Source organism: Mesorhizobium sp. M0500, assembly GCF_040321165.1.
GTDB lineage: Bacteria > Pseudomonadota > Alphaproteobacteria > Rhizobiales > Rhizobiaceae > Mesorhizobium.
Window position 1 is genome coordinate 165492 of record NZ_JAMYRB010000002.1, and the last position, 449203, is coordinate 614694.

Sequence of the window (449203 nt, forward strand, 5' to 3'; positions counted from 1 at the left end):
AAGCTGAAGGGCATCCTCGCCGTTACCCGTCACCCCAATGTTTCGATCGACTTCAACCATGATCCGCATTCCTCGATCGTGGCGCTCGACCAGACCAAGGTCATGGACGGCAACTTCGTTTCGGTGCTGTCGTGGTACGACAATGAGTGGGGCTTTTCCAACCGCATGGGCGATACCGCCGTCGCCTTCGGCAAGACCATCGCCTGATCGCAGAGCCAGCTTCTCGACCTGGAGACGCCCGGCTCAGTCCGGGCGTTTTTCATTGCAGCACGAACCGCCGAGGCACGCTCCGCTGCTCGGGGGTGCCAAAACTTTCGACGATCGGCAGCGTGGGGCAAAAAGCCACGCTGCTGCCTTGCAGCGGCCATGTCTTCGCCCCACTCTCCCGTGATGCCGGAGCATATCGACTAGGGGCGACCAACGAATGGAGCATGGTATCTATCTTGTGACGCTCGTTGGCGCAGCACTTGTCGTTGCCGCCGCGTTTTCAAGCCTGATCGCCTTCCGTTTCGGCGCCCCTCTCCTGCTGTTGTTTCTCTGCATCGGCCTCGCCACCGGAACCGACGGTCTCGGCATCCATTTCGACAATGCCCGAGTTGCTTATTTTGCCGGCTCGTTGGCGCTGGCGGTCATCCTTTTCGATTCCGGCTTCGGCACGCCGCTCAACGCCTTGCGGCAGGCGGCCGGGCCGGCGCTGTCGCTGGCCACATTCGGCGTCCTTTTGACCACCGGGCTCTTCGGCGCCGCCGCCTATTATCTGCTCGACCTGACCTGGCTGGAATCCTTCCTGCTCGGTGCCGCCGTCGCCTCGACCGACGCCGCGGCGGTGTTCTTCCTGCTGCGCGCCGGCGAGATCAATTTGCGCGAGCGCGTGCGGTCCACGCTCGAGGTGGAATCCGGCACAAATGACCCGATCGCCATCTTCCTGACCATCACGCTGGTCGAGGTCATCGCCGCCAATACCCACCCCGAGGCCAAGGTGCTGGTCACCGATCTTGCCGTCGGCTTCCTTGTCAATATGGGGCTCGGCGCGGTCATCGGCATTCTCGGCGGCATGGCCATCGTGCGCCTTGTCGATCGCCTCAATCTCGATCACGGCCTGCTGCCGATCTTCGTGCTGACGCTGTCGCTTATGGTGTTCGCTGCCGCCGGTGCCGTCGGCGGCTCCGGCTTCCTGGCGGTCTATCTCGCAGGCCTGATTGCCGGCAATTCCGATATCCGGGCCGTCACCATCCTCAAGCGCTTCCAGGACGGCATGTCGTGGCTGGCGCAGATCATCATGTTCCTGATCCTCGGCCTGTTCGCGACGCCTTCGCAATTTCCGGCGATCCTGGTGCCGGCAGTGCTGCTCGGCCTGTTCCTGGTATTTGTGGCACGGCCAATCGCCGTCTGGCTCTGCCTGGTGCCGTTCCGTCTGCCACGCCCGGAAGTCGCCTTCGTCTCGTGGGTTGGCCTGCGTGGTGCCGTGTCGATCCTGCTTGCCATCACGCCGCTGCTCGGCGGTCTTGAGAACGGCCGCCTCATCTTCAACACTGCCTTCATCATCGTGCTGGTCTCGCTGATCATCCAGGGATGGACCGTCGGGCCGCTGGCGCGCCGTCTCGGCCTTATCGTGCCGGCCCGCCTGGGACCGCTCGACAAGGTCGAATTGGAACTGCCGGGCTCCGCCCATCATGAGCTTCTCGCCTACCGCGTGGCACCTGGCAGCCCGGTGGCGCGCGGCGAACGCATTCCGCGCTGGGCGCGGCCGTCGCTGGTGCTGCGCGACGGACGCTCGATGCGCTTCCAGGATATGGGCCGGCTCGCGGCCGGCGACCATGTCTACATCTTCGTGCCGGACCGCTATCCGCGCCTGCTCGACAAGCTGTTCGCCAGCCGTGCCGTGGTCGATCCCGAGGACGCGGATTTCTTCGGGGCCTTCGCCGTCGATCCGTCACGCCCCGCCGAGGAACTGGAGACCGCCTACGCGCCGGGCCTGACCGAAGCGGAACGCAAGCTCAGCATTGGCGACCTGGTCACTACGCGGCTCGGCGGCCACGCCGAATACGCCGACCGCGTGCTACTCGGTCCGATCGAGCTGATCGTCCGCGACGTCGACGACAAGGGCAGGATCACCGGCCTTGGCCTGTCCTTTGAGCCGACCGCGCCGGTGGCGCGCGTTCCGGTGTTCCTCAGCGCCGGCGAAATCCGCGACCGCATCGCCGCCTTCATCCGCAACCGGCGCAAGCCGGCCGAGGCGCAGGCGGTCGAGGCGGCGGCCGAGATGGGACCGGTTCCGCAGCCCGTAGTGGAAAAGACAACTGGCGAAGGCTGACCGCTGTCCACCCGAGCCGCGGAACCCTGCCGCGAGGCTGAAGAATGGCTCGGCAACTGGTGTGGCGGGTCCATGTGGTCCGACATCGCCGGAAATGATCCCGATCGGCCGGTTGCGAGGGCGTCCGGCCGATCAGTCGCCAATTCTCCGGCGCGCCATAGGGGCGCGCTTAATTGTTGCGGGCCGCTACGAACTGCGCCGCTTGTTTCAGAAGCGCAGCTTGCTCGCCAAAAGGTTCGAGCAACGCATGAGCCTGGTCAACGAGGCCATGGAGCTGGCCCCGCGCCCAGTCCGGTCCGTGCAGCGCGACCAGCGTCGCCTTGCCGGCCGCGGCATCCTTGCCGGTCGCCTTGCCCATCTGATGCGCGTCGGCGGTCAGGTCGAGCAGATCGTCGGCAAGCTGAAAGGCAAGCCCGATCGCCGAGCCGAACTCGGCCAGCCTTTCGCGGTCGCCCGACGGCGCGCCGGCAAGGATAGCGCCCGCTTCGCAGGCAAAGCGGATCAGCGCACCGGTTTTCATCGCCTGAAGCCGGATGATGCCGGCCTCGTCCGGCCGGCTTTGTTCGGCTTCGAGATCGAGCATCTGGCCGCCGACCATGCTTCCCGCCCCGGCGGCGCGGGCCAGTGCCAGCACCAGCGTTGCCCTGCGCTCGGCCGGCAGCATTGTCGCCTCGTCGGCAAGGATGTCGAAGGCAAGTGTCAGCAAGGCGTCGCCCGCAAGAATGGCGGTCGCCTCATCGAAAGCCCTGTGCACGGTCGGCTGGCCGCGGCGCAAATCGTCGTCGTCCATGGCCGGCAGATCGTCATGGATGAGCGAATAGCAGTGCACGCATTCGAGCGCCGCCGCGACGCGCAGCGCCGCCTCGCCGTCGGCTGAAAACAGTGCAGCACTTTCCATGACCAGGAAGGGACGCAGTCGTTTGCCGCCGTTCAGCACGCCATGTCGCATTGCCGCCATCAGGCGTTCGGGCCGCGCGACCTCGCCCGAAAGCGTCCGTCCGTCGAGCAACCGCCTCAGCAGCGCCTCGAGCGGAACTGCCCGGGCAATAAGTGCAGCTTCGAACGCCATTTGGTCGTCTTTCGTCATGGTCGGGAGCGGTAGCCGACACTCAGACGTTGCGCAAGAAGCCAAGCGCCATTATGCCGGGGGCAGGGAGTAGCGCGGACTGGGTGGCTTGGCGGAACCGATCGTCGATCACGAAACCGAAGGGTTGGACATGGCGAGACCGAGACGCGGCAGCCGCATCGGTCTTCAACGCTGGGTCCGGCGCGGCATCGCCGTCGCGGTCGTGCTGGCGCTGGTGCCGGTGGTGCTGACCTTCCTGTACCTGCCGACATTCGTGCATCCGGTGTCGACATTGATGCTGAAGGACCTGGCGACGTTTTCTGGCTACGATCGGCGCTGGGTTTCCATCGACGATGTCGCGCCGGGGCTGGCATATTCGGTCATCATGTCGGAGGACGGGCAGTTCTGTTTCCATCGCGGCGTCGATCTGGGCGAGTTGCGCGGCGTCGTCGACGATGCGCTCGCCGGCGAGATGACACGTGGCGCCTCGACCATCACCATGCAGACGGTAAAGAATCTTTATCTATGGTCGCGGCCGTTGGGCTCGGTCCGTAAGGTCGTGGAACTGCCGCTGGCCGTCTATTTCGATGCGGTGCTGTCGAAACGGCGGATCATGGAGATCTACCTCAACATCGCCGAATGGGGACCGGGCATCTACGGCATCGAGGCCGCCGCCCAGCATCATTTCGGCGTCTCGGCAAAACAGCTGTCGCGCCGGCAGGCAGCGCTGCTTGCCGTCACCTTGCCGAATCCGATCGTGCGCAATCCTGCGAAGCCCGGGCCGGGACTGAGGCGGCTTGCCGCGTTGATCGAACGGCGCGCCGGCCGCGCCGGCGCCTATGTCGGTTGCCTGCGATAGTGTCAAAAAAAAAACACGGCGACGCTGGCCAAAACGCCGTCGGGCGTGTATAGGCACCCGACTTTCTCAGATTCCGGCCCCTGTTGTGGCCCTTTCACGAGGGCCGCCGGGGCGTTTTGACCATGTAGTGGAGCATATCCATGGCCGTTCCGAAACGAAAAACCTCTCCGTCGAAGCGCGGCATGCGCCGTTCTGCCGACGCACTGAAGGCCCCGACCTATGTCGAGGACAAGAACTCCGGCGAGATGCGCCGTCCGCACCATATCGACCTGAAGACCGGCATGTATCGCGGTCGCCAGGTTCTGGAGCCGAAGGAAAGCTGAGAGAGCTTTCGACGGTTTATGGGTTGCGAAACGACCGGCCATTGGCCGGTCTTTTTGCGTTTGCGACAACTGATCGTATCAGCCGGGCCTGACATTGTTGTTTCACGCCGTCTTTGTCCGTGTTTATCGGCCGCACGAAAATTCTTGACGGCGAACGCCGGGCGCACTCTACAAAGATCAGTCCAACCGGAGCCGCCACATGTTCGGTGCCATCCCGCTGCTGATCGTGCCTTTCATCCTCTACAATCTCGGGCTTCTGGGAATATTCGGCAGCGGCGACGATCCGTGGGCCACCGAAATGTTTTCGGTCCGAATGATGTCGGGTGGCGTGTTCTCGATGACCCTCGGCGACCTCATCGTGTTGATCGCACTGATCTTCTTGTTCGTCGAAGTGGTGAAGTCGACGCGCACGACAAATGCCTCGATCATGGACCATCTTTTGTCGACCTTCGTCTTTGTGGCCTATCTGGTCGAGTTCCTGCTGGTGAAGGGCGCCGCCCATTCCGTTTTCTTCACACTGATGGTCATAGCGCTGATCGACGTGCTGGCCGGCTTTTCGGTGTCGATGCGGTCGGCCACCCGCGACATCAATATGAGTTAAGGATCCCGACTCAGCCCGGGTCAGCGGTGAAGCCAGCCGCCTCGACGCCGGCGATGGCTGCCGTTTCATCATTGTCGGACGTGTCGCCGGAAATACCGATGGCGCCGATGATCGTGCCGGCGTTGTCGCGGATCAGCACGCCGCCGACGACCGGCAGGACGCGCCCGCCCGACACGTCGGAGACGCCGGCGATCAGATGCGGGCGCTCCTTGGCGAAAGCTTCCACCCGGCGCGAGCCCATGCCGATAGCGAGAGCGCCATAGGCCTTGCCGGCCGACATTTGCGGACGCAGGAAAGAGGCGCCGTCCTGACGCTGGAACGCGACCAGATGGGCGCCGGCGTCGAGCACCGAGACGCCAAGCGGCCTGAGCTTGAGCTCGGCACCCTTGGCAAAGGCGGCGGCGATGATTTCAAGGGCTTTGTCGAGCGTCAGTGCGGTCATGGCCGTCTCCTAAACGCGCCAGTTATCAACCGGCAGAACAGCTCCGAGTGAACTGTTTCGCGTGCGAAAGGAAGCATGCATTCTGGGAGCGCCGGCCTATTTCTTCTTGGCGCGAGGCTTCTTCACCGGGGCCGGAGGCGCATTGGCCAGGTCTTCCGCTTCCTTGGCGAGGCGCAGCGCCCGCAGCTTGTTGGTCTTGGCTTGGCGAGCGTCGCTCTCGGCGACATATTCCGCCATCGCCTTCTGGCGAACCGTGGCTGCCTCTTCCTGTTTCTTGAAACGCAAATCGGCCCGCGCACGGGCAGTGTCCTTAGAGTTCTCGACCAAGAGCGTTATCCAATCCGTAAATTATCTTCAGTCCCTTGATAGCAGAGCCAGCCCGCAATTGGGAAAATAAGTTGGTCATGGCGCCGGATCGCAGCCGACTCGCTCCGCCTTGCGGGCGACTACCGCATCGTATCCGGCCTGCAAAGTCGCGCGGACGGTGGGTCCAGATGGGGCGGGAGACGCACCCAGATGCTCGTGGCGCAACTCGTTCATGAACTTATCCCACATCGGCGGGCCGCCTTTTTCCAGAAGCTCGGCACGGATAGAGAGCTCTTCGCTGACCGGCAGCCAGACGCGGCCCCAGGCGCCGAGATGCGCCAGGATCGGCACCAGCGTAATCGCCATTTCGGTCAGGCTGTAGATCGCCTTTTGCTTGTGGGAGGGATCGTCCGCCTTGGTCAGCATGCCGAGCTCCATCAGCCGCTTCAGCCGGTCGGCGAGGATGTTGGAGGCGATGCCCTCCATCGAGCCGTTGAGCAGTTCGCGAAAGTGGCGTCTGCCGCCGAAGATGATGTCGCGAAGGATGATCAGGCTCCACCGGTCACCGAACACTTCGAGCGACAGGTTGATGGGGCATCCGGACCGACGATCGATGTTCATGCGAATCTCCAAAAACCGGTTGCACTATCGTATCGGTTTTAATATCGTGCAACTGATTGCAACTTGCAATCGGATTTGCAGCCCAAGGAGGAAAGTCATGAGAAACGCCGAACACCCCGAAATCGTATCCCAGACGTTCGGCGATCCGGCCCATCCGGCGGTGTTGTTGATCATGGGCGCGATGGCTTCCATGCTTTGGTGGCCCGAAGCGTTTTGCCGGAAGCTGGCCGGCGAGGGTCGCTTCGTGATCCGCTATGACAATCGCGATACCGGCCGTTCGACCAAATACGCGCCGGGCGAGCCGCCTTATACATTCGACGACATGGCGGACGATGCCGTCCGCGTCCTTGACGACCAGGGAATCCGAAAGGCGCACGTGGTCGGCATGTCGATGGGCGGTATGATCGCGCAGCTCGTTGCGTTGAAATACCCGCCGCGTGTCAATTCGCTGACGGTGATCAGCAGCTCGCCCCTGGGCATCGATACGTCGCATTTGCCCGGAACCACCGAGGCCTATAGGAAACATTCGGCCGAAGGCGCCAAGGTCGACTGGTCTGACCGTGGCCAAGCGGTCGATTTCATGGTCAAAAACGCGCGTGCGCTCGCCGGCACCGCGCATCCGTTCGATGAGGCGCGGACGAGAGCGTTCGTGGAACAGGACTACGACCGGTCCGGCGGCTTTCTCAGCGCGACCAATCACTTCATGCTCAAGGGCGGCGAAGATCGGAGCGGCGAGGACTGGACGGGGCGGCTGCACGAGATGAAGATTCCGCTCCTCGTTATCCACGGCACCGACGATCCGATCTTTCCAGCCGAGCATGGCGCCGCTCTTGCCGACGCGGTCGCCGGTGCAAGACTGGTCCGGATCGAGGGCGGCGGCCACGAGCTGCATCCCGACGATTGGGCCGCGATCATCGATGCGATCGTCGCCCACAGCCGGGCCACGTAGCAGCGGGCCGAACCTTGACACCGGATGCCCGCGAGACGAAGCACCAAAGATAGGAGCAAAAATGTCCCTGACGATGCATCTTCATCCGCTGGCCTCCTTCTGCTGGAAACCGCTGATCGCGCTCTATGAGAACGGCACGCCATTCACATCGGTCGTCGTCGATCTCGGCAACGAACAGTCGCGCGCGGCGTTCCTGAAATTGTGGCCGGCCGGCAAGATGCCGGTGCTGCGCGATGAGGCGCTGGACCGGACCGTGCCGGAATCGACGATCGTCATCGAATATCTCAACGCGTATTATCCCGGACCGGTCGAGCTGATCCCCGGCGATCTCGATCTCGCCCGTCAGACCCGGCTTGCCGACCGCTTCTATGACTTCTACGTCTAGGAACCGATGCAGAAGATCGTTGGCGACCGGCTGCGGCCGGAGGGCAAGACCGATCCGTTCGGCGTCGAGCAGGCCCGCGCCCAGCTGCGCAGCTCCTACGCCATCATTGAACAGGACATGCAGTCGAGGACATGGGCGGTGGGTGCGAGCTTCACCATGGCCGACTGCGCTGCCGCCCCCGCGCTGTTCTACGCCAACAAGGTCGAGCCGTTCGGAGACGAATATCCTGCGGTCAGGCGCTATCACGACCGGTTGCTGCAACGCCCCTCGGTTGCCCGTGTGATCGAGGAAGCGCAGCCGTATTTCAAGCTCTTCCCCTACAACAATGGCTAGAGTGGTTCATCGTTTCACGGAAACGCCGAACCGCTCTATCTCTTTGTTTTTGCGCAATTCCGTACGGAAAACCGTTTCACACTTTTCCTGGAATTGCTCTAGGCCCGATGCTGCATAGTTGCTCGACGCGCTGACGATGCCCCTCAGCTTCCGGGTGAACCGAGCTGCTCCGCATCCCAGAACTGGTCAAGCCAGATGTTGAGCTTCAGGAAGCCGGCATTGCTGACCGTATAGACGCGCCTGGTGCCTTCCGGCTTGGCGTTGACCAACCCCGCATCAAGCAGCACCTTCAGGTGCTGCGAAACGGCCGGGCGGGACACCGGCAAGCCGGATGCCAATTCGTTGACGGTCTTCGGTCCGCGCCGGAGCTCTTCCAAGAGATGGCGCCGGTTGGGATCGGCAATCGCCATGAAGGCGTCGGAAAGCATCATGCCTTATTTGTGGGGCAAAGCGCCTCGAATCTCAACTGTCGGCTTCAGCTTTTCTGCGCGGGTCGAGCCGCAACGCTTCCGGCGTCACCGAGCGATCGGCGGGCTGGGTCTTGAAGGCATCGCGGCCTTCGATCGGCACCGGCGCGCGACGGCTGATGCGCAGCAGCGTATAGCCAGCCAGGCTGAGATGCGCGAGCGCAGTGGCCAGGAACAGCCCCTCAGGGCGCATCCAGCCCATCAGGCCGGCGGCCACCAGCGGACCGATCATCGTGCCGAAGCCATAAAGCAGCAGCAGGCCGCCCGACACTTTGACGAAGTCCTCCGATCGCGCATGGTCATTGGCATGCGCCACCGCGATCGAATAGAGCGTGTAGGCGAAGGCGCCGTAGGCGGCGGTGCAGACGATGACGAAGACGCCGGAGCGCGGTTCGAACAGGAAGATGGCGATGGCAAACAGCGCAGCACCGAAGGCCGCGCCCGCCAGCACGAAACGACGGTCCGTCGTGTCGGAGAGCCGCCCGGCCGGAAGCTGCATGGCGGCACCGGCGATGACCACGAGGCTCATCATCAGCGCGATCTCGGCTGTCGAGATGCCGATGCGCGCTCCATAGACGGCACCAAGTGTACCCCAGGCGCCGTTGGCGATGCCGATCAGCACGCAAGCGATCGCCGACACCGGCGAATTGACGTAGAGCCCCTTGACGTCAAGCGACACGTCCTGCAGCGGCTTGGGGTGAGACGCCGTCGAGACCGCCGTCGGGATCAGCGACAGGCAGAACAGAATGCCGGTGATCATGAACAGCGACGCCGATCTCACATCGCCGCCGGCAACGATCATCTGACCGCCCATGATCGAGGCATAGGTGACCATCATGTAGAGGCCGAAAACGGTGCCGCGGTTTTCGTTGGTGGCCTTCTCGTTGAGCCAGCTTTCGATAACCATGAAGGCGCCGGCCATGGTGAAGCCGGTGAAGGCGCGCAGCAGGATCCAGGTATATTCGTCGATGATCAGGCCGGTGAGCAGTGCGACGATCGCTCCCGATGCGGCAAAGGCGCCGAAAGCCCTGACATGACCGGCGCGGCGCACGATGCGTGGCGCAAAGAAGCAGCCGGTGACGAAGCCGCCGGCCCAAGCCGTGCCCATCAGGCCGAGCGATGCCGTCGAGAAGCCCTCCACCTGGCCGCGCAGCGGCAACAGCAGACCGTGCAGTCCGGATGCCGCCAACAGGAACGCGGTGCCGCGCAGCAGCGAGAGGATCGGTCTGTAGCTTGCGAACATTTTTCAATCCGGCTGGGGTTTAGGGCACAAGTCTGGAGACAGCGGCATTCGGGCTTTTCGGCGGCGTGCCCGAGCTTTTGGAATTGCCCGCAGTAACTACCCGCGGCGAAACAGCGCCTCTGCCGCCGACTTGGTCGAGCCCTTGGTCTTGAGCTCGGCTTCCAGCCGGGCGATCTCGTCGCGCAGGATGCCGATCCGTTCGGACAATTCATCGACGGAAAGCAGCGACAGATCCTGCCCGATCTCGTGCGGGCGCGCTTTCTTCTTGGGTTCGTCGTCGAAGATCGCCATCGTCGCTCCTCCGTGATTGCCCATTTGCCTGATTTGCCAATGAGCATACATAGGGCAAGGGTATGGATGCAAATGGCGGGCAAGAGCTGGCACGAAAAACCGGCGGAGCACGACGGGAAAATTCATGGCGAACGCACAGAAAATTCCGGCGAAGATGATGGCGATCGCCATATCGGAACCGGGCGGGCCGCGAGTGCTGAAACCGGAAACCCGCGACGTACCGGTTCCCGGTCCCGGCGAGATCCTGATCCGGGTGCGGGCCGCCGGCGTCAACCGGCCGGATGTGCAACAGCGCAAGGGCGCCTATCCGCCACCGCCGGGAGCGTCGGATCTGCCGGGCCTGGAAGCAGCAGGCGAAGTTGCTGCCCTTGGTGACGAGATATCGCGCTGGCGCGTCGGCGACCGGGTCTGTGCGCTGACGGCGGGCGGCGGCTATGCCGAATATGTCAGAGTGCACGCCGGCAGCGTGCTGCCGCTGCCCGCCGGCTTTACCTACACCGAAGCGGCGGCGCTGCCGGAAAACTACTTCACTGTTTGGCACAATGTCTTCGAGCGCGGCGGCCTGAAGAGCGGCGAGACCCTGCTCGTGCATGGCGGCTCGTCGGGTATCGGCACCACGGCGATCCAGCTTGCTGCCGCTTTCGGCGCCTATGTCGTCACCACCGCCGGCAGCAAGGAGAAATGCGACGCCTGCCTCAAGCTCGGCGCCGACCGGGCGATCAACTACCGCGAGGAAGACTTCGTGGCCGCAGTCAAGGAGGCAACCGGCGGCAAGGGTGCCAATGTCATCCTCGACATGGTCGGCGGCGACTATGTGGCGCGAAACTATGAGGCTGCAGCCATGGAAGGCCGCATCGTCCAGATCGCGACGCAGGGCGGGGCGGTGGCGAGCGCCGATTTCTTCAAGATCATGGCCAAGCGGCTCGTGCACACAGGATCGCTGCTCAGGCCACGCACCGTGGAGTTCAAGGCGGCAGTTGCGGCTGCGCTGGAGGCGCAGGTTTGGCCGCTGCTCGGCACACGCAAGGTTGCGCCGGTGATGGATACGATCTTCCCGCTCAAGGAAGCGTGGCGGGCGCATGAGCGGATGGAGGAGGGTGAGCACATCGGCAAGATTGTGCTCGATGTCGCCTGACGGCCCGCAAACAGGCTGAACGAAAGTTTAACGGTGCAATGCAACAAACGCATTGCGGCCATGCAAAAGCGTCTGTTCAATTTTTCATCGCCGATGCCTATTTACGCGGCATCAAAACGATGGAGGACTATCATGAACCCGATCCGCGCTTTCCGTAACTGGCGCATGTACAACGAAACCGTGCGCGAACTGAACCGGCTGAATGCTCGTCAGCTCAACGACCTCGGCATCAACCGCGGCGACATCGAGAGAATCGCCCGCAAAGGGCTTTGATCTCGAGCACGATCCCGCCCGAAGACCGGGCGCTGCTTTTCGGCAACGCCGAGCCGCGGTTCGGGATCAAGCTTTAGAAGCCAGAGCCGCAGCAGACGGATTTCCGTCGCCGGTTCCGAGCCCGCCCGACCTTGGTCTGGCGGGCTTTGTCTTTTTGAAGCTTTTCGACTGCATGGCGTCATCTGCCGACCCTTCGCGGTCTGCTGGTCGCGCTGCCGTGCCGTCCTTGACGCGCGCCTGCCAAAAACATTGCGAAACGGCGAGCGAGCGGTTATATAGACCGCGATTTTCCCATTTTGGTGGCTCTAAACCACCGCCCGCGCGGGAACGCGGGCGAACGAGAAGGATTTTTGTAATGGCCAATACGCTGCTGATGCCAAAGGCGACCGCCGTCTGGCTGGTTGACAACACAGCGCTTTCCTTCGAGCAGATCGCGCAGTTCTGCGGACTGCATCCGCTTGAGGTCAAGGCGATCGCCGACGGCGAGTCGGCGCAAGGCATCAAGGGCATGGACCCGATCATGACCGGCCAGCTCACTCGCGACGAGATCGCGCGCGCCGAGAAGGACCCGAACCACCGGCTGAAGCTCTCCGATCCCAAGGTGCGGGTGCCGGAATCCAAACGCAAGGGTCCGCGCTACACGCCGCTGTCGAAGCGCCAGGACCGGCCCAACGCCATCCTCTGGCTGGTGCGCAACCATCCCGAGCTCAAGGATGCGCAGATTGCCCGCCTTGTCGGCACAACGAAGTCGACGATCGACCAGATCCGCGACAGAAAGCACTGGAACTCCGCCAATCTCCAGCCGATGGATCCGGTGACGCTCGGCCTGACGTCGCAGATCGACCTCGATATGGAAATCAACCGCGCCTCGCGCGGCCGCGAGCAGGCGCAGCCGGTCGGCGATACGCTGCTGCCGGCCGCCTTGACCGAACGGCTGGTGCCGGCGCCCGAAAAGCCGAAGGACGAGGACCGCGAACTTGACGCCAACGCCGTCTTCGCCAAGCTTTCGGCGCTGAAGTCGAAGGACAAGGACGCCGACGAAGAGGAATAGGTCTGGCATCCAAAACAAAAAGCCCGCTTTCAAGCGGGCTTTTTTGTGATCTTCCGTGTCAGCTTCGCGCCGCCCGGTCCGGCGCCATGCCGTAATCCTCGCTGCGCTCCACCGCGCGATAGAAATCGGCGAGCTGCTTGCCGCGCTCCGGCTTGAAGGTGCGGCCGGCGATGACCACCGAGGCGATGCGGTCGATGCGGAAGGCGCGGAAATCGCCGCGCATCTCACACCAGGCGACCAAGGTCCACACCTTGCCCCAGAACCACAGGCCGAGCGGGCGGATGTCGCGCGCGGTGCTGCGGCCGGCCTCATCCGAATAGTCGATGGTCAGCACCTGACGTTTCTCGATGGACCGCTCGATCAGGTCGATGGCTTCGCGGGCGGCATCGCTTACCACCCACATCGGCGTGTGGATCTCGGTACGGGCGATGCGGTCCTTTTCGGCGTCGGGCAACACGGCGCCTATCTTGACCAGCGCCTCGTCGGCGGCTCGCGCCATGGCCGCGCCACCAAAGGCGCGCACCATGCGGGCGCCGGCGACCAGCGCGACGATCTCGTCACGCGTGAACATCAGCGGCGGAAGGTCGAAACCCTCCCTCATCATGTAGCCGACACCGGCCTCGCCGTCGATCGGCACGCCGGTCGACTGCAGGTCTGCGATGTCGCGATAGATCGTCCGCTCGGAAACCTCGAGCCACGTGCCCAGCTTCTGGGCGGTGACCAGACGACCACCACGCAGATGCTGCACGATCTGGAAGAGCCTGTCGGCGCGGCGCATCGTATGGTCCCTCGGCGTCTATCGTTCCAGCCCTTCGCGCTTGCGCTGCGCGGCGACGAAGGCCGCGCCGAAGGACAGTTTCCTCGTTGTCGGCGTGCTTGCGTCGACCACCCGCCAGAACGGCGCAACGTCGCCCAGTGCCATACCACGCTCAAGATCCTCGTTGGCGGCCTCGGCGACGGTGCGCAGATGATAGCCGATGGTGACCGGACATGTCATCTCGGCACCGTGCTCGATGGCGAGAGCGGTGCGCAAAGCGCGGATATTCATGTCCATGCCTTCGGGGATGGAGCGGATGAATGCATGGACCTGGCGAGCTGTAGGAACCAGCATCGGCTGGCCTTCGACGACGTCGCCGATGGTGCGTGGCGACGGTCTTATGCCGTTGATGCCACGCGTGTTCAGCCTGTCGTTCCAGCTTTTCATCGATCGTCCTCTCGGCCATCCGGCTCCGGCGGCCATCGCACTATGGCACGAGCCTCCTGACACCATACTGTCAGGAGGCTTCAGCATGCCCATCTCAGCTCGTCGCCAGGTCGCATCCAAACGCCACGCAGAAAGCTTGCCTCAATTGCCGCCATTGCGGCGGTCGCCATACATGTCCGGCCAACCAATATCCTTGCGGATGTCCGCCGGCAGGGTGTTCATGAACCGCTGGGTGCGGATTTCATTGCGCATCGTCCGGATCTTGCCGACATAGTGCTGCACGCTACGCAGAATGGTAATACCGTTCATCGCTGGTCTCCTCTCTTTCGATGCAGGCACTATCGCACACCCCTGCTGACAGCAGTCTGTCAGGAGGGTGCGGCTCTCATGACCGGCGTTCCGATTTATCCATCGAAGTGACAAGGCAGTGCTGAAAAGAGGCTTGCCGCAGTGGAAGCCGGCGATCCCGGAGCCGCTTTGACAGCCAGCCGCGATGCTGATCAAAGGCTGCATGTCGAAACTTCTCGCGCTCGTCATCATCCTCATGATGGTCATCCAGCTCATCAAGCCGCTCGGCTGGCCCGGGCTGAAGCGGCGCAGCGATTTCTGGAAGCTGGCGCTTCTGGCGATGGCGGCGATTTCGATTACGGCGGTGCTCGGGCACTGGACGTAATGCATGTCGCGCAAAAGTGTGCAGCGGTTTTGCGACAACGACATGCATAAAAACAAGAACCTGAAGCGCGTCGGATGAGGCCAATCGAACGCGACGCGCTTTAGTGCCGGCGGCCCGCTACGCGACGCCCGGTTCGTTGGCGAGCACCAGGCTGACCAGATGTTCCGCCCAGGCTCGGTAGCCGGCTTCCGAAGCGTGAAATCCATCCGATGCGAAGCCGGCATCGGCATCCGTGATCGGCAGCCGGGGCGCCGGTATGGCGCCGCGTTCGAGGCAAAGGCGCTCGCCCATCCGGTTCATTTCGACGGCGCGGATTTCGAGGATCTTGCCGAGCAGCGGCGGCATTGCCGGAGCCCGGGTGAACTCCAGCACCGGCGACCACACGACGCGCGCTTCCGGCCATTTGGCGCGCAGCGCGTAGAGCAGGCCGCCAAACTCGCGCTTGAAGCGCGGTACCGAATGAAAATTCTTGGTGTCGTTGGTACCGATGGCCAGCACGATATGCGTCCACGGATCGGCCGATAGATTGGGCAGCACATGATCGCGGATCTGGCCAGAGGTTGCCGAGTTGAAGCCGGCCGCCCGCCAGCGCACGGTGCGGCCGGTGCGTTGCGCAATCAGAACTGCCAGTTGCGCGGCCAATCCGTTTTCGGAATTGCCGATCCCTACCGAGGCGGCGGAGGAATCGCCAAGCACCAGAACCGAGATTGCTGGCGCCAGGCCAGATATCTCGTGCATGACCGGACCTTGTGCCGGCAGCATGCGGGCGGTGCGGCGACGCACGCCAAGTCCTTGCCAGACATAGACCGGAAAGGCGAGCCAGGTGAGAAGGGTCGGAAAGCGCCGCATGGCAAGTCCCTTTTAGGGCATAGCGAACAGCACTTAGCGCATGTCGGGCCGAAGGCGAAAGACCTTGGGTGACCGCCCGTCGTCAATGGCAGCAGCTGTCCTGCATCTCGGGCGTATCCGCATATTCGTCGTGCAGCCGCACCCAGTCCACCAGGCTATGGTGGGGACCGGTTTCGTTGCGACCCTTCGGCGTCAGGTCGAGATAGTGATATGTGCCGATCAGCGGATCGCCGCCTCTGGAGCGCGAGATAAAAGTCAGGAAGATGTCGCCTTTCTCGTCGCGATAGAACACGCTGGTGCCGGGAAGATCCTTCGATTGCCGCGCACGCCGCTCGAAATTGTAGGTCGTGTCGCCGGCCGCGATCTGCTTGTCGGTGAATGACACCTGCATGTCGAAGTTGAAGTCCGAAGCGTACGACGACACCCAGTCGAATTTCCAGCCCATGCGCTGCTTGTAGGGCAGAAGCTCGGCCAGCGGCGCCCGCGCAACCACCACGAGCGAGACGTCGTGGTGCCTGAGATGCTGGTTGGCACCGTCAATGTGGTCGGCAAGAAACGAGCAGCCCTCGCAACGATAGTCGGCACCGGGGCCGAACATGAAATGGTAGACGATCAGCTGGCTGTTGCCGCCAAACAGGTCGGGCAGTTTCTTTGGCCCTTGCTCGGTCTCGAAGACGTAGTCCTTGCGGATCTTCAGCCACGGCAGTTCGCGGCGTTCGGCGGCGACACGATCGCGAAAGCGCGTCAATTCCTTTTCGCGCGCCAGATGCGCCTTGTGCGCCTGAAACCACTCTTCCTGCGATACGGTCTTGTTGTTTGGCATAGGTCTGCTCCTCTTTTCACGGAGGACGATCGGCAGCGAGGAATGCCGACACCGAGCTGCATTTTTAGTTGCAGGAAATTGCAGACCTTGCTGCTTTCAAACAAACCCGGGCAAAGGCCCGGGTCGGAGGGAACGCAACCTGAATTCCGTCAGGCGGCTTGCTCAAGCGTCGGCTGCCATTGTCCAAGCGCTGCCAGATGGTTCATGTGGGCGCGATGGGCGAAGGCGGCCTGGGCGGCGGCGACGTTCGCCGCCTTGCCGCCCCACGCCTTCTGCGGAGCGGCCTGCAAGGCGCGGCCGTAGGAAAAGGTCAGCTTCCACGGATGCGGGCCAATGGCATTGATGGCGTTGAGGTTGGAGGTCGCCTCCTCGTCAGATTGTCCGCCCGAAAGGAAGGCGATGCCTCCGATCGCGGCCGGCACCGTCTCGCGGAACAGTTTTATGGTCTTTTCGGCGACTTCCTCGGGGCTGCTGACCTTGCCCGACTTCTTGCCGGCGAGGACCATGTTCGGTTTCAGGATGGTGCCTTCGAGGACGACGCGCGCCGCATAGAGTTCCGTGTAAAGCTTTGTCAGCGTCGCCTTGCTGATCTCGTAGCAGGTGTCGATGTCGTGGGCGCCGTCCATCAGCACTTCCGGCTCGACGATCGGCACGATGCCGGCCTCCTGGCAAAGCGCTGCATAGCGGGCGAGCGCATGGGCGTTCGAGCCGATCGAGGTGGCGGAGGGCACGCCCTTGGCAACATCGATGTCGATCACCGCGCGCCATTTGGCGAAGCGGGCGCCGAGCTTGTAGTATTCGGCAAGGCGTTCGCGCAAGCCGTCGAGGCCCTCGGTGACGGTGTCGCCGGGGAAGCCGGCCAGCGGCTTGGCGCCGGCGTCGACCTTGATACCGGGGATGGCGCCTGATGCCTTGATGATGTCGACCAGCGGCGTGCCGTCGGCGGCCTTCTGATGGATGGTCTCGTCATAGAGGATGACGCCGGAAATGTATTTGGTCATCGCATCGCTGGCGCGGAACATCATCTCGCGATAGTCGCGGCGGCTGTCGGCGGTCGATTCGACGCCGATGACGTCGAAGCGCTTCTTGATGGTGCCGGAGCTTTCGTCGGCGGCCAGCAGGCCCTTGCCATCGGCCACCATCGCGGCGGCAATGTCCTCGAGACGTTCGCTCATTTTTGCTTCTCCTGAAAGAATTGATCCGCGCCCAGCAGACCACCAGAGCAACGCAGGTTCAAGTCGAACCATTTTGTCAAACAAGCGCGAATCGATTGAAAGTCGCGGGCGCACTCCTTCACGCTGCTCTTGCGGCCGCGCTCAGCGCTTCAAGACGTCGACGCCGGGCAACGGCTTGCCTTCCATCCATTCGAGGAAAGCGCCGCCGGCCGTCGAGACATAGGTGAAATCGTCGGCGACGCCGGCATGGTTGAGTGCCGCTACCGTGTCGCCGCCGCCGGCGACGGAAACCAGTTTGCCGGCCTTGGTGCGCGCCCCAGCGTGCCGGGCCGTCGCCACCGTCGCATGGTCGAACGGCTCGATCTCGAAGGCGCCGAGCGGTCCGTTCCAGACCAGCGTCGCGGCACGGTCGATCCATTCGGCAATGGTTTTCTCGGTCTTTGCGCCGACATCAAGGATCATGCCGTCGGCCGGCACGTCCGCTATGGCGACGGTCTCGCTGGCGGCGCCCGCCTTGAATTCCCTGGCGACGACGCCGTCGACCGGCAGGATGATGGCGCAGCCGGCCTCGGCCGCCTCGATCATGATCTGCTTGGCGGTGGTCGCGAGATCACGCTCGCACAAGGATTTCCCGACGTCGGTGCCGCGCGCCGCTAGAAACGTATTGGCCATGCCGCCGCCGATGACCAGCGCGTCGACCTTCTTCACCAGGTTCATCAACAGGTCGATCTTGGTCGAGACCTTGGCGCCGCCGACGATGGCGACAACCGGGCGGACGGGATTGCCAAGCCCCTTTTCCAGCGCATCGAGCTCGGCCTCCATGGTGCGGCCGGCGAAGGCCGGCAGCACATGCGCCAGCCCTTCTGTCGACGAATGGGCACGGTGCGCAGCAGAGAAGGCGTCGTTGACGAAGATATCGCCGTTAGCGGCGAGCTTTTCGGTGAAGGCCGGGTCGTTCTTCTCCTCGCCCTTGTGGAAGCGGGTGTTCTCGAGCAGCAGCACGTCGCCGCTGTCCATGGCGGCGACGGCATTTGCCGCCTTGTCACCGATGCAGTCGGAGGCAAAGCCAACCGGACGGCCGAGCACGTCCGCCGTCGCCTTGGCGATCGGTTCGAGTGAGAATTCCGGCGCCGGTCCATCCTTGGGCCGGCCGAAATGGGCAAGCAGGATGACCTTGGCTCCCTTGCCGGAGAGCTCGGCAATAGTCGGCGCAATGCGCTCGATGCGGGTGGCGTCGGTGACCTTGCCCTCGGTGACGGGAACGTTGAGGTCGACACGCACCAGCACACGCTTGCCGCTGATATCGCCGATGTCGTCCAGTGTCTTGAAGCCGGCCATGCTGATCCCTTTCGCGAAAAATCGCGGGGACCTTACCCCGCATCGACAACGATGCAAGACCTGCCTGACGGTTCACCGAAAATATGATTCACGTATCGAGGACGAAGTGCCCACGGGGAACAAGATGGCAGCGATGGCGCGAAACGCACCGACATATGGCTTACCGATTGCGCACCACGATGCATGCGCCGCCCACGCTGTGCAGTTTCTGGCAAATATCGTCGGCCTTGGCTTTGGTGTCGGCGCCGATCCGCACCGCATAGATGCCGCGCCTGCCGATCGGTGTGCGCACCCGGCTGACCACCGGATCGCGACCGCTGAGCAAGGCTGGAAACCGGCGCTTCACGTTGCTCCACTGATTGAGCGCCGCGGCGCGGCGGAAATTGCCGGCCACCTGCACGCCCCACGGCTTGATGTTGATCGACGACATCGGCACGGTTCTGGACATGATCACCGGCAGCTCACGGCAAGCAGCAGCGAAACTCGCCTTCTTGTCGAGCGGCCGGATGACGCCGGCGTAGGCGGTATTGGTGAAGTTGTCGGCCGGCTCGCCCATGACGTCCAGAACGTAGCTTTCGGTCTCCATCGGCAAGAAGCCGCCGGAATTCAGCCAGCGCGACACCCGGGTCTCGCCGGCGTTGTAGGCGGCTGCGGCGAGGCCCAGATTGCCGAAGCCGGTCTTCAGTTCGGCGAGATATTTTGCCGAGGCCGGGATCGCTTGCTCGATATCGAACGAATTGGTGAGGCCGCGTATCCTGGCGGTGCCCGGCATGAACTGGGCAATGCCTTCGGCGCCGACCGGGCTGACCGCATTGGGATCGAAACGGCTTTCCTTCCAGATCAGCCGGGCAAAGAAATCCCTGGGCAGCCCGTTCCGGTCGGCATGGGCCTCGATCAGGTTGCAAACCTGGTCGATCAGCTTCTTTTTGGCGGGCCGTGGTGGATCGGCCTGAACGGCTGTCGCCCAGATCAGCCCGCAAATGAGAACCAGCGCCGCGCCGAGCAAACGCCGCATTCAACTACTCCGCCGCGGCTTTGTCGTGCTGCCCGAACCGCCGTTCGATATAGTCGGCGACCATTTTCTCGAAATCCGCGGCAATCGATGAGCCGCGCAGCGTCGCCGCCTTCTTGCCGTCGACGAATACCGGGGCGGTCGGCATCTCGCCGGTGCCGGGCAGCGAAATGCCGATATCGGCATGTTTGGATTCGCCCGGACCGTTGACGATGCAACCCATCACCGCGACCTTGAGGTTCTCGACGCCGGGATATTGTTCGCGCCACACCGGCATGTTCTTGCGCAGGTCGGCCTGGATGTTCTGGGCAAGCTCCTGGAACACGGTCGAGGTCGTGCGGCCGCAGCCCGGGCAGGCGGCGACGATCGGCACGAACTGCCGGAAGCCCATGGTCTGCAACAGCTCCTGCGACACCTGCACCTCGCGCGTGCGGTCGCCGTTCGGCTCCGGCGTCAGCGAGATGCGGATTGTGTCGCCGATGCCTTGCTGGAGCAGGATGCCCATGGCCGCAGACGAGGCGACAATGCCTTTCGAGCCCATGCCCGCCTCCGTCAGGCCGAGGTGCAGCGCATGGTCGGAACGGGTGGCAAGCTCGGTGTAGACGGCGATCAGATCCTGCACGCCGCTGACCTTGGCCGACAGGATGATTTTCTCGCGGGCAAGGCCAATCTCTTCGGCCATTTCGGCCGACAGGATCGCCGATTGCACGATTGCCTCGCGCGTCACTTCCTGCGCGGTCAGCGGAAAGCCTTGGGCCTGGTTGTCATCCATCAGCCGGGTCAGCAGCTCCTGGTCGAGCGAACCCCAGTTGACGCCGATGCGCACCGGCTTGTCGTATCGGATCGCCATCTCGACGATTGCCGCGAACTGCCGGTCCTTCTTGTCCTTGAAACCGACATTGCCGGGGTTGATGCGGTACTTGGCCAAGGCCGCGGCGCAGGCCGGATGATCGGCCAGGAGCTTGTGGCCGATATAATGGAAATCGCCGACCAGCGGCACGTTGATGCCGAGCCGCTCCAGTCGCTCGCGGATGGCCGGCACAGCGGCAGCGCTTTCGTCGCGGTCGACCGTTATGCGCACGATCTCGGAGCCGGCGCGATGCAGCGCCGCCACCTGCGCGACCGTCTGGTCGGTATCGGCCGTGTCGGTGTTGGTCATCGACTGGACGACGACTGGGGCGCCGCCGCCGACCATCACGCCGCCGACATCGACACCGACCGACCTGCGGCGCGGGAAGGGTGAGGAAAAATATCCGGTCATGCCGGCTGCCTTTAATCTTGAAGGTCCGGGCATGAGGTGGAGGAGCAAAGATGGCTTGTCAATGGCGACTGGCGCGCAGGCCCAGCAAATCGGAAACAACAAGACGGCAGCTTGCCGCAAATCCATAGGCGTTTCCGGCAGCATAGAGACATACCACCGGAAAGAAATCACGCGCCGGGCGGCGTGGCTAGTCCTGGAAGGGCGTCAGTGCGTCGTCGGTTTCGCCTTCAGTTTTTCAATCTCGTCCTTGAGCGCCAGCTTGCGCCGCTTGAGATTCACGATTTCGAGGTCGTCCACCGATGGATGGGTCATCGCATCGTCGATTTCCCGTTCGATGTCGCCGTGTTTCCGCTGCAGCTCATCAAGATGGGATGCAAGAGACATGATTGGTTCTCCCTTTCATGGTTTCCTCGGATTGCAGCCGTCATGGCACGTCCACCGCAGGCTCGCTTCTGTGACGGCATAATGACAGTGTGCCACCATCGCGCACCGATGTCGAATGCTGCGTGGTAGCATTCCACGCCAATATGAAATGTGATATGGGCTGCGCGCCGGTGCAAGAAGACCCGGTCCCGCCCAATCAGGCCCATAGTTTGGGCGCCGCAGACGTGCAGACGGTAAAAATGTCCGATCAGGAACAGGCAGATATCCGCCTCGAATATTCCCGGCTGAAGCAGGAACACGCCGATTTCGACGCCGCCATCAATGCGATGATCGCCATGAATTGCGACCCGCTGCAGATCCAGCGCATGAAGAAAAAGAAGCTCTTCCTTAAGGACAGGCTGATGGCGCTGGAAGACAAGATCATTCCAGACATTATCGCTTGAACGGACGCCGGCGCTGGCCTGCTGGAAAGGCGGCCTATGCCGCGATCGAAAGCCGCGCGGCGCGCTCGAGCAACAGCTCTATCAGGTCATCGGTCTTTTCGGTCGAGGTATCGATGGGAACCACCAGGCACATCGTCGCCTCGACCCTGCCCGGCGCTGAAAAGACCGGCGCGGCCAGGCATTTCGTGTAGGCATCGACAAGGCCGGAGGTGACGCAGTAGCCGGCCGACTTGGCGACGGCGATGTCGTCTATGAAATCATCGAGCTGCAATCTGCGCCCGTCCGGCAGCACGAGATCGTCTTCCGAGACCATATCCTCGATCGCCGCCCTGTCGAAGCCGGCGAGGAGCAGTCGCCCGGAAGCTGTCCAGGGGAGCGGTATTTGCAGACCCGTCGCCGAGCTGATCCGGAATGGCCTCGTTCCCGGGCTTGAATGGACGATGGTGTAGCGGCCGCTTTGCAGCATGCACAACTCCGAGGTCTCGCCGGTCTCGCGTGACAGATGGTCGACTTCCTGGCGCCCTCGCCTAAGCAGGTCGTTGCCCCGCACATAGTCCATTCCGTAGAGATAAAGCTTCTTTCCGAAATAGACCCGATTGCCGTCCCCGGCCATTTCCAGCAGGCCTGCGTCGACCAGCGAGCGCACCAGCGTATAGGTCGTCGACCGCGGTGCATTCACCCCTCTGGCAAGGTCGCCAATGCCGATCGCACGCTGGGTCGTGTGGAGAAACTCCAAAATCTGGAGAACCCGGTTGAGACCCTTCTCCCGAGAGCCCGAGTTCTTGTCTTCGTCCAGACCGATGTCCGGTCGAGCGGCCAAGGCATTGCCATCTTGCATTATCGATCCCTGATGTTAATCTGTCTTGTACAGAGTACAGGCGTCTCTTGTAAGGGACAATGACGTCAGTTGCAACCGATGCCTGTACTGCTGGTCCAAAGGGGAACTCAACACGAAAGGAGGTCGCCGTGAACGACATATCCAAAAGGCGTGAATTTCTGAAACTGGGAATGGCCGGGCTTGCAACGGCCGGAGTGATGAGCGCCGCTACCGCGGTCGACGTTCAGAAAGCGGCGGCCCAGGCAGCGCCGGACAGCCTGCTGCGCACCGTCCTCGAGCGCGGCAAGGTGATCGTCGGGACCGGCAGCACCAACGCGCCCTGGCATTTCGAGAACGACGCCGGCGAACTGGTAGGCATGGACATCACCATGGGTCGCATCCTCGCCAAGGGGCTTTTCGACGATCCGACCAAAGTGGAATTCGTCATGCAGGATCCGGCTCAGCGCATTCCGAACGTGACCACCAACAAGGTCGACATCACCATCCAGTTCATGACCATGACCGCCCAGCGCTCGCAGCTGATCCACTTCTCCCGACCCTACTACGTCGAAGGCATCGCCTTGCTGACCCTTCCGAACGCCGAAAACAAGACCTTCGACAAGCTGCTTGCCGGCGGTTCGGCAACGCGGATTTCCATCCTGCAAAATGTCGATGCCGAGGCTAACGTGCATATCGTCCTGCCGGAGTCGCAGGTGATGCAGATAGACACGCAGGCCAACGTGCTGCAGGCCTTGGAATCGAAGCGCGTCGACGCCGCCGCGGTCGATCTGTCAACGGTGCGCTGGCTCGCCTCGCGCAATCCGGATAAGTACTTCGATGCCGGCAAGAGCTGGTTCTCGATGCTTTATGGTGCCGCGCTGCGGCAGGGCGACCTCGACTGGCTGACCTTCGTCAACCAGACCTTCACCATCGCCATGTTCGGCCATGAAACGGCACTCTACGACGCTGCGTTCAAGGATTATTTCGGACAGGAGCCGCCGGCGCGCCATCCCGGTTTCCCGGTCATTTGATGCAAGCAGGCGGAAGGACAACGTCCTTCCGCCTTCTCTCATCACAGCCCTCCATGACGAGGACGCATGGGTTATACTCTCAACTTCAACCTTATCTGGCGGCATTTCGACAAGCTCTGGGGCGGACTGCTGCTAAGCCTCGAACTGGCCGTCATCTCGATCGCGATCGGCATCGTCATCGGGCTCGTTCTGGCGGTCTGGTACGTGTCGGCCGGACGTGCGGTGCGGACCATCATCGCGGGGTATGTCGAGTTCATCCGCAACGTGCCGCTGATCCTGCTCGTCTATCTGGTCTTCTACGGCTTGCCGACGGTGGTCGACATTGCCTACAGCGCGCAAACCTCATTCATTGCCACGCTGTCGCTCTACAGCGGCGCCTACCTGGTCGAGGTGTTTCGCTCGGGGCTCGAGGCGGTGCCGCGCGGTCAACTCGACGCCGGCAAGGCAATCGGCCTGACGCCATGGCAAAGGCTGCTCGATGTGCGCCTGCCGACGATGCTGCGCATAACCCTGCCGGCGCTTTCCAACACATTCATATCGCTCTTCAAGGATACGTCCGTGGCGTCGGTCATCTCGGTACCCGAACTCACCTATGGCGCCCAGTGGATCAACTTCAACACGTTCCGCATTGTCGAAGTCTATCTGGTGGTGACGGCAATGTACCTGTTGACCGGCTACACGCTGCTTTTCGCGCTGCGGCTCGTCGAGCGCCGGTTCAAGGCGGCGCGCTGACATGCTGAGCCAGATCATCTACGCCTTGCCGTTCCTCGCCGAAGGCTTTGCCGTAACCTTGTGGGTGTCGCTGCTGGTCGTGGTGTTATCGCTCATCGCCGGCGTGCTGATGGGCGTCGGCCTTGTCTATGGTCCTTTTCCGCTGCGCTGGGCAGTGCGCATCTTCAGCGACACCATACGCGGCATTCCGATCCTGGTGCTGATCTTCTTCGTCTATTACGGCCTGCCCGCGGTGGGGCTGCATCTGGAATCCTTTTGGGCGGCCGTGTTCGCCCTCACCCTCTTCAAGACCGCACAAGTCGTCGAGTATCTCAGGGGCGCCGTCGGCTCGATTCCCAAGGGTCAGTCCGAGGCGGCGATGGCGATCGGACTGACCTTTCGCCAGCGGCTGGTCTACGTCATTTTTCCGCAGGCGTTCAGGCGCTTCCTGCCACCCTGGATCAATGGCGTCACCGACGCGGTGAAGGGCAGCGCGCTGGTCTCGCTGCTCGGCATCACCGACCTCATGCAGGCAATCAACCAGGTCATCGGCCGCACCTATGAGGCGATGCCACTCTACATTCTCGGTGCGCTCGTCTACTTCGCCGTCAACTACGCCCTCTCCTTGGCCAGCCGGCGCCTGGAGCGGCGTTTCTCCTTCATCCGGGAATAGCACGATGTCCAACGCCTCGCACCAGAATCCGGCACTTCTCGATGTCACCGAGGTTTCCAAAGCCTTTGGATCCGTCGAGGTCCTGCGCTCCGTCAGCCTGCAAGTGACACGCGGCGAGGTCGTGACTATCATCGGCCCCTCCGGCAGCGGCAAGACCACGCTACTGCGCTGCGTCAATTTCCTGGAGAGCTACGACAGCGGCTCGATCCGTATCGACGGCAAAGAAGTCGGCTATCGCGAGACGGGAACACGCCAGCGACGCAGCGAGCGCGACCTGGCGGCGATGCGAGCCGAGACCGGAATGGTGTTCCAGAGCTTCAATCTGTTTCCGCATTTGACTGCGGCCGGCAACATCATGCTTGGCCTGCGCAAGGTGCGCGGCAAGAGCAATGCCGAGGCCCGCACCATTGCCGAGCACTGGCTCGGCCGCGTAGGCCTCGCCCACAAAGCCGACAGTCTGCCGGCCGAGCTTTCCGGCGGCCAGCAGCAGCGCGTCGGCATCGCCCGCGCCGTGGCGATGGAGCCGAAGATATTGCTTCTCGACGAGATAACCTCGGCGCTCGACCCCGAACTGGTTGGCGAGGTGCTCGAGGTCGTGCGCAGCCTCGCCGAAGACGGCATGACGATGCTGATGGTCACGCATGAAATGGCTTTTGCGCGCGACGCATCGAGCCGCATCGTTTTCATGGCGGATGGCGGCGTCAGTGCCGTCGGACCACCCGCCGAGATTCTGGCGGCGGGGTTCGACAATGAACGCCTTCGCAGTTTCCTGGCGCGGTTTCGCGCCTCGCATTTTTGACATCGGACGGCGAAAGCTGTCGCAAGGAGCTTTTATGACGCCTTACATCCGGCTCGCGGAATTGGGCCTGACACTGCCCGAGCCGCCGAAGCCCATCGCCAACTTCGTCACCTATGCCGAGAGCGGACGGCTGATCTTCCTCTCCGGCCAGGGGCCGTTGCGCGCCGATGGCGCGCTCTGCACCGGCAAGGTCGGAGAGGATGTCAGCGTTGAAGAGGCTTACGGGCATGCGCGTCTGACCGGCCTGAACCTGCTCGCCGTCATGCATGCGGCGGCCGGCGACCTCGGCCGCATCGTGCGCGTCGTCAAGCTGCTTGGCTTTGTCAATGCGACGCCGACATTCGGCGAGCACCCCAAGGTGGTGAACGGCTGTTCCGATCTTTTCGCGGCCGTCTTTGATACGCTTGGCGGACATGCCCGTTCCGCGATCGGTGTCGGCTCGCTGCCGGGCAACATCACAGTTGAAATCGAGGCGGTCGTCGAGATCGCCGCCTGAAATCTTAAACAGGATCTACAGAGATGACGACCTATGCCGCTGACCGTTCCAACACGACAATCCGCGAACGGCTTGGCCTTCGCCCAATCATCAATGTCTCCGGCACGATGACGGCACTCGGTGCTTCGATCATCGTGCCAGAAGCGATTGCCGCAATGTCGGAAATGGCCTCGCAATGGGTCGAGATGGACGATCTGCAGCGCGCCGCAAGTAGGGTGATTGCACGCCTTACCGGCGGCGAGGCCGGCTTCATCACCGCATGCTGCGCCAGCGGCATAACAATGGCGATTGCCGGCGCGATGACCGGGACCAGCCTTCTTGCGATCGAGCGGCTGCCGGACGACACCGAGGGCCTCAAATCGGAGGTCATCGTTCAGCTTGGTCACATCGTCAATTATGGCGCGCCGATCGACCAGTCGATCCGGCTTGCCGGAGCCAAGGCAGTGCCTGCCGGCACGGTCAGCGTCACCCAGGATTATCATGTTGCCGAGGCGATCCGGGACCGGACGGCGGCAGCCCTCTACGTCGTTGCGCACCACACCGTGCAATACGGCATGCTCTCGCTTGAGGAGTTCTGCGAGATTTGCCACGCCAAGGGCGTGCCGGTGATCGTCGACGCCGCCTCGGAATACGATTTGCGTGGCTTTCTGGCGCGCGGCGCCGACATTGTTGTCTACAGCGGGCACAAATTTCTCTCAGGGCCGACAAGCGGCATCGTTGCCGGCCGCAAGGATCTGGTACGGGCCGCCTATCTTCAGAACCGGGGCGTTGCGCGCGCCATGAAGGTCGGCAAGGAGAGCATTGCCGGCACTATGGCGGCCCTGGAAGCCTGGGAGCGGCGCGACCATGCCGGCATTCGCCAGCGGGAAGACGCCGCACTGCATCTGTGGCAAACCGCATTGCAGGGCCTGCCTGGCATCGAGGCACGTATCATTCCAGATCCGACCGGAAATCCTCTCGACCGCCTGCAGGTGTTTGTTGCGCCGGAAAGCCGCTTCACCGCCGCCGGCCTCGCCTCGGCGCTTGCGGCGGGTTCGCCGCCCGTGATCGTGCGCAACCACGAGGTCGAGCGCGGTCACTTCTTCCTTGATCCGTGCAATCTCCATCCCGGCGAGGCGGAGATCGTTGCCGAACGCCTGCGAGCGGTGTTGAGTGCTGCCGATCGGCCCGCGGATGCGATGAAACCCGCTCGCAAGCAGTCCGCCGGAGCACTGCGCTGGCCGGACTAGACATCGCCAGAGCGTGGTCGAGCCAGTGCCTTCCAGCGCCGGCTTCGCATCGGGCCAGTGCGCCATCACGGCAGTGTGAATGAACTTTTAGTCTTCGGGCGGAATAAACCACCCCGCCCATTGGTCTCCCAAACAGACGCCATTTCCGGCGTGCAGGAGACCGGTATGACCCACCACCACGACAATGAAGCTGACGGCATCAGCCGCCGTCATGCACTGGAATGCATGATCTGGGCCGGCACGGGAGTGCTGTGGACAATTTCGGCCGGCGTGCCGGTTTCGCTCAGCCTGCTCGGTGCGTCGCAAGCCGCCGAGGCCTTGGCCACCGGCTTCACTTTCCTCCAGATCTCCGACAGCCACATCGGCTTCGACAAGGCTGCCAACCCGCACGCCATCGACACGCTGAAGGAGGCCATCGGCAAGATCCAGGCGTTGCCGCAAAAGCCCGCCTTCATGATCCACACCGGCGACATCACCCATTTGTCGAAAGCCGCGCAGTTCGACAACGCTGCCCAGATCATCGGCGGCGCAGGCTTCGACGTGCATTATGTGCCCGGTGAGCACGACCTGATCGATGACGGCAATGGCCAGGCCTATCTCGACCGCTACGGCAAGGGCACCAAGGGCGCTGGCTGGTATTCGTTCGACCAGAACGGCGTCCATTTCATCGGCCTGGTCAACGTCGTCAACCTGAAGGCTGGCGGGCTGGGCAATCTCGGCGCCGACCAGTTGGCATGGTTGGCCGATGATCTGAAGGCGGTCACCGCCTCGACGCCAATCGTCGTCTTTGCCCACATCCCGCTATGGGCTGTTTATCCCGAATGGGGCTGGGGCACCGACGACGCGGCGCAGGCCTTGGCCCTGCTCAAGCGCTTCGGCTCTGTCACCGTACTCAACGGCCATATCCACCAGATCATGCAGAAGGTCGAAGGCAACGTTACCTTTCATACCGCGCGCTCGACCGCTTTCCCGCAACCGGCGCCGGGCACCGCAGCCTCACCCGGGCCGATGACGGTACCTGCCGGCCAGTTGCGCAGCCTGCTCGGCACAAGCAGCGTGACAGTCAAGCAAGGCGGGCAGGACCTCGCCATCATCGACAGCACGCTGGCCTGAGGGGAAATGCGATGATCCGCTTCCCATCCCGCGTCTTGGTCGTATCCCCTGTCACGTTCGGTTTGGCGGCGATCCTGATAATGGTTGCCATGCCACTGAACGCAGCAGACCAGCCAATGGTCAAGATCGAGAACTTTGCCTTCACACCGGCGGTGCTGACGGTAAAGCAGGGCACTACCGTGACCTTCGAGAATGACGACGACATCCCGCATCTGGTGGTCGCCAACGATGCCTCGTTTCGCTCCAAGGCGCTTGACACCGGTGACACATATGCCTTCACCTTCACCAAAGTGGGCGACTATGCCTATTTCTGCGGGCTTCACCCGCACATGCAGGGCAGGATCACCGTCGCTCCGTGAGGATTTTCGGAAGGTTCTGTCCGGGATGCCGGGCGATGCGACGGTGTTGAACCAAGAGGCCGCGACCGAGCGCTTTCGCGAGGTGGTTCTGCCCCATCTCGCGGATGCGCTTGCGCTTGCCCGCTGGCTGACCGGCAACGCCGCCGACGCGGAGGATGTGGTGCAGGAGGCCTGTTTGAAGGCGCATGCGGGCATCGCCGGCTATGCCGGCGGCAATGCGCGCGCCTGGCTGCTGGCGATCGTGCGCAACGCCTCTTACTCCTGGCTGGCGCGCAACCGGCCGCGCAGTATCGTCGCCGTCGGCGACCTGAGCGACCTCGATGACATGACGGCTGCATATGGCGCCGGCCTGCCGGATACGGATAGTCCTGAGGCAAGCCTGATCGCCAAGGCCGACGCGGCCGCACTCGAGGCGGCGATCGCCGCGCTGCCGCACCAATTTCGCGAGACTGTGGTGCTGCGCGACATCAACGGCCTCAGCTATCGCGAGATCGCGACGCTGCTTGGCGTGCCGCTAGGCACGGTGATGTCGCGGCTGGCGAGGGCGCGCGGTCTGCTGATATCCCAACTTGGGAGGGCGCCATGAGCGCGCACAACGATGGACTGCCCGATGACCCGGCGGGCGTGGAGCTGATGATCCATGCCTTGGTCGATGGCGAGCTCGACGCAGCAGCAGCATTGGCTGTCGAGCGACGCATCGCGGCCGATCCGGCGCTCGCCGCCGAGCATGCCCGCATCGCTGCGCTGCAGACGGTCGTCAGCGGGCTGCCGAGGCTCGATGTCCGTGAGGATTTCAAGGCTCGCATCGCTGCAATCGGGACAGCCGGTACGGAGAAAGTGCTGCCGGCGCCGGCGCCCGCCGCTCGAGTGCCGCCGGCACACAGAGCGGTGCACCAATTTGGCGCGTTCGACTGGCGCGCGCTGGCGGCGTCGATCATCGTTACCGCCGTGCTGGCCAGCGGCGCGACGCAATGGATGATGCTGAGCAGGGCGCCCGACAGCTTTGCCGCCGCGGTCGCCAGCGGCCATCGCCGCAGCCTGCTGGCAGCCAGCCCCGTGGACGTCGTCTCGTCGGACCGGCACACGGTCAAACCCTGGCTGGATGGCAGGGTCGGCCTGTCGCCGCCGGCACCTGACCTTGCCAGTGACGGCTTCGCGTTGCTCGGCGGCCGGGTCGAGGTGATCGCCGACCAGCCAGTGCCGGCACTGGTCTACAGGCACCGCGAGCACCTGATCACTCTGGTCGCCGCGCCCGAGGAAACCGGCTCGACAGCCGGACCGGTCGATCTTTCTGCCGGTGGCTTCTCGCTGGTCCACTGGAGCGACAGTGCCTTTTCGTACTGGGCGATTTCCGATACCGAACGGCCTGAACTCGACGACTTCGTCAACCGCTTCCGAGCAGCGGCCGCCCCATGACAGACCGCCCCTATCCATTTGCGGAGCGACAGAAACGTCACAAGCCGCTTTGCCGTTTGCGGCCATCCTTGCGGCTCCCCTCGATTTCCGCTAATGCGCGCCTTTGCCGCCGGGGAGCAGAAGCTTGGACGATCATCGCGCCGACGTCGCCATCATCATGGGCAGCCAGTCCGATTGGGCGACGATGCGCCACGCCGCCGAAACGCTTGAGGCGCTTGGAATTCCGCACAAGCGCCTGATCGTCTCGGCCCACCGCACGCCCGACCGGCTCTATGACTTCGCCAAGGGCGCCAAGGCGGCCGGCTACAAGGTGATCATCGCCGGTGCCGGCGGTGCGGCGCATCTGCCCGGCATGACGGCGGCGATGACGCCGCTGCCGGTGTTCGGCGTGCCGGTGGAATCAAAGACGCTGTCGGGCCAGGACTCGCTGCTATCAATCGTGCAGATGCCGGCCGGCATTCCGGTCGGCACTTTGGCCATCGGCAAGGCCGGCGCTGCCAACGCTGCACTTCTGGCCGCCGCGGTGCTGGCGCTGAGCGACGAAAAGCTCGCCGCCCGGCTGGATAGCTGGCGCGCCGCGCAGACCGCCAAGGTGGCCGCCGAGCCCACGGACGCGCCGTGAGCCTGCCGGCGGGATCGAGCATCGGCATCATCGGCGGCGGCCAGCTTGGCCGCATGCTGGCGATGGCCGCGGCCCGCCTCGGCTACCGCATCGTCGTGCTGGAGCCGCAGCCGGATTGCCCGGCGGCACAGGTCGCCAACCGGCAGATCGTCGCCGCCTATGACGACGCGGCCGCGCTTAGCGAGCTGGCTGCGGCCAGTGCCGTCGTTACTTATGAATTCGAGAACGTACCGGTCGCGGCCGCCGCGGCACTTGCCTCTACGGTGCCGGTCTATCCGCCGGCACGCGCACTGGAAGTGGCGCAGGACCGGCTGGCGGAAAAGAAATTCCTCAACGGCATCGGCATACCGACCGCGGATTTCAGCCCCGTCGACAATGACCAGGAACTGACGGCTGCGCTGAAACAGTTCAACGGCAGCGGCATATTGAAGACGCGCCGCATGGGCTATGACGGCAAGGGCCAGCGTGTCTTCCGCAACATGGAAACAGGCGGCTTTGCCGGCACTTGCGAGGCGATGGGCAACGTGCCGTTGATCCTGGAATCCTTCGTCACCTTCGAGCGCGAGATTTCGGTGATCGCCGCGCGCGGCAGCGACGGCTCGCTCGCCGCCTACGATCCAGCGTGGAATGTCCATCGCAACGGTATTCTTCACAGCTCGACGCTGCCGGCCGGAGTAAAATCCGAGACGGCGGCTGCGGCTCAAACGGCGGCGGCAGAGATCCTTGCAGCGCTCGACTATGTCGGCGTCATCGGCGTCGAATTCTTTGTCCTTGCCGACGGTTCGCTGTTGGCCAACGAGATAGCGCCGCGCGTCCACAATTCCGGCCACTGGACGGAGGCCGCCTGCACCATCTCGCAATTCGAGCAGCACATCCGCGCCGTCGCCGGCCTGCCGCTGGGAAATCCCGCCCGGCAGTTCGACTGCGTCATGGAAAACCTGATCGGCGACGATGTCAGGCGCGCTCCTGAGCTGCTCGCCGAGCCCGATCTGATGCTGCACCTCTATGGCAAGGCCGAGGCGCGGCCCGGCCGCAAGATGGGCCATTTTACGCGCGTGAGCCGCCGCAGCTAGAGCATGATCCCGAACCGAAGGTCCGCGCTAGCGAAAAGTGGAATCCGGATTTCGGAAAAGATCATGCTCAAACACAAAGTTAGAACCTACGCTTACTGGATTTCGCCGCTCTCGTCCTCGTCGGGGCTGGCGCAGCTCACATCGCCTTCCGCGCAGGTCGAATCGGCGGTGAGCTGCTTGGTGCGATCGTCGGTCAGCCGCGTCAGGCATTCCGATATCAGCATCGGATAGATCGAGCCGCCTTCGCTGTCCGCGGCGGAATAGCTGCATTCCGCGTCGCGAAAAGCGATCCAGGCGCGCTGCGCCGTCTGCAACAGCTTCCTGGCTTTTGCGTCACTTCCGCCGATGAGATCCTGGTAGGCCTTGTTGAGCTTGGCGTCGGCGGATTTGTAGTCCGCGTCGGCGCAGATGTTCATCATCTGCTGGCTGTCGTCGTTGCGGTCGCATTCCTGCGCATAGGCAACAGAACCTGCCGCGAGGACGACAAGACAGGCGGACACAAGAATTCGGCGCATGACGATCTCCAATTCGCAACCGCATCATTCCAGCCGTCTCAACCCTGCGCAACGCCGCAAGACGCCAGTGGCGGATATTTGATGATACGAAACGGTCCGTATCGTTTAGGCAACGCGCTTGCGGTTGACACGGGCAACGCTCCTCGTCTATGAGCCACGCACAGTTCAAAGGCGCGTCTGTGGGCGCGCCTTAATAATTCGGCCCGTGACCGGGCCCAGACCGACGGGCAAGACCATGAAAATCAAGAATTCGCTCAAGGCGTTGAAGGCGCGTCACCGCGACAACCAGCTGGTTCGTCGCAAGGGCCGCATCTACATCATCAACAAGACCGCGCCGCGCTACAAGGCGCGCCAGGGTTGAGTTTTCGACGGAGGCTGCGCGCCTCCGTTCGCATGATACGACTCTCACGCTAAATTCAGTTTGACGATCCGGCGTCGGGGGCTAGATTCCCGCGATGCGGATTCTTTTTGCATTTTTCACGGCTTTCCTCGTTTCCGGCGCTGTCTCGCTGCCGGCGTGGGCTGAAGATCCGACCACAACTCCGCCGACAGCACCTCCGGTCGTCAAGACGAAACAGGCGCGGCTCGATCAGCTGTTTGCCGATCTCAAACGCGAACGCAATGAAAAGGCGGCCGAGCGCATCGCCGGACGGATCGGCAGCGAGTGGTCCCAGTCGGGCAGCGCCTCTATCGACCTGATGATGCAATGGTCGCAGAAGGCGATCGAAAACCAGAAATTCGATGTTGCACTCGATTTCCTCGATCAGGTGGTGACTTTGCAGCCGACCTATGCGGAAGGCTGGAACCGGCGCGCCACTGTTCATTTCATAATGAAGAACTACGGGAAGTCGATGGCGGACATCGACCGCACCCTGCAGCTCGAACCACGCCATTTCGGCGCGCTTTCGGGCCTGGCTCAGATCATGGCCGAAACCGGCCACAAGCAGTCGGCACTTGAGGCCTGGCAGCGCGTGCTCGGCATCTACCCAATGATGCGCAGCGCCCAGGACCAGGTCGCCGCACTTTCCGAGGAGCTTGCCGGCGAAGGCATTTGAGACCAGTAAGGGAGTAGGGGAATAGGGGAGTAAGGTAGTAAGGTAGTATGTGAGAGGTGCAGATTGCACTGTGGCACACATGCGCCCTACTCCCCTACTCCTGAACCGGTCACAGGCTGATGCAAGCTGGCGGAGTTCGGCGTCTATCCTAACCCGACTGCCGTCGATGCGCCCGGCTGGCGCCGTGTTTACGACGCGCCATGCAGCCGGCCTATCCGGCAGCCGCGGCCGACATTAGCGGCCGACTTCCGATCCGACATAGGCGATGCGCAACATGTTGGTCGAGCCCGGCGTCCTCAGCGGCACGCCGGCCGTGATGATGACGCGGTCGCCCGGCTTGCCGAAACCTTCATCGAAGGCGATGCGGCAGGCGCGGTCGACCATGTCGTCGAGGTCGCTGGCGTCGGGGGAAACGACGCAATGCGTGCCCCACAACAGCGACAGCCGCCGCGCCGTGTTGAGGATCGGCGACAGCGCCACGATCGGCACTTGCGGCCGCTCGCGCGCGGCGCGCAAGCCGGTCGTGCCGGACGCGGTATAGGTGATGATCGCCGACAGCTTCAGCGTCTCGGCTATTTCGCGGGCGGCGAGCGAAATCGCGTCGGCTCCGGTCGCTTCCGGTTCCGAGCGCTGCGCGTTGATAATTCCGGCATAGGTCGGGTCGGTTTCGACCTTGGTGGCGATCCGGTTCATCATCGCCACCGCCTCGACCGGATAGGCGCCGGCGGCGGACTCCGCCGAAAGCATGATCGCGTCGGCGCCTTCAAACACGGCGATCGACACGTCCGACACCTCGGCCCGCGTCGGCACCGGCGCGGTGATCATCGATTCCAGCATCTGCGTGGCGATCACCACCGGCTTGCCGGCACGGCGCGCGGCGCGGGTAATCTGCTTCTGAATGCCAGGCACGGCTTCGAGAGGCATCTCGACGCCGAGATCGCCGCGGGCGACCATCAGCGCATCCGAAAGCTCGATGATCTCGGCCAGCCGGGCGACGGCCTGCGGCTTTTCGATCTTGGCCATGATCAGCGCCCGGCCGCGTGCGATCTTGCGCGCTTCGGCCAGGTCCTCGGGCCGCTGCACGAAGGACAGCGCCACCCAGTCGACGCCGGTCGCCAGAACCGCGTCGAGATCCCGGCGGTCCTTTTCCGTCAGCGCGCCGACCGGCAGGTCGGTGTCGGGCAGGCTGACGCCCTTCTTGTCGGAAATGGTGGTGCCGGCGACGACGGTGCAGACGATCGCCTTGCCGTTGCTGCTGACCGCCTTGAGCTCGAGCTTGCCGTCGTCGATCAGCAGGCGATGACCAGCCTCGACCGAACGCAGGATTTCGGGATGCGGCAGGTAGACCCTCGTCGAATTGCCGGGCTCGGCATTGTCGTCGAGCGTGAAGGTCTGACCGGCGGTCAGCACCTCTTTGCCGTTGGCGAACTTGCCGACGCGCAGCTTTGGCCCTTGCAGGTCGGCGAGAACGCCGATCGGCCGGCCGACCGCCTCCTCGACGGCACGAATGCGGCCGACAAGCGTACGCATCAATTCATGGTCGGTGTGGCTCATATTGATGCGGAACACGTCGGCGCCGGCTTCGAACAGCTTCTTCAGCATCTCCTCGGACGAGGAGGCCGGACCGATGGTGGCGAGGATCTTGACCTTGCGGCTGCGTCTCATTGACTGTTTGTTCCCGGGGCGGCTGGAGCGCCATCCGTTGCGGGCTCGTCAGTCAGCTGGACCATCCAGCTTGCCTGCTCGCCCGTGTCATATTCCTGGAATCCGGCGCGCTGAAAGCCCCGGGCGACGCAATCGGTAACGCCGGCGATCTTGAACTCTTTTTCGGCCACGCACATGTTGATCGGGCCATCCCAGCGTCCGCCGCGCTCGGCGTCTTCTGCATAAAGATAGTAAAACCTTGATGACAACGGTCCCTCGATCAGCGTCTTGCAGCTCGATCCTTCGATGTGCCACCAGCCTTCGGTGATCCAGCCGGCTTTGGCGCGATAGCCGATGCCGACACCGACCAGGTTCTGCGTGGCGTTGCAGACCCGGAAATCGGCCCGTGCCGGCGAGGCCGAAATCACCGCGAAAAGACCCATGGCCGGTACCAGGAGCGGCATGGCCAAGGCGTGGCGCACACGCAGCCTGCCGGCGAAACCCATCCTGAAACCCCTCAAGAACCACATTTGCATCTCTCAACGCCCCTTTTCGGAAAAGTCCGTACGCATGTCAACGCGCCGATCTGTCCAATTCCAATCGATTTAGAAGGCTCTGGCGCGCTTGCGGTCGCCCCTGCTCATTTTTTTGGCAGAAACCGTGGCCAAACAACGGCATTGCGCAAGCGTTCTCTTCGTGGAATGACGATACCACCTCCCCGAAAGCCAGCGAACAGACCTTTCCCGCCAATGACCCGATCCACAGTTTTCGCGCCTTTCGATATCGTCGAAGGCGATCGCAAGCGCGGCATGGTGCTTCTGGCCGATCACGCCCGCCGCGACCTGCCGGAGGAGTATGGCAGTCTCGGCCTGCCGGCGGCGGAGTTCGACCGCCACATCGCCTACGACATCGGCGTCGAGACTGTAACCCGCGAACTCGCAAGTCTGCTCGGCGTTCCGGCGGTGCTTGCCAATTTTTCGCGACTGCTGATCGACCCCAATCGCGGCGAAGACGATCCAACGCTGATTCGCCAGCTCTATGACGGCACCGTCATCCCGGGAAATTATCCCATGGCCCCGGAGGAGCGCGAAAGGCGGCTGGACCGCTTTTACCGCCCCTATCATGATGCCGTCGGCGCCATGATCGCCTCTGTGGCGCGAGCATCCGCGCGGGCACCCTTCATCTTTTCGGTGCATTCCTTCACACCGACCATGCAGGGATTCGTGCGGCCGTGGCACGCCGGCATATTGTGGGACCTGGACGACCGCGTTGCGCGGCCGCTGATCGACATGCTCGCCGAGGACAAGAGCCTCATCGTCGGCGACAACGAACCCTATGACGGCGCACTGCGCGGCGATACCATGTTCAGGCATGCCATCGTCAACGGCTTTGCCCATGCGCTGCTCGAGGTCCGCCAGGACCTGATCGCCGACCGCAAGGGTGCCCTCGCCTGGGCCGAACGGCTGGCGCCGATCGTTGACGCGATAGATCGACGTGCCGATATACATGCGGTGAAAATATTCGGCTCGCGCACCGGGCCGGTATGATGAGGCCCAAGGGAGGCCAACATGACATGACCGAACTCAGCGAAGAACAAAAGCGCGATTTCGAAGCCGCTGCCTTCCGCCGGCTGGTCGCGCATCTGCGCGAGCGTTCCGACGTACAGAACATCGACCTGATGAACCTCGCCGGCTTCTGCCGCAACTGCCTGTCCAACTGGTACCGCGACGCGGCGCAAGCCGAAGGTGTCGAACTCAGCAAGGACCGGTCGCGCGAAATCATCTACGGCATGCCCTATGCCGAGTGGCAGGCACTGAACCAGGTCGAAGCCTCCGACGCCAAGAAGGCCGAGTTCGAGGCAAGACGCCCTAGGGATCACTAGGGGAGGACGCCGTGCCTAAGATTGACGTTGCCGACGTGCCCGGACGCAAGGGCTCATCCTATCCACCGCCGTTCGATGCACCCTGTGCCGAACGCGTGCGGCAGCGGCTAGGCAACGCAGGCGGGCTCACCGACTTCGGCATCAATCTCATGCGCCTGCCGCCGGGCAACTGGTCGAGCCAGCGCCACTGGCATTCGCACGAAGACGAATTCGTCTACGTGCTTGAAGGCGAGCTGACGCTCGTCGAAGATGCCGGCGAGACGGTGCTGCGCGCCGGTGATTGCGCGGCCTTTCCGAAAGGATCAGGCAACGGCCATCACATGATCAATAAATCGGGCGCGATGGCGATCTATCTCGAAGTCGGTTCGCGCTGGCCCGACGACGTCGCCACCTGCTCCGACATCGACATGATGAGCACCAACGCTGACGGCCGGTTTGTGCACAAAGATGGCGCGCCTTATCCCGAGTCGTAGGGATTTCGGAGTGGACCGCCGAGGTGGTTGGCCGACGCGAGAGGACGTAGCGTCTGGTCCAAGCACTTTCGGCGAAGAGCGCTTGACTGTGAATTGAATCGATCTAATTTGCCGCGCAACGCCATTTCCGGACCGGATTCTACCCGATGGACGCGCAGAAAATCACGCAGATCGCGATTCGTGGACGCTGGGCAGTGGCCGGCATCTTCCTCTCCAACGGCTTCCTGACCGGCAGTTGGGCGCCGCAGATCCCGGTGTTCCTGACGCGACTCGACATTTCGAAGTTCACGCTCGGCTTGCTGATTCTGTTGTTCGGTGCCGGCGCCGTCACTGCCATGACCTGGTGCGGCCATCTGATCTCGAAGCATGGCTCGCGCACGGTGCTGCGCTGGTTCGGACTTGCCGGCAGCTTCGGCCTTTTGGTTGTGGCTCTGGCCCCCAACGTGCCCCTTGCGGCCGTCGCCATGTTCATCTTCGGCGGTTCGATCGGCGGCATGGACGTCGCCATGAATGCCAACGCAGTGGCAGTCGAACGGCGGCTGTCCCGTGCCATCATGTCGTCCTCGCACGGCTTCTGGAGTCTTGGCGGTTTCGCTGGCGGCGCTTTGGGCGGTTTCGCCATCCAGAACTACGGTCACCTCGCCCATGCGACAGTGGTGACGGCTCTTGCCTTTGCCGTCATCGCCGTCGCGATCCGCTACCTGATCGCCGAGGACAAGCACCCAGTCGCCGAGCATCACAAATTCGCGCTGCCAGCAAACCCGCTGGTCTATCTGGTTGGGCTGATGGCGCTGCTGACGATGATCTCCGAAGGTGCGGTACTCGACTGGGCGGCGCTGTATCTCAGGCAGGAGCTCGGCGCCGATCTTGCCATCGCAGGCCTGGCCTATGCCGCCTTTTCCGGAGTCATGGCCATCATGCGCTTTCTCGGCGATGGCGTCCGCAACCGTTTCGGTGCCGTTACGACATTGCGCGCCTCGGCCCTTGCCGCTGCTGCCGGCATGCTGGTGGCCGGGCTGGCTCCCTCGCCTTGGCTGGCCATTGCCGCCTTCGCCTTTTGCGGCCTCGGCATTGCCAACATGGTGCCGATCATTTTTTCGGCCGGCGGCAACCAGGAGGGCATGGCGTCCGGCACAGGCATGAGCGTCGTCACAACAATGGGTTACTCAGGCATTCTGGTGGCGCCGTCGGCGATCGGCTTCGTCGCCGAGCACTCGAGCTTCGGCCCGATCTTCGTCGCACTCTCCGGGCTGCTGGTCGTCGTGCTGTTGATGGCCGGCCTCGCTCACCGCGCCGAATTCGCTGCCGAGCCTGCACCGGCTGAATAGCGCTTGAACTCTTCGTAGAGGAAATCCGCGACGCGGCGGATGCGCACGCTGGTACGCACGTCGCGGTGCATGGCCAGCCACACCGGCAGCGTCGGCAGCGGGAGACCCGGCAGCACTGTCTCGACCAGCGGATCACGGTCGGCGAGCGGCTCCTGGCCAAAGCCGATGCCGTTTCCCGCCCGCACCGCTTCCCACAGCACGATCTGATTATCGGTCCTGAAGCGGAAGGCATTGCGGGCGAGCGGGACGCCGAACTGGGCAAAGCCGCGAATGATCTCATCGCTGCGGTCGAAGCCGACCAGATCATGGCCGGCAAGATCGCGGGCCTCGCGCGGACGGCCACGCCGGTCCAGATAGGATTTTGCCGCGCAGGCGCGGAGCGGAATGTCGGTCACCTTGCGCGCGACCAGCTCATTCTGCGCCGGCTTGACCATGCGAATGGCGATATCGGCGTCGCGACGCAGCAGATTCTCGACCTGGTTCGAGGCGACGATCTCGACCTCGATGCCCGGCTCCTCGAACCCAAGCCTCGCTGTGATTTCCGGCAGCACATAGGCCGCCACCACTTCGCTGGCGGCAATGCGCACCGTACCCTCGATCGCCTCGACCGATCCCAGCGCCAGCAGCGAAAAGGCGCTCGCCTGCTCGCTCACCGCGCGGCCCCGTTCAAAGAGCGTGCTGCCCGCTTCCGTGAGCGCGTAGCCACGCCGCCCGCGCCGGAAGAGCGTGACACCGAGCGCCTGTTCCAGCTCGGTGATGTGGCGGCCGAGCGTCGGCTGGCTCGCGGCAAGTTTTCGCGCGGCGGCCGACAGGCTGCCGGTCTCCGCCACGGTGACGAAACTCTTGATCAGGTTCCAGTCAATATCCATTCAAAATTGAATATCATATCGCCAATCATAGTCAATTTTCATTCGTTTGCGAAGATACAATATTGGGGTCGTAACGCAACACGGAGACGAACAATGACCACGATCGCAATTCTCGGCGCCAATGGCCGCCTCGGCCGCACGGTCGCCATGGCCTTCCTCGATGCCGGCTACGATGTCCGCGCTGTCACCCGCAGCGGCAAGGTGCCGGCCGAGCTCAAAGGCGCTACGGCGATCGCCGGCGACGCGCTCGACCGTGCTGCGCTGATCCGCGCGACCGAAGGCGTCGATATCATTTTCAACGGCCTCAACCCGCTCTACACCGACTGGAGCAAATGCCTGCCGATGGCCGAGAATGTGATGGCTGCCTGCCGGGCGAACGGCGCGCTGCATCTCTTCCCGGGCACCGTCTACAATTACGGTTCGCAGATGCCGGCGGTGATCGCCGAAGACACGCCGTTTCGCCCGACGACGGAAAAGGGCCGCATCCGCGTCGCCATGGAAGATCTGTTTCGCCGCGAGGCCGACGCGGGTCGGGTGCGCACGATCTTGCTGCGCGCCGGTGATTTCTTCGGTGGTACCGGCAGCGGATCGTGGTTCGATCTGGTTGTTGCCGCCAAGATGACCAAGGGCGTCTATACCGCCCCAGGGCCGGTCGATCTCGTGCATGAATGGGCCTATCTGCGCGACTTGGCCAAGGCCTTCGTCGGGCTGGCTGACAGTCTCGACAAGCTCGGCTCCTACGAGGCGCTGAACTTTCCTGGCCATGCGGTGACCGATCTGGACATCAAGGCGGCCGCGGAGAAGGCGCTCGGACGCACGCTGAAGCTGACGTCGATGCCGTGGTGGGTGCTGCGCGCCGGCAGCCCGTTCGTGGCGATGTGGCGCGAGATCGTTTCGATGTCCTATCTCCGCTTCGAGCCGCACCGGCTGGTTTCGGGCAGGCTGGAAAGCGTTATCGGTACGATCCCGCACACGCCGCTGGAAGATGCAGTGTCGGAAGCGCTTGAGGATATCGGCATCGCCACGATCAAGACGACGCAAAAAGCTGCCCAACAAGGAACTTAAAAAAGGCGGATGGCCTGATGGTCATCCGCCGCTGTTCGGGAGGAAGGTTGCGCTCAGATCCGGCCCATTAACAGCAGCACCAGGACAACGATCAGGATGACGCCGACGATGCCGGATGGTCCGTAACCCCAGGACCGGGAATGCGGCCATGCCGGAACCGCGCCGATCAGAATAAGAATAAGGATAATGATGAGAATGGTGCTGATCGTCATCAGAAAATCCTCGCTTTGAGGTTGCAATGACGGAACAATGCAGAAGGCCGCCCATTGTTCCCGGGCGGCCTTTGCTTGATCAGGATGGCGATCCGGACTCTATTCGGCGGCCTTCGGGAAGGCGATCCCCGGTTCGGCACCCAGATCGGCGTCCAGGCCTTTCGACGGGATTTCGGCCTTTCGACGCCCCAACAGGCGACTGAACCAGCCACGACGCGCACCGGGTTTGACCTTGGCGCGAGTAAACACCATCAGCATCGACGGCGTCACCACCAGCGTCAGCACGGTGGCGAAGGACAGCCCGAAGACGATCGCCGAAGACAGCGAAATCCACCATTGCGTCGACGGCGCGTTGATCGTCGTCTCGTGATGGAAGATTTCGAGGCCGAGGCCGAAAGCAATCGGCAGCACGCCGAGGATCGCCGACACCGCCGTCAGCACCACCGGACGGGCACGTTCGCGGCAGGTCTGCAGAACGGCTTCGTATTTGTCCCAGCCCTCTTCGCGCAACCGGTCATAGGTGTCGATCAGCACGATGTTGTTGTTCACCACCACCCCGGCCAGCGCGATGACACCGATGCCCGACATGACGATGCCGAATGCCTCTCCCGTCAGCAGCAGCCCGAGGAACACGCCGATCGTCGCCATGACCACGCAGGACAGCACCAGCCAGACGCTGGTGAACTTGTTGAACTGCGCCAGAAGCACGATGAAGATCAGGAAGATCGCCGCACCGAAGGCTTTGCTGAGGAAGGCACCGGCCTCTGCGCTGTCCTCATTCGAACCGGCAAGCTTCCAGCGAATGCCGCTGCCGAGGTTCATGTCGGCGACAGCTTTGGTGACCTCCTGCTGGACGGCAGCCACCTGGGCGCCGGCAGCGACGTTGGCCTGGACGACGACCGTTCGCGCACCGTCGATGCGGTTGAGGATACCGACCGTCGGCTCCGGCTTGCGCACGACGAAGTTCGAGATCGGCACCGAGCCTTGAGCGGTCTGCACCCTGAGTTCGTCGAGCGTCGACAGCGTGCGCCGATCCTCGGGCAGGCGCAGCCTGATGTCGACTGCATCGTCGGCGCCAGCGGGCCGGTATTCGCTGAGCTTCAGCCCGTTGGTCACCAGTTGCACCACCGTTCCGACCGCAGTCGGGCTGATGCCGTACTGCGCCGCCTTGGCGCGATCGACCTCGAGCGCCCAGTCGACGCCGGGCGGCGCCAGGCCGTCGGAAATATCGATGACGCCGGGCACCTTGGCTATGCGCGCGGCGACGGCGCGGGCCTTGTCGTCAAGGCCCTTCGGATCGACGGCCGAAAGCCTGATCTGGATCGGCTTGCCGGTAGGCGGGCCGGCTTCCGGCACGCGAACCTCGACGTCGACACCGGGAATGCCGGCCATAACGCCGCGCAGTTCGTCCAGGATTGAGTTCGCCGATTTACGCTCGCGCCAGTCGACGAATTCGTACTGGATCACGCCAACCACGTCTTCCGGAACATCCTGGCCGCCGCCCTGCGTCTTGCCGACACGGGTATAGACAGACTTCACGCCCGGCCAACCGAGCAGTCGATTTTCCGCGGTCTTGGTGGCCGCGTCCATTTCGGCAAGCGAAAGATTGCCGCGGGCGTGGACATAGAGCAGGCCGTAGTCAGGCTCGACATTCGGGAAGAATTCGACGCCGGCACCGAATTTCGAATAGGCGTAGCCGACGCCGAACAACAGCGCCACAGTGAGGACAAGCACGGTGATGGGATAATGCACCGCCTGCTTGACCACGGCCATGTACCAGCCGTCGCGATTGTCGTCGGGGTGATGGGCCGGCGCCTTGGCAAATATCGCGCCCAGCGTCGGCGCGAAGACCAGCGCATAGAGCATCGAGGCCGAGAGCGTCACGATCAGCGTGATCGGCATGTATTTCATGAAGTCGCCGATAATGCCCGGCCAGAACAACAGCGGCGAGAAGGCGGCAATGCGCGTCATCGTCGCCGCGATGACCGGGCCGGCCATGCGCTTGGCGGCAAGCGCGAACGCTTGCTCCTTCGGCATGCCCTCGCTCATGCGTCGCTCGGCGAATTCGGTGACGATGATGGCGTCGTCGACCAGCATGCCGACCGCCAGGATGAGGCTGAACAGCACGATCATGTTGATCGTGTAGCCCATCATTGCCAGCAACAGGATGCCGATCAGGAAGGACGAGGGGATGGCCAATCCGATCAGCAGCGAGGCACGGCCAGACAGCGCGTAGAGAATGACGATGAACACCAGGATGACGGCGATCATCACGTGGTTCTGCAGGTCGCCGAGCAACTGGTTCACGAAGACGGACTTGTCTTGCGTGTAGGTGACGTGCATGCCCTCCGGCATCGTCTTGATGAAGGCGTCGGACACCTCCCTGACCTTGCCAATCGTATCGATCAGGTTGGAGCCGATGCGCTTCTTCACCTCGATGGCGATCGCCGGCTTGCCGTCGAGGCGGGTGACCGTCTCGGCGTCCTTGAATGTGGAGCGGATGGTGGCAATGTCCTTGGCCTGCACCACCGCATTGGGGCCGGCGACGACCGGCAGCGCCGCCACATCCTCTGGCGTCTCGATAAGCGAGGGCACCTTGACCGCGTATTTGCCCTCGGATCCTTCGATGTTGCCGGCGGCGACAAGACTGTTGGAAGCGCCGACCGCACCGATCAACTGGTCGAGCTGCAGCCCGTAGGAAGACAGCTTCATCGGATCGATGACAACTTCGACGAGGTCGTCGCGCGCACCCTGCAGCGAGCCCTCGAGCACGCCAGGCACTTCCTCGATGCGGTCGCGCAGCTCGCGCGCCGCCGCCGTCAGCACGCGCTCGGGCACCTCGCCCGACAGCGTCACGACCAGGACGGGGAACTCGGAGATGTTGACCTCGGAGACCACGGGCTCCTCAGCCGCTTGCGGCAGGTCGGCCTTGCCGTCCTGCACCTTGCTGCGCGTGTCCTGCAGCGCGGTGGCGAGATCCGTCTGTGGCTGGAATTCGACCAGCACATAACCGCCGCCCTGGAAGGCGGCCGAGCGCATCTCCTTGAGGCCTTTCAGGCTCTTCAGCTTGGCTTCCATCGGCCGCAGCAGGAGGCGCTCGGAGTCTTCCGGCGAGATGCCCTGGTAGATCAGGCTGACATACATCATCGGAATCGGAACATCCGGTTCCGCTTCCTTCGGCGTCGACTGGTAGGCGACCGCACCGGCAAGGATGAGAAAGACCAGGACCGCAATGGTCAGCCGGGCATTGCTGATAGCAAGTTTGACGATGTCCATGATTACTGCGTCCCGGCCGTCGCTTCGCCCAACAGCTTTTGAATGGTCGCCTGGTCGGCTGCGACCGGCTTGACCACCTCGCCTTCCTTCACCAGCTCCTGGCCGGCGACGATAATGCGGGCGTCGGCCGCAATGCCGCCGAGCACCAGGCCGGTTGGCGTGTCGTCGACTAGATCGATCGGGAAGAACACGACCTTGTCGTCCTTGTCGACGGCGCGGATGCCGAGGTCGCCCTTGTCGCCGAGCGTCACCACCGATCGCGGCAGCATCACGGCGTCGGTCGGCTGGGCGCTGAGCGCAATTTCTGCCGTCATGCCGGCCGGTACGGACCCATCGGCATTGGGGATAGCGACTTCAACCCGAAAGGTACGGGTTGCCGAAGATGCATCCCGGCTGATGTAGCGCACCGTACCCTTGACGGTCTGGCCACTGACCAGGCGCACATTGGCTTCGTCACCGATCTTCAGATAGCCGAGATCGCGTTCGCTGACTTCGCCGCGTGCGATCACCGGATCGAGCTTGAGAATGGTCGCCACCTCGCCGCCCTGCATGACGGAACTGCCAAGCTCCACCGGCACCCGGTCGATGACGCCGTCGAAGGGCGCCTTCACCTCGTTGCGGTCGAGCTCGGCTTGCGCTGCGTCCAGTTGCGACTTGGCCAGCGTCAGGTTGGAACGGGCCGTATCGAGCTGCAGCTTGGGCAGATTGCCGGTTTTCATCAGCCGCAGGGCCGCAGCCAGCTCGGCCTCACGTTGCACGACAAGCTGCTTGGCGTTGTCGACCGCCGAGATCTTTTCCTCGGCGGCAAGCATCAGGATGAGGTCGCCGGTCTTGACGTGCTGACCCTGCTTGACCGGCAGCTTGTCGATGACGCCGGCGACGCGTGTCGCCAGGACGGCGCGCTTATCGGCTTCGGTCAGTCCGGAAATGCGGATAGCGCGTGCATAGGTGCGCCGCGGCGGGGTTATGACCGCGACCGTGCGTAACGGCGCCTTGGGCTGTTCCGCCTCGGCAGTCCCCGGCTTGGCAGCCCCCTGTTTGCCAGTTTGGGGCTTGCCTGCGTCGGCTGCCTTGGGCTGCTCGACCTCTCCTGCCTTGGGCTTGTTGTCGGCGGACGCGCTGCCGACGGACGAGAATTCGCCTGTCGCCATCCAGCCGGCGAACCCGATGAGCACAACAATGGCTGCAAGCTTGTGAAACCTGAATTTCGGCATCGTCATTTTTTCCAGTGCGCGGGGTTCGGCCAGGCCGCATCTTCTACTTGGGGCGCGTCGCCGATATGGGTGCGCGCGAGGCCGTATTCAAATTGCCGTGATCGGCGAAGCGCGCTTCTACCTCAAAGTTGCATCGCAATATAGTCAGAAAAGTTGATGGGTTGTTGCTTTGTCCGCAAAGATGCGGCTGCAGCATCGGCTGTTGATCGCCAAAACAGCGGTATGGCAGCAAGTGTCAGGATGATTGACGGATTGCGAATGCCATCTGCTTGCGAAGCAGCTAGGCCGGACGGCGGGCGGCCTCGGGCTGCTTGCGCGCCGCAAGAAATTCCTTGACCCGCCGGCCCGGCGCCGGCCCGCGCACCGGCTTCAAGCCGTCGTCGAGTTCGCCGGACAGATCGATCGTCGGCCGCTTGCCGACGGCGTCATAATTTTCTTCCAGCCAATCACTGGCTGCGGTGCGGCCGAGGTCGCGCAGATAGGCAAGGAACGCCCATTCGGCATTGACCTTGGATGATGCCGACAGATCCTTGAACGCTTCGTCGGCATCGATGCGGTGCATGCGGATGTCGCGATATTCGCCGTGCGGCAATCGGCCGGCGGCGATCAGTTCCTTGACGAAGGCGATCGAGCGGAATTCGCGCAACAGCCCGGCATTGAAGGTGATCTCGTCGATGCGGTTCTGGATCTCATTGGCGCTCTTCGGCGTTCCCTCGCGGACCACCGGATTGATCTGCACCAAAAGCACGTCCTCGGTGGCCGCCGTCTTGAAGAACGGGAACAGTGCCGGGTTGCCGCCATAACCGCCATCCCAATAGGGCACGCCCTTGATCTCGACGGCACGGAACAATTGCGGCAAGCAGGCCGACGCCATCACCGTGTCGAGGTCGATCTCGCCGTCCGAGAAGACCCGCAACTGGCCGGTCTCGACATTGGTAGCGGAAATGAACAGTTCCATCGACTTGCAGGCGCGCACATTGTCGAAATCGATCTCACGTTCGACCACGTCGCGCAGCGGATTGATGGCGAGCGGATTGGCGACATAGGGCGAAAATACCCGAGACATCGTATCGAACAGGAAATAGCCGGGCGTGTTCTCGATCGACCAATTGCCCCAGGCGACGTCCCAAGGCATGCGCTGTACCGGGCTGAAGCGGCCCTTTGCCGCCACCGCACGCCAGAAATCGTCGAGCTTCCGCCGCGCGCCCTCGACACCGCCGCGGACAAAGCCGTCGGCCAGCGCCACGGCATTCATGGCGCCGGCGCTGGTGCCCGAAACCGCCGTTATGTCGAGGCGCCCGTCCTCGAGCAGCCGATCGAGCACGCCCCAGGAAAACGCCCCGTGCGAACCGCCGCCTTGCAGCGCGACATTGATCTTCTTTGGCTCTTCCGCCTTGCCATTTTTCGGCATGGCGTGGCCCTTGACCGCTGGAAGCCTCACTGAGCGGTCCAGCCGCCATCGACAGAGATGTGCGCGCCGTTGATCTGCGCCGCCGCATCCGAGCATAGGAACACCGCGGCCGCCGCAACCTGCTCGACGGTGACGAACTCCTTGGTAGGCTGCTTTTCGAGCATGACCTCACGGACCACCGTCTCGCGGTCCATCTTGTTGGCCTTCATCTGGTCGGGGATCTGCGCCTCGACCAGCGGCGTCAACACATAGCCGGGACAAATGGCATTGCAGGTGATCTTGTCGCGCGCCAGCTCCAGGGCGACCGTCTTGGTCAGGCCCAGAATGCCATGCTTGGCCGAGACATAGGCCGATTTGAACGGCGAGGCGACAAGGCCGTGGGCCGAGGCGACGTTGACGATCCGGCCGCCACCGGCCTGTTTCATCAACGGGATGGCGGCTGCGATGGTGTGGAAGGCCGATGACAGGTTGATGGCGATGATCGTATCCCATTTCTCGATCGGGAAGCTTTCGACCGGCGCGACATGCTGGATGCCGGCGTTGTTGACCAGGATGTCGACCGAGCCGAATGCCTCGGCTGCCTTCGCCACCAAAGTCCGGCACTCGGCCGGCTTCGACATATCGGCCTTGACGTAGACGGTCTTCACCTGGTGGTGCTTCGCGATTGCGTCGGCGATGGCGTGATCGTCGGCGGTGTCGGAAAAGGAATTGACGACGACGTTGCAGCCTTCGGCCGCGAGCGCGTGAGCAATGGCCAGGCCGATGCCCGAGGTGGAACCGGTGATGATGGCGGTTTTTCTGGCGGTCAAGGCGGCTTTATTCCTTTCGAGGCGGGCTCCCGTGGAACCATGCTGCACTGCAGCATATAGGCTCTCTGTCACCCAAGAACAGCGGATGTGTGGAGCAATGACATGAAATTTTTGTCATGTAGACCTCTCTCGTCCCCTAAGAGAGGTCGTTGCCTCGTTTCGCAAAGCATGCGCTGAAAGCTCGTCAGGCGACGAGGTCCGGCACCGTCCCGATATAGCGCGACTGCGGCCGGATCAGCCGTCCGCTCGTTTGCTGCTCGCGCGCATGGGCAATCCAGCCGGCGACGCGCCCGGCAGCAAAGACATTGGTGAACGCCTCTTTCGGAAAGCCCGCCGCTTCCAGCAGGAGCGCTGTGAAGAACTCGACATTGGTCTGGAGCGAGCGCGACGGCTTGGCGATGAGAAGCACTTCGAGCGCCGCTTGCTCCACGCTTTCGGCAAACGCCAGCCGGTGGCCGGCTTCGCCCTTGGCGCCGAGCTGCCGCACCACCGCTTTCAGCACGTCGGCACGCGGATCGCGCACACGGTAGATGCGATGCCCGAAGCCCATGATGCGGCGGCCACGCGCGATCTCGCCACGCAGCCAGCCGGCGGCGTCGCCATGCGCCTCGATCGCATCCAGCATCTCGATCACCGGACCTGGCGCGCCGCCATGCAGCGGCCCCTTGAGCGCTCCGAGCCCGGCCAGCACCGCCGAAGTAAGCCCGGCCTGCGTCGAAGCGACCACGCGCGCGGCGAAGGTCGATGCGTTGAGGCCGTGGTCGCAAACCGTCACGAGATAGGCATCGAGCGCCTTCGCCAATTTAGGCGAGGCCACAATGCCGGTCAGCATCCGCAGCATGTCGGCTGCATGATCGGCCTTGCTATCGGGCGCAATCGGGCTTTCGCCGCGCTGCAAGCGCAGCAAGGCCGGCGTCAGCACGGCAGGTGCCGCAACCAGCCGCAGCGCGTCCGACAATTTGCCGCCATCCGGCAGCAGGGCAATACCGGCGCGCATCGCGCTGTAGATATCGACGGATGCGAGAAACGGCAGCAAGGGTTTGATCTGCTCGAACACTTCGCTGCGCGCCCGACCGATCGCGTTCGCCAGCTCGCTGCCGTCGGGAAGATCGTCGAAAAAGCCGTCGAACAGCAGATGAACCACCTCGGCGTATTTCCAGCGGCCTGCCAGTTCGGGCAACGAATGGCCCCGGATGGTCAGGCGGCCACCAAGACCGTCAACATCGGAGAGCACCGTTTCCGCCGCCACCACATCATCGAGCCCATTCGCCATTGGTTTTCTCCTTGACCCTTTCCGGGTGGAAGATAAGGGTTGGTGACTCGACCATCAATCTTGATCAACGGAATCAACATGACAAGGCTGACATGACGGAGTGGCTGACGCGGGACGAAGCCCTGGAGCGTCTCAAGGTGCGAGCCCAGACCCTCTATGCCTATGTCAGCCGCGGACGCATCGGCGTGCGGCCGGACCGGGCGGATCCACGCCGCAGCCAGTATCGCGCCGACGATATCGCGGCGCTGGCGAGCCGCCGGGCTCGTGGCCGAAATCCCCAGGCAATCGCCGAAAGTGCAATTGCCTGGGGTGAGCCGGCGATCGCCACCACGATCTCGACCGTTTTGCATGGCCGCCTTGTCTATCGCGGCCAGGATGCGGTTGCTCTCTGCGAGGCTGCCACGCTGGAGCAGACGGCAAACCTGCTTTGGGCATCTGGCGCACCAGTGTCGTTCGTCTCGGCGAGCCGCCATGACAACGGCGCAACTGGCCGGCCGGCTGCCTTCGCGGAATTGGCCGCGTTGGCGGCCAACGGCCGGCCTTCGCTCGGCCGAAGATCGGCTTCGCTCAACCACGATGCGGCCGGCGCCATCGCCGCTTTGGCCCAGGCGCTCGGCGCGAATCCCGGAACTGGTGCCGTGCACGAAAGGCTGGCGCGGGGATGGTCGCTCGATGCGGCCGGCGCAGACTTGATCCGTCGCTCACTGGTACTGTTGGCCGATCACGAATTGAACGCATCGACCTTCGCCGCGCGGGTCGCCGCGTCCACCGGTGCACCTGTTTCGGCCTGCCTGCTTGCCGGCCTCGCCACGCTCTCCGGTCCGCGTCATGGCGGCGCCGCGGAGGCGGTCATGATGCTGGCGGAAGATGCGCAGAGATTGGGGCCGGATGCGGCTGTCGGACGCTGGCTCGGTCACGACAGGCCGCTGCCCGGATTTGGCCATCCGCTTTATCCCGACGGCGATCCGCGTGCGGAACCGTTGCTGGCCGCGATAGATGTCGATGATGGGCTGTTACGGCTTTGCGATGCGGCCTTTGCGGCAACGGGCATGCGCCCGAACGTCGATTTCGCTTTGGCCGCGCTGACGCGCGGTCTCCGTTTGCCGTCCGATGCGCCGTTCCGCCTGTTCGCGCTCGGCCGCAGCGTCGGCTGGGCCGCGCATGCCGTGGAGCAGGTGACAAGCAACGGCCTGATCCGGCCACGCGCCCGCTACCAGGGGCCGCTGCCGGAGCAGCTCTAGCCGCGCTGTTTGCGAAGTCTCAGCGGCGCCTGAGCGAAGGTTCGACGCGGCGCCTCGCCCCGGCAATCACGACATGGTGTCGAGCTTGCGCTGCATCGCGGCGATCTGCTCCTTCAGCTCCTGAAGGTCGTCGGGTTTTTCCGGCGTTTCCTTCCTGGCCGGTTCGGCCGGCGCTGCTGCCGGCGCCGAGCCCGCGGACGGGAACGGCGTGAACAGCCGCATGGCGTTCTGGAACATTTCCATGTTGCGCCGCGTCTGCTCCTCCAGCACCTTGATCGGCGTAGCGATCTTCATCATGTCCATCGGCGACTTGCCGAGGGCATCTTTCATCTGCTCGCGAAAGCGCTCCTGCTCCTTCGAGAAGGCCAGCATCGACTGCTCGAGAAAGCTCGGCACGATCATCTGCATCTGGTCGCCATAATAGGCGATGAGCTGACGCAGGAACGGGATCGGCAGCATGTTCTGCCCGTCCTTGTTCTCCAGCTCGAAGATGATCTGGGTCAGTACCGGATGCGTGATGTCGTCACCGGTCTTGGCGTCCTGGACAGTAAAGTCCTCGCCTCTTTTGACCATTTCAGCGAGATCCTCGAGCGTCACATAGGTGCTGGTGCCCGTATTGTAGAGACGGCGATTGGCATATTTCTTGATAACAATAGGTTCGTCTTTTGCGGCCATCTGCATCCTCCCCGGACACCGGGCAGCTTAAGTAAGCCGCCGGTAACGATTGCGCCTTTTTAAAGGATATGCGCAAAAGCGTCATGAATCCAAGCAGTTTGTGCAGTGCGGGAACATTTTATGCTGCGCAGCACGGATGGGCCGCCGTTGCAGCGACGGGCGGCATGCTTGCGGCAGTGGGACGCCATGCCCATTTCGGGTTTGACTCGGGTTGTGGAAAGGGCAAGAAAAGTCCCCGACGGCACCCGAAATCGTTCCCCGAAAGCCTGGAGAAGAACATGTCCGCTTCCAACGCCATCGTTGTCGCCAGTGCAGCACGCACGCCCGTCGGCTCCTTCAACGGCGCTTTCGCCAACACCCCAGCCCATGAATTGGGTGCCGTCGCCGTCAGGGAAGCGCTGGTCCGTGCCGGCGTCGACGGCAAGGAGGTGGACGAGGTCATCCTCGGCCAGATCCTGACCGCGGCTCAAGGACAGAACCCGGCGCGGCAGGCGGCTATGGCCGCCGGCGTGCCGCAGGAGGCGACCTCCTGGGGCCTGAACCAGCTCTGCGGCTCCGGCTTGCGCGCCATCGCGCTCGGCATGCAGCAGATCGCCCAGGGCGATGCAAAAATCATCGTTGCCGGCGGCCAGGAATCGATGTCAATGGCTCCGCATGCGCAACATCTGCGCGGTGGCGTCAAGATGGGCGATTTCAAGCTGATCGACACCATGATCAAGGACGGCCTGACCGATGCCTTCTATGGCTATCATATGGGCAACACCGCTGAGAACGTCGCCCGCCAGTTCCAGATCACCCGCGACGACCAGGACCAGTTCGCACTGGCTTCCCAGAACAAGGCCGAGGCCGCGCAGAAAGCCGGGAAATTCAAGGACGAGATCGTTGCCTTTACAGTCAAGGGCAGGAAGGGCGACACCGTAGTCGACCAGGATGAATACATCCGCCACGGCGCGACAATCGATGCCATGACCAAGCTCAAGCCCGCCTTCGACAAGGAAGGCACGGTGACTGCTGCCAATGCTTCCGGCATCAACGACGGCGCCGCCGCCGTGGTGCTGATGACCGAAGCGGAAGCCGCAAGGCGCGGCATCACACCGCTGGTGCGTATCGTTTCCTGGGCGACCGCCGGTGTCGACCCGCAGATCATGGGGACGGGACCGATCCCCTCCTCGCGCAAGGCGCTGGCCAAGGCCGGCTGGTCGGTTGGCGACCTCGATCTGGTCGAAGCCAACGAGGCCTTTGCCGCGCAGGCCTGCGCCGTCAACAAGGACATGGGCTGGGATCCGGCCATCGTCAACGTCAATGGCGGCGCCATCGCCATCGGCCATCCGGTCGGCGCCTCGGGCGCCCGCATCTTCAACACGCTGGTCTACGAGATGCGCCGCAGAAGTGCCAGGAAAGGCCTTGCCACGCTGTGCATCGGCGGCGGCATGGGTGTTGCCATGTGCGTGGAAGCAATGGGATGAATGGCAAATTGTGAATGGTGAATGGAAGATCGGAGGGCTTACGCAATAATCATTCCCCATTCCCCATTCACCATTCACTCTGGGAGGGAAACGCATGACAAAGGTTGCAATCGTCACAGGCGGGTCGCGCGGCATCGGCGCGGCGATATCGGTCGCCTTGAAAAGCGCCGGCTATTCGGTCGCCGCAAACTACGCCGGCAATGAAGAAGCGGCGGCAAAGTTCAAGGCCGCGACCGGCATCCCGGTCTATAAATGGTCCGTCGCCGACTACGAGGCCTGCGCCGCCGGCATCAAACAGATCGAAGCCGATCTCGGTCCCGTCTCGGTGCTGGTCAACAATGCCGGCATCACTCGTGACGCGATGTTCCACAAGATGACGCGCGAGCAATGGAAAGAGGTCCTCGACACCAACCTTTCCGGCGTCTTCAACATGACGCATCCGTTGTGGGGCGGCATGCGCGACCGCAAGTTCGGTCGCATCATCACCATCTCCTCGATCAACGGCCAGAAAGGCCAGGTCGGCCAGGTCAATTATTCGGCCTCGAAGGCCGGCGATATCGGCTTCACCAAGGCACTGGCCCAGGAAGGCGCGCGCGCCGGCATCACCGTCAACGTCATTTGCCCTGGCTACATCGCCACCGAGATGGTCAAGGCAATGGACGAGAAGGTCCTCAACGAGCGCGTCATCCCGCACATCCCGGTCGGCCGTCTCGGCGAGCCGGAGGAAATCGCGCGCTGCGTCGTCTTCCTCGCTTCCGACGATGCCGGTTTCATCACCGGCTCGACCATATCAGCCAATGGCGGCCAGTACATCGCCTGATCGTTTATCTTTACGTTGAGACAGATACGCGCTTGGACGAACGGGCCTGCAAAACGGCCCGTTTCTATAGCGGTCTTCCCGTTGCAAGATCTCGATGCGGCACGCTGCCCCAATCCGGCACGCAAAGGTTAACGGCCGCTGCGCAGCCTATGCAAAAACCGCCCGGCAGCCTGTGGATTCTCGGTGGAAAAGCTGTTCACAACACAACATGCAGCGGTGAACAAACCAAGAAACTTCGGCTATCTCTGATTCGTCGCCGATTCGTTCCGGCTTTGAGCGGAACGTTAACGGCGAGAGCTGAAAACACCCTCGAAATGATTGAAGCGCGTTAGGAAACATCAATAATTTCATAATGTTGTGCGAAGCAGATTGGCCAGCCACGACCATTCACCGGCAAAGGTTAACCGCAGTGCTCGCTTGGATGCCACTTGCATAAATCGGGCCAGTTTCCGTGATTCAGCATGTGGTGAGACTCGCCGACAGAAAACCCAGATGTAGCCGTGAACAAACCCTGAATCAGCGCGAGTCAGTGATTCGTCGCTGATTCGTTCCAGACTCGTTCCAACTGTTAATCGGGAACAGATTTTCTGGCTTCGAACCAACCAATCGGCCTGCCCTCGGCATATTCCGCTTTCGCTTCGCGCCCGAAATCCCTATGTGTCGCCTGTCATACGCGGCCAATATGGGCGCGCTCCCGACAATGCGAGGCAGAGAGCCTTATTTCCAGGCCGATGAACATCTATCCGAAACACACTGAACCGCTGATCCTGTCGGGTCGAGACGTGACGGCCGTGCTCGGCCCGACCAATACCGGCAAGACCCATCTCGCGATCGAGCGCATGGTGGCGCACGAAAGCGGCGTCATCGGCCTGCCGCTCAGGCTGCTTGCCCGCGAGGTCTATACGCGCGTCTGCGAGAAGGTCGGCGCCCATAAGGTGGCGCTCATCACCGGCGAGGAAAAGATCCAGCCGGCGGGCGCGAAATACTCGGTCTGCACCGTGGAAGCGATGCCGCGCGAGACCGACGCCGCCTTCGTTGCCATCGACGAGGTCCAGCTCGCCGGCGATCTCGAACGCGGACACATCTTCACCGATCGCATCCTGCATCTGCGCGGCCGCCAGGAGACGCTGCTGCTCGGCGCCGCCACCATGCACGGCATTCTGCAGCGCCTGCTGCGGGGCGTGTCGGTAGTGACGCGACCACGCCTGTCGCATCTTGCCTATGTCGGCTCGAAGAAGCTGACCCGCCTGCCGCGGCGCACGGCGATCGTCGCCTTCTCGGCCGACGAGGTCTATGCCATCGCTGAGCTGATCCGCCGCCAGCAGGGCGGTGCCGCCGTCGTGCTCGGCGCACTCAGCCCGCGCACCCGCAACGCCCAGGTGGCGCTGTTCCAGTCGGGCGACGTCGACTACCTCGTCGCCACCGACGCCATCGGCATGGGCCTCAACCTCGACCTCGACCACGTCGCCTTCGCCCAGAATCGCAAATTCGACGGCTACCAGTACCGCAACCTGACGGCGGCCGAGCTCGGCCAGATTGCCGGCCGCGCCGGCCGGCATCTGCGCGACGGCACCTTCGGCGTCACCGGCCAGGTCGATCCGCTGGATGATGAACTGGTCAACAAGATCGAGGCGCATGATTTCGATCCGGTGAAAGTGCTGCAGTGGCGTACCGCGCATTTCAATTTCGCCAGCCTCGATGCGCTGAAGCGCTCGATTGAGACCAACGCCCCGGTAGAAGGCCTGACGCGCGCACTGCCGGCAGTAGACGCGCAGGCGCTCGAGCATCTGTCGCGCGACGACGACATCCGGGCACTCACCACCGATGCCAGGCGCGTGGCGCTGCTTTGGGAAGCCTGCGCGCTGCCCGACTACAGGAAGATCGCGCCGGCCCAGCATGCCGACTTGATCGCCTCCATCTACATGGACCTTGCCAGGCATGGCCATGTCGACGAGAACTACATGGCCGAGCAGGTGCGCCGTGCCGACACAACCGAAGGCGACATCGACACGCTGTCGCACAGGATTGCCCAGATCCGCACATGGACCTTCGTTTCCAACCGGCCCGGCTGGCTGGCCGATCGGGCACACTGGCAGGAAAAGACGCGCGAAATCGAAGACAGATTGTCGGATGCGCTGCATGAGCGGTTGACGAAACGTTTTGTAGACCGCAGGACTTCCGTCCTCATGCGGCGCCTTAGAGAAAACACGATGCCTGAAGCCGAAATCAGCCCAACCGGAACCGTCCTCGTCGAAGGCCATCATGTCGGCGAGCTGCAGGGTTTCCGCTTCACCGCCGACCAGAGCGCCGGCGGCGAGGACGCCAAGGCGGTACGGGCGGCGGCGCAGAAGGCGCTTGCCGCCGAGTTCGAGGCGCGGGCCGAGCGCTTCGGCGCCTCTGCCAATGGCGACATCGCCCTGGGTTCGGATGGCACGCTACGCTGGATCGGCGCGCCGATCGGCACGCTGGTCGCCGGCGAAGACGCTTTGAAGCCGCGTCTCGTTCTGCTCGCCGACGAGCAACTCACCGGCCCGGCACGCGACAAGGTTGCGGCGCGCGCCGAGCGCTTCGTCAACTTCCAGATCGAATCCCTGCTGAAGCCGCTGGTCGATCTCAAGAATGCCGAGCAGATCACCGGCATCGGCCGCGGCATCGCTTTCCAGCTTGTCGAGCATCTCGGCCTCATCAACCGTCGCGACATCGCCGACGAGATGAAGTCGCTCGACCAGGAAGGCCGCGCGGCGCTTCGCCGTCTCGGAGTGCGCTTCGGCGCCTACCATGTCTTCGTCCCGGCGCTGATCAAGCCGGCGCCGGCCGGGCTGATAACGCTGCTGTGGGCGCTGAGAAACGACGGCAAGGACAAGCCCGGCTTCGGCGATGTCGTTCACGCACTGGCCTCCGGCCGCACCTCGGTGGTCATCGATCCGACCTTCGACAAGACCTTCTACAAGCTTGCCGGCTACCGCAATCTTGGCCGGCGTGCTGTACGCGTCGATATTCTCGAACGGCTGGCCGACCTGATCCGGCCGGCGACCAACTGGAAGCCGGGCCTCGGCCCTCGCCCCGACGGCGCCTATGACGGTCAGTCGTTCATGGTGACGCCGCCGATGATGTCGATCCTCGGCGCCACCGCCGACGACATGGAAGAAATCCTGAAGGGACTCGGCTATCGCGCCGATGCCAAACCGGCGGCCGAGGTCAAGGCGCGGCTCGAAGCACAGGACAATGCCGCGCGTGAAGCTGCCGCTGCAAAGCAGGCGGCGGAAGAGGCTGCGCGAGTCGAGCAGGCGAGGATGGCGGAAGCAGCTGCCGCGGCAGAGCCGCCGGCGGAGGCTTCGGAACCTGTGTCGGATGCGGCTCCTGTTGCGGAGGCGGCGGCCGAAGCTGTGACCGAAGCGACGGCAGAGCCTGTCGCGGAAGCTCCAGCCCCTGAAGCTGCGGCAGAAGTCACGCAAGAGACCCGGCCCGCCGCGGAGGCGACTGCTGAAGCGCCTGCGGAACCAGCGGCCGAGCCAAGGGCGGAACTTGGGGCGGAAACTGAGGCTGCGGCACCGGCAGAACCGCCGGTTTTCGAAACTATGGAAACATCGCCGGCCGAACCTGCGACGACGGCGGAAGCCGTCGCCGGCGAGCCCGCTCCAGAGGCCGAGGAGCCAAAACCCGTTCTGTTGTGGCGGCAGGGCCGTTTCGACCAGCGCCCGCGTCATCGCCAGCATGACAACCGCCCCCGGGACAATCATCGGGACAATCGCGCGCGCAATGGTCAAGCTGCGCCGGACAGCCGCAGCGATGCGCCGGCAGATGCCGGCGGACAACCGGCGCCGGGCGACCGGCCCGCCCGTCAGGGGCGCCACGACCAGCGCGACGGCGCCGGCAAGCCGCGCTTCGATCGCAGCAAGTTCAAGCCCAGGCCGCAAGGCGAGGCGGCAGATCAGCGCGCCGGCAAGCCGCAAGGTGAACGCCCGGACCGGCGCGAAAACCGGCCCGACTGGAAGGCTGGCCGGCAGGACGGCAAAGGCGGCGCCCAAGGCGCAAAACCCGCCTTCCAGCCAAAGCCGCGTGAGGAACGCCCGGTCCGCTTCGACCCGGACTCGCCCTTCGCCAAGCTCGCCGCGTTGCGCGACCAGCTGAAGAAGTAGGCTGCTCGTCCAATGGTCACTGATGCCCGCCAGCGCATCGACAAGTGGCTGTTCTTCTCGCGCGCGGTAAAATCGCGCACGCTGGCAGCCAAGCTGGTCGTCGCCGGACGCGTCCGCATCAATCGCGACAAAGCAGCGCAGGCCTCCGATACGGTCCGGCCGGGCGACGTTTTGACCATCACGCTGGAGCGGCGGATCTCCGTCTGGAAAGTCCTTGGCACCGGCGCACGGCGTGGCCCGGCCGAAGAGGCCCGCCTGCTCTACGAGGACATGTCGCCGCCCCCCGCGCCCAAGGACGAGGCGCTTCCGGATGCGGTGCCGCCGTTGCGCGAGGCCGGCAGCGGTCGCCCGACGAAGAAGGAACGCCGCCAGACCGACCACCTGCTCGGCGACGATTGAGCAAGGTCGAACGCCCGCTTTGCCGGCCTTCCGGAATTCCATTCCGGAAACCGCGGCACCGCTGGCAGGGGCCGCCCTTGCCACCAGCGGACAAAGGCGTTACCTCACCAAAAAAGCCCAATAAAATGGGACGTCCCGGAGCCGACCAATGACCTATGTCGTGACCGACAATTGCATAAAATGCAAATACATGGACTGCATCGAGGTCTGTCCGGTCGACTGCTTCTACGAAGGTGAGAACATGCTCGTCATCCACCCGGACGAGTGCATCGATTGCGGTGTCTGCGAACCGGAATGCCCGGCCGACGCGATCAAGCCCGACACCGAGTCGGGTCTCGACAAATGGCTGCAGATCAACACCGAATATGCCGAGAAATGGCCCAACATCACCGCCAAGAAGGAGCCGCCGGCCGACGCTAAAAATTTCGATGGCGAAACTGGCAAGTTCGAGAAATATTTCTCCCCCGAGCCCGGCGAAGGCGACTGACGAGCCTGCCGGCTGCGGCGGCCTGACGCCGCGTAACAGACGTGATACATTAACTGCCTTGACAGGCGGCGACGGCGCGTGGCCTTCGCGCGTGCAGCAAAACCTTGATTCTTCCGACTTTTTGTGTTATATCAACCAAACATGCCGGTGACACAACGTCGATTTATGGCGCAAACGCCCCAAATCACTGAAAGGTGAATTTCTCAATCCGGACCAGAGCGATCTGGGGCAGGCGGTCGCAATGTTGCGATTTGCCGGTCCTGGCCTTTCCGGTGAGTTCATCGTTGTGTGGCTAAGGACCGGTCACCCCGGTCGCACGAGTTCGGGCCGGCACGATGCCGGTACCACAACAAGGAGTTCAGGGCGTAATGGCAACGATCACCCCGCAGAAGAAGTCCACCGCAGCGCGCCACGGTTTCAAGACCGGCGAGTACATCGTCTATCCGGCGCATGGTGTCGGCCAGATCGTCTCGATCGATGAGCAGGAAGTCGCGGGCCACAAGCTGGAGTTGTTCGTCATCGACTTCCAGAAGGACAAGATGCGCCTCAAGGTGCCGGTCGCCAAGGCGACCTCGATCGGCATGCGCAAGCTGTCGGAAGAGGATTATGTCGAGCGCGCGCTGAAGGTCGTGCAGGGCCGCGCCCGCGTCAAGCGCACCATGTGGTCACGCCGTGCCCAGGAATATGATGCCAAGATCAACTCCGGCGATCTGATCTCGATCTCGGAAGTGGTGCGCGACCTTTACCGCGCCGATAACCAGCCGGAGCAGTCCTATTCCGAGCGCCAGCTCTACGAGGCGGCCCTCGACCGCATGGCCCGCGAGATCGCGGCCGTCAACCGCATGTCGGAGACCGAAGCGGTGCGCCTCATCGAGGTGAACCTCAATAAGGGCCCGAAGCGCGGCGCCAAGGCCGACAACGAGGAAGCCGAGCAGGAAGAAGCCGCCTGAGCTTTTTTGCTTTCGAATTCAGAAAAACCCGGCCTTGCGCCGGGTTTTTTGTTTTGGCTGACCGGCGAGAATGCATATCTAACCTTCGCCGCCGTCCTCCCTTTCCGCCTCGTGCTTTAGTGTGGCGATGAACCGCTTGGTCCGCTGGCGTTCCGGGTTGCTGAACAGCACCGCGGCCGGGCCTTGTTCGACGATGTTGCCGGCATCGAGGAACACCACTTCCCGCGCGATCTTGGAGGCGAGCCGCAGGTCATGCGTCGCCATCACCATGGTCGTGCCCTCGCTGGCGAGCTTGCCGAGCACGTCGACCACCTCCTGCGCCAGTTCCGGATCGAGTGCCGAGGTCGGCTCGTCGCAGAGCAGGACCTTCGGCGAAGGCGCCAGCGCCCGGGCAATCGCCACGCGCTGCTGCTGGCCACCTGACAGGGTCGCCGGCCAGGCATCGGCCTTGTGCGCCATGCCGACCTTTTCGAGCAGGGCCAGCGCCCGTTCGCGCGCCCTCTCCCTGGGCCATTTCAGCACCGTCACCAGCCCCTCCATGATGTTCTCGATCGCGGTGCGATGCGGAAACAACTGGAAATTCTGGAACACCATGCCGGTCTGCAGCCGCAGTCGCTGGATATCCCTGGTCGAGACCCTGCCGCCGGGGTGGAATTCGAGTGCATCGTCGCCGATCCGTACCGTGCCTGAAGTCGGCAGCTCGAGCAGGTTGATGCAGCGCAAAAGCGTGCTCTTCCCTCCGCCCGACGGCCCGACAAGCGCCGTAACGCTGCCTTCCTCGATGGTGACGGTCACGCCCTTCAGCACCAAATTGTCGCCGAAACGCTTTTCGATGTTGGTGAGGCCAATCATGCGCGCGCCTCCAGGAAGCCGCCATAACGGTTGAGCCGCGTTTCCAGCCGCGCCTGCAAGGCCGACAGCACGGAGCTCATGATCAGATAGAGGGCCGCTGCCTCGACATAGAGGATCAGCGGCTCATAGGTGGTGGCGACGATGCGCTGCGCTGCCTGGAACATCTCCGGCACGGTGATGGCGGCGGCGAGCGAAGTGTCCTTGACCAGCGAGATGAAGGTGTTGGACAGCGGCGGCACGGCGACGCGTCCCGCCTGTGGAAGAATGGTGCGCCGCATTGCCTGGGCCCAGGTCATGCCGATCGAATAGGCCGCTTCCCACTGGCCCTTGGGCACCGAACCGATGACGGCGCGGATGATTTCCGACGAATAAGCACCGATGTTCAAGGTGAAGCCGATCAGTGCTGCCGGAAAGGCGTCGAGCAGGATGCCGACCGATGGCAGGCCGTAGAAGATAAGGAACAGTTGCACGAGAAGCGGCGTGCCGCGGAATATCCAGACGTAGAAGCGGACCACGGCGACCAGCGGTTTGGGACCGAACAGCCGGACAAGCGCCACAACCAGGCCTAGGACAAGACCGAATGCAAACGACAGCAGCGTCAACGGCACGGTGAAGATCAGTGCAGCCCACAGCAGCGTAGGCAGGGATTCCAGCATCAATTGCAGCCAGTGCGGCACGAAGGCTCCTCCTTGCCAGATTGCCGTCGCTCATATCACGCGAAAGCGGCGGGCCGTCAAAAGACAGCTCGCCGCGATATGAACGACGCGGGCCGGCGTTCGGCCCACACGAGAAAGCCGTTTTACTTCGAAACGTCCTGGCCGAAATAGGTGTCGGCGATTTTCTGGTAGGTGCCGTCGGCCTTGATGTCGGCCAGCGCCTTATTGATGGCGGCCACCAGTTCCGGATCGCCCTTGCGTACGATGACGCCGGAATAGTCGGCGTTTTCTTCCTGCGCGGCAATCTTCACATTGGCGTCGGGCTTGTGCTTCTTGAAGTCGAGGAAGGACAGGCTGTCGTTGATGGTGGCGTCGGCGCGGCCGGTAAGAAGCAGCTGGATCGACTGGTCGAAGCCGTCGGTGCCGACGAGCTCGGCGCCGTTGGTTTCAGCCAGCTTGCCGAAGTTCGAAGTCAGCGACTGCGCCGCCTTCTTGCCCTTGAGATCGGCGAAACCCTTGATGTCGGTGTTGTCGCCGCGCACGATCAGCACCGCCTTGGAGGCGATGTAGGGATCGGAGAAATCATATTTGGCCTTGCGCGCCTCGGTGATGCCGACCTCGTTGATGACGGCATCGTAGCGGTTGGCATCGAGACCGGCGATCAGCCCGTCCCATTTGCCTTCGAGGAACTGGGCCTTGACGCCGAGGCGCTCGGCGATGGCCCGCGCGATCTCGACGTCGAAGCCAACCAGCGCACCGGAAGCATCATGATAGGTGAAAGGCGCATAGGTTCCTTCCGTGCCGACCTTGAAGACGCCGGACTGCTTGATCTGGTCGAGATTGGCGCCGGCGTGACCGGCGGCGATGGCCAGAACCTGCAGCGTTCCGGCGATGATGAGCGATTTGAGCCATTTCATTTTTCTGTGATCCCGTCCTTGGCCGATGTCCGGCGTCATTGCGAGTGCCGGAAAATGACAGATGCGCGATGCCAGAATAAGAAACTAAATTTCAAAAATCTCGCGCCCTTGAAATCCAATTCTCAACCAGTATCTCCCGGCGCCGTCCGGCTGAGTCAAGGCCGGTGGCGAATCGCCTGGAACAGCGCAATCGACATGACAGTCCGGGGGAACATTCCCCCGCATGGCACGTTCTTCGCTGTTGTAGGGCGCGGCGCCGCCATTTCAACCATCGGCGCCAACTCACGATTCGATCGCACCGCAACGCCTGGAGCAGGAGCGCGGCATGATGGAAGACAGTGCAGGACGGACCATGGTTCGCGCGGCGATGAAAGCCCCTTATCTGGAACGTGACGAAGAGCATCTCCTGGCGCTGCGCTGGAAGGAAAACAATGACCAGCACGCGCTGCACCGCATCACCGTCGCGCATATGCGGTTGGTCATTTCCATGGCGTCGCGGTTTCGCCACTACGGCCTTCCGCTGGGCGACCTGATCCAGGAAGGCCATGTCGGGCTGCTGGAGGCAGCGGCCCGTTTCGAGCCCGAGCGCGAGGTGCGGTTCTCGACCTACGCGACTTGGTGGATTCGCGCCTCGATGCAGGACTATATCCTGCGCAACTGGTCGATCGTGCGCGGCGGCACTAGCTCGGCGCAAAAGGCGCTGTTCTTCAACCTGCGGCGTCTGCGCGCCCGCCTGGCAAACGGCGCCGAGCAGATGTCGAATGCCACGCTCTACCGCGAAGTGTCGGCGGCTCTCGGGGTATCGGAGGCCGATGTGGCGATGATGGATTCCCGCCTTTCGGCGCCGGACAGCTCGCTCAACACGCCGCTAGCCGACGATGCGGGCGCAACCGAGCGGATGGAGTTCCTGGTTTCGGATGACCCGCTGCCCGATGAGGTCGTCGGCGATACGATCGACGTCGAACGCCGCTCGGTGTGGCTGAAGACGGCACTCGGCGCTCTCAATGCGCGCGAGCTCAGGATTATCGAGGAACGCCGGCTGAGCGACGAGGGCGCGACGCTCGAAGCGCTCGGCGAGACGCTCGGCATCTCCAAGGAACGTGTCCGGCAGATCGAGGCGCGCGCCATGGAAAAGCTCAAGGCGGCGCTGGTAAAGCAGAATCCGGAATTTCTCGCAGCCTGAATCGCGTCGGCTGCTATTTGTCGGTGACGATCTTGACCTTGTCGCCGGCCGAAACCGCGGCACCCGGCGACAGCGCGTTGAGCACCCTGAACAAATCCAGCTTGCGGTCGACGCCGACCATCTGTGCGGCCAGGGAGCCCATTGTCTGGCCGGGCTGCACCGTGACGATGCGGATACGCAGTGGCTTCAGCGCTGCCTTCTCGGCAGCACTCAGGATGCGGAACGAGCCGCTGACCGAGCGCGCCACCGTGCTCAGCGAGGTGCTGGCCGAAGGTGCCGCGGTCAGCAAGCGGTAGACCTGGCCGCCGGCGCGGATCACCGCAATATCGAATTGCCAGCCATCGGCGCCGGCATGCGCGGTTGCCGCTTCGTTGCCGTTGATCGTCTCCTGGCGCACGCTGCTGTCGTCGAGGCCGGCAACCCAACCGCTGCGGATGTAGTCGGTCAGCGAGCGGTTCTTGTCGATCGAAACGCCGTCGAAGCGGATCGCCATGTCGCCCGGGCCGGTCGCCGTCACCGCCGCCGCCGAATTGTCGATGACGAAGCCGTTGGGCACCGAGAACGACACGCCGAGGCCAGGGTGCAGGAAGGTTTCGCCGCGCACATAGCCTTCCTCCGGCGTGTCGCCGTAAAGCAGCCCGTCTACGCCGGCAAGAAATGAATCGCGGTCGCGCGACCCGACACCGGGCGCGCCGAACTGGCGGGCGTGGCGCTGCGCGAGGTCTATACGCTGCGGCGTGTTGGGGTGCGTCGCCAGGAAGTCGAGGCTGGCGTCGGTAGCGCCGCTGATTGAGCGGAAATCGGTATAGGCCGACATCGACTGCAGGAAGCGGCCGGCGGCGTAGGGATCGAAACCGGCTTCGCCGATCGACTTGATGCCGATGGCGTCGGCCTCCAGCTCCTGATTGCGCGAGAACTGGGCCAGCCTCAGCTTGCCGCGGATCAGCGCCGCCTTGGCGGTCGGGTTGTCGCCGAGCACATCCGAAACGACCTTGGTCGCCAACCCCTCCTCGGCTTCCAGTTGCTGGCGCTGCAGGCCGTGGTTGGCCGTAACGTGGCCCATCTCATGCGCAATGACGGCGGCAAGCTCGGCCGAATCGTTGGCCAGCGCCAGCAGGCCGCGGGTGATGTAGAGATAACCGCCCGGCAGCGCGAAGGCATTGACGTTGGGCGAGTTGAGGATGGTGATGCGGTAGGTCTGGGTTGGGTTGGCCGACACCACGGTCAGTCTGCCGACGATCTTGGCCACCATGCGCTCGAGCTTGGGGTCGGAATACTCGCCGCCATAGGTGGCGAGGATGCGCGGGTGCTGCGCCTTCGCCAGTTGAGCGAGCTTGCCGTTGGCGGCGACATTGTCGACCGTGATCGGCTTGTCTGAGGGCTGAAAGCCTGATTCCTGCACGTCGGGAGGCGTGAACATCTGGCAGCTTGCCAGCGCCACGGCGAGACCGGCCAGCGCCAGAAAGCGCGCCAGCGGTTTCACCCTCCGATTGTCGATGCCGGTCGGCAGATCGGCTTCCTTTCAAGTCCTGGCACGTGACCGCGAAAATCGGGCGCGATTTCCGGAAAGCATCACGCGCAAAATCAAGTGCTACGGCGTCCTTCGTGCGTCCGACAGATGCGAGGCAGCAAGGGCAAATCACGGTCTAGGCCGGACCAGCTCCTGGCGGACCTAGCCACACTACCTCGACCATGGCAAGCAAGCGCCGCTTCGCCTTCCGCCGGTTTGACCATAAATTATGTCCGCTTCCGGGCAACATCTCGTGATCCAACCGCAAACGGACCCGAGCCGATATAGCGTCGGAATGCCTCCGGTCCAGCCCCGACGAAAAAATCGGCCGCGGTGCCCGTCGCGGCAACCGTGCCACCATCCAGGAAAACCATGTTTTGGCCGATACGGCGCGCATCGTCCGGCTGGTGCGTGACGAATAGCACCGTCATGCACTGCTCCGAATGGACGTCGGCCACCAGGTCGAGCATGTCGTCGCGCAGTGCCGGTCCGAGCGAAGCGAACGGCTCGTCGAGCAACAACACCGGCCGGTCGCGCACCAGGACACGGGCGAGCGCGACGCGCTGCCGCTCGCCGCCGGAGAGTTCGCGCGGCAGCCGGCTTTCCTTGCCGGCAAGGCCGACGCGCTTCAGCGCTGCGGCGATTGCGGCGCGGTCAGCGTCGCTCAGCCTGAGCGAAGGCGAGCGGCCGAGCCCGACATTCTGCTCGAGGGACAGATGGGCAAACAGGTTGTTTTCCTGGAACACCATCGATACCGGCCGCGCTGATGGCGGCGCAGTGCTGACGTCGGCGCCGCCGATCAGCACGCGGCCCGACCGCGGCGTCTCGAAGCCGGCCACCAGATTGAGCAGCGTCGACTTTCCCGAACCGCTCGGCCCCATGATGGCGGTGATTTCCGACGCCGGGAAATCAACATCGAATATAAGCGGCGTTTCACCATAGCTGAACGAGACATTATCGAGCCGCACGGCCGCGCCTTTTTCGACGGAAATGGACCGTTCCGGGCTGATCGGCATCATGATTTCTCCCTCCTTCCCAGCCAGTCTGCGGCCAACACCAGCGCCAGGCAGACAAGGCCGAGCAGCAGCGCCAGGCCGGCCGCATCCTCGGTGCGGTAACTGCCCATGCGCGCCAGCAGCAGATAGGGCAAGGTCTGCACGGAATCGCTGCCGAATAGCGCAATGACGCCGAGATCGCCGAGCGACAGCGCCATGGCGAACGCGAAGCCGGTGGCGAGCGGCCGCCGCAGCGACGGCCAGTCGACCAGCCGCAACCGGTTCCAGCCCAAGATACCAAGCTGTGCGCAGAGCCGTTCGTGGCGTTCGCTCGCCGCGTCATAGGCAGGGCGAATGGCGCGGATGGCGAACGGCATCGCCATCACCGCATTGACCGTAACGACCATGACAGGGGCGATCGCAAAGACATCGCCGACGGTGCGCAAGAGCAGGAACCAGCCGGCGCCGATGACGATGGGCGGCACCACCAGGACGAACCCCGCACCGGTGTCGGCCAGATGTTCGAGCAGTGTCCGCCGGCCCTGCCGCCGGGTGAGCGCCAGCGCCCGGCGCGCCACGACCAGCGACAGCGACAACGCCACAGAGAGCAGCGCCGATAGGAGGGAGAGCACGGCACTGGTCGCCGTCGCTTGCCGCACCGCGCTCTCGCCGGCCAGGCGGCCGAGATCGGCGCCAAGCCCGGCTGCCAACGTGGCCGCCATCGGCCCGGCGACAAACAGCAGTGCGAGCCCGATCGCCAATGCGTTCAGCACGGTCTCGGCCGCACCGGCTGAAAAATACCGGCGCGGCGCCACCGGCAGATTGGCATCCCCGACCATATTGGCGCCGAGCCGCGTCAAGGCCAGCACGACGACGAAGGTCAGGGCAATCTGCAGCAGGGTCAGCGTCACAGCCCGCGCCGGGTCGAAGTCGAAACGCAGCGCCTGGTAGATGGCAACCTCCAGCGTCGTCGCTCTGGGTCCGCCGCCGAGCGTAAGCACGATGGTGAAGGAGGTGATGCACAGCATGAAAACGAGCCCGGCAACGCCCGGCAAGGCCGCACGCAGCGGCGGCCATTCGATCAGCCGGAAGGCCGGCGCAGCCCCCATGCCAAGCTGGCTCGCCAGCCGCCATTGGTCGGCCGGCACGGTCTGCAGCGCTTCCAGGAACAGCCGCGTCGCCAGCGGCAGGTTGAAGAAGACGTGGGCGACGAGAATGCCCGACAGGCCATAGATGCCGGGCCAGCTCTGCCCGCCAATCGCGCCGAGCGTGCCGGCGAAATACCCGGCGCGGCCATAGAGTGCCAAGACACCGAGTGCGGCAACAATGGCCGGCAGCGCCAGCGGCACGGCGAAAAGCTGCAGGATAAAGCCTCGCCCGAAAAAACGCGGATGCCGCGACAGGGCGCGCGCGACGAACAGCGCCGGTGCGACGGAGAGCAGGGTCGACAACAGAGCCTGCCAGAGCGTGAAGCGGGCAACACGCAGGAGATAGGAATCGAAGGCGGAAGCGGCGCCGGACAGGTCGCGTGTGGCTTCGACGACGAGCCCGGCGAATGCCCCGCCGATCAGCAGCGCGATGGCGGCGAGCGCGACGATGCCGGCAGTGACGCGGGGATCGGCCGGATGACGCGTACGCATGTCGCGCTACCCGACACTACGACAGGTGTTGATCGAAGGAAATACCTGACAATGGCCGAGCCCACCCCTCTCTGGCCTGCCGGCCATCTCCCCCTCAAGGGGGGAGATTGCGCACTCAGCCGCCTTCGCCAATCTCACAAGTGGCAGGACGAGGAGAGGCGACAAAGCTGCCGATCTCCCCCCTTGAGGGGGAGATGGCCGGCAGGCCAGAGGGGGGTGGCTTGGCGCAAACATCCGACGAGGCTTGAGCCCTACTTGCTCATCGCCGCAAGCCACTCATCGACCCAGGCCTTGCGGTTGGCCGCGACGTCTTCCGGGCTGAACAGCAAGGTCTTGGTCGGCTTGACCAGCTTGTCGAACGCCGGGTTGAGCGGCTTGTCGGTTTTGCCGGCCGGGAACATCCAGTTGGTTTCGGGAATGACATCCTGGAATTTCGGTCCGGTCATGAAGGCAATGAACTTTTCTGCCAGCGGGTTCTTCGCACCCTTGGTGGTGATCCCCGCAACCTCGATCTGCAGATATTCGCCCTCCTCGAAGGACGCCGCCTGGTAGCGCTCGGTGTTTTCGGCGACCATGTGGTAGGCCGGCGAGGTGGTGTAGGACAGCACCATCGGCGCCTCGCCCTTGGTGAACAGGCCGTAGGCCTCGCTCCAGCCCGGCGTTACCGTCAGCACCTTCGCCTTGAGTTTGGCCCAGGCTTCCGGCGCCTTGTCGCCATAGACCGACTTGACCCACAGCAGCAGGCCAAGGCCCGGCGTCGAGGTGCGCGGATCCTGGATGACGATCTTCTCTCCGGCATCGCCCTCGACCAATTCCCTGAGGCTCTTCGGCGGGCTCTTCAGTTTTTCGGTATCGTAGACGACGGCGAAATAGCCATAGTCGAACGGCACGAAAATATCGTCGCTCCAGCCGCCCGGCACATTGACGCCCGACACGGCGCCGTGCGGCGAAAACAAGCCGGTTGCCTTGGCGTCGGCGGTTAAGTTGGTATCGAGGCCAAGTACGATATCGGCCTTGGTCGCGGCGCCTTCCAGCTTCACACGGTTGAGCAGCGCCACGCCGTCGGCGACCGAGACGAATTCGACGACGCAACTGCATTCGGCCTCGAAGGCCTTCTTCACCGCCGGTCCCGGACCCCAATCGGCGGTGAAGCTTTCATAGGTGTAGACCGTCAATCTATCCTGTGCCGATGCCTGCCCTGGCAGGGCGAGCGCGGATGCCGCAAGCAGGACAATCGAGACAAGAGAGTGGAAAAAACTGCGCATCGGCGCCTCCTTCGTTCGCGTTGAAAGGAATTGAGGCGTCGGGCTGTCCGAAACGTCTAATCCCTCCGCCGGTACAAACCGGATCAGGTTCAGCGGGTTGGCAGTCTTGCCTCTCAGCCGGTCCGCGAAGATCGCGTCCGGCACCCCGTTAGAGCGTTGCGACACATAGGCCCGGCCGAAGTGCTGCGCAAGCGGAAGTTTGCCGGGCATCCAAAGCCCAGCCTTCCGTTTCGTCTGCCGTTTCATCTTCCGTTTCCGGGGCAGGGCTGGTAAGGGCCACGAGATATGAGCACATTCACCATCCTGCTTGGCGGCGATCTCATCCGCACGCCGCTGCTCGACCGCCAGGTCGAAGGCTCGCGTGTCATCGCTGCCGACGCCGGCATCGGCCATGCCCGTATGCTGGGCCTGAGGCCGGAACTCTGGGTCGGCGATTTCGATTCGGTGCCTGCCGATTTGCCGGAAGATCTGGCCGCCGTGCCACGGCAGGTGTTTCCCGCTGAAAAGGACAAGACCGACGGTGAACTCGCTATCGCCGCCGCACTCGAACGTGGTGCGACCAGCCTTGTGCTCGCAGGCGCCTTCGGCGGCAAACGTACCGACCACATCTTCCTGCATCTGGCGCTAAGCATCCGGCTGGCGGAAGGCGGGACGGAAGTGCTTTTGACCAGCGGCGCACAGGAAGGCATTCCCTTGCTGCCGGGAAAGACTGGCTTCGACTATGCCGACGGCACGCTGTTTTCGGTGCTCGGCTTTTCGGATCTCGCCGGCCTGACAGTCACCGGCGCCAAATGGCCGCTCGACCATGTCGAGGTTGCGTTCGGCTCGTCGCTGACCATTTCCAACGAGGTCAGGGGCCGGTTGGAAATCGCGCTGGCCAGCGGCCGCGCGCTGCTGCTCGCACATCCCTATCCTCTTCCGGAAAGCTGAGCCCAGAAAGCCGACATGGCGCCGCCGCTTCTCAATCTCGACGGGATAAAGCTGACCTTTGGCGGCACGCCGCTGCTCGACGGTGCCGCCCTGACGGCCTCTGCTGGCGACAAGATCGCCCTGGTTGGCCGCAACGGCTCTGGCAAGTCGACGCTCCTCAAGATCGCCGCCGGGCTGATCGAACCGCAGGACGGCGAAGTCTTCCGCCAGCCTTCGGCGACCGTGCGCTACTTGCCGCAAATGCCCGACATGGACGGCTTTGCGACTGTCCGCGCCTATGTCGAGGCGGGGCTCGGGCCGGCCGACGATCCCTACCGCGCCACCTATCTGATGGAGCATCTCGGCCTGACCGGCGAGGAACGGCCGAACGATCTCTCCGGCGGCGAGGCGCGGCGCGCCGCCCTCGCCCGCGTCATGGCGCCGGAGCCCGACATTCTCCTCCTCGATGAGCCGACCAATCATCTTGACCTTTCGGTCATCGAATGGCTGGAGGAGGAGCTTGCCCGCACCTCCTCGGCACTGGTCGTCATCTCGCATGACCGCCGTTTTCTCGAACGCGTGTCGCGCGCCACAATCTGGCTCGACCGCGGCCAGACTCGCCGTCTCGACAAGGGCTTTGCCTATTTCGAGGAATGGCGCGACACGGTGCTGGAGGAGGAAGAGCGCGAGCAGCACAAGCTCGGTCGCCAGATCGTGCGTGAGGAGCACTGGCTGCGCTATGGCGTGACAGCGCGGCGCAAGCGCAACATGCGCCGGCTCGGTGAGTTGCAGATCATGCGCCAGCGCTTTCGCGGCCACCGCGGCGCCGAGGGTGCGGCGACGATGACAGCCAGCGACGCCGCCGAATCCGGCAAACTGGTGATCGAAGCCAAGAACATCGAGAAGAGCTTTGGCGATCTGACCGTGGTCAAGGGATTCTCGACCCGCATCCAGCGCGGCGATCGCGTCGGTCTGGTCGGGCCGAACGGCGCCGGCAAGACGACGCTGTTGAAGATGCTGACCGGCGAATTGAAGCCGGACGCGGGCACGGTGCGGCTCGGCACAAATCTGGAGATCGCCACGCTCGACCAGAAGCGCGAAGCCGTCGACCCGCAGGAGACATTGGCGCAGTATCTGACCGACGGGCGCGGCGAGAACCTCGTCATCAATGGCGAGCAGCGCCACGTCGTCTCTTACATGAAAGACTTCCTGTTCAAGCCGGAACAGGCGCGCACGCCGGTGCGCGAGCTTTCGGGCGGCGAGCGGGCACGGCTGATTCTCGCACGCGTTTTGGCGCGGCCGGCAAACCTGCTTGTGCTCGACGAGCCGACCAACGATCTCGACATGGAGACGCTGGAGCTGCTGCAGGAACTGGTCGCCGGTTTTGCCGGCACGGTGATCCTGGTCAGCCACGATCGCGATTTCCTCGACCGCACCGTGACCAGCATCATCGCGCCGGATGGTGACGGCCGCTGGATCGAATATGCCGGCGGCTATTCCGACATGCTTGGGCAGCGCGGCGGCACCAGGCTGGACGACCGCAGGGCGCGGCCAAAAGCAGAAGCCGGTGAAGCGACGGCGGCAAGCAGGAACGAAGCGGCCGCACCGAAGGGCCCGGCCAAGAAACTGTCGTTCAAGCAGAAATTCGCGCTGGAAACCTTACCCAAGAAGATCGAGGCGGTGTCGGCCTCGATCTCGCGGCTGGAGAACAACATCGCCGATCCGGCCTATTACGAGCGCGACCCGGCCTCGTTCCAGAAGACGATTGCCGCGCTCGACAAGGAGCGCGTCACACTGGCAGCGCTCGAGGAGGAATGGCTGGAACTCGAGATGCTAAGGGAAGAGATGGAGGGATGAGAGGTTGCGTGCACGCTCATATGCGCCTACATTATGCGCATAAATGGGAGCGGCTGTATGCTTCAATCGAAGCCAAAAACCCAAAGAAAGTCGGTTAATACATCGATCGACTCCCGATTGATCGAGGATGCCAAGGCGTTGGGCATCAATATATCCCGCGCTGCGGAAGAGGGCATCGCCAAGGCGATTTCGGCCGAAAAAAACCGCCGGTGGCAGGAGGAAAACAAGGAAGCGATCGACAGTTCGAATGACTATGTCAGGCGCAACGGCTTGCCTCTGGCCAAGCACCGGCTGTTTTGATGGCACGTTATGATTTCTACCAGAGTGCCGAAGGCGACGGTTACCTTCTCGATGTCCAATCCGACCTTCTGGGACGGCTCGACACGAAGGTCGTCGTCCCGCTGATGCCAGCCAACAAGGCCCCAGTGCCGGGCCGCCGGCTAAACCCTATCTTCACCGTCAACGGTAAGGACCATGTCATGGTCACTCAATTCATGTCAGCCTTGATGACCTCTGAATTGCCCGTTGCCGAAGGAAATCTTTCTCGCCATCACGACGACATCGTGAGCGCGCTCGACATGCTGTTCCAAGGCTTCTGAGCCAGAGAGGCGTTGGGCTGGTGAGCCGGCCTCACCCCGCCGTCTTTGTCTGCCAGGCCTTTAGCGCCTCGTCGAACACCTTCTCGCCTGGAATGCCCTTTTCCATGGTGAGCAGCGCCCGCCGCCCGGTCTTGTAGACGACCGGCACATCGATCCAGTCCTGACCTCTGAGCAAGGTCAGATTGGCGTCTTCATCCGCCTTGGTATCGTTGAGCGCAACCAGGAAGAAACCGTCGGCGATCTTGGCCGGGATGCCGATCAGCGGGCTTCCGGCATCCTGCTCGGAGCCCTTCATGGCGACACGCAGGATGTTGTCGACGCCGCCGCCCTCGAAGCCGTCAGGCGTCAGGAAGATCATCTCGATAATATGGCTGGCCGGCAGCGTCTGGTCGGTGTTGCGACGGATCGTCATGCGCAACTGGATATCCTTGCCTGGAATGGTCGCCTCGGCGCGGATCGCCGGCTCGGGCGGCAGGTCGCCGCCGGGCGATTCCTGCACCAGCGACCAGACGATGTTGCCGGGCTCGGCCGAGCCTTGAGCGGTGCTGGTGCGCTCCTCGTAGAAGATCGCCTTCTGGCCGACGGCCAACGTGGCTTGCGGCGGAACTGCCGTTGGTGCCGCTGCCGGTGCGGGCGGCGGGGCGGCCGCTGCAGGCGCTGCTGCCCCGTTGGCGGGCGGCGTTGCGGGAGTTGGTGCAGCGGACCCATCGACTGCTGGAGCATTGGCCGTGGCTTGCGTGTCGGCGGGTGCGGCCGGTGCCGGCGCGGCGGGTGCCGGGGTGGTCGGCGCTTGTGCGGCCGATGGCGGCGTGGTCAGTGCGGCGACGGATTCGCCTTCGCCGATGCCCGCCTGCCCGGCCGCGGGGCCGGGATCGACTTCGTGGCCCTCGGGCGTCAGGCGCTGCGTGAACTTCGCGCCCTCGCCGGCCTCCGTCGGAGGCGCGGCGGCCGGTACGGCCGCATCGGCCTCAGGCTTGGGCGGGGCTGGTTTTACCAGCGGTTCGGTGGCGACGGCTTTGGTCGAGTCGAGGCCGAGCATGCTGCCGAACGCATCCTTGTTCAGCCAGATGCCATAGCCACCACCGGCAATGACGAGCAAGGCAATGGCGGCGGCGATCACACCGCCATAGCTACGCCTGCGCTCGGCAGGATGGAGCCGCTGGAACCTGTCCTCCGCGGGCCCGCCGTCGTTGGAAAAGTCGTCGCCCCGAAAAACGCCGTCTTGGCCGTCAGCCGTCGGAAGATCCATATCGGACGGCGGCGGACCAGCGCGCTCCTGAGAAAGAGCGACGGGCTGCGGCTTTTGCCAGTTCGGCGCCGCCTTGGCGGGCGTGGGCTGCCAGGCCGGCCCGGTCTTTGCCGGCTCGGTCTTGGCCGGCTGCCATGCCGGCTCCGTCTTTGCTGGCTGTCGGATATGGCTGGACTGGTTCTTGTTGCGGTCGATGGAGGAGAAGATGTCCTCCAGTTCCGCCAGCGGGTCGGGTGGCGGCGCAGGCTTGGCATAGTCCCGCTCGACTTTGGCGATGGCGTCTTCCAGTGCACGCATCTGCCGGTCGACATCGGAAGGCGTCATCGTGGCCTTCTCTGCGAGTTGTTTCGCGATTGACGAACGGGCCCTGTCATAGACCCTGGCGCGCACTTCCGCCGACGGCTCACCGAGTTTATCGAGCGCCTTTTTCAGAATAGGAACAAAATCTACCATACGTCAGTCGACCTGCATTTGTTTCTGGGCCGGCCCCCGCAAATCAGCCGCAATGCCCGGAAGGCTGAGAAACTAGTCTTGAAACGGATCGGTCACAAGTATCGTGTCGTCCCGTTCAGGGCTGGTGGAAAGGAGTGCGACCGGCGCGCCGATCAGCTCTTCGATGTAGCGGACGTACTTCACCGCCTGGGCCGGCAGGTCGTTCCAGCTACGCGCGCCGGCAGTGGTGCCTTTCCACCCCTCCAGCGTCTCGTAGACCGGTTCGACGCGGGCCTGCGCACCCTGGCTGGCCGGCAGGTAATCGATCGCCTCGCCGTCGAGTCGGTAGCCGGTACAGACCTTGATCTCGTCCAGCCCATCGAGCACATCGAGCTTGGTCAGCGCAATGCCCTTGATGCCGTTGACGGCGACGGCCTGGCGGACCAGCACGGCATCGAACCAGCCGCAGCGCCGCTTGCGGCCGGTGACGACGCCGAATTCATGGCCGCGCGTGCCCAGGAACTCGCCGATCTCGTTCTTCTGTTCGGTTGGAAACGGGCCTTCGCCGACGCGCGTCGTATAGGCCTTGGTGATGCCGAGCACATAGCCGATGGCGCCCGGCCCGACACCCGACCCGGCGGCGGCCTGACCGGCAACCGTATTGGACGAGGTGACGAACGGATAGGTGCCGTGGTCGATGTCGAGCAACGTGCCTTGCGCGCCCTCGAACAGGATGCGCTCGCCGGCGCGGCGCTTGTCGTCGAGGATTTTCCAGACGCGGTCCATATAGGGCAGGATCTCGTCGGCCACCGAGATCAGCTCGCTCATGATCGCCTCATGCGTGACCTCGGCATGGCCGAGCCCGCGCCGCAGCGCATTGTGGTGCGTCAGCAGCCTGTCGACCTTCAAGGGCAGCGTTTCCAAATCCGCCAAATCCATCACCCTGACCGCGCGCCGGCCCACCTTGTCTTCATAGGCGGGACCGATGCCGCGACGGGTCGTGCCGATCTTCGTTCCGGAATTGGAAGCGGCGTCCTCGCGAAATCCGTCCAGCTCCCGGTGCAAGGACAGGATAAGCGCGGTGTTTTCGGCTATTTTCAGGCGGTCTGGCGTCACCTCGACGCCTTGCGCCTTCAATTTCGCAACCTCCGCGACGAAAGCGTGCGGATCGAAGACGACGCCGTTGCCGATGATGGAAAGCTTGCCTTGCCGCACCACGCCGGACGGCAGCAGCGACAGCTTGTAGACCTTGCCGTCGACGACCAGCGTGTGGCCGGCATTGTGGCCGCCCTGGAAGCGCACGACAACATCGGCGCGCTCCGACAGCCAGTCTACGATCTTGCCTTTGCCCTCATCGCCCCATTGCGAGCCGACGACCACCACATTGGCCATATTTCTTTTCCCTTGAGACGCCGCACGAGCAGCTTGAAACAATTCGAAACGATAGGCCTCTATCGCATCGGCCCCCAAAATCGGAATCGATTTTCGGAAAAGCACGACGCGAGATTAAAGCCTTCCGACGCGTACTTTGTAGCGTCCAATTGCACGCACGTCGCTCTATAGCGTCAAGACCCGGCGAGCGCGACCACTCTTTGCCGCCCAAAGCGCTCCGAGGCACAACAATTTTCGCCTTTGACATCATTTACTTGGGCTGGCGGTCGCAATAGGCCCACACCGACCGTCAAATTCCCTCTGCCTGGCCGGGAGTTCACGATGCATCGAGCCGCCTATCTGTTCCTGCTGTTCACCACCTTGCTGTGGGGCGGCAACTCCGTGGCGGGAAAGCTGGCGGTCGGTCATATCTCGCCGATGACGCTGGTCTTCCTGCGTTGGCTGCTGGCGGTTCTGATCCTGCTGCCGATCGGCTGGGGAACGCTACGCCAAGACTGGCCGGTGGTGCGCAGGCACTGGTTGCTGCTTGGCGGGCTCGGCGCTTGCGGCTTCGCCTTTTTCAATGCGATCTTCTACACGGCGCTCAACTACACGACGGCGATCAACGTCTCGATCGAGCAGGCGGCGATACCGATCGTGATCATCATCGCCAATTTCGTGCTGTTTCGCCTGCGGGTGAACCGGGTGCAGATAGCTGGCGTCGTGCTGACCATCATTGGCGTCGCGGTGACGGCGAGCCATGGCGACCTGCGCCAGCTTCTCAAGCTGGATCTCAACTTTGGCGACGCGATCATGTTGGTCGCCGTGCTTTGCTACTCCTTCTATTCGGTGGGGTTGCGGCTGAAGCCGGTCATCCGCTGGCAGAGCCTGATGCTGGCGCTGTCGGTTGCCGCACTCGTCACATCGCTGCCTTTCTTCCTGTGGGAGATTGCCGCCGGCAAGGTCATTGTCCCCGATGCCCGCGGCTGGGCGGTCGCGTTCTATACCGCCATCGGTGCTTCGGTCATCGCGCAGATCTTCTATATCAGGGGCAACGAGCTGATCGGCGCCAACCGGGCCGGCCTGTTCATCAATCTGGTGCCGATCTTCGGTACGCTGCTATCGGTGCTGATTGTCGGTGAGACATTCCAGCTCTATCAGGCGCTGGCTCTCGCGCTGGTGCTCGGTGGCATCAGCCTCGCCGAATACAGCGGACGGAAGATGGCGGCATCCGCTGCTGAATGAAGTCGCTTGCCGCGACGTTCCACCGCCCCGCGTGCTGCTGCACACGGGGCGACCGAATTTCAGGCTATCCCCACATCGAAATGCAGCCGCTTGGCGGAGTCGATCGACTTGTGCGAGCGCACCTGCGCCAACACGTTTTCCGGGAACGGCGCATCGAGATAGAGCAATGCGATGGCATCGCCGCCCGGCCGGTTGCGGCCGAGCTGGAAGTTGGCGATGTTGACGCCGTTCTCGCCGCACACCGTGCCGAGCAGACCGATGATGCCGGGCGCGTCGGCATTGGTCGTGTAGAGCATGTGCTGGCCGACCTCTGCGTCGAGATTGATGCCCTTGATCTGGATGAAGCGCGGCTTGCCGTCCGAGAAACAGGTGCCGGCGATCGAGCGCGTCCTGTGCTCGGTCTTGACCGTCAGCTTGATATAGCCGTCGAACACGCCCGACTTGTCACGCTTGACCTCGGCGACGATGATGCCGCGCTCCTTCACCATGATCGGCGCCGACACCATGTTGACGTCGGAGACCTGCGGCCGGATCAGCCCGGCAAGGGTGGCACTGATCAGCGCGCGCGTGTTCATCGTCGCGGTCGAGCCGTCGAACAGTATCTCGACCTCCTTGATCGGATCCTCGGTGACCTGTCCGACAAAGGCGCCGAGCACTTCGGCAAGCTTGACGAAAGGTTTCAGCCGCGGCGCCTCTTCGGCGGTGATCGACGGCATGTTGATGGCGTTGGAAACGGCGCCCTTGATCAAATAGTCGGACATCTGCTCGGCGACATGCAGGGCGACATTCTCCTGCGCTTCGGTGGTCGACGCGCCGAGATGCGGCGTCGCCACGACATTCTCCATGCCGAACAGTGCGTTGTTGTCCGCCGGTTCGACCTCGAACACGTCGATGCCGGCGCCGGCCACCTTGCCGCTCTTCAGCGCCGCGATCAGGTCGGCCTCGACGATCAGCCCGCCACGGGCGCAGTTGATGATACGCACGCCGTTCTTCATCTTGGCGATCGCCGCGGCGTCGATGATGTTGCGCGTCTTGTCGGTAAGCGGCGTGTGCAGCGTGATGAAGTCGGCGCGGGCGAACAGCTCGTCGAGCTCGACCTTTTCGACGCCGAGCTCCTCGGCGCGGCTGTCCGACAGGAATGGATCGAAGGCGATGACATGCATCTTCAGGCCGACGCCGCGCGTAGCGACGATCGAACCGATATTGCCGCAGCCGATGATGCCCAGCGTCTTGCCGGTGATCTCGACACCCATGAAGCGGTTCTTTTCCCATTTGCCGGCGTGGGTCGAGGCGTTGGCCTCCGGTATCTGGCGGGCCAGCGCGAAGATCATGGCGACGGCATGCTCGGCGGTGGTGATCGAATTGCCGAAGGGCGTGTTCATCACGATGATGCCCTTGCGGCTCGCCGCCGGGATGTCGACATTGTCGACGCCGATGCCGGCGCGGCCCACGACCTTCAGCCTGGTCGCGGCATTGATCAGCTTCTCCGTGACCTTTGTCGCCGAGCGGATGGCCAGCCCATCATACTGGCCGATCACTTCGAGCAGTTTTTCCTTGTCCTTGCCGAGATCCGGCAAATAGTCGACCTCGATGCCGCGATCCCTGAAGATCTGCACGGCGGTGGTGGAAAGTTTGTCTGAGACGAGAACGCGGGGCATTGGCTTGGTCCTTTGCGATTGGCGTCCCTCCCCCTTGAGGGGAGGGTCGGCGCGAAGCGCCGGGGTGGGGTCGTTGCGGCCGGATGCGGCCAAATCTTTTTCTTTCTGGATGGCGGATCGTTGAGCGGGTGGAGGCGACCCCACCCGGCCCTTCGGGCCACCCTCCCCTCGAGGGGGAGGGAGTCAGGCCGCCGCTTTGAGCGACGCCTTTTGCGCGGCAAAGGCCCAGTCGAGCCAGGGCAGCAGCGCTTCGAGGTCGGAGGTCTCGACTGTCGCGCCGCACCAGATGCGCAGGCCGGGCGGTGCATCGCGGTAGGCGCCGATGTCGTAGGCGACGCCTTCCGTGTCGAGCGCCGAGACAATTGCCTTGGCGAACGCAGCCTGTCCATCGGCGTCGAGTGCAGCGACATCCGGATCGGTGAAGGAAAGGCAGACCGATGTGTTCGAACGCGTCGCCGGGTCTACGGCAAGATGGCCGAGCCAGGAAGATTTTCCGACAAAGCGATCGAGAACAGCGGCATTGGCATCCGCTCTGGTGACCAGCGCGTCGAGGCCGCCGATCGACTTCGCCCAACGCAGCGCGTCGAGATAGTCCTCGACGCACAGCATCGACGGCGTGTTGATCGTCTCGCCCTTGAAGATGCCTTCGATCAGCTTGCCCCCCGAGGTGAGACGGAAGATCTTCGGCAGCGGCCAGGCCGGTTTGTAGCTTTCCAGGCGTTCCACGGCGCGCGGGCTGAGGATCAGCATTCCGTGCGCGCCCTCACCGCCCAAGACCTTCTGCCAGGAGAAGGTGACGACGTCGAGTTTCTGAAAATCGAGCTTTTGCGCAAAGGCCGCCGAAGTGGCGTCGCAGATGGTCAGGCCCTTGCGTGTGGCCGGGATGAAGTCGCCGTTCGGCACGCGCACGCCCGACGTCGTGCCATTCCAGGTGAAGACCACGTCGCGGTCGAAGTCGATTTTGGTCAGGTCCGGCAGTGCGCCGTAGTCAGCCTCTAACCTGCGCACATCGGCGAGCCTCAGCTGCTTGACCACATCGGTGACCCAGCCGGAGCCGAAGCTCTCCCAGGCCACCATGTCGACGCCGCGCTCGCCGAGCAGCGACCACAGCGCCATTTCGACCGCGCCGGTATCCGAGGCCGGCACGATGCCGATGCGGTAATCCGCCGGAACCTGGAGGATTTCCCGCGTCAGCTCGATCGCTTGTTCGAGCTTGGTCTTGCCGATCTTGGCACGGTGCGAGCGCCCGAGCGCGGCATTTTTGAGCGCCTCGACCGACCAGCCGGGGCGTTTTGCACAGGGACCTGAGGAAAAATTGGGATTTGCCGGACGGAATCCGGGCTTCGTATGCGTCGTCATCGTGGTCTATCCTTCCAGATAGTGGCCCCTCGTTGGGGAGGGGTGGCCCACGGACGGCGATATGCGTTCAGGCTTTCGGCGTCAAGGGGAAAGTTTTTGTCGCTGCCGGGATATTGCCGGCGACGAAACGTAAACGGCGGGCCTACGACCCGCCATTGTCAACGCCTCGGCTTCGATCGAGCCTACCAGAGATCGTAGCGTAGTCCGACTTTGACTTGATGATTGTTGATTCCTTTGCGGATCGGAAAGGAAGTCAGGCTCTCGGCAGTCACATATTCGGCGTCTGGCGCGGAAAAATACTGATAGCCCAGATCGACTGAGACGTTCTTGGACACTTGGTAGGCAAGGCCGGCATTCAGCGTGTAGGCGAAGGAGTATTGGGTCTTGTTGTCACGCAGGACGAAATCGTCGGTGGGGTCGGCGTTGTCGGTGAAGTAGCTCGCCGACAGGCGACGCTTGCTCTGCAGGATACCGACACCAGCGCCGAGATAAGGTGTGATTCCGACATAGGTCCCAAGATCGACATAGCCATTGAGTATGCCTGAGAAGGCATAGTTCTTCAGGGTCGCCGATGCCACGGTCGTTCCGTCGTTATAGCCGACGTCGATCTTGTTGCCGGGAAGATAGCCCACATTGAGATCGGCGCGCAGATAGTCGTTGAAATGGTAGCCGAAGCCGATGCTGGCGAAGATGGGATCTTCCTTTTCGTCGAAGCTCGCGGGTGTAAAGGCGAAATGCTCATCCTTGAAGCTCTTCTGCACCAGATAGGAGACATCGCCACGCAGATACCATCCCGAGCCAACCTCGACCGGTACATAGTCGGGCGCCTGGTCGACATAGACCGGCGGTTCGTAATCGGCGCCAAGCGCCGGCGTCAGCGGCACCAGGACGACTGCTGCAAGCGCCAGTGCTACAGGCGATTTGAATGTCATGGTCCTCGGCTCCCGAACTTGGCGCATTCGCGATCGCGCGCCGTTTCAGACAGCATTGTTAACCATAGTGGTTAAGTGCGGGTTAAGGATAACAAGGCGTTAGCAATTGATTTGATCCGCCTTCGCTCCTCGAGCCGGACGGTGTTACAGAGCGCCGCAGCATGTTTAGGCAGCCAAACGAAACCGCCCGGCATCAGCCGGGCGGTCAACGAATTCCTCGATTTCGAAGCGACTACTTGGTGTAGACGGGCTCGGGTTCCGGAACATAAGGTTCCGGTTCAACGCAGTCCGATCTGCCGAACTGGTAGCGCAGGCCGCCGCGCACCTCATGAACATTGATGCCATTGTCATAGCCGGGGCCGACGCCGCTGCCGAAGTCGAACATCTTCCCACCGTTTATATGGCTGTAGCGGTAGCCGACGTCGAGTTTGACGCGATCGGTCAAACAGTAGGATGCGCCAACCATGGCAGCATAGGCAAAACGCCAGCCCTTGCCGCCGCGGTGGAAGAATTCACCGTCTTCATCGCTGTTGTGGAGTGTATCCCACTTAACCCAGGCGCCGCCGATGCCGGCGCCGACATAGGGCGTGATACCGTGCCATGTGCCGATATCGACATAGGCGTTGGCGAGCAGCAGCAGCGCGGTATAGGACGAGGTGTCGACCGAAGTACAAGGATCTCCATCAAGGCAGATGCCGCTGGTCGAGCCGCGGAAGGTGGATTTGCTCATCCAGTCCGCGGTCAAGTCGGTGCGGAAGTGCCGGTCGATTTGATAGCCAACGCCGGCACCGGCCGAGAAAGCACTCTTCAGCTTGCCGCTGTCAAAAGTGCCGGTTCCGGGAGGCGGTCCGTAGGTGATATAGTCGGCGCCGCGAAACTTCGACCAGTGATAGTCGATGTCGCCACGGATATACCAGCCGCCAAAGTCGGCCGGCTGCTCGTAGGCGATCGGTGGCGGCGCCTCCTCGACGACGGGCGGCTCGACGAAATCGGCGGCGAATGCCGGCCCGGCGCCGGCAAACACCGCAGCCAGGAGAGCCATTCTTGCTGTGTTGAACATGCTTATCACCCCTGAGAAACCCTCGAACGGCGAACGCGCCCGAAATGTGATTGACCTCAGTTGTGGATAATGAATCGGAAAGGTTAAAAGGCGTTTAACCGTATTGATTAACCACGAATCTCTAAAAGTCGAGCAATCTGGCGGCCGTTGCTGCAGGCGGAGCTGGCCGCGACCCAATAAAAAGCCCGCCGGCAAGGCGGGCTTTTGACCCATGTTGGAGGGAGATCAGGCGGCGCTGCGCGTTTCCGAAATGACCTCGACGATGTCGTTGACCACGGACTCGACAAGCTGCGGGTCGTCGCCCTCCGCCATGACGCGGATGAGCGGCTCCGTGCCGGATGGCCGGATGACCAGGCGCCCGGCCTTGCCGAGGCGATTGCGCGCATCTTCGATCGCCGCCTTGACCGGCGCCTCCTCCAGCGGCTTGCCGCCGGAAATATGCACATTCTTCAAAAGCTGCGGCACCGGCTCGAATTTCTTCGACAGTTCGCTGACCGGCCGGTTATGCCGCTTGATGCAGGCGAGCACCTGGAGCGCCGAGACGAGCCCGTCGCCGGTAGTCGAGAAATCGGACAGCACGATGTGGCCCGACTGTTCGCCGCCGACATTGAGCCCATGGGCACGCATGTGCTCGACGACATAGCGGTCACCGACCTTGGTGCGATGCAACTGCAGGTTCATGTCGCCGAGGAAGCGTTCGAGGCCGAGATTGGACATCACCGTCGAGACGACGCCGCCGCCGGCCAGCCGTCCGCTCTGGTGCCAGGATTCGGCGATCAGTGCCATGATCTGGTCGCCATCGACGATCGCGCCGTTTTCATCGACGATGACGACGCGGTCGGCATCGCCGTCGAGCGCAATGCCGATATCGGCGCGCACCTCGTGCACCTTCTTTTGCAGGCCGGCCGGATGAGTCGAGCCGCATTCCTTGTTGATGTTGAAGCCGTTGGGCTCGACATTGATGGCAACGACCTCGGCGCCGAGTTCCCACAGCGCGTCGGGCGCCACCTTGTAGGCGGCGCCATTGGCGCAATCGACGACGATGCGCAGGCCCGACAGCGACATCGAGCGCGGCAGCGTGCGCTTGGCGAATTCGATATAGCGGTCATGCACGCCGTCGACGCGTTTGGCGCGGCCGAGCCCATCGGAATCGGCGAGCGCCAGTTCGATATCCTTGTCGAGCATCCCCTCGATACGCTCCTCGATCTCATCGGACAGCTTATAGCCATCGGGGCCGAACAGCTTGATGCCGTTGTCGTAATAGGGGTTGTGCGAGGCAGAGATCATCACGCCGATATCGGCGCGCAGCGAGCGCACCAGCATGGCAACAGCCGGCGTCGGAATCGGGCCGAGCAGGAAGACATCCATGCCGGCGGCGCACAGGCCGGATACCATCGCGTTCTCGATCATGTAGCCGGAAAGCCTGGTATCCTTGCCGAGCACGACGCGGTGGCGGTGGCTGCCGCGCTGGAAGGAGAGGCCGGCGGCCATGCCGACCCGCATGGCGACCTCCGCCGTCATTGGAAACTTGTTGGCGCGCCCACGAATGCCGTCCGTACCGAAATAATGTCCTGCCATGTTCGCCAGCTTCCCGATGGTTCTTTCCGAGCATCTCATGCCATAAAATGGCCCAAGCCCCGTCATCACATTGTATGATTATGGACGACCAATCCTTAGAAAATTATTGTTTTGTGTGTTTTGCGTCACGCTAGTGTGTTGATTTTCAAGTTCCGAGCCCTTGTTGCGGCAGCAGCATCAGAAACGTCAACTCAAACCTCAGCTGTATCCTTTGGTCTGTGGCAGTGTGGCCTTGAACCCGAATCCGCATCGTGCTGCTCCAGACAGCGGTAGGCTCAGGTCCGCCGCACGCGCCGATTTGACTGGCTGTCATGCGACGCAGTGTCCTCGCTGGGAACCAGCCATATGCGCGCTCTCCGTGCAATGCACCCGGACGAACTTGGCCGGGAGACAGTCCCGGCAACGAATTCATCACCTTAAAGAAAAGAATGCACTTCTAAATTTGTCTCTACGCTACTTAGCATCTGGCGCAACCAGCCGTTGAGCGCTATTGCTGCACTGGGACATATCATGAACCGCCGTAGGGAGAACAAGCATGCTCATCCACCGACTTGCCACTTTGACGGGTCTTGCCGTCGCGACCTTATTCCTGGCGGCGCCTGCCAATGCGCTGACCATGGCCGAGTGCAGCACCAAGTATAACGCGGCCAAGGATGCGGGAACGCTTGGCGGGCAGAACTGGAACCAGTTCCGCAAGGCCCAATGCGGCACCGATGCCACCGCTGCTACGAACGATCCCGCCCCAGCCAAAGCCACGGCCAAGGCCGCCGACACGACCAAGGCAGCCGCCGCCGACGATGCGGCGCCGGGCCTGACGGCGAAGGAGTGCAGCACCAAATACCAGGCCGCCAAGGCTGCCGGCACGCTCAACGGCATGAAGTGGAACGATTTCCGCAAGACCCAGTGCGCCGCCGGCGCGACGGCAGCCGCACAACCCGCCGCCACGACCAAAGCAGCGGCGACCAGCAGCGATGACGCGGCGCCTGGGCTGACGGCCAAGGAATGCAGCACCAAATACCAGGCCGCCAAGGCTGCCGGCACGCTCAACGGCATGAAATGGAACGACTTCCGCAAGAGTGAATGCGCCGCCGGCGCAACTGCAGCCGCACAGCCTGCCGCGGCACCTGCCAAGGCGACGACAGCCGCCGCGACCGATACCGGCAAAGGCCTCAGCATGGCGGATTGCAGCGCCAAATATCAGGCTGCCAAGACCGGCAACACGCTGAATGGCATGAAGTGGAACGACTTCCGCAAGAGCCAATGCGGCGCCGGCGCAGCCGACGACGACACCCTGCCGGCTCCCGACGCCAAGTACACCGGCGATCCGCAACCGCCGACGATCACCGCCCCCCAGGGTGTGAAATTCCCGACGGCGGTCTCCAAGAAGTATGCAACCGAGACCCCGGCCAAGGGCCGCATGCACACCTGCCTCGACCTCTACTACGCCAACAAGGACGCCAACACGCTGGGCGGCCTCAGGTGGATCCAGAAAGGCGGCGGCTTCTACAGCCTCTGCAACGCCAAGCTGAAGAGCTGACCGGCGCCACCATCCGACGACATGAGCCCGCGAGCCGCAAGGTTCGCGGGCTTTTTTGTTGCATGCTGCCGCGCGTTCAGAAGAGGCGGCATCGGCCGCCGCTCTAGACTAGCAATCTCCCCCTCGTGCGGGGGAGATGTCCGGCAGGACAGAGGGGCACTGTCCAGGGCACTGTCCCGCCGACATCGATGGTCGCCAGCACGCGCCACGTCGGGTCGAAGGAGCCTGAAATAAAAAAACCCGCCTCCGTGGGCGGGTCGGCGGCGCCAATTGGCACCATACTCAAATTAGTAGCATACCTGCCGGCACAAAGCAAGAACAAAATGTGGCGCCGTCGGCAAAAAATGCGAACTTCATTCTCCGGCGCGCCTTGTCAATCTTCCCGAAGTCGTCAACGAGGACGATAGAAGGCCCCATTCCTTCGCGCCCCTCTCTGTCCTGCCGGACATCTCCCCCACGAGGGGGGAGATTGGCCGTTATCGTCACTTTCGCCAATTTCCAGCGATGCAGGAAGGGTCGCATTCCCCAAGAGAAAACGCCGCGGTTAGAGCCGCGGCGTTTCGAAGTCGATCTGTCCTGGGCCGGAGCCTAGCTTGATGGCTGGGGTTCCATGCCGCCTTCGGGCTCGGGGCCCTTCTTGCGGCGGCCGGACTTCGGCACGGCCGAGCCGCGGCTCGGCGGCGTGTCGTCGCCAAGGTCGCGCGCGGGCTTATTGCCGGCGATCAGCTGCTTGATCTCCTCGCCGGACAGCGTCTCGTATTCGAGCAGGCCCTGCGCCAGCGCGATCCATTCCTTCTTTTTCTTGGTCAGGATGGACCTTGCCGTCGAATAGGCCTCGTCGATCAGCCGGCGCACTTCGGCGTCGATGATCTGCGCCGTCTCTTCCGAGATATTCTGCGTGCGCGCCACCGAATGGCCGAGGAACACCTCCTCCTGGTTGTCGCCATAGGCGACATGGCCGAGCTTGTCGGAGAAGCCCCAGCGCGTCACCATGGCACGCGCCAGCTTGGTCGCCTGCTCGATATCGGAGGAGGCGCCGGAGGTGATGTTCTCCTTGCCGAACTTGAACTCCTCGGCGACACGGCCGCCCATCATGATGGCGAGGCGCGAGATCATGTATTTGTAGCTCATCGAATAGCGGTCGCCTTCCGGCAGCTGCATGACCATGCCGAGTGCCCGGCCGCGCGGGATGATGGTCGCCTTGTGCAGCGGATCGGCCGACGGCACGTTGAGTGCCAGGATGGCATGACCGGCCTCGTGATAGGCGGTCAGCTCCTTCTCGGCCTGTGTCATCGCCGACGAGCGGCGCTCGGCGCCCATCATGATCTTGTCCTTGGCGTCCTCGAATTCGGCCATGGTGACGAGGCGCTTGTTGCGCCGCGCCGCCATCAGGGCGGATTCGTTGACCAGGTTCATCAGGTCGGCGCCGGAAAAGCCCGGCGTGCCGCGCGCGATCACCTTGAGGTCGACATTGGGCGCCAGCGGCACGTTGCGCACATGCACTTTCAGGATCTTCTCGCGGCCGACGATGTCGGGGTTCGGCACCACCACCTGGCGGTCGAAGCGGCCCGGCCTCAGCAGCGCCGGATCGAGCACGTCTGGCCGGTTGGTGGCGGCGATCAGGATGATGCTTTCGTTGGATTCGAAGCCATCCATCTCGACCAGCAGCTGGTTCAGCGTCTGCTCGCGTTCATCATTGCCGCCGCCGAGGCCGGCGCCGCGATGGCGGCCGACCGCGTCGATTTCGTCGATGAAGATGATGCAAGGCGCATTCTTCTTGGCTTGGTCGAACATGTCGCGGACGCGGCTTGCGCCTACGCCGACGAACATCTCGACGAAGTCCGAGCCCGAAATGGTGAAGAACGGCACGTTGGCTTCACCCGCGACCGAGCGGGCGAGCAGCGTCTTGCCGGTTCCGGGAGGACCGACGAGCAGCACGCCGCGCGGGATCTTGCCGCCGAGCCGCTGGAATTTCTGCGGGTCGCGCAGGAACTCGACGATCTCTTCCAGATCTTCCTTGGCTTCGTCGACGCCGGCGACGTCCTGGAAGGTGACGCGGCCATGTGCTTCGGTCAAAAGCTTGGCCTTCGACTTGCCGAAGCCCATGGCGCGGCCGGAACCGGACTGCATCTGGCGCATGAAGAATATCCAGACGCCGAGGATGAGGATCATCGGCAGCCAGGAGATCAGGGTGCCGAACAGCGAATTGGAGCCGTCGGATTCAGGACGCGCATTGATGGTGACGTTCTTGTCCTGCAGGCGCGAAACCAGCGACGGGTCCCCAGGCGAATAGGTCTGGAAGCCGTTGGAACTGTCCGTGTAATTGCCGGAGATACGGGCGCCGGCGATGGTCACCGACTTGATCCGTCCCGCCGCGACTTCCTGCAGGAACTGCGAATAGGGAACATCGCTCGAGGCTCCACGCGTCTGCGGCGTCTGGAAAAGATTGAAGAGCGCGATGAGCAGGACCGCTATGATCGCCCAGAGCGCGAGGTTGCGATAATTCGGATTCATCAATTGTCCCGTTGGCGCCCGCTGGGCGGACACGCGTCGTGAGAGGAAACTTGGCCCTAACATAGGGAGAGCGTTCCCCCTTGCCAAGCATAACAGCAGGTCTCGGTTAAGCTTTCGCCCGTGGTAGGCCGGCACTGTGGCCGCCGAATGGCACGGCTGGAACGGGCGCCGCGCCAAGCAACGCGGCGACGGCATCGGCCGGCGCCAGATCGAAGGACGGCAGGAAACGGGCGAAGGGCGCGACTGCCGGATATGCGGCGACAGCCGCCGGCATCGGGCCTTCCCCGGGCAAACCCGGGCCTTCCCCGAGCAAACCAAGGCATTCGCCGTCCCGCCAGAGCGCCGGCTCGGCGGCCAGGGCGGCACGTACAAGGCTTGCCGGCGTGCCATGCCCTTCAATTGCCCGCTTTGCGGCAAGAGCCGCCCCGAGCGGTGCCACCAACGGCGGCGCGATCAACAATGCACCTGAACTGTCGCCCAATGTGATCCGTCTGCGGCCGTCCCACAGGGCATTGTCGGAAACCGCAACAGCGGGCGGCAGATCCCGCAATTCGCGGTGCAGAAAGATGCCGGTACGCCGGGCATCGATCACGGTCCGCGACAATGTGGCACAAAGCGGCCCGGTGCGGAACCGGCCGAAAAGGGCTTCGCTGCGGGCCTGGTCGGGAAGGAAGGCGGTGCCGCCGGTCGCCGCCAGCAGGATGCGCAGCGCATAAATGGCCGTCCGGCTGTCGGCGGCCGTCGCAAAATCCCGATCGAGGCGGACGAGGCCGGCGGCCGGCCTGGAGGCCAAGCTGCGGATCAGCATGGCCGCGCGATTGCCCAGCTGCTCACGCTCGGCCGCCGCCTTTCTGGCCAGCGCCATAGCTTCAGCCATGCGAGGCGCATCGTCGCCTTCAACAAGTGCTGCGCGGACGCGCGGCCGCTCGAAAGCAGTGTCGGCATTGGTCGGATCTTCGATCCAGGCGACCTGTTCGCGTTGCAGCAATTCGCGCAGCTCAGCACGCCGCACGCCGAGCAGCGGCCGCACGATCCAGTGCCGCCAATCGTAGAGGGTTGCCGGCGCCATGCCGGCAAGGCCCCGCCCTTCGTCGCGCGGCCTCTCCTCACCTGGCCCGTCGTCACGTGCTTGCCGCATCAGCACGGTCTCGGCCTGGTCGTCGGCGGTGTGGCCGGTCAGGATCAGGCCGATGCCTGCCGCTTCGGCGGCCTCGGCGAGCAGCCGGTATCGGGCTTCGCGCGCGGCGGCAGGCAGGCCGGTCGATGGTTTGTGCCCCGACCAGGCGAGGACGCGATGGGCAATGCCGCGCGCCGCGCACAGCCTGGCCACGGCTTGCGCTTCCGCTGCCGCTTGCGGCCGCAATTGATGATCGATCGTTACCGCCAGCAATTTCGTTGCCGGGGCGTTACGGTCGAGATGGGCTTTGAGGAGGAGGAGAAGGGCGGTCGAGTCGCTGCCGCCGGACACGGCCGCAACAGCGCCGTTGGAAAAGTCGATCCGCGAAAAATCCGGAAGGTCAGGCTCGGTGTCGAGCATCATGCATGTCGTCCAAAAGTGGGCCCGGTTTTGGGGCAACGACATGCAACGGAAAAACTAGCACGCCGCGAGCGCCCTTTCCTGCTTGACCCGCTCCTTGAGCGCGCCGGAAATATCGGGGTAGCGCTTGCCGATCTCGCTGAAGGTGGCACAGGCCACGTCGCGCTGCTTCAGCCCGACCAGTGAAACGCCGAGCTTCAGCAGCATGTCCGGCGCTTTCTTGGCCTTGGGATAGTCCTTGCTGGCAGCGAGGAAAGTCTCGGCCGCATCGCGGTATTTCTGCTGGCCGAGCAGCGATTCACCAAGCCAGTAATGCGCGTCCGCCGCTTTGGCGTCCTTGGGAAAACGGGCGATATGGTCGCGGAAGCCCTGTTCGGCGGTGCTGTAGTCGCCCGACAGGATGAACTGGTAAGAGTTGCGGTAAAGCTCCTCCGGATCGTTGGTCGACGGGAGTGCCGCGACCACCGTATCATCGGATTTACCGGCCTTGTTGCCGGCTGCGCTGGCGCCGTTGGCTGGGGCCGTATTCTGCTGCGGCGCATTCGCTTGCGCATTGCCGTCGGCTTCGACGACATTGCCGTTTTTGTCGACGGTGATGGTGCCGAACGTCTTGGGCGGCGCGCCGGGGATCAGCTTGCCGGGATCGCCGTTGGGCGATTCGACGATGACGTCCTCGACGCTCTTGTCGCCGTCTGCCGCCTTGCCCGCATCGGCCGGAGCCGGCGTCCCCGGCGCCTCCGCCACGTTACTGTCGCCGTTGGGGCTGTCGCTGCTAGGCGCCGCCTCGGACTTCTTCTGCTCGGCCGGCTGCTGCGCGCCTTGCGGACCGCCTTCCAACTGCTGGAAGCGGAATTCGTTGTCTTCCTGCTGCTTGCGGATCTGCTCCTGCATCTGCAGGACCTGGAAATTGAGTTCCTCGATCTTGCCATTCATCTGCCGGAGCTGTTCCTCCAGCGCCGGAGTGCCGGTGCCATCCTGTTGCGCGAATTGAACCTGATCCGGCTTTTTCTTTTCGCCGAAAATGCCGGGCAGTTTGATCGTCGGCAGGTGGAAGGAAAAACCGCTTTCCGATGACTGCCCGGTGCCGTTTGCCCCGTCAGCAAGTGCCGCGATACTTGATACGAGCAGCAGCGCAAGCGTGCCGCTCAAGACCGATCTGAAATGCATGTGCCTCTCGCCGTGAAACCATTGTTGCGCGCCTCTCATTCGAAGTAGACCAGTCAACTGGGGACTAGCCAGACGCTCTCGGCTCTTAACAGGACGTGAGACTTCGGCCAAATTTTGTTTGGAGCGAGCAGATATGAAAAAGGCGGCCTTTTGGCCGCCTTTCGCACCAAGTGTTGCATTTATGCCGATCAAGAACCGGCGCCGCCCAGCGTGGTTACGGCGCGGCGGTTCTGCGACCAGCAGGAGATGTCGTCGCAAACCGCGACCGGACGCTCCTTGCCGTAGGAAATGGTCTTCAGGCGCTGCGCCGAAACACCCTTGGCGACCAGGAAGTCGCGTGTGGCGGCAGCACGGCGGGCGCCGAGCGCCAGATTGTATTCGCGCGTGCCGCGCTCGTCGGCATGGCCTTCGATGACGATGGCATACTGCTTGTACTGGTTCAGCCACTGCGCCTGGCGCGACAGCGTCGTCTGCGCATCGGCGCGGATCGAGGACGAATCGGTATCGAAGAAGATCCGGTCGCCGATGTTGACGGTAAAGTCCTGGGCCGACCCGGGCGTTGCCGCGCCGGCGCCATTGAGGCCGAGATCGGCGGCGCTGTTCGGCGTCTTCTTCGAGGCGCAACCGGTGATCGCGAGCATAGCGACCAGCGCGATCATGACCGGGTTTGTGGTAAGTGCTGCGATACGGCCCATGCCGCCTCTCCTTCGCAATTCGAGTGATTTCATTGATCGTCCAGTAACCACGTTTGGGTTAACCAGCGCTCAAGAAACACGGTTAAAATTTGGTTTTCGGCTGCCGTCCGCAACCGTTCTGCCGAGGGCTACTCAAAGGCGACAATGAGCGCGGACCGTAGGCGGAAATGCGGCCAAAACATGAAAAAGAGGGAATTGAGGAACTGAAGAACTGAGGAATTGAAGAAAAGGAATTACGTCAGCTTCTCTCTGAGGCTCACGAGCATCCCATGGATTTGGGCATAAGATTGCCGCCAGGCGTCGAGTTGGGACTGCGTGATGTATTCAAGATCGAACGCGTAACATATCCACGTCTCCACTTCGCTGCATGACCCCACCGCCATCGAAACGAAGCGAGCGAATTCGGCTTTGGAATGGCTCTGCTTGGCAAATCCCTCAGCTAAATTGGCGCAGATTGCCTTACTCGAGCGACGCAATTGATCGGCTAGCGCGTATTGCTCAATTTTCGGAAAAGCAAGCGTGGCTCTATGCACCTCAAGAGAAACCGCGTAGGCGCGTTTGTAGACCTCCAGGTCCCTCGCGCGCTCAACGTAGCGCCCCGGCTTCTCCATCTCCTCAGTTCTTCAGTTCTTCAATTCCTCATTTCCTCAATTCCTCTTCCCGCCTACTCCAGCAGCGGCGACCAGGCCGGATCCGAGGCGAAGTTCGCCGTCGGGATCGACTGTTCGTTGCGGCCGGTGAGATCGACCGAAACAAGTTTTGGTCCGCCATTGGAATCGCGGAAGAACATCAGCACCCGGCCGTTGGGCGCCCAGGTCGGCCCTTCCTGCTGAAAGCCGGTGGACAGGATGCGCTCACCCGAACCGTCGGTGCGCATGACGCCGATCTGGAATTCGCCGCCGGTCTGCTTGGTGAAGGCGATGAGATCGCCGCGCGGCGACCACACCGGCGTCGAATAGACGCCGTCGCCGAACGAGATGCGGGTCTGGCCCGAGCCGTCGGCGCCCATCACGTAGATCTGCGCGCGGCCGCCGCGATCCGAGGTGAACACCACCTTGCTACCGTCAGGCGAGTAGGACGGTGAGGTGTCGATGGCGGTCGAGTTGGTGAGCCTGGTCGTCGAGCGGCTTCTCAGATCCATGGCGAAGATGTTGGAATTGCCGTCATCGCGCAGCAGGCTCATGATCACCTTCTGGCCGTCCGGCGAAAAGCGCGGCGCAAACGTCATGCCGGGGAAATTGCCGACCAGCTCGCGCTGCCCCGTCTCGATCTGCAAAAGATACACCCGCGGTTGGCCGCTTTCATAGGACATGTAGGTGATTTCCTGCCGGTTCGGCGAGAAGCGCGGCGTCAACACGATCGATTTGCCGTTCGACAGGTACCGGACGTTGGCGCCGTCCTGGTCCATGATGGCAAGCCGCTTCTTGCGCGCATTCTTGGCACCGGACTCGTCGATGAAGACGACGCGCGTGTCGAAATAGCCCTTCTCGCCGGTCAGCCGCTCGTAGATCGCATCGGCGATGATATGGCCGACGCGCCTAGTATTGGCGTCGTTGGCGAAGAACTGTTCGCCCGAGAGCTGCTGGCCGGCAAAGGCGTCCCACAGCCGGTACTGGGCGCGGACACGGCCGTCGGCTTCCTTGCCGACGCTGCCGGTGACCAAAGCCTGGGCGTTGATTACCTTCCAGTCCTCGAAGCGGGGCGTGGCATCCGGGTTGGAGATCTTTTCAATGAAGGCGCTCTTGTCGATCGGAGCAAACAGGCCCGAGCGCTTCAAATCGTCGATGACGATCCCCGATATCTCCGCGCCCAATGCGTCGCCCGATTGAAAGTCGGTGATGGCAATCGGCAGAGGCTCGATATTGGGTTGGGTCAAGTCGAGTTGGACCAACGCCATTGCCGGCAGCGTGGCGAGCCCGCTCATGGCGGTCGCAATCGTGCCGATCAGCATCAGCGTCGTAAGCAACTTCTTCATTCGTTCAGCCTCGTTGTTCTCTCGGCAATCAATACATGTCGCTGGGGATGAAATTGACCTCGACCTCGTTCCATCCCAGCTCGCCGTCATATTTTGCGACGGGCAGATTGTAGGGCGCACATCGCAGCACTGCGCGCCGCGCTGCTTCCGAGGCGACTCGGGAGCCCATTGAGCCATCGCCCGCGGATCCGACTTCCGGAGCGCCGTCGATCTCGCCATTTTGCGTGAGCTTCATCCTGATGGTGACTTTTTGGCTGTCGCCATCGAATGTGCCGGGTGTCACACTCCAGCAGCGTTTGATCTGGGCCTTCAGGCCATCAAGCTCGCTCTGCGAGAGCTTGGTGCCTTGGTTCTTCTCGCCGCCGAGCGAAGCCTGCTGGGTCGAGCGCTTGGCGCCGCCGCCGGACGGTTTCTGCTTGTCGAGCAGCGCCGAAATCTCATCTGCATTGAATTGCTTGTCGTCCGATTTCGGCCTGGACGAGGCTTCCTTGACCGGCTTGTCGGTGTCCTTGCGCTCCGGCGCCTTCGCGCTTTCAGCCTGGGCCGGCTGCGGCTTCGGCCGAGCCTCGGGCGCCGGCGCCGAGTCCGGAAGCTGCGCCTCCTCGGTCGGCGGTTGCTTGGCAATCGCCTCGGCGACGGCATCCGGCTTGACCTCGGGCTGCGGATCGATCGCGGCGGTCTTGTCCTGCGGCGGCGTGGGCGTCGGCTCCTTGGCCGGCGTCGGCTTGGGATCGGTCTGCTTGACCGGTTCGAGCTTGACCTCTTCCTTCGGCTGCGGCACCGGCGCCACCTCCGTTGCGGGAATAGGCTTCGGCTTTTCCGGCGGCTTCGGCACGTCCTCGGGCTTGGGCTTTTCGACCGGCGTCGGCGCAGGTGGCGGAGCCGCCGTCATATCGACCGGCTTGGGCTTGGCCTCAGGCGTCGGCGGCTTGTCGGTATCGATGCTGTTCTCGCCGACTTTCTGGGCATCGGGCACGATGTCGGGACGCTGTGTCGGCAGCGGCGCCGGCTTTTCGTGCATCACGGCTTTCTTGTCGCCCTGCAAAACCTGCGAGACGGCCTCCATCGGCACAATGTCCACTGCGACCGACTCGACATCGGACGACGGAAGCGCAGCCGGCGCCGACAGCGTGAACAGCCCGAAGGCGATCGCCACCGTATGCAAGATCACCGATGTGGTGAGGCCGGTCCTCATCTCGCGTTTATTGATCCTGTTTCGGCAGTGTAATCAGGCCGAGGTTCTTGTAGCCTGCGTCCTGGATGAGACCCATCACCACCATCGCGTCGCCATAATTGGTGGTCTTGTCGCCCTTGACGTAAATGCGCTCTTCGTAGCCGGTCTTAGAAATCGCCTTCAGCTTGGCGATCAGCTCCTCCTGCGGGATTTCGGTCTCCTGCACGAAGATCTTGCCTGTGCCGTCGATCGTAATCGTAATCGGCTGGGTATCGGCGTTCATCGCCTTGGCCTTCGTCTCCGGCAGGGTGACCGGCACGCCGACCGTCAACATGGGTGCGGCGACCATGAAGATGATCAGCAGCACCAGCATCACGTCGACCATCGGCGTGACATTGATTTCCGATATCATCGCGTGATGGCGGCCGCGCCGCCTGTGGCCTCGACCACCGCGCCCTCCGCCACCCGCGCCTACAGACATTCCCATGATCGTTCCTCAAGCCTTCTGCGCGACTTTTTCATCGATTTGGCGCGAGAGTATGGCGGAGAACTCATCCGCGAACCCTTCCATGCGCACCGCGATCTTGCTCGCGTCGGACGACAGCTTGTTGTAGGCGATGACGGCCGGGATTGCGGCGAGCAGGCCGATGGCCGTCGCCAGCAGCGCTTCGGCGATGCCGGGCGCGACCACCGATAGGCTGGTGTTCTTCGAGGCGGCGATCGCCTGGAACGAGGTCATGATGCCGATAACCGTGCCAAACAGGCCGATGAAGGGCGCCGCCGAGCCGGTGGTGGCGAGAAAGCCGAGCCGCCCTTCAAGCTTTTCCATCTCGCGGGTCAGCGCCAGATCCATCGCTTTGTCGATGCGGGTCTGCAGGCCGAGTGGCGATTTCGCGCCTTTCTCGAAGCTCTTCTTCCATTCGCGCATGGCGGCGACGAAGATCGCGCTCATGCCGGTCGTCTTGCGGTCGGCGAGCGTGCGGTAAAGCTCTTCCAGCGACTGCCCCGACCAGAACACCTGTTCGAAGCGGTTGAGCGCCAGCCGCATGCGGGCATAGGCGACGAGCTTGTCGACGATGATCGCCCAGGTCCAGATCGAGGCACCAAGCAGCCCGATCATGACCAGCTTGACCACCCAACCGGCCTGCATGAACAAGGCCCAAATCGATAAATGCGCGCCCGGTTCGGCGAGAGCGATGTTTTCCATGTTACGTCCTTAAAGATTTTCCGGGCGTGGCTGGCGGCTGGCCCATGGGCATCCCTTGTGGTCCGTTCGCGTTAGGCTTGCGGAATAACCCCAAATGCACCGTTGGCGGCCTTTTCGGGGCAAATATTGGTGAAAGGAAGGCGCTTGGATTCTCCCAATCTTAACCAATCCCTTCATGGACCGTTATGGTTAAGGATGGGTTAGGACGTACAGCGCGGCGCATTGCCGCGCCCTGATAGGCCGCCTCGCGATTCTGGCCTGGACCGGGAGCTCCGGGATCGTCCGCCTCTGAACCTTTATTTGCGCGTTCTGGGCATGAAGGCTGCGATCCAGTCCTTGGGAAAGCGCCGCGGCCGCCCGTTCTCGCCGACGATCGCCGCTTCGACACGCGCCTCGACCAGCACTTCGCTGCCGCGCTTCAATTGCTGCGCCATGACGATGCGGGCGCCGGAAATCTCGTCGGTGCGCGTATCGATGGTCAGGATGTCATCCATGCGGGCCGAACCGCGGAAATCGATCTCCATGCGCCGCACCACCCAGACTATTTTCTCGCCATGCTTGCCGTCGGCAAGCTCGGTGTGGTGGACGCCGGCCAGCCGCAGATAGTCGGACCGGCCGCGCTCGAAGAATTCGAGATAGCGCGCGTGGTAGACGACGCCGGAAAAATCGGTGTCTGCATAATAGACCCGCGCCATCAGTCGATGGCCGAATTCCGTCAGCGCGCCGGAAAGTCCGGCGGACAATGCCGATTCACCGTGATCGTCCATTGCGCTGTCCTTTTGGCCCGACAGGCCCTGTTTCAAGCAACACCTGTTTTGCGCATAGACCGGCGATGATCAAGACCTGGAGGGCTGGGCCGGGGAACTGCCAGCACCGAGCCATAGGTAGCGGAACTTAGGGTTCTTCCTGGAACAGGCTGATCTGCTGCTGCGCCAGGTCCTTTGGCGCGTCGAGGCCGAGATGCCGCCAGGCATTGGCCGCCAGCACGCGGCCGCGCGGGGTACGCATGATGAAGCCTTGCTGGATCAGAAAGGGTTCGATGATGTCCTCGATGGCATCGCGTGGCTCGGAAAGCCCGGCCGCGATGGTCTCGATGCCGACCGGCCCGCCGCCGAAATTCCGTGCGATCATCGACAGATAACGGCGGTCGAGCGCGTCGAGGCCGAGCCCGTCGACCTCCAGCCGCGTCAGCGCCTCGTCGGCGACCTTGCGGTCGACATGGCCGTCGCCGGCAACGCTGGCGAAGTCGCGCACTCGGCGCAACAGCCGGCCGGCGATGCGCGGCGTGCCGCGCGCCCTCCGGGCGATCTCCAAAGCACCGTCGTCGCCGAGCGGCATGGCAAGGATGCGGGCGCCACGCCGCACGATCTGCTCGAGTTCCTCGACCGAGTAGAAATTGAGCCGCACCGGAATGCCGAAGCGGTCGCGCAGCGGGTTGGTCAACAGGCCGAGCCGGGTGGTGGCGGCGACAAGCGTGAAGCGGGCCAGGTCGATCTTGACCGAGCGCGCCGCCGGCCCCTCGCCGATGATCAGGTCGAGCTGGAAATCCTCCATCGCCGGATAGAGGATTTCCTCGACCGCCGGGTTGAGCCGGTGGATCTCATCGATGAACAGCACGTCGCGGTCTTCGAGGTTGGTGAGCAGCGCCGCCAGATCACCGGCCTTGGCGATGACCGGACCCGAGGTCGAGCGGAAATTCACGCCGAGCTCGCGCGCCATGATTTGCGCCAGCGTCGTCTTGCCGAGGCCGGGCGGGCCGACGAACAGCACATGGTCGAGCGCTTCGCTGCGCCCCTTGGCGGCCTCGATGAACACTTTGAGATTGGCCCGCACCGCCGCCTGGCCGACGAAGTCGCCAAGCGTCTGCGGCCGCAAGGTCTGCTCGGCGTCCTCGCCGCGTCTGTCGGGAGCAATGAGGCGTGGCGAAAGGCTCATGCGCATACCGCCCGAAAGAAAAAGTTTGTATCGATACCGATCAACGTCACCCGGCACCCTCTCGTTCGTCGCCGTGCTCCTCGCCAACAACATGGCGGCCCACTGCATCTCTTACCACCGCGTCGATCTGTTCCAGCGCAGCAGGCCCGTCAGGTGGATCGCCTAGAAATCCAGCGAGGTCGGCAAATTCGAGATTGCGCGGCGTTCCTATCAGGAGACCATCCACGACCGTCCACGCAACAGTATCGCCTGACTTGAGCGACAACTCGTTCCGGACTTTCTTTGGAATCGTAAGCTGCCCCCTGGAGGTCAAGCTTGCATATCCGACCATGCTCTTGTTCCTAGTCGGAATTTATTTGTCGGGCAACGTCTCACCGTGCCAGCTCCTTCAGCCCGAAGCGGATCAGCTTCGACGCGTCCGCCTCCTCGCCTGCCGTCTTCAGCGCCGCCGCCACCGCATTGGCGGCGGTGTCGCGCGAATAGCCGAGATTGACCAGCGCCGAGACGGCGTCGGTGATCGGCGCCGAGGCGACGCCCTCGCCGAGCTCCTGCTTCAGGCCGATGGTGCCGGAGGCAGTGCCCGCATAGGCCGGCGCCTTGTTCTTCAATTCGGTGACGATGCGCTCCGCCACCTTCTTGCCGACGCCCGGCGCACGGCTGACCATGGCGATATCGCGCAACGCAATCGCATTGGCGAGATCGGCCGGCGCCAGCGTCGACAGGATGGCCAGCGCCACCTTGGCGCCGACGCCTTGCACATTGTTCATCAACAGCCGGAACCATTCGCGCTCCAGCACCGACTGGAACCCATAGAGCCGCAGCATGTCCTCGCGCACATAGGTCTCGATGAACAGCACGACCGCCTCGCCCGGCCGCGGCAATGCCGCCAGCGTGCGCGCCGAGCAGTAGGCGACATAGCCGACGCCATGCACGTCGACGATGCAGAAATCCTCGTCGATCTCATCCAGCGTGCCTTTTAGCTTGCCGATCATTTGAGCGTGCCGATCATGCCGGGTGGGTTTCCGGAGAGATGATATCGAGGTCCGGGAAATAGCCGCGATAGCGCGCGGCATTGCGCGTCAGCAGGCGATGCCCGGCGACAACCGCATGGGCTCCAATAAAGAAATCCGGCAGCGTTCGTTCGCGAATGCCGCCGGCGCGGCGATAGCGGGAATGCGTGACACCGGCGAGGAAGGCTGCTTCCCACGGCAGGAATTCGCGATCCATCTTGAGCATGTCGGCTGCTTGACGAAGAGCCTGTTCGGTCGCAATCAACGGCGCGAGTTCGGACCAGACGATTGCATTGATAACAAGTGCGCCGTCGCGCCGGCATGCGGTAATCGCGGATGCCGACCATTTCGTCTCCCGTCCGGCAGGACCCCAAACGTCGATCAGGACATTTGTGTCAATCAATGTCGAGATCTTCACGTGGGCCCCTCAGCCATTCCATATATTCGTCCGTCGTCATGCCTCCCAGATCCAGCGTACCGGCCATACGATCGAGCATCTGGCTGAATCTGCGCGAGGCTTCCTCCTCCGACATGTTTTCGTCGACGGCTATGACACGAGCCCCGTCCTCGGTGGGGACGAACTCCACCTCCGAGCCCGGGCCGATACCCAGATGATCCCGTATTTCCTTCGGGATGGTCACTTGGCCCTTGGTGGTAACGCGCATGGTAATACCTCGTTGGTATTACTTATTGCCCACTGGAGAACAAGTCAAGAACATACTTATCCGGCCAGCGCCGCCATCCTGTAGGCGATGCTCTGCCGGTGATGCGCGTGACAGATGGCGATAGCCAGCGCGTCGGCGGCGTCGTCGCTGTCGAAAGTCGCCTTCGGCATCAGCACCTTGACCATCATGTGGATCTGCTTCTTGTCGCCATGGCCGACGCCGATCACCGCCTTTTTGACGGCGTTTGGCGCATATTCGGCAACGACAAGGCCGGCACGCGCCGGCACCAGCATGGCGATGCCGCGTGCCTGGCCGAGTTTCAGCGTCGCCGCCGCGTCCTTGTTGACGAAAGTTTGCTCGACCGCCGCCTCGTGCGGCATCGCGGCATGCAGGATCTCGGCGAGCCCGTCATGCAACTGGCAAAGACGCACCGCCAGCGCGGCCTTGTCGTCGGACCGCACCGTGCCGGAAGCGACGAAGCGAAGCGAATTGCCGAGGCTTTCGACTATGCCCCAGCCGGTGCGCCTCAGCCCTGGATCGATGCCGATGATGCGAATCGCTTCCCCCATCCGTCAACTTTAACCCCGGCGAGCAGCGATGCCAGCGAAATGTGAACAAACCAGAAACAGCAAGCCGAGTCTGGTTTAGAGAATGTTTGAGAATTCGCTCTGGCGAGACAGATAGCGTGGTTTTCGAGAACCGGAGCGGAGCGTACATAAGTACGCGAGCACCGGAAGCGCAGAAGGCTGCGCTAGTCTAGCCGTTTGAATAACTGTTGGCGCGAGCGACAGACGGTCCTCTGATCCTTTGGCGGATGTGACAGCCATCTCGGTTTCAACCGCGCAATGCTGCCGCAACGACGCTCTCCAGTGGCGTTGTCGGTCGACCGATCAGCCGGCTCATGGCGCCGCCGTCATCGAACAACGCTCCGCGTGAGGCTGCAATGTCGGCATCGGCCAGGATAGCGGCGAGATCGGCGGGCAGCCCGGCGCCTGTCAACACACCCTCATAGGCCGCCCCGGCAAGATCGTTGTAGGCGATCGCTTTGCCCGATTGCCGCGAGACCTTCGCCGCAAGCTCGGCGAGCGTGAAGGCTTGGTCCGCGGCGAGCTCGTAAGTCCTCCCTGCTTGATCCTCGCTCGTCAGCACCACGGCCGCGGCCTCGGCATAATCCTGCCGCGCCGCGGACGAGAAGCGCCCCTCATTTGCGGCGCCGATGAAGGCGCCGTGCTCCAGAGCCGCCGGGAGCGCCATCAGATGGTTCTCGGTGTACCAGCCGTTGCGCAGGATGACGGCGGGTAGGCCGGAGGCCGCGATGACCTCCTCCGTCTGCCGATGTTCGACCGCGAGCCTCGCGGGAGACGTGTCCGCATGCAGCATGCTCGTGTAAGCGATCAGCGAAACCCCCACCCGTTGGGCGGCCTTGATCACTGACCGATGCTGCGGCAAGCGGCCGCTGACTTCGGTCGAGGAAATCAGCAGCAGTCTATCGACGCCGGCCAGCGCCATCGGGAGCGTGTCGGGACGATTATAGTCCGCCTCCCGCACGACTACGCCGCGTTGGACAAGATCGCTGGCCTTTGCCGGATCACGAACCGCCGCAACGATCCGGCTGGCCGGAACTGTCTTCAGCAGTGCGTCGATCACGAGACGGCCAAGCTGTCCTGTTGCTCCAGTTATTGCGTACATCGTTCTGTCCATTTCGTGGTTGGATGGATTGAGAGCCTCAGATAGCGGCTCTCGTTACCATCGGAAACCACGTATCTTGTAGTTACCATCATTTTCCGGTAACCAACTGGAAACTCCCATGGAAGATGCGCGATGGTCCTCAGGATGCGAACGAAGGTGAAGGCGCTTCCCGGCTGCCCAATGTCGAGGTGCATGGCGCTGCTTGGCGGGTGCTGGACACCCGAGGTGCTCTGGTCCTTGAGCGACGGCCCGCGCCGGTTCTCCGAATTGCGCCGCGATATCCCAGCCATTTCGGCGAAGGTGCTGACCGGCAGGTTGCGCGATCTCGAGGAGCGCGGCGTCCTCGCACGCCACGTGATGCCGACATCGCCGCCGACCGTGGAGTATGAGCTGACGTCATTGGGGCAGGAGCTGCTCCCAGCGATCAGGTCTATCGTGGAGGTCGGATCGCGCCTGCTGCTGCGTGATTCTCCCCGCCTGATGATCGCGAGCCCATCCCTTCGCGGTTAGTCTAGATGGTCGCCGGAGTAGAATTATGAAACGTTCTCTCAGCCGCGGGCGAAAGCCGTGTTTAGCAGCGTGATCTGGTCTGAGACCGGATTGACGCGACGGCTCGACGGCGGCACCTCGGCGAGGCCGCCATAGATCTCCTCGTCCATCCGGCGCACCAGCGCCTGCAGCCGCAGCGAACGGTTGACGAGGTCGATGAAATCCTTCGGCAGCTCGGCCCAGCCGGGCGCCTCCTCATGCGCGGAGGCGGTGTCGAGACGCACCTTGGATTTTTCTGAGGCCACCTGATCGCGGGTCATCTCGCCGGAATTCGCCGCCCGCTGCAAAAGCAGCCACGAGGCGACCTGCATCAGCCTGGTAGTCAGCCGCATCGATTCGGCCGCATAAAGCGTCGCCGCCAGCCTCGACAGCTTCTTGGCCTCGGCGCGGCCCTTGCCGTCGAGATATTCGGCCGCCTGCTCGACCAGGCCCATGCCTTCCTGATAGAGCGGCTTGAAGGATTGGGAGAAAACCCGGCGCTCCGCCAGCTTGATGGTTTTCGCGCTCGCCTTCGAAGGCTCGTTCATCGCTACGCCCCTGCACTTGCCTGACAGCCGGCCGATTCGGCTCTTGGCCGCCATATCCGGCAGCCTAAACGACTGAAGCTTGAAAATGCGCTTCGCTGCCAGCGAAGGCAAGCACATGTTTAACAAACGGTTAACGGCCGCATTTAGCCGGAAGGACGCCCATGCCGGCGGACAAAAAAAGAGCCGCGGATAAGGCGGCTCTCAGGAGTTTAACAGGGAGGCGTCAAACAAAGTGGCTCCAACCACTCGGTAAGAATCCAGATCACTGGATGGACATAGTAAACGCCTGTAAAGCTTAACGAAGCCTTAACGCGGGGCATATTTCTTGATCAAGCGCCCAGCATCTGTGCCGTAACAGCACAGCTGACTGGCTAAGCTGCCGTTCTCACCACCGGCTGGAAAGTCGGGGCGACGCGCTTGCGCCATGTTTCCTCCAGGTCGTGACCGACATACCGAAACAGATCCGCTCGCCGCGCGACATCGTTCCGAAACAGGCGCCGCGGTAAACGCCCGCTCCTCGCAACGAGGCGGAGCAAACCTTGCGCTCCGGCAAATCATCAAATCTCTCAAGGAGCGAATAATGGACTGGTACTCGGCCGTTAAATTTCTGCACATCGTCTCGGCGATCCTCTGGGTCGGCGGCGGCTTCACGCTGATGCTGCTCGCGGTACGCGCCGACCGCGCTGGAAACGTCGAAGGCATGCTGCAGGCGATGCGCGCTACCGGCGAGCTCGGCAACCGGTTCTTCGCGCCGATGTCGATGCTGACATTGCTCTTCGGGCTCATCATGTGCGGCTTCTGGATCGGCTTTTCCGATCTGTGGGTGCTGATCGGCCTTGCCGGTTATGCGACGACCTTCTGCATCGGCATGTTCATCTTCAAGCCGACTGCCGACCGCATGGCAGGCATGATCGCCAAGGAGGGCGTGACGCCGGCAGTGCTTGCCCAGGGCCAGCGCGTCCTCAGCGCCGCGCGCTTCGACTATTCGGTGATGCTGGTGATCATCGCGGACATGGTGCTGAAGCCGACGCTGCACGACATCACCATTCTGGGCTGCATGGCGCTCGTACTGGCAACCGGCATTGCCCTGGCGCTTGGCAGGACGCGGCAGCTGCTGCCGAGTGCCGCCTGAGGTGTAAGGAATCCGGCGGCGGCCGAATGGGGCCGCCGTCTTACAGGAGGCCGGCGATGCCGTCCCACAGAAGCTTGACCGCGACGACTGCCACGGTCGCATAGGTGAAGGGATAGAACAGCTCCGGCCGCATCCGCCGCACCAGCCAGGCGCCGGCGATTGTCGACAGCGGCGCCAGCGGCATCAGCACCGCCGACGCGGTCAAATTGGTGGTATCGAACTGGCCGAGCGCGAAATAAGGGATGAGCTTCAGCGCATTGGTAACGGCGAAAAAGATCGCCGCGGTGCCCGACAGCACCTTCGGATCGAGCCTGATCGGCAGCGCATAGACCTGAAAAGGCGGGCCGCCGACATGGGCGACGAAGCTGGTGAACCCGGCAACAGTACCCCAGAAGCCCGCAGCGACGCGGTTGGGCTCCGCCGCGTGGCCGGCACCGTGGCGGAGTTGCAAATAGAGCCAGCGCAGCACGAAGATCAGGGCAACCGCGCCGACGATCAGCCGCACCATCTCTTCGGTTACAAGTGCCGCCGTCAGCCAGCCAAGGGCGATGCCGATCACGGCGCCCGGCATCATGTCGGCCAGCATCTTGCGGTCGAAGATGCCCCACCACGTCCACACCGAGACAATGTCCATCAGGCACAGAATTGGCAGAAGAATTGCGGCAGCCTGAACCGGCGGCATGGTCAGCGCCATCAACGGCACGCCGACAAAGCCGACGGCGCCGCCGAAGCCGCCTTTCGACAGGCCGACGAGGATGACGGCCGGAATGGCCGCGGCATAGAACCAGGGATCGACGAGCAGGCCTGACATGGGAAAGGACGCTGGAGGGAAAGTGATCTCTGGAATAAACCAGAAATGATCGGACCGCGACCGCAAATACTTGGGCCACGCCACCGAACCCGTCACATGTTTGGCATGTCGAGCGGTGGCGGGCGTCTCCGGATCGGCTGCGCCTTGATGATGGCCGTGCTGGTTTCGGCCTTGTCGGCGATGCGGTCGAGAATCCCGTCGAGCTCGCCGATCGAGCGGACGAACAGCCGGGCAACGAAGCAGTCATCGCCCGTCACCTTGTCGCATTCGCCGAATTCCGGGATTTCCTCGATCAGCTTCTGGACGATGTGCAGCTTGCCCGGCAATGGCCGGATGCGAACGATCGCCTGCAAGGCGTAGCCGAGCGCCTGCGGATCGATGTCGATGGTGAACGCGCGGATGACGCCGCGATCCTCTAGCCGCCGAAGCCGCTCCGAAACGCTTGGCGACGACAGCCCGACCTGCAGCGCCAGTTCCTTCAGCGAGGTCCGTGAATCCTTGACCAGGATATCGAGGAGCTTTCTGTCGAGCTCGTCCAGCATTTTACAATTCCAAGAAAAAGCCGATGTTTACCTAATTTAATGAGGTTCATCATGCATATCACCAACTAGAAGTGATGGAAAGACCCGATCCGCTGTGGGATTATAAAATCTCAACGGATTTCAGGAGCATCCATGGACAACACGGTACGCGGCACGATCGAAATGACGGCGGCGATGGCGATCCTCGGCACGATCGGCTGGTTCGTCGTGCTTTCCGGCCAACCCATCATGGACGTGGTGTTCTGGCGCTGTGCTTTCGGGGCGGTAACGCTGCTGATCATCTGCGCGGCGCTGGGACTGCTGCGCGGCAGGCTGTCGCTTCGCATTGTCGCGATCGCGGCGCTCGGCGGTGCTGCCATCGTTATCAACTGGCTGTTGCTGTTCAGCGCGTTTTCCCGCGCGTCGATCTCGATCGCCACGGCTGTCTACAATACGCAGCCCTTTATGCTGGTGGGTTTTGGCGCGCTCTTCTTCTCCGAACGGCTGACGGTGACCAAGCTGACCTGGCTCGGCATCGCCTTCGCCGGCATGCTGCTGATCGTGCAGGCCGCGCCCGATGCAGGCGATCATGGTACGGATTACTTTACCGGCATTGCGATGGCGCTGGCCGCGGCTTTCTTCTGGGCCGTTGCGGCTATCGTCACCAAGAAGCTCAAAGGCACGCCGCCGCACCTGATCGCCCTGATCCAGGTCTGCGTCGGCGTTCTCATGCTGGCACCCTTCGCCAATCTCACCCACCTTCCCGTCGATGCGCGGAGCTGGGTCATGCTGGCGACACTCGGCATCGTCCATACCGGTCTGATGTACATCCTCATGTACGGCGCCATCCAGAAGCTGCCGACGCATCTGCAGGGATCGCTGTCCTTCATCTATCCCGTCGTCGCCATCCTCGTCGATGTCGTCGCCTTCGGCCATCGGCTGCATCCGGCGCAGATCGTCGGCGCCGCCGCCATCCTGGTCGCCGCGGCCGGCACGAATCTCGGCTGGTCGCTGTGGAAATCGAAGGTGCCTGCGTAGGGCCGCAAGCGACCAGGCGAGGAGAATTTCGGCCAACGGCAGTCATGCGCCGAGCCCTATGGAATCATTGACGGCAATCGTGATCCCCCTGCCGCCTGTTCAATCCCCGCACTTTGCTCTATGCCGCAATGCAACCATCTTCGCCCGGCATAGGCGATAACCGGGATCGAACACCAATGAATGACGCAACGCCGCCCAACCGCTGCCGTATCGTGCTGATCGCGCCGCCGAACGTGCCGGCCGAGCGCATCGCCGCGGCCTTCGACGGCGGTGACGTCGCCTCGCTCATTCTGCCGGAAAACGGTATGGACGAGGCCTCTTTCCAAGCCTTTGCCGAACAGATCGTGCCGGTGGCGCAAGCGGCCGGCATTGCCGTCATCATTGCCGGCGACACCCGCATCGCCGGCCGTGTCCAGGCCGACGGCATCCATGTCGAGGTCGGCAAGGACGAGCTCGCCGAAACGATCGAACACTTCCAGGCCAGGATGATGGTCGGCACCGGCGGCGCCAAGACCCGCGACGATGCGCTGGAACTCGGCGAGGTCAGGCCTGATTACATTTTCTTCGGCCGTTTCGGTTACGACAACAAGCCTGAGCCGCACCCCCGCAACCTGTCGCTCGGGCAATGGTGGGCGGACGTCATCCAGATCCCCTGCATCGTCATGGCCGGATCGGATCTTGCCTCGGTGGAAGCGGTCGCCGCCACCGGCGCTGAATTCGTGGCGCTGTCCAGCGCCGTTTTCACCGACGGCGTCGATCCGAAGATGGCGGTCGCCGCCGCCAACGCGCTGCTCGACGAAACCGCGCCGCGCTTCGAGGACTGACGTGCTCTCGCGGAAAATCCTTTTCAGCGCCTTTCTTGCAACGGCCGTGACGCAGGCGATAGCGGCGGAACCCGTTCCGCTGCCGCAGCCCAGGCCGGATTCCAGCGAACCTGCCGACAAGCCCATCGCCGCACAATTGCCGCAGCCCGCCACCACCGCCCCGTTGCCGTCGGCCGATACCATCAACCCCGACCGCTTCGGCGCAAAGCCGTCCGACGCTGCCTACGGCGCCTTTCAGCGCGGGCTCTACAAGACGGCCTACAACCTTGCGCTTTCGCGCGCTCAAAACGGCGATCCGGCGGCACAGACGCTGGTGGCCGAGATATTGTCGCGCGGCCTCGGCGTGCCGGTCGACGCGGCAGGGGCGGCGAAGTGGTATGCGCTTGCCGCCGAGCAGGGCGTGCCGGAATCGCAATTCCAGTATGCGCTGATGCTGCTCGACGGCCGCTACGTCAAAAAGGACGAGAAGGAAGCCTATGCGCTGATGCAGGCCGCCGCCGAGGCCGGCAACCGCCTGGCGCAGTTCAATTTTGCGCAGCTGATGGTCGAACAGGAGCCCGGCGATGCCGGTATTGCCAAAGCCGTGTCCTATTACGAGCGCGCTGCCGCGACCGGGCTTGCCGACGCACAATATGCGATGGCACAGGTCTACGCCAATGGCGCCGGCGGCAAGCCGCGCGACGATGTCCGCGCCCGCGGCCTGCTGGCACAGGCCGCGCGGCAGAACTACGACACGGCACAGATCGATCTCGCAACCTGGATGATCGAGGGGCGCGGCGGCGCCCGCGACCTGAAATCCGGCTTCAACTGGATGAAGCAGGCCGCCGAGGGCGGCAATGTCGCCGCCCAGAACCGTCTCGCCAAGCTCTACATGAACGGCATCGGCACCGACCCGGATCTGATCCTCGCCGGCGCCTGGTATGTTGTCGCCCGCCGCGCCGGGCTCATCGACCAAGAGATGGACGATTTCCTGCAGGGCCTGACCGACGAGCAGACGCAGCAGGCGCTGCAACGGGCCAACCGCCTGCCCTGACCGCGGTCTCGCGACTCATTGCACCAGGCTCATCAGGCGGACTCATTGCGTATGATCGAGCACGACCTTGCCGAAGGGAGAGCCGTGTTCAAGGTACCGAAAGGCTTCGGCGGCCCGGCTCCATGGCACGACCCGGTCGATCACCGGTCTCAACCGGTTGACGACAATGGCGCGGTTCATCGCCTCGAAGGATTCGCGTGAGCCCACCGGTATGCCTCGCGCCCGGACCTGCCGGCGGAAGATGTCGAGCGGGTTGATGGCGCCGTCACTGCCGCCGAGATAGCCGATGACGTTGATCTGGGCGCCGCGCGCCGCTGCCCTCAGCGATTGTGCAAAACTCTGCGGTCCGCCAACCTCGATGATATGGTCGGCGCCGCGGCCATCCGTTAATCCCAGCACGGCCGATGCCCAATCGGGGACGCTGCGATAGTTCACGCCATCCTGCGCGCCAAGTTGCTTTGCCCGCGCAAGCTTCTCGTCGCTGCTCGACGTCACGATGACGCGCGCCCCGGCAGCGGCGGCGAACTGCACCGCAAACAGCGAAACGCCGCCGGTGCCGAGGCAAAGCACGGTGTCGCCGGGTTTGACGCTGCCCTCCGTAAACAGCGCGTGCCATGCCGTCACGCCGGCGCATGGCAGCGTCGCCGCTTCGAGGTCGCTCAGATTGGCCGGCGCCAGCACCGCCGCCTGTTCGTCGAGCCGGGCAAATTCGCTGAGCAGCCCGTCGATCGGGCCGCCACGTTGATAGGATGGCTCGGCCATGGCGAAACTGCCGCCGACCCAGCGCTGCCAGAACGTGCCGCAGACCCGGTCGCCGATCTTGAACCGGCTGACCTCGGCGCCGATGGCAACGACTTCGCCGACGCCGTCCGACAGCGGCACCAGCGGCAATGCAAACTTCGTGTGATAGCTGCCGCGAACGATCTCGGCATCGCGGTAGTTCAGCGCCGTCGCCTTGACCTTCACAATCATCTCCTGGCGCCCTGGCTCAGGCATCGGCCGCTCGACCATTCTGAGGTTCTCGAGGCCGCCCGGGCTCTGCAATTCGATCGCCTTCATCGTCGTTCCTTTCCAGCTGGGGTCCTGCCGGAAGAAAATCGCTTGCCATCCATCGGATTTCAAATTCATAATGTTCAGGATAATTATGCTTCTATGACATGTTCGGGTGTGTCGTGCTTGAAGAACTGAAAACACTGGCCCTCTTTGCCGAGGAGGGTTCGATTCAGAAGGTGGCGCAACGCCTGCCATTGACGCAGCCGGCCGTCACCCGCCAGATCCAGCGGCTGGAGGAGATGCTCGGCACGGAATTGCTCGACCGCCGGCTAAAGCCGTCGCGACTGACCCCGGCCGGCGTAGAGGTGCTGGCACGCGGCAAGGAAATTCTCGCCGCCGTCGCCGCGCTGAGATCATTCGCCAAGGGCGACGAGCCGGAGGGCCTGCTGCGGCTCGGCCTCGCGCATGGACTTTGCGACAAAGCCGTGGCCGCCGCCATTGGTGATGCCGTGGCCCGGTTTCCGAAGGTCTCGCTGCGTCTGAAGAGCGGCTGGAGCCTTGAGTTGGCCGACCAGCACAAGCGCGGACAGCTTGACCTCGCCGTCATCCTGGACGGCAGCAATTCCAAAGCTGGCGACGGCGTTGTCGGAACCGAGGCCCTCGGCGTCATCGCTGCCGAAAGCACTGTCCGGCAAGCCGACGTCAAGACCATGCCCTGGATCCTCAGCCCTGAGCCTTGCGACGCGCGCCGGCGGCTGACGGCTGCCCTTGCTGAGGGCGGGAACAGATTGACTGTCGGCGCCGAGATTCAGGACAGCGCGCTGCAGATCGACTGGGTTCGTCGAGGCCAAGGCCTTGGCCTGCTGCCCAGGCGGCTGCTGCGGGAAAAGCTGCCGCAGGGCATTGCCCTGGTCGACGCTCCCGGCCTCGAGCTGTCGCTGCGAATTGTCGTCCTGCGTTCGCCGCACCTGCATCTTTTGAGAGAGGTCGCCGACGCAGTGACCGAGGCCGTCACCGCGACTGTCAGGACGGACTGAGGCCGCCACGCCGCGCTGCCGGGCCAGCTTCGTTCCCGCTTCATCGGAAGGCGCTCCTTGCCTCTGCTGGCGATTTGTGGTCTTGGAGGCGCCAAATTGCCCTTTGCGGCGATCATCTCATTTCCGGATCACCTCACCATGGCCAAGATCAATGGCAACGAAATCCGTCCCGGCAACGTCATCGAGCACGATGGCGGCCTTTGGGTGGCGGTCAGGACCAACACCGTCAAGCCCGGCAAGGGCGGCGCCTACAACCAGGTCGAACTCAAGAACCTGATCAACGGCACCAAGCTCAACGAGCGCTTCCGTTCGGCCGAGACGGTCGAGCAGATCCGGCTCGATCTGAAGGATTTTTCCTTCCTCTACGAGCAGGGCGACGCGCTGGTGTTCATGGACACCGAAAGCTACGAGCAGCTCGAATTGCAAAAGGAGTTCGTCGGCGATCGCGCCGCCTTCCTGCAGGACGGCATGATGGTGACGGTCCAGCTCTATGACGAAAGGCCGATCGGCATTTCGCTGCCCGACCAGGTGACGCTGACCATCACCGAGGCCGACCCGGTGGTGAGGGGCCAGACGGCAGCCTCGTCCTACAAGCCGGCGATACTCGAAAACGGCATCCGCGTGCTGGTGCCGCCGTTCATCGGCTCGGGCGAGCGCATCATCGTCGATACCAACGAAATCACTTACGTGCGCCGCGCCGACTAAGGCGTGATCCCAAAGAGTTGCAGACTTTTTGGATAAGATCATGCGTCAAGGCAAATAGGCGCAGCGACAGGAAGAACAGCAATGGCGCGTTCCGCGATCCTCAATGTCATGGTCCAGGCCGCAATGAAGGCCGGCCGCTCGCTGTCGCGTGACTTCGGCGAAGTGCAGAACCTGCAGGTCTCGATGAAGGGGCCGGGCGACTATGTCAGCCAGGCCGACCGCAAGGCCGAAGACATCGTCTTTGCCGAACTCTCCAAGGCGCGGCCCGGCTACGCCTTCCTGATGGAGGAACGCGGCGTGATCGAGGGCGACGACGGCCAGCACCGCTGGATCGTCGACCCGCTCGACGGCACCACCAATTTCCTGCACGGCGTTCCGCTCTTTGCCGTTTCGATCGCGCTGGAGCGCCAGGGCCAGATCGTCGCCGGCGTCGTCTACAATCCGGCGATGGATGAGCTCTATACCGCCGAGCGCGGCGGCGGCGCTTTCATGAACGACCGCCGGCTTCGCGTCGCCGGCCGCACCAAGCTGGTCGATGCGGTGATCGGCTGCGGCATGCCGCATCTCGGGCGTGGCCAGCACGGCAATTTCCTCATCGAGTTGCGCAATGTCATGGCCGAGGTCTCTGGCGTCCGCCGTCTCGGCTCCGCCTCGCTCGATCTCGCCTACGTCGCCGCCGGCCGCATGGACGGGTTCTGGGAAACCGGCCTGTCGGCCTGGGATGTCGCCGCCGGCATTTTGCTGATCCGCGAGGCGGGCGGTTTCGTCTCCGATTTCGCCGGGGGACAGGATGTGCTGAACGCCGGTTCCCTGGTCGCCGGCAACGAACTCATCCAGCGCGCGCTGTTGAAGACTATCAAAAGGCCACTCTCAGCCGGCTGAGAGGCACGCCGCGCTGAACCGCCGCAGTCGCAAAACCGCAACCAAAGCTTGAAATACTGTCCCGCGACCGCCCAGATAAGGTGGCGCAGGATCATCGATGACGAACAGCCGGCCCCAACCCCAGAGCGAACTCTCCCAGCTCGACATTCCCTTTATGGGGCGCTGGCATTACTCGCGCGCCGAGATCATCGCCGACGGCATTGTCCACGCCGTGGGCATCGTGCTAGCGATCGCTGCCGGCTCGACGCTGCTGGCACTGGCCGCCTATCGAACCGGCCCCGGCGAATACGTCGCCGCCGCCTTCTATGTAGTCTCGCTGCTCACCGTGCTGTCGGTTTCGCTGGCCTATAATGTCTGGCCGGTGTCGTCGCCGGCAAAATGGATTTTGCGGCGCTTCGACCATGCCGCGATCTATCTGCTGATCGCTGCCACCTACACGCCTTTCCTGGCCCAGCTCGGCGGCTCGCCGCTGGCCGTTTCCATGATCGTCCTGGTCTGGACCGCCGCGGCGGTCGGCATCGCCATCAAGGTCTTTCTTCCCGGCCGTTTCGACCGGCTGGCGATCGTCTTCTACCTAGCCATCGGCTGGAGCGGTATCGTTCTGGTGGAGCCGCTCGTGCGGACGCTGCCGGCGACATCGATCGCGCTCATCGTTGCCGGCGGCATCGTCTACTCCTGTGGCGTGATCTTCTTCGCCTGGAAGGGCCTGCGCTTCCACAATGCGCTGTGGCATGGCTTTGTCGTCACCGGCGCCGGCCTGCATCTGGCCGCCATGGTCGACTGCCTGGTCATCAACCGGCTTTGACCTCCGGTCGCGGACAGTGGCAATATTGCCAAGCGCCATTCAATTTCGTCACAATTCCGTTTAGAGTCGCAAACACAAATTGATCGGCGGCGACGGCATCGGAAACGGGGCACGGATGACTCTTCTCAGATCCTTCGGCATGGGCAGGCGCTCCGACGTTCTGATCTACGATCCGCACAAATTGTCGAGCCCGCAGGTGTTTCTGCTGACCATGGTGATCTTTCTGTTCATCGTGGCCTTTATCGCCGCCATCCTGACGCGCCAGATCTCGACCGCCTTCGTCACCAATCCCGGCCTCAACGGCCTGATCATCGGTGTGCTGGCGGTCGGCATCCTGCTGGCCTTCGTCCAGGTCGGCCGGCTGTTCCGCGAGGTGCGCTGGGTCAACTCGTTCCGCGCCGGTTCCGAAACCACCGAACCGGTGTTGCTGGCGCCGATGAAGGCGATGATCGGCCGCTCCTCGACGATTGCTTTCTCGACCAGTTCGATGCGCACCATGCTGGATTCGATCGCCACCCGGCTCGACGAAAGCCGCGACACGTCGCGCTACCTTGTCGGACTGCTGGTGTTCCTCGGCCTGCTCGGCACCTTCTGGGGCCTGCTCAACACGATCGGCTCGATCCGCGAAACCATCGAGTCGCTCGATCCCGGCACCGGCGATGCCGCGGCCGTGCTCGAATCCCTGAAGCAGGGGCTTTCCGCTCCGTTGGCCGGCATGGGCACCGCCTTCTCGTCCTCGCTGTTCGGCCTCTCCGGCTCGCTGGTGCTCGGCTTCCTCGACCTGCAGGCCGGCCGCGCCCAGACGCGCTTCTATACCGAACTCGAAAACTGGCTGTCCTCGGTCACCGACCTGTCCTCCGACATCGTCGTTGCCGACGCGGCCAAGACCGAACCCTCCGAGGAAATCCGGCTGTTGTCGGAAAAGCTGCGCACTCTGCAGGAGAATGGCGGCGGCTCCAATCCGCGCGTCGCCACCGCCATGGCCAATCTCGCCGACGGCATTTCCGGCCTGGTCAAGAACATGCGCTCGGAGCAGCAGATCATGCGCGACTGGGTCGAGGCCCAGTCCGACGAGCAGAAGGCGATGCGCAACACCCTGGAGAAGATCGCCGACGCCTTGAAGAAGCCTGGAGTGCATTGACGTGGCGTTGGCACGAGGCCGGCGCTCCGACCGCCGCATCGATTACTGGCCGGGCTTCGTCGATGCGCTGTCGACGCTGCTGTTGGCGATCATGTTCCTGCTCACGGTTTTCGTGCTGGCGCAGTTCCTGCTCGGCCGCGAGATCTCCGGCAAGGACACGGTGCTCAACCGCCTCAATTCGCAGATCAACGAGTTGACCCAGCTTCTGGCGCTGGAGCGCTCGACGACGCAGGACAAGGAGGACACCCTTGCCAATTTGCAGGCATCGCTGTCTACATCGGAGGCGGAAAAGAGCCGGCTCGAGCAATTGCTGGCGCAAGGCGCCGGTGCCGGCGATGCCGCCAACCAGCGCGCGACGGCACTTTCCGGCGAGCTCGACAGCCAGCGCCAGATCAGCCAGCAGGCGCTGAGCCAGGTCGAGATCCTCAACCAGCAGATTTCGGCGCTGCGCAGGCAGATCGCAGCGCTCGAACAAGCGCTCGACGTGTCCGAAACGCGCGACCGCGAATCCAACACCAAGATCGCCGATCTCGGCCGCCGCCTCAACGTCGCACTGGCGCAACGCGTGCAGGAGCTAAACCGCTACCGCTCCGATTTCTTCGGCCGCTTACGTGAAATTCTTGCCGACCGCGAGAACATCCGCATCGTCGGCGACCGCTTCGTCTTCCAGTCGGAAGTGCTTTTCCCGACCGGCTCCGAGGTGATCAACGATGCCGGCAAGGTCGAGATGAAGAAGCTCGCCGATGCCATCATCGAATTGCAAAAGGAAATCCCGCCGGAGATCAACTGGGTGCTGCGCGTCGACGGCCACACCGACAACAAGCCGCTCTCCGGCACCGGCCGCTACCGCGACAATTGGGAATTGTCGACGGCGCGCTCGACATCGGTGGTCAAGTTCCTGATCGAGAACGGCGTGCCGGCCAACCGGCTGGTCGCGGCCGGCTTCGGCGAATTCCAGCCGCTGGACCCCGCCGATACCGAAGAGGCGCGCAACAAGAACCGCCGCATCGAGTTGAAGCTGACCGAGCGGTGATCTGCAAGCCTTCTTGTATCATGCGCCAGGTCGAGCCGGCTCAAGTCGGCGGCATTTAGGGCACTGGTGGGCAGCGGCAAGAGCTGAAAAAATTACCTTTTTTTAATTACACTTTGCCGCCATGGCCTTTTAGCCTTGGTCATGGGCCGAGAACCGCCGGCGGTGGAACCGCTCATCGCGACGCGACGGAACCTGACGGCCCGCGGCCGGAAGGCAGGACCCTCCCAACCACCGCCTTCCCCAGTAAAGGAGACGCAACCATGCGCTTCTTCGCTCCCAGGAATCTCAGGACTGCTACGCTCGCCACACTGCTCCTCGCCGTTCCGTTTGCTGGCGCTTACGCCGGCCCGCGTGCGACGGCCTTGATCAATCAGATCCAGAGCGTGGAGACGGGTATCCAGGGCGCCATCCGGGCGAACAAGCTCGAGCCGGGCGAGGCACGGGACTTGCGCACGCAGGTCGCTCAACTCGATCGGGCCGCCCAGAGGGCCGCACGCGATGGAACCATGCCGAGCACGCAATATCAGCAGTTGCTGGCGCAGCTCGACGATGTCAGCCAAAAGCTGCGCGCTGACACCGGCAGTGCCTTCCTCATCGGCAACGGCGCCGATGGCGGATACTATCCCAACGGCTATGGCCCAACTTATCCAGGCGGCTGAAATCGGCCGCAGTGCCCGGCGCTGTGGCAATTGATTTGCGCATGATCCCGTTCCAGCTTTCGGTTCAGGGATCATGCGCTAGCCCACCGCCAGTGCAATCAGCGCCAGCGCTGCCGGCACTGTCTCGATGAACAGGATTTTACGGCCCGCCGTCGCTGCCGTAAAGGCCGGCGACGGCGACGCAGAGCAGGAAGAAGACTACTGGAAACCGGCTTCGCCGAGGTAAAGCCCCAGATCAGGCTGGCTGCGAGAAAGCCGTTGTAAAGCCCCTGATTGGCCGCGAGCACTTTCGAGGCCCTGGCGAATTCCGGCGTCAGCCTGGATACCATATGGCCGCGCGGCGTGTCCTACAGCACCATCTCAAGATAGACGATGCAGAGGTGGATCACGGCCACCAGCCCGACCAGCACATTGGCGATCATGTTTCGTCTCCGCATCGCGGTCTGCCGCCGCCGGACGACATTGACCACGCACGCCACCGCTTCCACAAGATGCTTTTCGGCCGTTGCAGCTGGCAGTCGATGCGTCGATCGCGGACGGCTTCGGGGTTGCCAACACTTTTGCATTGGTATCTTTTCCCGCCGTCAAATCAGCGGAACCCACAATGTCCTTTCAAAAACTCGACGACCTCGGCCACAAGCTCGAAGCGCTGGAACACGCCCTCGCCATCCTCGGCGCCGACGAGGCGACCCATATGGCGGTCGGCGGCGGCGAGAAGCGCGCAGAGGCAATGTCGGCGCTTGCGGGCATGCACCATGCCCGGGCGACTGCGCCGGAGATTGCCGACTGGATCGCGGCGGCCGAGCAGGAGGCGCTGAACGAAGAGCAGCAGGCCGCGGTCAGGGAATTCCGCCGGCAATACACCAACCTGACCTGCCTGCCGGTCGAGTTCGTCGAGCGCCAGACGACCGCGCGCATGCGCTCCGAGCAGCTCTGGCGCGACCTGCGCGCCAAGAACGACTGGGCGGGTTTCCTACCGGCGCTCGAAGGCGTCGTGGCGCTGGTCCGCGAGGAGGCGGCCCTTCGCGCCGAGGTGCTCGGGCTCGAGCCTTACGACGCGCTCATGGAGCAATATGACCCGGGCAATCGCGCCGCCGACATCACGCCTGTGTTTGTCGAGTTGAAGACCTTCCTGAAAGGCTTCGTGCCGGAAGCACTGGCCGTGCAGGAAGAGCGGCTGGCGAAACATCCGCTGAAGCCGCTTTCCGGCAGATACCCCTTGGACAAGCAGCGCGAGCTTGGCCTCGCCATGATGGCGGCGGTCGGCTTCGACCTCACCCACGGCTCGCTGTCGGTTTCGCACCATCCCTTCTGCGGCGGCGTGCCGAGCGACGTGCGCATCACCACCCGCTACAAGACCTCGGATTTCCTGTCGGCGCTGATGGGCGTGCTGCACGAGACCGGCCATGCGCTGTACGAGCAGAACCTGCCGAAGGCGTGGGCGCACTGGCCTCTGGGCAGAGCGCGCGGCATGGCGGTGCATGAAAGCCAGAGCCTGTTCGTCGAAAAGCAGATCGGCCGCAATCCAGAATTCTGGCGCTGGGCGCTGCCGGTGGTCGAAAGACACCTCGGCGAGAGCTGGACGATCGACGACATCCTGCCGCATGTACACCGGGTCGAGCGCGGCCTGATCCGCGTCGATGCCGACGAGGTCACCTATCCGCTGCACGTCATCCTGCGCTACGAGCTGGAGCAGGAGCTTGTCTCGGGACGGCTGGAAGCAGCCGACCTGCCCGAAGCCTGGGATGCCAAGATGCGCGATTATCTCGGCCTGTCGACATCAGACAATCCGGCTGACGGTCCGATGCAGGACGTCCACTGGCCGGGTGCCGCCTTCGGCTATTTCCCCTCCTACACGCTGGGCGCCATGATGGCGGCGCAGCAATGGGCGGCGCTGACCAGGGATCATCCTTCAGCCGACGAAGACCTCGCCAAGGGAGATTTCGCCGCGATCAACGACTGGCGCCGCAAAAGGATCTGGTCGCAAGGCTCGCGCTGGTCGACACCGGAACTGCTCGAACGCGCTACCGGCGAAAAGCTCGATGCCGCACATTTCACTGACCATCTGAAGAAGCGGTACGGTAACTGAGCCGCTTCGTCTATTCCAGGTTCTTGCCGCGGTGACTTGCAGAAATCCGCGAAACTGGCCTTTACTTTGGTGGGAAAGCCTCTGAAAAAGGAGTTCTTCCAAGTTGGGCGAGCGTAGATGTCTGTCTGTTACAGTTTTCATAGGATGAAGTCTTTCTGGCCCCGCTTGGTATTTTTCATCTTATTGATCGGCCTGAGTTCTCCGGCCATGTCCGACGACATGGTTCTCAAGGGTCCGGCAGAAAGCTGGGTAAAGCAGCTTGATATTCCGGCTGCCGATCCCACCCGATCGGATCAAATCAAGAATGGCGTTTCATGGCTGCTCTCGGACGACCAGATCAAGCATCGCGCCGGCGGCTATGTCGAGTACTCGCGCACCGTCTATAAAATCGTCGACCGTCCCGGCCTGGATCGTGGCGCGAGTATCGATCTGCAGTTCGATCCGTCCCGGCACAAGGTCACGCTCAACCATCTTCACATCATCCGCGATGGTGCCGTTTTGGACCGGCTGGAAGGCGTCGGATTCGACATCTTCCGCAGGGAAAGAGACGCCGAGAAAGGCGTCTTCGACGGCTGGCTGACAGCACATGTCAACATCGATGACGTGCGTGCCGGCGACATCGTCGATTACGGGTCGACCTACGAAGTAACACCGCTGGTCGGCAAGGACCTTTTCTTCAAGAATTTCTCCACCGAATGGGAAGAGCCGGTAGCGCTTATCCGCACAAGCATCATTTGGCCCTCGGGCCAGCCGCTTCAGATCAAGACAAGGGGAACCCGACTTAAGCCCTCAATCTCCCCGACTGGGCCGGACATCACCTATCTGTGGGAAATCTCAAACCCGAAACCGGTCAATGTCGAGGACAACCTGCCCGTGACCTATCCAGGCTGGGGCTCCATCGATGTCGCGTCTACCGCGAATTGGCAAAGTGTGGTCGATGCCGTTGCGCCCTATTACAAGCCAGCGACCGTTTTTCCCTCGGCTTTTGCCGCAAAGCTCGACGACATCGCTCTGCGGCATCCGGTGCCCGAAGACCGGATGGTCGAGGCAATGCGGTTGGTGCAGGACCAGATCCGCTATGTAAGCCTGTCGATGGGTGCCGGTTCCTACGTTCCGCGTGATCCCGCGACGGTCATCCTGAGCGGGTTTGGTGACTGCAAGGACAAGGCCCTGCTGCTGGTTTCGTCGCTTGTGCGGCTTGGCATTGCTGCCGAGGTCGCCTTGGCCGATCTCGACGAGGGACGGGCCCTGGACCAGCATCTGCCGGCGCTCCGCGATTTCGACCATGCCATCGTCAAGGCAAGGATCGGAGCAAAGACATATTGGCTGGACGCCACGAACTATCTTCAGGGCGGCAGGGCGCACAATCTCGCACAGCCCGACTACGGCTTCGCGCTGCCGCTTTCCAGCACCGGCGGGTTGGAGAAGATGCCGAGCCCTGTGCTTACCAGCCCATCGATCCAGATCGCCGAGGAATTCGACTTTCCGCGGAAACCGGGCGATCCCCTCGTGCTGACGGTCTTCTCGACATATGAGGACGCCGATGCCGATTGGATGCGCGGCAATTTCGCCAGCAGGTCGCTGAGCGAGGTGTCGGACGCCTACCTGAAATACTACAACAAGCAATATCCGGGCATCCAAACCATCGCCAAGCCGGAAATCGTGGATCGCCGCGACGGCAACATAGTGAGCGTGAAGGAAAGTTATCGCTTGCCGGCGGAGGCGCTGGCGGCCAACGATCTGGCAAAGAATTTCCCGATCCGCGCGGCCGATCTCGGCAACAACTCTCTTCCAACCCCGACAATCGTCGACCGAACCGGGCCCGTCTCCCTCGGCCCCCAGTTCTACCGCCGCCACAAGGTGACCGTGCGCAACCTCAAGGCGAGGTTTTCCGGCGAGTCGATGAAAAACGTCGTGACGCCCTATCTGTCTCTCAAGGCATCCTGGTCCAACACGCCCACCGAATTTCAAGTTGAATGGAACTTTCAGACGCTGGCGACTGAAGTACCGGCCAAGGCGATTGCCGATTATCTGAAAACCGTCGATGACCTCGCAGACCAGGTTCGCTGGCAGTACGATTTTACCTATGAAGAGCCGCCTGCCGATGTGCAGCTCAGCGATCCGGCAAAGGAGCAGCGACAGACCGTCGCCAGCATGCTTTTGTTGTCGTTGCTTGTCGGCGTTCCCCTGTTCATAGCCTATCGACGCGGCAAACGCCGAGCTTTCGGTAGCTGAAGAAACTCGGCGGCCGCTGGGCACCATGATCCCGAAAAGTGGATGCCGGTTTTCGGAAAAGATCATGGTCAAACAAGAAGATGGAGCCTCATCCCGATTTCATCGGGATGGAGCGATGCTACTCGGCCGCGCCCCTGAAAGCATTCGCCCCGGTGTCGAACTGCAGCTTGGCAAGCCGCGCATAGATGCCGCCCTTGGCGACCAGGCTCTGATGCGTGCCTTCCTCGACGATGCGGCCGCCATCCATGACCAGGATGCGATCGGCCTTCAGCACGGTTGCCAGCCGATGGGCGATGACGATCGTGGTGCGGCCCTGCATCAGCCGGTCCAGCGCCGTCTGCACCAGCGTCTCGCTTTCGGCATCTAGCGCCGAGGTCGCCTCGTCGAGCAGCAGGATGGGCGCATCGCGCAGAATCGCGCGGGCGATCGCCACGCGCTGGCGCTGGCCGCCCGACAGCGTCACGCCGCGCTCGCCGACCTGGCTGTCATAGCCCTTTTCGAGTTTCAGGATGAACTCGTCGGCAAGCGCGTCCTTCGCCGCCGCCTCGATCTCGGCCTGGCTGGCGCCAGGCCGGCCAAAGCCGATATTGTCGCGCGCGCTTGCGGCAAAGATGGTGACGTCCTGCGGCACGATGGCGATGCGCGCGCGGATCGCGGCCGGATCGGCCTCGCGCAGATCGACCCCGTCGATGACGGTCCTGCCGGCCTCCGGATCGTAGAAGCGTAGAAGCAGCGAAAACACCGTGCTCTTGCCGGCGCCGGATGGCCCGACGATCGCCACCGTCTCACCGGGTTTGACCTGAAAGCTCAGGCCATGGACGGCGGCGCGGTCGGGCCGGGCCGGATAGGAGAAGGAGACATCGTCGAAACTGATCGCGCCTCTCGCCTTTGCCGGCAGCGGCTTCGGATCGGCGGGCGCCTGGATCGCCGGTTTCTCGGCCAGGATCTCGGTCAGCCGTTCGGCAGCGCCCGCTGCCTGGGACAGTTCGCCCCAGACTTCCGACAGGGCGCCGAGCGCGCCGGCGGCGAACACCGAATAGAGCAGGAATTGGCCAAGCGTGCCTGGCGACAGCGTGCCGTCGAGCACGTCGCGCGAACCGAACCATAGCACCGCCACGACCGAGGAAAAGATCATGAAGATGGCGAAGAAGGTGAGAAACGAGCGGGCAAAGATCGAGGCCCGCGCCGCTTCGAACGCTGCTTCCACGGCGGATGAAAAATACCCGGTTACAAGCTTCTCGTTGGTGAAGGCCTGCAGGGTGCGCACCGCGCCGATCTGCTCGCTGGCGTAGGCGGTGGCATTGGCCAGAGTATCCTGCGCCAGCCGTGACTTGCGCCGCACCGAGCGGCCGAAGGCGACCAGCGGCAGCACGATTAGCGGAATGGCCGCGATGACCAGGCCGGACAGTTTTGGGCTGGTGAAGACCATCATCGCCACGGCGCCAAGGCCGAGGATGACGTTGCGCAAAGCCACCGAGGCGGTAGCACCGACGGCCGATTTGACCTGTGTCGTGTCGGCGGCGAGCCGCGAGACGATCTCGCCCGACTGGGCCGTGTCGAAGAAGGAGGGCGACAGCGTGGTGACGTGGGCAAAGACATCGCGGCGGATATCGGCAACGACGCGCTCGCCGAGCGTGATGACGAAATAGTAGCGGCTGGCCGACGCCGCCGCCAGCACGGCGGCCATCACCACCAGCATGGCGAAATATTCGGCAATGAAGCTGGAATCGGAAGCGGAAAAACCGTGGTCGATCATCCGCCGCACGGCCAGCGGCAGCGCCAGCGTCGTCGCCGCCGCGACGGCCAGTGAGACGATCGCGCCGATGACCATTTTGCGGTAATGGGTGATGTAGGGAAACAGGCGCTGCAGCGGCCTCAGCGAGCGCCTGCGCTCGTCTGCATCGCCGCTGATGTTCGCCATGACCGTTTCCTTTGGCCCTTTGGGGTTTGCGCCATCAATATGCGCTTGCCGCGGCCTTGTGATTCAATTCCGGCTGATGTATAGGCTCGCCGACCGTTTTAGAAGCCGTGGCTCCTCAATAGCTGCGGCTTCGAGTTTTAAAAAGGGGCGCATCGACGCAGGCTTCAGCCCGTCGGCAGCACCCGGCAAGCCAGGAACAGACCCATGAAGACCGATATCCATCCCGACTACCACACCATCAAGGTCGTCATGACCGACGGCACCGAGTACATGACCCGTTCGACCTGGGGCAAGGAAGGCGATACGATGAACCTCGACATCGACCCGACCACCCATCCGGCCTGGACCGGCGGCCAGCAGACCCTGCTCGACCGCGGTGGCCGCCTGTCGAAGTTCAAGAAGCGTTTCGAAGGCTTCGGCCTCTAAGCCGCATTGGCGTTTCGCAGATCGAGAAACCCGCCTTCGTGGCGGGTTTTTTGTTGCGAAATACGGCCCTATTCGCCGACCAGCTCGCGCAGAGCCATCCGCTTGTAGGCGGCAACCAGCCGGTCGCCTTCTTGCCGCCCGACCGAGATCGCCAGCCGCATTGCGGCCTCGCCCATCTGCCAGATTAGAAACGCCGTCGTTTCGAGCGCTTCCGGATCGGCGGATGGCCGCAGCCGTTTCAGCACGGCTGTAAGGAATTCGGCGTTGGCCCGGCTATCGGCAAGCTCGAGTTCGCGCAACGCCTTGTCGGCCTGCGTGCCCGACCAGATGTCGCGCATCACCGGCTCCGCCAGGAACATTCCGTAGTAGATATCCACCAGTTCCGAAAATGCCCGGCGCAGGCCTTCGGCGTCATTGACCTCGGCTAGCGCTGCCGCAATGCAGGCCTGGCTTTCGGCGGTGTAGCGTTCGGCCAGCGCCCAGATGATCGCCCTCTTGTCGGGGAAGAACTGGTAGAGCGAGCCGATCGACACGCCGGCCCTCTCGGCCACCTCGCCCATGCGCATGGCGTCGCTGCCTTGCTCGGCGATCAGCGCCGAGGCGGCGGCCAGCATGCGCTCGACCCGCTCGCGGCTGCGCTGCTGGCTCGGCGCCCGGCGCGGCGATGCGATCTGCTCGTTGCGGGAACCCGGTGCAGCGGTGCCTTCCATGACTGTCTCCAGACGAACAATCAACAAATTGCCTTGACTCGCAAAATACGAGGGTTTATCACGTTTTGCAAACATGAGGATTATTCACATTTTGTGGACGTGCCAATCAAATTGCTCGAACCCCGAAACCGGAGGAACTGACATGATCATGAAACTGCTTCCAACCCTCACCTTCGTCGCTGCCATTGGCTCAGGCGTTGTCGGCGGCGTTTTCTTCGCCTTCTCCAACTTTATCATGCCGGCGCTCGCCCGCTTGCCTGCCGGAGGCGGCATCGCCGCCATGAATTCGATCAACATCACCGTGATTACGCCGGCATTCATGACCGCGCTTTTCGGCACCGGACTGGTCTGCCTTGTCCTTGCCGCCGGCGCTCTTATCGGCTGGAGCCAACCGGGTGCATTCTGGCTCCTCGCCGGCGCCCTGATCTATCTCGTCGGCAACCCGATCGTGACGATGATGTTCAACGTGCCGCTCAACAACGCCCTGGCCGCCGTCGATCCGGCAAGCGCCAACGGCGCCGCCGTGTGGGCCACCTATCTCAAGGACTGGGTGATGTGGAACCATGTCCGCACCATCACCGCCATCATGGCGCTGGGCTGCTTCATCTTCGCATGGCGGTGAATGCAGGACGGAAGTCCTAAAAGGCCGTCAGGCAGGGTCTTTTGACTTATGGCCCTTGCGGTCGGCATGGCCGAGATCGCGATCCGGATCGATGACGTCGCGAACCAGTTGCTTGAGCTTTGCGGCGTCGGGAAAACCGCCGTCACGCTTGCGGTCCCAGACCAGCGCGTCATTGCAGGAAATGGTGAAGATGCCGCCGGTACCGGGCACCAGCGTCACTTCGCCCAGATCGGTGCCGAAGGTCGACAGCAGCTCCTGCGCCATCCAGCCGGCCCTGAGCAGCCACTGGCACTGCGTGCAATAGGTGATGCGGACTGTGGGCAGCGCGTGTTGGATCATGCCGCGCTGAGCTTCGCCAAGGTCTCCTCGTCGACCTCGAAATTGGCGTAGACGCTCTGCACGTCGTCGTCGTCCTCGAGCGTCGCAACCAGCTTCATCAGCGATTGTGCCCGCTCCTCGTCGACCGCGATATTGGTCTGCGGCTTCCAGATCGGCTTCACCGATTCAGCCTCGCCGAGTGCGCCTTCCAGCGCCTTCGACACTTCGCCGAGATTCTCGAAAGCGCAGTAGATCGTGTGGCCTTCCTCGTCCGACTGGACGTCGTCGGCACCGGCCTCGATCGCCGCGTCCATCACCTTCTCGGCGCTGCCGGCCGATGCCGGATAGTAGATCTCGCCGACGCGGTCCCACATGAACGATACCGAGCCGGTCTCGCCCATCGCCCCGCCCGCCTTGGTGAAGGCAGCGCGCACATTCGACGCCGAGCGGTTGCGGTTGTCGGTCAGGGCCTCGACGATCAGCGCGACGCCGCCTGGCCCGTAACCCTCGTAGCGCACGGCTTCGTAGGTCTCGGCATCGCCCATCGACGCCTTGTTGATGGCGCGCTGGATATTGTCCTTCGGCATCGACACCGCCTTGGCGTTCTGCACCGCAAGGCGCAGGCGCGGGTTCATCGATGGATCGGGCGTGCCGCTCTTGGCGGCGACGGTGATTTCGCGCGCCAGCTTGGAAAACATCTTCGACCGCACCGCATCCTGGCGGCCCTTGCGGTGCATGATGTTCTTGAACTGTGAATGGCCAGCCATGGCACCCCTGTCATCTTCTCGGCTAGAGCATCTGCCGCCTGATGAACCACCCGGCATCTTGCAAAATGCTCGAATTCAAAATTTCAGAACGTCCTGCTGCGTCCCTGACGGACGGACGGCGCTCGCTGTCGGAATGGCCGGCTTATAGATAAATCGGCTCAATTCGTCCAGCCGCGCCATTGCTGCCGGCACGCAAGGCTTTCAAGATCCGAAAATCGGCAGGCTTCGGCAAACCTTTCATCCCTCAAGATCGGATTTCAGCCGGTCGAGGATGCTGATCGCGTGCGTGGCATATTGACTGATCCAGCGGTCGTGGATGTGCTTGATCGGCAGCGCGTTGAGATGGTTCCAGCGTTCGCGCCCCTCGCGCCGCGCCACGACCAGGTCGGCCTCCTCCAGCACCTTCAGGTGCAGCATGACCGTGCAGCGGTCCATGTCGGGGAAGGCATCGCACAACATGCCGGTGGTCTGCGGCGCATCCTTCAGCCGGTCCAGCAACGCACGCCGGCGCGGATGCGCCAGCGCCTTGAAAACATTGTCGTCTCGCGATTGGCTTGACATGTTATATATCTATAACATATCCTTGAGCCATTCAAGGAAGGAGCTGTGGATATGTCTCTTGGATTCAGGGTTTCTGGCCGCATCGGCAAACCCGTCGCCGAAGTCTTCGATGCGGTCGTCAATCCGAAGAAACTTAGCGGCTACTTCACCACGATCGGCGGCGCCAGCGCACTGCTGGTGGCGGGCGCCACCGTCATCTGGTGGGGCAAGGTTCCCGTCGAGGTCGACGAGGTGAAGAAAGACAGCCGCATCGTGCTGCGCTGGGATGCCACCGACGCCGACGGCAAGCCAGCCTACAAGACCCGCATCGAGATGAATTTCGAGCCGCTCGACGATGGCGGCACCTTCGTCACCATCGCCGAAACCGGCTGGCACGAGAACGCGGTCGGCCTGAAGAAATCCTACCTCAATTGCGAGGGCTGGTCGCAGATGCTGGCCTGCATGAAGGCCTATGTCGAATACGGCATCAATCTGCGCGACGGCTATTACCGCAGCGAGATGAAGGGCGAGCCGGCCAACGAGAACAACATCTGAGAGCAATGGAGTCAGCAAATGACCGCGAAGATCACCGGCGGCATCAACATCGCCATGAAGGTCCCGCCGCATCAATACCAGGCGACGATCGCCTTCTATCGCGACGTCATCGGCCTGAAGCCATTCACGGCCAAGCCGCCGGCCGCCGGCTTCGAACTCGGTCCCAATCGGCTGTGGATCGACGAGGCGCCGATGATGAGCCAGGCCGAGATCTGGCTGGAACTGTTCACCGATGATTTTCCGGCCGCTGCGGAGCATCTCGCCAAGGCCGGTGTCGTGCGCTGCGACGCCATCGAGGCACTGGGTGAAGGCTTTCGCGGCGGCTGGATCACCAATCCGGCCGACATCATTCACCTGGTGCGCGAACCCGATGCCTGGTGAACAGGCGACGCCGTGGAAAGGAGGACGAAATGGAAATCCGCGAAACACCGACCGCCGAAGCCGGCATGCTGATAAGGAGGCCGGTCGCCGACGTATTCGAAGCCTTCGTCGATCCGGCGATCACGACGAAGTTCTGGTTCACCCATGGCAGCGACAGGTTGGACAGCGGCAAGGAAATCAGTTGGGAATGGCGCATGTATGGCGTCTCGACGACGGTCAATGTCAGTGAGATCGTCGATAACAAGAAGATCGTCATGCAATCGTCATGCAATGGAGCGATCCGCCGACCACCGTAGTGTGGACTTTCGCCGAGATGCCGGGCGGCACGACCTTTGTCGAGGTCCGCAATTCCGGCTTTGTCGGCAGCCCCGATGAGCAGGTCAAGCAGGCGATCGGCTCGACCGGCGGTTTTGCGCTGGTGCTCGCCGGCGCCAAGGCGTGGCTGGAGCAAGGCGTGATGCTCGGCCTGATCGGCGACCGCCACCCGAAGGACGTTCCAGCAAATTAAGTAACGGCGAGCCAAGATCGGCTGGCAACAGACCGCGAATGCTCAGGAACGCCGCTTTTCCTGCTCTAGCACATGACGGCGGAGCACGCGGTTGATCTCCGTTTGATAGCCACCGCCTTCGACATGCTCCTTGAACCAGGACAGCACATCAGCGTCAAGCCGAATGGTCACCGGCTGCTTTAGTGGCCGGTAGAGGTGCCCTCGGCGAGCATGAACCCAATTCTCGGCCGAAGTTTCCGGAATGTCGGACGTGTCAATTTCGCTGTCAGGCAAATCTGCCAAATTGGCGAGCTGGTTGCGCTGATCTTGGCTAAGTTCCTTCCTGCTCATAGCGCCTCCTTTCATGCGGCGTTGCTTTCCGGGCACCGACAATCCGAATTCGTTCCTCATCTTCGAGATCGGGATAAGTGTGAACAACGAGCAGTACCACCAGCCCTTGGATCATCCCGATCGCATGCCACCTTTGCTCGCCATCTTCAAACCGGTCAGGCACAATCAGATGAAGCGGATCCTTGAAGACATCTTCGGCGAGATCGAACGCAACACCATGCTTGGCACGGTTGCGCTTGGCCTTCTCGGGATCCCATTCAAATCGCAATATGGCGGCACCGTTATTTACAAAATTGTACGCACAATTCTGTAAGAGTCAAGTCAATGCCCGCCCCCGCCCTTTGCCTTCTTCCGCCGCCGAGCCAGCATGTTGAGCCCTTCGACCAAGGCCGAAAAACCCATGGCGGCGTAGATGTAGCCTTTCGGCACGTGGTAACCCATGCCGTCGGCGATCAGCGTCATGCCGATCATCAGCAGGAAGCCGAGGGCCAGCATGACGATGCTGGGGTTCCTGGCGATAAAGTCGGACAGCGGCCCGGCCGCCAGCATCATCACGCTCACCGCCACGATCACCGCGATGTACATGATCGCGATTTCGTCGGTCATGCCGACGGCGGTGATGATCGAGTCGATCGAGAAGACGAGGTCGAGCAGCAATATCTGGAAAATCGCGCCGGCCAGCGAAAGCTGCAGCGTCTCGCCCATCATGGTGTCCTGGTGATCATCGAGATCGACCGTGTGGTGGATTTCCTTGGTCGCCTTCCAGACGAGAAACAGGCCGCCGGCGATCAGGATCAGGTCGCGCCATGAAAAGCCGTGGCCGAAGGCGGTGAATATCGGCGTCGTCAGTTGGACGATGATCGAGATGGTGGCCAGCAGGATCAGCCGCATCACCAGCGCGGCGGATATGCCGAGCCGCCGGGCGCGGGCCCGCTGCGCTACCGGCAATTTGTTGGTCAGGATCGAGATGAAGATCAGATTGTCGATGCCGAGCACGACCTCCAGCACGATCAGCGTCAGCAGCGCGACCCATGCCGTCGGGTCGGAGACAAAGGCGAATTGCGGCGCCAGGAATTCGACTAGCTGCATGGAGGTCGTCCCCTCTACGATCTAGAGCAGTTTCGCCGGCAATTGGGTATTGCAAGCGTCCATATCAATGTCACGACCAGAAGGATGGAGCCGTTTCCTCCAGCCGCGGGCCGCGGCGAAACGGCGCGATCCGTTCGGTCAGGCCGCTACGGTCGGAAATGTCGACGCCGACGCCGCACAATGTCGCCGGTCCGGTCGACGCCTCGAAGCGGCCTTTCGGCACCTTGGACAAGAACCGGTTGAGCGGCTCCTCCTTGTCCATGCCGAGCGAGGAATCGTAATCGCCGCACATGCCGGCATCGGAAATATAACCGGTGCCGCCATTGAGGATCTGGTGATCGCCGGTCGGCTGATGCGTGTGGGTGCCGACAACAAGGCTGGCACGGCCGTCGACGAAATGAGCGAAGCACATTTTTTCCGAGGTCGCCTCGGCATGGAAATCGATGACGATCGCATCGGCCTGCTCGCCAAGCGGACAAGCGGCAAGTTCGCGCTCGCCGGCCTGGAACGGATCGTCGAGCTCGGGATGCATGAACACCCGGCCCATGATGTTGGCGACCAGCACGCGCGCGCCGTTCCTGGCGATGTAGACGCCTGAGCCGCGCCCCGGCGTACCCTTGGGGAAATTGGACGGACGCAGGAAGCGCTCTTCGCGCGGCGCGAAAATCAGCGCATCGCGCTGGTCCCAGACATGGTTGCCGGTGGTGACGACATCGGCGCCGGCCGAGATCGTCTCGCGAAAAATCTCCTCGGTGATGCCGAAGCCTCCGGCGGCGTTCTCGCCATTGACGATGACGAAGTCGAGCTTGAAATCCGAAATCAGGCCGGGCAGCTGTTCCCACACTGCCGTACGTCCTGTCTTGCCGACCATGTCGCCGAGAAAGAGAAGTCTCATGCGCACTTCTATCCAGAGCCATGGACGCTAGGCAAGCGGTACCCGCGATTGGTTCTAATGTCGGCCGAAAGTGGCGCGCTGCCGTTGCGGCTTTGCGCTCGCGCCCGCTGCGCGAACGGGCGATGGCGTCATAGGCGACGGCGGATTCCGTCCGCGTAGCCAGAAGAACCAGACGTAGAAGGCGATGAAACCGCCGGTGACGACAAGCAGCAACAGCCCGCCACGCCAGCCTTTCATTGCGGCGGTATCGAGGTTCGATGGATCGGCAGGGTCGTAGTACAATTCTACCTTGTCGCCCATGGACGCACTGTAAAGACCGATAATTTTTCCCTTTCCGGACCAGGTCATCGGCGCGTCGTTGGCCACATAGGTGACGGCGACATCGATGCCATCCGTGGTGAGGCCGTTTTCCTGCGTTTCGGTGTAGGGATCGACATCCGTCACCGTGGCGACCGTCTGATGCCAGGCGGCTTTGTGATGCAGCGTGGTCCCGATGACGTGCAATCCCATCGCAAACAGCGCTACCGCGATCAGGGCGAACGGCATCAGGAGGAATCGCATAAAGACAAAAGCCATCGCGCCATCGACCCGGATTGTATTGCAGAAACACTATCCTGATATGTCTTGGAAACGCGTTAAGCGGATCGGAACATTTTAAGGGATACCGAAGCGGCGCAACCCGCTCTCGGTGAGTATTTCCGGGATGATCACGTCATGCGATTCGTCCGGCACCAGGGCCACTTCCTGGCAGTCGAAGGCGATGCCGATCAGCCGCGGTTTTTGCCCCTTGCCGGCCAGCCGCTCGATCGCCCGGTCATAGTAGCCGGCGCCGTAGCCGATGCGGTGGCCGCGCGCGTCGAAGGCGGCGAGCGGCACCAGCATGAGCTGGGGGTCGAGTACCTCGGCTTCCTCGTGCGGCCCGACGGTGCCGAAGCCCATGTCGATCATCGGCGCGCCGCGCACCAGTTCCCGAAAAACGATGGTGGTCTTGTCGAGGATGGCCGGCAGGCAGAGCCTTGCCCCCTTTTCGCGCAAGGCAAACATCAGCGGCCGGACGTCGACTTCCGAGCGCATCGGCCAGAAGCCTGAGACGATCTGGCCCGGCGCGACGGTGATCCGGTCGCGCGCCGTCTCGGCCATTTCGAGTGCTGCCTCCACCCGCCAGAAAGGATCGAGCGCGTCGCGGCGGCCGAGGGCTTGGTTGCGGAGATTTTTTTTCAGGTCTTTTGGGGATGTCATGCGCCGACGTTAGAAAAGGTCAGATTTGGATGGAGTTTTACGAGCGACGTTTTGGAGGAGCGGGGCGAACTTTTCGTTCGTGAGAGCACCGCACAAAGCGGCGCGACGACAAGATCCGCCAGACATGGCCTTTTCGACAGGTGACGATCCACACAACCGGTGGAGAGAGCGATCCCGGGAACCTACAAAGTAGGTGGGCGCCGTATGAGAAAACCCACGGGTCTTCCCAGGGACAGCTCCCTAGGGATCATTAAGGCCCCGGGGAAAATGTTCTCCTGCCGGGAAGCGCAGACCGTCTCCGCCAATATAGGCAGACGGCAGACCAAGCGCCAGAGAGACGACATGTTTCGAGTCTTAAATCGACGCAGGACCGCTCGACGAGGGTCGCGCCGCAAGATCCCCGCTTTGCCAGCAGCGCCTTGCACAGCGAAGGCCGCGTCCTTAGGGTCGCGCGATGAACCCGGGAGCAAAAATGCGTTTCGAAGGCACGGCAGCCTATGTTGCCGACAAGGATCTGATGGTGGCGGTCAACGCGGCGATCGCGCTGGAGCGGCCGTTGCTGGTCAAGGGCGAGCCCGGTACCGGCAAGACCGAACTTGCCCGCCAGGTGGCGGCGGCGCTCGGCCTGGATCTGATCGAATGGCACGTCAAATCGACCACGCGGGCGCAGCAGGGCCTCTATGAATACGACGCCGTCTCGCGGCTGCGCGACAGCCAGCTCGGCGACGAGCGCTTCAACGACATCCGCAATTACATCAAGCGCGGCAAGCTGTGGGACGCCTTTGCTGCCGGCAAGAAAGTCGTGCTTCTGATCGACGAGATCGACAAGGCCGATATCGAGTTCCCCAACGATCTGTTGCAGGAACTGGATCGGATGGAGTTCTTCGTCTACGAGACCGGCGAGACCATTCGTGCCACCGTCCGGCCGATCGTCATCATCACCTCCAACAACGAAAAAGAGCTGCCGGACGCCTTCCTGCGCCGCTGCTTCTTCCACTACATCCGCTTTCCCGACGTCGAGACGCTGCACAAAATCGTCGACGTGCACTATCCCGGCATCAAGCAGAACCTGGTGCGCGCCGCACTCACGCAATTCTATGAAATCCGTGACGTGCCGGGCCTCAGGAAGAAGCCGTCGACCTCCGAGGCACTCGACTGGATCCGCCTGCTGGTCGCCGACGACATCGCGCCCGAGGACCTGCGCGCCGACCCGAAGAACGCGCTGCCGAAACTGCACGGCGCCTTGCTGAAGAACGAACAGGACGTGCATCTGTTCGAGCGCCTGGCCTTCATGGCGAGACGGCAGGGGTGAGGGCCGGTCGGCCGGAAGCCCACGAAGTCACCGGACAGCGCTTTCCCGGTGCTGGACCGTTGCCTCCAGCCGGGCACGGAGGCAGCTTCAGGTTGCCGACTTCAGAGGGAAACGAAATGACCGAGATCACCGTCCGCCCGCTTGTGCAATCCGACCATACCAACTGGCGGCGTCTTTGGACTGCCTATCTCACCTTCTACGAAACCAAGCTGCCGGAAGAGGTTTACGCCGTCACCTGGAAGCGGCTGTTCACGGCGGGCGAGTTCGAGCCGAAGGGTTTCATCGCTGCCCTCGACGGCAAGGCCGTCGGCCTGACGCACTATCTCTACCATCGCTCCTGCTGGTCGCAGATAAACAACTGTTATCTGCAGGACCTGTTCGCCGACCCCGATGTGCGCGGCAAGGGCGTCGGCGCCGCCCTGATCGAAGCGGTCAAGCAGGAAGCCGGCAAGATCGGCGTCAAGAACGTCTACTGGATGACCCACGAGACCAACACCACCGCACGCAAGCTCTACGACCACGTGGCGCGCAGGACCGGCTTCATCGAATATGATCTGCTGTAGACGGTGAGATGTTCATCCCCTTCTTCCTCGAACTGAAGGCAGCGCGGGTTCCGGTCTCGCTCCGCGAATATCTGTCGCTGCTGGAGGGGCTGGAGGCCGGGCTGGTCGACTATGATGTCGAGGGCTTTTACTATCTCGCCCGCGCCGCTCTGGTGAAGGACGAGCGCCACATCGACCGCTTCGACCAGGTCTTTTCGCACATCTTCAAAGGTGTCGAGGCGCAGGCCGGCGAAAACGCGGTCGATGTCGCAAACATCCCGGAGGAATGGCTGCGGAGGCTCGCTGAAAAGCACCTCTCCGACGAGGAGAAGAAGCTGATCGAGGCGCTGGGCGGCTTCGGAAAGCTGATGGAGACGCTGAAGAAGCGGTTGGAGGAGCAGAAGGGCCGGCATCAGGGCGGTTCGAAATGGATCGGCACCGGCGGCACCTCGCCCTTCGGCGCCTATGGCTACAATCCCGAAGGCGTGCGCATCGGCCAGCACGAGAGCCGCAACCGCCGCGCGGTAAAAGTCTGGGACAGGCGCGAGTTCAGGAATTTCGACGATGCCGTCGAACTCGGCACCCGCAACATCAAGGTCGCGCTGAAGCGCTTGCGCCGCTGGATGCGCGAAGGCGCCGAAGAGGAATTCGACCTGCCCGGCACCATCCACGCCACCGCCGAGCACGGTTATCTTGACGTTAAGACACAACCCGAACGTCGCAATGCCGTGAAGCTGCTGATGTTCTTCGATGTCGGCGGCTCGATGGACGACCATGTCAGGAGCGTCGAGGAGCTGTTTTCGGCCGCCCGCGCCGAATTCCGCCAGCTCGAATATTTCTACTTCCACAACTGCCTCTACGAAGGCGTGTGGAAGGACAATCGCCGCCGCCATGCCGAGGTGATTCCGACCTTCGATCTCCTCCATAAATATGGCCCCGACTACAAGGTGATCGTCGTCGGCGACGCCTCGATGAGCCCCTATGAGATCGCCCAACCCGGCGGCTCGGTCGAGCATTGGAACAAGGAGGCCGGTGCCGTCTGGCTCGACAGGCTGCTGCAGCAATGGCCGAACGCCATTTGGCTCAATCCGGAAGACGCGAAGAACTGGGGCTATACCCATTCGATTGCCATGATCCGCGATATCTTTGGCGGCCGCATGTTTCCGCTGACGCTCGCCGGCCTCGAAGCCGCGACGAAGCAACTTTCAAGGAAGCACTGAATGGATCCACGCAAAACAGGACGGTCGACCTGTTTCCTTTGCCTGCAATGCGGTGTCCAGTTCGCGGCGACAGCGACGCCGCCGCGACATTGCCCGATCTGCGAGGACGAGCGGCAATATGTGCGCTGGGAGGGCCAGGCCTGGACCACGCCGGAAGAGCTCGCCGCCGGGCATCGGCTCGTGATCAAGGATGATGCCGGCGTGCTCGCCTTCGGCATCGAGCCGCGCTTCGCTATCGGCCAGCGCGCATTGCTGGCGCAAACGCCGCACGGCAATGTGCTGTGGGACTGCATCTCAATGGTAAGCGACGAGGCGGTGGCGGAGATCAACCGCCGGGGCGGCCTGGCCGCCATCGCCATTTCGCACTGCCATTATTATTCGGCAATGGTCGAATGGAGCGCGGCGTTTGGCGGCGTGCCGATTTATCTGCACGCCGATGATCGTCAGTGGATCATGCGGCCGCATCCGGCAATCATCAGCTGGGAAGGCGAGACGCGCGCCATAAACCCGTCGCTGACGCTCATCCGCTGCGGCGGCCACTTTGCCGGTGGCCAGGTGCTGCACTGGAAGCACGACGGCGGCAATGCGATGCTGGCCGGCGACATCCTGCAGGTGACGCCGACTCGCCGGCATGTCAGCTTTATGTACAGCTATCCGAACTATATCCCGCTCAACGCGACGAAAGTGCTCGGCATCAAGGCCGCGCTGGAGCCTTTCACGTTCGACCATATCTACGGCGCATGGTGGAACCAGAACGTCATCGGAGATGCAAAGGCGGCATTTTCAGCATCGGTTGCGCGCTATCTCGCGGCCATCGCCTGAGGAATTCGTCGCAGCAGGATAGGAAATACGAGCAAACGCCGTAACAAATGCCTATTTCAGGCGAAGTTGGGAAGGCAACCCAAATAGCGACATAAGCTAAGAGGAAAAAATGGACAGCCACACCTACCCCGTCACCCGTACCGATGCCGAATGGCGCGCCCGGCTGACGCCTGAGCAATATGCGGTGATGCGCAACCACGGCACCGAGCGGCCGGGAAGCTGCGCCCTGCTGCACGAGAAGCGCGCCGGCACCTTTTCCTGTGTCGGCTGCGACCAGCCCTTGTTTGAATCCAAGCTGAAATTCGAGAGCGGCACCGGTTGGCCAAGCTTCAACGATCCGGTGCCGGGCTCGGTCGAGACCACCGTCGACCGCAGCTACGGCATGGTCCGCACCGAATGCCATTGCGCTCGCTGCGGCAGCCATCTCGGCCATGTCTTCGACGACGGCCCGCCGCCGACCGGCCTGCGCTATTGCATCAACGGCGTGGCGCTCAAATTCGAGCCGGCCGCCTGATCGTCAGGCCACGACCACCAGGATCAGCCACAACGTGGCGCCAAGCGTCATCAGCGAGGCCTTGGCGCCACTCGATTTTCCGGCAGTTCGCCAAACGGCAAAGGTCAGGAAGATATTGTAGGGCACCGGCGCGAAATGCACCGCCAGGACGAGCGCAAGCGGCAGCTTCAGCCCGAGCAGAATGAGTGCCGCCACCGACGACGCGACGTTGATCGCTGTGCCGACAACAACCAGATCGCGCCAGAACAGCCGATCGAGCGGCACCATGCTCAGCCAGCGTGAGCGGAAGAAGGCGGCAACGCGCGACATGATCGTCATCGATCGACCGGCTCCCTCGCTCTGCTCACCAGAGCGATTCTAAGGATTGCGTCTGGAAACCCTGCTTTATTCCTGACCCAGAACTTCGGCAATCGCGCGCTCGAAACGCGAGGCTTCCGTCACCAGCCAGTCGGTCATCGCCGGCCAATTGTCTTCGGCAAAACAATTCACCCGCCACATCGAATTGATGCCGAGGCCGTCGCAACTTTGTTCTGGCCTGAGCTTCAGCCTGTCTTCGATGGCCGGCTGGAACGGCTTCAACCGCGACCAGGCTTGCGTGGCACCGAACTTCTCGTTGCGGCCGAAGAAGACGCCGACATGATTCTGCGCAGGCGCGACATACATGGAAAGGACCAATGCGAAATCGGGCAGCCCACGCTGCCAGAACCACGGTCCGCGCCTCGCCAGCAGAGCCCTTTCATCCGGATGCCGTTCCGCGAACAGCGTCCAGAAGCTGCGTTGGCGGAATTCAGAGGCGCGGCGGCCGCCAAAATCGAATTCGCTCATGGCTGGAATCCATGGTCAGAACCGCTTCTCCCGCGATCGTCTCCGGCGCCGAGGCCGGCCTTCACACCATGCCGAGCGCGGCCTTGTACAGATCGAGAATGGATTCCTCTTCCTGCCGCTCGGCCTGGTCCTTCTTGCGCAGCCGGATGATCGACCGCATCGCCTTGGTGTCGAAGCCGGTGCCCTTGGCCTCGGCGAACACTTCCTTGATGTCGTCGGCAATCGTCTTTTTCTCTTCCTCGAGCCGCTCGATGCGTTCGATGAAGGCGCGCAGCTGGCCGGCGGCAACAGTCTGGCTGGTCTCGGTGATGTCGTCGGCCATAGTCTTCTCTCCGCGTCGTTTTCTCACCGCGACTCGGGGTGACCCGAGCGGCGAATTGCAGCGGTTCGATGCCCGACCGGGCGCGGCGGGTCAAGGTGCTATCGATGCGGCATGAAGGGTTGCTGCCAGGCGCCGACAAGGCTGTCTGATGCCGGCCTATTCACCCGAACGCGATCAGCAGATCCTTGGCATCGATCTGGTCGCCGGCCTTGACCAGCACCTCGGCTATGGTGCCGTCGCGTTCGGCATGCAACGCCGTTTCCATCTTCATCGCTTCGATCGACAGCAGCACGTCGCCGGCCTTCACCGCCTGGCCGGCAGCGACCGCAAGCGCCGAGACGACGCCAGGCATCGGCGCGCCGACATGCGCCTCATTGCCCGGCTCCGCCTTGCGCCGTGCCTTGGCAGCGGACGCGCCATGCGCCCGGTCCGGCACCTTCACCCGGCGCGGCTGCCCGTTGAGCTCGAAGAACACGGTGACCATGCCCTTTTCGTCGACATCGCCCATGGCAAGGCAGCGCACCACCAGCGTCTTGCCTTTTTCGATGTCGACGAAAATCTCGTCTTCCGGCTTCATGCCGTAGAAATAGGTCGGCGTCGGCAGCACGCTGACCGGCCCGTAGGTCTCCTGCGCGGCGGCAAAATCGGAAAACACCTTCGGATACATCAGCCACGACGCGAACTCGAACTCGCTGAGCTTGCGCTCGAGCTTTTCCTCGACCTCCGCGCGACTGGCCTTGAGGTCCGCCGGTTTGAGCAGCGAACCCGGCCGCACCGTGATCGGCTTTTCGCCCTTCAGCACCTTCTTCTGCAATGGCTTTGGCCAGCCGCCCGGCGACTGGCCGAGATCGCCGCGCAACATCGACACCACCGAATCCGGGAAGGCGATGTCCCTCGCCGGATTCTCGACGTCGGCGACGGTCAGGTCCTGGCTCACCATCATCAGCGCCATGTCGCCGACGACCTTGGACGACGGCGTCACCTTGACGATGTCGCCGAACATCAGATTGACGTCCTGATAGGTCTGCGCCACTTCGTGCCAGCGTGTCTCCAGCCCGAGCGAGCGCGCCTGTTCCTTGAGGTTGGTGAACTGACCGCCCGGCATTTCATGCAGATAGACCTCCGATGCCGGCCCCTTCAGGTCGCTTTCGAAGGCTGAATACTGGTTGCGCACCGCCTCCCAGTAGAACGAGATGTTCCTGATCCACTGCGGGTCGAGGCCCGGATCGCGCTCGGTGCCCTTCAGCGCCTCCACGATCGAACCGAGGCACGGCTGCGAGGTGTTGCCGGATAGCGAATCCATCGCCGCGTCGATGGCGTCGACGCCGCTCTCCACCGCCGCCAGCACGGTTGCCGCCGACAGGCCGGATGTGTCGTGGGTGTGGAAGTGGATCGGCAGGTCCGTCGCCTCGCGCAGTGCCTTGAACAGCACGCGGGCAGCGCTCGGCTTTAGAAGCCCAGCCATGTCCTTGACGGCGATGATATGGGCGCCTGCCGCCTGCAATTCCCTGGCCAGGCCGACATAGTATTTCAGATCGTATTTGGCCCGCGCCGGATCGAGTATGTCGCCGGTATAACAGATCGCCGCTTCGATCAGTCTGCCCTCGGCGCCGACCGCATCCATGGCCACGCGCATGTTCTCGACCCAGTTCAGGCAGTCGAAGACCCGGAACAGGTCGATGCCGCCGGCAGCGGCCTGGCGAACGAAATGCTGGACGACATTGTCGGGATAGTTGGTATAGCCAACGCCGTTGGCACCGCGCAGGAGCATCTGCAGCAGAAGGTTGGGTGCTGCCTCGCGCACCAGTGACAGCCGCTCCCATGGGTCTTCGGTGAGAAAGCGCATGGCGACGTCGAATGTGGCGCCGCCCCAGCATTCGAGCGACAAAAGCTGCGGCAGAGCACGCGCATAGGTGCCTGCAATTCCGGCGATGTCATAGGTGCGCATACGCGTCGCGAGCAAGGATTGATGCCCGTCGCGCATTGTCGTGTCGGTGACCAGCACCTCTTTTTGTTCGCGCATCCACGCGGCGAATTTCTCCGGCCCGAGCACGTCGAGCTTCTGCTTGCTGCCTTGAGGCACATTGCCGTTGAGATATGGCACCACCGGTGGCGCCGCATCGACCTTTGGCTGCGGCCGGCCGCGCGTCTCGGGATGACCATTGACCGAAACGTCGGCAAGGTAGTTGAGCAGCTTGGTCGCGCGGTCCTGCCGCTTCACACTGGCGAACAGTTCCGGCGTCGTGTCGATGAACTTGGTGGTGTAGGAATTGTCGGCGAAGCTCGGGTGATTGATGATCGCCTCGAGGAACGTGAGGTTGGTCGCCACGCCGCGGATGCGGAATTCGCGCAGCGCCCGGTTCATGCGGGCGATGGTCTCGGCCGGCGTCGGCGCCCACGCCGTTACCTTTTCCAGCAGCGGATCGTAGAAGCGGGTGATGACCGCGCCCGAATAGGCGGTGCCGCCATCAAGGCGGATACCGAAGCCGGTGGCACCGCGATAGGCGGTGATGCGGCCATAGTCGGGGATGAAATTATGCTCGGGATCTTCCGTGGTGATGCGGCACTGCAGCGCGTGACCGTTGAGCCTGATGTCCTTCTGCGCCGGAACGCCCGATTCCGCCGTGCCGATGGCAAAGCCATCGAGGATATGGATCTGCGCCTTGACGATGTCGATGCCGGTCACCTGTTCGGTGACGGTGTGCTCGACCTGGATACGCGGATTGACCTCGATGAAGTAGAATTTTCCGGTGTCGGCATCCTGCAAGAACTCGACCGTGCCGGCGCCGATATAGCTGGTTTCGCGCGCGATCCTCAGCGCGTAGCCGCAAAGCTCCTCGCGCTGTGACATTTCGAGGTAGGGCGCCGGCGCCCGCTCGACCACTTTCTGGTTGCGACGCTGGATCGAACAATCGCGCTCGAACAGGTGCACGGCGTTGCCATGTGTGTCGCCCAGCACCTGCACCTCGACATGGCGCGCGCGCTCGATCAGCTTTTCGAGATAGACCTCGTCCTTGCCGAAAGCGGCCTTCGCCTCACGCTTGCCTTCCATCACCTCGCGGGCGAGATCGGCCTCGGACCGGATGGCGCGCATGCCCCGGCCGCCGCCGCCCCAGGACGCCTTGAGCATCACCGGGTAGCCGATCGTCTTGGCGAGTTCCTTTACCGCCGCCATGTCGTCCGGCAAGGGATCGGTAGCGGGAATTACCGGCACACCGACTTCGATTGCGAGATTGCGGGCGGCGACCTTGTTGCCCAGCCTGCGCATCGTATCCGGCTTTGGCCCGATGAAGATGATGCCGGCCTTGGCGCAGGCTTCGGCGAATTCCGGGCTTTCCGACAGCAGGCCGTACCCTGGATGGATGGCATCGGCGCCCGATAGCCTGGCGACGCGGATAACCTCCTCGATCGACAGATAGCTTTCGATCGGCCCCATATCCCTGGCCAAATGCGGCCCGCGCCCGACCTGGTAGCTTTCGTCGGCCTTGAAGCGATGCAGGGAGTATTTGTCCTCCTCTGCCCAGATCGCCACGGTTTTGAGGCCGAGCTCGTTTGCCGCGCGGAAGACGCGGATGGCTATTTCGGAGCGGTTGGCGACAAGGATCTTCGAGATTGCCAAGGACAGGGCTCCGGACGCGGGGAAGGGAACTGCCGGATATGATTAGCGCGAAAATGCTGCAGTGCAAACAAAATCGAAAAGAGGATTAAACCGATTTAATTTGATCTATCGCGCTGACACATTGCGTGTCGATCCGAAGAACGCCTGGGCAGTTCCGATCCAGGCTTTCGGGAACTCTCATAAAAAATGCCCGGCGCGAGGCGCCGGGCATTCTCATGTAGCAACGTCCGGTTATTTGCCGGGTGCGTTCTCGACATAGGTGTACTTGCCGTCGTCACCCTTCTTCCAGGTGTACATGACGTAGTCAGGACGGGTGATATCGCCCTTCGCGTCGTAGCCGATCTCGCCGATCGCGGTCTTCCAGGGGCCGGCCGACTTGATGGTCTCGGCTACCTTCTGAGCGTCATCGGCTGAACCGGTCTTGGTGATGGCGGCCGCGATGATTTCCATCGCTGCGTAGGAATAGAGGGTATAGGCCTCGGGCTCGAAGCCGGCCGCACGGAACTTCTCGACGAGTTCCTTGGCGTTCGGATTCTTGCGCGGATCCGGAGCGAACGTCATCAGCGTGCCCTCGACGGCGTCGCCGGCGATGGAGGCCAATTCGTTCGACACGATGCCGTCGCCGGACATGAAGGTTGCCTTGAGGCCCTGGTCAGCGAGCTGGCGAATGATCAGGCCGGCTTCGGTGTGCAGGCCGCCATAGTATACGACCGAGACGCCCGCGTCCTTCATCTTGGCGATGAGGGCCGAGAAATCCTTGTCGCCGACATTGATGCCTTCATACATGGCCTCAGTCACGCCGTTGGCTGCGAGCGCCTTCTTGGTTTCGTCGGCGAGGCCCTGGCCATAAGGCGTCTTGTCATGGATGACAGCGATCTTGGCATCCTTGAAGTTCGCGGCGAGATAGTCGCCAGCGACCTTGCCCTGCTGATCGTCGCGTCCGCAGGTGCGGAAGGTGTTCCACATGCCACGTTCCGTCAACTTCGGATTGGTCGCGGCCGGCGTGATCTCAAGGATGCCGTTCTCGGCGTAGACTTCCGACGCCGGGATCGAGACGCCGGAGTTGAAGTGGCCATCGACATACTTGACGCCGTCGGCGACGAACTTGTTGGCGACCGAGATGCCTTGCTTGGGATCGGAGACGTCGTCGCCGACTTCAAGCTTGAGCTGCTGGCCAAGAACGCCGCCGGCCGCATTGATATCGGCGACTGCCTGTTCGGCACCCTTCTGAAGCTGGGCGCCGAACGCTGCGTTCGGACCGGTGATCGGACCGGCAACGCCGATCAGGATGTCAGCCCACGCGTTGCCGCTGAACGCGACAAGCGCGGTCAGGGCGACGGCGGACAAAAGTGACTTTTTCATTGAAACGCTCCCATTTACCGAGTGGGCGTGGATGTTGCTTTCATGCGATGCCCACTCTTGCTCGCAGAAAGAGTACTTTGCCGATTTTCAGGCACTTGTCACGCCGATTCATCCCTGAAACGCCGTTAATGATAAATGTCAACCTTTTGGTTTCCAGCTCAAAAGAGAGGCTCTTTCGTAAAGCCAATTATACTGCGTTACCATCTGGTTGGTGCGCGTGTATTGGTAGCCGATGAAGCCCAAGATCATCAGCACAATGGTATCGACGATGTAGTAATGCAGCGAGAACATCGTTCCGCCGAACAGCGCGTGATGAATGAACCTTATGCCGATGCCGAGCCCCAGCATGAAGGCGAACAACTGGGCGAAGCTGCGCCACGTCTGCGCACACGCCTTGCCCGTCATCCACGCCGCCCAGCCGCCGAGCAGGCAGGTGACGAAGAAGAACTGCCAGATCGAGGGTTCCTCATAGAGAATGCCCTGCATGATTGATGCCTCCTGAAACTCAGTGATGGCCGCCTTCGAGATAGGCGGCGCGCACTTCCGGATTGGCGAGCAACTCCTTGCCGGTGCCGCTCATCGTCACATTGCCGTTGACCATGACATAGCCGCGCGTGGCGAGTTTCAGCGCGCCGAAGGCGTTCTGCTCGACCAGGAACACGGTCAGGCCTTGAGTCCGGTTCAGCTCGCGGATTGCGTCGAATATCTGCTTGACGATCAGCGGCGCCAGGCCGAGCGACGGCTCGTCGAGCAAAAGCAGCTTCGGCCGTGCCATCAGCGCGCGCCCGATCGACAGCATCTGCTGCTCGCCGCCGGACAGCGTGCCGCCACGCTGGGCAATGCGTTCCTTCAGGCGTGGAAACAGCGTGAACACCTTCTCGACGTCCTCGTCATAATGCTCAAGGTTGTCGAGGCTGGCGCCCATTTGCAGGTTTTCCATCACCGTCATGCGCGGGAAAATGCGGCGCCCTTCCGGCGACTGGGCGATGCGCATGCGCGCGATCTCGTGGGTCGGCAGTTGGGTGATGTCGGTACCGGCGAATGTGATGGTACCCGCGCGGGCGCGGGGAGCACCGAAGATGGTCATCATCAGCGTCGACTTGCCGGCGCCGTTGGCACCGATCAGCGCTACGATCTCACCTTGCCTGACGGTGACGTCGACACCGTTCAGCGCCCTGATGTTGCCGTAGTAGGTCTGAACGCCCTTGATATCGAGCAGCGTTGTGCCGGCCATCACTTGCGCCCTCCGCGCCGATTGGAGACGCGCGGCGTCTTCGGCTTCACCGGAGCCTTGGTGGCCGGCTTTGCTGCAGAGGATTTCGCGGCAGAAGATTTCGCCGTCGGTTTGGCTTTGGCCTGCGCTGCCGCCTTGCTTGCTGCGGCACTCGACCTCGCATCGAACTGCCCGGCTTTCGAGGCACCTTTCGACACGGTGACGCGCTCGCCCTCGCTGTGGCCGACCGTGTCGGCAACCGGTCCGGCGAGATAGGAAGACGATGTGCCTGGGCCGTGGGCGGCATCCGGGCCCGTATCCAATTGCTCGATGACATCTTCGTCGCCGACTTCGGTGAGCACCGTCTCGACCTCCTCGTCGTCGACGCCAAGATAGGCGGCGATGACGCGCGGGTCGGTTCGCACCGATTGCGGGTTGCCGTCCGAGATTTTGCGCCCGTATTCGAGCACCACGACGTGATCGGAAATCTGCATCACCACCGCCATGTCGTGCTCGATCAAAAGGATCGACGTGCCGGTGTTGTCCTTGATGTCCATCAGCAGCGCATTGAGCCCCGCCGATTCTTTCGGATTGAGACCAGCGGCCGGCTCGTCGAGGCACAGAAGCTCAGGCCCGGTGCACATGGCGCGAGCGATTTCGAGCCGCCGCTGCGCGCCATAGGGCAGATCGCCGGCCGGATCGTCGGCGCGGTCGACAAGATCGGCCTTCTCCAGCCAGTGCTCGGCCAGTTCAACCGATTCCGCCGAGGCCTGTCTGTAGCCGCTAAAGCCGAACAGGCCGAGAATGGTGTAACCGGAGGCCTTCATCAGCTTGTTGTGCTGGGCGACGAGAAGGTTCTCCAGCAGCGTCATGCCCGAGAACAGGCGGATGTTCTGAAAGGTGCGCGCCACCTTGGCGCGCGCCGGGATCTCATGGTTGGGCAAGCGTTCGAGCAGGAACGTCGAGCCGTCGCGCCGGTTGAGCGTGATCATGCCTTCCGACGGTTTGTAGAAACCGGTGATGCAATTGAACACGGTGGTCTTGCCGGCGCCGTTCGGACCGATCAGCGCGGTGATCTCGCCGCGCTTGGCCTGGAAGGAAAGGTCGCCGATGGCGACGAGACCGCCGAACTTCATCGACAGATGCTCGACCTGCAGGATGGCATTGTTCATGGAGGGGCTCGCGTTCATCAGCCGTGTCCCTCCTTGGTGAAGGACCCGGACACCGCCCTGCGCACCTTGAGGAAAGCTGTCGGCTCGCGGCTGCCGACGAAGCCGCGCGGCTTCCACAGCATGACGATGACCATCGCCATGCCGAACAGCAGCATGCGATACAGTTCCGGCGTGAAGCCGGACCCGAAACCGGGTATGACCGTAGTGTTGCCCCACCTGAGGCCGGTCTTGAGGAAATCCAGTTCGCGCAGGACTTCGGTGCCGCCGATCATCACCATGGCGGCGACGGCAATGCCGACCAGCGAGCCCATGCCGCCAAGCACGACGATGGCGAGGATGATCGCCGATTCCAGGAAGACGAAGGATTCCGGGCTGACGAAGCCTTGCCGCGCGGCAAAGAACGAGCCGGCGAAGCCGCCGAACATCGCGCCCGTGGCAAAGGCGGTGAGCTTGGTGGTGGTGGTGTTGATGCCGAGCGAACGGCAGGCGATCTCGTCCTCGCGCAGCGCTTCCCAGGCACGGCCGACCGGCATCCGCCTGAGCCTCACGGTGACGAAGGCCGTCAGCAGGCAGAGCCCGAGGATCAAATAGTAGAGGAATATCTTGTAGTAGGCACCCGATTGGGCGATGCCGAGCACCTTCGAGATGTAGTTCGGATCGGAGACGTTGAACGACATCAGGCCGAAGAAAGAGACCTTCGGGATGCCGGAAATCCCGGCCGAGCCGTTGGTCACCTCGCGCCAGTTGATGATCACCAGCCTTATGATTTCGCCGAAGGCGAGCGTCACGATCGCCAGATAGTCACCGCGCAAGCGCAGCACCGGGAAGCCTAGCATCACCCCCCAAAACGCAGCCATTAGGCCGGCGGCGGGCAGCAGGATCCAGAAGGAGAGGCCAAAATGCGTGCCGAGCAGCGCATAGGCGTAGGCACCGACGGCGTAGAAGGCGACATAGCCGAGATCGAGCAGGCCGGCCAAGCCGATAACGATATTCAGCCCCCAGGCCAGCATCACGTAGATCAGGATCTGGATGCCGTAATTGTCGACATATTTCAGCGAGCCCTGGAAACCGGCGGCCATCGACCCGGCATATAGCGCTAGCACCAACACCACCACGATCGGGTAGAGCGCCAGTGCGGTTATGCCCAATGCCGAGAAATGAGCATGAATGAAGGCCCGGAAATGATAAATCAGCCAGGCCAGCGCATAGATGATTGCAAGCGCCCGCACGAACCGCACGAAATCGGAAAGTTCCGGCCCTAAGGCCTCGGTCAGAAAGCCGCTGAGCGCGAGCAGAATAACGGCGACGGCGAGCGCCACGATGAACGCGGGAAAGCGGAAGAATCGCGAAGCCAGGCTGACCGGCAGCAGGCCGGTGGCGACGTCGACGATCTTCTGGTTCGCCAGGAAGGGTTGGCCATAGGCGACGTAAAGGAAGCGTCCGGCCATGGTGGCGATCACGACGCCGGCGAGCAAGCCCCAGCGCTGCACCAGGATCAGTTCGTTGGAGATGTTCTGGTCGGTCTTCAGGCCGATGAACAGCACGAACAAGCCAAGCGAGATGGCGCCGGCATAGAGCGCTTCGCGAAAAGCGCGCTGGACCGGGGTGGCGACGACGGTGCTTTCCGGAGACACGGTAACCGCCATGATCTCAGACCTTTTCGACTTCTGGCCGGCCGAGAATGCCGGAAGGCAGGAAGATCAGCACGATCGCCAGGATGGAGAAGGCGGCGACGTCCTTGTAGTCGATCGAGAAATAAGCCGACCACATGCTTTCGATGAAGCCAATCATCAGCCCGCCGAGCACGGCGCCGGGCAGTGAGCCGATGCCGCCGAGCACCGCGGCAGTAAACGCCTTCACACCGGGCGTAAAGCCGTCGGAAAACACCACAACGCCGTAATACATCAGGAACAACGTGCCGGCGACGGCGGCAAGGGCGGCGCCCATGATGAAGGTGATCGAGATGGTGCGATCGACGTCGATGCCAAGCAGTGCGGCCATCTTGCGATCCTGCTCGCAGGCGCGCTGCGCCCGGCCGAGCGAGGTCTTGTTGACCAGGTACCAGAACAGCGCCAGCAGGACTATGGTGACCAGGACGATGATGATCTGCTTCAGCGAGACGCTGATGCCTTCGATGTTGTAGACCTTGGACACCATTGGCGGGACCGGCTTGTTGCGCGGCCCTTGGGTCACCTGGACGAAATTGGACAGCGCAATCGACATGCCAATCGCGGTGATCAGTGGCGCCAGCCGGAATGAACCGCGCAAAGGCCGGTAGGCCACCTTCTCGATCGTCCAATTATACAGGCTGGTCAGCAGCATCGCGACGATCATCATGATCAGCAGCGCAACGACGATCGGCAGCGAATAGAACAACGCACCGAGGATAAGGAAAACGATGAGCGCGGTGAAAGCGCCGATCATGAAAATGTCGCCATGGGCGAAATTGATCATGCCGATGATGCCGTAGACCATCGTATAGCCGATCGCGATCAGCCCATAGATCGATCCCAGCGTCAGCCCATTGATAAGCTGCTGGACAAAATACTGCATGCTGTCGTGGCTCCCCTGGAATGTCGCCCATGCAGACGCATTCCTTTTCGTATTTCCCCTAGTCGTAAAGTTTCGAGCCCGGATTGCAACGTGATTTTTCGATCATTATGCGTGTTTTCGCCGCACGCCGTTCGATTGCCCGTTTTGTTCCCGTCCGCCCCCTGGACCATCGCGGACCCTACCATTGGCCTAACGCAATGTCTTTGACGATTCAATCGCAGCATGCGCTCCATTTCGAAGAAATCGCCGTCAAAATAAGTTGATGAGCGGGATCGTTGCGCCGTTGACGTCAATCCGCTTGCGCTCTCTCTTTCCCTTGCGTCAGTGTTTTTTCTATTTGACGACGAAGCCGTGCGCGAACGGGTCGCGGTCGTAGATGAAGATCGTGTTCAATCCGGTCATTCGTGCCCAGCCGCCGATCGAGGGAATGATTGCCGGCTTGCCGGCGACGGTGACCTCTTCCTCGACCCTGCCCTTGAACAGCGAACCAATGATCGATTCGTGGACGAAGTCGTCGCCAACCCCAAGCTTGCCCTTGGCGTGAAGCTGCGCCATACGCGCCGAGGTGCCGGTGCCGCAGGGCGACCGGTCGATTGCCTTGTCGCCGTAGAAGACGGCGTTGCGGGCATCGGCTTGCGGGTTGGTCGGCGCGCCGGTCCACAATATGTGCGACAGCGTATTGATGCCGGGATTCTCCGGATGCACGAAGGTATATTTTTCGTTGAGCCGCTGCCGCACCACCGGGCTCCAGGCGATCAGTTCGCCGGCCGAATGGTCGGCCATGTCGCGATAGGTCTTTTGCGGTTCGACGATGGCGTAGAAATTGCCGCCATAGGCGACATCGACGCTGATCTCGCCGAGCCCGGGGCATTCGACGGTCAGTGCCTCGGCATAGAGGAAGGAAGGCACATTGGTGATGCGCACCTCCTCGACATAGTCGCCGACTTGGCTGTACTCCGCTACGACCACGCCCGCCGGCGTATCCAGCCTGAGCACGCCCGGTGTCTTCGGCTTGATCAGCCCATGCTCGACGGCAAAAGTTACCGTGCCGATGGTGCCGTGGCCGCACATCGGCAAGCAGCCGGAGGTTTCGATGAACAGGATGGCGATGTCGCAATCTTCACGCGTCGGCGGATAGAGGATCGAGCCGGACATCACGTCATGGCCGCGCGGCTCGAACATCAGCCCGGTGCGGATCCAGTCATATTCGGCCAGGAAATGCGCTCGCCGCTCCATCATCGTTGAGCCCTTGAGCAAAGGCCCACCGCCGGCGACCAGCCGCACCGGATTGCCGCAGGTGTGGCCGTCTATGCAGAAGAAGGAATTCTTGGCCATGCCGGCTCCCAACTGAATGTCTTCGAACTCAAAACCGTTGCGGGCTGAACGGGCCGAGATCGAGCGATGGATTCTGCCCGAGAACGAGCTCGCGGATCAAGCGCCCGGTCGCCGCAGCCTGGGTCAGGCCGAGGTGACCGTGGCCGAAACCATACACCACCGACGGCGTTTGTTGCGACCGCCCGATCACCGGCAGCGAATCCGGCAGCGACGGCCGGAACCCCATCCATTCGCGTCCATTGGCCGGATCCAGTCCCGGCAGGAATTTCTGCGCCTTTTCGAGCAGCGCTTTCGAGCGCGCATAATTGGGCGGCCTCTCAAGGCCGCCGAGTTCGACCGCGCCGCCGACGCGCAGGCCCGTCTCGAGCGGCGTGATGACGAAGCCATGCCCGGAGAAGATCAATTGCCGCTTTACGTCGAAGGCAGTCTTCGGCAACGTCGTGTTGTAGCCACGCTCGGTCTCCAGCGGGATTCCGTCGCCGAGATGTCTCGCCAGCAGATGCGACCAGGCCCCGGCAGCGATGACGACGTGCTTCGCCCGTCGCCGCGTGCCGTCGGCCGTGGTCAAGATCGCGCCGTCCTGTCCCGCCTTGACACGCTCGATCCGGGCCCTTTCGAACCCGGCGCCCAACCTCTCGGCATAGGCCCACAAGGCCTTTCCAAGCAGTTTGGGATCGGCAACGGTTTTCCACCCCGGCACGAACGTTCCCTTGACGAAGCGCGGCGACAGACCGGGCTGCAGGGCTGTGAGAGCGCTCCCCTCGACATGGCTGAAGCCGATGCCGAAGCGCTGCCTTGCCGCCCAGCCGGTCAGCGAGGCCTTGAACTCGGCCTCGCTGTCGTAGAGTTCGAGCGAGCCGTCCTCATGCAGCATCGGCCGTGTGCCGGAACGGTCGAGCAAGCCCATCCATTCCGCCTCGGCGAGCTTCATCATCCCGGCCTGCGCGGCAAGGCCGGCTTCGTAGCGGTCGCTTCGGCCGGCGCGCCAGAAGCGGACCAGCCAGGGCAGCAGCTTCGGCAGATACGCGGGTGGGATGCTGAGCGGGCCGAGCGGGTCGGCGAGCCATTTCGGCAACTGCTTGATCATGCCCTTGTGGGCGAGCGGCAGCACATCGGAGAAGGCAAAGGCAGCGGCATTGCCGGAGCTGGTTTCCTCACAGATCCCCGTCCGATCGAAGATCGTGACATTTTGGCCCGCCTCTGCCAGAAAGGCGGCGGCGCAGATGCCGATGATGCCGCCACCAATGATGGCGACATCGAGCGTAGCATTATCATTCATTGCCATGCGCCGCGCTGCACATCTGCAAATGCCTTCAAAGCGACTGGATCAGAATGTCGGCAGCTCTGGCCGCACCGCCAGCGCATCCCTGACGATCTTTTCGACTGCCTTGCGCCGCTCGCCCGACAATGGCTGGCGCGGCATGCGCACGCGGTCGTTGGTGTTGATCGCCAACACTTCGGCGAGCTTGATGTTCTGCACCAGATAAGTCGAGACGTCGAGGTCGAGCAGCGGCCGGAACCAGCGGTAGATCTTCAGCGCCTCCTCGCGACGGCCCTGTCTCATCAGCTGGTAGATGGCGACCGTCTCGCGCGGGAACGCGGTGACCAGGCCCGCCACCCAGCCGATGGCGCCGACCGACAGCGCCTCGAAGGCGAGATTGTCTACGCCGGTGAACAGGTCGTAGCGGTCGCCGAGGCGGTTGATGATCTCGGTCGAGCGGCGGATGTCGTCGGAGGACTCTTTTATGGCGACGAAGCGTTGGTCCTTCGCCAACTCCTCCATCTGGTCGACGGTGACGTCGACGCGGTAGGCAAGCCGGTTGGAGTAGATCATCACCGGCAGGTCGCCGGCCGCGGCGACGGCGCTGAGTGCCGCGACCGTCTCTTCGGCATTGGTATGGTAGATCGGACTCGGCACCACCATCAAACCGTTGGCGCCCGCCTTGGCGGCGCGGCGCGCGATCGCCGCCGCCTCGCGTGTACCGGCCTCGTTGACCGTCAACAGCACCGGTTTCTTGCCGGCGATCTTCTGCGCGTTCTTCAGCACCGCGATCTTCTCGTCGTGCGACAGCATCGGGCCTTCGCCGAGCGACCCGCAGACGATGATGCCGTCACAGCCGGCCTCCATCTGCAGCGCAAAGCAGCGCTCCATCTCGGCATGGTCGAGGCCGTCGTCCTCGGTGAATTTGGTCGTAACGGCGGGGAAGACTCCGGCCCACATGTCGATCGCTCCATCTGATATATCAGTCGTATATTTCTTAAGAAGCCGGCTGTCAACATTGAATCTGATATGATATATCAACAATATATCAGGAGATGTCGCATTGGTATATGACAGACCGGGCTCCGAGCCGGCGACCGCGAAGGCCTACCGCAGGCTCGAGCACATGATCGTAACTCTCGAACTGGCGCCGGCGAGCTTCATCACCGAGGGGGCGCTGATCGACAGGCTCGGCCTCGGCCGCACCCCGGTGCGCGAAGCGATCCAGCGGCTGGCCTGGGAGGGGCTGCTCGAGGTCCGGCCGCGTGCCGGCATTGCCATTGCCCCGCTTCACCCTGGCGACTGGCTGCGTGTCCTCGACGCCCGCCGTGGCATCGAGGTGGTGCTTGCCCGCTCGGCCGCCCGCTTCGTCACCCGCGAGGCCGCCGACCTGTTTCATGACGCAGCGTTGGCCATGCAGAAAGCGGTGATTTCGGAAAATGTGTTTTATTTCATCCAGGCCGACAAGGCGCTTGATGAGGCGCTGGCGCTGGCTGCCGATAACCCGTTCGCCGCGCGCCTGGCGGCACCCTTGCAAACCCACAGCCGCCGCTTCTGGTTTCGCTACAAGGCCGATACCGGCTTGGCCGAATCCGCCGAGCACCATGTCGCGCTGATCCGCTCGATCCTCGCCGGCGACGAAGAGGCCGCGGCCAAGGACGCCAAGCGGCTGATGGCGCTTTTGCGCGGCCATGCCGAGGCGGCTGCTACGCGCTGAGCCTGCCATTTCGTCATGCGCCCTGGCCGGGCAGGGCCATCACGTTTTCCCAATTGTCGCCGGCCGCGACGATGCAGCTTCTGCCAGCGATATCGGTGACGACGATGGTCCAGGTTCCGGTCTCGGCGACAAAGACTTCCATGACCGCCTCATGACCGATCAGCCCCAAAGCAAACTGCCTTTCCTGGAACTTCTCGCTCAAATGGGCGACGATCTCGCCATGTTCAACGCAGTATTGATATTGCGCGCCTGCGGTGCTCGTACCCACCGCCAATGCGCCAGCAAAAACCAGGGTTTTCACCCATCTCAACAGCGATTTGCGTGCCATAGGGCACCTCCTTTGCCATCACGTTCCGGCAAAGGAGGGGTTTGACGGCCTCATTTTGCCGGAGCGATTCAGGCCGGTTCCGACGTCATCATCATCGCGTCGTTCCTTTCTGTGCTCCGGTCTGCCATTGGTGGGAACGATTCCAGATGTTCCCATTATGTTCTCGATATATGGTATCGGCAATGGAAAAGCGCAAGCAGGCGCCCAAGCGGGCGCCTGCAGATCCGTTTTACGGTTGTCGCCGAAAGAATGGGCCACAGGCTGTGCGGCCATGCCGAGGCGCGCAAACCCGTGAAAAATCGTTCAGATGCCTGGCAGCGCCGCTATCGTCATCGCGCTTTCCCAGCCTTCGCCGACTGAAATCACGCAGCTTTGACCTTTTGTGTCGCTGGCGAGGATGGTCCATGTGCCCTTGTCGGAAACGAAGACTTCAAGCACCACATTCGGATTGACGACGCCGACTGCGCTCGGGTTTTCATGAAACTTCTCGCCGAGCGCCTTAACCATATCGGCGCGAGCCGCGCATTGCTCGGCAGCCATTGCCGGTATCGCGGAAACTGCCACTGCAGCGCAAGCTATTGTCGCCATGAGACGTGCCATCTGACACCTCCTTTGCGCCGGACGATATCCCCCGGAGCCGTCACCAGCGCCGTTGGTTGATCTGCCAGCGTCTCCTTCGCGGCAGGACTGCAACCTAAGAAGATTGCTGCCTTCTTGGTTCCATCACATTAGTGTTCATGCCAATGAAGACGGCGACAAAAAAGCCCGGACTCAGAGCCCGGGCCTTTCTCGCGGTCTGTCTTCGCGCGCCCGCAACCGGAAGCGAGGACACGCAAACGGATCGTTCGGTCAGTTCATCGTCGGGATGACGAACTCGGCACCATCCTTCACGCCGGACGGCCAGCGCGACGTTACCGTCTTGGTCTTGGTGTAGAAGCGGAACGCGTCCGGCCCGTGCTGGTTGAGGTCGCCGAAGGAGGACGCCTTCCAGCCGCCAAAGGTGTAGTAGGCGATCGGCACCGGGATCGGCACGTTGATGCCGACCATGCCGACCTGAACCCGCGAGGCGAAGTCGCGCGCCGCGTCGCCGTCGCGGGTGAAGATGGCGACGCCATTGCCCATCTCGTGCTCGTTGGCGAGCTTGATGGCGTTCTCGTAGGTCGGTGCGCGAACGACCGAGAGCACCGGCCCGAAGATCTCTTCCTTGTAGATGCGCATGTCGGCGGTCACATTGTCGAACAGGCAGCCGCCCATATAGTAGCCGTTCTCGTAGCCCTGCATGGAAAAGCCGCGGCCGTCGACGACCAGCTTGGCGCCTTCCTTGACGCCGGTGTCGACATAGGATTTGACCCGTTCCAGCGCCTGCGCCGTCACCAGCGGGCCGAAATCGGCGGAAGAATCCGTCGACGGACCGACCTTCAGGCTCTCGACGCGCGGCACCAGTCTTTCCATCAGCCGGTTGGCGGTGTCGTTGCCGACCGGGACGGCGACCGAGATCGCCATGCAGCGCTCGCCGGCCGAGCCGTAGCCGGCGCCGATCAGCGCGTCGACGGTCTGGTCCATGTCGGCATCCGGCATGATGATCATGTGGTTCTTGGCGCCGCCGAAGCACTGCACGCGCTTGCCGGCCGCGCAGCCGCGCGAGTAGATGTACTGGGCGATCGGTGTCGAGCCTACGAAACCGATAGCCTTGATGTCGGGATCGTCGAGGATGGCGTCGACCACTTCCTTGTCGCCGTTGACGACATTAAGGATGCCCGCCGGCAGACCGGCCTCGATGAACAGTTCGGCAATGCGCATCGGCACGCCCGGATCGCGTTCGGACGGCTTGAGGATGTAGGCATTGCCGCAGGCGATGGCCGGCGCGATCTTCCACAACGGGATCATCGCCGGAAAATTGAACGGCGTGATGCCGGCGACCACGCCGAGCGGCTGGCGCATCGAATAGACGTCGATGCCGGGGCCGGCGCCATCGGTGAACTCGCCCTTCATCATATGCGGCGCACCGATGCAGACCTCGACCACTTCGAGGCCGCGCTGGATGTCGCCCTTGGCGTCGGCGATGGTCTTGCCGTGTTCGCGCGCCAATATCTCGGCCAGCGCGTCATACTCCTTGGCGACCAGCTCGAGGAACCGCATCAGGACGCGTACGCGTCGCTGCGGATTGGTCGCCGCCCAGCCGGGCTGTGCGGCCTTGGCGTTTTCGACCGCCGCGCGCAATTCCGCCTGCGAAGCCAGCGCCACCGTGCCGCGCACCGTGCCGTCCATCGGCTGCATGACGTCCTGCTTGCGGCCGCTGGTTCCGGCGACGCGCTTGCCGCCGATGAAATGACCGTATTCGATCATGGTCTCTCTCCCTGGTTCGTGATGAGGCATTGTCCGCCTTTGCGGGAGCGATGGCAACGCGAGTGAAAACGCAACCGTTGTGCGGAGAATAGATAGCGGTTGACGGCAGAGCATCAATTCTCGCAAATAGGAAGAATGCAGGTCCCCAGCAGCAAGGATTGAGATTGAGTTCCTTCACCGCCCCCCTCTGTCCTGCCGGACATCTCCCCCTCAAGGGGGGAGATTGGCTGTCACGCCCGCCTTCGGAAATCTTCACCGCGGCAAGAAAGACGCCTGCGGCGAAACTGCCAATCTCCCCCCTTGAGGGGGAGATGTCCGGCAGGACAGAGGGGGGCGCGAAGGAACGCGGTTTTGATCGTTATCGCCAGGACCACCCTCATGAACTGGGATGATGCCCGTATCTTCCTTGCCGTAGCGCGGGCCGGCCAGATCCTCGGCGCCGCCAGGCGGCTGGAGCTTAATCACGCGACCGTCTCGCGCCGCATTGCCGCCCTCGAGGATGCGCTCAGGACAAAACTGTTTCGCCGGCTTACCACCGGCAGCGAGCTGACGCCGGCGGGCGAGCGTTTCCTCGAGATTGCCGAACGCATGGAGGGCGACATGATCGCAGCGCGCTCGACCGTTTCAGGCGAAGGCGACGACGTCTCGGGCACTGTGCGCATCGGCGCGCCGGACGGCTTTGGCGTCGCCTTCCTGGCCAGGCGCCTCGGCGCGCTGACCGCTCTGCACCGTGAGCTCACCATCCAGCTGGTGCCGGTGCCACGCTCCTTCTCTTTGTCCCGGCGCGAGGCCGACATTGCCATCACCGTCGAACGGCCGACGGAAGGCCGCCTGGTGGCGGGAAAGCTGGTCGACTACACGCTCGGCCTGTTCGCGTCGCGGGCCTACGCCGACACCCATGGCCTGCCCGGAACCGCCGCCGAGCTAGGCCAGCATACGCTGATCGGCTACGTGCCGGACCTGATCGTCAGTCGCTCGCTCGACTACGCGGCCGAATTCAGCCCCGACTGGCGCACCAGCTTCGCCATTTCCTCGGCGCTCGGCCAAGCCGAAGCGGTGCGTTCCGGCGCCGGCATCGGCATCCTGCACACCTTCGTTGCCCGCTCGATGCCGGAGCTGGTGCCTCTCGATATCGTTGCGCCCATCCGCCGCGCCTACTGGCTGGTCTACCACGAATCGGTCAGGCCGCTGCGCCGCGTCCAGGTCGTCGCGAGCTTCATTACCAAGGCCGTCGAACGGGACAGGGGTTTGTTCGCGTGAGCCCTGCCGGCCGCTGGCTGTCTTAGCTGGTGGGCGTCTTACTTGGCGTACCGTCCGGGCCCGAGATCGCCGACGTCGATCTCGGGCACCCGGCTGGAGATGATGTCGGCCAGAACTTTGGCCGAGCCGCAGGCCATGGTCCAGCCGAGTGTGCCATGGCCGGTGTTGAGATAGAGATTGGAGAAATCGGTGCGGCCGATCAGCGGCGGCCCGTCGGGTGTCATCGGCCGCAGCCCGCACCAGAAGGTCGCCGATCGCATGTCGCCGCTGCCCGGAAACAGGTCGCCGACCGAATGTTCGAGCGTGCGCCGCCGCGATTCGTGCAGCCGCAGGTCGAAGCCGGAAATCTCCGCCGTGCCGCCGACCCGGATACGGTCGCCGAGCCGGGTGATCGCTACTTTGTAGCTCTCGTCCATCACGGTCGAGACCGGTGCGGCGGCGGCGTCCTTGATCGGCAGGGTGATCGAATAGCCCTTGACCGGGTAGACCGGGATGGGCCGCTTCAGCATGCGCATGAACCGTGCCGAATAGCTGCCCATCGCCATCACATAGGCATCAGCGACCATCCAGCCCTTGCTGGTGCTGACGTTGGTGATGCGATCGCGCTTCTTGACGACGCGCCGTATCTCCGTGTCGTATTCGAAGGTGACGCCGCGTACCGCGCAAAGCTTGGCAAGCCTGTCGGTGAACATCTTGCAGTCGCCGGTTTCGTCGCCGGGCAACCGCAGGCCACCGACGAATTTTTCGCGCACGCCGGCCAGCCCAGGCTCGGCCGCAATGCAGCCGTCGGGGTCGAGGACCTCGTAGGGGACGCCATAGGCCTTCAGCACCTCGACATCGCCGCCGACGCCGTCGATCTGCTTTTGCGTTCGGAAGAGCTGCAGCGTGCCCTTGGCGCGCTCGTCATAGGCGATGCCGGTCGCCTCGCGCAGCGCCTTCAGCGTGTCGCGGCTGTACTCGGCCAGCGGCACCATGCGCGCCTTGTTCAGCGCGTAGCGTTCAGCCGTGCAATTGCGCAGCATCTTGACCAGCCATATCCACATATGCGGATCGAGGGCCGGTCGCACCACCAGTGGACCGTGCTTCATCAAAAGCCATTTGATGGCCTTCAGCGGAACGCCGGGCCCGGCCCAGGGCGAGGCATAGCCGGGCGAGATCTCGCCGGCATTGGCAAAGCTGGTTTCCAGCGCCGGGCCTTTCTGGCGATCGATCACCGTCACCTGATGACCGGCCTCGGCAAGAAAATAGGCGGTTGTGACCCCGATCACGCCGCCGCCCAGCACGAAGATCTTCATCGTTTGGTTCTCCGCGGCGGCATCTCGTCGGGATTCGAGACCGGGATCATCGCCGCCTCATGTCTGCCGGATTCTGTGGCCTCAGCCAAGTGCCGATGCTTAGGGAAAAGACATGCGTGAGGACAACAACCTTGCGTCCTAGCCATTCACATAGCGCCGGTGGAAACGGTGGCCGAGGCTGGTCAAGACCTCATAGCCGATGGTGCCGGCTTGGCCGGCTACCTGGTCCACCGTCTGCGACGACGGTCCGATGAGTTCGACGAGGTCGCCGGCCTTCAGCCTGCCGGGCGGCAATGCGGAAATGTCGAGGATGATCGAATCCATCGAAACCCGGCCGACGAAGGGCAGCCGCACATTTTCGAGCCAGGCGGAGGAAGCGGCGCGTCGATGCCAGCCATCGCCATAGCCGAGCGAAATCGTCGCCGCGGCAAGCGGGGCCTTGGCGTGGAAAGTGTGGCCGTAGCCGACACCGGTGCCGGCCTCCAGCATCCGCGTCTGGATGACCTTGGCCTGCAATCGCACCACCGGCAGCATCGGATTGTCCTTCGCCGGCGTCGGATTGACGCCATAGAGAGCGGCACCCGGACGAACGAGGTCGTAGTGATAGCGCTGCCCGAGAAAAATGCCTGATGAATTGGCAAAGGAAGCCGGCGCTTCCGGCAGCATCCGGCGCAGCCGTTCGAATTCCAGCCGCTGCCGCTCGTTGGCCGGCTGCTCGGGTTCATCGGCGCAGGCGAGATGGCTCATCACGAACGTCAGTTCGACACCGTCGAAAGCCTGCGGATCCTGCGCGACTGCCTTCACCTCGGATGGCGTCATGCCGAGCCGCGACATGCCGCTGTCGACCTGGAGGGCGGCCGGCAACTTACGGCCCACCCGCCCGGCCATCTCGCGCCATGCCGCGAGTTGGCTGGCGCTGTTGAGTACTGGGCAAAGCCCTGCCGCAACCGCTTCCGTTTCCGCACCCGGCGGAATGCCGTTCAGCACATAAATGGCCGGGTCTGAGCCGAGCGCCTTGCGCAGCAAGATGCCGCCGGCCAAATGCGCAACAAAGAAAGTATTACAGCCCTCACCCATCAGCGCCGCCGCCACCGGCGCCGCGCCAATCCCATAGCCGTCGGCCTTGACCACTCCAGCACAGCCGACGCCGCCCAGCCGCGCCTTCAGCCGCCGGTAGTTCTCACGGACGGCGCCGAGATCGATGGTCAGGATCGCCCCTGCCGCGGCTTCGCTGATCGGTTCGCCCAGGGTGACGGTCGGCGGAAGAGATTTGCTGGAGATGTCGTTCATGCCGACCTGTTTTAACGGAAGGCCGGCGGCTACGCCACCAGGTGCCGGAACGCCGCCACCACGTCTTCGTAGACCTTGCGCTTGAACGGCACGATTAGGCCCGGCAATTCCAGCATCGGCCGCCACGCCCACCGGTCGAACTCGGCCTTGTGGCCACCCGGCGGCGGATTGATCGCGATCTCGGTTTCGTCGCCGTGGAAACGGAAGGCAAACCATTTCTGCGTCTGGCCGCGATATCGTCCCTTGAAGGCGACGCCGACCAGATGCGCCGGCAGGTCGTATTTGATCCAGTGCGGCGCCTCGGCCAGCAGCGACACCGAGCGCATGCCGGTCTCTTCGTAAAGTTCACGCGCCGCCGCGGGCAGCGGCTCCTCGCCATCATCGATGCCGCCCTGCGGCATCTGCCAGAGCTGCGTCGTTCCAGCGAATTCGCTGTCCGGCTCGGCAATGCGACGGCCGACCCAGACCAGGCCGGCCTCATTGAGGACCATCACCCCTACGCAGGGCCGGTAGGGCAGCGTCTCGGGGTCAACGAGCTTGTTCTTTGCCATCTCAGCCTTTTTCCGGATCTATGGCCACCGCCGAAACCGGCACGATCTCGATGCCACGCTTCTTGGCCTCGGTCACCCAGGAAGACACGGTATCCACCGTCAGGTCGAAAGCCGAGCCGATGCCGACGGCAAACCCTTTCGCCCGTGCCGTCGCTTCCAGCCCATCCAGTTTCTTCAATATGGCGCCGCGGTCCTGCACCGCATCGATCGCCGTATCGCCGCCGACGAACGGCACGCCGTCCTTCAGCGCCAGTTCGGGTGCCAGGCTGCGCGCCGACGAACCGTCGTCGACATAGGCCAGACCACGCTTGCCAAGCTCGGCCATCAACGGCCCCATCGCCGTCGCGTCGGCCGAAAAGCGGGCGCCCATATAGTTCATGACGCCGGTGTAGTTGGTCGTTCGCGACAGCGCCCAGCGTAAATTCTTCAAATTCTCGTCCGGCGTTGCAGCCACGGTCAGCGTGTTACGGCCGGGATTGACGTTCGGATAGTCGAACGGCTCAAGCGGTACCTGCATGATGACCTCATGGCCGCTCTGCCGCGCCACCTGCATCCAGCGGCCGATGCTGTTGCCTTGCGGCGCGAAGGCCAGCGTCACTTCCGCCGGCAGCTTGGCGATGGCTGCCTGCGTGCCGGTCTGCGACACGGCAAGCCCGCCGATGACGAGCGCGACGCGTGCACCGCGAGCCCCGGACCACGGCCGCGCATAGACATCGAACGGGCGCCTGCCGTCGGCGGCGCGGATCGGCAACGGACCGGTTTCGCTGGCCTCGACCAGCGCCTTGTCGGGAATGTGCGCGATCCTGAGGTTCTGGCCGATCGTCGAAGGGTCGCGGATGACGATGGCCGCATTGGGTGGACCGTCGCCCTCTTCGGTCTGGACATGGATGATCTGCGGACCGCCCGTCTTCGGCCCGCTTATGTTGGCCCCCCTTGCGTTGCTTGGCGCAGCCATTTCGGGCGTCGCCTTGGCGGGCGCGGCGACGGTATCCGCCGCCGGCGTCTTCGGCGTCGAAACGGCTACTTCTTGCAGCTTCCGGAACGGCTTGTCTCGCAAGGCGATCGCGCTGGAGACGCCGACCACGGACAGCACGACAAGCGCGGCCGCGACCGCACCGGCGCTGATCCCGCTGCCTGAGCGCGGCAGCCGGATCGCCTGTCCGAGAGGTCGTTCTATGTCCTTGCCGATATCAGCCAAGCCCGCACCCCCCGGCGTGCATCCCCGAAGTAAACCTTCTCCGGAGGCGCAAAATCCAAAATGTCGGCGCGTCCCCTTGCTCCACTGGACGCGCAGCATGCCGGCCGCAGCCCCGAATCAAACTGCCGGAGCCTCGCGGCCCCGGCAGCATCGCATCGCTTCGCTCAGGCAGCCAGACCTGTTTGGCCCGGCTTGCCCGCCCTTACTGGTTCAACACGGCCTTTTGCGGATTCGGCGGGAACGCCGGATCGGTCTTCTGGCCGCGCAGCAGTTGCTCGGCATAGATGAGCTGCAAATCGTCCTTGGGTTCCGGCGGCACATAGGCGGCCGAGCCCGAACCGGTCGTGCTTTCGTCGGCGCCCTTGATATGGCCCTTGAGGTCCGATTCGCCGCGCGTCAGGTCCCTGCCCTGCAGTTCCGCCGGCAGCGGCTGGTCGACCTTGATGTCGGGCGTGATGCCCTTGCCCTGGATCGACTTGCCGGACGGCGTGTAATAGAGCGCCGTCGTCAACCGCAGTGCCCCGTTCTCGCCGAGCGGAATGATGGTCTGCACCGAACCCTTGCCGAAGGACTGCGTGCCGACCACGGTGGCGCGGCGCAGATCCTGCAGCGCGCCGGCAACGATTTCCGATGCGCTGGCCGAGCCGCCATTGACGAGCACGATCAGCGGCTTGCCGCCGATGTCGTCGCCGGCCCGCGCGTCGAAGCGGGTGACGTCCTTCGGATCGCGGCCGCGCGTCGAGACGATCTCGCCACGGTCGAGGAAGGCATCCGACACGCTCACCGCCTGGTCGAGCAAACCGCCCGGATTGAGGCGCAGGTCGAGCACGTAGCCCTTGAGCTTGTCGTTCGGCACCTGCTTCTTGATGGTGTCGATGGCATTCTCGAGGTCGTCATAGGTCTTTTCGGTAAAGGAGGTGATCTTCATGTAGCCGATGTCGTTTTCGACCCGGAACTTGACCGCCTTGACCTTGATGATATCGCGCACGACGGTCAGTTCGATCGGCTTGTCGGCGCCCTGGCGCAGGATGGTGAGCTTGATCGGCGTATTGACCAGCCCGCGCATCTTCTCGACGGCGTCGTTGAGGGTCAGGCCGCGGACCTCCTCGCCGTCGATCTTGGCGATATAGTCGCCGGCGAGCACGCCTGCCTTGGCGGCCGGCGTATCGTCGATCGGCGTGATCACCTTGACCAGGTCGTTCTCCATGGTGACCTCGATGCCGAGGCCGCCGAATTCGCCCTTGGTCTGCACGCGCATGTCCTGCGCTTCTTCGGCATTCATGTAGGAGGAGTGTGGGTCGAGCGACGACAGCATGCCGTTGATGGCATTTTCAACCAGCGACTTGTCGTCGGGCGGCGTCACATAATTCGCCCTTACCCGTTCGAAGATATCGCCGAAGATCGCCAGTTGCTTATAGGTCTCGGAGCCCGCAGCCTTCGCTGTCGAGCCGGGCGCGCCATAGACCAGGCTCATCGCCGATGCACCCATCAGCGCACCGGCAAACAGAAGCGACAGTTTCCGCATCATTCACGTCCTTCCAGAAAAACGGTCCGCCCACCATGGGGCCGGATCGACGGGTTTTCCATCCTTGCGGAACTCGACATAGAGCTCCGGTGTGGCATTTCCATTCTTCGATGCCGAGGTGCTCGCCACCCGGGCCTCTCCCATCGCGCCGACCGGCTCACCTGCGAGCACCGACTGGCCAGACGCGACGCTGATTCTGCTCATCCCCGCCAGGACGACATGATAGCCGTCACCCGCATTCAGGATCAAGAGTTGACCGTAAGAGCGGAAAGGCCCCGCATAAAGCACATTTCCATCCGCCGGCGCTGTGACGATGGCTCCCGATTGTGTCGCAACCATGTCACCGAGCATCACCGCGCCGTTACCGTCGTCGGCCCCGAAGCGCCGCTTGATCCTGCCGGTGACCGGCAGCGCGATCTGCCCTTGAAGCGCGGAAAACGGCGCGGCAGCGGTGAGCCTGTTGCTCTCCGGCACCGGCAGCGAGGCCAATTCCGTCGGCGCCGCAGCCGATGCCGGGCCCTTGTCGGCGTCGGCCGTCTTTTGCTCGGCTGCCTTGGCCGCATCCGCCGCCTTGCGGGCTCTGTCGGCCTCGAGCGAGGCGATCAGTTCTTTCAGGCTGCCGGCCTTGGCTGCCAGCGTCGCGGACCGCTGCTTTTCGGCGGCCAGCGCGGTTTGCGTATCGGCGGCGAGCTTCTGCTTGGCTTCGAGCAGCATGCCGAGCCGCTTTTTTTCCGCCGCCTGCTCGCCGACAGCTGCCGTCAGCCGCGCCCGCTCGGCCTCGATCGAGGCCGTCACCCGCGACTGCTCCTTGAGGTCGGCCAGCAACATGTCGGTCTGGTGGCGCAGTTCCGGCACCACGGCACCGAGCAGGATGGCGCTGCGCACCGACGACAATGCGTCCTCCGGCTTGACCAGGATCGCCGGCGGCGGATTGAGCCCCATGCGCTGCAGCGCGCCGAGCACTTCGGCCAGAACGTCGCGTCTGGCGGCCAGTGAGGCGCGGATCTTCTGCCCCTGCGCCTTCAGCCCTTCCAGCTTGCCGCCAATGTCCTCGATGTCCTGGCCGAGCTTCTGCTCGGTCATCGCCGACTGGATCAGCGCCGCGGTGATCGAGGCGTGGTCCTTCTTGACAGCCGCTATGTCAGCGGCGAGCTTGGCCAGCCGCTCGGACGACAGCGTGATCTCTTTCGATACTTTTTCGTATTCGGCGCGGCTCTGGTCCGGGTCGGGCGCCAGGTCGAGCGTGTTCTCGGCCCGCGCGACGCCGAGCGAAAGCGCGATCGTCGCCACGGCGATGCCGTAGCGCACGCGCCAGGAGCCCGTTCGTGATTTCCAGTCTTCAGACATTGAAGCCCAACTCTATGCGCGGCTTCGTTAACGAACCATCAACCATGTTCGAGCCCCGGCCGTCATCGACAAACCCCATGAGCCCAAACTGTCGATGAGCATTGGGGCAAAAATCCGGGCGGCTGGCATCAATTCGCCGACGGAGCCGACTTCATGAACGATGGTAGGGGTGACCGGAAAGGATCGTGGCCGCCCGGTAAAGCTGCTCGCCCAGCATCACGCGGACCAGCTGATGCGGCCAGGTCAGCGCGCCGAGCGACACCGTCAGATCAGCCAGGTCGCGCAGTGACTGGTCATGGCCGTCGGCGCCGCCAATGGCGATCACCAGCGCCTTGCGCCCGCCATCGCGCAGCGAACCTATGCGACCGGCGAAATCCTCGGAGGAAAGGTTCTTGCCGCGCTCATCCAGCAGCATCAGCGCCGTGCCCGGTTGCAAGTGCGTCTGCAGTTTCTGGCCTTCCTCGCGCCGGCGCTCATTGGCCGTCTGCGCGCGACCTTCGGCAATCTCGACGATCCCGGCGAATTCGAGGCCCACGGCAGGACCGCTCCTGGCAAAACGCTCGAAATAGCGGTCGGCCAACTGCTTCTCGGGGCCGGCTTTCATTCGGCCCACGGCATGAACCGTAATCTTCATCCCTGCCTCGAAGAGCCGCTGATGCATGTCGGACGACGACATGCATCAAGACGAATACGGCTCAGTGGAGGGTCTCCTCCTCGAGATCGGGCGCCTGCCACATCTTTTCGAGATTGTAGAAGTCGCGGACCTCGGGACGGAAGACATGGACGATGATGTCGCCCGAATCGATCAGGACCCAGTCGGCGCCAGCCAGCCCCTCGACGCGTGCAGTGCCGAGCCCGGCATCCTTCAGCGCCTTGAGGAGATGATCGGCAACAGCCGAGACATGACGGTGCGATCGGCCCGACGCGACGACCATGTAGTCGCCGAGGCTCGATTTCCCCTGAATGTCGATTGAGACGATGTTTTCGGCCTTGGAGTCTTCCAGACTGGCAAGGACTGTCTTGATGGCGCGGGACACGGCGTCGTTTACGCTGATCCCGGCCGGCGAAGGCACGATGTCGGCCTTCTTCCGCAGTGCTGTTCTCAGTGTATTTCCTTTCGCAGCAAGAACAACCAAATCACCTCTGAAATCAGGTGACACTGCTTAGATAGGCAGAGTTAGGTTGCAGTTTCAAGACACCGCTCGCAAGCAGGCACCCGGCAGCGGCCGAATATCCGGCTTTTCGGGCCAGAAAATCGGAACCGCCTCGCCCCGCAGCGGTTATCGGCTCATCCACGAACCGGAATCCCGACATGCCGATCGATCCCCAGAACGCTCTCCTCACCGTGCAATCCGGCCTGGCGCAACTCAGCACGCTGATCGTCTCCTACTCGCTTTCGGCGGTCGGCGCCGTCATCCTGCTGGTCATCGGCTACATCGTCGCCGGCCTCGCCGAGCGTTCGATCTATGCCGGCCTCGGCCATATCAGCGGCTTCGACGAAACGCTCCGCCATTTCTTCTCGCAGGTCGTCCGCTACGCCATCCTGGGACTGGTCGTAATCATGGTTCTCGGCCAGTTCGGCGTGCAGACGGCTTCGATCATTGCCGCTATCGGTGCCGCCGGCCTGGCCATCGGCCTGGCGCTGCAAGGCACGCTGCAGAACATTGCCGCCGGCATCATGCTCCTGGCGCTGCGGCCGTTCCGCATCGGCGAATATGTCGAAGTCGGCGCGATATCCGGCACCGTCGAGGAGATCGGGCTGTTTGCCACAACGCTGAGGACGGTCGAAGGCGTCTACGTGCTTGCACCCAACTCGACCCTGTGGAACCAGCCGGTCCGCAATTTCACCCGCAACGGTGTGCGCCGCGGCGACATCACGCTCAGCATCGGCTCCTGGAACGACATCGATTTTGCGCAGAAGACCATGCTCGGTGTCGCCGCCGCCGACCGACGCGTCAGGCGGCAGCCGGCGCCGATCGCCTTTGTCGCGACTGTCGGCGACAGCACCGTCGCCATCACCTTGCGCTACTGGACGGCGGCTGCCGATTTCTTCGCCGCCCAGATCGACCTCACCAAGAGCGTCAAGCAGGCGTTCGATGCCGAAGGCCTTTCAATCCCGGCGCCGGCGCCGCAAGTGCCGCAGCCGGAGGCCTCAGCCACGCAGCAATAGAGCATTTGAACCCGGCCGGCAGATGGCCCTCAAAGCTCTCCGCGCCCGCGCTGATCTTCGGGCGCGAAGGCGAGATCGACAGGCAACGGCGCCTGCGCCGTCATTGGCGCGAAACTGCCGGTCTCGGTGGCGGGCACCGGCCGAACCATGACGACGCGCCAGAGAACGAACAGGCAGTAGGCTGTGGCAATGACGATTGCCACATAGATGAAGGCCTGCGTGCCGTAGACGGCGGAAAGTCCGGTCACAATGCCGGGTACGACGAAGCCGGACAGCGACCAGGCAAACAAAAGCGAGCTCGACAACGCCACCATGTCGTCCTTGCCGGCGCGGTCGCCGGCATGGGCGCTGGCAAGCGAATAGATCGATTCCGAGGCGCCGTCCCAGACCACATAGATGACGAGCAGCACCGCCAGCGCGCCGCCGTCGAAACCGAGGGCAAACAGGCCCGCCGCGGCGGCAAGCGCCGACGCCGCGATCAGCACAAAGCGCCGGTCGGTGCGGTCGGAAATCCAGCCGAGCGGAATCTGCAGGATCAGCGTGCCGACCGGCATTGCCGAAAGCAGCAAGGCGACGTCGGCCTGGCTGTAGCCCTTGGCCGTGGCATGGATCGGCGCAAAACCCGAGATCGTCATCGACAGGCCGCCGACGGCAAGCATACCGGCAACGCCGACCGGGGAGATCCGCCAGGCGCGGCCGAGCGCCACGGACGCCGCTTGCGGCGCCGGCGGCTGCGCAAGCCGCGTCAGCCCGACGGGAAGGATCGACAGCGCGGTGAAGGCAATGCCGATCAGCGGCGCGTCGGCCGCGCGGATATCGATCAACGCCAGCGTCGAGTAGCCGACGCCGAGCCCGGCGACGTAGGCAACGTAGAAGATAGCCATGACCCGGCCGCGGTGGGCGTTGGCGACGACATCGTTCAGCCAGCTCTGCGCGACAATGAACAGGCCGCATATGGCAAAGCCGTAGAGTGCCCGTGCAGCGATCCATGGCAATGGGTGCGGCCCCGCGCCGACCGCGGCGTTGGACAGCACGATCAGCGCCGACAGCACCATGAACACGCGGGCATGGCCGACACGCCGCACCAGCGGCCCGGTCAGGATGCAGCCGGCGAGGCCGCCAGCCGAAAGGCCGGTGACGATCAGCCCCGCCCATGTCGGATCGAAGCCCTCGGCGCCGAGCCGGACTGGGATATAGGCGAACATCAGCCCATTGCCGACGGCGATCAGCGCCATCGACAAAAGGATGCTGGCAATGGCGATCGACGGCGCCGGCTGCCCTAGACCGTTCTTGTCCTGGTCGCGCTCGAGAATCGTCATGACCGAGGATCGCCCATCAAGCAGGTCAAGGCAGCGGCAAAAGCGACATCACCGGACTTGCCTTCTCCCCTTGTGGGAGAAGGTGGATCGGCGCGCAGCGCCGAGACGGATGAGGGGTGCTGGAAGAAATGCAGCGTAAAAAGACCGAGGGATTTTAAGTGCTTAGTTCTTCAAGATAGCGATCATTCCAGCACCCCTCATCCGACCGAGCTTCGCTCGGCCACCTTCTCCCACAAGGGGAGAAGGAGACTCCTATCCCTTCGCCACCTTGCGGATCGCGCTCGACGACAGCGACGAACGCGGGCCGTGGATGAAGGTCCAGGCCGGCGCCGTCATGCGGGCGAGCCGCGGTGCGTCGCCCTCGTCGACGCGGGCATAGTCGAAGGTCTTGGCGACCACCGACGACAGGAACGACAGCGTCGCGCCTGGCCGGTCGACCACCGCGATCGGGAACGTCATGACGATGCGGCGCCAGCGCTGCCAGCGGTGGAAGTCGCGAAGCGAGTCGGCGCCCATGATCCAGACAAAATCGACGCCCGGGTTACGCGCCTTGACCAGCGCCAGCGTGTCGGCGGTGAAGCGGACGCGGTGGGCCGCCTCGAATGCGGTGACCTTGATCTTCGGGTTCTTCGCGATCTTTTCGGATAGCTGCAGCCGCTCGGCCAGCGGCGCCAGGTCTCCGGCATTCTTGAGCGGATTGCCGGGCGTCACCATCCACCACAGCTGATCGAGCGCAAGGCGTCTGAGTGCGATCTCGGCGACCAGCGCATGGCCGGCATGCGGCGGGTTGAACGAACCGCCGAACAGCCCGACCGCCACGCCTTTCCCGGCATGCGGCATGTGCAGATAGTGGGAGGGAACGGGATGCTCAGACGAGGAAAGCATGCGTCAGGCACCCCCCTCTGTCCTGCCGGACATCTCCCCCTCAGGGGGGGAGATTGGCGGCTTCATCGCAGGCGCAAATCTTGCAACGCCGGCGATTGGCGAAATCGGAAATGGCAGCCAATCTCCCCCCTTGAGGGGGAGATGTCCGGCAGGACAGAGGGGGGTGGCTGGGCACAAAGCTTCAGGCTCGAACGGCGAACAGCTTCAAGGCCTCACCTGTCCCGACCCGCGTACGCGGTATTTGAACGAGGTCAGTTGCTCGACGCCGACCGGCCCGCGTGCATGCATCTTGCCGGTGGCGATGCCGATCTCGGCGCCCATGCCGAACTCGCCGCCATCGGCAAACTGGGTCGAGGCGTTGTGCAGAAGGATCGCCGAATCGATCTCGTTGAAGAACCGTTCGACGGCCTTTGCATCCTCGGCGATAATCGCCTCGGTGTGATGCGAGGAAAACGTCTCGATATGCTCGATGGCGTCGCCAATGCCGTCGACCAGCTTCACCGCAATGATGGCATCGAGATATTCGGTCACCCAGTCTGCATCGGTCGCGGGCTGGGCATCGGCATAAAGCCTCAGCACCTCGGCATCGGCGTGGATCTCGCAGCCTGCCGCCCGCAAGGCCTCGAGGATCGGCACCAGGTGCGTGCCGGCGACGGCACGGTCGACCAGCAGCGTCTCGGCAGCACCGCACACCCCGGTGCGCCGCATCTTGGCATTGACCGCGATCTTGACCGCCATGTCGAGATCAGCCGATCGGTCGATATAGAGATGGCAGATGCCCTCGAGATGCGCGAAGACCGGCACCCGCGCCTCGTTCTGCACACGCTCGACCAGGCTGCGGCCGCCGCGCGGAATGATGACCTCGAGATTGCCGGAAAGCCCCTTCAGCATTTCGCCGACGGCGGCGCGATCGGTAGTCGGCACCAGTTGGATGGCATCTTCCGGCAGCCCGGCTGCCTTCAGCCCCTCGACCAGGCAGGCATGGATCGCGGCGGAAGAGTTGAGCGAATCCGAACCGCCGCGCAGGATCACCGGATTGCCCGCCTTGAGGCAGAGCGCGCCGGCATCGGCGGTCACGTTCGGCCGGCTCTCATAGATGACGCCGACGACGCCGAGCGGTGTGCGCACCCGTTCGATATGCAAACCGTTCGGCCGGTCCCATGCGGCGATGACATCGCCGACCGGATCGCCGAGTGCGGCGATTTCGCGAATACCGTCGGCCATTGCGCGGATGCGCGCCGGATCCAGCTTCAGCCGGTCCATGGACGAGCCGGAAAGCCCGGACTCGTGGCCATTCGAGACATCGATGGCATTGGCGTCAAGAATGTCCTGCTCACGGGAAACGACCGCGTCGGCCATGGCGAGAAGCGCCGCATTCTTGGCGGCGGTGGTGGCGATGGCCAGCGGTCGGGCGGCGGCGCGGGCCTTACGGCCCGTCCGTGCCATCAAACTGGCTACATCTTCGCCTTTGTGTTTGTTCAGCATCTGACCGCTCCGGTGAAGCTTGGTGGATTTACACGCGGCCGGCCTTCGCGGCAATGGCCGCAAATCTGGGGGAGTAGAATGAAGAGCTTCATAATTCTCGTTGCTGTCGGCGCGATGCTCCTGCCGACAGGCCTTCACGCCGCCGACTACTGCGACGACAAGTTCGAGCCTGGCGAGAGCCCCGACGGGATGGCTTTGATTGGGTACAGCTTGATGGTGCAACTTGCTTTTGCTGAACGCTACTGCGGCGCACCGGCGACACCGCCCTCTCGGATTGCCGTCGTTGTCGAGGAGCTCCATGGATGTGGGCCGCGGGCTCGGCTTGAAGCGGAAATAGAAAAAAGGACGAAGGAGGATACAAGTGCGAAAATAACAACGACCGACGGGCTTATTCGCGATGTCGTCGCCGGGGACGACAAGGACATTTCCCAAATCGAGGTGGATCGACGAGCCAAGGCTGGGATCGAAGCAGAGCTGGGAGGCTGCAGCGAGTTGCTGAGAACTAAACGCGACGTTGAGGAAAGATACCGCAACCCGCCTAAATGGCCGCCTGAACCCCGCAAGTAGCGTGCATGGAGCCCTTTCTCAGTCGGTCGCGCCGCTCACCACAAGGTCATCGCGGTGGATCATCGCCGAACGCGCCTCGTAGCCGAGCACCGTTTCGATCTCTGTCGTCTTCAGGCCAGCGATCCTTACGGCATCGGCGGCATCATAGGCAACCAGCCCGCGCGCGATCTCGCGGCCCTCGGGCGACAGGATCGCCACCGTGTCGCCACGCGCAAAATTGCCGCTGACCAGTTTGACCCCGGCCGGCAGCAGCGACTTGCCGGAGAGCAGCGCGCCGATGGCGCCGGCATCGACGGTCAGCCGGCCGGCCGGTTCGAGCTGCCCGGCGATCCAGGTCTTGTAGCCCTTGACCGGATTGGCGCTCGGCCGGAAGAAGGTGGCACGCTCGCCGCGCTCGATTGCCAGCAGCGGCGACAGCCGCGTGCCCGATGTGATGATCATGGCGGTGCCGGCGGCGGTCGCGATCTTGCCGGCGTCGAGCTTGGTGCGCATGCCGCCGCGCGACAATTCCGAAGCAGCGGCACCCGCCATCGCTTCGATGTCGGGGGTGATGCGGTCGACGACCTGAATGAATCGAGCTTGCGGGTCACGCGCCGGCGGTGCCGTGTAGAGCCCGTCAACGTCGGAGAGCAGCACCAAAAGATCGGCGCCCATCATAGTGGCGACACGCGCCGCCAGCCGGTCGTTGTCGCCATAGCGGATTTCGGAGGTGGCCACCGTATCGTTCTCGTTGATGACCGGCACCGCCTTCATCTTGAGCAGTGTCGAAATCGTCGCCCGCGCGTTGAGATAGCGGCGGCGCTCTTCGGTGTCGCCGAGCGTCAGCAGGATCTGGCCCGATTTCAAGCCATTCTTGCCGAGCGCATCCGACCAGGCGCCAGCCAAGGCGATCTGCCCGACGGCAGCAGCAGCCTGGCTCTCCTCGAGCTTCAGCGCCCGCTTGCCGAGGCCGAGGATGGTGCGGCCGAGTGCAATCGCCCCGGAAGACACGACGAGAATTTCGGCGCCGCCATTGGCCAGCACGGCGATGTCGTCCGCAAGCGAGGCCAGCCACTCGCGCTTCAGGCCCGTCGTGCGGTCGACAAGCAGCGCCGAGCCGATCTTGACGGCAATGCGCCGATAATTTTTCAGCGATTGCGCGGCCATGGCTATGCGTTCCAGCGCGTCTCGACCGGCGCGGCGACGGCTTCGCGTGCCTCCGCCACCACCCCCATCAGCGCGCGCAGCACCGCCTCGACGCCTTCGCCGGTGACCGCCGAAAGCAGCATCGGCGCGCGGCCGGCGGCACGTTTCAGCGAGGCGGCCTTCTTCTTGCGTGCGTCGGCATCGAGTATGTCGACCTGGGAAAGCGCGACGATTTCGACCTTGTCGGTCAGCCCATTGCCGTAGGCTTCGAGCTCGGCACGCACGGTCTTGTAGGCATTGGCCGGATTTTCTTCCTGCGCCGAGACAAGATGCAGAAGGACACGCGTGCGCTCGACATGGCCAAGGAAGCGGTCGCCGATGCCGACACCTTCATGCGCGCCTTCGATCAGGCCCGGAATATCGGCAATGACGAATTCGCGACCGTCGATGCGGGCCACGCCAAGGCCCGGATGCAGCGTGGTGAAGGGATAGTCGGCGATCTTCGGCTTGGCCGCGGTGACGGCGGCCAGAAAGGTCGACTTGCCGGCGTTGGGCAGCCCGACAAGGCCGGCATCGGCGATCAGCTTCAGCCTGAGCCAGATGTTGAGCTCTTCACCCGGCAGTCCGGGGTTGGCGCGGCGCGGCGCCTGGTTGGTCGAGGTCTTGAAATGCTGGTTGCCGAAGCCGCCATTGCCGCCCTTGGCCAACAGAAAGCGCTGGCCGACGACCGTCAGATCGCAGATCAGCGTCTCATTGTCCTCGGCAAAGACCTGTGTTCCGGCCGGCACTTTCAGCGTTACGTCGGCACCCTTGGCGCCGGTCATGTTGCGGCCCATGCCGTGCGTCCCGGTCTTGGCCTTGAAATGCTGCTGGTAGCGATAGTCGATCAGCGTATTCAGCCCATCGACCGCCTCGACCCATACATCGCCGCCGCGACCGCCGTCGCCGCCGTCCGGGCCGCCGAACTCGATGAACTTTTCGCGCCGGAACGACACCGAACCGGCGCCGCCGTCGCCGGAGCGGATGTAGACCTTGGCTTGATCGAGAAATTTCATCGGATTGTATGGTTTCTGCTATTGGCTTTGCGGGATTGCTCTAAACCAAGGCGGGTCGAAGGGCGAGGGCCGTTTTTGCTACTGTAACGTCGCGCGTAGCTCTGGACGCGTACCATTTGGTTGACCCTTGCCGAAAATCGATCCTCGGCTTCCAAGCGCGAGATGTCGGAATGAAGCTGGTAACTTACAATATCCACTACGGCGTCGGCCTCGACGCCCGCTATGATGTCGGCCGTATCGCCGATGCCGTGCGCGGCGCCGACGTGATCGCGCTGCAGGAGGTCACCCGCGCCAACCCGAAGAATGGCGGCCGCGACATGGTGGCCGAGCTCGGCGAGGCGCTGCCCGACTATTTCGTCGTCTACGGCAGCAATTTCGAGGCCGACGCCGGCTCGCGCCTGGAGAACGGCCGTGCCATCACGACCACCTTCCAGCTCGGCAACATGGTGCTGTCGAGGACGCCGATCCATCTGTCGCGCAATCTCCTTTTGCCGCGCAGCCGCAGTGTCGAGGCGATGAACTTCCAGCGCGGCGCGCTGGAGGCGCTGATCGAAACGCCGCTTGGTCCGATCCGCTTCTATTCCACCCATCTCGACCACCGCAGCCCGGTTGAACGGCTGAGCCAGATCCGCTTTCTGCGCCAGCGCCTGTTGAAATACCCGCTCGAGGGCGGCGGGCTCTCCGGCGTCGCCGAGATCGGCTTGCCGGACCTGCCTTGTCCCGAAGCCTTCGTCGTCATGGGCGACTTCAACATGCTGGCCGGATCGCCGGAACATGTCGAACTCGCCGGCCAGGCTGACCATGAATTCGGCATGCCGGTGACCGCTGACCTCGCCGTCGATGCCGCCACGCGCCTCGGCGCCGCCGGCGCCGATCTCGTCACCTGGGTCGACCCCAAGCGGCCGGGCGATACCAGCCGCTACAAGCGCATCGACTACGTCTTCACCAGCGCCTCGCTTGCCAAATCGCTGAGGCGCCTGTGGGTCGACCGGCAAGCGGCCGGTTCGGACCACTTGCCGGTCTGGCTCGAGATGACGTGAGCCGCATCCATCAAAAATGCACCCAGTTCCGCAGGCTGGTCCAGGTCTTGCGATCGAGGCGGTAGCGCTCGACCGGCACCTGACCGGCAACGATCGAGTTCAGCATGCCCTGGCCGGCATACTGGAAGCCGCATTTGTGGATGACCCGGCGCGAGGCCGGATTGATAACCCGGGTCGAGGCGTGCAGCACCTGGATCGTGGTTCTCTGGAAGGCAAGATCGACCAGTGCGTGCGCTGCTTCCGTCGCGTAGCCGCGTTTCCAGTACGGCTCGCCGATCCAGTAGCCGAGCTCCAGCCCACGATCCGTAGTGTTGAGCCCGGCACAGCCGACGAAGGTCTCGGTGCCGGCCAGCGTCAACGCATAGGCGATTCCGGCCCGGCGCGATGCCGTCATGGCCAGGAAAGCGCGTGCCTCCGCCTCGCCATAGGGATGCGGCATGCGAGCCAGCATTTCCGCGACATGGCGGTTGTCGGCGAGCGCCACCAATTGCTCGATGTCGCTTTCACGCGGGGCACGCATGACCAGCCGCTCGGTCGCGAGCACCGGGCAATCTATCGTGTAACTTTCGTCGTCTGTCGCTTCCGCTTCGGCAACCATGTCAGTCCTCCAGGCAAGAAAAAAGGGAGATGGAAACCCATCTCCCCTGATCCATTTCCTGGCTTGGCCAGACACCGGTCCCGAGATGGGTGCCGGTGTTCTCGTGCGGAACCGGCTACTCCGCTGCCTTCGTCATCGGGTTCACCGATACGTAGGTTCGGCCATTGGCTTTTTTGTTGAAGGTGACTGCGCCAGCTTCGAGCGCAAACAGCGTGTGGTCCGTGCCAATGCCGACATTGGTGCCGGGATGCCACGTCGTGCCACGCTGACGAATGATGATGTTGCCCGGAATCACGGCTTCGCCACCGAACTTCTTCACGCCGAGCCGCTTGGAATGGGAGTCGCGACCATTGCGCGACGATCCGCCAGCTTTCTTGTGTGCCATCTAACTACTCCGATGCGCCGCGAGGCGCCTAAACGATCTTATGAACGCGTTCGCGTTCCGTTTCAAGTCCGATCCGGCGCCGATTGCGCCGGTTCGTTCTACTTCTTCGCCAATTCCTTGGCCTGCTCGCGCCAGTCCTTGATCTGGTCGGCGCTGAACGGCATGTGCTCGTCGATCTTGGCGACGTCCTTGTCGGACAGCTTGGCGATCTGGGCAAAGGTGGTGATGCCCTGTTCGTTGAGCTGGCCGGCGGCGACCGGGCCGATGCCCTTGATCACGGTCAGGTCGTCCGGCTCGCCCTTCGGCGCCTTGAACAACGGCGCGGCGGCTTCGGCAGCCTTGTCCACGGTCGTCTCGGCCTTGGCTTCCTTCTTCGGCGCAGCCTCTGCCTTCGCTGCTGCCTTCGGCGCGGCTTCAGCCTTCGCCTCGGTCTTGGCTGCAACTTCGGCCTTCGCTTCGGTCTTGGCGGCGGCCTTCTTCGCCGGCTTGGCGCCACCCAGCAGGATTTCGGCAATCCTGACGGTGGTCAAAAGCTGGCGATGGCCGATCTTGCGGCGCGAATTCTGCCGGCGGCGCTTCTTGAAGGCGATGACCGTGCGGTTCTTGCCTTGCTCGACGACTTCGGCGGTGACCATCGCACCATCCACGAACGGCGCGCCGAACGTGACGTTTTCGCCTTCGCCATGCGCGAGCACATTACCGATCTCGACGATGTCGCCGACATTGGCTTCGAGTTTTTCGATCTTCAGGAGATCGTTGGCGGCAACGCGATACTGCTTGCCGCCCGTTTTGATGACTGCGAACATTTTTTGCCTTTCGCTGTTCGGTCGGCCTTGATGAACCGCTTCAGGCGGTTCGGCCGTCTTTTTGTCAGTCTGCGGGTTCAAAAAACAAGCGGCGCGGAAGATCCCTCCACGCCGATTGCGCGCTGTCCCTAACCGAAGGTTCGGCTTGAGTCAAGGCAAGCGCCGCGGGCAAGCTGCGAATGGGTTGAGCCCAGTCCTAGCAAATATCGAGCAGCGGCTGCCGGAGGCTCGAAGGAAGCACGGACAGAAGCTGCGGCGCCGGGGCAGATTGGCCCTTGTAACCTGCCTGTCCAGCCGTTATCTAGTGCGCCGCGCCGGCAACGGCGGACCATGACCGCGGAGAGGTGGCAGAGTGGTCGAATGCACCGCACTCGAAATGCGGCATGGGTGCAAGCCCATCGGGGGTTCGAATCCCTCCCTCTCCGCCACTTCGGAATGGTGTCCAACCCGGACCCATAGGTAACAGCATCTCTCATCGCGCCGGTAATGGCTTAAGATCGCGGGCCTATGCAGCCTTCCGCCGCAATTGGCTCACGCTCAGCCACACCGCCGAAACAAGGAAGTAGAGGGCGCCTACTGCGGCATAGCCGGCCACGTTGGAGATCGATGGCGGCATCGGCATCCGCGCCTGCGCGATGAAAAACGTGCCTGCCAGTGCCGATTGCCCTCCGCTCAGGACCATCGCCCACTGCGCACCAGAGCTCTTCCAACGGCGGACGGCGGTGCCGAGTTGAAGCAGGCCGGACAGGATCGCCCATAGGCCGAACACGCCCAGCACCCAATTCATGCTCATCTTCAGCGCAAAAACGACCGCGAGCGTTGTCGCCACACTGACCACGACGTTGATGGTCTGGGTGCGATTCTGTCCCAATCCTCCGCTGCGCGATGCGTCGACAAAATTGGCCAAGGCATCCCATGCAGGATAAGCCACGAGTAACACCGCCGCGACCACCCCGGAATGCTGTCCCATCGTAAAGGCAGCCGCCACCCAGACAGCCGAGAACGCCGTCCGAGCGAAGTAATAGAGCTTGAGCCATTGTTCCTGGCTGGCGCGGGAAAGATCGCCACTGTGAACCGTCATTGGATCGTCCTTTCGACTAGTAGGTAGGGACTCTCGACGAACGTCGCAGAGTGATTGCTATTATGGTTTAGTTGAGGTCTAGGCCCGTATCCGGGGGGAAGCGCGGAGCCGCTCCAGGAGCGGGCCCGTCACGACGGCGAATGTCTTCGGATCGCCATAGGCCCGTGCTGAAAGCATCGCGCCGTGAACGGTCGCCATGAACGCTTCAGCCTCGGCACGAGGGGTACTCATCAGTCGAAATTGGCCGTGCCGCGCACCGCGCTCCAGCACCGATGTAAGCCACGCTGACAGCGAGCGGAAATGCGCCCGGACCTCAAGGCCAACTTCCTCGGGCAGCACGGGGAGCTCGCTTGCCAACAGCGCGCAGATACAAAACGGGGCGCTGGCGTTCGCGATGCAGGCTTCCCAATACCCGGCATAGATCCGCAACTGTTCGAGCGGATCGGATTCGTGAAGTTCGACATTTGCCATCCCCGCTTCAGTTTCTTCGCGATACCGCGCAACCAGCGTCCGAACCAGATCGACCTTGCTTGGGAAATGGTGATGGATGCTCGCCTTACGGATCCCGACCACTTCAGCAATGTCGGCATAACTGAAACCGTTGTAGCCGCCAGCGACGATCAGTGAGCGTGCACAAGCCAGGATGTCATCAGAGGTGGTAGACAAGTTGCTCATGCTTTTACCTACCTTCTGGTAGGATGGCAGTCAAGCCTCCTTGCAACGCGAGTAGCGTGAAATTGCGTGGCTATGGCGTAGACGTCATTCGATCTTCATTGTTTTCGGCCCGCCATCCATTCAGAAAGCTCCGGGTGTTTGTCGATCGAGGTAGCCATCCCACTTCGAGGACGAGGCAACACCCTCCGGCCGACCGGACCACCGCTAATCGCCGTGCGGCACTAGGCGTTTGCACCGACTGCGCTATCTCCCCATCGTTAGCTTGTTCTATCGCTGGTTGAAGACTGGGAGGTTTCCATGGATCGGCGGCTATTTTTGACAGGAATGTTTGGCATTGCCGGGGCCGCGGCCCTTGCAAGCACAGTTCGGCCAATCAACGCAGTGGCCGGCGTTCCAACTGCCAGAAGCGGCATTCTCGATGAACTCGAGGCGCCGGATGTCGAGACCTTCGACGACGACGAAACTCAAGCAGAGTTGCAACCAGTCTATCATCGCCGGTGGCACCGGCCGCGCCGGCGCCGCCGGCGCGCTTGGAGAAGGGTCTGTCGCGTTTACTGGCGAAATGGCTATCGGCGCAGGCGGTGCTTCCGCAGGCGCGTTTGGGTCTGGTTTCGATTCTAGCAACTGGCCGGCTTGAACCCTGGCCATCGCGGCCGGGGTTTTCGCCCCAGGCGGCCGTTAGCGCCCTTAGGGAGCTTTCCTAAGGGCGCGGAGGAGGCTGACGGTGTTTGCAGGTTTCAGAGCCACCAGCCTACGACTGGACGATACGACGATTTTCGCAAGGGTCGGAGGCACCGGTCCGCCGCTGCTGCTTCTTCACGGTTTTCCAGAAACGCATCTGATGTGGAGGGATATCGCCGCAGCCTTGGCGCTCCGCTTCACGGTGGTCGCCGCCGACCTTCGAGGCTATGGGCAAAGCGGATGTCCGATTTCCTCTGCCGATCATAGCCCATACGCCAAACGCGCCATGGCCGGCGACATGGTTCAGGCCATGAAGCAAGTGGGTTTTGAGCGGTTCATGGTTGCCGGGCATGATCGTGGCGGGCGGGTTGCCTATCGCCTGGCGCTGGACCATCCCGACAAAGTGCTCAAAATCGCCGTCCTCGACATCATCCCCACCGCCGCAACATGGGATCGGGCGGATGCCAGACTGGCGCTTGGCTTCTGGCCCTGGAACCTTCTTGCCCAGCCGGAGCCCCTACCGGAGCGTCTGATCGGCGCGGCTCCCGATGCTGTCGTCGACGATGCAATAACGCAGTGGGGATCGTCAGCGAAAATGGTCTCCAAAGAGGTCAGGAACGCCTATGTTGATGCGCTTCGCGATCCCGCGCATATTCATGCCATCTGCGAAGAGTATCGCGCCGCTGCGACGATCGATCGTGAACATGACGCGTTGGACCACGCAAACGGTCGTCGCATCGACTGTCCGCTACTGGCGCTATGGAGTGGCGAAGGCGCCCTGGAGAACTGGTATGCGCAAGAAGGCGGGCCGCTGGCCATCTGGAGGAAATGGGCCGACAGAGTGGCAGGACGCGCTGTCCAAGGCGGGCACTTTTTCCCGGAAGAGCACCCCGACAAGACGGCAGCGGCTCTCTCGGAATTCTTTGAAGACAAACAGGTCGGTCAGCACAGAGTATTGTAGAGGTCACATGCTTCAGTTACGCGGAACCTCGCGAGCGCTTCGCGGCCCTAAATCGAGAACCCTCCGAAAATCCGCCCGTCCGGCATCAACGTGCTTGATAAGGGAATGAAGGCGATCTCCACGGCCACGCCTCTGATATGCAGCCTCATGTTTGTCGGAAGTTGCGCATCGCCTTTGCCGGCATCCTTTGATGCTGCGAAATACGACAAGATGAGTTGCGTCGAGCTCAACGTGGCGATAGGCGCGGTCGCCGACGAAATGTCGGCGACAGCCATCGCTCGTGGCAAAGTCGTCCACACCAACATTCCGGGCTGGCTGTTGGGAGGGCAGCGTGTCGCCTCGACCGTGGCTGCCCGCCAGAGTGCGAAGATCGAGCGCTTGCGGCAGCAGGAGGCTGCGATTGCCGCGGCGAGACGAAGCCGGTGCTAATCGTCTCTTAGCCGTTCGATAAAACGCCTCTTATGGATATGCCGATCGCGGATCGCCTGCAGCCTGCGAGCAAAATCGTGGGTCGTGCCACATTCCTCGGCGATTGCCTTGAGGTCGAGCAGAAGGCTGGCGGCCTCATCGTAGCCGGGAGGGTTGCGGCGTTCGATCTCGCTCTCCACCTCACGCCAGACGCTTTCGCCGCGCCGCGAGAGCGCATCGAGCCGAATACGGCGGGCGCGCGCCTCTTCCGCCGCCTGCCGTTTTCTTTCAGCCTCTCGTTGCTCCTCCTGCGCGCGCTCGCGGGCCTGACGGATCGCCTCGGCACGGGCTCGCAGTTCGCCGGCCGAGCGGGGAACAGTGGCCATGGGGCTTCCAACAGAGACTTTCAACATCGAGCGATTCCGGACGAACGCCCGAAGCTCGTTTTCAACATGCCGATCGCCGTCGACGAGACGAACGAGCAGCGTCGTCTTTTCATGATCGGACAAGGCGCCGACTGAACGCCGGACCATATCCGGCGACAATTCCATTGTCGTGCCGGCGGGACGCTCGGCCGCCGCAGCGACGAGGTCGGCGTCGAGCTGAAAGAAGCGCGCGAAAGCGTCGAGCGCGGGCGTCATCGGGCCGATCCCCGGCAAAGGCTCCGCCTCGTCCGGCTTGACGGAACCGATCTCGGCCGCCTTCAGCCACAGCAGGTAGAAAAGCCTCAGATCGCCGCCGAGCACGTCGGCGCGCAGCGGCGCCAGTGCTTCGAGCCAGTGCGAGTCGTCGTCCCAATTATCCCAATCGTCCGCAGGTTCCAGTTCTTCGCACAGGATATCGACGATCAGGTTCTCGCCGGACGTGCTGATCTCGAGGCAATCGACCGCATGCAGGAATCCCTCGAGACGCTGCCGGTCGATTAATCGCGCTGGAAACCGGATCATCAGCCGGTGGGTGCCCCAATTCGCCAAATAGAGATGAAGATCGAACCAACGCCGCATCAACGCGACCGGATCGCCTTTGAAGTCGCCCCACTCGTAGAAATTCGTGAAGCTCGTGGCCGTAATCCGCGCCCGCGTCGACACATCGCGCAAGTCCCGGCGATCCGCTTCGCTGAGTGGGCGGTCGACCGCCCGAAACTCGTAGTATTGATATTCGCTCATGCTTGCTTGGCTGCTGGCCGATCCTCGTCCCACAGGTCAGTTCAGGATAGAGCTGTGTCGAGATCGAACTCGCCCCGTCTGGCACTTTCTGCACAGGAATTTGCCGTTTGTGCGGATGAACTGTTGAAAGGCAGCCGGCCTGTCGTAGATTTGGCAAGCGCGAACGGCAGCGAGGATGCCATGAAGAAGGAAGAACTGGACTCCGTCCTTGGCCGGGGCAAGCCCGGCTTCGATCTCGGTCCGATAGAAGATCAACTACATGCCGTGGCAAACGAGCAGCAATTGCCGGATGTCGCAATCATTCACTGCATAGCGAGGATTGAAGAATCGGCTCCCGCGCTGCGTGCCGTCGTCACAAGAGCGGCCGAAGGAGAGGCTCTGTCGCGGGATGATCAGATGCTGCTCTTGCGAGGCATCTACATTCTGGGCGGCGCTCGCGACACTAGAACGTTCGGGCCCTTGTTGCGCCTGCTGCGCCGGCCGGGACGCGACCTCGATGACCTGCTCGGCGACGTGGTGACCGAGAGCATGGCGCGTATCGTCGCCGGCGTATTTGATGGCGACGCCGACGCTTTGTTCAGCTTGATCAGCGACCGCTCCGTCGATGAATTCGTCCGCGATGCAGTTTTGGGCGCAGCGACCTTCCTGACCTGGGAAGGCCGCATCGAGCGTGACCGAATGCGAGATTTTCTCGAGCGGTTCCACACCGAGAGGCTGGCCGATGACGACGATTTCGCCTGGATCGCCTGGCTGGGGGCGATCGCCCTGCTTGGCTTGCGCGATCTGGCGTCACTTGTTCACAGCGCATGGAACGACGGCCGCATCCCCGAAGGGGTAATCGACCGCCGCGATTTCGAAGACGATCTCCTGGCCGCCGAGCAAAGCCCAAACGACATCGATCGATTCGAGCGCGCCGCTTTCGGCTATATCGACGACGTGCTTGAAGCGTTGGAATGGACCAGCCACCTTGAGTATTTTGGCGAGGAAGATTGGCAATCGCCCTTGCCGGAACAAACTTGGCTCGACGAGTTATCGAGATTGACAGCGCCGGTCACAAATCCTTGGCGCCATGTCGGACGCAATGATCCGTGTCCCTGTGGAAGCGGCAAGAAAGCAAAGAAATGCTGCCTGGCAAACTAACCTGTTACAGTGTCGCGCAATTGCGAGTTTGATTTTTGGCTACCCTCACGCCGACACACCGGATTGATGCGCAGCGATCGCGCCGAGGAATATCTCGCCGAAATCCTTGAGCTTGGCGGCGCCGACGCCGTTGACCGCGGCGAAGGCGTCCAGATCACGCGGGCAGCGTTCGGCCATATCGATCAGTGTACGATCCGAAAAGATCACGAAGGCCGGCACCTGGCGTTCCCGGGCAAGACGCAGCCGTACAGCCTTGAGCGCGGCCAGCAGCACCGAATCCAGACCTTCCGTGCCTGCTGCGGTATCCTGTATGTTGCGTATCTTGCCTCGCGATGACTGGCGCGCGTCCACGCGATACCGGAATGAGGCCTCGCCCCGAGCCAGCGCACGGCCCTTCTCGGCAATGGCGAGGCCGCCATGGCCGGCTGAGTCCAATGTCAGGAACCCTCCCGCGACGAGTTGGCGGAGCAGCGACAGCAAGAAACTCCTTTTATGCGCGACACCGGTGCCGAAGCTGGCAAGCCTGTGGTGGTTCCTGTCCAGGACCTTCTCGGTCTCATGGCCGAGCAGGACATCGACGACATGGGCGACGCCGAAGCGCTCGCCGGTCTGTGCGATCGCCGCCAGGATGATCCGCGCCTCCGCCTCGCCATCCGCATGCGGCGCCTGATCAAGGCAGTTGTCGCAATTGCCGCAAGGCGAGGCGTTTTCGCCGAAATAGCCAAGCAGGATCTGACGCCGGCACTGCGTCGTCTCGCAATAACCGATCAGCGTTTCGAGCCGGCCATGCGCGCGCCTTTTGTGCTCAGCCGGCGCATCCTCGTCTTCGATGAAAAGCCGGCGCATGCGTATATCGCCGAGACCGAACAGCATATGTGCCTCGGCCGCCCGCCCGTCGCGGCCCGCCCGCCCGATTTCCTGATAATAGGCCTCCAAGCTGCCCGGCAGGTCGGTGTGGAAGACATAGGCGACGTCCGGCTTGTCGATCCCCATGCCGAAGGCGATGGTCGCCACCATCACCACGCCGGACAAGGTCATGAAAGCGTTTTGATTCGCTTCACGCGCGTCCTTGCTCATGCCGGCATGATAGGCCAGCGCGCGTACGCCGTTCCGCTCGAGGAACGCCGCCATCTCTTCGGTCTTTTTGCGTGACAGGCAATAGACGATCCCGCTGCGGCCCGCATGGCGCTGCACGAAGCCGAGCAGTTGGCGCTTGCTGTCCTGCTTGGGCTCGATGCCTAGTTTGATGTTCGGCCGGTCGAAGCCGAGCACCACGGTATCGACGCGCCCGTCGAACAGTTGCGCGGCAATGTCGGTGCGCGTCGTCTCGTCCGCCGTCGCCGTCAACGCAATGATCGGCACTTTCGGGAAGATATCACGTAGTCTCGACAATTCTTCGTATTCGCGCCGGAACGCCGGTCCCCATTGGGAGATGCAATGTGCCTCGTCGATGGCGATCAGCCGGACATCGAGCTTGGTCAACGCCTCGAGCATTCGCACCGTCATTAGCCGCTCCGGTGCAAGATAGAGCAGGCGCGTCTGGCCTGCCGCGACACGGCGCCATGCAGCGACATTGGCATCGCGGTCGAGCGAGGAATTGATCGTATCGGCCGCCACGCCGGCAAGGCGCAATGCGGCGACCTGATCCTGCATCAGGGCCACCAGCGGCGAAACGACAATGGTGAGCCCGCCCAGCACCAGCGCCGGGACCTGGTAGCAGAGCGATTTGCCGGCGCCGGTCGGCATGACGGCCAGCACATGATGCCCGGCCAGCAGCGCCTCCATCACGGCCGCCTGGCCGAGACGAAAATCATCGAAGCCGAATACATCCCTGAGGACGCGCCGTTTGGAATCCTCTGCAGGGATGCTCGCTGCTACCTGCATTACAGAACTTTCGGGGATACGACCTGCCGAAATGCCGCGGCGAATCGCCAGGTGATTGCCTGGACAGCAGATTCGAACATTTATCGACCCCTCTGGTCCTGTCCGCGGCACCGCCTGAGGCGAACTTCTCTCTCATTGGCCGATATGAGGCCGTCGTTCCAGCCCCTATTCGCCTTGGCTGTGAATATCGCACCGCTTCGGAGCGGTTAATCCTATCTTCACCATCATTTGGCAGGTTCAGGTTCTGCGGTGATGTTTTGAGTACCGCGGCGCCACAAGCGCCCAGGCAACACGCCCGCGTCTCTCCGGAGGCGCGGGTTTTTTGTTCCGAGAACCGGCTACCTGATCTTCAGGCCCGCAGCTCAGTCGAGGAAATCGGCGCGGTGCGGCGTAAAGCTGTCGACCAGCCGTCCCGCCTCCAGCGCCTTGACGCCATGGACAAGGTTGGACGGGACGATGAAGCTGCTTCCGGCTTCCAGGATTTCGGTCCTGCCGTCGATGGTGACTTCGAAGCGGCCTTCGGCGACATAGCTCGCCTGGACGTGCGGGTGCGAGTGCAGCGCGCCGACGCCACCCTTGTCGAAACCGAATTCGACCATCATCAGCTCATCCGTGTGCAGGAGCACGCGCCTGCGGTTGCCATCCGGCGTCGGCGTCCACGCAGCCTCGCCGGCATGCGAGAAGATTTTGGTTCCGGTCATCGCCAAACTCTCACCTTTTGTTGTTCATCGTGCCAGCCAGCCGCCGTCCACCGGCACCACCGCGCCGTGCATGTAGTTGGACGCTGGCGCCAGCAGGAAGACGGCTGCGTCGCCGATGTCTTCCGGCGCGCCCCAGCGGCCGGCCGGAATGCGCGCCAGGATCGAAGCGCTGCGGTCGGGATCGGTGCGCAGCGCCTCGGTGTTGTTGGTCTCGATATAGCCCGGCGCAATGCCGTTGACATTGATGCCCTTTGCCGCCCATTCACATGCCAGCAGGCGGGTGATGCCGAGCACGCCGTGTTTGGAGGCGGTGTAGGAGGCGACGCGAATGCCGCCCTGAAAGCTCAGCACCGAAGCGATGTTGACGATCTTGCCACGCCGTCCAGATTCGGCAAGCACGCGCCTGGCAAAACTCTGGCTGAGGAAGAACACCGTCTTCAGATTGACGCCCAAGACGTCATCCCAGTCGGCTTCGGTCAGGTCGACCGCATCGGCACGCCGGATGATGCCCGCATTGTTGACCAGGCCATCGAGCGGTCCGGTGCCGTCCCAGACGCGGTCAAGCATCGCCTGGGCAGCTGCATCATCACCAAGGTCGCAGCGGACCGCCTCGAAGCGGCCGCCGACAGCCGCAATCTTCTCCGCCGTCTCGTCCATCGCCGACCGGCCGACGCCGACGACCGCGCCGCCTGCGCGGGCGATCGACACGGCGATGCCCTGGCCGATGCCGGTATTGGCGCCGGTGACGAGGATGCGCTTGCCGGCAAGGCTGAAGGCCGAGAGATCGCTCACTTGAGCTCCTCCATCGCCACCAGGTCGACATCGGTATAGTCGACATTATCGCCGGCCATCGCCCAGATGAAGGCGTAGTTGGAGGTGCCGGCGCCCGAATGGATCGACCATCCCGGCGACAGCACCGCCTCCTCGTTGCGCATGACGAGATGGCGCGTTTCGTCCGGCTCGCCCATGAGGTGAACCACCCGCGCCGCCTCCGGCAGGTCGAAATAGAGATAGGCCTCCATGCGCCGGTCATGCACATGGCATGGCATGGTGTTCCAGACGGAACCGGGGGCAAGCTGCGTCATGCCGACGACAAGCTGACAGGTCTTTACCCCATCGGCATGAATGAACTGGAAGATCGAGCGCTCGTTGGAGGTTGCCTGGCTACCGAGATCGAGCCGCTTGGCATCGCCGATGCGGATCAGCCGGTTGGGGTGGCCCTGATGCGCCGGCGCGCTGAGCAGGTAGAACTTAGCCGGCGCTGCCGGATTGGTCGCAGCGAACGATACCTCATCCGTGCCCATGCCGAGATAGAGCATGTCGCGCGCCTGCAGCTCGTAGGATTGGCCGCCAGTTTTGACGACGCCTGCACCGGCGATGTTGACGATGATCATCTCACGGCGGTCGAGAAAATTCTTGGTCCCGGTCGGCTTGATCGCCTGCAGCGGCAGCGGTGCGCCGGCGGGCACGGCGCCGCCGACGATCATGCGGTCGTAATGGGTGTAGGTCAGGCCGATGCGGCCGGGCTGGAACAAGTCCTCGATCAGGAAATTGTGTCGCAGCTCGTCCGTTCCCATGGCTGCGGCAGAAACAGGATCGATGGCGAAGCGGGAGGTGAAATCCGTATGATTGTCGGTGTGATTCATTGCTGTCCCATGGGGCTGCCTCAATTGCTTATTCAGTTGCCGCGGCCTTGACCGAGTCGGCATAAAAAATCTGGCGCGCGTGCAGGCGCTCGCGATAGCGCTGCTGGCTGGCACCGAGATGCGCGCGCATCGCCTCCCGCGCCGCTTCGGCATCGCCTGCCGAGATGGCGTTGAGGATCATCAGGTGTTCGCGCTGCAGGCCGCGCTGGTAGGCGTCGGACTGTGCGAACTCGGTCGACCAGGGCGAGGTCACATCGCAAGGAATGGCGCGCCGGCCGAGCACGTCGAGCATCTCGACATAGAACGGATTGTTGGTGGCGCTGGCGATTGCGCGGTGGAAGGCAAGGTCGGCCGGTCCAGTCGGCTCGCTGTTGAGGAGCAGCCGTTCGAACTCGAAGAAGGCTTCCTGGATTGCCGCTTCCTGCGCGGCGTTGCGCCGGATGGCGGCGAGCCCGGCGGATTCGATCTCGATCGCCAACCTGACTTCGAGCACGTTGAGGGCAATCGAATCCTTGCTGCCCATCTCCGCTGTCAGAGCACCGAACGCTGTCGAGATATGCTCGGTGACGAAAACGCCGGCGCCTTGGCGCGGCTCGACCAGGCCGTCCGCGGCAAGCTTGGCCAGCGCCTCGCGTATTACGGTGCGGCTGACCCCGAAGGTTTCAGTCAGCTGGCCCTCGGTCGGCAGCTTTTGCCCAGGCTGGATCTCGCCCGCCTGCAGCTGCTTGCGGATCGCCGCGACGACGGTTTCCGAAAGCTTCGGTCTTCGTTCGACGCGGAGCCCGACGGCAGTGTCCGATGCCATGTCGCACCCCCTATTTGAAGACGCTCGGCAGCCATAGCGAAATGGCCGGAATGTAAGTGACGAGCGCCAGCACCACGAGGCCTGCGCCATAGAATGGCCAGATCGAGCGCATCGATTCCCAGACGGATATCTTGCCCACGGCACACGCCACGAACTGCACTGCGCCCACCGGCGGCGTGTTCAGCCCGATGCCGAAATTGAGGATCATGATGACGCCGAAATGCACCGGATCGACGCCGTAGGCCTGCGCCACGGGCAGGAAGATCGGCGTGCAAATGATGATCGTCGGCCCCATGTCCATGAACGTGCCGAGGAACAGCATCAAGAGGTTGAGCAGCAGAAGCACGACCAGCGGATCGTCCGAGATCGCATTCATGGAGGCGATGAGCGCTGCCGGCACTTTCAGGAAGGCCATCAGCCACGAGAACGCCGCCGCCATGCCGATGATAAGCAGCACCATGGCAGTGGTGCGCACGGCGCCATGGGTGGCATGAACGAACCCTTCCCAGGTCATCTGCCGGTAAACGAAGACGGTCACGAGCAGCGCATAGATGACGGCGATACAGGAACTCTCGGTGGCGGTGAAGACGCCCGATCGCACGCCGCCGAAGATGATCGCGATCAGCAGCAGGCCGGGCACCGCGACGGCGAAAAGATGCGCGACCGCGGTGAAGCCCGGAAACGCCTCGGTCGGATAGCCGCGGGAGCGCGCCACGATATAGGCGGTGACCATCAGCGACAGGGCCAGCAGCAGGCCCGGGATGATACCGGCCGTGAACAGATCGGCGATCGAGATCTTTCCGCCTGCCGAGATCGAGTAGATGATCATGTTGTGCGACGGCGGCAGCAGCAGCGCGATCAGTGCCGCCATCGACGTGACGTTGACGGCGTAGTCCGCTCCATATCCACGCGCCTTCATCTGCGGGATCATCAGGCCGCCTACCGCCGCTGCCTCCGCCACCGCTGAGCCGGAAATGCCGCCGAACAGTGTAGCGGTTGCAATGTTGACCTGCCCGAGGCCGCCACGCAAATGGCCGACGAGCGAGCCGGCGAAGGCAACGATCTTGCTGGCGATGCCGCCGCGCACCATCAAGTCGCCGGCGTAGATGAAAAACGGAATGGCCAGCAGCGAAAAGACGCTCATGCCGGAATTCAGGCGCTGGAACACGATGAGCGGCGGCAGGCCCATATAGAGGACGGTGGCGAGGCTTGCGACGCCGAGGCAGAAAGCGATCGGCGTGCCGATAAGCATCAGCAGGGTGAAGACGCCGAAGAGAATCCACAGTTCCATGGCGTCAGACCTTCACGTTGGCGGTGTCGAGTTCGGCTGCGACTTCGGCTGGCGGCAGTTCATCGAGGGCATCGTCGATCGGCGCGCCGGAGAGGCGAAGCACGATGCGCTCCAGCGTGAAGAGCACGATGAGCGCGCCTCCCGCGACAAGCGGGACATAGTCCCAGCCCCCCGATATGCCGAGTGACGGCAAGACGGAGCCCCAGGTCAATGCGACCAGCTGGCTGCCATACCAGATCATGCCGATGCCGAAGGCGAGCGCGACAATATCCGAAATCATCCGCAGCCAGCGCTTGCCGCCTTTCGGCAGCACGTAGAGCAGTACGTCGAAGCCAAGATGGTAGTTCTCGCGCACACCGACGGCAGCGCCGAGGAAAATGAACCAGCTCATCAGCATCACCGAGCCGGGCTCGGTCCAGCTCGGCGAGCGGTTCAGAACATAGCGGCCGAACACCTGCCAGGCGACGAACGCGGTCATCAGCACCAGCCCGATGCCGGCGATCGACAGCGCCGCCGTGCTGACGCGCGACATCACTTGCGCGACGCCGGACAGGAGCGGTGTTGGTTTTGGGCTGGAAGTCACCGGTTGTCTCCCCAGGAGGATGGCGGCACGGAATGTCCGCGCCGCCGGTTGATCACTGCACGGCCTTGATGGCTTCGACCATCGCCTTCAGCTTGTCGTCCTTGACGTGCTTCTCGTAGACCGGCCCCATCGCGTCGATGAAGGGCTGCTTGTCCGGCGTCGTGATCTGCGAACCGGCCGCCTCGACCTTGGCGCGCGATTCCTTGACCTTGGCGGTCCACAGCTCGCGCTGCTTGGCGACGCTTTCCTTGGCGGCCGCCTTGAAGATCGCCTGGTCTTCCGGCGTCAGCTTGTCCCAGCTCGACTTCGCCATGACGAAGGCTTCCGGCACCATCGTGTGCTCGTCGAGCGAATAGTACTTGGCGACTTCCGCATGCTTGGCGGTGTCGTAGCTCGGAAAATTGTTCTCCGCGCCGTCGATCACTCCGGTCTCAATCGCCGAATACACCTCGCCATACGGCATCGGCGTCGCGTTGGCGCCGAGTGCCGCCACCATGTCGACGAAGATGTCGGACTGGATGACGCGGAACTTCATCCCGGCCATGTCGGCTACAGTGTTGATCGGCTTCTTCGAATTGTAGAAGGAGCGCGAGCCGCCGTCGTAAAAGGCGAGCAGCACCAGCCCGACCTGGTCGAACGCCGCCGCGATCTGGTCGCCGATCGCCCCGTCCATGACCTTGTGCATATGCTCTTCCGAACGGAAGATGTAGGGCAGCGAGGGCACGGTGGTCTCCGGGATGAGCCCGTTGAACGGCGCCATCGAGACGCGGTTGAGATCGATCACGCCGGTACGCACCTGCTCGATCGTGTCCTTTTCCTCGCCGAGTTGCGCGGAAGGATAGATCTCGACCACATAGCGGCCGGCCGTGCGCTCCTTCACCAGCTCGCCGAAATATTTGACCGCCTCGACCGTCGGATAGCCGTCCGGGTGGGTGTCGGACGAGCGCAGGACCGTCTGGGCGCTTGCCGATCCGGCCAGCAGTGCGGCGGCAAGTAGCGTAGCTCCCGCCAGTCTTGAAAAATGCAGCATTGGTTTCCTCCCGTTTGAACGATGGCGGCAAGCGCCGTTAGAGCCGGTACGCCTTTTTCGCGAGCGTATAGGCAAGTTCCTGCGCCAGCTCGTGCGCCTCGTCCTCGCCGAGCCGATGCTCGGCGACGAGACGCGCCAGATATGCGCAATCGACCCGGCGCGCCACATCATGGCGGGCCGGTATGGATGGAAAGGCGCGGGTGTCGTCGTTGAAACCGACGGTGTTGTAGAAACCGGCCGTTTCGGTGGTCATCTCACGGAACCGGCGCATGCCTTCGGGGCTGTCGTGGAACCACCAGGCCGGGCCGAGCTTCAATGCCGGGTAGACGCCGGCGAGCGGCGCCAGCTCGCGCGCATAGCTGGTCTCGTCAAGGGTGAAGAGGATGATGGTGAGGTCGCGCTCCAGCCCGACGCAGTCGAGCAGCGGCTTCAGCGCCGTCACATAATCGGTTCGGATCGGAATGTCGAAGCCTTTGTCCCTGCCGAACCTGTGAAAGATAGAAGGCGAATGATTGCGCCAGGAGCCGGGATGGATCTGCAGGACCAGCCCGTCGTCGCGGCTCATCTTGGCCATCTCGGTCAGCATCTGGGCGCGAAACAGTTTTCGCTCGCGCTCGTCGTCCGAGCCCCGGCGGATGCGGTTGAACAGCTCCTGCGCGGCGGCATCCGAGAGATTGGCGGTTTCGGCCGTAGGATGGCCGTGATCGGAGGAAGTCGCGCCGAAACTCTTGAAGAAGGCGCGCCGCTGGCGGTGCGCCTCGAGATAGCCGGTCCAATTGCCGGTATCGCACCCGGTGATCTCGCCAAGCCGGTCGAGATTGGCCGAGAACCCTTCGAAGTCGGGATCGACGATCGCATCCGGCCGATAGGCGGTGATGACGCGGCCCTCCCAGCCGCTGTCGCGGATCATCTGGTGCCATCTGAGATCGTCGAGCGCGCCTTCGGTCGTCGCGATGACTTCAATGTTGAAGCGCTCGAACAGCGCTCGCGGGCGAAAATTCTCCCACTGCAGCAAGGTCGAGATCATATCGTAATGGCGGTCGGCGGTTGCGGCCGTCAGCGGCTCGTCGATGCCGAACAGATGGGCAAGCACATGGTCGAACCACAGCCGGGTCGGCGTGCCGCGGAACAGGTAATAATGCTCGGCGAAGCACCGCCAGATCGTTCTGCCGTCGGTTTCCACCGGCGAGCCGTCAAGCGTCGGCACACCAAGCTCCTCAAGCCGAACGCCCTGGCTGAACAGCATGCGGAAAATGTAGTGGTCCGGCACGATCAGCAACTGCGCCGGATCGGGAAACGCCTCGTTGAGCGCATACCAGCGCGGATCGGTGTGGCCGTGCGGGCTGACGATCGGCAGGTCCTTGACCGCGGCGTAGAGATCACGGGCCAGCGAACGCGGGCGCGCCTCGGCGGCAAACAGCAAATCCGGATCCGTCAATGCGGCCACGCAAATCCTCCCAATCCGGACATCGGTAGGGTTGGAAAGAAATAATGTCAACATACAAAAACTGGGTTGTTGTATGATGACTTTTCGTCGGCCATTGCCCATTGTGCGTGACGGCATCGGGTGTTACGCCGCCTGACAGCAGTGACCCAACAATCTCGATCAGACACGTGGCGCAATGACCAATAGACGCCTTTCCAACAGCACGCTGAAGGCACTGCCGGCTTCGGTCGCGATTCCGCGCTACGACCGCGGCGGCGTCGCACCTGGCATCGTCCATCTCGGCGTCGGTGCCTTCCATCGCGCCCACCAGGCGGCCTATGTCGACGACTGCCTGGCGGCGGGCGAGGCGGACTGGGGCATTGTCGGCGTGTCCTTGCGCAGTCCTGACACGCGCGACGCACTGGCGCCGCAGGATGGCCTCTACACGCTGGCGATCAGGAGCAGCATCGGCGAAGAGCTGCGCGTCGTCGGCTCGATCCTGTCGCTGCTGGTGGCGCCGGAAGATCCGGCTGCGGTGCTCGCCGCCCTGACCGATCAGCGCACCCGCATCGTCACGCTCACGATCACCGAAAAGGCTTATCTGAGAGCAGCCGGCGGCGGTTTGGACAGCACCCATCCGGACATCGTCCATGATTTGGCTAGCCCGCAAATGCCACGGACGGCGCATGGTTTTCTCACCGAAGCGCTGTCGCGCCGCCGTGCCGCCGGCATCCAGCCTTTCACCGTGCTCTGCTGCGACAACCTTCCGGCCAATGGCGCCACGCTGCACCGCCTGCTGGTCGAATTCGCCGCGCTGCGCGATTCCAGGCTCGCCACTTCAGGCGATGCCAGGCTCGCCGCTTCAGGCGATGCCAGGCTCGCCGCACACATTGCCGACGGCGTCGCGTTTCCGTCGAGCATGGTCGACCGTATCGTGCCGGCGACCACCGACGCCGACCGAGCGCGTATCGCCGTCGAGCTCGGCGTCGAGGATGCCTGGCCGGTGATGACCGAGCCGTTCTGCCAATGGGTGGTCGAAGACGATTTCCCGGCTGGCAGGCCGGCCTGGGAAAAGTTCGGCGTCACCATGGTCGGCGACGTCGGGCCCTTCGAGGACATGAAGCTGCGGCTGCTCAACGGCTCGCATTCGGCAATCGCCTATCTCGGCCTGCTCAGCGGCGACGACACGGTCGACCGCGCCTTTGCCGATCCGGCGATCCGGCAATTCGTCGACGGACTATGGGCCGAGGCGATCCCGACGCTGCCGCAGGACGCCGGGCTCGATACGGCCGGCTACACGGCCCAGCTCGCCGAACGCTATTCGAACACGGCGCTCGCCCATCGCACGGCGCAGATCGCCAATGACGGCAGCCAGAAGCTGCCGCAGCGCATCGTCGCCTCGGCCCTCGATCGACTGGGCGCCGGTGACCCGCCCGCGCATCTCATGCTGGTGGTGGCGGCCTGGATCGCCGCTTGCGAGGCGCGCGGCAAAACCTTGCCGGAAGCCCATTTTACCGACCCGATCGACGCTCGGCTTACGGCGCTCGGCAGCCGGCCGGCTGATGAGACGGTGACAGCGATATTCGATCTCGCCGGCTTCGCCAAGGACCATTCCCACCGCATGACACTGATCGATCTGACGGCAGCCCATCTCGAGCGCCTGCGGCGGGGCGGCACTGCCGCAGCTTTGGCGGCGCTTGGCATAGGGAGTGAGAAGCCATGAGACAGACCTGGCGCTGGTTCGGGCCGGACGATCCGGTGACGCTTGCCCATGTCCGTCAGGCCGGCGCCGTCGGCATCGTCAGCGCGCTGCACCACCTCAACGACGGCCGCGCCTGGCCGGCAGACGAGATCGCCAGGCGCAAGGCCGAGATCGAGGCAGCAGGGCTGACCTGGGACGTGGTCGAGAGCATCGTCGTGCATGAGGACATCAAGACCCGCAGCGGCGGCTGGCGCAGCCTGATCGACAATTACAAGGCCTCGATCCGCGCCGTCGCCGCCGCCGGTATCAACACCGTCTGCTATAATTTCATGGCGATCACCGACTGGACGCGGACGGACCTCGATTACCCGATGCCGCATGGCGGCACGGCGCTGCGCTTCGATGTCGTCGAGCTCTGCGCCTATGACGTCTTCATCCTTGAGCGAGAAGGGGCGGAGGCCGATCACCCACCGGCCCGCGTCGAGGCCGCGCGTGTGCGACTGCAAGGGATGAGCGACAGCGACAAGGCAAGGCTGGAGCGCAACCTGATCGGCTGGGTCCCGGCGCGCGAATTCATCTTCGATCGGGCAAGCTTCCGCCGCGCCCTCGACCTCTACAAGGACGTCTCCACCGAAGGCCTGCGCGAAAACCTGTTTGCCTTCCTGCGCGAGATCGTGCCGGTGGCCGAAGAGGCCGGCCTCAGGATGGCGATCCACCCCGACGATCCGCCTTTTTCGCTGTTCGGCCTGCCGCGAATCGTTTCCAAGGCAGCCGATGCCCGCGCGCTGCTCGACGCCGTCGCTTCGCCGGCAAACGGGCTGACACTGTGCACCGGCTCCTATGGCGCGGGCGCGCAGAACGATCTGCCGGCAATGGCAAAGGCCTTCGCCGAAAACATCCATTTCGCCCATCTGCGCGACGTCACCAAGGAGCCAGACGGCTCTTTCCACGAAGCCGAGCACCTCGACGGCGACACCGACATGGTGGCGGTCGTGTCGGCGCTGATTGGCGAAGAGCGGCGGCGCAAGGCAGCCGGCAGGGCGGACTGGCAGGTGCCGATGCGTCCCGACCATGGCCACGCCATCATCGACGACATCGGCAAGAAGGTGAACCCCGGCTATTCCTGCATCGGCCGCCTGAAGGGCCTCGCCGAACTGCGCGGCGTCATGCGCGCAGTAGAGGCACTGACAGTTTGAGCTACTTGCTCGCCTGGCCGTTCAGCGTCTGTCGAGACGAATAATCGGTACCTTTGGAATTCCAGAACAGCCGCAGGGCCTTGCCGACCAGATTTTCATAGGGAACAAACGCGACACTGAACCGGCTGTCGGAGGCATTGTCGCGGTTGTCGCCAAGCACGAAGTAGTGGCCTGCGGGCACCTCAAACACGCGCGTATTGTCGCCGATCGAGTTGTCGGCGAGGTTGAGAACGGAATGGGTGACACCCCCCGGCAAGGTTTCGCTTTGGAGCTTGGCTCTCGAGAACTCGTCGGACGAAAAAGTACCAATATCGTCGAGTCCCACCGCGACATCGTTGATGTGAAGCACCCCGTCGATGATCTGGATCTTCTCGCCGGGAAGGCCGACAATCCACTGGATGTAGTCCACGCTCGGATCGGGCGGGAACTTGAAGACAACCACATCTCCCCTTTTGGGTTCCGCGCCGAATATACGTCCATCAACGGGAAGCAAGTTGAACGGCACGCTGTAGCGGCTGTAGCCGTATGCCATTTTGGAGACGAAGAGATAGTCGCCTTCCTGCAACGTCGGCACCATGCTGCTGGAGGGAATCGAAAAAGGCTGGAGCAGGAACGCGCGTATTGCGAATGCAGCCGGATACGAGGTCAGAAAGACGAGCACCAGCACCGAAAGCCCACGCGCGTACCATCTGTCCGGCTTGAACCGGTGCGCGAAGGGAACAACGATCGCTGCCCACAGGGCCATCAAACCGATCCCTGAAAAATTGGCCCACCAAGCAAGATCGACGCCAGGCAATACCGGAAAGCCAATGTAAATAAGCGCGAAAACGACGACGCTGATCACCACCAGGCTGGCGACCGCCAGTTTGCCGCTGCCGATCCAGAGGAACCCGCCAAACGGGCCGCCAAAGGCCGAAACCAGGGCCGTCGACCATCTGGATCGCGAGATAGTTTCTTGTTGCACTGCTTGTTCTGTCATCGGCCACCCCCCACGCCAAGGCAGCCAGACTGTCCACCAAACAAAAAAGCGGGGCAAGCCCGCTTTTTCAGTTAGTCATTTGACCGGAACTCACGCCGGCAACAGCGCACCTTCAAGCGTCGTAAGCTGGTTGAGGAACTGCTCGGCCTTGCTGCGGGTCTGGTCGTCCTTGGCGTCGGCGGCGTCTTCCCTGGCCTCCTGGATGCGGCGGGCAAGGTCGGCGCGGTCGATGTCGCCGACGGCTACCGCCGATTCCGCCAGAAGCGTGCAGCCGGCCGGAACGATGTCGGCAAAGCCGCCGAACACCACATAGCGCTCTTCCTTGCCTTGCGCGGTCTTCAGCGTAACGACGCCCGGCTTGATTGTGGTCATGACCGGCGCGTGATGCGCCATGACAGTCATCTCGCCTTCGGCGCCCGGAATGACGACGGATTCGACCTGCTCGGAAACCAAGAGGCGCTCCGGCGAGACCAGTTCGAATTTGAAAGCTTCAGGCATGATCAGTTTAGCGACTGGTGAATGGTGAATGGTGAACGGTCAGAAAGAATGACCTTCACTCAGCCCCGATTTCCTATCCGCTACTCCCCATTCACAATTCACTATTGACCATTCACCATCAGGCCGCTTCGGCGGCCAGGCGCTGTGCCTTCTCGACCGCTTCCTCGATGCCGCCGACCATGTAGAAGGCGGCCTCCGGCAGATGGTCGTAATCGCCGTTGCAAAGGCCCTTGAAGCCCTTGATGGTGTCGGCGAGGTCGACCAGCTTGCCCGGTGCGCCGGTGAACACTTCGGCGACGAAGAAGGGTTGCGACAGGAAGCGCTCGATCTTGCGGGCGCGGGCCACGGTCTGCTTATCCTCTTCCGACAGCTCGTCCATGCCCAGGATGGCGATGATGTCCTGCAGCGACTTGTAACGCTGAAGGATCGACTGCACCTGGCGGGCGACCTGGTAATGCTCTTCGCCGACAACCATCGGGTCGAGCATGCGCGAGGTCGAATCGAGCGGATCGACGGCCGGATAGATGCCCTTTTCCGAAATCGCGCGGTTGAGCACGGTCGTCGCGTCGAGGTGGGCGAACGAGGTCGCCGGTGCCGGGTCGGTCAGGTCGTCGGCCGGCACATAGATCGCCTGCACCGAGGTGATCGAACCCTTGGTCGTCGTGGTGATACGCTCCTGCAGCGCGCCCATGTCGGTAGCCAGCGTCGGCTGGTAGCCCACGGCCGAAGGAATGCGGCCGAGCAGCGCCGACACTTCCGAGCCCGCCTGCGTGAAGCGGAAGATGTTGTCTACGAAGAACAGCACGTCCTGGCCCTGGTCGCGGAAATATTCGGCAACCGTCAAGCCGGTCAGGCCGACGCGGGCGCGTGCGCCCGGCGGCTCGTTCATCTGGCCATAGACGAGCGCGGCCTTGGAGCCTTCGCCGCCGCCCTTCTTGTTGACGCCGGACTCGATGAACTCGTGATAGAGGTCGTTGCCTTCGCGGGTGCGCTCGCCGACGCCGGCGAACACCGAGAAGCCGCCATGCGCCTTGGCGACGTTGTTGATCAGTTCCTGGATCAGCACCGTTTTGCCGACGCCGGCGCCGCCGAACAGGCCGATCTTGCCGCCGCGGGCATAGGGGGCCAGCAGGTCGAGCACCTTGATGCCGGTGACCAGGATCTGCGCTTCCGTCGACTGCTCGACATAGGTCGGCGCCGGCTGGTGGATCGAGCGCATCTCGATGCCGTCGACCGGGCCTGCCTCGTCGACCGGCTCGCCGATGACGTTGATGATGCGGCCGAGCATGCCCGGGCCGACCGGCACGGTAATCGGTGCACCGGTGTCATAGACGTCCTGGCCGCGGACCAGACCTTCGGTCGAGTCCATGGCGATGCAGCGCACGGTGTTCTCGCCCAGATGCTGGGCCACTTCGAGCACGAGGCGATTGCCGACATTGATCGTCTCAAGCGCGTTCAGGATCGCCGGCAGATGTTCGCCGAACTGGACGTCGACAACGGCGCCGATGACCTGGCGAACCTTGCCTGCCAGGCCGGTTTTCTTGATGGTGGCGGCCGGCGTATTCACAGCGGCGGCCTTGGTTGCTGCCGCCTTCTTGGCCGGAGCGGCCTTTGCTGCTGCCGGAGCCTTCGCTGGTGCCGCGGCCTTAGGGGCTGCCGTCTTGGGGGTCGCTGCTTTCGCCATCGTCTTTACCCTTTTCGTCTCTTTGTTTCTCACACGCTTGAGGTCGATGACCTCCTTGTGGGCGTGCCTAGAGCGCCTCGGCGCCCGAAATGATTTCGATCAATTCCTTGGTGATCTGCGCCTGCCGCTGGCGGTTGTAGGTGATCGACAATTTGTTGATCATGTCGCCGGCGTTGCGCGTCGCATTGTCCATGGCGCTCATCTTGGCGCCCATCTCGCCGGCGGCATTCTCGAGCAGCGCGCGAAAAACCTGCACGGAAATGTTGCGCGGGATGAGATCGGAGAGGATCTCGCCCGGCTCCGGCTCGTATTCGTAGACGGCGCTGCCGCCGTCCTTCACTTCCGCGCCAGCCGCAGGCGCGCCCGCCGGGACAATTTGCTGCGCCGTCGGGATCTGGCTGATCACCGACTTGAACTGCGAATAGAACAGCGTGCAGATGTCGAAGCCGCCTTCGTTGAACAGGTGGATCACCTTCTTGGCGATGGCATCGGCATTGACGAAGCCCAGCGTCTTGACCTCGCGCAGGTCGACACGCTCGATGATCAGCGCCCCGTAGTCGCGGCGCAATATGTCGAACCCCTTCTTGCCGACGCAGATGATCTTGACCTGCTTGCCGTCGGCCAGAAGCTTGCGGATGTGGTCGCGGGCAAAGCGGGCGATCTGCGAATTGAAACCGCCGCACAGACCGCGTTCGGCCGTGCAGACGACAAGCAGATGCACATCGTCCTTGCCGGTGCCGGTCATCAGCGCCGGGGCATCGCCGCCGCCGCCGATCGCCTGGGTGATATTGGCCAGCACCGCGCCCATACGCTCCGAATAGGGACGCGCCGCTTCCGCCGCTTCCTGCGCGCGACGCAGCTTCGCCGCGGCGACCATCTGCATCGCCTTGGTGATCTTCTGCGTCGCCTTGACCGAGGCGATACGGTTACGAAGGTCTTTTAACGAAGGCATGCTTCAAACCTGATCCCGTCCGTCCTGCTCAAGCAAAGGTCTTGGTGAAGGCGTCGATTTCTGCCTTCAGCCTGGCGCGCAGATCGTCGGACAGCGCCTTCTCCTTGCGGATGCCGTCGAGCACGTCCTTGCCGGCCGAGCGCATATGCGACAACAGACCATGCTCGAACTTGCCGACCTGGTTGACCGCCAGCTTGTCGAGATAGCCGTTGACGCCGGCGAAGATCACCGCGACCTGCTCCTCGACTTTGAGCGGCGAGAATTGCGGCTGCTTCAACAGCTCGGTCAGACGCGAGCCGCGGTTTAGCAGGCGTTGCGTGGCGGCGTCGAGATCGGAGCCGAACTGTGCGAAAGCAGCCATTTCGCGGTACTGCGCGAGCTCGCCCTTGATCGACCCGGCAACCTGCTTCATCGCCTTGATCTGCGCCGAGGAGCCGACGCGCGACACCGACAGGCCGACATTGACCGCCGGACGGACGCCCTGGAAGAACAGATTGGTTTCCAGGAAGATCTGGCCGTCGGTGATCGAGATGACGTTGGTCGGGATATAGGCCGACACGTCGTTGGCCTGCGTTTCGATGATCGGCAGCGCCGTCAGCGACCCACCGCCGTTTTCGTCATTGAGCTTGGCGGCGCGCTCGAGCAGGCGCGAGTGCAGGTAGAAGACGTCGCCGGGATAGGCTTCGCGGCCCGGCGGACGGCGCAGCAGCAGCGACATCTGGCGATAGGCGACGGCCTGCTTCGACAGGTCGTCGTAGCTGATCAGCGCGTGCATGCCGTTGTCACGGAAATATTCGCCCATGGTGCAGGCGGTGAACGGCGCCAGGAACTGCATTGGCGCCGGATCGGAGGCGGTCGCGGCGACGATGATCGAATAGTCGAGCGCGCCGCGCTCTTCCAGGACCTTGACGAACTGCGCCACCGTCGAGCGCTTCTGGCCGACGGCGACATAGACGCAGTACAGCTTTTCCTTCTCAGGGCCGTTGTCGTGCACCGATTTCTGGTTGAGCATGGTGTCGAGGATGATCGCGGTCTTGCCGGTCTGGCGGTCGCCGATGACCAGTTCGCGCTGGCCGCGGCCGACCGGGATCAGCGCGTCGATGGCCTTGAGGCCGGTCGACATCGGCTCGTTCACCGATTTGCGCGGGATGATGCCGGGCGCTTTGACGTCGACGCGCTTGCGTTCGGTGGCCTGGATCGGGCCTTTGCCATCAATCGGGTTGCCGAGCGCGTCGACGACGCGGCCGAGCAGGCCCATGCCGACGGGCGCATCGACGATGGCGCCGGTGCGCTTGACGGTGTCGCCTTCCTTGATGTCGCGGTCGGCGCCGAAGATGACAACGCCGACATTGTCGGCTTCGAGGTTGAGCGCCATGCCGCGGATGCCGCCGGGGAACTCGACCATCTCGCCGGCCTGGACATTGTCGAGGCCGTAGACGCGGGCGATACCGTCACCGACGGACAGCACCTGGCCGACTTCGGAGACCTCGGCCTCCTTGCCGAAATTCTTGATCTGGTCTTTCAGAATTGCGGAAATTTCCGCGGCGCGGATGTCCATCAGCCGACCTCTTTCAGTGCAAGCTTGAGCGAATTGAGTTTGGTTTTGAGCGACGTATCGATCTGGCGCGAGCCGATCTTGACCACCAGTCCGCCGAGCAGCGACGGATCGACGGTGACCGTGATCGCCACATCCTTGCCGGCGACACTTTTCAGCGCTGCCTTCAGCTCGGTTTCCTGGGCAGGCGTCAGCGCATGCGCCGAGGTAACCTCGGCGGCGGTCTCGCCGCGGTGTTCGGCGGCGATCTGGCGGAACGCCTTGATCATGCCGGGCACGGCAAATAGCCGGCGATTCTGGGCAACGACGCGCAGGAAATTGCCGGTGAGGCCGGTGATCCCCGCTTTGTCGGCGATCGCGGCGATCGCCTTGGCCTGGTCCTCGCTGGAGAAGACAGGGCTCCTGATCAGCCGCGAAAGGTCAGCGCTGCCTTCGAGCATCGTTTCGAACCTATTGAGGTCGGCCTCGACGCTGGCGACCGAATTGGCCTGCAGCGCGAGTTCGAACAGCGAACCCGCATAGCGTTCTGCGACACCTGAGATTGGCGATGACGATTGGGCCACGGACCGTCTTTTCTCTTGTCTGACAGGCCGCAGATTGTTGGCGCGAGCAAAAACTCTGGCTAAATCTTTGACCTTACTGCATTTTTCCAAGCACGGAGGCGCGGCTTCCGCTATCCCCGGTCGAAAGTCGATTGCCGTCTAGCACAGGCATTTTCAGACCGCAATGCGTCGTCCGGCATGGTTTTCAGGCACTATTGTCGCATCCGCCGGCCGAGTTCAGCAACCAACCCCGGATTGATCCCTGATTCAGGGCAAAAAGCCGAAGGCGAAGGCCAGAGGCAGCGCCGCCAGCACCAGCTCGACGACGATGGATGCCCAGTTGAACGGCGTGTTGGCGCCGTCCGACATCATCGACAGCAGCCGGCCGAAGGCGGTGAACAGCCAGGAGAAGCCGAGCGCCATATAGAGCAGCGGCTGCGCCAGGAGGATGCAGCACAGGCTGAGGCCGAGATAGAAGCCCGACATCCGGCCGCGCCCCTCGGCGATCGCCGCTGCCTTCTCCGGTCTGACCTGCAGCCGCAGGATCCGGAAGGCCAATCCTGGCGCCAGGAACAGCAGCAGGCCGAACAGCAAGGTCACCACGGCGCTCGACCATGCCAGCCACTCGCCCTGGCTCATCGGCCACGGAAACGCAAATTCCATGTTGTCCCCTCGTAAATGGATATTCAAAATTTCGGGCATTCTAACGAAGCAAGAGACATACGCCAGATGGGCATCGGCAATTTACGGAAGCCTGTCCTCTGAGCCCCTTCACAAAAAGCTCTGCGGGTCGATGTCGACCTGGACTCGCACCGAGCCCCTTATCTTCGGTCCCTCGGCCAGCATGGTGCGAATGAACCCTTGCATGTCGGCGCGCCGTTCGCCCTGGATCAGCAGGCGAAAGCGATGGCGGCCGCCGATCAACGACAGCGGCGCCTCGGCCGGGCCGAGCACGAACAGGTCGCTGGCCTGCGGCGCGGCGCGACGCAGGCCACGGGCGTGCCCTTCGGCTTCGGCCCGTGTCGCCGCGCTGACGATGACGCCGGCGAGCCTGCCGAAGGGCGGCAGCCCCGCCCGCTCACGCTCGGCGATCTCGCGCTCGTAGAAGGCCTCGGCATCGCCTGAGACGATCGCGCGCATCACCGGGTGGTCGGGTTGGAAGGTCTGCAGCAGGCCGAGGCTTTTCTTGCCGGTGCGGCCGGCGCGGCCGGTCACCTGGCTGAGCAGTTGGAAGGTGCGCTCGGCGGCGCGCGGGTCGCCATTGGCAAGGCCGAGATCGGCATCGACCACACCGACCAGCGTCATGTTGGGGAAATTATGGCCCTTGGCGACGAGTTGTGTGCCGATGACGATGTCGGCCTCGCCATTGGCGATGGCTTCAAGCTCGAGCCGCAGCCGCCGCACGCCGCCCATCAGGTCGGACGACAAGACGATGGTGCGGGCATCGGGGAAATGCGCGACGACCTCCTCGGCGATGCGCTCGACGCCTGGCCCGCAGGCGACCAGATGATCGAGCGTGCCGCATTCCGGACAGGCTTCGGGCCGGCGTTCATTGTGCCCGCAGTGGTGGCAGACGAGCTGGCCGCGAAAGCGGTGCTCGACCAGCCAGGCCGAGCAGACCGGACAGCCGAAGCGGTGGCCGCAGACCCGGCAGAGCGTCAGCGGCGCATAGCCGCGCCGGTTGAGGAACAGCAGCGACTGTTCCTTTCTTTCCAGCGTCTGCCGTATATGGCCGAGCAGTACAGGCGACAGGAAGCCGCCGCGTGCCGGCGGCGCGCGGCGCATGTCGATCGTCTTGAGATCGGGAAGTGCCGCCTCGGCAAAGCGCGCCGAAAGCACCGCCCTGCTGTAGCGGCCCTGGCTGGCATTGACCCGGCTTTCGACCGACGGTGTCGCCGAGGCGAGCACGACCGGAAAGCCGCCGATATGGCTGCGCACCACGGCCATGTCGCGCGCGTTGTAAAAGACGCGATCCTCCTGCTTGTAGGCGGGATCGTGCTCTTCGTCGACGACGATCAGTCCAAGCTCCCTGAATGGCAGGAACAGCGCCGAGCGCGCGCCTGCGACGACCCGCACGCCGCCTTCCGCTACCTGCCGCCAGACCTTTTCGCGCATCCTTGGCGGCAGGTCCGAGTGCCACTCCGCCGGCTTGGCGCCGAACCGCTCCTGGAAGCGTTCGAGGAAGGCGTGGGTCAGCGCGATTTCCGGCAGCAGGATCAGCACCTGCTTGCCGCGATCGAGCGCGGCCGCGACCGCCTCGAAATAGACCTCCGTCTTGCCGGATCCGGTTACACCGTCGAGCAGGGTGACGCCGAATGTACCGGTCGCGACATTGGCGCGCAGCGTCTCGGCGGCATCGCTCTGGTCGGGCATCAGTGAAGGCACGGCGTAGCCGGGATCGGGTGCTGCGACCACCGGCCGCGGCGGGATCATCACCGTCTGGAATACGCCCTGCACCCGCAGCCCGTCCACCACCGTCGACGACACGCCTGCCGCATGCGCCAGGCCGGATCGCGTCCAGGCAAGTCCGCCTTCGGCCGTCTCCAGCACGCGCGTCCTCGCCTCCGTCATCCGGTCGGGCTTGGCGAACGTGCGCTGCAGCCCTTCGATCCACGGCTCCGGGTCGAACGCCTCCGGCGCCCTGAGCAGCATGCGCGCCACCATGCCGGGCGGCGACAGCGTGTACTGCGCCACCCAATCGACAAAACGCCGCATCGCGCGGTCGATCGGCGGGCAGTCGAAAACCTGCTCGATCGGCCGCAATTTCTTCGCGTCGACCTTTTCGACGGCGCCGTCCCAGACGATGCCGGCGACCTGGCGGGGCCCAAGCGGAACGCGCACGATCGAGCCCGGCACCACGCGCATGCCAGCCGGCACGGCATAGGTGTAGGGGCGCTCGGCGGGCATCGGCACCAGCACCGGTGCGGCCGCGACAAAGGGCGAATCTTCGATCATGAGGCGTGACCTTGCCCCGACTTTGGTCTAGATCAAAGTCCGACCCCAAATGTGCATGACGTGCACATGAAAAATCTTCAGGAGACCGCCATGAAATTTTTTGTCGACACCGCCGATGTCAAGGAAATCCGCGAGCTGAACGATTTGGGGCTGCTCGACGGCGTAACCACCAATCCGTCGCTGATCCTGAAATCCGGCGGCAAGATCGCCGACGTCACAAGAGAGATCTGCGAGATCGTCAAGGGCCCAGTCTCGGCCGAAGTCGTCGCCACCGAATACAAGGACATGATGGCGGAGGCCAAGATCCTGGCCAGGATCGCCGACAATGTCTGCATCAAGGTGCCGCTGACGCTCGACGGCCTGAGAGCCTGCAAGGACATCCGGTCGGACGGCCGCATGGTCAACGTCACGCTGTGCTTCTCGGCCACCCAGGCGCTGCTCGCCGCCAAGGCCGGCGCCTCCTTCATCTCGCCCTTCGTCGGCCGCATCGACGATAGCGGCTGGGACGGCATGGAGCTGATTGCCGATATCCGCACCATCTACGACAATTATGACTTCCAGACTGAAATCCTGACCGCTTCGGTGCGTACCGTGAACCATGTCAAGCAGGCGGCGCTGATCGGTGCCGATGTCATCACCGCGCCGCCGGCGACGCTCAAGGCGCTGGTCAAGCACCCGCTGACCGACAAGGGCCTGGAACTGTTCCTCGCCGACTGGGCAAAGACCGGGCAGAAGATCGGCTGAAGCGACTATCCTACGAACAAAAAAAGCCGAGCAATCGGCCTTTTTTGCAGATTGCGCACTCTGGAAAGACCTAGCTTGCCGCCGGCTTGCCGTGCTTGATCAGATCCTGGGCAATCGACAGCCGCAGCACATCTGCCAGCTCGCGCGCCGCACGGTTCTCGGCGTCGATCTGGGCCCGGTATGACGCGAATTCCTGGCGCGGCCTGTCGTATGACGACGGAATCGAGCGCTTGCCCCTCGCTATGACCGTGCCCGTCTTGGCATCGCTGAGCACATAGTTGGCAGTCAGCGTCACAGTGCCGGCGGTCGGCTCGTCCTCGTCGGTCGTGACCTGCTCGATTGCCGCCGATTCGACGAGTTCGGAGACGCCGAGATCAAGCGAATAGACCGGCGAAGCCGGCTCGCCGGCGCCCTGGCCGAGCGCGAAGATCAAATTGTTGCGGACCTGCTGGGCGTAGCGGGTCTTGACCGGCTTGACCGAGATCGATGCCAGCTCGGCAGCGGCGCCGACCTGCGAGCCGGCGATCAGCGGCGCGCTCGAATAGAGCGGCCGCACCGTGCAGGCGGAAACCAGCGCCACCGAGGCGAGCAGCCCGTAAAGCACGATACGACGCAGCGTCAGCTCCGCTTTTTTCGGATCAGGCAACGACATTGACGATCCTCTGCGGCACGATGATCACCTTGCGCGGCGCCTTACCTTCGAGCGCTTTCTGCACGAAGTCGAGGGCCAGAACCGCTTTTTCGACCGCACCTTGGTCCGCGTCGCGGGCAATTGTCAAATCGCCGCGCTTCTTGCCGTTGACCTGGACGGGCAGCACGATCTCGGCGTCGACGACAAGCGAGGGATCGTAGTCCGGCCAGGGCCGTTCGGCGACAAGGTCGGTGCCGCCGAGCGTCTGCCAGCACTCCTCGGCCAGATGCGGCATGACCGGCGCGATCAGGTGCACCAGGATCTCGGCGGCCTCACGGCAGGCCGCTTGCAGCGCCGGATCGGCCTTGCCCGCTACCGCCTCGTTGAGCGGTACGGTCAAGGCATTGGCGAGCTCGTAGATGCGTGCGATGGCGCGGTTGAAGGCGAGCTTTTCGATATCCTCGCCGACCGACTTCAAGATCTTGTGCGCGGCCTTGGACACTGTCCCGGCCTCGCCGTCCTTCGCCGCCTCTGGCCGCACGCCGGCGAGCGATTCGGCAGCCGTCGACACCAGGCGCCAGATGCGCTGGATGAAGCGATGCGCGCCGGCCGCACCCTCGTCGGTCCATTCGACATCGCGCTCGGGCGGCGAGTCCGACAGCATGAACCAGCGCGCCGTATCGGCGCCGTAGCCGTCGGTGATCTCTTCCGGACTCACCGTATTCTTCTTCGACTTCGACATTTTTTCGAGCGGACCGATCACCGCGTCTTCGCCGGTGGCGATTTCGAAGGCGCGGCGCTTGCCGTCGGCGTCTTCCAGCCTGACCTCGCTTGGCGCAAGCCAGCGGCCGTTCGAGGCGCCGCCAACCCGATAGGTCTCGTGCACCACCATGCCTTGCGTGAACAGGCCCCTGAACGGCTCGGCGAGATCGACATGGCCGGTCTCGCGCATGGCGCGGGTGAAAAAGCGCGAATAGAGCAAATGCAGGATCGCATGCTCAATACCGCCAATATACTGGTCGACCGGCAGCCATTCAGTCGCGGCCTCGGGATCGGTCGGATCGTTTGCCCACGGCGCGGTGAAGCGAGCGAAATACCACGAAGAATCGACAAATGTGTCCATCGTGTCGGTTTCGCGCCGCGCATTCTTGCCGCAACGCGGGCATTTGACGTGCCGCCATGTCGGATGGCGATCGAGCGGATTGCCCGGCCGGTCGAACTCGATGTCGTCCGGCAGCTTGACCGGCAGGTCGGCTTTCGGCACCGGCACCACGCCGCAATCCTCGCAATGGATCATCGGGATCGGGCAGCCCCAATAGCGCTGGCGCGAAATGCCCCAGTCGCGCAGGCGGAAATTCACCTTGCGCTCTGCCATCGGCCGGTTGCCGATGGTCCTTTGTTCCAGCAGCTTCGCCACCTCGTCGAATGCCTGATCCGGCTTCATGCCGTCGAGGAAGCGCGAATTGATCATCGCGCCATCATCGACATAAGCCTCGTCGATGACCTGGAAGCTTCCTTGATTCTCGCCTTCCGGCATCACCACCGGAATGACCGGAAGGCCGTATCTGTTGGCGAAGTCGAGGTCGCGCTGGTCATGTGCCGGGCAGCCGAAGATGGCGCCGGTGCCATAGTCCATCAGCACGAAATTGGCGACGTAGACGGGCAGCGTCCACCTCTCGTCGAACGGATGGACAACGCGAATGCCGGTATCGAAACCCTTCTTCTCGGCCGTCTCCAATGCCGCCGCCGAAGTGCCCATATGCCGGACTTCGTCGATGAACTTTGCCAGCGCCGGATTGTCTTCGGCGGCCTTTTTGGCCAGCGGATGGTCGGCCGCAATCGCCATGAAGGACGCCCCGAAGATCGTGTCGGGCCTGGTCGTATAGACTTCGAGCTCATGCTCGCCGGCGATTGGCTTGGCCAGCGGCCAGCGGATCAGCAGCCCTTCTGAACGGCCGATCCAGTTCGCCTGCATCAGCTTCACTTTTTCCGGCCAGTCGTCGAGCTGATCGAGCGAATCCAGCAGATCCTGCGCATAATCGGTGATCTTGAAGAACCACTGCGTCAGCTCGCGCTGTTCCACCAGCGCGCCTGAGCGCCAGCCGCGTCCGTCGATGACCTGCTCGTTGGCAAGCACCGTCATGTCCTCCGGATCCCAGTTGACCTTGGAGGATTTGCGCGTCACCAGCCCCTTCTCGACGAAATCGAGGAACAGCATCTGCTGGCGGTGATAGTAGTCGACATCGCAGGTGGCGAACTCGCGCGCCCAATCGAGCGACAGGCCCATGACCTTGAGCTGCTCGCGCATGGCGGCAATGTTCTGATAGGTCCAGTCCTTGGGATGGACCTTGTTCTGCATCGCCGCGTTTTCGGCTGGCATGCCAAAGGCGTCCCAGCCCATCGGGTGCAGCACGTTGAAACCCTTGGCCCGCTTGTAGCGCGCCACCACGTCGCCCATCGTATAGTTGCGGGTATGGCCGATATGGATGCGCCCCGACGGATACGGGAACATCTCCAGCACGTAGTATTTCGGGCGCGGGTCGTCATTGTCGGCTTCGAACAGCTTCTTGGCGTCCCAGGCCTTCTGCCATTTGGGCTCTGACGCGCGCGGATTGTATCGTTCGGTTGCCATCGGGTGTTTTTCACTTAAAAGCATGCGCGAGCCGCCGGACAATGCCCGGGCGGCTCAGGAAATGTCGTCGCGGTGTTCACCATGGATTGCCGGACCCGTCAACTGCGGCGATCCGGCGAAAAGCCAAACACAGGCAGGATATAGGCATGGCGAGCGCCGTCGAACAGCTTTTCACGGTCAAGGCAAGGATCGCTGCCGCCGAGCGCGAGGCAGGCCGTAAGGCCGGAGCGGTGACGCTGGTCGCAGTCTCGAAAACCTTCGACGCCGCCGATATCCGCCCGATTATCGAGGCCGGCCAGCGCGTCTTCGGCGAAAACCGCGTCCAGGAAGCACAAGCCAAATGGCCGGTGCTGAAGGAGGCATTTTCCGACATCGAGCTGCATCTGATCGGTCCGCTGCAATCGAACAAGGCCAAGGAAGCGGTGGCATTGTTCGACGTCATCGAAACCGTCGACCGTGAAAAGATCGCCGCAGAGTTGGCCAAGGAGATCGCCAGGCAAGGCCGGTCACCAAGGCTCTATGTCCAGGTCAACACGGGCTCCGAGCCGCAAAAGGCCGGCATCGAGCCGCGCGAGGCTGTCGCCTTCGTGGCCCGCTGCCGCTCGGTTCACGCCCTCGCCATCGAAGGGCTGATGTGCATTCCGCCGGCCGACGAGAACCCCGGTCCGCATTTCGCGCTGCTGGAAAAGCTTGGGCTTGAGGCCGGCGTCGACAAGCTCTCCATGGGCATGTCCGGCGACTACGAAACCGCGATCGCCTTCGGCGCGACCAGTGTCAGGGTTGGATCGGCGATTTTCGGCGCCAGATGAGGCGCAGCCGGCCTTAGCCCACAGGCTGACATTGACTAAGCCAGCGTATAGAAACGGAACGTTTCGTTCCTATATGGATCGAGTTATTCTCAACCCGTCTGGAGCCACCATGCGTTACAATCAACTTGGAAATACGGGGATGTTCGTCTCCGAACTTTGCCTCGGCACGATGACGTTCGGCGCGGCCGGCGAGAATGCCCAATGGGGCCTGATCGCCAGCCTCGACCAGAAGGGCGTCGACGAGATCGTTGCCCGCTCGCTCGCCGCCGGCGTCAATTTCTTCGACACGGCGGATGTCTATTCCTTCGGCGCCTCGGAACGGCTTCTCGGCCAGTCGCTCAGGAATCTTGGCGTCAACCGACAGGACGTGATCATCGCCACCAAGGTCCATGGCGCCATGGGCGGGGGCCCGAACCAGCGTGGTTCCTCGCGCGGCCACATCATGGATTCGGTCGAAGGCAGCCTCGAGCGGCTGCAGCTCGATCACATCGATCTCTACCAGCTGCACGGCACCGACACGGTGACGCCGATCGACGAAACGCTGCGGGCGCTCGACGACCTGGTTGCCGCCGGCAAGGTCCGCTATGTCGGCGTCTCGAACTGGCAGGCTTGGCGCGTCGCCAAGGCGCTGGGTATTGCCGAGCGCAAGGGATTTGCCCGCTTCGAGACCGTGCAGTCGTACTACTCGATCGCCGGCCGCGATCTCGAGCGCGAAATCGTGCCGCTGCTCAACGAGGAGAAGCTCGGGCTGATGGTCTGGTCGCCGATGGCTGGCGGCCTGCTCTCCGGCAAATACGGACCGGGCGCCCCCGGCAATGGCGAGGGCCGTCGCGCCAGCTTCAATTTCCCGCCGGTCAATGAGGACCGTGCCTGGGCAGCAGTCGCCGTCATGCGCGAGATCGCCGCCAAGCACGGCGTCAGCGTCGCCACGGTGGCGCTCGGCTATGTCCTGGCCAAGCCATTCGTGATGAGCGTCATCATCGGCGCCAGCCGCATGGAGCAGCTGGAACAGAACCTTGCAGCCACCGAGTTGCAGCTCGATGCGGATGATCTCGTTCGCCTCGACGAAGTCAGTGCCCTGCCCGCCGAATACCCCGGCTGGATGCTGGAGCGTCAGGCGGCCGGCCGGCGTCCGGCGCCCTTTGTGCCGAAAAAGTAACTCAATCTTACCTTCTTACCTTCGTTGCTTCGGGAGCCGGCAGGCTCCCGATCTTTTTTGGGCTCAGGTCAGCCGGACAGTCTCGACCAAAAAGTCCAAAAACGCCCGCACCCGCGCCGGCAGATGCTTGCCTTGGCCGACATAGACGGCGTGGGTGAGTTCCTCGTCGCCGGGGTTGAACTCTTCCAGCAGCGGCAGAAGCCGGCCGGCGGCAATGTCGGCCTCCACATGCCAGCGTGCCAGCCGGGCGATGCCCGCCCCCGAGAGCGCCATCAGCCGCATCGCCTCGCCGTCGCTGACCAGCGTATTTCCGATGATCGACAGGGTGATCGGCTTGCCGCCCGCGTCGATAAAAGGCCAGCCCTCGAGGTGACGTACGAAACGGAAGCCCATCCGGTTGTGACGATCGAGATCGGCGGGCTCCTTGGGCGTGCCACGCGCTTCGAGATACGATGGCGCCGCAACGACGACCACCCGGCTCTGCCCGAGCTTGCGCGCCACCAGCCGTGATTCGCCGAGCGGCCCGGCGCGGATGGCGACGTCAGCGCGCTCCTCCATCAGGTCGATGACATCGTCAGTCAACACCAGATCGACCGAGATTTCGGGGTAGCGCTCTAGAAAACGCGGCAAAAGCGGGATCAGCCGGTGCTGCCCGAAAGGCACATAGCTGCTGATCCGCAGCCGGCCACGCGGCGCGGCACCCGCCGCTGCCTCGCGCTCGGCCGCCGCCATGTCGGCCAGGACGCGCACGCCGCTGTCGAAGAACGCCGCCCCCTCCGGCGTCAGTTGCAGCTTGCGCGTCGAACGGCTGACCAGCCGCGCACCAAGCCGCGCCTCCAGCCGCGCGATCAGCTTGCTCACCGCCGACGGCGTCATCCGCAACGCACGGGCAGCGGCTGAAAAGCTGCCCGCCTCGACGACGCGGACGAACACTTCGATCTCGCCGGAGCGATTGATGTCGGGCCTGGCCATTGGTGAATTTATTTCACAGACGATGTGCCCGATGCAAGGCTGGTTCACAGCACATCGCGGCACGATCTTCCGGATCGGGGCGTGGGAGGACACGGCGCCCATCGTCAAAACTGGTCGTCATCGAAGTGGGAACCGCCATGCCCCTTGCTCTTTACGCTCTTGCCGCCGGTGCCTTTGGCATCGGCGTCACCGAATTCGTCATCATGGGCCTGCTGCTCGACGTCAGCACCGATCTCGGCGTCTCGATCTCAGCTTCCGGCCAGCTGATTTCCGGCTATGCGCTGGGCGTCGTCATCGGCGCGCCGCTGCTGACAATCGCGACCGGCCGTTGGCCGCGCAAAACCGTGCTTCTGGCGCTGATGGCGATCTTCACGCTGGGCAACCTCGCTTGTGCCCTTGCCCCAGACTACTGGACGCTGATGGGTGCGCGCGTACTGACCGCCTTCGCCCACGGCACCTTCTTCGGCGTCGGCTCGGTCGTGGCGACCGGACTGGTGGCGCCCAACAAGAAAGCCTCGGCGATCGCCCTGATGTTCACCGGCCTGACCATCGCCAACATCCTCGGCGTGCCCTTCGGCACATGGCTCGGCCAAGCCTTCGGCTGGCGCGCGACCTTCTGGGCGGTGACCCTGGTCGGCATCGCCGCCTTTACCATCATTCTGCTGCTGGTGCCGCGCAGCCGAACAGAGCCTGAGAAGAGCAATTTGCGCGCCGATCTCGCCGTGCTCGGCCGCACGCCGGTCCTTCTTGGCTTTGCTACCACCGTGCTTGGCTATGCCGGCGTCTTAGCCGTCTTCACCTACATCGCCCCGTTGCTGACCGAGATCACCGGTTTTGACGAAGCAGCGGTGTCGCCGATCCTGCTGGTCTTCGGCGGCGGCCTCATCGCCGGCAACCTCGCCGGCGGCAAGTTCGCCGACCGCTGGTTGGTACCGTCCGTTCTCGGCAGTCTCGTCGTGCTGGCGATGGTGCTCGGCACCATGACCTTCGCCCTGCACAACCAGGTCATGGCCGTTATCTATGTCGGCCTGCTCGGCGCCGCCGCCTTCGCCACCGTCGCGCCGCTACAGTTATGGGTGTTGCAGAAGGCGCAAGGCGCCGGCCAGAGCCTAGCTTCATCCTTCAACATCGCCGCCTTCAACCTCGGCAATGCGGCCGGCGCCTGGCTCGGCGGCGTGGTCATCGCCCATGGTCCCGGCCTCGGTGCCGTCACCTGGGTCGCGGCGCTGTTGCCGCTTTCAGCGCTCGCCGTGGCGGCGTTTGCGCTGCGTCTCGACCGAGATCCTGTCCTCGCCACACCGGAAATCGCGCGGTCATAGAACGCAAACCTCAACCAATCTTTGAAACAGCCATCCTTCGACAAGGAGCAAACCCATGGATTATCGAAATCTTGGCGCATCAGGCCTGAAGGTCCCGGCGCTCTCGTTCGGCGCTGGAACCTTCGGCGGTTCAGGCCCGCTGTTCGGCGCCTGGGGCAACAGCGATGCGACGGAAGCACGGCGGCTGGTCGACATCTGCCTTGAGGCCGGCATCAACCTGTTCGACACCGCCGATGTCTATTCGAGTGGCGCTTCCGAACAAGTGCTCGGCGCTGCCATCAAGGGCCGCCGCGACGCCGTGCTGATCTCGACCAAGACCTCGCTGCCGATAGGCGACGGTCCCAACGATGCCGGATCGTCACGTTCACGCCTGATCAAGGCCGTCGAAGACGCGCTGGGGCGCCTTGGCACCGACTACATCGACCTGCTGCAACTGCACGCCTTCGACGCTGCAACACCGATCGAGGAGGTGCTGTCGACACTGGACAGTCTCGTGCGCGCCGGCAAACTGCGTTATGTCGGCGTCTCCAATTTTTCCGGCTGGCAAGTGATGAAATCGCTCGGCCTGGCGGGCAGATACGGCTATCCCCGATACGTCGCCCATCAGGTCTATTACTCGCTGGTCGGACGCGACTATGAATGGGAGTTGATGCCGCTCGGCCTCGACCAGGGTGTCGGTGCGCTGGTGTGGAGCCCGCTCGGCTGGGGCCGCCTGACCGGCAAGATCCGCCGTGGCCAGAAGCTGCCTGAGAAAAGCCGGCTGCACGACACGGCAAGCTTCGGACCGCCCGTCGAGGATGAGCATCTCTATCGGGTCGTCGACGCGCTTGATGCTGTCGCCGAGGAAACCGGCAAGACCATACCGCAGATCGCCATCAATTGGCTGCTGCAGCGGCCGACCGTCGCCTCCGTCATCGTCGGCGCGCGCAACGAGGAGCAATTGCGCCAGAATCTCGGCGCCGTCGGCTGGTCATTGACAGCCGAGCAGATGAAGAAGCTCGACACGGCAAGTGAGGTCACCGCACCCTATCCGTATTTTCCCTATCGCCGGCAGGAGGGTTTTGCCCGGCTGAACCCGCCCGCAGTCTGACGCTCCAAAAGCTGGGCGGCGGCTCCCAGGCTGCCGCCCGCCCGGCTAATGCAGAACGAACTCGCCGTCGACCTTGCGCCATTCGTTCGGCGCGATCAGCTTCTGGTGCGTGTAGCTGACCGAATGCAGCGGGCCTTCGAGCTTGGCCTTCCAGAACTCGATGAAGCGGATCAGCACCGGAAATTTCGGGGCGATGTCGTAATCCTGCCAGATGAAGCTCTGCAGCAGATGCGGATGATCTGGAAAGTGATAAAGAATCTTGGCCGTGGTCAAGCCATAACCCTTGAGCATCAGGTCCATTTCTGAATGGTCGCGCATTGCGGTCCCCTGGTTGATTCTCCTTCCTCCCAGGCTGAAATTGTGCACCCCATTTGCTTAATCGTCTATTGATATTTCTATGATCGAACCAGATTACTTCCGCAAAAACATGCGCTTAGCAGCCGACTCACGAGAGTGCTGACACCGCCTGGTAAGGCGCCTGCGGCATCCCGCCGCGCGAATCCAACGTCTAATGTTGCCGTCGCGGCCGAACTGTTAATAATGCGCGCGAATTCGCGGCCGCATCGCTGCGATCCTGCCGGCGGTCAAGCCGGCGGTTTGGTTTTGGGGAGGAAGGCGAAGAAATGTCCGATGTTCATGTCCATCGCGTCCAGCCGGCGTGGAAGAAGAACGCGCTGATTGACAATGACACCTACCTGAAATGGTACGCCGACAGCGTCAAGAACCCGGACAAGTTCTGGGGCAAGCACGGCAAGCGCATCGACTGGTTCAAGCCGTACAGCAAGGTCAAGAACACGTCCTTCGACGGCCAGGTCTCAATCAAATGGTTCGAGGATGGCCAGACCAACGTTTCCTGGAACTGCATCGACCGGCATCTGAAGAAGCGCGGCGAACAGACCGCCATCATCTGGGAAGGCGACAATCCCTACGACGACAGGAAGATCACCTATAACGAGCTTTACGCGCATGTCTGCCGCCTCGCCAATGTGATGAAAAAGCACGGCGTCAAGAAGGGCGACCGCGTAACCATCTACATGCCGATGATCCCGGAGGCCGCTTATGCGATGCTCGCCTGCACGCGCATCGGCGCCATTCATTCGGTCGTCTTCGGCGGCTTTTCGCCGGATGCGCTGGCCGGACGCATCGATGACTGCAAGTCGACCTTCGTCATCACCGCCGACGAAGGCCTGCGCGGCGGCAAGCCGATCCCGCTAAAGGAGAACACGGACAAGGCGATCGAGATCGCCGCCAAGGCCGGAACGAAAGTCGAAAAGGTCTTGGTAGTGCGCCGCACTGGCGGCAAGACCGGCTGGGCCGCCGGGCGCGACGTCTGGTACCATGACGAGGTCGCGACGGTTAAGGCCGAATGCAAGCCCGAGAAGATGAACGCCGAGGACCCGTTGTTCATCCTCTACACATCCGGCTCGACCGGCAAGCCGAAAGGTGTGCTGCACACCACCGCCGGCTATCTCGTCTATGTCTCGATGACCCACCAATATGTCTTCGACTATCATGACGGCGATATCTACTGGTGCACCGCCGATGTCGGCTGGGTCACCGGCCACAGCTACATCGTCTACGGGCCGCTCGCCAACGGCGCCACCACGCTGATGTTCGAAGGCGTGCCGAACTACCCGTCGCAGTCGCGTTTCTGGGACGTGATCGACAAGCACAAGGTCAACATCTTCTACACGGCGCCGACGGCGTTGCGCGCGCTGATGGGCGCCGGCGATGCCCATGTCACCAAAACGTCGCGCAAGTCGCTGCGCGTGCTCGGCACCGTCGGTGAGCCGATCAATCCGGAAGCCTGGGAGTGGTATTTCAACGTCGTAGGCAACGGCAAGGTGCCGATCGTCGATACCTGGTGGCAGACCGAGACCGGCGGCATCATGATCACGCCGGTTCCGGGCGCCACCCACCTCAAGGCGGGTTCAGCGACGCGGCCCTTCTTTGGCGTCAAGCCGCAGCTGGTCGATACCGACGGCAAGGTGCTCGAAGGCGAAGCCAGCGGCAATCTTTGTATTGCCGACTCATGGCCGGGCCAGACGCGCACCGTCTATGGCGATCACGACCGCTTCGTGCAGACCTATTTCTCGACCTACAAGGGCAGATACTTCACCGGCGACGGCTGCCGCCGCGATGCTGACGGCTACTACTGGATCACCGGCCGCGTCGACGACGTCATCAACGTCTCCGGCCACCGCATGGGCACCGCCGAGGTCGAATCGGCGCTGGTTTCGCATGAGAAGGTCTCGGAGGCCGCCGTCGTCGGCTACCCGCACGATATCAAGGGCCAGGGCATCTACTGCTATGTCACGCTGATGGCCGGCGAAACGCCAAGCGAGGAATTGCGCCAGGAACTCGTCGCCCATGTCCGCAAGGAGATCGGCGCCATCGCTTCGCCCGACAAGATCCAGTTCGCGCCCGGCCTGCCGAAGACCCGTTCCGGCAAGATCATGCGACGCATCCTGCGCAAGATCGCCGAGGATGATTTTGCCGCGCTCGGCGATACCTCGACGCTGGCCGATCCGGCGGTCGTCGACGACCTTATCGCCAACCGGCAAAACAAGAAGGGCTGATGCAACCCGCATTGGGCGCCGTCACCGAGCTTTGGCGCTATCCCGCGAGCTCGCTCGCCGGCGAGTTTCAGCAGGCGATCTCCGTCGACCGGCATACCGTCGAAGGCGACCGCCTGTTTGGTCTTGTCGATACCTCGACCGATGAAATCGCACGGCCCGACCGCGAAGCGAAATGGCACAAGGTGCCCCGCATCCGCACCCGGCTGTCGCAGGCCGGCAGGCTGGAGGTCGCCATCCCCGACGGACGCTGGCTTTCGGCACCTGGCGCGCAAAGTGATCGCGCCATTTGCGCCTATCTCGGCTTTGCGGCTTCCATCCGGCCGTTCCGTCGGGAAAATGCTGCTCCGGATTACGCCGGCCCTCTGCTGACGGAACGCTACGTCAAAGCCCCTATTCATCTGCTGACCACCGCCTCACTGGCGCGTTTGAAAGTGCTGCATCCAAAGGGCACCGCCGACGCGCGCCGCTTCCGCCCCAACATCGTCGTCGATGTGCCGGAGGTCGAGGGGTCGTTCCCCGAGACGGAATGGATCGGGCGCAAGCTGGCGATCGGCGACCTGCTCCTGACCATCTCCGAGCCGTGCCGCCGCTGCGGCTTCACCATCATTGGCCAGGACGGGTTCGACCACGACCCGGCAATCCTGCGCAGCCTGGTCCGCCACAACGCCCATAACCTCGGCGTCTACTGCACCGTCGATCGACCGGCCCGCGTCGAGATCGGCGCCACGATGCGCCTCCTGTAGCTATCGGTACAAATCCGCCCGCGTCGGCGGCAGGCCGCTCGGCCCACGCGCGCGCCTTGTGGCGACGGTCTGGAAAACCTGCGCCGAGGCGCGTTCGAAGGTAATCGAGCAGCCGGTGAGATAAAGCAGCCAGAGCCGCGCCTTGGCTTCGCCGACCTCGGCGATAGCTTCGTCGAAGCGTGCGTGGAGGCGCTCGGCCCATAGCCTGCAGGTGCGCGCATAGTGCTCGCGCAAATTTTCGACGTCGTAGACGAGGAAGCCGTGGGCCTCGAGATTGCCGAGCGTCATGCCGATCGTGTCGAGTTCGCCGCCCGGAAAAATGTATTTGATCAGCGCCTTGAATTCCGGCCCCTTGCGCAGCGTCTTCTTCAAGCTGCCCTTGTCGCGCCGGGTGATGGCGTGGTGCAGATAGATGCCGCCCGGCTTGAGCAGGCGATGGATCCTCGAGAAATAGGCCGCATGGTTGGCAAGCCCCAGATGCTCGAACATGCCGATCGACGAGATCTTGTCGAAGGAGCCGGACAGCTCGGCATAGGACTTTATCTCGATGGTGATGCGGTCCTCCAGCCCCTCGGCGCGGATGCGTTCACGGGCGAGCTCGGTCTGTGCTTCCGATAGCGAAACGCCGTGGCCGACGACGCCATAATTCTTCACCGCATGGATGAGCATCGCTCCCCAGCCGCAGCCGATGTCGAGCAATCTATCGCCGGGCTTCAGCCGAAGCTTGCGGCAGATATGGTCGAGCTTGTCTCTCTGGGCCTGATCGATATCGTTGGCGAAATCCTTGAAGTAGCCGCAGCTATAGACCATGCGCTCGTCGAGGAAGAGCCGGTAGAATGCGTTGGAAATGTCGTAATGATGCTCGATCGCCTCCTTGCTCGAACCGCTGACGAAAGGATTGCGGCCGGAAAGATCGGTTCGCGTCGTCATCTGTTTTCGCGAAAACAGCACCGCCGGCAGGTCGCGCAGGATCGCCAGCTTCGGCAATGTCTTGAGCTTCGTCCTGAGCTTGCCGTGCGTGGGCAAGGCGTAGAAATCGAACAGCGATCCGTCTTCGACGTCGACCGCCTTGGCAATCCACATCTCGATCAGCGTCGATAAAGAGGGCCGACGTACGATCTGCCAGACGATGTCCTGGTCGTTGATGGTGAGCACCGGGCCGGCAGCCGGGCCGATCCGCTCGCCTGTCCACAGCCTCACCGCAAAACCCGGCTTCAGCGTCTCGATGACCGTCCGAACAATCCGGGCCGCTCTCTCGGCTGCCTCCATCCCGTCCTCCCTTACCCGGCAAAATAGTGGCCCGGAACAATAGCGGCTCGATCTTGCCTGCCCGATCGGCCGGCCGCAAGCCGCCCGAGTGCACAAGCAGGCTTGTTCAGGATTTTCGGGTGCCGCGCCTTGCCATTTGCCGGATGACACCCCATCATGAGGGAGTGTTCAACAAATCGAAAGGAGGTGATCCGATGTCGAGTGATTTCGTTTTCCAGAACGTGGCCTCAGCGGATCGCACTTTCGGGAAGCAGTCTTCCCGCTAAGGCGCGAGATGCGCGGCTGGCGACCAGGGTCGCCGCCAGGAGCCGCGCCATGGACGGAAACACGGAAGGCCGCCGGCTTCGCGAGAAGCGGCGGCCTTTCCTTTTTGGGCTGTTGTCCCCTATTTGGTTACGGTTAACATCTCGACGTTGCGCGCTATATCCTGGAAAGCCTGGTTGAGTTCCGTTCCATTGGCCGCCTGATAAAAGTGCTTGATCTTGGCGGTGTCCGGGCTCGCGCAATCCTGGAGCGTCGCCTTGGCATTCGTTTCGTTTAGGTCAAACCCAATGGTGAAGACCTCGATGCCCTTGTCGCGCATGGCAGCGCAAAGTTTCTTGGCGGCCGTGCGGGTCGGCTCCTTGCCGGCGTCATTGTAGACGTCGCTGACCGTGCTCGCATCGAAGTAGGACAGGTTGAATTCGCCATCGGTCATCAGGATCGCGATCTTGGCAACCTTCTTTGGATCCATCTTGGCCGGCCGTTCCGAGGCTTTCATCACACTGCCCCAGTTTTCCGAAAGCATGTACCAGGTCCACTGCACGCCGATATGGCCGGCCGTGCCGCCGGAGGCGACGAAATTCTTGATGACCGTCTTGAGCGCCGTCGCATCCGCTGTCAGCGGCATCAGCGCGGCGATCGGGCAGGCGGCGGTGCCGGTCTGCCAGGCGAAGGATGACAGCAGGTAGTCGCGATTGACCATGCTGACGTCGGGGCCCGCATCCGAATACTGATAGGTCCCCTTGCGCTCGGTGGCGCAATTATCGGGACGGATAAAGCCCGAGACATACTGCACGGCGTCATTGGCCGGCGCCTGTTTGCGTTGACTGGCGGTGGTTTCCACATAGACGCTGCTGGCGGCAAGTGTACCGGCATTCACCGAATTGGCATAAGGCACGATGGCAACCCGCACACGTGGCTTGGAGGGGTCCTGGCCGCCCAGGAAGCTGTCGACAGCATTCGCCGCGGCCGCCCGCAGATCGATGATTTTCTGGCCGGCCATCGACCCGGTCACGTCCAGCATCATCGCGACTTCGATCTGCTTGTCCGAATAGAGCGCCGTCGTCGATGCGGGGACGCGTTGCATGCCACCCGTGCTGAAAAGCGGGAAATAGTAGTTGACGTTGACATGGACGTCCGCCTGGACAGTCTTGGCTGTCCTGTCGACAACCAGATTGTCGAGGACGATCTGGTTGTCCTGGAGGATACCCGCCGTGCTGTTGGCATCGAGAAAGGCCTGCACCGATTTGCTGGCGTCGGCCTCGCTGATGACGCCGGTTGTCAGGTCGCGGGCCGTCGAGGTGACCGCTGCATCGACCACGCCTTGCAGGCTCGATTTTACATTGTAGAGTTGGGACACGTTGACCGCAAAGCCGACACTCAGTGCCAGCACTGAGCCGATTATCCCAAACAGGACCGCGAAATTTCCGCTGCGATCCCCGGCAAAGCCGCCGATCGTCTGAACAAGACCCCCGAAACGCCGCATTCCTTCCGCCTCCATTCGCTACAGCCTGCAGCTGTCCGAACGCGCATTGCAGGAATCCGGCCGGATCGCGCCGCCAGGCCCGGGAAAGCGACCGGCCCGCGATCAGGTCATTGTTTCCAAACGGTTTCGAGCGGCGGCAGGGTAAACAGAGGGTAAACGAAAGCTGCGCCGGCACGGCTTTGTCGACAAAGCGCTTACCACGAACAGGCTCGCAATTCAGGACGACTGGACTGCGTCCCAATCCGGTACAGACGAGATGTATCGAACCGGTTCAGCACGATCGCGGTGGCGGGAAATGGAAACACGGACTGTGAATGTGTCCCGAAAGACTAGGCCAGCATCCGTGCGCTGACCGTCTTGTCGACGCCACGACAAGGCGGCTTGAACAGATTACCTTCCTGCTCGTGCGTCCAGACCTTGAACAGGGTGAGCCGATGCGGGCCAAAACTGTGCAGCAGCGGCACGTCGGTGGCGTCGCGGCCGCGGGCGATGACGACGCGGCCGATCCTCGGCACATTGTGGCGAGGATCGAAAGTGTACCACCTGCCGTCGAGGAACACTTCCACCCACGCCGAGAAATCCATCGGCGCCGGATCGGCGGGCACGCCGATATCGCCGAGATAGCCGTTCACGTAGCGGGCCGGGATGTTCATGCAGCGGCAGAGCGTGATCGCCAGATGGGCAAAGTCGCGGCAGACGCCGACGCGTTCCTCATGCGCCTGCGCCGCCGTGCGGGTCGAGCGCGCATAGCCGTAGCCGAAGGACAGGCGGTTGTGGACATAGTCGACGATGGCCTGCACCCGCGCCCAGCCCGGTGGAAGCTGGCCGAAAAGTTGCCAGGCCAGGTCGCCGAGATGGTCGGTCTCGCAGTAACGGCTGCCGAGCAGATAGCCGAGCACCTCGTCCGGCAATTCGGCAACCGGGACTTCTCTCGCCAGCGTGTTGACTTCGTCCGTCTCGCCGCTGTCCTCGACCACCGCGTCATAAAGGATGCGAAAGCTTCCGGCCGGCGCCGTGAAGCGGCGGCAGCTATTGCCGAAAAGGTCGTGGTAGACCCTGGTCGGGACCGACGGCGAGGTCAGCACGCGCGTCTGCCGCTTGATGTTGGCCTGGCGATCCCCGTGGATATCGAGCAATGAAACGACCGGCGTTGCTGCAACGCATTCAATGGCAATTTCATAGCCGAGCCGAATCAGCATCGCCCTCCCCTGCGATCGTCATGGAAGATAGTGCCGATCAACGCGGGACAGTGCGTGGCGGTTCCTTGTGGTCGTCAAAAACGACGCCTCGCGGCTTCCCATACGGACGCGGCAACGTTACGGTCGATTGACACGCGTCTTTCGAAATAATCCCTCCAAGATGACCCCGGGAAACCGATGTTTGCAGGCAGAAAATTCGCGGCCTTCCTGTTCGATATGGACGGCACGATTCTCAATTCGATCGCCGCAGCGGAAAGGGTCTGGGCAGCGTGGGCGCATCGGCAAGGTCTTGACGTCGCCGCATTCCTGCCGACCATCCACGGCGTGCGGGCGATCGAGACCATCGGCCGGCTGGCGCTCCCAGGCGTCGATCCTGCCCGCGAAGCCGATTCGCTTTTGCAGGCCGAGGCGGCCGATGTCGAGGGCATTCGCCCGATTGCCGGCGCCGCGGCCTTCCTGGCGTCGCTGCCGCCTGGAAGCTGGGCGATCGCCACTTCGGCACCGCGCGAGCTCGCCCTGCTGCGCCTGCAGGCCGCGGGTATTCCGGCTCCCGCCGTGATTGTTGCGGCGGAGGATGTATCGCGCGGCAAGCCGGCGCCCGACTGCTTCCGGCTGGCGGCCGAACGGCTCGGCGTCGATGTGGGCGACTGCCTCGTCTTCGAGGACGCGCCGGCCGGCATAGCGGCGGCCGAAGCCGCGGGCGCTGCGGTCGTGGTGATCAGCGCCACGCACCGGCATCCGTTGGAGACGCCGCATGCCACCATCGCCGGCTATGACGCGATCGGCATCGCCGTCGATTCCAGCGGCTGGATTGCCATCGGAGTGGAGCGGGCCGCGCTGCCTGTTTGACTAGCACCCTGCCTGGGCTAAAAGTCGCTGGTCAGGCCCTTGACCTCCCAGTCGCCATAGCGGCCAGGCTCCTTGCCGCCGCGCCCGCCCATCTCCCTCGGCAGCGTGGCTTCCTGCTCGCGATATTTCTCCCGCCGGGCCTCGGCCTCGACCAAGGCGCGCCTGGCTGCCGGGGTCAGCGGCTTTTGCGGCGAGCCGTTAGCATGCGTTTGGCTGGTTTTGTCGATCATGCGATCTTCCGCTAGATTGAAACAGGCCCCGATTGAAACGGGAACCGCTGTTTCCCATCATATAGCGATGGGCCCACAAGGATCGACCCCTTTGTTGGGCCAGAACGGAGCAGACGATGAACACCCTTCGCACCGCCATGCTTTTGGCCGCAATGACGGCCCTGTTCATGGGTGTCGGCTATCTCATCGGCGGATCCGGCGGCATGATGATCGCGTTGCTGATCGCCGCCGGCACCAATTTGTTCAGCTATTGGAACGCCGACAAGATGGTGCTGTCGATGCACCGTGCGATCGAAGTCGACGAACGCAACGCGCCTGAATATTACGCCATCGTGAAGGGTCTCGCGCAACGTGCCGGCCTGCCGATGCCGAGAACCTATCTCATCGACAATCCGCAGCCCAATGCCTTCGCCACCGGCCGCAATCCGCAAAATGCCGCTGTCGCCGCCAGCACCGGCCTGCTCGAGCGGCTATCGCATGAAGAAGTCGCGGCGGTGATGGCACACGAGCTCGCCCATGTGCAGCACCGCGATACGCTGACCATGACGATCGTCGCCACCTTTGCCGGCGCAATTTCGATGCTCGGCAATTTCGCCTTCTTTTTCGGCGGCAACCGCGACAATAACAATTCCTTTGGCATCGTCGGCGTGCTGGTGGCGATGATAGTCGCGCCCCTGGCCGCCATGATCGTGCAGATGGCGGTGAGCCGCACCCGCGAATATGAGGCCGACCGGCGCGGTGCCGAAATCTGTGGACACCCGCTGTGGCTCGCCTCGGCACTTGACAAGATCGCGCGGGGCGCCGAACGCATCCGCAACCCGGATGCCGAGCGCAATCCGGCAACCGCCCATCTCTTCATCATCAATCCTCTTTCCGGCGAGCGCATGGACAGTTTGTTTTCCACTCACCCGAGCACAGAAAACCGCATCGCCGCGTTGCAGAGGATGGCGAGCGAAATGGCCGGCGCACCCGAAGCGGCCGCGACGCCAAGGCCGGCGCCGGAAGGGACCGGGCAGCAGCCGTCTGGTCCGTGGGACAGGGCCGCGCGGCCCGAGAGGCCGGCTGAGCCGGCCAAGCCGAGACCCAATCCCTGGGGACGCAATCCGACCGGCCCCAAAGGTCCGTGGTCGTGAGTTCAGCGAAGCGCCGGCACGGAATTTCAGGCGATCGTGAACACAATTCGAGCGGCGGGGGCGGAGCCGGCCTCGCCGCGCGCCAGGCCGCCCCGCGCCGGGGTGGCCCGGGTATAGACGCGAGGACGCCGCTCGACGGGCTGACCGACCAAGAGAACGGCCATCCGCAGTACAAGGCGCTCGACCTGCGCGACCGCGCCTTGGTGCGCGCCATTCTGGTCACCGCCCTGCGCTACCGCATGACCATATCAGGCCTTTTGGCCCGTCGCCTGGAAAAGCCGCTGCCGCCCAACGCCACGGCGCTTTCGCACATTTTGCATGTGGCGGCAGCGCAGATCCTGTTCCTCGATGTTCCCGACAGCGCCGCCGTCGACCTCGCCGTGACACACGCCAAGTCCGATCCGCGCACGGCGCGCTTTTCCGGCCTCGTCAACGGCGTGCTGCGCACGCTGGCGCGGGCCAAGCAGGACGAGCTCGCCGCAGCACGTGCCGCTACCGACGAGGCGCCAAAATGGTTTTCCGACCGTTTGAAAACGGTCTACGGCCTCGACAAGGCCAGGCAGATACTGCTCGCCCATCGCCATGAGGCACCGGTCGATTTCTCGGTCAAGTCGGACCCGGCGCTGTGGGCCGAACGGCTCGGCGGCTTTGTCTTGCCGACCGGCACGGTGCGGGTGGAAAAGCTCAGCGCTTCCGTGACCGAACTGCCCGGCTTTGGGGAAGGCGCCTGGTGGGTTCAGGATGCAGCGGCCAGCCTGCCGGCCCGGCTGTTCGGCGACATCAATGGTTTGCGAATCGCCGACCTCTGTGCCGCGCCGGGCGGCAAGACCGCCCAGCTGATCCTCGCCGGCGCCCACGTCACCGCGCTCGACATGTCCAAAACGCGGCTGGCACGGCTGACGCAGAACCTCGAACGGCTCGGTCTGGCCGCCGAGATCGTCCAGGCCGATCTGCTCAAATACGAGCCGAAGGACCTCTTCGACGCCGTCCTCCTCGACCCACCATGCTCTTCGACCGGGACGGTGCGGCGGCATCCCGACGTTCCCTGGACGAAGACGGCGGCCGACGTCGAAAAACTGGCCGACCTGCAACGCCGGCTGCTTGCCCGCGCCGTCACCCTGGTCAAGCCTGGTGGACGCATCGTCTTTTCCAACTGTTCGCTCGATCCGCTGGAAGGCGAAGAGCTCTATCGCGACTTTCTCGCCGGCAATGCGGAGATTGTCGACGACCCGCTTCGGCCGGGTGAGATCGCCGGCATCGACCCGTTTCTGACGCCGCAAGGCACGTTGCGCACCACGCCTGCCGATCTGGAGCTAGGCTCGCCGGGCCGCTCCGGGCTGGACGGCTTCTTCGCCGCCCGCATGCGCAGAGCCGGCTAAGGGCCGATCTTGAAGTGCCGTCCGGCTTCATGGGGCGAGGAGGCATGGAAAACAGGCTGAACGGCCCCACCGCCGCGGAATTCGCCTTCGCACAAGTTCTTGAATCATATAAACTTGTGCTTGGGTGAGGACGATCAGGAGGGGTTTTGGCAATCGCTGCCGGTAACACGACGCGTCTGTGGACGCTTGTCGCGAGGGAGTTCTGGCGCAAGACGCGCCGGCGCTTGCGCGCCGGGCCACTCTATCGCTGGCGCTACTCAGGCCGCACGCCGGAGCGCGTCCTGATCGCCCCACCGGACCTGCGGCTCGCCGATCCTCAGATCGCGCTCGAGATCTATTACGGCCGCTATCCGCTTTCGGGGCATCTGGTCGAGACCGGCGGCAAATCGCCCTTCCAGATCGACGTGCCCAATCCCGGCTGGCAAAAAACGCTGCATGGCTTTCGCTGGCTGCGCCATATGCGTGCCGCCGGTACCGAACTCGCCGCCGCCAACGCGCGGGCGTTGGTTTCCGACTGGATTGCAATCCATGGCAGCCATATTTCCGGCGTCGCCTGGGAGCCCGGCACGACGGCCAAGCGTGTCATTGCCTGGCTGCAGCATTCCTCGATCGTGTTGCAGGGCGCCGAATTTCCGTTCTACCGCGCGTTCTTGAAATCGCTCGCCGTCCAGATCCGCTATCTGCGCGCCATGGTGCGCGAGATGCCGGACGGCAAGGACAGGCTGCGCGCCCGCATTGCGCTGGCCTTTGCCGCTTTGTCGCTGCCGGCGCCGGCCTCGGCGCTACGCGGTGCTACCCGCAATCTCGCCGAGGAGCTCGACCGCCAGATCCTGCCTGACGGCGGCCATATCTCGCGTAATCCGATGACCGTGCTTGAAATCCTCGCCGACCTTCTGCCGTTGCGCCAGACATACGCCAATCAGGCCGAGACGCCGCCGGCCGCCCTGATCGGCGCCATCGACCGGATGCTGCCGGCACTGCGCTTCTTTCGCCATCAGGACGGCAGCCTTGCCCGCTTCAACGGCATGGGCGCCACCATTCACGACCGTATCGCCAGCATCCTGCATCACGACGACACCGCCGGCGCACCGTTGCTGCACGCGCCGCATTCGGGTTATGAGCGCCTGTCGATGGGCGGTGTCACTGTGATCGCCGATACCGGCCCGCCGCCCCCCGTCGACGTATCCAATGCCGCTCACGCCGGATGCCTCGCCTTCGAATTGTCGTCGGGCCGCCAGCACTATATCGTCAACGCCGGAATAGATACTTATGGCGCCGCCGAGTTCCGGCCGCTTGCCCGCGCCACCGCCGCCCACTCGACCGCCACCATCAACGACACGTCGTCGGCGCGCTTCAATCACTCCTTGCGCGTCAACGACCTGCTCGGCACGCCTTTGATCGGCGGACCGCAGCATGTACCTTGCAAGCGCACCGACCAGAAGGGCAGCCAGGGCTTCATCGCCCGCCATGACGGCTATGTGGCGCGCTTCGGCTTCCTGCATGAGCGCGAGCTGAAATTATCGACCGAAGGCAATGTGTTTGCCGGCAGGGACCGTTTCCTGCGCCCGGGCGGCGCTTCTATCCGCAACAATGGACGTCACTTCGTCACGGTGCGTTTCCATGTCCATCCCGATATAAGCCTGCTCCAGGATGAGCATGACCGTCTGGTGCTGGCCGCCGACCATGCCGACACCTGGGTGTTTACCTCTACCGAAGTGGTGCCAGAGGTCGAGGAATCGATCTATTTCGCAGGGCTTGGCGGCCCGCGCCGCAGCCGCCAGATCGTGCTTGCGTTCAAGGCCTCGGAAATTGCCGAGGTCCACTGGCAATTGACGCGCACCATCATCGCCGGCCGTCCGGAAAAAGCTGAAGCCGGTGGCAACGGCAGACACTGATCAAGTCTTGCGGCTTGATTTCCGGGCCTCATATGCTACGGCCCGCGGACGCTCTCCAACCAGAACTGGAAAGGCCGCCAGCCCATGGCCGTCGCCGCCAAGAACATTCCCGCGCCCGACCTTGTACCCATCCGTCGCGCGCTCCTTTCCGTCTTTGATAAGACCGGCCTGATCGATTTCGCCAGGGCGCTGGCTTCGGCCGGCGTCGAGCTAGTCTCGACCGGCGGCACCGCAAGGGCCCTTGCCGAGGCGGGCATGGCGGTGCGCGACGTGTCCGAGCTCACCGGCTTTCCCGAGATCATGGACGGCCGCGTCAAGACGCTGCACCCGTCGGTGCATGGCGCACTGCTTGGCGTGCGCGACGATCCCGAGCACGCCGCAGCGATGCGCGACCACGGCATCGAGCCGATCGATCTCGTCGTCTCCAATCTCTATCCGTTCGAAGAGGTGCGTCGCTCCGGCGCCGACTACGCGGCGATCGTCGAGAACATCGACATCGGCGGCCCGGCGATGATCCGTGCCTCGGCCAAGAACCACGCCTATGTCGGCATCGTCACCGATCCCGATGACTATGCCTCGGTGCTCAACGCGCTGGAGATGAATTTCGGGTCGTTGTCGCTGGATTTCCGCAAGAAGCTGGCAGCCAAGGCCTTTGCCCGCACCGCCACCTACGATGCGGCGATCTCGGGATGGTTCGCCGAGGCGCTTGAGATCGAGCATCCGACATGGCGCGCCTTCGGCGGCAAGCTGCAGTCGGTGATGCGCTATGGCGAAAACCCGCATCAGGGCGCCGGCTTCTATGTCAACGGCGACAGGCGGCCGGGCGTCGCCACGGCGCGCCAGCTTCAGGGCAAGCAGCTTTCCTACAACAACATCAACGACACCGACGCTGCCTTCGAGCTGGTCGGCGAGTTCGACCCGTCGCGCTCCGCAGCAATTGCCATCATCAAGCACGCCAACCCGTGCGGCGTCGCTGAGGACGCTTCGCTGCAGGCGGCCTATGCCAAGGCGCTGGCCTGCGACCCGGTCTCGGCCTTCGGCGGCATCGTCGCCATGAACCGCATCCTCGATGCCGGAACCGCCGAAGAGATCGTCAAGACCTTTACCGAAGTGATCATCGCACCGGAGGCGTCCGAAGAAGCAGTCCGCATCATTGCCGCCAAGAAGAACCTACGCCTGCTGGTCACCGGCGGCCTGCCCGACCCGCGCGCGGCGGGCCTTGGCTTGAAATCGGTTGCCGGCGGTTTGCTGGTCCAGGGCCGCGACAACGCGGTGGTGGATGACCTCGAGCTGAAAGTGGTGACCAGGCGCGCTCCGACGCCGGCCGAATTGGCCGATCTGAAATTCGCTTTTCGCGTGGCAAAGCACGTCAAGTCGAACGCCATCGTCTATGCCAGGGATGGCGCTACAGTCGGCATCGGCGCCGGCCAGATGAGCCGGGTCGATTCCTCGCGCATCGCGGCGCGCAAGGCGCTCGACGCGGCCGAGGCTGCCGGCCTGACGGAGCCTTTGACCAGGGGCTCGGTCGTCGCCTCGGATGCCTTTTTCCCGTTCGCGGACGGGCTTTTGTCGGCAATCGAAGCCGGCGCCACCGCCGTCATCCAGCCCGGCGGCTCGATGCGCGACGACGATGTCATCGCCGCCGCCGACGCTCACGGCATTGCCATGGTCTTCACCGGAGTGAGGCATTTCCGGCATTGAACGCGTTACCCTCCCGCTGTGGGAGAAGGCAAGAGCAGCTCACTCCGCCGGCCGATCTGCCGGATAGGGCGTGCCGATCAGGATCGCCATGCCGGCGCCAAGGAACAGCACGATCGCCGCCATGCCGAGCCGCGCCGAGCCGCTGGCCAGGGTGATCGTGGCCACCATGAAGGGTGCGGCAAAACTGGTTGCCCGGCCGGCCAGCGCATAGATGCCGAAATAGCGGCCCGATTCGGCAGCGGAGACGCTGCGCGCCATGTAGGAGCGCGACGATGCCTGCACCGGGCCGAAAGCAAGCCCGATCAGCAGGCCGTAGAAAATGTAGGCTTTTTCCGCCGCCGTGCCGAACAATCCGCCACCATCCAGTCCGGGCATCACCCAGGCGCCGAACAGCGTATAGCCCGGTCCGGTCGAAACGATGCCGATCGTGGCAATGCTCAGCATGACCAGCGAAATCATCACTATGGTCTTGGAACCCAGCGCTGTGTCGAGGCGTGCGGCAACCAGGCAGCCGACGATGGCAACGACGTTGAGGATGATGCCGAACAGGCCGATCTCGGTAATCGACCAATGGAACATTGCCGCCGCAAACGTTCCGCCCAGCGCCAGCAGTGCATTGACGCCGTCCTGATAGATCATACGGGCGACGAGAAAGCGAAAAATGCCGCTGCGCTTGCGCACTTCGGCCAGCGTCGACTTCAGTTCCGACAGGCCTTCGCGCACCGCCGGCCCGATTGGAATGCCTTTGATCGCATCAGGCGTGAAGAAGAACATCGGCAGGATGAACAGGAAATACCAGCCCGCCGACAACGGCCCGGTAGCGCGCGCGTCCTCGCCGAGCCTGGGGTCGAGGCCGAAGATCGGGTCGAGCCCAACGACGGTCTTGCCGGTTTCAGGCGAGCCGGCCATGACGGTAACGACGAAGATCAGTGCGATCATGCCGCCGAGATAGCCGAGTCCCCAGGCCATGTTCGAGATCCTGCCGATGTCGCTCTTCGGCACCAGGCGGGGCATCATCGAATCATTGAACACAGTCGAGAATTCCGCCGCGACCGACGCCAGCGAGAACAACGCCACGACCAGAAAAAGATTAGAGCCGGGCGCGGCGAACCACAGCAGGGTGAGGCAGGTGATTTTAACCGCGGCGAAGAAGGCTATCCACGGTTTGCGTGGTCCGGTCTGATCGGCGATCGAGCCGAGGACCGGCGACAAAACGGCAATGACGAGGCCGGCGGCGGCAATGCCGTAGCCCCAGGCCGCTTGCCCGGTCTCCGGATTGCTGGCCATGCGCGAGACGAAATAAGGACCGAAGATGAAGGTGGTAACGACCGTGAAAAACGGCTGTGCCGCCCAGTCGAACAGCATCCATCCCCAGATGCCGCGTCCCGATGCCCGCTGCACTGCCATCTCAGCCATGTCCCCTCCGCTGGAGCTTGCTCCATGCCGATCGAATCGGAATGACGCTCCGTCTTGTTGTTGAGCACGATCTTGTCCAAAAGCCGATCGTCACTTTTTGGGATCATGCTCCGGCGCCCCCCAAAGCAGGGCGCCGTTCGCTCTATAGCGCAGTTCTTCCCGGCAATCCCGCGCGATATGGAAGACGTCTCACAGCTGCGTCAGATCACTCATCAGGCCGGATGCCACCGACAGCCGCGACACGGTGATGTCGCCGCCCTCGGTCAGCGCCTGCAACCGCTCGCGGATGCGTCCGACCCGTTCGCCGCCGGCCTCCAACCATGCCGACACCGGATCCGCCGCCTCGGCATGGCCGGTCAGCGCCGCCACCGCGATGCCGCGCCTGGCCGCGCCGATCGTGTCGGTGGCGCGGGAAAGCGCCAGTTGATCGTAATAATCCGAGGGCGTGATCGAGCGCGCAGCATCTTCGACGCGCGGGATGCGGAAGACATCGCTGACTGCAAAAAACGCCTTGGCGGCAGCGACGATGCCGGCATTTGCCGTCCGCGCCGTCAGCGCTATGTCGGGGATGAGTTCCGCCACATCGGTCAACGCCAGTTGCTCGGCAAGGCTCTCGGGCGCGCCACCCTTCGACAGGCTGTGCCGCCGCTCCTCGATCCGCTCGCGCGAGAAGGCCGGCAGCAGCGAAACGAGCTTCGGCTCCAGCGCCTTGCGCGCATCCTGCAACTCGGCAATCCGCTGCCCGAGCAGTGCAGTGTCGGCATCGTTCTTCAGGTGCCAGCCGCTGGTCACATAGATCAGCCGGCTGACCGCCTGATAGAGGTCGAGCTGGATCTGCCCGTCGATCTGGTTATCGAGTGCATCGATCTGGCGATAGAGCGCCGGCAGTGCAAAGCCATCGCGCACCACGGCGAAGGTGCGCACGACATCGGCGGCACTGCGCCCTGTCGCTTCCTGCAGCCTGTTGACGAAGGACGGGCCGCCGCGATTGACCAGATCATTGGCGACGACACGGGCGATGATCTCGCGGCGCAGGCGATGGCCGTGGATTTCCGCCGCATATTTCTTTGCCATGCGGTCGGGAAAGTAACCCATCAGGTCGCGGTCGAAATGCGGATCGTCCGGCACGTTGCTGGCGACGATATCGGAAAACAGCACGATCTTGGCATAGGCAAGCAGCACGCCGAGCTCGGCCCGGGTGAGCGGCTCGCCGCGCGCTTCGCGCGCGGCAAGAGCCCCCGGCGACGGCAGCGTCTCGACGGCACGGTCGAGCAGCCCGCGCGCCTCGAGCGCCGCCATGAAGCGGCTCTGATGGGCAATGTCGGCAAGGCCGCGCTTGCGAGCAAGGGACAGCGCCAGCGTCTGCTGGTAATTGTTGGACAGCACCAGGGCGCTGACCTCGTCGGTCATCTCGGCCAGCAATTTGTTGCGCGACGGCCGGGTCAACGATCCCTTGCGCATGGCGGAGGCCAGCGCGATCTTGATGTTGACCTCGACGTCTGAGCAGTTCACGCCGCCCGAATTGTCGATCGCATCTGAGTTGCAGCGGCCGCCATTCAATCCGAATTCGATGCGCGCCCGCTGCGTGACGCCGAGATTGGCGCCCTCACCGATGACCTTGGCACGCAGTTCGAGCGCAGTGATCCGGATCGCGTCATTGGCACGGTCGCCGACGTCCTGGTTGGTCTCGCCCGATGCCCTGACATAGGTGCCGATGCCGCCGAACCACAAAAGGTCCGCCGGCGCCTTGAGGATGGCACTCATGATCTCGACCGGCGTGGCCGTTGTCTTGCCGAGGCCGATAGCTGCAGCCGCGGCGGCCGGCAAGGTGATCGACTTCTGGCTGCGCGAGACGATGATGCCGCCTTCGGACAGCTTCGTCTTGTCGTAATCCTGCCAGCTTGAGCGGGCGAGAGCGAACATCCGCCGCCGCTCGGCCATCGAAGCGGCCATGTCGGGATCGGGATCGATGAAGATGTCGCGATGATCGAAGGCGGCGATCAGCCGGGTCTGCTCCGACAGCAGCATGCCGTTGCCGAACACGTCGCCCGACATGTCGCCAACGCCGACGACGGTGAACGGCGTGGTTTGGATGTCGCGGTTCATCTCGCGGAAATGCCGCTTGACCGCTTCCCAGGCGCCCTTGGCGGTGATGCCCATCTTCTTGTGGTCGTAGCCGGCCGAACCGCCGCTGGCGAAAGCGTCGTCGAGCCAGAAGCCGTGCCTTTCGCTGATGGCGTTGGCGATGTCCGAGAAGGTCGCCGTGCCCTTGTCCGCGGCGACGACGAAATACGGATCATCCTGATCGCGCCGCACGACGCCGGCTGGCGGGATGACGCCGTCCAGCCCGATATTGTCGGTGATCGACAACAGGCTGGAAACGTAATTCTTGTAGGCGGCCGTGCCGGCCTCGAAAATTGCGTCGCGCCCGGCGCTCATCGGCAGCTTTTTCGGGTAGAAGCCGCCCTTGGCGCCAACCGGCACGATCACCGCATTCTTGACCTGCTGTGCCTTGACCAGGCCGAGCACCTCGGTGCGATAGTCCTGCGCACGGTCCGACCAGCGCAGGCCGCCGCGCGCGACTGGGCCGAAGCGCAGATGCACACCCTCGACCTCGGAGCCGTAGACGAAGATCTCCCGCCATGGCCGCGGCGCCGGCAGCCCGTCGACCGATTGCGAATCGAGCTTGATCGCCAGCGATTGGCCTTTCCGTTTCGTATCGGCAACGAAATGATTGGTGCGCAGCGAGGCTTCGATCAGATTCAGATAACGGCGGATGATGGTGTCGTCGTCAATGTTGGGAACGTCTTCCAGCGCATCCGTGATCTTGGCTTTCAGATGTTTGGCCTGAACGACGCCTTCCGTCTCGGCCGTCGGGCTGAGGCGGGCGACAAACAGCGCATGCAGGCCGCGGGCGATCTCGGGATAACGGTTGAGTGCGGCGGCGATGAAATCCTGGCTCTGCGGGATGCCGGCCTGCTGCAGATAGCGGCCATAGGCGCGCAGGACGGTGATCTCGCCCGACCACAGGCCGGCGGTCTGGGCAAGGCCGTTATAGCCGTCATTGTCGACATCGCCGCGCCAGACGGAAAGGAACGCATCCTCGAACAGCGCGCCGCCATTGCCGAGGTCGATCGGCCTGCCGTAGCTGTTCTCGAGTTCCATGTCGTGGATGAAGACCATGCCGGATTGAATGTCGCCGACCTCGAAAGTGCGCTCGCTGATGACGCGGAAACCGATGTTTTCCAGCACGGGCACGCGCCGCGACAGCGCCACCGGGCTGCCATGGTGATAGATCTTCAGCGCCGCCTGATGCGGCTTCTGGACGGTGTGACGGTAATAGTCGATGGCGATCGGATTTGACGCATCGAGCTTGGCGATGCGCCCGGCGTCGGCCAGCGCCACGGCCGGCGGAAAACTGTCGCGATAACTTTCCGAAAAACGCGAGGCGATGGCCGTGAGTCTCGCATCGGCGCCGGTCTCTGTCGCGGTCTCGCGCAGTGCATCGTCCCAGGTCCGTACGATGTCGCGGATCGCCGCCTCGATCGTCGCCTGCTCGACCTTCGGCGTCCTGCCGCCGGAGCGGCCGATGATGAAATGGACGCGCGCCAGCCCGCCTTCCGGGAAGGCCGGATAATAGGCCGACAGCCGGCCTTCGAAGACGGTCTTCAGATAGGTGCCGATCTTCTCGCGCACGACGCTGTCGTAGCGGTCGCGCGGCACGAAGACGAGCACGGAGACGAAGCGGTCGAACTGGTCGACACGCACCAATGCCCTGACGCGCGGTCGCTCGATCAAGCCCAGTATGGCTTCGGCATGCTTGCGCAGGATCGGCACCGAAACCTGGAACAGCTCGTCGCGCGGATAGCTCTCCAGCACGTTGATCAAAGCTTTGCCGGAATGGTCGCTTGGATTGAAGCCGGATTTGGCAATGACGGTTTCCGCCTTCGAGCGCAGGTAGGGGATTTTCATCACCGAGCGCGTATAGGCAGTCGAGGTGAACAGGCCGACGATACGGAGCTCGCCTGAAAGCACGCCTTTGCCGGTGTAGGTCTTGACGCCAATGTAGTCGAGGTAGATGCGGCGGTGCACCGATGACTTGGCGTTGGCCTTGGTGACGATCAGCGGTTCCGGCCCATGCAGGAAGGCACGGATTTCCGGGGTCGTGCTCACCGCTTCGGTGCCGCGCCTGAGCACCAGCACGTCGGGATCGGAAAGGATGCCGAGGCCGGGCTTTTCGGCGCGCTCGAGCATGCCGCTCGTCTCGCCGCCAGTGTAGTTGAATTCGCGCATGCCGAGAAAGGTGAAATTGTCGTCGCGCAGCCATTCGAGGAAGGCGATCGCCTCGGTGACATGGGCCTTGTCGAGCGGCACTGGCGAGTAGCGGAATTCCGAGATCGCCTGGTCGAGGCGGGCAAGCATCGGCTTCCAGTCGGTGACGGCGGCTCGCACCTGGCCGAGCAGCTTCGTCAGGCGTGCGGCCAGGCCTTCGGCCTGCTCGGCCGAAAGGCGGCCGATATGGACATGGATGACGCTCAGTCGGTCATGGCTGTGGTCGCCCTTGGCATAACCGCCATCGCCGAGGATTTCCTCGACGCCGTTCTTGCCGTGCCTGACGACTATGACCGGATGGGTAACCAGCAGCGGCTCGCCGGCGCTTTCTGTAATCTCGCCGAGGACGGAATCGAACAGGAACGGCATGTTGTCGTTGACGACGGTGATCACCGTCATCGGCCGGCCCTGGCGGACGACACCGGAATCAACGTCTATGGCAACGACGCAGTCGTCCTTCTTGTGCCTGGCCACTGCGCGGCCGGCGAGTTCGGCAGCGCGTTCGAGATCGATGACGTCGTAGGCGGCGACATCTTCGGCCGGAGCTCGGGCCAGCAAGTAGTCGGCAAGCCTGCCGGGCTTTTCGCCACCCGCGGCTTCACCCCTCGTCACGCCGGCCTTTTTCAACCGGCTCGCTGACTTTACGCTGGCCATGAGTCCCTCCCGTCACATGTTTTTGCGGCTATGCTAACAGATGACGGGTATTTGGCGACAAAGGTTTGACGGCTTGCGACGAAATGTCGGAATTCACCGGCAGCCTGGCGAAAACGAGGAGAAATCCGCCATGACGGAGAAAATTACCGCGCTTGACCTGGCACCGGCGGAGCTGAGCGACGCGACCAAGGCCTATTTCGCCAAGTGCCGGGAGAAGCTCGGCCTCGTTCCCAATGTGCTGCTCGCCTATGCCTTCGACGAGAAGAAGCTGCGCGCTTTCACCGACATGTACAATGATTTGATGCTGGGTGAATCCGGCCTGTCGAAACTCGAGCGCGAGATGATCGCGGTGGCCGTCTCGTCGGTCAACCATTGCTACTATTGCCTGGTCGCGCATGGCGCGGCGGTGCGCCAGCTTTCCGGCGACCCGGCCTTCGGCGAGATGATGGTGATGAATTTTCGCGCCGCCGAGCTGTCGGACAGGCAACGCGCCATGCTCGAATTCGCGGTGAAGCTGACCGAGCAGCCGGCAAAGATCGTCGAAGCGGACCGGGCGGCGCTGCGGCAAGTCGGCTTTTCCGACCGCGACATCTGGGACGTCGCCTCGACCGCGGCGTTCTTCAACATGTCGAACCGGCTGGCATCGGCAATCGACATGCGGCCGAACGATGAATACCATGCGATGGCGCGATAGGGCACCGCCGTTGCGAGCCAACCGCACATTATATTAGCTACTTCGCATTCTCGTTGCTTGTTTGCCGGTTTGGTCCGATGATCGGCATGCGGCATGACCGCATGCCGGTTCGATGCCGCCGATCAAAGGAGGAGAACATGGCGAAATTTCTCTACGTCTATCACGGCTCGGGCAAGATGCCGACCGAGGAGGCCGAACGGAAGGCAGCGATGGATGCCTGGAACGGCTGGTACGGCAAGCTTGGCTCAGCCGTGGTCGATGGTGGCAATCCAGTCGGCATGTCGAAGACCCTGCTGCCCGGCGGCAAGGTCGAGAACAATGGCGGTAGCAATCCGACCGCCGGTTACACCATCATCGAAGCGAAAGACATCGACGATGCCGTCGGCAAAGCCAAGGATTGTCCTATCCTGACGGACCCGGGTTTCAGCGTCGAGATTGCGCCGATAATCGAAATGGGTTGACGCGCCGGCTCAGGACCGCGCCGCGATAGCCGCCGCAGCGCCGGCCATGGTTCCGGCGCTGACGCGGTTGGCGATCTTCATCGCCCGCTTGCTTTTGAGCAGCTTGCGCGCCTGTGATGCGGCGAGCACCCAGGTCAAATCGATAGCGACCAGGACAACGGCCATGGTCGCGGTCAGCTCGACCCAGCCGATCATGCTGACCGAACCGAGGTCGATGATGGTCGGCAGCAGCGCCAGGTAGAACATCATGATCTTGGGATTGCCGAGCGTCACCGCCATGCCGGCAAAGAACAGTCTGACGGGCGAATCTTCGCGCGGCAGCGCGCCTTCCTTGGCCTCGACCGGTGCCGTCCACATCTTCCAGGCCAGCCAGCCGAGATAGGCGACGCCGACCCACTTCACGACGACAAAGGCAAAGTGGAACGTCTGCGCCACCACGGCGAGGCCAAACACCGCCAGGGACAGCCAGATCGCTTCGCCGATCCACATGGCAAGCAGGAACGGAAACACGTCGCGAAACCCTTTCGAGATGACCCGCGCCACAAGAGCGGCGATCGATGGGCCGGGCGAGCCGGCTGCAACAAGCAGGGCGCCGGCAAAAATCAGCAGCGACGTGAAATGCATGACGCGGTCTCGTTTGAAATGTTTGGGTCGTTCAACATAACCCAACTGTTCCGGCGACGGTAGCGTCTACCGAAAGAAGGCTTGTCGGCCAGGCACCTCACGGCTAGAGATGTCGTTCCGAAATCTTTTCCGAGCTTCACTTTGCCTACGTAACCGCCGGTCTCGTCAACTCCCCCAACACAGAGCAGGGCGTCGCAGTCGCGATGCCTGTTTTCACATCATGTGTTCCTCGGGTGGCGGTTCGAGACCGGTTTGGCACTGCTGAACCGCTGTCGCGCATAACCACCCGCGACACCTGATTTCCGACTGCCGCAGTCTCTCGCCACGCCGTGCCCGCAAGGGTTCTCGATATCGCCGATCTGACGAACTTCCCGACGGGAAGGGCTTTTCGGCATGCCTTCGATACTGCGTATCCGCTGGGCGATCACACCCAAGACCGCACCTCGACCTCACCTCAACTGCAATCGCTGCGGCAGCTTGAAAGCCTATCGCTGCAGCGGCAAATTCCGCGTCAATGCCAATGGCAAGCGCATTGACGCCTGGTTGATCTACCGCTGCATCGACTGCGACAATTCCTGGAATTTCGGCATTCTGGAGCGCTGCAGCCGCCGCGATATCGAACCGGCAATATTGCAGGCGCTCGAAAGCAACGATCCGGTCCTGGCGCGGCGCCATGCCTTCGATGTTGCCGCATTGCGAAGCAGGATCGGGCGCGTCGAGGAGTTTCCTGAAGCCATCGTTCATAAGCAGGTGCTCAGGGACAGGCCGGAAAATACCAGCGCTCTCGAACTTCAGCTCTGGCTCGAAATGCCGACAACGCTGCGGCTCGACCGGTTGCTGGCCAGCGAACTCGGTGTCCCGCGATCGCGGCTACAGGTTTGGGAAGAGAAACGATTGCTGGTCATTGGTCCGGACGGGGGCAAAGCCTTGCGCAAGCCGGCTCGAGCGGGAACGACGATCCGCGTCTATCTCGTCGGCGAGCCCGACCGGGAAGCCATCATCTCGGCTGCCGGCGGATGAAACAACGAGGGAAGGGAGCACACGAGTGCTCCCTTCCCTCGTTGTTGTAGACTACAAGAAAGAAACTTGCGCCGCGCCGACCACTTTCGCCGATTTCCCGAAACGCAATCCTAAGCTGTTTCCAAATCCTTGGCATTTTTCCTTCGGTGAAACGCGCCAAGGAATCGCAAGGGAAGAGTAAGCATCGATAGATTGGGATGTGCCTTGCGCATCATTTTCCATGCGTAACGGTCTGCCTGCCGTTCCTGATCAGGATCCTGTCCAGATTCGACATGCTGCAGCGCGTGGTGTCCTACCTCATGATAGAGCGTTTTCTCGATCATGAATCTCCGAACTACGTTCCCAATCCTGTGCTCGGATGGGCGTCGCCAGACAATCTCGATGACCGATACCGCCTGGAGGTAGGTACCGGCGAATTCGGGCTCGGGAGGTTCCGGGATTATGTAGATTCGCGAAATGCCAACCAGATCGGCTTCAGGTACATTTGCCAGCCAGCGGCCAACGTGCCGAGAGGCTTCAAAGCGACTGTCGAGCTTGCCATGCTCCAGAACAATGATGCCGCCGACCGAAGACCGCCGCCAGTCGTCCATTGCAAAGCGGACGATGCTGCGGAGCGCAGCTCGCATGAGGGGAGTTATCGGTCTTGCGAGCGAAGCCGACATATATCGTCGGGATGCGTCTTCGTTGATATCGTGCAGAGCAGTAGCGAGGCCCGCCACAAGCGTTGCGATTTCGTGATGGGAAACCTTGCCTAGATCGATCCTTGCAAGTTCGTGCTCGATCGCTGGCAATACTGCATTGCCAAATCCAACAAGATTCTTGTGAGCAACGAGCCTTCGCCGCATGTCATCTTGCATAAGGCTCCGGACGAAAGCCAGAACGGCATTTCCCACACCCGTTTCCCCGCCTTTACCCACAGCTAAACTACCGTGACAAAGAAGGAGAGAGCGAAAATATCATGGTATTGCGACGACTCCGCTGTAGCCTCTGAAGAGACACTGAGCGGCCGGCGCCACATTCCTTCTGGCGACAAGCCGTGTCCGCTCAGCGGGAAGGAACGCGTGTTTCGCCCCTCCATTCCGCCCAGAATAAAAGCTCTTACGCCGCGCCGACCACTTTCGCCGACTTCTCAAAACGCTTGCGCTCGTTCGGATCGAGATAGAGCTTGCGCAGGCGGATGGTCTTCGGCGTCACTTCGACCAGCTCGTCGTCCTGGATCCAGGCCAGCGCGCGTTCCAGCGTCATGCGGATCGGCGGTGTCAGCTTCACCGCCTCGTCCTTGCCGGCGGCGCGGATGTTGGTCAGCTTCTTGCCCTTGAGCACGTTGACTTCGAGGTCGTTGTCCCTGGAATGGATGCCGATGATCATGCCCTGATAGACCTTGACGCCGGGGTCGATGACCATCGGGCCGCGGTCTTCCAGGTTCCACATGGCGTACGCCACCGATTCACCCTGTTCGTTGGAGATCAGCACGCCGTTGGTACGGCCCGGCAGCTCACCCTTGTAAGGTTCATAGGCATGGAACAGCCGGTTCATCACAGCGGTGCCGCGCGTGTCGGTCAACAGTTCCGACTGGTAGCCGATCAATCCGCGCGTCGGTGCGTGAAAGACGATGCGCTGGCGATTGCCGCCCGAAGGGCGAAGCTCGACCATCTCGGCCTTGCGCTCCGACATCTTCTGCACGACGACGCCGGCATGCTCCTCGTCGACGTCGATGACGACTTCCTCGACCGGCTCCAGTAATTCGCCGCTGTCGCCCTTCTGCATGACAACGCGCGGCCGCGACACGGCGATCTCAAAACCTTCGCGGCGCATCGTCTCGATCAGCACGGCCAGCTGCAATTCGCCGCGGCCGGAGACGAAGAACGAATCCTTATCCGGCGATTCCTCGATCTTCAGCGCGACATTGCCTTCGGCCTCGCGCAGCAGGCGGTCGCGGATGACGCGGCTGGTCACCTTGTCGCCTTCGGTGCCGGCCAGCGGCGAATCATTGACCAGGAACGACATCGTCACGGTCGGCGGATCGATCGGCTGCGCATGCAGCGGTTCCGTCACCGACGGGTCGCAGAAGGTGTCGGCGACGGTGCCCTTCGACAGGCCGGCAATAGCGACGATGTCGCCCGCCTGCGCCTCGTCGATGGGCTGGCGCTCGAGCCCGCGGAAAGCGAGGATCTTCGAAATGCGGCCGGTTTCGACCTGGGTGCCGTCATGGTGCAGCACCTTGACAGCCTGGTTGGATTTCAGCGTGCCGGATTCGATACGGCCGGTGATGATGCGGCCGAGGAACGGATTGGCTTCCAGGATGGTGCCGATCATGCGGAACGGGCCGGGATGAACGGTCGGCGCCGGCACGTGCTTGATGACGAGGTCGAACAGCGGCGCCAGAGCCTGGTCCTTCGGACCTTCGGGGTTTTCCGAGACCCAGCCGTCGCGGCCTGAACCATAAAGGATAGGGAAGTCGAGCTGCTCGTCGGTGGCGTCAAGTGCTGCAAAAAGATCGAACACCTCGTTGACCACTTCGACGTGACGGGCATCGGGCCGGTCGATCTTGTTGATGACGACGATCGGCTTCAGTCCAACCTTGAGCGCCTTGCCGACGACGAATTTGGTCTGCGGCATCGGCCCCTCGGCGGCGTCGACCAGCACGATGGCCGAATCCACCATCGACAGAATGCGCTCGACCTCGCCGCCGAAGTCGGCGTGGCCGGGCGTGTCGACGATGTTGATGCGGGTGTCCTTCCAGTCGACCGAGGTCGCCTTGGCCAGGATGGTGATGCCGCGTTCCTTTTCGAGGTCGTTCGAATCCATGGCGCGCTCGGCGACGCGCTGGTTGTCGCGGAACGAGCCGGACTGTTTCAGAAGCTGGTCGACAAGGGTGGTTTTTCCATGGTCGACGTGCGCGATGATCGCGATATTGCGGATTTTCATGTTTCGGTCTCGGGAGCGTTGCAGGCAGCAGGCCAAAAGGCGCTGCCTCTTTCGGTTGGGCGGCTCATACAGGGTTTTTCGCAATTGCGAAAGAGGAGGCGAGCCACCAAATAAAGTCACCAAATCTTAAATGTCTTGGTGTGAAGTGGAATTATTAACCAAGGCGGAACCTTTCATGGTCCGGACAGTTCGAATTTCATGATCGAGATAGGCATCAAACTCCGGCCGATTTTGGCATGTACCGCGCTCGCCGTCCTCCTCGCGGCCGGCGCGGCGCAGTCGGCGGCGTCGTTCAAGGAGACGCGGTCTGCTTTGCCGTCCGACAAGCCGTCGGCGGAGCAGCTTTTTGCCGATGCTCCCGATGGCGTCGATCCGGTGGTGACCGGGCCGGTCAGCGCCGCCTTCAAGCAGCGGCAGCAAAATGCCGGATGCGACAGCGCCGTCTGGCCCAACATTCCCGTCGTCTGCTATCCCGATTGATATACGCCCTACCCTCGGGCTGGCCCGAGGGTAGTGGCGCCGTCGCTCACGCCGACCGCACCGGATCGAGCGTGACCTTGTCGAGCGTGACCTTGTAGAGTTCGCTGTCGTCGCGATCCATCAGCCGCACCGTCAACTGCTCGGTGGCGCCATCGATTTCGACGAGCCCGAAGAACTGCAGGCCGGCCGAAGGCGCCAGGTTTTGACCCTGTTCGGCAGTTGGTGCCTTTATGAACTTCAGCTCCGGGCCGAATGTCATATCGAAACCATTAGGCCCGAACGTGCCGGAATGGATCGGACCCGAAACGAATTCCCAAAACGGATTGAAGTCCTGGAACTGCGCCTTGTCCGGATTGTAGTAATGCGCGGCTGTGTAATGCACGTCTGCGGTGAGCCAGACAGTGTTGCTGATACCCGCATTCTTTATATAGCGAAGAAGGTCGGCAATTTCCAGCTCACGCCCTTTGGCCGGGCCATTGTCGCCATTGCTGACCGCCTCGGCCCCTACCTTCTTGGTGCCGTCGTTCCAGACGACGAGGCCGAGCGGCATGTCGGCGGCGATGATTTTCCAGGTTGCGTTGGAATTCGCCAGTTCACGCTTCAGCCATTTGATCTGCTGTTCACCGAGGATGCGCGATTGCGGCGTCATCGTCTCCTGCATATCCGGACCGTTGGGGCCGCGGTAGGAACGCATGTCGAGGAAGAACACGTCGAGCAGCGGACCATAGGCGATCTTGCGGTAGACGCGGCCGGGCTCCGACGGCTCGTAACGGATCGTCGTCATTTCGTGGAAGGCGCGCGCCGCACGTGCCGTCAGCACATGGATGGATTTTTCAGTGTAGCGATCGTCGGCGCTCAGGTCCTTCGAGTCCGACCAGTTGTTCAGCACCTCGTGGTCATCCCACTGATAGAAGGTCGGACAGATGGCGCTGAGCGCCAGCACATGCCTGTCCATCATGTTGTATTTCCACTGCGCCCGGTATTCGTCCAGCGTCTCGGCAACCTTGCGCTTCTCGTCGATCAGCACTTTGTTTTTCCACTTGCCGCCGTTGGGCAGGTCGACCTCGTCCTTCATCGCACCATCGGCATAGATCGTATCGCCCGAATGCAGGAAGAAGTCGGGCGTGTGCTTGGCAATGGTGGCGTAGGTCTTCATGCCGGTCTCGTCGATGCCCCAGCCTTGGCCGGCGGTGTCGCCCGACCAAGCAAAGCGAATGTCGCGCTTCGAGGCAGGTGCCGTGCGGAAGCGGCCCACGACCGGCTCGGAAACGGCGTTGATGTCGGCAAGATCGGCCGCGACCATGCGGTAGAAGATGTCCTGGTCGGAGGCGAGATCGGTAAGCAGCCGCTTCACCGTATAATCGCTGGCCGGCGAGGTATCGAGCGGCGCCAGGCGGACGGCATTGGTGAAGCTTTCGGTCGGCGACACCTCGAACATGACGCGCGACGGCCGGTCGGTGCGTGTCCAGACCATGCCGCTGGTGGCGTCGACGTCGCCGGACTGGATGCCATGGGTGAAAGCCGGGCGCTGATTGGCGCGCGAGTAATAGGGAAGCGCCAGGCCCGAGGCGCCGACCAGGCCAACGGCGCTGGCCGACGTGACGAAAGCGCGCCGCGTCATCGAAATCTTGTTCATGGCTGTCTCCTGGATGGCATTGAACGTCGCCGCCAAGCTCCAGCTTCAATGTTTCAGGCACATTTCGAAACGATGAAGGTTTCGTAACAACCAACAGGAGCGCTAGCTCTTTCCTTCTCCCCTTGTGGGAGAAGGTGGATTGGCGCGCAGCGCCAAGACGGTTGAGGGGTGCTGGACGGAGTGCCGGCGGTTCCAAGCTGGAACACCCCTCATCCGGCCGAGCTTCGCTCGGCCACCTTCTCCCACAAGGGGAGAAGGGAAAGCCGCACCGTTGGCGCACCCCTAAGCCGCTTGCGGTTCCGGGTCGAACGCCTGGCGGCTGGTGTTGATCAGCAGCGAAATGCAGGCGGCGGCAATCGCGGTCATGCCTGCTATCATGAAGGCAAGCTCGTAATTGCCTTGCAGCTCGCGCATGGTGCCGCCGAAGAAGGCCGCTGTCGCGGCGCCAACCTGATGGCCTGCGACGATCCAGCCGAAGACGATCGGCCCGCTGCGGTCGCCGAACGCCTCGTTGGAAAGCTTGAGCGTCGGCGGCACCGTGGCGATCCAGTCCAGTCCGTAAAACACGGCGAAGATGATCAGGCTGGTCGCCGAGAAGCCGGAATAGGGCAAATAGATCAGCGACAGGCCGCGAATACCGTAATAGACGCCGAGCAGCTTGCGCGGGTCGAAACGGTCGGTGAGCCAGCCCGACAGCGTCGTGCCGATAAGATCGAAGATGCCCATCATCGAGAGCAGGCCTGCAGCCTGCACTTCGCCAATGCCCATATCGCCGCAAAAGGCGATCAGGTGAGTGCCGACCAACCCGTTGGTGGTGAAGCCGCAGACGAAGAAAGTGGCGAACAGATACCAGAACACGCGCGTGCCGGCGGCGCGGCGCAGCGTGCTCAGCGTGTGCGAAAGGAAATTGCCTTGCGAGGCTGGCGGCACCGGCGGCACGTCGTCGGCATCGGCGCCATAGCGGACCATGCCGATCGACGCCGGGCGCTCCGGCACCAGCATATAGACCAGCGGCACCAGGCAGGCGGTGGCCACGGCAATGGCGATGGCGACCGGCTTCCAGCCGCCCGACTGGGCGAGCGAGGCGAGCAGCGGCAGGAAGACCAGCAGCCCGGTGGCACTGGACGCCGACATCAGTCCCATCACCAAGCCGCGATTGGTCTTGAACCAGCGGTTGACGATGGTCGCGCCGAGCACGGTGGCGACGGCGCCCGAGCTGACGCCGGAAAACACGCCCCAGGTGAGGAGCAGATGCCACGGTTTGGTCATCAACAGGCTGAGCGCGGTCGATCCCGACATCAACAGCAGCGCGGCAAGCAAGGTGCGGCGCAGCCCGATCCGCTCCATCAGCGCCGCGGCAAACGGCCCGGTCAGGCCATAGAGGAAGATGCCGGTGGCCGCCGCCAGCGACACCACGTCGCGCCGCCAGCCGAAACTGTTCTCCAGCGGCAGCATCATGACTGCCGGCGCCGAACGCAGGCCCGCTGCGATCAGCAGGCAAAGGAAGATGACGGCGACCACTACGAAAGCGTAGCGCTGGCCAAACGGGCGGGATTGAGCTATCATGTTACTGACCGGTACGTTGCGGGAGCGCGAAACATACGTACCGACCGGTAACATTGTCAACCAGCTAACCGGCAGACCAGGCATGAAAAGCATTGAACCAACGATCAAGGCGAATGACGCACCCCCGCCTCGCGCCGCCGAACGGATTCTCCAGGTGGCGCGAGACCTGTTCTACCGGCAAGGCATCAGGGCGATCGGCGTCGACGAGATCGTGCGGCGTGCCGGCGTCACCAAGCCCAGCCTCTACCGCAGCTTTCCGTCCAAGGATGAGCTGGCCGCATCCTATCTTCGGCACTATGACCTCGAATTCTGGGAGCGCTTCGACGAGGCGGTGAATGCCCATCCCGGCGATCCGCGCGCGCAGATCGTCGCCTTCCTGACGCGTGTCGGCAAGCGTACGCAAAAGCCCGACTATCGCGGCTGCGGCATGACCAATGCCGCGGTCGAATATCCCGAACATGGCCATCCGGCCCGTGTGGTGAGCGAGGCCAACAAGCAGGAATTGCGCCGGCGCTTGCGTGCCATGGCGGCAGAGATGGGCGCCGGCGACGCCGACACGCTGGGCGACGGGCTGCTGCTCCTGATCGAGGGCGCCTATATCAGCGGCCAGCTGTTCGGTGTCGGCGGGCCGGCGCAGTCGGTGGCCCGCAACGCCGATCTTCTGATAGAGGCAAGTTTGAAGAAATAGTGTTCCGTTTTACCAGACCACTGTGCGCAGCCTGACTTCCTCTAGGCTGCTGCTAAATTTGACGGTACGCTGCGCCCCCCGAACTGAGTTGTTCCGCCATGCGCGCTCTCTTGATCCCGCTTGCCCTCGCCGGTTTCTGCCAGGCGGCCCGGGCCGGCGACATATCCAGCGTCTATACCGATCTCGATTGGGAGAAGGACTGCGTCACCTATGCCCAAGCGGAAGAAGGCGACGGGGACTGGGCCGATCTCGCCTGTTCGGGCTACCGCGGTTACCCGGTGCTGGTTTCCTACGACGATGCGCGGGAATCGCTGTTCTACGGCTTTCCACCTGGCGATATGACCACGGTCTGGGAAAGCTTTTCCGGCCTCAATTCGGCTGGACCCAAAGTCGAGTGGCGGATCGAAACCAACGGCAAAACTGCCATTCCCTTCGCCGTCATTCATCGTCGCTCGATCAGCGATACCGAGGGCGAGAACAAGTCGACGGAAGTGCTGATCGTCGCCAAGGTTGCCCAGCCTGACGCCCACGAAGGCTGCACGATCGGCCTTGTGCTCGCCACCGGCAATCCCGCCGCCAACGATCAGGCGCGCAAGCTTGCCGACGAGAAGGCACGCACCTTCGCCTGCGGCAAGGACAAGCGTGAGGTGCTTGGCGACGCGCCCGCTTTCGGCCGCGTCGACAACTGATTATTTGTGATTATTTGCGCCCGACAATTACTTGCGCCTGGCCCGCTCGATTGCCTCGACGATCATCTTCTTGGCATAGGCCGCATCGTACCAGCCTTCGATCTTGACCCATTTGCCGGGTTCGAGATCCTTGTAGTGCTCGAAAAAGTGCTGCACTTGCTGACGGGTGATGTCGGGCAATTGCGTGTATTCGTGGACGTCCTCGTAACGCAAGGTCAGCTTGGGTGAAGGCACCGCGATCACCTTCTCGTCCTGGCCGGCATTGTCCTCCATCACCAGCACGCCGATCGGCCGCACATTGATGACGCAGCCTGGCACCAGCGCGCGCGTGTTGCAGACTAGCACGTCGATCGGGTCGCCGTCGCCCGACAGCGTATGCGGTACGAAACCGTAATTGCCGGGATAACGCATCGACGTGTGCAGAAAGCGGTCGACGAACAGGGTGCCGGCTTCCTTGTCCATCTCGTACTTGATCGGCTCGCCGCCGATCGGCACCTCGATTATGACGTTGACGTCCTCGGGCGGGTTCTTTCCGCTGGCAATCGCTTCGATACGCATCGCTTTATCCCTCTCTCGATTGGAGATCGATAGCGGGCGACGGCGAATGGTGCAATGCGGCGAATGGTACGGGGAGATCGTCCGAACCGAAAACCGGCCGGATCATGCGCTGGCCGTCATTCCCAGACGAAAGCGACCTTCTTCAGCGCCTTCTGCTCGAATATCTCGACGCCTTCGGCAACATCGCGGCCACCGGCGCCGGCATAGAAGGCAAGTGCGTTCTGATTGTCTTCCAGCGCCCAGACCACCATGCCTTTCAGGCCATGGTCGGCCAGCCGTGCCCGCGCGGCCGAGAACAGCCGGCTGCCGAGCCCGATGCCTTGATATTCCGGCCGCAGGTAAAGTTCGTAGATCTCGCCCTGCTGCCTGAGTTCGCGGGCACGGTTCTTGCCGATCGTCGCATAGCCGGCAATTTTGCCGCCGATTTCGACGACCAGGACGGTGGCAGCGCGGCGAATGGCATTCGCCCACCAGTCGGCGCCGCGGCGGTTGATCATCGATGTCAGCGTGCGGTGTGGGATGATGCCCGAATAGGCGCCGCGCCAGGCCTCGAGATGCACGTCGGCGATGGCGGCTGCATCGCGCGGTTCGGCTTTCCTGATGTCGATGCTCAGCGTATTCATGATTAGTTAACCATAAACCCGCCGCGCCCGATTGCAAGAGTCCGGTCAACCGCCACGATGCTTTCACACAGCCGGACGGTGCGTCCTTGAGACGCTGCGAAACCGCTTTTGGCGAGATCAAATCTCGACCAGATGGTCGTCCAGTTCGTTGCTGTCGCCAGTCGAGACCGGAAAATGTTCGGCCAGTACCGCACCGACTGCTTGGATCGCCTTGACGAACCCCTCGGCAAGCCGATCGTCGCCGGCATGCGCCGTAAGGTCGCGGACGACACCGTCCCAGACATGCTGGCCGACACGAGAATCGATCCCGCTGTCGGCGACCACCTCGGCGTAGCGCTCGGCAATCGAGACGAACACCAGCACGCCAGTGCGCGCCGTGGTGCGGTGGACGTTGCGGGCGAGGAACTGCTTCATCGCATTGGCGTGGGCGGCCTGGTAGCGCAGCCGCCTCGGCACCAAATGGATGCGCAATGCCGGCAATGCCCACAACAGGATGAGCACACTGGCAACCGCCAGAAGCTCGGCGATGACGAAATGCGGCAAGCGGATCGACAGCCACCAGGCTTCCAGCCCATAACCGACGGCGAGGCTGACGACGAGCATGCCGAGCATCGCCATGAAAGCGGCCGGAAAGAAATAGCCGTCGCTGGCATGCGCCACGACGCAGTAGATCTCGCCGTCGGTCTTTGATTCGGCAGCGCGGATCGCATCGGCGATGCGCTCATGATCCTCGGGGCTGATCGGTCGTGTTGCCATGATTGATGTCTCACCAGCTTCCTGAAGAACCGCCGCCGCCGGACGAACCGCCGCCGCCTGAAAACCCGCCGCCCGAACTTCCAGACGACCAACCGCTGCCGGAACTTCCAGACGACCAGCCACTGCCAGACGAGGTCCCAGACGTCCAGCCACCGCCACCGGAGGATGACGAAGCTGGCCCACGGCCGTAGCGGAACGTCATGCCCAGCCACTTGTAAACGCCCGGCGACAGCTTCGTGCCGAAGATCGGCGGCAGGAACGCCATTGCCAAGCCGCCGAAGAACATCGTCGCCCACAGGACAATGAACAGCATGAAGATGGGATCGACAGGATTGTCATTCGCCGGATTGCGCTTGCCGCGCGCCTCCAGTTCTTCGGGATTGCCTTCCAGCACCATGATCATGTCGTCGACGGCCTTGCTGATGCCGCCGGAGAAATCGCCGGCACGGAAGGCCGGCACCATGTCGTTTTCGATGATCAGCTTGGTGTGCAGGTCGGTCAGCGTGCCTTCCAGCCCATAGCCGACCTCGATGCGCATCTTGCGGTCGTTCGGCGCCACCAGAAGCAGGACGCCGTTGTTCTCCTTCGCCTGGCCGAGTCTCCAGGCGCGGAACAGCCGGTTGGCGTAAGGCTCGATCTCCTCGCCGTCGAGGCTGGGGATGGTCGCGACGACGATCTGGTCGGACCCTTTGGTCTCGAACTCGGCAAGCTTCTGCGTCAGCGCCGCCTCGGTCGCGGCATCGATGATGCCGGCATTGTCGACGATCCGTCCGGTCAGTGCCGGCAGTGCGGCGGCGAAGGCCGCGAAGCCGACCAGCAGCACCGCCATGGCCAACAGCGCGGTGCCGATCATTTTGATGAAACGGCCGGATTCCACCGGGCTGATGGCGTGTCTTGTCATCTCGTCACCAACTTCCCGAGGAGCCGCCGCCGCCGGACGAACCGCCGCCGCCGGAAAACCCGCCACCGCTTGAACCCGACGACCATCCCCCGCCGGAACCTCCCGACCAGCCGCCGGACGACCGCCGGTTTGGCTCGAAGGTCATGCCCAGCCAGCGATAGCGGCCGGGACCGATCTTCTGGCCGAAGATCGGCGGCAGGATGGAGGCTGCGAGGCCGCCGAAAAAGATGATTGCCCAGATGGCTATGAAGATCGTGAAGAACAGATCGTCGCTGTTGAACGGCGGCTGCTGGTTGCGTTCGCCGCGCGCCTCCAGTTCTTCGGGATTGCCTTCCAGCACCATGATCATGTCGTCGACGGCCTTGCTGATGCCGCCGGAGAAATCGCCGGCACGGAAGGCCGGCACCATGTCGTTTTCGATGATCAGCTTGGTGTGCAGGTCGGTCAGCGTGCCTTCCAGCCCATAGCCGACTTCGATGCGCATCTTGCGGTCGTTCGGCGCCACCAGAAGCAGGACGCCGTTGTTCTCCTTCGCCTGGCCGAGTCTCCAGGCGCGGAACAGCCGGTTGGCGTAAGGCTCGATCTCCTCGCCGTCGAGGCTGGGGATGGTCGCGACGACGATCTGGTCGGACCCTTTGGTCTCGAACTCGGCAAGCTTCTGCGTCAGCGCCGCCTCGGTCGCGGCATCGATGATGCCGGCATTGTCGACGATCCGTCCGGTGAGGGTTGGCAGGTCGGCGGCGAAGGCGATGACAGGGAGGAGGAGGAGAAGGCTTTGGAAGACGAGCAGGAAGGCCAGGCAGGCGTTCTGTCGCGCCCCCCTCTGTCCTGCCGGACATCTCCCCCTCAAGGGGGGAGATCGGCTGTCACGGCTGTTTTCGCCAATCTCCAACGTTGCAGGATGGGCGGTGAGGCCAAAGCTGCCAATCTCCCCCCTTGAGGGGGAGATGCCCGGTAGGGCAGAGGGGGGCGCTACGGAGTGCAAGGCCAATAGGGACCACGCTCACCGGCTGTTCTTCACCCGCCTTGCGTGGTGTTGGTGCCGAAATCGACCTTCGGCGGCTGCATCTTATCCTCCTCGATGGTGAAATTCGCAAACGGCTGGTTGCCGCGGAACCAAAAGGTCGCCCAGATCACCGACGGGAAGGTCCTCAGCGTCAGATTGTACTCTCTCACTGCCTGGATATAGTCGCGGCGGGCGACCGTGATCCGGTTCTCGGTGCCTTCGAGTTGTGCTTGCAGCGCCAGAAAGTTCTGGTTGGCCTTGAGATCGGGATAGTTCTCCACCACCGCCAGCAGGCGCGACAGCGCGCTGGTCAGGCCGGCCTGGCTGTCCTGGAATTTCTTGAAGGCTTCCGGATTGTTCAGCGTTTCCGGCGTCACGGTCACCTGCGTCGCCTTGGCGCGCGCTTCGACCACGGCATCGAGCGTGTCCTTCTCGTGCGCGGCGTAGCCCTTGACCGTGTTGACCAGATTGGGGATGAGATCGGCGCGGCGCTGGTATTGATTCAACACCTCGCTCCATGCGGCCTTGGCGTTTTCCTCAGCCGTCGGAATGGTGTTGTAGCCGCAGCCGGCAAGCAGCGGCAGCATGACGGCCATGACCAGGAACGCAGCTAAATTACGAAAGATTGGCGGCGAAGAAAGGCGCTGGGCAAGCATGATAAGTCCCCTCGATAGCATTGGCAGGCGAAGCATTAGCACAATCCTTGCGTAAGAAAATGACTTCGGCCGAGAAGTGTTACTGGTTTCTGCCATTCGCCGTCGGGCCCTGTGACAGACGAGGCGAACGGGTTAAGCTCGGCATAAAACGGGACATCACCATGGCGAAACGCCACGACAGCGACGCGGAATCGCGCCGCATCATCGAACGGGTGGCGCGCGAGACCGACCCGGGCGGCACCTCGTTCCTCGCGCGAACCACTAAAGGTGCGCGCGACCACGTCACCGCGGCCGATGCCGACCGGTCGGATCCGATCGAATATTGGGGCACTCGCATCGGTCGGGCAGCGGGCTTGCTTATTGCCATCGGCCTGTTGATCTGGCTCGTGCTTTTCGTCACCAGGGGCAGTTAGGAAAATCAATGAGTGCCGAAAAAACCGAGGCGCCGCGCGCGGTCATCGTCGTCTCCAGCCATGTCGCCCGTGGCTCGGTCGGCAACCGTGCCGCTGTCTTTGCGCTGGAGACGCTCGGCTTTCCGGTTTGGGCGGTACCGACCGTCATCCTGCCCTGGCATCCGGGCCATGGCCGGGCCACCCGCATCGTGCCGCCGCTGGACCAGTTCAAGGCGCTGATGGCCGACCTCGAGCGCGCGCCGTGGCTGGGCGAGGTCGGCGCCGTGCTGTCCGGCTATCTCGGCGAGGCTGGCCAGGCCGAAGCCGTCGCTTCGCTGGTCGGCGCAGTGAAGGCGAAGACGCCGGACGCCCTCTATATCTGCGATCCGGTGATGGGCGATTCGGGCGGGCTCTACGTACCTGAGCCGACCTCAATCGCCATGCGCGACCGGCTGATGCCGATCGCCGATATCGCCACGCCCAACCGCTACGAGCTGGAATGGATGGCCGGAGCGCCGCTGCCAGACCTGAAATCGGCAATGGCTGCAGCCCTGCAGGCCGGCCCACCGGCCATGTTGGTCACTTCGGCGCCGGCGATGATGGCCGGCGGCACCGGCAATTTGCTGCTCACAGGCAGGGAGGCGCTGCTTGCCGAACACCGGCTCATCGACAAGCCGCCGAATGGGCTCGGCGACCTGACGGCGGCCGTCTACCTGGCGCGGATCCTGTCCGGCCAGCCGGCCGCCAAGGCGCTGCAATCGACCACGGCGGCGGTCTACGAGATCCTGGCGCGGACCGCCAAGCGCGGCGGCGACGAGTTGCAGCTCGAGACCGATGCCCAGAGCCTGTCGCACCCGATGGCGATGGTGCAGCTTCGCCATCTCCTGCATCCGGAACGGGACCGCCGGGCGTGACGCAGGCCGAAGACGCCGTGCCCCAGGATGGTGCGCCCAAGGATGTTGCGCCCGACGATGTTATGCCCTGGGGTGTTGTGCTTGTCGGCGTCGACGGTTGCAAGGCCGGCTGGATAGCCGTCCGCCGCGATCCCGGTGCGGCACCGTCGACAGCCGTTTTCCCAAGCTTCGCGGCGTTGCTCGACCGACTGCCCGCCGACTCGTTGGTAGCGGTCGATATGCCAATCGGCCTGCCCGATTTCTCCCAAAGAGGCGGTCGCGGCCCGGAGGCGCTGGTGCGGCCGCTGCTTGGGGCCCGGCAGTCCAGTGTCTTTGCCATCCCCTCCCGCGCCGCGCTCTACGCGGAGATCGAAGCCTTCACCAAGGTCGACGCCTGGTACGCCGCACATCGCAAGGCAAGTGAGGTAGCCAAGACGACCTCAGATCCGCCGCGCGGTGTCTCGATCCAGGCCTTCGGCATCTTCGCCAAGATCCGTGAGGTCGATTCGCTGCTGATCGCGCGCCCCGAACTACGCAGCCGCGTGTTCGAATCGCATCCGGAAGTTGCCTTCTGCAAACTGAACGGCGACCGGGCGATGCGCCTGCCAAAGAAGATCAGGGGCAACATCAATCCGGCCGGCATGGCCGAACGCAAGGCGCTGCTTGCCCGGCATGGTTATAGCCAGGATTTTCTCGACCACGCGCCGCCGCGCGGCGCGGCCGCCGACGATTTCCTCGATGCCGCTGCGATGATGCTGGTTGCCGGACGCATCGTCAAAGGCGAGGCAATGCCGTTTCCGGATCCGCCGCTCGCCGATCGTTTCGGCATTCCCGTCGCCATTTGGGCCTGAGGACCAGGGCGTCAGGAGCGTGATCTGAGCGCCTCGTTGAGTGCCCACATATCCTTCTCCTCGGGCGCGGTCTCCAATCCGAGCACGGGAACTTGCTTGCGCAAATGGTCGTGGTGGGTGCGCACGCCATATTCGAGATCGGAGAGGTAAAAACCTCCGAAGGCTTCGGACAGCATGGATTCGTTGGACCATATCGAAAGCTGTACATCCTCGGCCAGCGTGTCGCGGTCGATGCGGTAGGATAGGTAGCGGGCTGCCGCCTGCTCCCTGGTCTCGTCGCGATAGCGGTAGATGGCGCCGCGCAGCAGCGTCTCACCCGTCGACAGCGGAAATTCCTGATAGAACTGCACCGATTCCGGCATGATCGACAGCGCGTTGTTCGGGAAGATGCCGTAGTAGATCCAGGCCTTGCGCAGGTGTTCCGGCAGGTGCTTCGCCTCGGGTGCGAGCTTGATGTATTGCGCGACGCTCCAGCGCCGTCCGGCATACGGATTGTAGGTGGCGAACGAGCGCGACACGCCGTTGACGAACGGCTCGTCGAAATAGGTCGCACCGTAAAGGTCCTGCAGCGCCGGATGCGCCATGGCGACGTGGTAGCCTTCATTGTCGACATCGCGCACCGACTTCCAGTTGACCGGCGTCTTTTGGGTCCAGATGCCCCAGGACGGCACCATCTCGGCGACGCCGTAATGGGCAATCTCGGCTTCGATCGGCTTCAACAGCTCGGCCACCGATGGCTGCGGCCCACCCTTGCGGAAACGGATGAAGATGAAGCCCATCCAGATTTCGAGCTCGAGCGGCATCAGGCCGAATTCGGTCTTGTCGAGGTCGGGGAAGGAACGGGGGCGGGCAGCACCGCGCAGCGTGCCGTCGAGATTGTAGACCCAGCCATGAAAGGGGCAGACCAGCGCATTCTTGCAAGTGCCCTGGCTGTCGGCAACGACGCGACTGCCGCGGTGGCGGCACATATTGTTGAAGGCGCGCACAACGCCATCCTTGCCGCGCACGATCAGCGCCCGCTCGCCGACCACATCCATCGTCAGATAGTCGCCGGCGTTCGGCACGTCGCAGACATGGCCGGCGATCTGCCAATGGTTGCGGAAGACGTGCTCTTTCTCGAGTTCGAGCAAGGCGTCGGAATGATAGCTCCAGCCAGGCAGCCCCCGCCGATCCCAATCGTTGGGGATTGCCACGTCACGCAGATGCGGGTTCATAAAAGGCTCTTTATTTATTGAATGCTCATTCAATAAAAGCATATTTTCCGTTGAAATGCAATGGTTTGGGAAAATGGAGAGAATTCTTGACGGGAAATCAAGCGGGATTCGAGAGCCCAGTCCGAACGATCGAAGCCGGGAAAATCCCGGGAATTCCAGACGTTAATCCCCTTACACTTGTTGAGCGCTCGACGCTCTGTGGGCCTGGAAAAGCGACGTGGATCTGGTGCCGTGGGTAGCGGAAAACGAGCACAGAATGCCACCGGTGCTGCCAGCTACGCCGGATCGGTTTGCCCAGGAATGGCCGCGGGCTTGGTTTCATGCCGGTTACACAATCGTTAATCCATCATCGTTGGCCGGTTACAAGGTGCGATTAAGTTCGTTTCAACAGGGAAAAGAAGAAGACCGAAGGAAACGACGATGCGTACGAAAATCCAGATCACCGATACCGACCTTCGCCAGCAGGGTCCCCAGCGTAACGACCGGCGCCCGAAGCTGGCGCTGCGCCAGCGCGCCAGTGATCATCCGATGGCGATGTTCATGCTGCTGGCGGCTGCCGCATTTGCCGGCATGGCGTTGACGCCGACCGTCGGTCCGGCCTTCGCCTCACTGAACCCGCCGGCCAACCTCATCGACGGCGCGACAACCACCACCAAGACGGCGCGCCTGCCGATGCCGGAGATCGATTTTGCCTGCAAGGGGCAGGCCTGGGGCGCCGAGAGCCTGGATTGCCTGCGCGTCATCGCTGCCCAGTCGGGCAAGGCACGACCGGTCCGCATGATCGCCAATGCCGCCCCGCTGGCTGATACGCCGAACGTTTTTTGATTTTTTTGCGAGCGCCCTCCAGCACTCCAGTCAGGCTCCCGCCGCAATGTCGGCCGGGAGCCTTTTTCTTCCGGGGCGAGATCGCGGAGTCTAGCCGCCCAGAGCGGCCTGCTCGGCAATGGCCGAGAGCACGCCGCGCACATCCAGCGTGCTGAACGGTTTTTCGAGGATCGGCGGTCGCTGCTGAGCCGGCAGCGCTTCGATCTCGCCTTTCGCGCCGATCAGATCGCCGGTGACAAGCACGAAGCGCCGCGCCAGACCCGGCATTTCGGCGAGTAGCTCGCGATAGGCGGCTATGCCGCTGGTGCCGGGCATGCGCAAATCGGAAAACACGATGTCCGGCGGCACATGGCCGCTCAGCGTCGCGGCGGCCGAGACCCAGGCCGGCACGACCCGCGACTTGATGCCCATCAGCTCCAGAATATCGGACAGCGACGCGGCGACATCCGGCTCATCGTCTATGATCAGCGCGTGACGCAAGCCGCTCGACCGCGACGGAGCTTCGCCGGCGGCGGCCGCGCCGGCAGCGATCGCCGGCAGCTGCACGACAAAACGCACACCTCTCGGCGAAACCTCCTCGAACCAGATATTGCCATTGTGCCGCTCGATGATCGATTTCGAGATCGACAGGCCGATGCCGGTACCGACACCGACCGGCTTGGTGGTGAAATAGGATTCGAATATGCGTGAGCGTATCGCTTCCGGCACGCCTGGCCCGTTGTCCTCGACCGAGAATCCGGGATTGCCGCGGTCGCTGCGAAACGTCCGGACCTTGATCCTGCGGTCGCCGGCAACGCCGGCCAAGGCGTGCTGGCTGTTGATGAGGAAGTTGGCGGCCACCTGCGTCACGTGGTCGGCATCGGCCATGGCCAGCAACGGGCCGCTGGCGAAATCGGTGTCGATGATGATGCCGCTCGACCGTGCACCATAGGCGGTCACTTCGAGTGCGGCGCGGATCACCTGGTTGAGGTCGGTTTCGGCTTGTGCGGCCGGGTGCAGGCGGACCATCGACAGGAAGCTCTTGACGATACGGCCGCAGCGCTCGGCAGCGGCGCGCACCTTTTCGGCGCGCACCTTGGTCTGGGGATCGGCGGCGAATTCGTGCAGCAGCGTCGACTGGGCGACAACCACGGCCAGCGGATTGTTGAGCTCGTGCGAAACGCCGGCAAGCAGCGAGCCCATTGCCGCCATCTTCTCGTTCTGGTGCAGTTTTTCGCGCTGGCGGTTGATTTCCTCCTCGGCCCGCAACTTGTCGCGCAGGTCGCGGATGGAGCCGAAGATCAGCTGGCGATCGGCGACCCGCATCTCGGTTGCCGTCAGCTCGATCGGAAAAACCTCGCCGGCGGCATTCTGGGTGACCGTTTCAAGCCGTTGGCCGACCATCGGCGCGCCGCGGCCCGACATGTATTCGGCACCCGACGCATAGCCCTTGCGGTAATATTCCGGCACGACCGTATCGAGCAGGTCCTTGCCGAGGATATCGCTGCGCCGATAGCCGAACATCTTCTCGGCGGCCGGATTGAATTCGATAATCGAGCCGGTCTCGTCGATGACGATGATGGCGTCGAGAGAGGCCTGCAGCATGGTGCGGCGAATGACGTCGCTGGCATGCGCGTCGGAGGGCGACCGTTCGATGGCATCGCCGATGGCGAGTGCCACCATGTGCAGCGCCGCCTCTTCCTGGTCGGTCCATTCGCGTTCGTGGATGCAGTCGTTGACCGCCAGCGTGCCCCACAAATTGCCGTGCGAAAAGACCGACACCGACAGGAATGACTTGATGTTCTGCTTTTCGAAATCGGTCCGCAGAAAGCCTTCGAGATCGCGTGTGTGCCCGGCGAAGATCTTGCCTTGACGCTCGTCCTCCGCCAGCCGTTCCAGCAATGGGTCCGAATCGACGACCGACTGCATGATGACGGTCGGTGACGCCAGTTCGCCGCCAAACCGGGGAGCGATCCAATAAGCGGCGACCGACTGGGCGAAGCCCTGGCCGGGCAGTTCGCGCAGGCGAAACAGGATGCCGCGGTGACAATCCATGGCTTCGCAAAGCGTCTGGAGAATACCCTCCATTTCGCGTTGCCAGTCGCCGGCTTCGCGCAGCCGGCGAACCACATGCACGGCCGCCATCGCCGCGCCCTGCCTGGCGCCCTGCATGTCCGCGCGTGTTGTTTCAGCCGTCATGGTCAGCCGTCATTTCCTGGCCGTGGCTTGCTCAAGCCGCCGGGCCTTAGTTGTTTTCCCCGACTGGCAGCGAGAAGATATAGCCTTCGCCGCGCACCGTGCGCAGGAATTTCGGATTGGCCGGATCCGCCTCGATCTTCTTTCTCAGCCGCATGATGCGGATGTCGACGGCGCGGGACGACTCCGGGTCCTCGACGAAACCGATCGCCTCGGAGATCGCCGCCCGCGTCAACAGCCGGTTGGCGCGCGTCAGGAACACCTCCAGCACGTCGAACTCGCTCTTGGCCATGTCGATGACCGCGCCGTTGGCGCCGGTGACGAGCCTGCCGTCGAGATCGGCGTGAAAGGGTCCGAAGCTCACGGACCGGCGGCCGCCGGATGTTTCAGCCTTGGCCTTTTGTGGCTCGGTCGGTTCCGGAACGCGGCGCAGCACGCTGCGCACCCTGGCCAGCACTTCGCGCAATTCGTAAGGCTTGACGATGTAGTCGTCAGCGCCGAGCTCCAGTCCGACGATGCGGTCCAGCGCGGTACCGGCCGCCGTCGCATAGATGATGCCGATCGGCATTTTCGACCGCATCCAGCGGCCGAGCGACAGGCCGTCCTCGCCCGGCATGGCGATGTCGAGAATGGCCAGATGGAAGGACTGGGTTTCCAAAAGGTCGCGCGCCGCCGCCGCACTTTCGGCCGTGGCCACATCATAGCCGCTGGCGCCGAGATACTCGGCGACCGCATCCCTCAGGTCGGGCTCGTCCTCGACAATGACAATTCGTGCCCGCACGATGCTTTCGCTCCCGCTTTCAGCGGAAAGTAGATTGGGTATAAACATGATGTCCAGCACTCTTCTTGGGTTGCCGTATGCGGGGTAGAAAAACATGGCTGCACGATCCGTTATCGCGCTTGTTTCCGTCGCTGAAGTAATTGCGACCGATCTCGCCGATCATCTCGAGCGGCGCGGTCATGACGTCCGCGCGGCGCGACAGCCGTGGGAGGCCGAATCGCTGCTTTCGGAAAAGGGTATCGATGTCGTGGTTGTCGGCGACAGCGTCAGCCAGGCAGAGGGGCGCGACCTGCTCAGGCGACATGGCGGCGAAGGTGGACCGGATTTCATCCTGATCTGCCGCCCGGCCGATCTGGTCGACAAGGTTCTGGCGCTCGAACTCGGCGCCGCCGACGTCGTCGAAAGCCCGCTCAATGTCAGGGAGCTTGCCGCTCGCGTAGGCGGCCTTCTGGCTCGGCGCGGCAGGAGCGCCGGGGAACTGATCGTGCTGGAGAACGCGACCGTCGATCTCCGATCGGCCATCGTCATGCACCGCTCGGGCACGGAAGAACAGCTGTCCCCCGGGCAGGTGGCGCTGCTCAGGCTGTTCCTGGCCAGCCCACGCAAGGTGCTGACGCGGGACGACATCATCGCCGCCGCGCCCGCCGAAAATGCCGAAGCCTTCGATCGGTCGATCGATTCGCGCATCGTGCGGCTGCGCCGCAAGCTCGATACCGAAACCATCACCACCATACGGGGTGCGGGTTACCGGTTCGATCCGCCGACGCAATTCGCCGATTGAAGGCAGGACGGCCACCCTCTTGTCTCGAGCATCGGGTTTTCCCAAAACCGGTTTCCACTTTGGGGTCCGATGCTCTTCAGCGCACCACGAGAAGCGACGGGCCGGACAGCATGTCACTGTTCGTACTGACCTCGCCGGCATGGGCACGTTCCTTCAGCAGCACGGTGGCGAGGCCGGCAATGCCGAGCAGGCCCTGGACGTAAAGCAGGGCGGAAAGCACGGAAGCGGCGAATTTCGTTTTCATGCTGTTCGTTCCTCAAAATTGGAATTTACGGGCACTTCAGGGGAACCCCCGAAGCGCCCGCGCCGCCAGCGGAGCCCCCCGTTGCGGCGCGGGCCTTCGGTCCTCTCGGCTGCAAGTTGCCGGAGGCGCCGCGCATCCTCAACGGCCCTAAGCCGCCCCCGCCAGAGGGGCTTGAGCAGGTCGACGCGCAGGCTGGAAACTGTCCAGACCAATCCAGACCGTAGCGAAAACAGTGTTGGCTTCCGATCGTTCGTTGACCGCTGTTTTCGTTAGGTCAACTTACCCTGTTCGCTGTATCCGGATCATGCCGCCGAGGCTGCGCTTTGTTGCAGCTCGGTTTCGGAGTCAGGTGAATTCCTATCAAACGAAAGGCAATCGCGTATTCGCGCCGCGGTTTGGCCGATCCGCCTAGGCAAACACGCCACCGTCATGACGACGTCGTGCAACTGCAAGCTGCTTTGCACGGACCTTTTCTGTTAACCAGGGGAAACAGAAACGAAACACAAACGAGCACGTAGCGAAATCGGCTGGAAACATGACGCCCCGATAAGCCGGTCATCGAATTGAGCCGGCCCCGACCGGCAGAATAGGGGAGACATCATGTACACTGCCATTTCCGCCAAGCTCATCAACATCGCTGCCGCCGTGATCACCGGTACTGCCTTGCTTGTCAGTGCCGGCAACGGCGCAGCCCACGCCGCCGCCAACAAGATCGTCGCGCGTGTGTCGCTATCGCAGCAGACCATGGAAATCCTGGTCGACGGCCGGCCGACATTCGCCTGGAAGGTCTCGACCGGCGACAGGACGCACGTCACGCCGACCGGTTCGTTCAAGCCGACCCGCATGCATGAAATGTGGTATTCGAAGAAATACGACAACGCCCCGATGCCGCATTCGGTGTTCTTCAGCGGCGGCTACGCCGTACATGCGACAAGCGCCATCAAGCGCCTCGGCCAGCCAGCCTCGCATGGCTGCGTGCGTCTGCATCCGGACAACGCCGCCGATTTCTACCAGCTCGTCGAGGTCTTCGGCCCGGCCAACACCAGCATCGTCATCGTCAAGTGAGCGATGCTGCTCTCATCACTTACAAAAAGGCCGGAAATCCGGCCCTCTTTATTAGTGCAGTATTAGTGCAGTCTAATCCGGCATCACCGGCATCAGGTTCGGATCCGGCTTTTCGGCGTGATGCGGCAGGTCCTTGCTGGCGATAAAGGTGTAGAACATCGGCACAACGAACAGCGTGAACATGGTTCCGACCAGGATGCCGGTGAAGATCACCAGGCCCATCGAATAGCGTGCCGCGGCACCCGCGCCGCTGGAGATGATCAGCGGCACCACGCCGAGCGCCATCGCCGCCGTCGTCATCAGGATCGGCCGCAGCCGCACCCTCGCCGACGCGATGATCGCATCGCGGCGCCGCATGCCGTGCATTTCACGCTGCTGGTTGGCGAACTCGACCAGGAGGATGCCGTGCTTGGTGATGAGGCCGATCAGCGTGATCAAGCCAACCTGCGTGTAGATGTTGAGTGTCGCGGGTGGAATGCTGAACTGCAAGCCGCTGATCATGAAAATCAAATTGAGATTCGGAATCATGTTGAGCGGCAATATGGCGCCGAAGATCGAGAGCGGCACCGACATCATGATGATCAGCGGATCGCGGAAGCTTTCGAACTGCGCGGCCAGCACCAGGTATATGACCAGCACCGCCGCCGCGAAGGCGATCAGGATGGTGTTGCCCTGTTCCTTCTCTTGGCGCGATTGGCCGGAATAGTCGATAAAGAAAGTGTCCGGCAGGCTCTCCTTGGCGATATCCTCGATTGCTTTCAAACCGTCGCCGGTGGTGACACCAGGCAGCGGCAGGGCGGAAATTGTTGCGGAATTCAACTGATTGAACTGCTCGATCACAGCAGGCGACGCGTTGGTCGAGATCTTCACCACCGCCGAGAGCGGCACCATCTCGCCAGACACACTGCGCACGAAATACTCGCCCAGCTTTTCAGGGTTGTCGCGAAAGCTCTGCGGCACCTGCGGGATGATGTCGTAGCTGTTTGATTCGCGGTCGAACTGCGCCACCTCGGCACCACCGACCAGAAGCGTCAGCGTCCGGCCGATGTCGGCGATCGGCAGGTTGAGCGCGGCTGCGCGGTCGCGGTCGATCGTCACCGTCACTTGCGGCGCGTCATAGGACATTGAATTCTGCACGGCGAGGAAGCGACCGGAGGCCTGCGCCTTGTTCTTGATGTCCTCGGCCGCCTCGTACACTCGGGAGGCCTCGCCGGTCGAGCGCACCACCATTGTGATTGGCAGGCCGCCGCCCGATCCGGGCAGCGTCGGCGGCGCGAAGACGAAAGCATCGACGCCTGCCACCTTGGCAAGGCGGGCAGTGATGTCTTCCTGAAGTTCCTTCGAGCTGCGCGCGCGCTCGGCCCAGTCCTTGAACGCAAAGCCGACGAAAGCGCTGTTCGTCGGGCCTTGGAACGCGACGGCGGAGAACCGCGCCCTGGTTTCGGGGATATCATTCACCAGCCCGAGAATCTGGTTCACATAGGTCTCGGTGTAGTCCGAGGTCGCATAGCGCGGCGCGTTCACAATAGATAGCAAGAAGCCCTGGTCTTCTTCCGGCGCCAGTTCGCTCGAGGTCTTGGTGAACATGAAACCGGTCGTGGCGACCAGCGCGAGGACGATCATCAGCGTCACCGGGCGATAGTTCAACGAACCGGTGACGAGCCGCTCATAGATGTGTTCGACGCGCCCGAACGTATTGTCGACAATGCGCTGGAAGCGGCTGTGCGACCCGGACCTCAGGATACGTGCCGACATCATCGGTGTGATGGTGAGGGCGACGACACCCGAAAGCACCACCGAGCCGGCAAGCGTCACCGCGAATTCGCGAAACAGCGCGCCGGTCAGGCCGCCGGTGAAGGCCAGCGGCGCGAACACGGCGGCCAGTGTTATCGTCATGGCGACGACGGCGGAAGAGATCTCCCGCATGCCGTTGAAGGCTGCCTGCATCGGTGACAAGCCATCTTCCTCCATGTGGCGGTGGATGTTTTCCACCACCACGATGGCATCGTCGACGACGAGGCCGATCGCCAGCACCATGGCCAGCAACGACAAAAGATTGATCGAATAGCCCACCGAAAACAGCAGGAAACAGACGCCGATCAGCGACAGCGGAATGGTCACGATCGGCATCAGCACCGAGCGGAACGAGCCGAGGAAGAGCAGGATAACAACGATGACGATGGCGACCGCCTCGCCGATGGTCTTGAACACCTCCTCGATCGACGCACTGATCTGCTCGGTTGAATCGTAGACGATCTCCATCGTCATGCCTTGCGGCAGCGTCTCCTGGATGGTCGGCACGATCTTGTGGATTGCCGCCGCGGTGGTCAGCGGATTGGCGGCCGGCGTCGGAAAGATGGCGAGAAAGATGCCGGGCTTGCCGTTGAAGGTGACCCTGGTGTCGGTGTTCGCCGCGGCGAGCTCGACGCGGGCCACGTCGCGCAGTCTCACCACATTGCCGTCCTTCGAGCGGAGCGGAAGGGCAGCGAAAGCCTCCGGCGTCTGCAGGGTCGAGCGAACCGTGATCGAGGAAGCCACATATTCGTTTTCGGTATCGCCGGGCGCGGAGAGGAAATTCGATTCGTTGATGGCGGTCAGCACTTCCGCCGCCGTCACGCCGCGCGCCGCCAGTTTGATCGGGTCGATCCAGACACGCATCGAGTATTCGGCGGCGCCGAAAATCTGCACGTCGGCAACACCTTCGACCGTCGAGATACGCGGCCGCACGACGCGCTCGATATATTCGGTGAGTTGTTCCGGCGTCATGTTCGGGTTCTGCATCGAGATGTACATCATCGCGAACTGCTGGCCGGTGCCCTTGACGATCACCGGGTCTTTGGTTTCGTCCGGCAGATCGCCGCGCACGCTCTGGACCTTCGACAAGACTTCGTTCAGCGCCACGTCAGGGTCGGAGCCGAGTTTCATCTGCACTGTCACGGTGCTGGATGACGGCCGGCTCGCCGACGTGACATAATCGATGTTTTCGGTCGACGCGACGGCACGCGCGATCGGCGCGGAAATGAACCCCTGGATCAGGTCGGCGCTGGCGCCGGGATAGGCAGTGGTGATGGTGATGGCCGTTTCTTCAACCTCTGGATACTGCCGGATCGAAAGGTTGAAGATGCCTTGGAAACCCAGAAGCAGGATCATGCAGGCAAGCACGGTCGAAAGGACCGGGCGGCGGATGAAGAGGTCGGAAAAGCTCATTGCTGGGCTGCCTGCTGGTTCCCCGGCTTGCTCGGATCGATCGTGTTGTCGACGGCAACGGACATGCCGTTGGAGAGCCGGTTCTGGCCGGCGGTAACGACTTCGTCGCCGGGCGCGATGCCCTCCAGGATCTCGACCAGGCCGGCGTTGCGGCGGCCTGGCTTGACGAACACCTGGGCGAGCACGAGCTGCGGCTTCTGTTCTTCCGCTGCCGGCTTGGCCTCCTCTGCCGGTTTGGCTGGGGTAGCAGCCGGCTTTTCGTCGGGTTTTGCCGCGGGTGCTTCGGCCGCGGGCTTGGCAGCATCTGCAGCCGGCTTTTCTTCCGGCTTTGCCTCGGGCGCCGCGCCGTTGGCTTCGGCGGATTTGGCCGGGCGCACCACGAAGACGAAGTCGCCGTACAGGCTGGAAGTCAGCGCCGTCTGCGGCAGCGCCAGCACGTCGTTCTCCTCGGGCAGTTCGACGCGCACCTGGACGAACTGGCCGGGCGTCAGCTTGCCTTCGGGATTGCCGACCTCCGCCCTCACGGTCACCAGCCGGCTGGTCGGGTCGATCTTCGGATCGATGCCGCGGATGCTGCCGGTGAACGGCATGTCGCCGCCGCCGACGCCCAACCGCACCGTCTGTCCGATCTTCAGCTGCGGAAGCTGCTGCTCCGGCACGGTGAAATCGACACGCATCGTATCCATGTCCTGCAAGGTCACCACAGCGGTGCCGGGTGTGAGATACTGGCCAAGGTCGATTTTCGGAATACCGACGGTACCCTTGAAAGGGGCCGTCAACTGCTTTTGGTCGAGCACCGCTTGCAGCTTGTTTACCTGCGCTGCGGAGACCGATGCTGCTGCCTGCGCCGTGTCGAGCGTAGCGTCGGTGCCGACCCCGCGCTTCTGCAGCTCAAGAGCGCGCATCAGCGTCGTCTGGTCGGATGTGGCTTGCGCCTTCGATGCCACGAGGTCGGCTCGCTCGACTTCATCGTCGAGCTGAAGCAGCACGGCGTTGGCGGCGACCTTCTGATTGGCATGGAACAGGATGTCCTTGACGATGCCCGCGGTTTCGACGGTGAGGTCGACGCCGCGTACGGCACTGACAGTGCCGATCGCCTCGATGCCGGGCGTCCAGGACATCGGTTTGACGATGACCGTCGACACGGTCGCGGCCGGCGGCTTCATGCTGGCGAAGAACTGTTTGGTTGCCATGTCGTGAAACAGGTTGAAGCCGACGATGCCGCCGCACACCAGCACGAGCAGAATGAAGGCGATGATGAAGCGCTTGATCACGAACAGTCCCCTCGGCCACGGCCCAGCATAACAGTCGGACGACCGGAACACATACCTGTGACTGGTCCCAATTTCAAATGACGGCGATCTTACTGTACCGTCTGGACGGTCTTGTCAATTCCGCCTAAGCTAATGAATGGGGAACGCTTGATGAAGGCCCGCAGAGCAAATTCGCGCGAGAAGATTCTCGCCGCCGCCGCCGCCGTGGCGCGCGAGACGGGTCCTGGCAGCCTGTCGCTGGATGCGGTCGCCAGCCGTGCCGGCGTGTCGAAGGGTGGTCTTCTCTACAATTTCCCGACCAAGGCGAAATTGATGCAGGCGCTGGTAGAGGATTACCTGCGCGCCTTCGAGCAGGCCCTGGAGTCCGCCCGCACGGCCGGCGTCAACGGCGAAAGCCCGCTTGCAACTTATATCAAGCTGTCGGCCGAGCATGCCGAGGAATCGAAACCGTCGGCATCCTGGATATTTTCGGCGATTGCCGAGGATCCCGATTTCCTGACCCCGATAAAATCGTTCAGGCGGCAGCTGTTCGAGCGGCTGAAGCAGGAAACGCCGAACCTTAGGGCGCTGCTGGTCTGCTATCTCGCCATCGAAGGGCTTCGCAGCATGAACCTGTTCGGTTCGGACATTCTCTCCGCCGAAGAGCGCCGGCTGCTGATATCGACCCTGCTGGAGATCGCGGAATAGTCTAGGAATGCGCTGGCCGGGTTCAACTGCCTCGGTCGCGTCGATCGCCCGTTGCGTCAACCCAAAGTGCCTGCCGTCACACAGGCTTCATCGTGCCGACATAGCGTCCTCCCATTCTTTGCTGCAACGCAGGAGGAGTGGGGTGTGGTCGATATTGTTTCAAGCGAGGCAGGAATTCCAAGGCCGGAGCATCCGCTTGACCGGCCAAACGACACCGGTAAATGGTTTCTGCCGGCCTTTGCCGTCATCATTCTGGGCGGCCTTGCCTATGTCGGCTACGCGCTCAGCCAGGACCTGACCAGCACCATCGCGGTGCCGTGGATCCTGCTTGGGCTGGCGCTGCTGATCGCGCTCGGCTTCGAATTCGTCAACGGTTTTCACGACACTGCCAATGCGGTGGCAACGGTGATCTACACGCATTCCATGCCGGCCGAGCTTGCAGTGATGTGGTCCGGCTTCTTCAACTTCCTCGGCGTGCTTACCGCCAGCGGGGCGGTCGCCTTCGGCATCATATCGCTGCTGCCGGTCGAATTGATCCTTCAGGTCGGATCGAGCGCGGGGCTGGCCATGGTCTTCGCGCTGCTGGTCGCAGCGATCATGTGGAATCTCGGAACCTGGTATCTCGGCCTGCCGGCCTCGAGCTCGCACACGCTGATCGGTTCGATCATCGGCGTCGGTCTCGCCAACCAGTTCATGGCCCCGGCCGGCTCCGTCACCAGCGGCGTCGACTGGTCGCAGGCGTCCAATGTCGGCCTGTCGCTCCTGATCTCGCCGCTGGTCGGTTTTGGCCTGGCTGCACTGCTGCTTCTGGTGATGAAGCTGCTGGTCAGGAACCGCGAGCTCTACGAGGCGCCCAAGTCGAGCGCGCCGCCGCCGCTGTGGATTCGGGCGCTGCTTATTTTCACCTGCACCGGCGTCAGCTTTGCCCACGGCTCCAATGACGGGCAAAAGGGCATGGGCCTCATCATGCTCATCCCGATCGGCGTCGTGCCGACCGCCTTCGCGCTCAACCGCACACCGGACGTGAACTATCTCGAAGCTTACAAATCGGCGGCGACGCAGGTCGAAACGGTACTCGGCAAATACGTCAAGCCCGGCGTCGCCGTGACCGATGCGGCAACCGTGGTCGGCAACGCCGTTCGCACCAAGACCTGGAAGGACGAGACCACGCCTGCCCTGCAGAGCTTCATCCACGACACCAGCGCCATGTTGTCGCCCTATCCGTCCGTGGAAAAGCTGCCGACAACGCTGGTGAGCAACGCCCGCAACAACATCTATCTTATCGGTGAAGCGCTGAAGCTGATCGACAAGAAGAAGCTGCTGCCGATGGAGGCAGACGACCTGAAGGCGGTGACGACCTACCATAAGGCGGTCGACAACGCGACGAAGTTCATCCCGCTCTGGGTCAAGGTCGCCATCGCGCTGGCGCTCGGCCTCGGCACCATGGTCGGCTGGAAGCGCATCGTCGTCACCGTCGGCGAGAAGATCGGCAAAAGCCATTTGACCTACGGTCAGGGTGCGTCCGCCGAGCTTGTCGCGATGGCGACGATCGCATCGGCCGACTATCTCGGCCTGCCGGTCTCAACCACCCATGTGCTGTCCTCGGGCGTTGCCGGCACCATGGCGGCGAACGGCTCGGGCCTGCAATGGTCGACGGTGCGCAACATGCTGATGGCCTGGATACTGACCCTTCCGGTCTCCATCTGTCTTGCCTTCGTGTTGTTCGTCATCTTCCGCCAGGTGTTCTGAGCGGGGGCAGGGTTTGACCAGAATGTCGCGGCACCGGCCCCGGCGCCGCCCTGATCACCTGAACGTGCATTATTTCGGCGGCGGCCATGAATGACGCATCGCATCTGACATTGCTTGCCGCGGACGATCAGCATCATGCTCCCGGGCTGGTCCGGGCCTATCATGCCGCTCCCGGCAAAGCTCCCGAACCGCTGGCGCCCCGAGACATAGAGGCCGCGCTGGCCTTACCGGACGGCTGGGTCTGGCTGCATGTCGACCTTGTCGACCGGCGCGCCCATTCCTGGGTCAGCCATGCCTGCGCGCTGCCGGCGTCGGCTCATGCAATCCTCGAAGGACATGAGGACAGCCTAGTGCTGGCGCATGAGAATGGCGTCGTCCACGGCATTTCGGCCGATCTGCATGGCGAGATCGCCCATCAGTCGACGACCATCGGCAGATTGCATTTTGCGGTCTCGGAACGGCTGCTGGTCACCGGCCGCCGGCATCCGCTGGCGGCAGTGGAGGAAGTGCACACGGCCCTTGCCGCGGGGCTGCGGCCGGCCACGGCATTCGAGCTGTTCGAAACGCTGGTCATGGCTTTTTGCAAGACCACCAGCCTGCGGCTCGCCGCGGCAACGAAGCGGCTGGATGCAGTCGAGGATCATCTCGTGACCGAGCGGCTTGCCGACGAAAGACGGCAGCTGAAGGATGTGCGCCGCCTTGCCGTATCCCTGCATCGGCCGATCGCGGCCCTGGCAGCGCTTTTCCAGGATGAAGACCGTTCCGCCTGGAACCTTTCCGCCGGCGCACATGAAGTTCTGCGCCGGCTTGCTGCGCGCCTTGAACGGCTCGACCGCGAGGTCGTCATGATCAACGACCGGGCAAGGCTGCTGCAGGAGGAGCTTGCGGCTGAGCTTGCCGACGAATCGAACCGTAGCCTCAAGGCGCTGGCGGTGATGAGCGCGCTGCTTTTGCCAGGAACGCTGATCGTCGGCATTTTCGGCATGAACACAGGCGGACTGCCATTTGCCGAGAGTCCCAGCGGCTTCTTCCTGGCGATGCTGCTGGCGGTTGGCGCGACCGGCCTGTTCTACTGGCTTCTACTGCGCGCCGGCGCCAATCTGCGGTTCTGAGGCCGATTAATGGCGGCATTCGTTCACCTGTGTCACAATACGGGCTGGCACGTCGAAACCACGCCATCCCGCTTTCCGAAAATCGGTTCCGATTTTCGGGCCGATGCGCTAGAGCCTTTCGGGATTGAACCGAGCTGCCTTCAACCCGGAAAGGCTCCCACCGCTGCCCATGCCCCATCTTCCCGAGCATCTTCTCACCGGCTACCGCAGTTTCATGAGCGGCCGCTATCTCACCGAAAGCGGCCGTTATCGCTCGCTGGCGCGGGAGGGCCAGGCACCGGAAACGATGATCGTCGCCTGCTGCGATTCGCGGGCCGCGCCCGAAGCGATCTTCGATGCCGGGCCCGGCGAGCTGTTCGTGCTGCGCAATGTCGGCAATCTGGTGCCGCCGTATGCGCCCGACGATCAGTTCCACTCGACATCGGCGGCGCTCGAATTTGCCGTGCAGAGCCTCAAGGTCAAGAACATCGTGGTGATGGGCCACGGCCGCTGCGGCGGCATCCGCGCGGCACTCGACACCACGGCCGCACCCTTGTCCCCGGGCGATTTCATCGGCAAGTGGATGAGCCTGATCGCGCCTGCGGCCGAGACCGTATCGTCCAGCACCTTCATGACCGCGACCGAGCGCCAGACGGCGCTGGAGCGCATCTCGATCCGCTATTCCATAGCCAATCTGCGTACCTTCCCTTGTGTCTCGATCCTCGAAGGCAAGGGGCGACTGTCGCTGCACGGTGCCTGGTTCGATATTTCGACCGGCGAGCTTTGGGTGATGAACAAGGACACCGGGGATTTCGAGCGGCCCGACACGGAGTAGGAGGCTGGGCATGGTGCGACTTCGGGACGCGTTCGCGGCTGCGGCACTGCTCTGCTCGGCAAATGTCGCCCGTGCCGACGATAGGGCGATCATCGACCGCTGGTACTCGGCACTGCTCGTCGCCGATCGCACGGAATTGTCGGACCTGCTTGCCGACGACGTCCGCATCAAGCTCGACGACCTCGGCGTCGTGCAAAGCAAGCAGGAATTCATCGCCTCGATCGCCGAGTGGCAAGGCGCCGTCGCCGGGGCCGAAATCCGCCACCGGATCGAGAAGACGGAGGGTGGCGTCACCACTGTCATCGCCTGCTATGATTTTCCCAGCAACGACATGCTGATGCAGGAGACCTTTGCGGTCGCCAACGACCAGATCACCGCCAGTTCGCAGGCCGCGATCGCCGAAAATTGCGACGGCTACTGACGGAACCATGAACGGGACCCGCTGTTGCGCGCAACCGGCCGGCGCCTTACATCGGTGACGATCCATCTTCTCCCGCCACTCAGCGAAAGTTTGCCCATGCCGTCCACCGTCGACCTCGCCGCTCATCCGCTGACCGCATGGCAAGGGCCGCTCGGCCTGCCCGATTTCACGCGCATCGGCGACGGTGATTTTTCTCCGGTCTTCGATGAGGCCCTCAAGGCGCATGAGGCCGAGATCGAGGCGATTGCCGGCAACACCGGGACACCGACGATCGAAAACACGCTTGCCTCGCTCGAGCTTGCCGGCGAGGCGCTCGACCATGTCTCCTCGATCTTCTGGTGCCGCGCCGGCGCCCACACCAATGAAGCGATCCAGGCGCTGGAGCGCGACATCTCGCCAAAGATGTCGCGGCATTACTCGGCGATTTCGATGAATGAGCGACTGTTTGCCCGCATCGACGATCTCTATCAGCGCCGCGAGGCTTTGAAGCTCGATGCCGAAACGCTGCGGGTGCTGGAAAAGACCTGGAAAAATTTCGTCCGCTCCGGCGCCAGGCTCGACGCCGAAGGCAAGAAGCGGCTTGCATCGATCAACGAGGAGTTGTCGTCGCTCGGCACCAATTTCGGCCAGAACGTGCTTGCCGACGAGCGCGACTGGGTGCTGTTCCTCGGTGAGGCCGACCTTGCCGGCCTGCCGGAATTCCTGAAAAGCTCGATGGCGGAAGCCGCCGAGATGCGCGGCCAGAAGGGTCGCTACGCCGTCACTTTGTCGCGTTCGATCTACGAGCCGTTCTCGACCTTCTCAGAACGGCGCGATCTGCGCGAGACGGCGTTCCGCGCCTTCATCATGCGTGGTCAGAATGGCGGCGCCACCGACAACACGGAAGTGGTGCGCGACATGCTGCGCCTGCGCGCCGAGAAGGCGAAGCTGCTCGGCTATGCTTCCTACGCCGCATTGAAGCTCGACGATACCATGGCCAAGACGCCGGAGGCGGTGCACGCGCTGCTTGATCCAGTCTGGGAAAAGGCGGTGGAAAAGGCCGCAAGCGACCAGACCGAATTGCAGCGGCTGGCGGCCGAGGCCGGCAGCAACGAGAAATTCGCCGCCTGGGACTGGCGCTTCTATCAGGAGAAGCTGCGCGCAGAGAAATTCGCCTTCGACGAGGCCGAGCTGAAGCCGTATCTGCAGCTCGACCGCATCATCGAGGCCTGTTTCGACGTTGCAACACGATTGTTCGGCATTTCTTTCGAAGAAAAGAAGGGCATTGCCACCTGGCACCCGGACGCTCGGGTTTTCGTGGTGAAGAATGCCGACGGCAGCGAGCGCGGCCTGTTCCTCGCCGATTATTTCGCGCGACCCTCGAAGCGCTCCGGCGCATGGATGAGCGCGCTGAAATCCGGCTACAAGCTAGGCGATGGCTCCAAGCCGGTCATTTACAACATCATGAATTTCGCCAAGCCGCCGGCCGGCGAGGCAGCCTTGCTGTCGGTCGACGAGGCCAAGACCCTGTTCCACGAATTCGGTCACGCGCTGCACGGCATGCTGACCGACGTTACCTGGCCATCGGTCGCTGGCACCTCGGTCAGCCGCGATTTCGTCGAGCTGCCGTCGCAGCTCTATGAACACTGGCTGACGGTGCCGGCGGTGCTGGAAAAGCATGCGCTGCATATTAAGACCGGCAAGCCGATGCCAAAGGCGCTGGTCGACAAGATGCTGGCGGCGCGCACCTTCGGCGCCGGCTTCGCCACCGTCGAGTTCACCGCCTCGGCGTTGGTCGACATGGCCTACCACGCCCGGCCGGATGCACCGGAACAGGCGCTTCGTTTCGAAGCCGAAACACTCGAAAAGCTCGATATGCCTGACACCATCGCCATGCGTCACCGCACCCCGCATTTCGGCCATATCTTCGCCGGCGATGGCTATTCTGCCGGCTATTACTCCTACATGTGGTCGGAAGTGCTCGACGCCGACGCGTTCGCCGCCTTCGAGGAAACAGGCGATCCCTTCAATCCGGCGCTGGCCGAGCGGCTGCGCAAGAACATCTACGCCGCCGGCGGTTCAAAGGACCCGGAAGAACTCTACACCGCCTTCCGCGGCAAGATGCCTTCCCCGGAAGCGATGATGGCCAAGCGCGGGCTGGTGTGATGCATGCCCGCTCTTGTCACCGTTGTCTTTCCATCCTGATTGATCTCGGCTGTCATGGCGGCGGGTTGCGCATCGCCTGATCCGGTTTCCGCCGGTCCCGTTCGGCCTCGTTGGCTGCGGCCGCGTCGTTGAGGTGACTGCACTTAATGCGGTCTCCATCGTTCCGGCCGAAGGAGCCGCGTTCATGGCGGCGCTACGGGCTGTGCGGGGTAGGCAACGACAGCTTGCCCGCGATGCTGATCGGCCGCTGCCGCATCTGGATCGCGCCTTGCGACGACCGCTACGGAAACTCTCAGTCGCGAACGTCAGCCCCGCCAACGGAAGGCGGGGCTGGTAAGTTGATTGTCCCGGCAAGCTTTTTTGCCGGGGCGATTGGCCTAGGCAGGCACAAAGCCAAAATAGGCTTTGTAGGAAGCCCCCTCGCCGGAAATCAGGGGCGTTTCCACTTTGAACCCAATCCCGCTGAAGGTGGTATTGTTCGTACGTGCCGCGAGCAACACCATCTGCCTTGCGGAGATGGTCACTGTCGCGCTCCCGATCCTGTCATCGCCCCAATCGAAGAGATCGCTGATGGCGCCGCCGATCGATGGCATCAAGGATCCCAGGGCCGGGCCGGCTATCGCGGCAATGATAGGTCCTGCCACCGGAATGAGGCCCAAAGCCAGCGTACCCGCCGTATGGACGCCCATCACGACCTTCTGCACTTCGTCCTTGTACTTGTTCGGATCGCCGAAATCATTTTCCATCAGCACCGTACCGATATTGATGCCGTAGGGCTTGCCTCGATAGACCTCCATCAGGTCGGGTCTCGTATCTCCCGCATCGACGTCGCCATAGACCTGGCTGCGCTTGGTGTCGGCGATCTGCGGCGTTGCCACGCTGACGATGACATAGGGCTCGTCCGCACCACCCGGCCCCTGATCCCAGTCGGTCTCGCCGAAGCAATGGAGGCCGGTATAGTGGACGACGACGTCTCGAAGGTCGATCGCGCCGGTGTCGGGCCACCAGTATATGCCGCCGTTTTCAAACAGATTGGCGCGGCCTCCTTCGGCAAATTCGGTCTCGTCGGTCGTGGGATAACCCAGATATGACTGTTCCCAGCCCAGGCTCTCCCACTTCTTGCGGATGTCACCGTACACCACGTTGGCTCCTGTGTTCGGTGTCCAGTAGATCGAGCCGGCATTGGCAAAATGGTTGTAGCGCCCGACGCCGTCGGGAGTTCCGGTTTCGTCGGTGACCGGATAGCCGAGAACCGAGCGCTCCCAGCCCATTGCTGCCCATTTGCCGCGAATTGCCCCCCAAATCGCTTGAGCACCGGTGTTCGGTGTCCAGTAGATCGAAGCGGTATTGTTGTTGAAGTGATTGTATCGGCCGACGCCGTCGGGAGTTCCGGTTTCGTCGGTGCAGGGAATGCCCCACGCGAGACCGCCAAGCGCAATCCACTTCCTATAGATTTCGCCATGGATCTGAAAGGCGTCGTGCATGGCATCGTTGTAACAAATGCATGAGCCGTTCTTGAGATACCAGGCTTTTCCAGTGTCCTTCCTGTCGATCTCGGCGAAGCCGGCGCCTCCAAGGGAGTTGTACTTTTGCTGTATGACAGCTTCGGGCGAGAGGAGCGACCAAGGCCCGATCCTGAGCTGGTCGGAAAGTCTTGTCGCTCCAGCGCGGATGGTGCCGGCACGCACTCTCGAAGTTGCTCTGGCAGTATACGGCATGACCTTTTCCTTCCTGTGAGTGTTGGTATCGGGGGCTTCAGGCCTCCGGCGATCGGTTTTGATCGACGGGCCGAGGTTCCCAGACCGCGACTTACGGACGGCTTACGGAGTTCCGAGCTGCGCCAGAGCAATTCCAGGAAAAGTGTGGAACGGTTTTCCGTCCGGAATTGCGCAAAAAATAAAGAGATAGAGCGGTTCGGCGTTTCCGTGAAACGAACCGGTCTAGAGAAACGGGCGCACGAGCGAACGCAGCAAAGGCGAGGGCTCGTCATCGCCGGTCGAAGCGAGCGCGCGTTCATAGCGCCGGTAATCCTCGATGGCGCCGGCCTGGTCGTTCCTGGAGAGGCTCTCCTGGATGAGCGTGCCATGGAGTTTGGCCGATTCCGGGTAGAAATCGAGCGCACGCCGGCACGCCTGGCGTGCCCGATCCGCGTTGCCTTGGCTCTGCCAGTGTTTGGCGATCCGCACGGCAAGCTCCACCAACCCGTCCCGCACCCGGTCGGCCGCGGCGTTCGACCAGGCGGGCGTCGGGCCATTCGAGAAAAGCGGGCCGACAAAGCCTTCCAGCAGCATCTCCTGCTCCTCGATTGCGCTGTCTCTTTGGCCCGACAGAACGGGTTTCAGCCGGTCTTCCCAATCCTGCAGATCGATCCAGACCTTGTCGGCAGCGAGCCGCAAACGGCCTTCTCTCAGCGTCACGAGTTCGCCTTGCCCGAGCAATTTGCGCAGACGATGCAGCGCCTGCTCCAAGGCCGCCTTGGCCTGGTCGCCGTCGAGGTCGGGCCAGAGCCAATCCTGCAGGGTTTCCACCGAACAGACCTGGTCCCTCGACAGGCAGATAATGCGCAATATGTCGAGCGCGCGGGTAGGTTTGGCACCGGGCGCGACCTCGGCGCCATCGATTTCGAGGCGGAAGCCTCCCATCAAGTGGATCCTGAGCGGCCAAGGCCACTGGGCGGGTCGGCCGACGGGCGGGACCAGATATCGCGCCCGAACGACGCGGCGGCAGAGATCGACGTCGATCTTTCGCTCCAGCGCATCGGCGACCAGATCGGCCAATATGTCCGGCAGGTTGAGCAGGATTGCGGAGGGGTTGACCTGGCGCAACACCTCCATGAATTCAGCCAGACGAGTGCCATAGGACGCGCCGCCGTTCCACTTCTGCTCCAGGGCCTGAGCGGCCAGAATGTTGAGTTCGACGCGCTGGCGAGGGCCGCCGCTCAGCCTTTCGACGATCTCCTGGAGTAGCGCAATGGCCTCCGCTGGACGCCGATCGGCCAGCAGGACCTGGTATTTGGTGACGTAATGCGGCCAGCGTTCGATCATCGGCTCATTCGCCCGCTCGATCGCATCCATGAAGGCATCGCAGTCGAGATAAGCCTTGACGAAGTCGCCGTTGCGCGTGTGCATCGCCGCGTGGCAGTCGGCGACTACAGCGACCTGGGTTGTGAACCTGCTGTCCGCGATCTCGCCCAGCCGGGAGACAAGCGCATTGAATTCCGAGAACCTGTTGTGAAGCTTCATCAGCAATTGAAGCTGATAGAGGGCGCTGAACTCGACGCCCCGTAACGCGTGCTGCTCGCCTATCGCCGTTGCGCGTCGCAACGCATCCTCGGGCGAGGCATAGACAAAACCGCGCCGCGAATACGGGAAGTAACGGCCGCTGGCCGAGCCAAAGGACACCAGCCACATGCCGAGCACCAGCGGCGGGATATCCGGATTTTCGAGATCGGCGGCAACGCTGTCCACGGCATTGGCAAAAATGTCGCGCTGCCCCGACGAGGTCGCGTAGTCGATGAGCGCTTCGCTTGCCAGCAGGCGCAACTCGACCGAATCCTCGATCGGCAGATGTGTCAGGCGCTGCTGGATATCATTCACGAGGCGCTTCGCGTCATGGGCGTCGAATTCGCCAGGTTCGGCGAAATCGACGGCCCGCAGGATGCCGAGCCTGACCATCATGAGTTCCTCCGGATCCAACTCCGGCAATCCCTTGGCAAGAACCTGTGAGGCTCGGCGCGTCCAATCCGCCAGCCCCTCATGCGTACGCCAGCTGGCGGTCTTGACTACGACCGCCCGCGCCACCGTCAGGCATTGGCCGCGCATGTCGGTGTTCTCGAATGCTTGCCATGCCTTGGAGAAGTGCGGTTCGGCCTTCGCATCGTCCGATGCGAAGGCGACGCCCAGCCAATAATGGACCCACCCGTCCATCTGGTCGGGGGGCAGCCTGTTGCACCATTCGACGAAGCTGGCCCTGCGCCCTTGCGAGAGAACGCCGTTAGCGCACTCCAGAATGAGCTGGCGTGCCAGCGGCCAGGCGCCCGCCTGCAACGCCAGCACGATTGCCGCGTCGGTTTTGTCTGCCTCGTGCAGGACCTTTGCTGCCTGCTCGCGCAGCCTGGAACGGTCCGCTTCCGTCACGCGCCGGTCCAGTAGGCCGGCAAGGTATTCGCGCAACAAGTCATGCAGCTGGAAGGCGGCGCCGCCCGGACCGTCGCGCGTGATCAGCAGCTGGCGATGCTGCAGCCGCACCAGCAGGCGAGCAGCCTGCGGCGAGCCCAGGAACGCATCGGCAAGCTCCGTGCTGATCTCCGGCAGAACGTTGAGCCTGATAAGCAGATCCTGGTCCTCCGGCGCGACGTCGCGCAGGAAATAACGTCCGACAATCTCCCGAAGGCCGGCGCCTCCGGCAAGGCCGGTCTGCGAAAGCGGGTAGTACATTCCGGCGTTGGCCAGCAGGAGAAGGCCCACCGCCCAGCCGCGCGCCTCCGAAATGTCGCCGACCTCGGACGGCGATTGCGAGCGGGCGGTGACGAGGTTGCGAGCCTCCGCAGGCGAAAACTCCAGCAGTGTTTGGTTGAGGACCGGCAACTGTCCCGACAGCACGAGGTCGGCGACATCGCCCTCGGGCAGCATCCGCGATGTGCAGATGCAGCGGACGGTGTTGGGGCGTTCGCGCAACAGGATCGCCAGCGTCCGGCGAAAGCCTGGCGCATCGGCACGATGCAGATCGTCGAGGACCAGGATCGTGCCCGGATCAAGCCGCGAGAAATAGGTGCGGAAGAACAGCCGCGCGAAATCGTCGGAATTGTCGGCATATTCCGGACCAAAGACCGGCATGCCGGCATGCCTGCCGTCGAGCGACAGCGTCAGATAGTGGAAAAGGCGCGCAACGTCCTGGTCCTCGGTGTCGACCCGATACCAGTTGTACGCCGATTCGCCTTGCTTCAGCCCGCCTTGTTCCAGCCCGCCGTGTTCCAGAAAGTCGATCACCGCGGTGGTCTTGCCGTATCCACCAGGCGCAGCCAGCCAGCATGCACCGCTGTCGAGGGCCTGCGAAAGCAGCGCCACTACGCGCGGACGGCTGACAATTCCCACTGGCCGGGGTGCCGAGAGCTTTGCTATCTCGCGCGGCGCGTCCCGGAAGGATTTATCCATTGTGAGGACTCTCGCAGCGCAGTCGCCTCGCGAAAACAGGCAATCGGTTCGCCCGCAACAACAAATCGCCGGCCGGCGTTGTGCTCGCCTGACGTGCCGTGCTCGCCGGCAAGGTCGCGCCTATCCCTTGTGCGACATGATATGCGAAACCCCGACACTCACGTCGGCGGTGTGTCTTGCCATCACTGCGTTCATTCGCATTGCAATCGTCGCATAGCCGTTTCGTTCGTGGTCGGTAACTTCCGAGGACTTGAAGAGCCAAGGAAGGGGTGCAACCTGCGCGTCCGCGAAATTGGCCGGCAGGTTCGATGGCAACGCTTTTTTCCCTAAAGGCAGCTCTAGCCCAAGGTCGCTAAATTCGTCCTCGAGACTGGCGTGCAGATGAGAAAGCACCACATAGATCGCCAGCTTTGATCTAGTCCTTTCTGTGTTGTTTTGATTGTACTCTTGAAGAACCTCATCGAACGATGGCGATACGTCGGTTTCAGCAGCGGTAGCTCGTGTTGCAACAGCACCGGCCAGGGCAGTCGCTGCCACTCCTGTAAGACCTACAAAATCACGTCTTGTCGTGCTGGTCATAGTGAATTCCCCTCGGTTTTGAAGACGGGCCAAGTCTGGCAAGGACGAGGCGCAGTAGCAATAGGCCGCATACGCTACTGGTGTAGAAGGCCTTTACGTCGCCGATGTGAATCCACCCGGCGATGACAGTGCCAAGCCGGCAGAGGCTCGCGATGCATTCGGTTGCTTCAGCTGAGGATAGCCATGGACTCCAAGCGGGTCTTCGGCATGCAACCAGGCAAGGGATTCTAAAAATCCGCTGGTGGAGCTGAGGAGGATCGAACTCCTGACCTCGTCATTGCGAACGACGCGCTCTCCCAGCTGAGCTACAGCCCCGTCCAGCGGATGGGGCTTTTATCGGCCGCTGCGGTTTCCTGTCAAGGCTGCGCTTGCTGCCGAAATGCCGTTCGGCCGTTCGTCCGGCTTCGCCATGCGGCGGAAGGCGGCTCTTGCCGCTTTCACCTACAGTGGCTACATGTCGGGCGTTCGCAAGGAGCAACCGATGATCGCAGTCTTTTATACGCTGCATGCCGCGATTAATATCTATTGGTACATTGTGATTGGTGCGGCTATCTTCTCGTGGCTTTACGCCTTCAACGTCGTCAACTCGCGCAACCAGCTTGTCGACTCTATCGGCAACATGCTTTATCGGCTGACCGAGCCGGCATTGCGGCCGATCCGCCGCGTCCTCCCGGACCTTGGCGGGATCGATATCTCGCCGATCATCCTGTTGCTTGCGCTGACATTTATCAGCGTGTTCCTAGACACGACCGTTCAGCCGATGTTCGGTATCGGATCGATGTGAGTCACGAGACGAACCGTTTCTTTCGACTTCGCGCCGACGGCATCGACCTGTTCGTCCGGCTGACGCCGAAAGCGGCGATGGACAGGCTGGAGGGCATGGAAACATCGGTGGATGGGCGAAGCTATCTAAAAGCCCGCGTCCGCGCCGTGCCGGAAAACGGAGCCGCCAATCGAGCGCTGGAAAGGCTGGTAGCTAAGGCGCTTGGCGTGCCGGCATCGGGCGTCTCGATCGCCGCCGGCGGCACCGCTCGGCTGAAGACGGTCCGTGTGCTTGGCGATACTGCGGCGCTAGCGAAACGCATCGATACGCTGGGCACGTCTGCGCCATGATCTCGGCTCGCTCACTTACCCCGCAAAAAAGGCCAGGCTGCAAAGCCCGGCCAGATGTGAAGGTCGAAAACCTTCAGAGGGGAACGCGCCGGACGAATGGGAGGAAACATCCGACGCACATTGCATATGGGTTGGCGTCGACGACGTTTCAATGAGGTCGGGGGAACCACCTTCGCGAACAGGCTTTTAAACATTTCGACTATCTGATCAGCAGCTCGACGCGGTCGATCCGTCCTATCGCGACCGATGCGGCAGGACACCAACCGCAACCCCGCCCGAAAGCTCAATATGACCGCCACTCGAGTCCTATTCTTCGATGTTCTGGGAACCGTCGTTGATTGGCGCAGCGGTATCGCAAGGGAGGCCGGCTCCTTCCTGGCGCGAAACGGTGCACAGCAGGTCGATCCCGGTGAATTCGCCGATGCGTGGGCGTCGCGCTATGACGCCTCGACCGAGGCGGTGCGGACGGGGCACCGGCCTTTCGTTTCACTCGACGTGATCAACAGGGAGAATCTGGACGCCACCCTCGTCCAGTTCGGGCTGGCCCCATCCGAGCTGCCGACCGCCGAACTTGAGGAACTCAACCTCGCCTGGCGCCGGCTGGAGCCGTGGCCCGATTCGCTGAAAGGCCTTGCGAGGCTGAAGGAACGCTTCATCATCGTGCCCTTGTCAGGGGCCAATACCCGGCTGTTGCTGGATATGGCCAAGCGCGCCGGCCTGCCTTGGGACACCGTCCTTGGCTCGGATGTGTTCGGCACCTACAAGCCTGCGCCGCAGGCTTATCTCCGTGCAGTGGAGATCCTGGGGGTGCGACCTTCGGAGGCCGTGTTAGTCGCCGCGCATAATGACGACCTGGCTGCGGCGCGAAGGTGCGGTATCGGAACCGCCTTTGTTGCTCGGCCAAAAGAGCATGGCCCGGCGCAGACGACCGATCTCTCGCCTCTTGAGAGCTGGGACTTTGTGGCCGACGACCTTGTCCATCTCGCCCACGTTCTCCCGTAGGCCGAGGGCAGAAAACCTAAGCGATGTCGTCGCGGATGCAGGCCTTCAGATGGCCCTCGGCTGTCGCCCTCAGCGGCGGTACAGCCCCGGCGCAAGCTTCCACCGCAAACGGGCAACGGGTTCGGAAAACACAGCCCGACGGCGGGTTTGCCGGGCTTGGAATATCGCCCTTGAGCACTTGTCGGTCTTGCCTGGCCAGCGGATCGAGCGATGGAATGGCTGACAGCAGCGCGCGCGTGTAGGGATGCTGCGGCCGGGCATAAAGCTCGGCCGCCGGCGCAACTTCCATGATGCGCCCGAGATAGAGCACGATGACCGTGTCGCAGATGTACTCGACGACGGCCAGATCGTGCGAAATGAACAGCATGGTCAGGCCGAGCCGGAGCTGCAGGTCGCGCAACAGATTGATGATTTGCGCCTGGATCGAGACGTCGAGTGCCGAGACCGGCTCGTCGGCAACGATGAATTCCGGCTCGAGCGTCAGCGCCCGGGCGATGCCGATGCGCTGGCGCTGGCCGCCCGAAAATTCATGGGCGTAGCGGTCATAGGCGTCGACCGGCAACTCGACCGCGGCAAGTGCCTTCTCGGCCTTCGCCCGCCGCTCGGACTTCTTGCCGATGCCTTGAATGTCCAGGCCTTCGGTGAGGATCTGCCCTATCGTCATGCGCGGCGACAGGCTGGCGAAGGGATCCTGGAAAATATACTGCATCTTACGGCGCTGGCGGCGCAACTGGGCGGCACCCAGCCTGGTGATGTCGGTGCCGTCATAGTTGATTTGGCCGGATGTCGGCTCGATCAGACGCAGCACCGAGCGGCCGATCGTCGTCTTGCCGGAGCCGGATTCGCCGACCAGGCCGACCACCTGGCCACGCCTGATGTCGAAGGAAATATCCTCCAACGCCCTTACGACGGGTCCGCGCGAGAACGCTGTCGGCGCAAAATGCTTGGTCAGGTTTTTGACAGCGAGGAAAGGGGCGTCGGCCATCAGAGCTCCTCCCAACGCAGGCAGCGGCTTTGCTGGGTCGGCGTCGCCCCAAACAATGGCGGGACCGCGGCGCGGCAGGCAGCGATAGCCATCGGGCAACGCGGCGCGAAGGAACAGCCCTTGGGCAGCAAGGCGAGCGACGGAACATTTCCGGCAATGGTCGGCAGCGGCGTTCCCGCCGCCTTCAGCGCCGTGGCCTGGCCGAGCCGCGGCACCGAGCGCATCAACCCTGCCGTATAGGGATGACGCGGACGGGTGAACACTTCGCTCACCGGACCTGTTTCGACGATACGCCCGGCATACATCACCGCCACCCGGTCGGCGATTTCGGCGACGACGCCGAGATTGTGGGTGACGAACAGGATACCCATGCCACGCTGAGCCTGCAGTTCGGCCAAAAGATCGAGGATCTGGGCCTGGATGGTGACGTCCAGCGCGGTTGTCGGCTCGTCGGCGATCAGCAAGCCCGGATCGCAGGACAGCGCCATGGCGATGGTGGCGCGCTGCCGCATCCCGCCCGACAGTTCGTGCGGATATTGCCGCGCCCGCCGCTTCGGATCGGGAATGCCGACCTGTTCCAGCAGCCGCACCGCGTCCGCTGCTGCCTCGCGGTGCGATTTGCCGAGATGGATGCGGATCGGTTCGGCGATCTGCTCGCCGATCGTGTAGACCGGATTGAGGCTGGTCATCGGCTCCTGGAACACCATGCCGATCTCATTGCCGCGTATCTTGCGCAGCGACTCGGCATCGAGGCTGGTCAGCTCGGTGACCGTGCCGTTCTTGCGCCGCAGCGCGATCGATCCCTCGGCAATATGTCCGACCCTTTTCGGCAACAGGCCGATGATCGACAGGCTGGTGACGGATTTGCCGGATCCGGATTCGCCGACGAGCGCCACCGTCTCGCCGGAGCCGATCGTCAGGTCGACATCCGTTACCGCCGCGATGTCGCGCCCCGCGATGCGGAACACCGAGCGGAGGCCGGAAATCGAGAGGATCGGCGCGGCACTCAGCGGAGCAGCCCCACATCGCGAAGGATCATGTCGATCTTTGCGGTTTCCTCGTCGTTCAGGCTGCGCTGCGGCCGCGCCATGGTGTTCGAGGCGATGATGCCGAGGCTCTTCATCGCCGCCTTGAAGGCGCCGACGCCGGCCGAGCCGGCGCTGGTCCTGCCGAGCGAGATCCAGACGATCTCGAACAGTTTCAACAACCGCTCCTGCTCCAGGCGGGCTTCGGCATGCTGGCCCGCCTGCGTCAGCTTCCACAGCCTGACATAACCATGCGGGTCGACATTGGCGAGCCCCGGCACGACGCCATGCGCACCCATGGCCAGCACGCTATCGACCAGTATCTCGGAGCCGGTCATGCCGAAGAAGCCGGGGTCGTCGGCCATGTCCTTGAGCACGTAACGCAGATTGCCGTCATCGCCGCTGGAATCCTTGATGCCCGCGATGGCGCCTTCCCTGGCGAGGCCGACCGTGGTCTTGCGCTCCAGCTTGACGTGGACGCAGACCGGGATGTCGTAGGCGATGACCGGAATGTCGATCGCATCCTTGGTATAGCGGAAGTGGTCGCCGATCTCCGGCTGGCTGGTGCGGGTATAAAACGGCGCGGTGACGACGATGGCGTCGGCGCCGGCCGATCTGGCGATCCGGGCGTGGTTGATGACGCGGTCGGTCGTCGGGTCGATGACCCCGGCGAAGATCGGAACCCGGCCGTTATTGACCTTGACCGCGTGCTCGAGGACGGCCCTGCGGCCCGCCTCGTCGTGGAAGACCACCTCGCTGGTCGAGCCGAGCACGAACAGCCCGTGAACGCCGCCGTCGAGCAGGTTCTCGATGGTGCGGGTGAACGACGGAAAGTCGATGCTGAAATCGGCATTGAGCGGGGTGACGACAGGTGGCACGACGCCGGTAAACAGGGGCATTTTGATGAACCTTTGAGGTCAGTTGAGATCGGAGCGGGGGTCGAATGCGTCGCGCAAGCCGTCGCCGATGAAGTTGATGGCGAGCACGGTGAGCACCAGTGCGGCGCCCGGGAACATCCATTGCCAGGGGTAATTTTCAAGCACGACGGTGGAGCGGGCGAGATTGAGCATGTTGCCCCAGCTGGCTTCGGGCGGTGCGATGCCGAGGCCGAGGAAGGACAGGCCGGCCTCGAGCAGGATGGCGTTGGCGATCTGCAAGGTGGCGTAGACGACCAGGATATCGATGCAATTGGGCAGGCCGTGCCGGAACAGCAGATGCGGCAGCCCTGCCCCCATGCCGCGGGCGGCAACGACGAAATCGCGCTCGCGCAGTTCGAGCAGCCGGGCGCGCACCATGCGCGACAGCACCGGCCAGGAGAGCAGCGAGATCACCAGTATGGTCGGCGCGATGCCGGTGCCGGCGATCGAAGCCAGCACCAGCAGGAAGATCACCGGCGGCAGCGTCATCGCCAGATCGACCAGGCGCATCACCGTGCCGTCGACGAGGCGCCCGCCAAAGCTGGCGACGGCGCCGACCAGGAAGCCGATGACGGTGGAGATGGCGACCGAGCTGACGGCAACCAGCAATGAGATCCGCCCGCCTTGCAGCAACCGGGCCATGACGTCGCGCCCGACGCCGTCGCTGCCCAGCCAATGAATGGCCGACGGCGCCTTGTTCATTGCTCGGAGGTCGATGGTGTTAGGACCGAACGGCCACCACAAAGGATACGTCGAAACCGCCAGCAGGATCGGGATGACGATCAAAAGCCCGGCACGCGCCGCGCGGTTTTCAAAAAAGCGGTCGAGCGCGCGGCGAAGCGGGCCTTTGGTTTGCGGCACGGCTGTCGGGTCAACTGTAGGATCTGGCGCCGTGATTGCCATCATGCCACCTGAATGCGCGGGTCGACGACGGCATAGACGACGTCGGTCAAGAGGTTGACCAGGATGACGCAAACGCCGATCACCAGGGTAGCGCCCATGATCACCGGGTAATCGCGGGTGCCGACGGCGTTGACCAGAAGCAGTCCCATGCCCGGCCAGTTGAACACGCTTTCCAGGAAGATGGCGCCGCCGATGGCGATGCCGACAGTCGAGCCGATCAAGGTAATGACCGGCAAGAGCGCATTGCGGGTCGCGTGCTTGATGATAACCCAGAACTCGCGCACGCCCTTGGCACGCGCCGTCCGCACGTAATCCTGGTTGAGCACTTCCAGCAGCGAGGCGCGCATGTAACGCATGATCAGCGCGGCATGGCCGACGGACAGCAGGCAGGCGGGCAGGACGAGGTGCGCAAGCACATCCGTCGCCGAGAACGGCGCACCCGCGGTCTGCATGCCGCCGGACGGCGCCCAGCGCAGCAGCACCGAGAAGAAATAGAGACCGAGCAGCGCTGTCAGAAAAGCCGGGCTGGAGATACCGATAAACGACAGCACCGACAGCGCGATGTCGGATGGTTCGTTACGGCGCACCGCGCTGAAAATGCCGGCGGAAATGCCGAGCACGATGGCGATCGCCAGGCCCGTACCCATCAGCAGCGCCGTCGGGCCGATGCGTTCCATGACCAGTGGCAGCACGGCAACGCCGCTGCGCTGGATCGAATAGCCGAAGTCACCGCTCAGCGCCGCGCGCAGCCAGGCGAGATATTGCACGGGAAGCGGCCGATCGAGCCCGAGCCGTTCGCGCAGGCCCTCGAGGTCGGAAGCCGACATGGGGACCGATGGGTTGATATAGGCGTCGATCGGATCGCCCGGCGCCAGCCGCAACAGGATGAAGATGAGGACGCTGAGCGCGACCAGCATCAGCAATCCTGTGGCGCTGCGGCGGGCGATGAAGCTCAACATGGGCTTTCCGTGGCGGTGGCAGGCGGCGCCAAAGTGGTCCCGCCTGCTCGCTTGGTTGCGGGTTTCTTACTGGATGTCCCAGCGCTCGGGGTGAGCTGCGTAGGGGCCGCCGCCCGGCGCCGGCGTCCAGACGAAGTCATGCAGCTTGTTGGAGGCTACGCCATAGCGGTTGGCCACCCACAACGTCGCCCAGGGTAGCTCCTTGTTCATCACCTTGCAGACCCCCTGCCAGGATTGATCGAGCTTGGCCGGATCGGTTTGGCCTAGCGCGGCGTCCAATGCGGTGCTCAGATCGTCGAACTCGATGCGCATGGTGTTGAAGCCTGCCGGCGGGATCTGCGACTTGTTGAGGCCGGGATTGAGGCCGGCCGGGTTGGGGCCGTTCTGCAGGCCGGCATAGACCATCGGAAAGGCGTTCCAGTCCGGCGTGCCTTGCTTGTAGACGATGCCGTTGTAGGTCGGCGTATCGACGACCCGCGGCACCACATTGATGCCGACCTCGGCCAGCATCGACTGGACAGCGGCCATCACATTGGCCGCTTGCGGCGAGCCGTAATAGGTCAGCAAGGTGATCGGCTTGTCGCCGTTGATCTTGTCCCAGCCGGCCTCGCTCAGCAGCGCCTTGGCCTTTGCCGGATCGTAGGCATAGGGTTCGAGGCCTGCGGGAACGAGATGCGGCGCGACATAGCCGCAATTGGCTGGCTCGGCGGCACCGCCGTAGAGGCTGTCGATGATGGCGTTGCGATCGATCGCGTACATGATCGCCTGGCGGACACGGATATCCCTAAACAGGTCGACCTTCTGGTTCAGGCCGATATAGTTGACCACGTACGAGGCACCTTCGATCACCTTGAAATTGCTGTCGCTCTTGAACGATGCCGCATCGTCGGGCTCGACATAGGTGAACTGGATTTCGCCGGCACGGAGTGCGGCAACGGCCGCCGCCGGCGACTCGAAATAGCGGTTGATGAGCACGTCTACCTTCGGCTTGCCGCCGCGATAATCGTCATCGGCTGCCAGTTCGACATATTGGTCGGTCACGTAGCGCTTGAACTTGAACGGGCCGGTGCCGACCGGTGTGGTCGACCACCAGGTGCTTGTCGCCAGCGATTCCGGCGGCAGAGCGGCCAGGGCATGCTCCGGCAGGATCATCAGCTGCGAGAGGATGGATAGAAACGAGCCGTTCGGTTTCGATAGCTTCACCACTGCGGTGTGGTCATCCGGGGCATCGACCGAGGCGATGTTGGCGAGGCGGGCGGCAAACAGGCTGCCGGAGGCCTTGTTCTTGGCAAGCTCGAGGGTGAACTTGACGTCCTTCGAGGTGAACGGTTTGCCGTCATGCCAGGTCTCGTTGACCAGGTTGAACGTATAGCTCAGCTGGTCGTCGCTGATCTTGTAGTCCTTGGCGAGGTCGCCTTCGATATCGGCCAGCCCGGCATTGTAGATGACCAGCGGTTCAAAATAGGTGCTGAGCCAGGTGTAGCCGCCGGTCGCCACCAGCGGGTTGAAGTTCTTGGGAAAACCGCCGGGGCCGACGTCGAAGCCGCCCGCAATGGTCTTGGCGCTTTGTGCCTGGACACTGGTCAATGGGGCAATGCTGGCGAGCAGCAGCCCGGCGACTGAGAATGCGATGGTCCTGATACGCATGGTTTCCTCCCTTGGCATAGTCAGGTTGTTCTTCAGCTTGTTCGGTTTTTTGCGATAACCTGCTGGATCCCCCGGTAATGGTCGTCGAGCCGCCGACGCGCCTGGTCGACATCCTTGGCGGCGACAGCCTCGACGATCTCGTGATGGTCGCGCCATGTCGCCAGCGGCGTCGGATTATCGAGATTGGTGAAATTCGAGGCCTTGTTGAACGCCGTCCAGAAGATGTCGATCAGCGCGCTCAGCATGTGATTGTTCTGGCAGCGGAACAGCAGCTGATGGAATTGCTGGTCCTCTTCGGCGAAGCTCTCATGGCGCTCGGCACGTTGCCGCATGCGCTCGGTCAACTGGCGCAGCGCCTCGATGTCCTCGGCACTGATCATCTCGATCGTCTTGGCGATGAGGCCGGTTTCCAGCACGCGACGGATTTCGCGCAGCTCTTCGACATCGCGCAGCGAATCCTGCAAACCGTAGGCCAGGTTATCCAGCAGCGGCTTGAACGAGAATTCCTTGACGAACACGCCGATGCCGCGTCGCGTCTCCAGGATGCCGATCGATTCCAGCGCCTTGATGGCTTCCCGCACGGAGTTGCGGCCGACGCCGAGCCGCTGCGCCAGGAACGTCTCCGGCGGCAGGGGATCGCCTGCCTTGAGCTGGTTGCTTTCGATATAGGCCCTGAGGCTTTCCTGCACGGTGACGTGAAGCAGCGGCGGTCTGCTCAACGGTTCGATCGACTTCAGTTCCGCCATCCCACTGCCTTCATCATCCGCTGAAGCTTGCCCGCCGCTTGTCGTATAGCCACTTGTAGGATATCCTGCAAGCCCATAACAAACCTGCTGCCTCCGAATGAAGATTACCCTCGCCGGCTCGAGCCACTGGCACGCCGAAATACACCTCGACGCCGCACGCTTTTACGGCACGGAGATCACCGGTATCTGGGACGAGGATCCTGGCCAAGCGCAAGCGTTCGCCGCGCATCACGACCTGCCGTTTATCGAAGATTTCAAGGAGATACTCTCCAGCCCGCCGGATGTGATCCTGTTGATGGGGCACCCTTCGATGGTGCCGGCGCGGGCACGTGCGATCATCGCGGCAAGGATACCGCTGATCCTGGAGAAGCCGGCGGCCAGCCATACGAGGGAACTGATGGCGCTGCGCGACCTTGCCAGGCAGCACCAGGCTTTTGTCGCTGTTCCCCTGCCCAACCGTTTCGGGCCGGCCGTTGCCGGCCTTGAACGGCTGCGCCGGCAAGGTCGCGCCGGCCCCGTGGCGCATTGCCAGTTCCGGCTGGTCAACGGCCCGCCGCAACGCTACATCGCCGACGGTGTCGCCTGGGTGCTCGACCCGGCGGTTGGTGGCGGGGGTGCGTTGAGGAATCTCGGCATACACGGCGTCGACGCGGCACTCAGCCTCGCAACCGGCAAGCTCGGCCTGAAAAGCGTTTCGATCGCGAACCGCATCCATCCCGGCCCGGTCGAGGATCACGCACTTCTGGTGCTGGAAGACGAAGCCGGCGCGCTGTTCATCGTCGAGGCCGGTTACACCTTTGCTTCGATGCGCCCCGGCGGTGACTTCGAGTGGCGCATCGTCAGTGCCAATGCCACCCTCATCGATCATGGCGACCATGTTATCTGCGCAACGCTCGACGACGCGGCAATCGTCGACTTGCCGGTCGAACTGCCGGCAACGCGCTATCGTCTGTTCATGCGCGATACGCTTGACCGGCTGGCCAGAAAGGCGCCTCCGCCGGTGTCCATCGAAGATTATGTTGCGGCGATGTCGCTGATCGACGCCGCTTATCAAAAGGCAGGACCATGATTGGAATAGGAATTATCGGCGCCGGCGATTTCGGCGCAGCCCATGCGCGGGCAATCCGCGAGGTTGGAAATATTCGCCTCGTCGCCGCCTCTCGAGGAAATGCCGACGCACTGCAGCAATTCACCGCTGAACATGGCGGCCGCGGCTACGCGGACTGGCGAAGGCTGCTGGACGACAAGGAGGTCGATGCGGTCCTCATTGCCAGCCCGCACCATCTCCATGCCGAAATGGCCATCGGCGCGGCAAAGGCCGGCAAGCATATCCTGCTCGAAAAACCGATGGCGCCGACGGTGGCCGCCTGCGATGCGATCAACGCCGCCGTGGCCGATAGCGGCGTCAAGCTGATGGTCGCCCACCTTATGCATTTCGCCCTGCCCTGCATGGCGGCCAGGCAAATTCTGGAGGAAGGAGCGCTCGGCCGGCCGCTCGCCGGATCGAGCTGGATCATCAAGCTGTGGATGGAGCACAATCGCCGCGACTGGCATCTGCGCAAGGCGACCGGCGGCGGCATGCTGTTGACGGCCGGCATCCACGCGGTCGATCGCCTGGTCTGGCTGATGGATGACGATGTCGTGTCAGTGAGCGGCATGCTCGGCGCCAAGTTCCATGACCAGGAAGCAGACGACAGCGCTCTGCTCGGATTGCGCTTCGCCGGCGGCGGCATCGGCCAGGTGCAGAGCGTCGGCTATCGCACCGGCGCCACCACCTATGCCATGGATCTGGTCTGCGAGCGGGGAACGCTGCGCATCGACATGGACCGCGGCACCATGCTTGGCCGCGAGACGGTCTGGACCGAGCTGCCCGGTTCCTTTGAGCCGAACTGGATGCATAACGCGCTGGTGCGCGAATGGAGCGCAATGCGCGATGCCATTGCCGATGACACGCCGGTGCCGGTCGACGGCATCTATGCGCGCAAGATCGTCGCCATTATCGAGGCTGCCTTCGCGTCGAACGAAACCCGCCGCGAACACGAGATCGCCGGTGGACGCTGACCTCGACGACCATCTGGCCCGCTTGCCCGCACACGCACCGCGCGGCATCTGGGGCGCGGTGATGCTGGCCATCGACGATCGCGGAGCGATCGACTGGCAGGCGACGGAAGAGACGATCGCCCGGCTCTGCGCCTCAGGCGTCGACGGCGTCTATTCCAATGGAACGGCCTGCGAATTCCATTGCCAGACCGAGCCCGAATTTGACCGGCTTTGTGAGTTGGTCGCAACCATAGCCGGCCGCGCGCGCCTTCCTTTCCAGATCGGCATCAGCCAGTCCAATCCGCGCGTCGCGCTGGAGCGACTGACGCGGGTCGCCGGACTTCGCCCGGCGGCGGTGCAGTTCACGCTGCCCGACTGGTGGCCGCCCAGCGACGACGAGGTCATGCGCTTTGCCGGCGGCCTGTGCGACGCCGCGCCTGAAACGCCGCTGGTGCTCTACAATCCGCCGCACGCCAAGCGCCACCTGACGCTCGACGGCATCGCCAGTCTGCGTGCGGCCGTGCCATCGCTGGTCGGCGCCAAGCTGCCGGGCGGCGACGCCGGCTGGTATGCCGACATGCGCCGCAAACTGGACGGATTTTCCGTCTTCGTCCCCGGCCACACGCTGGCAACAGGCTATGCTGGAGGGGCCCATGGCAGCTATTCCAACGTTGCCTGCCTCAACCCGAAGGGCGCGATGATGTGGTGGCAGATAATCCGCACCAACATGGCCGCCGCTGCCGAGGTCGAGGCCCGCATACAGGCCTTCCTCGCCGCAAATGTCCTACCGTTTCGCACCCGTTACAATGTCGGTGATGCAGCACTCGACAAGGCGATGGCGGCAGCCGGCGGCTGGGCGCCGCTCGGCCCGCGACTGCTCTGGCCCTACAGCTCCGTTCCCGATCAGGAAATACCGGCGCTGGCCAGGGCGGCTCACGCGGCTTTCCCGGAATGGTGTAGACCCGTCACCAAGGCGCGGACGACGGAGGCGCTTCAGCAGCCGGCGCGTGCTCCCTGTATCGAGCGTGACGCAAACGCCCCCGGCTGAGGGACATCGGCCTCGCGCCGTGCCAGCGAATTGCGCAAGAGCGCGATCGCCTCGCGGCCGGCGGTCGCAATCTCGCGTGGCCTGTCGACGCCGACGATCATGAACTCCTTGATCCCCAAAGCGGCGTAAGAAAGCAGCGAAAGCGCGACCTGCGCCGGCGGCCCGGCAAGTTCGAGCGCCTTCTGGCAGGAAGCGGCCGGTTTGTCTTCCGTACGGATTCGGACGGGAAGCGCGAAACGCAGCTTGCCGGCCCGGCCGTGTTCGGCAGCAGCGCCGCGTACGCGCTCCATTGACTGGCGGATTTCTGCAAGCGAGCCAGGCGCCAGCTCGAACACGTCCGCATGCCTGCCCGCGACCCTGAGCGCAGTGCCCGACTGCCCGCCCATGCGGATGGTCACATCGGCACCATGCGGCCCCTTGCGCGGCACATAGCCGCCTTTGATGCTGTAAAAGGTGCCTTCATGGTCGAACGGCCTGTCGTTCGACCACAACCGCTTCAGCAGCACCAGATATTCATCGATGCGTTGCCAGACCACCGTATGGCCGGCCGGACGTGCCTCGGCATCGTCGTCGGTCAGCGGCTCGCTGAGCATCCTGAGCGACAGCCGGCCACCGCTTCTCGCGTCGAGGGCAGCGAGCTGCCGCGCCGCCACGGTTGGTTCGATCACGCCTGCCCAATGCGTGAGCACGACCTCCAGGGACGAGGTCCGGTCCAGCGTCTGGGCGGCAAGGTCCATATTGGTCAGCAGCCCGGCCTGGTCGTCGATGACGATCTTCCGGAATCCGGCATCCTCGATCAGTGACAGCTTCGTCGCGGTCTCGACATAGTCGTAGAAAAAGCTGGCGTCGGCAGCGTGGATCTTACCGGGAACATGCGTGAACTCGATTGGCATTGCCATCTCCTCCATCACGTTGGAATCAGGGCGCGCAAAAGCGCACCGGCATTCGGTTCATCAACTCCGGAATTTCTGCAAACGGCAGGCCGCTATCCCGAGGAAGCCTCGATGATCAGAGCCTTGACAATCAGGGGATAAGCCCCAGTACCACTGCCCCGGTGAATACAAACGCAAGGGCAAAGACGAGATAGGCGAAAGCGCCGGCATAGGCCGGCCGCCACACCTGGTCGGAACCCAGCCTTTGGCCTTTGCGGGCAGTCTGAGCGTTCTGGCTATAGGACATATCGACCTCCGTCTCGGCGCTTAATCTATAAAATCAGTAGACTTTGTCGAGTGCTATTTTCGCGCGATCCTTAGAACAATTTTCTCCAAACGGCGGACAAATTAGTGCTTTTACTGCTTAGCGCTGCCTTTCGCGGCATGCCGGGGTGACGGCAGGAAACGTCAGGTCCATATGTCTGTGGCTCCTTGGCCATCCAATGGATGAGGGATAGCATCGCTTCAGCGGAAAGCCGCGACGTCACGGCAAGGCAGCAGGGAGCAAACCATGGGCACAAGACTGGCCGGCAAGGTCGCCATCATTTCGGGCGGCGCGACGGGAATGGGCGGTGCGGCCTCGGAGCTTTTCGCGGCCGAGGGCGCCAAGGTGGCGATCGTCGACCGCAACGGCGAAGCGGCGGCGGCCACCGCAGCGGCAATCAGGCAACGCGGCCATGTCGCCGAGCACTGGGTCGCCGACGTATCGGATGAGGCGCAGGTCGAAGCGGCGGTGAAGGGCGCGACGGAAAAATTCGGCCCGTTCACGGTTCTGTTCAACCACGCCGGCACCCTCGTCATCAAACCCTTCCTGGAGACCACGCTGCAGGAATGGGACTGGCTGCATGCCGTCAATGTGCGTTCGATGTTCCTGATGACGCGTGCCGTGCTGCCCGGCATGATCGCCGCCGGCGGCGGTTCCATCGTCTGCACCTCGTCGATCTCGGCGGTGGCGGCGACGCCGATGGAGGTGCTTTACGACACCACCAAGGGCGCCTGCCATATGTTCGCGCGTGCCATCGCCGTCGAGTTCCGCGACCGCAACATCCGCTGCAATGCGGTCTGTCCAGGCTTCATCAGGACACCGCATGGCCTGCGCGAGGTCGCCGATCTCGACAAACTCGGCGTCGATGTCTCCGACGCGGCAATGGCGGCGCAACAAGGGCGGATCGGCGAGCCGGAAGAGGTCGCGAAGGCAGCCCTGTTCCTGGCCAGCGACGAGGCCAGCTTCGTCAACGGCGCGCATCTGTTCGTCGATAACGGCTTCACCGCGATGTGAAAGGCGAAGCGCCGCTACCGCTCTTCGCGCCGGAACGGCTTGAGCAGCGCCGACGGGGCCACCGCATTGCGCGACATCACCGCCATAGCGACGATGGTGAAGATGAACGGCAGCATCAGGAACGCCTCGTAGGGGATATGGCCAAGCCCGCTCGCCTGCATGCGCAACTGCAAGGCGTCGACGAAGGCAAACAGCAGTGCCGCGCCTGCCGATCGCCACGGATCCCAGCGGCCGAAAACGACGAGCGCGATTGCCACCCAGCCACGCCCGGAAACCACGCCGAAGGTGAAGGCGTTGAATTGCGCCATCGACAGGAAGGCACCGGCCAGTCCCATCAAGGCACCGCCGAGGATCACCGCCTGGAAGCGTGTTGCAATGACGCTGACGCCGGCAGAATCGGCGGCACGCGGGTTTTCGCCGACCATGCGCACCGACAGGCCCCAAGGCGTGCGGTAGAGCACGAAGGCGGCCAGCGGTATGGCCAGCATCGCCATGTAGACCAGCGAGAACTGGTTGAACACCGCCGGCCCAAGCACCGGAATGCCGGACAGGATCGGGATCGGCAGCGTCTCGAATCCCTTGATGTTCGGCGGTACCGATTGCTGGCCGAAGATCAGCCGGTAGAGGAAATAGGCAAGGCCGGAGCTAAACAGCGTCACGCCGATGCCGCAGACATGCTGGCTGAGGCCGAGCGCTACAGTGAACAGCGCGTGCACGGCGCCCATCAGCGCCCCGGTCAGCACCGCCGCTAGCACGCCAAGCCAGAGGCTGCCGCTGAGGCTCGCCGCGGTGAAGCCGGTCATCGCCGACAAAAGCATGATGCCTTCGATGCCGAGATTGAGCACCCCGGCGCGCTCGGAGAACATCTCGCCCAGCGTCGCGAAGGCTAGCGGCGTGGCGATGCGGATGATCGCGGCAAGGAAGCCGACCTGGAAGATCTGTTCCAGCACCACGCTCATTTGGCTATTCCCACGCGACGGATGCGATAGGCGGTGAACAGCAGCGCCACCAGCATGGCGAGCAGCGCAGTTCCCTGGATGACATCGCTGAGGAAGGCCGGAACGCCGGTCGCCCGCGACATCGCCTCGGCGCCGGTCATGACGGCGGCAAGGAAGATCGCCGCCGGCACCACGCCGAGCGGATTGAGCCTCGCCAGCATGGCGACGACGATGCCGGAATAGCCATAGCCCGGCGAGATGTCGCTCATCACCTGGAAATGCACGCCGCCGACCTCGCCGACGCCCGCAAGGCCGGCCAATGCGCCAGACAGCAGCGCCGTCGAAATCAGCACCCGCTCGACATTGATGCCGCCATAGCGCGCCGCCTCGGGGTTTTCGCCGGTGACCCTGATGCGGAAGCCGAGCGTCGTGCGCGCGACCACGAACCAGATCACCGGTGCGGCGACCAGCGCCGCGACGACGCCGAGATGCAGCCGCGTGCCTTCGAGCGGCACCGGAAAATTGGCCGTATCCTCGATCGGCGGCGAGATCGGGTAGCCGCTGAAACTGTCCTTCCATGGCCCCTCGATCAGCGCCATCAATGCATAGAAAATGACCGAGTTGAGCAGCAGTGAGCTGACCACGTCATCGACCCTGAATTTTACCCGCAGCGTGGCGGGGATCAGGGCGACGGCCGCGCCGGCGGCAGCGCCCGCCAGCGCCATCAGCAGCATGGCGAGCGGCCCCGGCATCGGGATTGCACCGACGGCACAGCTCGCCACCGCACCAGCCAGCAATTGCCCTTCGGCGCCGATGTTCCAGAATTTGGCGCGGAAGGCGACCGCCACGGCCAGTCCGGTGAAGATCATCGGCGCGGCACGCACCAGCGTTTCGGTGACGGCGTAGCTGTCGCCCAGCGACGCCGAAAACATCACGCCATAGGCCTCGACGACGCCGGCGCCGGCCAGTGCGATGAGGCCGCTGCACAGGATCAGCGTCGCGCCGATTGCGAGCAGCGGCAGCGCCAGATTGAACCAGGCGGGCGTTGAGGTGCGGGCCTCGAGACGGAACATCAGGCATGGCCCTCCGCGCCGGTCATCATCAACCCGAGTCTGGCGATGCTGGCGTCGGCGCTGTCCAGCGTGCCGACGATGCGGCCCTCATACATCACCGCGATACGATCCGAGAGCATCAGCAACTCTTCCAGATCCTCGCCGATGACGACGATGCCGCAGCCCTTGGCGCGCATGTCGAGGAATTTTTCGTGGATGAAGCGCGCAGCGCCGATGTCGAGGCCGCGAGTCGGCTGCGAAACGATCAGCACCTTCGGATCGAAAGCGAGTTCGCGCGCCAGAAGCGCCTTTTGCAGATTGCCGCCGGAAAGCGCCCCGGCGCGCGTCATCGGCCCGGGGCAACGTATATCGTAGGCCTTGATCTGCGCCTCGGCGAAGGCGCGGATCGCATCCGGCTTGAGCAGGCCGTTGCGGCTGAACGCCGCCGTGCCGATGCGCGGCAGCACCATCGAATCGGCAAGCGGCAGATTGGTGACCAGCCCGGTCGTCATGCGGTCTTCCGGGATGCGGCCGAGGCCGAGCGCCTGGACTGTGCTCGGCGAGAACCGCGAAACCGTTTTGCCGGCTATGGTCATCTTCCCGGCATCGGGCGCACGCACGCCGGAGATGACCTCGGCAAGCGCGCGCTGGCCATTGCCGGAGACGCCGGCGATGCCAAGGATCTCGCCGCCACGAACCGACAGCGAAACATCGCGCAGCGCCATGCCGGAATGATGCAATGTCGAGATACCGTCGAGGGTCAGCACGGCCGCACCGGGCATCGACGGTCCTCTGGCCGGAGGCACGATCTCGTGGCCGCACATCAGCCGCGCCATCTCCGAGGACGTGGTGCTGGCCGGCGCATCGACGCGGCCGGCAACGCGCCCATGCCGGAGCACGACGCAGCGATGCGTCAGCGCCCGCACCTCGGTGAGCTTATGCGAGATGAAGATGATGCCGAGCCCTTGTGCCGCCATCGAGCGCAGCGCCGAAAACAGCCCGTCGACCTCGGTTGGTGCCAACACCGCCGTCGGCTCGTCGAGGATCAGCAGCCTTGCGCCGCGAAACAGCGCCTTGACGATTTCGAGCCGCTGTTGCTCGCCGACCGACAGCGCCGAGACGGGGAGGTCCGGGTCGAGCGTCAGCCCGTGCTGGCGGCCGATCTCGGCGAGCCGCGCCAGCCCGCCGGCGCGGTCGATCCGGCCCGATCTGCCGGGAATGCCGATCAAGAGGTTCTCCAGCACCGAAAGCCGCGGTGCGAGATGAAAATGCTGGTGCACCATGCCGATGCCGGCGGCCAGCGCATCGGCCGAACTGTTGATCGCCACCGACCGGCCCTGCACCAGGATCTCGCCGGCATCGGGCGCATAGGCGCCGAACAGCACGTTCATCAGCGTCGTCTTGCCGGCGCCGTTTTCGCCGAGCAGCCCGAGGATTTCACCCGGCGCGACGCTGAGATCGACGGCCTCGTTCGCCTTGACGGCGCCAAAGCTCTTGGAGATGCCGCGCATTTCGATGAGAGGGGCAGGCGTTGACAAGGGTGCTCCCGATCGGAATTGGCTTTACGATTCAGCTTTGATCGACGGGAATGCGCTGCACCCCCCTCTGGCCTGCCGGCCATCTCCCCCTCAAGGGGGGAGATCGGATGTCACTTCTGCTTTCGCAAATCGTCAACGCTGAAGAGGAGGGCGCTGTCGGCGAAGCTGCTAATCTCCCCCCTTGAGGGGGAGATGGCCGGCAGGCCAGAGGGGGGTGCGACAAGCACCAACCCCAAAAGACAGAGCCCTAATCCGAGACCGGCGTATTCTCATCGACGTCGACGCGGAAATTGCCGTCGAGGATCTCTGCCTTCTTCTTCTCGATCAGTTCCTTGACCTCGGCCGGCAGCGTCTTGTCGAACTTGTGGTAGGGCGCGAGGTAGGAGCCGCCCTTGGCCATGCGCGAGAAATCGCCGTAATCCTGCGCGGTGAAGACGCCGGCCTTGACCAGCTTGATCGCCTGCTCGACGGTCGGATACATGTCCCAGACCGGCCCGGTGATCACCGTGTCGGGGCCGAGGCTCGACTGGTCCGACATGTTGGAGATGGCGAGGATCTTCTTCTCCGCCGCCGCTTCGATGACGCCGAAGCGCTCGGCATAGATGATGTCGACGCCGGCATCGATCTGGGCGACGGCCGCTTCCTTTGCTTTTGGCGGATCGAAGAACGAGCCGATGAAGGCGACCTTCTTCTTGATGTCGGGATTGACCTCCCTGGCGCCGGCAAAGAAGGCGTTGACCAGCCGGTTCACTTCCGGAATGCCCATCGCCGCGACGGCGCCGACCGTGCCTGACTTCGACATTTTTCCGGCGATCATCCCGGACAGATAGGCCGGCTCGTGAATCCAGTTGTCGAAAACGCCGAAATTCGGCTCGGCCGGCCCGGCGCCGGAGCCGAACAGGAAGGCGGTCTTCGGGAACTGCTTGGCGGTCCTACGCGATTCGCGCTCGGCGGCGAAGGCATCGCCCAGCACCAGCTCATAGCCGCCCTGCGCATATTCGCGCATGACGCGGCTGAAATCGGCCGTCTGCACCTTCTCCGACCATTTGTATTCGATGCCGAGTTCCTTCTCGGCCTTCTGCAGGGCAACGTGGATCTGGTTGTCCCACGGCTCCTCGATCGGCGTGGCGAAGATCGCCGCCACTTTCAGCTTCTTGGTCTTGGCAAAGGCGCTGCCCGGCAGCATCGCCGCCGCCAGGCCGAGCGCGCCCAGCTCCAGCACGTTGCGTCGCGAAAGCCCTTCGCGTTTCGATTGGATTCTGCTCTTCCCGTTGTCCATTGCATGCCCCTCTGATTGGCGCCGTGTCGAGCCGGCTCTCTTCTCCGGAATATCGGCGAAGGAACTATGGAGCGGTGCCCGGCTTTTGTCCACATGGTCAAATTTGAGTGGGCGGAACGCACCATTAGATGGCCCGGCAAATCGACGCTTGCTCACAATCTCTCCAGCGCCACCGCGATCCCCTGGCCGACCCCGATGCACATGGTGGCAAGTGCATAGCGGGCGCTACGTTCGCGCAGCTCCAGCGCCGCCGTGCCGGTGATGCGCGCGCCGGACATGCCGAGCGGATGGCCGAGCGCGATGGCGCCACCATTCGGGTTGACGTGCTCCGCATCCTCGGCAATGCCGAGCTGGCGCAGCACGGCGATGCCTTGCGAGGCAAAGGCCTCGTTGAGCTCGACGACGTCGAATTGCTGCGGCGTCAGGCCGAGCCGGGCACACAGCTTTTGCGTGGCCGGCACAGGGCCGATACCCATGATGTGCGGCGCCACGCCGGCGGTGGCACCGCCCAGAACACGGGCGATCGGCGTCAGCCCATATCTTTTCGCGGCTGCTTCCGAGGCGACGATCAGCGCCGCCGCGCCGTCATTGACGCCCGAGGCATTGCCGGCCGTAACCGTGCCGCCTTGTCGGAACGGCGTCGGCAACTTGGCCAACGCTTCGATCGACGTGCCCCCGCGGGGATGCTCATCTCTGTCGACAACGACCGGATCGCCCTTGCGCTGCGCGATCGTCACCGGCGTGATTTCCTTTGCCAGCCGGCCATTGGCTTGTGCGGCTACAGCCTTGTCCTGGCTGCGCACGGCAAATGCGTCCTGGTCGGCGCGGGAGACAGCGAACTCTTCCGCCACGTTCTCGCCGGTCTCCGGCATCGAATCGACGCCGTATTGCTTCTTCATCAGCGGATTGATGAAGCGCCAGCCGATCGTGGTGTCGTAAATCTCGGCATTGCGCGAAAAGGCGGTCTCTGCCTTCGGCAGCACGAACGGAGCGCGGCTCATCGATTCGACGCCGCCTGATATCATCAGCTCCGCCTCGCCGGCCTTGATGGCGCGGGCAGCAATTATCACCGCATCCATGCCCGAACCGCAGAGACGGTTGACGGTCGAGCCCGAAACCTCCTTGGGCAGGCCGGCCAGCAGCAGCGCCATGCGCGCCAAATTACGATTGTCCTCGCCGGCCTGGTTGGCGCAGCCATAGACGACATCGTCGATAGCAGCCCAATCAATGCCTGGATTACGCTCGACCAGCGCCCTCAGAGGTATCGCGCCGAGATCGTCGGCACGGACCGCCGACAGCGAGCCGCCGAAGCGCCCGATCGGCGTGCGGATGTAGTCGCAGATATACGCCTCGGCCATTATGCCGCCTCTCTCTTGCACTGACGATTTCTGCTCCCGGCCCGCCATCTTGGCCGCATTCTCCTTGAGACGAAAGCACATCTCGCTGCCGGCCGTTAGGCCAACGAGAATTTCAGCTGCCGCCCGCCGGGAGCGGCGGATCAGCCGATGCTTTCTCCACCGTCGATCACCAGCGCCTGACCGGTCATGAAGGACGAGCGGTCGGAGACGAGGAACAGGATCGCTTCGGCGATTTCCTCCGCGCTGGCCCAGCGCTGCATGGGAATTTTGGTGCGGACATAGTTCTCGATCGCCGCCCGCCCGCCCATCTGCGCGATGAACGGCTCGTTGAAGGGCGTATCGACCCAGCCGGGGCACAGCGCGTTGATGCGGACATTGTGTTTGGCATAGTCGAGCGACATCTGCCGGGTCATCGCCACCACTGCATGTTTTGACGTTGCGTAGGCGATCATTTCGCGGTCGTAGAACACACCCGAATTCGAGGCGGTATTCAGGATCACCCCGCCGCCTTGCGCGATCATCGACGGCATGACCAGCCTGGCCGCGAGGAACTGCGCCCGCACATTGATCCGCCAGGAGGCATCCATGCCGTCGGCGCCGACTTCGGTCAGCGTGCCGCCGACCTGGATCCCGGCATGATTGTGCAGGATGTCGATCCGCCGATGCCGCCCCAGCGTTCCCGCAATGAGCTGCTCGACCGCCGCATCCTCGCCGACGTCGGTGGCGACGGCCTCGGCCCGACCGCCGGCCGCACGAACGTCGGAAGCGGTTGCTTCCCCCGCCGCCTGGTCCCTGTCGGCGATCACCACGAGCGCGCCTTCCCTGGCCATCATCATGGCGCCGGCACGCCCGATCCCCGACCCGGCACCCGTCACCACGGCGATGCGATCTCTCAGAATCATGTTTTTGTCTTTCAGTGTGATGGTTTTCGTTGCCGCAGTTGCCATTGGGCAAGCACAACGAGCAGAACGGAGGCGACGAGCACGATCGTCGCGATGGCATTGATCTCCGGCGTGACCCCGCGCCGGATCGAGGCGAAGACATAGATCGGCAATGTCGTCTGTGCGCCGGCGACGAAGAAAGCGACGATGAAATCGTCGAAGGAGAATGTGAAGGCGAGCAGGAAGCCGGCGATCACCGCCGGCATGATCTGCGGCAACACGATGCTGCGGAACGTCGTCAGCGGGGTAGCGTAAAGATCGCTCGAGGCCTCGACCAGATTGCGGTCGAGGCTGCCGAGGCGCGTGCCGACAATCATCGCCACCAGCGCCATCGAAAACAGCCCGTGCGCGGCGATGATCGAGCCATAGCCGAGCGCCAGGCGCGGTGGCTGGTCGTTCGGCCACAGCGAAGCGACAAACGGGTTGACCACCCCGAATAGCTGGACCAGCGCGACCAGCGTCGAGATGCCGATGACGACGCCAGGAACGACGATCGCAGCACCCAAAAGCGCATCGAAGACGGCTCGCGTCCGCGCGCCGACACGCGCCAGGCCAAGCGCGGCCGCCGTGCCGCACAGCGCCGCCAGCAAGGCGCTGGTCGTGGCGATGAACAGGCTGTTCTTCAGCGCTTCGACCAGGAACGGGTTTGCCAGGGCCTTGCCGTACCATTGCATCGAGAAGCCAGTGAACTCGCTGGCGTGGTGGCCGGCGTTGAACGAAAACAGCACCACCAGCGTGATCGGCAGGTAGAGAAAGGCAAAGACCGCAACGACGAAGGCACGCATCAGATCAGGTCCACCCGGCGGGCACCCGAAAGCCGGGTCGAAATGCGGTTCGCGGCAAGCAGCACGACCACTGAAACCGCCACAAGTGTGATGGCGATTGCCGATCCGAATGGCCAGTTGCGCGATTGCAGGAACAGATCGACCAGCGCGTTGCCGATGAAGAAGACCTTGCCGCCGCCGAGTAGCGTCGGGATCAGATATTCGCCGAGCAGCAGGATCATGACCAGCGAGAAGCCGGTCATCACACCTGGCAGCGACAGCCGCAGCGTCACGCCGAGGAATGTCGAGATCGGCGTCGCGCCGAGATCGGCGGAGGCCTCCAGCAACCGGCGGTCGAGCCGCTCGAGGCTGACATAGATCGGCAGGATCATCAGCGGCAGATAACCATAGACGATGCCGAGCAGAACCGCTCCCGGCGTGTTGATCAGCCGCACGTCCTCCAGCCCGACATAGGCCAGCAGAGCTGGGATGCCGCGCCCGCCAAGCACATACATCCAGGCATAGGTTCGCATCAGCAGGCTGGTCCAGAACGGGATGACGACAAGCGCCAGCAGGATCAGCCGCCACCGTTCCGGCGCGCGCAAAGCGAGGTAATAGGCGACCGGATAGGCAACGAGAAGACAGGCCAGTGCGCCCGCCGGCGCCAGCATCATGGTGTTCCAGAAGGCGGTCGCCCGCGCCGGAAGATTGGCATACTGCGCCAAGGTGAAAGCGGCCTGATAGCCGCCTTCCGGCGCCCGCTCGCCGACGCTGAAAACGGCGATCGCCACGAACGGCAAAACTAAAAACACCACCAGCCACGCCGTTGCTGGACCGAGCAGCAGGGCGGTCAGGAGATTGTGACGAAGGACGTTGCTGCGCATTGAAAAAACCGCCCCGGTGCCGGCGGACATCTGTCCGCCGGGGAGTTGCCTGCATCGAGCCTGTGGCCTGCCCGGTTCAAGCCGACTTGAAGCGTGCCATCAATTCGGCCCGGCCCGGATCGGTTAGCGTCGCAGCCGCACCGAATTCGAGCGGCTTCAGCAGATCCGCCGCCGGATAGAGGATCGGATTGTCCAGCACCTCCTTGGGCAGCAGCGCATTGACCCGCGCATCGGTGGAAGGCGCACCGTTGGCCAGGTGCTCCTTGACGGCGACTTTCGGGTTCATCAAATAGTTGAGCAAGGCATAGCCGGCAGGCTTGTTCGGCGCATCCTTGGGTATTGCGTAGAAGTCGGTCCAGATCTCGCCGCCTTCCTTGCCAAGCACGTAGGCGATTTCGGGGATGTCGCGGTGGAGCTGCGCCCCGTCATTGGTCCAGCACATTGTCATCCAGGCGTCACCGGCACGCATCGACGGCTGATAGTCGCTGGAAACGGCGAACAGATGCCGCTTGACCTTCAGCAGCAATTCCTCCGCCTTGGCGAGTTCGTCCGGCTTCAGCGAGTTGAACGAGAAGCCGAAATATTTCAGCGCGTTGCCGATCGTGGTCAGCTGGTAATCATGAACCATGGTCCGGCCGTCGCCCTCGGCCATGGCCGTGTCCCAGAATTCCTTCCAGCTTGTCATCGGCTTGGTCAGTTTCTTGGTGTTGACGGCAAAGCCGGTGGTGCCCCAATTCTTCGGCACCGCATAGGTCACCCCATCGATCGTGCCTTCCCCAGTGAAGCGCGGGTCTTCTTGCGAGCCGTCATAATTGGCAAGCTTGGCCATATCCAGCGCCTCGATGATGCCAAGCTTCTTGTAAGTCGAGATCGTGTAGTTGGTCGGAACGAAAAGGCTCCAGCCCGAGGCGCCGGCCTGCAGCTTGGCCAGCATCTCCTCGTTTGACCCGAACACGTTCACCTCGACGGCAACGCCGGTTTCGGCCATGAAATTCTCGAACGTCACCGGGTCGTGATAATTGGGCCAGGTGGCAATCGACATGCGGTCGCCAAGCCCCTCCTGGGCGAAGGCTGGCGACGGCATGATGCCGAGTTCGCGGGCCATTACTGCCGTTGCGATGCCTAGGCCGGTGACGCCAAGGAACTCGCGGCGGCCGATGGAACCGCGCTTGAGGCGCATCAACTGGTCGACGAATTTTTCAGGGCTTATCGGCAGTCCGTCACGATACGATTTCGACATTTTTGTTTTCCCTCTGGTTGGTCCCGTTATTCTCCGGAAACGCCAGCGGCGTTCCGGCTGTAAAGCCGACGGCGACGGGTTCACCCGGCTTGAAGAGATTTCCACCGCCAACCAGATGATCGGCCTTGGCGAGCAGTGTCCCGATGCCTTGGACCTCGATTGCATATTCCGCGGTGGAACCGAGAAAGATCCGGTTGCGGACAAGCCCGTTCAGCCGGCCGCTTCCGGGCGCGCCGAGACTTAGGGATTCAGGACGCAGGCTGACCGAGACGGCTTCGCCCTGGGCTAGCGAAGTGCGCTTGCGCGCGGCGATGACGGTGCCGTCGGCAAGCGCTACCTCGACGAGCTTGCCCGAGAGCCCGACGACCTTGCCGCTCAAGAGATTGGTCTTGCCGACGAAATCGGCGACGAAGAGGTCGGCGGGTTCGTCGTAGATTTCGCTCGGCTGCCCAAGCTGGACGATGCGCCCGCCATTCATGACGCAGACGAAATCGCTCATCGACAGTGCCTCTTCCTGATCGTGGGTGACCAGGACGAAGGTGATGCCGATCTCGCGCTGCAGGTTCTGCAGCTCTATCTGCATGTCGGTGCGCAGCTTCTTGTCGAGCGCCGCCAGGGGCTCGTCGAGCAGCAGCACCGCCGGCTTGTTGACCAGCGCCCGCGCCAGGGCGACACGCTGCTGCTGGCCGCCGGAAAGCTCATGGATCTTGCGGCGTCCATAGCCGGCAAGCCGAACCATGGCGAGCGCCTCGCCTGCCTTCAGGCTGATCTCCCGCGACGACAAGCGCGGCCGCGCCTGGCGTAGGCCATAGGCGACGTTGTCCGCCACATCCAGATGCGGAAACAACGCATATTGCTGGAACACCATGTTGACCGGCCGCCGATAGGGCGGCGTGCCGGCCATGTCGCGGCCACGGATGAATACCACACCTTCGCTTGGCTGTTCGAAACCGCCGATCATGCGCAAACAGGTTGTCTTGCCGCAGCCGGACGGCCCGAGCAACGCGACAAAGGCAGACGGCGGGATGGTAAGATCGATGCCGCTGACCGCGATCACGCTGCCGTAGCGTTTGGTGACCCCGCGAAACTCGATGTCGGGCACTGCGGTCAAGGCTGCGGGCTCCAGCGGCTGGTTGGTCTCGAAACGCTATCAGAGCCAATGGCGGCTAGTATATACCTCCCAGGTGGTATATTTCATCTATTTTCTCGTCTGGAGGGGTATGAATTGGGCGTTTCACGCAGCGATGAATACAGCCGGCTCGCTGCGCTCATCGCAGCGACGCGGGAGACGAGCGGCGAGCTTTTCGGCAAGGCGATGGTCGCCTGGCTCCGCCAGCATGTCAGCTTCGATCATTGCGTGATCTTCGGCTATCGCGGCGCCTCACGCCCGCCGCTGCTGTTCGAGACATTCTCGCCGGCCGAAAGCCACGTCTTCGTCGCGCTCTATCAGGAAGGGCCTTATCTGCTCGATCCGTTCCACCATGCGGCAGTCGAGCGCAAGGAAGGCTTTTGGCGCATGCGCGAATTGGCGCCGGATCGCTTCTATGCCAGCGAATATTACCGCTCCTATTACAGCCAGACCAGGCTTGCGGAGGAGGTCGGCTTTTTCGTGCCGCTGCCGGGAAAGGACGCGCTGGTGGTCTCGCTAATGCGATTGCGCGCTTCGGGGCCGTTCGGAACCGCCGATGCCAGGTTGCTGCGCGACATGGCGCCTGCGGTGATCAGCCTCGTCAGGCTGCGCTGGCCTACCCTTCCGGCTGACGGACCGGTTGGGACGAAGCAAGACGAGGCGATTGCTCCGGTCAGTGAGTTCGAACGTGCTCACATCTGGAAGAGCCTTTCGCTCACGCCGCGCGAACAGCATGTTGTCGATCTGGTGCTTCAGGGCCATTCCACGGAATCGATTGCCAGGGCGATGCGCATCGTGCCGGGAACCGTAAAAGTTCATCGCCGCAACATTTACCGCAAGCTCAAGATAAAGTCGCAGGCGGGTCTGTTCGCGCGTTTTGTCGAGATCATGGACGCACGGATTCGGTAGTCCCGAGTTCAGCCGGCAGCGCCGTCCCAGGAACCGGTTTCGGCCATCTGCCTGAGCCCGGGTGCCACTCGAAAGACATCCTTGCCGGTCTGCTGGTGCCAGTGATCCAGCCGCCGGATGATCTTGTCCACGCCTTCGAGGCTCGCCCAGAACATCGGCCCGCCCTTGCCGACCGGGAAGCCGTAGCCGTTGACCCAGACGACGTCGATATCGGAGGCGCGGGCGGCAATCTTTTCCTTGAGGATTTTGGCGCCCTCGTTGATCATCGGATAGAGCGTCCGCTCGATGATCTCCTCGGCGCCGATCGCGCGCGGTGCAATACCGCGCTCGGCAGCCTTGTTGCGGATCAGCGCCTCGACATCGGGATCGGGCAGCGGCGTGCGCGAACCGCCTTCGTAGCGATAGAAGCCGCTGCCGGTCTTCTGGCCGAAATGTCCCTGTTCGCACAACGCATCGGCGATCACGGCCGTCTGGCCACGCGCCTTGCGGTTGCGCCAGCCTATGTCGAGGCCGGCGAGATCGCTCATCTCGAACGGCCCCATCGGCCAGCCGAAATCGGTGAACACCTGGTCGACCTGGCGCGGCATTGCGCCTTCCAGCAGAAACGTCTCCAGCTCCGCACCGCGCGCCGCCAGCATGCGGTTGCCGACGAAGCCGTGGTAGACGCCGACAACGACCGGCACCTTGCCGATCCGCCGTGCCAGATCGACGATGGTCGCCAGCACGTCGGGCGAAGTCTTGTCGGCGCGGACGATTTCCAAAAGCTTCATGACGTTAGCCGGCGAAAAGAAATGCATGCCGAGGAGATCCTGCGGCCGCGACGTCGAAGCGGAGATTTCGTTGACGTCGAGATAGGAGGTGTTGGTGGCGAGGATCGCGCCCGGTTTGGCCACGGCATCGAGCCTGCCGAAGACATCCTTCTTGACCGCCATCTCCTCGAACACGGCCTCGACGATCAGGTCGCAATCGGCAAGATCGGCATAGTCGGTGGAACCCTTGAACAACCCAAGCCGTTGGCGCTTGGCGTCTTCGCTCAGCGAGCCGCGGATGACGGAAACGGCATAATTCTTGTTGATCGTCGCCAGCCCGCGTTGCAATGCCTCCTGCGTTGTTTCCAGCAAGGTCACGGGAAGACCGCCGTTGGCGAACGCCATGGCGATGCCGCCGCCCATCGTGCCGGCACCGATGACGCCGACCCGGGCGATCTTGCGCCTGACGACGTCCTTGCCGGCAATCTTTGCCGCCTCACGTTCAGCGAAGAACAAATGCCGCTGCGCGCGTGATTGGTCCCCGGCGACAAGCTTGACGAACAGGTCGCGCTCCGCCGCCAGCGCTTCGTCGAAGGGCAGCGTCAGGGCGTTGCGGACCGACTGCGCACAGGCGATCGGCGCCTCGAGGCCGCGTGCTTTGCCGGCAAGCACTGCCGCTTCCTTGTCGAACGCCGGCAAGTCGGCCTGGTCGAGGCGATCATTGCGGTCGCGCACCGGCGTGAACGGACCGCCTTTCGCGGCCGTTTCGTTGGCGAAACTCACCGCTTGCGCGGTCAGGTCGCCATCGAAGACGGCATCCACCAGGCCGGCGGCGAGCGCCTCGGCCGCACCGATCGGCGTTCCCGAAACGATCATGTTGAGTGCCTTCAGCGGACCAACCAAGCGCGGCAGGCGAACCGTGCCGCCGCCGCCGGGCAGCAGGCCGAGCTTGACTTCCGGCAGGCCGAGCCTTGCCGTTCGGTCGGCAACACGGAAATGGCAGCCGAGCGCCAGTTCCAGGCCGCCGCCGAGCGCAGTGCCGTGAATGGCCGCGACCGTCGGCTTGGCGATGGTTTCCAGCATGGCGACTAGGGCGCCCAGGTCCGGTTGCCGCGCCGGCCTGCCGAATTCGGTGATGTCGGCGCCGGCGACGAAGGTCCGCCCGGCGCATGCTATCACGATTGCTCCGACCGACGGCTCGTCGCGCAGGGAAACGAGCGCCTGCATCAGCGGCTCGCGCACATGGAAGCTCAGCGCGTTGACCGGCGGATTGTCGATGCTCACCACCGCGACGTTGCCGTGCCTTGTAGTGCTGACGAAATCGAACACGCAAACCTCACGCAATGATGTTGGCCAATAGCGCGACGGGATTTACAGCGCTGGCATGCGGATGGGAACCACGTGTTTTGCGGGCCGGATCGATATCCCCTCGCCGCCGGGTGGCCTTGCCTTAGCGCAGCGCCTTCTGCCCACCGGCGGCGGTGATGACGCCGACGATGATCAGCCCTGTCAGCACCAGGCGGACGCCGACGCTGACGCCGAATGTGTTGAGCATGGTCAACAGCAGCACCAGGAACAGCGCCGCGCCCCAGACCCCCGGCACATTGGCCTTGCCGCCCGCCACCGACGTGCCGCCGATGACGACGACCGCGATCGAGGCCAGCAGATACTCATTGCCGATATCGACATTGGCGCCGCGGAAATAGCCGGCGAGCAGTGCGCCGTCGAGGCCGCCGAGCGCGCCCGACAGCGTGTAGGTGAGGAAGCGGGTGCGGCCGACATTGACGCCGGCCAGCCAGGCAGCGCGGATGTTCTGGCCGATCGCCAGCACCGAGCGTCCGTAGATCATGCGCTGCAAAACGATGCCGGCGCCGATGGTGAACAGCACGGTGAGGATCGCCAGCACCGGGATGCCGAAGACCTGCCAGTTGGTGAAATCGGCAAAGCCCGGCGGCGGCTTGATCTGCAGGCCCCGCCCATAGCTGATATCGACCGACTGGATGACGAAGCTGGCCGACAGCGTCGCGATGATCGGCGGAATGCGCAGCGCCCAGATCAGCAGATAGTTGACGGCGCCGATCGCCATGCCGCAGGCAAGCGCTGCCAGCAGGCCGACCGCGATCATCGCATCATTGCCGTCCATGACCTTCATGGCGACGGCGCTGGCAAGGCCGATATTGGCCGGCAGCGACAGGTCGACATTGCCCGGCCCGAGCGTGATGACGAACATCTGCCCGACGCCGACGATGACCGTGAAGACGGCGAGCGACAGCGCCGCCGTGATCATGCCGCCGCCGCCATAGCCGCCGGTGAAGGCGATGGTCGCCAGCCACACTAGCAGCGCCCCGAAGAACGACCAGATCCAGGGTCTGGCGAGCAGTGTCCGCAGCGAAGCCATGCTCACCTCTCCCTGCGGCTGATCAGCACCCGCGCCGCCAGCACGATGATCAGGATGGCGCCATTGGCGGCGACCTGCCAGTCGGGCGGAATGTGCATGAACGTCAAGAGGGGCGATGCCGCCAGCGCCAGCGTCAGCGCGCCGATGACGGCGCCGATCGGCGACACCCGGCCGCCGACGAACTCGCCGCCGCCGAGGATGACGCCGGCGATCGAAAGCAGCGTGTAGCCATTGCCGATATTGGCATCGGCCGAGGTGGTGATGCCGATCAGCGCCATGCCGGACAAAACGCCGAACAGGCCGGTCAGCGCAAACAGCGCGATCTTGGTGCGCAGCAGCGACCAGCCGGCGCGTTTGAGTGCGGCTGAATTGCCGCCCGATCCACGCAGGATGACGCCGTAGGAGGTGCGCATCAGGCCAAAGTGGACGACGGCTGCGATCAGCAATGCCGCGATGATCGGGAACGGAATGAAGGGTGGCTTGAAGGCCATCAGCGCCAGCAGCCAGTCCGGCGCCTTGCCGCCGGGCTTGGGCAGGATCAGGATGGCCATGCCCTGCCAGACAAAACTCATGCCGAGCGTCACCACGATAGAGGGCAGGTTGCGCAGATGGATCAGCGCGCCGAGCAGCGCGTAGACGCCGATCGACCCGAGCAGGATCACGACGCCGAGCAGCGGCGCGTCCTTCAGCCATGTCGCCGTCACGCAGCCGACGAAGCCGACAAAGGTGCCAATCGACAGATCGAGCTCGTTGCCGGCGATGACGAACATCTGCGCGATCGTCGCCAGAGCGATCGGGATCGCCAGATTGAGCATCAGGCTGAAACCGAAATAGCTGATGGCGCGCGGGTTGAGCCAGGCGATGGCGATGAGCACCAGCGCCAGCGACAGTGCCGGCAGCAGGCTGCGCAGCATGCGCGCCCGCCTCGTGGCGCGAGCCGAAGATTTTAGCCCATTCTCGACGGATACCGCTGTCATCTCAGGCCGCATCGCCGAACGACGACTGGATGATCTTTTCCTCCGTCAGTTCGTCGCGACGAAGGTTGGCGACGATCCGGCCGTTCTTGAACACATAGATGTGGTCGCAATTGTCGAGCTCTTCGGTTTCGGTGGTGTACCAGAGGAAAGTGCGGCCATGGCGAGCCTCCTCGCGCACCAGGTCGTAGACTTCGAGCTTGGTGCCGATGTCGACGCCGCGCATCGGATCGTCCATCAGCACGATCTTGGCGTCGGAGCCGAGCGCCCGCGCGAACAGCGCCTTCTGCTGGTTGCCGCCGGACAGCGAGAAGATGTTGTTGTTCATGTCGGGCGTACGGATGCCGATTTTCCGCTGCCACAGCTCGGCGAGCTCGGCTTCGCGCTGCGGCGAGATCAAGAGGCCGTTGCGCAATCGCGCCAGCGAACGGATGCCAATGTTCTCGGCAATCGACCATTGCGGAAAAATCCCGTCCGACTGGCGGTCGCCGGCAACCAGCGCCACCGGCGCGGTGACCTCGATGCCGGTCTTGGCACGGGAAGCCGCAGCAAAGATAGCCAGCAAAAGATCGGTCTGCCCATGCCCGGCAAGTCCGGCAAGACCGATGATCTCACCGGCACGGGCGACGAGCTCGTTGCCGTCCTGCTGTCGCGCCGGGCGCGCCCGGACCCGCAGCGGGCCGGGCTCCGGCTTGCCGCTCGCAATCTCTGCGGCGGTCTTCTCGCGCGCCTCCGCTCCGCCCATCGCCGTCACCAGCCTGTCGCGGTCGAAGGCGTCGGCCTGCCCGGCGGCGACCACCTTGCCGTCGCGCATCACCACGATGCGGTCGGCATTTCCGAGCACTTCGCCCAACACATGCGAGATCAGGATGCAGCTCTTGCCGGCGGCGATGAAGCGGCGCACGAACGCCAGCAGCTGGCCGGCGGTATGCGCGTCGAGCGAGGATGTCGGCTCGTCGAGGATAACCAGCTCGAGCGGCTCCTGCGTGACCGTGAAGGCGCGCGCCACCTCCACCATCTGCCGGCTGGTGATGGAAAGATCACCGACGATGTCGGATGCCGAGATGCTGTGGCCGGGGAAGATCTCGTCGAGCTTGGCGGCGATCAGATCGGCCGCCTTGCGCCGCCAGCCGAAGCCATGCAGCGACGCGTGGTTGATCCGCGTGTTCTCGGCGACGCTGAGGTTCGGGCAGAGCGACAGCTCCTGGAACACACAGCGTATGCCGAGCTGCTGCGCGCGCGGCACCGAATAACTTGCCTCGACACCGCCGCGGACCGCGATCTGCCCGCTGTCGGGGGCAAGCGTGCCCGCCACCATATGCATGAGCGTCGATTTTCCGGCGCCGTTATGGCCGACGAGACCGACGCATTCTCCGGCACAAACGCTGAAATCGACACCGGCGAGCGCCCTGACGGCGCCGAAATGTTTTTCGGCTCCGTCCAGTCTTATGATGTCCAAACTGACGGCGCCGAAAAGCTTTTCGGCGCCGTCCGGCATGATGATGTCTGCATTGGCCTCGGGCATCCCTCAACGATACCCGTTTATCCGTGGCGGCAACAATAGTGCCATGCTCACTTGATGTTGGCCTTGATCGCCGCGATGGCGTCTTCCTGCGTGTATTCGTGGCTGGCGACGCCGCCCTTCGGAATCTTCGGCAGCGCGGCCTCGAAATCGTCCTGGGTGAAGGCAAGATAGGGCACCAGCAGGTCGTGCGGCACGTCGGTGCGGCCGTCGAGCACCTGCTGCGCCACCCAGAAGGCAAGCGTCGATACGCCCGGTGCGATCGATGCCGACCAGGTCTGGTAACCGTCCTTTTCCTTCTGCTCCTTCCACCACTGCAACTCGTCCTGGCGATTGCCCATGATGATGGTCGGGCGTGGCTTGCCGGCGGCGGCGAAAGCCTGCGCCGCGCCGTAGCCGTCACCGCCCTGGTCGACGACCCCGACAACATCCGGCAGCGAAGGCAGGATCGTCGCTACGGCTTTCTGTGCCGTGGTCTGGTCCCAGTCGCCGGTCACCGAGCCGACGATCTTGAACTCGGGATGGGCAGCGACGCCTTCGAGGATGCCGGCATGGATGGCATCGTCGATCGAGGTGCCGGCGAGGCCGCGGATTTCCAGCAGGTTGCCGCCCTTGGGCTGGAACTTGGCCATCTGCTCGACTTCCTGCTTGCCCATGTCCTTGAAGTCGACAACGACGCGGTAGGCGCAGGGTTCGGTGACGATGCCGTCGAAGGAGACGACGACGATGCCGGCGTCGCAGGCCTGCTTGATGGCGCCGTTGAGCGCATCCGGAGACGCCGCGTTGATGACGATCGCGTCATAGCCCTGCAGGATCAGGTTCTGCACCTGGGCTGCCTGCGTCGGCACTTCCTTGTCGGCCGTCGTGAAGACGTCCGCGGCGCCGACCACCTTGTCGGCAACCGCCTTCTTGGTAACGATGGCGTAGCTGTCCAGCATCGCCTGCCGCCAGGAATTGCCGGCGTAATTGTTGGAGAAGGCGATTTTCTTGCCGCTGGTGTCGGCAAGCGCTGTACCTGCGGCGAGCATCGCCGCAAGAGCCCCCAAAACGAATATTTTCCTCATGTCATACTCCTCCCGTGAGTTGCTGTCTTACTGGTGGTTAATGGCTGGCTGGTGGGTATTGGCTGATACGCTCACAATCTTGTTTTTTATCTATTATCAGACAAATGCAGATAGGCGGCAAGCTGTCAACAGCAATCCATGGCCGGCGATCAACTTGCGGTGCAATCATTGAAACCGGTTCGGCTCCTGGTCTAGGGATGGCACTGGAGACCGATCGAATGGCAACGAACCTTGCCCCGGGTGCACCCGGCATTCCGGCGCGCTGGACCTCGAGCGCCAAGAGCGGCGTCGGCACCGCGCTGTCGCCGGCCTGCCCGATCTGGTTCACCATCAGCCACGGTATCCTCAACGAGATCTACTACCCGCGCCTCGATAGCGCCTGCACCCGCGACCTGGGGCTGATCGTCACCGGACCCGACGGCTATTTCTCGGAAGAAAAACGCGACGCCGAACACAGTATCGAACCCCTGGCGGACGGGGTGCCTGCCTACCGGCTGGTCAACACCGCAAGCGATGGAACCTACAGGATCGACAAGCGCATCCTGACGGATCCGGAACGTCCCGTCTTGCTGCAGGAGATCATGTTCACGCCGCTCAAAGGCGCGGGCGCCGACTACCGCGTCTACGCGCTGCTGGCACCGCACCTCGTCAACGCCGGCATGGGCAACACCGCCTGGATCGACGACCATGAAGGACAGCCTGTCCTGTTTGCATCGGGACGCGGCACCTGCCTGGCGCTCGCCTCGTCGCTGCCGTGGAAGGTGTGCTCGGCCGGCTATGTCGGCGTCTCCGACGGCTGGCAGCAGCTTCGTCAAGGCGGCCGGCTCGATCCGGCCTGCCGCAGGGCCGAGGACGGCAATGTCGCGCTGACCGGCGAGATCGCCTTTTCGGCTGCGAACCCCAAAATATTGCTGGCACTGGGCTTCGGCACGACGCCGCAACAGGCGGCGGAAACTGCTTTCGCCAGCCTGAAGCAAGGTTTTGGGCCCGCAGCCAGATCCTACGTCGACAAATGGCGCAAATGGCAGGCCGGATTGCTGCCGCTGGACCGGCATGCGGCGTCCGGCCTCAACAGCTACCGCCTCAGCACGGCGGTGCTGGCGGCACACCGCTCGTCTGCCGGAGCAGCCGTTGCCAGCCTGTCGATCCCGTGGGGCTTCAACAAGGGCGACGACGACCTCGGCGGCTATCACCTGGTCTGGCCGCGCGATCTGGTCGAAACCGCCGGCGGCTTCCTCGCCGCCGGCGACCCGGCGGAAGCCTTGCGCATCCTTGGCTATCTGCGCGCGATCCAGGAGCCGGACGGCCGTTGGCCGCAGAACGCCTGGCTCGACGGATCGGCCTATTGGCCGGGCATCCAGATGGACGAATGCGCCTTCCCGCTGCTGCTTGCCGACGCACTGCGCCGCGCCGGCCATTTGCCGCCTGCCGCACTCTCCTCCTTCATGCCGATGATCGAGCGCGCTGCCGCCTATGTCGTGCGCAACGGCCCCGTCACCGGCGAGGACCGCTGGGAGGAAGACGCCGGCTACAGCCCGTTCACGCTTGCCGTCGAGATCGCCGCATTGCTAGCGGCTGCGGACATCTTCGATGCCGCCGGCAAAACAGAGCCGGCAAACTATCTGCGCGAAACCGCCGATGTCTGGAACGATCAGATCGAACGCTGGACCTACGTCGCCGGTAGCTCCTCAGGCGATGAAGCCGGCGTCGAGGGCCACTATGTCCGCATTGCGCCGCCCGACAAAGCCGGCGCGGCATCGCCGAAAGACGGCTACGTCCCGATCAAGAACCGCCCGCCGGCGGATACGGACCGGCCGGCCGAGGCGATCGTCAGCCCCGATGCGCTGGCGCTGGTCCGCTTCGGCTTGCGGGCAGCCGACGATCCGCGCATCCTCGACACGGTCAAGGTCATCGACGCGCAATTGCGCTGCGAACTGCCGCAGGGCCCGCTCTGGTACCGCTACAATGGCGATGGCTATGGCGAGCATGCCGACGGCGCGCCCTTCGATGGAACCGGCCGGGGCCGGCCCTGGCCGCTGCTGGTCGGCGAGCGCGCTCATTACGAGCTGGCGGCAGGCCGCAGGGATAGTGCGGCAAGCCTGCTCAGGACGTTCGAGAACTCTGCCGGATCGGGCGGCCTGCTACCGGAGCAGGTCTGGGACGGTCCCGACATGCCGGAGCGCGAATTGCGGCATGGCGGGCCCTCCGGCAGCGCCAAGCCGCTGGTCTGGGCGCATTCCGAGCACATCAAGCTGCTGCGGTCGCTGCGCGACGGCACGGTGTTCGACATGCCGCCGCAAGGCGTCAAGCGCTATATCGAGGGCAGGACGGTGTCGCGCTTCAGGGCATGGCGCTTCAACCACAAGATCCGTACCATCCCGGCAGGCAAGGCGCTGCGCATCGAACTTCTGGCCCGGGCGCTGGTTCATTGGAGCAGCGACAATTGGGCAACCGTCCATGACACCGAGACCACCGCGAATGCTTTCGGCATCCATCTTGCGGAATTGCCGGTTGCCGAGATTGCTCCGGGCAATAGCCCGGGCAATAGCATTGTCTTCACTTTCTTCTGGCCCGATAGCGGCCATTGGGAGAATGCTGACTTTTCTGTCGGCATCGGCGATACCGGATAGAGCATGATCCCGCAAAGTGGAGACCGGTTTTCGGAAAAGATCATGCTTCAATCACAGCGCCACTAGATCATCGATCCCTCAAGTAAGGCAGGACGAGACTATGCAGATAGGAATGATGGGACTGGGCCGGATGGGCGCCAACATGGTTCGGCGCCTGCTGCGTGATGGCCACGAATGCGTCGTCTACGATATCAACCCGGCGAGCGTCGCCGCGCTTGTGAGCGCCGGCGCGGTCGGAGCCGCCTCGATGGAGGAGTTCGTCGGCAAGCTGGCGAAGCCGCGCAGCGCCTGGCTGATGCTGCCTGCGGCGATCACCGGCAAGATCGTCGACCAGGTGGCTGCCCTGATGGAGCCGGGCGACATCATCATAGACGGCGGCAATTCCTATTATCACGAGGCCGTCGACCACGCCGCGCGCCTCGCCTTGAAAGGCTTGAGCTATGTCGATGTCGGCACCAGCGGCGGCGTCTGGGGCCTCGAGCGCGGCTACTGCCTGATGATCGGCGGCCCCGACAGCGCGGTCCAGCATCTCGATCCGGTCTTCGCAACGCTGGCGCCGGGCGCCGACGCCGCTTCGCCCGCCCCTGGCAAGGATGCCGGAACCGCTCCCTTCGGCTATCTCCACTGCGGACCAAGCGGCGCCGGCCATTTCGTCAAGATGGTCCATAACGGCATCGAATATGGCGTCATGGCCGCCTATGCCGAAGGCATGAACATCCTGAAGTCGGCGAATGCCGGCAAACGGCAGCGCACCGTCGACGCCGAAACCAGCCCGCTGGAAAACCCGCAATATTACCAGTTCGACATCGACATCGCTGAAGTGGCCGAGGTCTGGCGGCACGGCAGCGTCATCGGCTCGTGGCTGCTCGACCTGACGGCCGGCGTACTGAAGGCCGATTCGTCGTTGACGCAGTTCGGCGGGCGGGTCTCGGATTCCGGCGAAGGCCGCTGGACGCTGAAGGCGGCGATCGACACCGGCGTGCCGGCGCCGGTGCTGTCCTCGGCGCTGTTCGACAGGTTCTCCTCGCAAGGCGAATCCGAATTCGCCGACAAGCTTCTGTCCGCCATGCGCTATGCCTTTGGCGGCCATGTCGAAAAACCCAAAGCCGGCTCGTGACGGGCGACAGGGAGGCACGCCCATGAGCCAGGAACGATCGGACACGCTGGTGCTTTTCGGCGCCACCGGCGATCTCGCCCACAAGAAGATCTTCCCCGCCCTTTACGCCATGGTGGCCAAAGGGACGCTGAACGAGCCGGTGATCGGCGTCGCCTTCGATCCCTGGGACCTCGCCAAGCTGCAGGCGCGCGCCCGCGACGGCATCGTCAACGCCTTGGGCAGCATCGACGACAAGATCTTTGCCAGGCTTGCATCGCTGCTGCGCTATGTCAGCGGCGACTATCGGGCGCCTGCGACCTTCGAGAAGCTGAAGACCGCGCTCGGCAGCGCTGAGCGGCCGCTGCACTATCTGGCGGTGCCGCCGGCGATGTTCGAGGTGGTCGTCCAGGGGCTGGAGCAGTCGGGCGCCGCCCAGGGCGCGCGCCTGATGGTGGAAAAGCCGTTTGGCCACGATCTGCAATCGGCGCGCTGGCTGAACCGGGTGCTGCATCTGGTCTTCGACGAGAAGTCGATCTTCCGCATCGACCATTATCTCGGCAAGGAGGCGATCCAGAACCTGCTCTATTTCCGCTTCGCCAATTCCTTCCTCGAGCCGATCTGGAACCGCAATTACGTCGAGAGCGTGCAGATCACCATGGCCGAGGATTTCGGCGTCGAGGGCCGCGGCCGCTTCTATGACGAGGTCGGCTGCATTCGCGACGTCATCGAAAACCATCTGCTCAACATCCTCTTGCTGCTCGCCATGGAACCGCCGGTCGGCCGCTCGGCCGACGATCTCATCGACGAGAAGGTGCAGGTCCTGCGGGCGATCCGGACGCTGACCAGGGACGATGTGGTGCGCGGCCAGTTCGACGGCTATCTCAACGAGCCGGGCGTGGCGCCGAACTCGCCGGTCGAGACCTTCGCGGCGGTGCGCTTTTTCGTCGATACCTGGCGCTGGCAGGATGTGCCGTTCTTCATTCGCGCCGGCAAATCCCTGCCGGTGCACGCCACCGAGGTCATCGTGCGGCTGAAGCGGCCGCCGCTCGACGTCTTCGATCCGATCAAGCCCGGCGACTGCAATCACGTGCGCTTCCGCATCGATCCGCAGGTGGCGATCTCGATCGGCGCCCGGCGCAAGGCACCCGGCGATGACATGGTCGGTGAGCAGGTCGAGCTCACCGCGCTCGACGATTCGAAGGGCGACATGCCGCCTTACGAGCGGTTGATCGGCGACGCCATGAACGGCAACGGCCAGCTGTTCACCCGCCAGGACGCCAGCGAGCTCGCCTGGCGCATCGTCGGCCCGGTGCTCGGCGACACCACGCCGCCCCCTGTCTACGCGCCAAAGACGTGGGGGCCGGCCGAAGCCATGGCTGGATTCGGGCCGCCGAACGGCTGGATCAATCCAGCGAAATGATTTCTGGGAGGCGAAAGCGATGGCCAAGGCGGTGAAGCAACCGGCATCGGAGGAAGAAAAGATCGTGCTTGCGATCGATATCGGCGGCTCGCACGTCAAGATCCGCACCAGCGCCGGCGGCGACGAGCGCAAGACCGCTTCCGGACCGGAGCTTACGCCGCAGCAGATGGTCGCGGCGGTGAAGACGCTCGCCGAAGGGCTGCACTACGATGTCGTCTCGATGGGCTATCCGGGCCCGGTGCACCACAACCGGCCGCTGACCGAACCCGCCAATCTCGGCAAGGGCTGGGTCGGCTGCGATTTCGCCGCCGAGTTCGGCAAACCGGTCAAGGTCGTTAACGATGCGCTCATGCAGGCCATCGGCAGTTATGAGGGCGGCCGCATGCTGTTCCTTGGCCTCGGCACCGGCCTGGGGGCCGCGATGATCGTTGATAACGTTGCCCAGCCGATGGAGCTTGCCCATCTTCCCTACAAGAAGCGCGGCAGTTTCGAAGACTATGTCGGCGAACGCGGCCTGCAAAAGCGCGGCAAGAAGAAATGGCGCAAACACGTCTTCGACGTGGTCGACCGGCTTCGCGCCGCCATGCAGCCGGATTACGTGGTCATCGGCGGCGGCAATGTCGACGAACTCACCGACTTGCCCGCCGATTGCAGACGCGGCGACAACACACGCGCCTTCGAGGGCGGATTTCGACTATGGCGCGACAAATCCCTGATTATTTGATATTGCTGATTGTCTGATATTATCGAGCACCGGCTCAGGGTTGTTAATCCCGCGCTGCCGTTAGTATTATTATTCAAAATAATGTGTGACGTGGTGCGGCGTCATTGCATTGCGCAGATTTGCCGACTAGGAATTTCTGCGACCCCCATGGACGGAGAGATAGATTGACCGACGACAACAACAACGCTCGCAAACACATCGACCTGCTCGAGCTGACCGCCCATATCGTCTCCGCATACGTCGAGAAGAACCGCTTGCCGGCTTCCGGCCTCGGCGATCTCATCGCCAGCGTCAGCGCTTCCATAGGCGGCCTCGGGCAACCGGCTGTGCCGGTCGCCGCGCCGCTGACGCCTGCCGTCAATCCCAAGAAATCGGTGACGCCGGACTACATCATCTGTCTCGAGGACGGCAAGAAGTTCAAATCCTTGAAGCGCCATATCGGCGTTCATTTCGGGCTGACGCCCGACGCCTATCGCGCCAAATGGGGCCTGCCGTCGGACTACCCGATGGTCGCCCCCAACTACGCAGCCTCGCGTTCGCAGCTGGCCAAGGCGATCGGCCTCGGCCGCAAAGCCCCCCCGCCCACGCCCGTCAAGGGCCGGGGCAGGAAGGCTAAGGCGACGGCCTAAAGCATCGTTCGAAGCCCTGCAAACGCAAGCCTCGAAGATTGGCGGGACAGCGCCCCCCTCTGTCCTGCCGGACATCTCCCCCTCAAGGGGGGAGATCAGCTGCCTCGCCGATGGCGCTACTCTTTAAACGTACAAATCTTTGAACGTACAAATTGCCTTCGAAGCCGGAGACTGGCGAAGGACGTCGCGACGTCCGATCTCCCCCTTTGAGGGGGAGATGTCCGGCAGGACAGAGGGGGGCGCGAAGGAACTCGACCTGCGCGCCAAATAACCCTCTCCATCTCCGCCGAGCGTGGTTGCCGCCTGCAATTGGTATGGCAGCCTGAAAAAAGCTGGAGCCAGGCCGGATTTTTGCGCGCGCCTCCGGCCGAACTGCGCTAAAGGCTCTTTTGGCCGGACCAGCGCCCATCGTGGAAGTGCCCCGCCGGCCGACATCGCCGCCACGGGGCCTTATTCCATGACCACAGAATCCCAAGTACCATCCGACCAGCGCTATGCCGCCTTTCGCCACCGGCCGTTCCTGAGCTACTGGGCGGCGCGCTTCCTCTCGACATTCTCCACCCAGATCGTGTCGGTCGCCGTCGGCTGGCAGATCTACGATCTCACCCGCGACCCGTTCGACCTCGGCCTTGTCGGCATCGTCCAGTTCCTGCCTTCGCTGCTGCTGGTGCTGGTCACCGGCGACGTTGCCGATCGTTTCGGGCGCCGGCTGATCATGGCGCTGGCGGTGCTGGTCGAGGCGGGCTGCGCCTTGGCCCTGCTGCTGCTGACGCTACGCGGCCTCTCCGGGCCGATGCCGGTCTTCATCGTGCTCGCCATGTTCGGCATCGCGCGCGCCTTCTTCGGGCCGGCCTCCTCATCGCTGTTCGCCAATCTGGTGCCGCCCGAGGATTTCGCCAACGCCATCGCCTGGAACTCGTCCGCCTGGCAGACGGCAACCATCGTCGGGCCGGTCGCCGGCGGCCTGCTCTACGGGCTTTCAGCCGAAGCCGCGTACACCACCGCCGCCGTGCTGATGCTGGTTGCCGCCGTGCTGATCTTCACCATCCCTAAGCCTGCCCAGCGCAGCCGGACCGACAGGCCGACGGTACAGACCCTGTTCGCCGGCTTCGGCTATATCTGGAGCGAAAAGATCGTGCTCGGCGCGATTTCGCTCGATCTGTTTGCGGTGCTCCTGTCCGGCGCCTCGGCGCTGCTGCCGGTCTACGCGCGCGATATCCTCGAACTCGGCCCATGGGGGCTCGGCCTGTTGCGCTCGGCGCCCGGCGTCGGCGCCATCTGCGTCGCCATCTGGCTGGCCGGACACCCGATCCGCAACCATGCCGGCCTTGTCATGCTCGGCTTCGTCGCGCTGTTCGGCGCGTTCACGGTTCTGTTCGGCCTCTCGACCATCACCTGGCTGTCGATTGCGGCCCTTGCGCTGCTCGGCGCCACCGACATGTTCAGCGTCTATATCCGCGAGACGCTGATCCAGCTGTGGACGCCGGACGACGTTCGCGGCCGCGTCAACGCTGTCAACCAGGTGTTTGTCGGCGCTTCCAATGAGCTCGGCGAATTCCGCGCCGGTACCATGGCGGCGTTGATCGGCACGGTTCCGGCCGTGGTGGTCGGGGGTGTCGGGGCGATCGCTGTTGCCGGCCTGTGGGCGGTGCTGTTCCCGCAGCTGCGCAAGGTGCGTCATCTCAGGGGGCGAAACTGATTACCGCAGCGCCGGCTTGCCGAAAATCATCGGCAGGAACTCGCCGAGCCAGCGCTTGAGGTGCATGTCCCAGATCAGCCGGCCGCCGAGATGGTCGCGACCGGGCTGCGCGCCGGGCAGTTCGAAGCGGTGCGCGCCGCGCACCACCCAGCGCTGCATCATCGCCCGGGTCAATTCGCCATGGAACTGAATGCCCCAGGCATTGTCGCCATAGCGGAAGGCCTGGTTGGGATAGGTTTCGGCCGTCGCCAAAAGCGTCGCGTCCTTCGGCAGCGAAAAGCCTTCGCGATGGAACTGATAGACCATCTCCGGCCAATGCATCAGCCTGCTGCCCGCTTCGGTCGCCTTCAGCGGATACCAGCCGATTTCGACGAGGCCCTCGCCATGGCCCTCGACCCTGCCGCCGAGATGCTTGACCAGCATTTGCGCGCCGAGGCAGATGCCAAGCAGCGGCCGGTTCTCGTTGAGCGGAATTTTGAGCCAGTCGGTCTCGCGGCGGACGAACTCGTCGCCGTCATTGGCGCTCATCGGCCCGCCGAACACCACGGCGCCGGCATGGCCATCCAGCGTCTGCGGCAAGGCCTCGCCGAGCGGCGGTCGGCGGATGTCGAGATCGAAGCCTTCCTCGATAAGCATATGGCCGACCCGTCCGGGGCTCGAATGCTCCTGATGCAGCACGATCAGGATCTTTGGTCTCGGACTTGGCTTGGGCGGCATTGGAAGGCGGGATCCTGTCTATTCGTCGCTTGAGGTTCCGGCAGCACCAGGAGCCGCGGCGGCCGCCTTGAGGCGCGCCTCGACACGGTCGCGACGTTCGACGCCGATCAGCTCGGCGACCCGCCACACGGTATTGTCCTCGAGCTCGTGCAGCTCGCCATCGGCATAGACGATCTCCCACATCAGGCCGATGAAGGCCTTTCGCGCCTCGGCGTCGAGATGGCGCTTGAGCACGCTGGTGAAAGCGTAGAGGTCGATCGCCTCATTGTCGGCCCGCTCGCCGGCAGCCGCCAATGCGTCGAGTTCGTCGCCGCTGATCGAGTAGCTTTCCGCCAGCACCTTCTTGAACCGTTCCCATTCGGTATCCTGGCGCACCCCGTCGGCGTTCATCACGTGGAAAAGCAGGGCGGACGCGGCAATGCGCGGATCGTCGGCGCTGGGGCTGGCGCCACCACCGGACGGCAGATCCCTTAGAAACGACAAAACGCGTTCGAACATCAAATCATTCCCAATAAGCCCGGGTCCACTCGACCCTGATCAGAACAAACGAAACCGGCGCGTCGATTTATCCGCCGCGTCGTCTGGATCGACGCCGGGGTCGTCGGGCAGCCGCGTCAGCTCCTGCGCCGGCTCGACGGCCTCGGCATCTTCCGGCACTTGGGCAAACGCCGCCGCGGTGATTGGTGTCACATGATCCTCGCCGGCACGGTCGTCCGTCTTCTCCTCGGTCGCTGTGCCCGGTGTCTCCGCCGTGTGCTCGATCGTCCCGGCTCTTTCCTGTACCGGCCTGGCTGGAGCCGCGATGGCCGGCACCGGCGCCTCCGGCGTATCCTCATGACCGTCGATCAACTGTCCGAGCCGCTCCATCGGCGCCCGCCATTCGAATGCGTCGAGCCTGCCGGTGATCGGCGATATCGGAGCCCAGCGCTCGGAGACGACGCCGTCGGCGACCCAGGCCGGGTCGCGCGGCGCTCTCACCGCTTTCGACAGCAACTGCCGCACCTTGCCCTGGTCGGCGGTTTCGGCCTCCTCGATATCGGCCAGCAGCAGATAGGCGCCTTCGCGGCGATCGATGCGGATGGCGGCTTCAGCCTCCCGACGGGCGGTTGAAAACTCCTGGGCATCGAGCGCGGCGCGCGCCACGGCCAGCGAGGCCTCGGCATGGTTCTTCTTCAGTTCCTGCAGCTTCTTTGCCCGGTTCAGCCGGTCGAGCACGGCATCGCCCGGCCTGGCATGAATGTAGAGTTCGGCGATCTCCGGATGGGGCTCGGCCTTCCACGCCGCCTCGAGGATTTTCGAGCCCTTGCGCACGTCGTTCTGCCGAAACAGCAATTTCGCCGCGACGACCGCCGCCGGCGCGAAATCCGGCCGCAGCCGGTTGCCTTCCAGAGCCGCCGTCCGGGCGGCATTAGCATCGCTGTCGATCAGCGCCTGCGCCTTGGCGGTAAGCAGCACGGCGCGGCGCCGGTTGGCGGCGTCACGCTCGATCTGCCGGGTCGACTTCTGGGCGTCGACCAGTTTCAGCGCGCCATCCCAGTCGCCGCGTCCGGTCAGGTCTTCCAGCGTCGATTCGGCCGCCCAGGCCAGTTGCGGCGCCACCGCCGCGGCACGGCCGGCATAGTGGCGGGCTGCGTTGCGGTCGCCGAGCCGCTCGGCCTCGAGATAAAGCCCGCGCAGGCCGAGCAGCCGCATTTCGGGATCATCGAGCATGGTCTCGAACTTTTCGCGGGCGCCTTCATGGTCGCCTTCGAGCAGCGAGGCCTGCGCGTCGAGCAGCTGGATCAGTGGCTCCTGATCGGAGCGGATCAGCTTTGCCGCTTCCTTGGTCTTCTTGCGGGCGAGCGCGCCGTCACCGGCGCCGGCGGCGATCATCCCGGTCGACAGCGCCTGGTAGCCGCGGTCGCGGCGACGCACGCGGAAATAGCGCGAGATCGTATAGGGGCTGTTCCACAGCGCCTTGACCAGCCACCAGACGATCATCACCGCGGCAACCACGGCAACGACCGCCACCGCCGCGACCATCAGGCTGACCTGGTATTGATAGCCGTTGAAGGTGACGAGCATTTCGCCCGGCCGGTCGGCCAGCCAGGCGAAGCCGAGCCCGAGCGCAAAGACGGCGGCAAGGAAGGCGAGGATGCGGATCATTGGGTTCCTCACGCCTTCATCGCGCCGGCGATGAGCGAATCGATCTGCGTCTCGACCTCCATCCGCGCTTTCAGCTTGCCGGCAAAGTCGGCGCCGGCGGCCTTGGCCGCCTCAGGCAGGGTTTCGTATTCGCTGAGCGCCTTGGCGTAGTCGCCCTGGTTGACCGCGACCTCCATGCGCGCGACGGTTTCCGGAACGCCGGTGCCTTCGACGGCGCCGATCGGCCTGACCTTGACCAGCGATTCGGCGCTGGACAGCAGCTTCTGCAGGATGCCGGCATTCTGGTCGATGGGCGTCGCGGCAGCGACCATCGCGTTGGCGGCGCCGTCCGCTTCGGCGGCGATCTCGGAGCGCATCGGGACGCCCTTTTCGGCATAGGTGCGCAACGTCGCGATCTCGGGTGCATCGGGTGAGATCGCGGCAAAGGTTTCGAGCTCGGCTGCGAACGGTGCACCGCGGTCGAGCGCTGCCTTGAGCGCCGAAGCGGCAATGGCCAGTGCGATCTTCGGCTGCGAAGCCTGTGCATCGACCTTGCCCGAGATCTGTGAAACCGACTGTTCCAGGGCCGCAAGCCGGCTGTCCTGCGCCTTTGTCGTCTCGCCGGCCGATTTCACCAGCGCATCGAGCGCGGCCAGCCTTTCGTTGAGCGGGCCGAGATCGACCGGCGCCGTACCGCCGGCCTTGCCGAGGGCCGCGACCGCCGTCTCGATCTGCCTTACCTTGTCGCCAAGTGCTGCCAGGCCGGCATTGTCGCCGGAACCGCCTTGCTCGACCGCCGACTTCAACGTCGCAACGTCCGCCCTGACCTGATCCAGCGCCGACGACAGCCCGTCCACCTTGGCCGATGCGTCATTGTTGGCGCCCGCCTGTCTGAGGTCCGCGACCTCGCGTTTCAGCGAAACGATCTCACCATTGACCGCGTCGAGCGACACGCCGCCCGACCCCGGCGCACCGAGCAGGCCGGCAAATTGCAGCCCGCCGGCCGCGGCGAGGGCGATGACGCCGCCGATAATACCGGCGGCGATGCCGTTGATGCCGCTTCGCTTCGGCAGCGCTGCCATATGGTCGTCCCTCGTCTCAGCTGTCTTCTCGCCGGAACCTGGGATCCCCGGTTCGTTGGCCCCGGTTCCGCTGGATGCATCTTCGAAACTGTAGTCGGAAACCGTGGAGCGCCCGGCCGGCGCATCCGAACCGGCGGGATAAGGGGTTTCCGCTTCCCTGGCAGAATCGACGCCGGCATCCGCCGGCTCTTGCGTGCCGGCCGGCGCGGCTGCGTCGGCATGTTCCCATGGCTCGAGATCGGTCTGGTCCGCATGCACCGGCTCTTCAGGTGGCTCCGGCTGCGAGGCGTTCGCCGCTTCCTCGGCCCGCGCCTCGTCGGTCTGCGAGGTCACGGCATCCTGTTCGTCGGCGACTCGCGAGACGGCGCCAGGCTCAAGCTCGATGGTCACCGGCTCACGGCGGCTCTTGGAATGCCGCATCTTCGGCGTCTTGACCATGCTCGGGCTCCGCAAAATTCGCTTCGGGATGGTTTGAAGGGTCTAGCACATCACCAAGCGGTGAAAAGGGGCGGCGTGATGACGCCACGGCCTGGAGTTCAGTTTCGGCAAAACGCCGCAGGGCCGAATCCACGTTTCAAGCCAAGGCCCATGCTCGGCACACAAAAAACCCGCCTCGGCGGGCGGGTCGTTGGAGCCAATTAGCACCATAACTAGATTAGTAGCATAGCTGCCGGCACAAAGCAAGAACAAAATGTGCCCGAGCGCAGTCATCCACGTTGGCACTGCCCCTCATCACCCTGCCGGGCACTTCTCCCCGTATAGTGACGGGGAGAAGGGCTCTCACGAGTCCAGACGCTTCTTCTGCAACGCTGGAGGTTGGCGAAATCCTCGGCGAAGGCACCCTCTCCCCGTCACTATACGGGGAGACGATGCCGGCAGGCAGGTGAGGGGCGGCGCCAACCTTTGGAACAAGCTGGCACAGAGCAGCGGCGGATGCCGGTCAGCGCGACGCCTGCAAAAGTCCCAGCAGCGCGTCCTCGCTGGGCTCAGGCGCAATCCGGATCTCGGCGACATCGCCCAAGGCCGCGGCGATGCGCCCCGATAATCCGAAAAAGCGCGTTTTTTCAAAAACACCGCGCAGCACCGGCCGGCTAGCCAGGGCCTGCATAGCGGTGGCCGCCTTGGCCGAATAGAGCAGCACCGCCTCGACCGGCCGGGCGGACAGGCGCGCAAGAACGGCCTCGTCGGAGTAATCCAGGACAACGGTGTCGTAGCTCTCGACGGCGCGGACCTGAACGCCCGACGCCAACAGCCCTTCCTCGAAGTCGGGAAATCGCACCCGCCCGCAGAGATAGACGATCGTCTGCCCCGCGTAACCGCCAGCAAGCGCATCGGCCAGCGCCTCGGCATTGCCGGGGCCTTCGCTGACCGACAGAAACCCGGCAGCGCGGGCGGCTTCCGCCGTCTTCCTGCCGACGGCGTGGCACGGCAAGCCGGCGAGCGCCGCGATGACCTCTTTCGGCGCATGGCGAACGGCATTGGCGCTGGTGACCGCGACCGCCGCGGCGTCAGCGGGCGCGCCGGCATCGACCGGCAGCGCCACGGTTCCGGTCAATGGCAGCAGGATCGGCTGAAAGCCGGCATCCGCAAGCCGGCGCCCCGTGCGCGACGCGCCCGGTTCGGGCCTCGTCACAAGGACGCGGAGCATGTCAGGTCCAGCCATCGAAGAATGTTTCGCCGGCCTTGGCCCGAACGGTCGCCGCGGCTTCCGCGCCAATGCGCGCCGCCTCCTGCGCCGGCCCTTGCAGCCTGACTTCATGCGACTGCGTGCCATCGGGCGAGATGATCAGCCCGGCAAAGGAAACCGTTCCGCCCGATATCGTCGCATGTCCGGCGATCGGCGTGCGGCAGGACCCGTCGAGCGCCGCCAGGAAGGCGCGCTCGCAGGCCAGCGCCTCGCCGGTCGGCCCGTCGTGGATCGCTGCCAGCATCTGTTCCACGTCGCGGTCTCCGATGCGGCTTTCGATGCAGATCGCGCCTTGCCCCGGCGCCGGCGGAAAGACCTCGAGCGGCATCAGGTCGGTGACGACGTCTTCGAGCCCGAGCCGCTTCAGCCCGGCATAGGCGAGGATGGTGCCATCGGCGATGCCGTCGTCGAGCTTGCGCAGCCGCGTCTGCACATTGCCGCGAAACATCACCACTTCGACGTCCGGCCGCATCCGCCGGATCAGCGCCTGGCGCCGCAGCGACGACGAACCGACCCTGGCGCCTTGCGGCAGGCCGGCAATCGTTCGCGCCGCCTTGCCGATGAAGGCATCGCGCGCGTCCTCGCGCGGCAGGAACGCGGACAGGTCCAGCCCCTCGGGCAACAGCGTCGGCATGTCCTTCGACGAATGCACGGCGATGTCGATGCGGCGCGCCAGCAGCGCCTCCTCGATCTCCTTGGTGAACAGGCCCTTGCCGCCGGCTTCCGACAGCGGCCGGTCCTGGATGCGGTCGCCGCTGGTCGAGATGACGACCACCTCGAAAGCTTCCGCCGGCATGCCATGCGCCGCCATCAGTCGCGCCTGCGTTTCATGCGCCTGCGCCAGCGCCAGCGGGCTGCCGCGTGTTCCGATTTTCAAGGTTGTTTGCATGACGCGCCGTCCGTGATAACCCCCGGCAGGTTTTCGGGTTTTCTCCTATCGGGGAAAGGCCGACAGTACAATCTGTACGATTTTTGGACAGCGACGAATTGATCCGCGTTCTGGGCATCGAGACGAGTTGCGACGAGACCGCCGCCAGCGTGGTGGCGCTGGACGGTCGCAGCACGCCGCAAATCCTGTCGAACATCGTGCTCAGCCAGATCGAGGAGCATGCCGCTTTCGGCGGCGTCGTGCCGGAGATCGCCGCGCGCGCCCATGTCGAGGCGCTCGACGGCATCATCGAGGCAGCGCTGGCCGATTCCGGCGTCGACCTCGCCGACATCGATGCGATTGCCGCCACCGCCGGCCCCGGTCTTGTCGGCGGGCTGATCGTCGGCCTGATGACGGCCAAAGCAATCGCCGCGGCAGCCAAAAAACCGCTGATCGCCATCAACCATCTCGAAGGCCACGCGCTGACGGCCAGGTTGACCGACGGGCTCGACTTTCCCTACCTCTTGCTGCTGGTCTCCGGCGGCCATACCCAGATCGTCGCCGTGCGCGGCGTCGGCGACTACCAGCGCTGGGCGACGACGATCGATGACGCGCTTGGCGAGGCCTTCGACAAGACGGCCAAGATGCTCGGCCTGCCCTATCCGGGCGGACCGAATGTCGAGAAGGCGGCGGCAAATGGCGATGCGGCCCGTTTTGACTTTCCGCGCCCGATGAAGGGCTCGGTGCAGCCCGATTTGTCCTTCTCCGGCCTCAAGACCGCGGTCCGCCAGGCAGCCACCGCGATCGCCCCGCTGAGCGACCAGGATGTTGCCGATATCTGCGCCTCGTTCCAGGCGGCGGTGGCGGATGCGCTGGGCGACCGTGTTGCGCGGGCGCTGACCCGGTTCCGTCAGCAATTCCCGGACAAGGCCGAGCCTGCATTGGTTGTCGCCGGCGGCGTGGCCGCCAATCGGACCATCAAGGCGACATTGCAGGGCCTGTGCGAGCAGGCCGGGTTCAGCTTCGTCGCGCCGCCGCTTAACCTCTGCACCGACAATGCGGCGATGATCGCCTGGGCCGGCATCGAGCGCCTGCGCGCCGGCATATCAGGTGAAAACGCCGCCGATTTCGTGCCGCGCTCGCGCTGGCCGCTGGACAGCGTCTCGGCCCCGATGGTCGGCTCGGGCCGGCGTGGGGCCAAGGCATGACCGGCAGCGGGCACAAGGCGCCAAGCGGCTGGCGCGTCGCCGTGCTCGGCGGCGGCGCCTGGGGCACGGCGCTGGCGCTGGCCACGCTGCGCGCCGGTCATTTCGTCCGCCTCTATGCGCGCGACCCGGAGACCGTCGCGGCGGTCGACCGTGGCGAAAATCCGCGCTATCTGCCGGGCATCGCGCTCGATCCCGGCATCGTGGCGACGAGCGACATCGAGGCGGCGCTCGACGGTGCCGACTGCGTTCTGGCGGTAGCGCCGGCGCAATCGTTGCGAATTATGCTGACGGCCGCGTCCAGCCATATGCCGAAAGGCGTCCCGCTGGTCCTCTGCGCCAAGGGCATCGAGCGCGACACCGGCGCGCTGCTATCGTCCATCACCGAGGAAATACTGCCGGCAAATCCGGTCGCCGCTTTGTCCGGCCCAAGCTTTGCCACCGACGTCGCCAGGGGCCTGCCGACGGCCGTCGTGGTCGCCGCCCGCGACGAGGCTCTGGCCACCGACCTTGCCGCCCGCTTTTCGGCGGAAAATCTGCGCTGTTATTCGAGCGACGATCTAATCGGCGTCGAGATCGGCGGCGCGCTGAAGAACGTCTTTGCCATTGCCGCGGGTGCCGTCACCGGCGCCGGGCTCGGTGCCAGCGCCCAGGCGGCGATGGTGACGCGCGGCTTCGTCGAATTGCGCCGCATCGGCGCCGCCTTTGGCGCCAGGCCGGAGACGCTGATGGGGCTTTCCGGCCTCGGCGACCTGCTGCTCACCTGCTCGTCCGCGCAGTCGCGCAATTTCGCCTATGGGCTGGCGCTGGGGCAAGGCAAGCCGCTAGCCGGCCTGCCTTTGGCCGAAGGCGTGCCGACGGCGGCAATCGCCGCCCGCATCGCCGGCGAGCGCCGGATCGACGCGCCGATAATCGCCGCCGTCGCCGCCATACTGGACGGCACCATAACCATAGACCAGGCTGTGTCGGCGTTGATGACAAGGCCACTCAAGACCGAAACCGACATGTAATCGCGAACGATTGCGGAGATGGAAGATGCTGTTTGCGTTGATTTGCAAGGACAAGCCAGGAAGGCTGCAGGTGCGGCTCGATACGCGGCCCAAGCACCTTGCCTTCCTGGAAGGGCTGAACGGCGACAAGAAATTGGCCTTCGCCGGCCCGTTCCTCGACGCCGACGGCAAGCCGAACGGCACTCTCGCCGTTGTCGAGGCGCCCGATCTGGCTGCGGCAAAAGCCCTGTCGGCGGCCGATCCCTATACCAAGGCAGGGCTGTTCGAAAGCGTCGAAATCCGGCAGTGGAACTGGAGCTTCAACAAGCCGGCGGATATCTGATGCATGTCGCGCAAAAGTGTGCAGCGGTTTTGTGATAACGACATGCATACAACAAGAACCTAAAGCGCGTCGCATGAGGCCGGTCGAACGCGACGCGCTTTTAGTCGCGGCGGCACCCTGAGGAGGAGCAACACAATGAACTACTGGCTGTTCAAATCCGAACCTTCGGTCTTCTCCTTCGAGGACCTCAAGGCCAAGGGCAAGGCCGGCACGCAATGGGACGGCGTGCGCAATTATGCGGCGCGCAACAACATGAAGGCGATGCAGATCGGCGATCTCGGCTTCTTCTACCATTCCAATGACGGGCTGGACATCGTCGGCATCGCCGAAGTCTGCGCTCTGGCCCATCAGGACAGCACCACCGACGATCCCCGCTGGGAGTGCGTCGACATCCGCGCCTTCAAGGCCATGCCGAAGCCGGTGACGCTGGAGCAAGCCAAGGCCAATCAAAAGCTGGCCGACATGGCGCTGGTGCGGCTCGGGCGGCTGTCTGTGCAGCCGGTGACGCCGGCCGAATGGCAAGAGGTTTGCCGCATGGGCGGCCTGACGCCGGCGCCATGACGGCGCTGACGCCGGACAGCGCCAGGAAATTCATCCTCGACAACACGGCGCTGATGGCGCCGCCACATGTGCCGGAGATCCGCCTGCACCTGGCCGACGAGGCGTACGAACTGTGGCGGCGGACCGAGGACGAGCTGACCGAAATCGGCCTGCCGCCGCCCTTCTGGGCTTTTGCCTGGGCCGGCGGCCAAGGCCTTGCCCGCTACATCCTCGACAATCCGGCGGCGGTGCGCGGCAAGCGCGTGCTGGACTTCGCCTCCGGCTCCGGCCTTGTCGCCATTGCCGCGGTGAAGGCCGGAGCTGCCGAGGTGATCGCCGCCGATATCGACCCATTCTGCGCGACCGCGATCCGCCTCAATGCCGAGGCAAATGGGACCGAGATAAAATTCCTCATCGGCGACTGCATCGGCAGCGATGCCGGCTGGGACTTGGTGCTGGCCGGCGACGTCTTCTACGACAAAACTTTCGCCGACAGGCTGATGCCATGGTTCGTCGCGCTGAAGGCGCGCGGCGGCGACATCCTCGTCGGCGATCCCGGCCGTTTCTATCTGCCGAGGGCGGGACTGGAACCGCTTGCCGTCTATGAAGTGGCGGTGACCCGGGCGCTGGAGGACGCCGAGGTCAAGCGCACCACCGTCTGGCGCCTTGCTTGACGGCATCGCCGAACAGGCGTTCCATCGCGCAATCGACCGGAGGGAACCATGGATTTTTCAGCAATCAATTGGCTGGCGGTAGTCGTCGCCGCCGTCGTGGCGTGGCTGTTCGGCGGGGCCTGGTACATGGGCTTGAGCAAGCCGTGGCTGAAGGCCGCCAAGCTTGATCCGGCGACGATGAGCAAATCGATGCTGCCCTTCGTCGTCTCCTTCATCGCGGAGCTCGTCATGGCGCTGGTCATGTCGCTGATCATCGGCGCCGTAACCGGCGGCGAGCCGAGCCTGCTTGCCGGGGTGATCTTCGGCTTCGTTCTCTGGCTGGGGTTCGTCGCCACCACGCTTTCGGTCAACCATCGCTACGAAGGTTTCGGCTGGGATCTGACGCTCATCGATGTTGGTCACTGGCTCGGCGTGCTGCTTCTCATCGGCGCGGTGATCGGCTGGTTCGGCGCGGCGGCGGGCTGACCGTCAGCTCGGGGTCCTGGCGATTTCCTCGAGAAGCCAATCGCGAAAGGCGACGATGCGCGGATCATTCGCCGCGGTCTCCGGATAGACCAGGAAATAGGCGAATTCAGGCGCGACCTTGATGCCGAGTTCGAACGGCCGGATCAGCCTGCCTTCGGACAGGTCGTTTGCCACCATGGCGAAATCGGCGAGCGCGACCGCGTTGCCGTCGAGCGCGGCCTGGACGGCATCGGTCGAGTTGCCGAACACGATGGTCCGGCTGTCGTCGAAATCGTCGACGCCCGCCGCCGCCATCCACATGCTCCAATTCGGCCAGGTGACGCCCTGGCGCGACCACTCGATATGCGCCAGCGTGTGATGAAACAGGTCGCGCGGCTCTTTCAGCCGCGGCCCAGCCCGCAGCAAGGCCGGGCTGCAGACGGGGATGATGACGTTTTCGAACAGCCGGTGTGAGCGAAGCCCCGGATATTTGCCGGTGCCGAAACGGATGCCGAGATCGACGTCGTCGCGATCGAAGTCGCGCACCTCGTAACTGATGTCGAAACGCAGCTCGATTGCCGGATGCTGCTTGCGAAAATCGTCGACGCGCCGCATCAGCCACTTCGTCGCGAATTGCGCATCGAGGGTGACCTTCAGCAGCGCCGATCCGCGCGCCGCCTTCTGCGCCCGTGAGACGGCCCGGCCAAGCAGGTCGAGCGCATCGGTCGAAGCTTCGAACAGCACCGCGCCCGCCTCGGTCAGCCGGATCGTGCGGCTGGTGCGTGTGAACAGCACGATGCCGAGCTGATCCTCGATTTCCTTGATCTGATGGCTGACCGCTGCCGGCGTCAGGCCGAGCTCGTCGGCGGCGCGGGTGAAATTGAGGTGCCGCGCCGCTGCCTCCAGCGTCCGCAGCGCACGGGTTCCAGGCAGCAGGCGCGCCATCAGTGCCAGACGAGGAGGGTTCGGTCGAGCATTCCAATCATCAAACAAAACTTGAAGATGTAGAAAAAACTACTCGTTTCCCGTTTGAATTTCAATCCGCCATGCTCTGAGCATCGAAGAAACATCAAACCGGATTTGATGTCCGGAGAAGCGGATTGCACCATGTCTGACATCGCCTTGCGCTCGGTAACCCTCCGCCCGGCCTGGCTGCGCGCCGTGCTTGACTGGTTTCGCCATGCAAAAATCGCCGTCAATCTCCCCTGCGAGAATGTCGAGGATCTCTCCGATCGCCAGCTGCGCGACATCGGCGGCGAACGCAAGGACATCGCACGCGCCATGGACCGCGAACTCGGCCGGCTCGGCCTTCTCGACATAGGGTGGCAGAGGCCGAGGAAGCGGATAGGGCAGTAGTGAATGGTGAATGGTGAATGGTGAATGGTGAATGGGAAGCTAGGCGGTGCGCCTGCACATGTCCCTATCGATCGCTTCTCACCACTCACTATTCACCATTCACTATTCACTATTCACTATTCACTATTCACTATTCACTACCTCACCACCCTTACCACCGTCCGCTCCGACAGCAGCGGCAGCAGCCGTGCCATGGTGCGGGCCGTTACCGCGACGCAGCCTTGCGTCGGCGTGAAGCCGGGGCGCGCCAGGTGGAAGAAGATGGCGCTGCCGCGCCCGCGCCGGCGCGGCACAATGTTCCAGTCCAGCACCAGGCAGGCGTCATAGAGATCGTCGGTGCGCAGCATCCGCTCATGGCTGGCGCCATAGGGGATTTTGACCGGGCGGTTGTAGTTGCGGTCCCCAGGCACTTCGCACCAGCCGAGGTCGCGGCCGATCGGCGTCATCGCCAGCGGCGTCCGGCGGCCGCCGGCAAAACGGTCGCCGCGAAAATATCCCGACAATATCCGCATCGAGGCAAGCGGCGTGGCGCCGTCGCCCTCGCGCTTGCCGGCCGAGATGCCGCCATGCCCCAGCGCACATGGAAACACCAGTTTGCCGGCCTGCAGAAAGCCCTGGCTGGGTTGGCCGGGGCGCGCGCGCACGGTGAGCACGGTGAGCCCTTTCGGCAAAATTGCGCCGACTGCATTGCGATCGTGTTTTTTCTTGTATGATCGTGCCACGGAACAAATCACTGTGAACGGCTGTTGTGCCGGTCAGCTTCCGCATAAACAGGCAGCGGTCAACTGAAATCTCTTTTCAAAACAACGGATTGATCCATGACTTCACGCACCATTCTGATCGTCGACGACGATGACGACCTGCGCGGCACCCTTGTCGAGCAATTGTCGCTTTATGAGGAATTCGATGTCCTGCAGGAAGCGACCGCCGCCAAAGGCGTCGCCACGGCGCGTGGCGGGCTCATCGACCTGCTCATCATGGATGTCGGCCTGCCCGACATGGATGGCCGCGAGGCGGTAAAGATATTGCGCAAGGGCGGCTACAAGGCGCCGATCATCATGCTGACCGGCCATGATACCGATTCCGACACCATCCTTGGCCTCGAGGCCGGCGCCAACGACTATGTGACGAAGCCGTTCCGTTTTGCCGTGCTGCTGGCCCGCATCCGCGCGCAGTTGCGCCAGCACGAACAGAGCGAGGACGCCACTTTCTCGGTCGGCCCCTACACGTTCAAGCCCAGCCAGAAGCTTCTGATCGACCCGCGCGGCGCCAAGGTGCGGCTGACCGAAAAGGAAGCCTCGATCATCAAATATCTCTACCGTGCCGACCAGAAGGTGGTGACCCGCGACGTGCTGCTGGAGGAAGTCTGGGGCTACAATTCCGGCGTCACCACGCATACGCTCGAAACTCACGTCTACCGGCTGCGCCAGAAGATCGAGCGCGATCCTTCCAACGCGGAAATTCTCGTGACAGAAAGCGGCGGCTACAAGCTGGTTCCTTAAACATTTCATTATTCAAATAAGCGATCCGGGCGGGGCGCTTTTCGGGTACGGTCCTGAGGCTGGAGGTGGTTTTGGATCGGCCTCGTAGGGGAGGAGTCGGACTGACGGTTCGGGGACATAGCTAGATGGCGCTGGATGACGACATCCGCATCCTGTCCACCGTGAGGCTCTTCGAGGGCTTTACGCAGGAACAGCTGCGTCTGCTCGCCTTCGGCGCCGAAACCACCATGTTGAAAGCCGACCACAAGCTTTACCGCGAGGACGACGAGGCTGATTCGGCCTACATCGTGGTCAGCGGCCGCATCGTGCTCTACCGCGAGCACGACGGCGAGCGCATCCCGATCGGCACCGCCGGCCCCGGCACCATACTCAGCGAACTGGCGCTGATCGCCGACACCAACCGGCTGACCAGCGCCTCCGCCGAAATCGATTCGGAAGTGCTGCGGCTCAGCCGCAAGATGTTCCGCCGCATCCTCGAGGAATACCCGGAACTGGCGGTTCACTTGCACCAGCGCATCTTGGAGGATTTCCAGGCGATGATCCGCCGCATCGAGGAACTTGGGCCGCGTTTTGCCGGCTAATATAGCGCCTCTGGCCTAACCAGATCGATTTCGGAACTGCGGGTGCGTTGCGGAAACAAGCTCGGCCTTGCGCCGTGCCGTCTCCAGTCCGAGCGCAATGAAGCGGCGCGCATGTTTGGCCAGCTCCATATTGTCGGTCCACAGATTGCGCCAGATCGCGGTTTTCCGCGACAGGTTCTCGTCGACGATTTCCGAGGAGAAGGATTCGAAGCTGAGGTCGTCGCTGTAGCCGATGGCGGTCAGCGCATCGAATATCGCGGCAAAATCGATATTGCCGGTGCCGAGGAAACCGCGATGGCTCTCGCCGATATGGACATAGCCGATCTTCCCGACCGCATTGCGAATGGCCAAGCCGACATCGGCCTCCTCGATGTTCATGTGGAAGCTGTCGAGATGCAGGAAGATATTGTCGGAGCCGCTGTCCGCGATGAAGGCCATGCCTTGCGCGGCGGTGTTGAGCAGATTGCTTTCGAAGCGGTTGACGATTTCGAGGTTGAGGGTGACGCCGGCTGATTTTGCCGTGTCCGCCACCTCGGCCAGCGTGCCGGCGCTGCGGTTCCACTGGTCACGCGTCGGCGCCTCGCTCTGCAAGCCGTGGCTGGTGCTGAGGATGCCGGCAACCTTCTGGCCGCCGAGATCGCGGGTCAGCGCGATCGTACGTTCCAGGATTTCGACGCCGTGCGCGGCAATCGTTTTGTCGGCGCTCGAAATATCGCCGTCGGCCGGCAGTCCAATGCTGATCGCAACGCCGAGGCCGAGATCGGCGATCCGCTTGGCCAAGCCGTCAATGTCGACATTGGCGGGGTCGAGATAGGAGAATTCGATCAGGTCGAAGCCGGCTTCCCTGGTGTTGGCCAGCGTCCGCTCGAGGTCGCCCTGCGCCGAGCTCGCCGACCAGACGAATGAGTGGATTCCGATGCGCGACATGATTGTCTCCGGTCATTCCAGGAGTAGCGGACCCAAGGCCAAAGCGGTTTTGGCAATCCGCTGCTCGGACAAAAAAGGTGCGGCCGGTCATACCGGCCGCACCAGGCTTGGGAGGCTTAGCGAGCCGCGGTCCAGCCCTTGTAATCCTGCAAATTGTCGGCCGTGATCAGCTTCGGGTCGAGCAGCACCGTCGGCTCGGCCGGCTTCTTGCCGGCAAGCAGGTCAGCCGCCATCGTCAGCGACTGGCCGGCCATCACATAGGGATCCTGCGAGGCCGAGGCCTTGATCATCGACGTGCCGGAGGCGAGTTCCTTCTCGATATCGGGTGCACCGTCGACCGCGGTGAAGATGAACTCCGAGCGGTTGAGCTGCTTGGCCGCAAGCTGGGCGCCGATCGCCGTCGGATCGTTGATGGCGAAGACCGCGTCGATCTTGTCGAAACGCGTCAGCAGCGACTGGAACACTTTCAGGCCGCCGTCACGCGAGCCTTCGGCGTTCTGGTCGTCGGAAAGGACCTTGATGTCGGGGTGCTTTGCCAGCACGTCCTTGCAGCCCTTGACCCGCTCCAGGATCGACGACGAGGCCGGGCCATTGAGGATGACATAGTCGCCCTTGCCGCCGGTATTATCGACCAGATACTGGCACGCCTCTTCGCCGGCCTTGACGTTGTTGGTCATCACGGTGACGTCGGCGCCCGGCGCCGAAACGTCGAAAGCGGCAACGACGATGCCGGCCGCCTGCGCCTTCTTCACCGCCGGCGCGATCGCCTTGGCATCGACTGCGTTGAGCATGATGACGTCGACACCGGCAGCGATGAAGGAATCGACCTGCGATACCTGCTTGTTGAGATCGTAGTCGGCCGATACCGAGGTCACCTGCACATTCGGGTTGATCTTCTTGGCCGCGTCCTCGATGCCCTTGATGGTGGCGACGAAGAACGGGTTGCCGAGCAGTCCGACCGAGATGCCGACCTTGTTCAGATCCTTTGCCGATGCCGGCGCGATGACGGCGGCCGCAAGGGCGACGCCGCAGAGCAGTTTAGCGATGGTCTTCATTGTTTTATTTTCCTCCTGATGCCCCGCGCCTCTCACGGTGCGTTACAAATGAAACCGGCTCGTTGGATGCCGGCGACTAAGGGCCATCACGTTCTTGCTCCTGCCTGGAGCCGGTAACGGTCGAGGGCGACCGCCACGATGATGACCAATCCCTTGATGATGTACTGCCAGATGTCCGAAACACCGGCGAGGATGAGCCCGTTGGACAGCACGGCGATGATCAGGCCGCCGATCAGCGTGCCCCAGATCGAGCCGACACCGCCGACGAAACTGGTGCCGCCGAGGATGACTGCGGCAATGGCGTCGAGTTCGTAGGACTGGCCGAGCTGAAGCCCGTTGGCGGCATAGAGCCGGGCCGCCGACATGGCGCCGCCAAGGCCGGCCAGAAGGCCGGAAACGCCGTAGACGAAGAGCAGCACCAGCGGCACCTTGATGCCGGTCAGCCTGGCGGCCTCGGCGTTGCCGCCGACGGCGTAGATCCAGGTGCCGAGCACGGTGCGCTTGAGCACCAGCCAGGACAGGACGACGACCGCCAGCGCGATGATTACCAGCCACGGAATGCCGAACAGCGAACCGTTGCCGATGAAGTCGAACGGCAGGTCCGCGTTGAACACCGTCGTGTCCTGGCCGAGCAGGCGGGCGACGCCGCGCACGGCGGTCAGCGATCCCAGCGTGACGATGAAGGGCGGCAGCTTGATATAGGCGATCAGCAGCCCGTTGATGACGCCGAAACCGAGCCCGACGAGAATGGCCGCGGGCACGCCCAGCAGTCCCCAATCGGGCACCAGCGACACCATCACCGCCACCATCGCCGAGGCGGCAAGGATCGAGCCGACGGACAGGTCGATGCCGCCGGTCAGGATGACGAAGGTCATGCCGGCGGCCAGCACGATGTTGATCGACGATTGCTGCATGACGATCAGCAGATTGGTCTGGGTGAAAAAGCGCGGATTGATGAACTGGAAGCCGACCGCCAGCAGGATCAGGATCGGCAGCATGCCGAGTGCGGCGATGGCGGTACGCCACCTCGTGCTCCTGCCGACCGCCCGGTCGTCCGCTTTCATCGTGTCGGCCACCTTGTCGGTCATCGCTGAGCCGCTCCCGTTGCAAGTTCCATGATCGCTTCCTGCCTCAGCGGCTCGCCCTCCGACGCCGTCACCTCGCCGGCAATGGTGCCGTCGCGCATCACCAGCACGCGGTCGGCGATGCCGATCACCTCCGGCAGTTCGCTGGAGATCATCAGGATGGCGATGCCTTTCTTGGCCAGGTTGTCGATCAGCCGATAGATTTCCGACTTCGCCCCGACATCGACGCCGCGGGTCGGCTCATCGAGGATGACGACCTGCGGCTCGGTTTCCAGCAGGCGGGCGAGCAGCACCTTCTGCTGGTTGCCGCCCGACAGCGAGCCGGCATTGGCCTGCACCGAGCTGGTGCGGATGGAGAGGTCTGACACCGCCTTGGCGGCGCGCTTTTCGGCAGCCGTGAAGTCGCGCAAACCGCCGGCCTTCGCGTCCTTTGCCAGCACGCCCATGCTGATATTGTCGGAGATCGACATGTCGAGAAACAGGCCAAGTTGCTTGCGGTCCTCGGTCAGATAGGCGATGCCGGCATCGAGCGCCTCGCTCGGCGAACCGATGGATATCGGTTTGCCGCCGAGCTCCAGCGTGCCTGATGTGTGCCTGTCGGCGCCGAAGATCAGCCGTGCCAGTTCGGTGCGGCCCGAGCCGACCAGGCCGGCCAGTGCCAGTACCTCGCCCTTGTGGAGGTCGAAGGAACAATTCTTTATGAGATTGCCGTCCGACATGCCGCGCACCGACAGCGCGATGGCGCGCTTGCTGTCCGGCGGACGGTGATCCTTCTTGTAGAACGTCGACAGATCGCGCCCGACCATCATCGATACCAGGCGCGAGGCGTTCAGGTCGGCGCGGTCGAGCGTGCCGACATAGCCGCTGTCGCGTAGCACGCTGACGCGGTCGGCGAGCTGGTAGACCTCTTCCATACGGTGGCTGATGTAGATGATGGCGATGCCTTGCGACTTCAGCGTCGCGATCACCTCGAACAGCCGGTCGGTCTCACGCGAGGTCAGCGACGTGGTCGGCTCGTCCATGACGATGATGCGCGCATTGGTCGACAGTGCGCGGGCGATTTCCACCAGCTGTCGCTCGCCGAGCGACAGGCTTGCGACCGGAGTGCGCGCCGAGAAGGTCACGCCGAGCCGCGCGATGATCTCGCTGGCGCGCCGATTGCACTGCTCGCGGTCGACAACGCCGAACCGTCGCGGCTCGTTGCCGAGAAAAATGTTCTGCGCTACCGACAGATTAGGCGCCAGCGACAGCTCCTGATAGATGACCGCAATGCCGGCGGCGCGCGCCTTGATCGGGTCGCCAGTCGCGGCCGGCACGCCGTCGATCAGGATTTCGCCGCCGGGGTCCGGCCGGTAGGCGCCGGACAGCACCTTCATCAGCGTCGACTTGCCGGCACCGTTTTCGCCCATCAGCGCGTGCAGCTCGCCGGCGTGAACGGTCAGCGACACATCGTGCAAGGCGCGGATCGCACCGAACGTCTTGGAGATGTGGCGCATCTCCAGCACCGGCTGGCGCACCGTCTCGATCCGGGCGGCGGCGCTCATCGCGCACCTCCTGCAGCTGCGCTGGCCACAGCCCGGTCGGCGGCAAGGCCGCGCCAGTCGTTGCGATAGCCGGCAAGGCCGCTGAAACTTGCCGCATGCACCGCCTCCGGCGCTTCGGTGGCAAACTCGCGTCCGACGCTTTCGAAGGCAAGTGCGGCAGCACCGGTGGCGCTGCCCTCCAGCGTTGCGCCCTGCAGGAAAGCCTGCCCGGGCCGCAACTGCGCCAGCAACGCGGCAAGCAGCCCGCCATTGTTCAGGCCGCCGTCGACGATCACTGTGTTGTCCGAATGGATCAGCTCGAGGCACAGATCGACCATCAGCGCGACATAGAGCAGCGCCATGGCCGCGCGTTCCTCGGCATTGGGCGCACGCCCGACCAGTTCGCCGCGGCGGTGCGGCATCGGGCCGCCGGGCGCGAAGCTCGGCAGCGCCATAATGCCGGCGTCGATCACCCGTTGTATCGATGACGGCGCGATTGCGCCCTGCCAGCCGGCGCTGATCGTGGCGAATTCGCGCCCGCCCATGAAGCGGACGGTTGGCACCGGGCCGCCATCGACATCGACATTGACCAGCATGTCGCGCTCGCCGTCGAGTGCGTCGAGCGGGCAGTCCGGATTGAGCACGACCACCCAGGTGCCGGTCGAGACCACGGTCACCGGCCCGAGCTGCTGCCGGCGGTAGGCATGGAGCGCGGCATTGCTGTCGTGGACGCCATTATGGATGGCGACTGGCTTCGCGGCCTGGCCGAAGCGCTGCTCGCCGATCACCGCGCCGGCACGCTCGAAGGCGGGCATCTGGCCGCGCCAGCCCTCGGCATCGACCAGCGAGCTGAAATCGCGTTTGCGCGGCGCCCATAAATGCGAGTGGCAGCCAAGATACGACACTTCCGATACCGGCCGGCCGCCAAACCGCCAGCTCCAATATTGGGGGTAGCCGAGGATCGATTTCGCTGTGGCGAAGGCACCGGGCTCCACCTCCTTCAGCCACAACATGTGGCGGCCGTAGTTGAAGCCAAGCGGCAGGCGCGGCGAAAAGGTCTCGGCAAAATCCGGAATGCGGCGGTCGATCTGCGCGGCGATTTCAGCTGGCGGTTCCTGCTCGTAATCGAGGATCGGATGCGTCAGCGCGGCTTCGTCGACCAACGCGAAGGTGCAGCCATGGCCGGATACCATCAGCCCTTCCACGCCATGCGTGTCGACTGCATCATCGATGGCGCGAGCCGCCCAGTCGTGCAGCGCTGGCTCGTCGAGCACGCTGAAGCCGCCTTTGCGGATCCAGCTCGGCTGGGTGCGGCGCTCGTCGAGGATCTGTCCGTCCTGGCCGAAGACGAACAGCTTCGAATTGGTCTTGCCGAAATCGAGGACGGCGATGTTCACTGGGCGCCTCCCGAGGAAGCCGCGATCCGCACCATGACGCCGGCATCTTCGAGCATGCGGGCATCTGTCTCGGACAGGCCGTCATCGGTGACCAGCGTGCCGATCCGCGACAGCGGCAGTGCCACATTGCGCGCGTGGATCGACAGTTTTCGGCTGTCGGCCAGCACGACGATCTGGTCGGCGCAGAGGCTGAGCTCGACGATCGAGCGGACCAGCAGCGGGTGCGATTCCAGAAGGCCTTCCTGGCCGATGCCTTGCGCGCCGAGAAAGAACTTCGAGGCGTAGAACGGCACCGTCTGCGTCAGCGAATGGATGATGCCCGGCTCGCGGTGCAGTTCGCCGCCGGCGACGGTGAGGCTGCAATGGCCGTGGTCGCTGAGATAGGCCGCGAGCGGCATCGAGTTGGTGTAGAGCCGGATGTTGCGGTCGGCGAGCTTGACGCCGAGATGGAAGCAGGTCGAACCGCCATGCACGATGACCGCGTCGCCGTCGCGCACCATGGTGGCGGCGAGAGCGGCGATCTGCCGCTTGGCCTCGACGGCGAGGTCGCGGTTCTCGTCATAGGGCCTGGCATAGGCGACGCCGGCTTGCGAAACGCCATCGAGCGCCGAGATGCCGCCATAGACCTTGCGCGCTTCGCCGGCCTCGTCGATCTTGTCGATGTCGCGCCGTACTGTCGCCGCCGACACGCCAAGCCGCTCCTGCAGCTCGCGCACCGATGCGAAAGGCCGGTCCCGCAAAAGCTCGACAATCTGGCGCTGGCGGCCGGAGTCGCTCAACCCTTACCTCCCAATGCGCTTGCCTCCCAAGCATTTTGCATGGCATTGCCATTTTGCACGCCAATTGGTGCAACTTACTCAACCCGCCTCGGATTGCAAGCCTGATCTGACGCGATAACATCACTGTTGACGTAACTTACTCGCATCTGCGATACCAGCGTCGGTCTTCGTCCCGGCACCGGGACGTCCAAAGCCGTGGCCACGCGGCCGGTTTGTGGAGGAATTTCGATGACGATCAGTGCGGATGCGCAGGAACTGGCAGCGCTGCGGTCGCTTTCGGCCGCCATCGGCAGCGACCCGCATCTGACCCAGGCCGCCGGCGGCAACACCTCGCTGAAAGCCGGCGACACGCTCTGGATCAAGGCCTCCGGCACCTGGCTGAAGGACGCGCTCATCGCGGACATCATGGTGCCGGTCGGCATCCCGCCATTGCTCGACGCCATCGAACGGCGCGACCCGGCCGCCGAACAGCCGCAGGCCTTCACTGTCGACGCCCTCAACGCGCGCGGCTTGCGCCCGTCGATCGAGACCACCGTGCATGCGCTGATGCCGCAGCGCATCGTTCTGCATGTTCACTGCGTCGAGACCATTTCGCTGGCCGTGCAGGCCGACTGCGAGGCCGAGGCCGCCAGGCGGCTCGACGGCCATCAATGGGCGTATATTCCCTATCGCCGGCCGGGACTGCCACTCGCGCAGGGTATAGCCGAGCGCCTTCGGCCAGGCGTGGATATCCTGATCCTCGGCAATCACGGCCTGGTCGTTGCAGCCGAGACCGTCGCCGCGGCCGACATGCTGCTGCGGCGCGTGACACGACTGTTGGCGCGGCCGCCGCGCCAGGTGGCGGAACCGGACATCGCGGCATTGACGGCGCGCGCCGGCGACAGCGACTACAGATTGCCGGCGGACGTTGAGGCGCATGCGGTGGCGATCGACCCCGAAAGCTGCCGCATGGCTTCGGGTGGCAGCCTCTACCCCGACCACGTCATCTTTCTCGGCGAAGGCTCGGTCGTGGCGAGACCGGACGAGGGTGTGAAGCGCGTCATCGAGCGCTGCGGCGCCGCACCCGCGGCGATCCTGTTTCCTGGACTCGGCGTGTTGATGCGCGGCGACGCCGGCGCCGGTGCGGACGCCATGCAGCGCTGCCTTTCCGACGTGACAGCGCGGATCGATATCTCGGCGAAGCTGAATTATCTGACAGCGGCGGAGAATAGCGAGCTGATCAACTGGGACGCCGAAAAATATCGCCAGAAACTCAATGCCGGAGGCAGCTGACATGCCGCGTTCGTCTGGTCCGCTTGCCATCGGCATCGACATCGGCACATCCGGCGCGCGCGCCGTCGCCATGCGTCCGGACTTTTCCATTGCCGCGCATTCCGCTATTGCCCTCGAGCGATTTGGGCCGAACGGCCGCGACCCCGCCATATGGTGGGAGGCGGTCGGCGCGACGTTGGCGGAACTGCTCAAATGTATCGATCGCGCGGCAGTGCGCTCGATCGCCGTCGACGGTACGTCGGGCACGCTGCTGCCGGTCGACGGCGCCGGGCGGCCGCTGGCCGAACCGCTGATGTACAACGACAAGGTCGCTGACGACACTATTCTGACTGAAATAGCCGGCGCGGCACCGGCAACGAGCGCTGCACTTGGGGCGACCTCCGGTCTCGCCAAGGCGCTGTCTTTCCAGCACCTGCCCGGCGTCGCCAATGTGCTGCACCAGGCAGACTGGATCGCCGGACAGTTTTCCGGCCGCTTCGATGTCAGCGACGAGAACAACGCCCTGAAGACCGGCTACGACGTCGAGGCCCGGCGCTGGCCGGACTGGATCGCGGCGACCGGCGTGCGCATGGAATTCCTGCCCCGCGTCGTGCGGCCGGGCGATGTCACGGACACGCTCACCGCCAGCGCTGCGAAAATGTTCGGCCTGGCGCGCGACGTGGTTATCGTCGCCGGCACGACGGATGGCTGCGCCTCATTCCTGGCGACCGGCGCGAGTGCCGCGGGCGACGGCGTTACCGCGCTCGGCTCGTCGCTGACCATCAAGATCCTCTGCGACCGGCCGATCTCGGCGCCGCAATTCGGCATCTACAGCCATCGGCTGGGTGACACCTACCTGGCGGGCGGCGCCTCGAACTCCGGCGGCAAGGTGCTGGCCCAGCATTTCCCCGTCGCCCGCATTGTCGAACTCAGCAAAAAAATCGACCCGGCGACGAAGACCGGCCTCGATTATTACCCGCTGCCGGCGCCGGGCGAACGCTTCCCCATAGCCGATCCGGCGCTGCCGCCGCGCCTCGAGCCGCGGCCCGCCGACGACGCCGACTATCTGAAAGCGATGTTCGAGGGTATTGCGGCGATCGAAGCGCTCGGCTATCGCCGGCTTGCCGAACTCGGCGCCCCCCGGCTGACATCGGTCAGGAGCGTCGGCGGCGGTGCGGCCAATCCGGCCTGGACAGCGATCCGGCAGCGCAAGCTTGGCGTCGCTCTCGTGCCGGCTCTTTCGGAGGAGGCCGCTGCCGGCACGGCGCGGCTGGCGCTGATGGGCGCAAGCGCAGCGGGGCTTTTATGACGGCCAAGGCAATTCAACACCTCGACGGCATCGCCGCGCTGACCGACCGCTATCAGGTGTTCCTGCTCGACCAATTTGGTGTGCTGCACGACGGCACCAGCGCCTATCCGGGTGCTGTCGAAGCGTTGTCGGCACTCAAGCGCGCCGGCAAGACCATCGTACTGATCTCGAATTCCGGCAAGCGGGCGCAACCCAATGAGCGCCGCCTGCTGAAGCTCGGCTTCGAACCGGGAAGCTGGGATCACTTTGTCTCCTCCGGCGAGGTGGCGTGGCGCTCCTTCCACCAAATGGCAGCATCCGGAGCCCTGCGCCCGCAGACAAAATGCCTGCTGATCCGCCGCGACAATGACCGTTCGGCTGTCGACGGCCTGCCCTTCGTCCTGGCCAAGGACGGCGACGATGCCGAACTGGTGCTGATTTCCGCCAGCGAGGGCGATCGCTACGACATCGACCATTATCGCCGGCTTCTTGGTCCGGCGGCGGCGCGGCGGGTGCCATGCTTCTGCACCAATCCCGACAAGATCATGCTGACTGCCGTCGGCCCTCGCTTCGGCGCCGGCCGGCTCGCCGATCTCTATGAGAGCCTCGGCGGCAGCGTGGCGCGCATTGGCAAGCCCAATCCGCAGATATTCGAGGCAGCGCTGGCACTGGCGGGCCACCCGGAGCGCGACAGCGTGGTCTGCGTCGGCGACAGCGTCGAGCACGACATCGCCGGCGGCAACGGCGTCGGCGTCGCGACGACGCTGGTCCTGTCGGGCATATTGGCGGGGGCGCCTGACCTGGAGGACGTTTTCGCCACGCTGAACGCCCGTCCCGACTACATCGCGGATAGCTTCAGGTTTCGCTGAGTTGTTAAGGCGAGACAAAGCTAATCCAGGTTGAAACGCCCGATCACCGGCACATGGTCCGAGGGCCGTTCCCAGCCGCGCGCCGGCCGCAGGATTTCATAGCCGGCAAAATGCGGCACCAGGTTTGGCGACGACCAGACATGGTCGAGGCGGCGGCCGCGATTTGAGGCCTGCCAATCCTGGGCGCGATAGCTCCACCAGGTGTAGAGTTTCTCCTCGTAAGGCACATTGAGCCGCATCAGGTCGATCCAGTCGCCGGCGAGCCGCATTGCCTCGAAGTTTTCCGTCTCGACCGGCGTATGGCTGACGACATTGAGGAGCTGCTTGTGCGACCAGACATCGTGCTCGAGCGGCGCGATGTTGAGGTCGCCGACCAGGATCGAGCCGGAGTGCTCGTCATGCTCGGCGCGGACGGCGTTCATCTCGGCAACGAAATCGAGCTTGTGCTTGAACTTGCGGTTGACGGCCGGGTCGGGCTCGTCGCCGCCGGCCGGTACGTAGAAATTGTGCAGCAGGATCGTTTTGCCGCCGGCGTTGACGGTGACCGACAGATGCCGGCTGTCGTCGATCTCGCAGAAGCGGCGCTTTTCGACCACCTCGATCGGCCGCCGCGCTATGGTGGCAACGCCGTGATAGCCCTTCTGGCCATGGAAGGCGATGTGCTCGTAGCCGAGCTTGCGGAACGCTTTCTCCGGAAACAATTCGTCCGGAACCTTGGTTTCCTGCAGGCAGAGCACGTCCGGCGCCTGCTCGACCAGCAGGCGTTCGACGATCGGCATACGCAGCCGGACGGAGTTGATGTTCCAGGTAGCGACGGAAAACGGCATGTGGGTTCCGGATAACGCGAGATCCGCCGGATGGGTCCGACGGAAGTCAATCGCGGAAACTACTGCCAGCCGCGCACCGCAAAAACAAGCCGCCTGCACCAACGCGGAAAAGCCATCCCGCAGCAGTAGAAAGTTACCGCGTCTTGGTGTTCAGCTCGCGGTTCGCCGTATAGTCGATGGCGAAGGTGTCGGGGGCGAAGCTGACGCCCTCCTTGGTGTTGAAGATCATCACCGTCGTGTCCTTGCCTTGCGCATCGGTGATGGTCCACTGCCGCAATTCATAAGATTTCGGATCGAACATCATGGTGATCTTCGAATTGCCGAACACCGATTTGTCGGCAAGCTGGATGGTGGTGAGATCGTCCTCTTCCTTGACGCTTCTGACGCGCCCGCCCGACAGATCGATCTTGTCGTCGAGCAGCAGCTTCAGCGGCGTCTTCGACAGCGGATAGAGGTCGGAGGTCCGCAGCTTCTTGTTGAGGATGACCACCGACTTGCCGTCGGAAATCACCCTGAAATTCGAGGCGCCGTCGTAATTGAAGCGGATCTTGCCCGGCCGTTCCAGAAAGAACTTGCCGCCGGTCTGCTCGCCCTTGGGTCCGAACTGCACGAACTCGCCGCTCATCGATTTGACCGAGGAGAAATGATCGGCGATCTTCTGCGCCGTCGCCGGAACCGCTGCCTGCGCCGACGCCAGCAACTGGAAGCCGGGCACGAGGTTGGCGGCCGCCGCACCGGCCAGGACCAGTCCGAGGCCGAGCACCTGCCGGCGGGTTGGGGCGAAATCCCTGCTTGGGGCGAGAGTTGCGTTTTTCATGCCGGTCACCATCATCTGATTGCTTGCTCGTTATATTGGTCTGGCCCCCCAGTTGGGCTTAAGTTTGGCGGGCCGCACGGCGCCCGTCCGCTGCAACGCGCCAAAAGGTTCAAAGTTGCCGGCGCGGACGCGCTCTAGAACTTGTCGTCCTCCGTCGGCACCAGGATTTCGCGTTTTCCGGCATGGTTGGCCGGGCCGACAATGCCTTCCTTCTCCATCTTCTCGATGATCGAGGCGGCGCGGTTGTAGCCGATGCCGAGCCGGCGCTGGATGTAGCTGGTTGAGGCCTTGCCGTCGCGCAGCACCACCGCGACCGCCTGGTCGTAGGGATCGTCGGAATCCTCGAAATTACCGCCGTCGCCGCCGCCACTGCCTTTGCCCGTCGGCTCATCGTCATCCTTGTCGTCGTCCTCGGTGATGGCGTCGAGATATTCCGGCACGCCCTGCAGCTTCAGATGCGCGACAATCTTCTCCACCTCGTCGTCGGAGACGAAGGGACCGTGCACGCGCTGGATGCGGCCGCCGCCGGCCATGTAGAGCATGTCGCCCATGCCGAGCAGCTGTTCGGCGCCCTGCTCGCCCAGGATGGTGCGGCTGTCGATCTTCGATGTCACCTGGAAGGAGATGCGGGTCGGGAAATTCGCCTTGATGGTGCCGGTGATGACGTCGACCGACGGCCGCTGCGTCGCCATGATGACATGGATGCCGGCGGCGCGCGCCATCTGCGCCAGGCGCTGCACCGCGCCTTCGATGTCCTTGCCGGCGACCATCATCAAATCGGCCATCTCGTCGATGATGACGACGATGTAGGGCATCGGCTCGAGGTCGAGGTTCTCCGTCTCGTAGATCGCCTCGCCGGTTTGGCGGTCGAAGCCGGTCTGCACGGTGCGCGAGATCCTTTCGCCCTTTTTCTCGGCCTGCTGCACGCGCGCGTTGAAGCCGTCGATGTTGCGGACGCCGACCTTGGACATCTTGCGGTAGCGGTCCTCCATCTCCCGCACGGTCCATTTCAGCGCCACCACCGCCTTCTTCGGATCGGTGACGACCGGCGTCAGAAGATGCGGAATGCCGTCATAGACCGAGAGCTCCAGCATCTTTGGATCGATCATGATCAGCCGGCAGTCCTGCGGCGTCAGCCGGTAGAGCAGCGACAGGATCATGGTGTTGATGGCGACGGACTTGCCCGAGCCGGTGGTGCCGGCGACCAGCACGTGCGGCATTTTGGCGATGTCGACGATCACCGCCTCGCCATTGATGGTCTTGCCCAGCGCCAGCGCCAGCTTGGCCTTGGTGGTTTCGAAATCGCGGCTGGCCATGATCTCGCGCAAATAGACCGTCTCGCGCCTGGCGTTCGGCAATTCGATGCCGATCGCGTTGCGGCCGGGCACCACGGCGACACGGCAGGCGATGGCGCTCATCGAGCGGGCGATGTCGTCGGACAGGCCGATGACCCGCGACGATTTGATGCCGGGCGCCGGTTCCAGCTCGTAGAGCGTGACGACCGGACCCGGACGCACATGGATGATTTCGCCCTTGACGCCGAAATCCTCCAGCACGCCCTCGAGCAGGCGGGCGTTCTGCTCCAGCGCGTCCTTGGACAGGCTGGCGTCGCGCACCACGTTCTTTGGTTCCGACAGGAAGTGCAGCGACGGCATCTCGAATTTTTCCGAGCCGATCAGCGAAGTCTGCGCCTCGCGCTGGACGCGGGCGCCGGGGGCCGGCCGCGGCGCCGGCGCCTCGACGCGTGTCGCCGCGTCGGAACGGAAGTTCTGCACCTTGGCCGTCGGCGCGGCGCGGCGCTGGCCGGCCGGCTCGGGCGCGAAATCCATGTCGTCGTCATTGTCGTTATCGAAGACGTCGGCATCGTCAGGGTCGATCGAGGCACTGCGGTCGTTGACCATGGCGGCGAAGAATTCCGGCTCGACGCGGGCGCGCCCGCCCGGGCTCATCCGCGCCTCGGCGAACTCGGCCGATTCGACCCGTTCGGCCGCCCGCCGCCAGGCGCTGGGGCGCGGTTCCATCTCCGGCTCGAAATCGTCGCGCTCGCGCCGGCGCGCGGCGCGGCGGCGCAGATAGGCCCGCAGCGACAGCCACCAGTGGGTGATGGCGCCAAGCGCCAATATACCTTCGTCGCCCTCGTCCTCTTCATTGTCGAAAAGCAGGTCCTCCTGCGGATCGGGCACTGCAGGCTGTTCGAGGACGGCAAAGCCGTTCTTGCGCGAAATCAGCGCCGAGCCATACAAGAATACCCACAGCGCCGGCGCTGCCAGGAGCACGGCGAGCACGCTGGCGACGAGGCCGGTCGGATAGCCGCCGATGACCAGGCCCGGGATATTGAGCACCATGTCGCCGAAGACGCCGCCGAGGCCGGTCGGCAGCGGCCAGGTCTTGGGCGGCACCACGCAGCCGGCAATTGCCGCGCCAAGCAGCGAAAACCCGAACCAGGCCAGCGCCCGTTTCGGCAGCCGGTCGACGCCGCGCGCGGTAAACAGCAGAAATCCCCAGATCACCGCCGGCACCAGCGCCGCAACGGCGGCAAGTCCGAAGAACTGCATGGCAATGTCGGAAAAGACGGCGCCGGCATAACCCATTGCATTGGTGACGATATTATCGGTGGCGTGCGAAAAGCTCGGATCGGCGACGTTCCAGGTGGCAAGGGCGGCGACGCCGAAGCCAACCAGAGCAAACAGCCCGGCACCGACCAGGCGCCCGACCTGGCGCCTCGCGAACGACCGGATGCCGTGCTCCGTATCGGCCAGCGCAAGCGGTGCTGAAGCCCCTGAACGCATGCTTTTCCTCGTCTGTCGTTGCCCCGGCCGGGCGCGGACGCGCAACACGGCAGATTCGGCTGTCAGACTAGCGGCGGGAAGGTTAAGGGCGCATTAACCATGGGCATTCTGCGTCACCGGAACGGGCGACCGCCACCACAGTTCGAAGCCGCTGCGGCCGATGTTTCACGCCGCCGGCGGATCGAGCACCTTGATCAAGCGACCGTGATCGAGCCATCACGGCCATCCGCGCGCAAAAAAGAGGCCCGGAAATCTTCCGGGCCTCAAGGCGTGAGCCCTTTCGGGAGCATCACGACGGGATCTTCCCGGCACCGGCAAAACGCCGGTACCAGCCAATACCTTTACGGCACCACTTCGCCGTGCTGGCTGATGTCGAGGCCTTCGACCTCTTCCGGGGTGGAAGGACGCAGGCCGACCAGCGCCTTGACGATGTAGAGGATCACGAAGCTCGCGATCGCCGTCCACAGGATGGTGAAGACGATACCGTAGAGCTGCTTGCCGACAGAGGCGCCCGAGCCGAGGCTGTTGATCGCCGGATCGGCGAGCACGCCGGTCAGCAATGCACCGATGATGCCGCCGATGCCGTGCACGCCGAATGCATCGAGCGAGTCGTCATAGCCGAACGCGTGCTTGAGCTTGACGGCCGAGACGTAGCAGAGCACGCCGGCGACGATGCCGACGATGAAGGCGCCGGTCGGATTGACGAAGCCGGAAGCCGGCGTCACCGCGACCAGGCCAGCGACGGCGCCCGAGATGATGCCGAGAACGCTCGGCTTCTTGGCGACGATCCATTCGGCGAACATCCAGGCGAGCGCCGCAGCAGCAGCGGCAACCTGGGTGTTCAGCATCGCGGCACCGGCAAGGCCGTCGGCGGCCAGTTCCGAGCCGGCGTTGAAGCCGAACCAGCCGACCCACAGCAGCGAAGCGCCGATGACGGAGTAGACGAGGTTGTGCGGCGCCATGTTGGTGGTGCCGTAGCCTTCACGTTTGCCGAGAACCAGCGCGCAGACCAGGCCGGCAACACCGGCATTGATGTGAACGACCGTGCCGCCGGCGAAATCGAGAACGCCGGCTGTGCCGAGGAAGCCGCCGCCCCACACCCAGTGCGCGATCGGGGCGTAGACCACCAGCAGCCACGCGCCCATGAAGATGAGCAGCGCCGAGAACTTCATGCGTTCGGCGAAGGCGCCGGCAATCAGCGCCGGCGTGATGATGGCGAAGGTCATCTGGAACATCGAGAAGACGAACTCAGGAATGTTCGCCACGCCCGGCAGCCACAGCGAGGAGGTGGTGATGCCGTTGTGGAAGAACTTCGAGAAGCCGCCGAGATAGGCATTCATGCCGCCGCCATCCGAGAAGGCCAGCGAGTAGCCGAACATGAACCACAGCACCGTCACCAGGCAGGTGATGGCAAAGCTCTGCATGATGGTGGCGAGCACGTTCTTTTTGCGCACCATGCCGCCATAAAACAGCGCCAGGCCCGGTATGGTCATCATCAGCACCAGCGCCGTCGAGGTCAGCATCCAGGCTGTGTTGCCGGTGTCGAGCGCGGGCGCAGGGGCAGCCGGTGCCGCCGGTGCCGCTTCCTGCGCGAACGCAGCAACCGTGCCCAGCGCAGCGAGAGCGAGCGAACCTAAAACGGCCGCGCGTCCCGTTATCTTCAAGGTGGAAGGAATATTCATTGAACTCTCCATTGGAATACGTATCCGCAGCTCAAAGCGCGTCGGTGTCTGTTTCGCCGGTGCGAATGCGCACCGCCTGGTCGATGCCGAAAACGAAGATCTTGCCGTCGCCGATCTGGCCGGTCTTGGCCGCCGCGGTGATGGCTTCGACGGCCTTGTCGACCATGTCGACAGCGACCGCGACTTCGATCTTGATCTTCGGCAGGAAGCTGACCGCGTATTCCGCCCCGCGATAGATTTCCGTGTGCCCCTTCTGACGTCCGTAGCCTTTTACTTCGGTGACGGTCAGGCCCTGGATGCCGACTGCGGTGAGCGCCTCGCGCACCTCGTCGAGCTTGAACGGCTTTATGATTGCCATCACGATCTTCATAAGGTTTCACCCTTTGCTGTTGCGGGTCCCCGCGTTTGCACGACTTCGCCGATCCCCATGAGAGCCGGAGAGTGCCCGCTAGGATTCAAGCTCCGTGCCAATTGCCGAAGCAGGGTGTTAAGCTGTTGTTAAACAACGAAATCGAGAAGGTCTGGCAGCTGCCTGTTCACAGGCGCGGCAGTGCATATGCTTAAAAAATAGGCAAATTTCGAAAAATGCCTACTCCGCAGGCGGCCGCTTCAGCCGGATGAGTCCTTCTTGGGCAACCGAGGCGATCAAGGTGCCGTCGCGGGCAAACAGCGAGCCGCGGGTAAAACCACGCGATCCTTGCGTCGACGGGCTGTCTTGCGTGTACAGCATCCAGTCGTCGAGCGGATGGCTGCGGTGGAACCACATGGCGTGGTCGAGGCTGGCTGCCTGGATATCACGATCGAAAATGGCGCGGCCATGGGCAAAGGTCGAGGTGTCGAGCAGCGTCATATCCGAGAGGTAAGCGAGCACGGCCGCCTGCGTGGCGCGGTCGGCCGGCACCGGGCCGGTGGTGCGGATCCAGATGTTCTGCTTCGGCTCGAGCTTTTCCCGGCTGGTATAATGCTTCAGCATCACCGGCTTCATCTCGATCGGCCGGTCGCGCTCCCAATAGCGCTTGATGCCGTCGGGCACGGCTTCGCCGAACTTACCCAGCAATTCGCGCTGCGACAGCAACGTGTCGGGCGCCGGCACGTCCTGCGGCATCGGCACCTGATGTTCCAGGCCGACCTCATCCTGCTGGAACGAGGCTTCCAGCGAAAAGATCGCCTGGCCGTGCTGGATCGCCACGACGCGGCGCGTGGTGAAGGAGCCGCCGTCACGGATGCGGTCGACCTCGTAAATGATAGGCACCTTGGTGTCGCCCGGCCGCATGAAATAGCCATGCAGCGAATGCACGTGGCGCTCGGGCTCGATCGTTCGCTGCGCGGCGACCAGCGCCTGGGCGATGGTCTGGCCGCCGAAGATGCGCTGCCAATCGAGCTTGGGGCTGCGACCACGATACAGGTTGTGTTCCAGCTGCTCGAGGTCGAGAATGCCGAGAAGCTCGTCCATGGCTGCCGTCATCTTGACCTCGCCGCAAAATTACCATGGCGGTTTCCGACAGGAACAGCGGGCAGTCAAGGGCGGAATGCCCGGCGACAGTCAGGCTGCGAAAGGAATTGCCCATGGTCGACAGCAAGAATTCGCTCGACGTTCTGGTCGCCGGCGCCGGTTATATCGGCTTGGCCGCCGCCGTGTCGCTGAAGCAGGCGCGGCCGAGCCTCGCCGTCGCCGTCGTCGATGCCGCGCCGGCCGGCGTCTGGCAGAAGGACGGCCGCGCCTCGGCGATTGCCGCCGCCGCGTGCCGCATGCTCGACCAGCTCGGCGTCTGGAACGAGATCGCGCCGGAGGCGCAGGCAATCACCGAAATGATTGTCACCGATTCGCGCACATCCGATCCGGTCCGCCCGGCGTTCCTCACCTTCGACGGCGAGGTCGCGCCCGGCGAACCCTTTGCGCATATGGTCGCCAACAAGGATTTGAACGGCGCCTTGCGCCGGCGCGCCGAACAACTCGGCATCGGCATCATCGAAGGCGTCGCCGTCAGCGCCTTCGACATCAACGGCGCCGGCATAACGGTGCATCTTGCCGACGGCGCGACGCTGAAGGCGCGGCTGCTGGTTGCCGCCGACGGCGTCAATTCGAAGCTGCGCGACATGGCCGGCATCAAGACGGTGAAATGGGAGTATGGCCAGTCCGGCATCGTCTGCACGGTGGCGCACGAGCGGCCGCACAACGGCCGCGCCGAAGAGCATTTCCTTCCCGCGGGCCCGTTTGCCACGCTGCCGCTCAAGCCGGGCAAGGACGGCACCAACCGCTCATCGATCGTCTGGGTCGAACGGTCGCAGGATGCCGAGAAACTGGTCAGTGGCGACACGCTGGTCCTGGAATATGAGCTCGAGCAGCGCTTTGGCCTCAAACTCGGCGAAATCCATATCGCCGACAAGCCCCGCGCCTGGCCTCTCGGGCTGACCATTGCGCGCGCCTTCGTCGCGCCGCGCATCGCCTTGGCCGGCGACGCCGCCCACGGCATCCACCCGATCGCCGGCCAGGGTCTCAATCTCGGCTTCAAGGACGTGGCGGCGCTGGCCGAAGTGGTGGTCGAGGGCGACCGGCTCGGCCAGGACATCGGCGCGCTCGACGTGCTCGAGCGCTACCAGCAATGGCGGCGTTTCGACACGGTGCAGATGGGCATCACCACCGATGTGCTGAACCGGATGTTTTCCAACGATTTCGGCCCGCTGCGCACTTTGCGCGACATCGGCCTCGGCCTTGTCGAACGCATGCCGCGGCTGAAGGGGTTCTTCATCCGCCACGCGTCGGGTCTGTCCGGCGACACGCCGAAACTGTTGAAGGGCGAGGCGATTTAGGCTTGGCAAGTGCGCGTCACTGGCCGTTCGGTCAGTTAACCTCGAAGCCCAGCTTCTGGCGCAGCCTGAGCATTCGCTGGTCGGAAATCTGCAGGCTTTGCCCACCCGCCTCCGCCACACGGCCGACCATCTGCAGCAGATCGTTCCTTTCAGCCGCGTCGAGGCGTTCGCGCAGGAACGGCGCCAGCTTGTCGATGACGACCGTGGCGTCGTCGATTTGCGAAGCCGCCCATTTGGCGTAGATCACCGCCTCATCGGTCTGCTTTTTATCGGCAATCTCCGAAATGACCGATTGAATGGCGGCTTCGCGTTGCGGCAGGATAGGACCGTTCTCGGAAACGATGGCGGTGATCAGCGTCGCGGCCGCCACGACCGGATCGTCGATCGCCGTCAGCGGCGAGAGTGCCGCCTGCTTGCGCAGCTTCTTGCGGCGCACATTGCCCTGCACGCGGCCAACGACGTCGGCAACCTCACGCGCCGCGTCGTTCATGATCTTCAGCCGGTACCACCAGAAGCCCGCTGCTCCGAGCAGGCCGATTGCTGCAATCAATATATGCATGCCCCGAAATCCCCCGATCTCGGCGACGATAGGAGAAGTATTGCTTCGCTTCAACACGCAAAAGTTGCGTCCGACGAAGAAAACGAAAGCCCATGCCAGTCGTTGGTCCCCGCCGCTCCGCGGAGGAACTTATCGAGACATCTCTATGACCCGGGCACCTTATAGATCGCCCGCACCTCGATCGTGCCGATTTCGGCCAGCGGAATCTCGCCCGCGATCTCCAGCGCCTCGTCGAGGCTCTCGGCCTCGATCATGACGAAACCGAGCAACTGCTCCTTGGTTTCGGCGAAGGGGCCGTCGGTGACCAGCCGCTTGCCCTTGCGCCTGCGAACGGTTTTCGACGTTTTCACCGATTGCAGCGCCTGCGCGATGATCAGCATCCCGCGTTGGTCCAATGACCGGTCATGGGCCATCGAATCGGCGTCGAGCTTGGCCAGCCTCTCGGGCGTCATTGCGTAGAGATCTTTTTCTTCACCATAAACCAGGCAAACATACTTCATTTTTATCTCCATTCCTGGCTTGAAGCCGAAGACGAGGCTACGGAAATCTCCGCGGAGCCCTTGCCTGCCGCAGAATCGAGACCGGCCGCAGCATAGTCGAGAAGAGATACCGCAATCCCGATAATGGCAATCGCCGCAAGCAATCGGCCGAAGCCGGAAGGCTGCAGGCGCGACCAGTCGGCTTGTTGTTCACCGGCCCTGTGGCCGGTGCTTGTCCAGTGAGCAGAAAACAGGTTGTTCATGTGGTCCTCCATCCGGCCACCAAGTCCATGGCCGCCCGCAGGACGGCCGGGACAGATGGAAGTCGACATTTTTGCACGCGTATTTTTTTCGAATTTTTTTTCGCTCGACATGATGTGTCACGCTGCCGCCGATACGAAAGCGTGGGTGGCCTTCGCTCCGGCGCGCGCTATAGTCGACTGGATGCCGATCACGGGCTCAATCACGACAATCAAGGAGGAATTGATGGACCGCACCGCCAACGCCGTTTGGAAAGGCAGTTTCAAGGAAGGCAAAGGCACGCTCGATACACAGAGCGGGACGCTGAAGGGCACGCCCTATTCCGCCAAGATGCGTTTCGAGGACGAGAGCGGCAAATCCGGCACCAACCCGGAAGAGCTGATCGCCGCCGCCCATGCCGGCTGCTACGCCATGCAGCTTTCGCATTTTCTCGCCGAGAACGGCACTCCGGCCGCCGAACTCGACGCCAAGGCCGTGGTAACGCTGGTTCCCGGCACCGGCATCACCGGCAGCGCGATCACCCTGGTCGGCAAGGTACCGGGCATCGATGCCGCCAAGTTCAAGGAATTGGCCGAGAAGGCCAAGGCCGAATGCCCGGTCTCGAAAGCGCTCGGCGCCATCAAAGTATCGCTCGACGCTAGGCTCGGGTGAGGGAGCTTTTATGCCTGATAGATTCCAACTGGTGTTGGAGTCCATCAATTGTTGAAGTCGGCGCCGCCCCTCATTGCCCTGCCGGGCATTTCTCCCCGTAAGTGACGGGGAGAAAGAAGCTGGCCGCAGCTGCCGGCACTCTTCTTGCAACGTTGATGATTGACGAAACCGTCGAAGAGCGTCCCTATACGGGAGAGGTCGCCGGCAGGCGGGGCAGCGCCAGCCAATCGAAAGTAGGCAACGAACACGTTACCTGAGGGGCCGTCCCCGACGTCTCGAAAATCCTTATCGCCCATCGCCGGACAGTGCGTCGAGACGGGCGCGCAATGCCGCGACCTCTTCCTCGAGGGCCTGCACGCGCGTCTCCAGATCCGACGCCGGCGAGGACGACTGCAGGGGCGCTGCGGCAGCCGACAGCTGCGGCGGCCCGCTGAGCAGATGGACATAGCGATCCTCGCGCTGGCCTGGGCCGCGATCGATCTGCTGCACCAGCGGTGGCCGGCGGCCGATCAGCAGATCGAGATTGCCGCGAAGCTCGTCGATCGACGGCAGCCGCGCCATGCGCTCGCTTCGCGCCAGCAATTCATAGGCCGTCTGCGGGCCGCGCAGCAGCAACAGGCCGAGCAGCGCGATCTGCGCCGAGGTCAGGGAAAAGCGCTGCGCCACCACATGCTCGTAGCGCTCGACGCGCGACGCGAACACCTGCCTGACTAGGCCCTTCTGCTCGAGCTGGCCAAGCGCTCTTCTGACCTCGCCAAGTTCGACCGACATCACCGGCTCGCGCGCCGTCTTCTGGTTGGCCGCCGCATGTGCCGCATTGAGCGTCAGCGGATAGACGTCCGGCGTCAGCTCCTTCTTCTCGATAAGGCAGCCGAGCACGCGGGCTTCGATGGGAGAGAGGATGGGAAGGTCGATATCGGTCATAAGTTTGCTATCCTTTCGAACTCGGCGGGACAGCGCCCCCCTCTGTCCTGCCGGACATCTCCCCCTCTAGTGGGGAGATTGGCTGTCATCACCGCTTCGCCACTTTTCAAGGCTGCAGAAAGGGCGCTGTCCTCCAAGCTGCTAATCTCCCCCCTTGAGGGGGAGATGTCCGGCAGGACAGAGGGGGGCGCGAAGGATCGCTGCGGACGAGACGATCTCGGCTGCAACTCGCCCGCCGCCTACACCCGTCGCTCCACCATCATCTTCTTGATCTCGGCGATCGCCTTGGCCGGGTTGAGCCCTTTGGGGCAAGTCTGGGCGCAGTTCATGATGGTGTGGCAGCGATAGAGCCGGAACGGGTCTTCGAGATTGTCGAGCCGCTCGCCCGTCGCCTCGTCCCTGGAATCGATCAGCCAGCGATAGGCCTGCAGCAGCGTCGCCGGGCCGAGATAGCGCTCGCCGTTCCACCAGTAGCTCGGGCAGGAGGTCGAGCAGCAGGCGCACAATATGCACTCGTAGAGCCCGTCGAGCTTTTCGCGGTCCTCATGGCTCTGCAGCCATTCCTTGGCCGGCTCGGGCGACACCGTCTTCAGCCACGGCTCGATCGAGGCGTGCTGGGCGTAGAAATTGGTGAGGTCGGGCACCAAATCCTTGACCACAGCCATGTGCGGCAGCGGATAGACCTTGATCGCGCCGGAAATGTCGTCGCAGCCCTTGGTGCAGGCCAGCGTGTTCGACCCGTCGATGTTCATGGCGCACGAGCCGCAAATGCCTTCGCGGCAGGAGCGGCGCAGCGTCAGCGTCGGGTCGATCTTGTTCTTGATCCAGAGCAGCGCGTCGAGCACCATCGGCCCGCAATCGTCCATGTCGACGAAATACGTATCCATGCGCGGGTTCTCGTCATCGTCCGGCGACCAGCGGTAGATGCGGTATTCGCGCAGATTGGTCGCGCCCTCCGGCTTCGGCCAGGTTTTTCCGGCCATGATCTTCGAGTTTTTCGGAAGCGTGAGTTCGACCATTACCTCAGGTCCTTTCGGATGACGAGCTTCAGCCCGGACCAGATCTCGTTCACGGCGGCGACCTTGACGTCGACGAGGTCGAGCTTCAGCGCCTCTGTGCGGATAACGTCCTCGGTGACGTCGGTCGGCACTTTCGATGCCTTCTTCGGCCATGACACCCAGACCATGCCGTCCCGCTTGATCGCCGCTTCGACGTCGCCGAGACGGTCCTCGATCTCGACACGCTGCCTGGTGAAGGCGTGAACGGCATCATATTTCCGGCGAATGCCAGAAATCGCCGACCAGTCGGCCAGCCGGTCGACACCGGCAAAACCGACGGCGTCGGCCAGATCGTCCAGTTCCGCCGGCAGCGCGATGAAGGCCGCGGTCATCCCGTCCTTCAGGCCGAGCTTGGCCGGAAGAGGCGTGCCGGAATATCCTGCTGCCGCCGACGCCATTCTACTTCTCCGTATGAACGTAGAGGGCGTTCACGAAGCCGGTACAGCGGGCATATACGCGCACTTCAAATGCTTTCCCGATTTGCTTTAGTGCGCCACTGGCCGGAGGCCTTGCCAGACATCTGATGTGCCCGACGTTCTTGGAATAAAAATTTCGACTTGACGATTGGGCCGTGGCGGCATCTTTCCAAACGGGAATATCATTCACCATTTTCGAGATTTTGTCAGCGTTGTCATAGATATAGACCGTCTCGGCAGACGCCGAGTGCACTCCGACGCCAACCAGAAATGCCAAGGCGATCAGATGTTTCATCATGACCTCAATACACCCTGGCCTTTGGCGCGATCTTGGCCGGGTTGATGCCGCCGTCTGCTTCCTTAAGCAGCGTTTCGGTGTGCACCGGCCGGTAGGTGAGCGCCACCTCGCCGGCCTCGTTGAGCCGAGCCAGCGTATGCTTGCGCCAGTTGGCGTCGTCGCGGGCCGAAAAGTCCTCCCGCGCGTGCGCGCCGCGGCTTTCCTTGCGCGCCTCGGCGCCGTAGACGGTGGTGATGGCGTTGGCCATCAGGTTTTCCAGCTCCAGCGTCTCGACCAGGTCGGAGTTCCAGATCATCGAGCGGTCAAACACCTTGACGTCGCCGAGTTCACCCCAGATCTGCGAAATGCGCCTGCAGCCGCTTTCCAGCGATTCCTGGGTGCGGAACACCGCCGCGTCCTCCTGCATCGCCTTCTGCATCTTTTCGCGCAAAACCGCTGTCGGCGTCGAGCCGTTGGCGTGACGCAGCCGGTCGAAGCGGTCCATTATCTTTTCGACGGCGGCCTCGTTGGGCGAAGGGATCGCCGATGTGCGGTCGATCACCTGGCCGGCCCGGATTGCCGCCGCACGGCCGAACACCACCAGGTCGATCAGCGAGTTGGAGCCCAGCCGGTTAGCACCGTGCACCGAGGCGCAGCCGGCTTCGCCGACCGCCATCAGCCCGGGCGACACCTGGTCCGGATTCGACGCCGTCGGATTCAGCACCTCGCCCCAGTAATTGGTCGGCACGCCGCCCATATTGTAGTGGACCGTCGGCAGCACCGGGATCGGCTCCTTGGTCAGGTCGACGCCGGCAAAGATCTTTGCCGATTCCGAAATACCTGGAAGCCTCTCGTGCAGAACGGCCGGGTCGAGATGGTCGAGATGCAGGAAAATGTGATCCTTCTTCGGGCCGACGCCGCGGCCCTCGCGGATTTCCAGCGTCATGCAGCGCGAGACCACGTCGCGCGAAGCCAGATCCTTGGCTGACGGCGCGTAGCGCTCCATGAAGCGCTCGCCCTCGGAATTGACGAGATAGCCGCCCTCGCCGCGCGCGCCCTCGGTGATCAGGCAGCCGGCGCCGTATATGCCGGTCGGGTGGAACTGCACGAACTCCATATCCTGCAGCGGCAGGCCTGCGCGTGCGGCCATGCCGCCGCCATCGCCGGTGCAGGTATGCGCCGAGGTGGCCGAGAAATAGGCGCGGCCATAGCCGCCGGTCGCCAGCACCACCATCTTGGCCGAAAAGCGGTGGATGGTGCCGTCGTCGAGGTTCCAGGCGACGACGCCGGTGCAGGTGCCGTCCGGCTCCATGATCAGATCGAGCGCGAAATACTCGATGAAGAACTGCGCATTGTGCTTCAGCGACTGGCCGTAGAGCGTGTGCAGCATGGCGTGGCCGGTGCGGTCGGCGGCCGCACAGGTGCGCTGCACCGGCGGCCCCTCGCCGAAATTCATCATCATGCCGCCGAACGGCCGCTGGTAGATTTTCCCGTCCTCGGTGCGGCTGAAGGGAACGCCGTAGTGCTCGAGCTCGTAGACCGCCGCCGGCGCTTCGCGCACCATGTATTCTTGAGCGTCGGTGTCGCCCAGCCAATCTGAGCCTTTGACGGTGTCGAAGAGATGCCACTGCCAGTTGTCGGGCCCCATATTGGCGAGCGAGGCGGCGATGCCGCCCTGCGCCGCAACCGTATGCGAGCGCGTCGGGAACACTTTGGTGATGCAGGCGGTGCGCAGGCCCTGCTCGGCCATGCCGAGCGCGGCGCGCAGGCCGGCGCCGCCGGCGCCGACGACCACGACGTCGAATTTGTGATCGACATAGCTATAGGCGGAAGCCGTGTTGGCGTTCTTCGCGTCCTTGGCCAAAAATCAGCCTCCAAATGCCAGTTTAAGCAGGGCGAAGACCGAAGCGACGCCGACGACGACGGGAAAGAATGTGTTGAGGGCGAGCAGCGCCAGCCTGGTGCCTTCGCCATGCACATAGTCTTCGATGATCGCCTGCATGCCGAGCCGCATGTGGTAGAGCACCGACAACAGCACCAGCGCCAGGACCAGTGCAACGAACGGATTGGCAAGTGCGGCGCGCACCTCGAGATAGCTGGCGCCGTTGAGTGCGATCAGGAAGCCGACGAAGAACAGGACCAGCGGGATGTTGGAGATCGCCGTCAGCCGCTGGCGCCAGAAATGGCCGGTGCCCTCGCGGGCGGAACCGAGGCCGCGGACCTTGGCCAGCGGCGTGCGCATGTCGGTGTTCTTGCCGTTCATGTCAGGCTCCCCGCGCCATGTAGCCGGCGATCCAGATCAGCAGCGTCAGCGTGACCGAGCCGGCAAGCGTCGCCCAGGCGATCCTCGATGCCGTATGCTTTTCCAGCCCTGCCCCAGTGTCCCAGATAAGATGGCGCACACCGCCCAGCATGTGGTGCATCAGCGCCCAGCTGTAGCCGAACAGCACCAGCCGTCCCAGCCACGAGCCGAAGGCCCAGTTGACGGCATTGAAGGTCGCCTCCGAGCTCGCCGCCGCCATCAGCCACAGCGCGACCAGCAGCGTGCCGAAATAGAGCGCCCCGCCGGTGATGCGGTGGACGATCGACATCGTCATGGTGATCGGCGGCCGATAGACGGTCAGATGCGGCGAAAGCGGCCGTTCACGTCTGGCAAATTCGCGGGTGGCTGGTGATTTGCTCATGGCTCCCCCAGTTCGGCGTCTCTGGAGCCTCAGGTGGGAATGCGGCATTACCGCTTCCGGTTGCGACTTCGGACAGCCGGTTTCTAATGCTCTTTTTGCACCGCGTCAAAGCCGGAAAACCGTTTCGAAAACGTAATTTAGTCTGATGAAAGCGAGGCTTTCAGCTTCAATCGATTAGGACTGTCGCCTTGCGCCGGCACAATGTCGCCGCACTGCAAAATATGGCTGGCGCAAGGGGCGGATCAGCGCTTGCAGGCCAGCGGTGATGCACCGCCCTTCATCACCAGCGCCTCACGCCCATCGATCACGATTGCGTCATGCGCCTCGCCGTAACGGCTGGTCTGATTGGCCGGTGACGCCGGCAGCTCGGCGCTGGCGCCGTTCTGGCCGAGGACGAGCACCGACGTGCCGAGATTCTCGATGGTCATCACGCTACCGTCGGCGCAGTTGTAAGTAGCTGTGCGCGGCTGCGGTGCCGTCGGTTCACTAGCGGCGGGAGCAAGCGACACGGAAGCGGCGGCCGTGTCGCCGAGCTTGGGCGCGCTGGTCTGCGGCGCGCAGGCGGCGGCAGCCAGCAGCGGCGGAATGGCCAGCGCCATCCGAAACGTGCGGCGTAATCTCATTTGCTGCTTTCCCCCCCGCGTATCGAGCCCGCCGCGATGCTCCGGCAAGCCACCGGATTTCATGCTTTTTGAGTCGTGCCCGATGCTGGGGATGGTGGGAACAAGGCATGGCCGAATGATGGCCGGTGGGCGATCGAGTATTAACCATATTTTCCGAGACCTCGCCCCTGCTGCGGTTGCCCTCTTAACAAAGGTTAATAAAAGGTTAATTTCTGATTCGAGGAGGCTTGCCTCTCAGCAAATGGAGCAGCACGCCATGCATTCGAATTCAGCAGGATCGCGCCTTCCCTGGTTCCTATTGGCGGCGCTCGCCGTCGGCGTCGTCGCACCGGCATTCGCCGGGACGCGCCATCATGACCGCGTCTATGCCGATTCCTTCGGCAATCTCGTCATCGACAGCGCCGCCGGCTACAAGCGTATCCTCGTTGGCGAGGGCAAGCTGGCCAAGGAATTGTCCGACTACACCAGCGCCGGCCATCCCGACGTGATCTACGAAAACGAATCGGACGATGTCCGCGGCGGCGACTGCTATAGGCCGCCGGTTTTCGTCAAGGGCCGCAGCTATATGTACGGCCTCTCCGACGGCGAAATGCCGGAGCTCAGCCCCTGCCGCTGACGGCCACGCCGCCCTTGGTTGACGGCGCCGGCAGGGCAACAGCCGGCCCCACCGAGACACGCACGCAATCGCGACCGCTGCCCTTCGCCTGATAGAGCGCTTTGTCGGCGCGCCGCAGCAGGTCGGAAAAGCTTTCGTCCGGACCAAGCTCGGCAACGCCGAAGCTGGCGCTGCAGCGGTGATCCGCGGGCAGGCAGTCGATCGGCGTGGCACCGAAGGCGCTACGCGTGCCCTCGGCAAAGAGCCGGGCGGCGGCTAGATTGGTCCCCGGCAGGAAAATAGCGAATTCCTCGCCGCCGATGCGGCCGGCGACATGATGGTCGGCCGCGGCATCGCGGAGAAAACCGGCAAAGGTCTCGATGACCCGATCGCCCGACGCGTGGCCGTAAGTATCGTTGATACGCTTGAAATGGTCGAGATCGGCAATGACCAGTGCCGCTGGAACGGCGCGCTGCATGGCGTCACACAGTGCGATCTCGGCATGGCGCTCGAAGCCGCCACGGTTGAGCAGCCGCGAAAGCGTGTCGGTTTCCGATTTCGACGTCGCCTCGGCGAGCACGTCGCGGACCAGGATAGCCAATGTCACCAGCGCAAGCGCCAGGCCGAACACGGTGCCGACCGACTGCGACACCAACGCATAGCTGGTCTGCGCATAAGATTGCGGGTTGGCGCCCCAGCCACCAAGCGCATGGGCGATGAAGGGTTTGCTGGCGAACTGCAAGGTGCTGGCCGCCAGGACAGCCATCAGCATATAGTCGAGCCGCTCGCGTCTTTGCCTGGACGACAAGACGATCGCCAGCCCGGTGAACTGCATGGCCGCATAGGGAAGCTGGTAGGCCGCCATTCGCACAAAGGATTGGCGTGGCAGGTCCTGCACGAAGTAGACCGCGAGGGTGGCGAAGACCAGGAAGAACAGCATCGGCGGCCAAGGCGGCGAAACGCGGTATTTATGGGCAAGCCCGCCATTGAAGGCGACGGTAGCGCCAAGGAAGGCGGCAAAGGCGGCGACAACCACGGGGCGCGCATTGTCGAAGGCAGGAATGCTGAACTCGATCGCGAAATAAGCCGTGCCGAGCACATAGCCGAACGCCAGCCAGCGTGCCGACACCCGGCCGGCGTCATAGACCGCGATCGTCATGAAGGCCGCCGCCAGCAGCCCGGCAACGAACAGGTTGATCATCAGGATGAAATTAGCGCTGCCCATGGCGTTTTGGCACTCCCCCCGAACAGCAAATCACCAACGCGCGAAAAAGACGTTAATTCGAAGCCGCCGCTGACGCTCAGCCAGCACTGGTCCGATTGGGAAGGACGACCGTTTCAGGCCGCTGATAGGACAGGTATACGCTGTCGCGGCCACTCCTTTTGGCTTTGTAGAGCGCTTCGTCGGCGCGGCGCATCAGCGGGTCCAGCCCTTCGTCGCTGGTGCGGGCGGCCACGCCGAAGCTCGCGGTCACTCTTGTGTCGGGCGGAAGTCCGTCGATTCTGCCCGCCGAATAGACCGTGCGAATGGCTTCGGCAAACAGTCTTGCCGCGCCAAGGTCGCTGAGCGGCAACAGCACGGCGAACTCTTCGCCGCCGATACGGCCGGCAACGCCGCGCGTACCTGCAGCCGACAGAAGCTTGGCAGCGAAGTCGGCGATGACGCGATCGCCGGCCGCGTGGCCATGCTGATCGTTGAGCGCCTTGAAATGATCGAGATCGGCAAGCACCAGCGCAACCGGCAATTGCGCCGTGGCACAGTGCTGCAGGACAAGCATGGCGCGCTCCTCGAAGCCGCGGCGGTTGAGCAGGCCCGACAGCGGGTCTGTCAGGGTTTCGGTCTTCAGGGCCTTCATCACATCGAGCGCGGCGGCGCCGAACAGGCAAAGCGCAATAAGCAGCGACAGCAATGCATGCGACAGCAGAGCCGTCGTCCAGTAGGACGAGGAGTAAAGCCCTTCATAGCTGGTGAACGGCCCATGCGCGATGACGACGGCAAGCGTCCGCGCCAGGAAGTTCAGGCCGGAAAGCAGCGACAGCACGAACAGGATCATTTCTGTCGGGCCGTTGTTGCGCACCACGCGCAACTCGGCGGCGACAACCAGGCTGATGCCGCCGAAGCTGAAATTGATGGCAAGGATGCGCCAGGTGAGATCCGGCCGGGCAAAAAGAAACCACGAGAACGCGGCCAGGCCGCCGCAGGCCAGAATGCCGACCGCCGGGTAAGGCACGCGCCGCCCATAGCGCGCAATGACCGCGCCGGCGAGACAGCAGGTGGCGAAGGTGAAGCACAGGATCGAGATGAGCTTGGTCGGCGCCATGCCGACCGGCAGCGTGAAATACTGGAGCAGGAAGCCTGCGGCCGAGGCCGAGTAGCCCGCCGCCAGCACAGCCAGATAGGGACGGTGGCGCTGATAGAACCACAGCACGAGAAATGCCGCGCCGAGTGTGAGGGCGATGCCTGGATTGAGCAGCGCTATGAGCAGGCCGGTGTCCAAGCGCTGTAATTTCCCCTCGCTTCCCCTTGGAGGACCTTAGAGCGGAAGCCCAAACAAGCGGTTAAGCGAAAGCGAATATACGACAGGTGCGTCGACAAAGCCGCTGGGCGGAACCGCGAACGGCGAGCGGCGTTTCACGACCGCAACCAGGAGACGCTCCGATGGCCGACACGATCATGCTGACCGATCACGATGCAATTCGCTCATGGGCCGCGGCACGCGCCGGCTTTCCGGCGATCGTCGACGTGTCGCCCGAAGCCGGAACGCAGCCCATGCTGAGGCTGGTCTTCGGCCAGCATGCCTACCAGGACCAGGATGAGGCCGAACGCCCGGTCAATGCCGGCGGCTACGAACTGGTCGAATGGGACGAATGGTTCAAACTCTTCGACGAGCGCCAACTGGCGCTGGTCGTCGCAAAGGACCAACCCGGCCGCCGTGAGGGATTCCACGAATTCGTCAGGCGGCCCGACTGAAGAATGCCCGAACCGCATTGCGGCTCGGGCTCCTCATATCCGACTGCGCGCGCCTGCCCTATTTCCACTCGCGGATGTCGACGAAATGGCCGGCGATCGCCGCCGCCGCGGCCATTGCCGGCGACACCAGATGCGTCCGGCCCTTGAAGCCTTGGCGCCCCTCGAAATTGCGATTCGAGGTCGAGGCGCAGCGCTCATGCGGCTTCAGCCGGTCGTCGTTCATGGCAAGGCACATCGAGCAGCCCGGCTCACGCCAGTCAAAGCCGGCGGCGACAAAGATCTTGTCGAGGCCTTCGGCCTCTGCCTGTTCCTTGACCAGGCCGGAGCCCGGCACGATCATCGCACTGACCCGCGGATTGACTTGTCTGCCCTCGATCACCTTGGCGGCGGCGCGCAGATCCTCGATGCGGCCATTGGTGCAGGAGCCGATGAAGACGCGATCGAGTTCGATATCGGTGATCTTGGTGCCCGGCTTCAGGCCCATATAGTCGAGTGCGCGCTGCTTGGAGGTGCGCTTGTTCTCATCAGTGATGTCGTCCGGGTTCGGCACGATGCCTTGCACCGAGACCACGTCCTCGGGCGAGGAGCCCCAGGAGACGATCGGCGGCAGCTTTGCCGCGTCGAGCACGACCACCTTGTCGAAATGCGCGCCTTCGTCGGACTGCAGCGTCTTCCAGTAGGCGAGCGCGGCGTCCCAGGCTTCGCCCTTGGGGGCGCGCGGCTTGTCCTTGACATAGGCGAAGGTGGTCTCGTCGGGCGCGATCAGGCCGGCGCGGGCGCCGGCTTCGATCGACATGTTGCAGATCGTCATGCGGCCTTCCATCGACAGCGCACGGATTGCCTCGCCGGCATATTCGATGACATAGCCGGTGCCGCCGGCCGTGCCGATCTCGCCGATGATGGCGAGGATGATGTCCTTGGCGGTGACGCCTTCCGGCAGTGCGCCGTCGACGCGCACCAGCATGTTCTTGGCCTTGCGCTGGATCAGCGTCTGCGTCGCCAGCACATGCTCGACTTCCGAGGTGCCGATGCCATGCGCTAGCGCCCCGAACGCGCCATGCGTCGAGGTGTGGCTGTCGCCGCAGACGATGGTCATGCCGGGCAGCGTAAAGCCTTGCTCGGGACCGATGATGTGGACGATGCCCTGGCGGATATCCTTCTCGGAATAATATTCGATGCCGAAATCCTTGGCGTTCTTGGCCAGCGCCTCGACCTGGATGCGGCTTTCCTCGTTCTTGATGCCGAACTTGCGCTCGGGCGAGGTCGACACATTGTGGTCGACCACGGCCAGCGTCTTTTCCGGATGCCGAACCTTGCGGCCGGTTATGCGCAGGCCTTCGAAAGCTTGCGGGCTGGTGACTTCGTGGACCAGATGGCGGTCGATATAGAGCAGGCAGGTGCCGTCGTCCTGGCGGTCGACAACATGGTCGTCGAAAATCTTGTCGTAGAGGGTGCGCGGTGCGCTCATTTGCGTAAATCCGTCGAATTAAAAAGGGAAAACGACGCCGGTCGGACCAGCGAAACAGCCTGGCGAGTCTGCCCTAGCTAAGTCGGCTGGTCAGCGCCCCGCAGACGCGCGCGGAAAATCGCGACGGCAGGCGTTTCCTGTCCTGCAGCACGAAACCTTTATAGGCCGGATCGCCAAAAAGCTCTTCCATGGCGCTGCTCATATCAATGTTTTGGCTTTTCGGCAATTGGCGGGTTGTGGCGCGGCTTCCCCTTCTCCCCTTGTGGGAGAAGGTGTCGCCGAAGGCGACGGATGAGGGGTGCTCCAGGGAACGCCAACGCCTCATTCCGTCCAACACCCCTCATCCGTCTCGGCACTGCGCGCCGATCCACCTTCTCCCACAAGGGGAGAAGGAAGAAGGCGCCACTCAAACCACCTCGAACACGAAGGTCTTCACCAGCGCGTCGGGCTCGGCGATTGCGTAGCAGCGGAACCACGGGCTCTCCTCGACCGGCCGCCATTTTTTCGCCTGCTCCAGTTCGCCAAATACGGTTTGAAACCCGCCGCTTTCAAAAACCTGGTCGCGGACCGTGAAGATGGCGTGGCCGCCCGTCCTGGTGATGCGTACCAGTTCATGCAGGCCCGACGCCGGTGCGTGGCTGATGGTGAACACGCCGGTCGAGAAAAAGGCGCGGAAATACCCGTCCGCCCAAGGCAATGGCCCGCCGAGCATCGCCTGTTTCAGCTCGCTATAGGCCTGCCGGCTGCCGGCGATTTTCAGCATGTCCTGCGACAGGTCGAGCCCGGCAATGTCGTGGTAGCCGAGCGCCTTGAGCGACGGTCCCGACAGGCCGGTGCCGCAGCCGGCGTCGAGCAGCGGCCCTTCGCCTGATGGCACATGGCGCGCCACCCAGGCGGTGATCAGGAACGGCAGGAGATAGCCGAGCGCCGCGGTTTCGCCGTCATAGGTCGCGGCCCATTCTGCATAGGCCTTGGCGAGCGCCTCAGGCGTATCGGCCGTATAGACCGATTCCAGCGCCGCATTGGCTTTGTCGACGATCATGGGTCCTCCTGGGGCGGTCGCATTCACTCGATAGTAGCGCCTCCTTCGCCCGCCTTCTATTCCCCATTCTGGTGGCGCAGCCGCTTCTCCAGCGACCGCAAGGCCAGTGACAGACCGACAGTCAGGATGAGATAGATATAGGCGACGATCGAATAGGTCTCGAAGAAGCGGAACGAGCCCGCGGCGTAGATCTTGCCCATCTGGGTGATGTCGGCGACGCCGAGCACCGAGACCAGCGAAGAATCCTTGACCATAGCGACGAAATCATTGCCGAGCGGCGGCAGAATGGTGCGGATCGCCTGCGGAAAGACGATCAGCCGAAAGCGCTGCGTGCGCGTCAGCCCGAGCGCCTTGGCCGCCTCGATCTGGCCTTTCTCGACCGCCTGGATGCCGGCGCGGAAAACCTCCGAGATGAAGGCCGAATAGCCGATGGTCAGCGCCATGATGGCGCGCCATAGCAACGACACGTCGCGTACCAGCAGTTCGCCGAACAGGCCGGCGCTTTGCAGCGGCGCCGTCAGTGCGTTCCACGCCGCGACGAAGGCCGGCGCGCCGGCAAAGGCGATCCAGAACAACAGCACCAGGATCGGCACGCCGCGGATGATCTCGACATAGAAGCGGGCGATCTGGCTGAGCCAGCGCGAGCCCGACAGGCCCATCAGCGCGACGCCGAGGCCGATCGCGCAAGCCAGCGCGAAGGCGACCACCGTGACGAAGATGGTGACGCCGATGCCCTTGGCGACGGTTGCGAAGACCTGGGCATAGAGGTCGCTGGCAGCGATGAAGATGGCGGCGGCCAAGGCGATCGCCACGGCCACGGCAAGCCACCACGGGAAGTCGGATTTGGCTGAGGCGAGAGGCGCCGACGGCATCAAGCGGTACCGATAACAGAGTGACGAAGGCAGCGTTCTGTCACACCCCCCTCTGGCCTGCCGGCCATCTCCCCCTCAAGGGGGGAGATCGGCAGCTTTGACCTCGCGGCCCGTTCTGCAACACTGAAAATTGGCGAAAGCCGATGCGAAATCCGATCTCCCCCCTTGAGGGGGAGATGTCCGGCAGGACAGAGGGGGGTGTACGAGCGCAGAGTCAGCGCGAGTTCCCGCGCACAATCGTCATGAAATGCGCGCAACAAGCGGGCCTACTGCCCCATCTTGTAGTCGAGGAACCACTTCTTGTTGAGCGCGTCGAGCGTACCGTCGGCCTTGAGCGCGGCGATTGCCGCGTTGACCGGCTTCACCAGGTCGGAGCCCTTGGGGAAGATGAAACCGAAATCCTCGGTGCCGAGTGGGCCGCCGATCAGCTTAAGGCCGCCATTGGACGCATCGACATAGCCCTTGCCGGCGGTGCCGTCGGTGAGCACGACGTCGACGTCGCCGGCCTTCAGCGCCTGCACCGTCGCGCCGAACGTCTCGAACAGCTTGATGCGCGGGTTCTGCTCATTGCCGTCGAGCACGCTGTAGACGGCGGTGTAGAACGGCGTGGTGCCGGCCTGCGCGCCGATCAGCCCGTCCTTGAAGGCGGCAAACGTCTTGGCGTCGGTGAAGCGCTTCTCGTCGCCGCGCACCAGCATGAACTGTTCCGAGCGCATGTAGGGATCGGAGAAATCGACCTTCTGCTTGCGGTCGTCCTTGATCGTGATGCCGGTCATGCCGATGTTGTACTGGTTGTCGGAAACCGCCTGGATCATCGCGTCCCAGGAGGTGTTCTGGTACTCGACCTTGAAATTCAGCCGTTTGGCGATCTCGTTCATCGCGTCATATTCCCAACCGATCTGCTTGCCGGTCTTGGCATCGATGAACTGCAGCGGCGGATAGGCGTTTTCGGTCACCACCACCACTTTCTTGCCGCCGAGGTCGGGCAGCGCCTGCGCCAGAGCCGCGACAGGCACGAGAAGGCAAGCCAGCAGGCCGGCCAGCAGCAGTTTCGAATTGATCATGACGATGCTCCCCAGGAACTGAACCGCCTCGATCGGCCGAGGCATGCAGGAAATCCGGCGCCGACTTTAGCTTTCCGTCGGCGCCTTGCAAGCCGCTCCGATGCGGCGTTCGGCACGAAAATGGATTTCAATGCTTTCAACGGCGGCATTACGGAACGATCCGTATCGATTGCGGCCGACGCAGCCCGGCAAAATAGAATCCGCCTCGCGAAACAAAAAGGCGGCCGAAGCCGCCTTTCCGAAAATACGTTCTTGAAGAGCCTTATTCGGCGGCAGCTGCTTCCGCGGCCTTGGCGGCCTCGTCGGCGGCCTTCTTCTCGGCGGCGTCCTGCGCGGCCTTCTCGGCGGCCAGCGCCTGGGCGGCGGCCACTTTCTCGGCCTCGATGCGCGCCTTCTCGGCGTTCAGCGCATCGCGCTCTTCGTCGTTGAGCTTGCGGGCGCGCACACCGGTGTTTTCCGAAATGCGGGCCGACTTGCCGCGACGGTCACGCAAATAGTACAGCTTGGCGCGACGCACCTTGCCGCGGCGCACGATCTCGACGCCCTCGACCATCGGCGAATAGACCGGGAACACACGCTCCACGCCTTCGCCGTAGGAGATCTTGCGGACGGTGAAGTTTTCCTGGAAGCCGGCGCCGGCGCGGGCGATGACGACGCCCTCATAGGCCTGGACGCGGGTGCGGGTGCCTTCGGTCACACGGACCTGGACGCGCACGGTATCGCCGGGCTGGAATTCGGGGAGCTTGCGCTTGGCTTCGATCTTGGCGGCCTCCTCGGCCTCGAGCTGACGGAGGATGTCCATCTCAAAAATCCACTTCTTGTTCTTCCGACAGTCAGAGCGCCCGACACTCGCCTTGCAGTCGCATCGACCGCTCGGCTATGCCCTTCGTTCGAGAACGTCTGTTCGAGAACATCGGGCAGGGGCGACTACACCGTCATTGTTGACGGGCCAGAAGATCGCTCTTGGCAGATTTTTCTTCCGGTTCGGCGCGCACATACAGCTATTTCGGCGCTTTGTCACGTCTTCGCCGTTTCTTTTTTGGGCCGTTTCTTTTTTGCGCTGCTTCTTGGGCTGGCGCCCGCTGTGGCAATCCCGTGATCGCTTGTGGTCCAGGGGGTTGCGCCCGCGCGTCAAGCTTCCTAAGCCGGAAGATAAGCATTTTCCTCCAGCGACGACACCCCTCATGCCAATCTTGGACGCGGTCCTGCTCTTTCTCGCCGGCTTTCTATCAGGCGCGGTCAATGCCGTTGCCGGCGGCGGCACGTTCATAACCTTTGGCGCCATGACCCTGGCCGGCCTGCCGCCGATCGTCGCCAATGCGACATCGTCGGTGACGCAGTTCCCCGGCTACATCACCTCGACGCTCGCCTATTGGCACGACATCAAGCATTTCTGGCGCGGCGCACTGCTGCTCAGCCTCATTTCGGCTCTCGGTGCGCTGTCTGGCGCGCTCATCCTTCTAGGGCTCGACAACCCGTCCTTCCGCGCCTTGGTGCCGTGGCTGCTGCTGGCGGCAACCGCATTGTTTGCTGCCGGGCCATGGCTGAAGCCGGCGCCCAAGCCGGAGCATGAGGCCGCGGTGGGTTCTCTGGTCGGGTCGCTGGCGCAGTTCGCCACCGCCGCCTATGGCGGCTTCTTCGGCGCCGGCATGGGCGTCATGATGCTGGCGACGCTCGGTCTCACCCAGTCCGGCGACTATCACCGGCTGAACGCACTGAAGAACATGCTGGCCGTGGTCATCGCTGCGGTTGCCATCCTCGTCTTCGTCTCGGGCGGCGTCATTGCCTGGCTGCAGGCGATCATCATGATCCCGGGTGGCGCGCTGGGCGGCTATGCCGGCGTCTGGATCGCTAGGCGCGTGCCGCAGAACGCGGTGCGCGGCTTCGTCATCGCCGTCGGCCTGTTCCTGGCTTTCTACTATTTCGACAAGGGCTGAGCGGCTGAAAGATCCGGCCGTCGCTCCTTCGTCAGCCTCTCCGCTTCAGCCCGCCGCCAAGCCGCGATCTTCCTGTGATTGCCCGAAATCAGCACTTCGGGAATCGGCCGGCCCTCGAACTCCTGCGGCCGCGTATAATGCGGATGTTCGAGCAGGCCGTTTTCAAAGCTCTCTTCCTCGCCCGATACCGCATTGCCCATGACGCCGGGCAGCAGGCGCACCACGGCGTCGAGCAGCACGAGTGCCGCCGGCTCGCCGCCGGACAGGATGAAGTCGCCGATCGAAACTTCCTCGAGGCCGCGCGATTCAATGACCCGCTGGTCGACGCCTTCGAAGCGGCCGCAGACGATCACCGCACCCGGCCCGCCGGCGAGCTCGCGCACCCGTGCCTGCGTCAGCGGCTTGCCGCGCGGGCTCATCAGCAGGCGCGGACGTGGATCGGCTGCCGGCGAGGCATGGTCGATGGCGCTGGCCAGCACGTCTGCCCGCATCACCATGCCGGCGCCGCCGCCGGCCGGCGTGTCATCGACGGTACGGTGACGATCGCTGGCAAAGTCGCGGATCTGGATCGTTTCGAGCGACCAAATGCCGGTCTCGAGCGCGCGGCCGGCCAGCGACAGGCCAAGCGCGCCGGGAAACATGTCGGGATAGAGCGTCAGCACCGAAGCCGAAAAACTCACCGGTTGCCTCCGGCGTCCCTCGGCCCGCGCGGCCTGCCCTTGGGGTCGAAACCGTCGTCAGCGGGAGGCTCGCCGTCCTCGTCCTCGACCAACCCTGCGGCGGCTGGATCAACGCGGACAAAGCCGCCGGCGATCGACACTTCCGGAACGGCGGCCTGCGTGAACGGGATGAGCACGCCTTTGCGCCCCGCCAGCGTCACGTCGAGAATGTCGCCGCCGCCGAAATTATGCACGGTGACGACCTTGCCGATGATGGCACCGATGTCATCCTTGACCTCCAGTCCGACGAGGTCGGCATGGTAGAATTCATCCTCTTCGCCCTCATCGGGCAACACCGAACGGTCGACGAACAATTCGGTGCCGGCCAGCGCCTCGGCGGCATTGCGGTCGTTGACGCCTTTGAACCGCACCACCACCACGGTGTTGGCGGGCCTGATGTCGACGATCTGGAAGGCGCGGCCATCCCTGGCGTAGAGCGGACCGTAATCGGCCAGCGCCAGCGGGTCGCCGGTAAAGCTCTTGACGCGCAATTCGCCCTTGATGCCATGCGCGGCACCGATCACGGCCATCTGGACGGGGTTTTGCGGCTTGATCATCTGCGGAAAATCCTTTGCCTTGCTCTAACCCCAGCCCGTCGTCATTTCAATGACGCCGCTCTTCACCGCTTCCTAACCCGCGTGCCGGAAGATGGCGGGGAACTGGAAGAGTGCAATGCAGGAATTCCTCATACCGGCAAAACCCGACCTGCAGGCGGCGCGCGAGGCCTGGCTGAAGATGCTGGCGCGCGAACGCCGGCTATCGCCCGAAACCGTCGAGGCCTATGAGCGCGACACGCGCCAGTTCCTGCATTTCCTGACCGGCCATTGCGGCGGCTCGCCCGGCATTTCCGACATCGCCGATCTGCGCCCCGCCGATCTGCGCGGCTTTCTCGCTGCCCGCCGTGCCGAGGGCGCCGGCGCCCGCACGCTCGGGCGCGGGCTGGCCGGCATCCGCTCGCTGCTGCGTTTCCTGGAACGGCGCGGCCTCGCCAATGCGGCAGGTGCGACAGCCTTGCGCGCGCCGCGGCAGCCGAAATCGCTGCCCAAGCCGCTGACCGCAAGCGATGCAAAACACGTCGTCTCGGTGGAAGGCCAACTGGCGGAGGAGCCGTGGATTGCCGCGCGCAACGCCGCCGTGCTGACCCTGCTCTATGGGTCCGGCTTGCGGATCTCCGAGGCGCTCGGCCTGTCGGGCGCCGATCTTTCCTCACCTGGTGATACCGTGCTGCGCGTCACCGGCAAGGGTGGCAAGACCCGGCTGGTGCCGGTGCTGCCGGTGGCACTGCGGGCGATTGCCGAATACCGCCGCTTGTGTCCCTGGCATCTCGATCCCAAGGGCCTGCTGTTTCGCGGTGCCCGCGGCGGCCCGCTCAACCCGGCAATCGTCCAGCGCGACATGGCCAAGCTGCGCTCGGCGCTCAACCTGCCCGACACGGCGACGCCGCATGCGCTGCGCCATTCCTTCGCCACGCATCTGCTAGGGCGCGGCGGCGACCTGCGCACCATCCAGGAGTTGCTCGGCCACGCCAGCCTGTCGACAACCCAGATATACACCGGCGTCGACACCGCCAGGCTGCTCGAGATTTACGAAGCAGCTCATCCTCGTGCGTGATCGATGCATGTGTCGGTGGCCATCTCGCAACAATTTTGATGCGCCGGTTAACCGTTTTGCCGCTTTTTGCGCCTAGAAGCGCAGCATGAAACGCCTCATCGCCATCGCCGACCGCGCGACCCATATGTCGCTGAAGCTGCTCGTCGCGCTCAACGCCCTGTTTTTCCTCTCTTTCCTCATCGTCGCGCTGCTCGCCGCGGGCAAGGCACGCGCCGAGACTTCGGCCTGCGGCGGTAGCGATATGCTGAGCGCGCTGCAAAAGGACGACCCGGCTGCCTACCGCAAGATCGAGGCAGACGCGGCAGCGACGCCGAACGGCAAGGGCCTGCTGTGGAAGCTCGAAAAATCGGGCGAAAAACCGTCCTTCCTGTTCGGCACCATGCACGTTACCGACCCGCGCGTCACCACGCTGCCACCCGCCGCGCAGAAGGCATTCGATGCGGCTGGCACCGTCATCATCGAGACCACCGAAGTGCTCGACAAGCAGAAGATGATGGCAGCACTGCTGAAAGAGCCGGATCTGATGATGTTCACCGACAAGACGACGCTTTCGTCGCTGCTGTCGCCGGAGGATGCGGCGGTGGTCAACAAGGCGCTCGATGCGCGTGGCATCCCGCCAGCGACCGTCGCCAAGATGAAACCCTGGTTGCTGTCGGCGATGGTGGCGCTACCTGTATGCGAAGTCGCCCGCCAGGCTGGCGGTGCGCCGGTGCTCGACGTCAAGCTTGCCAAGGACGCCGAGGCTTCGGGCAAATCGGTCGAGGGGCTGGAGACAATCGCCGACCAGCTGCGCGCCATGGCTTCGCTGCCGATCGCCTTTCACCTGAAGGGGCTGGTCGATACGCTGAAGCTTGGCGACAAGGTGAACGACGTCAACGAAACCATGATCGTGCTTTACCGGCGTGGCGACACTGGCATGTATGTACCGCTGTTTCGGGCCGTCATCCCCGAACAGGTCGACGACCAATCGGGTTACGCCGAATTCGAGCAGACCATGATCACCAGCCGCAACAAGGTGATGGTCGATCGTGCAGCGCCGATCCTCGCCCACGGCAATGTCTTCATGGCGGTCGGCGCCATGCACCTTCCCGGAGCGCAAGGCTTGGTCGAGGGTTTCCGCAAGATCGGCTATACGGTGACCGCCGTCAACTGAACGACACGGCGGAGTTGCACACCGAATCATTGCCGAGGCGGGACCAGCCCTTACTCGTGGCGCGACGGCGGACCAGCCGCGCTTCGTGCCAAGAAACTGAAAAAGGTTCGGTTTGGCTCGATCGAAACCCATTTTGCGGTGGAAATGCATGCCTGCAAGCGATTCCGGATCAGAATTGCCCTGTTTTCGGCGTTTTCAACGCCTAATGTGAAACCGATTCAACGATTGTACGTTGATGGCTATTACTTGATGTTTTTCATCCACGGAGGACACTTTTATGGCGAACACACCCAATCCGAACGACCCATTCACCTCACCGGGTACCGCACGGCCACGCGGCGGCGGCAGCGGCTGGCTGATTGCACTGGTCGTCGTTATCCTGGCAATTGTCGCCTATTATGTTTTTGGAAGACGTAGCGAGGCACCTGCGCCTGCCGAACCGCCCGCAGCCAGCACACCGGCTCCGGCCCCAGCACCTGCCGAGCCGATGAAGCCAGCCGAACCGGCTCCTGCGCCAGCTCCGGCGACACCCGCTCCGGCTCCGGCTCCGGCAGAACCTGCACCCGCTCCGGCCCCTGCGCCAGCCCCGGCTCCGGCTCCCGCTCCCGCACCAGCACCGGCCCCGGCTCAGTGATCAGACTGCTGATTTAATATATGAACGGCCCGCTGAAAGGCGGGCCGTTTTGTTTTTGGGAGCAGCCGTCGATGGCTTCGTCATCCCGGGGCGGAGCGGTTACCAGCCGATGCGAAGAGGCACTCGATTCTGGTTCGCCGGAACACTGCCCCTAGATAACGGCATGGATGTCTCCGCGACGTCGCTTCGCTCGTGCTCCGCCCTGGGATGGCGAAGCGCAGATGTTTCAGCCAATCTCTAAGGTTTGCGATTCACCGCGTTTGCTCAGATATGGATGGGCTTGAAGAACGTCGCCAATGCCGCCTCCTTTACCGCCTCCGACATTGTCGGATGGGCGTGACAGGTGCGGGCTAGGTCTTCCGACGAGCCGCCGAACTCCATCAGCACGGCCGCCTCGTGGATCATCTCGCCGGCGCCGAAGCCGACGATGTGGACGCCGAGCACACGGTCGCTGGCCTTGTCGGCCAGGATTTTCACAAAGCCGTCGGTGTGCAGCATGGCGCGCGCGCGGCCATTGGCGCTGAACGGGAATTTTCCGGCCTTGTAGTCGATGCCGGCCTTCTTCAATTCTTCTTCGGTCTTGCCGACCGAGGCGATTTCCGGCGTGGTGTAGACGACGCTCGGAATCACGTCATAGTTCACATGACCGGCCTGGCCGGCGATGGTTTCGGCCACCGCCACGCCCTCGTCTTCGGCCTTGTGGGCAAGCATCGGCCCGGCGATGACATCGCCGATGGCATAGATGCCGGGCACGTTGGTCCTGAGATGACCGTCGGTCTTGACCCGGCCGCGCTCATCGACGTCGACGCCGGCATCCTTCAGCCCGAGAGCGTCCGAATAGGCCCGTCGTCCCGTCGAAATCAGCACCGCGTCCGCCTCGATCGTCTCGGCCGCACCGCCTTTGACCGGTTCGAAGGTGACCGTCGCCCCCTTCTTGGCCTTGGCGACGCCGGTCACCTTGGCGCCCAGCCTGAACTCAAAGCCCTGCTTCGACAGCAGGCGCTGGAATTGCTTGGCGACCTCGCCGTCCATGCCGCCCAGGATGGTGTCGAGGAACTCGACAACGGTGACCTTGGCGCCGAGCCGCGCCCATACCGAGCCGAGCTCCAGACCGATGACACCGCCGCCGACCACCACCAGATGGCCCGGCACTTTGTCCAGCGACAGCGCGCCGGTCGACGAGATGATCACCTTCTCGTCGAAATCGACCTTGACGCCGGGAATGCCGGCGACGTCGGAGCCGGTGGCGATGACGATGTTCTTGGTCTCGATCTCCTCGACCTTGCCGTCATCGGAGGTCGCCGACACCTTGCCGGCCGCAACCACCTTGCCGGTGCCACGAAAACTGTCGATCTTGTTCTTCTTGAACAGGAAGGCGACGCCATTGACGTTGGCCGTCACCGTCGCATCCTTGTGTGCCATCATCTTCCCAAGATTGAGCTTGGGCGCGCCGATCTCGACGCCGAGCGCCTCGAAGGAATGGCCGGCCTCGGCAAACATCTCGGACGCATGCAGCAGCGCCTTTGACGGGATGCAGCCGATGTTGAGGCAGGTACCGCCGAAGGTCGGGTTCTTTTCGACTACCGCCGTCTTCAGACCGAGCTGCGCCGCCTTGATGGCGCAGACGTAGCCGCCTGGTCCCGATCCGATGATAACGACGTCATAGGCCATGATACTGTCCCTTTTGCTTTAGCGGCCGCCGCCGATTTCCAGATTGGCGCCTGTTGTGTAGGACGCCTCGTCCGACAGCAGCCAGAGAATTGCGGCTGCGACTTCCTCGACGGTGCCGACGCGCTGCATGGGCACCACCTTGCGCATTCTCTCGGCGCGATCCGGCTGCCCGCCGGAGGCATGAATTTCGGTGTCGATGATGCCCGGGCTGACCGCGTTGACACGAATGCCTTCGCCGGCCACTTCGCGGGCAAGCCCGATGGTGAAGGAATCGACCGCGCCCTTGGAGGCGGCGTAGTCGACATATTGACCCGGCCCGCCAAGCCTTGCCGCGATCGAAGAAACATTGACGATGGCGCCGCCCTTGCCGCCATGCCTGGTCGACATCCGCTTCACCGCCTCGCGGGCGCAAAGCATCGGCGCGATCACATTGATGCGCATCATGCGCTCCAGCCTTGCAGCGCTAAGCTCGTCGACGCGCGCGCTCTGGTCGACCACGCCGGCATTGTTGACGAGCGCGTCCAGCCGACCGAAACGGCCATCGACAGCCTCGAACATGGCCAATACGTCCGTCTCGCTGCCGACATCGGCCTTGACTGTGAAGGCTTCTCCGCCAGCAGCCTCGATGTCGGCGACCACCGTTTCGGCGGCTTTTGCATTCGACGCGTAATTGACCGCAATGCGATAGCCGGCCCTGGCGGCAAGCCTGCATGTAGCGGCGCCAATGCCGCGGCTGCCGCCGGTCACCAGCAGGATCTTTCCGCTCGCGCTCATTCCTGACATCCCTTCAGGCCAAAGACGTCCCAGGGCACCTGGGAAAAGCCGTTGGCGCCATAGGCCGCCGACATCTGCAGCGACGCTCCCAGATCAGGCAGGATCAGCTTCTTCGGCGCATCCTTTCCTTCGCCCGGCAGCAACGCGATATTGCCCTGGTCGTCGGCAGTGTAGATGACGCCCTCCCACACAGTGCAGGCGGCGAGCTCGTCGCCGGTGACGTCGCCGGCCGGGCATTTGTACATCAGCGAGCCATGCGGCCGCGCCGCGCCCTCCGTCCACATGACGATGCCGTCGAGCACGACGCCGTTGTCGAGCACCATCTTGAAGCTGTTGGTGACGGCAGCCGACTCCATGGTCGGCCTGAAATCGATCTCGGCGGCGTTTTCAGGATCGCCATAGACGGCGAGCTCGAGCGGGCAGGCGGCGAGGGCCGCGGAGACCGTCTGCACGCCGAGTGCGCAGATTGTGACAAACAAACCGGACCGGAAACGAGACGAACTCATCCGGCGGCGCAGATCCATGCTCCGGCTCACGTCGGCCGCCCCTAGAGGTCGAGCACTAGCCGTTCCGGATCCTCGAGGCTTTCCTTGACCCGCACCAGAAACGTCACCGCTTCCTTGCCGTCGACGATGCGGTGGTCGTAGGACAGCGCCAGATACATCATCGGCCGGATGACGATCTGGCCGCCGACCACCACCGGCCGCTCCTGGATCTTGTGCATACCCAGAATGCCGGACTGCGGCGCATTGAGGATCGGCGTCGACATCAGCGACCCGTAAACGCCACCGTTGGAAATCGTAAACGTGCCGCCTTGCATATCCGCAACCGACAGCTTGCCGTCGCGCGCCGCAAGCCCCAGCCTGCCGATGTCCTTCTCGATTTCGGCGATCGACATCTGGTCGGCATTGCGCACAACCGGCACGACAAGGCCTTTCTCTGTACCGACGGCAACGCCGATATGAGCGTAGTTCTTGAAGATGATATCGGTGCCGTCGATCTCGGCATTGACCGACGGGATCTCCTTCAGCGCATGGGTGACCGCCTTGGTGAAGAAGCCCATGAAGCCGAGCTTCACGCCGTGCTTCTTCTCGAACACGTCCTTGTATTTGCTCCTCAGCGCCATCACCGCGCTCATGTCGACCTCGTTGAAGGTGGTCAGCATGGCGGCGGTCGATTGCGCTTCCTTGAGGCGGCGCGCGATGGTCTGGCGCAGCTTGGTCATGCGCACGCGCTCCTCGCGCGACGCATCGTCGGCCGGGGACGGCGCGCGCGCGGCAACGGGTGCCGGTACAGGCGCTGCCTTCGGCATTTCGGCCGGCTGCGACGGCGCGCCCCTGGCGATAAGGTCGAGCACGTCGCCTTTCAGCACCTGGCCGCGCTTGCCCGAGCCCGACACCTGGTCGACTGCGAGATTGTGCTCGGCCAGCAGCTTTGCCGCCGACGGCGCCGGCGGCATGGTGCGCGTCTCGATCGCGCCGGCGTCGCCGGCGATCTTGGCCGTCTCGGCAGCGGCCTGCCTGACGCTCGAGGCCGCAGTCGGAGCCGAGGCCTGCGACACCGCCTCCTGCTTCGTTGCCGGAGCGGCGGCATTGGCTGCCGCGCCGGCGCCTGCCGAAATCGTGCCGAGCAGTGCGCCGACGCCGACCGTCTCGCCTTCCTTGACGGCGATCTCGGCGAGCGTGCCCGCGGCGGCGGCCGGCACTTCCACCGTCACCTTGTCGGTTTCGAGCTCGACCAGCGGCTCATCGGCGGCGATCGCGTCGCCGACCTTCTTGAACCATTTGCCGATGGTCGCCTCGGTGACGGATTCACCAAGTGTCGGGACGCGGATTTCGGTTGCCATTGTGCCTGTCCGTTTCTTTCGGTTCTGTTCTATTCACCAAGCGCGTCGTCGAGCAAGGCGGCAAGCTGGGCGAGATGCTTCGACATCAATCCGGTCGCCGGCGAGGCGGCCGCCGGCCGGCCGGTATAGCGCACCCGCTGATGCTTGGCGTCGATATGCGCCAGCACCCATTCGAGATACGGATCGATGAACGACCAGGCGCCCATGTTCTTGGGCTCCTCCTGGCACCACACCATCTCGGCATTGCGGAAGCGCGACAGTTCGGTGATCAGCGCCTTGGCCGGGAACGGATAGAGCTGCTCGACGCGCAGCAAATAGATGTCGTTGATGCCGCGCTTCTCGCGCTCCTCGTAGAGGTCGTAATAGACCTTGCCCGAACAGAGCACGACACGGCGGATCTTCGAATCCTTGGTGAGCTTGATGGCCTGGCCCGACAGCAGCTGGGCATCGTCCCACAGCAGCCGGTGAAAGGCGCTTTCGCCCGACATCTCCGGCAGCGTCGATACCGCCCGCTTATGGCGCAGCAGCGACTTCGGCGTCATCAGGATCAGCGGCTTGCGGAAGTCCCGCTTCAACTGCCGGCGCAGTATGTGGAAATAGTTGGCTGGCGTCGTGACGTTGGCGACCTGCATATTGTCTTCGGCGCAAAGCTGAAGGAAGCGCTCGAGCCGGGCCGACGAATGCTCCGGCCCCTGGCCTTCATAGCCGTGCGGCAGCAGGCAGACGAGGCCCGACATTCTGAGCCATTTGCGCTCGCCCGACGAGATGAACTGGTCGAAGACCACCTGGGCGCCGTTGGCGAAGTCGCCGAACTGCGCTTCCCACAGCGTCAGCGCCTTCGGCTCGGCCAGCGAGTAGCCATATTCGAAGCCGAGCACGGCCTCTTCCGACAGCATCGAGTTGATGACCTCGAAGCCGGCCTGCGCCGCCGACAGATTGTTAAGCGGTATGTAGCGTGTCTCGTCGCGCTGGTCGTAGAGCACGGAATGGCGTTGCGAGAACGTGCCGCGCTCCGAATCCTGGCCGGACAGCCGGATCGGATTGCCGTCGAGCAGGATGGCGCCGAAGGCCAGCGCCTCGGCCGTAGACCAGTCGATGCCTTCGCCCGACTCGATCGCCTGGCGGCGGTTGTCGAGGAAGCGGATGATCGTCCTGTGCGCCTCGAAATCCTTCGGCACCTCGGTTAGCTTCTTGCCGATCTCCTTCAGCGTCTTGACCGGCACCGCGGTCTTGCCGCGCCGCTGTTCGTCCTGGTTGTCGGCCGAGCGCAGGCCGGACCAGGCGCCGTCCAGCCAATCCGCCTTGTTCGGCTTGTAGTGCTGGCCGACCTCGAATTCCTGCTCGAGATGCGCCCGCCAATCGGCCTTCACCTTTTCGAGCTCGGCCTGGGTGATGTGGCCTTCCGCGATCAGCCGGTCGGCATAGATCTGCATGGTCGTCTTCTGGTTGCGGATCTTGCGATACATGATCGGCTGGGTGAAGGCCGGCTCGTCGCCCTCATTATGGCCGAAGCGGCGATAGCAGAACATGTCCACCACCACCGGCTTGTGGAACTTCATGCGGAATTCGATCGCCACCTTGGTGGCATGGACCACCGCTTCCGGATCGTCGCCGTTGACGTGGAAGATCGGCGCCTCGATCATCTTGGCCACATCCGACGGATAAGGCGACGAGCGCGAGAAGCGCGGGTTGGTGGTGAAGCCGATCTGGTTGTTGATGATGAAATGCAGCGTGCCGGCGACGCGGTGGCCGCGCAGGCCCGACAGGCCGAGGATTTCGGCAATCACGCCCTGGCCGGCAAAAGCGGCGTCGCCATGCAACAGCAGCGGCAGCACCTTGGCGCGCTCTTCCAGCGGCACGATCTCCTCGCGGCTGCGGCCGAACAGATAATCCTGCTTGGCGCGCGCCTTGCCCATCACCACCGGGTCGACGATTTCCAGATGCGACGGGTTGGCGGTCAGCGACAGATGCACCTTGTTGCCGTCGAACTCGCGGTCCGACGAGGCGCCGAGATGGTACTTCACGTCGCCCGAGCCCTCGACCTCGTCGGGCGCGGCGGAGCCGCCCTTGAACTCATGGAAAATGGCGCGGTGCGGCTTGGCCATCACCTGCGACAGCACGTTCAGCCGGCCGCGATGCGCCATGCCGAGCACGATCTCCTTCATGCCGAGCTGGCCGCCTCGCTTGATGATCTGCTCCAGCGCAGGGATCAGCGACTCGCCGCCATCAAGGCCGAAGCGCTTGGTGCCCTTGTACTTGACGTCGATGAATTGCTCGAAGCCTTCCGCCTCGACCAGCTTCTGCAGGATCGCCTTCTTGCCGGCGGCGGTGAAGGAGATCTCCTTGTCGGTGCCCTCGATGCGCGCCTGGATCCAGGCCTTCTCCTCGGGATCGGAAATATGCATGAATTCGACGCCGAGCGTCGAGCAATAGGTCCGGGTCAGGATGTCGAGCATCTGCCGGATGGTGCCGAATTCCAGCCCGAGCACATTGTCGAGGAAGATCGGCCGGTCGTAGTCGGCTTCGGTGAAGCCGTAATTCTCCGGCGACAGCTCGTTGTAATCCTCGAGCGGCTTGGCAATGCCCAGCGGATCGAGATTGGCGTGCAGGTGGCCGCGCATGCGGAAGGCGCGGATCATCATGATGGCGCGGACGGAATCGCGCGTCGCCTGATGCACGTCGGCGTCGGAAAGCGCTGCGCCGTTGCCGACCGCCCTGTCCTTGACCTTCTTTTCGATGTGCTTTTCGACCAGGCCCCAATTGCCGTCTAGCGCCGAGACCAGCTCGCCATTGGCCTGCATCGGCCAGGAGGGCTTGGCCCAAGAGGCGCCCTTGGCGTTCCTGCGCACGTCGCCGGCGTCATCCTTCAGCGCCGCGAAGAAGTCCTGCCATTCGGGATCGACCGACGCGGGATCGTCCTCATAGGCGGCATAGAGCGCGTCGATATAATCGGCATTGCCGCCATAGAGGAAAGAGGTAAGCGAAAACTGGTCGTTGGTTTGATCTTGTCGTGCCATTTTGCCTAGCGGAGCGCCTGCCCCGTCTCCTGTTTTGGAGGGGAGTAGGGCAATAGGGCAGTACGGGAGTAGGGCAATGCCCTCATCTTGTCCCTACTCCCTTACTCCCCTAACCCTTTATCGCCTCGACCAGCGTCGTGCCGAGCCGGGCCGGCGACGGCGAAACCTTGATGCCGGCCGATTCCATCGCCGCGATCTTGTCTTCCGCGCCGCCCTTGCCGCCGGAGATCACCGCGCCCGCATGGCCCATGGTGCGGCCCGCCGGTGCGGTGCGCCCGGCGATGAAGCCGGCCATCGGCTTGCGGCGGCCGCGCTTTGCCTCGTCCTTGAGGAACTGCGCGGCGTCTTCCTCGGCCGAGCCGCCGATCTCGCCGATCATGATGATCGACTTGGTCTCGTCGTCGGCGAGGAACATCTCCAGCACGTCGATGAACTCGGTGCCTTTGACCGGATCGCCGCCGATGCCGACGGCGGTGGTCTGGCCGAGGCCGACATTGGTGGTCTGGAACACCGCCTCATAGGTAAGCGTTCCCGAGCGGGAAACAACGCCGACCGAGCCCTTGCGGAAGATGTTGCCGGGCATGATGCCGATCTTGCATTCGTCGGGGGTCAGCACGCCGGGGCAGTTCGGCCCGATCAGCCGCGACGTCGAACGGTCGAGCCTCGCCTTGACCTTGATCATGTCCATCACCGGTATGCCCTCGGTGATGCAGACGATCAGCGGGATCTCGGCCTCGATCGCTTCCAGGATCGCTTCGGCAGCACCCGCCGGCGGCACGTAGACGACCGAAGCGTTGGCGCCGGTCCTGGCCTTGCCTTCGGCTACGGTGGCGAAGATCGGCAGCGCCTCGCCCTTGGCGCCGGTCCAGGTTTCGCCGCCCTTCTTGGGGTGGATGCCGCCGACCATTTTCGTGCCGTGATAGGCCAGCGCCTGTTCAGTGTGGAACGTGCCGGTCTTGCCGGTCAGGCCCTGCACCAGCACCTTGGTGTTCTTATCGACGAGAATGGACATGGTGGTCCTTTTCAAAAACCGTTGATCGGGGAAGGCCGCGCGCTCATGGTCACAACCGCTTCAGCTCGGCGACGGTAAGGTTGCTTTTGGCATTGCCGGTGTTGAGCGTCGTTGCCGGCTCGAACATCAGCACCACCGGCTCCTCGCTTAGCGAGCGCGGCCGGTGCTCGACGGCGCGCGGCACGACAATGAACTCGCCGCTGGAAAGCTCCACCGTGCCGTCGCGGAAATCGATGGCGATGCGCCCGCGCAGCACCAGGAACGCCTCGTCCTCATTGTCATGCGCGTGCCAGTCGAAGACGTCGCCGAACTTGGCGATCTTGACCTGGCTGTCGTTCACGTCGCCGGCGATATGCGGATCGAAGACCTTCTTGATCTTCTGATCCGCCGCCTCGACGAGGTTTATCTTGTGCGGAGGCATCGCCTATCGACCTTGACCCTGAAGTTCTGTTTTCAAGCTGGGCATTTTTGGTTTCCGTGAACGACAGCACCGATCCATCGGCCCCCGGCGCGCCGGATCGTCACGATCTGCACCGATAAATTGCCGCCAGACGTTCTCAATTCACCAAGGGACTTGGGGTCATCATCGGCTTGGAAACTGCTGCCATATTTGGTCAGAAGCCTTTTCAGGATCATGTTGGCGGCCAGCTTCGGATCGTTGGTGCCGAAGGAGACCAGGCAGTCGCAGCGACCACTCGAACTCTTGATTGAGGCAACGATTTCCGTAGCCTTGTAGACTTGCAGCCCGTCGGATCCGGCCTTGAACCCGCTTTGCCGGGCAACCGCGTTGAACCGGCCGAAGCTGGGCGCCGTTGCCGGACATAAGTTCATGAAGAGACTGACCCTCTTGCCGATCCAGGCGGGCGACTTCGAACTATCCGCGGCCGCAGCAGCGCTGGCCCAAAGGGCCATGCCGGTCAGCGCTAGGGCCAGCATCCGCTGCATCAGACGCCCTTCACCGCCGCGACGATCTTCTTGGCTGCATCGTCGAGATCGTCTGCCGACACCACGTTCAGCCCGCTGTCGTTGATGATCTTCTTGCCGAGCTCGGCATTGGTGCCTTCCAGCCGCACCACTAGCGGCACTTGCAGGCCGACCTCCTTGACCGCGGCGATCACGCCCTCGGCGATGATGTCGCATTTCATGATGCCGCCGAAGATGTTGATCAGAATGCCTTTGACCGCCGGATCCTTGGTGATGATCTTGAACGCCGCCGTCACCTTTTCTTTCGACGCGCCGCCGCCGACATCGAGGAAGTTGGCCGGCTCGGCGCCGTAAAGCTTGATGATGTCCATCGTTGCCATGGCAAGGCCGGCGCCGTTGACCATGCAGCCGATATTGCCGTCGAGCGCGACATAGGCGAGGTCGTATTTCGACGCCTCGATCTCCTTCTCGTCCTCTTCGGTGGTGTCGCGCAATTCGAGCACGTCGGGGTGGCGAAACAGCGCATTGTTGTCGAACGACACTTTGGCGTCGAGAACGCGCAGCCGGCCGCTCCTCATGACGATCAGCGGGTTGACCTCGAGCAGGCTCATGTCCTTCTCGACAAAGGCCTTGTAGAGGATGGGGAACAGCGTGGCGCCATCCTTGGCGGCGTCGCCGTCGAGCTTCAGCGCCGCGTTGAGCTTCTTCACGTCGTCGGCCGTCACGCCCTTTTCCGGGTCGATGGCTACGGTGATGATCTTTTCCGGCGTGTCGTGGGCGACCGCCTCGATGTCCATGCCGCCCTCGGTCGAGACGACGAAGGCGACGCGCCCGACCGAGCGGTCGACCAGGATCGACAGATAGAGCTCGCGCTCGATGTCGGCGCCGTCCTCGATATAGAGCCGGTTGACCTGCTTGCCGGCCGGGCCGGTCTGCTTGGTGACCAGCGTGTGGCCGAGCATCTCATTGGCATTGGCGACGACCTCGGCCACCGACTTTGCCAGCCTGACACCGCCCTTGGCATCGGCGCCGAGCTCCCTGAATTTGCCCTTGCCGCGGCCGCCGGCATGGATCTGGCTCTTGACCACATAGAGTGGGCCGGGCAGCGCCTTGGCGGCAGCTTCCGCCTCGCTCGCCTTGAACACCGGCACGCCCTCGGCCACGGGTGCGCCAAAGCCTTTCAGCAGCGCCTTGCCCTGATACTCATGGATGTTCATGCGCTATGTCTCCAGCTTGCTTGGCGGGCTTGGTTACCGGCTTACTTGGCCGCGAGATGCGGAGCGATCTTGACGCAGGCGTCGCACAGGCCCTGCACCGCCGCGACCGAATTGTCGAACATCTTCTGCTCGTTCTTCGCGAGCTCGATCTCGATGATCCGCTCGACGCCGCCGGCGCCGATCACCACGGGAACGCCGACATAGGTGTTCTTGACGCCATATTGGCCGGAGAGATAGGCAGCACAGGGCAGCACCCGCTTCTTGTCCTTGAGATAGGCTTCGGCCATGGCAATGGCCGAAGCTGCCGGCGCATAAAAGGCAGAGCCGGTCTTGAGCAGGCCGACGATCTCGGCGCCGCCGTCGCGGGTGCGCTGCACGATCTGGTCGAGCCGCTCCCTCGAGGTCCAGCCCATCTTGATGAGGTCGGGCAGCGGGATGCCGGCAACCGTCGAATAGCGGATCATCGGCACCATGGAATCGCCGTGGCCGCCGAGCACGAAGGCAGTGACGTCCTCGACCGAGACCTTGAATTCCTCGGCCAGGAAATAACGGAAGCGCGAACTGTCGAGCACGCCGGCCATGCCGACGACATGGCTCTTGGGCAGGCCGGAAAACTTCTGCAGCGCCCAGACCATGGCGTCGAGCGGATTGGTGATGCAGATGACGAAGGCTTTCGGCGCGTATTTCTTGAGGCCGGCGCCGACCTGCTCCATCACCTTCAGATTGATGCCTAGAAGATCGTCGCGGCTCATGCCGGGCTTGCGCGGCACGCCGGCGGTGACGATGCAGACATCGGCGCCCTCGATGCCGGCATAGTCGTTGACGCCGGTCAGCCTGGAGTCGAACCCATCGACTGGCGACGACTGCGCGATGTCCAGCCCCTTGCCTTGCGGGATGCCTTCGGCGATATCGAACAGCACGACGTCGCCGAGATCCTTGAGGCCGACCATGTGGGCGAGGGTGCCGCCGATCATGCCCGAGCCGATGAGCGCTATCTTGTTGCGTGCCATGTCAGGATATTTTCCCTTTGACTATGACGGCGCCCAAATCCTTGACGATTTGATGACGGCGTCGGAGGAAGAGGCCGGAATGCTGCGGAACCGCGAAATTCGCCGCACGCAATAGCCCCGGCCGCACAAAAATTCAAACGATTATTTTGGAGTGAGTAATTTCAATCGGTTAGAAACAATGGGAATTACGTAAACGTCAAAATTCTGAAGCCGGCTAGAGGAATTCTACACAATGGCACTGGAAATCAGAAGGCTGTTTCCTGACGATGACGCCCTTGTGATGCGGGTTGCCGATGAAGTCTTCGACGAGCCGGTCAGGCCGGATCGGCTCTCCGCCTTATCTCGCGGAGCCCTGTCATTTCATGGTCGTGGCCCTCGCCGACGGCATCGTCGTTGGCCAATGCGCAGCCGTCATCCACCGCCACCGGGACAAGGTGAGCGAACTCTACATAGACGAGGTCGGCGTGGCGCCGGCCTTTCAACGCCAGGGCATTGCGACGAGGATGCTCGGCGCCATGTTCGCACTCGGTCGCGAGCATGGCTGTGAGGAGGCGTGGGTCGGCACCGAGCCGGACAATGTTGCTGCTCGCGCACTTTACGAGTCGCGAAAAGAGCCGCATGGGCCGGCGGGGGGGTTCGTCATGTATGTTTATCGGTTATAGGCGCCGGCGGCAGCGGCCCCTTCTGTACTATCCCTCACGCCTGAGCCTGCCGTGCCTCGGTCGATGATCCCTGCGCCCTCTGCCTCTCCGCCCAGTCCTCCAGCCAGTCGTGGCTCTGCATCTCGATCAGCCGCGATGCGGTGCGCTCGAACTCGAAGACTTCGTTGCCGCGCTTGGCCGTATAGAGCTGCGCCGGCGGTGCCGCGGCGCTCATCACCAGCCGTACATGATGATCGTAGAGCGTATCGACCAGCAGGATGAAGCGCTTGGCTTCGTTGCGCTTGCCTTCGCCGAGCACCGGCACATGGTCGATGAAGATGGTCGAGAAACGGCTGGCAATGGCAAGATAGTCGCGGGCGCCGAGCGGCCTCTCGCAGAGATCGGCGAAGGAAAAACGCGCCGCCTCGCCGGCAGCACGCGGCACTACGACGTGCCGGCCCTTCACCGTCAGCATCGTCTCGGCCGTCGGCCTGCCATGCGTCATCACCGCCCACGCGTCGTCGAGCGCATGGTCGGCGGCGGCATCGGCCGGGGTGACGTAGACCGGCATGCGGCTGAGCTTGTCGAGGCGGTAATCCTTGTCGGCGTCAAGCGCCAGCACCTGCGCGTGGCGCTCCAGGATAGCGACAAACGGCAAAAACAACTGACGGTTCAGGCCGTCGCGGTAGAGATCCTGCGGCGCGACGTTGGAAGTGGCAACCAGCACCACGCCATTGGCAAACAACGCCGAAAACAACCTTGACAGGATCATCGCATCGGCGATGTCGGTGACGGAGAACTCGTCGAAGCATAGCACCCAGGCTTCCTCGGCCAGCGCGCGCGCCACCGGCGGGATCGGGTCGTCCTCCTTGGCCGTGCCGTTCTTGCGAGCCTGCCGGTGCTTCTGGATGCGGTCCTGCACGTCGGCCATGAAGTCGTTGAAATGCACCCGGCGCTTGCGCCGCACCGGCAGCAGCTCGAAAAACATGTCCATCAGCATGGTCTTGCCGCGGCCGACGCCGCCATGGATATAAAGGCCCTTGACCGCCTCGTGCACCTCGCGCTTGCGGGCGAACAACCACCCCAGCGCGCTTGATTTCTGCGCCAGCCGCTTTGCCGATATCTCTTCGATCAGCCGGTCGAGCGCAGCGGCGATCCGCTCCTGCGCCGGATCGCGCCCGATGGCGCCCGTCTCGACCAGATGGTCATAGCGCTGCTTGACGGTCGCATGGGTCTGGAGGCCGTCACGCAGATGCATTGGTCACGTCGTTCCGGAGCAATTCCAAGAAAAGTGTGTAGCGGTTTTCTGTCCGGAATTGCGTAAAAAACAAAAGAGGCAATTCCAGGAAAAGTGTGTAACGGTTTTCCGTCCGGAATTGCGTAACAATGGGGGGCCGTTCACTTACCTTGTAAGCGAGATCGGCAGGCCGTTGGAAGTCTGGCCGTCGAATTTCTCGCCGCCCGAAGAATAGAGCCGTGCCAGCGTGCCGCCATTCTCGTCAAAGAGCGTCAGCTGTTTGCCGGCGACGTTCCAGGATTTGATGCCATCGAGCGGCGCCGGGCAATGCAGCGGTCCGGCGCGGTAGCCCGAACCGAATTTGGTCTGCGGCGTCGCCACCTGACAGCTCTGGCCGGACACGCTTGCCTTCCACACGCCGGCGACGCTGGACGCGGTAAGGTCGGCCGCACCGGCCGGCGCCGTCCCGTCCGGCGGCAGCGAGGCGACCTGGGTGTTCTGCGGCGCGGTAGGAAATTTCGACGGGTCGGCCGGGCCGGGTGTCGCCGGTGGCGGCAGCTGGTTTGCAGTCACCTTGCCGGCGGGCGCAGCTTCCAGCGGCGCCGGCTGCTGCTCGTCCATTGATGTGAACCGTGAGGTTGAACAGCCGCTCGCAACGAGCGCGGCCAGCGATACGGCCAGCAGGCCGGTTTTCGAAATTTTCATTCTTCAACCTCCGTCGGATCGGGCTGGGGGTGCCGTCCGCGCAATGTCCCCCTCACCAAGATGGCGAAGGTGGCGAAATTTCAACCCGATATGGTTAAAATACGGTTTGCGCCGGTAATGTTGCAAATTTGTCGCAAAATGCACATTGCCTGAATTGCGTTACGCCTTGGCCGTTTGGCCGACACCTCCGGTTGATTCGATACGGCGCGCTGGCGCCAAATCCTTGGCGTTCACCTCAAATGCTTGTGCGGGCCGGCTCCGGCATTATCTCTTGGGATCAGCAAACTGCAGGGAGCCGATTTCTTGGCCGCGAGAAAGAGAGCCGCCAACCGCTATTACAGCGGGCCGCCCAGCGATCATTTCGACGGCACCTTGTTCTTCAATCCCAACGGACGGCCGCCGGGTCGCTTTGCCGATCTGTTGAAATGGCAATTGAGCCGCGAGCGCTCGAAATGGCCGGCGGCGGATCCGAGCCCGTTTCCACCGGCAAGACCGGTCGAGCGCATCGATGGTGCGGCGCTCCGCCTCACCATGGTCGGTCATTCCTCGCTGCTCGTCCAGACAGCCGGCCTGAACATCCTGACCGACCCGGTCTGGTCGCGGCGTGTCTCGCCGCTCTCCTTCGCCGGTCCGAAACGCGTCAATCCGCCGGGCATCGCCTTTTCGCATTTGCCGCCGATCGACCTCGTGCTGGTCAGCCACAACCATTACGACCATCTCGACCTCGCCACGCTGAAGCGCCTGAAGACAAGACACGACCCGCTGCTGCTGACGCCGCTCGGCAACGACACGATCATCGGCGCTGCCGTGCCCCGTATGCGGCTTTCCGCGCATGACTGGGGCGACCGGGTCGATATCGGCGATGGCGTCGCCGTCTATGTCGAGCCGGTGCACCACTGGTCGGCCCGCGGTACTCGCGACCGGCGGATGGCGCTGTGGGCGGGTTTCGTCGTCGAGACACCCGACGCAAAGATCTATTTCGCCGGCGATACCGGCTTCCACGGTGGCATCAATTACCGGCTGATGGCGCAAAAGCACGGCGGGTTCCGCCTCGCCATCCTGCCGATCGGCGCCTACGAGCCGCGCTGGTTCATGGCGCCACATCACCAGGATCCGGAGGAGGCGGTGCAAGGCATGCTTTTGTGCAACGCCGCCTATGCCGCCGGCTGTCACTGGGGCACGTTCCGGCTCACCAACGAGCCGATCGACGAGCCGCCCAGAAAGCTCGGCGAAGCGCTCGATGCTGCCGGCCTGCCGCGGCAACGTTTTCGCGCCTTGCGGCCGGGCGAAGTCTGGGACGTGCCGGCGGTCTAGCGCGGCGGAACCTGAGGCATCACATAGACGTTTGTAGGTGTTCAAACCTGTCGGCTGCGAGGTGTCTCTCATGATCAGGTGGATCATCATTCTTTTGATTATCGCGGCCGCGGCGAGCCTGCTCGGCATGCCGGCACTGGCCGGAGCCGCCGCCACCGGCGCGCGCATCCTCATCGGCATCGTGCTGATCATCTTCCTGCTGATCGTGCTTGGCGTCTTCGCGGTGACTTGAAAATCACGCCGCGCTGGTAATTTCTGCCGCTATCCGCCATATAGGCGCCAAACCGGCAAGAGACCTTTCGATCGATGGCAAGCGCGGCCCCTTTCGCCAAGATGAACGGCATCGGCAACGAAATCATCGTTGCCGATATGCGTGGCCGTGCCGATCGCGTGACGCCTGCGGCAGCCGTCGCGCTTAATGCCGATGCGGCGACCAGGTTCGACCAGATCATGGCGATCCACGACCCCAGGACGCCGGGCACCGCCTTTTTCATCGACATCTTGAATTCCGACGGAACCAGGGCGCAAGCCTGCGGCAACGGCATGCGTTGTGTCGTCCAGGCGCTCGCCGCCGAGACCGGCCAGAAGACATTTGCCTTTGAAACAGTCGCCGGCATCCTCAATGCCGAGGAACATGCCGACGGAATGATCTCGGTCGACATGGGCAGGCCGCGCTTTGGCTGGCAGGACATCCCGCTGGCCGAGGAATTCCGCGACACCCGCATGATCGAGCTGCAGATCGGCCCGATCGATGCCCCGGTGCTGCATTCGCCGTCGGTCGTCTCGATGGGCAATCCGCACGCCATCTTCTGGGTCGACCGCGACGTCTGGTCGTACGAGCTCGAGCGCTTCGGCCCGCTGCTCGAAAACCATCCGATCTTCCCCGAGCGCGCCAACATCACCATCGCGCAGGTGACCTCGCCGGAGACCATGGTCATCCGCACCTGGGAGCGCGGCGCCGGCCTGACCAAGGCCTGCGGCACGGCTGCTTGCGCCGCTGTGGTCGCCGCGTCCCGCACCCGGCGTACCGGCCGCGGCGTCACGCTGATGACGCCCGGCGGCGGCTCGCTGCATGTTTTGTGGCGCGACGACGACCACGTCATCCTGACCGGTGCCGCCGAATGGGAATTTTCCGGCAGCTTCGATCCGTCGACCGGGGCGTGGGCGCGCGACACCGAAAGCGCCGCCTGATGGCTCCTCTTGGCAACAAGGGTATCGAGGTCGTCACCTTCGGCTGCCGGCTGAACACCTATGAATCCGAGGTGATGCGGCGTGAAGCCGAAAGTGCGGGCCTCGGCGGGCTCGAAGGCGGTGCCATCATCTTCAACACCTGCGCCGTCACCGGCGAGGCTGTACGCCAGGCCAAGCAGTCGATCAGAAAAGCCCGCCGTGAGAACCCGGCTGCCCGCATCATCGTTACCGGCTGCGCCGCGCAGACCGGCCCGCAGGATTTCGTCGCCATGGACGAGGTCGATCTCGTCCTCGGCAATGAGGAAAAGCTGAAGGCGCATTCCTATCGCGCGCTGCCGGATTTCGGCGTCAACGACACTGAGAAGGCGCGCGTCAACGATATCTTTTCGGTGCGCGAGACGGCCGCCCACATGGTCGACGCCATCGAGGGCCGGGCGCGCGCTTTTGTCCAGGTGCAGAACGGCTGCGACCACCGCTGCACCTTCTGCATCATTCCCTACGGTCGCGGCAATTCGCGCTCGGTGCCGATGGGCGCCGTGGTCGAGCAGATCAAGCGACTCGTTGGCAATGGTTATGCCGAGATCGTGCTGACCGGTGTCGATATGACCAGTTTTGGCGCCGATCTGCCGGGCGCACCGAAGCTCGGCAAATTGGTCAAAACCATCCTGAAGCAGGTGCCAGACGTGAAACGCCTGCGGCTTTCCTCCATCGACTCGATCGAAGCCGACGACGATCTGCTGGACGCCATCGCCACCGAGCCGAGGCTGATGCCGCATCTGCATCTGTCGCTGCAATCGGGTGACGACATGATCCTGAAGCGGATGAAGCGCCGGCACAGCCGCGACCAGTCGATCCGCTTTTGCGAGGATGTGCGCAAACTGCGCCCCAGCATTGTTTTCGGCGCCGACATCATCGCCGGCTTCCCGACCGAGACGGACGCCATGTTCGAAAACTCGCTGGAGATCGTCGAGGAATGCGGCCTGACGCATCTCCACGTCTTTCCGTTTTCGCCGCGCCAGGGCACGCCCGCCGCGCGCATGCCGCAGCTCCGCCGCGACGTCGTCAAGCAACGCGCGGCACGCCTGCGCGCCGCCGGCGAGGCCGCCTATCGCCGCCATCTTGCCTCGCTCGCTGGAACGCATCAGTCGATCCTGGTCGAGCGTGACGGCCTTGGCCGCACCGAAGGGTTTACGCTGGCCGCGGTCTCTGCCGGCGCTCCGGGCGACATCGTCGAGGCTGATATCGCCGGCCATGACGGTATCCGACTGATCGCCGCGCCGCTTGCCGCCCGCGCCGCCTGAGAGCGCAAGACATGGCTGGGTTTTTCAAGAAGATATTTTCGTTCGGCAAGAAGGAAGTCGTCGAGGAGCGGCCCGACGAGGCCGCGCCGCTGCCGCCGATCAAATGGGACGCGCTGGAGGCGCTGAAGCCGGCCGCCGAGCAAGCCGTTCCGGAGTTTTTGAAACGCGACGAGTCGCGACCCGAAGTCGAAGCCGTACCTCCACCGCCAGTCGAACCAGAGTTGCCTCCGGCACCCCAACCGGCGCCGGAATCGCAGAAGCCTGAGCCGCCGCCGACCATTCCACCCGAGCCGGAAACGCCTGCTGAGGAACCGGAGGAGATCCGGGCCGAGCCGCAGCAGCCAGAAATCGTCCCCTCCCAGCCAGAACCTGCACCCGTCGAAGTGCCGGTAGTGCCCACCGAGGCTCCCTCAGCAGCGCCAGCGCGCGAAGTCCCTCCCGCCGAAATACCGCCCCCGATCCGCCAGCCAGCGCCGGCCGAGACGAAACCGATCTTGACCGAGATCGCGCCCGAACCGGAGGTCGTGCCGGCGCCCCACCCTCCCATCGAGGGGGAGGTAAAGCCCGAGCCAGAAGCCGTTCCGCAACCATCGCCGGAGCCAAAGCCCGCCCCCGGCAAAGTCACCGTAACCAAGAAGGTCGAGCAGAAAGCCGAGCCGCAGAAGGCGCCCGAACCGGCGCCGAGGCGTTCCTGGTTCCAGCGCATGCGAGACGGGCTTGCCCGCTCTTCCAAGGAGTTGTCGGGCAACATCGCCGGCGTCTTCACCAAGCGGAAACTTGACGAGGACACGCTGCAGGACCTGGAGGATGTGCTGATCCGCGCCGATCTCGGCATGGAGACGGCTTTGCGCGTTACCGACGCGCTCTCCGCCAGCCGCTACGGCAAGGACGTCTCCGACACCGAAGTCCGGGCCATCATGGCGGCCGAGGTTGAGAAAGTGCTGACCCACGTCGCCATGCCGTTGGAGCTCGACCTCAGCCACAAGCCGCATGTCATCCTGGTGGTCGGCGTCAACGGCACCGGGAAGACCACGACCATCGGCAAGCTCGCCGCAAAGCTCACCGATGGCGGCCTCTCGGTGATGCTCGCCGCCGGCGACACCTTTCGCGCAGCCGCGATCGAGCAGCTGAAGATCTGGGGCGAGCGTACCAACTCGCCGGTCATTGCCTCGAAGCTCGGCGCCGATGCCGCCGGCCTCGCCTACGATGCATTCGAGCGCGCGAAGGAGGCCGGCTCCGACGTGCTGATCATCGACACCGCCGGGCGGCTGCAGAACAAGACCGAACTAATGGCGGAACTGGAAAAGATCGTCCGGGTGCTGGGCAAGCTCGATCCGGAAGCGCCGCACACCGTGCTGCAGACGGTCGATGCCACCACCGGCCAGAATGCGCTCAACCAGGTCGAGATCTTCCGCAATGTCGCCGGCGTCAACGGCCTGGTGATGACCAAGCTGGACGGCACGGCGCGCGGCGGTATTCTGGTGGCGATCGCGGCAAAGCACAAATTGCCGGTCTATTTCATCGGCGTCGGCGAACAGGTCGACGACCTCGAACCCTTTTCCGCAAGCGAATTCGCCAGGGCGATCGCTGGCGTGGCTTGACGAGCATGATCCCAAAAAGTTGCAGGCTTTTTGGATTGAATCATGCGTAAGAAGGACCCTATGAGCCCACCCATCCTCGAACGCGACCTGTCCGATCCGCGCCGCAAGGCATTGAACCCCGGCCTGAAATTCCTGCTCGAACTCGGGCCTGGCCTGGTGTTCTTTTTCACCACCATCCGCGGCGCGTGGCTTGTCGGGAAGTTTCCGATCCTCGGCCATATCGGCGAGCCTATCCTGATTGCCACAGCGTTCTTTATGGTGGCGACGGCGCTATCGCTCAGCGTTTCGTGGATTTTGACGCGCAGCTGGCCGATCATGCCATTGGTCTCGGCCATCGTGGTGTTTGTGTTTGGCGCGCTGGCGCTGTGGCTGCAGGACAAGACCTTCGCTTTCATGAAGCCGACAATCATCAACAGCCTGTTCGGCATCACGTTGCTTGGCGGGTTGGCGTTTGGCAGATCGCTGTTGGGCTATGTCTTTGATTCCGCCTTCAATCTCGACGCCGAAGGCTGGCGCAAGCTCACTTTCCGATGGGGGCTCTTCTTCCTTTTTCTGGCTGCGCTGAACGAGGTCGTGTGGCGCAACTTTTCTGAGGAAGCCTGGCTTTATTTCAAGGTCTGGGGCACGATTCCCATTACCCTTGTCTTCACGTTAAGCCAAATGCCGTTGATCCTGCGCCATTCGCTCGAGGACAAGACCGGCAAGGAAGAGAAGGCCGGCAAATAGAGCAATTCCAGGAAAGTGTGTAGCGGTTTTCCCGGGAAAAGCGCGTAGCGCTTTCCCTAGGGAATTGCGTCAGAATAAGAGGAGAGGGGCATGGAATTCATCACCACACGCGACGAGTTGAGGACGATCTACAAGACGCCTCGGCCGACTGACGGCTCGATCCGCAAGGAACTGAAGGCATTGGACGGCCACTGCCGTTCCTTCATCGGCAAGAGCCCTTTCGTGCTGATCGGCTCGTCCGACGGCGCCGGCAATGCCGATGTGACGCCCAAGGGCGACAGGCCGGGCTTCGTAACAGTGCTCGACGAGAAGACCATCGCCATCCCCGACCGTCCCGGCAACAACCGGCTCGACACGCTGGAGAACATCCTTCTCAATCCCTCGATCGGGCTGCTCTTCCTCATTCCCGGCATGAACGAAACGCTGCGTGTCAATGGCGATGCCCGCATCACCGTCGATGCGGCATTGCGTGAGCGGCTGGCGGTCGACGGCAAGGCACCGCAAAGCGTCGTCGTGGTGACGGTCAAGGCCGCCTACATGCATTGCGCCAAGGCCTTCATGCGCTCCGAATTGTGGAAGCCGGAGAGCTGGTACGACCGCGCGACGCTGCCGACGCTCGGCCAGATCCTGCGCGACCAGTTGGCGCTCGCCGATTCGGCCGAGGCGACCGACCGCTGGCTGGACGAGGAATACAGGGAGACCATGTGGTAGCGTGATCGGCAACGAATCGCCCAAGCCGGTCTCCATTCCTTTGCTCAACATCCTCGCCATCTCCGGCAGCCTGCGCGCCGCCTCGACCAATTCGGCCCTGCTCGCGGCACTCGCGCAAAACGCGCCGCCGGACTGTCACGTCTCCGTCTACGATGAGCTTGGCCGGCTGCCGATTTTCAACCCCGACGACGAAGGCGAGCGGACGCCGCCGCAAGCAGCAGTGCTGATCGATGCGGTCACCGCCGCAGACGGCGTCATCGTCTCCTGCCCGGAATATGCCCACGGTGTGCCAGGCGGCCTGAAGAACGCGCTTGACTGGCTGGTGTCGCGCGATGCCGCCGTTGGCAAGCCGGCCACGCTGGTCCACGCCTCGCCGCGCTCGCTGTTTGCCCGTGCCGCACTGGTCGAGATCATGCGGACAATGTCTTTTGCGCTCCATGAGGAAGCAGCGCTCGAAATAGCGCTGCTCGGCAAGAAGCTGCTGGAGGTGGAGGATATCTTATCGCAGCCGGAAAACCGGCTGACGATGCGCGATGCCCTATCCGCCTTCGCGGAGTTCATCCGCTCGCGGTGAACGCCGGACCGTGCTTTCGTCATCCCAGGGTCTCCGCGACGGAGCTTCGCTCCTGCTCCGCCCTGGGATGACGACGCTAGGAGCTGCGGCCAATCTGTGCCGGGAACTACCCCTTGCCCCTCCGCGTCTCGACGTCGGTCTCGCCGACGAACCAGTCGCGTGCAGCGACCTCCTCGAAGACTATCCAGACATCATTGTTGGTCAGGCCGGTGGCGCCGGTGATGGCCGCCGTCACCTGGGCGGCGATCGCGGCCTTTTTGCCGGCCGGGTCGTCGGCAATCACCTCCTTGACCAGGCGGATATTCACGAATGGCATGGTTCCCTCCCTTGGATATGCTTGGCGGCCGCTCAGTAGGTTTTGGCGCCGTTGACCATAAGCCGGACCATATAGAGCGATGTGGTGCCGGCGATGTAGAGGCAGTTCAGCTTGTTGCCGCCGAACACGCAATTAGCAACGACTTCCGGTACCTTGACCTTGCCGATCAGCGTCCCGTCCGGATCGTAGCAATGGACCCCGTCGGCGGCACTGGTCCAGATGCGGCCGTCCGCATCCAGCCTGAAACCGTCGAACAGGCCGGCGGTGCAGTCGGCAAAGACCTTTTCGCCTGAGACCGTCTTGCCGCCCTGGTCGACATTGAACACCCGGATGTGCGCCGGGTTTTGGGCACCATGCGTGCGGCCAGTGTCGGCGACATAGAGCTTGCTCTCGTCAACCGAGAAGGCGAGCCCGTTGGGCCTGACCATGTCGGTGATCACCGCCTCGGTCTCGCCGGTGCCGGGATCGACCCGGTAGACATGGCAGGCGCCGATCTCGCTTTCGGCCTTGTCGCCCTCGTAATCGGTATCGATGCCGTAGCTCGGGTCGGTGAACCAGATCGAGCCGTCGGACTTGACCACGGCGTCATTGGGCGAGTTCAGCCGCTTGCCGCGCCATTTGTCGGCGATGGTGACTACCGACCCGTCATGCTCGGTGCGGCTGACGCGGCGGCCGGAATGCTCGCAAGTAACCAGCCGGCCTTGCCGGTCGACCGTGTTGCCGTTGGAATTGCCGGACGGCTGACGGAACCCGCTGACGCTGCCGTCGGTCTCGTCGTAACGCAGCATGCGATTGTTCGGGATGTCGGACCAGACCACATAGCGCCCGGCCGCGAACCAGGCCGGTCCTTCCGCCCATCGGCAGCCGGTAAACAGCCTGTCGACCTGTGCATTGCCGTTGAACAGCCGCGAAAAGCGCGGATCGAGAACTTCGTAGAATTCGCTGGCCATGGTTCCTCCCGGTAGCAGTCGCTTGGCAAGGCGCGATCAAGCCAGCCCACGATCGATATGGCAAGATCGATGATGCGTCAGAAGCATTATGGAAGCGAATGCTGGCCCGGACGGCAGGTCACATCCCGTTAACCGGCTATGCGCCCAGCGCAATGGTGCATTGCAACATCTTATTTTTGCAATGCACCATAACTATGTCATGCTCCGTATCGATCAAGGGAGGAACAACTGGCCGCGAAACGCGGCGCAAAAAGGAAACTCGCTATGATCATCGACAGCCTTATGAGCCGCGCTCGCGCCAGCATCGCCAAGCGCCGGCATTACAACCGCCTCGTCGCCGAAATCGACAGCTTCAGCAGCCGTGACCTCGCCGACATGCGCGCCGACCGCAGCGAAATGCTCTACCAGATCCACAAGCAGATCTACGGCTGAGTCTTCGGTCGACCTATCACGTGGTCGACCTATCACGTTCGTCATCCTTGGGCGTAGCGACGCAAAGCGGAGCAAAGACCCTAGCATGACGAAACGGCGGGCCATCAGCCCGGCATGGCCAGCGCCTTCTCGATTTCGGGTAACAGCAGCGTCCGCGCCGAGTCAGGCGTCAGCGGCCCTACATGCTTATAGGCGATCTTGCCATCCTTGCCGATGACGAAGGTCTCCGGCACGCCGTAGACACCCCAGTCGATCGCCATGCGTCCGGCCTGGTCGACGCCGATCGCCTGGAATGGGTTGCCGAGATCGCCAAGGAACCGACGGGCGTTTTCCGGCTGGTCCTTGTAGTTCAGCGCCGCCATGACGAAGCGTCTGTCCTGCGACAGCGCCAGCAGCACCGGATGCTCTTCGCGGCACGGCGCGCACCAGGACGCGAAGACGTTGACCAGCGTCACCTTGCCGGCGAACTGTTTTGAATCGAGGCCCGGCAAATTGGTGCCTTCGAGCGCCGGCAGGTTGGTCTGCGGCGCCGGCAGGCCGATCAGCGCTGACGGCACTTCCGACACGTCGCGCCCGGACAAAAGCTGCGCCAGGAACAATCCCGCCAGCCCGAGAAAGACCAGCAGCGGCAGCAGCACGATCAGGCGGCGGCGCGCCGGTGTTTGGGCTTCCGTGCTCATGATTTTACTGCCTTATCGGAGCGCCGGCGCACGCCGGATGCCTCCAGCTCGGCAAGCTCTCGCTTGCGGCCGCGCTGGTCGAGCAGAATCCAGCCGATCAGCCCGCCCAGCGCCACGGCCGTGATCGCATAGGCGGCGGTGACATAAAGCGCATGTACGCTCATGCTTTTCGCTCCGCGGCGCTTTCCAACCGGTCCGTCTCACGCCGTTCCAACATGTCTTCTCTTAACGCTGCGCCATCGGCTCCGCAATTGTTCGCCGCGCCGCAGGCATGAGCTGAAGCCAACACATCAATCCGTTCCGTGCCGCAGCGCCAGCGCCGCCGCCACAGGGCCGAGCACGGCAAGAAACAAGGTCAGCGCGGCAAGAATGAGGAAGGGCTGCAGGAATGGATCGGGGTCCGCCACCGCGCCATAGCTTGCCGATACGCCGAAGATCAGCACGGGAATGGTCAGCGGCAGCACGAGCACCGAGATGAGCAGCCCGCCACGCGGCAACGCCACTGCCACCGCTGCACCGGCAGCACCGATGAAGGTGATCGCCGGCGTGCCTACCAGAAGCGTCAACGCCGTGGCGCCGATGCCGGCCGGTTCCATGTTCATGAACAGGCCGAGCAAGGGAGCGGCGATGACCAGCGGCAGCACGCTTCCCGCCCAATGCGCCAGGCATTTCGTCAGAACGGTCAAGGCCAGCATGTGCCGGTCGTTGCCAAGCACCAGAAGATCGAGCGAGCCGTCCTCGCGGTCGGCCTGGAACAGCCGGTCGAGGCCGAGCAGGCAGGCCAGCAAGGCGGCGATCCACAGGATCGCCGGGCCGATGCGGGCCAGCAGCTTCAGCTCGGGACCGACGCCGAAGGGGATGGTCGCGATAACGGCGAGAAAGAAAATCACGCCGGTAAGCGCCCCGCCGCCGGCGCGGATACTCAGGCGGATGTCGCGCAGGAAGAGGGCTAGCATGATGTGAGATGCTTTCGCCTGGGCACCCCCCTCTGTCCTGCCGGACATCTCCCCCTCAAGGGGGGAGATTGGCTGTCAGGACAGAGGGGGGCGTGAAGGAATGCCAACATCAGCCGGTCATCCTCAATTCCTTTCCCTCGATCCCAAGCGGCAAATGCGTCGCCGCAACCACGATCCCCCCACTCTCGAGGTGTTTCCCCATCAATTCGCCGAATCTCTCCTCCGAAGCCTTGTCCAGTCCTGCCGTCGGCTCATCGAGCAGCCACAATGGCCGGTGGCTTACCAGCAGTTTTGCAATCGCCGCGCGGCGGCGTTGCCCGGTCGAGAGATAGCCGAACGGCAGATGGCCGATGCCGCCCAGCCCGACGGTTTCCAGCGCCTCTTCAACACCCGCGGAACCGGCGCCCGAAAAATCGCGCCAGAAGCACAGGTTTTCCGTAACGCTCAGCGCCGTCTTCATCGCGTTGAGGTGGCCGAGATAGTGACAGGCCGAGGCGGCCGACGGAAAGTCCTCGCCACCACCTTCGAACCGCACACGGCCTGCCGCCACTGGCAACAGTCCGGCGACGATCCTGAGCAGCGTCGATTTGCCGGCGCCGTTCGGCCCGGTGACGACCAGCGCCTGGCCATCCCCCAGCGCGAATTCGATGCCGGAAAATACCGTCTCGCCGCCGCGTTCGCCGCCCAGATTTTCGGCGATCAGCCGCATCCGTCCCCCTTCGCCGAAAGTTCAGGTGCGGCTTCGGTGCGCCGCAGCAAAAATGGCGAATCCGTGTCTAGAACTATTCCAGAAAATTCTCTATATCCGCATCATCCGTGCCAGCGGTCGGCACGGGAACCGAATTTGCGCCGAACCAGCGCGCGTGCCGCCTTGAACGGCCCGGACGCTTGGGAACGGATAGCGGAAATGGCCGTACCCGCACCTTTGCGCGTGATTTGCATGCCCACTGGCGTCCGTTCCCTTCCGGCAACCGACAGTTAGGGATCGCACGTGTCCAAATCACTCGACAGCTTCAATTGCCGCCGCACGCTGACCGCCGGCGGCGCCGAGTACATCTACTATGACCTTGTCGAGGCCGAAAAGAACGGCCTCACCGGCATCGCCCAATTGCCCTATTCGATGAAGGTGCTGCTGGAGAATCTGCTGCGCAACGAGGACGGCCGTTCCGTCACCAAGGAGAGCATCCAGGCGGTCGCCGGCTGGCTGACTGACCGGGGCACCGCCGGCGTCGAGATCGCCTATCGCCCGGCTCGCGTGCTGATGCAGGATTTCACCGGCGTTCCAGCCGTGGTCGACCTTGCCGCCATGCGCGACGCCATGGCCTCGCTCGGCGGCGACCCGCAAAAGATCAATCCGCTGGTGCCGGTCGATCTAGTCATCGACCACTCGGTCATCGTCGACGAATTCGGCACGCCACTGGCTTTCGCCCGCAATGTCGAGCTTGAATATGAGCGCAACGAGGAACGCTACAAATTCCTGAAATGGGGCCAGCAGGCGTTCCGCAATTTCCGCGTCGTGCCGCCCGGCACCGGCATCTGCCATCAGGTCAATCTTGAGTATCTCGGCCAGGTCGTGTGGACCAACAGCGAAGATGGCGAGACCACCGCTTATCCCGACACCTGCGTCGGCACCGATTCGCACACCACGATGATCAACGGCCTTGGCGTGCTCGGCTGGGGCGTCGGCGGTATCGAGGCGGAGGCCGCGATGCTCGGCCAGCCGGTCTCCATGCTGCTGCCGGAAGTCATCGGCTTTCACCTCACCGGCAGGTTGAGGGAAGGCGTGACCGCCACCGACCTGGTGCTCACCGTCACGCAGATGCTGCGCAAGAAGGGCGTCGTCGGCAAGTTCGTCGAATTCTTCGGGCCGGGCCTGTCCAACATGACGCTGGCCGATCGCGCCACCATCGGCAACATGGCGCCAGAATATGGCGCCACCTGCGGCTTCTTCCCGGTCGACAGCGAAACCATCCGCTATCTCACAATGTCCGGTCGCGACGAAAGCCGCATCGCCCTGGTCGAGGCTTATTCGAAGGCGCAAGGCTTGTGGCGCGATGCCGGCTCTGCCGATCCGGTCTTCACCGACCTGCTGGAGCTCGATCTCGGCAGTGTCGTCCCGTCGATGGCCGGCCCGAAGCGGCCTGAAGGCCGGGTCGCACTTGAAGACATTCCGGCCGGCTTCGCCAAGGCCATGGAGACCGAATACAGGAAGGCCGCCGAAATCGACAAGCGCTATGCCGTCGAGAGCACGGACTACGATCTTGGCCATGGCGATGTGGTCATCGCCGCCATCACCTCCTGCACCAACACCTCGAACCCGAGCGTGCTGATCGGCGCCGGGCTGTTGGCGCGCAACGCCAACCGGCTCGGCCTCAAGCAGAAGCCGTGGGTCAAGACCTCATTGGCGCCGGGCAGCCAGGTCGTCGCCGAATATCTCGAGAAATCCGGCCTGCAGAAGGAGCTCGACCAGATCGGCTTCAACCTGGTCGGCTTCGGCTGCACCACCTGCATCGGCAATTCCGGCCCGTTGCCGGCGCCGATCTCCAAGACCATCAACGATAAGGGCTTGATTGCTGCGGCAGTCTTGTCCGGCAACCGCAATTTCGAAGGCCGCGTCTCGCCCGACGTGCAGGCGAACTATCTCGCCTCGCCGCCGCTGGTCGTCGCCCACGCGCTGGCCGGGACCGTGACCAAAGATCTGACCACCGAGCCGCTCGGCGACGATCGCAACGGCAGTCCGGTCTATCTCAAAGACATCTGGCCAAGTTCGGTCGAGATCCAGGAATTCATCGAGAAGAACGTCACGCGCGAATTGTTCGCCCGCAAGTATGCCGACGTCTTCAAGGGCGACGAGTACTGGCAGAATGTCAAGGCGCCGGAAGGCCAGACCTATGCCTGGGACGACAATTCGACCTATGTGCAGAACCCACCCTATTTCGCCGGCATGAAGTCAGGCTTCGGCAAGATCGGCGATATCAAGGGCGCGCGTGTGCTCGGCCTGTTCGGCGACAAGATCACCACCGACCACATTTCGCCGGCCGGTTCGATCAAGGCGGCCTCGCCGGCCGGCAAGTATCTCACCGACCACGGCGTCGGCGTCGCCGATTTCAACCAGTACGGCACACGCCGCGGCAATCATGAGGTAATGATGCGCGGCACCTTCGCCAATATCCGCATCCGCAACCATATGCTGGGCGAGAACGGCCGCGAGGGCGGCTACACCATCCATTATCCCTCGAAAGAAGAGGAATCGATCTACGACGCCGCGATGCGCTACAAGAAGGAAGGCGTGCCGCTGGTTATCTTCGCCGGCGTCGAATATGGCAACGGCTCGTCGCGTGACTGGGCGGCCAAGGGCACCAATTTGTTGGGCGTCCGCGCGGTCATCGCCCAGTCCTTCGAGCGCATCCACCGCTCCAATTTGGTCGGCATGGGCGTGATCCCCTTCGTCTTCGAGGAAGGCACCTCATGGGCCTCGCTCAACCTCAAGGGCGACGAACTGGTCGAGATCGACGGACTGAGCAACATCAAGCCGCGGCAGAAGATGATCGCCAGGATCACCTACGGCGACGGCAGCGTCAAAGAGGTTCCGATCATCTGCCGCATCGATACGCTGGACGAGCTCGACTACTTCAAGAATGGCGGCATCCTGCAATACGTGCTGCGCGATCTGGCCGCTTAAGGGAGTAGGGCAATAAGGAAATAGGGCAGTAGGGTGAAGCAAGGAGAAGCGACTTATTCCCCTACTGCCCTACTGCCCTACTGCCCTACTGCCCTACTGCCCTACTGCCCTGTCTTGGCTTGCCAAACCGCGCTGTCGCCGCCAGCAGCACGCCGAGCATCAGCCCGTTGAATATGTGCCACAAGAAATGCGTGCCGAGCGGAAAGCCGCCGCAGACCAGCGGATCGATCATCCTGCAGATGACCGACACGACGAAGATCGCCGAACCCGCCAGATTGTACCAGCCGGCGCGATTGCCGCTGGCCGCCACCCAGGCGCCGAAGAAGGCGAGCGCCAGAAACGGAGGCAGATAGCCGGTCGTCCCGTTCGACGCCTGGCGCAGCCAGTCGGGCACGGCAAAGGTCACCAGCCCGGCAACGGCGTAAAAGGCGACGAAAATGGCGATCGCCTTGACCCATTTCATGCCGAGAAAACGTCGCAGGTTGAACAGCGTGTAGGCCAGCGTGAACCCTGCAATGGGCAGCACGTCGGCCAGGATCATTGCCCTTGTGGCAAAGGTGTGGAACAGCGACGAGCCGACGCCGATCGCCGCCACCCACCAGGCCAGCACTTCGGCGAAGGTGCCGGTGCCGCGCTTTCGCACCTGCCAGACACCCCATAGCCCGGCGGCAAAAAAAGCCAGATTGCTCAGCGCATTGAGCGGTTCGGCCCAGAATTCCGGCCCCGTCCGTTCGCAATAAAGGTCGACCGGCGCCAGGAGAGATTGCCACATGCTGATTGCCGCCCGAATCGCTTCCATCGTGAAGTGCAAGTCCACCTATTGCGCCCTTGCCAGCGGTTGCAACGGCAAAATTTCACCGCAACGTGACTTCCCGTTGACTGCCGCTTCTGCCACATATTTCGACAACCAGAACAAAGCCGGCGTCACCGGCGGGATCGGAACGGCCATGCCATCTCCCAGACCATTGCGGCTTGCGGCCCTTGCGCTGGCCCTCTCGGCGTTTGCCGGCAGGGCCCTTGCCGAGCCAACCGACAAGCCATTAGGCGTCGTCGAGCTCTTCACCAGCCAAGGATGCAACTCCTGTCCGCCGGCCGACGAATTCTTCGCCGAGCTTGCCGCCAAGGAGGACATCGTCGCGCTCGCCTATCATGTCGATTATTGGGATTACCTCGGCTGGCAGGACACGCTGAGCCGCAAGGAAAATACCGAGCGGCAATACGAGTATATGCGCGCCTTCGGCAGTCGTTCCGTCTACACCCCGCAAGCCGTCATAAACGGCCGCAGCCATGTCAACGGCGCCAGCCGCAAGGAAGTCGACGGCGCGCTGGCCCGCATGGAGAGGGTCGGCGAAGGCATGCGCGTCGGCATCAAGGTCAGCCGGACCAGCGATCGCGTCATGATCGATGCCGGCGACGCCGTGACCGGCCCCACCGACGCGCATGTCGTCATCGTCTATTTCAACCCGCCACAGACGATAAAAATCGGCAAGGGTGAAAACAGCGGCCGCAGCATGACCTACTGGAACGCCGTCTCCAGCATCCAGACCGCCGGCGTGTGGCACGGCAAGGCGCAGCGCTACGAACTGCCGATGAGCGAGATCGCCAAGAAGGGCGGCTGCGCCGTGCTGCTGCAGTCGGTCGGCAAGGACGGCATGCCCGGGCCGATCCTGGGCGCAGCCTTTATCCGCAAGCCTTAAGCGGGGACCTCTCCTTCTCCCCTTGTTGTGGGAGAAGGTGGATCGGCGCGCAGCGCCGAGACGGTTGAGGGGTGCTGGAAGAATTGAGGCGGCGGCGATTTCAAGGAAATTGCCAAGCTGGAACACCCCTCATCCGTCGCCTTCGGCGACACCTTCTCCCACAAGGGGAGAAGGGAGAACCGCGCTCAACCTTCTGATGGCAGCCAATCCGGACGGATCGCACCGCCACGGCTCCGGCCAATAAAAAACCGGCGTCAGCTTGCTTCTGACGCCGGTCATTTAGGTTTTGGGATCGTCGCACCCGATCTTTCCAAGGAAAAACCGAGGTTGGTTCGATCCGACGCAGACCCGTGGGCGGGGGGCTTGGGGTTTACGAGCCGGTGCCGGACCGAACCGTCTCAGGCAACACCGGTAAATTCGTCGGACATTGGGGCATGAGCACGGATAAAAAAAGGCAGGATTGTGGCGAAGCATCACCAATTCCAACAGGCGTTTCGCAAACGTGACTGGACGCTGGAGAAACCGCGCGGTGCTGGCCTTGCCCGGCCGGGCCTTGCAATTCGGCAACGAAAGCGCCAACTTTGGTCGGCGTACGATTCATTGCGAGGATCCAGGCATGACTGATCGCAGCAGCGGGACGGAGGATGGGGACGCATCCGCAATATTGATCCCGCTGCATGAGGCAAGACGCGAACGCCTCGACCAGCCGGTGCGGTTCGACCGGCGCGAACTGGACCAGATCCTCAGGCTCTACGGCCGTATGGTTGCCGCCAACGAGTGGCGCGACTATGCCATCGACCATCTCGCCGACCGCGCCGTTTTTTCCGTCTTCCGCCGCACCAGCGAAGTGCCGCTTTTCCAGATCGTCAAGGATCCGAAGCTGGCGCGACGGCAAGGCGCGTTCGCCGTCATCGCCGCCGGCGGGCGCATCCTCAAGCGCGGCCAGGAACTCGGCCGGGTGCTTGGCGTGTTCGACCGAACACTGAAGCTGGTCGAGGCGTAACCCTTTATTTTTGCTGGCGGAACTTCCGCTCGGGCAGCGATTGCGGATCAGGCGGGATGGACGCCCCGCCATTGATCGGCAGCTGCATGAACACCGTGTCCAGCCAGCGTCCGTGCTTGTAGCCTGAGCCTTCCAGGCGGCCGGAATGACGAAAGCCGAGCTTCTCGTGCAGCCGTACCGAGGCGCTGTCGGGCCGGCCGTCGCCGATCACCGCGATGATCTGGCGAAAACCCGCCGCCTTGGCCGCCTCGATCAGCCCTTGCATCAGGAGCAGCCCGACGCCTTGCCCTTTGGCCTCGGGCGCGACATAGACGGAATCCTCAACGACGAAGCGGTACGCCGGGCGCGGCCGGAACGCCCCGGCATAGGCATAGCCGAGCACGGCGCCGGCCTTTTCCGCAACGAGATAGGGAAAGCCGCCCGCCATCAGGCTGTCGAAGCGCGCGCCCATCTCGGTACGGCTTGGCGGTTCGAGTTCATAGCTCGCCGTGCCATTCGTCACCGCGTCGGCATAGATTTCCGTGATCCGGTCGAGATCGGCCGACGTCGCGGCCCGCAAGGTGATGCTGCTCATAATTTAGGCACGTCGTTCATCTGCCCTATATCACAGCAAAAGCCGGCACAAAAGAAAAGAGCGGCCATTGGGCCGCCCTTTCCAAACTCGCTGGTCCAGGAAAACCGTATTTAGCGACGGTCGCCCATGAACTGCAGCAGGAACATAAACAGGTTGATGAAGTCGAGATAGAGCCTCAATGCGCCCATAATCGCCTTGCGGCCGGCGACATCAGTCTCGTCGCCCTCGAAGTACATCTCCTTGATGTTCTGCGTGTCGTAGGCGGTGAGGCCCGCGAAGATCAGCACGCCGATCGCCGAAACGGCGAAGGAAAGCGCCGACGACTGCAGGAAGATGTTGATCACCATCGCGATGATCAGGCCGACCAGGCCCATGACCAGGAACGACCCGAACGCCGAGAGATCGCGCTTGGTCGTGTAGCCGTAGAGCGACAGCCCGCCAAAGGCGGCGGCGGTGGCGAAGAAGGTCTGCGAGATACTGGCGGTGGTGTAGACCAGGAAGATCGACGACAGCGACAGGCCGACGAGGCCGGCGTAGACCCAGAACGTCGTCTGCGCGGCCGAAACGCTCATCGACTGGACTCGGAACGACAGGAACATCACCGCTGCCAGAGGGGCAAAGATCACCAGCCATTTCAGCGGCGAACCAAAGATCGCGTAGCCGAACGAGGTCAGCATCTCGCCGCTTGGCAACGTCGCGACGGCCGAGGCGGGATCGCTGGTGGTGGCCAGCATGATTGTGCCGACCGCGGCAAGGCCGGTGATGAGGAGGCCAAGCCCCATCAGATTGTAGACCTTAATCATGTAGGCCCGCAGGCCCTGGTCGATGGCAGCATCGACGCCGGCGCCGGGCACGGCGCGCGTCTGATAATTGCGAACGGGATCAGCCATGGAAATCCTCATATTGCTTCTGCCCCGTCCGGTGTCAGGTCCTTTGAACCCAGGCGCCGCTGGCGGGGCTCCAGCATGCCTGCGCCGAAATATGATGGTTCTTGGCGTAAAGGACAAGACCGTAACCAAGCGTAATGCTCCGTGAAGTGCCGGAGATACGGTTTTATTGGCCTTCCCGCCCGGAACATTACCGAGATTTAATCAAAAACGGCTCTGGCTCAAAGATTCCGCAGCACCGGCGCCGCCTTGTGGCCCAACACCCGCCACGTGCCGGCAAGGCCGATGCCGACCGTGACCACCAGCGAAAAGCCGATGGTCGCCACCGCCACCTCGGGCATGAAGTGCGATGGCAGCGTCATGATGCGCGCGACGACGAACCATGCCGCCACACCGCCCGCCGCCAGCGCGAAGATCGCGGTAGCAAGGCCGATCAGCATGTATTCCAGCGAAAACGCGGCGATCAGCGTTTTCCTGGTCGCACCCAGGGTCTTCAGCACCACCGCGTCGTGAATGCGAGCCCGGTTGCCGGCGGCGAGCGCCCCGGCCAGCACCAGCACCGAGGCGATCAACGCCACGCCCGCTGCTGCCCTGATTGCTGTGCCGAGCTGCGCCACCAGCCGGTTGACGATTTCGAGCGCGTCCTTGACCCTGACCGTCGTCACCGCGGGAAAGGCACGCGTGACGGCGTTGAGAAGATGCGCATCGTCGGCTGCCGACGCATTCGTCTCGGTCAGCGTCGCCAACCAGCCATGCGGCGCACCGGCGAATGTGTTGGGCGAGAACACCATGACGAAATTGATGCCCATGGTTTCCCATTCGACCTGGCGGAAATTGGCGATCTTGGCGGTGATGTTGCGGCCGAGCACGTTGACGGTGATGGTATCGCCGAGCTTCAGCCCGATCTCTTTGCCTTCCTCGGCGGAAAACGAGACCAGCGGCTCGCCGGCATAGTTCTCCGGCCACCAGCTGCCCTCGGTCAGCGTCGCATTCTCCGGCAGCTTTGCGTCATAGGTCAGGCCGCGATCGCCGCGCAGTACCCAGGCGCCTTCGGCCGGAACCTTGACCTTGTCGACATCGACGCCGTTGAGCGCCATCACCCGGCCGCGCAGCATCGGCACCTTGATCAGCTTGCCTTGCGGTGCCTCTTTGCCGACCAGCGCGGAGAAGGCATCGACGTCACCGCTCTGGATATCGACGTAGAAGAAGTTCGGTGCCCTTTCCGGCAGGCTGCCCGAGATCTGCCGCCTGAGATTGCCGTCGATCAGCGCCAGCGTCACCAGCAGCGTCAGCCCGAGTCCCAACGACAGCACCACGGACGGCGTCAAGGCGCCAGGCCGATGGATGTTGCCGATGGCGAGCCTGAGCGCGGTCGAGCGCACGCGCGGGCTTTTCTTCGCCGCCCACTGCACCAGCGAGCCGACCACACGCAGCACCAGGAACGACAACACCGTGGCGCCGACGAAGATCGAGGCAATACGGCGGTCGCCGGAAAACAGGATCGCCAGTACCGCGAGCAGCAGCGCGATGCCCAATGCCGCGGCGATATAGAGCGGGCGGGGAAAACCGCGGCCCTCGAAACCCATTTCGCGAAACAGCGCCGTTGCCGGCACGTCGCGGGCGCGGCCGAGCGGCAGCAAGGCGAAAGCCAGCGTCACGAGCAGCCCGAACAGCGCTGCCATGCCGAGGGCGCCGGGATAGAACCCACCTTCCGCCGGCACTGGAATGACCGATTGGAGTGCCGCGCTGGCCGCGAACGGCATCAGCGCGCCAAGCACAAGGCCTAGCGTGATGCCGAGGGCGGCGATCATCAGGATCTGCACCAGATAGACGGCAAAGACGAACCCGCCCGAAGCCCCCAGGCTCTTGAAGGTGGCGATGACGCCGCGCTTGCCGTCGAGATAGGCACGCACGGCATTGGCCACGCCGACGCCGCCGACCACCAGCGCCGTCAACCCAACCAGCGTCAGGAATTGCGAAAACCGCTCGATATTCGAGGACAGCGCCGGCGCTGCGTTGCTGCGGGTGCGGATCGACCAGCCGGCCTGCGGGAACTGGTTTGCCGCCTGCTCCTGGATCGCCTTGATCTGTGCCTCAGTGGTGCCGCCGGGCAGGCGGACCTTATAGGCGTTCTCGACCAGGCTGCCCGGCTGGATCAGGCCGGAAGCGGCAAGCCCGTCGGTCGACACCATCAGCCGCGGCGCAAAACCGAAGCCATCCGACACTGCATCCGGCTCGTTGACCAGCCTGGCGCGCAGCTCGAATGTCGCGCTGCCGAGCTTTAGCCGGTCACCGATGCCAAGGTTCAGCCGCTCGAACAAGAGGTCCGGGGCGGCGGCGCCGAAGACGCCGGATTTTTCGCCGAACAGATCCTCTCGCGACAGCACCGGCTCGGTCTCCAGCGCACCATAGAGCGGATAGGCGCCGTCGACCGCCTTGGCCTCGACCAGCGCCTGGTCGGAGCCGTCCTCGAGCCTCGCCATCGAGCGCATATTGGCGCTGTGCGAAACCGTGCCAAGCCGGTCGAGGAAGCTGCGTTCGGCTCTGGTCGGATCGCGCTGGTTGAGCTGGAAGCGGAGATCACCGCCGAGCAGCGTCTGGCCCTGGTCGGCAACACCGGCGGAAATAGCCTGCGCCACCGAATTGACGCCGCCGATCGCAGCGACGCCGAGCGCGATGCAGGCAAGGAAGATCAGGAAGCCGGACAGCCCGCCACGCATTTCGCGCAGCGAAAACCGAAAGGCGAGCCTCAGCGTTTGCGCCAGCGGCATCACGCGGTCACCTTGCCAGCCCTGGTGGCCGGCTTAGGCGCGTCTTCGATCAGCCCCGACCGCATCGACACCTGGCGCGAGCAGCGCGCCGCGAGTAGCGGGTCATGCGTGACCAGCACCAGCGTCATGCCGCGTTCGGCCGCCTTGGCAAACAGCAGGTCGGCGACGTGCCGCCCCGTTGCCTGGTCGAGATTGCCGGTCGGCTCGTCGGCGATCAGGATGCGCGGCGACGGCGCCAGTGCCCGGGCGATGGCCACGCGCTGCTGCTCGCCGCCAGACAATTCGCCGGGGTAATGGGTGACGCGATCGCTGAGACCGACCGCCGCCAGCTCGCGCGCCGCCACGCCGAATGGATCGACATGGCCGGCAAGCTCCAGCGGGACCGCAACGTTTTCCAGCGCCGTCATATTGGGGATGAGATGGAACGACTGGAACACGATGCCGATGTTTCGCCCTCGAAACGATGCGATCTGATCTTCGCTTTTGCCGTTGAGCAGCTCGCCGGCAATTCGGACCGTGCCCGAATCGACCCTTTCAAGTCCGGCCAAAACCATCAGCAATGTCGACTTTCCCGAACCTGAAGGTCCAACGATGCCTGTCGCTTCGCCGCCCGCCACATCGAGGCTGACGCCCTTCAGCACATGGACCGAGGATGCACCTTCGCCGAGCGTCAGCGATACGTCTTTCAGCGAAATGACGGCTTCTTCCAAAATCAAATCGTCCTATATGGGGGATGAAGGCTAGTGCATCCGATGCTCGACAAAGACGAAAACCTGCCTTCGCCAACAGATGTTCCTGGTCATATGGGGCCTGCCGCATGGCTTTCAAACACACCTTTGCCGCAGCCTTCGCCCTTTTCCTCGCCATTTGCGGCGCCATTTCGTCGGCGCGCGCCGAACCGTTCACCATTGTCGGTTTCGGCGACAGCTTGATGGCGGGTTATGGCCTCGGGCCAGGTCAGGGCTTCACCGAGAAGCTGCAGGCGGCGCTGCGCGCCAAGGGCTACGATGTCACGGTCGCCAATGCCGGCGTCTCCGGCGATACGACGAGCGGCGGCCTGTCGCGGCTCGACTGGTCGGTGCCGGACGGCACGCAGCTCGTCATCCTGGAGCTCGGCGCCAACGACATGCTGCGCGGCGTTTCGCCCGCCATAGCGGAAAAGAACCTGGATGCCATGCTGGCAAAACTGAAGCAGCGCAAGATCGCCGTTTTGCTGGCCGGAATGCGCGCGGCGCCCAATCTCGGCGCCGACTACCAGAACGCCTTCGACGCGACCTTTCCGAGACTGGCTGAAAAATATGGCGTGCCGCTCTATCCTTTCTTTCTCAAGGGCATCGCCGGTCAATCCGTCCTGCAACTCGAGGACGGCCTTCATCCAAACGCCCGAGGCGTCGACCGCATCGTCGAGGGTATCCTGCCCAGTGTGGAGAAGACCATTGAAGCGGTCCGGGGCAATTCCTGAAGGCGAGGGCTCGCCGTCGCAACACCTTCCGCAGGGGAAGCTTTTAGGCAGGCCTGCGACCAACAAACCCCTTGCCCCGTTTGAATATCGATGATTCGCTAGGGGCAAGAGTTCGATTCGAGGACAGGAGGCTTCCCATGCCGCGTCTTTTTACCGCCCTCGAGATACCGCGTGATGCCGCTCTTTCGCTGTCCCTGCTCAGGGGCGGCCTGCCCGGAGCCCGCTGGATCGACGTCGAGAACTATCATCTGACGCTGCGCTTCATCGGCGATGTCGAGGGCCATGTCGCCGACGAAATCGCCAATGCGCTTGACCGTGTTCACCGCCCGTCCTTCCCGCTGACGCTGTCCGGCGTCGGCGCCTTCGGCCAGAAGAAGCCGCATGCGGTGTGGGCCGGGGTCGCCGCTTCGCCCGATCTTTCCGCATTGCAGGCCGAGATCGAGCGCATCTGCCAGCGGCTCGGCATCCCGGCCGACCCGCGCAAGTTCATGCCGCATGTGACGCTGGCCCGCCTGCGCAATTCGAGCCCGCTCGATGTCGCCCAGTATCTGTCGGCGCGCGGCAATTTTTCGACGCTGCCGTTCCGGATCGGCCGCTTCGTGCTGATGTCGTCGCGCGATTCGGTCGGCGGCGGGCCTTACGTCGTCGAGGAGGCCTGGCCGCTTTCAGGTGCTGACAACCGCGTCGCCAGCCGTTTGGTCGGCGCCGCCGACGCTTCGCGGATCATGCGGTAGACGGACATGGCCAGGGAGAAACTAGCAAAAGAGGCGATCCGCGCCGAACTTGCCGGCCTCGACGGCTGGTCGCTGGCCAAGGATGGTGGCTCGATCACCCGCAGCTTCACCTTCAAGAATTTCTCCGAAGCCTTTGCCTTCATGACCCGCGTTGCCCTGGCCGCGGAGAAGATGGACCACCATCCCGACTGGTCGAACGTCTACAAGACGGTAAACGTGACCCTCAACACGCACGACGCCGGCGGCCTGACCGCGCTGGATTTCGATCTGGCCAGGAAAATGAACCGCTATTTCGGCGGCTGAGCCTATCTGCACCTTGCAGCGAGGTTCGGCTTTCACCACATTTTGCCTCGCGGTCACGCGTGAAGTCACGCGACGGCCGCAAGGAGAGGTTGATGGCGCAAAAATCCGGTTTTGATTTCTTTGGCCTCGGCAGCAAGCCGGGCAACGAGAGCGAAGTGCGCGAAAAGTTCTGGCGTACGGCGAAGAAGGCCGCCCGGCAGATCCCGTTCATGGAAGAGGTGGTCGCCGCCTATTACTGTGCCATGGACAAGAAGACGCCGCTGCGCGCCAAGGGCACCTTGCTGGCTGCGCTCGGCTATTTCGTGCTGCCGACGGACGTCATCCCCGATTTCATCCTTGGGCTAGGCTTCACCGACGACATCGCCGTGCTGACCGCCGCGATTACCGCCGTCAGCGCCCACATCACGCCGGCGCACCGGCTCGCCGCCAGGCAGGCCATCGCCGACAAGAGCTGAGCCGGTACGGCGCAAAAAATCGCGTGAGAACCGACTTTCCGGCCGTCAAACCCACCGCCGCACCCGCGCCTTGTAGGCGCGATAGGCATCTCCGAACTTCCGCTCGAGATAGCGCTCTTCCGGCGCGATTACGCCGGTATTGATCACCCACAGCAGCGGGACGACGAGCGCAATAGCCCAAAGACTTCCGGCCGCGACGCCGAGGCCCAAATAGATGAGGGTCGTTCCCAGATAGAACGGATTCCTGGTGCGCCGATAGATACCGTCGACGACCAGCGCCGTCGTCGGCAAGGTCGGTGGTATGTTGGTTCCAGCGGCCTGAAAGCGGCCCGCTGCCATAAAGATGAACACGAAGCCGCACACCGCGAGCACGGCGCCGGTCAGATAGCGGGCGAGCGCCTGCCCGGCCATGACCGGGAGCGGCACGAGCACCTCGAGCACGGTTGCCGCCACCAGGAAGCCGAGGAAGATCAAAGGTGGCAGCGCAATGACCCCGGCCACGTCGGGCGCGCCCGATCCGCCCGCCGTCTCCCCGGCATCCGACCGGCGCACCGCGCCACCGGCCGCCCGCCGCATGGCGACACGAATGCCGAACACAATCGCCAGGACGGCTGTGCCGCCCGCCAGGATCAGGACTGTCTCGGAAACGGCCATGGCCAAATCTCCCGTAGCCGCCAAGAAGGGCGCCCTGGCCGAACGTCGTGGAGGCGAACGTAGACATGGTACCATCTGGAGGGAAATTCGTCACGTACATCAGAAAAGCCAGGATGGCTGCAAGGACCTAGCTGCTTGAAAAGTCAAACTCTTGCCGTTTTCGTGGCCTCCAAGTCGCGGCAGGGACAGTGCGCCAGCCGCTTTTTCGAGCGGCAGCGCGAAGACGGCGGCGGTTTCCTGGCGTGAACATCCTTTTCTCAGGGAAATTCACCGTTTGGTAACCCAGATTAAATCAAAATGAAGCGACGGGCAGGACGCCGAGCCGGCCTGCCGCCGCACCAGTGGAATACGGGAAAAGAGATGCGCGGATTGATTGCTATAGTTTCCAGCCTGGCCCTGGTGGCCTTGACGGCGCCCGCGCTGGCGCAGTCGGCAACCAAGATCGGCCAGCATAATGCCTGGGGCACCTACAGTTATCAGGCGTCGGGCGGCGGCAAGGTCTGCTATGTCCTGACGGTGCCAACCGACAAGCAGCCGCCGACGCTCGATCACGGCGACATGTTCTTCTTCGTCAGCCAGCGGCCGGGGCAGCAAGTGTCCTACGAGCCGCAATTCATCGCCGGCTATACCTTCCAGGAGGGTTCCAAGGCCACCGTCACCATCGACAAGAAGTCTTTTTCGATGTTCACGCGCGGCAAGTCGGCCTGGGTCGAGAACGCCGCCGAGGAGCCGGTGCTGATCGCCGCGATGAAGACCGGCACCGACATGAAGGTGTCGGCCAAGTCCGGCCGCGGCAACACCACCACCTACGTCTTCTCGCTGAAGGGCATCTCGGCGGCGCTGGCCTCGATCGCCAAGTGCAAGTAGGCGGTTAGGCGCGGTCTTCCCTTCTCCCCTTGTGGGAGAAGGTGGATCGGCGCGCAGCGCCGAGACGGAAGAGGGGTGTTGGACGGAACGCCGTCGGCGCCAAGCTGGAACACCCCTCATCCGACCGAGCTTCGCTCGGCCACCTTCTCCCACAAAGGGAGAAGGAAGAACCCGGCATGACTCCGCCGCTAACCTGTGCTATGCGCCGCGCTTCATTTCGGGCACGATGCTGTATTCGGCCGCAAATCGCTTATATTGGCGCAACAATGACCCTTTCATTCGATCTTACCGCCGAAGGCGCGCGTGACGCGTTGCGCACCCGCACGACGCCTGAAAAGCCGTCGCTGATCGGCTTGACGCGCGCCGAACTCGGGGCCGCCCTTGTCGCTGCCGGCATCGTGCCGGAGCGCCAGGCGAAAATGCGCGCCCAACAGCTCTGGCATTGGATCTATGTGCGCGGCGTTTCCGATTTTGCCGGCATGTTCAACATCTCCAAGGATCTGCGCGCGGCGCTCGACAGGCATTTCACCGTTGCCAGGCCCGAGATCGTCGAGGAGCAGATTTCCACCGACGGCACGCGCAAATGGCTGTTCCGCTTTCCGCCGCGCGGCGCCGGCCGGCCGGTCGAGATCGAGACCGTCTACATTCCCGAAGAGGGCCGCGGCACGCTGTGCATCTCTTCGCAGGTCGGCTGCACCCTGACCTGCTCCTTCTGCCACACCGGCACGCAGAAGCTGGTGCGCAACCTGACGGCGGAGGAAGTCCTCGCCCAACTTTTGACCGCCCGCGACCGGCTCGGCGATTTCCCCGACCGCGATACGCCCGACGGCGCCATCGTGCCGGCCGAGGGCCGGAAAGTGTCCAACGTCGTCATGATGGGCATGGGCGAGCCGCTCTACAATTTCGAGGCGGTGAAGAAGGCCCTGCTTATCGCATCCGACGGCGACGGGCTTTCCCTGTCGAAGCGCCGCATCACGCTGTCGACCTCCGGCGTCGTGCCCGAAATCTTCCGCACCGGCGAGGAGATCGGCGTCATGCTGGCGATCTCGCTGCACGCCACCAATGACGATTTGCGCGATCTCTTGGTGCCCATCAACAAGAAGTATCCGCTGAAGGATCTGATCGCTGCCTGCCGCGCCTATCCAGGCCTGTCGAACGCCAAGCGGATCACCTTCGAATATGTCATGCTGAAGGACGTCAACGATTCCATCGACGACGCCAAGGCGCTGGTCAAGCTGCTCAAGGGCATCCCCGCCAAGATCAATCTGATCCCGTTCAATCCGTGGCCGGGCACCAACTACCAGTGCTCGGACTGGGAGACGATCGAGAAATTCGCCGACTACATCAACAATGCCGGCTATGCCTCGCCGATCCGCACGCCGCGCGGCCGCGACATCCTAGCCGCCTGCGGCCAGCTCAAGTCGGACTCCGAGCGCATGCGCAAGGTCGACCGGCTGGCGCTGGAAGCGATGATGATCGCGGGGCATGGCGAGGCGTGAAATACCTCAGGCGATTGGCAGTGACTTTGCTCTGCTACGCCCTGGCTGCCTTCGCCATGTCTCTGGTCTTTTTCCTGCTCGATGCACTGATGTGGTGGCGTGTTCCCGCTTTCCTGTCCACTCGAGATAGTTGGTCGCTGTTGCTGCTTGGAGCGATGATCGCAGGCATCTTTGGCGCACCGCTGGCAATCCCGATGGTCATTGCTTCCCAAGTTCTCGAGGCGAGACGCTGGATTCTTTTTGTCGTCGGGGGAGCTTTCGTTGGGACGTGCGTATTTGCGGTCTGGAAACTGCATCCGTCGGCACAGAGGCCACCGGACGTTGACGTGTTGGTGGCCCTAATCATTGCGGGAAGCTTGGCAGGAGCCGTCTATCGCCTGGTCGAGAGCCGGTTCCTGCAAATGCCCGGACAATTCGCGTGAACCGCCTCGTCGCCTATCTGATCCGCTTCGCCGTCATCCTTGTCGGCTACGGCGTTGCATCGCTGGCTGCCAGCGCCTTCCTCAATATCATGTTCCTGGCGTCTCTGGGGCTGATGACGGACGAGACACAGCCGGTAGCGCAGGCCTCGCTGTGGTTTTCCGTCCCCTTTGTCGCACTGTTCGTCGCCTATTTCGCCTTCATGCCGGCTGCCGTCGCCATCCTCGTCTCCGAGATTCTCGGCCGGCGCGACTGGCTGTTCTATGCGCTGGCGGGCGCAGCGGTGGCGGCGGTCTTCCTCGGCTTCGTGCGCCAGACAAAAGATGCCAATTTCGAGATCACCAACACCAGCGTCATGCTGGCGGTGATCGGCTGCGGTATGGTCGGCGGTATTTTCTACTGGCTGAGCGCCGGGCGCTCGGCCGGAAGCTGGCGTCAGATCGGACGCCCTATTTCGCCTGGGCCGTCAGGATCTTGAGCGCGAAGGCCGAAAAAACTCCGGCAAACAGATAGTCGACGACGCGGGTCACACGCGGGCTGGATTTCATCGCGGCCGAGAATTTTTCGGCCGCCAGCACCATCGGCGCCGTCACCGGGATCGCCAGCACGACGAACATCGCGCCGAGGAAGAACAGCTTTCCCGGCGCGTTGGGATCATGCGCGGAGACGAATTGCGGCAGGAAGGTCATGAAGAACAGGATGATCTTCGGGTTGAGCAGATTGACCCCGAGCCCCGCCGCCCAGCTGCGGAACAGCGAGATCTGCGGCCCGCTCTTCTTCTCCGGTGAAAACGCCGACCCTTTTGTGATCGCCTGCCATGCCAGGAAGACCAGATAGCCGGCGCCAAAAATCTTCAGCACGAAGAACGCCATCGGCGAGGCGACGATCAGCGCCGAGACGCCGACCACCACCAGCGTGGTGTGAATCAGCGTGCCGCACAAGGCGCCGGCCATCGAGGCAAAGCCGGTGGCGCGGCCCTGGCTCAGCGTGCGCGACACGAACAGCGTCATATCAGGCCCAGGCGTGATCGCCAGGATGAAGGTGGCGATGGAGAACTGGATAAGCGTCGTACTGTCGGGGATGAAGGACATGGTTCGTCTCGTAGCGGCAAAAAGACGGCGCAGCCATACCGCAAGAGCCGTGTCCTCGCCAGCCTCTGGGCGATACAGCATCTGGTCCAGGCATCGTTCGTCCCTTGCGCTGGCCTAAAATGGCGTGATACCTCGCCCGCGAAGAACCCCTGTCGCGGAACCGCCCACCATGTCGAAAGCAAAAGCCGTCAAGAAAGTCGTGCTCGCCTATTCCGGCGGCCTTGACACCTCGATCATCCTGAAATGGCTGCAGACCGAGCTCGGCGCCGAGGTCGTCACCTTCACCGCCGATCTCGGCCAGGGTGGCGAACTGGAGCCGGCCAGGCGCAAGGCCGAGATGATGGGCATCAAGGATATCCGCATCGTCGATGTCCGCGAGGAGTTCGTATCCGATTTCGTCTTCCCGATGTTCCGCGCCAACGCCGTCTATGAAGGCACATATCTGCTCGGCACCTCGATCGCCCGGCCGCTGATCTCGAAACATCTTGTCGAGATCGCAAAAGAGACCGGCGCCGATGCGATCGCCCATGGCGCCACCGGCAAAGGCAACGACCAGGTGCGTTTCGAGCTGTCGGCCTATGCGCTCAACCCCGACATCAAGGTCATCGCGCCGTGGCGCGATTGGTCGTTCAAGTCGCGGACCGATCTCATCAACTTCGCCGAGCAGCACCAGATCCCGGTGCCGAAGGACAAGAAGGGCGATGCGCCTTTCTCGGTCGACGCTAACCTGCTGCATTCGTCGTCCGAGGGCAAGGTGCTGGAAGACCCGTGGAGCGAGCCGCCGGAATTCGTCCACCAGCGCACCATCTCGCCGATGGATGCGCCGGATGAGGTCACCGAGATCGAGATCGAATTCCTCAAGGGCGACCCGGTTGCGCTCAACGGCAAGAAGCTGTCGCCGGCAACGATGCTGGCGGCGCTGAACGATCTCGGCCGCGACAACGGCATCGGCAGGCTCGACCTGGTCGAGAACCGTTTCGTCGGCATGAAATCGCGCGGCGTCTACGAGACCCCCGGCGGCACCATCCTGATCGCCGCCCATCGGGCGATCGAATCGATCACGCTCGACCGCGGTGCGGCCCACCTCAAGGACGAGTTCATGCCGCGCTATGCCGAGCTGATCTACAACGGCTTCTGGTTCGCGCCCGAGCGCCTGATGCTGCAGGCAATGATCGACAAGAGCCAGGAAGACGTCGAAGGCACCGTGCGGCTGAAGCTCTACAAGGGCAACGTCATGGTCACCGGCCGCAAGTCGAGGAAGACGCTCTATTCCGACGCGCTGGTCACCTTCGAGGACGACCGCGGCGCCTACGACCAGAAGGATGCCGAAGGCTTCATCCGCCTCAACGCGCTCAGGCTGAGGACACTGGCGGCGCGTAGTCGCAAGGGTTGATATTCCCAACAGGCCCAATGCTTAGATGAGTTAGGAACCCGGTGAGGACACCGGGTTTTATTTGGCGTCTCTAATGTAATAGAAGCCGCGATTTCAGATCGTTTCCTGTTTGACCTTTCCGTGATTTGATCTTACTTCTCTTGCGGGTCGGAGGGCTTTGACAGTGAAAAACAGAATTTTTCTTCTGCTTGCGGCGGTGGCCGTCTTTACCGCGGGTCAGTCCACGCAAGTCCCGGCGGGGCAAACATCCAAGTTCCATACTTGCAAAAGTTTTGACGGCCCCTTCCAGATTCCCGCTTCCCAGAAATGCCCGTTGAGCGGCTACGCGCAGGGTCCCAGAGTCCCGACGGTCATCGGGGACAAGCCAAAAGCGGCTTCCCCGGCGCCGCGGAATTCCAAATTCCGTACCTGCAAAAGTTTTGACGGCCCCTTCCAGATTCCCATTTCTCAGAAATGCCCGTTGAGCGGCTACGTGCATTATTGAGCGTGATGTGCCCAGGCGCTTGGCCACGCTTGGAGCTGGTTTCCTGCCCGCGTTGGCTGTCCTGGCGAACTTGGCCGTCGCCAAAGCCAACGATGACCCCCCTCCCTCGACCTTCCCGCGCTGGTCGAGTGCAGGGCTGACGTTCCGACCTATAGTGGTTTTGCCCTTTGGCTGAGCGACCGCCCCGATGCGCCCGCAAAGCTCGGCTGGAACGACGTTTCTTCCGGCAATCCTTTCCTCAAGCAATATGAATTGCCGGCCCCGCTTCGCGTATTCGGGCGCGAGACGGCGTCCGTCGTCTTTGCCGCGAGCGGGCCGATGGCGGTTCTCGACGGCGTTTCCGCACCAGACCTTGCCCGCGAACTCGGCATCGCACCCGAACTCGCGCCACCGGACAAATTCCTTGGCGAGAAGGTGCTCGTCGAGAGCAGCGAGGAAGCGGACGGCATGACATTTTCCACGCGCATCGCGCTCAATGTCTCAACCGTTGATTCACATCCCGGCAAGGTGCTCGCCGGCTGCTCCTACGCGTTCGACGTGAAATAGAAAGTCCGGCGCTTGGCCGGGCTTTCTGTCGAATAGAGCAATTCCAGGAAAAGTGTGAAACGGTTTTCCGTCCGGAATTGCGTTAAGACAAAGCTCTAGAGGTCCCTGTCAGTCGGCATCGATCGCCGTGGCCATGCGGGCGATGGCCTGTTGATAGACGCTCGCGGAATTCCAGCCAGCGATTGCGCCCATATTCGCCTGCGCGCTCGCGCCGGCCCGCCAACCATGACTCTTGAGAAAGTTGGCGGTGGAAGCCAACGCAGTGCTCTTGTCGCGCAGATTTTTGTTTCCGACACCATACGTCAAAACATTTCCGGGCAGGAACTGCGTGTGGCCGATCTCGCCATGCGCGGCACCGACCGACGAGGCGCTCAACGCTCCGCGATCAACCAGCTTCAGGGCCGCAATGGCATGCGGGTAGAAGAACTCCGGACGGCGACAGTCATAGGCCAGCGTTAAAATGGCGGAGACCGTATTCTGGTTGCCCATGGCGGAACCGAAGCCGGTCTCCATGCCCCAGATGGCGAGCAACACGCCCGGCGACACGCCGTAATTCCGTTCGATCTTGTCGAACAGCGCAGCATTGGCCTTCTTCAGCGCACGGCCCCTGGCAATGATCGCGGACGCGCCACGGCGCTTCATGAAAGCTTCCACCGAGCCGCTGAAAGCCTTATGGATGGCGCGGTCGACGGAGATCGTCTTTGTCGCGTAGGTTGCGCGAGCCAGAGCGGCCAGACCCTTCGAGCCGACACCGTCGGCCTTCGCCTCCGCGGCGAACTCCGGTTTCCATGCCTCGAAGCCGGCGCCGCTCTTGCCACAGCTGGCCGCTGCCTGCGCGCCCGTCGCCAGCGCAAGCACCGCCACCACCGTGGCCACTACAAACATCTTCCCCTTGGCAAGAAATGCCATGCTGCTCTCCTGGTTGCCTGAATCACGTTCCCAATTGCGAACTTGCCTGCGAAACACCTGCTTGTCACTGCCCCGGCGCCACGCCGATGCACTCAATACAGCAGGAACCTCAAATCCACCACACTGGCGGACGCCCGGGAATTTGCCTACGATCAAGTAATTATTGTGGCGGGGACAGAATAAGCATGGAAGACGTTGATGTCGTGATCATCGGCGCCGGTTCAGCCGGGCTTTCGGCTTCCAAGACCCTGCGCGCTGCCGGTTTTTCCTTCAAATTGTTGGAAGCGGTGAACCGCATTGGCGGCCGCGCCTGGACCAGCGACCAGCATTTCGGCGTGCCGTTCGACATCGGCTGCGCCTGGCTGCATGCCGCGGACCGCAATCCCTACTTTCCCGAGGCGAAGGCCGCTGCCTGGACGCTTCATCACCACGACATGAATGTCGATCATCTCTATTACCGTGAGCGAAAGGCAAGCGAAGCCGAGGAGGCGGCGATGAAGGTGGCCGACGCAAGGCTGTTCGAACTGGTGGCGGCACATCAGGTGAGGGAAGGCGACGACGACCGCCTTTCGGCATTGCTCGCCAAGGGACACGCGCCGCGCGCCGCCGCAACCTTCGCCGGGCCGATGGATTTCGGCGCCGACGAGGACGAGATATCGATCCGCGACTTTCAGGCCGCCGCCGATCTCGATCCGAATTATTTCACCAGGGAAGGCTTCGGTACGCTGGTTGCCCGCTTCGGTGCCGATGTGCCAGTGGAACTGTCGACGCCGGTACGCAAGATCGTCTGGGATGGGCCGGGCGTAGCCTGCGTCACCGATCGCGGTACCATCTGCGCCAAGGCGGTCATCGTCACTGCCTCCCCGGCAGTGCTCGCCTTCGAGGAGATTGCGTTCTCGCCTGCACTCCCCGATGCGCATTTCGCCGCCTTCTTCGACCTGCCGATGGGCATGCTGACCAAGCTGCCGGTCGAAATATCCGGTACAAGACTCGGCCTGGAGCCGTTCGACGATTTGCTGATCGAGCGGTTGGCCCGGCACGACATCTACTTCCTCTGCTTTCCCTTCGACCTCGATTTGATGGTCGGTTTCGTCGGCGGCGATTTCGCTTGGGAGATGTCGGCGGCAGGCGAGGCGGCGGGCATCGACTTCGTCGTCGACCGGCTCTGCGGCATCTTTGGCGGCGACATACGAAAGCATGTCGGACGCGCAATGATGACCAATTGGGGCGCTGAGCGGTTCGTGCGCGGCGCCTATGCGGCGGCGCGGCCCGGCCGCTCGCAAGCGCGCGCCACGCTGATGCAGCCCGTGGCGGAAAAGATCTTCTTCGCCGGCGAGCATTTGGCAGGTCCGCTGATGCAGACCTGCGGCGGCGCCAGATTGTCAGGCGAGGCAGTGGCCAAGGAGGTCGTCGCCCAGCTTGCGGCAAAATAGCATCGGCCGGCAGGAACGTGGGCAGCTGACAGGCGTTTGGCGTTCTCCTGCTCGTATCGTCCTCCGCATTTCGAATGATTTGAGACGCCAATGAAGCTTTTCGACTGCCCGCATTGCGGCCACCGTCTCTATTTCGAGAACGCGCAATGCCTGAACTGCGCCAGCCTCGTGCTCTACGATCCCGAGCATGCGCGCTTCGCGCTGTCCGGCGCCGACGTCTTCCATTGCACCAATGCCGACGAATGCGCCTGCAACTGGATGGCGGAGCCCGGCCACGCCTTCTGCCGCGCCTGTGCGCTGAACCAGCTGATCCCGGATCTGTCGGTCGACGGCAACCGCCGCCGCTGGATCCGTGTCGAGGCGGCAAAGAAGCGTGCCGTCTATTCGCTGCTCGCCTTCGGCCTGCCGGTCGCACCCAAGCAGGAAGTTGGCGACGAGATCGGTCTCGCTTTCGATTTTCTTGCCGATCCGATCGGCGGCGGTCCGGGCGGCGAACGTATCCTGACCGGTCATGACAACGGCCGGATCACGCTCAACGTCGCCGAGGCGGATTCGGCAGAGCGCGAACGGCGGCGCGTCGAGATGGGCGAGAACTACCGCACGCTGCTCGGCCATTTCCGCCATGAGCTCGGCCATTATTACTGGGACCGCCTGATCCGCGACGATTCGCAAAAGCTTGCCGGTTTTCGCGCTTTGTTCGGCGACGAGCGCGCCGGCTACGAACAGGCGCTGAAGACCTATTATGCCGATGGCGCGCCGCCCGACTGGCAGCAGCGCCATATCTCGGCCTATGCGACGTCGCACCCATGGGAGGACTGGGCCGAGACATGGGCGCATCACATGCACATCACCGACACGCTGGAGATGGTGCATGCCCTGAATTTCCCGCTCGGCCGGCTGGAAACCGTTGAAGCCAACGAGCTGCCGCGCGCCGATACCGGCGGCAAGCTGCAGCCGGCACCATCGGAACCCGCCTCCAGGCCAGAGCCTTTCGAAAGGATTCTCGACCGCTGGCTGGTGCTGTCGGAGGCGTCCAACTCGATCAACCGCTGCATGGGCCTGCCCGATCTCTATCCCTTCGTCATCTCGGACGTGGCGGCGCAAAAACTTGCTTTTGTTCACGAGCTTTTGACCGACCTGCTGAAAACGACTGGAACAAATCGTGAGCCGGCCGAAGCCTTTTAGCCGGAACGCATGCGGCTTTGCTTCGTTTTCCGTGCCAAGGGACTGTGAAACGGAGAGAAGACCATGAAACGCATATTGTTTCCGGCGGTGGCCGGAGCGCTCATAGCGATGTCGGGCTCTGCATTGGCCGACACCGCCGTCTCGGCCATCACTGATCTCAATGTACGCGCCGGCCCCGGCCCGCAATATCCGGTGATCGGCGTGCTCGCGGCCGGCCAGTCGGCGACGCTCGACGGCTGCATCGCCAACAGCAAATGGTGCACTATCGCCGAGGCTAACGGCCAGGGCTGGGTCTATTCCGACTATGTGACGGCCGATTTCGGCGGCAGCCGTGTGGTCCTGACACAGCGTCCGGCCAGCGCCGACATTGCCGTCGTGACGCCGCCCGCCGATAGCGCCGAATATTCCGACAGCTACACCGGAGCGATCGTTGCGGGCGAGGCGATCGAGCCTATCCGGAGACCGCCGGCCGAGATCCATACCTATGTACGTACGCATCGGCTCGATCCGGTCTATCTCGAGGGCGAGGTGGTGACGGGCGGGACGTTGCCTGACACCGTCGAGCTGCGCGAGATTCCGGACTATGATTACCGCTACGTCTATGTGAACGGCCAGCCGGCACTGGTCGATCCGGGCAGCCGGCGTATCGTGTACGTCGTGCGCTGACGATACAAACAGGGCGGTCGCCCTGTAATGGCGGCCGCTCGCACTCCCGACATTGCCACAAGCCGGTATTGCCGCTGCAATACCGGTTTCCACATTGGGGCCGATGTTCTAGACCTTGCGAGCCGAAGCACCAGCCAGCGAGCCCGCGTGACGATCGACCCAACCGTCTTCCAACAGTACCGGCACACCGCCAACAACAAGACCACTTTGCCGCGGCTTCTGCTTGGAGCGGTGGTCGTCATCCTGTTCTGGCTCGGAACCACTGCCGCCGTGCTGTTCGGCGGCACCTATGCCTTTGCTGTTTGGCAGGCATCGTCTGGCACCGCCCCGCCAAGTGGAGGAGCGGTGCAGGATTTCATGGCCTCTCCTGCGGGCATCCTCGCGGCGCTGGCTTCATTTGCCGGAATCTGGCTCGGCCTTTGGGCTGCCATGCGCTGGATCCATCGCGAGAAGCTGACAGCCCTGATTGGCGTCAGCCGGCGCATTTCTTGGTCGGGGTTCCTGAAAGGACTGACCGCGGTGCTGATCACCTCGCTGCTTTCCGAGATCCTGCTTTATGGTTTGCAGCCCGACATCGCCCGCGGCGCGATCGGCCTGTCCGCGTGGCTTTCGTTCCTGATCCCGATCGCCGCCCTGACCTTTCTGCAGACCTCGTCGGAGGAGATGCTGTTTCGCGGTTATCTGCTCAGGGGCCTGGCCAGCCGGTTTCAGAACCCTTTCATCTGGGCGCTGCTGCCGGGATTGCTGTTCACCTCCCTGCACTGGAGCCCAGGTTCGAGCGCTGCCATCAATGCCTGCGTGCTGGCCTCGATCGCCGCCTTTGCGCTGCTGCTGACGCTTCTGGTCTATGCAACCGGCAATCTCGGTGCCGGCTTTGGCGCCCATCTCGGCAACAATCTGACCGGCTTCCTGCTGATTTCGCACCAGCAAAGCTATAATTCCTTCGCCCTGTTCAACGCCAAGCCGCTCGAAGCCGCCGGCTGGACGACTTCAGACGCCGTCCTCATCGCTTCGATCGGCATCGTCAGTAGCCTGTTGACCGTTCTGCTGCTTTTACATCCGCGCTCACCGCTGAAGGTCGAGCCGGATATGGCGCGCGCCGGCAGCGTGCGCTGATGTGCATTGCCTGGTCGTCCTGAGCTATTTGACGCAAAGCTTGACCAAAGCTTGACTCTGCGGCCGATTTCCTGTCTACACGCCGCGAATTCCGCGACGAGTATTCCTCCGAGCAAACCGACCGGGACGCCGAAACCTCTTTGAGGTGAAGTGCTGTAAATCGATCCCGGAGGCCAACACCCGGCAGCGCTGTGCGCCCCCGGGTGCTTTTTGGCTTTGGGCTTTGCCCAGACCGGCTTTTGCTTGGACAGTTGGCGCGAACGCATTACCTCTCGGGCATCATCCGGGTGCCAGGGAAAAGGAAAAAGAATGTTTGAATCGCTACAGGAACGTCTTGGTTCGATCCTGAACGGCCTCACCGGCCGCGGCGCCTTGTCGGAGGCTGATGTCTCGGCGGCGCTGCGCGAGGTGCGCCGTGCGTTGCTTGAGGCCGACGTGGCGCTGGAAGTGGTGCGTTCCTTCACCGACAAGGTGCGCGAGAAGGCCGTCGGCGCCGCCGTGGTCAAGTCGATCAAGCCCGGCCAGATGGTCGTCAAGATCGTCCATGACGAGCTGGTCGAGATGCTCGGCGCCGAGGGCGTCGCCATCGACCTCAATGCACCGGCTCCGGTCGTCATCATGATGGTCGGCTTGCAGGGTTCCGGCAAGACGACGACCTCGGCCAAGATCGCCAGGCGCCTCGCCGACCGTCAAAACAAGAAAGTCTTGATGGCCTCGCTCGACACGCGGCGTCCCGCCGCGCAAGAGCAGCTCCGCCAGCTCGGCGAGCAGGTCAAGGTCGCCACATTGCCGATCGTCGCCGGCCAGACGCCGGTCGATATCGCCCGCCGCGCCGTGCAGGCGGCCAAGCTCGGCGGCCATGACGTCGTCATCCTCGACACCGCCGGCCGCACCCATATCGACGAGCCGTTGATGGTCGAGATGGCCGACATCAAGAAGATGTCGTCGCCGCACGAGATCCTGCTGGTCGCCGATTCGCTGACCGGCCAGGACGCCGTCAATCTGGCAAAAAGCTTCGACGAGCGCGTCGGCATCACCGGCCTCGTGCTGACCCGCATGGACGGCGACGGCCGCGGTGGTGCGGCGCTCTCGATGCGCGCCGTCACCGGTAAGCCGATCAAGCTGATCGGCACCGGCGAAAAAATGGACGCGCTGGAGGAATTCCACCCCAAGCGCATCGCCGACCGCATCCTCGGCATGGGCGACATCGTCAGCCTCGTCGAAAAGGCGGCCGAGAACATCGACGCCGAACAGGCCGCGGCGATGGCCAGGAAGATGCAGTCGGGCAAGTTCGACCTGAACGACCTCGCCGGCCAGCTTCAGCAAATGTCGAAAATGGGTGGCATGGGTGGCATCATGGGCATGATGCCCGGCATGGGCAAGATGAAGGACCAGATGGCCGCCGCCGGGCTCGACGACAAGATGTTCGGTCGCCAGCTCGCCATCATCTCGTCGATGACCAAGGCCGAGCGCGCCAACCCCGATATTCTGAAGCACTCGCGCAAGAAGCGCATCGCCGCCGGCTCGGGTACTGACGCGGCCGAAATCAACAAACTGTTGAAGATGCATCGCGGCATGGCCGACATGATGAAGGCGATGGGCGGCAAGGGCAAAGGCGGCGGCCTGATGCGCGGCATGATGGGCGGCCTCGCTTCCAAGATGGGGCTCGGCGGCATGATGCCTGGCGGCGCAGGCGGCATGATGGGCGGCGGCATGCCGGATCTCTCCAAGATGGACCCCAAGCAGCTCGACGCCTTGCAGAAGCAGGCGCAGGCGGCCGGGCTCGGCGGCATGAAGGGCCTGCCCGGTGGTCTTCCCGGTGGCGGTGGCCTGCCCGGGCTGCCCGGCGGCATGAAACTTCCCGGCCTGCCGGGCGGTGGCGGGCTGCCTGGCCTCGGCAAGAAGAAGTGAGGGCGCCATGAACGAAGAGAAGGACATGGCGGACGCGCGTGCGGCGCTGGCCAATTATCGCGCCTCGATCGACAATATCGACGCGGCGCTGATCCACATGCTGGCCGAGCGCTTCCGCTGCACCAAGGCAGTCGGCGTGCTGAAGGCGGAACATGGCCTGCCGCCTGCCGATCCGGCGCGCGAGCAGGAGCAGATCGCCCGTCTTCGCCAACTGGCGAAGGACGCCCATCTCGACCCGGATTTCGCGGAGAAATTCCTGAACTTCGTCGTCCGCGAAGTGATCCGCCATCACGAGCAGATCGCCGCATCCAACGGCGTAGCGAAAACCGGCTGAGGACCAGCCACCAACCGATCAACCGAATCAGAGCTTTTAGGAGAAAAGAAATGCCACTGAAAATCCGATTGGCCCGTGCGGGCTCGAAGAAGCGTCCCTATTACCATGTCGTCGTCGCCGACGCGCGTTCGCCGCGCGACGGCCGTTTCATCGAGTCGCTCGGCTCGTGGAATCCGCTGCTGCCCAAGGACGGCGAACGCGTCAAGGTCGACGCCGAGCGCGTCAAGCATTGGCTGTCGCATGGCGCCCAGCCGACCGACCGCGTGCTGCGCTTCCTCGATGAAGCCGGCATCGCCAAGCGCGAAGCCCGCTTCAACCCGAACAAGGCCGAGCCCGGCAAGAAGGCGCAGGAGCGCGCAGCCTTGCTGAAGAAGGCGCAGGAAGATGCCGCCGCGGCCGTTGCCGCCGCCGCAGCCGCGCCGGCCGAGGCGGAAGCCGCCAGCGCCGAATAAATCATCTCCACAACCACGAAACGGCGGGCCCTGCCCGCCGTTTTGCTATTGCATCCATATGATGCGGCCCGATCAATAGCCTTCCGGGCAACTCGCAACGTAGACACGACCGTTGCGATCGCGATAACGGCATTGGCCGCTTTCGCTGGCACGGCCGATCAGTGCACCGGCCAAAGCGCCGGCCGCACCGCCGATCACCGCGCCCTTGGTCGGGTTGCCGGCCACCGCAGCGCCGACCGCCGCACCGCCCAGGCCACCAACTGCCGCGCCTTGCTCAGTACGGGAGCAGGCACCGAGCGGGACCAGCAAGGCCATCAAGATCATCACCTTTTTCATTGTCGTTCCTCTCCAACAGGGTGCCGTCCTCGCCGCTGCACCCCCTAACTCGCAACCAGGCGATTTGATCCAAAGAAGAAGATCGGCTGCCGCCCGGCGGCGCTCAATTTGATCCAAAGAGTAGAAAGGCGGCGGCAGACCGCGCCCGCTCTGGCGGCGTGGCCACCATCGAACGGCTTTCGAAATCGCCGCTATTGGCTGAACGGGAACAACGCGCGCACCCTTGGATCGCGCAGATACAGGCCACCCCAGAGGACGGCGCCGAGATAGACGCCGAACAGTATGTGCGAGAACAAAGGGCTGCCGATACGCACATGCGTGGCGACTGCGCCGCCGAGATAGGCGGTGAGCAGGATGGCGCCGAGCACCGAGGTGCGTGGCAGCGCGTAAAGCGCTGTCGAGACCAATCCAATGGTACCGAGCATGCGCGAGACATTGGCATCGGCCGGCCAGCCGAGCTGCACCATGGTCTGGGTGACGATTTCGAGCGGCGGTAGCTTGATGACGCCGTCGAAGATCATGAACAGCACGATGACGGCGCTGAGCACGCGGCCGGCCCACAGGGCACGCGGTGAGACGGGTGCTGCCTGAGACATGGTCATTGATGTTCCCTCCGGTCGTTGTGAGCACTGGCTCCTCCGCCAGCTCGAACCAAGGACGCGGCCCATGACGGCGATCCGACATGCCTCCAGTTCTTTTTCAGGTCCGGGGGGACGGCGACCTTGGATGTGCAAGTTCAGTCAGCAACGAACCTGGTCAAGTCCACCTTGCGGGGTGAGATGGAGGGCGTTATTGAAAATCCGTAGGGGTGTCTTCCGAGCGCTCGACGGCAGCCGCCGCCTGATCGCACAACGAAAGCAACCGATGGCCGGAGAGACCGACCTGAAAAAGTTGCTGGCGGCAATGACGCCGGAATTGCTTGCCGGCGTTCATGTCTTCACCACGTTGCCACCCGATGCGCCCGTTCCCGACAGGCTCCACCCGGTGATGCTGTTTCGCGAGCGCGAGGGCACGACGCTGATCGTGCTTGAAGACCATGCCAAGGCCGCTGGACTGAAAACCGTGTTCCGCTGCCGGATGCTGACGCTGAACATCCATTCGTCGCTGGAAGCGGTCGGCTTCCTCGCCGCCATCACCGCGCGGCTGGCCACCGCCGGCATCGGCGTCAATCCGGTCTCGGCCTTCTACCACGATCATCTGTTCGTGCCCGCCGACCGGGCGGAGGAGGCGCTGGAGTTGCTGTTGGACCTAGCGGAGGAGAACCGGCTGTGACGCCGTCGCCTTGCTGCCTATTTGAGACGCCTGTGCCCCTCATCCGCCTGCCGGCACCTTCTCCCCGTGAACGGGGAGAAGGGCGCTAACGGCCGAAGGCCGAGCCCGCGACTGCGGGCCGCCGGCCTTCCGGCCCCCCCCGCGGAGGCCAGCCGCGTAGCGGCGATACGGCCGTGAGCGAAACAACCGCCGAAGGCCGACCCCGCGACTGCGGGCCGCCGGTCGTCCGGCGCCCCCGCGGAGGGCCAGCCGCAACAGCAGCGATACGGCCGTGAGCGAAAAAGTTATGCCGCCTTCTTCTTCGGCTGGATCAGCCCGCGCTCGACCAGCAGCTCGGCGATCTGCACCGCATTGAGTGCCGCGCCCTTGCGCAGATTGTCGGAGACGATCCACATCGACAGGCCGTTGTCGATGGTCGAGTCCTCGCGGATGCGCGAGATGAAGGTGGCGTCCTCGCCGGCCGATTCCAGCGGCGTGATGTAGCCGCCGTCCTCGCGCTTGTCGATGACCTGGCAGCCCGGCGCCTCGCGCAGGATCTCGCGCGCCTCATCGGCGGTGATCGGCTTCTCGAACTCGATGTTGACCGCTTCCGAATGGCCGATGAACACCGGCACGCGCACGCAGGTCGCCGTCAGCTTGATCTTCGGGTCGAGCATCTTCTTGGTCTCGGCCACCATCTTCCACTCTTCCTTGGTGAAGCCGTCGTCGAGGAAGACGTCGATATGCGGGATGACGTTGAAGGCGATACGCTTGGTGAACTTCTTGACGTCGACCTGGTCGGCGACAAACACCGCGCGCGTCTGCGTGAACAATTCGTCCATGCCTTCCTTGCCGGCGCCGGAGACCGACTGGTAGGTGGCGACGACGACGCGCTTGATGGTGGCCGCGTCATGCAGCGGCTTCAGCGCCACGACCAGCTGCGCCGTCGAGCAGTTTGGGTTGGCAATGATGTTCTTGCGCGTGAACAGCGAGATCGCATCCGGGTTCACTTCCGGAACGATCAGCGGCACGTCCTGGTCGTAGCGGAAGGCCGACGAATTATCGATGACGACGCAGCCCTGCTTGCCGATCTTCGGCGACCATTCCTTGGAGACGTTGCCGCCGGCCGACATGATGCAGATGTCGGTATCTGAAAAATCATATTGGTCGAGCGCTCTGACCTTCAGCGTGCGGTCGCCGAACGACACTTCCGTGCCCTGGCTGCGCCGCGAGGCCAGCGCCACCACCTCGCTCACCGGAAAGCCGCGCTCTTCGAGTATGTTGAGCATTTCCCGGCCCACATTGCCCGTGGCGCCGACGATCGCAACCTTGAAACTCATCGAAATCTCCTGTCCCTCTCCGCTCGTTTTCTGGAGAAAACCCGCCGGCCGATGCGGGTTTCAACCCCCGGGCCGGACCCGGGAGAGGGTGGTTAGGCCAAGGGAATCAGACCGTTTTGGTGGTCGTTTTGCCGGTTTTTTTGAGCAAGAACGTGATTTTGCTGGAACGAGGAGACGCAGCGACGCGCCCGGCCCAATGGTTCGCATTGGGGCCGGGGATGTCGAAGGCAGAAAGCGCCATCAAAAGGCCGCGCATCGAAAACTATCCCGTTCGGTGCCGGCTTTTACGCGGTTTACGTCTAGAGTCAATCGCAACCAGGCCGACCCGCCCGCCCTGTACAATGACGGCGGCACCAAGTACGAACGAGCATCGTCTGGCTCGTGGCGCCCGTCTGTGGCGCTTGCCGACATTTGACCCGTCGCCGGGTATTCAGAATCCGAATTTCGAAAGAGCAAGATGTCCAATTTCGAAGCTATTGTCCCCGCGCTGGCAAAGGCGCTGGAAAAACGCGGCTATGTCGAGCTGACGCCGGTGCAGAAGGCCGTTCTCGAGCTTGGCCAGGCCGATGCGCTGGTTTCGGCCCAGACCGGCTCCGGCAAGACCGTCGCCTTCGGTTTGGCTTTGGCGCCGACCCTTCTCGATGGCGCGGAGCGCTTTTCCCACGCGGCGGCACCCCTGGGGCTGGCCGTAGCGCCGACGCGGGAGCTGGCCCTGCAGGTAACGCGCGAGCTGGAATGGCTCTACGAACTGACCGGCGCCACGGTGGCGTCCTGCGTCGGCGGCATGGACATGCGCACCGAACGGCGCGCGCTGGAGCGCGGCGCCCATATCGTCGTGGGCACGCCCGGCCGCCTACGCGACCACATCACCCGCAATTCGCTCGACATGTCGGCGCTCAAGGCAGTGGTGCTCGACGAGGCCGACGAGATGCTCGATCTCGGCTTTCGCGAGGATCTGGAATTCATCCTCGATGCCGCACCCGCCGATCGCCGCACGCTGATGTTTTCCGCGACCGTGCCGCGCTCCATCGCCACGCTGGCCAAAGGCTACCAGCGCGATGCGGTACGCATCTCGGCCTCCGGTGAGGAAAAGCAGCATCTCGACATCGAATACCGGGCGCTGAGCGTCGCCCAGGCGGACCGCGAAAACGCCATCATCAACGTGCTTCGCTACTACGAGGCGAAGAATGCATTGGTGTTCTGCAACACCCGCGCCGCCGTCAACCACCTGACAGCGCGCTTCAACAACCGCAACTTTTCCGTCGTGGCGCTGTCCGGCGAGCTTAGCCAGAACGAGCGCAGCCACGCGCTGCAGGCGATGCGCGACGGCCGCGCCAAGGTCTGCATCGCCACCGACGTCGCGGCACGCGGCATCGACCTGCCCAATCTCGAGCTGGTGATCCATGCCGACCTGCCGACCAACCCGGAAACGCTCCTGCACCGAAGCGGACGCACGGGTCGTGCGGGACGCAAGGGCGTCAGCGCGCTGATCGTGCCCAATAGTGCCCGCAGGCGCACCGAGCGGCTGCTGCAAAGTGCCGGCCTTGCGGCAACCTGGGCGAGCCCGCCGTCGGCCGACGACGTGATACGGCGCGACGACGAGCGCATTCTCGCTGATCCGGTCTTCAGCGAGCCTATGAAGGATGAGGAGAGCGGCTTCGTCGAGGCGCTTCTCGATCAGCACGGGCCCGAACAGGTTGCCGCCGCCTTCGTGCGGATGTGCCGCTCCAGCCACTCGGCGCCGGAGGATCTTCTCGACGTGGCAGCGTTCACGCCGTCGGGCGAAAAATTTGCGCGGCGGGACGAGACACCGAGCCGCCGCGACGATTTCGGCGACAGCGTCTGGTTCTCGCTGTCGGTCGGACGCCGGCAGAATGCCGAGCCGCGCTGGCTGATCCCGATGCTGTGCCGGACAGGCGGCATTTCCAAGCGCGAGATCGGCGCCATCAAGATGCAGCCGGAGGAAACCTTCGTGCAGATCGCGGCGGACTGGGCCGAGCGTTTCCTCGCTGCGATCGGCCCCGACCGGAAGCTGCAGGGCAACATTGCGGTCAAGCGGCTGGACGGCACGCCGGATTTGTCGCGGGCCGGCTATCAGGAACCACGGCCCGACAAGAAGCCGCACCGCGGCAAGCGCACCTTCGATCAGAACACGCCCAAATTCGAGAAGCGCGCACCGGCCGACCAGCGCCCGGCATTCGAGGCGAAGCCCTGGGCCGGGAAACCGGCCAAGGCGAAGTTCGAAGGCGGACCTGCGAAACACAAGAAATCGAAGAACGGCCGGGGTAAATAGCCGGCACTCTCCATTTCCGCACGCCCCTTGCGGTCTGCCGGAACTTTGCACAGTCTGGGGCGGGGAAATGGGGGTGGGCAGGACATGCGCGGCGAAGTTCTTCATTACGACGAAGACCAGGGTTTCGGCTTCATCACCGGAGCCGACGGCAACCGCTACACTTTGGCGCGCGAAGATTTGCGCCGCGAAGCATCGGTTGCCGGAGGTACGACCGTCGAATTCCAGCCGGCTGGCGGACGGGCACGCGATGTTTTTTCGATCCGCGCCCAACCTGCCAGTGCTCCACTGCAACCGCCGCGCCGTCTCAGGCCGGCAATGCGCCAGCGGCACGTCAGCCGCAACATTTCGGCCGTTCCGCTGAACAAAGTCCGGCCGAATCGGCCGGCCTGTGGAACTATTTCTGGCTGGGTCTGACCGAGAATTACTTCAACTTCGCCGGCCGCGCCCGCCGCAAGGAATATTGGGGCTATAGCCTGTTCTGGATAATCGCGCTGCTCGTGGTCATAGGCATCGGTGTCTTTATCGACGGCGCAATGGGCAATGTCGCTGACCTGCCGGCAGTGACAGTCGGCCTCTCCGGTCTCTTCCTGTTGGCGACAGCCCTGCCGTGGTTCGGGCTCAACGTGCGTCGCCTGCACGATATCGGCCTGACCGGCTGGCTCTTCCTGCTTTTCCTGATCCCGACCTTCGGCACCGTGATCATCCTGATCTTTGCGCTGATCCCGACCCAGCCGCGCGAGAACAAGTGGGGTCCCGTGCCGGCGGGTGTCAGGGTTTAGTGTCGTCCTTAGTCTAGTGCCCCGCCAGACGACAGCCTAAGGAACACCTTCTGCCCGTGCCGTCGGCACTTCAACGCTGAGGAGCTCGACCTGTTTTTAGAAATGACGAAGGGGGTTGTGCAGCGTATTTCAGCGCGCATGGAGGAGACCCACGCTAGCGCGCGCACGAGGAATCGTCCATGACGGACCCGGAACTACTCGCCTTACTCGACAAGCTGCGAGCCGTGATGATCAGCGTTGCCACTGGTGGCGCTCGCATCGGCGAGGTGAATAATGAGTTCCAGGAGGATTATCGCACGGTAGCTGACGAACTGCGCAACCGGGAAATTGAGAACCCGCTGCCCTACAGCGACCTTTGGCAATGGTATGGAAAATGGAGCGCTGACATCGCGGGCTATGGACCCCGGCGCGCCTATGTCGCCGATCTATTTGCGCCGCTGATTTCTCGCGTTCGCGCTTCCCGGGTGGCAGAGACTCCGCCTACCGGCTGGGCTCGTGTCGATCGAACTATTGTAGATGCGCGTGAGCGCCTCTCCCGCGCGAAGACCGAGGAGCAGTTCCAAGCGATCGGTCTGCTTTGCCGGGAAGCCCTTATTTCAGTTGCCCAGGAAGTTTTCGACCCTACGAAGCATCCAACCGAGGCGGATGTGCGCGTGAGCACTACCGACTATAAGCGCATGATTGAGGCCTATGTCGCTGTTGAGATGCGGGGCGGCGCGGCCGAGGAAGTGCGTAAACATGCGCGCACAGCGCTAGACCTTGCCTTGCGACTACAACATCAGCGCACTGCCGGCTTCCGCGATGCCGCCATTGCATTGAAGCGACATCAGCCGTTGTGGGCATCATCGCCATTGTTAGCGGCCGGCGAGACCCTTAACGCTCATTCTATTTCCGGAGATCGAGTGAGACGGTCGCTTGCGATACGCCGATCAGATCGGCGATTGCGGTTTGACGATGGCCATCTTTGCGGAGTTTCTTGACAATCCTTCGCCGCGCCGCTGGCGTCAATCCTGACGGATTGAAATCGGTCAGTTGCCGAAATTGTCCGTTAAGCATTGTCGTGGCTGACTGAACGCGGCCATCCGCTCGCTTCACATGAGCCGAGACAATCCCAGCACGAATTCTCAATTTAACGTCGTCACGCCGGCCGACCTGGAGGTCTTCGAGAAGCGACCCTACGGCGCTGTAGTCGAGCTTCACCTTGACGAGATTTGGCATTCGTCACTCCTCTAATAGGATTGATAAGAATCCTATTAGAGGAGGTTAAGCCGGCCGTCAACGCAGGCATCAATACTCGATCTTCAAATCGAGCTTCACCGCCTCCACCTGCACGCCTGCAAGCTGGGCCACGCGGTCTCTCGCCCAGGCCATCACTTCGGCGATTGTGGACAAGCTAGGTTCGACCGTCTCGGGCGCGTGCTCTACCTCTTCCCTGCCCGCTTCTTCGTGAGGATTGTCGGCGAGTAGATCGGAAATCGCATAGACCGCGACACGCTTGTAGTGATCGAGAATGCCCGTCCCGACACTGGCGGCAATACCGCGATTGTCGCGGTCGAGCCCTACCCACATGCCGAAATTATCCTTGATAGTCTGCCCCTCCTTGGAGCGGGCGGCATAGTGGGCGTTGAAACGCTTGCGCACGTCATCGGCCGGGAAAATGTAGACCTCGACGTTTTCCGGGTCATCCTTCGAGTCCACCGTCGCAACGATGACAGTCTCGACATCATCAAGCGTCTTCCACTTCGTGCCCCCTTTCAACGGAGGGAAGGCGATGTAGCGGTCGCGCGTAGTGCGGATCGCGGCCACTGTCGTCTTGCCGTCCTTGGTGATGTTCCAAATGTTCGACAGGCCCCGTCCCGGCACGCGGGCTAGGGAATAACCCTGCGCCTCGGCCGCCTTCTTTGCCGCGCCCACCATCAGTCGCCACCGAACCGATTCAGACTGTTCGCTTAACAGATTAATCACTTTAGCCGTCCTTCAATTTGCGGTGTGCTCGTCATGAGCCATCCGACAAGATGAATATACGTAATTGCCAACCAAATGTCAAACGTTTGAATCAGTATGCGAAACAAATAGCAGTTCGGGTTAATCGTATTGAGATCGAGCCGGCTTGTGCATAATTCACGGATTTCGCACAAAGGTGAGGAATTGCTGACCGAGATCGCCCGCAGCTATAACGTCTCACACTCGACTATATCGAGGTTGCGCACCTGATCGCGCAGGGAGCAGTCATGCCGACTTGCCACACGTGCGGCGGCCAAATCGAATTTCGGTATAGGGGCGGCCGGCCGACGCCGATTCATACCGATAGCCGCTGGTGTTCCGGCTACAGCAGCGGCCCAGGTGCGGCGGCCATCAAACCGTTCGGCACCGTCGTTTCATATGTCAACCCAAACGCGCATTGCCCGGTCTGCGGCAAGCAGGTGTTCTATTATCAATGCCCACACGGCGGCCGGGTGTTCTTCGACAATCTTGGCTGGCCTTGGCCAAAACATGGCTGCACCGATAACCCACGTTCGCAGAAAGGCCGCGTGGAGGCGCGCGTCATAAACTCCCACACCGCGTTCAGAAGCGCTCAGGGGGAACCGCTCGACCTATACGAGCTGCTTTCGATCGCCGAAAAGCGCAACATCGTACATATGCGCTTCCGCAGAATGAACGAGAACCGCAGTTTCAGCGTGTCGCTGGCACTGGGGCGCCTCCGCGATCATGACATCACGATCGACGACCTTTGGACCGCGCCTTCGTTCGTTGTGCGGAGTTACGAAACGCACCGCATCGTCGAATTTATCTCAGGCAGGAAGAAACGGATCGACACGCTCACGCTGGCGCGATCCGGCAAGGGCTCGGCATGAATTGCCCTGTGCCGCCATCTCGCAAAGCACGGTGGCGAGTGCCGCCGCATCCCCGGTCGTCGCCCAGCGGACGTCGACCGACACGGGATCAGCCCAAAAATTTGGCGATGATCGCGTCGCCCATCTCAGCGGTGCCGACCTCGGTCATCCCCGGTGAATGAATATCCCTGGTGCGCAAGCCCTGATCGAGCACGGCGGCGATCGCGCCTTCCAGCCGGTCGGCCTCTTCAACCATGCCGAAGGAATAGCGCATGCACATGGCGAAGGAGGCGATCATGGCGATCGGATTGGCGATGCCCTTGCCAGCGATGTCGGGCGCCGAGCCGTGCACCGGCTCGTAGAGCGCCTTGCGCTTTTTTGTCTTCGCATCCGGCGCGCCGAGCGAGGCCGACGGCAGCATGCCGATCGAGCCGGTCAGCATGGCGGCGATGTCGGACAGCATGTCGCCGAACAGATTGTCGGTGACGATGACGTCGAACTGCTTCGGCCAGCGCACCAGCTGCATGCCGCCAGCATCGGCCAACATGTGATCGAGCTTGACGTCGGCATACTTGGCCTTGTGCGTCTGGGTGACGACCTCGTTCCACAGCACGCCCGACTTCATCACATTGCGCTTTTCCATCGAGGTGACGTGATTCTTGCGCGTGCGCGCCAATTCGAAGGCAACGCCCGAAATGCGCTCGATCTCGAACGTATCGTATATTTGGGTGTCGATGCCGCGCTTCTGGCCGTTGCCGAGGTCGATGATCTGCTTAGGCTCGCCGAAATAGACGCCGCCGGTGAGCTCGCGCACGATCAGGATATCGAGCCCCTCGACCACCTCCTGCTTCAGCGAGGAGGACGCCGCCAGCGCCGGATAGCAGATTGCCGGCCTGAGATTGGCAAACAGCTCCATGTCCTTGCGCAGCCGCAGCAGACCCGCCTCCGGGCGCACCTCGTAAGGCACCGCATCCCATTTCGGTCCGCCGACGGCGCCGAACAGCACCGCGTCCGACGCCATTGCCTTGGCCATGTCGGCATCGGAAATCGCCGCGCCATGCGCGTCGTAGGCGCAGCCGCCGACAAGGCCCTCATCGGTGACGAAATCGCTGCCGAGCCTGTCGTTCATGGCGGAAATCAGCTTCTTCACCTCGGCCATCGCCTCGGGGCCGATGCCGTCGCCGGCAAGCAGGAGAAGATTTTTCGAAGCCATGGGGAACCGTCCTGATTGTGTCGTGAGCCGCGGCCTTGCTAAACGCCAAGCGGCCGGCGCGCAAGCCTGCGGTTCAGAGCATCGGACCCAAAAGTGGAAACCGGTTTTGGGAAAATCCGATGCTCAAGACAAAATGCCTAGAGATGCGAAAGGATATTGACCAGCCTGCCGAACGGGTCGCGTACGAAGAAGCGCCGCACGCCCCAGGGTTCGTCCGCCGGACCGTATTCGATGGCAAAGCCGGCCGTCCTCATGCTTTCAAGCGCGGCATCGACGTCGTCGACTTCGATAGAGATGTCCGGCACCGGCGTTCCTGATCCCCCTTCGGCCATGAAACTGACCTGCACGGACATCGTCTCTTGCGAGCCGTAGGTAGCGATCCAGCCCATATCCATCTTGAGATCGAGGCCGAGCACATCCTGATAGAAGGGTTTTGCCGCCGCGATATCCTGCGTGTCTATGTTTGCAACGATGCGCCTGACCTTCACCATGGGCCGATCCTCGTGCTAACCGTGTCGTTGTCGCAACCGTGACAGGCATCAGGCTGTGCGCCGCAGCGCCGTCACCTCGATCTCGATCTTCATCTCCGGCTTGTTGAGCTGGCACACGATCATCGTTGCCGCCGGCCTGATCTCGCCAAAGGCCTCGCCGAGGATCGGGAACACCACATCCACGAAAGCCGCATCGGTGATATAGTAATGCGCCCGCACCACATCGGCCGTCTCGAAGCCGCCGTCCCCGAGCGCCTTGGCGATCGTCGTCAGGCAATTGCGCGTTTGTGCCTCCACGGTCTCCGGCATCGACATGGTCGCATAATCGTAGCCGGTCGTTCCGGACACGAAACACCAGTCGCCCTGCACCACGGCGCGCGAATAGCCGGCGGTCTTCTCGAAGGGCGAACCGGTGGAGATCAGTTTTCGCATGGTGTCCTCCTTTTTTGCAGCGTAGGCGGTTTGGCGAAAGCGGCGGTGACGGCCGATCTCCCCCCAAGTGGGGGAGATGTCCGGCAGGACAGAGGGGCGCGCGAAGGATCGCGGCAGAACGATTTCTAATTCGGCGACCCCAGCGCCTTGTCCAGCGCTTCCTTGACGTCGGCCGGCCATGTACTCACCGCCGGCCACGCGTCCGGCTCGGGCTTGTCGCCGCGGCGGGCGAAATACAGCTTGTGCTTGACCGGGTCGACCGCCATGAAGCCGTCATTGCCACCGCAATCATGCGGCACGCAGCCGCTGGCAAAGAAGGCACCCGACGCGGTTTTTTCCGTGCCGCCGCCGACCAGCAGGCTGGTCGCCATGTCGGGCATGTCCTTGCCGAGCAGCGTCTCGGCTAGCCTGTAGACGGCCTCGTTGTGAAAGGCATCAATGATGTTGTCGTATTTCGACGGATCGATGTCTTTCCAGTCGGTGCCCGGCTCCGGCATGTAGGTCAGATTACCGGACGTCGTCAGTCCGTCCGTCGGCGACCATTGCAGCGCCGGCTTGGAATCGCCCGGCAGCAGATAGGGTACGAAATAGACGGCGCTGTCGGAGATCGCGGCCGGCGGCGCGCCGCATTCATCCTGCTCGACCGTGGTCGTCTGGATCGCACCGCCCTCCGGCTTCCACACGATCACCTTGGCCGGGCCGCACTGGTTGCCGCCGTCGCCGACATCGACCAGCGCCACCTTGACGCCGCCGACCTCGACGATCTTGTCGAAGAAGACGTCGTAATTGCGCGCCAGTTCCTTGCCGTCGAAGGCGAGTACCCGTTCCCCGTATTCTTCCTCCTGGGTGATGGTCAGCTGGCCGCCCTCGAACGGGATCGGCGCCTGCTTGTCATCGTCGGCGGCGGCTGTGTCGCTGGCGCCTTGATCTGCCGCTGGCGCTTCCGTGGCGGGCGTCTGCGTCTGGGCATAGACGCTCGCCGGGGGCAGCAGCATCAGCGGCAGTCCGCAGGCAGCGGCAACAAGCAAGCGTGTCATCACATCCCTCCCCGGACACTTGGCGTAGAGGCTGACCGTCGGCGCGGCTTTAGAGCCTATGCCCAGGGCCGCAGCTCGGCGTTCTTCTTCTCGAACGAAGCGATGGCGCCGGCCTTCTCGATGGTCAGGCCGATATCGTCGAGGCCGTTCAAGAGGCAGTGGCGCTTGAATTCGTCGAGGTCGAACTTGACCACGCCGCCGTCCGGCCCGCGGATTTCCTTGGCTTCGAGATCGACCGACAGCGTCGCGTTGGAACCGCGCGAGGCATCGTCCATCAGCTTCTCCAGGTTTTCCGGGCTGACGGTGATCGGCAAGATGCCGTTCTTGAAGCAGTTATTGTAGAAAATGTCAGCGAACGAGGTCGAGATGACGCAGCGGATGCCGAAATCGAGCAGCGCCCACGGCGCATGTTCCCGGCTCGAGCCGCAGCCGAAATTGTCGCCGGCGACCAGGATCTGCGCCTTGCGGTAGGCCGGCTTGTTGAGCACGAAGTCCGGGTTTTCCGAGCCGTCGTCCTTGTAACGCATTTCGGCGAACAGGCCGGTGCCGAGCCCCGTGCGCTTGATCGTCTTGAGATAATCCTTGGGGATGATCATGTCGGTGTCGACATTGACGATCGGCATCGGCGCGGCGACACCGGTGAGCTTGGTGAATTTTTCCATGGTTCTTGCCCGTCTTCTTCTCGTTGCGGGGAATTGCTGGCGCTCGGTTTACACAATGCCGCGGGCAAATAAAAGACGGCTGTTTTTGGACTTCCGTCGTCGATCGAAACACAAAATCGGTACAAAACAGCTTCAAAACCACCAGCCCATGGTGCACTTTTGTCGACATGACAACGCGATCCACGATCCTTTACGCCAGCGAACCGGGCCTCGGCATCGCCGAGTTCCGCCGCGTTCTGGTGGAATCCGGCCTCGGCGAGACACGGCCCGTCGATGATCATGCCCGTTTGAAGGCGATGCTCACGAGTGCCGCCCTGGTGCTCACCGCGCGCATCGATGCACCGGGCAAGCCGCTGGTTGGTGTCGCTCGCGGCGTCACCGACTTTTCCTGGGTCTGCTATATCTCCGAGCTCGCTGTTTCTGCATCGGCGCAAGGGCTGGGTATCGGCAAGGGCCTGATGGATGAGGCACGCCGGCAACTCGGACCTTCCGTTGCCATCAGCCTGATCTCCATGCCCGACGCCGTCGGCTTCTATGAGCGTATCGGCATGGAGCGCATGCCCAACGCATTCTGGTTCGGCCGCAAGCGCTGAAATCCACTCCCAGCGACCTCAACCCGCGCATTCTTGGCTAGGGTTCTGCCTCTTGACATGCAACCAAATGGTTGCATATTAGAGTCATGAGCATGGATGCCGTCTTTCGCGCCTTGGCCGACCCGACACGCCGGCGATTGCTGGACAGCCTTCATGCCAGGAACGGGCAGACGCTGAACGCGCTGTGCGGTGAGATGGACATGACGCGCCAGGCGGTGACCAAGCATCTGGCGATCCTGGAAGAAGCAAACCTCGTCACCACCATCCGCAAGGGACGCGAGAAGCAACATTATCTGAATCCGGTTCCCATCAACGAGATCGCCGAACGCTGGATCGGCAAATTCGAGCGGGGGCGACTGGGCGCCCTCAGCGATTTGAAGAAACGTCTCGAAAGGGAAGACTGATGAGCAACATTTTCGTTTATGTCACCTACATCCGCACTTCGCCCGAAAAACTCTGGCAAGCACTGACCGAGCCGGAGTTCCAGCGGCAATATTTCCTCGGCGCCCAGATGCTAAGCGACTGGAAACAAGGTTCGGCGTGGAAGATGGTTTACACCGACGGCCGCGTCACCGACAGCGGCGAGGTCCTCGAGATCGATCCACCCAAGCGCATCGTGCTCAAATGGCGCAACGAGTTCATGCCCGAGGTCAAGGCGGACGGCTACACACGCTGCACCTTCGCCATCGAGCAGGAGGGCGAGATGATGAAGCTCGCCATCACACACGAAGCCGATGGACCGCACAAGCTGCTTGGCCATGTGGCGAACGGCTGGCCGCTCATCCTGTCCAGCCTGAAGAGCCTGCTCGAAACCGGCAAAGGCCTGTCGCGCCCGGCGTCGAAGGCTTGAGGTTGTTTCGATAGCGAAACGTTTCTGGAGACAGGGCGATGTACAGTTCCGCGGTGCACAGCATGACCAATGGCGAGACCGTTATGGCGAGCGCCGATGTTCGCGCGCCGCCCGAGCGGATATTTGACGCGCTCGTTACACGCGAGGTCGAGCGCTGGTGGGGGTCCGCCAGGACCTACCGGATGACCGGATGGGCGGCCGACCTCCGCGTCGGCGGCCGCTGGAGCGTCACCGTCGAGACGGCGGCCGGCAGACACCTGCCCGCCAGCGGCGAATTCCTGGAGATCGAAGAGCCGCGCCGGATCGTGCAGACGCGGAGATACGACTGGGACCATCCGACGCTTGGCCGCCGCGAAACCAAAGTCGCCTGGCTGCTGGAGCCGATCGCCGGCGGCACACGCGTCACCATCTGCCATGGCGGCTTCGCCGGCCTCGCTGCTGCCGCAACGAAGCATGCCGAAGGCTGGGCCCGGGTGCTGGGCTGGCTTCAGGCGTATCTTGGTACGGGCGGCTTGGTGGCGGCTTAATCCACCAAGCAACGGTAGCATCCCTTCGCGCCGGCGTTAAATTACATTCAATTCCCGAAACGGCCGCCCGTCGGCGATCCGGCTGTACCCGAACGCCGAGCAATCCACCGTGCGATAGCCGCCATGCACGATCAGTTCGGCCAGCGCCTTGCCGACCGCCGGAGCCTGCTGCAAGCCGTGACCGGAAAACCCGTTGGCGAAGAGGAAATTGCCGACCTCCGGGTGCGGGCCGATCACCGCATTCTGGTCGAGCGTGTTGTAGTCGTAATGGCCGACCCAGGCGCGCGTCGGCTTGATCGCCTCGAAGGCTGGAATGCGGGTCGCCAGCACCGGCCAGATCACCTCTTCGAACAGCGGCCAGTCGGGGTCGAAGTCGGCGGGGTCGGCCGGTCCTTCGCCCTCTTCCGGCTCGGCGCCGCCGGTGATGTAGACCGAGCCCTCCGGCCGGACATAGATGCCGCTCGGGTCGACCAGCAGCGGCATGTCGTCATATTTTTCGCGCGCCTCGAAGACGAAGACATTGCGCTTGCGCGGCTCCACCGGCAGCGCCAGCCCGGCCATTGCTGCCACCTTGCCGGCATTCGGCCCGGCGGTGTTAACGACGGTGCCGGCCTCGAGCCGCTCGCCATTGTCGAGGGTCACGCCGGCGACGCGCTTCCCTTGCCGCTCGATACCGGTCGCCGACGCTGTGATGAAATCGATGTTCTTGCTTCGCAGTGCCTTGCGGAACAGCATCAGCATCGCATGCGCGTCGAACCAGCCTTCGCCGCTGCGGCCATAGGCGCCGGCGGAAATGCCCTCGACCGACAGCCACGGAAAGCGGCGGACGAGCGCCTCCGCATTCTCGAGCACGATGTCGGCGCCCTCGGCCATCTGCGCCTCGTGGTTGGCCCGCAGGATCGGCAGCCCGTTCTCGCCGGCAAGGATGAGGTAGCCACCTTCGCGAAAGCCGATATCGGCGTCCGCGCCAAACTCTTCCCTGAGCCGCCGGAACAGTTTCAGCGTGAATTGCGACAGCCGGATGTTTTCCGGGATCGAGAACTGCTGGCGGATGGAAGCGCAGGACAGTGTGGTCGCCGCATGAGAAAATTGCGGGTCACGCTCGACAAGCGCAATCGAGCCCGAAAACCCTTCCTCGCGCAGATAATAGGCGACCGAGGAGCCGACGATGGCTCCGCCGATGATGACGATGTCGTAATGCACCTTTTGGCCCTTCCGATCTGAACCGCCGAGTCACGCCGCCGGCAGGATGATCTCGAAGCGCGTGCCGCTCGCCGAGTCAACCAGCCGGATCGTGCCATCATGCGCTTTCAGGAGGGCCAGCACGATGCCGAGGCCCATGCCGGTGCCGCCGGAATCGCGGCGCGTGGTGAAGAACGGCTCGAAGATGCGGCCTCGGTTGCTGGGCGAAATGCCGGCGCCGTCGTCAGCGACCACGATGGTGGCCTTGCCGTCCGCTTTTGCGGCTGTGACCGATACCAGCGTCGCGCCGTGCCGCGCCGAATTGTCGATGAGATTGGCCAGCACGATCGCAGCGTTTTCGGCCGATATGCGCAGCCCGATCTCGGTGCCCGCCTCGACGCGCACCGCCAGCCTGTCGTCGGCCGGCAGCAGCGCCAGTGCAGCAGTGAGCGACGTGCTTTCGCCGCTCGGCTCGAGATTTTCGGCGCGCGCCAGGTCGAGCAGGCGGCGCACCAGCAGATTGAGCCGGCCGGCATCGGTGACGATATTGTCCGAAAAGCGCCGCCGCTCGGCCTCGTCCATCGCGCTGCCCGAATCGCGCAGCAGTTCGGCGGCCCCCTGGATCGCCGTCAGCGGCGATTTGAGCTCGTGCGAGACGTGGGTGGCAAAGGTCTGGATGCCGTCGGAGCGTGCGTGCAGCTTTTCGGCCATGTCGAGGAAAGCAGCAGAGAGTTCACCCATTTCGCGCGTGCCGTGGTGATCGAGCGGCCTGATCGCCGCGCGGTCGCCGGCGGCGATGCGTTTCGTGCGTTCCATCAGCGCATAGATCGGACGGCTGACGGCGCGCAGGAAGACCAGCCCGATCAGCAGCGCGCCGCCGAGGATGGTGATTGCCGCCAGCGCCACCTTGCCGCGCTCGCCATAGAGATGCTTGACGATGTTGTTCGGCGTCCGCGACAGATAGACGACGCCGGCGACCTTGCCGGAGACCGCAACCGGCATGGCGACAAAGACGCGAACCTTGGTGCCGCGGCTGACCGAATAGAGCGGCGGCGACGGCTGGTCGGGAACCCGCAGCCTGAGCGCGCTGGCGTAGCGGCCGGCAAGCGCTGCGCGAACCTCGTCGACAGCGGCGAGCGACAGGCCGGCCTCCTCACGGCCGGCGATGACCACGCCTCTGGGATCGAGCAGCCGGAAGCCGGCGAGCGTGGTCTTCTGCGTCTCGGCAAGAATGCCCGACAGGCGTGCGCCGATTGCCGCGAAGGCGGGATCGGCGCTGGCCGCGGTGGCCGCGGGCCGGGTCGGCAGGATCCTGTCGGACGCAAGATCGAGGCGCGGTTCGATTGGCTGGTAGGGAGAGGCCCGATCGCTGGTGTTGGGTGAAGGCACGGGTGCGCCGAGCTTTTCCGGGGCAAGGCCGGCCTCGCGAACCTCTTGCGCATAGATCGCGCCAAGGGCGGCGCCTTGGGCGATCAGCTCGGCCTCGGTCTGCCTGATCAGCTGGTTCTCGTAGAGCCGGAAGAAAAACAGGCCGGCCAGCGGCAGCGCCATCACCATGATCAGGATGGCGATGACGACCGTGGCGAGGCGAGGCCGCCATTTGCTGCCAATCAGTTCTTGGGCGCTCACGCGCCGCATCCGCCCAGCCGAAAACCGACGCCGTGCACGGTCTCGATCGCATCGACGCAGCCGACGGCCGCCAGCTTGGCGCGGATATTGCGGATATGGCTGTCGACGGTGCGGTCTGCGACATGGATATTGGCCGCATAGGCGTTGGCCATCACCATGTCGCGGCCAAGCACATACGCCGGCCGCGCCAAAAAGCCTTTCAGGATCGCGAATTCGATCGACGTCAGCGCCAGCGGCTTGCCGTCGAAGCTGGCTGTATGGCTTGCCGGAACCAGCAACAGTCTGCCATGCGAGAATTGCCGGTCGTCGGCTGGTTCCGGCGTGGGCCGCGCGCGGCGCAGGATGACGTTGACGCGGGCGACCAGCTCGCGCGGGCTGAACGGCTTGGTGACATAATCATCGCCGCCCATCTCCAGCCCGAGGACGCGGTCGATCTCTTCATCCCGCGCGGACAGGAACAGCACCGGCAGGTCGGATGTGTGGCGCAGCCGCCGGCACACTTCCAGCCCGTCCATTTCCGGCATGCCGATGTCGAGCACGACGAGATCGGGCGCATGGCGCTCTATCGCCTGCAAGGCAGCCGCGCCGTCCGGCACCGCCAGCGTTTTCATGCCGGCCTTTTCCAGCGCGAAGCAGATGATTTCGCGAATGTGCGGGTCGTCGTCGGCGACCAGTATGTGGTGCGGCATCAAATCAGCGGCCCGGCATGAAGGGTTCGGACATCGGAGGAACCACGAACGGGCCACGCCTGTCGAGGGCGCGGTTGAGCCGCCAGTCACGAAAGCTCCAGCCCCGCCAGTTTTCCTGGCCGGCGCGGAAGCGTGCTTCGTCCTGTGCATACCAGCCGGCGAGTTCGCGGATGGAGGCATCCTCCGCGGAAACCGTCCTGCTCTGGTGCTGGACGAAGCGATCGAGCGCCGGCAAGGCGCCGGGCCCGAGCGAGCGCAGGTACCAGACGTCGAGCTGGGTGCCTTGGCCGGTCATTTCGAAGCAATGGTCGACATTGTAGTTGGCAATCAGCGCGGCAAAGTTGATGAACGAGCAGGCATAGAGCGTCGCCGATAGCGTCAGAAGATTGGCGGCAAGCAGCCATTCGTTGGACTTTTCGCGCGCGATGCGGGCTATGATCAGGACAAGGCCCGCCGCCACCAGCCCCATCCAGACGAACGCAGCGACACGCCAATAGGTCAGCGCATAGATACCGATATAGAGATCGAGCCGCAGGATCGACGAGATCACCAGGAGGATGTTCTGCGCCACCCAGGCATAAACCAGCCGGCGGATGAGCGGATCGCCGGAGGTCGCACTTCCCGGCCGCAGCGCCGCCAGCACGAAGCCGGCGGCCAGCAGCGCCGTGACGATCAGCGGATAGGCGCCGCGATGCGCGTAGGCGGCATAGGTCAGCCCGTCGGGAAGCGCGATGCCGCCCCACAGATAGGTGGCGTCGAGTGCGCTCTGCACCGCGAACAGGATGTTGAAGACGACGAGCGCGCGGAGGATAGCGGCCTTGCCGAAGACGATGTCCTCGATGGTGGTCCTGGTGGCCGGCGTCGCCGGTGCGCTGGCTGGCGACACCCTGCGGCGGCGGAGAAAGCGCGGCAGCCGCGGCCGCAGAAAGGCCCAGACGCAGGCAAGCACGAACAGCCAGAAGCCGAGACGTGGCAGCTGGACGACGTCGAGCAGTGCCATCAGGTCGATCAGCGAGAACCAATATTCGATGACCGGATTGGCGGCGCCGAACAGCGCGAGGAACACTGCGCCGAGGCCCAGCGGCATGACCCAGACGGCGATCGCCGCAAGGCGCACGCGCCGCCGGCCAAGCCGCCGCGCCGCCGTGCGCCAGCGGAAGAAATCAAGGACGAGCCGAAATGGCGTTGCAAGCAGGAACAGCGAGAGTTGGCCGGCAATACGGGCAAGGCCGCGCCGCAACCGTCCGGCCAGTGAAAGCGCGAGGATGGCCGTCGCCGCCAGCGCGATCGAGACGGACAGTGCGCTGACATTTTCCACAAGCGGCAGCAGCGCCATAAACAGCGCAACCGGCTTGAACCAGAACCTGCCATCGTTGAAGACGTCGAGAGGATGGAGAGCCATGCTCGCCGCTGCAATCGCAACGCCGAACAGGAAAAGCGTGATGCCCGCCGGTTGGCCATAGAAGAAGAAATCGGCCAACGCGACGAGCAGGACGGCAACGCCGAAGCGGCTGCAATAGCTCGGCGCCGCCGAGAGGAATACTGTCATGATCGGGCTTTCTCGGCGGCTTTGATGCGGCTGGTGGGCAGGGATTTCCGGACGAAAGGGAGGAGGGTTGCCAAAGTCTGGGGCGGATCGACGAGCCACCAGCTTTCGCGGCGAAGCCGGTACGGCAGGGACCAACGGGAGTTCTTTTGCTCTTGCATGCCGCCCTTGTCGCATCCGGTCGGGTGGCAAGCGGGGCGGAGACGAGGAGATTTTCCGAAATTGCGTGCAGTTTTTATGCACGGCTTGCCTCGGCTAGCTGCAGGCGGCATAGATCGAAGATGACCACCGAAAGCTACCGCCCGCGCCGCTCGGTGCTTTACGTCCCGGCTTCGAACGACAAGGCGCTGGCCAAGATCCAATCGCTGGCCTGCGATACCGTCGTCATCGATCTCGAGGACGCCGTCGCCCCGGCCGATAAACTTTCCGCGCGCGAAAAACTGGCGGCGATTTTCGCCGGCCATTCCAACCGGCGCTGCGAGATGGTCGTGCGCATCAACGCGCTGTCGAGCGAGTGGGGCGGCGCCGACCTGCTGGCCGCGGCAAAATGCTCGCCCGACGCCATCCTGCTGCCCAAGGTCGACACGCCGCGCGACATTCTCGAGGCCGGCGACGTGCTCGACGACAATTTTATCGCCGACGAAGTCAAGCTATGGGCGATGATCGAGACGCCCAAGGCGCTGCTCAACATTGGGCCGATTGCCGAGCTCGGCCGCGATCCGGCCTCTCGACTGGTGTGTTTCGCTGCCGGAACGAATGACCTGGTCAAGGACACCGGAATTCTCGCCATGCCCGACCGGCGCTATCTCGTTCCATGGCTGATGCAGATGGTGCTCGCCGCGCGCGCCGGCGGCCTCGACCTGCTCGATGGCGTCTTCAATGATTTTCGCGATATGGACGGGTTTGCGCGCGAGTGCACGGAAGCGGCCGCCATGGGTTTTGACGGCAAGTCGCTGATCCATCCAGCTCAGATCGAAGCCGCGAACCGCGCCTTTGCACCGTCGCCCGAAGCAATAGCCGAGGCGCGCGCGGTCAAGGATGCCTTCGCGTTCGCCGAAAATACCGGTAGGGCGGTAGTTGCGCTGAACGGCAAGATGGTCGAGCGGCTGCATCTGGCGCAGGCCGAAAAACTGCTGGCGAAGGCCGCCGCTGTTCGCGCATGACTAACGTAACTGACGACAGGATTGAAGAATGAAACTCTACCGCTTTCTGTCCGGCCCGGACGATGCCAGCTTCTGCCACAAGGTGACGGCGGCGCTGAACAAGGGCTGGCACCTGTTCGGCTCGCCGACCTATGCCTATGACAAGGAGGCCAAGACCATGCGCTGCGGCCAGGCCGTGGTGAAGGACATCGAGGGCCAGGAATACGGCCCCGACACCAAGCTCAGCGATTGGTAGGTGCTACCGGCTACGGCAGCCTTTCCCAGACGGCTCTGATTTCGTTGAGCCGCGCGTCTGCGAGCCCGTCGACGTCATCGCAGCTGAAATAGAGTATCGATAGCGCTGCAAGGAGGCCGGGATAACCGGAGACGTAACCCATCTTCGTAAGTATCTCGGGAACCGGCAGTCGCTTGCGTTCGATCAAGGAGATCGCGCATTCTGCAGTCAGAGATGCCACCGGGTGGTCGACTTCGGATAGCCAAAAGTCGACCAGAGCTAGGAGAATGGCGGGCTCGACGGCAGCACTTGCGGGCAGATGGCAAAGCTCGCTAAGTGCTAAGAACGCGGCATTCGGCGAAATCCTCACTGCGGATTCGATCAGTTCCCGGCTCAGTGAAATGTCGTGATACGGCCAATTGCAATCGATCAGATCGGCAAATTCTGCTTCTGTCATCTGAGTGCTATTCAGCCGCTTCCTCGATCCGCTCCATATCGTCGTCCGACAGGCCGAAATGGTGGCCGATCTCGTGGATCAGCACATGGGTGACGATGTCGCCCAGCGTTTCCTCGTTCTCGGCCCAGTAGTCGAGGATGGCGCGGCGATAGAGCGTGATGCGGTTCGGCCCCTCGCCGGTCTGCGGGTTCCAGCGCTCGGCGATGCCGCGCCCCTCGAACAGGCCGAGCAGGTCGAAGGGCGTTTCCAGCGAAAGGTCGTCCATGATCTCGTCGGTCGGGAATTCGGCGATCTGAATGACGATCTCGCCGGTCAACTTGCGAAAGTCCTCCGGCAGATGGGCATAGGCCTCCAGCGCCAGGAGCTCGATTTCCTCCATCGTTGGCGAAAGCTGGTCGTGCCAGATGCGTGTTTGGTAGATGCGAGCCATGCTTTGTCCTTTGATCCCGGCATATAGGCTTTCGGGCCGGACTCGGCAAATGGTCGGGCTGGGGTGACCGTGTCACGCCCCCACTACAGGAATAAATTCCCCATGACTCCGCTTGACTCTTTGGCCGGCCTCTGGAATTCTAGGGAACATAACAGGAACAATTGTGAGTGGAAGCTGACCGTCATGGCGACAAGCGCCGTGGCGCGGGAGACTGTTTTTGCCCTGCGCCGCCAGATCGCGAAGATCGAAGGGACCTTGCCCGAGCGCCTGGAGGCGCCGGCCAGTTCGTCGTTTGACGCGGATGTCTCTCGTCAGAGTCTGACACCCTCTCGGCATCCGACACCCGCTCGGAATCTGACCATTGTCCGGCGCGGCCTCGCCATGGCGCCGCCCGATGCGTTTTTGCGCACCGGCGCCGAGCGCCTCGATGCTGCGCTGAGCGGCGGCCTGCCGAAGGCGGCGGTGAGCGAGTTTCATGGCGCCGCGACCCGCGATGCCGGGGCCGTTGCCGGTTTTGCCTTGTCGCTCGTCAGCCTGATCCTCAGCCAGGGGCCGCGATTGCCGGTGCTGTGGATCGGCACATCCGAGGTTTTCCGCGAGGCCGGCTTTCCCTATGCCAGGGGGCTTCACGCCTTCTTCGGCATCGAGCCGGAGCAATTGCTGTTTTCCGAGGCGCCAAGGCTGCTCGATGCGCTGTGGATCGCCGAGGAGGCTGCCCGGATGACGGCGCTGGCCGCCGTCATCCTCGAAATCCGCGGCAGCCCGCAGCGGCTTGACCTCACCGCGACGCGGCGGCTGCACGCCCGCGCGCAGAGTGCGGGCCGGCCGCTGTTCCTGCTGCGCCAGGCCGGCGAGCCCGAACCGACGGCAGCGCCCGTCCGCCTCATCCTGTCGGCGGCACCGGCGGCAACGCGTAAGACGCTTGCCGGGCCGCTCGCCGGCTCGATCGGCCGACCCGCCTTCACCGTCGCCATCGGCAAGAGCCGCACGGCCTTGCCCGGAAAATTCACACTGGAGTGGAACCCCGATGAACGCATATTCGAAGAAAGACGGGGCGAGCAAGGAAGGTCTCAGGAATGGGCCCCAGAACGGCCAAAGACTCCTATCCCTGTGGTTTCCGCATCTCGCCGCCGAGAGGATCCTGCGGCAGCGTCTGGGGCGGTCCTGGCGTTCCCGGCCGTCGGATCACCTGCCGCTGGTGATCAGTCACCGCGACCGGAACGCCCAGCGCATCGCCGCCCTCGACGAGCGGGCCGAGGCGCTTAATCTGAAGCGCGGCATGGGCATAGCCGACGCACGCGCCATGCATCCCTCGATCGACATCGTGGAGGCCGATCCGGAGGCCGACCGGCGCCTGCTCGAAGGCCTCGCCGACTGGTGCGACCGCTATACCCCGCTGGTGGCGCTTGACGGGACCGACGGCCTCTATCTCGACGTCACCGGCTGCACCCATCTTTTCGGCGGCGAACGCTCGATGCTGGACGATATCCTGTCGCGTTTTTTCCATCAGGGCTTCGATGTCCGCGCCGGGCTTGCCGCCACGCCTGGTGCTGCCTGGGCGGCGGCGCGGTTTGCTGGCGACCGCATCGTGCCCGATGGTGAGGAGGAAGCGCTTCTCGCGCCCTTGCCGCTGGCGGCGCTGCGCATCGACCCGGAGGTACGCGCCAGCCTCGAAAGCGTCGGCCTGCGCACGGCGGGCGCCGTCATGGCGGCACCGCGCGCGCCGCTGGCCCGCCGCTTCGGCGCATCGCTGCTCTTGCGTCTCGACCAGGCGCTTGGCCGCCTCGAGGAGGCCGTGTCGCCGCGCCTGCCGGTGGCACCGCTTTCGGTCGAGCGTCACCTTGCCGAGCCGATCATGCTGACCGAGGACATCGAGCGGCTGACCGGCATGCTGGCGACCACCTTGAAGAGCGACCTCGAGCGTCGCGGCGAGGGCGCAAGGCGGCTGGCGCTGCTGCTTTTCCGCGTCGATGGCGGCGTCAGCCGCATCGCCGTCGGCACCTCGCGGCCTCTGCGCGAGCCGCGGCTGATCCAGAAATTGTTCCACGAAAGGCTTGCCGCGCTCGAACAGGATATCGACGCCGGCTATGGCTTCGATCTCGTGCGCCTTTCGGTGCTGACCGCCGCCGCCTTCGACATGCAGCAGGCCGACCTTGCCGGCGAGACGAGCGACGACGGTGCCGATATCGCGCTTTTTGCCGACCGCATTCGCGCCCGGCTCGGCGAAGGCGCGGTCTTGAAGCCGGTCGCCGTCGAGAGCCATTTGCCGGAGCGCGCCGTCGCCACCCTTCCCTTCACGGAGGCGCCGCAGAGAAGCTCGCCGCCGAAGCAGCCGGACAAGGCGAAGGACGCTCCCTCGACCGTCTTCCAGCCGGAACGGCCGATCCGGCTTTTCCGTTCGCCCGAGCCGATCGAGGTGCCGGCCACCGAAATGCCGGAAGGCCCGCCTTTGAACTTCCGCTGGCGGCGCGCGCTCTATCGGGTCGCGCGCGCCGAAGGGCCGGAGCGCATCGCGCCGGAATGGTGGCGAGGGGCGGCGGGACGAGAAGATGCCCCGACCCGGGATTATTTCCGCATCGAGGATGCCGACGGCCGCCGTTACTGGCTCTATCGCCAGGGCCTTTACAGCGCCTCGCAGCCCTCGCCACGCTGGTTCATGCATGGGATCTTCGCATGAATGCGCTGACGGCCAACCCCTATGCCGAATTCGGCATCCAGTCGAACTTCTCGTTTCTGCGCGGTGCCTCGAAACCGGAGGAGCTGGTGGTCGCGGCAAAATTCCTGGGGTTTTCGGCGATCGGTCTCGCCGACCGCAACACGGTGGCGGGCGTGGTGCGCGCCTGGCAGCAGGCCAAGGTGGAGGGTGCTTCCTATCATCCCGGCTGCCGCCTGGTTTTTTGCGACGGCACGCCGGACATCCTCGCCTACCCGCAGGATCGCAAGGGCTGGGGGCATCTCTGCCGCATGCTGACGCAGGCCAATCTGCGTGACGAGAACGAAAAAGGGGCGACGCTCCTCAAACAGAGCGATCTTCTCGAATGGGGCGATCTCCTGTCGCTCGCCATACTGCCGGATGTGTCGGCGGACGCGGAAACCAGCCTCGCACTCCTTAGCCGGCTCACGGATCGTTTCGGTGAAAACCTGCGGCTTGCGGTTTCGCCGGATTACCGCGGCAACGACCGCTTCCGTATCGAGCAGGCGGCGGCGATGGCGGAGCTGGCCGGCATCCCGTTGATGGCGACCAACGATGTTCTCTACCATACGTCGGAACGGCGCCCGCTGCAGGACGTGCTGACGGCGATCCGCCTCAATGTGCCCGTCGCCGAGGTGGGGCTGGAGCTGGCGGCCAATGCCGAGCGTCACTTAAAGCCGCCGCTGGAGATGGCACGGCTTTTCCGCAGGCATCCGCAAGCGCTGGCGGAAACGCTGCGTTTTGCCGGCGAGCTGACCTTCTCGCTCAGTGACCTGCAATACAACTATCCCGACGAGCCGACGGAATCGGGTCTTGGGCCGCAGGCCGAACTGGAAAGGCTGGCCAAGGAGGGAGCCGCCATCCGCTACCCCTCGGGCGTGCCCGCTTTTGTGACGCAGCGCATCGAGGAGGAGCTCGCTCTGATCGAGCGCCTGAACTACGCGCGCTATTTCCTGACTGTCCACGACATCGTCAAATTCGCCCGCAGCCAGAACATTCTCTGCCAGGGGCGCGGCTCTGCCGCCAACTCGATCATCTGCTTCTGCATTGGCATCACCGAAGTCGGCCCGGACAAGATCGAAACGCTTTTCGAACGCTTCATTTCCGAGGAAAGAAACGAGCCGCCCGACATCGACGTCGATTTCGAGCATGAAAAGCGCGAGGAGGTCATCCAGTACATCTATTCCAAATACAGCACCAAGCGCACCGCGCTGGCCGCCGCCGTCGTCAGCTACCGGGGCCGCTCGGCGATGCGCGAAGTGGCCAAGGCGATGGGCCTGTCGGACGACGTCCGGGGCGCGCTGTCCAGTTCGATCTGGGGCTGGTCGACCTCGGAGCTCGGCGAAAAGGAGACAAAGGCCGGCGGCCTCGATCAGACCGATCCATCGACAAGGCATGTGATCGAATGCGCCAACGAGATCATGGGCTTTCCTCGTCATTTGTCGCAGCATGTCGGCGGTTTCGTCATCACCCGGGACCGGCTCGACGAGATCGTGCCCATCGTCAAGACGGCGATGGACGAGCGCAAGATGGTCGAGTGGGACAAGGACGATCTCGACGCGGTGAAAATCCTTAAAGTGGACGTGCTGGCGCTCGGCATGCTGACCTGTCTGCAGCGCGCTTTCACCCTGCTCCAGGATCATTATCCGCAGGCGCGGGACGAGTACGGCCTGCCCTATGTGCTGGCCACTCTGCCTGCCGAGGACAAGCATGTCTACGACATGATCTGCCGTGCCGACACGATCGGCGTCTTCCAGATCGAATCGCGCGCGCAGATGTCGATGCTGCCGCGGCTGCGGCCGAAAAGCTTTTACGACCTCGTCATCGAGGTGGCGATCGTGCGGCCCGGCCCGATCCAAGGCGACATGGTCCACCCTTATCTGCGCCGCCGGCAAGGCAAGGAAAAACCCGAATATCCCAAGCCGGAACTGGAAAAAATACTCGGCAGGACGCTGGGCGTGCCGCTGTTCCAGGAGCAGGCGATGAAGATCGCCATCGTTGCTGGCGGCTTCAGGCCGGGCGAGGCCGATGAACTGCGCCGCGCCATGGCGACATTCAAGCGCACCGGCACGATCGGCAATTACCGCAAGAGAATGGTCGACGGCATGGTCGCCAAGGGCTACGAAAAAGACTTCGCCGAGCGCTGCTTCAAGCAGATCGAGGGTTTTGGCGAATACGGCTTTCCCGAGAGCCACGCCGCCTCCTTCGCCCTGCTGGTCTATGCCTCCTGCTGGTTCAAGACCTTCTATCCCGACGTGTTCTGCGCCGCGATCCTGAATTCCCAGCCGATGGGGTTTTACCAGCCGGCCCAGCTTGTCCGCGACGCGCATGACCACGGCGTCGAGATCCGCGAGGTCGACGTCAATTTTTCCGGCTGGGATTGCGCCTTGGAGAAATCGCCTTTCGATCCGGATCGTATCCTTGACCGCCATGCCCAGATGCGCGGCGTCATCCGGACCAGCCATGCCGTCCGGCTCGGCTTTCGCCAGGTCAAGGGCCTGTCGAAGGAGCGCATGGAAGCGTTTGTGTCGAGGCGCGGCGCCGGCTATGCATCCGTACGCGACGTCTGGCTGCGCTCGGGCCTCAACGTCGACGAGATCGAAAAACTGGCGCAGGCCGACGCTTTCCGGTCGCTTGGATTGAACCGTCGCGACGCTCTATGGGCGGTCCGCGCGCTCGACGGCAAGAGTGCCGCCGAAAAGCTGCCGCTGTTCGACCAGCCGGCGATCCGCTTGCGCGATCTGGAGCCTGCAACCAGGCTCCCGACAATGCCGCTCGGCGAGCACGTCGTCCACGACTACCGCTCGCTTGGCCTGTCGCTGAAGGCGCACCCGGTCGCCTTCCTGCGTCAAAGGCTGGATCGTTCCGGCGTCACGCCCAATGTGCGGCTCGGCCAGGTGCGGGACGGCCGGCGCGTTTCGGTCGCCGGCCTCGTGCTGGTGCGGCAGCGGCCGGGCAATGGCAAGGCGATTTTCCTGACGCTGGAAGACGAGAATGCGGTCGCCAACATTATTTTCTGGGAAAGGACTTTTGACCGCTTCCGCCCCATCGTCATGGGCGCGCGTCTCATCCGCGTCACCGGCAAGTTGCAATCGGAATCGGACGTCATCCATATCGTCGCCGAGAAGGTCGAGGATCTGACGCCGTGGCTGTCGGTGCTGCTTGAGCAGGCAAGGCCTGCGGACAGACTGTCGAGCAGTGCAGACGAGGCTCAGCCTGGCAGCATCGCGCAAACGGAACTACTGGGAAAGGCAGAGAAGGTCATGCCCAAAGGGCGCAATTTTCAATAGAGGCGCGAAAGATCGCGACGGAGCGGCTCTGAACCGCAGCACTCAGGGCGTTCCACCCAGGCGCGGCGGCGGTGGCATGGCATCATCTATGGTGATGACACGCGCTTCCGATGGCAGCATGATCGGAATGCCGTCCCGCACCGGATAGGCAAGCTTTGCCACCCGCGAGATAAGCTCGCCGCGCTCCGGATCCCAGGCAAGCGGCCCCTTGGTCAGCGGGCAGGCCAAGAGTTCCAGCAGCTTGGGGTCGACAGTCCTGTTCCCGTCACGTCCATCCGCCATTTGGTTTGTCCTTATCTGGGCAAATCGGGTTAAGGTTTCGAGCGCGAACTTCCTTCTCCCCTTGTGGGAGAAGGTGGCCGAGCGAAGCTCGGTCGGATGAGGGGTGTTCCAGCTTGGCACCGACGGCACTCCGTCCAGTACCCCTCAACCGTCTCGGCGCTGCGCGCCGATCCACCTTCTCCCACAAGGGGAGAAGGCAAGAACCTACTGCAAACTCGAACCGAAATCCTCATTGTCGCGCGCCAGCGCCATTTCGGTGATGGCGATCAGGGTCTCGGCGCGTGTCTTCAGATCGGCCGCTTCGAGCAGCGCCTGTTTCTCGGCCGGCCCGTAGGGCGCCATCATCGACAGTGCGTTGACCAGCATGGCGTTTTCGGCGCGGCTGACGCTTTCCCAGTCGGCCTCCAGATCGTTAGCCTGCAGATAGGCGCGAAACGCTTTGAGCAGCGCCGGCCGGTCGATCTCGGCGTCTGCCTGCTCCTCGTCGAGATCGGCGAGAAAGGGTGCCAACCGGCACTGCCGGAACGGTGTTTTGACCGTGAGCTCCTGGACAATACGGAACCGGCACACGCCCTGCAGCGAAATCAGGTAACGGCCGTCGCCGCTCTCGGACAGCGCAATGATGCGCCCGGCGCAGCCGACATTGCAGAGCTCCGGCTCGCCGTCGGGACGCAGCGCACCGTCAAGGCTGGGCTGGATCATGCCGATCAGCCGCGGCCCGGCGATCGCCTCGTCGACCATCTGCAGATAGCGCGGCTCGAAGATGTTGAGCGGCATGCGGCCTCCCGGCAGCAGCAATGCGCCCTCAAGCGGAAAGATCGGCATGGTC

448 protein-coding genes, 2 tRNA genes, 1 other RNA gene, 5 pseudogenes and 1 riboswitch (2 of these 457 only partly in view) are annotated in these 449203 nt (G+C 63.4%); of the genes and pseudogenes, 187 read left to right on the forward strand and 269 right to left on the reverse strand.

Annotated features, from left to right (window positions below; genetic code table 11):
* Together gap and NKI70_RS04565 are read left to right on the forward strand one after the other, a co-directional pair.
* On the forward strand, positions 1–207 hold the 3' end of the coding sequence (gene gap / locus NKI70_RS04560) for a type I glyceraldehyde-3-phosphate dehydrogenase (protein WP_023678507.1). The gene continues 804 nt to the left of window position 1, outside the view; 207 of the gene's 1011 nt are visible here — the last part of the coding sequence; its start codon lies beyond the left edge, outside the window; its stop codon occupies positions 205–207.
* Positions 208–424: 217 nt separating this feature from the next.
* Positions 425–2314 (forward strand): potassium/proton antiporter, encoded by a 1890-nt coding sequence (locus NKI70_RS04565; protein ID WP_352571982.1) that lies wholly within the window; start codon positions 425–427, stop codon positions 2312–2314.
* Between the two features lie 169 nt (positions 2315–2483).
* Here NKI70_RS04565 and NKI70_RS04570 read toward each other — a convergent pair whose 3' ends face one another.
* A complete protein-coding gene (locus NKI70_RS04570) occupies positions 2484–3401 on the reverse strand; it encodes a polyprenyl synthetase family protein (protein WP_352457948.1) in 918 nt (305 codons plus the stop codon).
* Between the two features lie 79 nt (positions 3402–3480).
* Between NKI70_RS04570 and NKI70_RS04575 the strand changes: the two genes are divergently transcribed.
* The 3 genes from NKI70_RS04575 to NKI70_RS04585 all read left to right on the forward strand — a co-directional run bounded on the left by NKI70_RS04575 (position 3481) and on the right by NKI70_RS04585 (position 5163).
* Positions 3481–4239 carry a biosynthetic peptidoglycan transglycosylase gene (locus tag NKI70_RS04575; RefSeq protein WP_352724412.1) on the forward strand — a complete coding sequence of 253 codons (759 nt, stop codon included), beginning with the start codon at positions 3481–3483 and terminating at the stop codon, positions 4237–4239.
* 140 nt (positions 4240–4379) lie between these two features.
* Positions 4380–4562, forward strand: a complete 183-nt coding sequence (gene rpmF / locus NKI70_RS04580; RefSeq protein ID WP_006203806.1) for a 50S ribosomal protein L32 — start codon at positions 4380–4382, stop codon at positions 4560–4562.
* 199 nt (positions 4563–4761) lie between these two features.
* The gene (locus NKI70_RS04585) at positions 4762–5163 is read left to right on the forward strand and encodes a hypothetical protein (protein ID WP_023678503.1); all 402 of its coding nucleotides are present in this window, start codon (positions 4762–4764) and stop codon (positions 5161–5163) included.
* A gap of 10 nt (positions 5164–5173) precedes the next feature.
* Here the strand turns inward: NKI70_RS04585 and NKI70_RS04590 are convergent, their stop codons facing one another.
* The 3 genes from NKI70_RS04590 to NKI70_RS04600 form a co-directional block, all read right to left on the reverse strand.
* Entirely contained in the window at positions 5174–5605 is a 432-nt protein-coding gene (locus NKI70_RS04590) for a GlcG/HbpS family heme-binding protein (protein WP_023678502.1), read from the reverse strand.
* Positions 5606–5701: 96 nt separating this feature from the next.
* The gene (locus NKI70_RS04595) at positions 5702–5932 is read right to left on the reverse strand and encodes a hypothetical protein (RefSeq protein WP_023678501.1); all 231 of its coding nucleotides are present in this window, start codon (positions 5930–5932) and stop codon (positions 5702–5704) included.
* Positions 5933–6007: 75 nt separating this feature from the next.
* Positions 6008–6532 carry a winged helix-turn-helix transcriptional regulator gene (locus NKI70_RS04600; RefSeq protein WP_352451127.1) on the reverse strand — a complete coding sequence of 175 codons (525 nt, stop codon included), beginning with the start codon at positions 6530–6532 and terminating at the stop codon, positions 6008–6010.
* A gap of 97 nt (positions 6533–6629) precedes the next feature.
* On the opposite strand from NKI70_RS04600, the gene NKI70_RS04605 reads away from it, so the two are divergent.
* Both NKI70_RS04605 and NKI70_RS04610 read left to right on the forward strand, forming a co-directional pair.
* Complete coding sequence (locus tag NKI70_RS04605) at positions 6630–7481, forward strand: alpha/beta fold hydrolase (RefSeq protein WP_352724338.1); 852 nt, start codon at positions 6630–6632, stop codon at positions 7479–7481.
* A 61-nt stretch (positions 7482–7542) separates the two neighbouring features.
* Positions 7543–8199 (forward strand): annotated as a pseudogene (locus tag NKI70_RS04610) (glutathione S-transferase family protein).
* A gap of 143 nt (positions 8200–8342) precedes the next feature.
* Here the strand turns inward: NKI70_RS04610 and NKI70_RS04615 are convergent.
* The 3 genes from NKI70_RS04615 to NKI70_RS04625 form a co-directional block, all read right to left on the reverse strand.
* The gene (locus NKI70_RS04615; RefSeq protein WP_023678497.1) at positions 8343–8630 is read right to left on the reverse strand and encodes an ArsR/SmtB family transcription factor; all 288 of its coding nucleotides are present in this window, start codon (positions 8628–8630) and stop codon (positions 8343–8345) included.
* 31 nt (positions 8631–8661) lie between these two features.
* Entirely contained in the window at positions 8662–9909 is a 1248-nt protein-coding gene (locus NKI70_RS04620) for an MFS transporter (RefSeq protein ID WP_023678496.1), read from the reverse strand.
* A gap of 96 nt (positions 9910–10005) precedes the next feature.
* Positions 10006–10200 (reverse strand): DUF1192 domain-containing protein, encoded by a 195-nt coding sequence (locus tag NKI70_RS04625; RefSeq protein ID WP_023678495.1) that lies wholly within the window; start codon positions 10198–10200, stop codon positions 10006–10008.
* A gap of 124 nt (positions 10201–10324) precedes the next feature.
* On the opposite strand from NKI70_RS04625, the gene NKI70_RS04630 reads away from it, so the two are divergent.
* The 3 genes from NKI70_RS04630 to NKI70_RS04640 all read left to right on the forward strand — a co-directional run bounded on the left by NKI70_RS04630 (position 10325) and on the right by NKI70_RS04640 (position 12659).
* Positions 10325–11335, forward strand: a complete 1011-nt coding sequence (locus NKI70_RS04630) for an NAD(P)H-quinone oxidoreductase (protein ID WP_352454845.1) — start codon at positions 10325–10327, stop codon at positions 11333–11335.
* A 132-nt stretch (positions 11336–11467) separates the two neighbouring features.
* Positions 11468–11608 (forward strand): DUF1127 domain-containing protein, encoded by a 141-nt coding sequence (locus tag NKI70_RS04635; protein ID WP_023678493.1) that lies wholly within the window; start codon positions 11468–11470, stop codon positions 11606–11608.
* A 355-nt stretch (positions 11609–11963) separates the two neighbouring features.
* Positions 11964–12659, forward strand: a complete 696-nt coding sequence (locus tag NKI70_RS04640; protein WP_292655650.1) for a DUF1013 domain-containing protein — start codon at positions 11964–11966, stop codon at positions 12657–12659.
* A gap of 58 nt (positions 12660–12717) precedes the next feature.
* Here NKI70_RS04640 and NKI70_RS04645 read toward each other — a convergent pair whose 3' ends face one another.
* The 3 genes from NKI70_RS04645 to NKI70_RS04655 all read right to left on the reverse strand — a co-directional run bounded on the left by NKI70_RS04645 (position 12718) and on the right by NKI70_RS04655 (position 14172).
* Positions 12718–13437: a helix-turn-helix transcriptional regulator gene (locus tag NKI70_RS04645; protein WP_023678491.1), complete on the reverse strand. Its 720-nt coding sequence runs from the start codon at positions 13435–13437 to the stop codon at positions 12718–12720.
* Between the two features lie 18 nt (positions 13438–13455).
* The gene (locus NKI70_RS04650; protein ID WP_352571986.1) at positions 13456–13863 is read right to left on the reverse strand and encodes a hypothetical protein; all 408 of its coding nucleotides are present in this window, start codon (positions 13861–13863) and stop codon (positions 13456–13458) included.
* 141 nt (positions 13864–14004) lie between these two features.
* On the reverse strand, positions 14005–14172 hold the full coding sequence (locus NKI70_RS04655) for a hypothetical protein (RefSeq protein WP_352489312.1): 168 nt from the start codon (positions 14170–14172) through the stop codon (positions 14005–14007).
* 202 nt (positions 14173–14374) lie between these two features.
* On the opposite strand from NKI70_RS04655, the gene NKI70_RS04660 reads away from it, so the two are divergent.
* Positions 14375–14536, forward strand: a complete 162-nt coding sequence (locus tag NKI70_RS04660) for a hypothetical protein (RefSeq protein ID WP_352454847.1) — start codon at positions 14375–14377, stop codon at positions 14534–14536.
* 117 nt (positions 14537–14653) lie between these two features.
* Here the strand turns inward: NKI70_RS04660 and NKI70_RS04665 are convergent, their stop codons facing one another.
* The 7 genes from NKI70_RS04665 to NKI70_RS04695 form a co-directional block, all read right to left on the reverse strand.
* Positions 14654–15385 carry an SGNH/GDSL hydrolase family protein gene (locus tag NKI70_RS04665; RefSeq protein ID WP_023678487.1) on the reverse strand — a complete coding sequence of 244 codons (732 nt, stop codon included), beginning with the start codon at positions 15383–15385 and terminating at the stop codon, positions 14654–14656.
* Positions 15386–15467: 82 nt separating this feature from the next.
* A complete protein-coding gene (locus NKI70_RS04670) occupies positions 15468–16208 on the reverse strand; it encodes a DUF899 domain-containing protein (RefSeq protein WP_352571987.1) in 741 nt (246 codons plus the stop codon).
* Positions 16209–16357: 149 nt separating this feature from the next.
* Complete coding sequence (locus NKI70_RS04675; RefSeq protein WP_352571988.1) at positions 16358–17383, reverse strand: class I fructose-bisphosphate aldolase; 1026 nt, start codon at positions 17381–17383, stop codon at positions 16358–16360.
* Between the two features lie 141 nt (positions 17384–17524).
* Positions 17525–18721, reverse strand: a complete 1197-nt coding sequence (locus NKI70_RS04680; protein ID WP_352571989.1) for a phosphoglycerate kinase — start codon at positions 18719–18721, stop codon at positions 17525–17527.
* Between the two features lie 160 nt (positions 18722–18881).
* Positions 18882–19736 carry a lytic transglycosylase domain-containing protein gene (locus NKI70_RS04685; RefSeq protein WP_352571990.1) on the reverse strand — a complete coding sequence of 285 codons (855 nt, stop codon included), beginning with the start codon at positions 19734–19736 and terminating at the stop codon, positions 18882–18884.
* Between the two features lie 4 nt (positions 19737–19740).
* A complete protein-coding gene (gene ispG / locus NKI70_RS04690; protein WP_352724339.1) occupies positions 19741–20994 on the reverse strand; it encodes a flavodoxin-dependent (E)-4-hydroxy-3-methylbut-2-enyl-diphosphate synthase in 1254 nt (417 codons plus the stop codon).
* 204 nt (positions 20995–21198) lie between these two features.
* Positions 21199–21378 carry a YdcH family protein gene (locus NKI70_RS04695; RefSeq protein ID WP_023678481.1) on the reverse strand — a complete coding sequence of 60 codons (180 nt, stop codon included), beginning with the start codon at positions 21376–21378 and terminating at the stop codon, positions 21199–21201.
* Between the two features lie 239 nt (positions 21379–21617).
* Here NKI70_RS04695 and NKI70_RS04700 point away from each other — a divergent pair, with 239 nt between their 5' ends.
* Positions 21618–21821, forward strand: a complete 204-nt coding sequence (locus NKI70_RS04700; RefSeq protein ID WP_023678480.1) for a YdcH family protein — start codon at positions 21618–21620, stop codon at positions 21819–21821.
* A 34-nt stretch (positions 21822–21855) separates the two neighbouring features.
* On the opposite strand, the gene NKI70_RS04705 is transcribed toward NKI70_RS04700, so the two are convergent.
* Positions 21856–22659 (reverse strand): IclR family transcriptional regulator, encoded by an 804-nt coding sequence (locus NKI70_RS04705; protein WP_352571992.1) that lies wholly within the window; start codon positions 22657–22659, stop codon positions 21856–21858.
* A gap of 128 nt (positions 22660–22787) precedes the next feature.
* On the opposite strand from NKI70_RS04705, the gene NKI70_RS04710 reads away from it, so the two are divergent.
* From NKI70_RS04710 to NKI70_RS04765, 12 genes are all read left to right on the forward strand, one after another.
* Entirely contained in the window at positions 22788–23669 is an 882-nt protein-coding gene (locus tag NKI70_RS04710) for a transporter substrate-binding protein (RefSeq protein ID WP_352454853.1), read from the forward strand.
* A gap of 66 nt (positions 23670–23735) precedes the next feature.
* Entirely contained in the window at positions 23736–24401 is a 666-nt protein-coding gene (locus tag NKI70_RS04715; RefSeq protein WP_023678477.1) for an amino acid ABC transporter permease, read from the forward strand.
* A gap of 1 nt (position 24402) precedes the next feature.
* The gene (locus NKI70_RS04720; RefSeq protein WP_023678476.1) at positions 24403–25053 is read left to right on the forward strand and encodes an amino acid ABC transporter permease; all 651 of its coding nucleotides are present in this window, start codon (positions 24403–24405) and stop codon (positions 25051–25053) included.
* 4 nt (positions 25054–25057) lie between these two features.
* Entirely contained in the window at positions 25058–25852 is a 795-nt protein-coding gene (locus NKI70_RS04725) for an amino acid ABC transporter ATP-binding protein (protein ID WP_023678475.1), read from the forward strand.
* Between the two features lie 34 nt (positions 25853–25886).
* Complete coding sequence (locus NKI70_RS04730) at positions 25887–26348, forward strand: RidA family protein (protein ID WP_352574784.1); 462 nt, start codon at positions 25887–25889, stop codon at positions 26346–26348.
* Positions 26349–26371: 23 nt separating this feature from the next.
* Complete coding sequence (locus NKI70_RS04735) at positions 26372–27577, forward strand: aminotransferase class V-fold PLP-dependent enzyme (protein ID WP_031212142.1); 1206 nt, start codon at positions 26372–26374, stop codon at positions 27575–27577.
* Between the two features lie 165 nt (positions 27578–27742).
* Positions 27743–28690: a metallophosphoesterase family protein gene (locus tag NKI70_RS04740; protein ID WP_023678472.1), complete on the forward strand. Its 948-nt coding sequence runs from the start codon at positions 27743–27745 to the stop codon at positions 28688–28690.
* Positions 28691–28806: 116 nt separating this feature from the next.
* A complete protein-coding gene (locus NKI70_RS04745) occupies positions 28807–29049 on the forward strand; it encodes a cupredoxin domain-containing protein (RefSeq protein WP_502896695.1) in 243 nt (80 codons plus the stop codon).
* A 25-nt stretch (positions 29050–29074) separates the two neighbouring features.
* Entirely contained in the window at positions 29075–29635 is a 561-nt protein-coding gene (locus tag NKI70_RS04750; protein WP_051406172.1) for a sigma-70 family RNA polymerase sigma factor, read from the forward strand.
* Positions 29632–30465, forward strand: coding sequence for an anti-sigma factor family protein (locus NKI70_RS04755; protein WP_352696836.1), 834 nt, complete (start codon positions 29632–29634; stop codon positions 30463–30465). Before NKI70_RS04750 ends, NKI70_RS04755 begins: the two co-directional genes overlap by 4 nt.
* Positions 30466–30589: 124 nt before the next feature.
* Positions 30590–31087 carry a 5-(carboxyamino)imidazole ribonucleotide mutase gene (gene purE, locus NKI70_RS04760; protein ID WP_023678468.1) on the forward strand — a complete coding sequence of 166 codons (498 nt, stop codon included), beginning with the start codon at positions 30590–30592 and terminating at the stop codon, positions 31085–31087.
* Positions 31084–32160, forward strand: a complete 1077-nt coding sequence (locus NKI70_RS04765; protein WP_352696837.1) for a 5-(carboxyamino)imidazole ribonucleotide synthase — start codon at positions 31084–31086, stop codon at positions 32158–32160. The genes purE and NKI70_RS04765 overlap by 4 nt, the downstream gene beginning before the upstream one ends.
* Before the next feature lie 92 nt (positions 32161–32252).
* Here the strand turns inward: NKI70_RS04765 and NKI70_RS04770 are convergent, their stop codons facing one another.
* Positions 32253–32675 carry a lysozyme inhibitor LprI family protein gene (locus NKI70_RS04770; protein ID WP_352454859.1) on the reverse strand — a complete coding sequence of 141 codons (423 nt, stop codon included), beginning with the start codon at positions 32673–32675 and terminating at the stop codon, positions 32253–32255.
* Positions 32676–32910: 235 nt separating this feature from the next.
* On the opposite strand from NKI70_RS04770, the gene ykgO reads away from it, so the two are divergent.
* Together ykgO and NKI70_RS04780 are read left to right on the forward strand one after the other, a co-directional pair.
* Positions 32911–33036, forward strand: a complete 126-nt coding sequence (gene ykgO, locus NKI70_RS04775; RefSeq protein WP_006203764.1) for a type B 50S ribosomal protein L36 — start codon at positions 32911–32913, stop codon at positions 33034–33036.
* A 94-nt stretch (positions 33037–33130) separates the two neighbouring features.
* Positions 33131–33730 (forward strand): tetratricopeptide repeat protein, encoded by a 600-nt coding sequence (locus tag NKI70_RS04780; protein ID WP_023678465.1) that lies wholly within the window; start codon positions 33131–33133, stop codon positions 33728–33730.
* Between the two features lie 234 nt (positions 33731–33964).
* Here the strand turns inward: NKI70_RS04780 and pyk are convergent, their stop codons facing one another.
* Both pyk and NKI70_RS04790 read right to left on the reverse strand, forming a co-directional pair.
* Positions 33965–35395 (reverse strand): pyruvate kinase, encoded by a 1431-nt coding sequence (pyk, locus tag NKI70_RS04785; RefSeq protein WP_023678464.1) that lies wholly within the window; start codon positions 35393–35395, stop codon positions 33965–33967.
* Positions 35392–35838 (reverse strand): DUF1036 domain-containing protein, encoded by a 447-nt coding sequence (locus tag NKI70_RS04790; RefSeq protein ID WP_502894514.1) that lies wholly within the window; start codon positions 35836–35838, stop codon positions 35392–35394. The genes pyk and NKI70_RS04790 overlap by 4 nt, the downstream gene beginning before the upstream one ends.
* A gap of 285 nt (positions 35839–36123) precedes the next feature.
* Between NKI70_RS04790 and NKI70_RS04795 the strand changes: the two genes are divergently transcribed.
* The 4 genes from NKI70_RS04795 to NKI70_RS04810 all read left to right on the forward strand — a co-directional run bounded on the left by NKI70_RS04795 (position 36124) and on the right by NKI70_RS04810 (position 39057).
* A complete protein-coding gene (locus tag NKI70_RS04795; RefSeq protein ID WP_352572000.1) occupies positions 36124–36921 on the forward strand; it encodes an N-formylglutamate amidohydrolase in 798 nt (265 codons plus the stop codon).
* Positions 36922–36947: 26 nt separating this feature from the next.
* Positions 36948–37256 carry a DUF1244 domain-containing protein gene (locus NKI70_RS04800; protein ID WP_352589894.1) on the forward strand — a complete coding sequence of 103 codons (309 nt, stop codon included), beginning with the start codon at positions 36948–36950 and terminating at the stop codon, positions 37254–37256.
* 11 nt (positions 37257–37267) lie between these two features.
* Positions 37268–37729, forward strand: coding sequence for a cupin domain-containing protein (locus NKI70_RS04805; protein WP_352589896.1), 462 nt, complete (start codon positions 37268–37270; stop codon positions 37727–37729).
* 146 nt (positions 37730–37875) lie between these two features.
* Positions 37876–39057 (forward strand): MFS transporter, encoded by a 1182-nt coding sequence (locus tag NKI70_RS04810; protein WP_352572003.1) that lies wholly within the window; start codon positions 37876–37878, stop codon positions 39055–39057.
* Here the strand turns inward: NKI70_RS04810 and NKI70_RS04815 are convergent.
* Positions 39015–39926, reverse strand: coding sequence for a LysR family transcriptional regulator (locus tag NKI70_RS04815; protein WP_352572004.1), 912 nt, complete (start codon positions 39924–39926; stop codon positions 39015–39017). The two genes, NKI70_RS04810 and NKI70_RS04815, sit on opposite strands and share 43 nt — an antisense overlap.
* Before the next feature lie 93 nt (positions 39927–40019).
* Between NKI70_RS04815 and NKI70_RS04820 the strand changes: the two genes are divergently transcribed.
* Positions 40020–40991 (forward strand): SDR family oxidoreductase, encoded by a 972-nt coding sequence (locus NKI70_RS04820; protein WP_352572005.1) that lies wholly within the window; start codon positions 40020–40022, stop codon positions 40989–40991.
* Between the two features lie 53 nt (positions 40992–41044).
* On the opposite strand, the gene NKI70_RS04825 is transcribed toward NKI70_RS04820, so the two are convergent.
* The 6 genes from NKI70_RS04825 to NKI70_RS04850 form a co-directional block, all read right to left on the reverse strand.
* The gene (locus NKI70_RS04825) at positions 41045–41203 is read right to left on the reverse strand and encodes a DUF3309 family protein (protein WP_023678456.1); all 159 of its coding nucleotides are present in this window, start codon (positions 41201–41203) and stop codon (positions 41045–41047) included.
* 99 nt (positions 41204–41302) lie between these two features.
* Positions 41303–44479: an efflux RND transporter permease subunit gene (locus NKI70_RS04830; protein WP_352724340.1), complete on the reverse strand. Its 3177-nt coding sequence runs from the start codon at positions 44477–44479 to the stop codon at positions 41303–41305.
* A 2-nt stretch (positions 44480–44481) separates the two neighbouring features.
* Positions 44482–45693 carry an efflux RND transporter periplasmic adaptor subunit gene (locus NKI70_RS04835; protein ID WP_352724341.1) on the reverse strand — a complete coding sequence of 404 codons (1212 nt, stop codon included), beginning with the start codon at positions 45691–45693 and terminating at the stop codon, positions 44482–44484.
* Positions 45694–45973: 280 nt separating this feature from the next.
* Entirely contained in the window at positions 45974–47104 is a 1131-nt protein-coding gene (locus NKI70_RS04840; RefSeq protein WP_352572011.1) for a patatin-like phospholipase family protein, read from the reverse strand.
* A 26-nt stretch (positions 47105–47130) separates the two neighbouring features.
* Complete coding sequence (locus NKI70_RS04845; protein WP_352696842.1) at positions 47131–47913, reverse strand: 3-hydroxybutyrate dehydrogenase; 783 nt, start codon at positions 47911–47913, stop codon at positions 47131–47133.
* A 184-nt stretch (positions 47914–48097) separates the two neighbouring features.
* Entirely contained in the window at positions 48098–49186 is a 1089-nt protein-coding gene (locus NKI70_RS04850) for a citrate synthase/methylcitrate synthase (protein ID WP_352634177.1), read from the reverse strand.
* Between the two features lie 92 nt (positions 49187–49278).
* Here NKI70_RS04850 and NKI70_RS04855 point away from each other — a divergent pair, with 92 nt between their 5' ends.
* The gene (locus tag NKI70_RS04855) at positions 49279–50427 is read left to right on the forward strand and encodes a citrate/2-methylcitrate synthase (RefSeq protein WP_352634179.1); all 1149 of its coding nucleotides are present in this window, start codon (positions 49279–49281) and stop codon (positions 50425–50427) included.
* A 66-nt stretch (positions 50428–50493) separates the two neighbouring features.
* On the opposite strand, the gene phaR is transcribed toward NKI70_RS04855, so the two are convergent.
* On the reverse strand, positions 50494–51102 hold the full coding sequence (gene phaR / locus NKI70_RS04860) for a polyhydroxyalkanoate synthesis repressor PhaR (protein WP_352454871.1): 609 nt from the start codon (positions 51100–51102) through the stop codon (positions 50494–50496).
* 278 nt (positions 51103–51380) lie between these two features.
* On the opposite strand from phaR, the gene NKI70_RS04865 reads away from it, so the two are divergent.
* The 6 genes from NKI70_RS04865 to NKI70_RS04890 all read left to right on the forward strand — a co-directional run bounded on the left by NKI70_RS04865 (position 51381) and on the right by NKI70_RS04890 (position 59363).
* Positions 51381–52568 carry an acetyl-CoA C-acetyltransferase gene (locus NKI70_RS04865; RefSeq protein WP_352696845.1) on the forward strand — a complete coding sequence of 396 codons (1188 nt, stop codon included), beginning with the start codon at positions 51381–51383 and terminating at the stop codon, positions 52566–52568.
* 94 nt (positions 52569–52662) lie between these two features.
* A complete protein-coding gene (phbB, locus tag NKI70_RS04870; protein ID WP_023678447.1) occupies positions 52663–53388 on the forward strand; it encodes an acetoacetyl-CoA reductase in 726 nt (241 codons plus the stop codon).
* Positions 53389–54119: 731 nt separating this feature from the next.
* Complete coding sequence (locus tag NKI70_RS04875) at positions 54120–57527, forward strand: helicase-related protein (protein WP_352696847.1); 3408 nt, start codon at positions 54120–54122, stop codon at positions 57525–57527.
* Positions 57528–57539: 12 nt separating this feature from the next.
* Positions 57540–57926 carry an RNA-binding S4 domain-containing protein gene (locus tag NKI70_RS04880; protein ID WP_352696849.1) on the forward strand — a complete coding sequence of 129 codons (387 nt, stop codon included), beginning with the start codon at positions 57540–57542 and terminating at the stop codon, positions 57924–57926.
* Positions 57927–58074: 148 nt separating this feature from the next.
* Complete coding sequence (gene fdxA, locus NKI70_RS04885; protein WP_292664799.1) at positions 58075–58413, forward strand: ferredoxin FdxA; 339 nt, start codon at positions 58075–58077, stop codon at positions 58411–58413.
* 368 nt (positions 58414–58781) lie between these two features.
* Positions 58782–59363, forward strand: a complete 582-nt coding sequence (locus tag NKI70_RS04890) for a CarD family transcriptional regulator (RefSeq protein WP_006327799.1) — start codon at positions 58782–58784, stop codon at positions 59361–59363.
* Between the two features lie 78 nt (positions 59364–59441).
* Here NKI70_RS04890 and NKI70_RS04895 read toward each other — a convergent pair whose 3' ends face one another.
* From NKI70_RS04895 to NKI70_RS04905, 3 genes are all read right to left on the reverse strand, one after another.
* Entirely contained in the window at positions 59442–60215 is a 774-nt protein-coding gene (locus tag NKI70_RS04895) for an amino acid ABC transporter ATP-binding protein (protein ID WP_352696851.1), read from the reverse strand.
* Positions 60212–60892: an ABC transporter permease subunit gene (locus tag NKI70_RS04900; protein WP_352471183.1), complete on the reverse strand. Its 681-nt coding sequence runs from the start codon at positions 60890–60892 to the stop codon at positions 60212–60214. Before NKI70_RS04900 ends, NKI70_RS04895 begins: the two co-directional genes overlap by 4 nt.
* A 122-nt stretch (positions 60893–61014) precedes the next feature.
* Positions 61015–61788 carry an amino acid ABC transporter substrate-binding protein gene (locus NKI70_RS04905; protein ID WP_023721021.1) on the reverse strand — a complete coding sequence of 258 codons (774 nt, stop codon included), beginning with the start codon at positions 61786–61788 and terminating at the stop codon, positions 61015–61017.
* A 325-nt stretch (positions 61789–62113) separates the two neighbouring features.
* Between NKI70_RS04905 and NKI70_RS04910 the strand changes: the two genes are divergently transcribed.
* The gene (locus tag NKI70_RS04910) at positions 62114–62971 is read left to right on the forward strand and encodes an RNA polymerase factor sigma-32 (RefSeq protein ID WP_023680558.1); all 858 of its coding nucleotides are present in this window, start codon (positions 62114–62116) and stop codon (positions 62969–62971) included.
* Positions 62972–62984: 13 nt separating this feature from the next.
* On the opposite strand, the gene NKI70_RS04915 is transcribed toward NKI70_RS04910, so the two are convergent.
* From NKI70_RS04915 to thiB, 4 genes are all read right to left on the reverse strand, one after another.
* Positions 62985–64454: a M48 family metalloprotease gene (locus tag NKI70_RS04915; protein WP_023680559.1), complete on the reverse strand. Its 1470-nt coding sequence runs from the start codon at positions 64452–64454 to the stop codon at positions 62985–62987.
* A 254-nt stretch (positions 64455–64708) separates the two neighbouring features.
* A complete protein-coding gene (gene thiQ / locus NKI70_RS04920) occupies positions 64709–65500 on the reverse strand; it encodes a thiamine ABC transporter ATP-binding protein (RefSeq protein WP_352574749.1) in 792 nt (263 codons plus the stop codon).
* Positions 65497–67116 (reverse strand): thiamine/thiamine pyrophosphate ABC transporter permease, encoded by a 1620-nt coding sequence (thiP, locus tag NKI70_RS04925; RefSeq protein ID WP_352696853.1) that lies wholly within the window; start codon positions 67114–67116, stop codon positions 65497–65499. Before thiP ends, thiQ begins: the two co-directional genes overlap by 4 nt.
* Before the next feature lie 251 nt (positions 67117–67367).
* Positions 67368–68381, reverse strand: coding sequence for a thiamine ABC transporter substrate binding subunit (thiB, locus tag NKI70_RS04930; RefSeq protein WP_352724343.1), 1014 nt, complete (start codon positions 68379–68381; stop codon positions 67368–67370).
* 43 nt (positions 68382–68424) lie between these two features.
* Positions 68425–68539: riboswitch (TPP riboswitch) on the reverse strand.
* A gap of 127 nt (positions 68540–68666) precedes the next feature.
* Between thiB and NKI70_RS04935 the strand changes: the two genes are divergently transcribed.
* Genes NKI70_RS04935 through NKI70_RS04950 form a run of 4 tightly spaced genes read left to right on the forward strand, consistent with a single transcriptional unit; the run spans position 68667 to position 71746 of the window.
* Entirely contained in the window at positions 68667–69311 is a 645-nt protein-coding gene (locus NKI70_RS04935; RefSeq protein WP_352574743.1) for a thiamine diphosphokinase, read from the forward strand.
* Between the two features lie 15 nt (positions 69312–69326).
* A complete protein-coding gene (locus tag NKI70_RS04940; RefSeq protein WP_352696857.1) occupies positions 69327–71147 on the forward strand; it encodes an ABC-F family ATP-binding cassette domain-containing protein in 1821 nt (606 codons plus the stop codon).
* 57 nt (positions 71148–71204) lie between these two features.
* Positions 71205–71447, forward strand: coding sequence for a type II toxin-antitoxin system CcdA family antitoxin (locus NKI70_RS04945; RefSeq protein ID WP_352569606.1), 243 nt, complete (start codon positions 71205–71207; stop codon positions 71445–71447).
* Positions 71447–71746 carry a CcdB family protein gene (locus tag NKI70_RS04950; RefSeq protein WP_352696860.1) on the forward strand — a complete coding sequence of 100 codons (300 nt, stop codon included), beginning with the start codon at positions 71447–71449 and terminating at the stop codon, positions 71744–71746. Before NKI70_RS04945 ends, NKI70_RS04950 begins: the two co-directional genes overlap by 1 nt.
* Positions 71747–71777: 31 nt before the next feature.
* Here NKI70_RS04950 and NKI70_RS04955 read toward each other — a convergent pair whose 3' ends face one another.
* Both NKI70_RS04955 and NKI70_RS04960 read right to left on the reverse strand, forming a co-directional pair.
* On the reverse strand, positions 71778–73448 hold the full coding sequence (locus tag NKI70_RS04955) for a hypothetical protein (protein ID WP_352569604.1): 1671 nt from the start codon (positions 73446–73448) through the stop codon (positions 71778–71780).
* A gap of 72 nt (positions 73449–73520) precedes the next feature.
* Complete coding sequence (locus tag NKI70_RS04960) at positions 73521–74819, reverse strand: adenylosuccinate synthase (RefSeq protein WP_023680654.1); 1299 nt, start codon at positions 74817–74819, stop codon at positions 73521–73523.
* A 321-nt stretch (positions 74820–75140) separates the two neighbouring features.
* Between NKI70_RS04960 and NKI70_RS04965 the strand changes: the two genes are divergently transcribed.
* Positions 75141–76043, forward strand: a complete 903-nt coding sequence (locus NKI70_RS04965; RefSeq protein WP_023680655.1) for a DMT family transporter — start codon at positions 75141–75143, stop codon at positions 76041–76043.
* Between the two features lie 59 nt (positions 76044–76102).
* Here NKI70_RS04965 and serA read toward each other — a convergent pair whose 3' ends face one another.
* The 5 genes from serA to glmM form a co-directional block, all read right to left on the reverse strand.
* A complete protein-coding gene (serA, locus tag NKI70_RS04970) occupies positions 76103–77701 on the reverse strand; it encodes a phosphoglycerate dehydrogenase (protein ID WP_023680656.1) in 1599 nt (532 codons plus the stop codon).
* 183 nt (positions 77702–77884) lie between these two features.
* Positions 77885–79060 (reverse strand): phosphoserine transaminase, encoded by a 1176-nt coding sequence (locus tag NKI70_RS04975; RefSeq protein ID WP_352724344.1) that lies wholly within the window; start codon positions 79058–79060, stop codon positions 77885–77887.
* A gap of 182 nt (positions 79061–79242) precedes the next feature.
* Positions 79243–79992, reverse strand: a complete 750-nt coding sequence (locus NKI70_RS04980) for an outer membrane protein (protein WP_352450819.1) — start codon at positions 79990–79992, stop codon at positions 79243–79245.
* Between the two features lie 232 nt (positions 79993–80224).
* Complete coding sequence (locus NKI70_RS04985) at positions 80225–81052, reverse strand: outer membrane protein (RefSeq protein ID WP_352589941.1); 828 nt, start codon at positions 81050–81052, stop codon at positions 80225–80227.
* Between the two features lie 225 nt (positions 81053–81277).
* Positions 81278–82630: a phosphoglucosamine mutase gene (gene glmM, locus NKI70_RS04990; protein ID WP_031213285.1), complete on the reverse strand. Its 1353-nt coding sequence runs from the start codon at positions 82628–82630 to the stop codon at positions 81278–81280.
* 874 nt (positions 82631–83504) lie between these two features.
* On the opposite strand from glmM, the gene NKI70_RS04995 reads away from it, so the two are divergent.
* On the forward strand, positions 83505–84167 hold the full coding sequence (locus tag NKI70_RS04995; RefSeq protein WP_502897737.1) for a hypothetical protein: 663 nt from the start codon (positions 83505–83507) through the stop codon (positions 84165–84167).
* Positions 84168–84755: 588 nt separating this feature from the next.
* On the opposite strand, the gene ftsH is transcribed toward NKI70_RS04995, so the two are convergent.
* The 17 genes from ftsH to NKI70_RS05080 all read right to left on the reverse strand — a co-directional run bounded on the left by ftsH (position 84756) and on the right by NKI70_RS05080 (position 99735).
* A complete protein-coding gene (gene ftsH, locus NKI70_RS05000; RefSeq protein ID WP_023677989.1) occupies positions 84756–86681 on the reverse strand; it encodes an ATP-dependent zinc metalloprotease FtsH in 1926 nt (641 codons plus the stop codon).
* Between the two features lie 106 nt (positions 86682–86787).
* On the reverse strand, positions 86788–88218 hold the full coding sequence (gene tilS, locus NKI70_RS05005; RefSeq protein WP_023677990.1) for a tRNA lysidine(34) synthetase TilS: 1431 nt from the start codon (positions 88216–88218) through the stop codon (positions 86788–86790).
* Positions 88219–88275: 57 nt separating this feature from the next.
* Positions 88276–89385 (reverse strand): tol-pal system protein YbgF, encoded by a 1110-nt coding sequence (gene ybgF, locus NKI70_RS05010; protein ID WP_352589950.1) that lies wholly within the window; start codon positions 89383–89385, stop codon positions 88276–88278.
* Positions 89386–89573: 188 nt separating this feature from the next.
* Complete coding sequence (gene pal, locus NKI70_RS05015; protein WP_023677992.1) at positions 89574–90080, reverse strand: peptidoglycan-associated lipoprotein Pal; 507 nt, start codon at positions 90078–90080, stop codon at positions 89574–89576.
* A 233-nt stretch (positions 90081–90313) separates the two neighbouring features.
* Entirely contained in the window at positions 90314–90691 is a 378-nt protein-coding gene (locus tag NKI70_RS05020) for a four helix bundle protein (RefSeq protein WP_352450823.1), read from the reverse strand.
* Between the two features lie 53 nt (positions 90692–90744).
* Positions 90745–92055 carry a Tol-Pal system beta propeller repeat protein TolB gene (tolB, locus tag NKI70_RS05025; protein WP_352589953.1) on the reverse strand — a complete coding sequence of 437 codons (1311 nt, stop codon included), beginning with the start codon at positions 92053–92055 and terminating at the stop codon, positions 90745–90747.
* A 28-nt stretch (positions 92056–92083) separates the two neighbouring features.
* Positions 92084–93250: a cell envelope integrity protein TolA gene (tolA, locus tag NKI70_RS05030; RefSeq protein WP_352589956.1), complete on the reverse strand. Its 1167-nt coding sequence runs from the start codon at positions 93248–93250 to the stop codon at positions 92084–92086.
* Positions 93251–93257: 7 nt separating this feature from the next.
* Positions 93258–93716, reverse strand: coding sequence for a protein TolR (tolR, locus tag NKI70_RS05035; RefSeq protein ID WP_023677996.1), 459 nt, complete (start codon positions 93714–93716; stop codon positions 93258–93260).
* A 9-nt stretch (positions 93717–93725) separates the two neighbouring features.
* A complete protein-coding gene (gene tolQ / locus NKI70_RS05040; RefSeq protein WP_023677997.1) occupies positions 93726–94436 on the reverse strand; it encodes a protein TolQ in 711 nt (236 codons plus the stop codon).
* 296 nt (positions 94437–94732) lie between these two features.
* Positions 94733–95203, reverse strand: coding sequence for a tol-pal system-associated acyl-CoA thioesterase (gene ybgC, locus NKI70_RS05045; RefSeq protein ID WP_023677998.1), 471 nt, complete (start codon positions 95201–95203; stop codon positions 94733–94735).
* 127 nt (positions 95204–95330) lie between these two features.
* Positions 95331–96371 (reverse strand): Holliday junction branch migration DNA helicase RuvB, encoded by a 1041-nt coding sequence (gene ruvB / locus NKI70_RS05050; RefSeq protein ID WP_023677999.1) that lies wholly within the window; start codon positions 96369–96371, stop codon positions 95331–95333.
* Positions 96372–96417: 46 nt separating this feature from the next.
* Positions 96418–96702 carry an AbrB/MazE/SpoVT family DNA-binding domain-containing protein gene (locus NKI70_RS05055; protein WP_023678000.1) on the reverse strand — a complete coding sequence of 95 codons (285 nt, stop codon included), beginning with the start codon at positions 96700–96702 and terminating at the stop codon, positions 96418–96420.
* Between the two features lie 40 nt (positions 96703–96742).
* The gene (gene ruvA / locus NKI70_RS05060; protein ID WP_023678001.1) at positions 96743–97363 is read right to left on the reverse strand and encodes a Holliday junction branch migration protein RuvA; all 621 of its coding nucleotides are present in this window, start codon (positions 97361–97363) and stop codon (positions 96743–96745) included.
* 13 nt (positions 97364–97376) lie between these two features.
* Positions 97377–97799 carry a type II toxin-antitoxin system VapC family toxin gene (locus NKI70_RS05065; protein ID WP_023678002.1) on the reverse strand — a complete coding sequence of 141 codons (423 nt, stop codon included), beginning with the start codon at positions 97797–97799 and terminating at the stop codon, positions 97377–97379.
* Positions 97777–98046 (reverse strand): AbrB/MazE/SpoVT family DNA-binding domain-containing protein, encoded by a 270-nt coding sequence (locus NKI70_RS05070; RefSeq protein ID WP_023678003.1) that lies wholly within the window; start codon positions 98044–98046, stop codon positions 97777–97779. The genes NKI70_RS05065 and NKI70_RS05070 overlap by 23 nt, the downstream gene beginning before the upstream one ends.
* A gap of 56 nt (positions 98047–98102) precedes the next feature.
* A complete protein-coding gene (gene ruvC, locus NKI70_RS05075) occupies positions 98103–98615 on the reverse strand; it encodes a crossover junction endodeoxyribonuclease RuvC (RefSeq protein WP_023678004.1) in 513 nt (170 codons plus the stop codon).
* 265 nt (positions 98616–98880) lie between these two features.
* Positions 98881–99735, reverse strand: coding sequence for an SDR family oxidoreductase (locus tag NKI70_RS05080; protein WP_023678005.1), 855 nt, complete (start codon positions 99733–99735; stop codon positions 98881–98883).
* Between the two features lie 192 nt (positions 99736–99927).
* On the opposite strand from NKI70_RS05080, the gene NKI70_RS05085 reads away from it, so the two are divergent.
* On the forward strand, positions 99928–100245 hold the full coding sequence (locus NKI70_RS05085; RefSeq protein WP_245274745.1) for a winged helix-turn-helix transcriptional regulator: 318 nt from the start codon (positions 99928–99930) through the stop codon (positions 100243–100245).
* A gap of 38 nt (positions 100246–100283) precedes the next feature.
* On the opposite strand, the gene rcdA is transcribed toward NKI70_RS05085, so the two are convergent.
* Positions 100284–100811, reverse strand: a complete 528-nt coding sequence (gene rcdA / locus NKI70_RS05090; RefSeq protein ID WP_352569592.1) for a protease adaptor protein RcdA — start codon at positions 100809–100811, stop codon at positions 100284–100286.
* 580 nt (positions 100812–101391) lie between these two features.
* Here rcdA and NKI70_RS05095 point away from each other — a divergent pair.
* Positions 101392–101943: a DUF2269 family protein gene (locus NKI70_RS05095; protein WP_352569591.1), complete on the forward strand. Its 552-nt coding sequence runs from the start codon at positions 101392–101394 to the stop codon at positions 101941–101943.
* A gap of 40 nt (positions 101944–101983) precedes the next feature.
* Here the strand turns inward: NKI70_RS05095 and NKI70_RS05100 are convergent, their stop codons facing one another.
* Positions 101984–102754 (reverse strand): sulfite exporter TauE/SafE family protein, encoded by a 771-nt coding sequence (locus NKI70_RS05100; RefSeq protein ID WP_352450835.1) that lies wholly within the window; start codon positions 102752–102754, stop codon positions 101984–101986.
* Positions 102755–102846: 92 nt separating this feature from the next.
* Positions 102847–103296 (reverse strand): Lrp/AsnC family transcriptional regulator, encoded by a 450-nt coding sequence (locus NKI70_RS05105; protein WP_023678010.1) that lies wholly within the window; start codon positions 103294–103296, stop codon positions 102847–102849.
* 132 nt (positions 103297–103428) lie between these two features.
* Between NKI70_RS05105 and NKI70_RS05110 the strand changes: the two genes are divergently transcribed.
* The 3 genes from NKI70_RS05110 (at position 103429) to NKI70_RS05120 (ending at position 106170) form a co-directional block, all read left to right on the forward strand.
* Positions 103429–104313: a DMT family transporter gene (locus NKI70_RS05110; protein WP_352569588.1), complete on the forward strand. Its 885-nt coding sequence runs from the start codon at positions 103429–103431 to the stop codon at positions 104311–104313.
* Between the two features lie 176 nt (positions 104314–104489).
* Positions 104490–105137 (forward strand): thiamine phosphate synthase, encoded by a 648-nt coding sequence (locus tag NKI70_RS05115; RefSeq protein WP_352569587.1) that lies wholly within the window; start codon positions 104490–104492, stop codon positions 105135–105137.
* A 1-nt stretch (position 105138) separates the two neighbouring features.
* The gene (locus NKI70_RS05120) at positions 105139–106170 is read left to right on the forward strand and encodes a tetratricopeptide repeat protein (protein ID WP_023678013.1); all 1032 of its coding nucleotides are present in this window, start codon (positions 105139–105141) and stop codon (positions 106168–106170) included.
* 42 nt (positions 106171–106212) lie between these two features.
* On the opposite strand, the gene NKI70_RS05125 is transcribed toward NKI70_RS05120, so the two are convergent.
* Positions 106213–107229 (reverse strand): zinc-dependent alcohol dehydrogenase family protein, encoded by a 1017-nt coding sequence (locus tag NKI70_RS05125; RefSeq protein ID WP_023678014.1) that lies wholly within the window; start codon positions 107227–107229, stop codon positions 106213–106215.
* A 113-nt stretch (positions 107230–107342) separates the two neighbouring features.
* Here NKI70_RS05125 and NKI70_RS05130 point away from each other — a divergent pair, with 113 nt between their 5' ends.
* The 7 genes from NKI70_RS05130 to NKI70_RS05160 all read left to right on the forward strand — a co-directional run bounded on the left by NKI70_RS05130 (position 107343) and on the right by NKI70_RS05160 (position 113425).
* Positions 107343–108200 (forward strand): LysR family transcriptional regulator, encoded by an 858-nt coding sequence (locus tag NKI70_RS05130; RefSeq protein ID WP_198023577.1) that lies wholly within the window; start codon positions 107343–107345, stop codon positions 108198–108200.
* A gap of 138 nt (positions 108201–108338) precedes the next feature.
* The gene (gene efp / locus NKI70_RS05135) at positions 108339–108905 is read left to right on the forward strand and encodes an elongation factor P (protein ID WP_023678016.1); all 567 of its coding nucleotides are present in this window, start codon (positions 108339–108341) and stop codon (positions 108903–108905) included.
* A gap of 81 nt (positions 108906–108986) precedes the next feature.
* On the forward strand, positions 108987–109787 hold the full coding sequence (locus NKI70_RS05140; protein WP_352696866.1) for an inositol monophosphatase family protein: 801 nt from the start codon (positions 108987–108989) through the stop codon (positions 109785–109787).
* 97 nt (positions 109788–109884) lie between these two features.
* Positions 109885–110592, forward strand: coding sequence for a PAQR family membrane homeostasis protein TrhA (trhA, locus tag NKI70_RS05145; protein ID WP_023678018.1), 708 nt, complete (start codon positions 109885–109887; stop codon positions 110590–110592).
* A gap of 115 nt (positions 110593–110707) precedes the next feature.
* Complete coding sequence (locus NKI70_RS05150) at positions 110708–111733, forward strand: MotA/TolQ/ExbB proton channel family protein (protein WP_023678019.1); 1026 nt, start codon at positions 110708–110710, stop codon at positions 111731–111733.
* Between the two features lies 1 nt (position 111734).
* Positions 111735–112766, forward strand: coding sequence for a peptidoglycan -binding protein (locus NKI70_RS05155; protein WP_352644574.1), 1032 nt, complete (start codon positions 111735–111737; stop codon positions 112764–112766).
* Positions 112767–113026: 260 nt separating this feature from the next.
* Positions 113027–113425, forward strand: coding sequence for a hypothetical protein (locus NKI70_RS05160; protein ID WP_352454908.1), 399 nt, complete (start codon positions 113027–113029; stop codon positions 113423–113425).
* Positions 113426–113503: 78 nt separating this feature from the next.
* Here the strand turns inward: NKI70_RS05160 and NKI70_RS05165 are convergent.
* Positions 113504–113847, reverse strand: a pseudogene (locus NKI70_RS05165) (DUF1304 domain-containing protein).
* Between the two features lie 182 nt (positions 113848–114029).
* Between NKI70_RS05165 and NKI70_RS05170 the strand changes: the two are divergent.
* Positions 114030–115514, forward strand: a complete 1485-nt coding sequence (locus tag NKI70_RS05170) for a carboxypeptidase M32 (RefSeq protein ID WP_352454909.1) — start codon at positions 114030–114032, stop codon at positions 115512–115514.
* 207 nt (positions 115515–115721) lie between these two features.
* Positions 115722–117749 (forward strand): DUF3857 domain-containing protein, encoded by a 2028-nt coding sequence (locus NKI70_RS05175; protein WP_352696868.1) that lies wholly within the window; start codon positions 115722–115724, stop codon positions 117747–117749.
* A 118-nt stretch (positions 117750–117867) separates the two neighbouring features.
* Here the strand turns inward: NKI70_RS05175 and NKI70_RS05180 are convergent, their stop codons facing one another.
* On the reverse strand, positions 117868–119670 hold the full coding sequence (locus NKI70_RS05180) for an ABC transporter transmembrane domain-containing protein (RefSeq protein ID WP_352644580.1): 1803 nt from the start codon (positions 119668–119670) through the stop codon (positions 117868–117870).
* A 204-nt stretch (positions 119671–119874) separates the two neighbouring features.
* Between NKI70_RS05180 and rpmE the strand changes: the two genes are divergently transcribed.
* Positions 119875–120096 (forward strand): 50S ribosomal protein L31, encoded by a 222-nt coding sequence (gene rpmE / locus NKI70_RS05185; protein ID WP_006327661.1) that lies wholly within the window; start codon positions 119875–119877, stop codon positions 120094–120096.
* Positions 120097–120164: 68 nt separating this feature from the next.
* On the opposite strand, the gene NKI70_RS05190 is transcribed toward rpmE, so the two are convergent.
* On the reverse strand, positions 120165–120806 hold the full coding sequence (locus tag NKI70_RS05190) for a TetR family transcriptional regulator (RefSeq protein WP_352454912.1): 642 nt from the start codon (positions 120804–120806) through the stop codon (positions 120165–120167).
* A 142-nt stretch (positions 120807–120948) separates the two neighbouring features.
* Between NKI70_RS05190 and NKI70_RS05195 the strand changes: the two genes are divergently transcribed.
* Positions 120949–121428, forward strand: coding sequence for an anthrone oxygenase family protein (locus NKI70_RS05195; protein WP_352454913.1), 480 nt, complete (start codon positions 120949–120951; stop codon positions 121426–121428).
* Positions 121429–121455: 27 nt separating this feature from the next.
* On the opposite strand, the gene NKI70_RS05200 is transcribed toward NKI70_RS05195, so the two are convergent.
* The 3 genes from NKI70_RS05200 to NKI70_RS05210 form a co-directional block, all read right to left on the reverse strand.
* Entirely contained in the window at positions 121456–121767 is a 312-nt protein-coding gene (locus NKI70_RS05200) for an Rdx family protein (RefSeq protein ID WP_352724346.1), read from the reverse strand.
* Positions 121764–122513 (reverse strand): YebC/PmpR family DNA-binding transcriptional regulator, encoded by a 750-nt coding sequence (locus NKI70_RS05205; protein ID WP_023678028.1) that lies wholly within the window; start codon positions 122511–122513, stop codon positions 121764–121766. Before NKI70_RS05205 ends, NKI70_RS05200 begins: the two co-directional genes overlap by 4 nt.
* A 237-nt stretch (positions 122514–122750) precedes the next feature.
* On the reverse strand, positions 122751–123074 hold the full coding sequence (locus NKI70_RS05210; RefSeq protein WP_023678030.1) for an ArsR/SmtB family transcription factor: 324 nt from the start codon (positions 123072–123074) through the stop codon (positions 122751–122753).
* 51 nt (positions 123075–123125) lie between these two features.
* Here NKI70_RS05210 and NKI70_RS05215 point away from each other — a divergent pair, with 51 nt between their 5' ends.
* From NKI70_RS05215 to NKI70_RS05225, 3 genes and pseudogenes are all read left to right on the forward strand, one after another.
* Entirely contained in the window at positions 123126–123608 is a 483-nt protein-coding gene (locus tag NKI70_RS05215) for an SRPBCC domain-containing protein (protein WP_352574684.1), read from the forward strand.
* An 18-nt stretch (positions 123609–123626) separates the two neighbouring features.
* Positions 123627–123989, forward strand: coding sequence for a VOC family protein (locus NKI70_RS05220; protein WP_352634242.1), 363 nt, complete (start codon positions 123627–123629; stop codon positions 123987–123989).
* Positions 123990–124018: 29 nt separating this feature from the next.
* Positions 124019–124497: pseudogene (locus NKI70_RS05225) on the forward strand (SRPBCC family protein).
* A 42-nt stretch (positions 124498–124539) separates the two neighbouring features.
* Here NKI70_RS05225 and NKI70_RS05230 read toward each other — a convergent pair.
* The 7 genes from NKI70_RS05230 to ssrS form a co-directional block, all read right to left on the reverse strand.
* Positions 124540–124827 (reverse strand): BrnA antitoxin family protein, encoded by a 288-nt coding sequence (locus tag NKI70_RS05230; protein WP_352450852.1) that lies wholly within the window; start codon positions 124825–124827, stop codon positions 124540–124542.
* On the reverse strand, positions 124808–125095 hold the full coding sequence (locus NKI70_RS05235) for a BrnT family toxin (RefSeq protein WP_352569573.1): 288 nt from the start codon (positions 125093–125095) through the stop codon (positions 124808–124810). Before NKI70_RS05235 ends, NKI70_RS05230 begins: the two co-directional genes overlap by 20 nt.
* A gap of 53 nt (positions 125096–125148) precedes the next feature.
* On the reverse strand, positions 125149–125916 hold the full coding sequence (locus tag NKI70_RS05240) for a TerC family protein (RefSeq protein WP_352724347.1): 768 nt from the start codon (positions 125914–125916) through the stop codon (positions 125149–125151).
* A 70-nt stretch (positions 125917–125986) separates the two neighbouring features.
* Positions 125987–126811 (reverse strand): TIGR00282 family metallophosphoesterase, encoded by an 825-nt coding sequence (locus tag NKI70_RS05245; protein ID WP_023678036.1) that lies wholly within the window; start codon positions 126809–126811, stop codon positions 125987–125989.
* 54 nt (positions 126812–126865) lie between these two features.
* Positions 126866–127387, reverse strand: coding sequence for a DUF3592 domain-containing protein (locus NKI70_RS05250; protein WP_352724348.1), 522 nt, complete (start codon positions 127385–127387; stop codon positions 126866–126868).
* A gap of 78 nt (positions 127388–127465) precedes the next feature.
* Positions 127466–128050 (reverse strand): 5-formyltetrahydrofolate cyclo-ligase, encoded by a 585-nt coding sequence (locus tag NKI70_RS05255; protein WP_352724349.1) that lies wholly within the window; start codon positions 128048–128050, stop codon positions 127466–127468.
* Positions 128051–128191: 141 nt separating this feature from the next.
* Positions 128192–128347: non-coding RNA, 6S RNA (ssrS, locus tag NKI70_RS05260), on the reverse strand.
* 175 nt (positions 128348–128522) lie between these two features.
* On the opposite strand from ssrS, the gene NKI70_RS05265 reads away from it, so the two are divergent.
* The 5 genes from NKI70_RS05265 to msrB all read left to right on the forward strand — a co-directional run bounded on the left by NKI70_RS05265 (position 128523) and on the right by msrB (position 132460).
* Positions 128523–129362, forward strand: a complete 840-nt coding sequence (locus NKI70_RS05265) for an AAA family ATPase (protein WP_352454921.1) — start codon at positions 128523–128525, stop codon at positions 129360–129362.
* A 116-nt stretch (positions 129363–129478) separates the two neighbouring features.
* Complete coding sequence (locus tag NKI70_RS05270) at positions 129479–129925, forward strand: GNAT family N-acetyltransferase (protein ID WP_352724350.1); 447 nt, start codon at positions 129479–129481, stop codon at positions 129923–129925.
* An 8-nt stretch (positions 129926–129933) separates the two neighbouring features.
* The gene (locus NKI70_RS05275) at positions 129934–131124 is read left to right on the forward strand and encodes a vWA domain-containing protein (protein WP_352574675.1); all 1191 of its coding nucleotides are present in this window, start codon (positions 129934–129936) and stop codon (positions 131122–131124) included.
* Positions 131125–131946, forward strand: coding sequence for an MBL fold metallo-hydrolase (locus NKI70_RS05280; RefSeq protein ID WP_352574673.1), 822 nt, complete (start codon positions 131125–131127; stop codon positions 131944–131946). It begins immediately after the preceding gene.
* Between the two features lie 109 nt (positions 131947–132055).
* The gene (gene msrB, locus NKI70_RS05285) at positions 132056–132460 is read left to right on the forward strand and encodes a peptide-methionine (R)-S-oxide reductase MsrB (protein ID WP_352489224.1); all 405 of its coding nucleotides are present in this window, start codon (positions 132056–132058) and stop codon (positions 132458–132460) included.
* Positions 132461–132463: 3 nt separating this feature from the next.
* Here the strand turns inward: msrB and NKI70_RS05290 are convergent, their stop codons facing one another.
* The 13 genes and pseudogenes from NKI70_RS05290 to NKI70_RS05350 form a co-directional block, all read right to left on the reverse strand.
* Positions 132464–132778, reverse strand: a complete 315-nt coding sequence (locus NKI70_RS05290; protein ID WP_352696881.1) for a hypothetical protein — start codon at positions 132776–132778, stop codon at positions 132464–132466.
* Between the two features lie 66 nt (positions 132779–132844).
* The gene (locus NKI70_RS05295; RefSeq protein WP_352574668.1) at positions 132845–133285 is read right to left on the reverse strand and encodes a hypothetical protein; all 441 of its coding nucleotides are present in this window, start codon (positions 133283–133285) and stop codon (positions 132845–132847) included.
* A gap of 61 nt (positions 133286–133346) precedes the next feature.
* Positions 133347–133607: a DUF2312 domain-containing protein gene (locus NKI70_RS05300; RefSeq protein WP_023719653.1), complete on the reverse strand. Its 261-nt coding sequence runs from the start codon at positions 133605–133607 to the stop codon at positions 133347–133349.
* 160 nt (positions 133608–133767) lie between these two features.
* Positions 133768–137226, reverse strand: a complete 3459-nt coding sequence (gene pyc / locus NKI70_RS05305) for a pyruvate carboxylase (protein ID WP_352696883.1) — start codon at positions 137224–137226, stop codon at positions 133768–133770.
* 231 nt (positions 137227–137457) lie between these two features.
* Positions 137458–138588 carry a branched-chain amino acid ABC transporter substrate-binding protein gene (locus NKI70_RS05310; RefSeq protein WP_023678047.1) on the reverse strand — a complete coding sequence of 377 codons (1131 nt, stop codon included), beginning with the start codon at positions 138586–138588 and terminating at the stop codon, positions 137458–137460.
* A gap of 138 nt (positions 138589–138726) precedes the next feature.
* Positions 138727–139074, reverse strand: a complete 348-nt coding sequence (locus tag NKI70_RS05315) for a DUF6867 family protein (RefSeq protein ID WP_023678048.1) — start codon at positions 139072–139074, stop codon at positions 138727–138729.
* A gap of 19 nt (positions 139075–139093) precedes the next feature.
* Positions 139094–139822 (reverse strand): ABC transporter ATP-binding protein, encoded by a 729-nt coding sequence (locus tag NKI70_RS05320; protein ID WP_352455032.1) that lies wholly within the window; start codon positions 139820–139822, stop codon positions 139094–139096.
* Between the two features lie 8 nt (positions 139823–139830).
* Positions 139831–140991, reverse strand: a pseudogene (locus tag NKI70_RS05325) (ABC transporter ATP-binding protein); the annotation flags it as partial.
* Positions 140991–142619, reverse strand: coding sequence for a high-affinity branched-chain amino acid ABC transporter permease LivM (gene livM, locus NKI70_RS05330; protein WP_352574662.1), 1629 nt, complete (start codon positions 142617–142619; stop codon positions 140991–140993). The pseudogene NKI70_RS05325 and the gene livM, both read right to left, overlap by 1 nt.
* Before the next feature lie 4 nt (positions 142620–142623).
* Positions 142624–143526 carry a branched-chain amino acid ABC transporter permease gene (locus NKI70_RS05335; RefSeq protein WP_023678052.1) on the reverse strand — a complete coding sequence of 301 codons (903 nt, stop codon included), beginning with the start codon at positions 143524–143526 and terminating at the stop codon, positions 142624–142626.
* Positions 143527–143859: 333 nt separating this feature from the next.
* Positions 143860–144861: a 4-hydroxyproline epimerase gene (locus tag NKI70_RS05340; RefSeq protein ID WP_352634258.1), complete on the reverse strand. Its 1002-nt coding sequence runs from the start codon at positions 144859–144861 to the stop codon at positions 143860–143862.
* A gap of 28 nt (positions 144862–144889) precedes the next feature.
* Positions 144890–146140 carry an NAD(P)/FAD-dependent oxidoreductase gene (locus tag NKI70_RS05345; RefSeq protein ID WP_352574659.1) on the reverse strand — a complete coding sequence of 417 codons (1251 nt, stop codon included), beginning with the start codon at positions 146138–146140 and terminating at the stop codon, positions 144890–144892.
* Positions 146141–146188: 48 nt separating this feature from the next.
* On the reverse strand, positions 146189–147082 hold the full coding sequence (locus tag NKI70_RS05350; RefSeq protein WP_352569559.1) for a dihydrodipicolinate synthase family protein: 894 nt from the start codon (positions 147080–147082) through the stop codon (positions 146189–146191).
* 166 nt (positions 147083–147248) lie between these two features.
* Here NKI70_RS05350 and NKI70_RS05355 point away from each other — a divergent pair, with 166 nt between their 5' ends.
* On the forward strand, positions 147249–147839 hold the full coding sequence (locus NKI70_RS05355) for a GntR family transcriptional regulator (protein ID WP_502894516.1): 591 nt from the start codon (positions 147249–147251) through the stop codon (positions 147837–147839).
* Positions 147840–147852: 13 nt separating this feature from the next.
* Here the strand turns inward: NKI70_RS05355 and NKI70_RS05360 are convergent, their stop codons facing one another.
* The 3 genes from NKI70_RS05360 to NKI70_RS05370 form a co-directional block, all read right to left on the reverse strand.
* Complete coding sequence (locus tag NKI70_RS05360) at positions 147853–148167, reverse strand: hypothetical protein (protein ID WP_352724351.1); 315 nt, start codon at positions 148165–148167, stop codon at positions 147853–147855.
* A 303-nt stretch (positions 148168–148470) separates the two neighbouring features.
* Entirely contained in the window at positions 148471–148707 is a 237-nt protein-coding gene (locus NKI70_RS05365) for a hypothetical protein (RefSeq protein ID WP_352724352.1), read from the reverse strand.
* Between the two features lie 309 nt (positions 148708–149016).
* On the reverse strand, positions 149017–150513 hold the full coding sequence (locus NKI70_RS05370) for a CoA-acylating methylmalonate-semialdehyde dehydrogenase (protein ID WP_023678059.1): 1497 nt from the start codon (positions 150511–150513) through the stop codon (positions 149017–149019).
* Between the two features lie 378 nt (positions 150514–150891).
* On the opposite strand from NKI70_RS05370, the gene NKI70_RS05375 reads away from it, so the two are divergent.
* Entirely contained in the window at positions 150892–151773 is an 882-nt protein-coding gene (locus NKI70_RS05375) for a LysR family transcriptional regulator (RefSeq protein WP_023678060.1), read from the forward strand.
* 38 nt (positions 151774–151811) lie between these two features.
* Here the strand turns inward: NKI70_RS05375 and NKI70_RS05380 are convergent, their stop codons facing one another.
* The 8 genes from NKI70_RS05380 to rsfS form a co-directional block, all read right to left on the reverse strand.
* Positions 151812–153068, reverse strand: a complete 1257-nt coding sequence (locus tag NKI70_RS05380) for a D-amino acid dehydrogenase (protein WP_502898916.1) — start codon at positions 153066–153068, stop codon at positions 151812–151814.
* Positions 153069–153206: 138 nt separating this feature from the next.
* Positions 153207–154358, reverse strand: coding sequence for an alanine racemase (alr, locus tag NKI70_RS05385; RefSeq protein ID WP_352724353.1), 1152 nt, complete (start codon positions 154356–154358; stop codon positions 153207–153209).
* A 29-nt stretch (positions 154359–154387) separates the two neighbouring features.
* Positions 154388–154909 carry an RNA pyrophosphohydrolase gene (locus NKI70_RS05390; protein WP_352574652.1) on the reverse strand — a complete coding sequence of 174 codons (522 nt, stop codon included), beginning with the start codon at positions 154907–154909 and terminating at the stop codon, positions 154388–154390.
* Position 154910: 1 nt separating this feature from the next.
* On the reverse strand, positions 154911–156107 hold the full coding sequence (locus NKI70_RS05395) for a divergent polysaccharide deacetylase family protein (protein ID WP_023678064.1): 1197 nt from the start codon (positions 156105–156107) through the stop codon (positions 154911–154913).
* A gap of 202 nt (positions 156108–156309) precedes the next feature.
* On the reverse strand, positions 156310–157635 hold the full coding sequence (locus NKI70_RS05400; protein WP_023678065.1) for a S41 family peptidase: 1326 nt from the start codon (positions 157633–157635) through the stop codon (positions 156310–156312).
* Positions 157636–158979, reverse strand: a complete 1344-nt coding sequence (locus NKI70_RS05405; protein ID WP_023678066.1) for a murein hydrolase activator EnvC family protein — start codon at positions 158977–158979, stop codon at positions 157636–157638.
* A gap of 151 nt (positions 158980–159130) precedes the next feature.
* The gene (gene rlmH, locus NKI70_RS05410) at positions 159131–159613 is read right to left on the reverse strand and encodes a 23S rRNA (pseudouridine(1915)-N(3))-methyltransferase RlmH (RefSeq protein WP_023678067.1); all 483 of its coding nucleotides are present in this window, start codon (positions 159611–159613) and stop codon (positions 159131–159133) included.
* Positions 159614–159674: 61 nt separating this feature from the next.
* The gene (gene rsfS / locus NKI70_RS05415; protein WP_023678068.1) at positions 159675–160052 is read right to left on the reverse strand and encodes a ribosome silencing factor; all 378 of its coding nucleotides are present in this window, start codon (positions 160050–160052) and stop codon (positions 159675–159677) included.
* 239 nt (positions 160053–160291) lie between these two features.
* Here rsfS and NKI70_RS05420 point away from each other — a divergent pair, with 239 nt between their 5' ends.
* Positions 160292–161149 carry a mechanosensitive ion channel family protein gene (locus NKI70_RS05420; protein ID WP_023678069.1) on the forward strand — a complete coding sequence of 286 codons (858 nt, stop codon included), beginning with the start codon at positions 160292–160294 and terminating at the stop codon, positions 161147–161149.
* Positions 161150–161178: 29 nt separating this feature from the next.
* On the opposite strand, the gene NKI70_RS05425 is transcribed toward NKI70_RS05420, so the two are convergent.
* The 3 genes from NKI70_RS05425 to NKI70_RS05435 all read right to left on the reverse strand — a co-directional run bounded on the left by NKI70_RS05425 (position 161179) and on the right by NKI70_RS05435 (position 164838).
* Positions 161179–162468, reverse strand: a complete 1290-nt coding sequence (locus NKI70_RS05425; RefSeq protein WP_352724354.1) for an MFS transporter — start codon at positions 162466–162468, stop codon at positions 161179–161181.
* A gap of 252 nt (positions 162469–162720) precedes the next feature.
* The gene (locus tag NKI70_RS05430) at positions 162721–163308 is read right to left on the reverse strand and encodes a nicotinate-nucleotide adenylyltransferase (RefSeq protein ID WP_031212055.1); all 588 of its coding nucleotides are present in this window, start codon (positions 163306–163308) and stop codon (positions 162721–162723) included.
* Positions 163309–163557: 249 nt separating this feature from the next.
* Positions 163558–164838, reverse strand: a complete 1281-nt coding sequence (locus NKI70_RS05435; RefSeq protein WP_352621477.1) for a glutamate-5-semialdehyde dehydrogenase — start codon at positions 164836–164838, stop codon at positions 163558–163560.
* Positions 164839–164916: 78 nt separating this feature from the next.
* On the opposite strand from NKI70_RS05435, the gene NKI70_RS05440 reads away from it, so the two are divergent.
* Positions 164917–165405 (forward strand): hypothetical protein, encoded by a 489-nt coding sequence (locus NKI70_RS05440; protein WP_352621475.1) that lies wholly within the window; start codon positions 164917–164919, stop codon positions 165403–165405.
* 18 nt (positions 165406–165423) lie between these two features.
* Here NKI70_RS05440 and proB read toward each other — a convergent pair whose 3' ends face one another.
* On the reverse strand, positions 165424–166551 hold the full coding sequence (gene proB / locus NKI70_RS05445; RefSeq protein ID WP_352621473.1) for a glutamate 5-kinase: 1128 nt from the start codon (positions 166549–166551) through the stop codon (positions 165424–165426).
* Between the two features lie 2 nt (positions 166552–166553).
* A complete protein-coding gene (obgE, locus tag NKI70_RS05450) occupies positions 166554–167585 on the reverse strand; it encodes a GTPase ObgE (RefSeq protein WP_352621471.1) in 1032 nt (343 codons plus the stop codon).
* 170 nt (positions 167586–167755) lie between these two features.
* On the opposite strand from obgE, the gene NKI70_RS05455 reads away from it, so the two are divergent.
* Positions 167756–168625 (forward strand): endonuclease/exonuclease/phosphatase family protein, encoded by an 870-nt coding sequence (locus tag NKI70_RS05455; protein WP_352574637.1) that lies wholly within the window; start codon positions 167756–167758, stop codon positions 168623–168625.
* A 10-nt stretch (positions 168626–168635) separates the two neighbouring features.
* Here the strand turns inward: NKI70_RS05455 and NKI70_RS05460 are convergent, their stop codons facing one another.
* The 3 genes from NKI70_RS05460 to NKI70_RS05470 all read right to left on the reverse strand — a co-directional run bounded on the left by NKI70_RS05460 (position 168636) and on the right by NKI70_RS05470 (position 170414).
* Entirely contained in the window at positions 168636–169223 is a 588-nt protein-coding gene (locus tag NKI70_RS05460) for a GNAT family N-acetyltransferase (protein WP_352471260.1), read from the reverse strand.
* 115 nt (positions 169224–169338) lie between these two features.
* Entirely contained in the window at positions 169339–169608 is a 270-nt protein-coding gene (rpmA, locus tag NKI70_RS05465; RefSeq protein ID WP_023678077.1) for a 50S ribosomal protein L27, read from the reverse strand.
* A 98-nt stretch (positions 169609–169706) separates the two neighbouring features.
* The gene (locus NKI70_RS05470; protein WP_023678078.1) at positions 169707–170414 is read right to left on the reverse strand and encodes a 50S ribosomal protein L21; all 708 of its coding nucleotides are present in this window, start codon (positions 170412–170414) and stop codon (positions 169707–169709) included.
* Positions 170415–170752: 338 nt separating this feature from the next.
* Between NKI70_RS05470 and NKI70_RS05475 the strand changes: the two genes are divergently transcribed.
* Positions 170753–170842, forward strand: a tRNA-Ser gene (locus NKI70_RS05475).
* A 77-nt stretch (positions 170843–170919) separates the two neighbouring features.
* Here the strand turns inward: NKI70_RS05475 and NKI70_RS05480 are convergent.
* Entirely contained in the window at positions 170920–171495 is a 576-nt protein-coding gene (locus NKI70_RS05480) for a DUF308 domain-containing protein (RefSeq protein WP_352636892.1), read from the reverse strand.
* Between the two features lie 78 nt (positions 171496–171573).
* Positions 171574–172170, reverse strand: coding sequence for a TetR/AcrR family transcriptional regulator (locus NKI70_RS05485; RefSeq protein WP_352724355.1), 597 nt, complete (start codon positions 172168–172170; stop codon positions 171574–171576).
* Positions 172171–172894: 724 nt separating this feature from the next.
* On the opposite strand from NKI70_RS05485, the gene NKI70_RS05490 reads away from it, so the two are divergent.
* Complete coding sequence (locus NKI70_RS05490; protein ID WP_352574631.1) at positions 172895–173812, forward strand: alpha/beta fold hydrolase; 918 nt, start codon at positions 172895–172897, stop codon at positions 173810–173812.
* A 210-nt stretch (positions 173813–174022) separates the two neighbouring features.
* Positions 174023–174241: a hypothetical protein gene (locus NKI70_RS05495; RefSeq protein ID WP_352450887.1), complete on the forward strand. Its 219-nt coding sequence runs from the start codon at positions 174023–174025 to the stop codon at positions 174239–174241.
* Here NKI70_RS05495 and NKI70_RS05500 read toward each other — a convergent pair.
* Positions 174238–175386: a hypothetical protein gene (locus NKI70_RS05500; RefSeq protein ID WP_352574629.1), complete on the reverse strand. Its 1149-nt coding sequence runs from the start codon at positions 175384–175386 to the stop codon at positions 174238–174240. The two genes, NKI70_RS05495 and NKI70_RS05500, sit on opposite strands and share 4 nt — an antisense overlap.
* 54 nt (positions 175387–175440) lie before the next feature.
* On the opposite strand from NKI70_RS05500, the gene NKI70_RS05505 reads away from it, so the two are divergent.
* A complete protein-coding gene (locus NKI70_RS05505) occupies positions 175441–176526 on the forward strand; it encodes a DUF1186 domain-containing protein (protein WP_352724357.1) in 1086 nt (361 codons plus the stop codon).
* 45 nt (positions 176527–176571) lie between these two features.
* Here NKI70_RS05505 and recQ read toward each other — a convergent pair whose 3' ends face one another.
* The 9 genes from recQ to uxaC all read right to left on the reverse strand — a co-directional run bounded on the left by recQ (position 176572) and on the right by uxaC (position 185913).
* Positions 176572–178410, reverse strand: coding sequence for a DNA helicase RecQ (gene recQ, locus NKI70_RS05510; protein ID WP_352574626.1), 1839 nt, complete (start codon positions 178408–178410; stop codon positions 176572–176574).
* A 362-nt stretch (positions 178411–178772) separates the two neighbouring features.
* Positions 178773–179111, reverse strand: a complete 339-nt coding sequence (locus NKI70_RS05515; RefSeq protein ID WP_352574624.1) for a cupin domain-containing protein — start codon at positions 179109–179111, stop codon at positions 178773–178775.
* A gap of 24 nt (positions 179112–179135) precedes the next feature.
* A complete protein-coding gene (gene kduD / locus NKI70_RS05520; protein ID WP_352574622.1) occupies positions 179136–179903 on the reverse strand; it encodes a 2-dehydro-3-deoxy-D-gluconate 5-dehydrogenase KduD in 768 nt (255 codons plus the stop codon).
* On the reverse strand, positions 179900–180757 hold the full coding sequence (gene kduI / locus NKI70_RS05525; protein ID WP_352574621.1) for a 5-dehydro-4-deoxy-D-glucuronate isomerase: 858 nt from the start codon (positions 180755–180757) through the stop codon (positions 179900–179902). The genes kduD and kduI overlap by 4 nt, the downstream gene beginning before the upstream one ends.
* 28 nt (positions 180758–180785) lie before the next feature.
* Positions 180786–181562, reverse strand: a complete 777-nt coding sequence (locus tag NKI70_RS05530; protein WP_352574619.1) for a FadR/GntR family transcriptional regulator — start codon at positions 181560–181562, stop codon at positions 180786–180788.
* A 10-nt stretch (positions 181563–181572) separates the two neighbouring features.
* A complete protein-coding gene (locus tag NKI70_RS05535) occupies positions 181573–182853 on the reverse strand; it encodes a TRAP transporter large permease (protein WP_023678089.1) in 1281 nt (426 codons plus the stop codon).
* Between the two features lie 4 nt (positions 182854–182857).
* A complete protein-coding gene (locus NKI70_RS05540; protein ID WP_023678090.1) occupies positions 182858–183385 on the reverse strand; it encodes a TRAP transporter small permease in 528 nt (175 codons plus the stop codon).
* A gap of 103 nt (positions 183386–183488) precedes the next feature.
* A complete protein-coding gene (locus NKI70_RS05545) occupies positions 183489–184466 on the reverse strand; it encodes a TRAP transporter substrate-binding protein (RefSeq protein ID WP_023678091.1) in 978 nt (325 codons plus the stop codon).
* Positions 184467–184503: 37 nt separating this feature from the next.
* Complete coding sequence (gene uxaC / locus NKI70_RS05550) at positions 184504–185913, reverse strand: glucuronate isomerase (protein ID WP_352621449.1); 1410 nt, start codon at positions 185911–185913, stop codon at positions 184504–184506.
* Positions 185914–186088: 175 nt separating this feature from the next.
* Here uxaC and NKI70_RS05555 point away from each other — a divergent pair, with 175 nt between their 5' ends.
* Both NKI70_RS05555 and uxuA read left to right on the forward strand, forming a co-directional pair.
* The gene (locus NKI70_RS05555) at positions 186089–187615 is read left to right on the forward strand and encodes a mannitol dehydrogenase family protein (RefSeq protein WP_352574614.1); all 1527 of its coding nucleotides are present in this window, start codon (positions 186089–186091) and stop codon (positions 187613–187615) included.
* Positions 187612–188790, forward strand: a complete 1179-nt coding sequence (gene uxuA, locus NKI70_RS05560) for a mannonate dehydratase (RefSeq protein WP_352724358.1) — start codon at positions 187612–187614, stop codon at positions 188788–188790. Before NKI70_RS05555 ends, uxuA begins: the two co-directional genes overlap by 4 nt.
* Before the next feature lies 1 nt (position 188791).
* Here the strand turns inward: uxuA and lepB are convergent, their stop codons facing one another.
* The 8 genes from lepB to NKI70_RS05600 form a co-directional block, all read right to left on the reverse strand.
* Positions 188792–189769, reverse strand: a complete 978-nt coding sequence (gene lepB / locus NKI70_RS05565) for a signal peptidase I (protein WP_502898917.1) — start codon at positions 189767–189769, stop codon at positions 188792–188794.
* Positions 189770–189859: 90 nt separating this feature from the next.
* Complete coding sequence (locus NKI70_RS05570; RefSeq protein WP_023678096.1) at positions 189860–190267, reverse strand: F0F1 ATP synthase subunit epsilon; 408 nt, start codon at positions 190265–190267, stop codon at positions 189860–189862.
* A gap of 118 nt (positions 190268–190385) precedes the next feature.
* Complete coding sequence (gene atpD / locus NKI70_RS05575; protein WP_023678097.1) at positions 190386–191951, reverse strand: F0F1 ATP synthase subunit beta; 1566 nt, start codon at positions 191949–191951, stop codon at positions 190386–190388.
* Positions 191952–192018: 67 nt separating this feature from the next.
* Complete coding sequence (locus NKI70_RS05580) at positions 192019–192903, reverse strand: F0F1 ATP synthase subunit gamma (RefSeq protein ID WP_023678098.1); 885 nt, start codon at positions 192901–192903, stop codon at positions 192019–192021.
* Positions 192904–192931: 28 nt separating this feature from the next.
* Positions 192932–194461 (reverse strand): F0F1 ATP synthase subunit alpha, encoded by a 1530-nt coding sequence (atpA, locus tag NKI70_RS05585; RefSeq protein ID WP_352724359.1) that lies wholly within the window; start codon positions 194459–194461, stop codon positions 192932–192934.
* Positions 194461–195021, reverse strand: a complete 561-nt coding sequence (locus tag NKI70_RS05590; RefSeq protein WP_023678100.1) for a F0F1 ATP synthase subunit delta — start codon at positions 195019–195021, stop codon at positions 194461–194463. The genes atpA and NKI70_RS05590 overlap by 1 nt, the downstream gene beginning before the upstream one ends.
* A gap of 246 nt (positions 195022–195267) precedes the next feature.
* A complete protein-coding gene (locus NKI70_RS05595; protein ID WP_023678101.1) occupies positions 195268–195663 on the reverse strand; it encodes an AGROH133_08824 family phage infection protein in 396 nt (131 codons plus the stop codon).
* 108 nt (positions 195664–195771) lie between these two features.
* Positions 195772–197955, reverse strand: a complete 2184-nt coding sequence (locus NKI70_RS05600; RefSeq protein ID WP_023678102.1) for a primosomal protein N' — start codon at positions 197953–197955, stop codon at positions 195772–195774.
* Between the two features lie 90 nt (positions 197956–198045).
* Here NKI70_RS05600 and fsa point away from each other — a divergent pair, with 90 nt between their 5' ends.
* Positions 198046–198699 (forward strand): fructose-6-phosphate aldolase, encoded by a 654-nt coding sequence (fsa, locus tag NKI70_RS05605; RefSeq protein WP_023678103.1) that lies wholly within the window; start codon positions 198046–198048, stop codon positions 198697–198699.
* 70 nt (positions 198700–198769) lie between these two features.
* On the opposite strand, the gene NKI70_RS05610 is transcribed toward fsa, so the two are convergent.
* Together NKI70_RS05610 and leuS are read right to left on the reverse strand one after the other, a co-directional pair.
* On the reverse strand, positions 198770–199351 hold the full coding sequence (locus NKI70_RS05610) for an LPS assembly lipoprotein LptE (protein WP_352724360.1): 582 nt from the start codon (positions 199349–199351) through the stop codon (positions 198770–198772).
* Positions 199338–201962, reverse strand: coding sequence for a leucine--tRNA ligase (leuS, locus tag NKI70_RS05615; RefSeq protein WP_352724362.1), 2625 nt, complete (start codon positions 201960–201962; stop codon positions 199338–199340). Before leuS ends, NKI70_RS05610 begins: the two co-directional genes overlap by 14 nt.
* Positions 201963–202108: 146 nt before the next feature.
* Here leuS and NKI70_RS05620 point away from each other — a divergent pair, with 146 nt between their 5' ends.
* Positions 202109–202771, forward strand: coding sequence for a YggS family pyridoxal phosphate-dependent enzyme (locus NKI70_RS05620; RefSeq protein WP_352724363.1), 663 nt, complete (start codon positions 202109–202111; stop codon positions 202769–202771).
* Between the two features lie 109 nt (positions 202772–202880).
* Entirely contained in the window at positions 202881–203930 is a 1050-nt protein-coding gene (locus NKI70_RS05625) for an aldo/keto reductase (RefSeq protein WP_352724364.1), read from the forward strand.
* A gap of 63 nt (positions 203931–203993) precedes the next feature.
* On the opposite strand, the gene NKI70_RS05630 is transcribed toward NKI70_RS05625, so the two are convergent.
* Positions 203994–204902 (reverse strand): LysR family transcriptional regulator, encoded by a 909-nt coding sequence (locus NKI70_RS05630; protein ID WP_352696909.1) that lies wholly within the window; start codon positions 204900–204902, stop codon positions 203994–203996.
* A gap of 137 nt (positions 204903–205039) precedes the next feature.
* Here NKI70_RS05630 and NKI70_RS05635 point away from each other — a divergent pair, with 137 nt between their 5' ends.
* Both NKI70_RS05635 and NKI70_RS05640 read left to right on the forward strand, forming a co-directional pair.
* Positions 205040–206221, forward strand: coding sequence for an MFS transporter (locus NKI70_RS05635; RefSeq protein WP_352696911.1), 1182 nt, complete (start codon positions 205040–205042; stop codon positions 206219–206221).
* Positions 206222–206276: 55 nt separating this feature from the next.
* Positions 206277–207311, forward strand: a complete 1035-nt coding sequence (locus NKI70_RS05640) for an aldo/keto reductase (protein WP_352696913.1) — start codon at positions 206277–206279, stop codon at positions 207309–207311.
* Positions 207312–207356: 45 nt separating this feature from the next.
* Here NKI70_RS05640 and NKI70_RS05645 read toward each other — a convergent pair whose 3' ends face one another.
* On the reverse strand, positions 207357–207629 hold the full coding sequence (locus tag NKI70_RS05645; RefSeq protein ID WP_023678111.1) for an usg protein: 273 nt from the start codon (positions 207627–207629) through the stop codon (positions 207357–207359).
* Positions 207630–207934: 305 nt separating this feature from the next.
* Between NKI70_RS05645 and acs the strand changes: the two genes are divergently transcribed.
* Both acs and NKI70_RS05655 read left to right on the forward strand, forming a co-directional pair.
* The gene (acs, locus tag NKI70_RS05650) at positions 207935–209890 is read left to right on the forward strand and encodes an acetate--CoA ligase (RefSeq protein ID WP_023678112.1); all 1956 of its coding nucleotides are present in this window, start codon (positions 207935–207937) and stop codon (positions 209888–209890) included.
* Positions 209890–210633 carry an MOSC domain-containing protein gene (locus NKI70_RS05655; RefSeq protein ID WP_023678113.1) on the forward strand — a complete coding sequence of 248 codons (744 nt, stop codon included), beginning with the start codon at positions 209890–209892 and terminating at the stop codon, positions 210631–210633. The genes acs and NKI70_RS05655 overlap by 1 nt, the downstream gene beginning before the upstream one ends.
* On the opposite strand, the gene NKI70_RS05660 is transcribed toward NKI70_RS05655, so the two are convergent.
* The 3 genes from NKI70_RS05660 to NKI70_RS05670 all read right to left on the reverse strand — a co-directional run bounded on the left by NKI70_RS05660 (position 210634) and on the right by NKI70_RS05670 (position 214848).
* Complete coding sequence (locus tag NKI70_RS05660; RefSeq protein ID WP_023678114.1) at positions 210634–211902, reverse strand: class I SAM-dependent methyltransferase; 1269 nt, start codon at positions 211900–211902, stop codon at positions 210634–210636.
* Positions 211903–212287: 385 nt separating this feature from the next.
* Entirely contained in the window at positions 212288–213649 is a 1362-nt protein-coding gene (locus NKI70_RS05665; protein WP_023678115.1) for a pilus assembly protein, read from the reverse strand.
* A gap of 329 nt (positions 213650–213978) precedes the next feature.
* On the reverse strand, positions 213979–214848 hold the full coding sequence (locus NKI70_RS05670; RefSeq protein WP_352696915.1) for a transglutaminase-like domain-containing protein: 870 nt from the start codon (positions 214846–214848) through the stop codon (positions 213979–213981).
* 177 nt (positions 214849–215025) lie between these two features.
* Here NKI70_RS05670 and NKI70_RS05675 point away from each other — a divergent pair, with 177 nt between their 5' ends.
* Complete coding sequence (locus tag NKI70_RS05675; RefSeq protein WP_023678117.1) at positions 215026–215697, forward strand: HAD-IA family hydrolase; 672 nt, start codon at positions 215026–215028, stop codon at positions 215695–215697.
* Between the two features lie 17 nt (positions 215698–215714).
* Here the strand turns inward: NKI70_RS05675 and NKI70_RS05680 are convergent, their stop codons facing one another.
* Positions 215715–215927, reverse strand: coding sequence for a DUF1674 domain-containing protein (locus NKI70_RS05680; protein WP_023678118.1), 213 nt, complete (start codon positions 215925–215927; stop codon positions 215715–215717).
* A 116-nt stretch (positions 215928–216043) separates the two neighbouring features.
* Between NKI70_RS05680 and htpX the strand changes: the two genes are divergently transcribed.
* The 4 genes from htpX to purH all read left to right on the forward strand — a co-directional run bounded on the left by htpX (position 216044) and on the right by purH (position 222035).
* Complete coding sequence (gene htpX / locus NKI70_RS05685; RefSeq protein ID WP_023678119.1) at positions 216044–217060, forward strand: zinc metalloprotease HtpX; 1017 nt, start codon at positions 216044–216046, stop codon at positions 217058–217060.
* The gene (locus tag NKI70_RS05690; RefSeq protein ID WP_352724365.1) at positions 217051–218439 is read left to right on the forward strand and encodes an RsmB/NOP family class I SAM-dependent RNA methyltransferase; all 1389 of its coding nucleotides are present in this window, start codon (positions 217051–217053) and stop codon (positions 218437–218439) included. Before htpX ends, NKI70_RS05690 begins: the two co-directional genes overlap by 10 nt.
* A gap of 146 nt (positions 218440–218585) precedes the next feature.
* Complete coding sequence (locus NKI70_RS05695) at positions 218586–220334, forward strand: heparinase II/III family protein (RefSeq protein ID WP_352696917.1); 1749 nt, start codon at positions 218586–218588, stop codon at positions 220332–220334.
* Between the two features lie 84 nt (positions 220335–220418).
* Complete coding sequence (gene purH, locus NKI70_RS05700) at positions 220419–222035, forward strand: bifunctional phosphoribosylaminoimidazolecarboxamide formyltransferase/IMP cyclohydrolase (RefSeq protein WP_023678122.1); 1617 nt, start codon at positions 220419–220421, stop codon at positions 222033–222035.
* A gap of 39 nt (positions 222036–222074) precedes the next feature.
* Here the strand turns inward: purH and NKI70_RS05705 are convergent, their stop codons facing one another.
* Together NKI70_RS05705 and NKI70_RS05710 are read right to left on the reverse strand one after the other, a co-directional pair.
* On the reverse strand, positions 222075–223451 hold the full coding sequence (locus NKI70_RS05705) for an MFS transporter (RefSeq protein WP_352696920.1): 1377 nt from the start codon (positions 223449–223451) through the stop codon (positions 222075–222077).
* A gap of 189 nt (positions 223452–223640) precedes the next feature.
* On the reverse strand, positions 223641–228437 hold the full coding sequence (locus tag NKI70_RS05710; protein WP_352724366.1) for an NAD-glutamate dehydrogenase: 4797 nt from the start codon (positions 228435–228437) through the stop codon (positions 223641–223643).
* Between the two features lie 130 nt (positions 228438–228567).
* On the opposite strand from NKI70_RS05710, the gene NKI70_RS05715 reads away from it, so the two are divergent.
* Together NKI70_RS05715 and NKI70_RS05720 are read left to right on the forward strand one after the other, a co-directional pair.
* Positions 228568–229131, forward strand: a complete 564-nt coding sequence (locus tag NKI70_RS05715; protein WP_352574595.1) for a peroxidase-related enzyme — start codon at positions 228568–228570, stop codon at positions 229129–229131.
* 137 nt (positions 229132–229268) lie between these two features.
* Positions 229269–229592, forward strand: a complete 324-nt coding sequence (locus NKI70_RS05720) for a YciI family protein (protein ID WP_023678126.1) — start codon at positions 229269–229271, stop codon at positions 229590–229592.
* 9 nt (positions 229593–229601) lie between these two features.
* Here NKI70_RS05720 and NKI70_RS05725 read toward each other — a convergent pair whose 3' ends face one another.
* The gene (locus NKI70_RS05725) at positions 229602–230216 is read right to left on the reverse strand and encodes a LysE family translocator (protein ID WP_352569503.1); all 615 of its coding nucleotides are present in this window, start codon (positions 230214–230216) and stop codon (positions 229602–229604) included.
* 393 nt (positions 230217–230609) lie between these two features.
* Between NKI70_RS05725 and NKI70_RS05730 the strand changes: the two genes are divergently transcribed.
* Positions 230610–231236 carry a DUF1062 domain-containing protein gene (locus NKI70_RS05730; RefSeq protein ID WP_352724367.1) on the forward strand — a complete coding sequence of 209 codons (627 nt, stop codon included), beginning with the start codon at positions 230610–230612 and terminating at the stop codon, positions 231234–231236.
* Positions 231237–231346: 110 nt separating this feature from the next.
* On the opposite strand, the gene NKI70_RS05735 is transcribed toward NKI70_RS05730, so the two are convergent.
* Both NKI70_RS05735 and typA read right to left on the reverse strand, forming a co-directional pair.
* On the reverse strand, positions 231347–232093 hold the full coding sequence (locus tag NKI70_RS05735) for a M48 family metalloprotease (protein ID WP_352574593.1): 747 nt from the start codon (positions 232091–232093) through the stop codon (positions 231347–231349).
* Between the two features lie 241 nt (positions 232094–232334).
* The gene (gene typA, locus NKI70_RS05740; RefSeq protein WP_023678130.1) at positions 232335–234164 is read right to left on the reverse strand and encodes a translational GTPase TypA; all 1830 of its coding nucleotides are present in this window, start codon (positions 234162–234164) and stop codon (positions 232335–232337) included.
* A 198-nt stretch (positions 234165–234362) separates the two neighbouring features.
* Between typA and NKI70_RS05745 the strand changes: the two genes are divergently transcribed.
* The gene (locus tag NKI70_RS05745) at positions 234363–234644 is read left to right on the forward strand and encodes a hypothetical protein (RefSeq protein WP_352451242.1); all 282 of its coding nucleotides are present in this window, start codon (positions 234363–234365) and stop codon (positions 234642–234644) included.
* A gap of 46 nt (positions 234645–234690) precedes the next feature.
* On the opposite strand, the gene NKI70_RS05750 is transcribed toward NKI70_RS05745, so the two are convergent.
* Complete coding sequence (locus tag NKI70_RS05750) at positions 234691–236280, reverse strand: alkaline phosphatase D family protein (RefSeq protein WP_352724368.1); 1590 nt, start codon at positions 236278–236280, stop codon at positions 234691–234693.
* Positions 236281–236562: 282 nt separating this feature from the next.
* Positions 236563–237846 carry an MFS transporter gene (locus NKI70_RS05755; RefSeq protein ID WP_352724369.1) on the reverse strand — a complete coding sequence of 428 codons (1284 nt, stop codon included), beginning with the start codon at positions 237844–237846 and terminating at the stop codon, positions 236563–236565.
* Positions 237847–237928: 82 nt separating this feature from the next.
* Between NKI70_RS05755 and NKI70_RS05760 the strand changes: the two genes are divergently transcribed.
* Both NKI70_RS05760 and NKI70_RS05765 read left to right on the forward strand, forming a co-directional pair.
* Entirely contained in the window at positions 237929–238534 is a 606-nt protein-coding gene (locus NKI70_RS05760) for a TetR/AcrR family transcriptional regulator (protein WP_352574589.1), read from the forward strand.
* Between the two features lie 98 nt (positions 238535–238632).
* Positions 238633–239223: a hypothetical protein gene (locus tag NKI70_RS05765; protein ID WP_352569497.1), complete on the forward strand. Its 591-nt coding sequence runs from the start codon at positions 238633–238635 to the stop codon at positions 239221–239223.
* A 27-nt stretch (positions 239224–239250) separates the two neighbouring features.
* On the opposite strand, the gene ppa is transcribed toward NKI70_RS05765, so the two are convergent.
* The 6 genes from ppa to NKI70_RS05795 form a co-directional block, all read right to left on the reverse strand.
* Complete coding sequence (ppa, locus tag NKI70_RS05770; protein ID WP_352451245.1) at positions 239251–239781, reverse strand: inorganic diphosphatase; 531 nt, start codon at positions 239779–239781, stop codon at positions 239251–239253.
* 116 nt (positions 239782–239897) lie between these two features.
* On the reverse strand, positions 239898–240404 hold the full coding sequence (locus NKI70_RS05775; RefSeq protein WP_023678138.1) for a GNAT family N-acetyltransferase: 507 nt from the start codon (positions 240402–240404) through the stop codon (positions 239898–239900).
* A 117-nt stretch (positions 240405–240521) separates the two neighbouring features.
* Positions 240522–241160 carry a TPM domain-containing protein gene (locus NKI70_RS05780; protein ID WP_352574587.1) on the reverse strand — a complete coding sequence of 213 codons (639 nt, stop codon included), beginning with the start codon at positions 241158–241160 and terminating at the stop codon, positions 240522–240524.
* A 10-nt stretch (positions 241161–241170) separates the two neighbouring features.
* Complete coding sequence (locus tag NKI70_RS05785) at positions 241171–242013, reverse strand: TPM domain-containing protein (RefSeq protein WP_352644684.1); 843 nt, start codon at positions 242011–242013, stop codon at positions 241171–241173.
* Positions 242014–242065: 52 nt separating this feature from the next.
* On the reverse strand, positions 242066–242911 hold the full coding sequence (locus tag NKI70_RS05790) for a TPM domain-containing protein (protein WP_502898918.1): 846 nt from the start codon (positions 242909–242911) through the stop codon (positions 242066–242068).
* Between the two features lie 167 nt (positions 242912–243078).
* Positions 243079–243723: a LemA family protein gene (locus tag NKI70_RS05795; RefSeq protein WP_023678141.1), complete on the reverse strand. Its 645-nt coding sequence runs from the start codon at positions 243721–243723 to the stop codon at positions 243079–243081.
* Positions 243724–243884: 161 nt separating this feature from the next.
* Here NKI70_RS05795 and NKI70_RS05800 point away from each other — a divergent pair, with 161 nt between their 5' ends.
* The 3 genes from NKI70_RS05800 to NKI70_RS05810 all read left to right on the forward strand — a co-directional run bounded on the left by NKI70_RS05800 (position 243885) and on the right by NKI70_RS05810 (position 245859).
* A complete protein-coding gene (locus tag NKI70_RS05800) occupies positions 243885–244136 on the forward strand; it encodes a hypothetical protein (protein WP_023678142.1) in 252 nt (83 codons plus the stop codon).
* A gap of 8 nt (positions 244137–244144) precedes the next feature.
* Entirely contained in the window at positions 244145–245029 is an 885-nt protein-coding gene (gene pdxY, locus NKI70_RS05805; RefSeq protein ID WP_352574585.1) for a pyridoxal kinase PdxY, read from the forward strand.
* 62 nt (positions 245030–245091) lie between these two features.
* Entirely contained in the window at positions 245092–245859 is a 768-nt protein-coding gene (locus NKI70_RS05810) for a DUF429 domain-containing protein (protein ID WP_352697070.1), read from the forward strand.
* Between the two features lie 11 nt (positions 245860–245870).
* Here the strand turns inward: NKI70_RS05810 and NKI70_RS05815 are convergent, their stop codons facing one another.
* Positions 245871–247073, reverse strand: a complete 1203-nt coding sequence (locus NKI70_RS05815) for an aromatic ring-hydroxylating oxygenase subunit alpha (RefSeq protein WP_352574584.1) — start codon at positions 247071–247073, stop codon at positions 245871–245873.
* A gap of 420 nt (positions 247074–247493) precedes the next feature.
* On the opposite strand from NKI70_RS05815, the gene NKI70_RS05820 reads away from it, so the two are divergent.
* A complete protein-coding gene (locus NKI70_RS05820) occupies positions 247494–247898 on the forward strand; it encodes a hypothetical protein (protein WP_023678146.1) in 405 nt (134 codons plus the stop codon).
* A gap of 90 nt (positions 247899–247988) precedes the next feature.
* On the opposite strand, the gene NKI70_RS05825 is transcribed toward NKI70_RS05820, so the two are convergent.
* Together NKI70_RS05825 and NKI70_RS05830 are read right to left on the reverse strand one after the other, a co-directional pair.
* Positions 247989–250076, reverse strand: a complete 2088-nt coding sequence (locus tag NKI70_RS05825) for a PAS domain S-box protein (protein ID WP_352574582.1) — start codon at positions 250074–250076, stop codon at positions 247989–247991.
* 46 nt (positions 250077–250122) lie between these two features.
* A complete protein-coding gene (locus tag NKI70_RS05830) occupies positions 250123–250902 on the reverse strand; it encodes a response regulator (protein WP_198023578.1) in 780 nt (259 codons plus the stop codon).
* Between the two features lie 46 nt (positions 250903–250948).
* Here NKI70_RS05830 and NKI70_RS05835 point away from each other — a divergent pair, with 46 nt between their 5' ends.
* Positions 250949–251635: a response regulator transcription factor gene (locus NKI70_RS05835; RefSeq protein ID WP_292663715.1), complete on the forward strand. Its 687-nt coding sequence runs from the start codon at positions 250949–250951 to the stop codon at positions 251633–251635.
* A 76-nt stretch (positions 251636–251711) separates the two neighbouring features.
* Here the strand turns inward: NKI70_RS05835 and NKI70_RS05840 are convergent, their stop codons facing one another.
* Positions 251712–251879 (reverse strand): hypothetical protein, encoded by a 168-nt coding sequence (locus NKI70_RS05840; protein ID WP_352451255.1) that lies wholly within the window; start codon positions 251877–251879, stop codon positions 251712–251714.
* Positions 251880–252479: 600 nt separating this feature from the next.
* Between NKI70_RS05840 and NKI70_RS05845 the strand changes: the two genes are divergently transcribed.
* Positions 252480–252944: a L,D-transpeptidase gene (locus tag NKI70_RS05845; protein ID WP_352458095.1), complete on the forward strand. Its 465-nt coding sequence runs from the start codon at positions 252480–252482 to the stop codon at positions 252942–252944.
* A 72-nt stretch (positions 252945–253016) separates the two neighbouring features.
* Here NKI70_RS05845 and NKI70_RS05850 read toward each other — a convergent pair whose 3' ends face one another.
* Together NKI70_RS05850 and NKI70_RS05855 are read right to left on the reverse strand one after the other, a co-directional pair.
* Positions 253017–256151: an efflux RND transporter permease subunit gene (locus NKI70_RS05850; protein ID WP_352696926.1), complete on the reverse strand. Its 3135-nt coding sequence runs from the start codon at positions 256149–256151 to the stop codon at positions 253017–253019.
* Positions 256148–257425, reverse strand: coding sequence for an efflux RND transporter periplasmic adaptor subunit (locus tag NKI70_RS05855; RefSeq protein ID WP_502894513.1), 1278 nt, complete (start codon positions 257423–257425; stop codon positions 256148–256150). The genes NKI70_RS05850 and NKI70_RS05855 overlap by 4 nt, the downstream gene beginning before the upstream one ends.
* Before the next feature lie 150 nt (positions 257426–257575).
* Between NKI70_RS05855 and NKI70_RS05860 the strand changes: the two genes are divergently transcribed.
* The 6 genes from NKI70_RS05860 to NKI70_RS05885 all read left to right on the forward strand — a co-directional run bounded on the left by NKI70_RS05860 (position 257576) and on the right by NKI70_RS05885 (position 264353).
* Positions 257576–258112 (forward strand): TetR/AcrR family transcriptional regulator, encoded by a 537-nt coding sequence (locus tag NKI70_RS05860; protein WP_352724370.1) that lies wholly within the window; start codon positions 257576–257578, stop codon positions 258110–258112.
* A gap of 144 nt (positions 258113–258256) precedes the next feature.
* Positions 258257–259861, forward strand: a complete 1605-nt coding sequence (locus tag NKI70_RS05865; RefSeq protein ID WP_352724371.1) for an inorganic phosphate transporter — start codon at positions 258257–258259, stop codon at positions 259859–259861.
* An 86-nt stretch (positions 259862–259947) separates the two neighbouring features.
* Complete coding sequence (locus tag NKI70_RS05870; protein ID WP_352724372.1) at positions 259948–260973, forward strand: transporter; 1026 nt, start codon at positions 259948–259950, stop codon at positions 260971–260973.
* Between the two features lie 169 nt (positions 260974–261142).
* The gene (locus tag NKI70_RS05875; RefSeq protein ID WP_352724373.1) at positions 261143–261787 is read left to right on the forward strand and encodes a carbonic anhydrase; all 645 of its coding nucleotides are present in this window, start codon (positions 261143–261145) and stop codon (positions 261785–261787) included.
* 10 nt (positions 261788–261797) lie between these two features.
* The gene (locus NKI70_RS05880; protein ID WP_352724374.1) at positions 261798–262208 is read left to right on the forward strand and encodes a nuclear transport factor 2 family protein; all 411 of its coding nucleotides are present in this window, start codon (positions 261798–261800) and stop codon (positions 262206–262208) included.
* A 90-nt stretch (positions 262209–262298) separates the two neighbouring features.
* The gene (locus NKI70_RS05885; RefSeq protein WP_352724415.1) at positions 262299–264353 is read left to right on the forward strand and encodes a M3 family metallopeptidase; all 2055 of its coding nucleotides are present in this window, start codon (positions 262299–262301) and stop codon (positions 264351–264353) included.
* A gap of 377 nt (positions 264354–264730) precedes the next feature.
* Here NKI70_RS05885 and NKI70_RS05890 read toward each other — a convergent pair whose 3' ends face one another.
* The 4 genes from NKI70_RS05890 to NKI70_RS05905 all read right to left on the reverse strand — a co-directional run bounded on the left by NKI70_RS05890 (position 264731) and on the right by NKI70_RS05905 (position 270400).
* On the reverse strand, positions 264731–266071 hold the full coding sequence (locus NKI70_RS05890; protein WP_352724376.1) for an LGFP repeat-containing protein: 1341 nt from the start codon (positions 266069–266071) through the stop codon (positions 264731–264733).
* A gap of 222 nt (positions 266072–266293) precedes the next feature.
* Positions 266294–269506, reverse strand: coding sequence for an AfsR/SARP family transcriptional regulator (locus NKI70_RS05895; RefSeq protein ID WP_352724378.1), 3213 nt, complete (start codon positions 269504–269506; stop codon positions 266294–266296).
* Between the two features lie 120 nt (positions 269507–269626).
* Positions 269627–270085, reverse strand: coding sequence for a hypothetical protein (locus NKI70_RS05900; RefSeq protein WP_352724379.1), 459 nt, complete (start codon positions 270083–270085; stop codon positions 269627–269629).
* 239 nt (positions 270086–270324) lie between these two features.
* Positions 270325–270400: transfer RNA gene (locus NKI70_RS05905), tRNA-Ala, on the reverse strand.
* Positions 270401–270566: 166 nt separating this feature from the next.
* Here NKI70_RS05905 and NKI70_RS05910 point away from each other — a divergent pair.
* The 3 genes from NKI70_RS05910 to NKI70_RS05920 all read left to right on the forward strand — a co-directional run bounded on the left by NKI70_RS05910 (position 270567) and on the right by NKI70_RS05920 (position 272200).
* The gene (locus NKI70_RS05910) at positions 270567–270869 is read left to right on the forward strand and encodes a YggT family protein (RefSeq protein ID WP_292657287.1); all 303 of its coding nucleotides are present in this window, start codon (positions 270567–270569) and stop codon (positions 270867–270869) included.
* A complete protein-coding gene (locus tag NKI70_RS05915) occupies positions 270866–271198 on the forward strand; it encodes a DUF167 family protein (RefSeq protein ID WP_352569478.1) in 333 nt (110 codons plus the stop codon). Before NKI70_RS05910 ends, NKI70_RS05915 begins: the two co-directional genes overlap by 4 nt.
* A gap of 246 nt (positions 271199–271444) precedes the next feature.
* Entirely contained in the window at positions 271445–272200 is a 756-nt protein-coding gene (locus NKI70_RS05920) for a haloacid dehalogenase type II (RefSeq protein ID WP_352569477.1), read from the forward strand.
* Between the two features lie 16 nt (positions 272201–272216).
* On the opposite strand, the gene NKI70_RS05925 is transcribed toward NKI70_RS05920, so the two are convergent.
* The 7 genes from NKI70_RS05925 to NKI70_RS05955 form a co-directional block, all read right to left on the reverse strand.
* Positions 272217–273185, reverse strand: coding sequence for an ABC transporter ATP-binding protein (locus tag NKI70_RS05925; protein WP_352724381.1), 969 nt, complete (start codon positions 273183–273185; stop codon positions 272217–272219).
* Positions 273185–274195, reverse strand: coding sequence for an ABC transporter ATP-binding protein (locus NKI70_RS05930; RefSeq protein WP_352724416.1), 1011 nt, complete (start codon positions 274193–274195; stop codon positions 273185–273187). Before NKI70_RS05930 ends, NKI70_RS05925 begins: the two co-directional genes overlap by 1 nt.
* A complete protein-coding gene (locus NKI70_RS05935; protein WP_352724382.1) occupies positions 274192–275109 on the reverse strand; it encodes a dihydrodipicolinate synthase family protein in 918 nt (305 codons plus the stop codon). Before NKI70_RS05935 ends, NKI70_RS05930 begins: the two co-directional genes overlap by 4 nt.
* Positions 275110–275127: 18 nt before the next feature.
* Entirely contained in the window at positions 275128–276033 is a 906-nt protein-coding gene (locus NKI70_RS05940; protein WP_023678168.1) for an ABC transporter permease, read from the reverse strand.
* Complete coding sequence (locus NKI70_RS05945) at positions 276030–276989, reverse strand: ABC transporter permease (protein ID WP_023678169.1); 960 nt, start codon at positions 276987–276989, stop codon at positions 276030–276032. The genes NKI70_RS05940 and NKI70_RS05945 overlap by 4 nt, the downstream gene beginning before the upstream one ends.
* A 66-nt stretch (positions 276990–277055) precedes the next feature.
* Positions 277056–278636 (reverse strand): ABC transporter substrate-binding protein, encoded by a 1581-nt coding sequence (locus tag NKI70_RS05950; RefSeq protein WP_023678170.1) that lies wholly within the window; start codon positions 278634–278636, stop codon positions 277056–277058.
* Positions 278637–278668: 32 nt separating this feature from the next.
* Entirely contained in the window at positions 278669–279382 is a 714-nt protein-coding gene (locus tag NKI70_RS05955) for a FadR/GntR family transcriptional regulator (RefSeq protein ID WP_031212077.1), read from the reverse strand.
* Between the two features lie 97 nt (positions 279383–279479).
* Between NKI70_RS05955 and NKI70_RS05960 the strand changes: the two genes are divergently transcribed.
* From NKI70_RS05960 to NKI70_RS05970, 3 genes are read left to right on the forward strand one after another with little or no spacing between them, the layout of a single operon-like run.
* Positions 279480–280451, forward strand: coding sequence for a Gfo/Idh/MocA family protein (locus NKI70_RS05960; RefSeq protein ID WP_031212079.1), 972 nt, complete (start codon positions 279480–279482; stop codon positions 280449–280451).
* The gene (locus NKI70_RS05965) at positions 280448–281443 is read left to right on the forward strand and encodes a Gfo/Idh/MocA family protein (protein ID WP_352724384.1); all 996 of its coding nucleotides are present in this window, start codon (positions 280448–280450) and stop codon (positions 281441–281443) included. The genes NKI70_RS05960 and NKI70_RS05965 overlap by 4 nt, the downstream gene beginning before the upstream one ends.
* Complete coding sequence (locus NKI70_RS05970) at positions 281433–282470, forward strand: dihydrodipicolinate synthase family protein (protein ID WP_352724385.1); 1038 nt, start codon at positions 281433–281435, stop codon at positions 282468–282470. The genes NKI70_RS05965 and NKI70_RS05970 overlap by 11 nt, the downstream gene beginning before the upstream one ends.
* Here NKI70_RS05970 and NKI70_RS05975 read toward each other — a convergent pair.
* Entirely contained in the window at positions 282416–283363 is a 948-nt protein-coding gene (locus NKI70_RS05975; RefSeq protein ID WP_352724386.1) for an LLM class flavin-dependent oxidoreductase, read from the reverse strand. The genes NKI70_RS05970 and NKI70_RS05975 overlap by 55 nt on opposite strands.
* Positions 283364–283493: 130 nt before the next feature.
* The gene (locus NKI70_RS05980) at positions 283494–283649 is read right to left on the reverse strand and encodes a hypothetical protein (protein WP_023678176.1); all 156 of its coding nucleotides are present in this window, start codon (positions 283647–283649) and stop codon (positions 283494–283496) included.
* A gap of 264 nt (positions 283650–283913) precedes the next feature.
* Between NKI70_RS05980 and NKI70_RS05985 the strand changes: the two genes are divergently transcribed.
* Complete coding sequence (locus tag NKI70_RS05985) at positions 283914–284681, forward strand: SDR family NAD(P)-dependent oxidoreductase (RefSeq protein WP_352696943.1); 768 nt, start codon at positions 283914–283916, stop codon at positions 284679–284681.
* A gap of 14 nt (positions 284682–284695) precedes the next feature.
* Here NKI70_RS05985 and NKI70_RS05990 read toward each other — a convergent pair whose 3' ends face one another.
* The 10 genes from NKI70_RS05990 to NKI70_RS06035 form a co-directional block, all read right to left on the reverse strand.
* Positions 284696–285640, reverse strand: coding sequence for an ABC transporter permease (locus NKI70_RS05990; protein ID WP_352574549.1), 945 nt, complete (start codon positions 285638–285640; stop codon positions 284696–284698).
* Positions 285637–286692, reverse strand: a complete 1056-nt coding sequence (locus NKI70_RS05995; RefSeq protein ID WP_352724387.1) for an ABC transporter permease — start codon at positions 286690–286692, stop codon at positions 285637–285639. The genes NKI70_RS05990 and NKI70_RS05995 overlap by 4 nt, the downstream gene beginning before the upstream one ends.
* On the reverse strand, positions 286692–288182 hold the full coding sequence (locus NKI70_RS06000; RefSeq protein ID WP_502896697.1) for an ABC transporter ATP-binding protein: 1491 nt from the start codon (positions 288180–288182) through the stop codon (positions 286692–286694). The genes NKI70_RS05995 and NKI70_RS06000 overlap by 1 nt, the downstream gene beginning before the upstream one ends.
* A 274-nt stretch (positions 288183–288456) precedes the next feature.
* A complete protein-coding gene (locus NKI70_RS06005) occupies positions 288457–289488 on the reverse strand; it encodes a BMP family protein (protein ID WP_352724388.1) in 1032 nt (343 codons plus the stop codon).
* Between the two features lie 152 nt (positions 289489–289640).
* Positions 289641–290846 (reverse strand): 3-oxoadipyl-CoA thiolase, encoded by a 1206-nt coding sequence (gene pcaF / locus NKI70_RS06010; RefSeq protein ID WP_352574544.1) that lies wholly within the window; start codon positions 290844–290846, stop codon positions 289641–289643.
* 140 nt (positions 290847–290986) lie between these two features.
* The gene (locus NKI70_RS06015) at positions 290987–291748 is read right to left on the reverse strand and encodes an SDR family NAD(P)-dependent oxidoreductase (protein ID WP_352574542.1); all 762 of its coding nucleotides are present in this window, start codon (positions 291746–291748) and stop codon (positions 290987–290989) included.
* Between the two features lie 11 nt (positions 291749–291759).
* Positions 291760–292572, reverse strand: a complete 813-nt coding sequence (locus NKI70_RS06020; RefSeq protein WP_352574540.1) for an ABC transporter permease — start codon at positions 292570–292572, stop codon at positions 291760–291762.
* Positions 292572–293435, reverse strand: a complete 864-nt coding sequence (locus tag NKI70_RS06025) for an ABC transporter permease (RefSeq protein ID WP_352648122.1) — start codon at positions 293433–293435, stop codon at positions 292572–292574. The genes NKI70_RS06020 and NKI70_RS06025 overlap by 1 nt, the downstream gene beginning before the upstream one ends.
* A gap of 76 nt (positions 293436–293511) precedes the next feature.
* A complete protein-coding gene (locus NKI70_RS06030; protein WP_352574536.1) occupies positions 293512–294675 on the reverse strand; it encodes an ABC transporter substrate-binding protein in 1164 nt (387 codons plus the stop codon).
* Positions 294656–295786: an ABC transporter ATP-binding protein gene (locus NKI70_RS06035; RefSeq protein WP_352696949.1), complete on the reverse strand. Its 1131-nt coding sequence runs from the start codon at positions 295784–295786 to the stop codon at positions 294656–294658. The genes NKI70_RS06030 and NKI70_RS06035 overlap by 20 nt, the downstream gene beginning before the upstream one ends.
* Before the next feature lie 114 nt (positions 295787–295900).
* On the opposite strand from NKI70_RS06035, the gene NKI70_RS06040 reads away from it, so the two are divergent.
* Entirely contained in the window at positions 295901–296713 is an 813-nt protein-coding gene (locus NKI70_RS06040) for a helix-turn-helix domain-containing protein (RefSeq protein WP_292657193.1), read from the forward strand.
* Positions 296714–296721: 8 nt separating this feature from the next.
* On the opposite strand, the gene NKI70_RS06045 is transcribed toward NKI70_RS06040, so the two are convergent.
* From NKI70_RS06045 to NKI70_RS06065, 5 genes are all read right to left on the reverse strand, one after another.
* Positions 296722–298791: a 3-hydroxyacyl-CoA dehydrogenase NAD-binding domain-containing protein gene (locus NKI70_RS06045; RefSeq protein ID WP_352696951.1), complete on the reverse strand. Its 2070-nt coding sequence runs from the start codon at positions 298789–298791 to the stop codon at positions 296722–296724.
* A 121-nt stretch (positions 298792–298912) separates the two neighbouring features.
* Positions 298913–299860, reverse strand: coding sequence for an ABC transporter permease (locus tag NKI70_RS06050; RefSeq protein WP_023678189.1), 948 nt, complete (start codon positions 299858–299860; stop codon positions 298913–298915).
* A gap of 2 nt (positions 299861–299862) precedes the next feature.
* Entirely contained in the window at positions 299863–300837 is a 975-nt protein-coding gene (locus NKI70_RS06055) for an ABC transporter permease (RefSeq protein WP_023678190.1), read from the reverse strand.
* A gap of 1 nt (position 300838) precedes the next feature.
* The gene (locus NKI70_RS06060; RefSeq protein ID WP_352574915.1) at positions 300839–302332 is read right to left on the reverse strand and encodes a sugar ABC transporter ATP-binding protein; all 1494 of its coding nucleotides are present in this window, start codon (positions 302330–302332) and stop codon (positions 300839–300841) included.
* 74 nt (positions 302333–302406) lie between these two features.
* Positions 302407–303420 carry an ABC transporter substrate-binding protein gene (locus tag NKI70_RS06065; RefSeq protein WP_352574532.1) on the reverse strand — a complete coding sequence of 338 codons (1014 nt, stop codon included), beginning with the start codon at positions 303418–303420 and terminating at the stop codon, positions 302407–302409.
* A 218-nt stretch (positions 303421–303638) separates the two neighbouring features.
* Here NKI70_RS06065 and NKI70_RS06070 point away from each other — a divergent pair, with 218 nt between their 5' ends.
* The 6 genes from NKI70_RS06070 (at position 303639) to NKI70_RS06095 (ending at position 311618) form a co-directional block, all read left to right on the forward strand.
* Positions 303639–306050, forward strand: a complete 2412-nt coding sequence (locus NKI70_RS06070; RefSeq protein ID WP_352574530.1) for a glucan 1,4-alpha-glucosidase — start codon at positions 303639–303641, stop codon at positions 306048–306050.
* A 100-nt stretch (positions 306051–306150) separates the two neighbouring features.
* A complete protein-coding gene (gnd, locus tag NKI70_RS06075; RefSeq protein ID WP_352569460.1) occupies positions 306151–307167 on the forward strand; it encodes a phosphogluconate dehydrogenase (NAD(+)-dependent, decarboxylating) in 1017 nt (338 codons plus the stop codon).
* 22 nt (positions 307168–307189) lie between these two features.
* Positions 307190–308566, forward strand: a complete 1377-nt coding sequence (gene zwf, locus NKI70_RS06080; protein WP_352451309.1) for a glucose-6-phosphate dehydrogenase — start codon at positions 307190–307192, stop codon at positions 308564–308566.
* 19 nt (positions 308567–308585) lie between these two features.
* Positions 308586–309290 carry an ROK family protein gene (locus tag NKI70_RS06085; RefSeq protein ID WP_352623014.1) on the forward strand — a complete coding sequence of 235 codons (705 nt, stop codon included), beginning with the start codon at positions 308586–308588 and terminating at the stop codon, positions 309288–309290.
* Between the two features lie 164 nt (positions 309291–309454).
* Positions 309455–309919, forward strand: coding sequence for a Ros/MucR family transcriptional regulator (locus NKI70_RS06090; RefSeq protein WP_023678197.1), 465 nt, complete (start codon positions 309455–309457; stop codon positions 309917–309919).
* A 457-nt stretch (positions 309920–310376) separates the two neighbouring features.
* Positions 310377–311618: an MFS transporter gene (locus NKI70_RS06095; RefSeq protein WP_023678198.1), complete on the forward strand. Its 1242-nt coding sequence runs from the start codon at positions 310377–310379 to the stop codon at positions 311616–311618.
* Here NKI70_RS06095 and NKI70_RS06100 read toward each other — a convergent pair whose 3' ends face one another.
* The 6 genes from NKI70_RS06100 to hemC form a co-directional block, all read right to left on the reverse strand.
* The gene (locus NKI70_RS06100; RefSeq protein WP_292657163.1) at positions 311619–312335 is read right to left on the reverse strand and encodes a glutamine amidotransferase; all 717 of its coding nucleotides are present in this window, start codon (positions 312333–312335) and stop codon (positions 311619–311621) included.
* An 18-nt stretch (positions 312336–312353) separates the two neighbouring features.
* Positions 312354–312833: a tellurite resistance TerB family protein gene (locus NKI70_RS06105; protein WP_023678200.1), complete on the reverse strand. Its 480-nt coding sequence runs from the start codon at positions 312831–312833 to the stop codon at positions 312354–312356.
* Positions 312834–312872: 39 nt separating this feature from the next.
* Positions 312873–314480, reverse strand: coding sequence for a heme biosynthesis protein HemY (locus tag NKI70_RS06110; RefSeq protein ID WP_352578132.1), 1608 nt, complete (start codon positions 314478–314480; stop codon positions 312873–312875).
* Positions 314481–314488: 8 nt separating this feature from the next.
* Positions 314489–315979, reverse strand: a complete 1491-nt coding sequence (locus NKI70_RS06115) for a COG4223 family protein (protein ID WP_352696953.1) — start codon at positions 315977–315979, stop codon at positions 314489–314491.
* A 502-nt stretch (positions 315980–316481) separates the two neighbouring features.
* Positions 316482–317189 carry a uroporphyrinogen-III synthase gene (locus NKI70_RS06120; protein WP_352578130.1) on the reverse strand — a complete coding sequence of 236 codons (708 nt, stop codon included), beginning with the start codon at positions 317187–317189 and terminating at the stop codon, positions 316482–316484.
* Between the two features lies 1 nt (position 317190).
* Positions 317191–318117: a hydroxymethylbilane synthase gene (hemC, locus tag NKI70_RS06125; RefSeq protein WP_352696955.1), complete on the reverse strand. Its 927-nt coding sequence runs from the start codon at positions 318115–318117 to the stop codon at positions 317191–317193.
* A gap of 101 nt (positions 318118–318218) precedes the next feature.
* Here hemC and tsaD point away from each other — a divergent pair, with 101 nt between their 5' ends.
* From tsaD to NKI70_RS06155, 6 genes are all read left to right on the forward strand, one after another.
* A complete protein-coding gene (gene tsaD / locus NKI70_RS06130; protein WP_352697078.1) occupies positions 318219–319304 on the forward strand; it encodes a tRNA (adenosine(37)-N6)-threonylcarbamoyltransferase complex transferase subunit TsaD in 1086 nt (361 codons plus the stop codon).
* Entirely contained in the window at positions 319301–320311 is a 1011-nt protein-coding gene (locus tag NKI70_RS06135) for an NAD(P)H-dependent glycerol-3-phosphate dehydrogenase (RefSeq protein ID WP_352623010.1), read from the forward strand. Before tsaD ends, NKI70_RS06135 begins: the two co-directional genes overlap by 4 nt.
* 25 nt (positions 320312–320336) lie before the next feature.
* The gene (locus tag NKI70_RS06140) at positions 320337–320633 is read left to right on the forward strand and encodes a YciI-like protein (RefSeq protein ID WP_352509118.1); all 297 of its coding nucleotides are present in this window, start codon (positions 320337–320339) and stop codon (positions 320631–320633) included.
* 135 nt (positions 320634–320768) lie between these two features.
* The gene (locus NKI70_RS06145; protein ID WP_352456302.1) at positions 320769–321194 is read left to right on the forward strand and encodes an EVE domain-containing protein; all 426 of its coding nucleotides are present in this window, start codon (positions 320769–320771) and stop codon (positions 321192–321194) included.
* Positions 321191–321847, forward strand: coding sequence for a class I SAM-dependent methyltransferase (locus NKI70_RS06150; protein WP_352697080.1), 657 nt, complete (start codon positions 321191–321193; stop codon positions 321845–321847). Before NKI70_RS06145 ends, NKI70_RS06150 begins: the two co-directional genes overlap by 4 nt.
* 48 nt (positions 321848–321895) lie before the next feature.
* Positions 321896–322312, forward strand: coding sequence for a DUF1761 domain-containing protein (locus tag NKI70_RS06155; protein ID WP_352636956.1), 417 nt, complete (start codon positions 321896–321898; stop codon positions 322310–322312).
* Positions 322313–322315: 3 nt separating this feature from the next.
* On the opposite strand, the gene gcvA is transcribed toward NKI70_RS06155, so the two are convergent.
* On the reverse strand, positions 322316–323236 hold the full coding sequence (gene gcvA, locus NKI70_RS06160) for a transcriptional regulator GcvA (protein WP_352456304.1): 921 nt from the start codon (positions 323234–323236) through the stop codon (positions 322316–322318).
* A gap of 162 nt (positions 323237–323398) precedes the next feature.
* Here gcvA and NKI70_RS06165 point away from each other — a divergent pair, with 162 nt between their 5' ends.
* Positions 323399–323647 (forward strand): hypothetical protein, encoded by a 249-nt coding sequence (locus NKI70_RS06165; RefSeq protein ID WP_352696959.1) that lies wholly within the window; start codon positions 323399–323401, stop codon positions 323645–323647.
* A 137-nt stretch (positions 323648–323784) separates the two neighbouring features.
* On the opposite strand, the gene NKI70_RS06170 is transcribed toward NKI70_RS06165, so the two are convergent.
* Positions 323785–324321, reverse strand: a complete 537-nt coding sequence (locus NKI70_RS06170) for a L,D-transpeptidase family protein (RefSeq protein WP_352578133.1) — start codon at positions 324319–324321, stop codon at positions 323785–323787.
* A 144-nt stretch (positions 324322–324465) separates the two neighbouring features.
* On the opposite strand from NKI70_RS06170, the gene NKI70_RS06175 reads away from it, so the two are divergent.
* Both NKI70_RS06175 and NKI70_RS06180 read left to right on the forward strand, forming a co-directional pair.
* Complete coding sequence (locus NKI70_RS06175; RefSeq protein ID WP_023680479.1) at positions 324466–325149, forward strand: response regulator transcription factor; 684 nt, start codon at positions 324466–324468, stop codon at positions 325147–325149.
* A 125-nt stretch (positions 325150–325274) separates the two neighbouring features.
* Positions 325275–325730 carry a Crp/Fnr family transcriptional regulator gene (locus NKI70_RS06180; protein ID WP_023680480.1) on the forward strand — a complete coding sequence of 152 codons (456 nt, stop codon included), beginning with the start codon at positions 325275–325277 and terminating at the stop codon, positions 325728–325730.
* Positions 325731–325745: 15 nt separating this feature from the next.
* Here NKI70_RS06180 and NKI70_RS06185 read toward each other — a convergent pair whose 3' ends face one another.
* The 6 genes from NKI70_RS06185 to NKI70_RS06210 form a co-directional block, all read right to left on the reverse strand.
* Positions 325746–326657, reverse strand: coding sequence for a sugar phosphate isomerase/epimerase family protein (locus tag NKI70_RS06185; protein WP_023680481.1), 912 nt, complete (start codon positions 326655–326657; stop codon positions 325746–325748).
* 116 nt (positions 326658–326773) lie between these two features.
* Positions 326774–327712, reverse strand: a complete 939-nt coding sequence (locus tag NKI70_RS06190; RefSeq protein WP_352696961.1) for an ABC transporter substrate-binding protein — start codon at positions 327710–327712, stop codon at positions 326774–326776.
* Positions 327713–327798: 86 nt separating this feature from the next.
* Entirely contained in the window at positions 327799–328776 is a 978-nt protein-coding gene (locus NKI70_RS06195) for an ABC transporter permease subunit (protein WP_502894527.1), read from the reverse strand.
* Positions 328777–328796: 20 nt separating this feature from the next.
* Positions 328797–330341 carry a sugar ABC transporter ATP-binding protein gene (locus NKI70_RS06200; RefSeq protein ID WP_023680484.1) on the reverse strand — a complete coding sequence of 515 codons (1545 nt, stop codon included), beginning with the start codon at positions 330339–330341 and terminating at the stop codon, positions 328797–328799.
* Entirely contained in the window at positions 330338–331717 is a 1380-nt protein-coding gene (locus tag NKI70_RS06205; RefSeq protein ID WP_352696965.1) for an FGGY-family carbohydrate kinase, read from the reverse strand. Before NKI70_RS06205 ends, NKI70_RS06200 begins: the two co-directional genes overlap by 4 nt.
* Complete coding sequence (locus NKI70_RS06210) at positions 331714–332496, reverse strand: DeoR/GlpR family DNA-binding transcription regulator (RefSeq protein ID WP_352696967.1); 783 nt, start codon at positions 332494–332496, stop codon at positions 331714–331716. The genes NKI70_RS06205 and NKI70_RS06210 overlap by 4 nt, the downstream gene beginning before the upstream one ends.
* A 228-nt stretch (positions 332497–332724) precedes the next feature.
* Between NKI70_RS06210 and NKI70_RS06215 the strand changes: the two genes are divergently transcribed.
* From NKI70_RS06215 to NKI70_RS06225, 3 genes are read left to right on the forward strand one after another with little or no spacing between them, the layout of a single operon-like run.
* Positions 332725–333768 (forward strand): class II aldolase/adducin family protein, encoded by a 1044-nt coding sequence (locus NKI70_RS06215; RefSeq protein WP_352696969.1) that lies wholly within the window; start codon positions 332725–332727, stop codon positions 333766–333768.
* 1 nt (position 333769) lies between these two features.
* Positions 333770–335056 carry an FGGY-family carbohydrate kinase gene (locus NKI70_RS06220; protein WP_352696971.1) on the forward strand — a complete coding sequence of 429 codons (1287 nt, stop codon included), beginning with the start codon at positions 333770–333772 and terminating at the stop codon, positions 335054–335056.
* Complete coding sequence (locus tag NKI70_RS06225; protein ID WP_352696973.1) at positions 335053–335904, forward strand: TIGR01459 family HAD-type hydrolase; 852 nt, start codon at positions 335053–335055, stop codon at positions 335902–335904. Before NKI70_RS06220 ends, NKI70_RS06225 begins: the two co-directional genes overlap by 4 nt.
* A 20-nt stretch (positions 335905–335924) precedes the next feature.
* Here the strand turns inward: NKI70_RS06225 and NKI70_RS06230 are convergent, their stop codons facing one another.
* The 6 genes from NKI70_RS06230 to tesB form a co-directional block, all read right to left on the reverse strand.
* Positions 335925–336731 (reverse strand): exodeoxyribonuclease III, encoded by an 807-nt coding sequence (locus NKI70_RS06230; RefSeq protein WP_352450145.1) that lies wholly within the window; start codon positions 336729–336731, stop codon positions 335925–335927.
* 133 nt (positions 336732–336864) lie between these two features.
* Positions 336865–337548, reverse strand: coding sequence for an outer membrane lipoprotein carrier protein LolA (locus tag NKI70_RS06235; protein WP_031213172.1), 684 nt, complete (start codon positions 337546–337548; stop codon positions 336865–336867).
* A 134-nt stretch (positions 337549–337682) separates the two neighbouring features.
* Positions 337683–340337 (reverse strand): FtsK/SpoIIIE family DNA translocase, encoded by a 2655-nt coding sequence (locus NKI70_RS06240; protein ID WP_352638303.1) that lies wholly within the window; start codon positions 340335–340337, stop codon positions 337683–337685.
* Positions 340338–340678: 341 nt separating this feature from the next.
* A complete protein-coding gene (locus NKI70_RS06245) occupies positions 340679–342001 on the reverse strand; it encodes an ammonium transporter (protein ID WP_031212694.1) in 1323 nt (440 codons plus the stop codon).
* 49 nt (positions 342002–342050) lie between these two features.
* Positions 342051–342389, reverse strand: coding sequence for a P-II family nitrogen regulator (locus NKI70_RS06250; protein WP_023679755.1), 339 nt, complete (start codon positions 342387–342389; stop codon positions 342051–342053).
* A 219-nt stretch (positions 342390–342608) separates the two neighbouring features.
* Positions 342609–343484, reverse strand: coding sequence for an acyl-CoA thioesterase II (tesB, locus tag NKI70_RS06255; protein ID WP_352578118.1), 876 nt, complete (start codon positions 343482–343484; stop codon positions 342609–342611).
* Between the two features lie 101 nt (positions 343485–343585).
* On the opposite strand from tesB, the gene NKI70_RS06260 reads away from it, so the two are divergent.
* Positions 343586–344830 (forward strand): ubiquinone biosynthesis hydroxylase, encoded by a 1245-nt coding sequence (locus NKI70_RS06260; RefSeq protein ID WP_352696975.1) that lies wholly within the window; start codon positions 343586–343588, stop codon positions 344828–344830.
* A gap of 31 nt (positions 344831–344861) precedes the next feature.
* Here NKI70_RS06260 and NKI70_RS06265 read toward each other — a convergent pair whose 3' ends face one another.
* The 3 genes from NKI70_RS06265 to NKI70_RS06275 all read right to left on the reverse strand — a co-directional run bounded on the left by NKI70_RS06265 (position 344862) and on the right by NKI70_RS06275 (position 346131).
* On the reverse strand, positions 344862–345389 hold the full coding sequence (locus tag NKI70_RS06265; protein WP_352578116.1) for a hypothetical protein: 528 nt from the start codon (positions 345387–345389) through the stop codon (positions 344862–344864).
* Positions 345390–345532: 143 nt separating this feature from the next.
* Complete coding sequence (locus NKI70_RS06270; RefSeq protein WP_352450152.1) at positions 345533–345889, reverse strand: YciI family protein; 357 nt, start codon at positions 345887–345889, stop codon at positions 345533–345535.
* A 2-nt stretch (positions 345890–345891) separates the two neighbouring features.
* Entirely contained in the window at positions 345892–346131 is a 240-nt protein-coding gene (locus NKI70_RS06275; protein WP_352450153.1) for a hypothetical protein, read from the reverse strand.
* Positions 346132–346354: 223 nt separating this feature from the next.
* Between NKI70_RS06275 and NKI70_RS06280 the strand changes: the two genes are divergently transcribed.
* On the forward strand, positions 346355–346780 hold the full coding sequence (locus NKI70_RS06280) for an OsmC family protein (protein ID WP_031212702.1): 426 nt from the start codon (positions 346355–346357) through the stop codon (positions 346778–346780).
* 285 nt (positions 346781–347065) lie between these two features.
* On the opposite strand, the gene NKI70_RS06285 is transcribed toward NKI70_RS06280, so the two are convergent.
* From NKI70_RS06285 to NKI70_RS06320, 8 genes are all read right to left on the reverse strand, one after another.
* On the reverse strand, positions 347066–347704 hold the full coding sequence (locus tag NKI70_RS06285; RefSeq protein ID WP_352680580.1) for a YceH family protein: 639 nt from the start codon (positions 347702–347704) through the stop codon (positions 347066–347068).
* Positions 347705–347943: 239 nt separating this feature from the next.
* Positions 347944–348723, reverse strand: a complete 780-nt coding sequence (locus tag NKI70_RS06290) for a succinate dehydrogenase iron-sulfur subunit (protein WP_292663232.1) — start codon at positions 348721–348723, stop codon at positions 347944–347946.
* On the reverse strand, positions 348723–349160 hold the full coding sequence (locus tag NKI70_RS06295; RefSeq protein ID WP_352572236.1) for a DUF3052 domain-containing protein: 438 nt from the start codon (positions 349158–349160) through the stop codon (positions 348723–348725). Before NKI70_RS06295 ends, NKI70_RS06290 begins: the two co-directional genes overlap by 1 nt.
* 1 nt (position 349161) lies before the next feature.
* On the reverse strand, positions 349162–349473 hold the full coding sequence (locus NKI70_RS06300) for a hypothetical protein (protein WP_352572235.1): 312 nt from the start codon (positions 349471–349473) through the stop codon (positions 349162–349164).
* 7 nt (positions 349474–349480) lie between these two features.
* Entirely contained in the window at positions 349481–351319 is a 1839-nt protein-coding gene (gene sdhA, locus NKI70_RS06305) for a succinate dehydrogenase flavoprotein subunit (RefSeq protein WP_023679766.1), read from the reverse strand.
* 3 nt (positions 351320–351322) lie between these two features.
* On the reverse strand, positions 351323–351718 hold the full coding sequence (gene sdhD / locus NKI70_RS06310; RefSeq protein ID WP_292663226.1) for a succinate dehydrogenase, hydrophobic membrane anchor protein: 396 nt from the start codon (positions 351716–351718) through the stop codon (positions 351323–351325).
* A gap of 1 nt (position 351719) precedes the next feature.
* On the reverse strand, positions 351720–352139 hold the full coding sequence (gene sdhC, locus NKI70_RS06315) for a succinate dehydrogenase, cytochrome b556 subunit (protein WP_292663224.1): 420 nt from the start codon (positions 352137–352139) through the stop codon (positions 351720–351722).
* A gap of 242 nt (positions 352140–352381) precedes the next feature.
* Positions 352382–352762, reverse strand: coding sequence for a hypothetical protein (locus tag NKI70_RS06320; protein ID WP_352680583.1), 381 nt, complete (start codon positions 352760–352762; stop codon positions 352382–352384).
* A gap of 256 nt (positions 352763–353018) precedes the next feature.
* Here NKI70_RS06320 and NKI70_RS06325 point away from each other — a divergent pair, with 256 nt between their 5' ends.
* Complete coding sequence (locus NKI70_RS06325) at positions 353019–353378, forward strand: hypothetical protein (protein ID WP_352680584.1); 360 nt, start codon at positions 353019–353021, stop codon at positions 353376–353378.
* Here NKI70_RS06325 and NKI70_RS06330 read toward each other — a convergent pair.
* Entirely contained in the window at positions 353362–354582 is a 1221-nt protein-coding gene (locus NKI70_RS06330; protein ID WP_352680585.1) for a GGDEF domain-containing protein, read from the reverse strand. The two genes, NKI70_RS06325 and NKI70_RS06330, sit on opposite strands and share 17 nt — an antisense overlap.
* Positions 354583–354658: 76 nt before the next feature.
* Positions 354659–355855: a GGDEF domain-containing protein gene (locus NKI70_RS06335; protein ID WP_352578110.1), complete on the reverse strand. Its 1197-nt coding sequence runs from the start codon at positions 355853–355855 to the stop codon at positions 354659–354661.
* A 161-nt stretch (positions 355856–356016) separates the two neighbouring features.
* Here NKI70_RS06335 and NKI70_RS06340 point away from each other — a divergent pair, with 161 nt between their 5' ends.
* Positions 356017–356328, forward strand: coding sequence for a hypothetical protein (locus tag NKI70_RS06340; protein WP_023679773.1), 312 nt, complete (start codon positions 356017–356019; stop codon positions 356326–356328).
* A gap of 58 nt (positions 356329–356386) precedes the next feature.
* On the opposite strand, the gene leuC is transcribed toward NKI70_RS06340, so the two are convergent.
* The 5 genes from leuC to rplS form a co-directional block, all read right to left on the reverse strand.
* The gene (gene leuC, locus NKI70_RS06345) at positions 356387–357796 is read right to left on the reverse strand and encodes a 3-isopropylmalate dehydratase large subunit (protein ID WP_352450161.1); all 1410 of its coding nucleotides are present in this window, start codon (positions 357794–357796) and stop codon (positions 356387–356389) included.
* 406 nt (positions 357797–358202) lie between these two features.
* Complete coding sequence (locus tag NKI70_RS06350; RefSeq protein ID WP_352696980.1) at positions 358203–358838, reverse strand: class I SAM-dependent DNA methyltransferase; 636 nt, start codon at positions 358836–358838, stop codon at positions 358203–358205.
* 56 nt (positions 358839–358894) lie between these two features.
* Positions 358895–359710 carry an amino acid ABC transporter permease gene (locus tag NKI70_RS06355; RefSeq protein ID WP_352696982.1) on the reverse strand — a complete coding sequence of 272 codons (816 nt, stop codon included), beginning with the start codon at positions 359708–359710 and terminating at the stop codon, positions 358895–358897.
* 266 nt (positions 359711–359976) lie between these two features.
* A complete protein-coding gene (locus NKI70_RS06360; protein WP_031212709.1) occupies positions 359977–360774 on the reverse strand; it encodes a transporter substrate-binding domain-containing protein in 798 nt (265 codons plus the stop codon).
* 262 nt (positions 360775–361036) lie between these two features.
* Positions 361037–361576: a 50S ribosomal protein L19 gene (rplS, locus tag NKI70_RS06365; RefSeq protein ID WP_352696984.1), complete on the reverse strand. Its 540-nt coding sequence runs from the start codon at positions 361574–361576 to the stop codon at positions 361037–361039.
* Between the two features lie 382 nt (positions 361577–361958).
* On the opposite strand from rplS, the gene NKI70_RS06370 reads away from it, so the two are divergent.
* Positions 361959–362711: a sulfite exporter TauE/SafE family protein gene (locus NKI70_RS06370; protein WP_352572230.1), complete on the forward strand. Its 753-nt coding sequence runs from the start codon at positions 361959–361961 to the stop codon at positions 362709–362711.
* Here the strand turns inward: NKI70_RS06370 and trmD are convergent.
* Both trmD and rimM read right to left on the reverse strand, forming a co-directional pair.
* The gene (gene trmD / locus NKI70_RS06375) at positions 362693–363391 is read right to left on the reverse strand and encodes a tRNA (guanosine(37)-N1)-methyltransferase TrmD (protein ID WP_352572229.1); all 699 of its coding nucleotides are present in this window, start codon (positions 363389–363391) and stop codon (positions 362693–362695) included. The genes NKI70_RS06370 and trmD overlap by 19 nt on opposite strands.
* Positions 363388–363987: a ribosome maturation factor RimM gene (rimM, locus tag NKI70_RS06380; RefSeq protein ID WP_352572228.1), complete on the reverse strand. Its 600-nt coding sequence runs from the start codon at positions 363985–363987 to the stop codon at positions 363388–363390. Before rimM ends, trmD begins: the two co-directional genes overlap by 4 nt.
* A gap of 115 nt (positions 363988–364102) precedes the next feature.
* On the opposite strand from rimM, the gene NKI70_RS06385 reads away from it, so the two are divergent.
* Together NKI70_RS06385 and NKI70_RS06390 are read left to right on the forward strand one after the other, a co-directional pair.
* Positions 364103–365041 carry a tyrosine recombinase XerC gene (locus tag NKI70_RS06385; protein ID WP_352456326.1) on the forward strand — a complete coding sequence of 313 codons (939 nt, stop codon included), beginning with the start codon at positions 364103–364105 and terminating at the stop codon, positions 365039–365041.
* An 85-nt stretch (positions 365042–365126) separates the two neighbouring features.
* Positions 365127–366194, forward strand: a complete 1068-nt coding sequence (locus NKI70_RS06390; RefSeq protein ID WP_352572226.1) for a TraB/GumN family protein — start codon at positions 365127–365129, stop codon at positions 366192–366194.
* 898 nt (positions 366195–367092) lie between these two features.
* Here the strand turns inward: NKI70_RS06390 and lpdA are convergent.
* The 10 genes from lpdA to mdh all read right to left on the reverse strand — a co-directional run bounded on the left by lpdA (position 367093) and on the right by mdh (position 378299).
* Positions 367093–368499 (reverse strand): dihydrolipoyl dehydrogenase, encoded by a 1407-nt coding sequence (gene lpdA, locus NKI70_RS06395; RefSeq protein ID WP_352680591.1) that lies wholly within the window; start codon positions 368497–368499, stop codon positions 367093–367095.
* Between the two features lie 18 nt (positions 368500–368517).
* A complete protein-coding gene (locus NKI70_RS06400) occupies positions 368518–369273 on the reverse strand; it encodes an SDR family oxidoreductase (protein ID WP_352578102.1) in 756 nt (251 codons plus the stop codon).
* Positions 369270–369779, reverse strand: a complete 510-nt coding sequence (locus NKI70_RS06405) for a hypothetical protein (RefSeq protein WP_352724390.1) — start codon at positions 369777–369779, stop codon at positions 369270–369272. The genes NKI70_RS06400 and NKI70_RS06405 overlap by 4 nt, the downstream gene beginning before the upstream one ends.
* Positions 369780–369820: 41 nt before the next feature.
* Positions 369821–371119 (reverse strand): 2-oxoglutarate dehydrogenase complex dihydrolipoyllysine-residue succinyltransferase, encoded by a 1299-nt coding sequence (gene odhB, locus NKI70_RS06410; protein WP_352593782.1) that lies wholly within the window; start codon positions 371117–371119, stop codon positions 369821–369823.
* 29 nt (positions 371120–371148) lie between these two features.
* Positions 371149–374136: a 2-oxoglutarate dehydrogenase E1 component gene (locus NKI70_RS06415; RefSeq protein ID WP_352696987.1), complete on the reverse strand. Its 2988-nt coding sequence runs from the start codon at positions 374134–374136 to the stop codon at positions 371149–371151.
* A 109-nt stretch (positions 374137–374245) separates the two neighbouring features.
* Positions 374246–375148 carry a succinate--CoA ligase subunit alpha gene (gene sucD, locus NKI70_RS06420; RefSeq protein WP_352623528.1) on the reverse strand — a complete coding sequence of 301 codons (903 nt, stop codon included), beginning with the start codon at positions 375146–375148 and terminating at the stop codon, positions 374246–374248.
* Positions 375149–375197: 49 nt separating this feature from the next.
* Positions 375198–375569, reverse strand: a complete 372-nt coding sequence (locus NKI70_RS06425; RefSeq protein WP_352623530.1) for a cupin domain-containing protein — start codon at positions 375567–375569, stop codon at positions 375198–375200.
* Between the two features lie 32 nt (positions 375570–375601).
* On the reverse strand, positions 375602–376093 hold the full coding sequence (locus tag NKI70_RS06430) for a hypothetical protein (RefSeq protein ID WP_352570012.1): 492 nt from the start codon (positions 376091–376093) through the stop codon (positions 375602–375604).
* A complete protein-coding gene (sucC, locus tag NKI70_RS06435) occupies positions 376093–377289 on the reverse strand; it encodes an ADP-forming succinate--CoA ligase subunit beta (RefSeq protein ID WP_352570013.1) in 1197 nt (398 codons plus the stop codon). The genes NKI70_RS06430 and sucC overlap by 1 nt, the downstream gene beginning before the upstream one ends.
* Positions 377290–377330: 41 nt before the next feature.
* Positions 377331–378299, reverse strand: a complete 969-nt coding sequence (mdh, locus tag NKI70_RS06440) for a malate dehydrogenase (protein WP_023679796.1) — start codon at positions 378297–378299, stop codon at positions 377331–377333.
* Between the two features lie 362 nt (positions 378300–378661).
* Here mdh and NKI70_RS06445 point away from each other — a divergent pair, with 362 nt between their 5' ends.
* Complete coding sequence (locus NKI70_RS06445; RefSeq protein ID WP_352696989.1) at positions 378662–378961, forward strand: GNAT family N-acetyltransferase; 300 nt, start codon at positions 378662–378664, stop codon at positions 378959–378961.
* A 34-nt stretch (positions 378962–378995) separates the two neighbouring features.
* Here NKI70_RS06445 and zapE read toward each other — a convergent pair whose 3' ends face one another.
* On the reverse strand, positions 378996–380198 hold the full coding sequence (gene zapE, locus NKI70_RS06450; protein WP_352593779.1) for a cell division protein ZapE: 1203 nt from the start codon (positions 380196–380198) through the stop codon (positions 378996–378998).
* A gap of 144 nt (positions 380199–380342) precedes the next feature.
* On the reverse strand, positions 380343–380882 hold the full coding sequence (locus NKI70_RS06455; protein WP_352593778.1) for a protease inhibitor Inh/omp19 family protein: 540 nt from the start codon (positions 380880–380882) through the stop codon (positions 380343–380345).
* A 303-nt stretch (positions 380883–381185) separates the two neighbouring features.
* Here NKI70_RS06455 and NKI70_RS06460 point away from each other — a divergent pair, with 303 nt between their 5' ends.
* From NKI70_RS06460 to NKI70_RS06495, 8 genes are all read left to right on the forward strand, one after another.
* Positions 381186–382196 carry an MBL fold metallo-hydrolase gene (locus NKI70_RS06460; protein WP_352593777.1) on the forward strand — a complete coding sequence of 337 codons (1011 nt, stop codon included), beginning with the start codon at positions 381186–381188 and terminating at the stop codon, positions 382194–382196.
* Positions 382197–382266: 70 nt separating this feature from the next.
* Complete coding sequence (locus NKI70_RS06465; RefSeq protein ID WP_031195454.1) at positions 382267–382428, forward strand: DUF1328 family protein; 162 nt, start codon at positions 382267–382269, stop codon at positions 382426–382428.
* Between the two features lie 74 nt (positions 382429–382502).
* Complete coding sequence (dapF, locus tag NKI70_RS06470; protein ID WP_352620347.1) at positions 382503–383387, forward strand: diaminopimelate epimerase; 885 nt, start codon at positions 382503–382505, stop codon at positions 383385–383387.
* Entirely contained in the window at positions 383387–384688 is a 1302-nt protein-coding gene (gene mtaB, locus NKI70_RS06475; RefSeq protein ID WP_352696992.1) for a tRNA (N(6)-L-threonylcarbamoyladenosine(37)-C(2))-methylthiotransferase MtaB, read from the forward strand. The genes dapF and mtaB overlap by 1 nt, the downstream gene beginning before the upstream one ends.
* An 11-nt stretch (positions 384689–384699) precedes the next feature.
* The gene (gene ftsY, locus NKI70_RS06480) at positions 384700–386289 is read left to right on the forward strand and encodes a signal recognition particle-docking protein FtsY (RefSeq protein ID WP_352724391.1); all 1590 of its coding nucleotides are present in this window, start codon (positions 384700–384702) and stop codon (positions 386287–386289) included.
* A 60-nt stretch (positions 386290–386349) separates the two neighbouring features.
* On the forward strand, positions 386350–387015 hold the full coding sequence (locus NKI70_RS06485; protein WP_023679806.1) for a septation protein A: 666 nt from the start codon (positions 386350–386352) through the stop codon (positions 387013–387015).
* A gap of 90 nt (positions 387016–387105) precedes the next feature.
* Positions 387106–387726 carry a pyridoxamine 5'-phosphate oxidase family protein gene (locus tag NKI70_RS06490; RefSeq protein WP_352456344.1) on the forward strand — a complete coding sequence of 207 codons (621 nt, stop codon included), beginning with the start codon at positions 387106–387108 and terminating at the stop codon, positions 387724–387726.
* Between the two features lie 40 nt (positions 387727–387766).
* Entirely contained in the window at positions 387767–388300 is a 534-nt protein-coding gene (locus NKI70_RS06495; RefSeq protein ID WP_352697082.1) for an NADPH-dependent FMN reductase, read from the forward strand.
* A gap of 106 nt (positions 388301–388406) precedes the next feature.
* On the opposite strand, the gene NKI70_RS06500 is transcribed toward NKI70_RS06495, so the two are convergent.
* Complete coding sequence (locus NKI70_RS06500) at positions 388407–388616, reverse strand: tautomerase family protein (RefSeq protein WP_352696995.1); 210 nt, start codon at positions 388614–388616, stop codon at positions 388407–388409.
* A 32-nt stretch (positions 388617–388648) separates the two neighbouring features.
* On the reverse strand, positions 388649–389566 hold the full coding sequence (locus NKI70_RS06505) for an SMP-30/gluconolactonase/LRE family protein (RefSeq protein ID WP_352680602.1): 918 nt from the start codon (positions 389564–389566) through the stop codon (positions 388649–388651).
* Between the two features lie 264 nt (positions 389567–389830).
* On the opposite strand from NKI70_RS06505, the gene NKI70_RS06510 reads away from it, so the two are divergent.
* Positions 389831–389998 (forward strand): hypothetical protein, encoded by a 168-nt coding sequence (locus NKI70_RS06510; RefSeq protein ID WP_023679811.1) that lies wholly within the window; start codon positions 389831–389833, stop codon positions 389996–389998.
* 104 nt (positions 389999–390102) lie between these two features.
* Here NKI70_RS06510 and NKI70_RS06515 read toward each other — a convergent pair whose 3' ends face one another.
* From NKI70_RS06515 to ccmA, 4 genes are all read right to left on the reverse strand, one after another.
* The gene (locus tag NKI70_RS06515) at positions 390103–390678 is read right to left on the reverse strand and encodes a DsbE family thiol:disulfide interchange protein (RefSeq protein WP_352696997.1); all 576 of its coding nucleotides are present in this window, start codon (positions 390676–390678) and stop codon (positions 390103–390105) included.
* A complete protein-coding gene (ccmD, locus tag NKI70_RS06520) occupies positions 390675–390842 on the reverse strand; it encodes a heme exporter protein CcmD (protein ID WP_023679813.1) in 168 nt (55 codons plus the stop codon). The genes NKI70_RS06515 and ccmD overlap by 4 nt, the downstream gene beginning before the upstream one ends.
* Before the next feature lie 126 nt (positions 390843–390968).
* The gene (gene ccmB / locus NKI70_RS06525) at positions 390969–391634 is read right to left on the reverse strand and encodes a heme exporter protein CcmB (protein WP_023679814.1); all 666 of its coding nucleotides are present in this window, start codon (positions 391632–391634) and stop codon (positions 390969–390971) included.
* A gap of 109 nt (positions 391635–391743) precedes the next feature.
* Positions 391744–392343, reverse strand: a complete 600-nt coding sequence (ccmA, locus tag NKI70_RS06530; protein ID WP_352456349.1) for a heme ABC exporter ATP-binding protein CcmA — start codon at positions 392341–392343, stop codon at positions 391744–391746.
* 282 nt (positions 392344–392625) lie between these two features.
* Here ccmA and acnA point away from each other — a divergent pair, with 282 nt between their 5' ends.
* Complete coding sequence (gene acnA / locus NKI70_RS06535; protein WP_023679816.1) at positions 392626–395316, forward strand: aconitate hydratase AcnA; 2691 nt, start codon at positions 392626–392628, stop codon at positions 395314–395316.
* A gap of 85 nt (positions 395317–395401) precedes the next feature.
* Here acnA and NKI70_RS06540 read toward each other — a convergent pair whose 3' ends face one another.
* Positions 395402–396088: a ceramidase domain-containing protein gene (locus NKI70_RS06540; RefSeq protein ID WP_352578085.1), complete on the reverse strand. Its 687-nt coding sequence runs from the start codon at positions 396086–396088 to the stop codon at positions 395402–395404.
* A 45-nt stretch (positions 396089–396133) separates the two neighbouring features.
* Complete coding sequence (locus NKI70_RS06545) at positions 396134–396265, reverse strand: hypothetical protein (RefSeq protein ID WP_352456351.1); 132 nt, start codon at positions 396263–396265, stop codon at positions 396134–396136.
* Between NKI70_RS06545 and NKI70_RS06550 the strand changes: the two genes are divergently transcribed.
* Together NKI70_RS06550 and NKI70_RS06555 are read left to right on the forward strand one after the other, a co-directional pair.
* Positions 396264–397013, forward strand: coding sequence for a DUF1223 domain-containing protein (locus NKI70_RS06550; RefSeq protein WP_352724392.1), 750 nt, complete (start codon positions 396264–396266; stop codon positions 397011–397013). The genes NKI70_RS06545 and NKI70_RS06550 overlap by 2 nt on opposite strands.
* Positions 397014–397629: 616 nt before the next feature.
* Positions 397630–398016, forward strand: coding sequence for a DUF2794 domain-containing protein (locus NKI70_RS06555; protein ID WP_031212724.1), 387 nt, complete (start codon positions 397630–397632; stop codon positions 398014–398016).
* Between the two features lie 4 nt (positions 398017–398020).
* Here the strand turns inward: NKI70_RS06555 and NKI70_RS06560 are convergent, their stop codons facing one another.
* From NKI70_RS06560 to NKI70_RS06575, 4 genes are all read right to left on the reverse strand, one after another.
* Positions 398021–398590 (reverse strand): GNAT family N-acetyltransferase, encoded by a 570-nt coding sequence (locus tag NKI70_RS06560; protein ID WP_352577256.1) that lies wholly within the window; start codon positions 398588–398590, stop codon positions 398021–398023.
* A gap of 110 nt (positions 398591–398700) precedes the next feature.
* A complete protein-coding gene (locus NKI70_RS06565; RefSeq protein ID WP_254817871.1) occupies positions 398701–399480 on the reverse strand; it encodes a Bax inhibitor-1/YccA family protein in 780 nt (259 codons plus the stop codon).
* Positions 399481–399698: 218 nt separating this feature from the next.
* On the reverse strand, positions 399699–402248 hold the full coding sequence (locus tag NKI70_RS06570; protein ID WP_352697002.1) for an ABC transporter permease: 2550 nt from the start codon (positions 402246–402248) through the stop codon (positions 399699–399701).
* On the reverse strand, positions 402248–402958 hold the full coding sequence (locus tag NKI70_RS06575; RefSeq protein WP_031212726.1) for an ABC transporter ATP-binding protein: 711 nt from the start codon (positions 402956–402958) through the stop codon (positions 402248–402250). The genes NKI70_RS06570 and NKI70_RS06575 overlap by 1 nt, the downstream gene beginning before the upstream one ends.
* Before the next feature lie 107 nt (positions 402959–403065).
* Here NKI70_RS06575 and NKI70_RS06580 point away from each other — a divergent pair, with 107 nt between their 5' ends.
* From NKI70_RS06580 to NKI70_RS06595, 4 genes are all read left to right on the forward strand, one after another.
* Positions 403066–403710: an arylesterase gene (locus tag NKI70_RS06580; RefSeq protein ID WP_352577260.1), complete on the forward strand. Its 645-nt coding sequence runs from the start codon at positions 403066–403068 to the stop codon at positions 403708–403710.
* Positions 403711–403847: 137 nt separating this feature from the next.
* Complete coding sequence (thpR, locus tag NKI70_RS06585; protein ID WP_352456356.1) at positions 403848–404444, forward strand: RNA 2',3'-cyclic phosphodiesterase; 597 nt, start codon at positions 403848–403850, stop codon at positions 404442–404444.
* Between the two features lie 6 nt (positions 404445–404450).
* A complete protein-coding gene (locus NKI70_RS06590) occupies positions 404451–404747 on the forward strand; it encodes a 4a-hydroxytetrahydrobiopterin dehydratase (protein WP_023679826.1) in 297 nt (98 codons plus the stop codon).
* A 92-nt stretch (positions 404748–404839) separates the two neighbouring features.
* Entirely contained in the window at positions 404840–405202 is a 363-nt protein-coding gene (locus NKI70_RS06595; RefSeq protein ID WP_031212728.1) for a YkvA family protein, read from the forward strand.
* 45 nt (positions 405203–405247) lie between these two features.
* Here the strand turns inward: NKI70_RS06595 and NKI70_RS06600 are convergent, their stop codons facing one another.
* Complete coding sequence (locus tag NKI70_RS06600; protein WP_352570032.1) at positions 405248–405856, reverse strand: methyltransferase family protein; 609 nt, start codon at positions 405854–405856, stop codon at positions 405248–405250.
* Between the two features lie 360 nt (positions 405857–406216).
* Between NKI70_RS06600 and NKI70_RS06605 the strand changes: the two genes are divergently transcribed.
* The 4 genes from NKI70_RS06605 (at position 406217) to NKI70_RS06620 (ending at position 409120) form a co-directional block, all read left to right on the forward strand.
* Positions 406217–406723, forward strand: a complete 507-nt coding sequence (locus NKI70_RS06605; RefSeq protein WP_023721899.1) for an invasion associated locus B family protein — start codon at positions 406217–406219, stop codon at positions 406721–406723.
* 266 nt (positions 406724–406989) lie between these two features.
* Entirely contained in the window at positions 406990–408222 is a 1233-nt protein-coding gene (gene rlmN / locus NKI70_RS06610; protein ID WP_352697004.1) for a dual-specificity RNA methyltransferase RlmN, read from the forward strand.
* A 20-nt stretch (positions 408223–408242) separates the two neighbouring features.
* A complete protein-coding gene (locus tag NKI70_RS06615) occupies positions 408243–408644 on the forward strand; it encodes a hypothetical protein (RefSeq protein ID WP_352724393.1) in 402 nt (133 codons plus the stop codon).
* Positions 408641–409120 carry a hypothetical protein gene (locus tag NKI70_RS06620; protein WP_352621555.1) on the forward strand — a complete coding sequence of 160 codons (480 nt, stop codon included), beginning with the start codon at positions 408641–408643 and terminating at the stop codon, positions 409118–409120. Before NKI70_RS06615 ends, NKI70_RS06620 begins: the two co-directional genes overlap by 4 nt.
* Here the strand turns inward: NKI70_RS06620 and NKI70_RS06625 are convergent.
* Positions 409092–409733 carry a LysE family translocator gene (locus NKI70_RS06625; protein WP_352479689.1) on the reverse strand — a complete coding sequence of 214 codons (642 nt, stop codon included), beginning with the start codon at positions 409731–409733 and terminating at the stop codon, positions 409092–409094. The genes NKI70_RS06620 and NKI70_RS06625 overlap by 29 nt on opposite strands.
* 169 nt (positions 409734–409902) lie before the next feature.
* Here NKI70_RS06625 and NKI70_RS06630 point away from each other — a divergent pair, with 169 nt between their 5' ends.
* Both NKI70_RS06630 and NKI70_RS06635 read left to right on the forward strand, forming a co-directional pair.
* A complete protein-coding gene (locus tag NKI70_RS06630) occupies positions 409903–411126 on the forward strand; it encodes an argininosuccinate synthase (RefSeq protein WP_352697006.1) in 1224 nt (407 codons plus the stop codon).
* Between the two features lie 802 nt (positions 411127–411928).
* Complete coding sequence (locus NKI70_RS06635; protein ID WP_352724394.1) at positions 411929–412156, forward strand: hypothetical protein; 228 nt, start codon at positions 411929–411931, stop codon at positions 412154–412156.
* Between the two features lie 108 nt (positions 412157–412264).
* Here the strand turns inward: NKI70_RS06635 and NKI70_RS06640 are convergent, their stop codons facing one another.
* Complete coding sequence (locus NKI70_RS06640) at positions 412265–413065, reverse strand: lytic murein transglycosylase (RefSeq protein ID WP_352470839.1); 801 nt, start codon at positions 413063–413065, stop codon at positions 412265–412267.
* A gap of 185 nt (positions 413066–413250) precedes the next feature.
* Here NKI70_RS06640 and NKI70_RS06645 point away from each other — a divergent pair, with 185 nt between their 5' ends.
* The 7 genes from NKI70_RS06645 (at position 413251) to rpsP (ending at position 420162) form a co-directional block, all read left to right on the forward strand.
* Entirely contained in the window at positions 413251–414498 is a 1248-nt protein-coding gene (locus NKI70_RS06645) for a flavin monoamine oxidase family protein (RefSeq protein WP_023680727.1), read from the forward strand.
* A 90-nt stretch (positions 414499–414588) separates the two neighbouring features.
* The gene (locus NKI70_RS06650; protein ID WP_352624827.1) at positions 414589–415683 is read left to right on the forward strand and encodes a zinc-binding metallopeptidase family protein; all 1095 of its coding nucleotides are present in this window, start codon (positions 414589–414591) and stop codon (positions 415681–415683) included.
* 63 nt (positions 415684–415746) lie between these two features.
* On the forward strand, positions 415747–416349 hold the full coding sequence (locus tag NKI70_RS06655; protein WP_352624826.1) for a DUF1236 domain-containing protein: 603 nt from the start codon (positions 415747–415749) through the stop codon (positions 416347–416349).
* Positions 416350–416496: 147 nt separating this feature from the next.
* Positions 416497–417465: a CPBP family intramembrane glutamic endopeptidase gene (locus NKI70_RS06660; RefSeq protein WP_352624824.1), complete on the forward strand. Its 969-nt coding sequence runs from the start codon at positions 416497–416499 to the stop codon at positions 417463–417465.
* 309 nt (positions 417466–417774) lie between these two features.
* Positions 417775–419376: a signal recognition particle protein gene (gene ffh, locus NKI70_RS06665; RefSeq protein ID WP_352624822.1), complete on the forward strand. Its 1602-nt coding sequence runs from the start codon at positions 417775–417777 to the stop codon at positions 419374–419376.
* A gap of 7 nt (positions 419377–419383) precedes the next feature.
* A complete protein-coding gene (locus NKI70_RS06670) occupies positions 419384–419710 on the forward strand; it encodes a chorismate mutase (protein WP_352450211.1) in 327 nt (108 codons plus the stop codon).
* Positions 419711–419760: 50 nt separating this feature from the next.
* Positions 419761–420162, forward strand: a complete 402-nt coding sequence (rpsP, locus tag NKI70_RS06675; RefSeq protein ID WP_352570046.1) for a 30S ribosomal protein S16 — start codon at positions 419761–419763, stop codon at positions 420160–420162.
* 72 nt (positions 420163–420234) lie between these two features.
* Here rpsP and NKI70_RS06680 read toward each other — a convergent pair whose 3' ends face one another.
* Positions 420235–420498 (reverse strand): YMGG-like glycine zipper-containing protein, encoded by a 264-nt coding sequence (locus tag NKI70_RS06680; RefSeq protein ID WP_023680734.1) that lies wholly within the window; start codon positions 420496–420498, stop codon positions 420235–420237.
* A 191-nt stretch (positions 420499–420689) separates the two neighbouring features.
* Positions 420690–421100: a DoxX family protein gene (locus tag NKI70_RS06685; RefSeq protein ID WP_023680735.1), complete on the reverse strand. Its 411-nt coding sequence runs from the start codon at positions 421098–421100 to the stop codon at positions 420690–420692.
* Between the two features lie 262 nt (positions 421101–421362).
* Here NKI70_RS06685 and NKI70_RS06690 point away from each other — a divergent pair, with 262 nt between their 5' ends.
* Positions 421363–421770, forward strand: a complete 408-nt coding sequence (locus NKI70_RS06690; protein ID WP_352577286.1) for an ACT domain-containing protein — start codon at positions 421363–421365, stop codon at positions 421768–421770.
* 284 nt (positions 421771–422054) lie between these two features.
* Here NKI70_RS06690 and NKI70_RS06695 read toward each other — a convergent pair whose 3' ends face one another.
* Both NKI70_RS06695 and NKI70_RS06700 read right to left on the reverse strand, forming a co-directional pair.
* Positions 422055–423089 carry an aspartate-semialdehyde dehydrogenase gene (locus NKI70_RS06695; RefSeq protein ID WP_023680535.1) on the reverse strand — a complete coding sequence of 345 codons (1035 nt, stop codon included), beginning with the start codon at positions 423087–423089 and terminating at the stop codon, positions 422055–422057.
* Positions 423090–423195: 106 nt separating this feature from the next.
* Positions 423196–423345, reverse strand: coding sequence for a hypothetical protein (locus tag NKI70_RS06700; RefSeq protein WP_352450216.1), 150 nt, complete (start codon positions 423343–423345; stop codon positions 423196–423198).
* 201 nt (positions 423346–423546) lie between these two features.
* On the opposite strand from NKI70_RS06700, the gene NKI70_RS06705 reads away from it, so the two are divergent.
* From NKI70_RS06705 to NKI70_RS06720, 3 genes and pseudogenes are all read left to right on the forward strand, one after another.
* Positions 423547–425382: a DEAD/DEAH box helicase gene (locus tag NKI70_RS06705; protein WP_352697012.1), complete on the forward strand. Its 1836-nt coding sequence runs from the start codon at positions 423547–423549 to the stop codon at positions 425380–425382.
* 84 nt (positions 425383–425466) lie between these two features.
* Positions 425467–426161: pseudogene (locus NKI70_RS33950) on the forward strand (DUF805 domain-containing protein).
* 179 nt (positions 426162–426340) lie between these two features.
* A complete protein-coding gene (locus NKI70_RS06720) occupies positions 426341–427141 on the forward strand; it encodes a hypothetical protein (RefSeq protein ID WP_352697014.1) in 801 nt (266 codons plus the stop codon).
* Between the two features lie 307 nt (positions 427142–427448).
* Here NKI70_RS06720 and NKI70_RS06725 read toward each other — a convergent pair whose 3' ends face one another.
* Positions 427449–428078: a hypothetical protein gene (locus NKI70_RS06725; protein WP_352577295.1), complete on the reverse strand. Its 630-nt coding sequence runs from the start codon at positions 428076–428078 to the stop codon at positions 427449–427451.
* Between the two features lie 539 nt (positions 428079–428617).
* Here NKI70_RS06725 and NKI70_RS06730 point away from each other — a divergent pair.
* Complete coding sequence (locus NKI70_RS06730) at positions 428618–429016, forward strand: hypothetical protein (RefSeq protein WP_352697017.1); 399 nt, start codon at positions 428618–428620, stop codon at positions 429014–429016.
* Between the two features lie 88 nt (positions 429017–429104).
* Here the strand turns inward: NKI70_RS06730 and leuB are convergent, their stop codons facing one another.
* The 5 genes from leuB to leuD all read right to left on the reverse strand — a co-directional run bounded on the left by leuB (position 429105) and on the right by leuD (position 432830).
* Positions 429105–430208, reverse strand: coding sequence for a 3-isopropylmalate dehydrogenase (gene leuB, locus NKI70_RS06735; RefSeq protein ID WP_352577299.1), 1104 nt, complete (start codon positions 430206–430208; stop codon positions 429105–429107).
* Positions 430209–430345: 137 nt separating this feature from the next.
* Positions 430346–430696, reverse strand: a complete 351-nt coding sequence (locus NKI70_RS06740) for a VOC family protein (RefSeq protein WP_352570210.1) — start codon at positions 430694–430696, stop codon at positions 430346–430348.
* 51 nt (positions 430697–430747) lie between these two features.
* A complete protein-coding gene (locus NKI70_RS06745; RefSeq protein ID WP_352570052.1) occupies positions 430748–431131 on the reverse strand; it encodes a RidA family protein in 384 nt (127 codons plus the stop codon).
* Between the two features lie 125 nt (positions 431132–431256).
* Positions 431257–432168, reverse strand: coding sequence for an Ivy family c-type lysozyme inhibitor (locus NKI70_RS06750; protein ID WP_352570054.1), 912 nt, complete (start codon positions 432166–432168; stop codon positions 431257–431259).
* Positions 432169–432224: 56 nt separating this feature from the next.
* Positions 432225–432830 (reverse strand): 3-isopropylmalate dehydratase small subunit, encoded by a 606-nt coding sequence (gene leuD, locus NKI70_RS06755; RefSeq protein WP_352724397.1) that lies wholly within the window; start codon positions 432828–432830, stop codon positions 432225–432227.
* Positions 432831–432997: 167 nt separating this feature from the next.
* On the opposite strand from leuD, the gene NKI70_RS06760 reads away from it, so the two are divergent.
* The 4 genes from NKI70_RS06760 (at position 432998) to NKI70_RS06775 (ending at position 434800) form a co-directional block, all read left to right on the forward strand.
* Entirely contained in the window at positions 432998–433423 is a 426-nt protein-coding gene (locus NKI70_RS06760) for a GNAT family N-acetyltransferase (RefSeq protein WP_352570056.1), read from the forward strand.
* 92 nt (positions 433424–433515) lie between these two features.
* On the forward strand, positions 433516–433827 hold the full coding sequence (locus NKI70_RS06765; RefSeq protein ID WP_031213186.1) for an ArsR/SmtB family transcription factor: 312 nt from the start codon (positions 433516–433518) through the stop codon (positions 433825–433827).
* Positions 433827–434273, forward strand: a complete 447-nt coding sequence (locus NKI70_RS06770; protein ID WP_352470856.1) for an SRPBCC family protein — start codon at positions 433827–433829, stop codon at positions 434271–434273. Before NKI70_RS06765 ends, NKI70_RS06770 begins: the two co-directional genes overlap by 1 nt.
* A gap of 38 nt (positions 434274–434311) precedes the next feature.
* Positions 434312–434800, forward strand: a complete 489-nt coding sequence (locus NKI70_RS06775; protein WP_352577301.1) for an SRPBCC family protein — start codon at positions 434312–434314, stop codon at positions 434798–434800.
* Between the two features lie 36 nt (positions 434801–434836).
* On the opposite strand, the gene NKI70_RS06780 is transcribed toward NKI70_RS06775, so the two are convergent.
* Genes NKI70_RS06780 through NKI70_RS06795 form a run of 4 tightly spaced genes read right to left on the reverse strand, consistent with a single transcriptional unit; the run spans position 434837 to position 439849 of the window.
* On the reverse strand, positions 434837–436003 hold the full coding sequence (locus NKI70_RS06780) for an NAD(P)/FAD-dependent oxidoreductase (RefSeq protein ID WP_352577303.1): 1167 nt from the start codon (positions 436001–436003) through the stop codon (positions 434837–434839).
* Positions 436004–436033: 30 nt separating this feature from the next.
* Positions 436034–437620 (reverse strand): ATP-binding protein, encoded by a 1587-nt coding sequence (locus tag NKI70_RS06785; protein ID WP_352577305.1) that lies wholly within the window; start codon positions 437618–437620, stop codon positions 436034–436036.
* Positions 437608–438300 carry a response regulator transcription factor gene (locus NKI70_RS06790; RefSeq protein ID WP_352450230.1) on the reverse strand — a complete coding sequence of 231 codons (693 nt, stop codon included), beginning with the start codon at positions 438298–438300 and terminating at the stop codon, positions 437608–437610. The genes NKI70_RS06785 and NKI70_RS06790 overlap by 13 nt, the downstream gene beginning before the upstream one ends.
* 4 nt (positions 438301–438304) lie before the next feature.
* Positions 438305–439849, reverse strand: a complete 1545-nt coding sequence (locus tag NKI70_RS06795; protein WP_352697021.1) for a DUF4153 domain-containing protein — start codon at positions 439847–439849, stop codon at positions 438305–438307.
* Between the two features lie 278 nt (positions 439850–440127).
* Between NKI70_RS06795 and NKI70_RS06800 the strand changes: the two genes are divergently transcribed.
* Entirely contained in the window at positions 440128–441009 is an 882-nt protein-coding gene (locus NKI70_RS06800) for an HpcH/HpaI aldolase/citrate lyase family protein (protein ID WP_352697023.1), read from the forward strand.
* A gap of 28 nt (positions 441010–441037) precedes the next feature.
* On the forward strand, positions 441038–441244 hold the full coding sequence (locus NKI70_RS06805; protein WP_352458330.1) for a DUF1737 domain-containing protein: 207 nt from the start codon (positions 441038–441040) through the stop codon (positions 441242–441244).
* Between the two features lie 10 nt (positions 441245–441254).
* On the opposite strand, the gene NKI70_RS06810 is transcribed toward NKI70_RS06805, so the two are convergent.
* Together NKI70_RS06810 and NKI70_RS06815 are read right to left on the reverse strand one after the other, a co-directional pair.
* Complete coding sequence (locus tag NKI70_RS06810; protein ID WP_352470864.1) at positions 441255–441680, reverse strand: hypothetical protein; 426 nt, start codon at positions 441678–441680, stop codon at positions 441255–441257.
* A gap of 7 nt (positions 441681–441687) precedes the next feature.
* Entirely contained in the window at positions 441688–442110 is a 423-nt protein-coding gene (locus NKI70_RS06815) for a metallopeptidase family protein (RefSeq protein WP_352594348.1), read from the reverse strand.
* A gap of 183 nt (positions 442111–442293) precedes the next feature.
* Here NKI70_RS06815 and NKI70_RS06820 point away from each other — a divergent pair, with 183 nt between their 5' ends.
* Genes NKI70_RS06820 through NKI70_RS06830 form a run of 3 tightly spaced genes read left to right on the forward strand, consistent with a single transcriptional unit; the run spans position 442294 to position 448092 of the window.
* Positions 442294–443376: an ImuA family protein gene (locus NKI70_RS06820; protein ID WP_352697025.1), complete on the forward strand. Its 1083-nt coding sequence runs from the start codon at positions 442294–442296 to the stop codon at positions 443374–443376.
* Positions 443309–444787 (forward strand): DUF6504 family protein, encoded by a 1479-nt coding sequence (locus NKI70_RS06825; protein ID WP_352636475.1) that lies wholly within the window; start codon positions 443309–443311, stop codon positions 444785–444787. Before NKI70_RS06820 ends, NKI70_RS06825 begins: the two co-directional genes overlap by 68 nt.
* Positions 444784–448092 carry an error-prone DNA polymerase gene (locus NKI70_RS06830; protein ID WP_352636476.1) on the forward strand — a complete coding sequence of 1103 codons (3309 nt, stop codon included), beginning with the start codon at positions 444784–444786 and terminating at the stop codon, positions 448090–448092. The genes NKI70_RS06825 and NKI70_RS06830 overlap by 4 nt, the downstream gene beginning before the upstream one ends.
* A gap of 42 nt (positions 448093–448134) precedes the next feature.
* On the opposite strand, the gene NKI70_RS06835 is transcribed toward NKI70_RS06830, so the two are convergent.
* Both NKI70_RS06835 and NKI70_RS06840 read right to left on the reverse strand, forming a co-directional pair.
* Positions 448135–448374, reverse strand: coding sequence for a Trm112 family protein (locus NKI70_RS06835; RefSeq protein WP_023675986.1), 240 nt, complete (start codon positions 448372–448374; stop codon positions 448135–448137).
* 204 nt (positions 448375–448578) lie between these two features.
* A protein-coding gene (locus tag NKI70_RS06840) for an LON peptidase substrate-binding domain-containing protein (protein ID WP_023675985.1) crosses the window boundary here: on the reverse strand, positions 448579–449203 show its 3' portion. Its footprint extends 47 nt past the window's final position; the window shows 625 of its 672 coding nt (coding positions 48–672); the start codon falls outside the window, past its right edge; the stop codon is at positions 448579–448581.

Excerpts from the sequence above, each read along its gene's own strand:
- NKI70_RS04565 (WP_352571982.1), top strand. The coding sequence starts at position 425 with ATGGAGCATGGTATCTATCTTGTGACGCTCGTTGGCGCAGCACTTGTC.
- NKI70_RS04570 (WP_352457948.1), bottom strand. The coding sequence starts at position 3,401 with ATGACGAAAGACGACCAAATGGCGTTCGAAGCTGCACTTATTGCCCGG.
- rpmF (WP_006203806.1), top strand. The coding sequence starts at position 4,380 with ATGGCCGTTCCGAAACGAAAAACCTCTCCGTCGAAGCGCGGCATGCGC.
- NKI70_RS04585 (WP_023678503.1), top strand. The coding sequence starts at position 4,762 with ATGTTCGGTGCCATCCCGCTGCTGATCGTGCCTTTCATCCTCTACAAT.
- NKI70_RS04590 (WP_023678502.1), bottom strand. The coding sequence starts at position 5,605 with ATGACCGCACTGACGCTCGACAAAGCCCTTGAAATCATCGCCGCCGCC.
- NKI70_RS04600 (WP_352451127.1), bottom strand. The coding sequence starts at position 6,532 with ATGAACATCGATCGTCGGTCCGGATGCCCCATCAACCTGTCGCTCGAA.
- NKI70_RS04605 (WP_352724338.1), top strand. The coding sequence starts at position 6,630 with ATGAGAAACGCCGAACACCCCGAAATCGTATCCCAGACGTTCGGCGAT.
- NKI70_RS04615 (WP_023678497.1), bottom strand. The coding sequence starts at position 8,630 with ATGATGCTTTCCGACGCCTTCATGGCGATTGCCGATCCCAACCGGCGC.
- NKI70_RS04620 (WP_023678496.1), bottom strand. The coding sequence starts at position 9,909 with ATGTTCGCAAGCTACAGACCGATCCTCTCGCTGCTGCGCGGCACCGCG.
- NKI70_RS04625 (WP_023678495.1), bottom strand. The coding sequence starts at position 10,200 with ATGGCGATCTTCGACGACGAACCCAAGAAGAAAGCGCGCCCGCACGAG.
- NKI70_RS04630 (WP_352454845.1), top strand. The coding sequence starts at position 10,325 with ATGGCGAACGCACAGAAAATTCCGGCGAAGATGATGGCGATCGCCATA.
- NKI70_RS04635 (WP_023678493.1), top strand. The coding sequence starts at position 11,468 with ATGAACCCGATCCGCGCTTTCCGTAACTGGCGCATGTACAACGAAACC.
- NKI70_RS04640 (WP_292655650.1), top strand. The coding sequence starts at position 11,964 with ATGGCCAATACGCTGCTGATGCCAAAGGCGACCGCCGTCTGGCTGGTT.
- NKI70_RS04645 (WP_023678491.1), bottom strand. The coding sequence starts at position 13,437 with ATGCGCCGCGCCGACAGGCTCTTCCAGATCGTGCAGCATCTGCGTGGT.
- NKI70_RS04650 (WP_352571986.1), bottom strand. The coding sequence starts at position 13,863 with ATGAAAAGCTGGAACGACAGGCTGAACACGCGTGGCATCAACGGCATA.
- NKI70_RS04655 (WP_352489312.1), bottom strand. The coding sequence starts at position 14,172 with ATGAACGGTATTACCATTCTGCGTAGCGTGCAGCACTATGTCGGCAAG.
- NKI70_RS04660 (WP_352454847.1), top strand. The coding sequence starts at position 14,375 with ATGTCGAAACTTCTCGCGCTCGTCATCATCCTCATGATGGTCATCCAG.
- NKI70_RS04665 (WP_023678487.1), bottom strand. The coding sequence starts at position 15,385 with ATGCGGCGCTTTCCGACCCTTCTCACCTGGCTCGCCTTTCCGGTCTAT.
- NKI70_RS04670 (WP_352571987.1), bottom strand. The coding sequence starts at position 16,208 with ATGCCAAACAACAAGACCGTATCGCAGGAAGAGTGGTTTCAGGCGCAC.
- NKI70_RS04675 (WP_352571988.1), bottom strand. The coding sequence starts at position 17,383 with ATGAGCGAACGTCTCGAGGACATTGCCGCCGCGATGGTGGCCGATGGC.
- NKI70_RS04680 (WP_352571989.1), bottom strand. The coding sequence starts at position 18,721 with ATGGCCGGCTTCAAGACACTGGACGACATCGGCGATATCAGCGGCAAG.
- NKI70_RS04685 (WP_352571990.1), bottom strand. The coding sequence starts at position 19,736 with ATGCGGCGTTTGCTCGGCGCGGCGCTGGTTCTCATTTGCGGGCTGATC.
- ispG (WP_352724339.1), bottom strand. The coding sequence starts at position 20,994 with ATGACCGGATATTTTTCCTCACCCTTCCCGCGCCGCAGGTCGGTCGGT.
- NKI70_RS04695 (WP_023678481.1), bottom strand. The coding sequence starts at position 21,378 with ATGTCTCTTGCATCCCATCTTGATGAGCTGCAGCGGAAACACGGCGAC.
- NKI70_RS04700 (WP_023678480.1), top strand. The coding sequence starts at position 21,618 with ATGTCCGATCAGGAACAGGCAGATATCCGCCTCGAATATTCCCGGCTG.
- NKI70_RS04705 (WP_352571992.1), bottom strand. The coding sequence starts at position 22,659 with ATGCAAGATGGCAATGCCTTGGCCGCTCGACCGGACATCGGTCTGGAC.
- NKI70_RS04715 (WP_023678477.1), top strand. The coding sequence starts at position 23,736 with ATGGGTTATACTCTCAACTTCAACCTTATCTGGCGGCATTTCGACAAG.
- NKI70_RS04720 (WP_023678476.1), top strand. The coding sequence starts at position 24,403 with ATGCTGAGCCAGATCATCTACGCCTTGCCGTTCCTCGCCGAAGGCTTT.
- NKI70_RS04725 (WP_023678475.1), top strand. The coding sequence starts at position 25,058 with ATGTCCAACGCCTCGCACCAGAATCCGGCACTTCTCGATGTCACCGAG.
- NKI70_RS04730 (WP_352574784.1), top strand. The coding sequence starts at position 25,887 with ATGACGCCTTACATCCGGCTCGCGGAATTGGGCCTGACACTGCCCGAG.
- NKI70_RS04735 (WP_031212142.1), top strand. The coding sequence starts at position 26,372 with ATGACGACCTATGCCGCTGACCGTTCCAACACGACAATCCGCGAACGG.
- NKI70_RS04740 (WP_023678472.1), top strand. The coding sequence starts at position 27,743 with ATGACCCACCACCACGACAATGAAGCTGACGGCATCAGCCGCCGTCAT.
- NKI70_RS04745 (WP_502896695.1), top strand. The coding sequence starts at position 28,807 with ATGGTCAAGATCGAGAACTTTGCCTTCACACCGGCGGTGCTGACGGTA.
- NKI70_RS04750 (WP_051406172.1), top strand. The coding sequence starts at position 29,075 with ATGCCGGGCGATGCGACGGTGTTGAACCAAGAGGCCGCGACCGAGCGC.
- NKI70_RS04755 (WP_352696836.1), top strand. The coding sequence starts at position 29,632 with ATGAGCGCGCACAACGATGGACTGCCCGATGACCCGGCGGGCGTGGAG.
- NKI70_RS04770 (WP_352454859.1), bottom strand. The coding sequence starts at position 32,675 with ATGCGCCGAATTCTTGTGTCCGCCTGTCTTGTCGTCCTCGCGGCAGGT.
- ykgO (WP_006203764.1), top strand. The coding sequence starts at position 32,911 with ATGAAAATCAAGAATTCGCTCAAGGCGTTGAAGGCGCGTCACCGCGAC.
- NKI70_RS04780 (WP_023678465.1), top strand. The coding sequence starts at position 33,131 with ATGCGGATTCTTTTTGCATTTTTCACGGCTTTCCTCGTTTCCGGCGCT.
- pyk (WP_023678464.1), bottom strand. The coding sequence starts at position 35,395 with ATGAGACGCAGCCGCAAGGTCAAGATCCTCGCCACCATCGGTCCGGCC.
- NKI70_RS04790 (WP_502894514.1), bottom strand. The coding sequence starts at position 35,838 with ATGCCGCTCCTGGTACCGGCCATGGGTCTTTTCGCGGTGATTTCGGCC.
- NKI70_RS04795 (WP_352572000.1), top strand. The coding sequence starts at position 36,124 with ATGACCCGATCCACAGTTTTCGCGCCTTTCGATATCGTCGAAGGCGAT.
- NKI70_RS04800 (WP_352589894.1), top strand. The coding sequence starts at position 36,948 with ATGACCGAACTCAGCGAAGAACAAAAGCGCGATTTCGAAGCCGCTGCC.
- NKI70_RS04810 (WP_352572003.1), top strand. The coding sequence starts at position 37,876 with ATGGACGCGCAGAAAATCACGCAGATCGCGATTCGTGGACGCTGGGCA.
- NKI70_RS04815 (WP_352572004.1), bottom strand. The coding sequence starts at position 39,926 with ATGGATATTGACTGGAACCTGATCAAGAGTTTCGTCACCGTGGCGGAG.
- NKI70_RS04820 (WP_352572005.1), top strand. The coding sequence starts at position 40,020 with ATGACCACGATCGCAATTCTCGGCGCCAATGGCCGCCTCGGCCGCACG.
- NKI70_RS04825 (WP_023678456.1), bottom strand. The coding sequence starts at position 41,203 with ATGACGATCAGCACCATTCTCATCATTATCCTTATTCTTATTCTGATC.
- NKI70_RS04830 (WP_352724340.1), bottom strand. The coding sequence starts at position 44,479 with ATGGACATCGTCAAACTTGCTATCAGCAATGCCCGGCTGACCATTGCG.
- NKI70_RS04835 (WP_352724341.1), bottom strand. The coding sequence starts at position 45,693 with ATGCCGAAATTCAGGTTTCACAAGCTTGCAGCCATTGTTGTGCTCATC.
- NKI70_RS04840 (WP_352572011.1), bottom strand. The coding sequence starts at position 47,104 with ATGCCGAAAAATGGCAAGGCGGAAGAGCCAAAGAAGATCAATGTCGCG.
- NKI70_RS04850 (WP_352634177.1), bottom strand. The coding sequence starts at position 49,186 with ATGGCGAATGGGCTCGATGATGTGGTGGCGGCGGAAACGGTGCTCTCC.
- NKI70_RS04855 (WP_352634179.1), top strand. The coding sequence starts at position 49,279 with ATGACGGAGTGGCTGACGCGGGACGAAGCCCTGGAGCGTCTCAAGGTG.
- phaR (WP_352454871.1), bottom strand. The coding sequence starts at position 51,102 with ATGGCCGCAAAAGACGAACCTATTGTTATCAAGAAATATGCCAATCGC.
- NKI70_RS04865 (WP_352696845.1), top strand. The coding sequence starts at position 51,381 with ATGTCCGCTTCCAACGCCATCGTTGTCGCCAGTGCAGCACGCACGCCC.
- phbB (WP_023678447.1), top strand. The coding sequence starts at position 52,663 with ATGACAAAGGTTGCAATCGTCACAGGCGGGTCGCGCGGCATCGGCGCG.
- NKI70_RS04875 (WP_352696847.1), top strand. The coding sequence starts at position 54,120 with ATGAACATCTATCCGAAACACACTGAACCGCTGATCCTGTCGGGTCGA.
- NKI70_RS04880 (WP_352696849.1), top strand. The coding sequence starts at position 57,540 with ATGGTCACTGATGCCCGCCAGCGCATCGACAAGTGGCTGTTCTTCTCG.
- fdxA (WP_292664799.1), top strand. The coding sequence starts at position 58,075 with ATGACCTATGTCGTGACCGACAATTGCATAAAATGCAAATACATGGAC.
- NKI70_RS04890 (WP_006327799.1), top strand. The coding sequence starts at position 58,782 with ATGGCAACGATCACCCCGCAGAAGAAGTCCACCGCAGCGCGCCACGGT.
- NKI70_RS04895 (WP_352696851.1), bottom strand. The coding sequence starts at position 60,215 with ATGATTGGCCTCACCAACATCGAAAAGCGTTTCGGCGACAATTTGGTG.
- NKI70_RS04905 (WP_023721021.1), bottom strand. The coding sequence starts at position 61,788 with ATGAAATGGCTCAAATCGCTCATCATCGCCGGAACGCTGCAGGTTCTG.
- NKI70_RS04910 (WP_023680558.1), top strand. The coding sequence starts at position 62,114 with ATGATGGAAGACAGTGCAGGACGGACCATGGTTCGCGCGGCGATGAAA.
- thiQ (WP_352574749.1), bottom strand. The coding sequence starts at position 65,500 with ATGATGCCGATCAGCCCGGAACGGTCCATTTCCGTCGAAAAAGGCGCG.
- thiP (WP_352696853.1), bottom strand. The coding sequence starts at position 67,116 with ATGCGTACGCGTCATCCGGCCGATCCCCGCGTCACTGCCGGCATCGTC.
- thiB (WP_352724343.1), bottom strand. The coding sequence starts at position 68,381 with ATGCGCAGTTTTTTCCACTCTCTTGTCTCGATTGTCCTGCTTGCGGCA.
- NKI70_RS04935 (WP_352574743.1), top strand. The coding sequence starts at position 68,667 with ATGAGCACATTCACCATCCTGCTTGGCGGCGATCTCATCCGCACGCCG.
- NKI70_RS04940 (WP_352696857.1), top strand. The coding sequence starts at position 69,327 with ATGGCGCCGCCGCTTCTCAATCTCGACGGGATAAAGCTGACCTTTGGC.
- NKI70_RS04945 (WP_352569606.1), top strand. The coding sequence starts at position 71,205 with ATGCTTCAATCGAAGCCAAAAACCCAAAGAAAGTCGGTTAATACATCG.
- NKI70_RS04950 (WP_352696860.1), top strand. The coding sequence starts at position 71,447 with ATGGCACGTTATGATTTCTACCAGAGTGCCGAAGGCGACGGTTACCTT.
- NKI70_RS04955 (WP_352569604.1), bottom strand. The coding sequence starts at position 73,448 with ATGGTAGATTTTGTTCCTATTCTGAAAAAGGCGCTCGATAAACTCGGT.
- NKI70_RS04960 (WP_023680654.1), bottom strand. The coding sequence starts at position 74,819 with ATGGCCAATGTGGTGGTCGTCGGCTCGCAATGGGGCGATGAGGGCAAA.
- NKI70_RS04965 (WP_023680655.1), top strand. The coding sequence starts at position 75,141 with ATGCATCGAGCCGCCTATCTGTTCCTGCTGTTCACCACCTTGCTGTGG.
- serA (WP_023680656.1), bottom strand. The coding sequence starts at position 77,701 with ATGCCCCGCGTTCTCGTCTCAGACAAACTTTCCACCACCGCCGTGCAG.
- NKI70_RS04975 (WP_352724344.1), bottom strand. The coding sequence starts at position 79,060 with ATGACGACGCATACGAAGCCCGGATTCCGTCCGGCAAATCCCAATTTT.
- NKI70_RS04980 (WP_352450819.1), bottom strand. The coding sequence starts at position 79,992 with ATGACATTCAAATCGCCTGTAGCACTGGCGCTTGCAGCAGTCGTCCTG.
- NKI70_RS04985 (WP_352589941.1), bottom strand. The coding sequence starts at position 81,052 with ATGTTCAACACAGCAAGAATGGCTCTCCTGGCTGCGGTGTTTGCCGGC.
- glmM (WP_031213285.1), bottom strand. The coding sequence starts at position 82,630 with ATGGCAGGACATTATTTCGGTACGGACGGCATTCGTGGGCGCGCCAAC.
- NKI70_RS04995 (WP_502897737.1), top strand. The coding sequence starts at position 83,505 with ATGAAGTGGAACGATTTCCGCAAGACCCAGTGCGCCGCCGGCGCGACG.
- ftsH (WP_023677989.1), bottom strand. The coding sequence starts at position 86,681 with ATGAATCCGAATTATCGCAACCTCGCGCTCTGGGCGATCATAGCGGTC.
- tilS (WP_023677990.1), bottom strand. The coding sequence starts at position 88,218 with ATGCTCGACACCGAGCCTGACCTTCCGGATTTTTCGCGGATCGACTTT.
- ybgF (WP_352589950.1), bottom strand. The coding sequence starts at position 89,385 with ATGCATTTCAGATCGGTCTTGAGCGGCACGCTTGCGCTGCTGCTCGTA.
- pal (WP_023677992.1), bottom strand. The coding sequence starts at position 90,080 with ATGGGCCGTATCGCAGCACTTACCACAAACCCGGTCATGATCGCGCTG.
- NKI70_RS05020 (WP_352450823.1), bottom strand. The coding sequence starts at position 90,691 with ATGGAGAAGCCGGGGCGCTACGTTGAGCGCGCGAGGGACCTGGAGGTC.
- tolB (WP_352589953.1), bottom strand. The coding sequence starts at position 92,055 with ATGAAGAAGTTGCTTACGACGCTGATGCTGATCGGCACGATTGCGACC.
- tolA (WP_352589956.1), bottom strand. The coding sequence starts at position 93,250 with ATGAGGACCGGCCTCACCACATCGGTGATCTTGCATACGGTGGCGATC.
- tolR (WP_023677996.1), bottom strand. The coding sequence starts at position 93,716 with ATGGGAATGTCTGTAGGCGCGGGTGGCGGAGGGCGCGGTGGTCGAGGC.
- tolQ (WP_023677997.1), bottom strand. The coding sequence starts at position 94,436 with ATGGAAAACATCGCTCTCGCCGAACCGGGCGCGCATTTATCGATTTGG.
- ybgC (WP_023677998.1), bottom strand. The coding sequence starts at position 95,203 with ATGGACGATCACGGTGAATCGGCATTGTCCGCCGGACTTTCCGGCGCG.
- ruvB (WP_023677999.1), bottom strand. The coding sequence starts at position 96,371 with ATGAGCCTTTCGCCACGCCTCATTGCTCCCGACAGACGCGGCGAGGAC.
- NKI70_RS05055 (WP_023678000.1), bottom strand. The coding sequence starts at position 96,702 with ATGGTCGGATATGCAAGCTTGACCTCCAGGGGGCAGCTTACGATTCCA.
- ruvA (WP_023678001.1), bottom strand. The coding sequence starts at position 97,363 with ATGATCGGCAAGCTAAAAGGCACGCTGGATGAGATCGACGAGGATTTC.
- NKI70_RS05070 (WP_023678003.1), bottom strand. The coding sequence starts at position 98,046 with ATGCGCGTTACCACCAAGGGCCAAGTGACCATCCCGAAGGAAATACGG.
- ruvC (WP_023678004.1), bottom strand. The coding sequence starts at position 98,615 with ATGGGGGAAGCGATTCGCATCATCGGCATCGATCCAGGGCTGAGGCGC.
- NKI70_RS05080 (WP_023678005.1), bottom strand. The coding sequence starts at position 99,735 with ATGTACGCAATAACTGGAGCAACAGGACAGCTTGGCCGTCTCGTGATC.
- NKI70_RS05085 (WP_245274745.1), top strand. The coding sequence starts at position 99,928 with ATGGCGCTGCTTGGCGGGTGCTGGACACCCGAGGTGCTCTGGTCCTTG.
- rcdA (WP_352569592.1), bottom strand. The coding sequence starts at position 100,811 with ATGAACGAGCCTTCGAAGGCGAGCGCGAAAACCATCAAGCTGGCGGAG.
- NKI70_RS05095 (WP_352569591.1), top strand. The coding sequence starts at position 101,392 with ATGGACTGGTACTCGGCCGTTAAATTTCTGCACATCGTCTCGGCGATC.
- NKI70_RS05100 (WP_352450835.1), bottom strand. The coding sequence starts at position 102,754 with ATGTCAGGCCTGCTCGTCGATCCCTGGTTCTATGCCGCGGCCATTCCG.
- NKI70_RS05105 (WP_023678010.1), bottom strand. The coding sequence starts at position 103,296 with ATGCTGGACGAGCTCGACAGAAAGCTCCTCGATATCCTGGTCAAGGAT.
- NKI70_RS05110 (WP_352569588.1), top strand. The coding sequence starts at position 103,429 with ATGGACAACACGGTACGCGGCACGATCGAAATGACGGCGGCGATGGCG.
- NKI70_RS05115 (WP_352569587.1), top strand. The coding sequence starts at position 104,490 with ATGAATGACGCAACGCCGCCCAACCGCTGCCGTATCGTGCTGATCGCG.
- NKI70_RS05125 (WP_023678014.1), bottom strand. The coding sequence starts at position 107,229 with ATGAAGGCGATCGAATTGCAGAGCCCGGGCGGCCTCGAGAACCTCAGA.
- efp (WP_023678016.1), top strand. The coding sequence starts at position 108,339 with ATGGCCAAGATCAATGGCAACGAAATCCGTCCCGGCAACGTCATCGAG.
- NKI70_RS05140 (WP_352696866.1), top strand. The coding sequence starts at position 108,987 with ATGGCGCGTTCCGCGATCCTCAATGTCATGGTCCAGGCCGCAATGAAG.
- trhA (WP_023678018.1), top strand. The coding sequence starts at position 109,885 with ATGACGAACAGCCGGCCCCAACCCCAGAGCGAACTCTCCCAGCTCGAC.
- NKI70_RS05150 (WP_023678019.1), top strand. The coding sequence starts at position 110,708 with ATGACTCTTCTCAGATCCTTCGGCATGGGCAGGCGCTCCGACGTTCTG.
- NKI70_RS05160 (WP_352454908.1), top strand. The coding sequence starts at position 113,027 with ATGCGCTTCTTCGCTCCCAGGAATCTCAGGACTGCTACGCTCGCCACA.
- NKI70_RS05170 (WP_352454909.1), top strand. The coding sequence starts at position 114,030 with ATGTCCTTTCAAAAACTCGACGACCTCGGCCACAAGCTCGAAGCGCTG.
- NKI70_RS05175 (WP_352696868.1), top strand. The coding sequence starts at position 115,722 with ATGTCCGACGACATGGTTCTCAAGGGTCCGGCAGAAAGCTGGGTAAAG.
- NKI70_RS05180 (WP_352644580.1), bottom strand. The coding sequence starts at position 119,670 with ATGGCGAACATCAGCGGCGATGCAGACGAGCGCAGGCGCTCGCTGAGG.
- rpmE (WP_006327661.1), top strand. The coding sequence starts at position 119,875 with ATGAAGACCGATATCCATCCCGACTACCACACCATCAAGGTCGTCATG.
- NKI70_RS05190 (WP_352454912.1), bottom strand. The coding sequence starts at position 120,806 with ATGGAAGGCACCGCTGCACCGGGTTCCCGCAACGAGCAGATCGCATCG.
- NKI70_RS05195 (WP_352454913.1), top strand. The coding sequence starts at position 120,949 with ATGATCATGAAACTGCTTCCAACCCTCACCTTCGTCGCTGCCATTGGC.
- NKI70_RS05200 (WP_352724346.1), bottom strand. The coding sequence starts at position 121,767 with ATGATCCAACACGCGCTGCCCACAGTCCGCATCACCTATTGCACGCAG.
- NKI70_RS05205 (WP_023678028.1), bottom strand. The coding sequence starts at position 122,513 with ATGGCTGGCCATTCACAGTTCAAGAACATCATGCACCGCAAGGGCCGC.
- NKI70_RS05210 (WP_023678030.1), bottom strand. The coding sequence starts at position 123,074 with ATGTCAAGCCAATCGCGAGACGACAATGTTTTCAAGGCGCTGGCGCAT.
- NKI70_RS05215 (WP_352574684.1), top strand. The coding sequence starts at position 123,126 with ATGTCTCTTGGATTCAGGGTTTCTGGCCGCATCGGCAAACCCGTCGCC.
- NKI70_RS05220 (WP_352634242.1), top strand. The coding sequence starts at position 123,627 with ATGACCGCGAAGATCACCGGCGGCATCAACATCGCCATGAAGGTCCCG.
- NKI70_RS05230 (WP_352450852.1), bottom strand. The coding sequence starts at position 124,827 with ATGAGCAGGAAGGAACTTAGCCAAGATCAGCGCAACCAGCTCGCCAAT.
- NKI70_RS05240 (WP_352724347.1), bottom strand. The coding sequence starts at position 125,916 with ATGCAGCTAGTCGAATTCCTGGCGCCGCAATTCGCCTTTGTCTCCGAC.
- NKI70_RS05245 (WP_023678036.1), bottom strand. The coding sequence starts at position 126,811 with ATGAGACTTCTCTTTCTCGGCGACATGGTCGGCAAGACAGGACGTACG.
- NKI70_RS05250 (WP_352724348.1), bottom strand. The coding sequence starts at position 127,387 with ATGGCTTTTGTCTTTATGCGATTCCTCCTGATGCCGTTCGCCCTGATC.
- NKI70_RS05255 (WP_352724349.1), bottom strand. The coding sequence starts at position 128,050 with ATGACATCCCCAAAAGACCTGAAAAAAAATCTCCGCAACCAAGCCCTC.
- NKI70_RS05265 (WP_352454921.1), top strand. The coding sequence starts at position 128,523 with ATGCGTTTCGAAGGCACGGCAGCCTATGTTGCCGACAAGGATCTGATG.
- NKI70_RS05270 (WP_352724350.1), top strand. The coding sequence starts at position 129,479 with ATGACCGAGATCACCGTCCGCCCGCTTGTGCAATCCGACCATACCAAC.
- NKI70_RS05275 (WP_352574675.1), top strand. The coding sequence starts at position 129,934 with ATGTTCATCCCCTTCTTCCTCGAACTGAAGGCAGCGCGGGTTCCGGTC.
- NKI70_RS05280 (WP_352574673.1), top strand. The coding sequence starts at position 131,125 with ATGGATCCACGCAAAACAGGACGGTCGACCTGTTTCCTTTGCCTGCAA.
- msrB (WP_352489224.1), top strand. The coding sequence starts at position 132,056 with ATGGACAGCCACACCTACCCCGTCACCCGTACCGATGCCGAATGGCGC.
- NKI70_RS05290 (WP_352696881.1), bottom strand. The coding sequence starts at position 132,778 with ATGACGATCATGTCGCGCGTTGCCGCCTTCTTCCGCTCACGCTGGCTG.
- NKI70_RS05295 (WP_352574668.1), bottom strand. The coding sequence starts at position 133,285 with ATGAGCGAATTCGATTTTGGCGGCCGCCGCGCCTCTGAATTCCGCCAA.
- NKI70_RS05300 (WP_023719653.1), bottom strand. The coding sequence starts at position 133,607 with ATGGCCGACGACATCACCGAGACCAGCCAGACTGTTGCCGCCGGCCAG.
- NKI70_RS05310 (WP_023678047.1), bottom strand. The coding sequence starts at position 138,588 with ATGAAAAAGTCACTTTTGTCCGCCGTCGCCCTGACCGCGCTTGTCGCG.
- NKI70_RS05315 (WP_023678048.1), bottom strand. The coding sequence starts at position 139,074 with ATGCAGGGCATTCTCTATGAGGAACCCTCGATCTGGCAGTTCTTCTTC.
- NKI70_RS05320 (WP_352455032.1), bottom strand. The coding sequence starts at position 139,822 with ATGGCCGGCACAACGCTGCTCGATATCAAGGGCGTTCAGACCTACTAC.
- livM (WP_352574662.1), bottom strand. The coding sequence starts at position 142,619 with ATGGCGGTTACCGTGTCTCCGGAAAGCACCGTCGTCGCCACCCCGGTC.
- NKI70_RS05335 (WP_023678052.1), bottom strand. The coding sequence starts at position 143,526 with ATGCAGTATTTTGTCCAGCAGCTTATCAATGGGCTGACGCTGGGATCG.
- NKI70_RS05340 (WP_352634258.1), bottom strand. The coding sequence starts at position 144,861 with ATGGCCAAGAATTCCTTCTTCTGCATAGACGGCCACACCTGCGGCAAT.
- NKI70_RS05345 (WP_352574659.1), bottom strand. The coding sequence starts at position 146,140 with ATGAATGATAATGCTACGCTCGATGTCGCCATCATTGGTGGCGGCATC.
- NKI70_RS05350 (WP_352569559.1), bottom strand. The coding sequence starts at position 147,082 with ATGTGGGCCGGAGTCTTCCCCGCCGTTACGACCAAATTCACCGAGGAC.
- NKI70_RS05355 (WP_502894516.1), top strand. The coding sequence starts at position 147,249 with ATGATCGTAACTCTCGAACTGGCGCCGGCGAGCTTCATCACCGAGGGG.
- NKI70_RS05360 (WP_352724351.1), bottom strand. The coding sequence starts at position 148,167 with ATGGCACGCAAATCGCTGTTGAGATGGGTGAAAACCCTGGTTTTTGCT.
- NKI70_RS05365 (WP_352724352.1), bottom strand. The coding sequence starts at position 148,707 with ATGGCTGCCGAGCAATGCGCGGCTCGCGCCGATATGGTTAAGGCGCTC.
- NKI70_RS05370 (WP_023678059.1), bottom strand. The coding sequence starts at position 150,513 with ATGATCGAATACGGTCATTTCATCGGCGGCAAGCGCGTCGCCGGAACC.
- NKI70_RS05375 (WP_023678060.1), top strand. The coding sequence starts at position 150,892 with ATGAACTGGGATGATGCCCGTATCTTCCTTGCCGTAGCGCGGGCCGGC.
- NKI70_RS05380 (WP_502898916.1), bottom strand. The coding sequence starts at position 153,068 with ATGAAGATCTTCGTGCTGGGCGGCGGCGTGATCGGGGTCACAACCGCC.
- alr (WP_352724353.1), bottom strand. The coding sequence starts at position 154,358 with ATGAACGACATCTCCAGCAAATCTCTTCCGCCGACCGTCACCCTGGGC.
- NKI70_RS05390 (WP_352574652.1), bottom strand. The coding sequence starts at position 154,909 with ATGGCAAAGAACAAGCTCGTTGACCCCGAGACGCTGCCCTACCGGCCC.
- NKI70_RS05400 (WP_023678065.1), bottom strand. The coding sequence starts at position 157,635 with ATGATGCGGAAACTGTCGCTTCTGTTTGCCGGTGCGCTGATGGGTGCA.
- NKI70_RS05405 (WP_023678066.1), bottom strand. The coding sequence starts at position 158,979 with ATGTCTGAAGACTGGAAATCACGAACGGGCTCCTGGCGCGTGCGCTAC.
- rlmH (WP_023678067.1), bottom strand. The coding sequence starts at position 159,613 with ATGAAGATTACGGTTCATGCCGTGGGCCGAATGAAAGCCGGCCCCGAG.
- NKI70_RS05420 (WP_023678069.1), top strand. The coding sequence starts at position 160,292 with ATGCCGATCGATCCCCAGAACGCTCTCCTCACCGTGCAATCCGGCCTG.
- NKI70_RS05425 (WP_352724354.1), bottom strand. The coding sequence starts at position 162,468 with ATGACGATTCTCGAGCGCGACCAGGACAAGAACGGTCTAGGGCAGCCG.
- NKI70_RS05430 (WP_031212055.1), bottom strand. The coding sequence starts at position 163,308 with ATGCCGCATGCCGGGAAAGGCGTGGCGGTCGGGCTGTTCGGCGGTTCG.
- NKI70_RS05435 (WP_352621477.1), bottom strand. The coding sequence starts at position 164,838 with ATGCTGAACAAACACAAAGGCGAAGATGTAGCCAGTTTGATGGCACGG.
- NKI70_RS05440 (WP_352621475.1), top strand. The coding sequence starts at position 164,917 with ATGAAGAGCTTCATAATTCTCGTTGCTGTCGGCGCGATGCTCCTGCCG.
- proB (WP_352621473.1), bottom strand. The coding sequence starts at position 166,551 with ATGGCCGCGCAATCGCTGAAAAATTATCGGCGCATTGCCGTCAAGATC.
- obgE (WP_352621471.1), bottom strand. The coding sequence starts at position 167,585 with ATGAAATTTCTCGATCAAGCCAAGGTCTACATCCGCTCCGGCGACGGC.
- NKI70_RS05455 (WP_352574637.1), top strand. The coding sequence starts at position 167,756 with ATGAAGCTGGTAACTTACAATATCCACTACGGCGTCGGCCTCGACGCC.
- NKI70_RS05460 (WP_352471260.1), bottom strand. The coding sequence starts at position 169,223 with ATGGTTGCCGAAGCGGAAGCGACAGACGACGAAAGTTACACGATAGAT.
- rpmA (WP_023678077.1), bottom strand. The coding sequence starts at position 169,608 with ATGGCACACAAGAAAGCTGGCGGATCGTCGCGCAATGGTCGCGACTCC.
- NKI70_RS05470 (WP_023678078.1), bottom strand. The coding sequence starts at position 170,414 with ATGTTCGCAGTCATCAAAACGGGCGGCAAGCAGTATCGCGTTGCCGCC.
- NKI70_RS05480 (WP_352636892.1), bottom strand. The coding sequence starts at position 171,495 with ATGACGGTTCACAGTGGCGATCTTTCCCGCGCCAGCCAGGAACAATGG.
- NKI70_RS05485 (WP_352724355.1), bottom strand. The coding sequence starts at position 172,170 with ATGAGCAACTTGTCTACCACCTCTGATGACATCCTGGCTTGTGCACGC.
- NKI70_RS05495 (WP_352450887.1), top strand. The coding sequence starts at position 174,023 with ATGAGTTGCGTCGAGCTCAACGTGGCGATAGGCGCGGTCGCCGACGAA.
- NKI70_RS05500 (WP_352574629.1), bottom strand. The coding sequence starts at position 175,386 with ATGAGCGAATATCAATACTACGAGTTTCGGGCGGTCGACCGCCCACTC.
- recQ (WP_352574626.1), bottom strand. The coding sequence starts at position 178,410 with ATGCAGGTAGCAGCGAGCATCCCTGCAGAGGATTCCAAACGGCGCGTC.
- NKI70_RS05515 (WP_352574624.1), bottom strand. The coding sequence starts at position 179,111 with ATGACCGGAACCAAAATCTTCTCGCATGCCGGCGAGGCTGCGTGGACG.
- kduI (WP_352574621.1), bottom strand. The coding sequence starts at position 180,757 with ATGAATCACACCGACAATCATACGGATTTCACCTCCCGCTTCGCCATC.
- NKI70_RS05530 (WP_352574619.1), bottom strand. The coding sequence starts at position 181,562 with ATGGCATCGGACACTGCCGTCGGGCTCCGCGTCGAACGAAGACCGAAG.
- NKI70_RS05535 (WP_023678089.1), bottom strand. The coding sequence starts at position 182,853 with ATGGAACTGTGGATTCTCTTCGGCGTCTTCACCCTGCTGATGCTTATC.
- NKI70_RS05540 (WP_023678090.1), bottom strand. The coding sequence starts at position 183,385 with ATGTCGCGCGTCAGCACGGCGGCGCTGTCGATCGCCGGCATCGGGCTG.
- NKI70_RS05545 (WP_023678091.1), bottom strand. The coding sequence starts at position 184,466 with ATGCTGCATTTTTCAAGACTGGCGGGAGCTACGCTACTTGCCGCCGCA.
- NKI70_RS05555 (WP_352574614.1), top strand. The coding sequence starts at position 186,089 with ATGACCAATAGACGCCTTTCCAACAGCACGCTGAAGGCACTGCCGGCT.
- uxuA (WP_352724358.1), top strand. The coding sequence starts at position 187,612 with ATGAGACAGACCTGGCGCTGGTTCGGGCCGGACGATCCGGTGACGCTT.
- lepB (WP_502898917.1), bottom strand. The coding sequence starts at position 189,769 with ATGACAGAACAAGCAGTGCAACAAGAAACTATCTCGCGATCCAGATGG.
- NKI70_RS05570 (WP_023678096.1), bottom strand. The coding sequence starts at position 190,267 with ATGCCTGAAGCTTTCAAATTCGAACTGGTCTCGCCGGAGCGCCTCTTG.
- atpD (WP_023678097.1), bottom strand. The coding sequence starts at position 191,951 with ATGGCGAAAGCAGCGACCCCCAAGACGGCAGCCCCTAAGGCCGCGGCA.
- NKI70_RS05580 (WP_023678098.1), bottom strand. The coding sequence starts at position 192,903 with ATGCCTTCGTTAAAAGACCTTCGTAACCGTATCGCCTCGGTCAAGGCG.
- atpA (WP_352724359.1), bottom strand. The coding sequence starts at position 194,461 with ATGGACATCCGCGCCGCGGAAATTTCCGCAATTCTGAAAGACCAGATC.
- NKI70_RS05595 (WP_023678101.1), bottom strand. The coding sequence starts at position 195,663 with ATGGAATTTGCGTTTCCGTGGCCGATGAGCCAGGGCGAGTGGCTGGCA.
- NKI70_RS05600 (WP_023678102.1), bottom strand. The coding sequence starts at position 197,955 with ATGATCGAAGATTCGCCCTTTGTCGCGGCCGCACCGGTGCTGGTGCCG.
- fsa (WP_023678103.1), top strand. The coding sequence starts at position 198,046 with ATGAAATTTTTTGTCGACACCGCCGATGTCAAGGAAATCCGCGAGCTG.
- NKI70_RS05610 (WP_352724360.1), bottom strand. The coding sequence starts at position 199,351 with ATGTCGTTGCCTGATCCGAAAAAAGCGGAGCTGACGCTGCGTCGTATC.
- leuS (WP_352724362.1), bottom strand. The coding sequence starts at position 201,962 with ATGGCAACCGAACGATACAATCCGCGCGCGTCAGAGCCCAAATGGCAG.
- NKI70_RS05620 (WP_352724363.1), top strand. The coding sequence starts at position 202,109 with ATGGCGAGCGCCGTCGAACAGCTTTTCACGGTCAAGGCAAGGATCGCT.
- NKI70_RS05625 (WP_352724364.1), top strand. The coding sequence starts at position 202,881 with ATGCGTTACAATCAACTTGGAAATACGGGGATGTTCGTCTCCGAACTT.
- NKI70_RS05630 (WP_352696909.1), bottom strand. The coding sequence starts at position 204,902 with ATGGCCAGGCCCGACATCAATCGCTCCGGCGAGATCGAAGTGTTCGTC.
- NKI70_RS05635 (WP_352696911.1), top strand. The coding sequence starts at position 205,040 with ATGCCCCTTGCTCTTTACGCTCTTGCCGCCGGTGCCTTTGGCATCGGC.
- NKI70_RS05640 (WP_352696913.1), top strand. The coding sequence starts at position 206,277 with ATGGATTATCGAAATCTTGGCGCATCAGGCCTGAAGGTCCCGGCGCTC.
- NKI70_RS05645 (WP_023678111.1), bottom strand. The coding sequence starts at position 207,629 with ATGCGCGACCATTCAGAAATGGACCTGATGCTCAAGGGTTATGGCTTG.
- acs (WP_023678112.1), top strand. The coding sequence starts at position 207,935 with ATGTCCGATGTTCATGTCCATCGCGTCCAGCCGGCGTGGAAGAAGAAC.
- NKI70_RS05655 (WP_023678113.1), top strand. The coding sequence starts at position 209,890 with ATGCAACCCGCATTGGGCGCCGTCACCGAGCTTTGGCGCTATCCCGCG.
- NKI70_RS05660 (WP_023678114.1), bottom strand. The coding sequence starts at position 211,902 with ATGGAGGCAGCCGAGAGAGCGGCCCGGATTGTTCGGACGGTCATCGAG.
- NKI70_RS05665 (WP_023678115.1), bottom strand. The coding sequence starts at position 213,649 with ATGCGGCGTTTCGGGGGTCTTGTTCAGACGATCGGCGGCTTTGCCGGG.
- NKI70_RS05670 (WP_352696915.1), bottom strand. The coding sequence starts at position 214,848 with ATGCTGATTCGGCTCGGCTATGAAATTGCCATTGAATGCGTTGCAGCA.
- NKI70_RS05675 (WP_023678117.1), top strand. The coding sequence starts at position 215,026 with ATGTTTGCAGGCAGAAAATTCGCGGCCTTCCTGTTCGATATGGACGGC.
- NKI70_RS05680 (WP_023678118.1), bottom strand. The coding sequence starts at position 215,927 with ATGATCGACAAAACCAGCCAAACGCATGCTAACGGCTCGCCGCAAAAG.
- htpX (WP_023678119.1), top strand. The coding sequence starts at position 216,044 with ATGAACACCCTTCGCACCGCCATGCTTTTGGCCGCAATGACGGCCCTG.
- purH (WP_023678122.1), top strand. The coding sequence starts at position 220,419 with ATGGCCGTCGCCGCCAAGAACATTCCCGCGCCCGACCTTGTACCCATC.
- NKI70_RS05705 (WP_352696920.1), bottom strand. The coding sequence starts at position 223,451 with ATGGCTGAGATGGCAGTGCAGCGGGCATCGGGACGCGGCATCTGGGGA.
- NKI70_RS05710 (WP_352724366.1), bottom strand. The coding sequence starts at position 228,437 with ATGGCCAGCGTAAAGTCAGCGAGCCGGTTGAAAAAGGCCGGCGTGACG.
- NKI70_RS05715 (WP_352574595.1), top strand. The coding sequence starts at position 228,568 with ATGACGGAGAAAATTACCGCGCTTGACCTGGCACCGGCGGAGCTGAGC.
- NKI70_RS05720 (WP_023678126.1), top strand. The coding sequence starts at position 229,269 with ATGGCGAAATTTCTCTACGTCTATCACGGCTCGGGCAAGATGCCGACC.
- NKI70_RS05725 (WP_352569503.1), bottom strand. The coding sequence starts at position 230,216 with ATGCATTTCACGTCGCTGCTGATTTTTGCCGGCGCCCTGCTTGTTGCA.
- NKI70_RS05730 (WP_352724367.1), top strand. The coding sequence starts at position 230,610 with ATGCCTTCGATACTGCGTATCCGCTGGGCGATCACACCCAAGACCGCA.
- NKI70_RS05735 (WP_352574593.1), bottom strand. The coding sequence starts at position 232,093 with ATGCAAGATGACATGCGGCGAAGGCTCGTTGCTCACAAGAATCTTGTT.
- typA (WP_023678130.1), bottom strand. The coding sequence starts at position 234,164 with ATGAAAATCCGCAATATCGCGATCATCGCGCACGTCGACCATGGAAAA.
- NKI70_RS05745 (WP_352451242.1), top strand. The coding sequence starts at position 234,363 with ATGATCGAGATAGGCATCAAACTCCGGCCGATTTTGGCATGTACCGCG.
- NKI70_RS05750 (WP_352724368.1), bottom strand. The coding sequence starts at position 236,280 with ATGAACAAGATTTCGATGACGCGGCGCGCTTTCGTCACGTCGGCCAGC.
- NKI70_RS05755 (WP_352724369.1), bottom strand. The coding sequence starts at position 237,846 with ATGATAGCTCAATCCCGCCCGTTTGGCCAGCGCTACGCTTTCGTAGTG.
- NKI70_RS05760 (WP_352574589.1), top strand. The coding sequence starts at position 237,929 with ATGAAAAGCATTGAACCAACGATCAAGGCGAATGACGCACCCCCGCCT.
- NKI70_RS05765 (WP_352569497.1), top strand. The coding sequence starts at position 238,633 with ATGCGCGCTCTCTTGATCCCGCTTGCCCTCGCCGGTTTCTGCCAGGCG.
- ppa (WP_352451245.1), bottom strand. The coding sequence starts at position 239,781 with ATGCGTATCGAAGCGATTGCCAGCGGAAAGAACCCGCCCGAGGACGTC.
- NKI70_RS05775 (WP_023678138.1), bottom strand. The coding sequence starts at position 240,404 with ATGAATACGCTGAGCATCGACATCAGGAAAGCCGAACCGCGCGATGCA.
- NKI70_RS05780 (WP_352574587.1), bottom strand. The coding sequence starts at position 241,160 with ATGGCAACACGACCGATCAGCCCCGAGGATCATGAGCGCATCGCCGAT.
- NKI70_RS05785 (WP_352644684.1), bottom strand. The coding sequence starts at position 242,013 with ATGATCGGCACCGCGCTGTTGGCCATGGCGGTGCTGCTGGTCGGCTTC.
- NKI70_RS05795 (WP_023678141.1), bottom strand. The coding sequence starts at position 243,723 with ATGCTTGCCCAGCGCCTTTCTTCGCCGCCAATCTTTCGTAATTTAGCT.
- NKI70_RS05800 (WP_023678142.1), top strand. The coding sequence starts at position 243,885 with ATGGCGAAACGCCACGACAGCGACGCGGAATCGCGCCGCATCATCGAA.
- pdxY (WP_352574585.1), top strand. The coding sequence starts at position 244,145 with ATGAGTGCCGAAAAAACCGAGGCGCCGCGCGCGGTCATCGTCGTCTCC.
- NKI70_RS05810 (WP_352697070.1), top strand. The coding sequence starts at position 245,092 with ATGCCCTGGGGTGTTGTGCTTGTCGGCGTCGACGGTTGCAAGGCCGGC.
- NKI70_RS05815 (WP_352574584.1), bottom strand. The coding sequence starts at position 247,073 with ATGAACCCGCATCTGCGTGACGTGGCAATCCCCAACGATTGGGATCGG.
- NKI70_RS05820 (WP_023678146.1), top strand. The coding sequence starts at position 247,494 with ATGCGTACGAAAATCCAGATCACCGATACCGACCTTCGCCAGCAGGGT.
- NKI70_RS05825 (WP_352574582.1), bottom strand. The coding sequence starts at position 250,076 with ATGACGGCTGAAACAACACGCGCGGACATGCAGGGCGCCAGGCAGGGC.
- NKI70_RS05830 (WP_198023578.1), bottom strand. The coding sequence starts at position 250,902 with ATGTTTATACCCAATCTACTTTCCGCTGAAAGCGGGAGCGAAAGCATC.
- NKI70_RS05835 (WP_292663715.1), top strand. The coding sequence starts at position 250,949 with ATGGCTGCACGATCCGTTATCGCGCTTGTTTCCGTCGCTGAAGTAATT.
- NKI70_RS05840 (WP_352451255.1), bottom strand. The coding sequence starts at position 251,879 with ATGAAAACGAAATTCGCCGCTTCCGTGCTTTCCGCCCTGCTTTACGTC.
- NKI70_RS05845 (WP_352458095.1), top strand. The coding sequence starts at position 252,480 with ATGTACACTGCCATTTCCGCCAAGCTCATCAACATCGCTGCCGCCGTG.
- NKI70_RS05850 (WP_352696926.1), bottom strand. The coding sequence starts at position 256,151 with ATGAGCTTTTCCGACCTCTTCATCCGCCGCCCGGTCCTTTCGACCGTG.
- NKI70_RS05860 (WP_352724370.1), top strand. The coding sequence starts at position 257,576 with ATGAAGGCCCGCAGAGCAAATTCGCGCGAGAAGATTCTCGCCGCCGCC.
- NKI70_RS05870 (WP_352724372.1), top strand. The coding sequence starts at position 259,948 with ATGAATGACGCATCGCATCTGACATTGCTTGCCGCGGACGATCAGCAT.
- NKI70_RS05875 (WP_352724373.1), top strand. The coding sequence starts at position 261,143 with ATGCCCCATCTTCCCGAGCATCTTCTCACCGGCTACCGCAGTTTCATG.
- NKI70_RS05880 (WP_352724374.1), top strand. The coding sequence starts at position 261,798 with ATGGTGCGACTTCGGGACGCGTTCGCGGCTGCGGCACTGCTCTGCTCG.
- NKI70_RS05890 (WP_352724376.1), bottom strand. The coding sequence starts at position 266,071 with ATGCCGTATACTGCCAGAGCAACTTCGAGAGTGCGTGCCGGCACCATC.
- NKI70_RS05895 (WP_352724378.1), bottom strand. The coding sequence starts at position 269,506 with ATGGATAAATCCTTCCGGGACGCGCCGCGCGAGATAGCAAAGCTCTCG.
- NKI70_RS05900 (WP_352724379.1), bottom strand. The coding sequence starts at position 270,085 with ATGACCAGCACGACAAGACGTGATTTTGTAGGTCTTACAGGAGTGGCA.
- NKI70_RS05910 (WP_292657287.1), top strand. The coding sequence starts at position 270,567 with ATGATCGCAGTCTTTTATACGCTGCATGCCGCGATTAATATCTATTGG.
- NKI70_RS05920 (WP_352569477.1), top strand. The coding sequence starts at position 271,445 with ATGCGGCAGGACACCAACCGCAACCCCGCCCGAAAGCTCAATATGACC.
- NKI70_RS05925 (WP_352724381.1), bottom strand. The coding sequence starts at position 273,185 with ATGGCCGACGCCCCTTTCCTCGCTGTCAAAAACCTGACCAAGCATTTT.
- NKI70_RS05935 (WP_352724382.1), bottom strand. The coding sequence starts at position 275,109 with ATGCCCCTGTTTACCGGCGTCGTGCCACCTGTCGTCACCCCGCTCAAT.
- NKI70_RS05940 (WP_023678168.1), bottom strand. The coding sequence starts at position 276,033 with ATGATGGCAATCACGGCGCCAGATCCTACAGTTGACCCGACAGCCGTG.
- NKI70_RS05945 (WP_023678169.1), bottom strand. The coding sequence starts at position 276,989 with ATGTTGAGCTTCATCGCCCGCCGCAGCGCCACAGGATTGCTGATGCTG.
- NKI70_RS05950 (WP_023678170.1), bottom strand. The coding sequence starts at position 278,636 with ATGCGTATCAGGACCATCGCATTCTCAGTCGCCGGGCTGCTGCTCGCC.
- NKI70_RS05955 (WP_031212077.1), bottom strand. The coding sequence starts at position 279,382 with ATGGCGGAACTGAAGTCGATCGAACCGTTGAGCAGACCGCCGCTGCTT.
- NKI70_RS05960 (WP_031212079.1), top strand. The coding sequence starts at position 279,480 with ATGAAGATTACCCTCGCCGGCTCGAGCCACTGGCACGCCGAAATACAC.
- NKI70_RS05965 (WP_352724384.1), top strand. The coding sequence starts at position 280,448 with ATGATTGGAATAGGAATTATCGGCGCCGGCGATTTCGGCGCAGCCCAT.
- NKI70_RS05975 (WP_352724386.1), bottom strand. The coding sequence starts at position 283,363 with ATGCCAATCGAGTTCACGCATGTTCCCGGTAAGATCCACGCTGCCGAC.
- NKI70_RS05980 (WP_023678176.1), bottom strand. The coding sequence starts at position 283,649 with ATGTCCTATAGCCAGAACGCTCAGACTGCCCGCAAAGGCCAAAGGCTG.
- NKI70_RS05985 (WP_352696943.1), top strand. The coding sequence starts at position 283,914 with ATGGGCACAAGACTGGCCGGCAAGGTCGCCATCATTTCGGGCGGCGCG.
- NKI70_RS05990 (WP_352574549.1), bottom strand. The coding sequence starts at position 285,640 with ATGAGCGTGGTGCTGGAACAGATCTTCCAGGTCGGCTTCCTTGCCGCG.
- NKI70_RS05995 (WP_352724387.1), bottom strand. The coding sequence starts at position 286,692 with ATGTTCCGTCTCGAGGCCCGCACCTCAACGCCCGCCTGGTTCAATCTG.
- NKI70_RS06000 (WP_502896697.1), bottom strand. The coding sequence starts at position 288,182 with ATGCGCGGCATCTCCAAGAGCTTTGGCGCCGTCAAGGCGAACGAGGCC.
- NKI70_RS06005 (WP_352724388.1), bottom strand. The coding sequence starts at position 289,488 with ATGGACAACGGGAAGAGCAGAATCCAATCGAAACGCGAAGGGCTTTCG.
- pcaF (WP_352574544.1), bottom strand. The coding sequence starts at position 290,846 with ATGGCCGAGGCGTATATCTGCGACTACATCCGCACGCCGATCGGGCGC.
- NKI70_RS06015 (WP_352574542.1), bottom strand. The coding sequence starts at position 291,748 with ATGATTCTGAGAGATCGCATCGCCGTGGTGACGGGTGCCGGGTCGGGG.
- NKI70_RS06020 (WP_352574540.1), bottom strand. The coding sequence starts at position 292,572 with ATGCGTGCCTTCGTCGTTGCGGTCTTTGCCTTTCTCTACCTGCCGATC.
- NKI70_RS06025 (WP_352648122.1), bottom strand. The coding sequence starts at position 293,435 with ATGCGCAGCAACGTCCTTCGTCACAATCTCCTGACCGCCCTGCTGCTC.
- NKI70_RS06030 (WP_352574536.1), bottom strand. The coding sequence starts at position 294,675 with ATGTCGAAATCGTATCGTGACGGACTGCCGATAAGCCCTGAAAAATTC.
- NKI70_RS06050 (WP_023678189.1), bottom strand. The coding sequence starts at position 299,860 with ATGGCTTCGCTGCGGACACTGCTCGCCAGACCCTGGATCTGGTCGTTC.
- NKI70_RS06055 (WP_023678190.1), bottom strand. The coding sequence starts at position 300,837 with ATGACAGCGGTATCCGTCGAGAATGGGCTAAAATCTTCGGCTCGCGCC.
- NKI70_RS06060 (WP_352574915.1), bottom strand. The coding sequence starts at position 302,332 with ATGCCGGACGGCGCCGAAAAGCTTTTCGGCGCCGTCAGTTTGGACATC.
- NKI70_RS06065 (WP_352574532.1), bottom strand. The coding sequence starts at position 303,420 with ATGAGGAAAATATTCGTTTTGGGGGCTCTTGCGGCGATGCTCGCCGCA.
- NKI70_RS06070 (WP_352574530.1), top strand. The coding sequence starts at position 303,639 with ATGGCAACGAACCTTGCCCCGGGTGCACCCGGCATTCCGGCGCGCTGG.
- gnd (WP_352569460.1), top strand. The coding sequence starts at position 306,151 with ATGCAGATAGGAATGATGGGACTGGGCCGGATGGGCGCCAACATGGTT.
- zwf (WP_352451309.1), top strand. The coding sequence starts at position 307,190 with ATGAGCCAGGAACGATCGGACACGCTGGTGCTTTTCGGCGCCACCGGC.
- NKI70_RS06085 (WP_352623014.1), top strand. The coding sequence starts at position 308,586 with ATGGCCAAGGCGGTGAAGCAACCGGCATCGGAGGAAGAAAAGATCGTG.
- NKI70_RS06095 (WP_023678198.1), top strand. The coding sequence starts at position 310,377 with ATGACCACAGAATCCCAAGTACCATCCGACCAGCGCTATGCCGCCTTT.
- NKI70_RS06100 (WP_292657163.1), bottom strand. The coding sequence starts at position 312,335 with ATGCCGCCCAAGCCAAGTCCGAGACCAAAGATCCTGATCGTGCTGCAT.
- NKI70_RS06105 (WP_023678200.1), bottom strand. The coding sequence starts at position 312,833 with ATGTTCGAACGCGTTTTGTCGTTTCTAAGGGATCTGCCGTCCGGTGGT.
- NKI70_RS06110 (WP_352578132.1), bottom strand. The coding sequence starts at position 314,480 with ATGATCCGCATCCTCGCCTTCCTTGCCGCCGTCTTTGCGCTCGGGCTC.
- NKI70_RS06115 (WP_352696953.1), bottom strand. The coding sequence starts at position 315,979 with ATGGTCAAGACGCCGAAGATGCGGCATTCCAAGAGCCGCCGTGAGCCG.
- NKI70_RS06120 (WP_352578130.1), bottom strand. The coding sequence starts at position 317,189 with ATGCTCCGCGTCCTTGTGACGAGGCCCGAACCGGGCGCGTCGCGCACG.
- hemC (WP_352696955.1), bottom strand. The coding sequence starts at position 318,117 with ATGCAAACAACCTTGAAAATCGGAACACGCGGCAGCCCGCTGGCGCTG.
- NKI70_RS06135 (WP_352623010.1), top strand. The coding sequence starts at position 319,301 with ATGACCGGCAGCGGGCACAAGGCGCCAAGCGGCTGGCGCGTCGCCGTG.
- NKI70_RS06140 (WP_352509118.1), top strand. The coding sequence starts at position 320,337 with ATGCTGTTTGCGTTGATTTGCAAGGACAAGCCAGGAAGGCTGCAGGTG.
- NKI70_RS06145 (WP_352456302.1), top strand. The coding sequence starts at position 320,769 with ATGAACTACTGGCTGTTCAAATCCGAACCTTCGGTCTTCTCCTTCGAG.
- NKI70_RS06150 (WP_352697080.1), top strand. The coding sequence starts at position 321,191 with ATGACGGCGCTGACGCCGGACAGCGCCAGGAAATTCATCCTCGACAAC.
- NKI70_RS06155 (WP_352636956.1), top strand. The coding sequence starts at position 321,896 with ATGGATTTTTCAGCAATCAATTGGCTGGCGGTAGTCGTCGCCGCCGTC.
- gcvA (WP_352456304.1), bottom strand. The coding sequence starts at position 323,236 with ATGGCGCGCCTGCTGCCTGGAACCCGTGCGCTGCGGACGCTGGAGGCA.
- NKI70_RS06165 (WP_352696959.1), top strand. The coding sequence starts at position 323,399 with ATGTCTGACATCGCCTTGCGCTCGGTAACCCTCCGCCCGGCCTGGCTG.
- NKI70_RS06175 (WP_023680479.1), top strand. The coding sequence starts at position 324,466 with ATGACTTCACGCACCATTCTGATCGTCGACGACGATGACGACCTGCGC.
- NKI70_RS06180 (WP_023680480.1), top strand. The coding sequence starts at position 325,275 with ATGGCGCTGGATGACGACATCCGCATCCTGTCCACCGTGAGGCTCTTC.
- NKI70_RS06185 (WP_023680481.1), bottom strand. The coding sequence starts at position 326,657 with ATGTCGCGCATCGGAATCCACTCATTCGTCTGGTCGGCGAGCTCGGCG.
- NKI70_RS06190 (WP_352696961.1), bottom strand. The coding sequence starts at position 327,712 with ATGAAGACCATCGCTAAACTGCTCTGCGGCGTCGCCCTTGCGGCCGCC.
- NKI70_RS06195 (WP_502894527.1), bottom strand. The coding sequence starts at position 328,776 with ATGAAAGCGGACGACCGGGCGGTCGGCAGGAGCACGAGGTGGCGTACC.
- NKI70_RS06200 (WP_023680484.1), bottom strand. The coding sequence starts at position 330,341 with ATGAGCGCCGCCGCCCGGATCGAGACGGTGCGCCAGCCGGTGCTGGAG.
- NKI70_RS06215 (WP_352696969.1), top strand. The coding sequence starts at position 332,725 with ATGACGATCAGTGCGGATGCGCAGGAACTGGCAGCGCTGCGGTCGCTT.
- NKI70_RS06220 (WP_352696971.1), top strand. The coding sequence starts at position 333,770 with ATGCCGCGTTCGTCTGGTCCGCTTGCCATCGGCATCGACATCGGCACA.
- NKI70_RS06225 (WP_352696973.1), top strand. The coding sequence starts at position 335,053 with ATGACGGCCAAGGCAATTCAACACCTCGACGGCATCGCCGCGCTGACC.
- NKI70_RS06230 (WP_352450145.1), bottom strand. The coding sequence starts at position 336,731 with ATGCCGTTTTCCGTCGCTACCTGGAACATCAACTCCGTCCGGCTGCGT.
- NKI70_RS06235 (WP_031213172.1), bottom strand. The coding sequence starts at position 337,548 with ATGAAAAACGCAACTCTCGCCCCAAGCAGGGATTTCGCCCCAACCCGC.
- NKI70_RS06240 (WP_352638303.1), bottom strand. The coding sequence starts at position 340,337 with ATGCGTTCAGGGGCTTCAGCACCGCTTGCGCTGGCCGATACGGAGCAC.
- NKI70_RS06250 (WP_023679755.1), bottom strand. The coding sequence starts at position 342,389 with ATGAAGATCGTGATGGCAATCATAAAGCCGTTCAAGCTCGACGAGGTG.
- tesB (WP_352578118.1), bottom strand. The coding sequence starts at position 343,484 with ATGACGGCAGCCATGGACGAGCTTCTCGGCATTCTCGACCTCGAGCAG.
- NKI70_RS06260 (WP_352696975.1), top strand. The coding sequence starts at position 343,586 with ATGGTCGACAGCAAGAATTCGCTCGACGTTCTGGTCGCCGGCGCCGGT.
- NKI70_RS06265 (WP_352578116.1), bottom strand. The coding sequence starts at position 345,389 with ATGCATATATTGATTGCAGCAATCGGCCTGCTCGGAGCAGCGGGCTTC.
- NKI70_RS06270 (WP_352450152.1), bottom strand. The coding sequence starts at position 345,889 with ATGAAGTATGTTTGCCTGGTTTATGGTGAAGAAAAAGATCTCTACGCA.
- NKI70_RS06275 (WP_352450153.1), bottom strand. The coding sequence starts at position 346,131 with ATGAACAACCTGTTTTCTGCTCACTGGACAAGCACCGGCCACAGGGCC.
- NKI70_RS06280 (WP_031212702.1), top strand. The coding sequence starts at position 346,355 with ATGGACCGCACCGCCAACGCCGTTTGGAAAGGCAGTTTCAAGGAAGGC.
- NKI70_RS06285 (WP_352680580.1), bottom strand. The coding sequence starts at position 347,704 with ATGACCGATATCGACCTTCCCATCCTCTCTCCCATCGAAGCCCGCGTG.
- NKI70_RS06290 (WP_292663232.1), bottom strand. The coding sequence starts at position 348,723 with ATGGTCGAACTCACGCTTCCGAAAAACTCGAAGATCATGGCCGGAAAA.
- NKI70_RS06295 (WP_352572236.1), bottom strand. The coding sequence starts at position 349,160 with ATGGCGTCGGCGGCAGCAGGATATTCCGGCACGCCTCTTCCGGCCAAG.
- NKI70_RS06300 (WP_352572235.1), bottom strand. The coding sequence starts at position 349,473 with ATGAAACATCTGATCGCCTTGGCATTTCTGGTTGGCGTCGGAGTGCAC.
- sdhD (WP_292663226.1), bottom strand. The coding sequence starts at position 351,718 with ATGAACGGCAAGAACACCGACATGCGCACGCCGCTGGCCAAGGTCCGC.
- sdhC (WP_292663224.1), bottom strand. The coding sequence starts at position 352,139 with ATGAGCAAATCACCAGCCACCCGCGAATTTGCCAGACGTGAACGGCCG.
- NKI70_RS06320 (WP_352680583.1), bottom strand. The coding sequence starts at position 352,762 with ATGAGATTACGCCGCACGTTTCGGATGGCGCTGGCCATTCCGCCGCTG.
- NKI70_RS06325 (WP_352680584.1), top strand. The coding sequence starts at position 353,019 with ATGCATTCGAATTCAGCAGGATCGCGCCTTCCCTGGTTCCTATTGGCG.
- NKI70_RS06330 (WP_352680585.1), bottom strand. The coding sequence starts at position 354,582 with ATGGGCAGCGCTAATTTCATCCTGATGATCAACCTGTTCGTTGCCGGG.
- NKI70_RS06340 (WP_023679773.1), top strand. The coding sequence starts at position 356,017 with ATGGCCGACACGATCATGCTGACCGATCACGATGCAATTCGCTCATGG.
- leuC (WP_352450161.1), bottom strand. The coding sequence starts at position 357,796 with ATGAGCGCACCGCGCACCCTCTACGACAAGATTTTCGACGACCATGTT.
- NKI70_RS06350 (WP_352696980.1), bottom strand. The coding sequence starts at position 358,838 with ATGATCGTCGACAAAGCCAATGCGGCGCTGGAATCGGTCTATACGGCC.
- NKI70_RS06355 (WP_352696982.1), bottom strand. The coding sequence starts at position 359,710 with ATGCCGTCGGCGCCTCTCGCCTCAGCCAAATCCGACTTCCCGTGGTGG.
- NKI70_RS06360 (WP_031212709.1), bottom strand. The coding sequence starts at position 360,774 with ATGATCAATTCGAAACTGCTGCTGGCCGGCCTGCTGGCTTGCCTTCTC.
- rplS (WP_352696984.1), bottom strand. The coding sequence starts at position 361,576 with ATGGACATCCTCCGTCAGCTCGAGGCCGAGGAGGCCGCCAAGATCGAA.
- NKI70_RS06370 (WP_352572230.1), top strand. The coding sequence starts at position 361,959 with ATGCCAATCTTGGACGCGGTCCTGCTCTTTCTCGCCGGCTTTCTATCA.
- rimM (WP_352572228.1), bottom strand. The coding sequence starts at position 363,987 with ATGATCAAGCCGCAAAACCCCGTCCAGATGGCCGTGATCGGTGCCGCG.
- NKI70_RS06385 (WP_352456326.1), top strand. The coding sequence starts at position 364,103 with ATGCAGGAATTCCTCATACCGGCAAAACCCGACCTGCAGGCGGCGCGC.
- NKI70_RS06390 (WP_352572226.1), top strand. The coding sequence starts at position 365,127 with ATGAAACGCCTCATCGCCATCGCCGACCGCGCGACCCATATGTCGCTG.
- lpdA (WP_352680591.1), bottom strand. The coding sequence starts at position 368,499 with ATGGCCTATGACGTCGTTATCATCGGATCGGGACCAGGCGGCTACGTC.
- NKI70_RS06400 (WP_352578102.1), bottom strand. The coding sequence starts at position 369,273 with ATGAGCGCGAGCGGAAAGATCCTGCTGGTGACCGGCGGCAGCCGCGGC.
- NKI70_RS06405 (WP_352724390.1), bottom strand. The coding sequence starts at position 369,779 with ATGAGTTCGTCTCGTTTCCGGTCCGGTTTGTTTGTCACAATCTGCGCA.
- odhB (WP_352593782.1), bottom strand. The coding sequence starts at position 371,119 with ATGGCAACCGAAATCCGCGTCCCGACACTTGGTGAATCCGTCACCGAG.
- NKI70_RS06415 (WP_352696987.1), bottom strand. The coding sequence starts at position 374,136 with ATGGCACGACAAGATCAAACCAACGACCAGTTTTCGCTTACCTCTTTC.
- sucD (WP_352623528.1), bottom strand. The coding sequence starts at position 375,148 with ATGTCCATTCTCGTCGATAAGAACACCAAGGTGCTGGTGCAGGGCCTG.
- NKI70_RS06425 (WP_352623530.1), bottom strand. The coding sequence starts at position 375,569 with ATGCCTCCGCACAAGATAAACCTCGTCGAGGCGGCGGATCAGAAGATC.
- NKI70_RS06430 (WP_352570012.1), bottom strand. The coding sequence starts at position 376,093 with ATGCAGCGGATGCTGGCCCTAGCGCTGACCGGCATGGCCCTTTGGGCC.
- sucC (WP_352570013.1), bottom strand. The coding sequence starts at position 377,289 with ATGAACATCCATGAGTATCAGGGCAAGGCGCTGCTGAAAGGCTTTGGC.
- mdh (WP_023679796.1), bottom strand. The coding sequence starts at position 378,299 with ATGGCACGCAACAAGATAGCGCTCATCGGCTCGGGCATGATCGGCGGC.
- NKI70_RS06445 (WP_352696989.1), top strand. The coding sequence starts at position 378,662 with ATGGTCGTGGCCCTCGCCGACGGCATCGTCGTTGGCCAATGCGCAGCC.
- zapE (WP_352593779.1), bottom strand. The coding sequence starts at position 380,198 with ATGCATCTGCGTGACGGCCTCCAGACCCATGCGACCGTCAAGCAGCGC.
- NKI70_RS06455 (WP_352593778.1), bottom strand. The coding sequence starts at position 380,882 with ATGAAAATTTCGAAAACCGGCCTGCTGGCCGTATCGCTGGCCGCGCTC.
- NKI70_RS06465 (WP_031195454.1), top strand. The coding sequence starts at position 382,267 with ATGATCAGGTGGATCATCATTCTTTTGATTATCGCGGCCGCGGCGAGC.
- dapF (WP_352620347.1), top strand. The coding sequence starts at position 382,503 with ATGGCAAGCGCGGCCCCTTTCGCCAAGATGAACGGCATCGGCAACGAA.
- mtaB (WP_352696992.1), top strand. The coding sequence starts at position 383,387 with ATGGCTCCTCTTGGCAACAAGGGTATCGAGGTCGTCACCTTCGGCTGC.
- ftsY (WP_352724391.1), top strand. The coding sequence starts at position 384,700 with ATGGCTGGGTTTTTCAAGAAGATATTTTCGTTCGGCAAGAAGGAAGTC.
- NKI70_RS06485 (WP_023679806.1), top strand. The coding sequence starts at position 386,350 with ATGAGCCCACCCATCCTCGAACGCGACCTGTCCGATCCGCGCCGCAAG.
- NKI70_RS06490 (WP_352456344.1), top strand. The coding sequence starts at position 387,106 with ATGGAATTCATCACCACACGCGACGAGTTGAGGACGATCTACAAGACG.
- NKI70_RS06500 (WP_352696995.1), bottom strand. The coding sequence starts at position 388,616 with ATGCCATTCGTGAATATCCGCCTGGTCAAGGAGGTGATTGCCGACGAC.
- NKI70_RS06505 (WP_352680602.1), bottom strand. The coding sequence starts at position 389,566 with ATGGCCAGCGAATTCTACGAAGTTCTCGATCCGCGCTTTTCGCGGCTG.
- NKI70_RS06510 (WP_023679811.1), top strand. The coding sequence starts at position 389,831 with ATGATCATCGACAGCCTTATGAGCCGCGCTCGCGCCAGCATCGCCAAG.
- NKI70_RS06515 (WP_352696997.1), bottom strand. The coding sequence starts at position 390,678 with ATGAGCACGGAAGCCCAAACACCGGCGCGCCGCCGCCTGATCGTGCTG.
- ccmD (WP_023679813.1), bottom strand. The coding sequence starts at position 390,842 with ATGAGCGTACATGCGCTTTATGTCACCGCCGCCTATGCGATCACGGCC.
- ccmB (WP_023679814.1), bottom strand. The coding sequence starts at position 391,634 with ATGCTAGCCCTCTTCCTGCGCGACATCCGCCTGAGTATCCGCGCCGGC.
- ccmA (WP_352456349.1), bottom strand. The coding sequence starts at position 392,343 with ATGCGGCTGATCGCCGAAAATCTGGGCGGCGAACGCGGCGGCGAGACG.
- NKI70_RS06540 (WP_352578085.1), bottom strand. The coding sequence starts at position 396,088 with ATGTGGCAATCTCTCCTGGCGCCGGTCGACCTTTATTGCGAACGGACG.
- NKI70_RS06550 (WP_352724392.1), top strand. The coding sequence starts at position 396,264 with ATGCCATCTCCCAGACCATTGCGGCTTGCGGCCCTTGCGCTGGCCCTC.
- NKI70_RS06545 (WP_352456351.1), bottom strand. The coding sequence starts at position 396,265 with ATGGCCGTTCCGATCCCGCCGGTGACGCCGGCTTTGTTCTGGTTGTCG.
- NKI70_RS06555 (WP_031212724.1), top strand. The coding sequence starts at position 397,630 with ATGACTGATCGCAGCAGCGGGACGGAGGATGGGGACGCATCCGCAATA.
- NKI70_RS06560 (WP_352577256.1), bottom strand. The coding sequence starts at position 398,590 with ATGAGCAGCATCACCTTGCGGGCCGCGACGTCGGCCGATCTCGACCGG.
- NKI70_RS06565 (WP_254817871.1), bottom strand. The coding sequence starts at position 399,480 with ATGGCTGATCCCGTTCGCAATTATCAGACGCGCGCCGTGCCCGGCGCC.
- NKI70_RS06570 (WP_352697002.1), bottom strand. The coding sequence starts at position 402,248 with ATGCCGCTGGCGCAAACGCTGAGGCTCGCCTTTCGGTTTTCGCTGCGC.
- NKI70_RS06580 (WP_352577260.1), top strand. The coding sequence starts at position 403,066 with ATGGCTTTCAAACACACCTTTGCCGCAGCCTTCGCCCTTTTCCTCGCC.
- thpR (WP_352456356.1), top strand. The coding sequence starts at position 403,848 with ATGCCGCGTCTTTTTACCGCCCTCGAGATACCGCGTGATGCCGCTCTT.
- NKI70_RS06590 (WP_023679826.1), top strand. The coding sequence starts at position 404,451 with ATGGCCAGGGAGAAACTAGCAAAAGAGGCGATCCGCGCCGAACTTGCC.
- NKI70_RS06595 (WP_031212728.1), top strand. The coding sequence starts at position 404,840 with ATGGCGCAAAAATCCGGTTTTGATTTCTTTGGCCTCGGCAGCAAGCCG.
- NKI70_RS06600 (WP_352570032.1), bottom strand. The coding sequence starts at position 405,856 with ATGGCCGTTTCCGAGACAGTCCTGATCCTGGCGGGCGGCACAGCCGTC.
- NKI70_RS06605 (WP_023721899.1), top strand. The coding sequence starts at position 406,217 with ATGCGCGGATTGATTGCTATAGTTTCCAGCCTGGCCCTGGTGGCCTTG.
- rlmN (WP_352697004.1), top strand. The coding sequence starts at position 406,990 with ATGACCCTTTCATTCGATCTTACCGCCGAAGGCGCGCGTGACGCGTTG.
- NKI70_RS06625 (WP_352479689.1), bottom strand. The coding sequence starts at position 409,733 with ATGTCCTTCATCCCCGACAGTACGACGCTTATCCAGTTCTCCATCGCC.
- NKI70_RS06630 (WP_352697006.1), top strand. The coding sequence starts at position 409,903 with ATGTCGAAAGCAAAAGCCGTCAAGAAAGTCGTGCTCGCCTATTCCGGC.
- NKI70_RS06635 (WP_352724394.1), top strand. The coding sequence starts at position 411,929 with ATGGCGGTTCTCGACGGCGTTTCCGCACCAGACCTTGCCCGCGAACTC.
- NKI70_RS06640 (WP_352470839.1), bottom strand. The coding sequence starts at position 413,065 with ATGGCATTTCTTGCCAAGGGGAAGATGTTTGTAGTGGCCACGGTGGTG.
- NKI70_RS06645 (WP_023680727.1), top strand. The coding sequence starts at position 413,251 with ATGGAAGACGTTGATGTCGTGATCATCGGCGCCGGTTCAGCCGGGCTT.
- NKI70_RS06650 (WP_352624827.1), top strand. The coding sequence starts at position 414,589 with ATGAAGCTTTTCGACTGCCCGCATTGCGGCCACCGTCTCTATTTCGAG.
- NKI70_RS06655 (WP_352624826.1), top strand. The coding sequence starts at position 415,747 with ATGAAACGCATATTGTTTCCGGCGGTGGCCGGAGCGCTCATAGCGATG.
- ffh (WP_352624822.1), top strand. The coding sequence starts at position 417,775 with ATGTTTGAATCGCTACAGGAACGTCTTGGTTCGATCCTGAACGGCCTC.
- NKI70_RS06670 (WP_352450211.1), top strand. The coding sequence starts at position 419,384 with ATGAACGAAGAGAAGGACATGGCGGACGCGCGTGCGGCGCTGGCCAAT.
- rpsP (WP_352570046.1), top strand. The coding sequence starts at position 419,761 with ATGCCACTGAAAATCCGATTGGCCCGTGCGGGCTCGAAGAAGCGTCCC.
- NKI70_RS06680 (WP_023680734.1), bottom strand. The coding sequence starts at position 420,498 with ATGAAAAAGGTGATGATCTTGATGGCCTTGCTGGTCCCGCTCGGTGCC.
- NKI70_RS06685 (WP_023680735.1), bottom strand. The coding sequence starts at position 421,100 with ATGACCATGTCTCAGGCAGCACCCGTCTCACCGCGTGCCCTGTGGGCC.
- NKI70_RS06690 (WP_352577286.1), top strand. The coding sequence starts at position 421,363 with ATGGCCGGAGAGACCGACCTGAAAAAGTTGCTGGCGGCAATGACGCCG.
- NKI70_RS06695 (WP_023680535.1), bottom strand. The coding sequence starts at position 423,089 with ATGAGTTTCAAGGTTGCGATCGTCGGCGCCACGGGCAATGTGGGCCGG.
- NKI70_RS06700 (WP_352450216.1), bottom strand. The coding sequence starts at position 423,345 with ATGCGCGGCCTTTTGATGGCGCTTTCTGCCTTCGACATCCCCGGCCCC.
- NKI70_RS06705 (WP_352697012.1), top strand. The coding sequence starts at position 423,547 with ATGTCCAATTTCGAAGCTATTGTCCCCGCGCTGGCAAAGGCGCTGGAA.
- NKI70_RS06720 (WP_352697014.1), top strand. The coding sequence starts at position 426,341 with ATGACGGACCCGGAACTACTCGCCTTACTCGACAAGCTGCGAGCCGTG.
- NKI70_RS06725 (WP_352577295.1), bottom strand. The coding sequence starts at position 428,078 with ATGGTGGGCGCGGCAAAGAAGGCGGCCGAGGCGCAGGGTTATTCCCTA.
- leuB (WP_352577299.1), bottom strand. The coding sequence starts at position 430,208 with ATGGCTTCGAAAAATCTTCTCCTGCTTGCCGGCGACGGCATCGGCCCC.
- NKI70_RS06745 (WP_352570052.1), bottom strand. The coding sequence starts at position 431,131 with ATGCGAAAACTGATCTCCACCGGTTCGCCCTTCGAGAAGACCGCCGGC.
- NKI70_RS06750 (WP_352570054.1), bottom strand. The coding sequence starts at position 432,168 with ATGACACGCTTGCTTGTTGCCGCTGCCTGCGGACTGCCGCTGATGCTG.
- leuD (WP_352724397.1), bottom strand. The coding sequence starts at position 432,830 with ATGGAAAAATTCACCAAGCTCACCGGTGTCGCCGCGCCGATGCCGATC.
- NKI70_RS06760 (WP_352570056.1), top strand. The coding sequence starts at position 432,998 with ATGACAACGCGATCCACGATCCTTTACGCCAGCGAACCGGGCCTCGGC.
- NKI70_RS06765 (WP_031213186.1), top strand. The coding sequence starts at position 433,516 with ATGGATGCCGTCTTTCGCGCCTTGGCCGACCCGACACGCCGGCGATTG.
- NKI70_RS06770 (WP_352470856.1), top strand. The coding sequence starts at position 433,827 with ATGAGCAACATTTTCGTTTATGTCACCTACATCCGCACTTCGCCCGAA.
- NKI70_RS06775 (WP_352577301.1), top strand. The coding sequence starts at position 434,312 with ATGTACAGTTCCGCGGTGCACAGCATGACCAATGGCGAGACCGTTATG.
- NKI70_RS06785 (WP_352577305.1), bottom strand. The coding sequence starts at position 437,620 with ATGCGGCGCGTGAGCGCCCAAGAACTGATTGGCAGCAAATGGCGGCCT.
- NKI70_RS06790 (WP_352450230.1), bottom strand. The coding sequence starts at position 438,300 with ATGCCGCACCACATACTGGTCGCCGACGACGACCCGCACATTCGCGAA.
- NKI70_RS06795 (WP_352697021.1), bottom strand. The coding sequence starts at position 439,849 with ATGACAGTATTCCTCTCGGCGGCGCCGAGCTATTGCAGCCGCTTCGGC.
- NKI70_RS06800 (WP_352697023.1), top strand. The coding sequence starts at position 440,128 with ATGACCACCGAAAGCTACCGCCCGCGCCGCTCGGTGCTTTACGTCCCG.
- NKI70_RS06805 (WP_352458330.1), top strand. The coding sequence starts at position 441,038 with ATGAAACTCTACCGCTTTCTGTCCGGCCCGGACGATGCCAGCTTCTGC.
- NKI70_RS06810 (WP_352470864.1), bottom strand. The coding sequence starts at position 441,680 with ATGACAGAAGCAGAATTTGCCGATCTGATCGATTGCAATTGGCCGTAT.
- NKI70_RS06815 (WP_352594348.1), bottom strand. The coding sequence starts at position 442,110 with ATGGCTCGCATCTACCAAACACGCATCTGGCACGACCAGCTTTCGCCA.
- NKI70_RS06820 (WP_352697025.1), top strand. The coding sequence starts at position 442,294 with ATGGCGACAAGCGCCGTGGCGCGGGAGACTGTTTTTGCCCTGCGCCGC.
- NKI70_RS06830 (WP_352636476.1), top strand. The coding sequence starts at position 444,784 with ATGAATGCGCTGACGGCCAACCCCTATGCCGAATTCGGCATCCAGTCG.
- NKI70_RS06835 (WP_023675986.1), bottom strand. The coding sequence starts at position 448,374 with ATGGCGGATGGACGTGACGGGAACAGGACTGTCGACCCCAAGCTGCTG.